The sequence below is a fragment of the Candidatus Photodesmus katoptron Akat1 genome, assembly GCF_000478685.1.
In the GTDB taxonomy this organism is placed as follows: Bacteria; Pseudomonadota; Gammaproteobacteria; order Enterobacterales; family Vibrionaceae; genus Vibrio; species Vibrio anomalopis.
Genome location: NZ_AMSD01000001.1, coordinates 230,685 through 555,626, shown reverse-complemented (window position 1 = coordinate 555,626; position 324,942 = coordinate 230,685). Strand labels below are relative to the sequence as shown.

General features: G+C 30.8%; 263 protein-coding genes, 11 tRNA genes, 2 rRNA genes, 1 other RNA gene and 22 pseudogenes (1 of these 299 cut by a window edge). 180 read left to right on the top strand and 119 right to left on the bottom strand.

Translation table 11 applies throughout. The features are described 5' to 3' along the window. The 3 genes from O1U_RS04945 to O1U_RS02430 all read left to right on the top strand — a co-directional run. A 23S ribosomal RNA gene (locus tag O1U_RS04945) occupies positions 1 to 311 on the top strand; the annotation flags it as partial. A 55-nt stretch (positions 312 to 366) separates the two neighbouring features. Next, positions 367 to 482 (top strand): 5S ribosomal RNA (rrf, locus tag O1U_RS02435). A 78-nt stretch (positions 483 to 560) separates the two neighbouring features. Further along, positions 561 to 650, top strand: a tRNA-Ser gene (locus O1U_RS02430). 18 nt (positions 651 to 668) lie between these two features. Here the strand turns inward: O1U_RS02430 and O1U_RS02425 are convergent. Beyond that, positions 669 to 2,456 (bottom strand): aminopeptidase P family protein, encoded by a 1,788-nt coding sequence (locus O1U_RS02425; RefSeq protein WP_016503824.1) that lies wholly within the window; start codon positions 2,454 to 2,456, stop codon positions 669 to 671. Between the two features lie 267 nt (positions 2,457 to 2,723). Between O1U_RS02425 and O1U_RS02420 the strand changes: the two genes are divergently transcribed. Continuing rightward, positions 2,724 to 2,981 carry an accessory factor UbiK family protein gene (locus tag O1U_RS02420; protein ID WP_034411170.1) on the top strand — a complete coding sequence of 86 codons (258 nt, stop codon included), beginning with the start codon at positions 2,724 to 2,726 and terminating at the stop codon, positions 2,979 to 2,981. 91 nt (positions 2,982 to 3,072) lie between these two features. On the opposite strand, the gene hemN is transcribed toward O1U_RS02420, so the two are convergent. Together hemN and O1U_RS02410 are read right to left on the bottom strand one after the other, a co-directional pair. Continuing rightward, positions 3,073 to 4,461, bottom strand: coding sequence for an oxygen-independent coproporphyrinogen III oxidase (gene hemN, locus O1U_RS02415; protein ID WP_016503822.1), 1,389 nt, complete (start codon positions 4,459 to 4,461; stop codon positions 3,073 to 3,075). 107 nt (positions 4,462 to 4,568) lie between these two features. Beyond that, positions 4,569 to 5,180 carry a c-type cytochrome gene (locus O1U_RS02410; RefSeq protein ID WP_016503821.1) on the bottom strand — a complete coding sequence of 204 codons (612 nt, stop codon included), beginning with the start codon at positions 5,178 to 5,180 and terminating at the stop codon, positions 4,569 to 4,571. 99 nt (positions 5,181 to 5,279) lie between these two features. On the opposite strand from O1U_RS02410, the gene yihA reads away from it, so the two are divergent. Beyond that, complete coding sequence (gene yihA / locus O1U_RS02405; RefSeq protein WP_016503820.1) at positions 5,280 to 5,885, top strand: ribosome biogenesis GTP-binding protein YihA/YsxC; 606 nt, start codon at positions 5,280 to 5,282, stop codon at positions 5,883 to 5,885. 31 nt (positions 5,886 to 5,916) lie between these two features. Here the strand turns inward: yihA and polA are convergent. Together polA and hemB are read right to left on the bottom strand one after the other, a co-directional pair. Continuing rightward, a pseudogene (gene polA, locus O1U_RS02400) lies at positions 5,917 to 8,688 on the bottom strand (DNA polymerase I). A 478-nt stretch (positions 8,689 to 9,166) separates the two neighbouring features. After that, positions 9,167 to 10,213: a porphobilinogen synthase gene (gene hemB / locus O1U_RS02395; protein ID WP_016503817.1), complete on the bottom strand. Its 1,047-nt coding sequence runs from the start codon at positions 10,211 to 10,213 to the stop codon at positions 9,167 to 9,169. Between the two features lie 165 nt (positions 10,214 to 10,378). Between hemB and O1U_RS02390 the strand changes: the two genes are divergently transcribed. Next, on the top strand, positions 10,379 to 11,140 hold the full coding sequence (locus tag O1U_RS02390; protein ID WP_016503816.1) for a TatD family hydrolase: 762 nt from the start codon (positions 10,379 to 10,381) through the stop codon (positions 11,138 to 11,140). On the opposite strand, the gene tatC is transcribed toward O1U_RS02390, so the two are convergent. The 10 genes and pseudogenes from tatC to asd all read right to left on the bottom strand — a co-directional run bounded on the left by tatC (position 11,126) and on the right by asd (position 19,741). Beyond that, a complete protein-coding gene (gene tatC / locus O1U_RS02385; protein WP_016503815.1) occupies positions 11,126 to 11,869 on the bottom strand; it encodes a twin-arginine translocase subunit TatC in 744 nt (247 codons plus the stop codon). The two genes, O1U_RS02390 and tatC, sit on opposite strands and share 15 nt — an antisense overlap. A 61-nt stretch (positions 11,870 to 11,930) precedes the next feature. Further along, positions 11,931 to 12,155 carry a twin-arginine translocase TatA/TatE family subunit gene (locus O1U_RS02380; RefSeq protein ID WP_016503814.1) on the bottom strand — a complete coding sequence of 75 codons (225 nt, stop codon included), beginning with the start codon at positions 12,153 to 12,155 and terminating at the stop codon, positions 11,931 to 11,933. Between the two features lie 9 nt (positions 12,156 to 12,164). Further along, on the bottom strand, positions 12,165 to 12,404 hold the full coding sequence (gene tatA / locus O1U_RS02375; protein ID WP_016503813.1) for a twin-arginine translocase TatA/TatE family subunit: 240 nt from the start codon (positions 12,402 to 12,404) through the stop codon (positions 12,165 to 12,167). 57 nt (positions 12,405 to 12,461) lie between these two features. Continuing rightward, positions 12,462 to 14,086, bottom strand: a pseudogene (gene ubiB / locus O1U_RS02370) (ubiquinone biosynthesis regulatory protein kinase UbiB). After that, positions 14,083 to 14,688: a ubiquinone biosynthesis accessory factor UbiJ gene (locus O1U_RS02365; RefSeq protein ID WP_016503811.1), complete on the bottom strand. Its 606-nt coding sequence runs from the start codon at positions 14,686 to 14,688 to the stop codon at positions 14,083 to 14,085. The pseudogene ubiB and the gene O1U_RS02365 overlap by 4 nt, the downstream one beginning before the upstream one ends. A gap of 8 nt (positions 14,689 to 14,696) precedes the next feature. Further along, positions 14,697 to 15,413, bottom strand: a complete 717-nt coding sequence (gene ubiE / locus O1U_RS02360) for a bifunctional demethylmenaquinone methyltransferase/2-methoxy-6-polyprenyl-1,4-benzoquinol methylase UbiE (protein ID WP_081697380.1) — start codon at positions 15,411 to 15,413, stop codon at positions 14,697 to 14,699. A 63-nt stretch (positions 15,414 to 15,476) separates the two neighbouring features. Beyond that, on the bottom strand, positions 15,477 to 16,964 hold the full coding sequence (gene rmuC, locus O1U_RS02355) for a DNA recombination protein RmuC (RefSeq protein ID WP_016503809.1): 1,488 nt from the start codon (positions 16,962 to 16,964) through the stop codon (positions 15,477 to 15,479). 162 nt (positions 16,965 to 17,126) lie between these two features. Beyond that, a complete protein-coding gene (locus tag O1U_RS04830; RefSeq protein ID WP_016503808.1) occupies positions 17,127 to 17,372 on the bottom strand; it encodes a YfhL family 4Fe-4S dicluster ferredoxin in 246 nt (81 codons plus the stop codon). Between the two features lie 40 nt (positions 17,373 to 17,412). Continuing rightward, positions 17,413 to 18,684 (bottom strand): peptidase U32 family protein, encoded by a 1,272-nt coding sequence (locus tag O1U_RS02350; protein ID WP_016503807.1) that lies wholly within the window; start codon positions 18,682 to 18,684, stop codon positions 17,413 to 17,415. 190 nt (positions 18,685 to 18,874) lie between these two features. Continuing rightward, on the bottom strand, positions 18,875 to 19,741 hold the full coding sequence (gene asd, locus O1U_RS02345) for an archaetidylserine decarboxylase (RefSeq protein WP_016503806.1): 867 nt from the start codon (positions 19,739 to 19,741) through the stop codon (positions 18,875 to 18,877). Between the two features lie 663 nt (positions 19,742 to 20,404). Between asd and orn the strand changes: the two genes are divergently transcribed. From orn to O1U_RS02330, 3 genes are all read left to right on the top strand, one after another. Beyond that, positions 20,405 to 20,950 (top strand): oligoribonuclease, encoded by a 546-nt coding sequence (gene orn, locus O1U_RS02340; RefSeq protein ID WP_016503805.1) that lies wholly within the window; start codon positions 20,405 to 20,407, stop codon positions 20,948 to 20,950. A 118-nt stretch (positions 20,951 to 21,068) separates the two neighbouring features. Next, positions 21,069 to 21,145: transfer RNA gene (locus O1U_RS02335), tRNA-Gly, on the top strand. A gap of 65 nt (positions 21,146 to 21,210) precedes the next feature. Beyond that, a tRNA-Met gene (locus tag O1U_RS02330) sits at positions 21,211 to 21,287 on the top strand. A gap of 413 nt (positions 21,288 to 21,700) precedes the next feature. Here O1U_RS02330 and hemE read toward each other — a convergent pair. From hemE to O1U_RS02310, 4 genes are all read right to left on the bottom strand, one after another. Then, positions 21,701 to 22,777: a uroporphyrinogen decarboxylase gene (hemE, locus tag O1U_RS02325; protein WP_016503804.1), complete on the bottom strand. Its 1,077-nt coding sequence runs from the start codon at positions 22,775 to 22,777 to the stop codon at positions 21,701 to 21,703. Positions 22,778 to 22,790: 13 nt separating this feature from the next. Then, a tRNA-Pro gene (locus tag O1U_RS02320) sits at positions 22,791 to 22,867 on the bottom strand. Positions 22,868 to 22,948: 81 nt separating this feature from the next. Then, a tRNA-His gene (locus O1U_RS02315) sits at positions 22,949 to 23,024 on the bottom strand. 48 nt (positions 23,025 to 23,072) lie between these two features. Then, a tRNA-Arg gene (locus O1U_RS02310) sits at positions 23,073 to 23,149 on the bottom strand. A 353-nt stretch (positions 23,150 to 23,502) separates the two neighbouring features. Here O1U_RS02310 and O1U_RS02305 point away from each other — a divergent pair. The 21 genes and pseudogenes from O1U_RS02305 (at position 23,503) to alr (ending at position 42,303) form a co-directional block, all read left to right on the top strand. Further along, positions 23,503 to 23,859 (top strand): c-type cytochrome, encoded by a 357-nt coding sequence (locus O1U_RS02305; RefSeq protein WP_016503803.1) that lies wholly within the window; start codon positions 23,503 to 23,505, stop codon positions 23,857 to 23,859. Positions 23,860 to 23,905: 46 nt separating this feature from the next. Further along, positions 23,906 to 24,364 carry a tRNA (adenosine(37)-N6)-threonylcarbamoyltransferase complex ATPase subunit type 1 TsaE gene (tsaE, locus tag O1U_RS02300; protein ID WP_016503802.1) on the top strand — a complete coding sequence of 153 codons (459 nt, stop codon included), beginning with the start codon at positions 23,906 to 23,908 and terminating at the stop codon, positions 24,362 to 24,364. 26 nt (positions 24,365 to 24,390) lie between these two features. Continuing rightward, positions 24,391 to 25,716 (top strand): annotated as a pseudogene (locus tag O1U_RS02295) (N-acetylmuramoyl-L-alanine amidase); the annotation flags it as partial. A gap of 8 nt (positions 25,717 to 25,724) precedes the next feature. Continuing rightward, complete coding sequence (mutL, locus tag O1U_RS02290) at positions 25,725 to 27,425, top strand: DNA mismatch repair endonuclease MutL (RefSeq protein ID WP_016503800.1); 1,701 nt, start codon at positions 25,725 to 25,727, stop codon at positions 27,423 to 27,425. Positions 27,426 to 27,442: 17 nt separating this feature from the next. Next, entirely contained in the window at positions 27,443 to 28,381 is a 939-nt protein-coding gene (gene miaA / locus O1U_RS02285) for a tRNA (adenosine(37)-N6)-dimethylallyltransferase MiaA (RefSeq protein WP_016503799.1), read from the top strand. Between the two features lie 197 nt (positions 28,382 to 28,578). Continuing rightward, positions 28,579 to 28,707 (top strand): RNA chaperone Hfq, encoded by a 129-nt coding sequence (locus tag O1U_RS04770; RefSeq protein WP_081697379.1) that lies wholly within the window; start codon positions 28,579 to 28,581, stop codon positions 28,705 to 28,707. Positions 28,708 to 29,017: 310 nt separating this feature from the next. Beyond that, positions 29,018 to 30,199: an FtsH protease activity modulator HflK gene (hflK, locus tag O1U_RS02275; RefSeq protein WP_016503798.1), complete on the top strand. Its 1,182-nt coding sequence runs from the start codon at positions 29,018 to 29,020 to the stop codon at positions 30,197 to 30,199. A 2-nt stretch (positions 30,200 to 30,201) separates the two neighbouring features. Beyond that, positions 30,202 to 31,176, top strand: coding sequence for a protease modulator HflC (gene hflC, locus O1U_RS02270; RefSeq protein WP_016503797.1), 975 nt, complete (start codon positions 30,202 to 30,204; stop codon positions 31,174 to 31,176). A gap of 415 nt (positions 31,177 to 31,591) precedes the next feature. Further along, a complete protein-coding gene (gene fkpA / locus O1U_RS02265) occupies positions 31,592 to 32,332 on the top strand; it encodes an FKBP-type peptidyl-prolyl cis-trans isomerase (RefSeq protein WP_016503796.1) in 741 nt (246 codons plus the stop codon). A 38-nt stretch (positions 32,333 to 32,370) separates the two neighbouring features. After that, positions 32,371 to 32,778 carry a sulfurtransferase complex subunit TusD gene (gene tusD / locus O1U_RS02260; RefSeq protein WP_034411137.1) on the top strand — a complete coding sequence of 136 codons (408 nt, stop codon included), beginning with the start codon at positions 32,371 to 32,373 and terminating at the stop codon, positions 32,776 to 32,778. Further along, a complete protein-coding gene (gene tusC, locus O1U_RS02255) occupies positions 32,775 to 33,131 on the top strand; it encodes a sulfurtransferase complex subunit TusC (protein ID WP_016503794.1) in 357 nt (118 codons plus the stop codon). Before tusD ends, tusC begins: the two co-directional genes overlap by 4 nt. A 3-nt stretch (positions 33,132 to 33,134) precedes the next feature. After that, complete coding sequence (gene tusB / locus O1U_RS02250) at positions 33,135 to 33,413, top strand: sulfurtransferase complex subunit TusB (RefSeq protein WP_016503793.1); 279 nt, start codon at positions 33,135 to 33,137, stop codon at positions 33,411 to 33,413. A gap of 178 nt (positions 33,414 to 33,591) precedes the next feature. Next, on the top strand, positions 33,592 to 33,966 hold the full coding sequence (gene rpsL / locus O1U_RS02245) for a 30S ribosomal protein S12 (RefSeq protein ID WP_016503792.1): 375 nt from the start codon (positions 33,592 to 33,594) through the stop codon (positions 33,964 to 33,966). 100 nt (positions 33,967 to 34,066) lie between these two features. Beyond that, entirely contained in the window at positions 34,067 to 34,537 is a 471-nt protein-coding gene (rpsG, locus tag O1U_RS02240) for a 30S ribosomal protein S7 (protein ID WP_016503791.1), read from the top strand. 140 nt (positions 34,538 to 34,677) lie between these two features. Beyond that, on the top strand, positions 34,678 to 36,774 hold the full coding sequence (fusA, locus tag O1U_RS02235) for an elongation factor G (protein ID WP_016503790.1): 2,097 nt from the start codon (positions 34,678 to 34,680) through the stop codon (positions 36,772 to 36,774). A 148-nt stretch (positions 36,775 to 36,922) separates the two neighbouring features. Beyond that, complete coding sequence (tuf, locus tag O1U_RS02230; protein WP_040356503.1) at positions 36,923 to 38,107, top strand: elongation factor Tu; 1,185 nt, start codon at positions 36,923 to 36,925, stop codon at positions 38,105 to 38,107. Positions 38,108 to 38,356: 249 nt separating this feature from the next. Continuing rightward, the gene (rpsF, locus tag O1U_RS02225; RefSeq protein WP_016503788.1) at positions 38,357 to 38,728 is read left to right on the top strand and encodes a 30S ribosomal protein S6; all 372 of its coding nucleotides are present in this window, start codon (positions 38,357 to 38,359) and stop codon (positions 38,726 to 38,728) included. Positions 38,729 to 38,908: 180 nt separating this feature from the next. Beyond that, entirely contained in the window at positions 38,909 to 39,133 is a 225-nt protein-coding gene (gene rpsR, locus O1U_RS02220) for a 30S ribosomal protein S18 (RefSeq protein WP_016503787.1), read from the top strand. Between the two features lie 35 nt (positions 39,134 to 39,168). Then, entirely contained in the window at positions 39,169 to 39,618 is a 450-nt protein-coding gene (gene rplI, locus O1U_RS02215) for a 50S ribosomal protein L9 (protein WP_016503786.1), read from the top strand. 197 nt (positions 39,619 to 39,815) lie between these two features. Then, complete coding sequence (locus O1U_RS02210; RefSeq protein ID WP_016503785.1) at positions 39,816 to 41,225, top strand: replicative DNA helicase; 1,410 nt, start codon at positions 39,816 to 39,818, stop codon at positions 41,223 to 41,225. Further along, on the top strand, positions 41,215 to 42,303 hold the full coding sequence (gene alr / locus O1U_RS02205; RefSeq protein ID WP_016503784.1) for an alanine racemase: 1,089 nt from the start codon (positions 41,215 to 41,217) through the stop codon (positions 42,301 to 42,303). Before O1U_RS02210 ends, alr begins: the two co-directional genes overlap by 11 nt. A gap of 184 nt (positions 42,304 to 42,487) precedes the next feature. Here the strand turns inward: alr and gpmI are convergent, their stop codons facing one another. Continuing rightward, positions 42,488 to 44,026: a 2,3-bisphosphoglycerate-independent phosphoglycerate mutase gene (gene gpmI, locus O1U_RS02200; protein WP_016503783.1), complete on the bottom strand. Its 1,539-nt coding sequence runs from the start codon at positions 44,024 to 44,026 to the stop codon at positions 42,488 to 42,490. A 163-nt stretch (positions 44,027 to 44,189) separates the two neighbouring features. Next, complete coding sequence (locus O1U_RS02195; protein ID WP_016503782.1) at positions 44,190 to 46,070, bottom strand: methyl-accepting chemotaxis protein; 1,881 nt, start codon at positions 46,068 to 46,070, stop codon at positions 44,190 to 44,192. A 611-nt stretch (positions 46,071 to 46,681) separates the two neighbouring features. Here O1U_RS02195 and O1U_RS02190 point away from each other — a divergent pair. The 3 genes and pseudogenes from O1U_RS02190 to pgi all read left to right on the top strand — a co-directional run bounded on the left by O1U_RS02190 (position 46,682) and on the right by pgi (position 50,206). Continuing rightward, positions 46,682 to 47,677: pseudogene (locus O1U_RS02190) on the top strand (GDP-mannose 4,6-dehydratase). 3 nt (positions 47,678 to 47,680) lie between these two features. Next, positions 47,681 to 47,962 (top strand): annotated as a pseudogene (locus tag O1U_RS02185) (sugar phosphate nucleotidyltransferase); the annotation flags it as partial. Positions 47,963 to 48,553: 591 nt separating this feature from the next. Continuing rightward, on the top strand, positions 48,554 to 50,206 hold the full coding sequence (pgi, locus tag O1U_RS02180) for a glucose-6-phosphate isomerase (protein ID WP_016503780.1): 1,653 nt from the start codon (positions 48,554 to 48,556) through the stop codon (positions 50,204 to 50,206). A gap of 50 nt (positions 50,207 to 50,256) precedes the next feature. On the opposite strand, the gene dusA is transcribed toward pgi, so the two are convergent. From dusA to O1U_RS02145, 7 genes and pseudogenes are all read right to left on the bottom strand, one after another. After that, positions 50,257 to 51,246: a tRNA dihydrouridine(20/20a) synthase DusA gene (gene dusA / locus O1U_RS02175; protein ID WP_016503779.1), complete on the bottom strand. Its 990-nt coding sequence runs from the start codon at positions 51,244 to 51,246 to the stop codon at positions 50,257 to 50,259. 102 nt (positions 51,247 to 51,348) lie between these two features. Beyond that, a complete protein-coding gene (gene waaA / locus O1U_RS02170) occupies positions 51,349 to 52,620 on the bottom strand; it encodes a lipid IV(A) 3-deoxy-D-manno-octulosonic acid transferase (protein ID WP_016503778.1) in 1,272 nt (423 codons plus the stop codon). A gap of 146 nt (positions 52,621 to 52,766) precedes the next feature. Beyond that, a pseudogene (gene waaF, locus O1U_RS02165) lies at positions 52,767 to 53,795 on the bottom strand (lipopolysaccharide heptosyltransferase II). After that, the gene (locus O1U_RS02160) at positions 53,796 to 55,016 is read right to left on the bottom strand and encodes an O-antigen ligase family protein (RefSeq protein ID WP_040356501.1); all 1,221 of its coding nucleotides are present in this window, start codon (positions 55,014 to 55,016) and stop codon (positions 53,796 to 53,798) included. A 131-nt stretch (positions 55,017 to 55,147) separates the two neighbouring features. Then, a complete protein-coding gene (locus O1U_RS02155; RefSeq protein ID WP_016503775.1) occupies positions 55,148 to 56,899 on the bottom strand; it encodes a bifunctional glycosyltransferase family 4 protein/polysaccharide deacetylase in 1,752 nt (583 codons plus the stop codon). Positions 56,900 to 57,121: 222 nt separating this feature from the next. Then, the gene (locus tag O1U_RS02150) at positions 57,122 to 57,958 is read right to left on the bottom strand and encodes a CPBP family intramembrane glutamic endopeptidase (RefSeq protein ID WP_016503774.1); all 837 of its coding nucleotides are present in this window, start codon (positions 57,956 to 57,958) and stop codon (positions 57,122 to 57,124) included. 290 nt (positions 57,959 to 58,248) lie between these two features. Continuing rightward, on the bottom strand, positions 58,249 to 59,385 hold the full coding sequence (locus O1U_RS02145; protein ID WP_034411633.1) for a flagella assembly protein FlgT: 1,137 nt from the start codon (positions 59,383 to 59,385) through the stop codon (positions 58,249 to 58,251). A gap of 168 nt (positions 59,386 to 59,553) precedes the next feature. Between O1U_RS02145 and O1U_RS02140 the strand changes: the two genes are divergently transcribed. Continuing rightward, the gene (locus O1U_RS02140; RefSeq protein WP_016503772.1) at positions 59,554 to 60,201 is read left to right on the top strand and encodes a FlgO family outer membrane protein; all 648 of its coding nucleotides are present in this window, start codon (positions 59,554 to 59,556) and stop codon (positions 60,199 to 60,201) included. Continuing rightward, the gene (locus O1U_RS02135; protein ID WP_016503771.1) at positions 60,198 to 60,611 is read left to right on the top strand and encodes an LPP20 family lipoprotein; all 414 of its coding nucleotides are present in this window, start codon (positions 60,198 to 60,200) and stop codon (positions 60,609 to 60,611) included. Before O1U_RS02140 ends, O1U_RS02135 begins: the two co-directional genes overlap by 4 nt. A gap of 22 nt (positions 60,612 to 60,633) precedes the next feature. Here O1U_RS02135 and flgN read toward each other — a convergent pair whose 3' ends face one another. Together flgN and flgA are read right to left on the bottom strand one after the other, a co-directional pair. Beyond that, positions 60,634 to 61,059, bottom strand: coding sequence for a flagellar export chaperone FlgN (flgN, locus tag O1U_RS02130; RefSeq protein WP_034411609.1), 426 nt, complete (start codon positions 61,057 to 61,059; stop codon positions 60,634 to 60,636). A 234-nt stretch (positions 61,060 to 61,293) separates the two neighbouring features. Further along, complete coding sequence (gene flgA / locus O1U_RS02125; protein ID WP_016503769.1) at positions 61,294 to 62,022, bottom strand: flagellar basal body P-ring formation chaperone FlgA; 729 nt, start codon at positions 62,020 to 62,022, stop codon at positions 61,294 to 61,296. Between the two features lie 75 nt (positions 62,023 to 62,097). On the opposite strand from flgA, the gene O1U_RS02120 reads away from it, so the two are divergent. The 14 genes and pseudogenes from O1U_RS02120 to O1U_RS02055 all read left to right on the top strand — a co-directional run bounded on the left by O1U_RS02120 (position 62,098) and on the right by O1U_RS02055 (position 75,483). After that, a complete protein-coding gene (locus tag O1U_RS02120; RefSeq protein WP_016503768.1) occupies positions 62,098 to 63,021 on the top strand; it encodes a chemotaxis protein in 924 nt (307 codons plus the stop codon). Between the two features lie 18 nt (positions 63,022 to 63,039). Then, positions 63,040 to 63,867 (top strand): CheR family methyltransferase, encoded by an 828-nt coding sequence (locus O1U_RS02115; protein ID WP_016503767.1) that lies wholly within the window; start codon positions 63,040 to 63,042, stop codon positions 63,865 to 63,867. Positions 63,868 to 64,010: 143 nt separating this feature from the next. Then, positions 64,011 to 64,409 carry a flagellar basal body rod protein FlgB gene (gene flgB / locus O1U_RS02110; RefSeq protein WP_016503766.1) on the top strand — a complete coding sequence of 133 codons (399 nt, stop codon included), beginning with the start codon at positions 64,011 to 64,013 and terminating at the stop codon, positions 64,407 to 64,409. Between the two features lie 3 nt (positions 64,410 to 64,412). Beyond that, a complete protein-coding gene (gene flgC / locus O1U_RS02105) occupies positions 64,413 to 64,829 on the top strand; it encodes a flagellar basal body rod protein FlgC (protein WP_016503765.1) in 417 nt (138 codons plus the stop codon). Positions 64,830 to 64,865: 36 nt separating this feature from the next. Then, positions 64,866 to 65,582: a flagellar hook assembly protein FlgD gene (locus O1U_RS02100; protein ID WP_016503764.1), complete on the top strand. Its 717-nt coding sequence runs from the start codon at positions 64,866 to 64,868 to the stop codon at positions 65,580 to 65,582. A gap of 28 nt (positions 65,583 to 65,610) precedes the next feature. Next, a complete protein-coding gene (gene flgE, locus O1U_RS02095) occupies positions 65,611 to 66,915 on the top strand; it encodes a flagellar hook protein FlgE (RefSeq protein ID WP_016503763.1) in 1,305 nt (434 codons plus the stop codon). 44 nt (positions 66,916 to 66,959) lie between these two features. Continuing rightward, a complete protein-coding gene (locus O1U_RS02090; RefSeq protein ID WP_016503762.1) occupies positions 66,960 to 67,724 on the top strand; it encodes a flagellar basal body rod protein FlgF in 765 nt (254 codons plus the stop codon). Positions 67,725 to 67,746: 22 nt separating this feature from the next. Next, a complete protein-coding gene (gene flgG / locus O1U_RS02085) occupies positions 67,747 to 68,535 on the top strand; it encodes a flagellar basal-body rod protein FlgG (RefSeq protein ID WP_016503761.1) in 789 nt (262 codons plus the stop codon). A 164-nt stretch (positions 68,536 to 68,699) separates the two neighbouring features. After that, positions 68,700 to 69,338 (top strand): annotated as a pseudogene (locus O1U_RS02080) (flagellar basal body L-ring protein FlgH); the annotation flags it as partial. 33 nt (positions 69,339 to 69,371) lie between these two features. Next, on the top strand, positions 69,372 to 70,442 hold the full coding sequence (locus tag O1U_RS02075) for a flagellar basal body P-ring protein FlgI (protein WP_016503759.1): 1,071 nt from the start codon (positions 69,372 to 69,374) through the stop codon (positions 70,440 to 70,442). Between the two features lie 22 nt (positions 70,443 to 70,464). After that, complete coding sequence (locus O1U_RS02070) at positions 70,465 to 70,920, top strand: rod-binding protein (RefSeq protein WP_016503758.1); 456 nt, start codon at positions 70,465 to 70,467, stop codon at positions 70,918 to 70,920. 197 nt (positions 70,921 to 71,117) lie between these two features. Beyond that, positions 71,118 to 72,989, top strand: a complete 1,872-nt coding sequence (flgK, locus tag O1U_RS02065) for a flagellar hook-associated protein FlgK (protein ID WP_016503757.1) — start codon at positions 71,118 to 71,120, stop codon at positions 72,987 to 72,989. A 10-nt stretch (positions 72,990 to 72,999) separates the two neighbouring features. Continuing rightward, a complete protein-coding gene (gene flgL, locus O1U_RS02060; RefSeq protein ID WP_016503756.1) occupies positions 73,000 to 74,193 on the top strand; it encodes a flagellar hook-associated protein FlgL in 1,194 nt (397 codons plus the stop codon). Positions 74,194 to 74,340: 147 nt separating this feature from the next. Further along, positions 74,341 to 75,483 carry a flagellin gene (locus tag O1U_RS02055; protein ID WP_016503755.1) on the top strand — a complete coding sequence of 381 codons (1,143 nt, stop codon included), beginning with the start codon at positions 74,341 to 74,343 and terminating at the stop codon, positions 75,481 to 75,483. Positions 75,484 to 75,508: 25 nt separating this feature from the next. Here O1U_RS02055 and O1U_RS02050 read toward each other — a convergent pair. From O1U_RS02050 to lolB, 8 genes are all read right to left on the bottom strand, one after another. Next, positions 75,509 to 75,593, bottom strand: a tRNA-Leu gene (locus O1U_RS02050). A 78-nt stretch (positions 75,594 to 75,671) separates the two neighbouring features. Next, positions 75,672 to 75,748 (bottom strand) — tRNA-Met (locus O1U_RS02045). Positions 75,749 to 75,777: 29 nt separating this feature from the next. Next, positions 75,778 to 75,852: transfer RNA gene (locus tag O1U_RS02040), tRNA-Gln, on the bottom strand. Positions 75,853 to 75,993: 141 nt separating this feature from the next. Further along, entirely contained in the window at positions 75,994 to 77,088 is a 1,095-nt protein-coding gene (ychF, locus tag O1U_RS02035; RefSeq protein WP_016503754.1) for a redox-regulated ATPase YchF, read from the bottom strand. Positions 77,089 to 77,106: 18 nt separating this feature from the next. Continuing rightward, the gene (gene pth / locus O1U_RS02030; RefSeq protein WP_016503753.1) at positions 77,107 to 77,694 is read right to left on the bottom strand and encodes an aminoacyl-tRNA hydrolase; all 588 of its coding nucleotides are present in this window, start codon (positions 77,692 to 77,694) and stop codon (positions 77,107 to 77,109) included. A gap of 45 nt (positions 77,695 to 77,739) precedes the next feature. Next, a complete protein-coding gene (locus O1U_RS02025; RefSeq protein WP_034411620.1) occupies positions 77,740 to 78,690 on the bottom strand; it encodes a ribose-phosphate pyrophosphokinase in 951 nt (316 codons plus the stop codon). Positions 78,691 to 78,718: 28 nt separating this feature from the next. Then, positions 78,719 to 79,597 carry a 4-(cytidine 5'-diphospho)-2-C-methyl-D-erythritol kinase gene (ispE, locus tag O1U_RS02020; RefSeq protein ID WP_081697378.1) on the bottom strand — a complete coding sequence of 293 codons (879 nt, stop codon included), beginning with the start codon at positions 79,595 to 79,597 and terminating at the stop codon, positions 78,719 to 78,721. Then, entirely contained in the window at positions 79,579 to 80,211 is a 633-nt protein-coding gene (gene lolB, locus O1U_RS02015; protein WP_016503750.1) for a lipoprotein insertase outer membrane protein LolB, read from the bottom strand. The genes ispE and lolB overlap by 19 nt, the downstream gene beginning before the upstream one ends. Before the next feature lie 170 nt (positions 80,212 to 80,381). Here lolB and hemA point away from each other — a divergent pair, with 170 nt between their 5' ends. From hemA to O1U_RS01995, 4 genes are all read left to right on the top strand, one after another. Beyond that, positions 80,382 to 81,647: a glutamyl-tRNA reductase gene (hemA, locus tag O1U_RS02010; protein ID WP_016503749.1), complete on the top strand. Its 1,266-nt coding sequence runs from the start codon at positions 80,382 to 80,384 to the stop codon at positions 81,645 to 81,647. Positions 81,648 to 81,669: 22 nt separating this feature from the next. Continuing rightward, complete coding sequence (prfA, locus tag O1U_RS02005) at positions 81,670 to 82,758, top strand: peptide chain release factor 1 (protein WP_016503748.1); 1,089 nt, start codon at positions 81,670 to 81,672, stop codon at positions 82,756 to 82,758. After that, positions 82,748 to 83,617: a peptide chain release factor N(5)-glutamine methyltransferase gene (gene prmC, locus O1U_RS02000; RefSeq protein ID WP_016503747.1), complete on the top strand. Its 870-nt coding sequence runs from the start codon at positions 82,748 to 82,750 to the stop codon at positions 83,615 to 83,617. Before prfA ends, prmC begins: the two co-directional genes overlap by 11 nt. A gap of 98 nt (positions 83,618 to 83,715) precedes the next feature. Next, positions 83,716 to 85,761, top strand: a complete 2,046-nt coding sequence (locus O1U_RS01995; RefSeq protein ID WP_016503746.1) for a tRNA(Met) cytidine acetyltransferase TmcA domain-containing protein — start codon at positions 83,716 to 83,718, stop codon at positions 85,759 to 85,761. Between the two features lie 38 nt (positions 85,762 to 85,799). Here the strand turns inward: O1U_RS01995 and ung are convergent, their stop codons facing one another. Further along, positions 85,800 to 86,507: a uracil-DNA glycosylase gene (ung, locus tag O1U_RS01990; RefSeq protein WP_016503745.1), complete on the bottom strand. Its 708-nt coding sequence runs from the start codon at positions 86,505 to 86,507 to the stop codon at positions 85,800 to 85,802. Positions 86,508 to 86,652: 145 nt separating this feature from the next. On the opposite strand from ung, the gene queA reads away from it, so the two are divergent. The 5 genes and pseudogenes from queA (at position 86,653) to secF (ending at position 92,166) form a co-directional block, all read left to right on the top strand. Then, positions 86,653 to 87,711 (top strand): tRNA preQ1(34) S-adenosylmethionine ribosyltransferase-isomerase QueA, encoded by a 1,059-nt coding sequence (gene queA, locus O1U_RS01985; RefSeq protein ID WP_016503744.1) that lies wholly within the window; start codon positions 86,653 to 86,655, stop codon positions 87,709 to 87,711. Positions 87,712 to 87,795: 84 nt separating this feature from the next. Beyond that, positions 87,796 to 88,905 (top strand): annotated as a pseudogene (tgt, locus tag O1U_RS01980) (tRNA guanosine(34) transglycosylase Tgt); the annotation flags it as partial. Positions 88,906 to 89,037: 132 nt separating this feature from the next. Continuing rightward, complete coding sequence (yajC, locus tag O1U_RS01975) at positions 89,038 to 89,367, top strand: preprotein translocase subunit YajC (RefSeq protein ID WP_016503742.1); 330 nt, start codon at positions 89,038 to 89,040, stop codon at positions 89,365 to 89,367. Positions 89,368 to 89,389: 22 nt separating this feature from the next. Continuing rightward, positions 89,390 to 91,240, top strand: coding sequence for a protein translocase subunit SecD (gene secD / locus O1U_RS01970; protein ID WP_034411625.1), 1,851 nt, complete (start codon positions 89,390 to 89,392; stop codon positions 91,238 to 91,240). Between the two features lie 14 nt (positions 91,241 to 91,254). Then, positions 91,255 to 92,166, top strand: a complete 912-nt coding sequence (gene secF / locus O1U_RS01965) for a protein translocase subunit SecF (RefSeq protein WP_040356524.1) — start codon at positions 91,255 to 91,257, stop codon at positions 92,164 to 92,166. Positions 92,167 to 92,210: 44 nt separating this feature from the next. On the opposite strand, the gene rfaD is transcribed toward secF, so the two are convergent. Continuing rightward, positions 92,211 to 93,158, bottom strand: coding sequence for an ADP-glyceromanno-heptose 6-epimerase (gene rfaD / locus O1U_RS01960; protein WP_016503739.1), 948 nt, complete (start codon positions 93,156 to 93,158; stop codon positions 92,211 to 92,213). A 255-nt stretch (positions 93,159 to 93,413) separates the two neighbouring features. Beyond that, the gene (locus O1U_RS05010; RefSeq protein ID WP_081697377.1) at positions 93,414 to 93,779 is read right to left on the bottom strand and encodes a YajG family lipoprotein; all 366 of its coding nucleotides are present in this window, start codon (positions 93,777 to 93,779) and stop codon (positions 93,414 to 93,416) included. Positions 93,780 to 94,159: 380 nt separating this feature from the next. Between O1U_RS05010 and O1U_RS01950 the strand changes: the two genes are divergently transcribed. Together O1U_RS01950 and O1U_RS01945 are read left to right on the top strand one after the other, a co-directional pair. Continuing rightward, positions 94,160 to 94,768 (top strand): peroxiredoxin C, encoded by a 609-nt coding sequence (locus O1U_RS01950; RefSeq protein ID WP_016503738.1) that lies wholly within the window; start codon positions 94,160 to 94,162, stop codon positions 94,766 to 94,768. A 129-nt stretch (positions 94,769 to 94,897) separates the two neighbouring features. Continuing rightward, complete coding sequence (locus O1U_RS01945) at positions 94,898 to 95,929, top strand: DapH/DapD/GlmU-related protein (RefSeq protein ID WP_016503737.1); 1,032 nt, start codon at positions 94,898 to 94,900, stop codon at positions 95,927 to 95,929. A gap of 140 nt (positions 95,930 to 96,069) precedes the next feature. On the opposite strand, the gene O1U_RS01940 is transcribed toward O1U_RS01945, so the two are convergent. Further along, positions 96,070 to 97,203, bottom strand: a complete 1,134-nt coding sequence (locus O1U_RS01940; protein ID WP_016503736.1) for a flagellin — start codon at positions 97,201 to 97,203, stop codon at positions 96,070 to 96,072. Positions 97,204 to 97,743: 540 nt separating this feature from the next. Here O1U_RS01940 and ribD point away from each other — a divergent pair. From ribD to O1U_RS01910, 6 genes are all read left to right on the top strand, one after another. Further along, the gene (gene ribD / locus O1U_RS01935; RefSeq protein WP_016503735.1) at positions 97,744 to 98,874 is read left to right on the top strand and encodes a bifunctional diaminohydroxyphosphoribosylaminopyrimidine deaminase/5-amino-6-(5-phosphoribosylamino)uracil reductase RibD; all 1,131 of its coding nucleotides are present in this window, start codon (positions 97,744 to 97,746) and stop codon (positions 98,872 to 98,874) included. Between the two features lie 315 nt (positions 98,875 to 99,189). After that, positions 99,190 to 100,305: a 3,4-dihydroxy-2-butanone-4-phosphate synthase gene (ribB, locus tag O1U_RS01930; protein WP_016503734.1), complete on the top strand. Its 1,116-nt coding sequence runs from the start codon at positions 99,190 to 99,192 to the stop codon at positions 100,303 to 100,305. Between the two features lie 65 nt (positions 100,306 to 100,370). After that, positions 100,371 to 100,844, top strand: a complete 474-nt coding sequence (ribH, locus tag O1U_RS01925) for a 6,7-dimethyl-8-ribityllumazine synthase (protein WP_016503733.1) — start codon at positions 100,371 to 100,373, stop codon at positions 100,842 to 100,844. Beyond that, positions 100,816 to 101,295, top strand: a complete 480-nt coding sequence (nusB, locus tag O1U_RS01920; RefSeq protein ID WP_051348141.1) for a transcription antitermination factor NusB — start codon at positions 100,816 to 100,818, stop codon at positions 101,293 to 101,295. Before ribH ends, nusB begins: the two co-directional genes overlap by 29 nt. A gap of 43 nt (positions 101,296 to 101,338) precedes the next feature. Next, complete coding sequence (gene thiL, locus O1U_RS01915; protein WP_016503731.1) at positions 101,339 to 102,316, top strand: thiamine-phosphate kinase; 978 nt, start codon at positions 101,339 to 101,341, stop codon at positions 102,314 to 102,316. Beyond that, positions 102,309 to 102,824 carry a phosphatidylglycerophosphatase A gene (locus O1U_RS01910; RefSeq protein ID WP_016503730.1) on the top strand — a complete coding sequence of 172 codons (516 nt, stop codon included), beginning with the start codon at positions 102,309 to 102,311 and terminating at the stop codon, positions 102,822 to 102,824. The genes thiL and O1U_RS01910 overlap by 8 nt, the downstream gene beginning before the upstream one ends. A 125-nt stretch (positions 102,825 to 102,949) precedes the next feature. On the opposite strand, the gene map is transcribed toward O1U_RS01910, so the two are convergent. After that, a complete protein-coding gene (gene map, locus O1U_RS01905; RefSeq protein ID WP_016503729.1) occupies positions 102,950 to 103,816 on the bottom strand; it encodes a type I methionyl aminopeptidase in 867 nt (288 codons plus the stop codon). A gap of 356 nt (positions 103,817 to 104,172) precedes the next feature. Here map and rpsB point away from each other — a divergent pair, with 356 nt between their 5' ends. The 18 genes from rpsB to tilS all read left to right on the top strand — a co-directional run bounded on the left by rpsB (position 104,173) and on the right by tilS (position 124,789). Further along, complete coding sequence (gene rpsB / locus O1U_RS01900; protein WP_016503728.1) at positions 104,173 to 104,910, top strand: 30S ribosomal protein S2; 738 nt, start codon at positions 104,173 to 104,175, stop codon at positions 104,908 to 104,910. Positions 104,911 to 105,000: 90 nt separating this feature from the next. After that, a complete protein-coding gene (tsf, locus tag O1U_RS01895; protein WP_016503727.1) occupies positions 105,001 to 105,846 on the top strand; it encodes a translation elongation factor Ts in 846 nt (281 codons plus the stop codon). Between the two features lie 124 nt (positions 105,847 to 105,970). Next, positions 105,971 to 106,699, top strand: coding sequence for a UMP kinase (pyrH, locus tag O1U_RS01890; protein WP_016503726.1), 729 nt, complete (start codon positions 105,971 to 105,973; stop codon positions 106,697 to 106,699). A gap of 71 nt (positions 106,700 to 106,770) precedes the next feature. Next, positions 106,771 to 107,328 (top strand): ribosome recycling factor, encoded by a 558-nt coding sequence (gene frr, locus O1U_RS01885; RefSeq protein ID WP_016503725.1) that lies wholly within the window; start codon positions 106,771 to 106,773, stop codon positions 107,326 to 107,328. Between the two features lie 85 nt (positions 107,329 to 107,413). Then, positions 107,414 to 108,169 carry an undecaprenyl pyrophosphate synthase gene (uppS, locus tag O1U_RS01880; protein ID WP_016503724.1) on the top strand — a complete coding sequence of 252 codons (756 nt, stop codon included), beginning with the start codon at positions 107,414 to 107,416 and terminating at the stop codon, positions 108,167 to 108,169. 14 nt (positions 108,170 to 108,183) lie between these two features. After that, entirely contained in the window at positions 108,184 to 109,029 is an 846-nt protein-coding gene (locus O1U_RS01875) for a phosphatidate cytidylyltransferase (RefSeq protein ID WP_016503723.1), read from the top strand. 46 nt (positions 109,030 to 109,075) lie between these two features. Further along, on the top strand, positions 109,076 to 110,284 hold the full coding sequence (gene ispC, locus O1U_RS01870) for a 1-deoxy-D-xylulose-5-phosphate reductoisomerase (protein WP_016503722.1): 1,209 nt from the start codon (positions 109,076 to 109,078) through the stop codon (positions 110,282 to 110,284). After that, the gene (gene rseP, locus O1U_RS01865) at positions 110,281 to 111,645 is read left to right on the top strand and encodes a sigma E protease regulator RseP (RefSeq protein ID WP_016503721.1); all 1,365 of its coding nucleotides are present in this window, start codon (positions 110,281 to 110,283) and stop codon (positions 111,643 to 111,645) included. The genes ispC and rseP overlap by 4 nt, the downstream gene beginning before the upstream one ends. A 28-nt stretch (positions 111,646 to 111,673) precedes the next feature. After that, positions 111,674 to 114,091, top strand: a complete 2,418-nt coding sequence (gene bamA, locus O1U_RS01860) for an outer membrane protein assembly factor BamA (protein WP_016503720.1) — start codon at positions 111,674 to 111,676, stop codon at positions 114,089 to 114,091. A gap of 45 nt (positions 114,092 to 114,136) precedes the next feature. Next, entirely contained in the window at positions 114,137 to 114,622 is a 486-nt protein-coding gene (locus tag O1U_RS01855; protein ID WP_040356500.1) for an OmpH/Skp family outer membrane protein, read from the top strand. A gap of 6 nt (positions 114,623 to 114,628) precedes the next feature. After that, on the top strand, positions 114,629 to 115,666 hold the full coding sequence (gene lpxD, locus O1U_RS01850) for a UDP-3-O-(3-hydroxymyristoyl)glucosamine N-acyltransferase (protein ID WP_016503718.1): 1,038 nt from the start codon (positions 114,629 to 114,631) through the stop codon (positions 115,664 to 115,666). Between the two features lie 95 nt (positions 115,667 to 115,761). Next, complete coding sequence (gene fabZ, locus O1U_RS01845) at positions 115,762 to 116,214, top strand: 3-hydroxyacyl-ACP dehydratase FabZ (protein ID WP_034411223.1); 453 nt, start codon at positions 115,762 to 115,764, stop codon at positions 116,212 to 116,214. 1 nt (position 116,215) lies between these two features. Continuing rightward, the gene (lpxA, locus tag O1U_RS01840; protein WP_016503716.1) at positions 116,216 to 117,004 is read left to right on the top strand and encodes an acyl-ACP--UDP-N-acetylglucosamine O-acyltransferase; all 789 of its coding nucleotides are present in this window, start codon (positions 116,216 to 116,218) and stop codon (positions 117,002 to 117,004) included. A gap of 60 nt (positions 117,005 to 117,064) precedes the next feature. Then, positions 117,065 to 118,204 (top strand): lipid-A-disaccharide synthase, encoded by a 1,140-nt coding sequence (lpxB, locus tag O1U_RS01835; RefSeq protein ID WP_016503715.1) that lies wholly within the window; start codon positions 117,065 to 117,067, stop codon positions 118,202 to 118,204. Further along, positions 118,201 to 118,842 (top strand): ribonuclease HII, encoded by a 642-nt coding sequence (rnhB, locus tag O1U_RS01830; protein WP_051348140.1) that lies wholly within the window; start codon positions 118,201 to 118,203, stop codon positions 118,840 to 118,842. Before lpxB ends, rnhB begins: the two co-directional genes overlap by 4 nt. Positions 118,843 to 118,903: 61 nt before the next feature. Further along, the gene (gene dnaE, locus O1U_RS01825; protein WP_016503713.1) at positions 118,904 to 122,407 is read left to right on the top strand and encodes a DNA polymerase III subunit alpha; all 3,504 of its coding nucleotides are present in this window, start codon (positions 118,904 to 118,906) and stop codon (positions 122,405 to 122,407) included. Between the two features lie 6 nt (positions 122,408 to 122,413). After that, positions 122,414 to 123,373, top strand: coding sequence for an acetyl-CoA carboxylase carboxyl transferase subunit alpha (gene accA / locus O1U_RS01820; protein WP_016503712.1), 960 nt, complete (start codon positions 122,414 to 122,416; stop codon positions 123,371 to 123,373). 96 nt (positions 123,374 to 123,469) lie between these two features. Continuing rightward, complete coding sequence (gene tilS, locus O1U_RS01815; protein WP_016503711.1) at positions 123,470 to 124,789, top strand: tRNA lysidine(34) synthetase TilS; 1,320 nt, start codon at positions 123,470 to 123,472, stop codon at positions 124,787 to 124,789. A gap of 17 nt (positions 124,790 to 124,806) precedes the next feature. On the opposite strand, the gene flhB is transcribed toward tilS, so the two are convergent. From flhB to O1U_RS01725, 18 genes and pseudogenes are all read right to left on the bottom strand, one after another. Further along, the gene (gene flhB, locus O1U_RS01810) at positions 124,807 to 125,937 is read right to left on the bottom strand and encodes a flagellar biosynthesis protein FlhB (protein ID WP_016503710.1); all 1,131 of its coding nucleotides are present in this window, start codon (positions 125,935 to 125,937) and stop codon (positions 124,807 to 124,809) included. A gap of 31 nt (positions 125,938 to 125,968) precedes the next feature. After that, a complete protein-coding gene (gene fliR, locus O1U_RS01805; protein ID WP_016503709.1) occupies positions 125,969 to 126,754 on the bottom strand; it encodes a flagellar biosynthetic protein FliR in 786 nt (261 codons plus the stop codon). Between the two features lie 15 nt (positions 126,755 to 126,769). Further along, positions 126,770 to 127,041 (bottom strand): annotated as a pseudogene (fliQ, locus tag O1U_RS04820) (flagellar biosynthesis protein FliQ). A 17-nt stretch (positions 127,042 to 127,058) separates the two neighbouring features. Then, positions 127,059 to 127,730, bottom strand: a pseudogene (fliP, locus tag O1U_RS01800) (flagellar type III secretion system pore protein FliP); the annotation flags it as partial. A gap of 194 nt (positions 127,731 to 127,924) precedes the next feature. Next, positions 127,925 to 128,251, bottom strand: coding sequence for a flagellar biosynthetic protein FliO (fliO, locus tag O1U_RS01795; protein WP_016503706.1), 327 nt, complete (start codon positions 128,249 to 128,251; stop codon positions 127,925 to 127,927). 44 nt (positions 128,252 to 128,295) lie between these two features. Further along, on the bottom strand, positions 128,296 to 128,703 hold the full coding sequence (gene fliN, locus O1U_RS01790; protein ID WP_016503705.1) for a flagellar motor switch protein FliN: 408 nt from the start codon (positions 128,701 to 128,703) through the stop codon (positions 128,296 to 128,298). Positions 128,704 to 128,720: 17 nt separating this feature from the next. Further along, positions 128,721 to 129,761 carry a flagellar motor switch protein FliM gene (gene fliM / locus O1U_RS01785; protein ID WP_016503704.1) on the bottom strand — a complete coding sequence of 347 codons (1,041 nt, stop codon included), beginning with the start codon at positions 129,759 to 129,761 and terminating at the stop codon, positions 128,721 to 128,723. 213 nt (positions 129,762 to 129,974) lie between these two features. After that, positions 129,975 to 131,411 (bottom strand): flagellar hook-length control protein FliK, encoded by a 1,437-nt coding sequence (locus tag O1U_RS01780; RefSeq protein WP_016503703.1) that lies wholly within the window; start codon positions 131,409 to 131,411, stop codon positions 129,975 to 129,977. 78 nt (positions 131,412 to 131,489) lie between these two features. Continuing rightward, a complete protein-coding gene (fliJ, locus tag O1U_RS01775; protein WP_016503702.1) occupies positions 131,490 to 131,951 on the bottom strand; it encodes a flagellar export protein FliJ in 462 nt (153 codons plus the stop codon). Positions 131,952 to 131,956: 5 nt separating this feature from the next. Beyond that, complete coding sequence (locus O1U_RS01770) at positions 131,957 to 133,270, bottom strand: FliI/YscN family ATPase (RefSeq protein ID WP_016503701.1); 1,314 nt, start codon at positions 133,268 to 133,270, stop codon at positions 131,957 to 131,959. After that, positions 133,267 to 134,061 carry a flagellar assembly protein FliH gene (locus O1U_RS01765; RefSeq protein ID WP_016503700.1) on the bottom strand — a complete coding sequence of 265 codons (795 nt, stop codon included), beginning with the start codon at positions 134,059 to 134,061 and terminating at the stop codon, positions 133,267 to 133,269. Before O1U_RS01765 ends, O1U_RS01770 begins: the two co-directional genes overlap by 4 nt. Positions 134,062 to 134,098: 37 nt before the next feature. Then, entirely contained in the window at positions 134,099 to 135,142 is a 1,044-nt protein-coding gene (gene fliG / locus O1U_RS01760) for a flagellar motor switch protein FliG (RefSeq protein ID WP_016503699.1), read from the bottom strand. Beyond that, positions 135,135 to 136,853, bottom strand: coding sequence for a flagellar basal-body MS-ring/collar protein FliF (gene fliF / locus O1U_RS01755; RefSeq protein ID WP_016503698.1), 1,719 nt, complete (start codon positions 136,851 to 136,853; stop codon positions 135,135 to 135,137). The genes fliG and fliF overlap by 8 nt, the downstream gene beginning before the upstream one ends. Positions 136,854 to 136,873: 20 nt before the next feature. Further along, positions 136,874 to 137,188, bottom strand: a complete 315-nt coding sequence (gene fliE / locus O1U_RS01750; protein ID WP_016503697.1) for a flagellar hook-basal body complex protein FliE — start codon at positions 137,186 to 137,188, stop codon at positions 136,874 to 136,876. Positions 137,189 to 138,273: 1,085 nt separating this feature from the next. Then, the gene (locus O1U_RS01745; protein WP_016503696.1) at positions 138,274 to 139,746 is read right to left on the bottom strand and encodes a sigma-54-dependent transcriptional regulator; all 1,473 of its coding nucleotides are present in this window, start codon (positions 139,744 to 139,746) and stop codon (positions 138,274 to 138,276) included. 184 nt (positions 139,747 to 139,930) lie between these two features. Beyond that, positions 139,931 to 140,341 carry a flagellar export chaperone FliS gene (gene fliS, locus O1U_RS01740; RefSeq protein WP_016503695.1) on the bottom strand — a complete coding sequence of 137 codons (411 nt, stop codon included), beginning with the start codon at positions 140,339 to 140,341 and terminating at the stop codon, positions 139,931 to 139,933. Positions 140,342 to 140,656: 315 nt separating this feature from the next. Then, positions 140,657 to 142,048 (bottom strand): flagellar filament capping protein FliD, encoded by a 1,392-nt coding sequence (gene fliD, locus O1U_RS01730; protein WP_016503694.1) that lies wholly within the window; start codon positions 142,046 to 142,048, stop codon positions 140,657 to 140,659. Between the two features lie 21 nt (positions 142,049 to 142,069). Continuing rightward, positions 142,070 to 142,468 carry a flagellar protein FlaG gene (locus O1U_RS01725; protein ID WP_016503693.1) on the bottom strand — a complete coding sequence of 133 codons (399 nt, stop codon included), beginning with the start codon at positions 142,466 to 142,468 and terminating at the stop codon, positions 142,070 to 142,072. Positions 142,469 to 142,910: 442 nt separating this feature from the next. Between O1U_RS01725 and ssb the strand changes: the two genes are divergently transcribed. The 11 genes and pseudogenes from ssb to O1U_RS01680 all read left to right on the top strand — a co-directional run bounded on the left by ssb (position 142,911) and on the right by O1U_RS01680 (position 152,669). Continuing rightward, positions 142,911 to 143,435 carry a single-stranded DNA-binding protein gene (gene ssb / locus O1U_RS01720; RefSeq protein ID WP_420887240.1) on the top strand — a complete coding sequence of 175 codons (525 nt, stop codon included), beginning with the start codon at positions 142,911 to 142,913 and terminating at the stop codon, positions 143,433 to 143,435. Between the two features lie 302 nt (positions 143,436 to 143,737). Beyond that, complete coding sequence (locus tag O1U_RS05005; RefSeq protein ID WP_420887239.1) at positions 143,738 to 143,848, top strand: hypothetical protein; 111 nt, start codon at positions 143,738 to 143,740, stop codon at positions 143,846 to 143,848. Positions 143,849 to 144,239: 391 nt separating this feature from the next. Beyond that, positions 144,240 to 145,580 (top strand): Na(+)-translocating NADH-quinone reductase subunit A, encoded by a 1,341-nt coding sequence (locus O1U_RS01715; protein ID WP_016503691.1) that lies wholly within the window; start codon positions 144,240 to 144,242, stop codon positions 145,578 to 145,580. Between the two features lie 4 nt (positions 145,581 to 145,584). Continuing rightward, entirely contained in the window at positions 145,585 to 146,826 is a 1,242-nt protein-coding gene (locus tag O1U_RS01710; protein WP_016503690.1) for an NADH:ubiquinone reductase (Na(+)-transporting) subunit B, read from the top strand. Then, positions 146,816 to 147,591 (top strand): annotated as a pseudogene (locus O1U_RS01705) (Na(+)-translocating NADH-quinone reductase subunit C). Before O1U_RS01710 ends, O1U_RS01705 begins: the two are co-directional and overlap by 11 nt. Next, the gene (locus tag O1U_RS01700; protein WP_016503688.1) at positions 147,588 to 148,226 is read left to right on the top strand and encodes an NADH:ubiquinone reductase (Na(+)-transporting) subunit D; all 639 of its coding nucleotides are present in this window, start codon (positions 147,588 to 147,590) and stop codon (positions 148,224 to 148,226) included. The pseudogene O1U_RS01705 and the gene O1U_RS01700 overlap by 4 nt, the downstream one beginning before the upstream one ends. 7 nt (positions 148,227 to 148,233) lie before the next feature. Beyond that, positions 148,234 to 148,830 carry an NADH:ubiquinone reductase (Na(+)-transporting) subunit E gene (gene nqrE, locus O1U_RS01695; protein ID WP_016503687.1) on the top strand — a complete coding sequence of 199 codons (597 nt, stop codon included), beginning with the start codon at positions 148,234 to 148,236 and terminating at the stop codon, positions 148,828 to 148,830. Positions 148,831 to 148,875: 45 nt separating this feature from the next. After that, on the top strand, positions 148,876 to 150,102 hold the full coding sequence (nqrF, locus tag O1U_RS01690) for an NADH:ubiquinone reductase (Na(+)-transporting) subunit F (protein ID WP_016503686.1): 1,227 nt from the start codon (positions 148,876 to 148,878) through the stop codon (positions 150,100 to 150,102). Between the two features lie 68 nt (positions 150,103 to 150,170). Beyond that, positions 150,171 to 151,220 (top strand): FAD:protein FMN transferase, encoded by a 1,050-nt coding sequence (locus O1U_RS01685; RefSeq protein ID WP_016503685.1) that lies wholly within the window; start codon positions 150,171 to 150,173, stop codon positions 151,218 to 151,220. Positions 151,221 to 151,316: 96 nt separating this feature from the next. Further along, complete coding sequence (locus tag O1U_RS05000; protein WP_141631649.1) at positions 151,317 to 151,424, top strand: hypothetical protein; 108 nt, start codon at positions 151,317 to 151,319, stop codon at positions 151,422 to 151,424. Between the two features lie 177 nt (positions 151,425 to 151,601). Next, positions 151,602 to 152,669, top strand: coding sequence for an AI-2E family transporter (locus tag O1U_RS01680; RefSeq protein ID WP_016503684.1), 1,068 nt, complete (start codon positions 151,602 to 151,604; stop codon positions 152,667 to 152,669). A gap of 29 nt (positions 152,670 to 152,698) precedes the next feature. Here O1U_RS01680 and O1U_RS01675 read toward each other — a convergent pair whose 3' ends face one another. Then, positions 152,699 to 153,703: a D-alanine--D-alanine ligase gene (locus O1U_RS01675; RefSeq protein WP_016503683.1), complete on the bottom strand. Its 1,005-nt coding sequence runs from the start codon at positions 153,701 to 153,703 to the stop codon at positions 152,699 to 152,701. Positions 153,704 to 153,816: 113 nt separating this feature from the next. Continuing rightward, positions 153,817 to 154,710 carry a 4-hydroxy-tetrahydrodipicolinate synthase gene (gene dapA / locus O1U_RS01670; protein WP_034411254.1) on the bottom strand — a complete coding sequence of 298 codons (894 nt, stop codon included), beginning with the start codon at positions 154,708 to 154,710 and terminating at the stop codon, positions 153,817 to 153,819. Between the two features lie 296 nt (positions 154,711 to 155,006). Here dapA and bcp point away from each other — a divergent pair, with 296 nt between their 5' ends. The 4 genes from bcp (at position 155,007) to galE (ending at position 159,225) form a co-directional block, all read left to right on the top strand. Further along, a complete protein-coding gene (gene bcp / locus O1U_RS01665; RefSeq protein WP_016503681.1) occupies positions 155,007 to 155,477 on the top strand; it encodes a thioredoxin-dependent thiol peroxidase in 471 nt (156 codons plus the stop codon). Positions 155,478 to 155,575: 98 nt separating this feature from the next. Continuing rightward, positions 155,576 to 156,736, top strand: a complete 1,161-nt coding sequence (locus O1U_RS01660) for a phosphoglycerate kinase (RefSeq protein ID WP_016503680.1) — start codon at positions 155,576 to 155,578, stop codon at positions 156,734 to 156,736. A gap of 206 nt (positions 156,737 to 156,942) precedes the next feature. After that, on the top strand, positions 156,943 to 158,019 hold the full coding sequence (fbaA, locus tag O1U_RS01655) for a class II fructose-bisphosphate aldolase (protein WP_016503679.1): 1,077 nt from the start codon (positions 156,943 to 156,945) through the stop codon (positions 158,017 to 158,019). A 192-nt stretch (positions 158,020 to 158,211) separates the two neighbouring features. Further along, complete coding sequence (gene galE, locus O1U_RS01650) at positions 158,212 to 159,225, top strand: UDP-glucose 4-epimerase GalE (protein WP_016503678.1); 1,014 nt, start codon at positions 158,212 to 158,214, stop codon at positions 159,223 to 159,225. 119 nt (positions 159,226 to 159,344) lie between these two features. Here galE and O1U_RS01645 read toward each other — a convergent pair whose 3' ends face one another. Together O1U_RS01645 and O1U_RS01640 are read right to left on the bottom strand one after the other, a co-directional pair. Then, entirely contained in the window at positions 159,345 to 159,836 is a 492-nt protein-coding gene (locus O1U_RS01645) for a hypothetical protein (RefSeq protein ID WP_141631647.1), read from the bottom strand. Between the two features lie 12 nt (positions 159,837 to 159,848). Next, positions 159,849 to 159,924, bottom strand: a tRNA-Ile gene (locus tag O1U_RS01640). Between the two features lie 400 nt (positions 159,925 to 160,324). On the opposite strand from O1U_RS01640, the gene clpP reads away from it, so the two are divergent. Then, positions 160,325 to 160,921 (top strand): ATP-dependent Clp endopeptidase proteolytic subunit ClpP, encoded by a 597-nt coding sequence (gene clpP / locus O1U_RS01635; RefSeq protein WP_016503676.1) that lies wholly within the window; start codon positions 160,325 to 160,327, stop codon positions 160,919 to 160,921. Between the two features lie 126 nt (positions 160,922 to 161,047). Here clpP and dapE read toward each other — a convergent pair whose 3' ends face one another. Then, on the bottom strand, positions 161,048 to 162,181 hold the full coding sequence (gene dapE, locus O1U_RS01630; RefSeq protein ID WP_016503675.1) for a succinyl-diaminopimelate desuccinylase: 1,134 nt from the start codon (positions 162,179 to 162,181) through the stop codon (positions 161,048 to 161,050). A 204-nt stretch (positions 162,182 to 162,385) separates the two neighbouring features. On the opposite strand from dapE, the gene recC reads away from it, so the two are divergent. The 4 genes from recC to nhaB all read left to right on the top strand — a co-directional run bounded on the left by recC (position 162,386) and on the right by nhaB (position 173,434). Continuing rightward, entirely contained in the window at positions 162,386 to 165,898 is a 3,513-nt protein-coding gene (gene recC / locus O1U_RS01625; RefSeq protein WP_040356498.1) for an exodeoxyribonuclease V subunit gamma, read from the top strand. A gap of 61 nt (positions 165,899 to 165,959) precedes the next feature. Further along, positions 165,960 to 169,487, top strand: coding sequence for an exodeoxyribonuclease V subunit beta (gene recB, locus O1U_RS01620; RefSeq protein ID WP_420887244.1), 3,528 nt, complete (start codon positions 165,960 to 165,962; stop codon positions 169,485 to 169,487). 37 nt (positions 169,488 to 169,524) lie between these two features. Next, entirely contained in the window at positions 169,525 to 171,657 is a 2,133-nt protein-coding gene (gene recD, locus O1U_RS01615) for an exodeoxyribonuclease V subunit alpha (protein WP_016503672.1), read from the top strand. Between the two features lie 220 nt (positions 171,658 to 171,877). Continuing rightward, positions 171,878 to 173,434, top strand: coding sequence for a Na(+)/H(+) antiporter NhaB (nhaB, locus tag O1U_RS01610; RefSeq protein WP_016503671.1), 1,557 nt, complete (start codon positions 171,878 to 171,880; stop codon positions 173,432 to 173,434). Positions 173,435 to 173,447: 13 nt separating this feature from the next. Here the strand turns inward: nhaB and O1U_RS04995 are convergent. The 3 genes and pseudogenes from O1U_RS04995 to lrp form a co-directional block, all read right to left on the bottom strand. Further along, positions 173,448 to 174,668 (bottom strand): annotated as a pseudogene (locus O1U_RS04995) (DNA translocase FtsK); the annotation flags it as partial. Between the two features lie 321 nt (positions 174,669 to 174,989). Next, positions 174,990 to 175,652, bottom strand: a pseudogene (locus O1U_RS04990) (DNA translocase FtsK 4TM domain-containing protein); the annotation flags it as partial. A 78-nt stretch (positions 175,653 to 175,730) separates the two neighbouring features. After that, complete coding sequence (gene lrp / locus O1U_RS01600) at positions 175,731 to 176,228, bottom strand: leucine-responsive transcriptional regulator Lrp (RefSeq protein ID WP_016503669.1); 498 nt, start codon at positions 176,226 to 176,228, stop codon at positions 175,731 to 175,733. A 328-nt stretch (positions 176,229 to 176,556) separates the two neighbouring features. Here lrp and O1U_RS01595 point away from each other — a divergent pair, with 328 nt between their 5' ends. Next, complete coding sequence (locus O1U_RS01595; protein WP_016503668.1) at positions 176,557 to 177,444, top strand: 2-dehydropantoate 2-reductase; 888 nt, start codon at positions 176,557 to 176,559, stop codon at positions 177,442 to 177,444. A gap of 12 nt (positions 177,445 to 177,456) precedes the next feature. Here O1U_RS01595 and nadC read toward each other — a convergent pair whose 3' ends face one another. Further along, entirely contained in the window at positions 177,457 to 178,365 is a 909-nt protein-coding gene (nadC, locus tag O1U_RS01590; RefSeq protein ID WP_016503667.1) for a carboxylating nicotinate-nucleotide diphosphorylase, read from the bottom strand. A gap of 663 nt (positions 178,366 to 179,028) precedes the next feature. On the opposite strand from nadC, the gene O1U_RS04960 reads away from it, so the two are divergent. The 9 genes and pseudogenes from O1U_RS04960 (at position 179,029) to groL (ending at position 193,316) form a co-directional block, all read left to right on the top strand. Next, positions 179,029 to 179,295 (top strand): tyrosine-type recombinase/integrase, encoded by a 267-nt coding sequence (locus tag O1U_RS04960; RefSeq protein WP_016503666.1) that lies wholly within the window; start codon positions 179,029 to 179,031, stop codon positions 179,293 to 179,295. A 130-nt stretch (positions 179,296 to 179,425) separates the two neighbouring features. Continuing rightward, positions 179,426 to 181,171, top strand: a complete 1,746-nt coding sequence (gene recJ, locus O1U_RS01580; RefSeq protein ID WP_040356519.1) for a single-stranded-DNA-specific exonuclease RecJ — start codon at positions 179,426 to 179,428, stop codon at positions 181,169 to 181,171. Positions 181,172 to 181,817: 646 nt separating this feature from the next. Further along, positions 181,818 to 184,502: a pyruvate dehydrogenase (acetyl-transferring), homodimeric type gene (aceE, locus tag O1U_RS01575; RefSeq protein ID WP_016503664.1), complete on the top strand. Its 2,685-nt coding sequence runs from the start codon at positions 181,818 to 181,820 to the stop codon at positions 184,500 to 184,502. 20 nt (positions 184,503 to 184,522) lie between these two features. After that, positions 184,523 to 185,749, top strand: a pseudogene (locus O1U_RS01570) (2-oxo acid dehydrogenase subunit E2); the annotation flags it as partial. Between the two features lie 125 nt (positions 185,750 to 185,874). Next, on the top strand, positions 185,875 to 187,311 hold the full coding sequence (lpdA, locus tag O1U_RS01565) for a dihydrolipoyl dehydrogenase (protein ID WP_016503662.1): 1,437 nt from the start codon (positions 185,875 to 185,877) through the stop codon (positions 187,309 to 187,311). 137 nt (positions 187,312 to 187,448) lie between these two features. Then, entirely contained in the window at positions 187,449 to 188,648 is a 1,200-nt protein-coding gene (locus O1U_RS01560) for an acetate kinase (RefSeq protein ID WP_016503661.1), read from the top strand. Between the two features lie 37 nt (positions 188,649 to 188,685). After that, positions 188,686 to 190,833: a phosphate acetyltransferase gene (gene pta, locus O1U_RS01555; RefSeq protein ID WP_016503660.1), complete on the top strand. Its 2,148-nt coding sequence runs from the start codon at positions 188,686 to 188,688 to the stop codon at positions 190,831 to 190,833. Between the two features lie 476 nt (positions 190,834 to 191,309). After that, the gene (locus O1U_RS01550; protein WP_016503659.1) at positions 191,310 to 191,600 is read left to right on the top strand and encodes a co-chaperone GroES; all 291 of its coding nucleotides are present in this window, start codon (positions 191,310 to 191,312) and stop codon (positions 191,598 to 191,600) included. 63 nt (positions 191,601 to 191,663) lie between these two features. Continuing rightward, positions 191,664 to 193,316, top strand: a complete 1,653-nt coding sequence (gene groL, locus O1U_RS01545) for a chaperonin GroEL (protein ID WP_016503658.1) — start codon at positions 191,664 to 191,666, stop codon at positions 193,314 to 193,316. Positions 193,317 to 193,439: 123 nt separating this feature from the next. Here the strand turns inward: groL and gltX are convergent, their stop codons facing one another. Next, the gene (gltX, locus tag O1U_RS01540) at positions 193,440 to 194,855 is read right to left on the bottom strand and encodes a glutamate--tRNA ligase (protein ID WP_016503657.1); all 1,416 of its coding nucleotides are present in this window, start codon (positions 194,853 to 194,855) and stop codon (positions 193,440 to 193,442) included. A 262-nt stretch (positions 194,856 to 195,117) separates the two neighbouring features. Between gltX and O1U_RS01535 the strand changes: the two genes are divergently transcribed. Together O1U_RS01535 and fadR are read left to right on the top strand one after the other, a co-directional pair. Then, positions 195,118 to 197,367, top strand: coding sequence for a heavy metal translocating P-type ATPase (locus O1U_RS01535; RefSeq protein ID WP_016503656.1), 2,250 nt, complete (start codon positions 195,118 to 195,120; stop codon positions 197,365 to 197,367). 150 nt (positions 197,368 to 197,517) lie between these two features. After that, positions 197,518 to 198,357, top strand: a complete 840-nt coding sequence (gene fadR, locus O1U_RS01530) for a fatty acid metabolism transcriptional regulator FadR (protein ID WP_016503655.1) — start codon at positions 197,518 to 197,520, stop codon at positions 198,355 to 198,357. A 47-nt stretch (positions 198,358 to 198,404) separates the two neighbouring features. On the opposite strand, the gene ffs is transcribed toward fadR, so the two are convergent. Together ffs and zapB are read right to left on the bottom strand one after the other, a co-directional pair. Continuing rightward, positions 198,405 to 198,498: signal recognition particle sRNA small type (gene ffs, locus O1U_RS04755), an RNA gene on the bottom strand. A 209-nt stretch (positions 198,499 to 198,707) separates the two neighbouring features. Continuing rightward, positions 198,708 to 198,965, bottom strand: coding sequence for a cell division protein ZapB (gene zapB / locus O1U_RS01525; RefSeq protein WP_016503654.1), 258 nt, complete (start codon positions 198,963 to 198,965; stop codon positions 198,708 to 198,710). Positions 198,966 to 199,711: 746 nt separating this feature from the next. On the opposite strand from zapB, the gene can reads away from it, so the two are divergent. The 4 genes from can to coaE all read left to right on the top strand — a co-directional run bounded on the left by can (position 199,712) and on the right by coaE (position 202,972). Next, the gene (can, locus tag O1U_RS01520; protein WP_016503653.1) at positions 199,712 to 200,353 is read left to right on the top strand and encodes a carbonate dehydratase; all 642 of its coding nucleotides are present in this window, start codon (positions 199,712 to 199,714) and stop codon (positions 200,351 to 200,353) included. Positions 200,354 to 200,537: 184 nt separating this feature from the next. Next, a complete protein-coding gene (locus O1U_RS01515) occupies positions 200,538 to 201,158 on the top strand; it encodes a LuxR/HapR/OpaR family quorum-sensing transcriptional regulator (RefSeq protein ID WP_016503652.1) in 621 nt (206 codons plus the stop codon). 333 nt (positions 201,159 to 201,491) lie between these two features. Further along, the gene (locus O1U_RS01510) at positions 201,492 to 202,358 is read left to right on the top strand and encodes a prepilin peptidase (protein ID WP_040356517.1); all 867 of its coding nucleotides are present in this window, start codon (positions 201,492 to 201,494) and stop codon (positions 202,356 to 202,358) included. Then, positions 202,358 to 202,972: a dephospho-CoA kinase gene (coaE, locus tag O1U_RS01505; RefSeq protein WP_016503650.1), complete on the top strand. Its 615-nt coding sequence runs from the start codon at positions 202,358 to 202,360 to the stop codon at positions 202,970 to 202,972. Before O1U_RS01510 ends, coaE begins: the two co-directional genes overlap by 1 nt. Before the next feature lie 171 nt (positions 202,973 to 203,143). Here coaE and rplS read toward each other — a convergent pair whose 3' ends face one another. The 5 genes from rplS to ffh form a co-directional block, all read right to left on the bottom strand. Continuing rightward, positions 203,144 to 203,503, bottom strand: a complete 360-nt coding sequence (gene rplS / locus O1U_RS01500) for a 50S ribosomal protein L19 (protein WP_016503649.1) — start codon at positions 203,501 to 203,503, stop codon at positions 203,144 to 203,146. A gap of 31 nt (positions 203,504 to 203,534) precedes the next feature. Then, the gene (trmD, locus tag O1U_RS01495) at positions 203,535 to 204,284 is read right to left on the bottom strand and encodes a tRNA (guanosine(37)-N1)-methyltransferase TrmD (protein ID WP_016503648.1); all 750 of its coding nucleotides are present in this window, start codon (positions 204,282 to 204,284) and stop codon (positions 203,535 to 203,537) included. A 35-nt stretch (positions 204,285 to 204,319) separates the two neighbouring features. Continuing rightward, on the bottom strand, positions 204,320 to 204,853 hold the full coding sequence (rimM, locus tag O1U_RS01490; protein WP_016503647.1) for a ribosome maturation factor RimM: 534 nt from the start codon (positions 204,851 to 204,853) through the stop codon (positions 204,320 to 204,322). Positions 204,854 to 204,874: 21 nt separating this feature from the next. Then, positions 204,875 to 205,129: a 30S ribosomal protein S16 gene (gene rpsP, locus O1U_RS01485; protein ID WP_016503646.1), complete on the bottom strand. Its 255-nt coding sequence runs from the start codon at positions 205,127 to 205,129 to the stop codon at positions 204,875 to 204,877. Positions 205,130 to 205,250: 121 nt separating this feature from the next. Further along, a complete protein-coding gene (ffh, locus tag O1U_RS01480; protein WP_016503645.1) occupies positions 205,251 to 206,591 on the bottom strand; it encodes a signal recognition particle protein in 1,341 nt (446 codons plus the stop codon). A 183-nt stretch (positions 206,592 to 206,774) separates the two neighbouring features. On the opposite strand from ffh, the gene O1U_RS01475 reads away from it, so the two are divergent. The 10 genes from O1U_RS01475 to crp all read left to right on the top strand — a co-directional run bounded on the left by O1U_RS01475 (position 206,775) and on the right by crp (position 216,801). Next, positions 206,775 to 207,566, top strand: coding sequence for a cytochrome C assembly family protein (locus tag O1U_RS01475; RefSeq protein WP_016503644.1), 792 nt, complete (start codon positions 206,775 to 206,777; stop codon positions 207,564 to 207,566). 122 nt (positions 207,567 to 207,688) lie between these two features. Continuing rightward, the gene (locus tag O1U_RS01470; RefSeq protein ID WP_034411275.1) at positions 207,689 to 208,966 is read left to right on the top strand and encodes an HlyC/CorC family transporter; all 1,278 of its coding nucleotides are present in this window, start codon (positions 207,689 to 207,691) and stop codon (positions 208,964 to 208,966) included. A 317-nt stretch (positions 208,967 to 209,283) separates the two neighbouring features. Further along, positions 209,284 to 209,730: an RNA polymerase-binding protein DksA gene (gene dksA, locus O1U_RS01465; protein ID WP_016503642.1), complete on the top strand. Its 447-nt coding sequence runs from the start codon at positions 209,284 to 209,286 to the stop codon at positions 209,728 to 209,730. Between the two features lie 522 nt (positions 209,731 to 210,252). Next, positions 210,253 to 211,824, top strand: coding sequence for a glutamate--cysteine ligase (gshA, locus tag O1U_RS01460; protein ID WP_016503641.1), 1,572 nt, complete (start codon positions 210,253 to 210,255; stop codon positions 211,822 to 211,824). Between the two features lie 2 nt (positions 211,825 to 211,826). Next, a complete protein-coding gene (locus tag O1U_RS01455) occupies positions 211,827 to 212,432 on the top strand; it encodes a transglycosylase SLT domain-containing protein (RefSeq protein ID WP_016503640.1) in 606 nt (201 codons plus the stop codon). A gap of 95 nt (positions 212,433 to 212,527) precedes the next feature. Next, entirely contained in the window at positions 212,528 to 213,499 is a 972-nt protein-coding gene (gene epmA / locus O1U_RS01450; protein WP_016503639.1) for an elongation factor P--(R)-beta-lysine ligase, read from the top strand. A gap of 97 nt (positions 213,500 to 213,596) precedes the next feature. After that, entirely contained in the window at positions 213,597 to 214,034 is a 438-nt protein-coding gene (locus O1U_RS01445) for a rhodanese-like domain-containing protein (protein ID WP_016503638.1), read from the top strand. A gap of 124 nt (positions 214,035 to 214,158) precedes the next feature. Next, a complete protein-coding gene (secB, locus tag O1U_RS01440; protein WP_016503637.1) occupies positions 214,159 to 214,617 on the top strand; it encodes a protein-export chaperone SecB in 459 nt (152 codons plus the stop codon). 106 nt (positions 214,618 to 214,723) lie between these two features. Next, positions 214,724 to 215,761: an NAD(P)H-dependent glycerol-3-phosphate dehydrogenase gene (gpsA, locus tag O1U_RS01435; protein WP_016503636.1), complete on the top strand. Its 1,038-nt coding sequence runs from the start codon at positions 214,724 to 214,726 to the stop codon at positions 215,759 to 215,761. Between the two features lie 407 nt (positions 215,762 to 216,168). Beyond that, on the top strand, positions 216,169 to 216,801 hold the full coding sequence (gene crp / locus O1U_RS01430; protein ID WP_016503635.1) for a cAMP-activated global transcriptional regulator CRP: 633 nt from the start codon (positions 216,169 to 216,171) through the stop codon (positions 216,799 to 216,801). A 639-nt stretch (positions 216,802 to 217,440) separates the two neighbouring features. On the opposite strand, the gene O1U_RS01425 is transcribed toward crp, so the two are convergent. From O1U_RS01425 to pssA, 14 genes and pseudogenes are all read right to left on the bottom strand, one after another. After that, positions 217,441 to 218,016 carry an aminodeoxychorismate/anthranilate synthase component II gene (locus tag O1U_RS01425; protein WP_016503634.1) on the bottom strand — a complete coding sequence of 192 codons (576 nt, stop codon included), beginning with the start codon at positions 218,014 to 218,016 and terminating at the stop codon, positions 217,441 to 217,443. A gap of 197 nt (positions 218,017 to 218,213) precedes the next feature. Further along, a pseudogene (truB, locus tag O1U_RS01420) lies at positions 218,214 to 219,154 on the bottom strand (tRNA pseudouridine(55) synthase TruB). Next, positions 219,151 to 219,552, bottom strand: a complete 402-nt coding sequence (gene rbfA / locus O1U_RS01415; protein WP_016503632.1) for a 30S ribosome-binding factor RbfA — start codon at positions 219,550 to 219,552, stop codon at positions 219,151 to 219,153. The pseudogene truB and the gene rbfA overlap by 4 nt, the downstream one beginning before the upstream one ends. A gap of 18 nt (positions 219,553 to 219,570) precedes the next feature. Further along, positions 219,571 to 222,162, bottom strand: coding sequence for a translation initiation factor IF-2 (gene infB, locus O1U_RS01410; RefSeq protein ID WP_016503631.1), 2,592 nt, complete (start codon positions 222,160 to 222,162; stop codon positions 219,571 to 219,573). A 24-nt stretch (positions 222,163 to 222,186) separates the two neighbouring features. Next, positions 222,187 to 223,674: a transcription termination factor NusA gene (gene nusA / locus O1U_RS01405; protein ID WP_016503630.1), complete on the bottom strand. Its 1,488-nt coding sequence runs from the start codon at positions 223,672 to 223,674 to the stop codon at positions 222,187 to 222,189. A 30-nt stretch (positions 223,675 to 223,704) separates the two neighbouring features. Beyond that, on the bottom strand, positions 223,705 to 224,166 hold the full coding sequence (gene rimP, locus O1U_RS01400) for a ribosome maturation factor RimP (RefSeq protein ID WP_016503629.1): 462 nt from the start codon (positions 224,164 to 224,166) through the stop codon (positions 223,705 to 223,707). Between the two features lie 228 nt (positions 224,167 to 224,394). Then, positions 224,395 to 224,478, bottom strand: a tRNA-Leu gene (locus O1U_RS01395). Between the two features lie 22 nt (positions 224,479 to 224,500). After that, complete coding sequence (gene secG / locus O1U_RS01390; protein WP_016503628.1) at positions 224,501 to 224,839, bottom strand: preprotein translocase subunit SecG; 339 nt, start codon at positions 224,837 to 224,839, stop codon at positions 224,501 to 224,503. 188 nt (positions 224,840 to 225,027) lie between these two features. Further along, the gene (glmM, locus tag O1U_RS01385; protein ID WP_016503627.1) at positions 225,028 to 226,377 is read right to left on the bottom strand and encodes a phosphoglucosamine mutase; all 1,350 of its coding nucleotides are present in this window, start codon (positions 226,375 to 226,377) and stop codon (positions 225,028 to 225,030) included. A gap of 16 nt (positions 226,378 to 226,393) precedes the next feature. Beyond that, positions 226,394 to 227,227: a dihydropteroate synthase gene (gene folP, locus O1U_RS01380; RefSeq protein ID WP_016503626.1), complete on the bottom strand. Its 834-nt coding sequence runs from the start codon at positions 227,225 to 227,227 to the stop codon at positions 226,394 to 226,396. 78 nt (positions 227,228 to 227,305) lie between these two features. Then, positions 227,306 to 229,195 (bottom strand): ATP-dependent zinc metalloprotease FtsH, encoded by a 1,890-nt coding sequence (gene ftsH / locus O1U_RS01375; RefSeq protein ID WP_016503625.1) that lies wholly within the window; start codon positions 229,193 to 229,195, stop codon positions 227,306 to 227,308. A 93-nt stretch (positions 229,196 to 229,288) separates the two neighbouring features. Further along, positions 229,289 to 229,969 (bottom strand): 23S rRNA (uridine(2552)-2'-O)-methyltransferase RlmE, encoded by a 681-nt coding sequence (rlmE, locus tag O1U_RS01370; RefSeq protein ID WP_016503624.1) that lies wholly within the window; start codon positions 229,967 to 229,969, stop codon positions 229,289 to 229,291. A gap of 289 nt (positions 229,970 to 230,258) precedes the next feature. Further along, positions 230,259 to 230,732 (bottom strand): transcription elongation factor GreA, encoded by a 474-nt coding sequence (greA, locus tag O1U_RS01365; protein ID WP_016503623.1) that lies wholly within the window; start codon positions 230,730 to 230,732, stop codon positions 230,259 to 230,261. 563 nt (positions 230,733 to 231,295) lie between these two features. Further along, positions 231,296 to 232,636: a CDP-diacylglycerol--serine O-phosphatidyltransferase gene (gene pssA / locus O1U_RS01360; protein ID WP_016503622.1), complete on the bottom strand. Its 1,341-nt coding sequence runs from the start codon at positions 232,634 to 232,636 to the stop codon at positions 231,296 to 231,298. A 320-nt stretch (positions 232,637 to 232,956) separates the two neighbouring features. Here pssA and murB point away from each other — a divergent pair. Together murB and birA are read left to right on the top strand one after the other, a co-directional pair. Then, positions 232,957 to 234,005 (top strand): annotated as a pseudogene (gene murB / locus O1U_RS01355) (UDP-N-acetylmuramate dehydrogenase). A 48-nt stretch (positions 234,006 to 234,053) separates the two neighbouring features. Further along, entirely contained in the window at positions 234,054 to 234,935 is an 882-nt protein-coding gene (gene birA / locus O1U_RS01350; RefSeq protein WP_016503620.1) for a bifunctional biotin--[acetyl-CoA-carboxylase] ligase/biotin operon repressor BirA, read from the top strand. A gap of 198 nt (positions 234,936 to 235,133) precedes the next feature. Here birA and glmS read toward each other — a convergent pair whose 3' ends face one another. Beyond that, a complete protein-coding gene (gene glmS, locus O1U_RS01345; protein ID WP_016503619.1) occupies positions 235,134 to 236,972 on the bottom strand; it encodes a glutamine--fructose-6-phosphate transaminase (isomerizing) in 1,839 nt (612 codons plus the stop codon). A 570-nt stretch (positions 236,973 to 237,542) separates the two neighbouring features. Between glmS and pykF the strand changes: the two genes are divergently transcribed. Beyond that, positions 237,543 to 238,955, top strand: coding sequence for a pyruvate kinase PykF (gene pykF, locus O1U_RS01340; protein ID WP_016503618.1), 1,413 nt, complete (start codon positions 237,543 to 237,545; stop codon positions 238,953 to 238,955). A gap of 38 nt (positions 238,956 to 238,993) precedes the next feature. Here the strand turns inward: pykF and nadE are convergent, their stop codons facing one another. Continuing rightward, positions 238,994 to 239,824, bottom strand: coding sequence for an NAD(+) synthase (nadE, locus tag O1U_RS01335; protein WP_034411471.1), 831 nt, complete (start codon positions 239,822 to 239,824; stop codon positions 238,994 to 238,996). 129 nt (positions 239,825 to 239,953) lie between these two features. Between nadE and O1U_RS01330 the strand changes: the two genes are divergently transcribed. After that, positions 239,954 to 240,484: a nicotinate-nicotinamide nucleotide adenylyltransferase gene (locus tag O1U_RS01330; protein WP_016503616.1), complete on the top strand. Its 531-nt coding sequence runs from the start codon at positions 239,954 to 239,956 to the stop codon at positions 240,482 to 240,484. 41 nt (positions 240,485 to 240,525) lie between these two features. On the opposite strand, the gene O1U_RS01325 is transcribed toward O1U_RS01330, so the two are convergent. Continuing rightward, entirely contained in the window at positions 240,526 to 240,969 is a 444-nt protein-coding gene (locus tag O1U_RS01325; RefSeq protein ID WP_016503615.1) for a dCMP deaminase family protein, read from the bottom strand. Positions 240,970 to 241,312: 343 nt separating this feature from the next. Between O1U_RS01325 and O1U_RS01320 the strand changes: the two genes are divergently transcribed. The 5 genes and pseudogenes from O1U_RS01320 to recR all read left to right on the top strand — a co-directional run bounded on the left by O1U_RS01320 (position 241,313) and on the right by recR (position 245,957). Continuing rightward, positions 241,313 to 242,659 (top strand): magnesium transporter, encoded by a 1,347-nt coding sequence (locus tag O1U_RS01320; RefSeq protein ID WP_016503614.1) that lies wholly within the window; start codon positions 241,313 to 241,315, stop codon positions 242,657 to 242,659. Positions 242,660 to 242,856: 197 nt separating this feature from the next. Next, complete coding sequence (gene apt, locus O1U_RS01315; RefSeq protein ID WP_016503613.1) at positions 242,857 to 243,393, top strand: adenine phosphoribosyltransferase; 537 nt, start codon at positions 242,857 to 242,859, stop codon at positions 243,391 to 243,393. Positions 243,394 to 243,426: 33 nt separating this feature from the next. Beyond that, positions 243,427 to 244,677, top strand: a pseudogene (dnaX, locus tag O1U_RS01310) (DNA polymerase III subunit gamma/tau); the annotation flags it as partial. 176 nt (positions 244,678 to 244,853) lie between these two features. Next, positions 244,854 to 245,254 (top strand): annotated as a pseudogene (locus tag O1U_RS01305) (DNA polymerase III subunit gamma/tau C-terminal domain-containing protein). 103 nt (positions 245,255 to 245,357) lie between these two features. Next, positions 245,358 to 245,957 (top strand): recombination mediator RecR, encoded by a 600-nt coding sequence (gene recR / locus O1U_RS01300; protein WP_016503611.1) that lies wholly within the window; start codon positions 245,358 to 245,360, stop codon positions 245,955 to 245,957. A gap of 69 nt (positions 245,958 to 246,026) precedes the next feature. On the opposite strand, the gene O1U_RS01295 is transcribed toward recR, so the two are convergent. The 3 genes from O1U_RS01295 to O1U_RS01285 all read right to left on the bottom strand — a co-directional run bounded on the left by O1U_RS01295 (position 246,027) and on the right by O1U_RS01285 (position 250,835). Beyond that, a complete protein-coding gene (locus O1U_RS01295; protein WP_016503610.1) occupies positions 246,027 to 246,710 on the bottom strand; it encodes a peptidoglycan binding protein CsiV in 684 nt (227 codons plus the stop codon). Positions 246,711 to 246,788: 78 nt separating this feature from the next. Further along, positions 246,789 to 250,250, bottom strand: a complete 3,462-nt coding sequence (gene mfd, locus O1U_RS01290) for a transcription-repair coupling factor (RefSeq protein WP_016503609.1) — start codon at positions 250,248 to 250,250, stop codon at positions 246,789 to 246,791. A gap of 15 nt (positions 250,251 to 250,265) precedes the next feature. Continuing rightward, positions 250,266 to 250,835, bottom strand: a complete 570-nt coding sequence (locus O1U_RS01285; RefSeq protein ID WP_016503608.1) for a hypothetical protein — start codon at positions 250,833 to 250,835, stop codon at positions 250,266 to 250,268. 204 nt (positions 250,836 to 251,039) lie between these two features. Between O1U_RS01285 and O1U_RS01280 the strand changes: the two genes are divergently transcribed. The 3 genes from O1U_RS01280 to lolE are packed head-to-tail and all read left to right on the top strand — an operon-like array spanning position 251,040 to position 254,177. Further along, a complete protein-coding gene (locus O1U_RS01280) occupies positions 251,040 to 252,242 on the top strand; it encodes an FtsX-like permease family protein (protein WP_016503607.1) in 1,203 nt (400 codons plus the stop codon). Further along, positions 252,235 to 252,909 carry a lipoprotein-releasing ABC transporter ATP-binding protein LolD gene (gene lolD, locus O1U_RS01275; protein WP_016503606.1) on the top strand — a complete coding sequence of 225 codons (675 nt, stop codon included), beginning with the start codon at positions 252,235 to 252,237 and terminating at the stop codon, positions 252,907 to 252,909. The genes O1U_RS01280 and lolD overlap by 8 nt, the downstream gene beginning before the upstream one ends. Positions 252,910 to 252,929: 20 nt before the next feature. Next, positions 252,930 to 254,177, top strand: coding sequence for a lipoprotein-releasing ABC transporter permease subunit LolE (gene lolE / locus O1U_RS01270; protein ID WP_420887243.1), 1,248 nt, complete (start codon positions 252,930 to 252,932; stop codon positions 254,175 to 254,177). Positions 254,178 to 254,222: 45 nt separating this feature from the next. Here the strand turns inward: lolE and O1U_RS01265 are convergent. Then, positions 254,223 to 254,718: pseudogene (locus tag O1U_RS01265) on the bottom strand (DUF2062 domain-containing protein). Between the two features lie 901 nt (positions 254,719 to 255,619). Between O1U_RS01265 and aroK the strand changes: the two are divergent. The 7 genes from aroK to hldE all read left to right on the top strand — a co-directional run bounded on the left by aroK (position 255,620) and on the right by hldE (position 262,011). Next, positions 255,620 to 256,138, top strand: coding sequence for a shikimate kinase AroK (aroK, locus tag O1U_RS01260; protein ID WP_016503603.1), 519 nt, complete (start codon positions 255,620 to 255,622; stop codon positions 256,136 to 256,138). A gap of 30 nt (positions 256,139 to 256,168) precedes the next feature. After that, complete coding sequence (gene aroB / locus O1U_RS01255; RefSeq protein ID WP_016503602.1) at positions 256,169 to 257,257, top strand: 3-dehydroquinate synthase; 1,089 nt, start codon at positions 256,169 to 256,171, stop codon at positions 257,255 to 257,257. A gap of 71 nt (positions 257,258 to 257,328) precedes the next feature. Next, complete coding sequence (locus O1U_RS04910; RefSeq protein ID WP_051348138.1) at positions 257,329 to 257,772, top strand: ATP-binding protein; 444 nt, start codon at positions 257,329 to 257,331, stop codon at positions 257,770 to 257,772. Beyond that, on the top strand, positions 257,762 to 258,595 hold the full coding sequence (locus O1U_RS04905) for an SPOR domain-containing protein (RefSeq protein WP_016503601.1): 834 nt from the start codon (positions 257,762 to 257,764) through the stop codon (positions 258,593 to 258,595). The genes O1U_RS04910 and O1U_RS04905 overlap by 11 nt, the downstream gene beginning before the upstream one ends. A gap of 78 nt (positions 258,596 to 258,673) precedes the next feature. Beyond that, a complete protein-coding gene (locus tag O1U_RS01245) occupies positions 258,674 to 259,519 on the top strand; it encodes a Dam family site-specific DNA-(adenine-N6)-methyltransferase (protein WP_016503600.1) in 846 nt (281 codons plus the stop codon). Positions 259,520 to 259,602: 83 nt separating this feature from the next. Then, complete coding sequence (rpe, locus tag O1U_RS01240) at positions 259,603 to 260,295, top strand: ribulose-phosphate 3-epimerase (protein ID WP_016503599.1); 693 nt, start codon at positions 259,603 to 259,605, stop codon at positions 260,293 to 260,295. Positions 260,296 to 260,580: 285 nt separating this feature from the next. After that, the gene (hldE, locus tag O1U_RS01235) at positions 260,581 to 262,011 is read left to right on the top strand and encodes a bifunctional D-glycero-beta-D-manno-heptose-7-phosphate kinase/D-glycero-beta-D-manno-heptose 1-phosphate adenylyltransferase HldE (protein ID WP_016503598.1); all 1,431 of its coding nucleotides are present in this window, start codon (positions 260,581 to 260,583) and stop codon (positions 262,009 to 262,011) included. A 14-nt stretch (positions 262,012 to 262,025) separates the two neighbouring features. Here the strand turns inward: hldE and O1U_RS01230 are convergent, their stop codons facing one another. Beyond that, positions 262,026 to 263,321 (bottom strand): TolC family outer membrane protein, encoded by a 1,296-nt coding sequence (locus O1U_RS01230; RefSeq protein WP_016503597.1) that lies wholly within the window; start codon positions 263,319 to 263,321, stop codon positions 262,026 to 262,028. 435 nt (positions 263,322 to 263,756) lie between these two features. Here O1U_RS01230 and cpdA point away from each other — a divergent pair, with 435 nt between their 5' ends. The 5 genes and pseudogenes from cpdA to kdsB all read left to right on the top strand — a co-directional run bounded on the left by cpdA (position 263,757) and on the right by kdsB (position 268,453). Continuing rightward, positions 263,757 to 264,578 (top strand): 3',5'-cyclic-AMP phosphodiesterase, encoded by an 822-nt coding sequence (cpdA, locus tag O1U_RS01225; protein ID WP_034411477.1) that lies wholly within the window; start codon positions 263,757 to 263,759, stop codon positions 264,576 to 264,578. A 174-nt stretch (positions 264,579 to 264,752) separates the two neighbouring features. Continuing rightward, complete coding sequence (gene msbA / locus O1U_RS01220; protein ID WP_187649142.1) at positions 264,753 to 266,531, top strand: lipid A ABC transporter ATP-binding protein/permease MsbA; 1,779 nt, start codon at positions 264,753 to 264,755, stop codon at positions 266,529 to 266,531. 3 nt (positions 266,532 to 266,534) lie between these two features. After that, positions 266,535 to 267,545, top strand: a complete 1,011-nt coding sequence (lpxK, locus tag O1U_RS01215; protein WP_016503594.1) for a tetraacyldisaccharide 4'-kinase — start codon at positions 266,535 to 266,537, stop codon at positions 267,543 to 267,545. Continuing rightward, a pseudogene (locus O1U_RS04875) lies at positions 267,526 to 267,704 on the top strand (Trm112 family protein). Before lpxK ends, O1U_RS04875 begins: the two are co-directional and overlap by 20 nt. After that, positions 267,704 to 268,453: a 3-deoxy-manno-octulosonate cytidylyltransferase gene (gene kdsB / locus O1U_RS01210; protein ID WP_016503593.1), complete on the top strand. Its 750-nt coding sequence runs from the start codon at positions 267,704 to 267,706 to the stop codon at positions 268,451 to 268,453. Before O1U_RS04875 ends, kdsB begins: the two are co-directional and overlap by 1 nt. Positions 268,454 to 268,527: 74 nt before the next feature. Here kdsB and O1U_RS01205 read toward each other — a convergent pair whose 3' ends face one another. From O1U_RS01205 to shyC, 4 genes are all read right to left on the bottom strand, one after another. Beyond that, positions 268,528 to 270,030 (bottom strand): SpoVR family protein, encoded by a 1,503-nt coding sequence (locus O1U_RS01205; RefSeq protein ID WP_016503592.1) that lies wholly within the window; start codon positions 270,028 to 270,030, stop codon positions 268,528 to 268,530. A 21-nt stretch (positions 270,031 to 270,051) separates the two neighbouring features. Then, complete coding sequence (locus O1U_RS01200; RefSeq protein WP_016503591.1) at positions 270,052 to 271,314, bottom strand: YeaH/YhbH family protein; 1,263 nt, start codon at positions 271,312 to 271,314, stop codon at positions 270,052 to 270,054. 35 nt (positions 271,315 to 271,349) lie between these two features. Beyond that, a complete protein-coding gene (locus tag O1U_RS01195; RefSeq protein WP_016503590.1) occupies positions 271,350 to 273,284 on the bottom strand; it encodes a PrkA family serine protein kinase in 1,935 nt (644 codons plus the stop codon). 194 nt (positions 273,285 to 273,478) lie between these two features. Continuing rightward, the gene (gene shyC, locus O1U_RS01190; RefSeq protein ID WP_016503589.1) at positions 273,479 to 274,789 is read right to left on the bottom strand and encodes a peptidoglycan DD-endopeptidase ShyC; all 1,311 of its coding nucleotides are present in this window, start codon (positions 274,787 to 274,789) and stop codon (positions 273,479 to 273,481) included. 113 nt (positions 274,790 to 274,902) lie between these two features. Between shyC and tyrS the strand changes: the two genes are divergently transcribed. The 3 genes from tyrS to clpA all read left to right on the top strand — a co-directional run bounded on the left by tyrS (position 274,903) and on the right by clpA (position 281,171). Continuing rightward, positions 274,903 to 276,090: a tyrosine--tRNA ligase gene (gene tyrS / locus O1U_RS01185; protein ID WP_040356496.1), complete on the top strand. Its 1,188-nt coding sequence runs from the start codon at positions 274,903 to 274,905 to the stop codon at positions 276,088 to 276,090. A 159-nt stretch (positions 276,091 to 276,249) separates the two neighbouring features. Further along, on the top strand, positions 276,250 to 278,475 hold the full coding sequence (locus tag O1U_RS01180; protein WP_016503587.1) for an NADP-dependent isocitrate dehydrogenase: 2,226 nt from the start codon (positions 276,250 to 276,252) through the stop codon (positions 278,473 to 278,475). 458 nt (positions 278,476 to 278,933) lie between these two features. After that, positions 278,934 to 281,171, top strand: a complete 2,238-nt coding sequence (clpA, locus tag O1U_RS01175; protein WP_016503586.1) for an ATP-dependent Clp protease ATP-binding subunit ClpA — start codon at positions 278,934 to 278,936, stop codon at positions 281,169 to 281,171. Positions 281,172 to 281,298: 127 nt separating this feature from the next. On the opposite strand, the gene O1U_RS01170 is transcribed toward clpA, so the two are convergent. After that, positions 281,299 to 282,006, bottom strand: coding sequence for a DUF445 domain-containing protein (locus tag O1U_RS01170; protein WP_034411308.1), 708 nt, complete (start codon positions 282,004 to 282,006; stop codon positions 281,299 to 281,301). 362 nt (positions 282,007 to 282,368) lie between these two features. Between O1U_RS01170 and htpG the strand changes: the two genes are divergently transcribed. From htpG to hemH, 3 genes are all read left to right on the top strand, one after another. Continuing rightward, a complete protein-coding gene (htpG, locus tag O1U_RS01165; protein ID WP_016503584.1) occupies positions 282,369 to 284,270 on the top strand; it encodes a molecular chaperone HtpG in 1,902 nt (633 codons plus the stop codon). Between the two features lie 134 nt (positions 284,271 to 284,404). After that, positions 284,405 to 285,049, top strand: coding sequence for an adenylate kinase (gene adk / locus O1U_RS01160; protein ID WP_016503583.1), 645 nt, complete (start codon positions 284,405 to 284,407; stop codon positions 285,047 to 285,049). 68 nt (positions 285,050 to 285,117) lie between these two features. Further along, positions 285,118 to 286,080, top strand: a complete 963-nt coding sequence (gene hemH, locus O1U_RS01155) for a ferrochelatase (protein ID WP_016503582.1) — start codon at positions 285,118 to 285,120, stop codon at positions 286,078 to 286,080. 100 nt (positions 286,081 to 286,180) lie between these two features. On the opposite strand, the gene fusA (O1U_RS01150) is transcribed toward hemH, so the two are convergent. The 3 genes from fusA (O1U_RS01150) to O1U_RS01140 form a co-directional block, all read right to left on the bottom strand. After that, positions 286,181 to 288,268, bottom strand: coding sequence for an elongation factor G (gene fusA, locus O1U_RS01150; protein ID WP_016503581.1), 2,088 nt, complete (start codon positions 288,266 to 288,268; stop codon positions 286,181 to 286,183). A gap of 123 nt (positions 288,269 to 288,391) precedes the next feature. Then, positions 288,392 to 289,756 (bottom strand): DNA repair protein RadA, encoded by a 1,365-nt coding sequence (gene radA / locus O1U_RS01145; RefSeq protein WP_016503580.1) that lies wholly within the window; start codon positions 289,754 to 289,756, stop codon positions 288,392 to 288,394. A gap of 85 nt (positions 289,757 to 289,841) precedes the next feature. Continuing rightward, on the bottom strand, positions 289,842 to 290,708 hold the full coding sequence (locus O1U_RS01140) for a phosphotransferase (protein WP_016503579.1): 867 nt from the start codon (positions 290,706 to 290,708) through the stop codon (positions 289,842 to 289,844). A gap of 318 nt (positions 290,709 to 291,026) precedes the next feature. On the opposite strand from O1U_RS01140, the gene rplY reads away from it, so the two are divergent. After that, complete coding sequence (rplY, locus tag O1U_RS01135) at positions 291,027 to 291,305, top strand: 50S ribosomal protein L25 (RefSeq protein WP_016503578.1); 279 nt, start codon at positions 291,027 to 291,029, stop codon at positions 291,303 to 291,305. 175 nt (positions 291,306 to 291,480) lie between these two features. After that, positions 291,481 to 293,078 (top strand): annotated as a pseudogene (locus O1U_RS01130) (BCCT family transporter). A gap of 87 nt (positions 293,079 to 293,165) precedes the next feature. Here O1U_RS01130 and O1U_RS01125 read toward each other — a convergent pair. After that, positions 293,166 to 294,527, bottom strand: a complete 1,362-nt coding sequence (locus O1U_RS01125) for a DegQ family serine endoprotease (protein WP_034411311.1) — start codon at positions 294,525 to 294,527, stop codon at positions 293,166 to 293,168. Positions 294,528 to 294,658: 131 nt separating this feature from the next. Between O1U_RS01125 and zapE the strand changes: the two genes are divergently transcribed. From zapE to O1U_RS01085, 8 genes are all read left to right on the top strand, one after another. Further along, positions 294,659 to 295,771, top strand: a complete 1,113-nt coding sequence (zapE, locus tag O1U_RS01120) for a cell division protein ZapE (RefSeq protein WP_016503575.1) — start codon at positions 294,659 to 294,661, stop codon at positions 295,769 to 295,771. 260 nt (positions 295,772 to 296,031) lie between these two features. Then, a complete protein-coding gene (rplM, locus tag O1U_RS01115) occupies positions 296,032 to 296,460 on the top strand; it encodes a 50S ribosomal protein L13 (RefSeq protein ID WP_016503574.1) in 429 nt (142 codons plus the stop codon). Between the two features lie 17 nt (positions 296,461 to 296,477). Beyond that, positions 296,478 to 296,873 carry a 30S ribosomal protein S9 gene (gene rpsI, locus O1U_RS01110; protein ID WP_016503573.1) on the top strand — a complete coding sequence of 132 codons (396 nt, stop codon included), beginning with the start codon at positions 296,478 to 296,480 and terminating at the stop codon, positions 296,871 to 296,873. Between the two features lie 297 nt (positions 296,874 to 297,170). After that, a complete protein-coding gene (gene petA, locus O1U_RS01105; RefSeq protein ID WP_016503572.1) occupies positions 297,171 to 297,755 on the top strand; it encodes a ubiquinol-cytochrome c reductase iron-sulfur subunit in 585 nt (194 codons plus the stop codon). 12 nt (positions 297,756 to 297,767) lie between these two features. Beyond that, a complete protein-coding gene (locus tag O1U_RS01100; protein WP_034411481.1) occupies positions 297,768 to 299,033 on the top strand; it encodes a cytochrome b in 1,266 nt (421 codons plus the stop codon). Continuing rightward, entirely contained in the window at positions 299,030 to 299,770 is a 741-nt protein-coding gene (locus tag O1U_RS01095; RefSeq protein WP_034411315.1) for a cytochrome c1, read from the top strand. The genes O1U_RS01100 and O1U_RS01095 overlap by 4 nt, the downstream gene beginning before the upstream one ends. An 84-nt stretch (positions 299,771 to 299,854) precedes the next feature. Then, complete coding sequence (gene sspA, locus O1U_RS01090; protein ID WP_016503569.1) at positions 299,855 to 300,499, top strand: stringent starvation protein SspA; 645 nt, start codon at positions 299,855 to 299,857, stop codon at positions 300,497 to 300,499. A gap of 21 nt (positions 300,500 to 300,520) precedes the next feature. Further along, the gene (locus tag O1U_RS01085) at positions 300,521 to 301,009 is read left to right on the top strand and encodes a ClpXP protease specificity-enhancing factor (protein ID WP_034411317.1); all 489 of its coding nucleotides are present in this window, start codon (positions 300,521 to 300,523) and stop codon (positions 301,007 to 301,009) included. Here the strand turns inward: O1U_RS01085 and O1U_RS01080 are convergent. From O1U_RS01080 to O1U_RS01070, 3 genes and pseudogenes are all read right to left on the bottom strand, one after another. After that, entirely contained in the window at positions 300,963 to 301,580 is a 618-nt protein-coding gene (locus tag O1U_RS01080; RefSeq protein WP_016503567.1) for a BON domain-containing protein, read from the bottom strand. The genes O1U_RS01085 and O1U_RS01080 overlap by 47 nt on opposite strands. 2 nt (positions 301,581 to 301,582) lie before the next feature. Then, on the bottom strand, positions 301,583 to 302,173 hold the full coding sequence (locus O1U_RS01075) for a phosphoheptose isomerase (RefSeq protein ID WP_016503566.1): 591 nt from the start codon (positions 302,171 to 302,173) through the stop codon (positions 301,583 to 301,585). Between the two features lie 83 nt (positions 302,174 to 302,256). Continuing rightward, positions 302,257 to 304,049: pseudogene (locus O1U_RS01070) on the bottom strand (penicillin-binding protein activator). A gap of 84 nt (positions 304,050 to 304,133) precedes the next feature. Here O1U_RS01070 and rsmI point away from each other — a divergent pair. Next, positions 304,134 to 304,994 carry a 16S rRNA (cytidine(1402)-2'-O)-methyltransferase gene (gene rsmI / locus O1U_RS01065; protein ID WP_040356495.1) on the top strand — a complete coding sequence of 287 codons (861 nt, stop codon included), beginning with the start codon at positions 304,134 to 304,136 and terminating at the stop codon, positions 304,992 to 304,994. 71 nt (positions 304,995 to 305,065) lie between these two features. Here the strand turns inward: rsmI and parC are convergent, their stop codons facing one another. The 3 genes from parC to gyrA form a co-directional block, all read right to left on the bottom strand. Continuing rightward, a complete protein-coding gene (gene parC / locus O1U_RS01060; protein ID WP_016503562.1) occupies positions 305,066 to 307,312 on the bottom strand; it encodes a DNA topoisomerase IV subunit A in 2,247 nt (748 codons plus the stop codon). A 4-nt stretch (positions 307,313 to 307,316) separates the two neighbouring features. Further along, positions 307,317 to 309,203 carry a DNA topoisomerase IV subunit B gene (gene parE / locus O1U_RS01055; RefSeq protein ID WP_040356513.1) on the bottom strand — a complete coding sequence of 629 codons (1,887 nt, stop codon included), beginning with the start codon at positions 309,201 to 309,203 and terminating at the stop codon, positions 307,317 to 307,319. 230 nt (positions 309,204 to 309,433) lie between these two features. Continuing rightward, positions 309,434 to 311,989: a DNA topoisomerase (ATP-hydrolyzing) subunit A gene (gene gyrA / locus O1U_RS01050; protein WP_016503560.1), complete on the bottom strand. Its 2,556-nt coding sequence runs from the start codon at positions 311,987 to 311,989 to the stop codon at positions 309,434 to 309,436. Positions 311,990 to 312,187: 198 nt separating this feature from the next. On the opposite strand from gyrA, the gene ubiG reads away from it, so the two are divergent. Beyond that, entirely contained in the window at positions 312,188 to 312,901 is a 714-nt protein-coding gene (gene ubiG, locus O1U_RS01045; protein ID WP_034411324.1) for a bifunctional 2-polyprenyl-6-hydroxyphenol methylase/3-demethylubiquinol 3-O-methyltransferase UbiG, read from the top strand. A 215-nt stretch (positions 312,902 to 313,116) separates the two neighbouring features. Here ubiG and sppA read toward each other — a convergent pair whose 3' ends face one another. From sppA to O1U_RS04900, 3 genes are all read right to left on the bottom strand, one after another. Then, positions 313,117 to 315,000: a signal peptide peptidase SppA gene (gene sppA, locus O1U_RS01040; protein ID WP_016503558.1), complete on the bottom strand. Its 1,884-nt coding sequence runs from the start codon at positions 314,998 to 315,000 to the stop codon at positions 313,117 to 313,119. A gap of 247 nt (positions 315,001 to 315,247) precedes the next feature. Next, the gene (locus tag O1U_RS04985) at positions 315,248 to 315,430 is read right to left on the bottom strand and encodes an arginine deiminase-related protein (protein ID WP_420887242.1); all 183 of its coding nucleotides are present in this window, start codon (positions 315,428 to 315,430) and stop codon (positions 315,248 to 315,250) included. A 338-nt stretch (positions 315,431 to 315,768) separates the two neighbouring features. Further along, positions 315,769 to 315,912 carry an arginine deiminase-related protein gene (locus O1U_RS04900; protein WP_141631646.1) on the bottom strand — a complete coding sequence of 48 codons (144 nt, stop codon included), beginning with the start codon at positions 315,910 to 315,912 and terminating at the stop codon, positions 315,769 to 315,771. A gap of 811 nt (positions 315,913 to 316,723) precedes the next feature. On the opposite strand from O1U_RS04900, the gene nrdA reads away from it, so the two are divergent. Continuing rightward, positions 316,724 to 319,003, top strand: coding sequence for a class 1a ribonucleoside-diphosphate reductase subunit alpha (nrdA, locus tag O1U_RS01030; RefSeq protein WP_016503557.1), 2,280 nt, complete (start codon positions 316,724 to 316,726; stop codon positions 319,001 to 319,003). A gap of 82 nt (positions 319,004 to 319,085) precedes the next feature. Further along, the gene (nrdB, locus tag O1U_RS01025; RefSeq protein ID WP_016503556.1) at positions 319,086 to 320,219 is read left to right on the top strand and encodes a class Ia ribonucleoside-diphosphate reductase subunit beta; all 1,134 of its coding nucleotides are present in this window, start codon (positions 319,086 to 319,088) and stop codon (positions 320,217 to 320,219) included. An 86-nt stretch (positions 320,220 to 320,305) separates the two neighbouring features. Here nrdB and tsaB read toward each other — a convergent pair whose 3' ends face one another. Further along, entirely contained in the window at positions 320,306 to 320,992 is a 687-nt protein-coding gene (gene tsaB / locus O1U_RS01020; protein ID WP_016503555.1) for a tRNA (adenosine(37)-N6)-threonylcarbamoyltransferase complex dimerization subunit type 1 TsaB, read from the bottom strand. Positions 320,993 to 321,305: 313 nt separating this feature from the next. Between tsaB and folB the strand changes: the two genes are divergently transcribed. From folB to O1U_RS00990, 6 genes are all read left to right on the top strand, one after another. Continuing rightward, the gene (gene folB / locus O1U_RS01015) at positions 321,306 to 321,677 is read left to right on the top strand and encodes a dihydroneopterin aldolase (RefSeq protein WP_016503554.1); all 372 of its coding nucleotides are present in this window, start codon (positions 321,306 to 321,308) and stop codon (positions 321,675 to 321,677) included. An 85-nt stretch (positions 321,678 to 321,762) separates the two neighbouring features. Further along, positions 321,763 to 322,566: an undecaprenyl-diphosphate phosphatase gene (locus tag O1U_RS01010; protein ID WP_016503553.1), complete on the top strand. Its 804-nt coding sequence runs from the start codon at positions 321,763 to 321,765 to the stop codon at positions 322,564 to 322,566. A gap of 68 nt (positions 322,567 to 322,634) precedes the next feature. After that, the gene (ftsB, locus tag O1U_RS01005) at positions 322,635 to 322,916 is read left to right on the top strand and encodes a cell division protein FtsB (RefSeq protein WP_016503552.1); all 282 of its coding nucleotides are present in this window, start codon (positions 322,635 to 322,637) and stop codon (positions 322,914 to 322,916) included. After that, positions 322,903 to 323,625, top strand: coding sequence for a 2-C-methyl-D-erythritol 4-phosphate cytidylyltransferase (gene ispD, locus O1U_RS01000; protein WP_016503551.1), 723 nt, complete (start codon positions 322,903 to 322,905; stop codon positions 323,623 to 323,625). The genes ftsB and ispD overlap by 14 nt, the downstream gene beginning before the upstream one ends. A gap of 39 nt (positions 323,626 to 323,664) precedes the next feature. Then, the gene (ispF, locus tag O1U_RS00995) at positions 323,665 to 324,132 is read left to right on the top strand and encodes a 2-C-methyl-D-erythritol 2,4-cyclodiphosphate synthase (protein WP_016503550.1); all 468 of its coding nucleotides are present in this window, start codon (positions 323,665 to 323,667) and stop codon (positions 324,130 to 324,132) included. A 300-nt stretch (positions 324,133 to 324,432) separates the two neighbouring features. Beyond that, positions 324,433 to 324,942: the 5' portion of a peptidoglycan DD-metalloendopeptidase family protein gene (locus O1U_RS00990; RefSeq protein WP_034411333.1), read on the top strand. Its footprint extends 381 nt past the window's final position; the window shows 510 of its 891 coding nt (coding positions 1–510); the start codon lies at positions 324,433 to 324,435; its stop codon lies beyond the right edge, outside the window.

Sequence of the window (324,942 nt, the reverse complement as noted above, 5' to 3'; positions counted from 1 at the left end):
TGTGAGACAGTTCGGTCCCTATCTGTCGTGGGCGTTGGAAGATTGAAAGGGGCTGCTTCTAGTACGAGAGGACCGAAGTGGACGAACCTCTGGTGTTCGGGTTGTATCGCCAGATGCATTGCCCGGTAGCTAAGTTCGGAATCGATAACCGCTGAAAGCATCTAAGCGGGAAGCGAGCCTTAAGATTAGTCTTCCCAGGCACATATGTTGTCCTGAAGGGTTGTTCAAGACTAGGACGTTGATAGGCAGGGTGTATAAGCATTGTGAAATGTTAAGCTAACCTGTACTAATTACCCGTGAGGCTTAACCATACAACCCTAAGTAGTTTTGGTGTTTATTCAGTTTTCTAATGTATAAAAGAATTAGCTTGGTGACTATAGCGTTGTGGACCCACCTGATTCCATACCGAACTCAGAAGTGAAACGCAGCAGCGCCAATGGTAGTGTGGGGTTTCCCCATGTGAGAGTAGGACATTGCCAGGCTTATAATTTTGGAGGGAGTGGTAGTTCAGCTGGAATGTAATATCCGATTTTTTTGACCTTTCGTGTTGTCTTTACCGTGGAGAGATGGCTGAGTGGTTTAAAGCACCGGTCTTGAAAACCGGCATACGTTAAAACGTATCTAGGGTTCAAATCCCTATCTCTCCGCCATTTTTTTAAAAAAGTAAATTAGTGAATACAGGAAGTCGCTTTTTTTAACCATTTTTTTGTTTTTCCTGTTACTAAAGGAGAAATTTTTTTCCAAACTTTTTTGTGATATTTATTTAACCATTTTTTTTCTTTTTGAGATAAAAGATTGATATTAATGTTTTTTTTATCGATAGGACATAGTGTTAAAGATTCAAATGCTAGGATTGAAAAATCCCCCTTAGTTTTTATTTCAATGATAAGTTCTAAATTTTCAATACGAATACCAAAAGATGGACAATAATATCCTGGTTCATTAGAAATTACCATCCCTTTGCATAAGGCTACGTTATTTGCTGTTTTAGAAATCTTTTGTGGTCCTTCATGTACATTAAGAAAATGACCAACACCATGACCAGTACTGTGATCATAATCATATCCTTCCCTCCAAAGATGTTGCCTGGCTAAGACATCTATTTGGTATCCGCAAGTTCCTTTAGGAAATCTAGCAGTAGCAATCCCTATATGCCCTTTTAAAACTAAAGTAAATTGATTAATCATTTTTTTTGTAGGATTACCGATGGAAATTGTTCGGGTAATATCTGTAGTTCCATCTAAATATTGTCCGCCTGAATCAATTAAATATAATGTATTATTTCTTAATTTTTTTGGTCTTATGTTATTTTTATAGTTATAATGACATATCGAAGAATTGCTACCAGTAGCTGAAATAGTATTAAAACTTAGATCTTTTAAAGAAGGATCCATTTCTCTAATAGAGAGCAATTTTTTAGCAAGTATCTCTTCATCATGAAAATTACCTGATGAAATCTCAAAATCTAACCATGAAAGAAATTTAACCATTGCTACTCCATCTCTAATATGACAAGCTTTGATTCCTGTTATTTCAGATTTATTTTTAATAGATTTTTCTATTAAGCATGGATCTGGTTTTTTGATTATCTTTGTATTGACCTTTTGTAGTATAATTTTAAACCATGCGTTACTTTTTTCAGGATCAATTATAATTCTTTTTCCTGAAAGCATTTTAAGATGTTTTTCTAATAATTTATAGTGATATATGGTTACACCATCGCCTACATGTTTTTTAAAATTTTTAGGTATTTTTCTTGGATTTAAAAATAATTCTACATTACCATTATTATGTAAAATTACTTGCGAAAGAAGGACGGGTAATCTAGGTATATCTAGAGCACGAATGTTTAATAGCCAACATATTGAATCAAGTGAAGTTATAATCAAGCTATCAGCATTTAGTTTTTTAATGGCTTGAGCAATTTTATTACGCTTATTTTTGCTTGATTTTCCAGTTAATTTAATGCTCATTAATAAGATATTAGAAAGAATTATCTTTGGTCTTTCCTTCCATAGTTCATCAATGGGATTATTTATTAAATGAATTAACTTATATGTATTTGCTAGTTTATTTCTTATAGAATCCATCCATAAGATGTTATGCATACGTGGATCGAACGTTATCTTTGAATTTTTAGAAAGATTTTGTAGCAACCAATTTGCTTCAGCTTCAGCTTCCTGAATGAGGTAATGGACTTTAAAAAGCTTACAAGAAACTTCTTTAATTGCCTGAATTATATACCGACCATCAACAAAAATAACTGCTTTATCATATGTTATGATTGCTACTCCTGCAGAACCAGTAAAATTAGTTAACCAACGTAGTCTTTCATTATGTGTTGGAAGGCATTCAGAAAGATATTCGTCTTCATGAGGAACAATAATTGCGTCATAATTATTTGTTTTCAACCAAGTTCTAATAGCAATAATGCGATCTAAAATTGTTTTTAACATCTCTTACTAATGTAATTTAAATAATTTAATAACCAATGAATTGTTTGATATAATAATATGAATTAAAAATATATAATATGTATTTGTTCTAAAAAAATAATCAATTGATGATAAAATTCAGTATGTCTAGTATATTTTTATATGATATACAATCTAATTAGAAAAATTTTGCTTTCTATACATGATATTTTTTATCAATGATTAATTGATAGAGATATAGACTTTAAATTACTTGGAAATTTAAGAAAAAAAATGAGTGAAACTAACATGTTCAATCAGATAAAAATAGAAAAAATAGTAAAGCAAATTCATGATGTTATGCCAACTTCACTAAAAGAATTAACTACAGATTTAGATCAAAAAATTTATCAGATTATACAGTCTAAGTTAAATAAGTTATCTGTAGTAAGTAGAGAAGAATTTGATATACAAAGTCAAGCGTTATTCTGTGCTAGAAAAAAACTTACAGAAATGGAAAAAAAACTCCTTGAGTTAGAATCTAAATTATCTAAAAAAACTAATTAAATTATTATTATTTCAATAAATGCTAATTAAAGTAGTGTATATTTTTTCAAAATAGTTAGTTTAGAAAAAAACGAAGTATTTTAAAATATATCTAAATAACTCGAGAGAATTGTTTTTTACGAGTCTTATTTTGTAAATACTTATCAAAACACATGCAAATATTTCGAATTAATAAGCGTCCACGCTCGGTTACTTGAATTTTTTCATAATCAATTTCTACTAAACCATCATTAATGAAGGGTTTTAATAATTCTAATTCTTTCTTGAGATATTTATGAAAGGTAATTTTGAATTTAGATTCAATTAAAAGTTTATTAAGTGTTAAATTACATATAAGCTGCTTAATAATTTCACCACGTAGTAAGTCATCTTCATTAAGCACAATTCCTCTCCATAATGCATGGTTAACATGTTTTACTTGTATATAGTATTTATCAAGTTCCTTTTGATTTTGCATATATGTATTTCCGATCATTGAAATAGCTGACATTCCAAATCCAATAATTTCACAATTATTACTTTGAGTTGTGTATCCCTGAAAACTACGATGTAAAGTACCGTTACGTTGAGCTATAGCTAATTCATCATTTGATTGAGCAAAGTGATCCATACCAATGAATTGATAGTGTTCTTTGGTTAAAGTAAAGATAGTATCTTGAAGGATAGAGATTTTTTCATCTATTAATGGCAAATCATTATTTTTTATTTTACATTGTGAAGCAAATAATTCTGGTATATGAGCATAGTTAAATATAGAAAGGCGATTAGGTTTTATATTAAGTACTTGAGATAGTGTATTTGAGAATGATTTTCTTGTTTGTTTTGGTAAACCATAAATTAAATCTAAATTGATTGAACGGAAACCGAGTTTTTTAGCATATTTTACTAGTTTAATGATAAAAGTGTTATTTTGTTCTCTATTTATTAGTTTTTGTACTTCTTTATTAAAATCTTGTACACCAATACTTAAACGGTTGAAGCCTTCATTATGTAAATGATTAAGAAGGTGTAGTTCAATTTCTCTTGGATCAAGTTCAATGCTAATTTCCGTTGTTTTTTCAAATTTGAAATTTTCTCTTAAAATTGTCATTAACCAACTAATTTGTTGACTTGATAAAAACGTTGGTGTACCACCTCCAAAGTGAAGCTGAGTTACTTTTCGTTTTTTTAACAACAAAGAGCGCTCTCGAATTTCAGTTTCGAGAATATTAAGATATGGAACTGCTTTACTAGATTGACGAGTAATAATTTTATTACAGCCGCAGTAATAACAAAGTTTTTTACAAAAAGGGATATGTATATATATAGAAAGAGGATATTGAGGATATTTAGCACATGCTATACTATAATCAGTTAAGGTGAAGTCCTCATGAAACTCTAATGCTGTTGGATAGGAAGTGTATCGAGGTCCGGAGCAATTGTATTTCTCTAGAATATTTCTATCCCATAGAACTTGATAGTTGGATACTTTTTTTAACATAAACCGTTTTCCTATTCTATAGAACGTATTATATTGCTATATAATTTTATAAATAAAAATTGAGTATTAAGCATAAGTTATGCATAAATTCAATTGCTTTATATTTTTTAATGTAGTCCACCAAGATACTTAGATAATATCTCGATCTCTTCATCGGTTAATATTTTTGCTATATCATTCATCATAACATTATTTTTTCTAGAACCATCACGAAACTTTTCTAGTTGAATTTTGATATATTCGGCGTTTTGTCCAGAAATTTTTGGGAAACCAGCAAGTTTAATACCATTTCCTCTAGGTCCATGACATGCTATACAAGCTACTAATTTTCGTTTCATATTACCAAATGTATATATTTTTTTCCCGGAATCTACTACAGACAATGGTGTAGTAGATTCTGAAATTGGAAGTGAAGAGTAATAAGCAGCTAAGTCTTTTATATCTTCATCATTTAATGTTCGCATCATTTCTTCCATAACTGGGTCAAAGCGACCTTCTTTACCAGAGCTTAAAGTACTTAGTTTATAGTCTTTTAATTGCTTTTCTATATATTTAAAATTTTGCCCAGCTAAGTTTGGATGAATAGCTAATTGACTATTACCATCCGATCCATGGCAAGTAGAACATATGAGTGATTTTGATTTTCCAGCTTCAATGTTTCCTTTTGTCCATGTATCGAAGCTTATTAAAAGAGTTAGAATGAGGGATAATTTTTTCATAGTATTCCATTGCAATTTCTAATTGATAATAATGTATCTATGTTCTTATAATTTGTAAAACCAATCAATCAACTAAATAAAGTCAATCTGGAGCTTTAAATGAGAAAAAAAAATTATTACCAAAATACCCATTTTATTAGTAGTTTACCTACTATATCTCATTTACCTAAAGATCAAGGTATAGAAGTGGCCTTTGTAGGACATTCAAATTCAGGAAAATCTAGCTCATTAAATACTTTGACCAATAAAAAAAGCTTGGCTAGAGTAAGTAAAACTCCAGGGAGTACACAGTTTATCAATCTATTTAAAGTATATGAAGGATTTTATATCGTTGACTGGCCTGGGTATGGTTTTGCAAAAGTTCCTATAAAAATAAAAAGGAAATGGATGTTTTTTTTAAAAGAGTACTTCAAAAATCGTAGCTCTTTAAAGGGCGTGATTGTTGTCATGGATATTCGTCATCCTATGAAAATGTTAGATAGAGAAATTATTTTATTAGCAATAAAAAATATGATTCCAGTGCAAATACTCCTAAATAAATCTGATAAACTAAAAACTAGTGAATCTAAGTTTACTTTGTTTCAGGTAAAGAAAACTATAGAAACATTTAGCAATTATGTAAAAGTTGATCTGTTTTCTTCGAAAGGTATTGGGGTTAATGTCTTACGTGATACATTAGATTTTTGGTTTACTTCTAATTTATAAAAAGTTTTTAACTAGTTGTTTAGATAAAAAACTAATGTGCTTGATCCCAATCATCGCCATATTTTGCCTTTGTTAGTAGTGGAATATTTAATTTTGCTGCTGATTCCATCAGTTTTTGTATTTTATTTTTGGCTGTCTCTAAAATTGATTTATGAACTTCAAATACTAATTCATCATGAACTTGCATTAATAATTCTACATTATCATTAGCTTTAAACTCAATCCATTCACTAACAAGTAACATTGCTTTTTTAATAATATCAGCAGCTGTCCCTTGAATGGGTGCATTGATGGCTGAACGTTCAGCTGCTTTTTGACGGATTTTATTTTTAGACTTGATTTCAGGTAAATATATTCGACGTTTAAAAAGTGTTTCAACGAATCCTTGTTTATAGGCAATCTTACGAAGATTTTCCATATATAGGAATATACCTGAGTAACGTTTAAAATATCTATTTATGTATTGTTGAGCTTCATATTGAGAAATATTTAGCTGTTTAGCTAAACCAAAAGCACTAATTCCATAAATAAGACCAAAATTAATAGCTTTAGCACGATAACGTTGTTCATTAGAAATTTTTTTAGCATTTACAGATAAAATTTCAGCCGCCGTTGCTATATGAATATCTTTTCCTTGTTGAAAAGCGTTTAATAAATTTTTATCACCTGATAAGTGAGCCATAATCCTTAACTCAATTTGTGAGTAATCCACTGAAAGAATTTTATAATTATCTTTAGCAATAAAAGCTTTTCGAATTCGCCTACCTAGCTTATTTCGAATTGGAATATTTTGTAAGTTTGGATCACTTGAGGATAAACGTCCTGTAGTTGTCATTACTTGATGATAGGAGGTATGAATACGACCAGTATTCATATTAATCATTTTGGGTAATTTTTCGATGTAGTTCGATTTGAGTTTTGTTAAATTTCGGTATTCTAGAATTAATTTAGGTAATGGATAATACAAAGCTAACTCTTGAAGAACTTCTTCGCTAGTTGATGGTTTTCCAGATGGAGTTTTTTTAATGATTGGAAAATTCATACTCTCAAATAAAATAGTTTGAAGTTGTTTAGTTGAATTTATATTAAATCTATTATTTGTTATCTTATATATTTTGAATTCTAATTCTTGCAGACGATTACTGATTTTATAAGAATGTAAGTTGAGAAGAGCATCATCAATTAAAACTCCAGTACGTTCCATTTTAAATAGTATAAAAATTAAAGGAATTTCAATATTTTTATAAATTAATTTGAGTTCAGAATCATGTTCGATTTTTTTAAAAATTTTATTATGTAATTGAAGTATTATATCTGCATATTTAGCTGAATAGGGTAATGTTTCTTCAAGTGTAATTTGATTAAATTTAAATTGTTGTTTCCCCTTTCTAGCGATCTTTTCAAGTGAAATACATTGACATTGATGTTCTAAAAAATCTACAGCTAAGCTAACTATATCATTTTTCCTAGAAGTGCTATTTAATATGTGGGAAGCTATCATAATATCATGTTGAATTCCTCTAAGCTGGATACCATATCGTGCTAATATATGAAGATCATATTTCAAGTTATATCCAACTTTACTTCGTGTTGGATCTTCTAAAAGTGGTTTAAGTTTACTAAGCACCCATTTATAGTTTAGTTGTTTTGGAGCATCCTGGTAGTCATGAGCAAAAGGAATATACATAGCAATTTTTTCTTCAATTGCAAATGAAATTCCAATCAAGTTAGCTAGCATATAATTGGAATGATTTGTTTTAGTATAAATAGAAAATATTTTTTTAGCTTTAAGTTTTTCAATCCATTGGATCAATTCTTGTTCTGCCAAGATTATTTTGTACTTATCATCTTTATTAATTGTTTCTAAATGAGAAGGTAATGATAAATTAGTTTTTTTCATTTGCTTAAATTAATTTCTGATATCTTCCAGTATTTCTTTAAGCCATGATTTGAAGGCTAACTGTTTGTATAGTTCAAGTAACATGCGTTTATTTGGTATTTTTTTAACAAGAGTTTGAGGTGTTTCATTTAACTTTACATCCAATTTTATAGTAGAAAGTGCATAAGATAATAAAGCAATTTCTTTGTGATTTTCTAGTTTTTTAGTTACAGATAAAGAGCCTCTGATGTTAAGTGATTTAACCTTATTTAGATTATTGAAAATATCATTTAAACTACCGATTTTTTTTAATAAAATAGTTGCGGTTTTATTACCAATACCAGGTACGCCTGGTATATTATCTGATCGATCTCCAGTTAGTGCTAGATAATCAATAATTAATTCTGGAGGTATACCAAACTTTTTAACTACACTTTCTCGATTCATAAACTCATTATTTGTTGTATTAATTAATGTAATATTATCATTAACTAATTGAGCCATATCTTTATCATTAGTATTGATTAAAACTGGTATATTAGATTTTGATGATTTTACAGCTAAAGTACCAATAACATCGTCTCCTTCAACTCCCATAACAGAAATTAGAGGAATTCCCATTGCTTGAATAACATTCTTTAATGGCTCTATTTGGCAACATAGTTGTTCTGACATTGGTTGACGATTAGCTTTGTATTTTGGATACATTTTACTTCTGAAGCTTTGTCCTTCTGCATCAAATATTATTGCAATACGTTCAGATAAAAATTGACGCATAGTACTTCTCAACATATTAACAACACCATAGATAGCATTAGTCGGTATTTTCCCATTATTCATGGTGATAGGGTAGGCATAAAATGCACGATAAAGGTAAGAAGAACCATCAATCAAGATTAGTGGATTATCTGGAATATTTAACATGATCTAAATTGTATACTTAGTAATCGTGAGATTAATCAATGTCATTAATATAGAATAAGTGGATAACTTTGTTTATATTTTTTACCTACAATGGATTTACTTTAAAATTAAAAAATATAGAATCTTCATAACTATATGTTTATATAGTAGTTTTTAAAATCTTTTAAATTGTAAAAATGAATTTTAAAAGATTTTTACTTGTGGAAAAATCTTTTCCCAATATTAAAGTAAGCACTAATACAGCTGCTTGTAGACTAAGACGTCGCTGAGCAATAATCTCTAAAAGAACTAAGCCTACTACCTACTATGAAAGACCATAAACTACGCTGAAAGCAATATCTTTTCTTTTGAATGTACGGTTTGATTAGTAATAAAAATTTTATAAACATAAACTTATAAAGTTTCAATGTTCTCTTGATAATAATCATTTTTTTTTAACAATCAAGTGTACAGAAGAAAAAGTATTATTCTAAGTGAACTATGTATACTTATTCAACTGTTTGAATATTTTAGCATTGTCTTCAGCTAGCCATTTTGCTACATCTTTAGCAAAGTAAGTCATGATGCCATCAGCTCCTGAACGTTTAAAACAGAGTAATGATTCTAAGATAATTTCACGTTCTTTTAACCAACCTTTTTGAATTGCTGCTTTGTGAATAGCATATTCGCCTGATACTTGATATGTAAAGGTTGGTACTTTTAATTCATGCTTAACTCTTCGAATAATGTCTAGACATGGCATTCCTGGTTTAATCATCACCATATCAGCTCCCTCATTAATATCCATAGTCACCTCGTGAATAGCTTCATCACTATTGGCAAGATCCATTTGATATTTTTTTTTGTTGTTTTTCGTTGAGTTAAATGAAGAATCTATTGCATTTCGAAATGGAGTATAGTAATTGGAAGCATATTTAGCTGAGTACGACATTATTTGAGTATGTATATATCCTTTTGACTCTAGCGCTTCTCGAATTTTTCCAATACGACCATCCATCATATCAGAAGGAGCAACTATATCTGCTCCAGCTTTTGCATAAGAAAGCGCCTGTTTAATTAATATTTCTATTGTTTCATCATTTTTAACGTAGTTATTTCTATCAATAATTCCATCTTGTCCATGTGTAGTAAATGGATCAAGGGAGATATCAGTTATAACACCTATTTCTGGTATAAATTCTTTTAGGAAATAAATAGATTGTGGAATTATACCTTCTGGATTATAAGCTTCTGATGCAAAACAACTTTTTTTATCTTTTGGTATTACAGGAAATAGAGCAATAGCAGGTATTCCTAAGTCTGCTAAATACCTGGCTTCTTTAAGCATTAAATCGATAGATAGACGTTCAATATTTGGCATTGATTTTATAGATTCACGACGTTGTTTTCCTTCTAATATGAACATTGGATAAATAAGATCATTAACAGATAATTGATTTTCAGCTATCAATCGACGACTAAAGTCATGTTTTCTTATACGGCGCATGCGTCGTTTAGGAAATCGTCCTTGTATTGATATAGACATTAACCTCTCCTCATTACTAAAAAAATATTTTTATATATTCAGTTAGTTGTAATTTTGGAAGAAAAATGTAATAAATAAAGTTTGAAACTGATATCATTTATACACTGATATATAATATTTTTCGAGAACTTTTTTATCAAGTTAACAATCAAATTGAGATAAATAATGATTGATACCCATGCTCATATATATATGGTTGATTTTGATGATGATCGTGATCAGGTTATTCAACGTGCTTTAAGAAAAAGGATTAATACAATATTATTACCGAATATTAATATAGATTCTATTCAACCTATGCTAAAGACGGAAATGACCTATCCAGGTATTTGCTATTCTATGATTGGTTTACATCCTTGTTATGTAAAAAGCGATTTTCTAGAAACTTTAGAAACTATTTATTCCTGGTTTAGTCAACATAAATTCATTGCTATAGGTGAAATAGGAATGGATTTTTATCGAAAAAATTACTATAAATTAGAGCAAGAAGAAGCGTTTATTATACAGTTAAATTGGGCTAAGCAAATGAATCTTCCAGTAGTAATACATGCTCGTAATTCTATTAAAAAAATATTAAAACTGCTTAGTAAAGAACAGGATGGTTCTTTAACTGGTGTATTTCACTGCTTTTGTGGAGATATTAAAGAAGCTATGGAAATAAATTTTTTAGGGTTTCATATTGGTTTAGGAGGTATATCAACATTTAAAAATAGTGGAATGGAAAAAGTAATTCCATATTTAGATTTAAATTATCTGATTTTAGAAACTGACTGCCCTTATTTATCTCCAGTTCCCTATCGTGGAAAGCGTAATGAACCTGCACATTTGCAATTAATAGTTAACCACATCGCAAAAATAAGAAAAATGGCATCTCTGGAAATTGAGATGCTTACTACCAATAATGCTAAAACTTTATTTCAGATTTAAATAGACAAATGATGAACTAATCTTTTTTAAACGTTTTGTTATAAATTTTGAAGAAAGTAATCCAATTTCAAAGAGTAAATACATTGGGATTGCAAGTAAAGTTTGTGAGATGATATCTGGTGGCGTTAGTAGCATTCCAATAACAAAAGAACTAACAAGTATATAAGGACGTTTTTCTTGTAGATTTTTTGGTTTAAAAATGTCAGTCCAACATAGTATAGTAATTGCCACTGGTATTTGAAATGCAACTCCAAAAATTAGAAATAAAGCCAAAACAAAATCAAGATAATTTGAAATATCTATTGTAAATTTTACATTTTCAATAGATATTTGAGTAAAAAAAGTGAACATTATAGGAAATATAATAAAGTAAGCAAATGCAACTCCACAGTAGAATAACAATGTACTTAATAATACCACTGGTATTATTAAGTTACGTTCATGTCTATATAAACTTGGTGCAATAAATGCCCAGATTTGATACATTATCGGTACTATCGATATAAATATTGATAGCACTAAAGTCAATTTCAGTGGTGTTAGTAAAGGAGAAGTAACATTCGTTGCTATCATTGTAGTGTCATTATCAAGTCGTTCTATTAATGGTGCCGCAATAAATTCGTAGATATCATTAGAAAAATATACAAGTCCTAAAAATACTACCAAAATAGAAATGGCAGCATGAAGTAACCGGTTTCTTAATTCCGATAGATGGCTAAATAAAGTCATAACTAATTTCTTTGCTAAACATAATAGAACGGACTAATCTTTATGAGCTCTTAAAATACTATTAAGGTTTTTTTTGATTAGAATGATGTTTATTTTTAATAATAATATCTTTTTTATCTGGAATGTTTTGTATTTTAAGTTTTCTACTTGCTAAACTCGCTGTGTTTTCTAATTCAGAAAAGAGTTTATAAATTTGTTTTATTGCATAGAGAAAGCGCTCAGGACCAAGTATAAGAAGACTTATGATTGATATTAATCCTAGTTCCCAAAAACCGATATCAAACATTTATTAAACCTATTTTTTTGTTTCTTTTTTAAAAGAAGGTGTGTATTTATTTTTTTGTTTTCTATTTGTTTTTTTAGAACGTTTTTGTCTTTTTGTTTCAGTACTAGTATTTTCTTCATTTATTGCATTTCTAAAAGTCTTAATTGTGTTACCTAAATTAGAAGCAATACTATGTAATCTCTTAGTTCCGAATAGTAACGTAATAACTAAAAAAATAATAAGTAATTGCCAAATGCTAATTCCAGCCATTTTATGTGTATCCTTCTTCCTTTATTTTAATTAAACTGTTATTTGTTTTATTATTTATTATCGGTAAATTCTCCAACTTAAAAACCAAAATGCAATACCTAATCCGAAGATGATTAAAGATAATTTAGGTTCTTGCTCGTTATTTATTAGTATTGCTGAGCATATAATGAAAACACTTCCAATACTAAAGAATAAATTTCCTACCATTTTTTCTTTGTGTTTTTCTTTGAAAAATTTATCTATATTTTGATTAATTTCTCTGCTTTTTTCTAAGTTATAAAAAAGAAGTTCTGGTAGCTTCGGTAATTTTTCAACCCAAAATGGTACACGTTCTTTTATTTCATTAATTAATGTTTTTGGACTAATTTGATTCATTACCCATTCTTCTAGAAATGGTTTTGCAGTTTTCCATAAATCAAGCTGAGGATATAATTGTTTTCCTAATCCTTCGATATACAGTAAAGTTTTTTGTAATAAAATTAATTGTGGTTGTACCTGCATATTGAATAAGGTTGCAGTATTAAATAAATGTAGCAAAACTTGAGCAAATGAAATATCACAAAATGGCTTCGCAAATATGGGCTCGCATACAATTCGAATTGCTAGTTCAAATTCATTAATATTAGTTTCATATGGAACCCAACCAGAGTCAATATGTAACTTTGCTACTTTTCTGTAATCGTTATTAAAAAATGCTAAGAAAATTTCGGCAAGATATTTTTTATCTTCATTATTTAATCGACCCATAATTCCACAATCAAGTCCTATCCAGGTAGGATCTTCTGGATGCTCTATATGAACGAATATATTTCCTGAATGCATATCAGCATGAAAAAAATTATCCCGAAAGACTTGAGTAAAAAACACATTTACCCCTCTTTCAGCTAATAATTTCATATTGATTCCATGTTTCTTAAGTTCTTTAATATTAGAAACAGGAATACCATAAATACGTTCAGATACCATTACAGTTTTATTGCTGTATTCGGTAATAATTTCTGGTACATATAGCTCATCGCTATTTTTAAAATTTCGACGTAATTGAATTGTATTATCTGCTTCACGACGTAAATCAAGTTCATTTAATAGTATCTTTTTGCATTCATTAATTACTTCTAGCAGTTTTAAACGACGAGTGCTTGGTTGTATTTTTTGGATAATATATGCTAGGCGATACATCAATTTAAAATCTGTATTAATTGTTAGTTGTATATCAGGACGGATGGTTTTTAATACTACTTCTCGATTTGTTTTTTTAATTTGGCACTATGAACTTGAGCGATTGAAGCTGAAGCGAGTGGTATCGTATTAAAGTCTGTAAACCAATTTTCTAAAGAACCACCTAATGCTTGTTCAATTTGTATTTTAGCAAGTTGACCATCAAACGGGGCTACTTTATTTTGTAACATAGTTAAATTTTTTATAATATCCTGAGGGAAAAGATCATGCCGGGTAGAGATCATTTGACCCAGTTTAATCCAAATAGGACCAAGTTCTTGAAATGCAAGATATAATCTTTTCCCTAAAGATTTATTATCTTTTCTATTTTTTATTAAGAAAAAAGATTTGAGTAAAAAACATAATATGTTTAGTAATTTATTTTTTGGTAATAAATCTTCAATACCATATTGGATCAGAATTTTAATAATAAAATATAAACGTTTTAGTTCAACAAAAATCATGCAATCTCCGATAGGCTATTTAAGCTTTTTTCAAGGCATGAAATTTGTTTTTTAATATTCTTTACTTGATTACAAAAAAATTCGATTTCTAAAGAACTTGGAATAATACTACACTCTTCATTTAAAAAATAAGTAATATGTTTTTTATGTTTGTTAGTGATATTTTTGATAAATAATGTAAGTTTTTTAATACTTTGAGTTGTCATATGAGCAATTACATCACCAGTTAGGTAAGAGTAATACTCCTCCATATCAGGTTCACAATCAGCTATGATTTGAGAAAAACATTGAGCTAATTTAATATTTCCTTCACAGGTTAATTTATCTTCTTTTATGAGTACAGCAATGTTAGTATTCTTATAAATTTTGAATAAATCACTGAGATAAAATGATAAGTAGCAGTGAGGATGACCTTCATAATTACCTAGGATATGAATGTATTCATTAAATATAAAAGTTATTGTTTTATCTAATTCTTTTAAATGGATTTGAATTATTTGTTCTTTTAAAGGAGATAAGTGATAAGCTGATTTTGGATTATCTTTTATTAGTTTATTTAATAAAGTTTCTATTGCAGTTGTAATGAAAGTTTCAAGTAGCATTGTTTTTCCTAAAACTTATAACCGCGATGTAGTGCAACGATACCAAATGTAAGATTATAAAAACTATTTTTTTCAAAACCTGCTGATTCCATCATATTTTTAAATGTGCTCTGATCAGGATACATTTTGATTGATTCTGCTAGATAGCGATAACTTTCTGAATCATTAACTACTATTTGTCCTATTTTTGGTAATACATAGAAAGAATATGCATCGTAAACTTTAGAAATTAGCTTGAAAATTGGTTTAGAAAACTCTAGTACTACTAGTCGTCCTCCTGGTTTCAGCACACGATACATAGAATTTAAGGCTTTATTTCTGTTTGTTACATTACGTAAGCAAAAACCAGTAATTATACAATCAAAATGATTATCTGGAAATGGTAGCGTTTCAGCATTGGCTTGTATATAATAAACATTATCTATAATACCTTTATCACGTAACTTATCGCGACCAATACTTATCATAGTTTGATTGATGTCTACTAGAATAATATAACCTTTTTCACCAACTATGGGCGATAATTGTCTGGTTAGATCCCCTGTACCACCTCCTAAATCAAGAAATTTATGACCAGAACGAACACCACTACAATCAATAGCAAAACGTTTCCATAATCGATGAATTCCTAATGACATTAGATCATTCATTATATCGTATTTTTTGGCAACTGAATTGAATACCTTTTCTACTCTAGCCGTTTTTGCTTTTTTTTCCAAAGTCATATTCCCTGTATAAATTCATTTTTATATTAGAAAGATAGTAAGCGATAAAAGGAATGAAGTTTTTCATTTCTGCATAAAATTCTCATCTTCTGAAAGTGCTATTTTAGATAAATGGATAGAAATAGGGCGTTTGATTTTTACTCCAAGTTTTCTAAAACTTTCTATTTGACGAATTATATTCCCTTTTCCGCAAGTTAATTTGTTTATTGCAGCTTGATAATTTTGTTGAGATTTATCTAAAATTCGACCAAGATCTTCCATATCATCAATAAATAGCCTAACTTTATCGTATAATTTACTAGCTCGTTCAGCAATAATTTGGGTATTTTGATTTTGTCTTTCGTTTTTCCATAAATTATCTATAGTTCTTAAGGCTACTAATAATGTTGTAGGACTAGATAAAATGATATTTTGTTCTAAAGCGTTTTTGAGTAAGCCTGGATCAGACTGGACTGCTATCTGAAAAGCCGGTTCAACTGGAATAAACATTAATACATAATCAAGGCTTTTAATTTCTTTGAGTTTATGATAATCCTTTGATGAAAGTCCTTTGATATGTGTTCGTAATGTTGATAGGTGATCCTTTAAAGCATTCTTTTTTTCTTGAGCTGAGGAAGAATTAAAATAACGTTCAAATGCTGTTAATGCCATTTTTGAATCGATAATTACCTGTCTATTTTTAGGCAGGTAAACAATTACATCTGGTTGATATGTTTTTCCAAATTCATTTTTTAAATTGACTTGAATTTTATATTCATGACCTTCTCGTAAACCAGATTCAGTTAATACACGAGCTAATACTACTTCTCCCCAGTTTCCTTGTTGCTTATTATCACCTTTAAGTGCTTGAGTTAGATTCACGGCTTCGCAAGCCATTTTTTCATTAAGACGTTGAAGGTTTTTCAGTTCATGTACTAACGTATGTCGTTCTTTCGCTTCTTGGTTCAGGGTATTATTAATCTGTGTTTTAAACTCTATAAGTTGTTCTTTAAAAGGTAAGAGTATGCTTGTCAAATTTTGTTCATTTTTTTTCTCAATTTTAGCTGTTTTTGTCTCAAATAGTTTATTAGCTAAATATTCAAATTGTTGTTTTAGTCGTTCTTCCGATTTTTCTAAAAATTGCAGTTTTTCTAAATTAGCTTTATTTTGTTGTTTATAATGGATTTCTTGTGTTTTTAGTTCTACTTCTAATTGATGTTTTTGTTTTTTAGTATGATTTAATTCGTCAGCATATTTTTTAGATTCTTGTTTAAAAATTTCAAAGTGATTCAATTTTTCATTCATGGCCATTAATTTTCCATGATTTTTTTTTAATTCATACGAAAACTTATCACGTTCAGAAATTAATTCATGCTGTGTTTGAATAAGTTTTTTCTCTGCTTGTTCTAATTGAGATGAATAGAACTGTTCATTATTAGAAAAATTTTTTTCCAATAGTTCAATCTTAAACTGCATTTTTTGCTTTACAAACCAGCCAACTATCACTCCAAAAAAAATTGCTATTCCAATAGAACTAGCAAGAATACTTGGGTATTTGATCATCCATTGCATATATATATTGTTTAATTTTCTTTATTGATTCAAATAAATTGATGGTATACATTTATCTAGATAAATGTCCAGTTTTTGATTTTAAAAATTAAGAAATAACAAGCTGTTTTAAGTAAGAGTAAGGGAAATTCACAGGGAAATTCACAATGAGTTAAACTGCAATTAACTTGAGCACTTCATTTTTTTAAAAAGCTCTCTTTTAGTTTCAATATATTTGGGGTCTATGATAATACAATTTGGAATAGGACAAACAGATTGACAATTTGGAGTACTATAGAATCCTTTGCATTCAGTACATAGGGTAGGGTCAATCTGTGAAATTTTATCATCCATAGAAATCGCTTGGTTTGGGCATTCTAGGTAACACATATCACAGTTAACACATTTTTTAGTAATTAGTAGGGCCATTTAATGTACTCATCTTTTTTAGATTTAAATAGTTCAATATTTATTTGAATTTACGTGCTAATAAAGCATACTCAATTTGCGTATTGTTTGGAATAGAGATAAAGACAAAATATCCGTTTCCTTTTGCATCTTTTATTGTTTTAAATTTTTGATTTTGCATTGTCTTTAAAGTAAAGGTGATATTGCTTTTTGGAGTAATTAGTTCGAGGGTATCACCAATCATAAATCTATTTTTTACCTCTACCTCAGCAAGTTCTCCATGATATTTACCAGTAAATTCACCTACGAATTGTTGAATGTTTGATATAGACTGTCCATGATCATATTGTTGATATGATTGATGTGCATGACGACGTAGAAAGCCTTCTGTATAACCACGATTAGAAAGATTTTCTAAAGTATATGTTAAGTTTTGATCAAATGGCCTACCCGCTATAGAATCATCAATTGCTTTACGGTACACCTGGGTAGTACGTGCGCAATAGTAAAAAGATTTACTTCGTCCTTCTATTTTTAGTGCATGAATTCCTATTTTAATTAATCGGTCTACATGTTGAACAGCACGTAGATCTTTTGAATTCAAAATATATGTACCATGTTGATCTTCAAGCATTATCATTTTTTCTTCTGGACGATGTGATTCTGATAACAATGCAGTTTTTTCAGAAATATCTTCTTGTTCTTCCTGTATGTTATATAGCCATCGACACGCATTTGTGCAAGTTCCTTGATTAGCATCTCGTTTATTGATATAAGAAGACAATAGACAACGTCCTGAGTAAGCAATACATAAAGCACCATGAACAAAAACTTCTAGCTCTATTCCTTGGCAAAATCTGTAGATTTCATCTATTTCTTCCAAAGAAAGTTCTCTGGAAAGAATCACTCGTTTAATTCCATGTTTTCCCCAAAACTTAACAGTTGCCCAATTTACTGCGTTTGCTTGAACTGAAAGATGAATTGGTATTTCTGGAAATTGTTCAAGTGTAATCATAATTAAACCAGGATCAGACATGATAAGGGCATCTGGATTCATTCGGATAATAGGTTCTATATCTCGAATAAAGGTTTTAATTTTTGCATTGTGTGATTGTATATTACATACCACATATAGTTTTTTTTTTAGTGCATGGGCTTCATAAATGCCAATTTCTAAATTTTCAAGGTTAAACGTGTTATTTCTTACACGAAGACTATAACGTGGCTGTCCAGCGTACACTGCATCTGCCCCGTAAGCAAAAGCATAACGCATATTTTTAAGACTACCTGCTGGTGATAATAATTCTGGTATAAATGCTTTTTTTTTAGACATGCTAAATCCTTATTCGAATATCTTCTACGCTGTATTACACAGTTTTGATATTTTAGAAATTGTTTTCATATAAAGTTCTCTATTTTTTTTTGTAAGGTTGCATTATCTAATTCTCAAGTTAAGTTAGACTATTCTATAGTGAGTTTAAATAAAAAAGGAAAGAAAAGTTTGCCTAACAAATGACCATATTCTACTCAGGATTGTTATGTGCATATGCTTTTCCCATCAAAATAGATGCATTACGCTGTACTGTTTTATCAAAAGTAATTTGACCTTTAGAAAATAAATTAATTACTGTAGAACCTAATTTGAATTGCCCCATTTCTTGCCCTTTATTTAGCTTTATTTCTTCTTTACCTTCTATTAAATAGTTCCATTGATATATAGTATTACCTTGCGGTGGTGTAATGGTACCTGCCCAAGTAATTTTAATGCTACCGACAATAATAGCTCCAACAAGAATTTGTGCAATAGGACCAAATTTAGTATCAAAAATGCAAACTACACGTTCATTTCTAGCAAATAACTTAGGTATTTTTCTTGTCATCTCTGAAGTTACTGAAAACAAACAACCTGGAATATATATCATTTTTCTTAACACAGCATCACAAGGCATATGCACTCGATGGTAGTCACAAGGGGAAAGGTAAAAAGTAGCAAATTTTCCTAAAGCAAATTCTTCAGCTAAAGTATCATCACCTCCAAGTAGTTCAACTATTGAAAAGCGGTGTCCCTTTGATTGAATTATTTGATTGTTTTCGATTACACCAAACTGGCTTACATAAGCATCTACTGGATAAGTAATAACAGATGAATCTTCATCAATAGGGCGCGAATCTTTTTTCAACTCACGAACAAAAAAATCATTAAAAGTTTTAAAGTGATTAAGATCAGGATAAAGAACTTCACTCATATCAATATTATATCTTTTTATGAAACTGCGTATCATAAGTTTAGTTAAAAAGTTGCATTTTATTGATGCTAGTATACCTACAAAACGTGTTAAAAAATATTGCAGAAATTCAAATTGTAAGCTAATTCTAATGATTTTTTTCATTATGTAAAATCCTTAATTGTTCCTATTTTATATGCTAGAAAATAAGAAATAATAACGCAATTTTAACATTAGGAGTACATTCTATTTTTATTAGTTTGAAATTGAAAAATTTTCTATTATTTTGTATTTAGTAGATAAGGAAATCTACTACAGTCATTGGCTTTGTATTAATTCAAAAAGTAAAACAATGTTAATTATACATTAAGAATATGACATATTGTGTTTTTTAAAAAAATCAAAAACTTTGATAGTGAGATTTGTAACATTTCAGAGAGTATAAAGTAACATTTAAGATTGTTTTAATGGTAACATTATAGCTGTTAAAGGTAGGGGAGGAAAAGGAATAGCTATGTTGTTCAAGTCTTAAGTAGCAATTAATTTTGATGTTTCGTCATCTTTAATTTTTATTTAAATATTTCCTAAAGTGAGTGATGATGAAAATGAAAGTTCTATTCGAGCTTTGAATGTCGGTTTCCAGTTTGTTCATTTAACATGAACAAATTTCAGTTTTTAGTCAATTTTTAGTCAGTTTTTTTCCTTAAACAAAAATTATTGTTTTTAGCAACTAGTCATTACAAAGATCTAAGTATGATTTTTTTTGGAACGTTAAGCTAACAGTAGTGCTCTTCTTTTATTATTAGTAAATATAACAGGTGATATATTATGTCCTTTAGCGAACGGAACTTAATTTGGCTTGATCTTGAAATGACAGGTTTAAATTTTGAAATTCACAAAATTATTGAAATTGCGACTGTTGTTACTGATAGTGGATTAAATATTTTAGCTGAAGGTCCTGTTTTATCTATTACTCAACAAGAACATGAACTAAGAAAGATGGATAATTGGTGTATAAAAACCCATACAGATAGTGGACTAATAGAGCGTGTCCGTCAAAGTAAATTATCTGAACAAGATGCCACTGTTCAGACGCTTAGCTTTCTCAAGAAATGGGTTCCTAAAGGGAAATCCCCAATTTGCGGTAATAGCATTGCACAAGATCGGCGTTTTTTATGTAAATATATGCCTGAATTGGAAGAGTATTTCCATTATCGATCTATTGATGTTAGTACATTAAAGGAATTAATAATCCGTTGGAAACCAGAAGTTTTAAATAATTTTTCCAAGCAAGGTAATCATTTAGCTTTAGATGATATTCGTGAGTCAATTGCTGAGCTGAAATATTATCGTAAAGCTATTTTTAGTATTTAGTTTTAATTTGTAGTAGACAAGAGAGAAAAAAATACTCTAAAAAAATAAATGCTTGCATCGTACAAAAAAACTCTTATAATTCACTATCCTAGGAATGGGGAAAAATAAAATAAGTTTTGCGACACTAGCTCAGTTTGGTAGAGCGCAACCTTGCCAAGGTTGAGGTCACGAGTTCGAACCTCGTGTGTCGCTCCAAGATAGATTATCTGATGTAACTGACTTTTTGAATTGAAAAAGCAAAAATAATATCCCAAATCAAACGCGGGGTGGAGCAGTTTGGTAGCTCGTCGGGCTCATAACCCGAAGGTCGTTGGTTCAAATCCAACCCCCGCAACCAGTCTTTTGTTAAATTCAAGGTTTTTAATCAATTCGTATATTTTATTTGATTTAGTCAAGAATCAATTTCTTTCCAATGAATTTGTTTTTTATGCTAATTATTAGTTTAATACATTAGATTATACATTACCTAATGTGTCCCTACTTATCCACAATCTTTTTTTGTTGATAAGTTAGTGTATAGTTTTTAGAAAAAAAATTTGTTTTTAATTTAGAAAAAAAATTTGTCATTTTTTTTCTAAAAAAGGTTGATAATATGTTGATTTTAATGAACTTAACCTTTTAATTATATAAGGATTAATAAGTGTAGATTTATATTTTTATGTTTTTTTATGTGTGGTTAACTTTAATAAAAAGTTTTCTATCGTATTCTAACACGATTTTTTCCACATGTTATTTTATAATTCTGAACTATCATGTTGAACGATGATATTTTGGTGATATTTTATGAACTGTTTCAATAAATATTCTTACGCTTTCTGGTTCTACATCTGAATGAATTCCATGCCCTAAGTTAAATACATGTCCCCCAGAATTGGTATAACCAAAGTTTTTCAAAATTGTTTCGACTTCTTCTCGGATACGTTCAGGTTTCGCATACAAAATTGAAGGATCCATATTTCCTTGTAAAGCTACTTTTCTCCCTACGCGATATTTTGCATCAGAAATCGGGATTGTCCAATCTAAAGCAATAGAATCACAGCCCGTTTCAGCAATTTTTTCTAACCAAATTCCTGAATTTTTTGTAAATAGCGTAATTGGAATTCGTGTACCGTTATTTTCATGAATTAGGTTATTGATGATTTTTTTCATATATGCTAGCGAGAAGGATTCATAGTCATTTGTAGTCAATATACCTCCCCAGGTATCGAAGATTATTACCGAGTGAACACCTGCTTTAATTTGTGCATTTAAATATTCAATAATACTATTTGCTAATTTATTAAGAAGCAAATGCGTAGCTATTGGTTCTCTATACATCATTTTCTTGATTTTAGTAAATTTTTTTGAAGTTCCTCCTTCAACCATATAGGTTGCAAGTGTCCAAGGACTGCCAGAGAATCCAATTAATGGAAGTGCATTTTTGAGTTCTTTACAAGTTTGACGAATTGCATTCATTACATATTGAAGTTCATGTTCAGGATCTGGCACCCCTATTTTCTTTATGTCTGCTATGCAGGAAATAGGATTAGAAAATTTAGGCCCTTCTCCTGACTTGAAATACAAACCTAGCCCCATAGCGTCTGGAATAGTCAAAATATCTGAAAATAAAATCGCAGCATCAAGAGGGAAACGGCGTAAAGGTTGTAATGTTATTTCCGATGAAAGCTCAGGGCTTTTACATAGTGAAAGAAAACTTCCTGATATAGATCTAGTAGTACGATATTCTGGTAGGTATCGGCCAGCTTGGCGCATTATCCATATTGGAGTATAATCTATTGGTTGTTTTAAAAGTGCACGAAGATAACAATCGTTTTTAAGTCTATTCATTTTTTTATTGAAATGGTCGGTGAAGAGGGATTTGAACCCCCGACCCTCTGGTCCCAAACCAGATGCGCTACCAAACTGCGCTATTCACCGAAATATAGAATAATTAATCTTTAGATATTTTTTTATTAAACGTTAATTAATTAAATAGTTGTAGTCCTATAAATTTATTTCTGGGGTGGCTAACGAGATTCGAACTCGCGACCACTGGAATCACAATCCAGAGCTCTACCAACTGAGCTATAGCCACCAAACCCCATACACTTTTAATTAGCTTACCAGAAAGATATCGAGTGTATGGCACGCCCGAAAGGGATCGAACCTTCGGCTTTTGGCTCCGGAGGCCAACGCTCTATCCATCTGAGCTACGGGCGCACTTCATGATAGGTAAACTAAATCATACTTATATCACATTGTACCGTCTAGTATTTTTTAAAGTTTTTTTAAAGAATAATTGAAATGCGAAAAGATTTATTTTATGGTGCAGGACTGTACTATTATAAACGATATCTTACTTATAACTTGGATAGATGTCAGGACTTATTTAACTAAGTTTGCAATTTTAATTATTTCCAGTAATGGAATATCACATATTATGTATTTTATTGTGTAATGATTCACGTTAGTTCTTATCAATGAAATAGTAGATGAAGTTATGAGCTAATATTTATGGGCATATTTCGGTGGATAAGTAGTGTTTTTTTTCTGTTTTAGCGTTTTCTGCTTTATTGCTTTCTAACACTGCCAAGGACTACGAATCTATAATAGATCGCATTAAACCAGTTGGTAATGTTTATATTGAAGTTAAAAATAAATTAGCTGAACAGAAAGAAGTAGTTAGTAAGATTCGTGATGCAAGTTCGATATATAATACTTTTTGTATCGCTTGTCATGCATCTGGTGTGAGTGGTGCTCCTAGATTTGGTAATGTTAATGATTGGGCTTCTCGAATTGCTCAAGGGAAACAAATCATGCAAGATAATGTAATTAAAGGATTAAATGCAATGCCAGAGAAAGGCTTATGTATGGATTGTTCTGATGATGAATTGCTTCAGGTTATTGAATATATGATAAAAGATTTATAACCTAAAGCCCTATTATAAATAGAATTGATTTCAATTCATAATTCTTATGAAGAAAATTACTTTGGTAGATAAAACTGCAACGATGAGAATAGGTTCGCGTCTCGCACAGGTTTGTTGTCAACAAACTCTTATTTTTTTAAGTGGGGAGGTAGGTGTTGGTAAAACGACACTCAGTCGTAGTTTTTTAAAAACTTTAGGATATCTAGGTCATGTAAAAAGTCCAACATACAACTTAGTTGAATCTTATACATTAGAAAAATGGAAAGTGTACCACTTTGATTTTTATCTTATTTTTTCTCCAGAAGAATTAGAATTTATTGGAATTCGAGATTACTTTTTACCTGATTCTATTTGTTTAGTTGAGTGGCCCGAGAAAGGAGGGGATTTTTTACCTAATGCAGATATTAATATTCTATTGTCTTATCATGGCAACCAACGTTGTGCTTCTATCACAGCGGATAGTCAGTATGGATATGCTCTCTTAAAAAAATCGGGGTTAAATTGAATACAAGACAAGTACAGTTTTTTTTTATTTTTTTTCAAATTTCATGCTTTTTTTCTAGCTCTTTAGTATTTTCTAATACACTTGAAGACTTAAGAGTTTGGACATCTCCTAATGAAACTCGGGTTGTTATGGACTTTACAGATGAGGCTGATTATAGCTATTTTATTTTAAATAAACCAGAAAGGTTAGTTGTTGATTTTAAAAAAACAACACTAAATACTACATTACCTAAAAATGTTATTAACAATTCTATATTGACAAAAATTCGTAAAAGTACTCCACCAAATAAATTTACTTATCGTTTAGTATTTGAATTAAAGCATAAGGCAAGTAAGCTTAATCTGTTTAGATTATCTCCGACTCCAGGAGGACAATATGGTCACCGGTTAGTGATTAATTTGTCTCATCCTAAAAAACAATTAAAAAAAGTTAAATCCAATAATACAATTTATCTTAATCAAGGTATTTCTCGATCATTTAATGATATTATAATTGCGATTGATGCTGGGCATGGCGGAGAAGATTCTGGTTCTATTGGTCCTACTGGAAAATATGAAAAGCACATTACACTAAAAGTTTCTAAAAAATTAGCTGAAAAAATCAATACCATGCCAGGAATTAAAGCAATCCTTACTCGTTCTGGTGATTATTTTGTTAATTTGAATAAACGTTCTGAAATTGCTCGAAAAAATAAAGCAAATTTATTAGTCTCCATTCATGCTGATGCTTTTTATACTCCACATCCTCGTGGTGCCTCTGTATTTATTTTAAATAATAAGAGAGCGGATACTGAAATTTCTCGATGGATCGAAGATCATGAGAGTCATTCAGAATTATTAGGCGGAACTGGTCAAGTTTTGATCAACAAGAATGTTGATAAAGATGTTAGTAAAACGCTTCTAGATTTACAATTTAACCATTCTCAGAAAGAAAGCTATAAGCTTGCTACAAAAATCTTAAAGGAGATAAAAAAATTTTCCTATTTGCATCAAAAACATCCAGTAAATGCAAGCTTAGCAATATTAAAATCGCCTGATATTCCTTCAGTATTAGTTGAAATTGGTTTTCTTTCAAATCCAATAGAAGAAAAACTTTTATCTCAAAATGACTATCAAAATAAATTAGCAGAAAGTTTAGCAAGAGCAATTGTTCAATATCTTAAAGAAAATCCAGTAGAAAATTCCTTATTTTTTAATTTTCCAAATATAAGGAAACATAAAGTACAGCCTGGAGAGTTTTTAGGGAAAATTGCTCAACAATATAGTGTAACTATTAATCAACTTCGGTTAGTAAATGAGTTACAGTCTGATCAGCTTTTAATAGGTCAGATTATAATGATTCCAAGTAATAGTAATAATCTATGACAATAAAAATTCTATCAAAACAACTTATAAGTCAAATTTCAGCAGGTGAAATTGTTGATCGTCCTGCCTCAGTGGTTAAAGAGTTAGTAGAAAATAGTTTGGATTCAGGTGCAACTGTTATTGATATTGAGATTGAAAAGGGAGGAATTCAGCTTATTCGTATAAGGGATAATGGTAAAGGCATTTTAAAAAATGAATTAACATTAGCCTTGAGTCGTCATGCTACTTCTAAAATTCGTACATTAGATGATTTATCATTATTATCAACTTTAGGTTTCCGTGGTGAGGCTCTTGCAAGTATTAGTGCAGTAAGTCGTTTAATATTGACTTCTCGTCCTGTCATTCAGGATATAGCATGGTCTATATATAGTGAAGGAATGGAAATGAAGGTGCAACCTGTTTCTCATCCTTTGGGTACATCTGTTGAAGTTATTAACCTTTTTTTTAATATGCCTGCTCGGCGTAGATTTTTATGTACTGATAGAACAGAATTTATTCATATTGATGAACTGATTAAACGTATTGCATTAAGTCGTTTTGATATCAAGTTTAGTTTGCGTCATAATAATAAAATTATTAGACAATACTATCCAGCAAGAAATGAATTAGAAATAGGGAAACGTATTGCAGCGGTTTGTGGCAATGCATTTGTTTGTAACATGATTAAGGTTGAATTAATTCATTATGATTTAAAATTATATGGTTGGATATCTAGTCCAAATGGATCGCGTAAAAAAGGTGATTTGCAATATTTTTATGTAAATGGAAGAGTAGTTCGTGATAGATTTATTAATCATGCTATTAGGAAAAGTTATGCAAATTTCTTAAAAGAAGAACAATTTGTAGCTTATGTATTGTTTATTGAAATTCATCCTAATCAAATCGATGTTAATGTTCATCCAGCTAAATATGAAATTCATTTCTATAAAGCTCGTTTAGTTCATGATTTTATATATCGAGCTATAAATAATGCCTTAGTTAAAAGTCATGATATAGATATACCTTATTTATCAATTGATAAACATCAGTCAAAGGAAAAGAATAAAAATCTTATAGTAGATAAGTCAGATGGCATTATAGAAAAGCAACTTAATATTAATCCTACAGAAAAAAATAAGCCAATTGAGTTCCTAGGGAAAGCAATTGCCGTTATTCAAAATAGGTATGTAGTTATGGATTCAAAACAAGGAGTCGTTCTTATTTCTTTAGGTAGAGCAGAGTGGCTTAAAATACGCGCCCAGTTTGGTATTAGAGAAAGTATTTTACTAATATCACGACCTCTTTTGATCCCTTTATTAATTGAATTGATTGAAGAGTTGGTCTCTTACGTCACTGATTTCTCTGAACTTCTTATATCTTTTGGTTTATCATTTAGAGTAAAGAATTTTTCTACTTTAATAGTTTTAGGTGTTCCTAGAATATTGATGAATAAAAATTTATCTAAATTGATTCCAGATTTATTATCTTATATTGCCTTTTCTAATTTTAACCCATCTTTAATAATTGAAAATAGAAAAGCATTAGCAAATTGGATAACCAATTATATTATTTCTGTAAAAGTTGATTACAGCGTATGTGAAGCTTTGAAGATCATTACTGAATTAGAGAAGATTTACTGTGGTCAATTGCCTTTACACGATAAAAAATTTGTTACCAAAGTTGACTTTTCAAAAAGTATAGCTGTTCTACAATCTTAAAGATCTTCAGAGAAGATATGAATGGTAAATTACCTTTAGTAATATTTTTAATGGGTCCTACTGCATCAGGAAAAACTACCCTTTCCATTAAAATTAGTAAAAAAATACCAGTAGAAATTATTAGTGTCGATTCAGGATTAATTTATAAAGGTATGGATATTGGTACAGCTAAACCAAGTTCCGAAACTTTAGAAAAAATACCGCATAAATTGATAGATATTCGTGATCCAAATGAAAGGTATTCTGTTGCTGATTTTTATTACGATGCTATGTATGCTATACATCAGACCATTAAAAATGGTAAAGTTCCTTTACTTGTTGGTGGAACTATGTTCTACTACAGGTCTTTGATTAAAGGTTTATCATTTACGCCTGCTTCAGATCTCAAAATTCGTTCTCAAATTAAACAAGAGGCATTGAATTTAGGTTGTGCTTCTTTACATAAACAATTAAAAAAGATTGATCCAATTTCAGCAAACCGAATCCACTGTAATGACTTGCAAAGATTATCTAGAGCATTGGAGATTTATCGAATTTCTGGTAAAACTTTGACGGAATATTCTAGATATAAATATAGAAATTTCCCTTTTCATGTAAAACAATTTGCACTAGCTCCAAATGAAAAAGATAACTTGCATCATCGAATTGAAGTAAGATTTCATAATATGATAAAAAATGGTTTTGAAAATGAAGTGAAGGCACTTCATAGTCGAAATGACCTTCATTTAGACCTTCCTTCTATCCGTTGCGTAGGTTATCGACAAATTTGGGATTATTTAAATGGAAATTTAAGTTTGGATGAAGCGATTTTTCGTGGAATTTGTGCAACTCGCCGCTTGGCTAAGCGGCAGATGACATGGTTGAGAAGTTGGTGCGATTTAACTTGGTTAAATAGTGAAAATATGGAACAAGCAGTAGAAACTATATTGAATAAAGTTAACACTGAAAAAAAATAGCTTGCATCTCAGTAACATTTTTTCTTTATATCACTTGACTTACCTTTGGTGTTTTTATATTAGAAAACTGTCGATATTTTTTATAATGCTTGTTTTAAGTCAATCAGTTAAGTTATGCTTACCAGAGGTTTAGTATGATTTAAAAGTTAAACTAGTATATGTCATAACTGGAATAAATTAAACACTCAGGGGGAAAAATGGATTCTTTTGACCAATTTGTAATTTTTTTGAAAAATGCTGTTAATCAAATAGTATATAAGCACTCAATTACAATGGTTGTTCCTTTTCGTTTAGTAAACCATAATAAAAGCAAATATCCCACTTAATCTAGTTCTTCTTTTATAGAGGAGGAAACTAATTTTAGTTATTACACCTATATATATTTTTTAATAAAAATTTTAGTTAATCCTGTTACAATTTAGTAGATTCAATCTTTGAATATTAAATTCATATAAACTTAGCATAGATTGTGTATCATATACGATAATATAAGATGAATTTAGATGGTTTTTTTTCATAGCATATATGGAGAATTTTATTCGTTAATCAAAATTAAAGCCAAATTACATATAATCTGATATCCGCTTTTTATTTTTGAAGTGTAAAATCGTTTTTAAATTTATGGAGTTTTTTTAAATGGCATGGCATGAACCTAACAATGGAAGCAATGGTCGCAATAATGACCCTTGGGGTACTAAAAATCGAGGTGGTCGATCACAGGGGCCACCGGATTTAGATGAAGTGTTTAATAAGCTTACCAAAAAGTTCAGTGGGCGTTTTTCTTCTAAAAAAGGAAGTAAGGGCTCGTCTTCAGGTGGAAAAAATATCTGGAGCTTTAGTATTATCATCGTCATTTCTATAATTATTTGGTTTTTTTCTGGGTTCTATACTATTGGTGAAGCTGAACGTGGGGTTGTATTACGTTTAGGGAAATATAATCGTATCGTTGGTCCGGGTTTGAATTGGAGACCTAGATTTATTGATGAATATAAAGCGGTGAACGTCCAATCTATTCGTTCGCTAAGGGCTTCTGGTTTAATGCTTACAAAAGATGAGAATGTAGTTACTGTCGGAATGGATATTCAATATCGTGTTTCAGAACCATATAAATATTTGTACCAAGTAACTAATGCAGATGATAGCTTGCGTCAAGCTACGGATTCTGCATTACGTGCTGTAATAGGTGATTCTTTAATGGACAACATTTTAACTAGCGGGCGCCAACAAATTCGTCAAAATACTCAAAGAACACTCAATCAAATTGTTGATAATTATGATATGGGATTAATTATTGTTGATGTAAATTTTCAGTCAGCTCGTCCACCAGAACAAGTAAAAGACGCATTTGATGATGCGATTGCTGCTAGAGAAGATGAAGAACGCTTTGAGCGTGAAGCAGAAGCTTATCGAAATGATATTTTACCAAAAGCAACTGGTCGGGCTGAACGTTTAAAAAAAGAAGCTCTTGGCTATTCTGAAAGAGTTACTAATGAAGCTCTGGGTCAAGTAGCTCAATTTGAAAAATTATTGCCTGAGTATATTTTAGCTCCTAAAATAACACGTAATCGGTTATACTTAGATACAATGGAAGAAGTTTATTCAAATACCTTTAAGGTATTGATTGATTCTGAGTCTACCGGTAATCTATTATATCTACCAATTGATAAATTGCTTAGAGAAGAGTCTTCTAAAATAGAAAATAGACAAAAAAATAAATCATCTTCAGCTTATGATGAGATTGAGTTAGAATCCCAAGAACGTAATGAATTACCAAGCTCACAGTCCGGTTCAACTAATTCACGTCATGGGAGATATTAAAAATGCGTAACTTAATGATTCCTATATTAGTAATCAATGTTATATTTATCTTAATGTCATTTTTCGTTATTTATGAAGGTGATCGTGGGATAGTAGTACGCTTTGGAAGAGTTTTAGATAATGAAGGAACTTCACGAATTTATTCTCCAGGATTGCATTTTAAAATGCCGTTATTTGACCATGTTAAAGTATTAGATGCTCGTATACAAACAATGGATGGACGCTCTGACCGTTTTGTTACATCAGAGAAAAAAGATGTTATTATAGATACTTATGTAAAGTGGCGAATTGCTGATTTTGGACGTTTTTATCTTACAACTGGAGGTGGTAATATTTTGACTGCAGAGGCTCTTTTAGAACGTAAAGTAACTGATGTATTACGTTCTGAAATTGGTTCAAGAGAAATTAAGCAGATTGTATCTGGTCCTCGTAATAATGAAGACTTATCTAAGATTAATAATCAGCAAATTTCTACTAAAGCAGCTAAAGAAGCGCTAGAGATTGATGGTCAACGAGACATAATTATGGCTAAAGTACTAACTGGTACTCGTGATAGTGCTATGAATGATTTAGGTGTAGATGTTGTTGATTTTCGTATGAAAAAAATAAATTTACCTGATAATATTAGTGATTCTATCTATAAGCGTATGAGAGCTGAACGTGAATCAGTTGCTAGAAAACATCGTTCTCAGGGTCGTAAAAAAGCAGAGGTTATTCGTGCACAAGCAGAACTTGAAGTAGCTACTGTTTTAGCAGAAGCTGATAAGACAGCACGTGTAACTCGAGGTAAAGCAGATGCTAAAGCTGCTAAAATTTATTCTCAATCATATAATAAAGAACCTGAGTTTTTTAGCTTTATTCGTTCTTTAAAAGCTTATGAAAAATCTTTTAATAGCAAAAATGATATTTTAGTATTAGATCCTAAAAGTCATTTTTTTCGATATATGAATAATTATCATGGTGAGTTTTTAAAATGATGATTAAGATATAAGGGCTCAAAGCCCTTATATCTTAATACTTTTATTCTTTATTAAAAGCTCCCTTTATTTTAATTAGTCTCAAATATATTATCTCACTAATATTATTACTGTTTAGTTATTAGATAGTAGCATTATGATAGAATCATTCGCTAGAAAAAAACCATTTGTTTCAGCTAATATTTATACCTATTTTTAAGTTCTAGATATTACTGCTAACAGTTCATCTCTTTTTAATGCAACATAAATGCTATTTTTATTCAATAATACACAGACTATTATTTAGTTATATAAATAACAACAACATAATGAAAACGTTTCGTATCAAGCTTTATTATCCTTTAATATACTAAGTTCTTGAGTGATTTACATTTCTCATTATAATAGAATGAATTTTTAAAAATTGGAGAATTTAATGAAATTAATCTTTAAAGTATCATTGCTTTCAATGACATTTATTATATTAATGGGTTGTCAAAAAAAAGAAGTACCAGTTCCACCTATCAAAAATGGAGTAGATCTTAATATAGAGGATAATAGAATTGCGTATTCAATTGGAGTATCATTTGCTAATTATTTGAGTAATAATATAAAAAAACCCAGTGAAATTGGGATTAATCTTGATAAGCATATCGTTCTTCGAGGTATTGAAGATGTGTTTTTAGGTAATCCTAAGCTTAATGAGGAAGAAGTAGCTTCAATATTAAAAGAGTTAGATATGCGTATAGGAGATGCAATACAAAACCAATCTTTAGAAAAAGCTGCTGAGGTTAAAAAATTAGGAACTGAATTCCAGAAAGAATTCGAGAAGGAAAGTAATGTTATTAAAACTGATTCTGGTTTATTATATCAAATTATAAGACAATCTGAAGGTCAAAAACCAAAAGAAGATGATACAGTCCAAGTACACTACAAAGGTACTTTAGTTGATGGTAGTCAATTTGATAGTTCATATGAACGTGGTGAACCTGCTACTTTTTCTTTAAAACATGTCATTCAAGGTTGGATTGAAGGTGTGCAATTAATGTCTGTAGGTTCAAAATTTAAATTTGTTATTCCATCAGAGTTAGCTTATGGTTTGCACGATACACCAACTATTCCAGCAAATTCTACTTTAATATTTGAGATTGAGTTATTAAAAATTTTCAATGAGTAATAAATTTAAACGGTAAAAAAACAAGTGTATTAATATTAATTTTCGAGGTTAGGCTAATTCTAAAATATACTCTCATAGTAACTGGTTCAATTTATGGATCTCAATCAGCTCGTAATGCTTATTTATTTTCAAAAGCTTTGATTCATAGAGGTCATATTTTGCATGATGTTTTTTTTTATCAAAATGGAGTATTAAATGCTTCATCACTCACTGCACCAGAAAATGATGATTTTGACCTTGTTTTAGCTTGGCAAAAATTGGCAGTAGCTCATAAAGTAAAACTTGAAGTTTGTTTTTCCGCGGCTTTACGAAGAGGGATAGTAGGAAAAAATGAAGCTAAAAGATATCAACTATCAACGAGTAATCTTGCTAAGCATTTTGAGCAAGTTGGATTAGGTACTTTAGCTGAAGCAATTTTAATACAAGATAGAGTAATTCAGTTTTGAAAAAAATAGGTTTGATATTCAATTCTTTTCCACATAGTATTTCATCTGGTAGGGAAGGCCTAGATTTTTTGTTTTCTGTTTCTGCTTACTGTAACAGTATTAGTGTATTTTTTATTGGTGATGCAGTGTCTCAACTTGTTTCTGAACAAAAACCTCAGAAAATTTTAAGCAGAGACTATATAAGTGCTTTTAAAATTATGGAATTATATGAAATTAATAATATTTATTTATGTAAAAAAAGCTTGATTAAGCTTGGTTTCCAAAATAGTCCGCTCATTATAAAAACAAAAAAAAAAACTGAACATGAACTAGCAATCTTAATGAATTATTGCGATCAACTTGTGGTGTTTTAGTTTATGCTTCATATTGTAAAGTCGTTAGATAAATTACATTTAGCTTTTAGGTACTATTTAACTAAGGATGATATTTTATTGGTTGAATCAGCAGTTTATATAGGAAATCCTAAACATTATCAACACTCCTTATTAAAGAAAGCATTAGGTAACGTGTTTTTATTAAGAGAAGATGTTATTGCTAGAGGTATTACAGATATTGTTTCTTTCAGAATCGGATTGATTAGTTTTGATGGTTTTGTAAAATTAACTGAGAAACACAGTAAAGCAATTACCTGGTAATTGCTCTTATTTTTAGCATTAATATTAGCATTAATATTAATGCTATTTACAATGATTAACGAAAAATAAATTAAATATATATTCTTGACATATTCTTTACTTAAAGAATAAAATAAAGGTTTTATTATAAGTTGTTAGGTCGTGTCTAGAAGTATTCTTTATGCTTAGGAGGGAGATAATGGCAACTATTAATCAACTAGTACGTAAGCCTCGTGTGAAGCAGGTTGCTAAAAGTAATGTACCTGCGCTTCAATCGTGTCCACAAAAGCGTGGTGTTTGTACTCGTGTATATACTACGACGCCTAAGAAACCAAATTCAGCTCTTCGTAAAGTTTGCCGTGTTCGTTTAACAAATGGCTTTGAGGTTACATCATATATTGGTGGAGAAGGTCATAATCTTCAGGAACATTCAGTTGTGCTAATACGTGGTGGTCGAGTTAAAGATCTACCTGGTGTGCGTTATCATACTGTTCGTGGAGCACTTGATTGTGCTGGTGTAAATGATCGTAAGCAGGCTCGTTCTAAGTATGGTGTTAAGCGAGTAAGGTCCTAATCTAATCTCTTTTGTTAAGTAAGGCCAAGCATTAGATTATGTTTTTAGAAAGAAAACTGAAAGGTTTTGGATAACCTGAAAATTGCAAGGAGAATTCTCAATGTCGCGTCGTCGTATTATAGCTCAACGAAAAATTCTTCCGGATCCCAAATTTAAATCCGAATTATTGGCAAAATTTGTTAATATACTTATGGTTGATGGAAAAAAATCTATTGCAGAAAAAATAATATACACTGCCTTAGATACTGGTTCTATAAAAACTGGTAAAACACATTTATCCTTGTTTGAAGGAGCATTAGAAAATGTGCGTCCTTTAGTAGAAGTTAAATCTCGTCGTGTAGGTGGTTCAACTTATCAAGTCCCTGTTGAAGTACGTCCTGTTCGGCGTAATGCCTTAGCAATGCGTTGGTTAGTTGAGTCAGCGCGTAAACGTGCTGAAAAGTCTATGGCAAAACGTCTAGCTGCAGAGCTGCTAGATGCCTCTGAAAACAAAGGAGCTTCAGTTAGGAAACGTGAGGATATCCATCGTATGGCTGATGCAAATAAAGCATTTGCTCATTACCGTTGGTAAAATACCGATTATTTTGTTCTCTTTCAATATAAGAGTAACTTTCGTTTGTTAAGTCTTTTATTTAAGAAATCTAGGGTTAAAAGACTAGCTTTGTGCTAGCTGTATCTTGTCGTACTGATGTAGAATGGGAAAACATTATGTTGGTTCGTGAAACTCCTATTGAGAACTATCGTAATATTGGTATTTGTGCTCATGTAGATGCGGGAAAAACCACCACAACTGAGCGTATCCTTTTTTATACTGGATTCTCTCATAAGATTGGTGAAGTGCATGATGGCACGGCTATTATGGATTGGATGGATCAGGAACGAGAGCGCGGAATTACAATTACTTCTGCTGCCATTACAACCTTTTGGTCCGGTATGTGTTCTCAGTTTCCTTCCAATCGAATAAATATTATCGATACTCCAGGACATGTTGATTTTACAATTGAAGTTGAACGTTCTTTACGCGTTCTTGACGGTGTAATCTTAGTATTTTGTGGAAATTCTGGTGTTGAATCACAATCAGAAACGGTATGGTATCAAGCAGATAAATATGCTATTCCTCGTTTAATCTTCGTTAACAAGATGGACCGTATAGGGGCAAATTTTTTGCGTGTTGTAGATGAAATCAAGACGCATTTTAATGTAAATGTAGTTCCAATTCAATTAAGTATTGGAGAAGAAAATAGATTTTCTGGCATTATTGATCTAATAAAAATGAAAGCAATTCGTTGGAATGAAGTCGATCAAGGTCTTACTTTTTCTTATGAAGATATTCCAATTAATATGAAAGAACTTGCTAAGAAATGGCATGATAACCTCATTGAGGTTGCTGTTGAATCTAATGAAGAGTTGATGGATAAATACCTTTTAGGTGTTGATTTAACAGAGAATGAAATAAAAAATGGACTTCGTAATCGTACATTAAACAATGAAATTGTATTAGCAATGTGTGGTAGCGCATTTAAAAATCAAGGAATACAAGCAATTTTAGATGCTATTATTGAATATCTTCCTTCTCCTTTTGATGTTCCTGCTGTTATAGGAATCGATGATAAAAATCACAAAGTAAAACGTCGTGTTAGTGATGATGAACCATTTTCAGCTTTAGTATTCAAAATTTCGACGGATCCTTTTGTTGGTACATTAGTTTTTATTCGTGTCTATTCTGGTGTTATCAAAACAGGAGAACTCATTTATAATTCAGTTAGAGATAAGTTTGATCGCGTAGATCGAATTATGCAAATGCACTCAAATAAGAGACAAGAAATAAAAGCGGTTTTTTCTGGTGATATTGCTGCTATTATTGGTTTAAAAGACGTTAAAACAGGAGATACTCTCTGTTCGAGAGAAAATAAATTAATTTTAGAGCAAATAGAATTTCCAGTTCCTGTTATTCAAATGTCAGTAGAATCATCCTTTCAATCAGAACAAGAAAAAATGATAAAAGCACTGACAGTAATATCGAAAGAAGATCCTTCATTTCAAGTTAAAGTTGATAATGAATCAGGGCAAATTTTGATTGCAGGTATGGGTGAACTGCATTTGGATATCATAATTGATCGAATGAAACGTGAATTTTCTATTAACTGCAAGGTTGGCAAACCCCAAGTAGCGTTTCGTGAAACTATTTGTAATATAGTAAAAGTTGAAGAAGAATTTATATATGAATTTTCAGGACGCAATCAATATGCTCGTGTTTTATTGAAAATTGAACCTGCAAAGGTTGGAGAAGGATTTGTTTTCCTAAATGAAGTTTTAGATGATTCTATCCCTGATGAGTATATTCCTTCCATCATTCTTGGTATTAAAGAACAAATGAATAATGGAGTGTTAGCCGGGTATCCTATGCTAGATATAAAGGTAACTCTGTTAGGTGGATCATATCATGAAACTGATTCAAGTCAGATGGCATTTAGAATTGCTAGTTCAGTCGCTCTTAAAAAAGGTTCTTTAGATGCGAAGCCTATAGTTTTGGAACCACTAATGCAAGTTGAAATAATAACTCCAATAGATTGTATAGGTGAAGTTATTGGTGATCTTAATCGTCGCCGTGGTACTATTCAAGAAATTAATGAAAAAACTGTTCAGCTTAAGATAGTAAGTGCACAAGTCCCTTTATCTACAATGTTTGGTTATTCTACTCACTTACGTTCTGCAACACGGGGTCGTGCTTCTTATTCTATGGAATTCAGTAAGTATATTGAAGTACCTAAAAACATACTCTCTACCTTAATGAGTATGAGTATATAACTGCCTTATAATGGTAAAATAAGTTAATTTAGAGGTATTGCATCAATAGGAATTGAAACTAGAATAGATATATGTTCAGTGCTTATTTCAGTTTTATAGTAAAAAACAGGAATTTATAAATTTTATAAATGATAAAAGGAACACGATTGTGTCTAAAGAAAAATTCGAACGTGTAAAACCGCATGTGAACGTTGGTACTATTGGCCATGTTGACCACGGTAAGACCACCTTAACTGCAGCTATTTGTACTACATTATCTAAAGTATACGGGGGTGCTGCAAGAGACTTTGCGTCTATTGATAATGCTCCAGAAGAGCGTGAGCGAGGTATTACTATCTCTACTTCTCATGTTGAGTATGATACTCCAACACGACATTATGCACATGTTGATTGTCCAGGACATGCAGATTATGTTAAAAACATGATTACTGGTGCGGCTCAAATGGATGGTGGTATTTTAGTAGTAGCAGCAACAGATGGGCCTATGCCACAAACCCGTGAACATATATTACTAGGACGTCAGGTTGGTATTCCTTACATCGTGGTATTTATGAATAAATGTGATATGGTTGATGATGAGGAATTACTTGAGTTAGTAGAAATGGAAGTTCGTGAACTTTTATCTGAATATGATTTTCCAGGTGATACTTTGCCAGTAATTCAAGGCTCTGCATTAGGTGCATTAAATGGTGAAGAGCAATGGACTGCAAAAGTTATTGAGCTTGCTGAAGCTTTAGACAATTATATACCAGAGCCTAAACGTGCAGTTGATATGCCATTTTTAATGCCTATTGAAGATGTATTTTCCATTCAAGGTCGTGGTACAGTAGTGACTGGCCGTATTGAGCGTGGGGCCTTAAAAGTTGGAGAGGAAGTTTCCATTATTGGGATAAAAGATACTATAACCACTACATGTACTGGTGTTGAAATGTTTCGTAAGTTATTAGATGAAGGTCGTGCTGGTGAAAATGTTGGTGTACTTCTTCGGGGTATAAAGCGTGATGAAGTTGAACGTGGTCAAGTATTAGCCAAGCCTAATTCAATGACTCCACATACCAGGTTTGAATCTGAAGTATACGTGTTGTCAAAAGATGAAGGTGGTAGACATACTCCATTTTTTAAAGGTTATCGACCGCAGTTTTATTTTCGTACAACTGATGTAACAGGCAATATTTCTTTACCAGAAGGTGTTGAAATGGTCATGCCAGGTGACAATATAAAAATGATTGTTGAGTTAATAGCTCCAATAGCTATGCATGAAGGATTACGATTCGCTATTCGTGAAGGTGGTCGCACAGTAGGTGCTGGTATTGTTGCTAAAATTTTTGAATAAGAAAGATATAATATCCCTTTCTAAGTTAGATAGAACATGATTTTTAAAATGTTTTCTAAAAAAATAGCTTAGAAGGGGTTATTTAAACTATAGATTTAGTGTTTAAGATAATCTTTTTTTCTTGCTCGTTCTGTTTTTTTTTATAAAATCGGCAGTCCTTGTTTTTTTAGTTCCTTGCTTCCTTTTACCTTTGTTTTTTGAAAGTCAATATAAGTTTGGAAGCTAATAGTCCGTAAGGAGCAAATAATAATGCGTCATTATGAAATAGTATTCATGGTAGATCCTGATCAAAGTGAGCAAGTGGAAGGTATGATTGATCATTATACTTCCATTGTAGTTAAGTCAGGCGGTACGGTTCATCGTTTAGAAAATTGGGGTCGTCGACAAATGGCTTATCCAATTAATAAACTACATAAAGCTCACTATGTTCTTATGAATGTTGAAGTTACTCCAAAAATCATTAATGAGATAGAAACTGCTTTTCGTTTTAATGATATAGTTATGCGTAATATGATTATGTCTGTAAATAATTCTATTACTGAGCAATCTATTATGATGAAACCAAAAGAAGAGCGTTCTTCCCGTCGAGAAGAGCGTATAGGATTAACAAAGCAACCATGACTATATGTATTTCCAATATAGTCTGAGTTTTTAATGAAGGGTTTTATTTATAGATTTTCTGTAAAGTAATATAGACGTAATTCATTATGTGTATATTATATCTGTTGGAATTGATAGCGTAACTAAGTTATTCTCTCATTCAGAGAGTTCTTTAATTAAAAGATTAATAGGAAATATACTGTGGCTCGTTTTTTTCGTCGTCGTAAATTCTGCCGTTTTACAGCAGAGGGTATACAAGATATCGATTATAAAGATATAGTAACTCTAAAAAATTATATTACTGAAACTGGAAAAATTGTTCCAAGTCGCATTACTGGTACAAGTTCTAGATATCAGCGTCAGTTAGCACGTGCTATTAAGCGTGCACGCTATTTGGCTTTATTACCTTATACTGATAAACATTAGTTATTGGTTTTTTATTTACTTAAAAGGATTGTATAATGCGAGTTATTTTACTTGATAAAGTAAGTAATCTTGGTGCCTTTGGTGATACAGTGAATGTTAGATCGGGTTATGCTCGTAATTTTCTTATTCCTAAAGGCAAAGCGGTTGTAGCTACTGAAGTTAATGTAAAAATGTTTAAGATTCGTTCTGATAAGTTGAAAGCTAAAGTTACTGAACAGTTATCACTTGCTAAAGCTCGGGCTGAAAAAGTGAATAATCTTAGTAATGTAGTTATATCTTCTAAAGCAGGTGATGAAGGCAAATTATTTGGTTCAGTTGGTGCTCGTAACATTGCCAATGCTATTTCATCCATGGGTGTTGAAGTAGAAAAAAGTGAAATTTGTTTACCCGATGGAGTGATCCGTAGTACTGGTGAATTTGATATTAGTTTACAATTTCACCCAGAAGTAGTGGTTTCTATTAGATTACATGTGGTTTCAGCGTAGTTTAGATTACTTAGTAAGTAAAATAACGCTTGTCTTTTTTTATAAAAATTTACTTTTCTCTTTTTTAGTTTTCTGAGTTTGCTTTCTATTTTGTAATTTATAATATCTGTTTTAGTTTTTATTAAGATTTAGATATATTAAATTTGAGGTTCGGTTATACCTATACCATCAATATTTAGAATACATTGAGTGTAATTATGGCTAATTCCAAAATCAATAATAGAAATCAAAAAAAAACAGATTTTGAAATTGATGCAATTAAGATTCCTCCGCATTCATTAGAAGCAGAGCAGTCAGTTATTGGTGGTTTACTCCTAGATAATCTACGTTGGGATATAGTTTCAGAAAAACTAGTAATAAAAGATTTCTATCTTCATCCTCATCGTTTAATTTTTGAATCTATAAAATCAATTTTAGAAGATGGAAAACCTCTTGATTTAGTTACTTTATCAGAATTTTTAGACCGACGAGAACAGCTTGAAGATGTTGGTGGCTTAGCCTATTTAGTTGATTTAGTCAAAAACACTCCAAGTGCTGCTAATATAAATGCTTATGCCACTATTGTCTCTGAACGAGCTCTTATAAGAAGTTTAATTAGTTTATCACATGAAATTGCCACAGCAGCTTACAATCCACAAGGAAGGACATCAGAAGATTTATTAGATTTTGTTGAAAGCAAAGTATTTGCTATTGGAGAAGCACGTACAATTGAAAATGAAGGTCCACAGAATGTTGATAGTATTCTTGAGAAAACGTTAGAAAAAATTGAAATACTATATAAAACACCTCAAGACGGTGTGATAGGGTTAAGTACAGGTTTTAGTGACCTTAATAAAAAAACAGCTGGATTACAAAACGCTGAACTTATTGTTGTAGCAGCACGCCCATCAATGGGAAAAACCACTTTTGCTATGAATATATGTGAAAATATAGCTATGCTACAAGATAAGACAGTTTTAATTTTTTCTTTAGAGATGCCTGCTGATCAACTGATGATGCGTATGTTGGCTTCTTTATCTCGTGTTGCTCAAACGAAGATTCGTACTGGTCAACTTAATGATGAAGATTGGGCTCGTATATCTTCTACTATTGCTATTTTGATGCAAAAGAAAAATATATATATTGATGATAGTTCTGGTTTAACTCCAACTGAGTTACGTTCACGAGCTCGTCGTATTGCACGTGATTCTGATGGATTAGCTATGATTATGATAGATTACTTACAGCTAATGCGAGTTCCAAGTTTGCAAGATAGTCGAACATTAGAAATTTCAGAGATATCCCGTTCTTTAAAAGCACTCGCAAAAGAATTAAATGTACCTGTAGTTGCATTATCGCAGTTAAATCGTTCTTTGGAACAACGTGCAGACAAACGTCCAATTAATTCAGATTTACGTGAATCTGGAGCTATTGAACAAGATGCTGATTTAATTATGTTTATTTATCGTGATGAAGTATATAATTCTAAGACTTCACTAAAAGGGGTTGCTGAAATAATTATTGGGAAACAACGTAATGGTCCTATTGGTTCGGTAAAATTAACCTTTCAAGGTCAATTTGCTCGTTTTGATAATTATATGGGTTTTTCATTTGAAGATGAGCAATGATAAAGGTTATGGAATAGCTGTTAAGGCAGTAGTAGACTTAAAGGCTTTTCAAGATAATATAGCTCTAATTAAAACTCAAGCACCTAATAGTAAAATTATGGCCATACTTAAAGCAAACGCTTATGGTCATGGATTATGTCGTATTGCCCGATGCACTAATAGTGTTCATGCAATTGGGGTTGCTCGCATTGAAGAAGCATTGCAGTTAAGAGAATCTGGTATTCTAAAACCTATCATTTTATTAGAAGGTTTTTATTCTCTAAGCGATTTGTTTATTTTATCAGCTAATAACATTCAAACAGTGTTGCATTGTGAAGAACAATTATTGTTATTAGAGCAGACTAAACTTAAAGTTCCAATTGTTGTTTGGTTAAAAATAGATACTGGTATGAATCGTTTAGGAATTAATCCAAATCAGTGTTTTGATTTTCTAGTTAGGTTAAAATCTTGTAGAAATATTGACAAATCATTGCGAGTTATGAGCCATTTTTCTTGTGCTGATGATTTTAATTTTTCTATGAAACAATTTAAATTATTTTTATCATTAACTAAAGATTGTAATGGCGAACGTTCAATTGCTGCTTCAGGTGCTTTATTATATTTAAATAAAACCTATTTAGAATGGGTTAGGCCTGGAATAATTATGTATGGATTGTCTCCATTCTTTAATCAAAGAGTAAATACTTTGGGTTATCGTCCTGTTATGACACTAAAATCAGTTCTGATTGCTATTCGTGATATTAAATATGGTGAAAGCATTGGTTATGGTAGAACATGGATTAGTAAATGTAATACTAAAGTTGGTGTGATCTCTATTGGTTACGGTGATGGTTACCCTAGAATGGCACCCAATGGAACACCTGTTTTTCTTAATGGTCGAAAAGTTCCTATTGTTGGTCGTGTATCTATGGATATGATTACAATTGATTTGGGTTTTAATTCTATAGATAAAGTGGGTGATGAAGTTATTTTATGGGGGAGAGAACTTCCAGCAGAAGAAATAGCAAGATATATAGGAACACTAGCATATGAACTAGTTACAAGGATTACTTCTCGTGTTGAAATTCAATATATGTGAATATAGCATGATATTCATCACTAAATATAGTGTTCTTCTTATTGCTTTATTTTTAAGGTAAAGTATTTTGGTTCAAAAACATTTCTGAATTTTTATTTAAGCATAGAATCCGTAAGGATGAATGGTTTTTTAAAAAAATATTATAATTGATATTAATCGTTTAATTTAGAAATTAAGTTTACGATTATTCAATGAGTATATTTCCAGTCATTTCAGTTGGAATATTAATATTCGCTAAATATAACATAGTTGGTGCTAGGTCTGATAGTTTCCCGTTTTTTTTAAATGTAAATTTTTTATTACCTACATAAATTAAAGGCACTGGCAGATTGGTATGTGCTGTATGAATAGATCCGGTTTTAGGATTAACCATCATTTCTGCATTTCCATGATCAGCAGTGATTAATAATTGTCCATTAACTTCTATAATAGCCTTAGTAATTTCACCAATACAGATATCAATTGCTTCGATTGCTTTTTTTGTAGCTTCATATACACCAGTATGACCAACCATATCAGGATTAGGATAGTTACAAACTATGGAATCATATTTACTAGATTTAATTGCAGCAATAAGTTTATTAGTAAGTTCTTTAGAATTCATTTCTGGCTGCAAATCGTAAGTTGGAACTTTTGGTGAAGTGACAAGTTGATGTACTTCACCTTTAAATTTGCTTTCAATACCACAATTAAAGAAAAAAGTCACATGCGCATATTTTTCAGTTTCTGAGATACGCAATTGTGTATAGCCTTTTTTAGATAGCCATTCACCATATGTATTATGTAATGAGATTGTAGGGAAAGCGACTGGTAATGGAAAGCAATCAGAATATTTAGTTAGCATAACAAAGTTTGTAATTGGAGCCTTTATTCGTCTGAAATGATTAAATTCAGGTAAAAAAACACTAGTTAGTTGACGTGCACGATCTGCTCGATAATTCATAAAAATGACTGTATCACCATTCTGAATTTTTACTTTTTTTTGGCCTTTAGCTCTTATTTCAGTTGCTTTTATAAATTCGTCGTTTTCCTGACGTAAATATGCTGCACTTAATCCTTCTAATGCAGAATCATATGTGAAAGAAGCTTTTGCTAAGGTAAGAAGATCATATGCAAATTGAATTCTATCCCAATTATTATCTCGGTCCATTGCATAATAACGACCTATCAAAGAAGCAATTCTAATTTGACTAGAATTGAAAATAGCAAGTAGATTTTCAAGACGTTGTAAAGAATTTCGTGCACTACAAGGTGGTGTATCTCTGCCATCTAAAAAGCAATGTAGGTAAATTTTTTTTGCAGAACGACTCACTGCCATTTTTATTGCTGCATAAATGTGCTCTTCATGAGAATGGATTCCACCTGGAGACAAAAGTCCTATAATATGAATTGCGTTATCAGTAGTCTTAGCTTTATCTATTGATTCTAAAATAGTAGGGTTATTAAAAAAATTTCCATTGGAAATAGCTTTACTAATACGAGTAAGATCTTGATATACAACACGGCCTGCACCAATATTAGTATGACCGACTTCGGAGTTTCCCATTTGTTTATCTGGAAGACCGACATCAACCCCAGAAGCTGAAATAATAGTATTGGGATTATTAGAAATAAGTTCATCCATTATTGGTGTTTTTGCATTGTTAACTGCATTATTTATATTATCTTCACGGTATCCCCAACCATCAAGAATTACTAGGACCATTGGTTTTTTAGTTGACATAATAACCTCATCAAGTTCGTTTTTAAAAAAACTGAAACCTTAAGTAAGTCTTTTTTATATTTAATATAAGTTTATTTCAAGTAAATATTCTTAAATATATTATGATTATAGAACTAATTTTTCAGAAAAATTATCTGCTGTTATTGGATGTATATTCTAGAATTTATACTTTAAAACGTTTAATTTGTTGACGCATAGAACTAGTAGCTATATTCATATTTTTAGCGCTTTCGCTACTTAGGCTAGCTTGTGATGCTAGTGCATCTGAAGCGTCTTTGATACCTTGAGTATTACGACTAATATCTTCACTTACAGTGCGTTGTTCTTCAGCGGCACTTGCTATTTGAGCTGCCATATTGTTAATTTCAGTAATTGCTTCTGTAATTTTAGTTAAGCTATCTTGAGCTTCTTGAGCATAATTGACACTAGTATCAGCGAGTTTTGTACTTGTTTCCATACTATCAACTGCATGTCTAGTATTTTTTTGTAGTGTTTCAATCATAGTACGAATTTCTTCTGTAGAGCCATGGGTGCGTTGACTTAATACACGGACTTCATCAGCTACAACTGCAAAACCTCTACCTTGTTCACCAGCGCGAGCAGCTTCAATTGCAGCATTAAGTGCTAGTAAATTTGTTTGTTCAGCAATGCCTTGAATAGTCGATAAAATTTGATTGATGCTTTGAGTATTGTTTTCTAATTCTCCTATTATTTTTGCTGCTCCAGAAACTTGATGGGCTAAGCTTAATATGGATTGTTGATTTTTCTGAATCACTTGTTGACCATCATTACAAGCTGAAGATGATGCTTTTGAGGCATTAGCAGTAAGAGCTGCATGTCTAGAAACTTCAGCTGCTGTAGCAGACATTTCATGGATTGCTGCAGCTATTTGATTTACATCATTTTGTTGATGTTCGATTTGGTCTGCTGCTTGAAGAGAAATTTTGCTGGCTTGTTCTGCTTGTTTAGAAAGTTCTTGACTATGATCAACAATTCCTCTGAGCATTTTTTGTAATTGGATTAAAAACTGATTAACATGCTTAGCCAATGTTCCTATTTCGTCCATACGTTTTACATGAATTCGTTGTGTTAAATCGCCTTTACCTTGAGATAATTCTCGTAGAGCTTTAGATAATGTTTTTAAAGGTTGAAGTAGATGAGTAATAATCCATGTACTAATTATAGCAATAATAATATACAGGATAATAGGAGCAACAGTGGTAAAGGTAATTTGCTTAGATACAGAATACAATGCTTTGTTTTTATCAATAACTAAACCAAGAGACCATTCAGTCTTGGGAATAGAAGAAATAAAAATTAATTTGTTTCCTTGTTTTGGCCAAGGAACTGTAGAGATGTCAGCTATATCAGATAGCTCATTTATTTTCTTTTTATTCAAAATTGGATTTAAGTCAGTTAATGGTTTTTGACTTAATTTATCATGTTTGTAGGCAACAATATTATTATTACCATCAACTAAGAAAGCGAATCCATCATCATCAAGTTCCAGGTTTAGTACTTCATCAATGATATTAGAAACTGTGAGGTCTGCTGCCAGTACACCAGTTCTGTTTCCAGAAAAGGCTTTAGCAAAACTAATAACGATGCTTCCATCAAAATCTCTGTATGGTTCAGTTATTATTAATTTTTGCGTGGACATTGCATCTCTATACCAAGGTCGGGTTCTTGGATCGTAGCTTTTTGGCCAAATTTCTGTTTTATCTCCATAGGAAATGCTGCCATCATTAAAACCTGCGTATACAGATAGAAAATCGCCAGCTTTTTTAATAACAAGCATTTCTCTATCAGCATTTCCTGATTCTCGGATAATAGATTCATTAGCAAGCATCATTTTACTATGAATTTCTAGCCAATTACTTATATAGCGAGCTGTTGTTATGTTGATATTTTTCATTTCACTATTGATCGCAGAGGTTGTTTCTTGTTTTAGCTGGTTTACTGAAATCCATGCTTGGACAGTGCTTACGATAGCAATAATGATTGCTATGGAGATCTGTATCTTAAATTTAATCGTATTAGTCATTTGCTTTCTACCTAAAATGAATAGTCTATAATTGTAGCAATTCTTATTTAAATAAATTATCTAGTTAAATCAAACAACTTTTAATTATTAAATTTAATGTGCCTTTTAAAGTTTATAAACTCGTACCAAAAAATAAAATATAGAATTAAATATATGGTAAAGTATTGGAGAGTATTATGGAGTTGTTTGTTGTTGATTTGACCCATAGTATACAGAGAGTTTTTGCGATATTAAAATCACTTTTTAGATATTTTAATTATACTAGTTCAATGTTTATTATCTTTATATAAACAGCAATATCCATTGCTAACTACTTTAATGGAATTAAACTGGTTTTTGTTTCTTAATTTTATTAATACCTTTATATATGACTGTTTTAACTAATTTGCAATTTTACTCTGCTATTCTAATTTTAAATTCTATAATATTTTAGTTATATATTTAGATAAGTTATGTGTAAAGAACAATTTCTTGTTTTTCTTGTTCTTTATTATTAAGTAAACATTATTTACTTATCAATTTTTTATATTTTAAAGACAGATTTTTTGATAATCGGTTAAATAATGAGGAAGTATAAAAAATAAAATAAATTCTTCCTACTAAGGATGAAAATGAAACTGTTAGTTACTGGTTGTGCTGACTTTATAGGATCTTCTGTTATTCGTCATATCATTTTAAATACATGTGATAAAAAAATGGAGTTATTTCTTTGAACAAGTTGATATTTGTGATTTCATTGAATTAAATCGTGTTTGCTCTGAGCATAAACTAGATTCTGTAATGCATCTTGCTGCTGAAAGCCATGCAGATCGTTCAATCTCTGAAATATTAGTGTTTATCAGAACTAATATTCTAGGTACTCATGCTTTACTTAAATCTTCTCTAACTTATTGGAATAAATTAAACAATAAATGTAAAACACTTTTTCGTTTTCATTATATTTCTACAGATGAAGTATATGGAAAACTCAATTATCTAATTCAAGCTTTTACAGAAAAAACTCCTTATTCACTTTCTAATCCTTATCAGCTTCAAAAGCTTCTAGTGATCATTTAGTTAGAGTTTGGTTCAAAACATTTAATCTTCCTACAATAATAACTCCTTGTTCAAATAATTATGGACCACATCATTTTCCAGAAAAATTAATTCCATTAATCATTGTAAATGCCTTAAAAGGTCTACCACTGACTATCTATGAAATGGTAGGCAAATTCGTGATTGGATTTATGTTGAAGATCATGTTAAAGCCTTGTATAAGGTAATTACAATAGGAAGAGTTGGTGAAACTTATAATATAGGTGGTTATAATGAAAAAACAAATATAGAGGTTATGAAAACTATTTATTCTATATTAGAAGAGTTAGTACCTAATAAACCTAATGGAGCAAATAAATATCAAGACCTTATCACTTATGTAACAGATCGTCCTGGGCATGATAATGATATTCATGATGCTATCGATTCCTCTAAAATTGAAAGAGAACTAGGATGGAGACTGAAGAAACCTTTGATTCTGGGTTCGAAAAACAGTTAAATGGTATTTAAATAATAAAACTTGGTTATATCAAGCATTGGATAGTTCTATAGTTAGTTTAGTAGATTTCTAAAAAATTTGTGCTGTATCCAAACAATTATTTCCAGTTTATAATAAACCAATGATTTATTATTCACTTTCAACCATTATGTTAGCAGGTATTAAGCAGATTCTCATTATTACAAAACCAGAAGAAAAGATAAGTTTTAAGCGATTGTTAGGAAATGGTAATAATTTTGGTATTCAGTTACAGCATATTACACAATCTAGTCCTGATGGGTTAGCTCAGGCAGTAATCTTAGGTGAAAAATTTATCGGTAAATATAGTGTTTGTCTGATTCTTGGAGAGAATATTTTTTTATGATATCTTAGATCCAATATAATATGCAGTTAATTGCTTTTTTTCAGTTTTATCAAATTTAGCAAAACATACTACATTTATAGATAAACTGATTTTCTATTATACTAAATTTAGTATTTTATTTTAAATAAAATATTTATTCGAAAGTTTTTTTAATATAAAATTAATATTTATTCCTAGAATAAAAAGGGGCAATAGCGTAAAAATAGCAATAAATTCTAACCTAGAATTCATTCTATTAAAAGTTAATTCTTTAACTCAAGATGTTAATCCTATCAAGCATTATGAATATGGGTCTTTAGATTTGCCTATTCTTTATGAAATTTTTTCTCTTTTATCTGCTTATTTTTAAAAATAGAAAATGCCAATTTAATGGCAAGATTTAGATAAAAATGTTCTTATGAAAAGCAATTTAATCATAATATTTTAGATTATATACTTTTTGAGAAATATGATATGCTATTTGTAAAACTACATAATAGTAATGTTTTATTAATGTCTATCTAGTATTGGTAATTAAAATAATAATTACTAGATATCATTGATATTAGACTATTTATAGCACTAATTAATGTCAGGATAATTATTATGTTAAAAAATATTAATCCGATAAAAACAAAAGCTTGGAAAAAATTAGTAGAACATTTTGAAATAAATAAAGGTATGCTTCTTAAGAAACTTTTTGCTCAAGATGCGAATCGATTTGATAAATTATCAATTCGATTTGGAACAAGCCTTTTAATTGATTACTCAAAAAATTTGATTACTGAGGAAACTCTTACAAAGTTATTTGATTTAGCAAACGAGACTGAGTTAAAAACAGCCATATCCTCAATGTTTAAAGGGGATATAATAAATCATACTGAAGGTCGTGCTGTTCTTCATATAGCATTACGTAATCGTAGCAATAAGCCTATAATCTTAAATGGCCAAGATATTATGCCATCCGTTAATGCAGTATTAGAAAAAATTAAGCTTTTTACAAATTCTGTTATTAGTGGTAAATGGAAAGGTTATACAGGGAAATCCATTACTGATATAGTAAATATTGGCATTGGAGGTTCTGATCTTGGGCCTCATATGGTTAGCGAGGCTCTATCATCATATAGAAATCATTTAAAATTACACTTTGTATCTAACGTAGATGGTACTGATATTGTAGAGACTTTTAAAAAAATAAATCCTGAAACAACGTTGTTTTTAATTGCTTCTAAGACTTTTACTACGCAAGAAACGATGACAAATGCATTTAGTGCTCGTTCTTGGTTTTTAAAATCATCTGGGAATCAATCTGATATCGAAAAACATTTTATAGCTCTTTCCGTTAACTCAGTTTCAGTAGTTGAGTTTGGTATAAATATTGAAAATATGTTTGAGTTTTGGGATTGGGTAGGGGGGCGTTATTCACTATGGTCATCAGTTGGTCTATCTATAGCATTATCTGTGGGTTATGAAAATTTTATTGAATTATTAGAAGGTGCTCATGAGATTGATAAGCACTTTATTTCAACAGAATTTGAAGAGAATATTCCAGTTATTCTTGCTCTTATTGGAGTTTGGTATAATAATTTCTATGGTGCGGAATCAGAAGCTATCCTTCCATATGATCGATATATGCATCGTTTTTCTGCTTATTTCCAGCAAGCTAATATGGAATCAAATGGTAAATATATAGATCGCAATGGTAAAGTTGTTAAATATCAAACTGGTCCAATTGTGTGGGGAGAACCTGGAACTAATGGACAACATGCATTTTATCAGCTTATTCATCAAGGCACTAAATTCATTCCTTGTGATTTTATTGCTCCTGCAATCAGTCATAATCCAATAGGTGATCATCATAAAAAGCTTATATCTAATTTTTTTGCGCAAACTGAGGCATTAGCGTTTGGTAAATCTGAAGAAGTAGTTTTAAATGAATTTAAAAATTCTAAAAAAAGCTCTAAATATATTAATATGTTAGTGCCCTTTAAAGTATTTCAAGGTAATAGGCCAACAAATTCTATTTTAATTGAAAAAATTACTCCTCGTATTTTGGGTAATTTAATTGCAATATACGAGCATAAGATTTTTGTACAAGGCATTATTTGGAATATATTTAGTTTTGATCAATGGGGTGTTGAACTTGGAAAAGAATTAGCTGATAAGATTTTGCTAGAGCTTGATAATGATTTAAAAATCACTTCGCATGATAGTTCTACTAATGGATTAATTAATGTATTTAAAAAATTTAATAGTTGATTCTTTAAACATGAAAGTTTCATTATGACAGATAAATTTGAGTTCTTTTTTTATATATTTTGTATTTTTTTAAGTGCTCTTTGTATTACTTCAATACCAGCATTTTTTTTATATGCATTTTCACTAATATAGCGACGCCAATATTTTGATCCTGGTTTATTTTTAAATAAACCGAGCATGTGTCTAGTGATTTGACCTAAATTTCCCCCTGTTGAAAGTGTAGCTTCAATGTAAGGGTACATTTCTTCAATTATTTGGTACCGTTTTTTTCTTAATTGATTCATATTAAAAATTTTTTTCTCAACTTCAGATAACATATATGGATTTTTATATGCTTCTCGGCCAATCATAACACCATCTAGATATTTCAAATGTTGTAATGATTCATTTAATGTTTTTATACCACCGTTTAATATAATAATTAGGTGTGGAAATTTTTTTTTAAGTTGATATACCTTGGAATAATTTAGTGGTGGAATGTTTCTATTTTCTTTCGGATTTAAACCATTTAACCATGCTTCTCGTGCGTGTATAGTAAATTTTTTGCATTTTGCTTTTTCTGACACAGTAGAAATAAATTTCATTAGAAATTGTTCCGAATTTTGATTATCAACACCAATTCTAGTTTTTACTGTAACAGGAATATCTACGATACTTTTAATTGCTAATATACAATTTACAACTAGATGAGGTTTAGTCATTAAACAAGCACCAAAATTTGCATTTTGAACTCGGTTTGATGGACACCCTATATTTATATTGATTTCACTATATCCAAGATTCTCTACGAGTTTAGCACATCTTGCAAAATCTCTTGGATTTGAACCAGCTAGTTGAATAGCTATAGGTTGTTCTATTGGATTATATTCGATTAAATTGTTTTTTTTACTATATAAAATTGCATTGGTAGTGATCATTTCTGTATGAAGCAATGTTTTAGTAGATAATCTTCGATGGAAGTAGTTACAATGTTGGTCTGTCCAACCTAACATAGGTGCAACGCTGAAACGATTTATAGAAATATTATTATATTTTTGCATTGGTTTTTTTATTTGATTTCATATGAGTATATTTATACTACCCTAGAGTATTTCTATTTTTTTTATAGAAAACAGTATTAATAAAGATTTAGCAGGTTATTTTTATTTTATAGATTTTATTAAGTTAATTGTTTTATTTACTGCGCCTGTATTCATTTTTATTACTTTTAATGCATTATTTCCCATTTTTTTTACCTGTTTTTCTGATTTAAAGAGCATTTTTAAAGCATTAGCTAGTTCTTTTGGATTATGAATGATTTTGATAGCTTGGTGTTTTTTAAGCTGGAGAATAATATCTAAAAAATTAAAATAATTAGGCCCAATTAAAATAGGTTTTTTAAGTATTGCGGGTTCAAGAACGTTATGTCCACCAACTTTATCTTGAATTAGGCTTCCTCCCATAAAACATATAGTTGCAGCACCTATAATAGTTAGCATTTCACCCATAGTGTCTGCTAGATATATAGAATCGTGCTGTGTTATTTTTTGATTTTTACTACGTCTAGAGTACTGTAGTTTCTTTTTTTTACATAATTTAGCTACAGCATTAAATCTTTCTGGATGTCTAGGTGCTAAAATAAGTAAAATATTTGGCAGTTCATCTAAAAGTTGATGATGAATAGCTAGTATTTCTTCTTCCTCTCCAGGATGAGTGCTGACTGCAACCCAAATTGGACGTCTTTTACCTAATTTTTTACGCAAGTCTTTCCCTTTTTTTAGAATAGATTTATCTATGTTTAAATCAAATTTTATCGATCCAGTCACAAAGATCTTACTTTTTAAAATTCCTAAAGAAATAAAATTTTCTGCATCAGTTTTATGTTGACATAGAAATGCTGTGATTTTTTCTAAAAAGAACCGGCATAGTATATTGAACTTTTTATACCTTTTCATTGATCGGTTAGATAATCTAGCATTTATGATTATTATAGGAATACCAGCTTCGCTAACAACATGTATGGTATTAGGCCATAGTTCTGTTTCCATTATTAACATTTTTTTGGGTTTAATAGCTTGAAGAAAGTTTTTAATTGCAAATTTAAAATCAATAGGCATATAACGATGTTCAACTAATGAGCCTAAATTTTTAACTTGTTCTGCACCAGTAGATGTTGTAGTTGTAATTAAAATTTTTTCATTAGGAGAACTTTCTTTAAGAGCTTTTATAAAAGGAAAAGCTGCAATTACTTCTCCTACAGAAGCAGCATGTAACCATATTGGTTTTTGTTTAGATTCTATCTTTGGTATCTTACCAAAATATTCTTTCCATCGTTTACCAACAGTTGAATTTGTTAATTGCATTTTATATAGCATAATCAGTGGAATTGGGGAAAGAATGATTAAAATTAAGCGATATATTAATCTAATAAGCATAATTAGTTGGACCTGATTAGGTTAGTTTAAATAAAACAAACTGTTTTTCAGAAATTTTTTTATTTGCTAAATTTTTATATTTTTAAAAAGAATATATACTTTTATATTTAGATGTATTTTAGATTATTTAATTTACATCCATTACATTATTGAGCAACTTTATTTAGTGCGTTAATCGCATTGCTTGGTGATAGTTTTTTGAGACAATTTAAGTGTTTTAGAGGACATTTACGTTTGAAACATGGTCTGCAAGCAACGTTTTTAGCATATAAAATTTGAAGTTTATTTGTAAGAGGGGGAGTATATTTTGGTGAAGTTGAACCATAAATAGCTATAATATTGCACCCAACGGCAGCGGAGATATGCATGAGACCTGAGTCATTGCTTATTACTGTATGGCAAGCAGCAAGGAGGTCAATAGCTTCAATTAAATTAGTTTTTCCGGATAAATTTTTGCACTCATATTGTTGTTTTTTTAACATAGAATGTTTGATTTGGTTACATATATTTTTATCTTTACTAGAACCAAATAACCAAACTTGATAACCTAGTTCAATAGCATGTTGACTAACTTTAGTGTAGTTATCTGCTGGCCATTGTTTGCTTGGACCAAATTCAGCTCCAGGACATATTCCAATGATTGGTTTATCCTGATGTAAGCAAAGTTTTTGTATAATTATTTTTTGAGAGTTAAGATCAACCTTTAAATTAGGGATAGGACAATTACTTAATGCTATCCTATTTTTGTAATCTTTTTTTCATACGCTAAAGCAACATAACATTCAACCATGTATTGAAATAAATGTTTTTTTTTCTTAGATCACTTAATAGTCCATAGCGCCATTCTCCTTTCCATCCTATTCGTTTTTAATTCCAGCAAATAATGGAACTAAAGCAGATTTAGCTGAATTTGGTAGAATATAAGCATGTGTATAATTATTTTTTGCTAGTTGACGGCCTAGTTTCCATCGAGAAGATATCTGAAGTGAACTATGCTTGATTGGCATTTGAATGATTTGATTAACCTCAGACATTCTTTCTAGAATCGGACTGCTCCAATTCGGAGCAAGAACGTCAATTATCGTGTAAGGATACATTGTTTTTAGGGTCATATATAAACTTTGTGCTATTATCATATCTCCAATCCATGATGGTCCTATAATAAGTATCTTCATTTAGTATGACTGCCTTTCATGTTTAATAAATGCGAAGAAAGTAGCTAACATAAATCCATAAAAAGCACTGATTAAATTAGCTTGTAACAGTACTTCTGTAATACCAAAAATACTAAATCCTGCTACAAATGTTGCAGCAGTTAGTGAAATAATATTGTTTGTTTTTATGTAATAATATGAAAACATAGTTAACGGTAAAAATAGCATTCCTATCAAACCTATTATTCCTAGTAAACCATTGCTTGCTAACATTTCAAAGTACTGACTGTGTGCATGACCACGTTTAATTCCGAGATGCCAATTTGTTATTTCTCCTCGTTCAAAAAGTTTCTGATTGAAAGTTTCACGTTCAGGATAAGTTAATCCGATAAATGGACTTTTGAGAAAAGCTTTTAGTGCACTTTCCCAAAGCATGATCCGTCCTCCAGAAGATACTGAATCATGAATATTACCAGAGGTTATGGATGAAAATTCTTCTATGGTAAAATTGATACGTTTTTGAAAATTATTAGAAGTAAAAAAGAATATTAAGAATATCATAAGAAAGCTAATACTAATTAATAACACTTTTTTAAAATTAAAATTAGTTGTCCAGTTGAGAAGTGCGATAAATGAAGTTATTATTGGAATAGCAAATATTGCCCCTCGAGTTAAGGTAAGAAAAGTGGATATGCAAGCAGCAATGAAAGCTAATCTGAGATACTGTTTATATTCGCTATCAAAGCTTAAACAAATGGCTAAAAAAGCTAAGGAACAAGATAAATATCCAAAATTAATGCTATATAACCAGCCATCAACTCTAGTATAGCCTAAAAAGAAATATTGATATATAGCTATTAAAAGAGAACAAAATGAACCAGCAATGATTCCTAAAGATAGCGCTTTAATATGAAAGCAATTATCGGCAAGGGTTTCCCTGATAAATATATATATAGGTATACAAAGAAGTAACCGAATTCCTCCTTGAAAATATCTAAATTCACCAGTATCTATAAACACATTAGGAATGTTTACTACAAAATAAATGCTAAGACAAGTTATAACTAGACAGTCAAAGGTATCATATACCAGTGAGATATTATCTTTTATGATAAAAAAAATAGAGTATGCTATAAGTAAAGCGATAATTATTACACTGAAATTTTTGGTCCAAAGGAGTAAAAAAGGAACTAAAAATAAAGCAGCTACAGATAAAGTTCTATTTATATAATTTAAGTTCATAGTATTTTATCTACATCTAATCCGTGGATATGGTAATAAATATAAAAAGGCTAAGTTATCTAAGTTATCAGAAAAGCAATACATATTATATAGACTTATTAGATATATATATTAAATTGTTTTTCATGATGTTAGTGTAATTTCCGCCATAAACCAAAGATTGTAGTTCTTGGAAATATAGCTATTCTAGGAATCTGATAAAAGTTAATGTTAGTATTGAGTGACTGTTCGTTAGTTATAACAGCAAATTTATATCCAACTTCCTTGATTATATTTTCAGAATCTTGATTATAGGTTCCATAAGGATAAGCGAAAGAAGTTAACTTTTTATCAAGTAAAGCCTCTAGGTAGATTTTGTTTTTTTCGATTTCATATTGTTGTTGCTCAAAATTCAATGTATTTAGACGAGGGTGAGTCAGAGTATGACCTCCTATTTCAATATAGCCTGAGTTGGAAATGGTTTTAAGTTGTTTATTAGTCATTAATGGTATTGGTATTTCTGGACAAGTTGTAACTTCTGTATCCCAGCGATTAATTTTTTCTCCAGTAACAGTATATATTATAGCTTTAAAATTATACTTTTTAAGAAGTGGTAATAACAGATGGTAGTTATCTTCATAACCATCATCTACTGTAATAATAATATAACGTTTTACTGGTTTGATAATATTAAGATGACGAATAAATTCTATATTTGCTAAATCTTCAAATGTTAGGCTTTCAAACCCCATCCATTTTAATAATTTAAAGTGTTTTTCAAGCATATCAACATGAAGATATGTTCCATGCACTCCTTTCTCATTATTGTTTTGAATAAAACGATGATACATAATGATTGGGGTTTTTTTAAGTAATTTTTCCATGTAGAGCGTTTGATAATTTTTTTCTACTTGATTAACTATATTATATAAATTATAGTTTTGCTTGATTTGGTTCCTAATACTCTTTAAACAGTACTTGTTGTCTAGACCTTTTTTAATTTGATTCTTTATATCTGATAAATTTTTATTGATAATCGTTTTAGAATAAATATCACCAAAATTAGTTATCATAGCTTGATTAATATTAGTTTCATCTATCAGACCAACTAGGCCTGCTTCTCCGATTGCAAGAGTAGGTCTTCCACATAAGAGAGATTCTATAGCTACTCGCCCTGAACCTATTACTAAATCTGAGTGAGCAAGTATTGGAACGATATCTTCTAAATATCCAAGAAAGCTAATTTTAGATGATATTTTGCTAAAAGGTTCTTTTAGCGTAGAGCTTGAAATAAGTTGAATATGATATTTTTCTAAATTTAAATGTTTGTTGAGTAAATTATAATAAACCCTTCCTTTTTCTCCAGTTAATCTGCCAATAATGCTTATGATAGGTTTTTTATTGTTCGGAGCAACTTGCCAAGAAAACTTTTCTATTTCTATTCCATTACGACTAATTTGAAGATAATTAGGAGGGATTTTTAAATCATGAATAAGCTGTTCATGAACAGCTTCACAAATTGTAAGCGCTTTATCACCTATTGCATAAAACACCTTTCTTGACCAGTGAACTGGTTGATAACCATGGATTGTTGTAATCATAGGTATACTGGAAAGTTTGCAGGCTATATGACAGATCCAGCTTGAGGCACGAGAGTGTGCATGTACTAATTGTATATTATGTTTTTTAATTAAAAATAGTAGATATATTAAATGGTAAAGTCGATGGATAATAGAACGTTTGTTAAAATTTAATTTATGAAATTTACCCTCATGTGATTTAGTTAATGTATCAGATACATAGTGAATATTATGCCCTCGATTAGTAAGTGTATTACCAATAGTAGTAGCATAAACTTCAGCTCCAGTAATTTCTAGTTGAGATAAAGCCATAAGTATATTCATCTATGATTTAACCTTTTAAAATTTAATTTAACCAACATTATCAATAGCATTTTAGTTCTGTAAGTTATTTATTACAGATTAATAATTGATTAATTCTAAACTTGATTCGATAGAAAATACATAAATTATTTGACGTATAATAAAGTTAAATTAAGATAAAAATTATTTTATTTTTTAGTAATCACTAAAGTATAATTAAGCAAATTTTAAGATGAAATAATTTTACTTAGCAAGTATTGGGTAAGTAAAAAAAATAAGATGAATAAAATTAAACAAAAAATGAAATAATACACCTACCCATAGTCGATGGCTAAAATGAAAAATACTTCCATAACCTAAACCAGCTAATGTAGAAAAAAAAATAAGTAATAAACCACCAGAAAAATGTGCTAATCCAAACAATAAACTAGCTAAAACAAGTCCTGGAATCCATCCAATTTGAGTAGTAATGTTTTTTTGTATATATGCTCTAAAGAAAGATTCTTCAGATACACATGTAAAAAGCAAATTATTAAAAGCAAAAATCCACCACCAGCTTGGTATAGTTAGTTCAAGTTGTATAGCTTTTATTAAAGAGGCAATAAATAATAAACTAAATAAAGGGAATATTGTGATGAAAATTGCTTTTATGTTAGGTATTGGAGGATGAGGTTCCATTATTTTTGGCAATGCTAGCAGTAAAACAAAAAAGATAAGAGGCTTATCAAGATTTAAATACATAGTAAAAGGACCGCTTTTGGGTCCTGCTATTACATTATCTAGTACTTTAAAATTATGAAAACCTGGAATTACATGAAAAAATACACCTAATGACCAAAGTGTAATAATAGATAATGATATTTGTTTCCATTTTTTTTTTAATAAAGGTGTTTTATATGACAATATAAAAATCAGAATAGTTGAGATAAGGGCTGAAATATCAAGTTGATCTAAAAAAAATGCGGCTATTAATGTTGTGGAAAGTACTATGATTGTTGATAGTGTTCTTCTTAAAAATGAAAGTATAATAGCAAAAGCAAGTAACACCCAAATGATTAAGCTAGAGGATTCTAGTATCATATTAAAAACCCTTATAAAATAGTGTAAATTAAGATGAAAGTTTCTATTTAACCTTACTAAAAAGCTCAATTTTAAAAACATGAGAAGGTTTAGGGTTTATTTTTTTTAATCCAAAGATTAATTTATTGTTCTGCTTTATTAGTGGTCTGGATAGTAGGTTTGCATTATAAATAAATGTGTTTTTTTGTTTAGAAAGCAAAGCAGGCAGGATTATACACATTTGTTTGATTATATAGTAGATTATATTTAGGCAAGCGTTTAAAATACGTCGTTTAATTTTACTTATACTATTATGACGGTAATTTTTGTACAAAATCACCGATTTGAATACTTTTACCTAATTCTACTTCGTTAATTTTAAGTTCTGATTGATTCTCATAAACACGAGAAACAGTTAGGGTGATATCACTTTGATTTATTCTCTTTCTAAGAAATCCTTGTGAGTCAGTAAATGAATTCATATGCCAAAGCTGAAGTTTATCTCCTTTTTTTACTCCATGTAAGCGTCCTAAGTTCATAGTTACTATGTTTTCTAGTTTAGAAATAATTTCTGGTAAAGTTATTTTGCAAGACATTTGAGATTCTAGGTCCAACATTATTCTACGATTGACTTGTAAAATCATTTCTCCGTAATCTGACAGCCAGAAATTAGCGCTTTTAGTATTTACTTGAGTGACTTTAGCAAATGACCATTTAGCAACTTCTCGATAGTTTTGATCATATATTTTTTGGCCAGTTTTTCCATCAAAAACTTGTATTTCAATTGCAAATTGGCGAACTGTAGAATTCTTGTTTTGATTTTTTTTTTCATCAGACGTTATTGTTAAATCTGTAATAGTGCCAGTAATAATAAATTGAGCTTGTGCATCCTTGGCAATCATTATTAATCGTTCTGGATAAGCTTTGTCTATCTCATAATTAGTTGTACCAACAGATATAAAGCTCCTTGATTCTTGGTTTAATTGACGACTAATAATACGAGAAAAATCTTCACCTATATTGTAAATCTGGCCCAAAACCGCTTGTTCTGGATAAGCTAAATTAATGTTGCTTACTAAAAATGTTTTTTTATACTGATTATCGCAGATTTTTCTTGATTGAAGAATTTGAATTTTGGCTTTTACAAAAAAGATATTATTTTCTATTTCTTGTTTCTCAATAAGCATATGACGAACTAAATGATTTTCAAAGTGGTATTTTGTTTTATGCTCTTTTAAAAAAGGGATTAAACTATTAATGGTACCAATATTTTTACCAGAAAAGCTAACAGCCTTAAATAAGGCATCTTCCAAAGCACGAGCACGTGCTATTCTTTCAGAAGAAAGTATTCTCGAAGTTCCTGTGACCTCATACCATACAGCAAAAGAGTGTGCTGTATAAAATACTAAGTACAGTACTAAAAAAAATTGTGGTACATATTTATGTATTTGTATCATTGTTATTTTAGGTATGATTACTTATTATAAAATTCAATTTTTCTTCATTGTTATTTAACAATAAGTTAAATGCAAGTAAGTTTTATCTATGAAACAAGAATCTTATTGATCAATCAACATATTAATAGATATCTTAATATTTTTGGAGAATTCAAAAAAATGAATAAATGGTTGTCATTAAGTTTAGTGGTATTGTTAACTGCTTGTACTTATGATCCAATTCATGATGGGAAACAATTTTACTTAAAGTCTCTATTTATGTTTAAAAAAAAACCCCGTCATGCATTGGATTTTTTTATTCAGAGTATGACTGAAGATTTAATGATTTCTAATATAAATTTATCAAGGAATAAACCAATAGCTGTAGTTTCATTTGTAGACCTACAGGATATAGATACAACAAATTGGTTGGGCAATTTATTAGCAGAAAGTTTTATCTATCAGTTTCAACGTCGTGGGTTTAATGTAGTTGATTTTAAAACTACTGGATCAATTCAAGTAACTCAGCAAGGTGACTTTGTATTTAGTCGTAACTGGAAAAAGCTTTCTAGGGAACAGAAAATTCAATATATCCTGACAGGTACAATGTTACATCAAAAGGGTGGCATAGCAATTAATGCTCGTATAGTGGAAATGAATTCTCGTATAGTTGTTGCTACAGCACAGGGCTTTTTACCAATAGAAGCTATTGGTCGTGATCTAGATATATTAAACTCTATTAGTATAGAAAATGGTCACTTAATTCGTTTGAGTTCGAATATTATCGAGCCTTATACTTTTAATTTGTCCTTTAGGAGGTTGTTTTGAATAAATGGTACGTATTAATTTCTATTGTGATTCTTATTGGTTGTCAGCCTTTGTATAGGAGTAATAAATATAGACAAGATTGGTTTACAGCAGTAGGTTACGCTAATATTACTCAGCAAGAAGGAGAAACTTATGAAGAAAAACAGATACATGCTATACGAGCTTCAAAGCTAGATGCTTATCGAGAGCTTACAGAGCAGATTTATGGTATGAGAGTTTCTGATATAGCAACCAGCATTGTAGATGGTTTGATTGTAGGAGCGGAAGTAGTACGTAATTATAAAGTTGGAGATAACTACGTGACAGAACTTCGTTTGAATATTGAGAAGATGAATCAACTTCGTCGCGATTATTGTAAAATAAAGGAGATATATCATGTTCCAGATAGGCCTAAAAAAGCTATTTTCTGATTTAAATGGAAAATAATATTTTTTAAACTTTGATATCAGTTCCTGGGGTGTTTATCGTAAATTTTTTACCAACTGAATTGTAAATTATACTTCCATTTTCATTATCTTCTTGTATTAAACTATGTAATCTACTAAAACTTAATCGGACTCGTTCAAGTACCTCACCATTAATTAAATTTAATACTTTGCATTCTCGAATAATTGAATATATTTTATCTATTTGCTTACTAAAGTTTTTGATTTTTATTATGTTAGAAATATCAGGATACGAATTAATATGATTATCAGTTTCCTTTAATTGTTCTATAAGAGCTATTTTTTCCTTAGCCAGGAATTCTATTTGAGAAGAATTTCGATTAGCAATAGCTAGTTTCTCTTTTTCTAAAAGCGCAGCTAGTTGGGTTGCATTTTTAAGCTGATAAACAAGTAAGTCAGATAACACTTTCATAATAGTCCTTAAATTGCTTTATCTTTTTTATCATCTAATGCTTATTTATTTTATTATTGGATTAATACTTGTTAGTTTAGTAATCTATATCTTTAAATACCTAGATAGTTAGTAGCATTGAACACATCTGAATTTAGTAGTGCTATCGTATTTCTTAAAACATACCTTGATTAGATTCTAAGTGACAATTACTGATATGACAATATCAGCCTAAAACCAATTAAAAATAAAGAATTAAATCTGTACTGTAACCTCACCAGATCCTGTTATTATTCCCTCAATAATTTGTTTAGATTTCTTGTTTTTTACTTTTATTTTTTCACCATTATGCCCGTCTTTAAGAGCTATTCCTTTATCGGTAATTGTTATGCCTTTCATTATTGCTTTAATGGTAACTATATCATTACGGCATACTATACACACATCATTAATTTCTAAAAAATCACCAATGTATAAATTTCTTTTAACTTTAGCTCCAATTACTTCCTCTAATGAAGAAACTCCCTGTCTATGAAAATAATATAAATCTGTCATTCTAATTGTGATATGATCAGGCTTGATAATTTGACCAGTATTTAGGGAAGAAGTCATTATAATTTGAGGTATAAACCGAGTTATTTGAACAGGAACATAGATTTTCCAATTATCTTCTTTGCATTGAATAAGAACAGTTATATTTCTAGTTGAAAAATTTAAAGAAGGAGATGAAGGAATTAAAGGAGAAGAACAGTTAGTGATGAAGGATCGCCAACGGATATTAGATGCTTTTACTTTTATTCGTTCTTTTGATTCTGGTATATTAATATGGCTAATTATATAGTCTTCAGCAGTTTTTTGAATGATTTTTATTTGATCTTCTGTTGAAGAATATAAACAAAAACTAAAAGAGCAATAAAAAAAAATATATAAAGCTCTACACTTAGTTATAGAAGAAAACCGCCAACATGATTTTAAATATATCATCGTTTTTCTCTTAATTTTTAGATGGTCTGTTTATCTTTCATCTTTTTTATAAAAATTTGAGGTTCAAATAAGTGTATGACTGGTATCCTTGATTCAGTAAATCAACGCACACAACTTGTAGGTCAGAATCGTTTAGAATTATTGACTTTTCGTTTAACAGGAGGGAGTCAGCGTTATGGGATTAATGTATTCAAAGTAAAAGAAGTTCTTCAATGTCCAAGGCTTACTTTGATACCAAATTCTCATCGTCTTATCAGAGGAATTGCCCATGTCCGTGGTTATACTATCTCTGTTATCGATTTAAATTTAGCGGTTGGTGGAAAAGCAACTACTAACACAAACAGATGTTTTACCATTATCACAGAATTTAATCGTACTATTCAAGCTTTTTTAGTTGGCTCAGTAGAGCGAATTATTAATATGCGCTGGGAGGAAATTCTTTCTCCACCAGACGGAGCAGGTAAAGGAAATTATCTAACAGCTGTTACTAATATCGATAATGAGTTAGTAGAAATACTTGATGTAGAAAAAATTTTAGCAGAAATAGCACCAATTAGTAATAAAATGAATCCATTAATTGTTGAAGAAATAAATCAAGTTAGAAAAGATATAGTGCGCCGTGTTTTGATTGCTGATGATTCCGCAGTAGCGAGAAAGCAGGTAGAGCTAGCAATTTCTTCTATTGGTTTTGAAGTGCTGACTGTTAAAAATGGCAAAGAAGCATATGAAAAACTGTTAGAGATGTCCCGCAAAGGTAACATATATGATCAAATTGCTTTAGTTATTTCGGATATTGAAATGCCAGGAATGGACGGTTATACATTGACAGCAGAAATTCGAAGTAATTCTGATTTAAAAGATTTATATGTCATCCTTCATTCTTCTTTGAGCGGTGTTTTTAATCAAGCAATGGTAGAACGAGTTGGAGCAAATTTATTTATTGCTAAATTTAATCCTAATGAACTTGGTAATGCAGTCAAGACCGCGCTAATGAAATAAAGTACTCAAGAGGTATAAATGGGATCTATAATTATTACTGATCAAGAATACAAAAAATTTAGGATTTTTTTAGAAGCACAATGTGGTATCGTTTTGGGAGATAATAAACAATATTTAGTAAGAAGTCGTTTAACTCCATTAATAACTAAATTTAATGTAGCTTCTTTATCTGAATTATTACGCAATGTTGCTATAGACAGCAATCGAGATTTACGGGCTGCTGCTGTGGATGCCATGACCACTAATGAAACTTTATGGTTTAGAGATAATTATCCGTTTACCGTGTTGTCAGAAAAAATATTGCCAGAGATCACTTCTGTTAATCGGTTAATTAAAATATGGTCTTCGGCAAGTTCATCTGGTTGGGAACCTTATTCTATTGCAATGACCATATTAGAATCTCAAGGAAATGATCCGGGGATTTTTCCAAGTATATTTATAACTGCAACTGATATTTCTAATAGTATGTTAGATCTATGTCGTGCTGGTATCTATGATACTTTAGCACTTGAGCGTGGTCTTTCTCTTCAACGTCGTCAGGACTTTTTTATAAATCTTGGTAATGGTCGAATGAAAATTAAAGATAATGTTAAACGTTTGATTGATTTTCGATTACATAATCTCATGAAAAGTTATGTATCTCTTGGTAAATTTGATGTTGTTTTTTGCCGTAATGTTTTGATTTATTTTTCAATAGGGATGAGATCTCAGGTATTAGATCAAATCGCAAATACTCTTAATCCTGGTGGATATTTATTTCTTGGAGCATCAGAATCTTTATCTGGATTAACTGATCGTTTTGAGATGATTCATTGTAATCCTGGAATTGTTTATCAACTAAAATAATATTAAAATTTATTAGTATTGTTAACTTTTTAACTTATTGAAAAAATAATCTAGATTTATACTATTAAATTAAAATATAAATTGTTTGCTAGTTTGCTAGACTTATTAAATTGCACTTAGAAAAAAGATTAGGATATATATATATGGTTATTTCTTTTGATAATTCTTTAGGTATTCATCAATATTCAGTTAATTTACGTGAGCGTCATGCTGAAATACTTGCTACTAATCTTGCTCACGCAAATACTCCTGGATTTAAAGCAAAAGGGATGGATTTTCGTAATACTTTATTGATGCTAACTTCAAATTTATCTGCTAATTTTTTTTGTACACATGAAAACCATCTTGATGCTAACAAGACTACGATGAGTGTTCAGCAGTTGTATCGAATTCCTACTCAACCGGATACAGGTGATGGAAACACAGTAAATGTTAGCTTTGAGCGAAATTTATTTATGGAAAATCAAATTAGACATCGAGTGTCCGTAGATTTTCTTGGAAGTAAGTTTCGAAATTTAACGAAAGCAATCAAGGGAGAATAACTCATGAGTTTATTTCATGTATTTAATGTTACTCGCTCTGCAATGAATGCTGAGTCTATTCGTTTGAATACTACATCGAGTAATTTAGCAAATATTAATAGTGTATCTAGTTCTTATAGTCAGACTTATAAAGCACGGCATCCTGTTTTTTCTGCTGACTTACGTAAAGCTCATAGTCGTAATAATCATGTAATACCAGTAAAAGTTTTAGGTATTGTTGAAAGCTCTAAACCTCTTAATAGAGAATATAATCCTAGTCATCCATTCGCAAATGATCAGGGTTATATCTATAAACCTAATGTTAATCTAATGGAAGAAATGGCGAATATGATTTCCGCTTCCCGTTCATATCAAGTGAATGTACAGGTGACTGATGCAAGTAAACAAATGTTATTAAGTACATTGCAAATGGGTAAATAAAATAAGAAATAAATCAAACTGTTAGAGGGTTAATTAGTGTCAACAATAGATAGTGTTAGTCAGACCAATTTGTCTTATATTGACCAGATAAAAAAACGACAGCATAAGGATTCTGCTAAAGTAATAGTGAATCAAGGTATCAGACAAGAAGATTTTTTTTCTTTGCTTACGAAGCAGCTTGCTCATCAAGACCCATTTAAGCCAGTTAGTAATGATCAAATGATTGCTCAAATGGCTTCATTTGCTACTATTAATGGAATTCAAAAAATGAATGCTCAGTTTGAAAGTCTTAATCAGTCTATAATGTCAAATCAGGCACTGCAAGCCTCTTCTTTAGTAGGTCGTAGTGTATTAGTACCAGGTAATAAAGTAGGTTTAAAAGAAAAGCCTGATAAAGACATCGAAGCTGCAGTTATGCTTCCTAACCATTTAGATAATTTATTTATTCATATTGAGGATGAAAATGGACAACTAATACATTCATCTGAACTGGGTTATAAGCCTGCTGGTATTCATCGGATCGACTGGAATGGTAAAGATGAAGATGGTAATTTCTTGCCGGCTGGAAAATATAAAATTAAAGCATCAGGCTTATTGAATGGAAAAAACAATGAATTTGCTGTATCAGTTTATGCTAATGTTAATAGTGTACTACTTGGCAATAGTAATAGTAACAGCATATTGTTAAATTTAGCTGGGTTTGAATTACCAGTTCATCTTTCCGAAGTATTAGAAATTGCTGATGATACGTAATTATTATTGATTTAGGAGGTTTTTATAAATGTCATATATATCTTTAAGTGGCTTATCTGCAGCTCAGTTGGATTTAAATACTACTAGCAATAATATTGCTAACGCTAATACATTTGGTTTCAAAGAATCTCGAGCAGAATTCGGTGATGTACATTCCACTTCTTTATTTACAAATGCTAAAACCACTCCAGGACAAGGAGTGCAAGCAAATAAAGTTGCTCAACAGTTTCATGAAGGTTCCAGCGTCTATACTAATAATCCAATGGATTTGCGTATTTCTGGTACGGGATTTTTTGTTGTAGCAAAAGATCGATTAATACCTCAGCAAAACGAATTAACACGTAATGGTGCCTTTCATATTAACAAAGATAACTATATGGTAACAGCAAATGATGAATTTCTTCTCGGTTACCAAGTTAATAAAGATACTGGTGATGTACTATCTTATGAAGCTAATCCTTTGGCTATTCCAGCAGAGTTTGGGAAACCGAAGCAGACAGTGAATATTAATGTTGGTGTTAATTTACCTGCGACTGGAGAATTAAAGGATCCTAGTTTATTCGATTATAGCGATCCTGAAACATATAATCGTTTAACATCATCAACTATTTATGATTCTATGGGTCAATCTTACAAGTTAACAACTTATTATCTTAAAGATATAAATCAACCTAATACATGGCAAACGTACTATACAGTCACTGATAAAGTTTCTGAGAAACCAATTCACATTATGGATGGTGATGCAGTATCATCAACTGGACATATTGGTCATACAATGAGATTTAATAATGATGGTACATTAGCAAGCTTAAATAATAATAAAGATATTGTGTCAAAGGCATTAGGTGAAGGTAATACTCCAATTGATCTGAATGGTGCAGATAACAAACAAGTATTATCATTTAGTTTAATTGAAGCAACGCAGTTCTCTTCTCCATTTGAACTAACTAAGTTTGATGAAGATGGAGCTACAACTGGTTTTTTAACTAAAATTGATTTTGATGAAAATGGTACTGTATTAGGCAGCTATTCTAACGGTGAAAGTGTTAATTTAGGCAGAGTTGCTATGGCTCGTGTTCCTAATGAGCAAGGTCTTGATAAAAGAGGTGGAACTCAATGGGATTCCACGCAATTTTCTGGTAATAAAATTTGGGGTGAGTCAAATAAAGGTTCTTTTGGTACTATCAATAATGGTAGTCTAGAACAAGCTAACATTGATATGACTCAAGAATTAGTAGATTTGATATCTGCACAGCGAAATTTTCAGGCTAACTCACGTTCTTTAGAAGTTCATAATCAATTACAACAAAATATTTTACAAATTCGTTAGATAATTATTTATTTAACTATTAATGTATTCGGTGGAGTAGATTTATGGATCGTGCGTTGTTTCTTGGGATGAATGGTGCGAAACAGACCATGCAAGCGATGAAAGTTAGTGCAAATAATCTAGCTAATGTTAGCACTACAGCTTTTCGCGCTGATTTAGCTCAGGCAAGAGCTATGCCAGCATATGGTAATGGAGTACCTAGCCGTGTATTTAGTATGACAGAACGTTCAGGACAGAACTTTTCTAAAGGTTCCATGGTTACTACTGGTTATGATTTAGACATAATGATCCAGGGTAATGGATGGATTTCAGTAATTGATGAATCTGGTCATGAAGGATTAACAAGAAATGGAAATTTCATTATCAACCAGGATGGCTTGTTAACAAATTCTTCTGGTCATCTTGTTTTAGGAGATTCTGATGCACCTATCGCACTGCCAATTCCGGTTAGTAAAGTAGAAATTAGTAATGATGGAAGTATTTCAGTCATATTAAAAGGCGCCCCAGCAAATTCTATTGAAACTATTAACCGTATTAAATTAGTAAACTTAAATCAGGAGTCTTTGTTTAAAGATTTTAATGGATTATTGCGCCTAAAGGAAAGGGAAAGGGGAAATGAAATTTCAATGTATCAGTCTGATGAGAGTGTAAAGTTATTATCTGGTTCCTTAGAAGGTAGCAATGTCAATGCTATAGAAGAAATGACAAATTTAATTGCTTTGCAAAGACAATTTGAAACTCAAATAAAAATTATGAGTACTGCAGAGGATATGGATAAAGCATCTGATTTATTATTTCATACAAATTAATTGATAATTTAAGGAGATTATTATGCATCCTGCATTATGGATAAGCAAGACAGGGTTAGATGCTCAGAAAACTAATATTTCTAACATTGCTAATAATTTAGCAAATGCCTCTACAGTTGGTTATAAAAAAAGTCGAGCTGTATTTGAAGATTTGTTTTATCAAAATATTAATCAGCCTGGGGGACAATCGTCTCAAAATACTACATTGCCAAGTGGTTTAATGCTTGGTTCAGGTACTAAAGTTGTGGCAACGCAAAAAGTATATACTCAAGGTAATACGCAAACTACAAATAATAATTTGGATATGATGCTTGAGGGATCTGGTTTTTTTCAAATTGCTATGCTTGATGGAAATATGGCTTATACTAGAAATGGTCAATTTACCGTTAATAGTGAGGGTGCTCTTGTTACTTCTGGTGCAGGTTATCCTTTAGAGCCTGAAATAGTAATACCACATGATGCAACTGGTATCACTATTGGTATCAGTGGTGAAGTTTCAGTACGTATGCCAGGTCAGAAAAATCACCAAGTTATTGGTCAAATTACCATAGCAGATTTTATAAATCCTAGTGGTTTAGAGCCAATTGGTAAAAATCTTTTTTTGCCAACTGGAGCAAGTGGTGATCCTCAGGAGGGTGTACCAGGTTTTGATGGTTTTGGTGATGTTCGTCAAGGAATGTTAGAGACTTCTAATGTAAATGTAACTGAAGAGTTAGTAAATATGATTGAAGCGCAGAGAGTGTATGAAATGAATTCTAAGGTTATTTCGTCTGTTGATAAAATAATAGGTTTTATTAATCAACAATTATAATACATAAGGTTGTTTCTATGATTTATTCATTTTTATTGGTGCTTCTTTTTTGTTCAGGTTGTACTACATTGGATATGTCAAAAAAATTGGATGCCGATGAAATTGTGAAAGTTGATAATGTATTAAAAGAAAATAAGGAATTTTCTAATTTTAATAAAATTGAACCTATATTAGGTGATCCTGAATGGGCTCCTGTTTATCCTAAATATATTCCAAAACACTACATAGCAGAAACAGGTTCTTTATTCAGTGTAAAGAGTAGAAATAGTTTATATAGTGATTTAAAACCACGTGATGTTGGTGACATTATTACTGTTAAATTAAATGAAAGAACAAAGGCAGAAAAAAGTTCGGTTTCTGATCTTTCCAAAACAAATGATTTATCTATGCTTCCCTTAGAGGTAGGTGGTCAGTCACTTGATATTAGTGATTATGATTTTTCATATAAGATAAATAATGACAATAAATTTACTGGTAGTGCAGAGGCAAATCAAAGCAATAGTATTTCAGGTTTAATTACAGTTGAAGTAGTCAAGGTTTTACCAAATGGTAATTTGGTAATTCGTGGTGAAAAATGGCTTACTTTAAATACAGGTGATGAGTATATTCGACTTAGTGGTATTATTCGTCCAGATGATGTTAGCTTTGATAATACTATTACTTCAAGTCGAATTTCCAATGCTCGAATTCAATATTCTGGTAAAGGAACAAATCAGTCTGTACAAGAACCTGGTTTTTTTGCAAGATTTTTTAGTATACCTCATCATACATATGAAAGTGATTTTTTATCGAAATTTTTCTAATTTTTTTTAAAAAAGAAGAGGAAGAGCAGTATAATGAAAAGCTTTTTCTTACTTATTAGTGTATCTTTATTGATAGTGACTGCAGAAACACAATCTGCCAGAATTAAAGATATTGCTCAAGTATCTGGTATTCGTAGTAATCAGTTATTAGGTTATGGATTAGTTACTGGTTTGTCTGGAACTGGAGAATCAACACCTTTCACAGAGCGAAGTTTTAACGCAATGTTGAGAAATTTTGGTATTTCATTGCCAGATGGAAAAAAACTGAAAAATAAAAATGTTGCTTCTGTTATTGTAACAGCTAGTATGCCCGCTTTTGCTAAGCAAGGACAAACTCTTGATGTAACAGTTTCATCTATTGGCTCTGCAAAAAGTTTACGTGGTGGAACTTTAATACAAACCTTTCTTAAAGGTTTAGATGGAGAAGTATATGCTATTGCCCAGGGAAATTTGATCGTAAGTGCTTTTAGTTCTATTGATTCCAATGGTTCCAAAATTCTTGGAAATAATTTAACTTCTGGCATGATTCCAAATGGTGCCATGATAGAAAGGGAGGTGCATAACCCTTTTAGTCGAAGCGATTTCATTACATTAAATTTATTAGAGTCTGATTTTACGACTTCTCAACGTATGGCATATACAATTAATAGTTTTCTAGGTTCTGAAGCTGCATCCTCAATTGATGCAACTTCAGTAAAAGTGCGAGCACCGAGAGATATTAATCAGCGTGTATCATTTTTATCAACAATTGAAAATTTAGATTTTGAACCAGCTGATGTTTCAGCAAAAATTGTTGTTAATTCACATACAGGAACTATTGTGATTGGTAAACATGTTCGTATTAAGCCTGCAGCAATTACTCATGGAAATATGACAGTAGCGATAAAAGAAACTGAAACATTTGATGAACAAGGGTCAAACTCTTCTATAAATAAAGGTATTCCTGAAACAAAAGGTAAGATGTTTAAATTCGCTCCTGGTTTAACATTGGAAGATTTAGTAAGAACGATAAATGAGGTAGGAGCAGCTCCTTCTGATTTGATAGTAATTCTTCAAGCTCTAAAACGAGCGGGAGCTATTGAAGGGAAGATAATCATTCTTTAAATGTTCAGTTAGGTTAATTATAATGAATAATAATGTTAGCTTTATTTATGACATCGCTTCTTTAGATCAATTTCGTCATCAGATAGTTCATAGTAAAATTAAGGACCATGCTGCGTTATCAATTGTAGCAAAACAATTTGCAGGTATTTTCCTTTCTATGTTATTGAAATCAGTGCGTAATGCCAACTTTCTTTTTGAAAATCCAATAAATAGTCAACAAAAACAATTTTACCGTCAGATATTAGATGAACAAATGTCTAGCAAGTTAAGTATGTCAGGTTCATTAGGTTTAGCAGATATACTTCTCTCTCAATTAATACCTAATCCTATTAGAAACTCTAATCCAGATTTTCAATACAATAATAATTTTGAGAAATTAATGAGGAAAGTAGGCTCTAACAATAAAATATTTGAAGAAAATAACCCATTAACAATTCATCAGACCCATATAGGGAAAAGTATAGAGATCACATGTTGATTGACTGTTAGTTAAAAAAGTTGAACTATATTTTCTTTATTAAAGAAAAATCTCGTTATAATAAATAGTAGACTCACTCATAATGAGCAATAGTTCGTCTCATTTTCTAAGAAAACTATATGAATTTTTTAGTTAATTGTGTGTTTAGTCCTTTTAGTAACTTTTAAAATATTTTATAGAACTGTTATGGAGAGCATATGACCTCAGATCTTTTACATTTAGGTATTCGAGGTGTATTAACAGCTCAAAAGCAGCTAAATACCACAAGTCATAACATCGCTAATGCTAATACAGAAGGATATAGTCGTCAATCTCTTATCCAAAGAAGTGAACCTTCTCATCAATATGCTAAAGTAGCTTATGGTATGGGTGTTCATGTAGAAAAAGTTCGTCGTTCATGGGATCAATTTGCTATTCATGAATTTAATTTATCAACCACTCGTTTTTCTTTTTACCAGGGTATAAAGGAACATCTTGATCTTCTTGCAAGAACACTTTCTTCTATGACTTCTCAACAGATTCCAAAAAATTTTCATGAATGGTTTGATTCCGTTAAAATTTTATCAGATAGTCCAAATGATATTGGTATTCGGAAAATTGTACTGGCAAAAGCTGCGATAGTTTCTAATGGATTTAATGATTTCGATGAAAGAATTAAAAATCAAGCTAGTGTAATTGATGAAAAGCTTAATCTCAGTATTGAACATATTAATCAATTAGCTTATGAACTTTGTAAGTTACAACGTTTAATGATACGGATACCTAAAAATAATGACTTAATGGATCGACATAAGCAACTCATATCTGAGTTATCTCAGTATACGAAAGTAATTGTTACACCAAGAAAAGATAGCAAAAGTTATAATATCCATATTGGCAGTGGTCATACGCTAGTATCAGGTGTAGAAGCAAGTCAACTGAAAATCATTGGTGGTTATCCTGATATTCGTCAGCGCCGTTTAGCTATTATTGAAGGGGAAAATATTAAAGCTATTATCCCTAAAGATATTAGTGGTAGTATTGGAGCTTTATTTGATATACGTGATAAATATATTCCTAAGATTTTAGATGAAGTCGGTCGTATGAGTGTCTCTTTTTCCTATGAAGTGAATAAATTACAATCTCAGAGTTTAGATTGGTTTGGGAATATAGGTGGTTTACTCTTTACTGATGTAAACTCTGAAGATATAGCCAGATCTCGTGTGTTTAAATCTACTGATTCTATGGCTGAATTAGCTGTATTTATTGAAGATACGAGTAAACTAAAATCTGGTGAATATTCATTGCGGTATACTGGAGATAGCTATGTAGTAAATGATTCGATGGGTAAGAAATTTTCAATAGAAATTAACAATGGCTCTTTAATTTTTGATGGAATGCGAATTGAGGTACGTAATAATCTAAATATTGGAGAGAAAGTATTGATTCGTCCCACTCGTAATGGTTCAGAAAAAATTAAAATGGTAGCTAATGACCCTAAAGAAATTGCAGCACAAAATTATGAAGTATCCAGTATACTTGCTCAAGGGAAAGATAGACTTAAAATCATACAAGTAGGTGGATTACGAGAATTTGAAGTTTCGATAACATCCGATGGTGATCAGTTCATAGTGACTAATTCTAAAGGAGAAATATTACAAGAATCTCATCCATACCCCCCTCCGGGATTAATTACCATTGAAGGGACAACTTTTGAACTAACTGGTGGTGCCTTTCCAAACGATAAATTTATAGTTAATCTCATGTTTGCAGAAGGTAATAATAGTAACTTGCACAAAATACAGGAATTACAAACAGAAAAAATCCTCGATAATAAAGAATCGACACTTCTGGATTCGTATTATAATCTTAATACAGATATTGCTTTGGAAATGTCGTTTGCTTCGCGTTTAACTGAGACTTCACGTTTAGAAAAAAACATTGCTAATGAGCGTATTGCTTCCGTTTCTGGGGTTAATCTTGATGAAGAAGCGGCTAATATGATGAGCTTTCAACAAAGCTATATGGCATCCTCTCGTATTATCCAGGTAGCGAATGATATATTCGACGCTATTTTATCTTTAAGATAAGGAATAATGAATGTTAAATCGTATTTCTAGTTTTTATAACCATCAGCTGGTTCAAGATAATTTTCGTAGTCAAGAAAATAAAATTCATCATAATCAACTTCAATTAACTTCTGGAAATAAACTTATTCAGGCAAGTGATAATCCTTTAGATATACACTATATTCAGAATGTTAATCAGCAGTTAGAAGAATTAAAACAATATATAGATTCGATTGAATTAGTTAGAAATCGACTAGTTAATCATGAAATTATCATATCTAATGCTGAAACTTTTTCGGATGAAGCAAAGCGTATTGTAATGAGTATGATAAATGCTTCTTTATCTCATGAAGATATGCAAGTTAAGTCAATTGAAATACAAGAAATTGCAAATAATTTTATCAAGTTAGCTAATTTTAAAGATACATCAGACAGTTACGTTTTTTCTGGTACCAAATCAAAAAATCAACCTTTTTTCTTTAATAAAGATAAAAAAGTGGTTTATCTAGGTGATAATGCCCAACGTACAGTAAAAATTTCTAATAATTTAGAGATAGCAATTAATGATCCTGGTAGTACAGTATTTATGGAAATTCATAATCCATATGGTGATTTTGAACCTCAGTATCATTTACAATATTCTTCAAAATTATTATTAGAAAGTGCTATTAATTCAGATGACAATGATCAATCTAGTTATGCAGTTAAATTTATTGATATGGTTGATGGTAACTCTGGTTATCAATTAGAGAAGGATGGTCAAGTTGTAAAGGTTGATAAATTTGATCCATCTAAAGGTATTCAATATGAAAATATATCTGTTCAAGTTAAAAATCAGTTTACTACAGGAGACTGTATATTCCTAAAACCAAGAAAAACTTATTCTATTTTTGATACTTTCCAGAATATTATAGAACTCACTAAAAATCCTATTAAAAATGCTAATTTTATAGCTAAATTGCATCAAATTACTCAAGAATTTCATACTGCTTTTATACACTTTAATAAAGTTCATAGTGATATTGGTATAAGAATGAGTACTCTAGATGCACAAGAAGAACAACACAAAGATTTTCAATTAACTTTTAAAAAAATAAAAAGTAACTTAGAGGACCTTGATTACACTGAAGTAGTTATAGAATTAAATGACAATTTAAAAGCTTTACAAATATCACAAATTGCTTTCAATAAAACTAAAGATTTAACTCTTTTTAATTATATTTAATGCATTAGTATTTATTCTTTAAAAAAAACAGCGTACTTACTTATAATAGAGTTTTTGAGTAAAATGCTTGTATAATGTGGTTATTATTTTTAAATGAGATAGTTTAATTTGTGGAAGTATGTTTATCTCTTCTAGAGAATTAAAGAAATGACTATTACAGTAAATACTAATATTTCAGCATTAACTACCCAGCATTATTTAAATAAAGCAATTAGTAAATTAAACATCTCTATGCAGCGTTTATCTTCAGGAAATCGAATTAATAGTGCAAAAAATGATGAAGCTGGGTTACAAATTTCTAATCGATTAACGGCACAATCACGTGCTCTTGATGTTGCGATGAGAAATGCGAATGATGCAATTTCTATTATACAAACTGCTGAAGGGGCAATGAGTGAATCAACTAATATTTTACAACGTATGCGTGATTTAGCACTTCAATCAGCAAATGGAGCTAATTCAGTATTAGAACGTAAGGCATTAAATAAAGAAGTTTTAGCTTTGCAAGATGAGTTAAACCGGATAGCAGAAACAACATCATTTGGTGGTCGTAAATTATTAAATGGATCATTTAGAGAAGGCTCCTTTCAAATTGGTGCTAGTTCAGGTGAAGCAATTATTTTAGATTTTAAAAGCATGCGTGCTGATGATATTCATATGGGAGGACGTTTTTTTGTTTCTGAATTGGGTAAAATTAAAGAATGGATTGTACCAGAAGATAACAAAGATATTCAGTTTGAATTTATTGACAGGTCTACTAATGAGTTAATTACTATTAATATTCTTGCTAAGAAGGGTGATAATATTGAAGAATTAGCTACATATATTAATGGACAATCAAATAAATTAAAAGCTTCAGTTAATGAAGAAGGGAAGTTACAAATATTTACTTCTGAGTTAAATTTATTAGATGATTTGAATATTTCTGGTAATTTAGCAGATGAATTAGGATTAAAGGGTGGTTTAGGTGTTTTTTTAACAGTTCAGGATATTAATATCAGTTCAGTTGGTGGCGCTCAAAACTCAGTGGGTATTATTGATGTAGCATTGAATTATATAGATGCTCAACGTGCCAATCTTGGTGCAAAACAGAATCGATTAGAGCATAGTATAAATAATTTAATTAACATTCAAGAAAATATTGAAGCATCAAATAGTCGAATTAAAGATACGGATTTTGCAAAAGAAACAACAAATTTAACAAAATATAAGATTTTGCAGCAAGTAGGAACAGCAATATTGGCTCAAACAAAACAATTACCAAATTCATTAATGACGTTACTTCAATAGTGATATTTTTTTAGTTTCTAAATGGTGGTGCGGAAGGAGAGACTTGAACTCTCACACCTTTCGGCGCCAGAACCTAAATCTGGTGCGTCTACCAATTCCGCCACTTCCGCGCACATAATTAATAATCATAGCAAAAAAAGTACTATCGTTATAGTAGACCAAGTCTATTATAACAATAATTAAAGAAATGGTGGCTACTGCAGGATTTGAACCTGCGACCCCATCATTATGAGTGATGTGCTCTAACCAACTGAGCTAAGTAGCCATTTTTTCTACTGCATAACAGTAGGGATATGGCTGGGCTACCTGGATTCGAACCAGGGAATGCCGGCATCAAAAGCCGGTGCCTTACCGCTTGGCGATAGCCCAACTATTATATATAAATGTGGCGCATTATGCTTAGTTGTTTTAGATTCGTCAACATTGTTTTAATAAATATGATACAAGATTGGGAACTAATGATGCCTGTAATTTTTTAAAAGTCAAGATATAAAATCTTATTTTGATTTTTTATACATTAAATCGAAAATAAATGATATCTCCATCTTGGACTATGTAATCTTTACCTTCAAGACGCAATTTTCCAGCATTTTTAGAAGTATATTCACTACCATATTGAATGAAGTCATTATAGCTAATGACTTCTGCACGAATGAAACCTTTTTCGAAATCAGTATGAATTTTACCAGCTGATTTTTGAGCTGTTGTTCCTATAGGTATAGTCCATGCTCGTAGTTCTTTTTTCCCAGCTGTAAAGTAAGTTTGTAGATTTAATAAGTCATAGCCAGAACGAATTACTCGATTTAATCCCTGTTCCTCAATACCCATATTTTCTAAAAATTCTTTATGATATTTATCATCTAATTGAGATATTTCTGATTCTACATTGGCACAAATAGGCACTACAATATTATTTTCTTTTTCTGCATGTTTTTTAACCATATCCAAATATGGATTATTTTTAAATCTATTTTCACTAACATTAGCTATATACATGATTGGTTTTAAGGTTAAAAAGTTTAAATAACTTATAGTAGATACTTCATCTTTTGATAAATTGGCAGTGCTTGCCATTTCCCCTTCTGACAGAACAGGCAGTAATTTTTCTAATATGGTTAACTCATACTTTATATTTTTTTGGTCATGAGATTTCCATTTTTTTTTATATCGTTGAATTGTAGCTTCACAAAAATTTAGATCGGCTAAGGCAAGTTCAAGATTAATAATTTCAATATCCCTAATTGGTGAAACTTGCCCAGATACATGAATTATATCTGTATTTTCAAAACATCGTACTACATGGCTGATTGCATCAGTTTCACGGATATTAGCTAGAAATTCATTACCAAGTCCATCTCCTTTTGATGCACCAGATATGAGGCCTGCGATGTCAACAAACTTAATTGTCGATGGTATTGTTCGTTTTGGTTTGATAATCTCTTTTAATTGGAGTAGACGAATATCTGGGACAGGAACAACTCCAATATTTGATTCGATAGTACAGAATGGAAAATTAGCAGCTTCAACACTAGATTTAGTTAGCGCATTAAATAAAGTTGATTTGCCAACGTTAGGAAGGCCAACTATAGAACATTTAAATCCCATTATCAATTTCTCCTTACTTTATTCGATTTTAAATGAACGCAAACAATTTTGTGCTTTACTCAATCCATCTTTTAGTAAAACATGAATAATTTGTACTGATTCATTTATAACTAATCCTAGGAGATGCTGTTCTGAATCAGATGCTTTGCTTAAAACATAATTCGAAACTTTATTTCGTTCCTTTGGACGACCAATTCCAATTCTAAGTCGGTAAAATTCTTTGTTATTAAGTTTATTAATAATGTCGCGCAAACCGTTATGACCACCGTGACTTCCTCCTTTCTTAAATTTTACAATACCTGGATTTAAATCTAGATCATCATGAGCGATCATAATTTCTTCTATATTAATTTGATAAAATTTAACTAGAGCTGCAATAGCCTTGCCAGATAAATTCATAAATGTAGTTGGAATTAGAAGATGTATTCTCTTATTATTAACTATTATTTGTCCAGTTAATCCATAAAATTTTGTTTCATTTTTAAGGGTTATATTATGAACACTAGCTAGTTTTTCTAACACCCATGATCCGGCATTATGTCTTGTTTGGATATATTTATCACCAGGATTTGCAAGACCAACGAAAAGTTTAAATTCTTGATCCAAATACTAGGTCTCCATAAAAGGCTTTAAGAATTAAGAAACTAAAATTTAGTTTCTATTGAACATTTCTGAAATAGATTCATTATTATTGATTCGGCGAATGGCTTCAGCCAGCATACGAGATACGCTCAGTGTGGTTATTTTCCCTGTTTCAAGCATTTTTTTAGAAAGAGGAATGGAGTCAGTAACAATTACTTGGTCCAATAATGAATTATTAATATTTTGTGTTGCTTTCCCCGAGAATACAGCATGAGTAGCATAGGCAAATACACGTTTTGCATTACATTTTTTTAGTGCTTCAGCTGCTTTGCATAAAGTTCCTGCTGTATCAATAATATCATCAACAATTACACAATCTCTATTTTGAACATCACCAATTAGATTCATTACTTCAGCAACATTAGCTCTTGGACGACGTTTATCAACAATTGCAATATCAATATCACCGAGTGCTTTAGCTGTGGCTCTTGCACGAACAACCCCTCCCAAATCTGGTGAAACCACAACTGGATTTTCCAATGAACGGCTTTTCATATCTTCAAGTAATACAGGGGTGCCAAATATATTATCTACAGGCATATCGAAAAACCCTTGAATTTGTTCAGCATGTAAATCGATAGTTAAAATACTATCAATGCCAACTTTTCCTAAGAAATCTGCAACTACTTTTGCAGTAATTGGTACACGTGCTGATCGAACTCGACGATCTTGTCTAGCATAACCAAAATATGGCATTACTGCAGTAATGCGTCTTGCTGAAGCACGACGCATTGCATCGATCATGACTAGTAACTCAATTAAATTATCATTAGTTGGTGCACAAGTAGATTGAATTAAGAATACATCATCACCGCGAACATTTTCATTGATCTGTACAGCAATTTCACCATCAGAAAAACGTTCTACAGTTGCATTACCAAGAAAAGTATATAAACGATTAGCAATACGTTGGGCTAATTCAGGTATTGCATTACCAGCAAATAGCTTCATATTATTCACGGTGAAAACCTCAAAATTAGATCTTATATTAATTATAAATTGATTGATATTTAGCTAGAGTTTCTTTCAATGGTGAAATATTGATTCCTTTAGCAATAAAAGCTGAAACATTTTTCGAAAGTTTTGAAAAAATAGCTTCTGCTTCTTTTTTATAGGTAAATTCAGAAAATATGCAGGATCCTGTTCCAGTTAGCCTAGAAGGCGCGTATTGTAACAGCCATAAAAGTTGTTTATCAACCTTTGGATGTAGTATGCGTACAATTTTTTCACAATCATTTACATAATTCCCTCGCAATAAGGATATCATTTCCCCTTTCGGGGTATCTCGAATTAAATGTGGATGAGTAAATATATCGACAGTAGCTATATTGACGCTTGGTTTTACAATTAAATACCATTTTTCTTTTGGTGTTGCTGGAGAAAGTTTTTCTCCAATTCCTTCTACAAAGGAAGAAAAACCATAGACAAAAACTGGTATATCAGTGCCTAAAGTTAGGCCTATATTTGCAAGTTGATTATCAGTTAATTCTAAATGCCATAAAAAATTTAATGCTACTAAAATTGTTGCAGCGTTTGAAGAACCACCACCGATGCCTGCAGCTATAGGAAGAATCTTTTTTATTTTAATATCAGCTCCAAAATTACACTTAGCATATTGTTTCAATGCCATTGCTGATTTCCAAATCAAATTTTCTGTAGTTTTAAGTTTTTTAATATCAGAAAAGACTCGAATTCTATTAGAGCGATTGATTTTAATTGCTAATGTATCGCTGTAGTCTAGAAATTGAATAAGTGTTTGTAATTCATGATAGCCATTTTTTTTTCGAGCTATAATATTTAGGAATAAATTGATTTTAGCTGGAGATGGCCAATAGGTAGTTTTAAAGATCATTGGTTTAAGATCCATTTCAAAATGATGAGATCAACTTGTATATTATCATTTCGAATTTGGATTTTTTTTGGTAGTAACAATGTTAGTTCATCTAATGATACATTTTGATATTTATAGTAATATACATGCCAAAGTTTTTTATCTATTTTTTTAGATAATGATGTAAGAATATTGTTTTCATTCATTTGATATATATCAGCATCTTCTGGTTTACCTATTATCCAATATTGAAGTTGTTCTAGTGGAATATTCAATCCTATTAGTTTTCGAAAAAGTGTAGTTGTATTTTTTTCTAAGAATATTTTATTATTATAATATGTTTTGAGTTGTGCAGAATCTGGTTTGATATTTAGACCTAAGATAGGTTGCCCAAAGAAATTTATTAATTTTATACTTGAATTTTGGAAAGTATACTTCCATTGAAAATTGCATGATTGTTTTTTATCTTTTAAATTATACACTAGTTTTCCAATAGCTTGATAATTTTTAATTTTAGCTACTTTTTGCTGGTTATTTTTCAATGGAATAGAAGCATAGTCTTGCTCTTGCTTGTTAGAGCTACAACCAACTAAAAGAAGAACTAAAGTTATTATTCTTATTAAAGATAGGGTCTGATTACAGTGGATCATTGCTGTTTAATTTGTTAAATTGATGTATAAAAATATAGCGAAAAGAGTACCGACATTATATATTGGTATCACGAACTCAGTAAAACTAATTAGTTAGACTCTTTTAATCAAACTAGGTATCAAGTAGAATCTTGTACTTGTTCCTATTTCGAACAGAGAATCTAAATTACATGCCATTGCTTGTTATTGGAATTAGTCACAATACAGCTCCTGTAGAATTACGTGAAAGGATGGTTTTTGAACCTTGCAGACTATCAGTTGCGTTAAAGCAACTGAATGTCAATCCTTGTGTCAATAGTAGTGTTATTTTATCTACTTGCAATCGCAGTGAGATTTATTGTGATCTAAAAGCAAGTACTAAAGAGAGAGTTGTTGATTGGTTCTTTCGGTTTCATAATATTTCTCCAAATGAACTTAAATCTAGTATTTATATTTATGAGGAGCAAGCAACAATTAAACACTTAATGCGAGTATCTTGTGGTTTAGATTCTTTAGTATTAGGTGAACCACAAATTTTAGGGCAAGTAAAAAAAGCTTATTCTTACGCGCGTAAATTTGGTACAGTGAATTCATTGATGGAAAAACTTTTTCAAAAAACATTCTTTGTTGCTAAGCGAGTTCGTACAGAAACTGAAATAGGTTTTAATGCAGTCTCCATTGCTTATGCTGCATGTACTTTGGCTAAGCATATTTTTGAATCATTGTCAAATTCCACGATCTTATTAGTTGGAGCGGGAGAGAATATTCAGCTTGTAGCAAAGTACTTAGCTAATGGTTGTAAAAAAATAATTATTGCTAACAGAACACTTAAAAATGCTTTGAAGTTATCAGAGAAATTTAGTGCTTATGCTATTAGCCTCGCTGAAATTCCAGAATATTTACCTAGGGCTGATATTGTTATTAGTTCTACTGCAAGCCCCTTACCGATATTAGGTAAAGGGCTGATAGAAACAGCTTTGAAAATTAGAAAATATCAACCAATGTTATTAGTTGATATAGCTGTTCCAAGAGATATTGAATCTCAAGTAGCAGTGCTTGATAATGTATATCTTTATTCAATTGATGATTTAAAGTTAATAGTTGATAGTAACATAAAACAAAGAGAGGTTGAATCAATTCAAGCTGAATCAATAATTAATGAAGAGAGTGACAGGTTTACGACTAGGATTCGCTCATTGCAAGCTGTGGATAGTATTAGAGAATATCGTAAATTTTCAAATGATATTCGCCAGGATTTACTTAATAGAAGTTTACAATCCCTTGCAGCTGGGAGTGACCCTGAGAGGGTATTAATGGAATTTAGCAATAAATTAACTAACAAACTTATCCATGCTCCAACTCGAGCATTACAAAATGCGGCAGAACGGGGTGAATCTTCTAATTTGGTTATAATTAGAAAAAGTTTAGGTCTTGAAGACTTTTATTATTATAATTAAGATTCTTTAAACATGAAAATATATGAAATCTTCTATTTTAGTAAAGCTTAAAATTCTTGTTGAACGCCATAAAAAACTTCAACACTTGCTTAGTAAGCCTAGCATTATCACTAATCAGCATAAATTTCGTACTCTCTCAAAAGAATATTCTCAGTTAGATGAGGTAGTTCAGTGTTTTCAACAATATCAATCAGTTCAAGAGGAACTTATTTCCATTCAACAAATGGATAATGAAGATGATGAAGATATTCGTATTATGTTTGAAGAGGAAGTTAGAAAAACAAAAGCAATCATTGCTGATTTAATAAATAGACTAAAGATTTTATTACTACCAAAAGAGCTTAATGACAATTGCAATTGCTTTTTAGAAATTCGTGCAGGTGCAGGAGGTAATGAGTCAGGAATTTTTGCAGGTGATCTTTTTCGTATGTATTCAAAATTTTCTGAGAAGCGAGGTTGGACATTAGATATCATAACTTGTTCCGAATCAGAACACGGTGGTTATAAAGAGATAATTACTAAAATAAGCGGAGATGGTGCTTATGGTATGATGAAATTTGAATCTGGAGGACATCGTGTACAACGTATACCTGAAACTGAATCTCAAGGTCGTGTTCATACCTCTGCATGTACAGTAGTAATTATGCCTGAAATTCCAAAATCAGATTTTCCAGAAATTAAAAGTAGTGATTTAAAATTTGATGCATTTCGTGCATCTGGAGCAGGTGGTCAGCACGTTAATACCACTGATTCTGCTGTTCGCCTTACGCATCTTCCAACAGGGATAGTTGTTGAATGTCAAGATGAGCGTTCACAGCATAAAAATAAAGCAAAAGCAATGTCAGTATTAGTGGCACGTATTATACGAGCTCAGGAGATAAAGCGTGCTGAACAAGTATCGAATACTCGTCGGGATTTATTAGGTTCTGGAGATCGAAGTGATCGTATTCGTACATATAACTATCCACAAGGCCGTGTATCAGATCATCGAATTAATTTAACACTGTATTGTTTAAATGAAGTGATGGAGGGGAACTTGCAAAGTTTAATTGAACCACTGATTCGAGAGTATCAAACTGATCAATTAGCTTCTTTATCAAATGAAAACTAAAATAATTTCTTTCCCAAATATTGAATTAACACTAAAATTCGCGGTGAATCAGCTTCGAAAAAGTGGGAGCAGTTCTCCTTATCTTGATGCTAGCATATTGCTTAGTTATGTTTTGGTTAAATCGCGTTCTTACCTGTTTACTTGGCCTAATCGATTACTTAAGCCTTCCCAATTTTATTTGTTTAATCAGTTATTATCTAGGCGTTTATCTGGTGAACCTATAGCATATATTGTTGGTGAGCGAGAATTTTGGTCTCTTCCATTTAAAGTTTCATCATCTACCTTGATTCCTCGTCCTGATACTGAACTTTTAATTGAAATTGCTTTAGATAAAACTTATAACCAAAAAGGGTTTATTTTAGATTTAGGAACAGGAGTTGGTATAATTGCGCTTGTGTTAGCTTTCGAGATGCCTAAAAGAGATATTTTCGGGATTGATATAAATCCAGAGGCTAAGCTTTTAGCTGTTGAAAATGCTTCTAGATTAGGAATTACCAATGTAAAATTTTTTGTAGGAAATTGGTTTGAAGCAATTAATAATGATATCAAATTTTCTTTAATTGTTTCTAATCCACCTTATCTTAAGAAAGATGATTTATATTCAGCTCAAGGCGATATACGTTTTGAACCTGTTAGTGCATTAGTAGCAAATGATGAAGGGTTATCTGATATTAAATATATAGCTAAAAATAGCCTAGTTCATTTAGAACATTTAGGTTGGCTAATATTAGAACATGCTTACGATCAAGGTAAGGCTGTAAGAGATATTTTACTATCGTTAGGTTATCAAAAAGTTTTAACTAAAAAAGATTATGCTCAGAATGATCGAGTGACTTTTGGTCAGTTTAGTAAAAAATAATACAGAGCAAGGCAATATAAAAATCAGATTATTATAAGTTTCTTTTCTAATTCAATTAGTTATATTTATTATAAATATAATATCAAGCTTGATTATTGATGTCTAAATTAGATAATTATTTTATAGCTCTTCAAATGAAAGCCATTTCTACAATGAATAGATTTGGTATAGTGCTTGATGGTCAGTATTTTTGGAGTCTTTCTTGCATTAAAAAAGCTATAGATTGTTATAAAAACCCTACAGTTTTTCAATTAGGAGGTCAATATCTTCCAGGAGCTAAATATGTTGCTTTTAATGAAGGTAGTCGATTATTAGGAGAAGAGTGTCAGATTTTAATATGTGATTTTTCTCAAGATTTTAATGCAAACAGCTTTAATTCTGTATTGGGGACCTTGGTTGGTGGTGGCTTATTATTTATTTTTCCAGAAAGGTCATTATCTAAATCGTTAGATAAGGTATGGTTAGAACGAAGTTTAAATAGATTAATTGTTCTTTCTCAAAACAAACCTTTTCCTTCATTGCCTAAGATTATTTCACAGGCTTTACCGATATCTATTTATCAAGAACAATATATTGCTATTGATAAAATAATGCATGTAGTTGAAGGTCATAATAAACGTCCTTTAATTTTAACCTCTGATAGAGGAAGAGGAAAGAGTGCAGCGCTAGGAATAGCTGCCGCTAACTTAATGAAATCGCGTTCAATTAAGATATTGATAACAGCACCGTCAATATCTTCTATAAATGTTGTTTTTCAACATGCTTTAGCGAAGTTAGATAGTACCAAGAAAACCAAATATAACTTAATTTATCAAAAGTCATCTCTTCTTTTTGTTTCTCCATATGAATTGCTTCATAGTAAAATTAAATGTAATTTTTTAGTCGTAGATGAAGCAGCGGCTATTCCAATTTCAATGCTAAAAACCATGGCTAAATTATACTGTCGTATTATTTTTTCAAGCACAATTCATGGTTATGAAGGTTCAGGAAGAGGATTCAGTTTAAAATTTTTAACATGGTTAAAATCTTATCGCTCTAAGACTTTTCATTTGCATCTTAATTGTCCAATCAGGTGGACACAAGAGGATTTTTTAGAAAGATGGCAATATCAGACATTTTTATTAAATGCAGAGTTATATATTAATAAGCAAAAGCTTATTAATATAGATAAATTGAAGTTACTTAAATTTAATAAAAACAATTTATTTACTCAGTTTGAAAGGTTTAAAAATTGTTTTGCATTATTGGTTAGTGCTCATTATAAAACTTCTCCAAATGACCTATTTTTGTTTTTACGAGATGATAGCATGCATATGTATATGATGTTTGCATTAGATGTGTTTGTTGGTTGTATGCTTGTGGTAGAAGAAGGGGGAGTAGAAGATGATTTAATTAAGAAAATACAATTAGGGGAGTATCGTCCTAAAGGGAAATTAGTATCTTCTATTCTCGCCAAGGATATTGGGATTTCTGAAGCAGCTCGCCAAAAAAGTTTACGTATCATGCGTATTGCAGTACATCCGAATTATCAGAGACTTGGTATTGGTAGTAAAGCAATTCAAATATTATATAAACAAACTACTGTTAATTATATTTCAACAAGTTTTGGTGCTACTAGCGAACTTATCAGATTTTGGTTAAGGAATAAGTTTGTGCCTATTAAAATAAGTTCAAAAATAGATAAAGTAAGTGGTTGTTATTCTCTGATCATGGTAAGAGCTGAAAACTCACCTTGGTTAGGTGAGGCTAGGGATTTTTTTAAATGTAGTATTGATTATTTTCTAACTTGTTCACTAAAAACACTCGATTCTAGTATAGTTCTTCTCCTTCTATCAGAAATAGCGAGTCATACTCGTAAATCCTCTAAATTTATTAATATAAAGCTTAATTTTTTAATTAGTAATTACTTAGAAGGTGGAGGCAATTTCGATAGTATTGCTTCTCAAATTAAAAACCTTATTAATACATTGCCACAAGAAAAGTTTGTATATGTTGGAAAACTTACATTGCTTAAGATTATTCAACAATGGTCTTGGAAAGACTGCATGAATCAATTTCAATTATCTACTCGTAAAGAATGTGAACTTCAATTTAAAAATGAGATTAAATGGTTATATACTAACTTAGTTTCTACACCAGATTAGTTTTCAGTTAAAATAGATAAGTGTATTTTTGAATAATCTTAAGTTATTAATGGCAAATGCCAATTAATTGGTTGTTTCTTTTGATTAATAAGTAATCTGTTTGTTTTAGAGAAATGTTTGCAACCAAAAAAACCTTGATGAGCTGAAAGTGGTGATGGGTGAGCGGCTTCAAGAATATAATGTCTATCTCGTTTGATAATAGTTCCTTTTTTTTTTGCATAATTCCCCCATAGTAAAAATATTATTCCTTGACTTTGTTCACTCAAAGCTTGAATTACTTTATCTGTAAATATTTCCCAACCAATATTTGAATGAGAATGCGGTTTTTTTTCTTCTACAGTAAGAATAGTATTTAATAAAAGGACTCCTTGTTTAGTCCAATTTTTTAAAAAACCATGCTTAGGAATTTGAAAATGTTTAATATCTTGTGCAAGTTCTTGATATATATTTATAAGTGATGGTGGTATATTTACACCAGGTGGTACGGAAAAACTCAATCCATGAGCTTGATTTTTTCCGTAGTATGGATCTTGGCCAAGAATGACAACTTTAACGTCACTAAATTTTGTAAATTTAAATGCATTAAATACATCTTTATCTGATGGAAAAACAAGCTTTCCATTTTTTCGTTCTTTTGAAATAAACTTCATCATCTGTTTAAAATAATTAGCTTGTTTTTCAGAACCTATAACATTTTTCCATGTTAAAGTATTATGAATAAGTTTATTTTTATGAAAGTTAAGCATTTTGGTACAAATACTCTTACTTTGAGGTTTTTAACCAATAAGGGTTTATTAATCATTGTCTATTATTTTATTTTAAATAGCAATGTCATGATTATAGTAATGTCATATCACCAATTATTTTTTTATAATCAAATGAGATATACATATGCGAGTTTCTGATTTTTATTTTGAACTTCCTAATGATTTGATTGCTCAATATCCAAAAAGAAAACGAACAGCTAGTCGACTTTTACAGTTAAATGGCAATACTGGCTCATTGAGAGATAGTTCATTTACAGCACTTTTAGATTTAGTTAGACAAGGAGATCTAATGGTATTTAATAATACCCGTGTTATGCCAGCCCGCATGTTTGGTCGAAAAAAAACTGGTGGGAAACTGGAAGTTTTAATCGAGCGAATATTAAATAGAAGTACTGTTCTTGCACACGTGTACTGTTCCAAATTGCCTAAGATTTCCAGTACGTTATTTTTAGGTAAAAATGATGAATATGAGGTTGAAGTTATTGATTGCCATAGTGCACTATTTAAGCTTTGTTTCAATAATGGAGAATCGGTATTAAATGTTCTAAATCATATTGGTCATGTTCCGCTTCCACCGTATATTTCTCGATTAGATACAGCTATTGATAAGGAACGTTACCAAACAGTTTATAATCTAAAGTTAGGAGCAGTTGCAGCGCCAACAGCAGGTTTGCATTTTGATGAGGTTTTTCTTGAAAAAATAAAAAAAAAAGGTATTAAATTCGCTTATGTAACCTTACACATTGGTTCTGGTACATTTTATCCAGTAAAAGTAGATAAAATTAATGAACATAAAATGCATTCAGAGTATGTTGAAGTAAAAAAGATTACAATTGATGCTATTCGTTCTGCTAAAGCACGAGGAGGTCGTATTATTGCTATTGGTACTACTTCTGCACGTTCTTTAGAAAGTGTTGCGCAAAATGCTTTAAAAAAAAACACCGATTTGATGCCATTTTGTGGCGATACGAAAATTTTTATTTTTCCAGGTTATAAGTATCAACTGGTAGATTGTTTAGTTACTAATTTTCATTTGCCCAAATCAACTTTGATCATGTTAGTAAGTGCATTATCTGGTTATAATCATGTTATGTCTGCTTATCAATATGCAGTAAAGAATAGATATCGTTTTTTTAGTTATGGTGATTCAATGTTCGCTACTAGAAAAACTTGTATAGATTAAACTTTTTTATACCGTCATTATTTAATGAGATATCAATAATTTAAGAATAGATTATGGATTTGTGAAGAACTTGAAATATGAACTAAAGAAAAAAACAATAAAGCACGACTTGGTCAACTAACCTTTAAATATGGTGATATAGTGAGAACTCCTGCATTTATGCCTGTTGGTACTTACGGGACTGTTAAAGGAGTAACCCCAGAGGAAATAAAAAACACAGGTGCTGAAATTTTGCTCGGTAATACTTTCCATTTATGGTTGAGACCTGGTCAAGATGTAATAAAGATGCATGGTGATTTGCATCATTTTATGAACTGGAAGCGTCCTATTTTAACCGATTCTGGTGGTTTTCAGGTATTTAGTCTTTCTGCTATTCGTAAAGTAACTGAAGATGGTGTCTATTTTCGTAATCCAGTAAATGGTAATAAGATTTTTTTAAGTGCTGAAAAATCTATGGAAATTCAAAAAAACTTGGGTTCCGATATTGTAATGATTTTCGATGAATGTACACCTTACCCAACAACATATGAGGATGCAAATAACTCAATGAGAATGTCGTTACGTTGGGCACAGCGCTCTCGTATTCATTTTAATAAGATTGGTAATACCAACTCATTATTTGGAATTGTCCAAGGTAGTATTTATAATGAGTTACGTGATATTTCAGTTAAAGAATTAGTAAAGATTGGTTTTGATGGTTACGCCATTGGTGGTTTGTCTGTAGGAGAATCTAAATCTGTCATGTATCGTGTACTAGATCATACTTGTACTTTACTTCCAGAAAATAAACCGCGTTATTTGATGGGAGTAGGGAAACCTGAAGATTTAGTTGAGGGTGTTCGTCGTGGAGTTGATATGTTTGACTGTGTTATACCAACAAGAAATGCCCGTAATGGTCATTTATTTATAGATACTGGTATAATCAGACTTCGTAATGCAAAACATAAAATGGATAACAAGCCAATTGATCCAAATTGTGATTGTTATACTTGCCAAAATTATTCAATATCTTATTTACATCATCTAGATCGTTGCAAAGAAATATTAGGTATGCGTTTAAATACTATCCATAATTTGCATTATTATCAACGTTTAATGAAAGATATTCGTAGAGCAATTAATGAAAATTATTTTAATTTATTTGTAGAAAATTTTTATTTGTCTCAAAATAAAAACGTACCAGAATTTAATTAGCAATGAATTTTAAAAGAGCTATCTATTCATCCTATTTTTTTGAATATTGATCACAATTAGAGATTTATATTCCTTGAAAAGTTAAAATTAAGACCCAATCTAGGTTGCCATGAGAAATACTGGTGAAAATAAATGTTTATTCCTCAAGTTCATGCAGAGGCAAAAGGCTATACATCTGGTTCTGGTTATGAAATGTTGATCATGCTAGGTGTATTTGCTTTAGTTTTCTACTTTTTAATTTACCGTCCTCAATCTAAACGCATTAAAGAGCATAAAAAACTTATCTCCTCAATTACTAAAGGTGATGAAGTACTTACAAGTGGTGGATTAGTTGGTAAAATAATAAAAATATCAGAAAATAGTGATTGTGTTTCAATTAAATTAAATGAGAATAATGAAGTTCTTATTCAGAAAAGTTTTATTACTACCTTATTACCAAAAGGGACATTAAAATCTTTATAGAATAGTTTTGTGGGAGGAGGATTTGCTCAATCGTTATTCATTATGGCAATATTTATTAGTACTTTTCCTATTTTCTATTATATCTTTATATGCACTTCCAAATCTATATAGTGAGAGTATTTCTATTCAAATCAAAGAGAAACAAGGAGTACCTTTAGATTTATCGTTAGTAGATACTATTCGTTCTTCCCTAAGTCAGCATAATCTTGCTTATAAGTCTATTTCTATAAAGGATGGGGCAATTCTTGTTAATTTTTTTAATGATGAGAATAACCAAAGTGATGCTCGAAAAATTATCAGTGAAGTACTTGGTAAAAATCAAATTGTTTCTTTAAAGCTTGTTTCCTCTTCACCTAATTGGTTGAAAGCAATTGGCGCAAATCCAATGAAGCTTGGTTTAGATCTTCGTGGAGGTGTCCATTTTTTAATGGAAGTCGAGATTGATGAAGGAATAATGAAGATTACTACTCAAAGAAAAGAAGAATTCCGTAGTGAATTACGTGAAAAAAAGGTTCGGTACCAGAGAATTCATCTTTTAGATAATAAAAGTTCATTAGAGATTTTATTTTATGATAAGAAGCAATTAATTAAAGCAAAACAATCGCTTAAGTTAAAATACCCTAATATGACCTTTATTGATTCAAGTATTGATAATCGTTTTTCAATATTAGCCACTTTTACTGAAGGTTATTTAAAAGAAATTCGTAATAATGCGGTTGAACAGAATATTGTTATTTTACGTAATCGAATTGATGAGCTAGGAGTTTCAGAACCATTAGTTTACCGACAAGGATTAAGTCGGATTGTGGTTGAGTTACCAGGCGTACAAGATATAGCACATGCAAAACAAATTCTAGGTGCAACAGCTGTTCTTGAATTTCGTGAGGTTGATAATGATGAAACTTTTTCTGTTAATAAAGTGCCAATGGATAGTGAAATTAAACAAGACCAGCACGGTTATCCTATAGTATTAAAAAAAGCTGTTATTCTAGATGGTTCAAGTATTATTGATGCTAATGCAATTGTAGATCAATATGGTCGTCCCGAGGTAAATATTTCATTAGATCAACAGGGTGGAGAAAAAATGCTAACATTCTCCCGTCATAATATTGGGAAATTAATAGCAACTGTATTTACCGAATATGAGAGCGATATTGATAAATTTTCTGAAAAAAGAATTTTAACTAAGCATGAAAAGATTATTAATCAAGCAAGCATACAATCAGTGTTAGGACGTAATTTTCGTATTACTGGTATCCGCTCTATTTCAGAAGCACGAAACCTTGCTTTGTTACTTCGTGCTGGAACTTTAAATTCCCCTATTTCAATTATTGAAGAACGTACTATTGGTGCCTCTATGGGTAAGGAAAATATAAAAAAAGGGATTATGGCATGCGTTTGTGGGTTTTTGTCAGTGATATTATTTACCTTATTTTATTACCGTAAGTTTGGCTTGATTGCAAATATAGCACTAGTTAGCAATTTAGTTCTGATTATTGGAATAATGTCAATGATACCTGGTGCAACTATGACATTACCAGGCATTGCAGGTATTCTATTAACTGTTGGTATGGCAGTTGATGCTAACGTATTAATATTTGAAAGAATTAGAGAAGAGTTACGTAATGGTTGTAATCCTCAGCAAGCTATTCACTATGGTTATAAAAATGCATTTAGTACTATTACTGATGCTAATTTAACAACATTAATTACTGCAGTAGTTTTATTTGTTATTGGTACTGGCGTAATAAAAGGTTTCGCTATAACATTATCGATTGGTATTTTAACTTCAATGTTCACAGCAATTATAGGTACACGTTGTATTGTAAATTTGCTTTATGGTAGTAGAAATATTAGTAAACTTTCTATCTAAAATTAGGAGCTATAATGTTTCAAATTATGAAATTAGAAAGAAAGAGCATAGACTTTATGCGTTGGATAAAGGTTTCATCTTTTTTCTCTATCTCAATAATAGTTATTTCTATTTTCTCTATTTTAACTAGGCAGTTAAATTTAGGTTTAGATTTTACTGGTGGTACATTAGTTGAAGTTAGATTTAAAAATCCAGTGAATTTAGCTAGCGTACGGTCTATTTTAAATGAAAAAGATTTTTTTAATAATAATGTAATTGTGCAACATTTAGGTTCTTCTCATGATATAATGATCCGGTTTCAGTCAGATCATAATCAGGATTTAGGAATTCAAGTCCTGAATGCTCTTAAACATGGTAATGATGAAAACGTAAAAATTCGCCGGGTTGAATTTATTGGGCCAGTTGTAGGTAATGAATTAAAAGAATCTGGTATTCTTGCTATAATTTTTTCATTAATCTGCATATTATTGTACGTTTCAATTCGTTTTGAATGGCGTCTAGCAATAGGAGCTATATTAGCGTTAGTGCATGACTTGATAATCACACTAGGTATATTTTCTATAATGCAAATTGAGGTCGATTTGACAATTATTGCAGCGTTGCTAACAGTAATTGGATATTCACTTAATGATACTGTTGTTATTTTTGATCGCATTCGAGAAAACTGCAATTACAAACCAAATTTAACCTTGTCGCCAGATGACATAATCAATAATTCAATCACTCAAACACTAAATCGTACTTTGATTACTTCTGGAACTACCTTATTCGTAGTTATCGCATTATTCACATATGGTGGTACTACGTTTCATGGTTTTGCGATTGCCCTTTGTCTTGGTATCATTATTGGTACCTATTCTTCAATTTATATTGCATCATCATTAGCACTAAAATTAGGTATAACAAAAAAGCATTTTGTTAATTAAAAAATTTATTTCCTCTTTATTTATTCCCAAAAAAATCAGGAAATTTATTTCCTATTAATAATTTTCATATACTCTAATATACCTTCTTTGACTGTTTTGAATTTATGCTTACAACCAATTGAACGAAGTTTTGTTAAGTTTGCTTCAGTAAAACTTTGGTAAGAATCTTTTAAATGTTCTGGAAATGGAATAGTTTCAATCTCACCTTTTCCATAGTATTCAACCATTGTTTTAGCTATGTTATAAAACGATGTGGCCTTGCCTGTTCCTACATTGAAAATACCAGATATTTTATTTTTCATAAACCATAAATTGACTTCAGCTACATCTTCTACATATACAAAATCTCGTTGAAATTTTTTACTACCTTCAAATATTTTTAAAGTTTCTCCTGAATTTATTTGACGATTAAAATGAAAAATAATTGAAGCCATTGAATTTTTATGTTGTTCATGAGGTCCATAAACATTAAAGTAACGAAAGCCAGTTATTTGTGATAACTTTTCATTATTAATTTTAGATGTTTCCCATATTTTTCGAACATAATTATCAAATTGTTGCTTAGAGTATCCATAAATATTAATAGCTCCTTCATATTCTTTATTTTCAATAAATACCTTTTTTTTACCGTAAGTAGCAGATGAAGATGCATAGAGGAAAGGAATTTTATATTCTAATGAATAATGAAGTAGCTTTTTTGAATACTCATAGTTATTCAACATCATGTAGTGACCATCCCATTCTGTAGTTACAGCGCATGCACCTTCATGAAAAATAGCGTCAATTTGACCTAAAGTTTTTTTGTTAGCTGTAATTTTCAATAAAAAATCATTACGGTCTAGATAGTCACTAATATCAAGGTCTACTAGATTTCGAAATTTTTTGCCATTTTTAAAATCATCTACAACTAAAATATTTGTTATATTTCTTCTGTTGAGTGCTTTAATAATATTGCTACCAATCATACCAGCACCACCAGTTACAATGATCATAAATATTCTTCCTGAATGATATTTTGCTTGAGTATAGCATTTTTATTAATAAAAATTGTATTACTACTAAAAAACTTGATATGTAACATCAACGATTTTACTGAAAAAGCAGAATTATTTTGTAATAATTATTTGATGGAACAGTTAACTGTAATAAAATTATTTAACAGACAAATCTACTATGGATAATACATCTTCATTTTTTATTAGATAAAATCTAATAAAAAATATGCATTCGTATGATATGAAAAATAGTTAGAAATATTTTCTCATATAGTCTTGTAATTCATAATCAGTATATATTTTCATTAAAACTATACTTATCATTTCGTTTAGTATTGTTTCAATTGTATTATTTACTTCATTAAGAACGAATGTTCTTTCTATTTTAGCATTGTAAGTCTTTATTAATTTACCTATCGGTGTTTTAGCGGTGATCAGAATGGTTGATTTAGCATTTATTCTATTTTGTAACATATGTCTTTTTAGTCTGATAAGCACTTCTTGAATTTCCATTTCAATTATATTTTGGCTGTTTATTTGGTGATGAAATCCTTGTGCGTTGAATTGTGTTATAAGGAGGTTTTCAACAGTGATACGTATGTTTTGTTTAGTATGGATAAGTTTTTTTTAGAATTAAAAAAAGATTTTTCAACTAATCCAATGTACTGTGTTAGCCTTGTATCTTTGCTTATTAAAAAAAAGTATTCTTTTTAGTTGGGTAAATTTTATTTAGTATTATTTGAGGTGAAAAGTTAATCTGTGTTTCTTGCTGAATAGAAGAACATGATACAATGAGAGGAACAATACAGGTAAGTAAGCTAGAATATTTCATAATATTTTCTATCGGTATCACTAAAATGTCGTATTTTGTTTAGTGTTACTAGTCTTTAAGTGCTACGAACTGTATCATAATCTTCTGATACAATATAATAAAAGGAAGGGGATATGCTTAAGTTATATTATTCCTTGGTTATTTATTTATATTTAGGAGATAAAAAATGGTATTAGTTGGATGCAAGGCTCCTGATTTTACTTCAGCAGCAGTGTTAGGAAATGGAGAAATTATTAATGATTTTAATTTTTTTGAATTTACGAAAGGTAAGAAATCAGTTCTTTTCTTTTATCCGATGGATTTTACTTTTGTTTGTCCATCAGAGCTGATTGCATTTGATAAACGGTTTCATCTTTTTAAAGAAAAAGGTGTAGAGGTAATTGGTGTATCTATAGATTCTCAGTTTTCTCATAATGCGTGGCGTAAGATAGCTATTAAGGATGGTGGTATTGGTCCAGTGAAGTATCCTTTAGTTGCTGATATTAAACATGAGATTTGTAAAGGATATGGAGTAGAATATTCAGTAGAAGGTGTAGCATTCCGTGCTTCTTTTTTAATAGATGAGAACCAGATTATACGTCATCAAGTAATTAATGATCTTCCACTAGGACGTGATATTGATGAGATGTTACGTATGGTAGATGCTTTAAATTTTCATGAACAAAATGGTGAAGTTTGTCCAGCTCAATGGAAGGAAGGAAAGACTGGTATGAAAGCGTCTCCAATAGGTGTTGCACAATTTTTATCTAAATATATAAAAGATTTAGATAGATAGCATCTTCTAAGTGATATCCTTTATTAATAAAAAGATTTAAGGTCCGGATTTTTATTCGGGCTTTTTACTTGCATAAATGTTATTTTTAGGTAGTTTTTTTTGATAGTTAGTTTATATGGAGAATTAGACATGTCTTACTTTTCATTAGCTTTCGGTATTGCTACCAAAAATCGTGATGGAAAGATAATTGAAGCATTTTTCCCTCAGCCTATTCTTAAACCAAGTGATTGTTTAGTTAATTCAGCAAAAGAAGTCACTTATTTTTGGAAAGGTAATACTGTTATTGAGCTTTCTAATCTTCAAGCTGATAAATTAGCAAATACATTCAAAACATATAGTAATAATAGAAGTATAGGTTTTTCAGAGAAATCTCTACTACCTAATCAATCTTTTATTTTAGTTGCTCTTGAAGTAGATAAAAAACCTGAGTCTATAGCTGAAGTTTTTTTAAAATTGCAACTAATTTCACACCGTTTAGTTAAACCTAATAATGTTATATTAGATGGTATCTTTGCATTATTGCATAATATAGCTTGGACAAATAAGGGACCTATTGATCTTCCAGAGTTGGTTGAATATCAAATTAAAGCACGGGGGCAAGGAAATTCTTTAACTGTAAATTGCATAGATAAATTCCCAAAAATGGTAGATTATATTGTTCCTTCTGGAGTTCGCATTGCAGATGCATCTCGTGTTCGACTTGGAGCCTATTTAGGTAAAGGGACAACTGTTATGCATGAAGGTTTTATTAATTTTAATGCGGGTACTCTTGGTATGAATATGGTGGAAGGTCGTATTTCTTCAGGTGTAATAATAGGTGTTGGAACTGATATAGGTGGTGGTGCTTCCATAATGGGTACACTATCTGGAGGAGGTTGTTCAGTTATTTCTATTGGTAAGAATGCATTGTTAGGTGCTAATTCAGGTATTGGTTTTCCACTAGGTGATCGTTGTATTATTGAAGCTGGTTTATATTTGACTGCAGGTTCAAAAGTATTAATTCTAAATACCTTACATAAAAGAGTAAAAGTTGTGAAAGCATATACTCTTTCGAATGTTCCTGATTTGTTATTTCGTCGTAATTCTATTACTGGTCAAATTGAATGTCTAAAAAATAATCTTGTAGTACAATTAAATAGTGACTTACATAATAATAATTAATTTCGAAGCTTTTCCCGTTTAAATATGTTTATCTTATGAAACCTTTTAAAAAACCTAGCCAAAATAATGTAATGATGGCTAGGTTTTTTAGTGGTGCTTATTCATTCATGCAACTGATAACTAAGAAATGAAATATAAATTTATCCAAGTAAACTTAACGCTGCATTCGGTGCCTGCTTAGCTTGTGCAAGAATAGAACTTGAAGCTTGAGATAAAATTTGGGATTTAGTCAGTGCAGTAGTTTCTTTTGCAAAATCAGTATCTTTTAATCGACTTTTAGAAGTATTTACATTTTCATTAATGTTTTCCAAGTTAGTTATAGCATGTTCTAAACGGTTTTGGAAAGCACCTAGCTCTGCTCGATGGCTATCTACATATTGTAGTGCAGAATCAATAATTCCAACAGACTCTTGTGCACCACCTACAGATGTTACATCAATAGCATTAACTACTACCTTTTTGCCTATTTGCATATCGAATTCATCAGCAAGGGTTCCACTAAAAGAAACTTCTCCTACTACTTTATCACTACCAGCAAATATTTGTAATTCTCCATTCTCATTCACAGAAACTTTCACCATATTTGTTTGCCCGTTTATATAGGTTGCTAACTCTTCAATATCATCTCCAATTTTAGCTTCTATATTAATGATTTGCTCCTGACCTTCTTTGTCTGTTAAAGTAATTGCCAAATCATTCCTCTCAGCCTGTATAGACCAATCTTTACTTTTCCCATTATTTGCTTTATAGCTAGTGCCACCCATTTCAGAGTTATCACTACGCATGTTATTAAGACTAAGCATTACTGCTTCACCATTGTTTGCTCCAATTTGAAAAGATTTAGTAGAAAAATTTCCATTAAGTAGCTTATTACCACCAAAAGATGTTGTTTCAGCAATACGATTTAACTCATCATTAAGAGATCTCACTTCATCTTGTATAGCGATACGCTCTGATTTAGAGTTAGAACCATTAGCTGATTGTAGAGATAGATCACGCATGCGTTGCAAAATATTAGTTGTTTCTTTCATCGCTCCTTCAGCAATTTGTGCAATAGAAATACCATTGTTTGCATTACGTATAGCAACATCCAGACCACGACTTTGTACATTTAAACGATTTGAAATTTGAAGGCCTGCTGCATCATCTTTAGCACTATTAATCTTAAAGCCAGAAGATAAACGTTCCATTGATATCTTTTGAGCATTGTCTGCATTATTTAGATAACGCTGTGCTGTCATTGCTGATACGTTTGTATTTACACTTACTGCCATAGTATCTCTCCAATTGTTTTAAAAAATAATAAAGTAACCTTCTTCGTAGTAGTTAAGATAACGGTTTAGTTTTAAAAATCTTAAATATTATTCATAACGAATAATATTTGCTGTTCAATGGTTCCAACTGCTACTTTTTTTATATCTGTCTATTCACAATTTCCATATTACTATGATGAAATCTAAAATTAACGTCTTATCTCAGATAAAAATAACTTCAAGAATCAAGTCAATCGCTCAATAATGTGAATTAATATAACTAAGCTATATTCTAATAATATCATCACTAATACTTTTCTACAAACTTAGAGTTATTTATTAAATTTTATAAGCTTATCTCATTATAGTCATTTTTATCTTGATAGACCCAGGAAGCAAGGTTTTTTAATTAAGACCAAACTAGTTGAGTTGAGAAAATTAAATATATTTACTAGCATTAATTTATTAAACGTACAAGTTTTTATTTATTTAATCAGTAAAGCATTTAAGTTACTATAAAATGCTAACATGTTGAATCAATTTAGATATACTTTAATTAATATGAAACAGTTTTCATATGTAGATCATCAAATGATGTTAAGAGCAATTGAATTAGCAAAACGCGGATTTTATACAACGGATCCTAATCCTAATGTTGGTTGCGTCATTATGAAAGATAGAAAAATAGTAGGAGAAGGGTTTCATTATCAAGCCGGAAGTTACCATGCTGAAATTCATGCCTTAAATGTTGCTGGTCATCAAGCTATTGGTGCAACAGTTTATGTTACTTTAGAACCATGTTCATATTATGGTAAGACTCCCGCATGCGTTAAAGCTCTTATTAAAGCTAAAGTAATAAAAGTTGTGTGTGCAATGCAAGATCCAAATCCTAAAGTATCTGGACGAGGCATATTAATATTAAAAAAATCAGGTATAGAAGTAGAAGTTGGATTACTTCAATCTGATGCTGAAGCTTTAAATGTTGGTTTTATAAAACGGATGAAGACTGGAATGCCATTTATAAGGTTAAAAATGGCAGCTAGTATTGATGGGAAGACTGCATTATTTAATGGAAGAAGTCAATGGATTACTTCTGTACACGCTAGAAGAGATGTTCAAGGTTTTCGTGCTAGATCTAGTGCAATTTTATCAACTAGTAAAACTGTAATTAATGATAATGCATCACTTAATGTTCGATGGAGTGAGCTTCCAGAATCTATTAGGGCTCACTTACCTCAATCAAAAGTTCGTCAGCCTCTTCGTGTTATTTTGGATTATTCAGAAAAATTACATGATAATTTAAATTTGTTCAAAACATTTGGTGGTCCTTTATTTATTGTAAATTCATTGCCAGGGAATATTAACATTCCTATTAATATAAATAAACAATTTGATCTAGTAAGAATGCTTATGTTTCTAGCTAAAGAACATAGCATCAATGAACTCTGGGTAGAAGCTGGTCAAACATTAGCAAATTCATTAATAAAATTGGATTTGATTGATGAGCTAGTATTATATTTAGCACCTAAAATAATGGGTAATGATAGTCTTGGTTTATTTGGAGAATTAAGTATAAAAAAAATTTCTGATATTCTAGAGCTACGTTTTTCAGATATTCGACAGATAGGTGAGGATATTCGCATTATTGCAACGATTAAGTCAAAAAAAAACTCTAATTCAGTTGATTTTTAGTCTATCATAAATACAAATGAATTTACAATATTAGGGTCAAACTATACTTATACTTATACTTGGTTACTTTGCGCGCAAATGTTTTTTTCACTATTATTATTTAGGGCTAGCAGCAAAACTAACCTAGTTTTTAGTCTTTCTAAGTTAAAGCTAGAGCTAGCTTTAACTCTAACTTAGGAATCAACTACTTAGCTATTCCCTGCTATAGCTTTTATAAGAACTGAGATGAGTAATAAAAATCTGTCTACCAATTTAGGTATAGAATTTTATTCGTTAGGGATGTATAGCGGATAAGGGTACTCATAGGAGCAGACTATGTCAATAAGTAAAACACAAGAAATTATTGAAGATATTCGTCTGGGGAAAATGGTTATTTTAATGGACGATGAATCCCGTGAAAATGAAGGTGATCTAATTATAGCAGCAGAGCTAATTACTCCAGAAGCAATTAATTTTATGGCAATGCATGGTCGTGGATTGATTTGCTTAACTTTAGAAAAAGAGCGTTGTGAATATTTAGGTTTGCCCCCTATGGTGCAAAATAATAATGCTCCATATACTACTAATTTTACTATTTCAATTGAAGCTGCAAAGGGTGTAACAACTGGTATTTCTGCAGCTGATCGTGCTATGACTGTGAAAGCTGCTGTTGCTAAAAATGCAAGACCTACTGATCTTGTTCAACCTGGTCATATTTTTCCATTAATTTCTCAAAATGGTGGTGTATTAACTCGAGCTGGGCATACTGAAGCTGGTTGTGATTTAGCTCGTTTAGCAGGTTTTGAAGCTGCTTCCGTAATTGTAGAAATTCTCAATGAAGATGGTACTATGGCTCGTCGCCCAGATTTAGAGAAATTTTCTCAGAAGCATGATATTAAACTAGGGACAATAACAGATCTAATTGAATACCGGAATAATACAGAAACTACTATTGAGCGTGTAGCTAAATGTAAATTACCAACAAAATTTGGACAATTTGAATTGTTTGTTTTTCGTGATACAATAAACAGCGAGTTACACTATGCGCTAAAAAAAGGATCTTTAAAGAAAAATATTCCTCTTGTTCGTGTTCATATTCAAGATTTTTTCAGTGATATTTTGCACAGTACTCGTAATAAGACAGAATCTGCTTGGAATATCGATCAAGCGATGATGAGAATAGCTGAGGATGGTGGTATCTTGGTTATTCTTGGCAGTGGAGGAACTAGTGATTTTTTAATTCATCGTACAAAATTGTTTTCAAAACAAGATGAAGGCAACTTAAATCTTGTACAAGTTAAAAAGCAAGATAATTCACGAAGAGTTGGTATAGGATCACAAATTTTATCAGATTTAGGGGTCAGCAATATGCGTTTACTTGCTTCGACTCCTCAAAAATACCGTGCACTTTCAGCTTTTGGTTTAAGTGTTGTTGAGTATATTTACGAATGATTATTTTTTATTTTTGAGAGTTGTTAATTTATAACACCAAGAATTAAAGTAGAGAAATTTAATTTATGAAAATTATTGAAGGCGTTTTTTCCTCATCAAATGCACAGATTGCTGTTATTATTTCTCGTTTCAATAGTTTTGTTAATGAAAGTCTTCTTTCTGGTGCAGTTGACGTTTTAAAGCGTTATGGGCAAATCAGTGAAGAGAAAATTACTGCAGTGTATTGTCCTGGTGCGATAGAACTCCCTCTTGTTGCCCAAAAGATAGCTCAAGTAGATCAATATGATGGAATTGTATCGCTTGGTACAGTAATAAGAGGTGGAACTCCACATTTTGAATATGTATGTTCAGAATGTAATTCAGGCTTAGCAAAAATATCTTTGCAATACGGTATTCCAATAGCATTTGGTGTTTTAACTGTTGATACAATTGATCAGGCAATTGAACGAGCAGGGACTAAAGCTGGAAACAAAGGTGCAGAAGCTGCATTAAGTCTTCTTGAGATGATTGATGTTTTATCAAAAATTAATTCTTTGTGAGGGACCTGTGAAAGCTGTTTCTCGTCGAAATGCACGTCAATTTGCTTTGCAAGCTATTTATTCCTGGCAGATCACTAGGTTTGATCTTGCTATAATTGAAAAGCACTTTTTATCTGCTGATAAATATGAAGAGGAAAAATATCACGCGTTAGAACCTTCTCTCTCTATGCCGGAGACAGATGTCACTTATTTTCGCCGTATATTATCAGGTGTTATATTAAGCCATCTAGAATTGGATCGCTGGATTTACCCATATTTATCTCGTTCAATCAAAGACTTAGGCATGATGGAATTAGCATTACTTAGAATTGCTATATATGAAATGAAGTATTGTAGTATTCCCTACAAAGTAGTGATAAATGAAGCAATCGAACTAGCCAAATTATTTGCTGCAGAGGATAGCTATAAATTTGTGAATGGGATACTTGATAAAGTTAGTCATGTTCAGTGATATTTCTTACATTTATTAATTAATATGTATTCCCCTAAAGTATATGTCCAGTGAATTTAATTTAATTAATGATTTTTTTTCTAGCCGTCAATCTAATCGTAGTGATGTTATCCTTTCTTTAGGAGATGATTGTGCATTAGTACAGGCTCCCGAGAACTTTTTAATTGCGATTAGTACGGATACGCTTGTTGCTGGGACTCACTTTTTATCAACTGCTGATCCTGCTTTAGTTGCACATAAAGCATTATCATCTTCTATTAGTGATTTAGCTGCAATGGGAGCTACACCTAGTTGGTGCTCATTTGCTTTAACTATTCCAGATTTCTATGAAGCTTGGCTAACACCATTTTGTGATTCATTTTTTAAAATAGCGAATCATTTTGGTATTCAGCTGATTGGTGGTGATACTACAAAAGGTTCATTAAGTTTAACTTTAACTGTACAAGGTTTTTTACCAAAAAATAAAGCCTTAAAGCGGAGTGGTGCTGCTATTGGTGATTGGATCTATGTAACTGGTAATTTAGGTGATAGTAAAGCTGGCCTAAGTGTAATTTTAGATACTGCATTAAGAAAGCATCCATTTGCTAAAGAATTAGAAAGAAGACATTATCTTTCAACTCCTCGAGTGCTAGTTGGAAAAATGTTATTGGATATCGCAAGTGCAGCTATTGATATTTCAGATGGTCTTATTCTTGATATAAATCATATTCTTGAACGTTCTCAAGTTGGTGCCTCAATTGATGTATCATTATTACCAGTATCACCTGAACTTATTAAATTTGTTGGCTGTATATCTCGAGCTTGGAAGTATGCATTAAGTAGTGGAGAAGAATATGAATTATGTTTTACTGTTCCAGATCAGAAAAAAAAAATGCTCGAACAGCGCTTAGTACATCTAGGTGTAAAGGTATCTTGTATTGGTAAAATCAAACAATCAGGGATATTTCAGTTGCATAACCAAGGAAAACTTCTTAACTGGACGTTAGATGGTTACGACCATTTTAAGGTAAAGCATGAGTAGTTTTTTCTCCCCTATTTCTTCTAAATGTTTTTGGCATTTTATTGCAACAGGATTTTATAGTGGCTTATCTCCTATAAGTCCTGGAACTATAGGTACTTTGGTTTCAATACCTTTTCTCTTTATTTTAGTTCAGTTATCTCTATTTATTTATATTTTTATTATAATAATTTTATTTATATTAGGAATTAAGGCGTGTCAAGTTGTTTCTGACGATATAGGTGGTCAAGATCATGCTTCAATTGTATGGGATGAGTTTATTGGTTTCTGGGTTACTATGTCGGTTTTACCTTTCTTAAATATTTCGATAATCGATTGGAAGTGGTTACTAGCTGGTTTCATTGTTTTTCGTGTTTTAGATATTCTAAAACCATGGCCAATTAGTTGGTTAGATAAAAATATAAATGGAGGCCTAGGTATTATGATTGATGATATTGTTGCTGGTATGATAGCTAGTGTGATTTTATATTTTGTTGGAAAACATTCAGGTTGGATTCTTGTGCACATATGAATTCATAGCACTTTATTTTTAAATTAGAAATAATATAAATTTTAAATTATTTCTTTATTGAGCAATGATAGCGATTTTTTTATGTTTTTGTTTAAGCAAGTACTTATCTTGGTAAGTTATCTTAACTAAGAAATAGTTTCTTCAGTTCGCAGAGTCAAAATATCATAACCACTAGATGTCACTAATATAGTATGTTCCCATTGTGCAGAATTTTTTCCATCTTCTGTATAAACAGTCCAATTATCATCGGAATCAATAATGCAATTAGACTTGCCAGCATTTATCATTGGTTCAATAGTAAAGCACATTCCTTTTTTTAGGAGATATGAATTATCATTTTTATAGTGCATTATTTGTGGTTCCTCATGGAATTCATTACCAATACCATGGCCACAAAAATCCTTTACAATAGAATATTTAGATCGTGGATTTAGTTTATTATTTTCTTTAATATACTTTTCAATAGCACTACCAATTTCACCAATTTTAACTCCTGGTTTAACCTTTTTAATTCCGATATATAAGGCTTTTTGGGCAACCATACACAATCGTTTATTAGCTTGGGATACTTCTTCTTGACCTACTAAAAACATTTTTGATGTATCACCATAGTAACCTATAGGACGTGTTAAGAGATCTGCATTTTTATCATCTGGAGCAATCACAGTTACATCAATATTAATTATATCTCCATTTTTTAAAACTGCTGGTTTCATTATCCCTTTGCTGTTAAATTTATCTTTATTTGCTGGAATACCATGACAAACAATGTGATTAATCGATGTACAGATTGATTTAGGAAAACCATAGTAATCGAGTGTAGCAGGGTAAGTTCGATTTTTTAAAGCATAATCATGGCAAATCTGATTAAGAGTATTAGTTGTAACACCTTCCTGAATATGAGGTTCTATCATTTCAAGTATTTCAACAGCAACTTTACTTGCTTTTCGTATTTTTTCTATTTCTTCAGCTGTTTTTATCTTTATAGACATAAACTTATCTTTTCTTCTAAGGGTAGTAATTTCTAAAATGATAACAGGAAAAAGTAAGAATGTGTAGATTAGCTATGCATATTTAAAATATAAAAAATCAACTTCTAAAGTTAAAAACTCTTCATTGCTATTAAAATTTTATAGAAATATATTATAAATAGTTATATTATTAGAGAATGATAAAATTAGGTTATTTTGTTGATTTTCCTTATATTTGATATAATATGGGAATTGTTTTCTAAATTCACACATATTTCGACACATGCTTCGGGGTGCCTTTAAGCTTAATATTAGAAAGTAAAAAAGGTCAGGTGCATGGAAATATGGAGGTTTTAACCCCATTGAGGATTTTTATAATGGTACATATATCAATGCGTGACATGCTTAAAGCCGGTGTTCACTTTGGTCATCAAACTCGTTATTGGAACCCAAAAATGGATCCATTTATTTTTGGTTCACGTAATAAAGTTCATATTATCAATTTAGAAAAAACACTTCCAATGTTTAAAACAGCTTTAGCTTCATTATCTAGAATTAGTGATAAGAAAGGCAAAATTCTTTTTGTTGGTACTAAACGTGCCGCTTCTGAAATAGTAAGGGAGACTGCTTCTTTAAGTGAACAATTTTATGTTAATAATCGTTGGTTAGGTGGTATGTTAACTAATTATAAAACTGTTCGTCAATCTATTAAGCGTTTAAAAGACTTAGAATCGCAAGCACAGGACGGTACTTTTAGTAAATTAACTAAGAAAGAAGCATTAATACGAACTCGTGAAATGCAAAAATTAGAAAAATCTCTTGGTGGTATTAAGGATATGGGTGGTTTACCAGATGCTTTATTTATCATTGATGCTACTCATGAACGTATTGCTATTTCAGAGGCAAATAAACTAGGCATCCCAGTATATGCCATTGTTGATACTAATTCTGATCCAGATGGTGTTGATTTTATTATTCCAGGAAACGATGATGCAATTCGGTCAATACGGCTTTACTTAAATGCTGTGACTAAAACTATTATTGATAGTCGACATAATAAAGATGTATTTCCAATTCTTACTTCTGAAGATGAAGATAGTTTTATAGAGGCTTAAATAGTATTTTTTAAAAAAATCAGAAGTTATTTGTTTTGTAGTTCTACCAATTTAGCCTTCTGATTTAAATAAAATTAAGGAAATGATGGAATGGTCCATGTAAATGCTAATTTAGTGATGGAATTACGTAAGCGTACCGGTTCTGGTATGATGGAATGCAAGCAAGCTCTTATTAAAGCGAATGCTAATATAGAAGTAGCAATTGAAAATATGCGTAAGTCTGGTGTATTAACCGCAGAGAAAAAAAGTGCTAGCATTGCAGTAGAGGGACTTGTATTAGTTAAGAAAAGTGATTCTCTTTCAGTGATTCTTGAAGTAAATTGTCAAACTGACTTTGTGGCTAAGGATAAAAAGTTTATAGCTTTTTCAAATAAGGTGCTTGAAGCAGCATTAATTTCTCAACCTTCTATCGAAAAGCTAAAAACTCAGTTTGAAGGAGAGCGTATTAGTTTAGTTGCTCAGTTTGGTGAAAATATTAATATTCGCCGTGTAAAATATGTTAAGGGTAAGGTATTGGCATCTTATTGCCACACTAATAGGATTGGTGTTGTAATTTCTGGGGAAGGAAATTCTGAGATACTTAGGAATATAGCGATGCATATAGCTGCATCTCGACCTGAATTTTTATATCCAACAGATGTACCTGTTAGCTTATTTGAGAAGGAAAAAGCCATTCAATTTGAAATTGCAATGAATGAAAATAAATCATCTGAAATTGTAGAAAGGATTGTATTAGGTCGTATGAAAAAGTTTGTGAATGAAATCTCTCTAACTTCGCAAAATTTTGTTATGGAACCGAAAAAAACAGTAGGTGAAATTCTTAAAGAAAATCTTACTTCAGTTTCTAAATTCATACGTTTGGAACTAGCTGAAGGTATAGAAAAAACTCAAAAGATAAGCTTTGCTGAGGAAGTAGCACAAGTTCAGAGAAATTAGTATTAATTTTTATTTTTGTGACTAGCTTATTTTAGACCGTAGCTAAGGCCACGGTCTTTTTTTTCCTAGTTTGATTTAGAGTTAGTACAATTTATTCTGATTTTAATTAATCTGGGTGATTTCCATGATAATGAACCTAAAACCAATTTACCATCGTATCTTATTAAAATTGAGTGGAGAGGCCTTACAGGGAAAAGAGAAATATGGTATTGATCCTGTTATTCTTCATCGTATAGCTAAAGAATTAAAAGAGATAGTTAAACTTGGAGTTCAAATTGGTATTGTTGTAGGTGGTGGTAATTTATTTCGTGGTGCAGCTCTTGAAAAAGCAGGTATGAACCGAATTATGGCTGATCATATGGGTATGGTAGCTACCGTCATGAATGGTTTAGCGCTATATGATACTTTTCAACGTCTTTCTATAAAAACTCGATTAGTATCTGCTATATCTTTAAATAGTATATGTGATAATTATAATTTTATTGATGTTATTAACCAGTTAGATCAAGGATATGTATTGATTTTTACTGCTGGTACTGGTAATCCATTTTTTACTACTGATTCTGCAGCCTGTCTTCGAGGAATTGAAATTGAAGCTGATATAGTTCTAAAAGCAACGAAGGTTGATGGTATATTTTCTGAAGATCCTATAAGTAATCCAGGAGCAAAGTTATATAAACAATTATCTTATAATGATGTGATAAAAAAAGAATTACAAATAATGGATCTATCAGCTTTTATATTAGCTCGGGATCATAAAATGCCAATTTATGTTTTTAACATGAACAAGCCAGGAATGTTATACAAAGTTGTTATGGGTAAAGCAAAAGGGACTTTAATTTGTAATGAATAAAATTGAAGAATGCATATGTTTATACCATTTTTATATTTGTTACACATTTCCTATAATATTAAGGTAATACTATGATTTTTAATATTAAAAATAATGCAAAAGAGCGTATGAATAAAAGTATTGAAGTACTGAAAAATAACCTTACTAAGATCCGTACTGGACGTGTACAGCCTAGCATTTTATTTGGTATTTCTGTCGAATATTATGGTAGTGTTACTCCTTTAAATCAAATTGCTAATATTATTGCTGAAGATGCTTGTACTCTTGCAATTACAGTTTTTAATAAGGGACTAGTATCCAAAGTAGAAAAGGCAATTCTTCAGTCTGATTTAGGTTTAAATCCAATGTCTTCTGGTACAGTTATTCGTGTTCCAATTCCTACATTAACAAAGGAGCGGCGAAAAAATTTAGTAAAAATTGTTCGCGTTGAAATCGAAAGCGGACGTGTTGCTATTCGTAATATTCGTCGTGATGCGAATAGTGAACTGAAGATATTACTGCAAGATAAAAAAATTTCAAAAGATGAAGAAAGAAGAGGGCAAGATGAAATCCAAAACATAACAAATAAATCAATAAAGGAAATTGAACTTATTTTAGTTAAAAAAGAAACAGAGCTAACAGAATTTTAAGTGTTATATTTGAAAGTAATTGTGAGGATATAGTGTTTTATACTGTTTTTTAATTTTTACTTTAGACTATTTTATAGATTCCTTTATGAAACAGTTTCAATTTTCTAAAGATAACCTTCCTAAACATGTTGCAATTATTATGGATGGTAATGGTCGTTGGGCTGAGTCACAGGGGAAACCTCGGGTATTCGGTCATAAAAATGGTTTAATCGCAATTAGAAAAACTATTTCTGCTGCAGCTAAGTTAGATATAGGGGTGGTTACATTATTTGCTTTCAGCCGCGAAAATTGGCATAGACCTAAGGAAGAGGTAGAAGTATTGATGGAACTGTTAATTACATTATTGTCTGCAGAAGTTAATGATATGCATAAGCATAATCTTTGTCTAAGAATTGTTGGTGATAAAAGTCGGTTTAATAAAAAAATGCAGAAGAAAATTATTCAAGCTGAACGAATGACAGCTATGAATACAGGAATGATTATAAATATTGCAGTAAACTATGGTGGTAAATGGGACCTTGTTGAAACGATGAAAAGGATTGCCATCAAGGTAAATTCCGGAGAAATACACCCTTCGGATATCAGTGAAAATATGATTTCTAATTATCTGATAACATCACGCATACCTGAAATTGACTTATTAATTAGAACTAGCGGAGAATGTAGGGTTAGCAATTTTATGCTTTGGCAGTTAGCATATGCAGAAATGTATTTCACACCAGTTTATTGGCCAGAGTTTGAAGAAAAAAATTTAATTGATGCAGTAACTTGGTTTATTGGACGTGAAAGAAGGTTTGGTTGCACTAGTAAGCAAGTTCAAGCGTTTATAGAAAGTGAATAAAGGGTACTTACTTAATGAAACAAAGGATTTTTACTGCATTGTGTTTGCTTCCTTTAGTTGTAATAGCAATCTTTAAACTTCCTTGGTTTATGTTTGTGATGTTCTTATCTGCTATTATAATGTTTGCTTTTTTTGAATGGCATCGGTTTCTTAGAAGGAAATTTAATCCTCTTCAGTTGATCATACTAGCATTAATATTTAGTGGTTGCAATATAACTGGTATTTTTTTAAATAATATCTTTTTAAATAAGCAGATTAGTATTCACTATGTGATCTTAGCTATTGGAGTAATTTGGTGGCTAATTGCTAGCGCTTTAGTTATTACTTATCCTAATTCAAGTAAATTTTTGTGCTTTTCAAGTGCATTGCATCATGTATTTGGAATATGTACTTTGCTCCCTTTTTTTTGGAGTGTTTTATTATTAAGAGCAGTAGAATCTAATACATACTCTAGCTATGGGGCTAGGTTAGTGTTATTTGTTTTTCTAATTGTTTGGTCAGTTGATATAGGAGCTTATTTTTTTGGGAAAATCATAGGGAAAAGCAAGATGGCTCCATTAGTTAGTCCTAACAAAACAATTGAAGGGTTAATTGGTGGTGTTGTCACTTCACTGATGGTATCTTACTTTTTTTCTCAATTTTTTTGTATTAAATTTTCAAGTTCTATTTCTATGGCGGTAATTATATTTTTTACTATAGTAGTTTCAGTTATGGGAGATCTTGTAGAAAGCATGTTTAAGCGGGTATCAGGTATCAAGGATAGTGGCAGTATTATCCCAGGTCATGGTGGTATTTTAGATCGTATTGATAGTTTAGCTGCTGCTTTTCCAGTGTTTGCTTTTCTTTATCTTATATTTTAAGGATTATATAACTTATTATATCTAATGCTAATCAAAGGTTTTTTTTATGCATAAAGTAACAATTCTTGGTGCAACAGGTTCAATAGGGTTTAGTACTTTAAAAATAATTGAACAATATTCACATCATTTTTCTATTTTCGCTTTAATAGCAGATAAAAACATTTGCAGAATGTCAACGTTTTGTATGAAATGGAAACCTAAGTATGTTGTTATGGGAACTGCTGCTGCTGCTTGGTCACTTAAAGAGATGTTAATTTCTCTTTCACCTAATACTAAAGTTTTATCTGGTCAGGAAGCAATGTGCAGTGTTGTATCAGAGGATGAAGTAGATATTGTAATGGCGGCTATTTCTGGTTCTGCTGGTTTAATTCCTACTATGGCAGCTTTAAAAGCAGGGAAAAAAGTATTGCTTGCAAATAAGGAAGCTTTGGTAATGTCAGGACAATTATTTATGGATTCTGTTGCGCAATATGGTGGTGAGCTTTTGCCTATTGACAGCGAACATAGTGCCATTTTTCAATGCTTACCAACTGGTATTCAAAATAATTTAGGTCATTGTGATTTAGATGCTTATGGTATTCAAAAAATTTTTTTAACTGGTTCAGGTGGTCCTTTTCGTTGCAATGATATAACAACTTTAAAAGAAGTAACGCCAAGGGAAGCAATCATACATCCTAATTGGTCTATGGGTAAAAAAATTTCAGTAGATTCTGCTACTATGATGAATAAAGGTTTAGAATTTATCGAAGCTAAATGGCTGTTTAATGCTTCTGAATCTCAATTAAAAGTTCTTATTCATCCGCAGTCTGTTATTCACTCTATGGTACAGTATCGAGATTCTTCTGTATTAGCTCAAATGAGTAGACCTGATATGGCAACTGCAATTGGATTTGCTCTGTTTTACCCAGAGCGATTTAATACAGGTGTAAAACCTCTTGATTTTACTCAAATAGGAGAATTAACTTTTCTTGAACCAGATTATAGGCGTTATCCATGCTTACAGCTTGCTATTGATGCATGCTCTGAAGGTCAGCATCTAACTACTATTCTAAATGCTGCAAATGAAATTGCTGTAGATGCATTTTTAAATAATCAGTTACGATTTACTGATATTGCATTAGTTAATGAATTGGTTATGTCCAAAATGTGTTCCATCAATACTCAATTATCCTGCTATAACTTGGAAACATTGTTAGAGCTAGATAGAATGTCTTCCTGTATAGCACATGAAATTGTACGTGAGCACTCTTTATGATAGTTATATTATGGAATTTTATATCTTTTATCATTGCATTAGGTATTTTGATCTTTGTTCATGAATTGGGTCATTTTTTAGTTGCGCGTTTTTTTGGTGTTAAAGTTGAGAAATTTTCTATAGGTTTGGGTAAATCTATTTGGAAAAAAGTAGATAAGCATGGTACTGAATATTGTTTTTCAATGATCCCCATTGGGGGATATATCCAAATGCTCGATACTAGAGTTAATAAATTAGGAAAAGAGGAACAGTGTTTTGCTTTTGATAAACAGAAGATATGGAAACGTATTGCCATAGTGATCGCAGGACCAATATCAAATTTTCTTTTTGCAATATTTATTTATTTTTTTGTATTTTTAATCGGAATTTCTGCTATTAAGCCTATTATTGGTAATGTTAAACCTAATTCAATTGCTGATTATGGTGGATTAAAAGTTGGGATGGAATTAACTTCTATTTCAAATATTCAGACCCCTGATTGGAATGCAGTGAATATAGCTCTTATGTCTAATATTGGTAATAAGCATCTTACCTTGACAGTGAAATCTGAAAGCAATAAATACTTTTTTCATGATGAAATGAAAGTATTAGATTTAGCTTTATGGAATTTTAAACCAAATGAAGAGACCGTTCTTGAATCTCTTGGAGTAGTACCTTATTTTCCAGATATTTTATTAACTTTATCTCATGTACTGGAAGGAACCGCGGCAGATAGAGCTGGTTTTCAATCGGGAGATTCAATAGTTTCAGTGAATGGAATACTAATTAAAAAATGGGATCAAGTGGTTAATTTGATACGCTCAAATCCAAATCGGTTTTTAATGTTTGTTATTGACAGAAATGGAGAAAAATTGGAGTTGCCTTTAATACCTGACAGTAAAAAAAACCGATTTGGAGAGATAGTAGGTGTTGCTGGCTTAGTGCCTGAAACTGATAAGTGGCCTGAAAATTATCAATTTAAGTTGCAATACAGTATATTTGAATCTATAGGTAAAGCTATAGAAAAAACAAAAAACCTTATTAAGTTGACAGTTAGTCTCCTAATAAAACTATTAGTTCAAGATTTAGGTTTAGATCAACTTAGTGGTCCGATAACAATTGCTAAAAGTGCAGGGACCACAGCTAGCTATGGTTTTGTATATTTTCTCAGCTTTTTAGGTTTAATCAGTATTAATCTTGGTGTTATAAATTTAGTTCCACTTCCTATGCTAGATGGTGGGCATTTATTTTTTCTTATTATAGAAGCAATTATTCGTCGACCAATCTCTAAAAAAGTGCAAGAAATAGGATATATCATAGGGGGGGTAATTATCTTCTTCCTAATGAGTATAGCACTTTTAAATGATTTTTCTCGTTTATAAAAGGAATAACTGCGTTAGATATAATATAATGAAAAATATCCTGTTTGCAAGTTTGCTTATAATCAGTCTATTAGCGTATAGTACTGAGAGTGATTCTTTTCCTTTCATCGTTCAAGATATAAAAGTAGAGGGATTACAACGTATTGAACTTGATTTGGCTTTGCTAAAGATACCAATTAAAATTGGTGACCTTGTTTATCAAAAAGATGTAACTAATATTATTAAATCTCTTTATGAATTAAGTGTCTTTGAAAATATAAAAGTATTACGTGATGATAATATATTGATTATTCAGCTTAAAGAACGACCAATCATAGCCAGTATTTCATTTTCTGGTAATAAGCTGATTCAAACGGATAAATTGCAACAAAATTTAGATATTTTAGGTATTACTATTGGTAATTCTTTAGACAAGGCTGCCCTTTTTAAGATTGAGAGAAAGCTTGAAGAATTTTATTCTAGCGTAGGGAGATATAATACGACAGTTAAAGCTATTATAAATATTTTGCCTCATAATCGCGTTGATTTAACATTTTCATTTACTGAAAGTGTTCCTGCTAAAATTTATCAAATTAATTTTATTGGTAATGAAGTTTTTACTGAACAAGAATTGCTTAGTCAATTTAAATTAAATGTTAACTTACTTTGGTGGAATATTTTAGGAAATAACAAATATCAAGAGCAAATTTTAGCACGTGATATTGAAGCTTTAAAAGCTTTTTACTCTAATCAGGGTTATATAAAGTTTAAAATAAATTCAACTCAAGTAAGTCTTTCTCCTGATAAAAAAGGTGTTTATATTACTTTATGGATTGATGAAGGGTTACCATATACAGTCAAAGAAGTTCGTTTTCAAAATAATTTTATTGAGGTAGATGATAAATTTAAAGATGCTATACCATTCAAATATGGTGAAATATATAATTCATCCCTTTTAAGACATTTTGAAGAAAAAATTGAGCTTATTCTTGATGAAAGGGGTTATCTCCATTCTAAAGTTCAGACCTCTATAAAGTTTGATGATCAAAATCAAGAGGTTTCTTTGATTGTTAATATTCAAGATAGAAATCGTGTATATGTGAATAATATTCATTTTTTTGGTAACTATGCAACTAAAGATAGCGTATTGCGTCGTGAAATGCGACAAATGGAGGGAAGTTTACTAAATCTTGCATTAGTTGATATGGGCAAAATGCGTCTTTATCGTCTTGGATTCTTTGAAACAGTAGATGTTCAGATTGTTCCTGTTCTAGGAACTGAAGATAAAGTAAATGTGATATATAAAGTTAAAGAGCTCCGTTCTGGTAATCTAAATTTAGGGATTGGTTACGGTAGTGAGTCTGGTATAAATTTTCATTCTGGATTAAAACAAGAGAATTTTTTCGGTTCTGGTAATCATTTAGCTATTAATGTAAAGATAAACCGTTATCAGAAGAATATTGCTTTAGATTATAGAGAACCATACTTTAATTTAGATGGTATTAGTTTTGGGGGGAAAATTTTTTACGATGAGTTTGAAGCCTTAGCAGCAGGAATTGTCGATTATACTAGCCAAAGTTATGGTGCTGAACTTAACTGGGGTTTCCCATTTGACGAGCTTAATTTTTTCGAAGTTAGTATTGGTTATACTCGTAGTAACATTGGTAATTTATCTCCTTATCTCCAAGTAGAACAATTTTTAATTTCACAATCTAATAATATTTCTAGTAATGGTTTGCTTAAAATCAATGATATTGCCATGAATATAGCATGGACACGAAATAACTTAAACCGTACTTATTTTCCAACTGAGGGTAATTATCAACATGCATTTTATAAGATGACTTTGCCTAATTCTAATGTTCGTTTTTTTAAAATGCAGTACGATTTAAGACAGTATTTTCCATTAACTAAAAATCATAAATTTGTATTGTTAATGCGTGCTCAAATTGGTTATGGTAATGGTTATGGTAAAAGGAACAATAAGGATCATCTTTTACCGTTTTACGAAAATTATCATATAGGAGGATTTAGCACTTTACGTGGGTTTGCTCAAAACTCTGCGGGTCCAAAAGCTGTGTATCATGATTTTTCAGATTCAAATAATGGATTTTACACTGCAACTCGTCGTCCAGTTGGTGGTAATGCTATCATATTAGGGGGAATGGAATTGATTGTTCCAACTCCATCTTCATCAAATACATTGGCTGATCGGGTACGCACTAGTTTATTTATTGATATAGCAAGTGTTTGGGATACTGAGTTTAATTACATTTCTAATATCCATGCTGGAAAAGAGTACTATTACGATTACTCAAATCCATTAAATTATCGTGCTTCATATGGTCTCACAGTTCAATGGCATTCTCCATTAGGACCTTTAGTATTTTCATTTGCTAAACCAATTAAAATTTATCAGGGTGATGATAGAAAATTTTTTACTTTTGATATTGCTAGAACTTTTTAATAACTGAAAGGAATATACCTTGAATAAAATAATAATTTTTTTTCTATTGGTCTCATTTGTTTAAAGTCTTCGTTTTTGTCTAGTGCAGATGAAGTTATTCAAAAAATAGGTTATGTTGATACTACTCAGGTTTTTCAAACATTACCACAACTTGAACTTGTTCTAAGGCAAATGAAGGAGGAGTTTAAAGATAAGGCAGATGAGTTAAAAATCATTCAATCTGATGCTCGGATTAAAATTGATAAATTAAACCGTGATTCTAATTTAATGAGTTTAGATGAGATAGAAAAACTTCGCATAGAGATTAGTCAATTGGAAAGTACGTACAAGATTAAATTTCAAGCATTGGAAAAAGCTTCTAGCCTTCGTGAAGCTGAAGAGAAACAGAAGCTTTTTAAAGTAATTCAAGATGCTGTAAAAGAAGTAGCAGAAAAAGGGAATTATGACATGATTCTTGATATAAAAGCATTTATCTATGCTAAGCCTAATTTCAATATTTCTCAAGAAGTAATAGAAGCACTAAAAAAATAAATACCTATGATAAAATTAACTTTAGCTGAATTAGCTTCTATAACTGGTGGGAAGTTATATGGAAATGCTAATGCAATTGTTACATCAGTAGCTCCAATAGATAAGGCAACAAAGGGATGTATTACTTTTTTATCAAATCTTAAATATAAGAAATACTTAGTAAATTGTAATGCAACAGCCATAATATTTGACAAGAAGATTGGGTATGAACAGTTCCAGGGAAGTGTATTGCTTGTAGATGATTCTTATGTAGCATTTGCAAAAGTAGCTCAAGTTTTTGATATTACACCAAAACCATCAGAGAATATTTCTACTTTTGCTGTTGTACATGAAAATGTACTCTTTGGGAAGAGTGTCTCTATTGGAGCTCATTCAATAATTGAGTCAGGTGTTAAATTAGGAGATAACACTATCATTGGTCCAGGTTGCTTTATTGGTAGGAATGTTATTCTCGGTAAGAATACTACAGTGTGGGCTAACGTTACTATTTATCATGAAGTAATTATTGGTAATCAGTGTTTAATTCAATCTGGAGCAGTGATTGGTTCCGATGGATTTGGTTATGCTAATGAGAAAGGTGAGTGGATTAAGATCCCTCAGGTAGGTACAGTTCGCATTGGAAATCGAGTTGAAATTGGTGCATGTACGACCATTGACCGTGGTGCATTAGAAGATACTATAATTGAAGATAATGTTATTTTAGATAATCAGTTACAGATTGCTCATAATGTGCAAATTGGATATGGTACAGCTATAGCTGGTGGTACAATTATTGCTGGTAGTACTAGGATAGGAAAGTATTGTACTATTGGAGGTGGGAGTGTAATTAATGGGCATATTGAAATTACTAATGGTGTAACAATTACAGGTATGTCGATGGTAGTACGAGGAATTTCTAAAAAAGGAGTCTACTCATCAGGTATTCCATTGCAACTTAATAAGGACTGGCGTAAAACTGCAACTCGAGTTCACCGTATTGATGAGATGAATAAACGTTTAAAAGCGCTGGAAAGGTTATTTAAAGAAAGTAAAACGGAATCTTAATTATCTTGCTTTTCTTATATAAAAGCTTATCAAATAATGTACGCCCTATCGCTTGTAGTGGATAATATTAAATAGATTTTTATAGGAATGTTACTTTGATTACTGAAAAGAAGACGCTGGATATTATGGAAATTAAGGAACTTCTTCCCCACCGTTATCCGTTTTTATTGATTGATCGTGTTATAGATTTTCAAGAAAAAAAATATTTGACTGCTATCAAAAATGTGTCAGTAAATGAATCTCAATTTGTTGGTCATTTCCCAAAGCTACCTATTTTACCTGGTGTATTAATTCTTGAAGCAATGGCTCAAGCAACTGGGTTATTAGGTTTTAAGTCGTTTGGTATACCAGCAGATAACGAGTTATATTATTTTGCTAGCGTTGATAAAGCTAAATTTCGTAAACCTGTAATACCAGGTGATCAATTAATAATTAAGGTTAGGTTTTTAAAAGGACGTCGTGGGATTGCTGCATTTAATTGTGTAGCAAAAGTTGATGGTGATGTTGTTTGTTCTGCTGAATTGAAGTGTGCTCGTCGAGAGTTTTAATATGATTCATGAAACGGCTCAAATCCACCCAAGTGCGGTGGTAGAGGACGGTGTAGTGATTGGAGCTAATGTGGTGGTTGGTCCTTTTACTTACATTGCTTCTAATGCCAAAATTGGTCAGGGTACCGAGATTATGTCTCATGTAGTTATTAAAGGACCAACAATTATTGGTAAAGATAATCATATTTTTCCGTTTGCAATTATTGGTGAAGATTGTCAAGACAAAAAATATCAAGGAGAGAATACTCGGTTAGTTGTTGGCGATAGAAATGTCATTCGAGAAAGTGTGCAAATGCATCGAGGTACAACACAAGATAAAGGGATGACTTTGGTCGGTAACGATAATTTGTTTTGTGTTAATGTTCATATCGCTCATGATTGTATTATAGGAGATAATATTATTATTGGAAATAATGCTACTTTAGCAGGTCATGTAAAAATTGAAGATTATGCCGTTCTTTCAGCTTTATCTCCTGTGCATCAGTTTTGTACTATTGGGGCACATAGTTTTATCGGTGGTGCCTCTGTTGTAGTTCAGGATGTACCTCCGTATATTATGGCTCAAGGGAATCATTGTAAACCTTTTGGTATCAATATAGAGGGACTAAAGCGTCGTGGTTTTAAAAAGCTTGAAATTCGTGCAATTCGTATTGCATATAAAGAAATTTATCGTAGTGGTAAAACGATATCAGAAGTAAAACCTATTTTAGAAAATATGGCAAAGGAATATCCATCAATTGCTTTATTTACTAGATTAATTGAAAGTTCTACTCGCGGTATTATTCGCTGACAGAAAAAAGTTTTGTTTCATTTTTTGTTATTTTTGAACTAAAAAAATTGGATTTTTTAAATGAAAAGATGCTTAACCGTTGGTATTGTAGCTGGTGAATTATCTGGTGACAATCTAGGTGAAGGTTTAATCAAAGAAATTAAAATTCAATATTCTAATTCAAAATTTGTTGGTATTGGTGGTCCTAAAATGAAAAACCAAGGATTACAATCTCTATATAATATTGAAGAACTTTCAACCATGGGATTATTTGAGATATTTTTAAGGCTACCTAGATTACTCAAAATTAAAACTGCATTAGTGCAATATTTTACAAAAAATCAACCAGATATCTTTATTGGTATTGATTCGCCAGATTTTAATTTGCGGTTAGAATCTTCTTTAAAACAAATTGGTATTAAAACTATTCATTATGTAAGTCCTTCAGTTTGGGCATGGAGACCAAAACGTATTTTAAAAATTGCTTCAGCAACAGATTTAGTATTAGTATTATTCCCATTTGAAAAAGAGTTTTATGATAAGTATCAAATTTCATGTAAGTTTATTGGTCATGCGCTTGCCGATATAATCCCTATGCACTCAAAACAACGAAAAGCTCAGAAAAAATTACAATTAGATCATAATAAACAATGGCTAGCAGTCATGCCAGGTAGTCGATTACAAGAGGTTCGGTTAATATCTAAACCATTTATTGAAACTTGTATTATGGTAAGAAAGAAGCATCCAAATATTGGATTTTTAGTGGCTGCTGCAAATGAAAAGCTAGAACAAGAATTTAAGATGATTTGGAATTTTCTTGCACCTGATTTAGAATTTATAATAGTAAGAGATGAAGTTCACAATGTGATCATTGCTTCAGATTCAGTATTACTAGCTTCTGGTACAGTTTCACTAGAGTGTATGTTGTTCAAACGTCCAATGGTTGTTGGCTATAAAGTGAATCTATTAACAGCATGGTTACTTAAAAGATTAGTTAGGATAAAATTTTGCTCATTGCCAAATATTTTAGCTGGAGAAGAATTAGTTAAAGAATTTGTTTTAAATGAGTGTACTTCAGAATTTCTTTTTCCTGCAGTAGATAATATGCTTAGAACTGATCATACAACTTTAATAGAACGTTTTAATCAACTACATCAATCGATTAGAAAGAATGCTGATAAAGAAGCTGCTAAAGCTGTTCTCAAATTAATTAGTAAGTGAAATTTTATCATCATGTTTGTAAAAAAACAACCAAGATTCCCTTTTTTAATTATCCTGAAGGTTATAAGTATATAGCTGGTGTGGATGAGGTAGGTCGTGGTCCATTAGTTGGTAGCGTTGTAGCCGTCGCTGTTATTCTTGATCCAAATAATTTAATTGAAGGTCTAAATGATTCAAAAAAAATGTCTGAAAAAAAACGATTAATGATTTTCCCCAAGATTCAAGAAAAAGCATTGGCATGGTCAATTGGTCATAGTTCAGCACAAGAAATTGATCAATTAAATATTTTGCAAGCAACAATGCTTGCAATGCAAAGAGCAATTTCAAACCTTAAAATCAAACCAGATCTCGCGTTAATTGATGGTAATCAAGTACCAAAATTACCGATGGATTCTATTGCAGTAATCAAAGGTGATGCACAAGTATCAGAGATTTCTGCTGCATCAATTTTAGCTAAAGTGATTCGTGACCGCGAAATGAAGGTGCTTGATCAAAAGTATCCTCAATTTGGTTTTATTAAACATAAAGGTTACCCAACTAAATTTCATTTATCTGCTCTCAAAGAGTATGGCATAATTGAAGAACATAGAAAAAGCTTCAAACCAATACAACGAATACTAAATTATAAAGTAAAATGAAAAACTTCAATATGTTCAAGACTATTGTTTTGTAATATTTTATTATCTTTAGGAATAATTAATGTTAGATCCAAAATTCATCCATCTTCGAATCCATAGTGATTTTTCAATGGTTGATGGTTTATCTAAAATTCCCTCCTTAGTTAAAAGAGTTTCCCAATTTGGTATGCCTGCCATGGCGTTAACTGATTTTACTAATCTATGTGGTTTAGTAAAATTTTATCTTTCTGCTCAAAGTTATGGTATCAAACCTATTATAGGAGCAGATTTTTTAGTCCGATCTATTGAATTTATTAATGAGTTTACTAACTTAACAATTTTAGCAGCTAATAATGAGGGGTATAAAAATCTTACTTTATTAATTTCAAAAGCATATTTAAGAGGTTATATTCAAAATAAACCTGCTATAGATAAAAGATGGTTAGTTGAACATTCTAAAGGATTAATTCTTTTATCTGGAGGTAAAAGTGGTGACCTTGGTAAGGCTTTCTTAAAAAAAAAATATCGTTTAGTTGAACAATGTATCAACTTTTATCTGAAATATTTTCCAGATCACTTTTATTTAGAATTAATTCGAACTGATCGAGAAAATGAAGAAAATTACCTATATTTTGCATTAGAATTAGCTGAGAAATTTAATTTACCAGTTGTTGCAACTAATGAAGTAGTTTTTCTGGATCAGGCTTTTTTTGATGCTCATGAAATTCGCGTCGCGATTCATAACGGTTTTACATTAAATGACCACCGCCGTACAAAGAATTATAGTCCAAAACAATATCTTCGTACACAAAAAGAAATGTGTGAACTTTTTTCTGACATTCCTGAAGCACTACAAAATAGTGTTGAGATTGCGAAACGATGCAATGTAACTATTCAACTAGGAGAATATTTTCTTCCAAACTTTCCTACAGAAGGAATGGAGATTAAGACTTTTTTGGTTAAGCGATCAGAAGAAGGATTGGAAGAACGGTTAAGATATCTTTTTTCTAGTGAACAAGAGTATCAAAAGCATAAGAAAAAATATAAAGAACGTTTATATACTGAACTAGAAGTTATTAATAAAATGGGCTTTCCAGGATATTTTTTGATTGTTATGGAATTTATTCAATGGTCAAAAGATAATTCTATTCCAGTCGGGCCAGGACGTGGTTCAGGTGCTGGTTCTTTAGTAGCTTATTCACTAAAAATAACAGATTTAGATCCAATAGAATATGGTTTGTTATTTGAACGTTTTTTAAATCCAGAACGTGTATCGATGCCTGATTTTGATATAGATTTTTGTATGGAAAAACGTGATCAAGTCATTGATCATGTTGCGGATATGTATGGTCGCGATGCAGTATCGCAAATTATTACTTTTGGTACGATGACTGCAAAAGCAGTAATTAGAGATGTTGGTCGTGTATTAGGTTATCCGTTTAGTTTTGTAAATCGGATTTCTAAGTTAGTTCCTATTGATGTTGGAATGACTTTAGCTAAAGCACTAGATGGTGAATCTGAGTTATCTGAATTATATAATCATGATGAAGAAATTAAAGAACTAATTGATAAATGTCAAATTCTTGAAGGTTGTATTCGTAATGTAGGTAAACATGCTGGTGGTGTGGTAATTGCACCTACTAGAATTACTGATTTTTCTCCTATCCACTGTGATTCAGAAGGTAATTTCCCTATTACTCAATTTGATAAAAATGATATTGAAATGGTGGGTTTAGTCAAGTTTGATTTTTTGGGGTTACGTACCTTAACTATAATTGATGAAGTTCTTTCTTTAGTTAACCTTCGTTTAGAAAAAGAAAGTAAAGAGTCTATTAGACTTGATTCTATTCCACTTAATGATCAAGCATCCTTCAAAGCATTGCAGAATGCTGAAACAACTGGAATATTTCAACTTGAATCCTCTGGTATAAAAGATCTGATAAAACGACTTAAACCTGATTGTTTTGAAGATATTATTGCCTTAGTAGCATTATTTCGTCCTGGACCTTTAAAATCAGGAATGGTTGATAATTTTATTGATCGTAAACATGGACGTGAAAAAATATCTTATCCCGATGAAACTTGGCAACATGAATCATTAAAAGAGATACTTATCTCAACTTATGGAATTATTTTGTATCAAGAGCAAGTAATGCAAATTGCTCAAGTTCTTGCTGGTTATACGCTTGGTAGTGCAGATGTACTTCGTCGTGCTATGAGTAAAAAACAACCAGAAGAAATGGATAGACAACGTTCTATTTTTAAGGATGGTTCAGAAAAAAATGGTATAGATTCTACATTATCTATGAAAATATTTGATTTAGTAGAAAAATTTTCAAGTTATGGTTTTAATAAATCTCATTCTACTGCATATGCATTAATTTCCTATCAAACATTATGGTTAAAAACACACTATCCAGCTGAGTTTATGGCAGCCGTAATGACAGCTGATATGGATAATACTGAGAAGATTGTTGCTTTAGTTGATGAATGTCTTCGTATGAATATTAAACTACTTCCTCCTGATATCAATCTAGGGTTTTATCAATTTCATGTCAATGATGCTGGAGTAATTATTTATGGTATTGGTGCAATAAAAGGTGTTGGTGAAGGAGCTATTAATTCTGTAATTGACGCTCGTACTAAAGGTGGTTATTTTAACGACTTATTTGATTTTTGTGCTAGAATTGACTCTAGAAAGATTAATAAAAGTGTAATTGAGAAACTGATTTATTCTGGTGCCTTAGATCAATTAGGTCCACATCGTGCTGCTTTAATGGCATCATTAAATGATGCCATTAAAGCAGCTAGCCAACATAATCAAGATAAATCATCTGGTCAGACCGATATGTTTGGTGTGTTGAGAAACTCAACAAAGAGCAGATATTTTAAAGTATCTCCTTGGGAAGAGAAAGTTTGGTTAGAAGGTGAACGAAGTACACTTGGTCTTTATCTAACTGGTCACCCAATTAATAAGTATCTTAGTGAAATTAGTCATTATGTTAATTGTCAAATAAAAGATATAAAACTTACTAAACAGCAACGCATTATTATCTGTGGTTTAGTGATTGCGATTAGAATCACTACAACTAAATATGGAAAGAAAATGGCTTTAATGACACTGGATGACCGGTCTAGCTGTATTGAGGTTGTAGTTTTTTCTAAGCTTTTCAGCAGATATGTAGAAAAATTTAAAAAAGATCAGATCTTAGTAATTTCTGGACACGTTGACTTTGATAATTTTAAAGGTACTCTTAAAATATTAGCGAATGAAGTAATGGATTTGTTAACTGCTCGTAAAAAATATGTTAGTAATGTATCTGTTACGATTACAGAATCACAAATAGATTCAAATTTTCTAGATGCTTTTAGACAGATATTATTAAATCATCTATCAGATTGTATTCCTATTAATGTATACTATCAACGTTCAGATGCTAAGGCTTGTGTAATACTTGGAAACAAGTGGAAAGTAATACCAAGTGATAAATTGTTGGATGAATTAGAAAAATTATGTGGTAAAAAACAAGTAGAACTCGAATTTAAATTTCCTATTAAACTAGAAAGTAACATAAAGAGTCTATAGAAGAAGATGACTTTAAATTTCTTAGAATTTGAAAAACCAATTGAAGAACTTGAAGTAAAAATTGAGGAATTGCGCAATTTATCTCGCCATGACAGTGATTTTATAGTTGATTTAGATAAAGAAATTGAACTTCTTGAAAAGAAAAGTCATGATTTAACAAAGAAAATATTTAGTGATCTTAGTGCCTGGGAAACTGCACAGTTAGCACGTCATCCTCTAAGGCCATATACCTTAGATTATATTAAAAATATATTTACTGAGTTTGATGAATTATCTGGTGATCGTTTGTTTTCAGACGATAAAGCTATTATTGGAGGGATTGCTCGTTTAGAAGGTACACCAGTAATGATTATAGGTCATCAAAAGGGACGTGAAACAAAGGAAAAAGTGAAACGTAATTTTGGTATGCCTAAACCAGAAGGTTACCGTAAGGCTTTACGGCTAATAGAAATGGCAGGACGTTTTAATATGCCAATTTTAACTTTTATTGATACAGCAGGTGCTTATCCTGGAGTTGGTGCAGAAGAACGTGGTCAATCAGGAGCAATTGCTACCAATTTAAAAGTAATGTCTGCCATTCGAGTTCCAGTAATTTGTAATGTTATAGGTGAGGGGGGCTCTGGTGGAGCATTAGCTATTGGTGTAGGTGATTATATAAATATGCTTCAATACTCAACATATTCAGTTATTTCACCAGAAGGTTGTGCTTCTATTTTATGGAGAAATGCTAACAAAGCCCCTCAGGCAGCTGAAGCTATGTGCCTGATTGCTTCTCGTTTAAAAGAACTAAATCTAATTGATAATATTATTAAAGAACCTCTAGGAGGAGCTCACCGGGATCATTTAAAAGCTGCAATTAATATAAAAATAGTTTTAGTAAATCAGCTAGAAAGGTTGAAACATTGGGATAAGAACTTTCTTATAGAGCGTCGTTATCAACGTTTAATGGACTATGGTTATTGTTAAGTACACATACGTTATCTGTTTTTTTAGATAAGGAAGGTTATAAGGTTTTTAAATTTTTTAATAGTTAGTTTTTTTGAGGTATTCTAAAGGATTGGAATGAATCACTTATATGGTTATTTTTCTCATATTATTAATAACTACTATATTAATAATACTAAAATAATACTTGGTTTAAGTGGTGGCTTAGATTCTCGAGTGATGCTTGATCTGCTAGCTAGATATCGTGATTGTCATAGAATACGTTGTATTGCAGTGCATGTAGACCATGGTTTAAGTCAATTTTCAGATAATTGGGCTAAACAATGTGTACGTTGGTGTGCTGATTTAGCTATTCCATGTCATGTTGAAAGGATTCAGCTAAATGTTTCAAGTCCTAGTTTAGAGAAAGTAGCTCGGGATATTCGTTATCAATTTTTTAAAAAATATATTAAAACTGGTGATTTATTTCTTACAGGTCATCATAGTGATGATCAGGTGGAAACTTTTTTTTTAGCACTTAAAAGAGGCAGTGGTCCTAAAGGATTATCTGCAATGCCTCAGTATATGCCATATCATTCTGGTTTTATTCTTCGTCCATTGCTTAGTTTCAGTCGTACTTTAATCCAGAAATATGCTCAAAAAAAACAACTATGTTGGATTGAAGATGAAAGTAATAATGACCTTCGTTTCGATCGTAACTTTATTCGTCATCAAGTATTACCAACTCTTATTAAGCGTTGGTCTTCATTCTCTCAGTCAGTTAATCAAAGTGCTATGTTATGTGCAGATCAAGAAATATTACTTGATGAATTGCTTTCTTCATCATTTCAGGCAGCACTATATCCAGATGGTAGTTTATTAATTAAAGAATTAAATAAACATAGCCAATTGGCACGAAATAGAATTATTCGAATGTGGTTTAAGAAGTTCTGTCGATTAATGCCAAATGGAAAGTGTCTTAGACATATTTGGCAACAAGTAGCCTTAGCAAAACAAGATGCAAATCCTTTACTGCGTTTTTCTGATGGAGAGATTAGACGTTTTAAACAACGATTATACTTGCTTGATCATATGATAGATATTAGTAATTTGAGTTTCTCATTAAAGCTTGGAGATACTATTAAATTGCCAGATAATTTAGGATTTTTCTCTGTTAAAAAAAACAGCCGACTTGGGACTATATCATTACATTCTATTGGAAAGAAAAAAATTAATATTATTTTTAATCCAGAAGGATTATCTGCTCATCCTTTAGGGAAAAAACATAGTCGTAAGTTAAAAAAAATATTTCAAGAATATTCTATTCCAAGTTGGTTAAGACGTAGAATACCGATATTAGTTGTTTCTTCTCAGGTTGTAGCAGTTGCTGGGCTTTTTGTGGATAAAAAGTTTTCTGGTCAAGGTTGTGAACTAATTTGGAAGAAGACTTTTCTTTGAAAAAATCTTCCTAAGATCTAGTATTTAAGATTTTGTGGAATTTTTATATTTTCTTTATGTAATATAGGTTGTTCCCCTCCATATTTTTGATATTGTTTAAGTTGAAATATATATGCTAATATTTGAGCTATTGCCATGAATAAACCATCTGGTATTTCTTGGCCTAATTTTGTGCTGTAGTACAAGGATCTAGCAAGTTCTGGAACTAGAATAATATGAATATCATGTTTTCGTGCCGCTTCTTGTATTTTAAATGCCATGTAATCAATACCCTTTGCTAGTACAATTGGTGCTTTATCTTTATTTGGTTTGTAACGTATCGCTACTGAGAAATGCTCCGGATTAATAATAATAACATCAGCTTCTTGTATATCTGTCATCATTCGTCTCTGAGCTATTTCACGTTGTATTTTTCGAATACGTCCTTTTATTTCAGGTTTACCGTCGATTTCTTTTTGTTCATCTTTAACTTCTTGTTTAGTCATTTTTAATTGATTAGAATGTTGCCAAATCTGAAATGGAATATCTATAATTACTATTGCTAGTAAAGAACAGCTAATTATTAAAATAAAATTAAGCAAAATATCAATAGAATGGAAGATATTTTGGGGAAATATATCTATACTTAATTGAAATAAATCTGACTTAGAGATATATATTAAATAAAATGCAGTTCCAGAGATTAATAAGACTTTTAAAATAGCTTTTATAAGCTCTATCCAACTTTGAAGACCAATCATTCGCTGAAATCCATTTAATGGATTAATTTTAGATAGTTTTGGAATTGTTGCTTGTACAGAAAAAATGATTCCCCCAACGCTAATTGAACTAATAAATGCAGTAAAAAATAGTATAATTAAGATTAGTATCAGTTGACTGAATAAATTGGCTAAAGAAGTTAAAGCAATATATCCTAATTTAGAAAAATCAAATACTTCTTCATGATTAAGTGTAAATAAACGACTCATTATAACAAATAATTCATTTGCTAATATTTTACCGAATAAAATCAGCGTAATTGAACCGATAATCAGTACTGATGCTGATGTAAGTTCTTTTGATCTAGCAATCTGTCCTTGTTCTCTAGCTTGTTGTAATCGTTTAGGTGTAGCAGGTTCTGTTCGCTCTTGACCTTTTGTTTTTGGCAATAAACTTTTCCCTCTTATATTTAGTTCAATTTTAGTTACAGTTTAACTTAATTAAACGACATATTTGTTGTTCAGCTTGAGTATATAACCATTCATAATGGCTGTATAAACCTCCAAGGATATACCAACAAAGCAAAAGTCCAAGTAATAATGTGAATGAAAAACCAAGCGAATAAATATTTAATTGAGGTGCAGTTCGGTTCATTATTCCAAAGGATAAATTAATTGTTAATAGTGAAATAATTCCAGACAGAGACATATTTAGTGCTACTTGAAACATCGTAGAAAACCATAATGCTATTTCTCGAAAAGTAATAACCTGTATTGAGTTTAGTTGGATTGGTAAGCTTGAAAAACTTATTGCTATAAGTTGGAGCATTTTTAAATGTCCATCAGTTGATAGAAAAAACATTATAGATAAAAACATAAATAATTGTCCAAGAAGTGGTGTATTCTGTCCGTTGGCAGGATCAATCATAGAAGCAAACCCTAAACTTGATTGCATACTTAATATTTGTCCTAGAATAATAAAGGCTTGGATGGTAAATCGGGTAATTATTCCCATTGAAATACCAATAATTATTTGTTCTAATAAAGCCTGATATCCATTAAATGAAAATAATACAATGCTATCAGGTACCTGAGGAATTATATCACTTATAATAAAAGTTATTGCAAGACCTAAGTAGAGACGAATTCGGCTAGATACGAATTTAGCTCCTGTTACTGACATAACCATTAACATTGAAGAAACTCTAGCATACGGTAAAAAGTAATTTGTAACCCAATTTAAGATACTATTGCTTGGATATTCCATAATTCTTCTTAGTTCTTAGTATAACACATGTGGGAGTTGGTTAATAATATTGAAAAAAAATCCATTAATAGTTCTACTATCCAATGTGAGCATAATATCAGTACTGCTAATGTTATAATTAAACGAGGAAGAAAGCTTAATGTTTGTTCATTAATTGATGTCGCAGCTTGAAAAATTGCTACAATCAATCCAATTAACAAACTTGGAATAATAATTACGGATACTATAAGTAATATTATCCATAATGAGTCTTGAAATAGATTGATAAAAAATTCAGTATTGCTCACAATTATCAGATTACTACTTATAAGGCAAAACTACCAACTAATGTAGATAAAATTAAATTCCATCCATCTACTAGCACAAACAACATTAGTTTAAATGGTAATGATACAATCATTGGTGATAGCATCATCATTCCCATCGCCATCAAAACTGATGCAATAACAAGATCAATAATTAGGAATGGCAAAAATAACATAAAACCAATTTGAAATGCTGTTTTAAGTTCGGAAGTGATAAAAGCAGGAATTAAAATAGGCATTGAAACCTCTTCTGGACTAATTATTTTACTATTTGCAATATTAACAAAGGTTTCTAGATCTTTTATTCGTGTTTGTTTAAGCATAAAGTTTTTCATTGGTTTTTGAGCTATCTCAAATGCTTGACGAGATGATATTTGTTCGTTGATATAAGGTTGGATAGCTTCTTCATTAATCTTATTAAGTACAGGAGACATAATAAAAAAAGTTAAAAATATCGCAATACCAATGATAACTTGATTTGATGGAGTTTGCTGCAGACCTATAGCTTGACGTAAAATAGACATCACTACTACGATTCGAGTGAATGATGTCATTAAAATAACCATAGCAGGCAAAAAACTTAATATAGTCATTAATGCAATAATTTGTAGATTTATTGAATAATCTTCACCGCCATTAGGATTAGTTTTTATTGTAAAGGCTGGAATTCCAGTATTTATTTTTAATTGGTGGATATTGAGTTCAATAATATCATCAGTAATACTTGGAATATTTGAAACATGAATAAAATTTGACTGGATAACAGCTAAAGAATATGAAGACATAAAGATAGAAGAAATACATACAATGCTAATGAGATAGTTAAGGTTTTTCATTCTTTTCAATAGTTGAGTCATAATATTAATTATGATTGCTCTAGGTTTATGGATTTTTCTAATTTGGAGATAAGTTGAATTGATTGTGAAGTTATACCGACAAGAAATTTTTCTTCTCCTGCTTGAATTATTACTATTTTCTCTTTAGTTCCAATATTTAACTGTTGAATAATACTCAAGCTTTTTTGGTTCATTATTACCGGTAACTGTGTTTTTTTAAGTAACCAGGCAAAAAATAATATGCAGATAATAATGAATAAAAGAGAACTGAAAGTTTTAATTAAATTCAGTGGGTTATCAGTATCAGCTAACAGAGTAAATGGTAATAAAATGAACCATAGGATTCTCCACTGCATTATTACTGTCCTTTTAAAAATCAATTACTTTATGATTAAAATACTTATCTAAGTTTCTTAATTCGCTCTGTTTGACTAATGACATCTGTTAAACGTATTCCAAACTTATCATTAACCACAACTACTTCTCCATGAGCAATTAAAGTACCATTTACAAGTACATCAAGGGATTCTCCAGCAAGTCTTCCTAATTCTACAACTGAACCCTGATTAAGCTGTAATAAATTACGAATGCTAATTTGAGATCTTCCCACTTCCATAGAAATAGTTACAGGAATATCTAGAATAGTATCTAATTTCTGTCGCTCTTCTTCCGAAATAGATGAAGATGACTCTTTTAATTCGTCTAATGGTGCTGAGATAATATTGTTTGAATCATTTTTTTTTTCTAGATTTTGATTTAAAGTATTAGAGCATTCATCAACTAACTTTTGTTCATTATTTTGTTCCATTATTTAATACCTATATATTAATCATTATTATTATATTCTGTAAATTCTGGAACAATATTTTGTTCAAGGAATTTAAAATCTGTTTTAATAATATCAGGACGTTTAATTTTTTCAGAAATTTGTACTGCCATGTTTTCACCAACTCGTCCTAGTTTGACACGAAATGTCGGAAGTTCTTCAATGAACATAGTTGCATGTTCTGGCATTGAAATTGGAATTATATCACCAACTTGTAATTCCATTAAATCACGTAGATAAATGTTTTGATCTAATAAGTTAACTCTAAATTTTACTAAGACATCCATTATTTCTTCTCTTAACGCAGAACTCCATCGGATATCTGTTTCCATTTTGTCAGATTGAACACCTGCATCAAGTAACTCACGTATTGGTTCTAGCATAGAGTATGGCATTACAATATGAAAGTCCCCTCCTCCACCATCAACCTCAATATGAAATGAACTTGTTACAATAATTTCAGTTGGGCTAACGATATTAGCCATACTTGGGTTTACTTCAGAATCTAAATATTCAAATGCTACTTCCATTACTGGAGACCAAGCTTCTTTATAATCTGAAAAAACAATTTTTAGTAAAAGCTGTATAATACGACGTTCAGTAGGTGTGAATTCTCGTCCTTCTATACGAGCTTGGAACCGACCATCTCCACCGAAAAAATTTTCTACTAAGATGAATACTAACCGTGCTTCCATAGTGATTAATGCAGTTCCTTTTAGTGGTCTAAAACGTACCATATTTAAACTTGTTGGTACATATAAAGTATTTTGGTATTCACTAAATTTAAGCATCTGAACACCGTTAATAGATACTTCAGCAGTTTTCCGAAGCATATTAAATAAGCTAATTCTTAAATGTCGTGCGAAACGTTCATTAATTAATTCTAATGTTGGCATTCTTCCACGTACAATACGATCTTGAGAAGAAAAATCAAAACTAATAATGGAGTCATCAATTTTTTTATTTTTTATCTCATCTTCAACTTCATCAACTCCATGAAGAAGAGCATCAATTTCATCTTGGCTTAATAGATCAGTCATTTTATACCTACTGAATTTATGAGATTAAGTATATGTACTTAATCTTGTAGTGGTTTTTTTAAATAACTTACTTGTTTCTTACTTGTTTATCATTAATATTATAAAGCATAAGAAAAACTATTATCTAAATAATCAACTTACCTAATTAATATTAAAACATGATAATAAATGCTAAGTATAAAAAATGAATTTATGTTCTATAGATTTTCATAATTAAGCATAACAGCTAATACCATTACTTTTAGATTTTTGTGATATTAAGTTTAATTTAAGATTAATATCATCTTCATTTTTAGTGGATTTTTTAGATTTTTTTCTAAAAATGCTTGAATAGGAACTTTGTTTTTCTCCTAAACTTTGTTGTTGGATGAAAGTATTATCCAAATGGATACCTTGTTCTGCTAGAATATCTCGCAATCTAGGTATAGATTGCTCGATCATTTCCTTAATTTGTTGGTTGAGTACGGAGAAGTGTATAGAAGTGCTATTATCATTATTCATATTCATATGAATTTTTAATTTGCCAAATTCTGGAGAATCAAGTCTAATATCGATATTTTTTAGGTTCTTCAATATCATTATCTGTATATGTTCTGCAACTTGTTCTACTAGTATTGGTTTAGAGAATGCGACAGCAGAATTGGGTAGGGAATTACAATGATTGGTTTGACTTAACGATTCCGTATGAATTTTAGAGTTATTTATTATTTGTTGTGAATTAGATATTGTAAAAAGACTTTGGTTTATTTCTTCACTTATATCTGTTTTAGTCTTAGGTATTATTATTGGATTATATGATTCATGTTTGGTTTGTATAGTTGTGTTAAGTAACTGTTGATGCTTTTGTTTTTTGCAACTTGTTGGCATTGTTAAGATTATTGGTAATGTTTTGACTTTATTCTTATAAAGAATAAGCATTTGTAAGTGGTTATGTTTTTGAAATGCTTCTCTTGATTCAATTATTTGATTTTGTTGATTAGCAATATTTTGATTAATTTTATGAGTGTTCTTTATAATTTTTAGTAAATGATCATATGTATTTAGGCTTTTATCAGTAGTTTTGTTGTTTATTTTTTCAGATGATATAGTTAGATTCTGTAATTCTTTCTTTAATAGAAAATTTTCGCTAGGCTCTGCTGTAGCTTGAGATATCCTCATTTTATGATTAGATTTGTCATTAATGCTAGTTTCCTGGATGTTGCTTAATGTTTTTTTACCTATTTGTTCTTCTAATATATATTTTTGTTTGAAGTCAGAATCAGAAATAAATTTAAATAAGTTCTCTGGATCTAGTAAAGTTCTAGAATCTTGGTTTTTCATATCTTCCATAGAACCCTCACTTTTTATTTGTGTAAACAGAATAGAAAAAATCAGGTTTTCATTTTCATCTGATTTGTACATATTATTGGATTTTTCATCTTCAGATTGGAGTATATTATTGAAATTATCTAGGTTTATAATCTTCTTTTGAACTAAAGCATGCTCAACATTTTTTTTATTTGCTTTTTCTTTCATTTGCTTATTTATTAAAGAGATAAGCTCAGTCAAAAAAAAACTTTTCTCTTTAGATTCTAAAATAGTATCGTTAATTTTATTTGTAGTTTCATCTGATTTACTAGTTTCTGAAACTAGAGGCAAGTGTACATGCATATGATATATGTGCTCTTTAAATTAAAAATAATTTAGTAAATAACGCAAAGAACATGTTAATTATTTGAAATTATTATGTTAAAACAGAGTTGGATAAGATTTACTGTAATTAAATTGAGACATAAAAAATTCATCAAGTAGTTTTTCTTTGTAGAGATTTTGACGTTTTTGGTATTCATTGTGTTTTTTTTCAATTAGTACTTCATAAGTACGACGTTGTTTTTGTATTTTTGACCAATATTTTTGGCAATTATCTATTTGAGTTTTTAAATGAGTTTGATATTGATTTTGTTTAGCAATAGTTATATCAATCTGATTTAAAAATTTTTGCAAATGTAAATATTCATTTGCAGCTAATCCAAGCTTGCTTTTCTCGATTAACTGTTGATAATAGAAGAGACGATATTGTTGAATTTTTGACAGTTTTTTATTATAGCTTTTTAATTCTAATTGAGAAGAATTTAATGCTAAGAACGCTTTGTTTTCTTCTTTTTTATATCGCTCTAATAAATAGTTTAACTTATTTTTAATACTTGACATTTTTATTATTTCAGAATATTTTCTAGCATAGTAATACACATTTCATATGGTACACTTTCCTGAGTATCTTGCTGTAAGTAATGGTCAATTTTAGGTTTTAAACTAAATGCATTATCAACGATGGGATCTATTCCTGGTTTATAAGCTCCGATAGATAGTAAGTCTTGATTTTGACGGCAAATTGATAGTACTTTCTTTATTTTTCTAGACATTAACATGTGTTCTTTTGTTGTGATGTTAGGCATGACTCGGCTAATAGATTTTTCTATATCAATAGCAGGGTAGTGTCCTGAATCGGCTATTTCTCTAGATAGTACAATATGACCATCAAGGATTGCACGTGCTGCGTCTGCAATTGGATCTTGCAGATCATCTCCTTCTGTTAAAACTGTAAAAAACGCTGTAATAGAACCCTGAGTATTAATATTCCCTGCACGTTCAATAAGTGAAGATAATTTAGTAAAAACTGAAGGGGGATATCCTTTAGTAGTTGGAGGTTCTCCTATTGAAAGAGCAATTTCACGTTGTGCTTGTGCGAAACGAGTTAGTGAATCAATTAGAAGGAGCACATCAAATCCTTTATCGCGATAGTACTCCGAAATTGTTAATGCAGATTGGGCTCCTTTGATACGCATGAGAGGTGCAGTATCTGCAGGAGCAGCAATTATTACTGAATATTTATATTTTTCTTTATCTAATATTTCTTGAATAAATTCTTTTACTTCTCGTCCACGTTCACCAATTAATCCTACTACTATAATTTTGGCAATAGTTCCTTTAGTCATCATACCAAGTGTAATTGATTTTCCTACTCCAGAACCAGCGAATAAACCAATGCGTTGTCCTTTACCTATAGTTAATAATCCATTGATTGCCTTTATACCAACATCAAGTGGTTCAGTAATCGGTTTACGTATTAAAGGATTAATAGGTTTAGCAGAGAATGCAGCATGTTCTGTAATATGAATTGGTCCCAAATTATCTAGCGGATTTCCCATACTATTAATTACACGACCAAGTATCTCTGTACCGACAGGTATACTAAGCTCTCTTTTTAATGGTGTTATTTTTGCTCCTGGAAAAACACCAGTAATTTGTTCGTTTGCCATAAGGTACAGACTGTTTTCAGAGAAACCTACAACTTCTACTTCCATTGTACCATTTATAGTTTCTATTTCACATAAACTACCAATTGGAGCTTGGCATCCTTTTGCTTCAAGAGTTAGACCTATAACACGAATTAATTTTCCTGATACAACTGGTCGGCAGGTAATTCCTTGAATTTTATATTGCTTTAAACGTTCAGAAAGTGTTATCATAACTGATGGTTAGATATTTTGAAATTATGAATAACATCTTCAATTCTATCTTTTATTTTATAGCTTACACTTGATTCATTTGTTTTCATTTGAATATCACCGCGATTAAGTTTCGGTTCAGGAGATAAAATCCAATTATTTTGATCAAGTTCTTTTTTGTTGTAAACAGATTGAATTATTGCTAGATCATCAGGATGAAGCTTAATTATAATACTAGTTTCTAGAATTGGTAAAGCTTTAATAGATTGTTTGACGGTATCCAGAATAATTTTTGGATTGGTTTTTACTTCAATATGGACAATTTCTTTAACTAAAATTAGTACCATATCAACTAGCTGTTTTACAATTTTAGATTGCAGTTCTTCTAAGGGTTCAGAAAATTGATTTGCTAATTTTACCAAAATGTCTACTTGTTTTTGTATGATTTTCTCCCCTTCCTTGATTCCTTCAACTTTCCCTGATTCAAATCCTTGTTTTTGACCCTCTTTTATACCTTTTTGTTGGCCTGTATCATAACCTTTTTTGAAACCATCCTCATGACCTTTAAGTAAACTTTTTTTATAAGCCTCTTTTTTAAGTAGTTCATTATTTTTTTTGTTAACTATATATTGCTTTTCCTTTTTATTAGTACTTATATTGGTTAGCAAGTTAGGATGATAGTTCATAGCAGTGTTTTTATGAGTTTTTTTGTCTGTTATTTCAGGATAGTTAACGAGTACCCATCTTTTTGCTTGAGCAGTATTTTTATTTTGATTAAAATGAAAATATCCTTGTTTTTTTTTATTAACCATATGAATTTCCTTAATATATTAGAATATTCTAAAAAAACTATAAAAACTCATCTGGACTGCTTGAAAGCATAATCTCTCCATTATCGGCCATACGACGTGCGATAGTAAGAATTTCTTTTTGAGCTGCTTCTACATCAGATACTTTTACTGGTGGCATCGCCTCCAAATCATCTAACATTATTTTAGCTGCACGTTTAGACATATTTTTAAATATTTTATCACGCAAAGTATCATCAGCACCTTTAAGTGATTTTTGCAATACATCTTGTGGGATATCACGTAATAACTTTTGCATACCTTGGTCATTAATTTCAATTAGATTTTCAAAAACAAACATAAGATCTTGAATTTGCGTTGCTATTTCTTCATCTTGATTGCGTATTTGATCTATTAAAGCAGTCTCAATATTATTATCCATATAATTCATTATTTCAGCTGCAGCTTTTAACCCTCCAATCTTAGCTGCCTGAGTCCCAGCTTGACCAGCAAATTGTTTTTCCATAATTTCATTTAATTCGGCAAGTGCAGAAGGTTGAACTTCTTCTAAGTTAGCAATTCGCATCATGAGATCAAGACGATCACGCTCAGAAAACTGGGATAAAATTTCAGCAGATTGATTTGCTTCTAAGTATGATAATACGATTGTTTGGATTTGAGGATGTTCATTGATGATAATACTAGCCACTTGACGTGGATCCATCCATTTTAAAGAATCAAGGCCTTTAGAACCTGTTCCTAACAAGATTTGATCTACTAAATTGTTAGCTTTATCTTCACCAAGAGCTGTAATCAGTGTATTGCGCATAAAACTTTCACTACCCATTCCAATATTAGTGTGTTTTTGAATATCCTTTAAAAAAGCTCGATGAACTAATTCTACTTTTTCTTGACTTAAATCTGATGCACGTGCCATAGCGCTGCCTACACGTTGTACTTGTTTAGGTTCTAAATGACGAATAATTCCTGCTGCATCGTCTTCATTAAGGCTTAAAAGTAAAATAGCTGCTTTTTCATCTCCAATAATATTAGAAATTTTGATAGGTTTCCCCCCCTCATTATTATTTTTATTGTTTTTAGGCATTTTTCATCCAGTTTTTTATCACTTGAGCTGCTAGTTCAGGTTCATTGGCAACTAAAGCTCGCACTGCTTTAAGTACATCTTCATCTTTTTGTAAATTAGGTAAATCAAAATTTGAAGCCAATCCAAGTAATTCATCATTTTTAACATTTTTATTAGTGGTTAAGTTTTTATTTTTTAAAGTGTCTAAACTATGTGATTGTTGATCAGAAGTCGCTGGATTCATTAATTTTTTCATCGCTGGTTTAATAAGAAGAATAATAACAACAATTATTATTAAAGCACTAGAAAACCAACGAATCCAATAATTGAAATTAGGGTGTTCCCAAAGTGGTATATCAGAAACTATCGATTCTATTTCAGGTTCTGCAAATTGCATGCTGAGAACATGTAATAAGTCGCCTCGATCTTTATTAAAACCAACAGTACCAATCAATATTTGACGAATTGAGTCTAGTTCAGTATTTAACAGAGGAGTATAATTAACTTTCCCATTATTTGGATCAATTGATGAGCGATGTTTAACTGCTACTGCAATGGTTTGTCGAGTAATAAAGCCTGTTTGACGTTTTTCATGACTAATAGTAGCATCTAATTCAAAGTTACGAGTTGCTTCCTTATGAGTTGAACCTCCTTTAGAAGTTAAATTATTTTTCACATTAGTTAAATTTTCTGGGATTGAAGAATCTGTTGGAGGTTGGTTACTAAGAGCTCCAGGTATACCTAAAGCTGTATTATTATCATTATAGCTATCTACAATATGTTCACTTCTAGTAGATTGTGTGTTTGGATTGAAATATTTTTGTGTTTGTTCAATAGTACTGAAATCTAATTCGATATCAACTTGAGCTGTGTAATTACCAAATCCTAAAATCGGAATAAGTACAGAGTCAATTTTTTCACGTAATGCCTGTTCTTGTTTACGCTCTAATTCATGTTCTTTTTGTTGTATGGAAGAGGCAATATTTTGAGAACCTGAACTGAGTAAACGACCATGTTGATCAGTTACTGTAATACGCGTTGGTTTCATCCCTGGAACGGCGCTTGCTACCATATCAACTATTGAATAAATCTCTTCCTGTTTTAGCATTGAACCAGTACGAAGTATTAAAAAAACCGAAGCTGATGCTTCTTTATGATGACGAATAAAAACACTTTGTTTTGGGAGTGCAAGCAGAACCCTTGCTTTACGTACTTGTTTCATTTCTTCAATAGCTTTAGAAAGTTGACGTTCTCTGCTTAGTTGAACTCGTTCTAACTCTAAGCGTTGAGATACTCCAAAACCCATATCTTGTAATAAAATTTCATCACCAGCTTGTTTTTCCTGGTTTAATCCAGCTCGGGCAAGATCAAGTTTTAACCTACTGTATTTATTTGTAGGAACTGTAATAGTATTACCACTAAGTTTATAGGTGGTTTTTTGTCGATCTAAATATTCTAAAATTTGAATTAGTTCATTGGTTTCATATTCACCTAAAGGACGCATTTCAGGTTCTTTTACCCAGAGAAAAAGCATAATGATTAGTGCCACACAAATGGAAATAGACAAAACGGAGACTATTTGACGTAAGATATCTAAATCGCTTATTGGAAAGGTAAATTTAGGAAAGTTCTTTCTGTTTAAAATAGATTCTTTCTGTTCTTTTTTAGGATTAGGATTTTTTATCTTTACTTGTTCATCTGTCGAGTTAGAAAATGTTATATTGTCTATCACTATTTCTACCTAGCTTATTATTAAACAGGCATATTTATCAATTCTTTATATGCTTCAACAATTTTATTACGTATCTGAATCGTAGCTTCAAATGTAACACTAGCTTTATTACGAGCAATCATGACATCAGATAAAGATACATTGTTATCACCATAATCAAAACGCATTTGCAAGTTGCTAGAATCTTTTTGAAAGGTATTTACATCATTGATTGCTTTAGTTAGCATATCATTAAAGCTAAGGTTTGTTTCTTTCTGAATGACTGTGCTTTTGCCAATGTTTCTTGCTTCTAAGGTCATCGATTTAATTTCATTGTTCAAGTTGTAAATTTCCATTGTTATCTCCTGAGCTAATTCTTCGTTGTACGTTAATTAGTAAAGATATACTGTGTGTTATATAAAGGTAAGAATAAATCTATCTATAAATATTTATTCCTTCATCGTGTGTTTTGACTAAAAATTTTTGTTTCGTTATCATTTAGTATTGCATTTATTAATATCAAGTTCACATACATTTCTAGTTCAGTAGTTTTAGTATCGATTTGACTTGCCTTTGGAATTGTTAAGTCTATTTTTTTTGAACGAAATATTTACTGAAAGGTTCAATATCACCTAAAAATTATAGTTTAGACTGCTTTATTCGAAAAACAGTTAACCGATAATATAAACTTTTCTGAAAGACCTCTTATAGTTTCTTTATCTTTTTTGAAGAATTCTCAATAAGTTAGCTTGTAAATTTAAGTTTATTTCACTGATCTAATCAAGTAAAATTATCCTATTTTAAGCTTGTTTGTTTTTTTGGATAAGATAGTATTGCTCCAGCAATTGCAGCGCAGTTAATAATAAAAAATTGGTTATCTGTTCGATTAGTTGATTTTTCCTTTATAATCTATATTAGATCCAAGTATTTATTCTATATATTAGCTTTTGCTAGCAAGTATTATTTATTAATTATAGGTAATTATAGGCTTTTAAATCAGCCATTACAGTATCATTTGATGATTTTTGTAATATAATCGGAAGTACCAACTTTTATTGATGAAAATGCATTCTTAATGTCAGTATAAGTAGTTATTAAGAATATATAATTTTACGTACTATACTAAAATGGAATATACATAGTCAAACTTCAGTATTTTTCTGTTCTGAAATTATTTCTAACTGTGTTTTATGATAAAGCAAAATATATTCACTATCACTGTATTTTATAACCTATCTTGTAAGATCGAGTAGTAAAAAGTAGTACGCTTATATATTGCTACTATAGCACATTGTTTATTAAGTAGAATTAATCAGGTAAATATTATATTTAATGCTTCTTTATAGCATGAGCATGCTGCTTGATTTCTAAGAGTATCGAAATAAACTTGTTCTTTATTAAAGTGGAAGCTTAAACTCATTTTATTATTTACACTGAATTATTATCGATGCAAATTATATTTTTTCATTTTATCTACTAGTGTAGTTCGAGGTATTCCAAGTATATTTGCAGCTTTGGTAACAATACCATCATGAGTTTCAAGCGCTTGATTTATCATGTGTACCTCTACTTCAGCTAAAAAATCTTTTAAGTTAATACCTTCTGTAGGAAGTGGTTGATATGTTTCAAGATGATTTTGATAGTTGCTTGTTTGTTCAAAATTAAAGTTTTCAGAGAAAATATCTGCTAATGCATTACGTTCTTCTTCTTCTTCTTCTTCTATGAAATTAAATAAATTTTTTCTTGGCTGAAATGTTGGGATATTATTATCATGTCGATAATTCAATGGTAAATGATTTATATCTAGTAACTCATTTGGATTTAAAATAATCATACGTTTTACTAAGTTTAAAAGCTCCTGAATGTTACCTGGCCAATCATGTTTTATTAAAGAGTGAATAGCACGGGAAGTAAAATTGATAGGTTGTTTATTATCAGCGCTTATTTGTTTAATTACGTTTTGTAATATTAAAGGAATGTCTTCTTTACGATTTCGTAGTGAAGGCACTTCAATAGGAAAAGCATTCAATTCATAGTAAAGTTCTTCTCGAAAAAAAATATTTTTTCTTAGTTCCTTTAGATTTTGATTCGTTGTTGCAATAATACGAACATTGGCCGTAATAGTAGTATTTCCGCCAACACGTTTAAAGCTACATTTTTGAATAAAATGAACTAATTTAATTTGTAATGGGAGTGATATATTACTAATTTCATCTAAAAATAATGTACCACCTTCAGCAAGTTCAAGACAACCTTTTCTAGATGTGATAGCTCCAGTGAAAATATTTTTTTCATAGCCAAATAATTCACTTTCTAAAAGTTCTGATGGTATGGTAGTACAATTAACTGGTATAAATGAAGAATTACTACGAGAAGAATTGTTATGAATATTACGAGCAATTAATTCTTTACCAGTACCTAATTCTCCAATTAGTAAGACATTGGTTTCAGTCTTTGATACTTGCTCAATTAAATAACGAACTTTCCGAATAGCAGTACTTTCACCAACAAGAGTATAAAATTGACTGTTTTTCTCTATATGTACAGTTTGATTAGATAAGTAATATTTACAGTGCTTGAGAGCTGTACTTAATTGAGCATAATTTAAAGGAAATTCTAAGTTACCAATGTATTGTGGATAATTTTTCATAAAGTATGAATGTTTTCCAGTAAAAAATAAAGGAACATGATAGGCTTTAATAAGTTTTTGATGAAGTTGGTCAGAAATTTGTTTGTTACTTAAATCTAATGAGCCAATAATGCAGCCTGCCCATGGTTTTGACCAATCTAGTTCATTAATTTTATTAGAAGCAAGTATTTTGCATCGTTCACCAACAAATTCTAAAATATTGCTTAGATTGGTTCGAATTTTTATATCATCTTCAATTAAAAGTATTTCCGCTAAACCTGGCATAGGATAAGAATAGTTTCCTTTAAATTTTTAAAAACTTACTGGTTAAGTTACATAGTAAAAAATCAACGTTCTGATTATTTAACTCCCTTTATTTTATGTTATAAAAAAATAAGGCAACTGCGCAATTACTATACTAGATGTGATATTGATATTAGCAGATAACTTTCAAGAACAATTTGCGAGTTTACATATTGATATTAGCTGAGGTAAGATAATGATATTCTTGAGGAATCTGATCCCAAGCAGATTTAATTTCTCTAATGATATCAATGACATTATCGATAGTTTGAGGAGAATTTTTTTGATTAGCTGTTGAAATTTGTGTAATCATGAATTCATAAAGCTGATCTAAGTTTTTTGCTATCTCGCCTCCATCATCCATGGATAAGCAATTTCGTAAGCTAATTATAATATCTAGAGCTTTTCCTAAACTTTCTCCTTTAAGAGAAATATTTCCTTGTTTCATAGCTACTTTAGCTTCAATCAGGTATTCTATCGATCCAGCCATAAGCATTTGAACTACTTTATGTGGTGAAGCTGAACTGATCTGGCTATCAACAGATACTTTCTTGTATGTTTGTAGAGAACTACGCATAATTTTTTCCTTATAAAAACTTTTTGTACTGCTGAATAGACTGATTATTATAGCGATGTTTCATTAATTCTTGAGCTAGTTGATTTGTTTTGGAATGAAATTGTTCTACAAGCTGTTTAGTTTCTTCCAACAATAAGAGCCATTTTTTACTTTTAGTTAAATTGGGTGTTTCCTTTACAAAAGGAAAGATATGCTGCAATGCTTCTCCCCTTTTATTGATTAGTAGTATGATCTCGTGAAAGTGAGTCTCTTTATCAGTTAAAATAGAACTAATTTTTTGGTCTATATTATGTATGATTTCTAATGTAGTTATACTTACCGACTCATCATATTTATCATTCCTGATAATTGATACTCCATTTTATTAGTTGCATTTTGCATCAATGTAAATTTGGCGCGGGTACGTTTTTCTAATGCCTTCATACGATGATCTAATGTTAACTGCTCATCCAATAGACGATGATTTTTTTTCATTAGACTTTTTTCACGTACACGAATTGCTCCAGTTATTTTCATCATATTTTCAATAGTATTTTCTGTGCGTCTTAAAAAACCTTGGTTACCATTAAAAAAGTTAGAAAGTTTATTAAAATTAGTTTTAAGTTGTTTATTGAGTATATCATAATTAATTTCAAGTGTTCCTTGACGTGTGGTAGTAATACCTAATTCAGTTAAGGATTGTATCTCCTTATCATCCGATTCTATTTTTGATGAGAAAAGTGATTTAAAATTAGAATTTATGTTTCTAATTACATTATCTGAAGCTAATACTCCGGATTTTCCAGTCTTTGGGTTAAATTCTTCAAATGCCTTTAATTTTTTATATAATTGATTATAGGATTCAACAAGTTCTTCTATACTTTTCAAGACTTTTTTTTCATTATGTGTTACCTCTACTTCTGTTTCTGGTTCATTCTCTTTCGTTGTACTCTTCAAAATGAATTTTACTCCGAAAATAGAATTTTCGATGATATTCTCAGGATTGGAAATAGTAGTTATACCATCAATAGTTGCTTTTGAATTTCTTGCTTGTTGGACCTGAATCATACTTAAATTTGTACCTTCTTTTAGTTTGGTCGAGGTTCCTTTTTGTACATGATTATGATAATTCAGTTTATTTAGTGAATTGCGAAAGTGTGTATTCACTTTTATGGTGATAACATTTTCCTCTCCGGATATATTTGAAGCTATGAGAAGTCGTTGTCCTTTGATTTCATTAATAATTGATGATTGAATACCAGGATTATTATCTGATTTATTGATTTGTTCCATAATATCTGTCAACTTAGAATTTGGTCTTACTTTAATTGAAAATTGTTTTTGATTCAGCTGAATTTGTACTATTCCTGGTCCAAATTTTTCTTTTTTAGATACTAGGTTAGATATTATTTTATGTTTTTGGGCAAGCTGTAATACATTGATAGAATACTTAGCTTCTACAGCATCATTTGTTAGTATAGCTAAAACATTTTTGTCAGAAGTATTAATATTTCTTGCAGAAAAGGCTTTTTTTTGACGAAAGGATTCTACTAGATCTTTCATTTGATGCAATAGTTCTAGTATTTGTGCATAAGCACTAATACTAGAACTAATATTAGATAGTTCACGGTCAATATATTGTTGCTTTGGTAGTCGTTCTGCTTCAACAATTCTATTGATAATAAAATCAATATCGCCAGTATTGATTTTTATAGATCCTGCATTCATTAAAAAATCCTCCAAGATTAATTAAACTTTATCTATCAATAGTCCTGATGAGTAATGAGTTGCTTGGTTTTTTAAGTTTCGTATTATCTCTAGCATTTCTTCTCCAGGTATTTGACGAATAACATTGCCGGTGCTAGCTTCGTAAACGGTAACTACGTTTCTTTTGGATGTTTCATCAATACGAAAAGATAAAAAAGTACCTATAAAGGAAATGAATTCATTCATTTGTTCTAGCATTTTGCTATATTCTTCTGTTGGAATCTTGGCTATATTTTGAACTACTTTAGAACTTTCTTCATTAGTGATCCTCTCTGAATTTTCATACAAACCAATGTTGTTATGTGAGTTGTATGAAAATTCAATGCCGGTTTTTTCTATGTAAGGTGATTTTATCGATGTATGATAGGACAAAGTTTCCATAACAATTTCCTTACTTCATAGTTGCTAGGTTTTATTGACCTAGTAAGCTTTTAGTTTCCTAAACTATGATCAAAAATAATTGAAAAACAAGAATTTTCTTTAATTTTTAGAATAATTTACAGCATTTAGTATAGTATAATATAAATTATATATTACATTCTTTATTAACTACGAATAAAATCTGCTCAATAACAGATTAATTTTATATTCGTTGATAAAAGTTATAGTTTGTTTATTCCATCTAACTTTAACAGATACTTTAATATTTTCAATTTATTACTCAATGTCAACAGAAAAATGATTTTTTCTGTTGTAGCGTATTGTTTTTAGAATTGTTCTTTATTGAGTCATTTTTTGATTTTATACATAATATGTTTTCATCATTTACTGGAAAGCATAATATATATTGTGACGGTACTTAAAAATTCTTTGGGTACTAAGCATGTGCTATTCTGATTTTAATTGCATTCAAATAGAATATAGGTACTTGAACGGAGATGATAAAATGGCAAGTCGTGGTGTAAATAAGGTTATTTTAATTGGTCATTTAGGTAAGGATCCAGAAACTCGTTACATGCCAAATGGTGCTGCTGTTGTGAGCATTGCAATCGCAACATCCGAATTTTGGCGTGATAAGACAACTGGTGAGCAGCGCGAAAAAACTGAGTGGCATAGAGTGGCATTATTTGGGAAGTTAGCTGAAGTTGGAGGTGAATATTTACGAAAAGGTTCTCAGGTTTATATAGAAGGTCAACTGAAAACCCGTAAGTGGCAAGATCAAAATGGCCAGGATCGTTATACAACAGAAGTTGTTGTTCAAGGTTTTAATGGTGTAATGCAATTCTTAGGAAGTCGTACTCATACGCAATCAACAGATAAAAAACCCTCAGATTCTCAGCAATCTTTTCATTCTAAATCTCAGGATGATGAAGAATCAGTTGATTTTGATGATGATATCCCATTTTAAACTGGTTTATTTTTTGAGGAATTTAGGTTCGGTAAATAGTCAACTAATTAATATAATTTATCATTCTAGAGTAAATTTTATTGTTTAAGGAAGAAAAGTTTTCACTAACTGCTAGTTAAGATTTTTTTATTTATGTGTATTTTTTATCTCTAACTTTAAATAAATTGCGAAAGAACTAGGTAGATAAAATTACTCTTTCTATATTATGGAATAAGAAAAGCTTTTATGATAAAAATATCAATTGAAAAAAATTAAAACAACATCTTCCACCAGTTGTATTGCAAGTACTCAATGAAAGTGAAATGCATGGAATTTCTGAGAAATTTGAAACTCATTTTAAAATAATAATAGTGAGTCAGCATTTTTTGGGGAAGCGTTTAAGGAAATTTATGAGCTGTTATGTGATGAATTAGCAAACCATATTCATGCAATATCAATTCAGGTTTATACATTAGAAGAATGGGAATTATGTCAAGGAGTTAGTTCTAGCAGTCCAATGTTCATGGAAAAGGCTAATTTTTATGCAAAGTAAAAAAATAAGGTTATGCCTATGTTATAAACTTTTGAAACCAAAATTCTAGTTGTTGGGTTTAATATCAGGTTTATGTTAAACTTATTCGCTCTCTAGGCCTTGCTCTTATCCTAAAGATAGAATGGTTGTTTTTAAATATATAGAATGGTTGTTTTTAAATATTACGTAAACTATTTTAAATAGCTCTGAAGTAAGGTCTGCATTTATCCATGAAAAGGTTATCAACATTAAAGAATCTTTTTCTTATGGATTAAGGTGAGTAATAAGTATTTATGATTACAATAAAAAAAGGTTTAGATCTTCCTATTTCCGGCAATCCATTACAAGTGATTGATAATGCAAAATGCATCAATAAAGTTGCTTTACTTGGTGAAGAATATATTGGTATGCGTCCTATTATGCATGTTTGTGTTGGAGAAAGGGTAAAAAAAGCTCAAATATTATTTGAAGATAAAAAGAATCCAGGTGTTAAGTTTACTGCACCAGCGAGTGGTAAGGTTATTGAAATTAACCGAGGTGAAAAACGTGTCTTACAGTCTGTAGTAATTAAAGTTCAAGGAAACGAACAGTTTTTTTTTAAAAAATTTAACTCTTCTGAATTAGTTAATTTAGATAGAAACATTATTAAATCTCAATTAGTTGAGTCTGGTCTTTGGACTGCTTTTCGAGCACGTCCATTTAGTAGAATTCCAGAAATTAATTCGTCAACTAAGGCAATTTTTGTTACTGCTATGGATACGAATCCTTTATCAGCAAGGCCTGAATTAATTATTAATGAGCAAAAAGATGCTTTTATTTCAGGTTTAGATATCCTATCTGCATTAACAGAAGGTACGGTTTATGTATGTAAATCTTCTGCTAGTCTTCCTCGATCAAATCAATCTAATGTTCAAGAGCATATCTTTAATGGACCTCATCCATCCGGTCTTGCGGGTACTCATATGCATTTTTTATATCCAGTTAATTTAAAAAATGTAGCTTGGTCTATCAATTACCAAGATGTTATTGCAGTTGGGAAATTATTCTTAACAGGGATATTGTATACTAATCGGGTGATTTCGCTCTCAGGTCCAGGAGTGAATAATCCTCGTCTTATTCGAGCTAGTTTAGGTGTGAATTTAAACGAAATAACTCGTAACGAATTAGTATCTGATGATGTTCGTATAATTTCTGGTTCAGTGTTAACTGGTACACAAGCTTATGGTCCTCATGCTTATTTAGGTCGCTATCATATGCAGGTTTCTGTTCTATGTGAAGATCGAAAGAAAGAATTATTTGGTTGGGCTTCATTTGGTAAAAATAAGTTTTCTATTACTCGTTCTTTTTTAAGTTCGTTTTTTAAAAAACGTTTATTCAGGATGACGACCACTACCAATGGAAGTCATCGTGCTATGGTTCCTATTGGTAACTATGAAAAAGTGATGCCATTAGATATAGAACCAACATTATTGCTTCGTGATTTATGTGTATGTGATACTGATAGTGCTCAACGCCTTGGTATATTAGAGTTAGATGAGGAAGATTTAGCATTATGTACTTTCGTATGTCCTAGCAAATATGAGTATGGTTATTTACTTCGTAAATGTTTAGATATAATTGTCAAGGAAGGATAACACTATGCTTAAAAAAATCCTTGAGGATATTGAACATCATTTTCAATCAAATGGTCAATATCGGAAGTGGTTTGCACTTTATGAAGCCATAGCTACATTTTTTTATACTCCAGGTTTAGTTACAAAAAAAAGTTCTCATGTTCGTGATGCTATTGATCTAAAACGTATTATGATTATAGTTTGGATTTCAGTATTACCCGCATTATTTTGGGGAATATATAATGTAGGTGAACAAGCTATTTCTGCTTTACATCATATTTATTCAGAAACTGAACTTGTAGATATTATTGCTAATAATTGGCGCTATTCTTTAACTGAAATGCTAACTGGAACATTGTCTTATGATGCTAGTTGGTTTGATAAAATGTTACTTGGTGCAACTTATTTTTTCCCAATTTACTTAACAGTGTTTATTGTTGGTGGTTTTTGGGAATTATTATTTTGCATAGTGCGTAAGCATGAAGTTAATGAAGGTTTTTTTGTTACTTCAATTTTATTTGCACTTATTCTTCCTCCAACCATATCTTTATACCAGGCTACTTTAGGTATTACTTTTGGTGTTGTTATTGCTAAAGAAATTTTTGGTGGAACCGGACGTAACTTTTTAAATCCAGCATTAGCAGGTCGTGCTTTTTTATTTTTTGCATATCCAGCTCAAATTTCAGGTGATAAAGTATGGGTTGCCGCTGACGGATTCTCTAGTGCAACTGTGCTTAGTCAATGGGCAAAAACAGGTGAAAATACTTTAGTAAATGTAATTACAAATCATTCTATTACTTGGATGGATGCTTTTCTTGGTAAGATATCGGGTTCCATTGGTGAAGTATCAACTTTAGCTCTAATTATAGGTGCAGGTATAATTGTTTTTTCTGGCATTGCTTCATGGAGAATAATTATTGGTGTGATGATTGGTATGATTTTATTATCAACATTATTTAATGTTATTGGTTCAGATACTAATCCGATGTTTAGTATGCCTTGGTATTGGCATTTAGTTTTGGGTGGTTTTGCATTTGGTATGTTTTTCATGGCAACAGATCCTGTATCTGCTTCATTTACTAACAAAGGGAAATGGGCATATGGTTTTTTAATTGGTTCTATGTGTGTAGTAATTCGTGTTATTAATCCAGCTTATCCTGAAGGTATAATGTTAGCTATTTTATTTGCAAATCTATTTTCACCGCTATTTGATCATATTGTGATTGAAAATAATATTAAAAGAAGGTTAGCACGATATGGTAAGTGATAATCAAGGTATAAAAAAAATCTTTTTGTTATTTTTTTATTAAGTTTTGTATGTTCAATTATTGTATCGTCAATTTCTGTTGGATTGCGTGATAAACAAAAAGCAAATGCATTATTAGACCAGCAAAGCAAGATTATTGAGCTTGCTGGTCTTGATGTTTCAGATAAAAAAATTTCCGAAGTTTTTTCTCAGTATATTGAGCCCCGTTTAATTGACTTCGATTCTGGAAGTTTTGTTGATGGTGATGCAATGGTTTATGATCAACGAAAAGCAGCAAAAAACAATTCACAATCTATTAAGCTTACATCTAAACAAGATGTGGCTAAGATTTTTCGTCGAGCTAATATTGGTGTTGTGTATTTAGTTAAGAATTTTGATAAAGTATCTAAAATTATTATTCCTGTTCATGGTAGCGGTTTATGGTCAATGATGTATGCGTTTATTGCGGTAAATATGGATGGAAATACTATTTCTGGTATTACTTATTATGAACAAAAAGAAACTCCAGGTCTTGGTGGTGAAGTAGAAAACCCAATATGGTCTTCTCAATTTATAGGTAAAAAGTTATTTAATGAAAATAATGAACCTGCAATAAGACTTATTCATAGTAGCAATGAAAAATATGATTCTAATCATAGTGTTGATGGTCTTTCAGGGGCAACATTAACTAGTAATGGAGTGCAGAATACATTTGACTTTTGGCTAGGTAACATGGGTTTTGGTCCTTTTTTATCAAAGGTTCGTCAAGGAGCTATTAATCGATGATTTATTCTAAAGAAAATATAAAAAAGAAAGCATTAATAAACCCTATATTAGATGAGAATCCTATCGCACTACAAATCCTTGGAGTATGTTCTGCTCTTGCAGTAACTACTAAACTAGAAACAGCATTGGTGATGACATTAGCAGTCATCTGTGTCACAGCATTCTCTAGTTTATTTATTTCAATTATTCGTAATTATATTCCTAGCAGTATACGTATTATTATTCAAATGGTTATAATCGCATCTTTAGTGATTGTTGTTGACCAGATAATTAAAGCATATTTGTATAATATTTCTAAGCAGTTATCAGTTTTTGTTGGTTTAATAATTACCAATTGTATTGTCATGGGTCGTGCTGAGGCTTTCGCTATGAAATACGATCCAATAGCTTCCTTTCTTGATGGTATTGGCAATGGTTTAGGATATGGTTTCATCCTTATTACTATTAGTTTTTTTCGAGAGTTATTGGGTTCAGGCAAAATTTTTGGTTTTGAATTGTTTCCTTTAGTAAATAATAATGGTTGGTATCAACCAAATGGTTTAATGTTATTAGCACCTTCTGCATTTTTTTTAATTGGTTTTTTAATTTGGATTATTCGAACATTTAGGACGGAACAAATAGAAGGAAATAGGTAATCTAATTATGGAATACTATATTGGCTTATTAGTTAAATCAATTTTTATTGAAAATATGGCTCTTTCTTTTTTCTTAGGCATGTGTACATTTCTTGCTATATCTAAAAAAGTTAAAACAGCTTTTAGTTTAGGTATTACCGTTGTTACGGTATTGACGATTGCTTTACCATTAAACAATTTAATTTATACTTTTATTTTAAAAGAAAATTCATTAATGCAAGGAGTTGATCTTAGTTTTCTTAATTTTATTGTATTCATTGGTGTTATAGCTGCACTTGTACAAATTCTTGAAATGGTAGTAGAACGTTTTTTTCCGTCTTTGTATAACGCTTTAGGTATTTTTTTACCTTTGATTACAGTAAATTGTGCAATTTTTGGTGGTGTATCATTCATGGTAACACGCGATTATAATTTTTTAGAGTCAATCGTTTACGGATTTGGTTCTGGTTTAGGTTGGATGTTGGCTATTTTATCACTTTCAGGTATTCGTGAAAAAATGAAGTATTCTAATGTACCTGATGGTTTACGGGGGTTAGGTATTACATTTATTACAGTAGGTTTGATGTCATTAGGTTTTATGTCTTTTTCAGGTATTCAATTATAAGGTTGAAAAATGATGCAGCATAAGCATAATATTGAGGAATAATACATGGATATTATTCTTGGTGTTTTTGTACTGACTTTTACCGTATCAATATTGGTTTTAGCAATTCTTTTTGCTAGATCTAAGTTAATAATATCAGGTGAAGTCACAATTGCTGTTAATGGTAATTTAAGTAGGAGTTTTGTCACTACTCCAGGTAAAAAACTACTTGCTGCTATGGCTGATAAAGGTATATTTATTTCTTCTGCATGTGGTGGCAGTGGTACTTGCGGTCAATGTCGAATAAAAGTAAAAAGTGGAGGAGGTGCTATTTTACCAACTGAACTTAATCATATTACTAAAAAGAGAGCAAATCATGGAGAACGCCTTGCTTGTCAAGTATCTGTAAAATCAAATATGGATATTGAGCTTCCTGAAGAGATTTTTGGCACTAAAAAGTGGGAATGTACTGTTATTTCCAACGATAATAAAGCGACTTTTATTAAAGAACTTGTGTTAAAAATTCCTGAAGGTGAGAAGATAGAATTTCAGGCAGGTGGCTATATTCAAATTGAATCAGAGCCTCATCATGTTAAATATAGTGATTTTGATATTCCTGAAATATATCGTAGTGATTGGGAAAAACTTGGTTTATTTCGTTATGAATCTATTTTTAATAAAAAAATTGTTCGCGCTTATTCAATGGCTTCATATCCAGAAGAAAAAAACTTGATAAAACTCAATGTACGTATTGCTATTCCACCTTCTTTTCAAGATCTTTCTATTCCGCCAGGTATTATGTCTTCGTACATTTGGTCATTAAAAGTTGGGGATAAGTGTATGATATCTGGTCCATTTGGTCATTTTTTTGCTAAAGACACTGATAATGAAATGATATTCATTGGTGGAGGTGCAGGAATGGCTCCGATGCGTTCACATATTTTCGATCAATTACTAAGACTTAAATCTAAACGTAAAATCACTTATTGGTACGGTGCTCGTTCGAAACGTGAAATGTTTTACATCGAAGAATTTGATGATTTACAAGATAAAAATGATAATTTTTCTTGGCATGTAGCTTTATCTAATCCTCTTCCAGAAGATAATTGGGATGGCTATACAGGTTTTATCCATGAAGTAATTTATGAAAATTACTTAAAATATCATGAAACCCCTGAAGATTGTGAGTATTATATGTGTGGTCCACCAATGATGAATAATGCAGTTATTCGTATGTTACAAGACCTTGGTGTTGAAGATGAGAATATTTTGCTAGATGATTTTGGGGGATAAGTAATAAGCTAGGTTCATTAGTAATTTTAAAGATTGTGTACTTATAAATGGTTTAGGTTATACTTTGTATGTTATTTTCTGTGTTTAATAGAGTTATTTTTTTAAGATCCTGTTTGTTTTTAGCATTGGGATTTTGTTTCTTTGTTTTATTTGCTTCTAAAAAGGAAACAGTTAAACAAAATCATTTAACTGGCTTAACTATGGGAACAATCTACAATATAAAATATCTTGAAATAAAAGGTATTCCAACTTCAGAAAAATTAAGTTTGGAGATCAATACTATTCTTGAGAAAGTTAATAATCAGATGTCAACTTATCGTCAAGACTCTGAATTAACTCAGTTTAATCAGTATCAAGGAACTGCACCATTCCCAGTATCTCATGAAATTACAATTGTAGTAAAAGAGGCCATTCGTTTGAGTAATTTAACGTTAGGGGCATTAGATATAACTGTTGGTCCATTAGTAAATTTATGGGGATTTGGGCCAGAAAATCGCTTAAAGAAGGTACCTACAGATATTGAATTAGCTAAGTATAAAAAAAACATTGGTATTCATAATTTGAGTGTAACTGATTCTACTCTTAGAAAAAAAATACCTAATTTATACATCGATTTATCCACAATCGCTAAGGGTTGGGCTGTCGATTTACTTGCTAATTATATGCAATCTGTTGGAATTGAGAATTACATAGTAGAAGTTGGTGGTGAAATGCATCTGAAAGGGGTAAATCAACAAGGTCAACCTTGGCGAATTGCTATTGAAAAGCCGATTCCAGATCAGCGAATTATTCAAACCATTATTGAACCGGGTAATACAGCTGTTTCAACATCAGGAGATTATCGCAATTATTTTAAGCATAATGGTGTTTATTATTCTCATATTATCAATCCAGAAACAGGACAACCTATTGAAAATAATATTGCATCTGTTACTGTCTTTGATAAGTCATCAATGACTGCCGATGGTTTGTCTACTGCTTTAATGGTCCTAGGAAAAGATAAGGGAATGGAGCTAGCAAATCAGTACAAAATTCCAGTATATATGATTATTAAAACAAAAAATGGTTTTATGGAACTAGCTTCTAATGCATATAAGTCATCTATTATGAATATTTAGAGATATGTTTTATATGAGTACATTTATCTTTGCTTTTTTTTCTTTCTTAATTGTAATGTTTTCAATGTCTATAGGTTATATTTTTAAAAAAAGGCAATCAAAAGTAGTTGCAGTCAGTTAGCTTCTATAAGTTTAAATGGTATATGTAGTTGTAATAAACCATGTGATGATAATAAAAATTCTTTAGGATTAGATAATGTTTAGTAATTTTTATCTTGATGTGTGTCTTTATATAAAGAATATTATTGATAGATTAAGTATTTATGAAATGTATAATTTAATTATACTTAGAGTAAGTAAGTATTGTTTATTTAAGCAAAGAATTATAAATGGAATACACTATGAGATGGTATTTTATGACTTATTTTAAAAGTATTAGAAATGATTAGTCGTTGGTGTAAACGGTTTTCTTCCGATCCCCATGCAGTTAGCCTAGCAGCTATTTTATTATTTGGTTTTATTACGATTTATTTTTTCGGAAGTTTAATTGCTCCTTTTCTAGTAGCCATAGTCATTGCTTATTTGCTCGAATGGTTGGTTAATAAACTCATCAGATTAGGTATTTGTCGTATTATATCTGTTATTTTAGTGACTCTAAGTTTTTCAAGTTTAATGTTTCTAGCAGTATTTGTTTTGATACCTACTATTTGGGAACAAGTTATAAATTTGATTAATGATATACCCAACATGTATTTAGGATTACAAAATTTTATTTCTTCTATACCAAAATATTATCCAGAATTAGAAAGTTTACATATTATGGAACTTTTAGTAATCAATATTAAAAATCAAGTTATTGGTTTTAGTGAAAATGTCTTAAAAAAATCACTTGCATCTTTAGTGAGTATCGTAACATTAGCAGTTTATTTTATTTTGGTACCGATTCTGGTGTTTTTTTTATTAAAAGATAAGAAAGAGATGATTGATATAGCTAGTTATTTACTACCAAAAAATAGAAAACTAGCTAATCAAGTTTGGTATGAAATGAATAAACAAATTTCTAACTATATTCGCGGTAAAGTTCTAGAAATTCTTATTGTTGGTGTTGTTAGTTATGTTACTTTGATAATATTAAATGTTCGCTATTCTGTTTTATTGTCTGTTACAATTGGACTTTCAGTATTGATTCCTTACATCGGTGCAGCTGTAGCGACTATTCCAGTAGCAATTGTTGGGCTTTTTCAGTGGGGATTAACTTCTCAATTTTACTGGTTAATGTTTGCGTATGCTGTAATTCAAGTATTAGATGGGAATGTTTTAGTTCCAATTTTGTTTTCTGAGGCAGTGAACTTGCATCCAGTAGCAATTATTATTGCTATTCTCATATTTGGAGGTTGTTATGGTTTTTGGGGAGTGTTTTTTGCAATTCCGCTAGCAACTTTAGTAAAAGCAGTTTGGAATGTATTGCCAAATTATGAATATGAAGAACAATCTTTTTTACAGGATTAATAGTAAAAAATATGTTTTTAATCTTACAATCAGTTTTTTACAATGGAAGAGAAAATGCAATTAGCTAGGAATTGAGAAAAACGATGTCCGTTGTTCTCGAGCATTTTAGGAAACATTGAGGTAGATGTCATTCCAGGGAAAGTATTGACTTCATTTAAGTAGATCTTGTTATCTTTTGTTAAAAAGAAATCTAGACGTGATAAGTGTTTTAGTTTCATTTGAATAAAAATTTTTCGAGCGTTATTAGATATAATTTTTTTCTGTTTTATTGTTAAATTTGATGCTTCAATCTTGGTAATAGACTTGCTGTCTTGATTGTATTTTTCTTTGTATGAATAAAAATTATTATCTGGTGTAAGAATTTCTCCTGGTTTTGAAATATAAAGTTTTCCATTAAATTCATAGGCTGATACTTCCAATTCTCTTGATTGTAGTGCTTTTTCAATTAATACTTGGTCTGAATAAGTGAATGCTAAGTTGATAAATTTCCCTATTTCTTTAATATTAGTCACCTTATAACATCCAATAGAAGATCCCTGCTTAGCAGCTTTTACAAAAACTTTACCCCAACGTTTAAATGCTATTTCTCCTTGTTTAATAGATATTTTGCTATTTTTGCAAAGGAATATATATGGAGTATTGGGAATACCCAATGCATTATACCAAAGTTTAGATGTTATTTTATTAAAACTATTAATGCTAGCTTCTGGTCCGCAACCTAAATAAGGAATTTTAGCTAGTTCAAGCATAGACTGAATATCACCTGTTTCACCAGGATAGCCATGTATACATGGGATAATAAAGTCTATTTTAATTGGATCAAGTTTGTTGCTATATAATTCAGCTTTATTAAAATCCAAGTATACCCTATCTTCATTATCATCATACCAGTTATTTGATTGAATTCTTATACGAATCACAAAGAATGAAGGTGTTAGTTTCAGTTGAGTTTGTAGATAATTGGCAGACATACGAGATACTGCATGTTCTGATTGATTTCCACCGTAAAGTAGAAGGACAGTTATTTTGCTCATTAGGAGTTTATTCCAGTGTATGCTGTGTGTTTGTAAAAGAGATTTGTAAAATTTTATATATAAAAATATCTTACTTTAAAATTTAATAAAGGCTTATTCTAATTTGTTAGTAGTTAAACATTTTTAATGTCATAAATACATGCTTTTTTCATTGCGTTAGATACAATAGGGCGGGCCTTTTTAGATAATTGTGTTAGTGGTGATCGCAGTTTACTTGTAGAAATTAAACCTATTTTATAGGCTGCCCATTTTACAGCAATTGGGTTTGACTCTATAAATAAACTGTGATTCAGTGGCATTAGACGTTTATTTATAGTATTAGCTTGTTCAAATTGGCCTTTTTTTGCTAAGTCACACATTTTAGCCATATCTTTAGCTGCAACATTGCTAGTAACAGAAATAACACCTTGTCCACCTCGTTGAATAAATTGCAAAGCTGAACTATCATCGCCACTTAGTAAAATAAAATTTTTCCCGCAAAGTTTATGATGTATTTCAATTCTATCTAGATCACCTGTTGCGTCTTTAAGGGCAACTATATTCTTAATTTTAGCAAGACGAGCAACAGTTTTTGGTAAAAGATCAACTCCAGTTCGAATAGGAACATTATATAATATCTGTGGTATATCTGTTGCTTCAGCAATTATTTTATAGTGCTGATATAATCCCTCTTGAGTTGGTCTATTATAGTAAGGTGTTACGCTTAGACATGCAGCAATGTTTGTATTATTTAGCAGTTGATTCAAGGCGATTGATTTATGAGTTGAATTTGTTCCAGTTCCAGCAATAATAGGAATACGGTCATCAGCAAATTCAATAGCTTTATTGATAATTTTAATCTGTTCTTCTAAAGTTAATGTTACAGATTCTCCAGTTGTACCCGTAACCACTATAGCATCAGTTCCAGATTTCACATGATAATCTATTAGTATTTTCAAGCTAATAAAATCTATCCCACCGTTTGGATCGAGTGGTGTAATTAATGCCACTATGCTTCCTGAAAACATAATTTATACCATGTTAGTAAGAATTAAATTCTTTTAGTTTAGCTTAATAAAAACAAGTATTTTAAAATTAATTTAAATAATTATTATCAAATTGATCTTTATCAAAAATCATAGATTCATTATAGTTCAAGCTGATTTTATTAAATGTCAAAGTGATTATTAAATTTAAGGTTTTTTATAGTTTATAAAATATAGTTAGACTAATTAAGGCTTAATAAGTTTGCAAACTAAAACCTGACTTTTATTCTAAATGTTTTAATGTCTTAAAACAATACTTAAATGATATGGGGATATGGATGAATACATTAATAGCAAGTATGTTAGCTCCAAAGTTTTCTTTGTTAAACCAATATGGAAAAGTAGTGACTCTATCTAATTTTCTAGGAAAAAAAGTCTTGTGTTATTTTTACCCTAAAGCTATGACTTCTGGTTGTACATTACAAGCACAAGGTATGCGTGATAGTAAATCAGAGTTAGATAGATATAATGTAGTAATCTTAGGTATTAGTACTGATTCTGTAAAACGTTTACGGAAGTTCTTCGATTGCCAAAATCTAAATTTTACTTTACTTTCTGATGAAAATCATATTGTTTCAGAACAATTTGGTGTTTGGGGTCAGAAAAAATTTATGGGTAAAAGTTATTATGGATTACACAGATTTAGTTTTTTACTTAATGAAGTAGGAATAATTGAATATGTATTTAGTAAATTTAAGACTAAAGAACACCATACGATAGTATTAAATTATTTAAAACAAAAAAGATAATTGGAAAAACTAGTTTTTTTTCGAAAAGATTAGTAATCACGTGCATTTTATTAAAATTATAGTTAGAGTTAATTTTATTAGAAATTTGAGGGTAAACTATGTCTATACGTAAAATAACGGACCTGGAATTAGCAGGTAAACGTGTTTTAATCCGATCTGACTTAAATGTTCCAATTAAAGATGGCCAAGTAGTTTCTGATGTGAGAATTCTTGCATCTTTGCCTACTATTGAGCATTGTCTTCATGCTGGTGCTAAAGTAATGGTTACTTCTCATTTAGGGCGTCCGACTGAAGGTGAGTATGATGAACTATTTTCATTATCTCCTGTTGTTGCTTGCTTAAGTAGAATATTTAATAGAAAAGTGAGTTTAGTTAAGGATTATATAAATGGTTTATATTTAAATTCAGGTGAATTGGTTGTTCTTGAAAATGTTCGTTTTAATAGCGGTGAACAATCTAATGAAAAGCAATTATCTAAAAAGTATGCCGCGTTATGTGATATCTTCGTAATGGATGCATTCGGTGCTGCTCATCGCGCTCAAGCATCAACTTATGGTGTAGGCATAGAAGCTCCTATTTCTTGTGCTGGGCTTTTATTATCAGCTGAATTAGATGCATTAAGTAAAGCAATGGCTTCTCCTGAACGTCCACTTGTTGCTATTGTAGGTGGTTCTAAAGTGTCTAGTAAACTTAGTATTCTTGAAAAATTATCTCAAATAGCAGATTATTTAATTGTTGGAGGAGGGATCGCAAATACTTTTATTTCAGCTTCTGGTTACAATATAGGTAAATCATTATATGAAGTAGATTTGGTTAAAACAGCTAAAAAAATAATGAGAAATTCTTCTATACCAATAGCGACTGATGTAGCCTGTGCAAAAGTATTTGATGAAAATGCTAAAGCGGAGATTAAAAGTCTTATTGATGTTCAAGATGATGATATGATTTTTGATTTAGGACCTAATTCAATATCTAATCTTATTGAAATTATTAGTAAAGCAAAAACTATTCTTTGGAATGGTCCTGTAGGGGTCTTTGAATTTAAGAATTTTTCATCTGGTACAATCGCTGTTTCTAAAGCAATTGCTAAATCTTCAGCTTTTTCTTTAGCAGGTGGGGGTGATACTATAGCAGCTATTGATAAGTTTGGAATTAAATCTGATATTTCATATATTTCAACTGGCGGTGGTGCGTTTCTTGAATTTGTTGAAGGTAAATCTTTACCGGTTTTAGATATGCTTCAGGAGCGTGCTTTATGAGTAATTAAATTAAATTATTATTTAATAAGGTTTTATTATAATTTAACCAGTATTATATGTTTTCTTCCAATTTAAAAATTAAGTGTGTATTATTTTTTCTTGACTTAACTATGAGTTATTTGAATCTAAATACTTTCTTATTTTAAATTGATTTGGCATAGTTATCAATTTTAAAAAAATAGCAGATGTGTAAATAGGATTAGTCTATGTCTAAAATTTTCGATTTTATAAAACCTGGTGTAATTTTTGGTGATGATGTAGAGACAATATTTAAAATTGCAAAAGAAAATCAGTTTGCTCTTCCTGCTGTAAATGTAATTGGAACAGATTCTGTTAATGCTGTACTTGAAGCTGCTGCCAAAGTACGCTCCCCCGTTATTATTCAATTTTCTAGTAGCGGTGCTGCTTTTTTTATTGGGAAAGGAATCAAACTCCAAAATCACGAAGCTCAGATTCTTGGTGCTATAGCCGGAGCTAAGTATATCCATTCTGCTGCTGAAGTATACGGTATTCCAGTTATATTGCATACTGATCATGCTACTAAAACGCTTCTACCTTGGATTGATGGGTTACTAGATGCTGGCGAATGTTTTTTTAAACAAATGAATAAGCCTTTGTTTTCTTCTCATATGTTAGATCTTTCCCAAGAGTCTCTGAAGGAAAATATTGCAGTTTGTTCTAAATACTTAAAACGTATGGCTAAAATTGGCATGTCAATTGAAATTGAACTTGGTTGTACTGGTGGAGAAGAAGATGGTATTGATAATACTAATATTAATAAACTTGAACTTTATACTTCTCCAGAAGATGTAGCCTATGCATATGAAAAATTAAGCTGTATTAGTTCACGTTTTACTATTGCTGCTTCTTTCGGTAATGTTCATGGTGTTTATAAATTAGGTAATGTTGTTTTAACTCCATCTATTCTTAAAGACTCTCAAATTTATTGTGCAAAAAAATTTGGTCTCTCCCCTAATTTTTTAAATTTTGTATTCCATGGCGGTTCAGGTTCTACTAAAGATGATATCCAAGAATCTATTAGTTATGGTGTTGTAAAAATGAACATTGATACTGATACACAATGGGCAACTTGGAACGGTATTCGAATGTATGAATTAAAATATCGTAAGTATTTACAAAATCAAATAGGTAGTTCAACTTGTTCATTTTCTCCAAATAAAAAATATTACGATCCTCGTGTTTGGTTACGTGCTGGACAAATTTCTATGGTTTCTCGTCTTGAACAGGCTTTTTCTGATTTAAATGCGATCAATGTGCTATGAAGCTTCTATCTTTAAATTTGTCTGTAAGTTCTTTTATTTAATTAACTATAAAATATAGTACTCAATAGAGCTTGATTTTATTTAGACAAGATTTCCTTTTTTATTATCCAGTTTCTAAGATATAGATTATTAAAACTGGAGAGAAACTATGCTATATTAATTTAATATGAATGGAAAATGAGGTTGTAATTATTGAAAGTATTAATAACTGGTGGTATGGGATATATAGGAAGTCATATTTGTATCCAAATGATTGAGGAGGGTTTTCAACCTATTATAATAGATAATCTATTTAGTTCTAAAATTGAAGTATTAAGTAGAATAAAAAAGTTAACTGGGAAACAACCAGATTTTTATCAAGGTGATATTCGCAATGAAAGTTTTGTAGATGCAATATTTCGAAATAATGATATTCAATCTGTCTTTCACTGTTCAGGGTTTAAAAGTATTACTGAATCAATAATTAAACCATTAGAGTATTATGATAATAATGTTAATGGTTCTTTAGTGCTTTTGCGTTCGATGCGAAGAGCTGGTGTTAAAAACATAATTTTTAGTTCATCAGCAGTGATATATGGTAATTCGAATTTAATTCCTATTACTGAAGAAGCTTCAACAGACGGAACAAATAATCCCTATGGTTTCAGCAAATATATGATTGAACGTTGTTTTAGCGATTTGTTGCTAGCAGAATCTGATTGGAGTATTACTTTATTGCGTTATTTTAATCCAGCAGGTGCACATCCATCAGGGATAATAGGTGAAGATCCAAAAGGTATTCCAAATAATTTAATGCCTTTAATTATCCAGGTTGCTACAGGTTATCGAAAATTTCTTTCTGTATTTGGTGATGATTATCCTACAAAGGATGGTACAGGAGTTCGCGATTATATCCATATAATGGATTTAGCAGATGGTCATATTGTAGCGTTAAAAAACTTTAATAAGAAACCAGGGTTACATATATATAATCTAGGTACTGGTAAAGGGTTTAGTGTGCTTGAGATTATTAAATTATTTAGCCAGACATGTTCACTATCAGTTCCTTATCAGATTTGTCCGCCTCGTTTAGGAGATGTTGCTGAGTCTTGGGCTAGTACGGAAAAAATTAAAAAAGATCTTGGTTGGGAAGCAACACGAAGCATGGAAGAAATAATCATAACTGCTTGGAAATGGCAACTAAAAATGAAAAAGAGCAATTATTGATATCAAGTTTGGTACGAAAGCATTCTATTTTTAATTACTAATTATATGTTTATTAAAAATATGCAGGTATACAGGTCTATATCTGTACCAATGGTATGTTAAAAATAAAACAAAACAAATTAGCTAAAATAGGCTGGGTATTTATTATGAATATATCTTTGTTCATTAAGTATATCTCTGAAGTTTACTCCTTTAGTTAGTCGAAGGATTAGCTCTTGCTTGTCTATACGTATAATTAATCCTTCAATATAATTTTGATTATCTTTGTAATTAAGCTTGAGAAGCCCATTCATTCTTAAACCACGATAAAATAATTTATAGCCATCAGTAGTTACAGTTACGGCTATCCGGATGCCTTTTTCGGACAACTCATTAGCATAATAATACTTACCTTTAATTCGAAAAGCAGGTCTTGCCTTTCTCGGATATTTTAATCGATAATATTGACGTTTTTGTGTCAAAGGTATTATGCCCATAAACCATTTTCCTTCTAAGAAGCTTCTATCAAATTTAGATGATACTAAATTTCTAGGTATTCTTGAAGAAGAATAGATGAAAAGGATAAGGATGATGTAATCTTTTCCATCAAGAATAGGTGCTACCAATGACAAAGTGAAAGTAGTTGGTGGCCCGTAACAGATTTGAACTGTTGACCAATCGATTATGAGTCGACTGCTCTAACCACTGAGCTAAGGGGCCATGATTATCTTTTTATATCAAGCATACTAAGAACATATAAAATAAGAACATATAAAAAGAGATGATTACTTATTTAGACTTTTATTTTAATTCTGTCCTCAGTTACAAAATTTAGATTTCAGATATGGATAAAATCAATTAGCAGTAGAACTAAAGAGATAAAACTGTTTAAACAATAGAATACTATTACGCTTTCTTAAAAAAATCAATAATAAAATTAAATATGTGATTTTTATCATACTTTATAGCAAAGTATATTTATGAACATAAATTTATAGAAAAATATGTTAAAGTCATCTCCGTTTCTAAAGTGGTTATCAAACTTAAAATACTTGATAGTATTAATTTTAGTCAGCGTTTCTATATAGTAAGCACAAACTAAAGTATATAAAGGGAAATTATGAATGATATAAGATCAAATCTTATACCTATGGTTGTTGAACAAACAAGTAAAGGAGAAAGAGCATATGATATTTATTCGAGACTTTTAAAAGAACGCATCATTTTTCTAATTGGACCTGTTGATGACTATGTTGCAAATATTATTTGTGCTCAATTGCTTTTTTTAGATTCTGAAAGTTCTAAGAAGGATATATTTTTATATATTAATTCTCCTGGTGGTTCTGTGACTGCTGGATTAGCAATTTATGATACAATGCAACATGTAAAATCAAAGGTTTCTACTGTTTGTATGGGACAAGCTTTTAGTATGGGAGCTTTTATCTTAGCAGCAGGGGAATCAGGAAAGAGACTTGCTCTTCCAAATTCTAGAGTTATGATTCATCAACCTCTAGGAGGATTTCAAGGACAAGCTACAGATATTAGCATACATGCTAATGAAATTTTAAAGTTACGAGCTAATTTAAATAAAATTTTAGCAAAACATACTAACAAAATGATAAAACAAATTGAACAAGATACAGAAAGAGATAATTTCATGAGTGCAGATGAAGCTGTTGTTTATGGTTTAATAGATGAAGTAGTACAAAGAAAATAAAATATTTTTATGTAAATCAGAATGATTTTTAGATTTTTAAAAAACTTCAGTTTAAAAAAACTATTACAAAAATTAGAATTTAGTTAGTATGAAGGAAAAGGAAGCTCATAAAAAGTGATAATTTTCCTACCCCAGTAGTTTTTCTAGAGTTTTTCTGTACATATTTGTTAGTTTGGTTAAATCTGCTACATTTACATTTTCATTTGCTTTATGAATAGAGGTATTTATAAGACCAAGTTCAATGATTTGTCCTTTCATTTTTGCAATAAAACGACCGTCAGAAGTACCTCCAGTTGTTAGTAACTTTGGTTTTTTATGGTTAATTTCATGGATTGCCTTGCTTACTGCCTCCAATAATTGTCCTTTAGAGGTTAAAAATGGTTGACCACTAAGAGTCCATTTTAAGTTGTAGTTTAGATTATGTTTATCTAGTATAGAATAGATACGTTGTTTTATTTTTTTATCTGTAAGTTCAGTACTAAATCGAAAATTAAATTGGATATCTAATTCCCCTGGAATGATATTGGGGGTTCTTGCACCTGAATGTAAATTTGAAATTTGAAAACTTGTTGGTGGAAAAAAGCAATTTCCATTATCCCACTGAGTATTTATAAATTCATTTAATACTGGTAAGCTCTGATGTATAGGGTTATTTGCTAGGTTAGGATAAGCAACATGACCTTGTGTTCCTTTTATATAAAGATTACCTGTAATTGAGCCTCTTCGACCATTTTTAATTATATCTCCAACTTGATGACTGCTTGAGGGTTCTCCTACAATGCACATGTCAATTTTTTCATTACGTTCCATAAGAGTAGTAACTACTCGTGTTGTTCCATTAATAAACTCTCCTTCTTCATCAGAAGTAATTAAAAATGCAATTGAACCTTTATGATTTGGATATTTAGTGAGAAATTGTTCAACTGAGATAATCATACATGCCAGCGCACCTTTCATATCTGAGGCCCCTCGTCCATAAAGTTTTCCATCAATAATAATCGGTTTAAATGGAGGGGTATTCCATTGTTTTAATGGTCCGGATGGAACCACATCTGTATGTCCTGCAAAGGCAAATAATGGAGAATCTTTGCCGCGACGAGCCCAAAAATTGTTTGTATTTTTAAAATTCATTATTTCAATCTTAAACCCCAATTTCTTTAGACGTGCAATCATTAGTAACTGACATCCAGCATCTTCTGGAGTGATGGATTTTCGTCTAATAAGATCTTTTGCAAAAGTTAAAATTGGACACTTTTTCATTTTAAAATATAATACTTATAACTAAAAAGATTATTAAATCGTTATACTATATTTATATAATTATTGTCTAACTAAAAATTATGGAAACTATTTATTATGCTAGTATTAATGACTATTTTCTTACTATCAGGTAGTGAAGAATTAGAATAGTTTAAAATCAATCTGTTGCTAGTTTAATTATACTCATAGTAGTGTTGGGAAGTTTTGTTTACGGTCTATCATTCTAATAAAATTGATACGCTAAAAATTCTATTAGTGCATCTAATAAAAAATAATCCACTTTGCAATCCCTTTGATAAAGATCAAATACTCGTGCAAAGTACAGGTATGTCTAAGTGGTTAAAGATCAAGTTAGCTCAAGAGATGGGCATTATTGCTAATATCAAGTTTTCTTCTTTTAATGCTTTTATTTGGGAGACCTTTACTCAAACATTATCTAATGTTCCTAAGTATACTTTGTTTGATAGGAACATTATAACATGGAAATTAATGAATATTTTACCGTCTACATTAGATGATCCAACATTTGGTGTGCTACTCAATTATTTTAAAAAAGGGGAAAACGATCATAACCTTTATCAGCTTTCTAGAAAGATCGCAAATATTTTTGTGGATTATATTCTTTATCGTCCAGAGTGGATTATAAATTGGGAAAATAATACTGGGGTAAAGGAATGTGATGGTGAATATTTCTGGCAATCGATTTTATGGAAAAAATTGTGCCAGTATACCTTCAAACAAGGTAAATCAAATTATAATCACGCTAATTTATGTAATAAATTGATGAAAAAACTTACATCAAGCGAAATTGATATCAAAAATATTCCTAGTCGTCTATTTATTTTTGGTATCAATTCTTTACCAACACATTATATGAATATTCTTGAAGCTTTAGGAAAATATATTGATATACATTTTATGTTTCATAATCCTTGTAAGCATTATTGGGGAGATATTTGTGATAGGAATCATCTAACTAAAATAGATCAAAATCAAAAAGAAATAAAAATATCAGATAGCAAATTCAGTAATGCTAAAGATACAGTTTTACAATTTCAAGAAAAAATTAATCAAGAAATAAACCAAGATAGTTTACATATAAAGAATTCTATTGGTAATAGTTTACTTGCTTCAATAGGAAAGTTAGGGAGAGATAGTCTTTATATATTATCAAAGTTAGAAAGTGAAGTTTATGACTTTTTCATTAATATTAAGCGTGATACATTATTACATAATCTGCAAGCCGATATTCTTAATTTAGAAGAACGTCAAAATAACTATAATTTAAATTCAAGTGCTCATAAACAAGTAGTAGATTTAGATGACCAGTCGTTATCTATACATATTTGTCATACTCCTATGCGAGAATTAGAAATACTACATGATGAATTATTAAGAATGTTTAACGCTAATTCTGACTTAACTCCGAATGATATCATTGTTATGATGCCTAATGTTGATACCTATCGCTCTTTTATTCATGCTGCATTTAATAGTGTATCTGATAAACATTATATTTCGTATTCTATTTCTGATTACTCTTCTTTTCAAGAACATCCAATTTTATCTCTATTTATGCGATTATTAGTTTTGCCAAATATGCGTTGTTCAGCATCTGAATTATTTGAATTTCTTGAAATGCCTGCCGTGATGGCCAAATTTCAATTTAGTGAAAAGGAAATTGATATCATTAAAAAATGGATTCAAGAATCAGGAATTCGTTGGGGGTTAGATTCTAGTATTGCTGACGAATTTAATTTGCCTGTTTCTGACCAAAATACTTGGAAATCTGGTATTTCACGAATGTTTTTAGGATATGCTATGTCCGAACAATCCGGATTGTTTAAATCAAAAGATACTATGTTTTTTCCATATAATGAAGTACAAGGGATGAAAGCAGAAATAGCTGGTAAGATATCCTATTTTATCGAAAAAATTAGTTTTTATCGTCTATTACTTAAACAAAGTCAGTCTATTGATAGTTGGGTAAAAATATTATTTAATTTATTAGGTGATTTTTTTTCTGTTGATCTTGAAGGAGAGATGATTTTACAGTCGATTCGTGATTGTATTTATCAATTGAAAAAGGACCTAAACGATGCGGGGTATCAGAAAAATGTTGAATCTATTGTTATCGTTAAGTATTTAGAAAGTGAATTATTAATCAAATGCAATAGTGAACATTTTTTATCTGGAGGGGTAAACTTTTGTAATTTAATTCCTATGCGTTCGATTCCATTCAAGGTAGTATGTTTACTTGGCATGAATGATGGAGCTTATCCGCGTTCTAGTTTACCGGATAGTTTTAACTTAATGTCAGGAAAAATTCAGCTTGGAGATAGAACTACCCGTGACGATGATCGTTATTTATTTTTAGAATCAATTTTATCAGCGAAACATGCACTTTATATTAGCTACATTGGAAGATCAATTAGAGATAATAGTGAGATTTTTCCTTCTGTGTTAGTTTCTGAATTAGTTGATTATTGTAAAAATAATTATTGTTTAAAGGGAACAGAATTACTAGAAAGTCAGTTGTCTAGTGATAAACTTTTAAAAAAGTTACTTCAGTACCATGCTATGGTTCCTTTTTCTCCTTCTTCATTTTATACAAGTACTGGTAGCTATGCTAAAGATTGGGTTCCTTCGGCATTAATTCAAATTCAAAAAAAAGATTTCCAAATAAATGTAAAAAAAGAAGAAACAGCTTCAAAATTAAATTATAAATTAAGTAAGCACTTTCCTAAATTAAGCAATCCATTGAAAATTAAACTGGCTGAATTTCATCGTTTTTGGCGTTTGCCAGTTCAATATTTTTTTAATTATCATTTAAAAGTAGTATTTGATTTATCTTTTACCCAATTGGAAGATAATGAACCGTTTATGTTAAGTTATTTAGAAAATTATCAAATTCGAGAACAATTGTTAGATATGTTATTTCAAGAGTATTTAATTTGCCAAGAAACAGTTCAGTTATTCAATTTAGATGAACTAGCCTATAATTTCTTTAAGCAGAAGCGCGCACAAGGGATCCTTCCTGTTGGTAATTTTGGTGAAATTGTTTTTGAAAAAAATCTTATTCCAGTGAAAATTTTATTAGATAAATTAATTTTTTTATGCAGAAATTCTGATCAAAACAAATATGAAGTTGATACTACTATAGATTTTTTAGATCAATATAAAAATATTCATCTTACTGGTAGGATCAAAAAAAATTACCCATCTGGATTAGTTCGTTATCGTAATGGTCAGATTAGATCTCAAGACTATCTTTCTGCATGGATAGACCATTTGGTAATGGCTGTAATTGGGCACAGTAAATCAACTCATATTATTGGTTATGATTATAAAAAAGATAAATTGCTGCATTTTATGTATTTACCTATTTCAGATCATATACAAGCAAAAAATTGGTTTGAACAGTTAGTTTTTTTATTCTGTCAAGGTATAAAAAAACCATTACCTTATTTTCCAAAAACTGCACTTGCTGCTGTGGAGGCAGGTCAAAACCGAGGTAATTGGATTAATGATGAAGGGAAAGCTATAAAAAGAATGGCCAATATATTTAATGATACTTATCTTGGATACGGAGAGGGGAATAATCCCTATATTGCACGTATTTGGCCTAAATGGAATAGCGAACTAGCTCATCAAGTAAAATTATTATCAGATTTAGTAATGATTCCTCCTAGATTAGCAATTAAACAAATTAAATAACGTAATATTGATTTAGGTTTTTAAAATTTTGACTTTTCGATCGATTATTCCATTAGAAATTATGACATTTCCTTTACATGGTGCACGTTTAATAGAAGCATCTGCAGGAACAGGTAAAACCTTTTCTATAGTTGGATTATATTTACGTTTATTGCTTGGTCATGGTAATGTGAAAACTAGATATCATAAGCCGTTGACTGTGAATCAAATTTTGGTTGTAACGTTTACGGAAGCTGCCACGGCTGAACTTAGAGAACGCATTCGTTTAAAAATTCATGATGTTCGAATGGCATTTTTATATAATAAAAGTAATGATCCACTAATTAATTTTTTTTTAGAAGAGTTAACTGATCATCAAAAAATTGTAGATATTTTATTAAATGCAGAAAGGCAAATGGATGAGGCTGCAATTTATACTATCCATGGTTTTTGTAAACGTATGCTTACTCAGAATGTATTTGAATCTGGTATCGATTTCAGTGATACCAATTTTATTACTGATGATAGTTGTTTAAAATTCCAGGTAATTTCTGATTACTGGCGACGCAATTTTTATTCATTACCTCAAAGTTTGTTAAATGAAATAAAAAAAATATGGTCTAGTCCTATAGATTTACTAAATCAAATTAATAATTATTTAACTATGTCACAACGTAGCATATTTATTGAAGAAATTAATTTTGATTTGCTTGAACTGCATAAAAGTACTCTAAAACGTATTGAGCAATTAAAAGTTCTTTGGTTAAAGTATAAAGACAGTTGTCTTGACTTAATTTGGAACTCTGGTATTAATAAATCCATTTATAACAAAAATAATTTACCCAAATGGTTCAGTGCTATTTCATCATGGTCATTAACAGAAACAAGGGAATACAATTACCCTCATGCTTTACACAGGTTTGCACAAAACATTTTAATTAAGACAACTTCAAATAGCAATGCACCAATTCATTTCATGTTTTCTGCTATTGAAGACTTTTTAACTAATCCAGTAAGTAATATAAAGACACAAATAGTAGCACACGCAATAAGACATTGCAGAATTCTATTGGCTAAAGAAAAGAATGAAAAGCAATTATTATCATTTGATGATTTAATAATTCAACTTTCAAATTCAGTTGATACTCAACCTTTATTAGTTAAAAAAATTCGAACTATATATCCAATTGCAATGATTGATGAGTTTCAAGATACCGATCCAGTTCAATATAATATTTTTAGTCGTATCTACCTAAATAAACCTGAATGTGGCTTATTTATGATTGGAGATCCAAAGCAAGCAATTTATAGTTTTCGAGGAGCAGATATTTTTACTTACATAAAGGCTCGTAAAGAAGCTATTTCTCATTATACGATGAGCACTAATTGGCGATCAAGTTCTGAGATGGTAATGGCAGTAAATCAGATATTTTCTTCAGCTAAAAGCCCATTTATTTATGATCACTATATTCCATTTTTACCAGTGAAGTGTAGTCCTGATGCTCATCAACGTTTCTGGTTAATAAATGGTGATAGGCAACCTGCAATTACTTGTTGGTTTGAACATAAAGCAGTTAAAAAATGTGAATATTACAATACGATGTTAGATGCTACATCTAGCCAAATCAAAAAAATTTTAACTGCTTCCCAACAAGGTCAAGCGAATTTTTTGTGTAATAATAAAAAAGTTCCAATTCAAGCTAGTGATATTGCAATTTTAGTACGTACTGCCAATGAAGCTCAGATTATTAAAGAAGGACTAGAAAAGCAAGCAATTGCTTGCGTCTATCTTTCAAATCACAATAGTGTATTTTCTAGTACAATTGCAAGAGATATACAATATTTAATCAAAGCTGTTTTAATGCCAGAAAATACTAAAGTTTTGATGGCAAGTCTTGCTACAAATCTTTTTTCTTTAGATCTCAATGAGTTAAGTAATATTAATAGTAATGAAATATTATTGGATAAGGTGATTGATGAATTTAAGAACTATCGTAAAATTTTAATAAAATATGGTGTATTTCCCATGATTCGATCAGTTATGACACAACGTAAGATTGCTGAATATTTATTGAAACAAGTTAATGGTGAACGTTTGTTAATAGATCTGATGCATATCAGTGAGCTTTTGCAGAAATCGAATAAAAATTTGACTAGCAATCATGCTTTATTGCGTTGGTTAGTTGAAAAAATTAGCAATGCAGAAAAAGGATTGACTTGTATAGAAGAAGAAGTACAACGTATTGAATCTGATAGAAATTTAATAAAAATTGTTACTGTACATAAAGCAAAAGGATTAGAATATAATTTAGTGTTTTTGCCGTTTATTTTCAGTTATCGAAGAGCTAGTGAATATGTATACTATGATGAGGAAGAAAAAAAAGTTATTTTAGATATTGAATGTAAGGATAATACTTTTCAAAAAGCTGATAAGAAACGTTTAGCTGAAGACTTGCGATTGCTTTATGTAGCTTTAACACGTTCAGTATATGGTTGTTTTATTGGAGTTTCACCAATTCAAAATCTTGATTCTAGCAAAAATAAAACCTCTGTTCATCTTAGTGCTATAGGTTATTTATTACAAGATGGTAAAGAGGGTGATACTGATCATTTAGCAGAATCCCTTAAGTTTCAGGTTAATCATAATCCAGGATTGATAGTTTTAAAATTACCATTTATTGACAAGAATGTGTTTACCACAGATAGTTCTTTTGAAGAAATTAATTCAAAAGAACTAAAACGAAGTATTAATCAATCGTGGAGTATCACAAGTTATTCAAAATTAGTAAAACAAAATTTTTCTCTGAAAAGGAATGATTTTGTTAATGATTTAAATGTCATACACATTCAGAATGAATTAGTAGATTTGGAAATAAAAAAAAATAAATATTCAATTTTTACCTTTCCACGTGGTGCATTAGCAGGTGTTTTTTTTCATAATTTATTTGAAAAAATAGAATTTACACAATCTGCTTTCAGTGAAAGAAATATTTCTTTAATTAAAGAGTTAATTGAAAGTATGCAATTAGAATTAGATTGGTTGCCAATTATTCAAGATCTTATTACTACAGTATTGAGCACACCATTGAATGGTAAAGAGTTGCTATTAAATCAAAAGCCTCCCAATCAAAGATTAATTGAATTGGAGTTTTTTTTACCCATAGAAATGTTAAGTGCATCTTCATTTAATAAGATAGCTCAACACTATGATTCACTTTCATTTCAGGCAGGTAATTTAAACTTTCAAACTGCAATAGGTATGTTGAAAGGTATTATTGACTTGGTTTTTGAACATCAAGGGAAATATTATTTGCTCGATTGGAAATCGACATATTTAGGTGATAGTAGTTCCTATTATCATAAACAAGCTCTAAAAGATGCGATGGTAGAATATCGTTATGATTTTCAGTATCAAATTTATTCATTAGCGTTACACCGTTTTTTACGTAGTCGTATAGGCAATTATAGCTATGAAGAGTACTTTGGTGGTGTATATTATTTATTCGTGCGTGGTATGGATGGTCAATCAGATCATGGTGTTTTTTATGTTAAGCCAGAACTAGAATTTTTAGAAGATTTAGATAATTTGATTGATGGATTTAATCATTGAAAAACAATGATCCAAATTCTATAAAATTAAATTAATTATGGAAATTACATTTTTAGATGTTTTAAAATTGCTTTCTGAAAAAGGGTTAGTTCGCTTGCTTGATTATCAGTTTGCGCGTTTTATGTCCGATCAGGTATATCAAAATTCAGATGAAATTGCTTTTATCTCTGCTTTACTTAGCTATGAATTAGGTCAAGGTAATGTATGTTTATTGTTTATTAATGATAAAGGAGAAAAGAATCTACTAGATGTAGTAAGTAAATTTAATCTGTCTAGCGATATTATGTTGCAATTAAATAAGAAGATATTACAAACAGATTGGTCTCAAATTATAAAAGATTGTTATCTTATTGGGTTCCAAGATGAATCTCATCCATTAATATTTGATGGACTAAGGCTTTATTTACAGCGTTATTGGCAATATGAATATAACTTAGCATTATGTTTAACTAATTTTAGTGTATCAAGAAATCTTCAATATTCTGAACTAAAGTTATTAGGTAGTTTTTTAGATCAGATAATTTATCGAGATTATGATATTTTATTTCATAAACTTTCTAAATTAAGCTGTTCCATTCAAAGAAAAAAAATATTATATGAGTATTTAGACGTTATTAGTTTTGATAGATTAAATTGGAAAGCAATAGAGAAAGTTTTAATAAATGCTATACACGCAGAGGATTTGAAAGTGCTAGATACACTTATTCCTCAATCATCTTGTCTTAATTGGCAAAAGGTTGCAGCAGCAATAGCCTTAACTAGAAATTTTTTGGTAATATCAGGCGGTCCAGGTACAGGTAAAACTACTACAGTAACTCAACTTTTAGCTGTATTAATTTATCAATTTCAACAGAAAGCAATTACTCCAATTATTAAATTAGTTGCTCCAACAGGAAAAGCAAGTGCTCATTTAACTCAATCTATTGGTGTTTCGCTTAAACATATTGTTTCTATTGCACCAGAATTGAAGGGTTATTTCCCCACTGAAGCAAGTACATTACATGCTTTACTCGGTATGATTCCTAATAGTGTCAATTTTTATCATAATCAACGTAATCCGATAAATGTAGATATTTTAGTTGTTGATGAAGCATCTATGGTTGATTTGTCTATGATGTTCAACTTATTGAATTCTATTCCAAAACACGCACGTTTAATTTTACTTGGTGATAAAGATCAGCTGTCTTCTGTTGAAGCAGGTTCTGTATTAGGGGATGTTTGCTCATTTTATCAATATGGATTTAGCTACAATCAGGCTCAGTTAATAGCTACGCTAACAGGTTACAGTCATAAATCTTTTTTTATACAAAATGTTAAAAATAAAAATTCTATTTCTGATAGTTTATGTATGCTAACAAAAAATTATCGATTTGATTCATGTTCAGGCATTGGTCAGTTAGCAAAAGCTGTGAATTTTGGGGAAATTAGTAAGGTTGAATCTATATTGAAAAAAAAATTCACTGATATTCGGTATTTTTCAATTAAACATGGACATTATAATCATATATTACGCGTTCTTGTTAGAGAGTATGGAACTTATTTGAAAAGTCTTAATCAGTTTCTATTATCTAAAGATGTAGGGAAATTAGAAACTCAAAAACAGGAAGCTAAAAAAGTACTAAAAATTTTTTCTCGATGTCGTTTATTATGTGCAGTCCGTATGGGTGATTTCGGTGTTGTTACTTTAAATAAACATATTGAATATGCTTTGATATCCAGTCAATTAATTCAAATTAAAGGTAAAACTTGGTATCATGGAAGACCCATAATGATTACTAAAAATGATTATGAATTAGGACTTTTTAATGGTGATATTGGAATTTGTATTTGTAACGGAATTGATGTTACTTCTCATTTAAGAGTTTTTTTTGAATTACCAGACGGAAATATAAGATCCTTTTCTCCTAACCGTCTCCCTGAGCATGAAACTGCCTATGCAATGACTATTCATAAATCTCAAGGAAGTGAATTTGATTTAGTTTTAATGGTTTTACCATTAAAGTTTAGTAAAATTTTAACAAAAGAATTAGTTTATACTGGAATTACTCGCGCAAAGAGTTCTTTATTTCTATATGCAAGCATGAGTATTTTAAAACGTTCTATTAATACTAAGATTCAACGTTCAAGTGGTTTAGTGAATAAATTAAAAAAACTAAATAATTTAGTATGATGCAAAATTATTTTTAAATGCTTATTCAATTACTATAATTATTAATTTGATTTTTAGGTTGACTAGAAGTTATTGAATAAGTATAAAGTCGAAGTTTAGAAAAACCAAATAGTTTATTGAATTGATCTAAATAGTTAAATAGTGATTGAAGAAGAACTTGTCTCAGAATTTTTTTAAAAATTCTATTTTCCACAAATTGTTATCAAGGTTACCTAGTATTATGGCTATGTCACTTAAGAGTGCTTTTTTTATGAATTTTCTAGGTAAAGCACCGAATTGGTATAAGTTTTCTATTGTTTTATTTCTTATTATAAATCCTATCGTATTCTTTTTAATTAGCCCTTTCTGTGCTGGTTGGTTTTTAGTAGTAGAGTTTATTTTTACTCTAGCTATGGCTTTAAAATGTTATCCTTTGCAGCCAGGAGGTTTACTTGCCATTGAGTCTATAATTATTGGAATGACTAGTTCGAAACAAGTTGAGAATACACTTCTTGCTAATATCGAAGTATTATTTTTGCTGATTTTTATGGTTGCTGGTATTTATTTTATGAGGCAACTTTTACTACTTATTTTTACAAAAATATTGCTTGGTATCACAACTTCCAAAGTATTACTTTCAGCTATATTTTGTTTTACTTCAGCTTTGCTTTCAGCTCTGTTAGATGCTTTAACCGTAGTTGCAGTCGTAATTAGTGTTATAGTTGGTTTTTATTCAATCTACCATAAAGTAGTTTCAAAGATGGGTAATAATTTCCAGCAAGAAAATATACCAAATGAATATGCATCTGATCGTTTAGATTTAGAAGATTATAGAGCTTTTCTTCGTTCACTTTTAATGCATGTGTGCATTGGTACTGCATTAGGTGGAGTTATGACAATGGTAGGTGAACCTCAAAACCTTATTATTGCTGATCAAACTGGGTGGAAATTTGGTGAATTTATTATTCGTATGTCTCCAGTTACTGTTCCAACTTTAATTTTTGGTTTGATAACTTGTTTATTAATTGAGAAGTTTAAAATATTTGGGTACGGAAAAAATTTACCAAATAAAGTTCGTCAAATTTTAATTAATTATAATAATGAAGCGCGTAGAACTAGGACAAGAAAAGATATTGCTAAATTATTGGTACAAGGTATTATTGCTGTTTGGTTAGTTATTGCTCTTTCTATGCACTTAGCGGCTGTTGGTTTAATTGGTCTTTCAGTTATTATCTTAGTAACTGCATTTAGTGGAATTATCGAAGAACGTTCTTTAGGTAAAGCTTTTGAAGAAGCTTTGCCGTTTACTGCATTATTAACAGTTTTTTTTTCTATTGTTGCAGTAATAGTTGAACAGGGGTTGTTTAGGCCAATTATAGATATGCTATTGTATATTGAAAATAAGAGTATTCAACTTGCATTGTTTTATATTGTAAATGGTATGTTATCGATGGTGTCAGATAATGTATTTGTAGGGACAGTATATATAAATGAAGCTAAAACGGCTTTAATTGAAGGTCTGATTAGTCGAGAACAATTTGATTTGTTTGCGGTTGCAATTAATACAGGTACTAATCTTCCTTCTATTGCAACTCCAAATGGTCAAGCAGCATTTTTATTTTTACTAACTTCAAGTTTAGCACCTATAATTCGATTATCATACTACCGTATGATAATAATGGCTTTGCCGTATACTTTAGTTTTATCATTAGTAGGTTTATTGGCTATCTTATTTTTTGTTGAACCTATAACAGTCTATTTTTATAAACAAGGATGGCTCAGTACCCAAAATCTTTAAAGTGTATTTAAGTAATTTTATCAATATAACTTGGTTTACCTAATTTTTTCCAGTGCTTCACAACTGAATGAACATCATCATCAGGTGCAAATGTGCCATGTATTCGTATAGCATGATTTGATCCATGAGGAAGATAAAGCATATCTCCCATTCCAAGCAATGATTCTGCTCCTCCTTGATCAAGGATTGTTCGTGAATCTGTTTTAGTTGAAACTGTAAATGCAATACGAGTTGGTATATTTGCTTTAATTAAACCTGTTATTACATCTACAGATGGACGTTGGGTAGCAAGGATAAGGTGGATGCCTGCTGCACGAGCTTTTTGAGATAATCTTATGATTAATTCTTCAACTTTTTTACCAACTACTAGTATTAGATCAGCAAGTTCATCAACTATAACAACAATATAAGGTATTTTTTCTAAGTAGGGAGATCCCGTGTTTATGGTATCATCATGATACCAACTCGGTTTTTTTATAGGCTGATTAGCCTTAATAGCTATATTGATTTTTTTATTGAAAGTTGTTATATCCCGAACACCGAGGGTTGACATGATCTTGTATCGACGATCCATTTCAGCTATACACCAACGTAATGCATTTGATGCATCTTTCATATCAGTTACAACTTCAGATAATAAATGAGGAATTCCTTCATACACTGAAAGTTCAAGCATTTTAGGATCAATCATAATAAACCGAACTTCTTCAGGTGTTGCTTTATAAAGCATACTAAGAATCATCACATTCACACCAACTGATTTTCCTGAACCAGTAGTACCTGCTACTAAAACATGTGGCATTTTAGATAGATTAGAGACAATTGCATTACCACCAATATCTTGACCAAGAACAATGCTTGTTGGTGATTTAGCTTTTATAAAAGCTTGACTATTAATGACTTCAGAGAAATAAACAGTTTTTCGATTAACATTAGGCAATTCAATTCCAACATAAGGCTTACCAGGGATTACTTCAACAATACGTACTGTCGTTGTTGAAAGTGATCGTGCGAGGTCCATAGATAAAGTAGAAATTTGACTAACTTTGATACCAGGAGCAAGATCAAGTTCAAACCTAGTAATTACGGGACCTGGAAAAATTTCTACTACTTTGGTTTTTATTTTGTAATCTAATAATTTAGCTTCAATAAGACGAGCAATATTTTCAAGAATGTTATGGTTAATGCAGTTTTTATGTTTTTTAGGATGATAAAGTAAATCCAAAGATGGCATTGATTTTTTTTCTATTTTTGTTAAGCCACATTTTAGTTTGGAAATGTGTTTTTTATAATTTTGGTTTTTTTTTTCATTCAGATTTGTTTCTGGTAGGATTATTTCAAGATTTGTAGGTTCATTAAATTTAGACTCTTCATGAGAGTTATTATGTGCTTTTGTCTGACTATCCAAATATGATTTATTATCGAAAGAAACCGATTCTTTATTATTAGAAATTGAATTATCAGTATATAACGAGTTTTGTTTAAGATTTTCAGAGTTTGTTGTAGTTGATTTTTGTTGATTTTTAAATTGTTCTGGTAATAATGCCGTTGTATTTCTTTTTTTCTTTAGAAAATTTCTAATAAAACAAAATACATCGATGGTTTGTTTTCCTAAGCATTCAACAATTGATAACCAAGAGATTCCAGTTAAAAGTGTAAACCCAGCCCCCCAAAAGAAAAGAAAAACTAATATTGTTCCTAATAAACCTAGTCTAGGTAAGATAATATTTGTAGTAATATCACCAATTATCCCTCCAGATGAAAAATACCAAATATCATCAAAATTGATATCTGCTAGACCACAGCTAGTTAAAATTAGTATTACGCAACCAAGTAAACGAGCACCCCATAACATTAAATCTATAGGATAGTTTTTATCATGAATGCGTTTTTTTAGAAATAACCACGCTATTATTAGTAAAAGAATTGGTATTAGGTAAGCAAGAGAGCCAAAAATAAAAAAGAGCGTATCAGCTATCCATGCCCCTAATATTCCATCAGCATTTTGAATATCCACCCCCCAGTTAGTTTGTGACCAAGATGGATCTGAAGGACTAAAAGTAAATAAGGATATTGATAATAAAATAGATGATAAAACAGTCAGTATTAAAGCGCATTCTTTTAATCGTTGGAAACTATTTAAACGAGAATATTTAGATTCTTTAGTTAATTTTCTGATAGTAGCATCCTTTTTTTTTTGAAATAAGTTCTTAAGCATAAAAGTAAGTTTAATTAGATAAATTAGCAATTTAAAGTGTGTATATTTAAGATTAATAGTAATTTATTATAAATACAACTAACGATTTTTTATAACTAATTGATTTGTCTGTTTAACTTCTTCTACGACAACATAGGTACGAGCATCATTAACACCAGGAAGGTGCAGCAATGTACAAGTAAGAAGTTTTCGGTAAGCGGTGATATCAGGTATACGGATTTTTAGCAAATAATCAAAATCTCCTGATACTAAGTGACACTCTTGAATACCATCTAGTTTTTTTACCATTGTATTAAATTGTTCAAATATATCTGGTGCATTTTTATTAAGTGTAATTTCAACAAAAACCAATAATGATGCTTCAAGATTCTTTGGATTCAAAAGTGCTGTATAGCCTATGATATATTTTTGTTTTTCCAAGCGACGAACTCTTTCTAAGCATGGTGTTGGAGAAAGTCCTACTCGTTTGGAAAGTTCTACATTAGATATCCTTCCATCTTTTTGCAATTCATTAAGGATACTGAGATCTATGCGATCTAAATATTTAGAAGACGTTTTTTTACAATTGATTACCATTTTGTTTCCAATTTAAGTCTCTTATCTAAGTAAGAAGAAGTATATTACAGCTTTTCTTTATCTAGTATCAATTTTTATTCTTATAAATTTTTATAATATTAAATTAATTGAGGTGCATTTTTACAATGAGCAATAAATAAAATATTTATTAATTGTAATCTTAAGAAATAGCTATTTGCTATAGTTGCTGATAGGATCTAAGTTTATTTAAATCTTAAGTTATCTTTTATGTGCTATTAAATTGCGCAAATTTTTATTATATTGAATTTATTTTCTTATTATCACTACAAACTAAATTTTACTGTTAAACAAAAAATAAAGATGAGTTATGAATATTTCGATAATTGGTCCTGGGGCAATTGGTACTTTATTAGCATGCAGGTTAGTGAATTCTGGACATCATGTTTCTATTTGGGGGAAAAGTTTATCTTCAACTATTAGTTTACGGATTAATAAAGAACAGCCTCACTTATTTTCTAATTGTAATAAACAACATTTGGCAAATTCAGAACTAATTATAATTACTGTCAAAGCTTGGCAAGTCGAAAATGCTTTGGTACCTATTGTTTCTTATCTTCATAAAGATTGTATAATTGTATTCATGCACAATGGTATGGGAGTTATTGAACATATCTGTAATAAAATTAGCCATCATCCAATTTTATTGGCAACTACTACACATGGAGTTTACAAGCCTAATTCAATGCAAGTATTTCATACGGGTAAGGGAATCACAAAATTAGGAGGGTATAATGATAAAGGCAAACATTGTGTTTTTTTAGTTAAACTCCTAGATCATGCATTACCTGAAGTGATTTGGTCTTCTTCAATAAAAGTCACTTTATGGAATAAATTGGCAATTAGCTGCGTGATTAATCCAATTACAGCTTTAGAGCAATGTGCTAATGGCATCTTATTTAAGAAACGATATGAACATTTATTGATTAATTTATTAAATGAAATAGTACTTGTGATGCATGAAGAAGGAATTGAGACAAATTTTTTTGATTTGTCTTTTGCTCTAGGTAAAACAATTAAAAATACTGAGAAAAATTTTTCTTCAATGCAGCAAGATGTTTTTTTTCAAAGAAAAACGGAAATTGATTTCATTACAGGGTATCTTATTTCTAAAGCAGAAAAACATGGTATCTTAGTACCTAAAAATAGGTTTTTATATCAGAAAATTAAATTAAAAGAAGGGATTTATCAAAAGTGAATTTTATTATATTTATTGAAAACGCATAGAAAGATCTAACGTCTTTAAATCCTTTGTTAGACTTCCAATAGAAATATAATCGATGCCTGTATTTGCATATTCTTTAATATTTTCTAAAGTAATGTTACCTGAGCATTCTAGGATTGTTCGATCTGCATTAATTTGTACTGCTCGACGTATCATATCAATATCAAAGTTATCAAGCATTATTACATCTGCACCTGAATTTATGGCTTGTTCTAGTTCTTTTAAATTTTCAATTTCGATTTGAATGGTTTTTTGGGGATGTAGTTTTTTTGCTTTTGAGATGGCATGTACAATACCACCGCATGATATTATATGATTTTCTTTGATTAAATAATCATCAAAGAGTCCTATACGATGATTTTTCCCACCACCACAAACCACTGCATATTTTAGCGCATAACGCAAACCAGGGATAGTTTTTCTGGTATCTAGTAAGCAACATTTTGTATTTGCAATTTTTTTAATATATTGATAAGTAGTAGTTGCACAGCCAGAAAAAGTTTGTATAAAATTTATTGCATTACGTTCACCAGTCAATATTGTACGTGCTGAGCCAGAAAGTCTACATAATATCTGATTGACCTTTATTTTATCACCATCTTTTACATACCATTCAATTTTGACTTTTTTATTCAGCTTATTTTCATGACTTGATAATTGTGTAAATACTTCATCAACCCAATCTCGTCCACAAAAAACTCCTTTTTCTCGACTAATAATAATTGCCTTTCCATGAGTTCCTTCAGAAATTAAATTTGAAGTAATATCTGAAGAAAGATAGATACTTCCACCAAGGTCTTCTGTTAAAGAATGAGCTACAGTTCGAGTAATTTCTGTTGGTAATATTTGTTTTAAATAATTAAGGCGTTCTCGGATGTTATGTGTTTTTTTCATATCAAAAATAATTAAGGAAGTAAAAAAATCTTACGAAAAACAACAATACTTCAATTTATCGATGGTAGTTCTTTTACGTATAATCGAATCTCTATTGATTATAGTAATAATTAAATATTTTTAAAGAAAATTATTGATATAATTAGATTTATTAAATACTAAACAATAATTTATAATTGTTTGATATAATTAAAGGTTTCATCTGCTTTTTGTTTAAGATAGTATTGGTAATTTATCAATTCTATATGTATGGCATATGGTTTTCAATCTAATTACCAATTAGATACTATTCAATTATCTAGTTTGCAAAATACTAAATGTGGTTAACGGATCAAAAGTGTAAGCTAAGACCTCATTCTAGAATGAGGTCAACGATCAGTATTTGAATCAAACAGAAATTCATTTAGATAAACCTACAATATTAATTAGAAATCCTAACTTCCTAAACGATTACCTAAAGATTTGACGGAAGAACAAGTTAATTTATTATTAAATGCATCAAATCTTAATGAGGTGATTAGATTGAGAGATAAATCAATGCATAGACTCTATGCTACTAGATATATTGTTCTCTTAAAGAAATAGCAAATATTAACTTATGTCAAGGTGTAGTGTGTATAATAGGTAATGGAAATAAAGAGCGATTAGTACCTATAGGAGAAGATGCAATGGATTGGATCGGCACTTTTTTTAAAGAATAGTAGGCCTATATTACTAGGTTCATTAAAATCTGATATTTTCTTTCCAAGTAAACGTGCTAGAGTGATGACAAGGCAAACTTTTTGCTATCATGTTAAATATTATAGGAAGATTATTGGAATTGATATAAAACTGTTATCTCCTCATATTTTGAGGCATGCTTTTGCTACATATTTACTAAATTATGCTGCAGAACTTGGAGTAGTTCAGATGCTGCTTGGTCAAAGCTAGTTATTTTCCACATAAATTTATACCCATGTAGCTGCAGATCGACTCAAAAAATTTCATAGTAACCATCATCCAGGTTGTTTATGGTATTAGTCAGTACATACTCATTCTCTATGCTTTATTATTTAATATGATGATAAAAATTCAACGTCGGCCTAGAGCTGATCTTAGTCTTCTTCCTGATACAATTCATCCTATATTAAAACGTATATATATAAATCGTGGTATACAATCAATTAATCAATTAGAAACTACAACTAAAGCACTATGTTCATATAAAGAATTACCAGGTATTCATAAAGCGGTACGATTGTTATTTTTAGCTATTCAAGAAAATAAACGGATTATCGTTGTTGGTGATTTTGATGTTGATGGGGCAACTAGTTCAGCCTTATCTGTATTGGCACTACGTATGTTGGGATCTAGAAATGTAGATTATTTAATCCCAAATCGTTTTAAGGACGGTTATGGTCTCAGTGTTCAGGTAGTTGATCAAGCTATCAAGTTAGGCGCGGATATAATTATGACTGTAGATAATGGGATTTCATCTATTGATGGAGTTAGTTATGCTAATAAAAAGGGCTTACAAGTTTTAATAACAGACCATCATTTACCTGGTCATAGACTCCCTAATGTCGACGCAATAGTAAATCCAAATATTTGTAGTTCTGGTGTTTTTTTAAAAACTTTATCTGGTGTTGGTGTTGTATTTTATTTAATGATGGCTCTTTGTGTGTATATGAGAGATAAGGATTGGTTCATTCTAAATAATATGCTTGAACCTAAGCTTATGAAATTCTTAGATTTAGTTGCTTTTGGTACTATAGCTGATGTTGTACCATTGGATAAAAACAACCGCATTTTAGTTTATCAAGGGTTACAACGTATTCGAGCAGGTAAAACACGGCCAGGTATTCAAGCTCTTATTGAAGTAGCTAATCTTAATAGAAAAAATTTAGTGGCATCTGACTTTGGTTTTGCACTAGGACCAAGAATTAATGCAGCTGGTCGTTTGCATGACATGTCATTTGGGGTAGAGCTATTGATAAGTGATGATATTCATACGGCACGTTATATAGCAAAACAGCTTAATGCTTTAAATCAAACTCGAAAAAAAATTGAAGAAAATATGAGGAAAGAAGCTATAGCTTTTTGTAATAAGATTCAATTAAATAAAAACTCTCAATTTCCATTTGGTTTAGTTTTATACCAGCGCGGATGGCATCAAGGTATAATTGGTATTCTTGCGTCACGAATGAAAGAGAAATTTCACCGTCCGGTTGTTGTTTTTTCTAATAATACTAAAGGGATACTCAAAGGTTCTTGCCGATCTATTCCTGGATTCCATTTTTTTAATGTACTTGATAATATTAATTCTCAAAATCCTGGATTAATTATTATGTATGGTGGTCATTCTATGGCAGCAGGTTTAACTCTTAAAGAAGAACACCTTGATAATTTTGCTAAAATATTTGATCAAGCAGTACGTAAGGAATTAGGTGATTTAGTATTAAAAAATATCATACTAAGTGATGGGAAATTGAAAGAAAAAGATTTTTCCATACACACTGCAAAATTATTAAAATTTGCTAGTCCATGGGGAGAAGGATTTCCTGAACCAGTTTTTGATGGTAAATTTAAAGTTATCAATCAAAAACTGGTAGGGAAAAAGCACATACGGTTATTGCTTGAGCCTATATTTAAGGATTGTTTCAATCGAACTATTATAGATGGAATTATGTTTAATGCAGATTTGAATTATTGGCCTAATAGCTCAGTAAAATTTGTTCAATTAGTATATAGGCTTGATGTTAATGAATTTAGTGGAAGTCATTCGTTACAATTGATAATTGAGCATATTGAAACGATAGTATTTTAATATATATGATTTTTTTTGTTAGATTTTATGGCTTTTTAGGTTTAGTGTGGTTATTAATGCAGAAAAACAAAATTGATTTTTCAATTTTGAAAAATCAATTTTGGCTAGACATCTATGTTTTAATTATGTTAGCTTCAGAAATAAAGTGGGATTTATATTACTATTATTAGTGAGAATTAGAAAAATAAACGAGTTGCTTTTTACTAAAAACTTATTGATGTTTACTGAAAAACTGTAAAAGAAACTGTTGTAAATTTATTTTAATTTTACCTTATATCTATAGTATATGTTTAAAATTAGGAATTATCATAGTATTTGAAGAATAGTACGTATTATGCGGTTTCCCTGTATTAACTTATTCTTATGCCTGGTTTTTTAACCTTTAAAGAAATGAAAAAGTCTTTAGATTAATTGTGTTTCAATAGTTTTGTTGGTTTCTAGATTAATAGTAGTTGATTTAATGATTAATTAACTCGAAAGTTCTTCCATGTTCTATTTTACTGGTAACAGTTTATCGTGTTGTTGAATTCAATTTCAACCAGAAGTTAAAAGTTTATTTAAGTGAAATTTTAAAACAAAGCAACTAGTTATGATTAGTATTCACTTGTTAAATTGAGCAAAGCAGATCAATTATAAGGATGAAACGATGTCTGATGTGAAATATGATATAGACAAACTAGAAACTCAAGAATGGCTTGAATCACTTGAGTCGGTTATTCGTGAGGAAGGTACAAGTCGTGCTCAGTATTTACTTGAACAACTTCTAGAGAAAGCATCTTCAAGTGGTATCAATATATCAAGTATTAACACGAGCTATATTAATACTATTCCAGTTTCACAAGAGCCCCCTTATCCTGGCGATTTAGTTATTGAGTCTCGTATCCGTTCTATCATTCGGTGGAATGCCATGGCAATTGTGTTACGTGCATCTAGAAAAGGTTTAGATCTTGGTGGTCATATAGCATCTTATCAATCTTCAGCAACATTTTATGAAGTTTGTTTTAACCATATCTTTCGTGCTTCAAATAAGTCAGATGGAGGAGATTTAATTTACTATCAAGGTCATACTTCTCCTGGTATTTATTCTCGTGCTTTTGTTGAAGGTCGATTAAGTAAAGAACAGCTCGATAATTTTCGTCAAGAAGTCGACGGTAAAGGCATTTCCTCTTATCCTCATCCTAAATTAATGCCTGAATTTTGGCAATTTCCAACAGTATCAATGGGTTTAGGCCCTATTGCTTCTATCTATCAAGCACGGTTTCTAAAATATCTTAGTAGTCGTGGTTTGAAAGATACTTCTGCTCAAAGAGTTTATACCTTTTTGGGAGATGGTGAAATGGATGAACCAGAATCACGAGGTGCACTTTCATTTGCTGCTAGAGAACAGCTCGATAACTTATGTTTTTTGATTAATTGTAATCTTCAGCGTTTGGATGGTCCAGTAATAGGGAATGGAAGTATTATTCAAGAGCTAGAAGGGGTGTTTAAAGGAGCTGGTTGGAATATAATTAAGGTTATTTGGGGTAGTGAATGGGATACATTACTTGCTAATGATACTACAGGAAAGCTTATTCAACTTATGAATGAAACTCTTGATGGTGATTATCAAACTTTAAAATCTAGAAATGGTGCTTATATACGTAAGCACTTTTTTGGTAAATATCCAGAGACAGCTGAACTTGTTGTTAATATGACTGATGATGAAATTTTTTCTCTTAAACGTGGCGGACATGATGCATCTAAATTATTTGCTGCGTTTCAAAATGCAAAAGAAACAAAAAACAAACCTACTGTAATTTTAGCCAAAACAGTGAAGGGTTATGGTATGGGTAATATTGCTGAAGGGAAAAATGTAGCTCATAGCATTAAGAAAATGGAAATAAAAGATATTCGATATTTACGTAATCATTTAAATTTGCAAGATGTTATTTCTGAAAAAGAGCTTGAAGAACTTCCTTATTTAAAATTGGAAGAAGGTTCTGTTGAGTATAAGTATCTTCATGCTCGCCGAAAAGAGTTATATGGTTATATGCCTAATCGGTTGCCTAAATTTACTAAAAAAATAACAATTCCTAAAATTCAAGTTTTTTCTTCACTTTTAACTGAGCAAAAACGGAAGATTTCTACAACTATTGCTTTTATACGAACATTAAATCTCTTTCTTAGAGATAGAAATATTGGTAAACATATTGTTCCTATTATTGCTGATGAAGCTCGTACTTTTGGAATGGAAGGTTTATTCCGTCAAATTGGTATTTATAATCCTAATGGCCAGAAATATATTCCAGAGGATAGCAAGATGCTTTCTTATTACAAAGAATCTGTTTCAGGACAAATACTTCAAGAAGGCATTAATGAATTAGGTGCCATGTCTTCTTGGTTAGCTGCCGCAACCTCTTACAGTACAAATGATTTACCCATGATTCCTTTTTATATATATTACTCTATGTTTGGTTTTCAGCGAGTTGGTGATATGGCATGGATGGCAGGTGATCAGCAAGCTCGTGGTTTTTTATTAGGTGCTACATCTGGTCGAACTACATTGAATGGTGAGGGATTACAGCATGAAGATGGTCATTCTCATATCCAAGCTAATATAATCCCTAACTGTATCTCTTACGATCCAACATTTTCTTATGAAATTGCAGTAATTATTCAGGACGGGATCCGTCGTATGTATGGACAAAGTCAAGAGAATGTTTTTTATTACTTAACCTTGATGAATGAAAATTACTCAATGCCAGCAATGCCAGAAGGTGCTGAGAAGGGTATTTGCAAGGGCATTTATAAATTAGAATCTTATAAAGATAAACATGTTGATATGAATAGGGGAAGTATCAGGAAAGTTCAACTTCTTAGTTCAGGTAGTATTATGAATGAAGTACGTAAAGCCGCTAAAATTTTAAAACATGATTACGGGGTAGAATCTGATGTCTATTCTGTCACTTCCTATAATGAATTGACTCGTGAAGGTCAGTCAGTAGAACGTCACAATATGTTACATCCAGAAAAAGAACCTAAAGTCCCATATGTTGCTCAGATTTTAGGAAAAGAGCCTGCTATTGCTGCTACTGATTATATAAAAAATTATGCAGAGCAAATACGCCCATTTATTCCAGCTGAGTCTTATAAAGTACTAGGCACTGATGGTTTTGGACGTTCTGATAGTCGTAAAAATTTACGTCGCCATTTTGAAATTAATTCTAGCTATGTTGTTGTTGCTGCATTAGCTGAATTAGTTAAACGAGGGGACTTTGAACAAACTGTAGTTGCTGCGGCAATTAAGAAATTTAATATTGATACTAACAAAATTAATCCGCAATATGCATAAGGTAAAACACGATGATAATCGAAATTAACGTACCTGATATTGGTTCTGATGAGGTTGAAATAACTGAGATTTTAGTCAATATTGGCGATACAGTTTCAAAAGATCAGTCTCTAATTACTGTTGAAGGAGATAAAGCTTCAATGGAAATTCCTTCCCCCTGTTCAGGTGTGATAAAAGAAATTCAAGTTTTAGTAGGTGATAAAGTCTCTTCAGGTTCACCATTCATGAGTTTTAGTATTGAAAAAAGTGAAAATTTTATTTCAGATGATGTACATAAAGAAATATCTTCTAAAGATAATAGCGATCACTATGTTTATGCTTCTCCAATTGTTCGTCGTCTAGCACGTGAATTGGATATTGATCTATCCAGAATTTTTGGCACTGGTCGTAAAGGTCGTATTTTAAAGGAAGATATTCAAGCTTATATTGAAGGAGTAAAATCTGATAAAGGGAAATTGATAAAAAGGGAAGAAGATGGAAGGGAAGAAGATGGGAAGAATCTTTTGAATTTGCTTCCTTGGCCAGAGGTAGATTTCAGCAAGTTTGGTGAAATAGAAACTAGCCCTATTCCTCGTGTGAAAAAAAAATCTGGAGCCAATTTACATCGTAATTGGGTAATGATCCCTCATGTAACACAGTGGGATAGTGTCAATGTTACTAAATTAGAGGAATTTAGAAAGGAACAGAACATCAATAACTCTATGGAGAACGGTGCTAGAAAAATTACATTGCTATCATTTATAATGAAAGCTGTTGCTAAAGCGTTAGAAAAATTTCCTACATTTAATTCTTCTTTATCTAACGATGGAGAAAGTTTAATAATTAAAAAATATATAAATATTGGTATTGCAGTTGACACTCCAAATGGTTTAGTAGTTCCTGTCTTTCAAAATGTAAATAAAAGGGGTATTTATAAGTTATCTGAAGATTTAATTTCTATTTCTAGGAAAGCTCGTGCTGGTACTTTGAAAATTTCAGATATGCAAGGTGGCGGTTTTACTATATCTAGTCTTGGGAGTATTGGTGGAACAAGTTTTACTCCAATAATCAATGCTCCAGAAGTAGCTATTCTTGGTATATCTAAATCTGAAATCAAGCCAGTGTGGAATGGCAATGAATTCCAGCCACAATTACAACTGCCGCTTTCTTTATCATATGATCATCGAGTCATTGATGGTGCTGAAGGTGCACGTTTTATCACCTTCTTAAATAGTATATTATCGGATGTTCGTCGTTTAATTCTATGAAGGAGAAAGCATTAAATTTTGATTTGCTATAAATAGCTCCTTAGAGGTAATACTAACTTTGAGTGTACTGATAATATTCAGAATATAATTGTATCTTACAAAGAGAATGATCATGAGAGGTCAATATGAGCAATGAAATTAAAGCAAAAGTAGTAGTGCTTGGTGCAGGTCCTGCCGGCTATTCTGCTGCGTTTCGGTGTGCAGATTTAGGTTTAGAAACCATTCTTATTGAGCGCAATGACTCTCTTGGTGGTGTTTGTTTAAACTTAGGTTGTATTCCATCAAAAGCACTATTGCATATATCTAAAGTTATGGAAGAAGCAAAAATGTTAGCTGAGTGCGGTATTGTTTCTGGTAAACTTCAAGCTGATATAGAAAGTATTCGTTCTTGGAAAAAGAGAATGATTACTAAACTAGCCTCTGGTCTTTATTCTATGGCTAAGACACGTAATGTTATGATTCTAAATGGATTTGGCAAGTTCACAGGACCTAATTCAATTGTAGTAGATACTAAAAAAGGTAAAAAAAATGTTAATTTTGAGTACGCTATCATAGCTTCAGGTTCTAAACCAATTCAACTGCCATTTATTCCACATAAAGATTCACGTGTTTGGGATTCTACAGATGCGCTAGAATTAAAAAATATTCCAGAAAAATTATTGATCATAGGTGGTGGAATTATTGGATTGGAGATGGCAACAGTTTACCATACTCTTGGGTCTAAAATTGATATTGTAGAAATGTCTGGACAATTGATTCCTTTAGCAGATAAAGATGTTATTTCTATTTATAACAGAAAGATTAAAAGCCAGTTTAATTTAATGTTAAAGACAAAAGTAACTTCAATAGAAGCTAAAGAAAATGCAATATACGTTTCAATGAAAGGAGAAAATTCTATACCTAGTTCTAAATATTACGATGCGGTTTTAGTTGCAATTGGTCGTGTGCCAAATACTAATTTCCTTGATATTGAAAAATCAGGTGTTAAGATCGATGGATCCAATTTCATAATAGTTGATAAACAAATGCGTACTAATATTCCTCATATTTACGCTGTTGGTGATGTTGTTGGTCAACCAATGCTAGCTCACAAAGGTGTTCATCAAGGTCATTTAGCTGCAGAAGTAATCTCAGGTAAAAAACATTATTGGGACCCTAGAGTTATTCCATCTATAGCTTATACTCAACCTGAAGTAGCATGGGTAGGAAAAACAGAAAAAGATGCCAAAGAAGAGGGTATTGATTATGAAATTGCAATATTCCCTTGGTCTGCTTCAGGTCGAGCAATCGCGTCTCATTATTCTGAGGGTATGACTAAGCTTATTTTTAATAAAAATAATCGTCGAATAATTGGTGGCGCTGTAGTAGGAATGCATGCTGGCGAGCTTTTAGGTGAGATTGCTCTTTCTATCGAAATGGGTTGTGAGGCTGAAGATATTGCATTAACTATTCATGCTCATCCTACTTTACATGAATCTATAGGTTTAGCTGCAGAAATATTTGAAGGTAGTATTACTGATCTTCCAAATATCAAGGCTCAAAGTAAGAAATCCTTTAGGTAAAGTAAATTAGTTTGAGATTTACATGGTTCCCATTTTGTTTTTTGACTTAGCAATCAACGAATTATACATATCACCCTCCTATATTTGTTTTTGCATTTTAATTAATTGTTAGATAATATAACATACAGGTTTTTTTCATGTCTAAGCTAGTATTTGTTTTAAACTGCGGTAGTTCTTCTCTTAAATTTGCTATTGTGGATGCAAAACGTGGTATAGAACACCTAAGTGGTCTTGCAGAATGCTTATATCTTAAAGAAGCCAGGATTAAATGGCAATTACATAGAAAATATGAAGCTAAGCTTAGTGATAATGCGATTCATGAAGAAGCATTATCATTTATTGTAGAAAGCATTTTAGATTCTTCTAAGACAGAGCTTTCTAAAAATGTGAAGGCTATTGGTCATCGGATTGTGCATGGAGGTGAAAGATTTACTCAATCTGTTCTTATTACAGATAAAGTTCTAAAAGGAATTCAAGATTGTTCAAAATTAGCACCACTTCATAATCCTGCTCATATTATAGGTATTAAAGCAGCTCAAAAAGCTTTTCCAAAACTTCAAAATGTTGCTGTTTTCGATACTGCTTTTCATCAAACTATGCCTGAACAATCTTATTTATACGCCTTACCATATTCTTTATATAAGGAACATGGTATTCGTCGATATGGTATGCATGGTACTTCTCATTTATTTATTACTCGTAAATGTGCAAGCATATTAGATCAAAAAATTGAAGAAACAAGTATTATTAGTTGTCATTTAGGTAATGGTGCTTCAGTTTGTGCTATTAAAACTGGCCAATCTGTAGATACATCTATGGGGTTAACTCCATTTGAAGGTTTAGTAATGGGTACTCGTTGCGGCGATATTGATCCTGGGATTATTTTTCATTTGTATAATGTTCTTGGCTATTCTATGAAAGAAATTGAGCATATGTTAACTAAAGAATCTGGTTTTCTTGGATTAACTCAATGTTCTTCTGATTGTCGATTTATTGAAAATAATTATGCTAAAACAAAGGAAGCAACCCGTACAATAGAAGTATTTTGTCACCGATTAGCTAAATATATCGCAGGTTATAGCACATTATTTGATGGACATTTAAACGCTATTATTTTTACTGGTGGTATAGGTGAGAATTCAGCATTAATTCGTGAAAAAGTTTTGGATCGTTTAAGTTTATTAGATGTTAAAGTTGATAAAGAAGCAAATTTACAAGCTCGTTTTGGTCGTGAAGGGTTTATAACTGAAAAAAACAGTCGTATTCCAGCAATCGTTATTTCTACTAATGAAGAGTTAATTATTGCGGAAGAGACTGCTCATTTATTAGGTATCTGAATATGAAATTAGATAAATAGTATAGGTATTCAAACAGATGTCACGCACTATAATGCTCATTCCTACAAGTGCTTCAGTTGGTCTTACTAGTGTAAGCATAGGGATCCTTCGTGCCATGGAAAGGCAAGGTGTAAATGTTTCTTTCTATAAACCGATTGCCCAACTTAGTCATGGTGGAAACCAATCTGATCTTACTTCAACAATTATTGCAACAAATAGTAATATGGTTGTAGGTGAGCCTACTTTAATTACTACAGCTGAAAATTTAATTGGTAATGAAAAAATAGATATGCTTCTCGATTTTGTTATGGAGCAATATAATAAAGTAAAAAAAAGATCTGAAGTTACTCTTGTAGAAGGACTTGTATCAACTAGAAAACATCTATTTGCAAATCAAGTGAATGCGGAGATTGCAAAAACACTTGATGCTGAAATTGTTTTTGTAGCAATTCCAGATACTGATGAGTTAGAAAAATTGAAGGAGCGTGTTGAAGTTACTTTTTCAAATTTTGGAGGTGCTAAAAATGCAAATATTTCAGGTGTTATTATTAATAAGCTAAATGCTCCTATTGATGAAGAAGGTCGTATTCGTCTTGATTTTTCTAGTTTTTTTTCTAGTAAAGATAGAATTCAACAAGTAAATCTTGAGATAATAAATATTTTTAATTCCAGTCCCATTCGTGTTCTTGGATGCATCCCTTGGAATATTAATTTGATAGCGACACGTGCCGTTGATATGGCTAAACATTTGCGTGCCGAAATTATTAATAAAGGTGAAATTGAAACTCGACGTATCAAAAGTATTATTTTTTGCGCACATTCTTTACCGAATATGATAAAGCATTTTAAACCAGGTGCTTTGCTTGTAACTTCAGGAGATCGTCCAGATGTTATTGTTGCAATTGCACTAGCAGCAAAAAATGGTATTGAAATTGCTGCTATTTTACTTACTGGTGGTTATGGTATCCCAAAAAAAATTTTTGAGTTATGTAAACCAGCATTTGAAACTGGTTTGCCCATTTTTAAAGTAGAGTCGAATACATGGCAAACAGCTTTAAATTTAGAAAGCTGTAATCTTGAAATGTTAGTTGATGATAAAGAACGTATTGAATTTATTAGCGATCATGTTGCTAGTCATATTCACTCTACCTGGATCAATTCATTATCTGAAGGTGTTCAGAGAAATCGACGTTTAAGCCCACCAGCTTTTCGTTACTATTTAACTGAATATGCACGTAAGGTAGAAAAACGTATTGTTCTTCCTGAAGGTACTGAACCACGTACAGTTAAAGCTTCATCTATTTGTGCAGAGCGTGGTATTGCAAGATGTGTCCTTCTTGGAAATCCTAAAGAAATTCATCGTGTTGCCATGCAACAGGGTATTAAGTTAGGTTTTGGAATTGAAATTATTGATCCTGATGAAGTGCGTGAAGATTATATTTCTCTTTTAATTAAACTTCGAAAAGGAAAAGGCATGACGGAAGTAGTCGCACGAGAAAAATTAGAAGATTCTGTTTTCCTTGGAACTATGATGCTTGAACGAAACGAAGTTGACGGTTTAGTATCTGGTGCAGTACATACGACTGCAAATACTATTATTCCTCCATTTCAAATTATTAAGACAGCACCAGGTACATCTATTATATCTTCAATTTTTTTTATGCTGCTACCAGAACAAGTTTTAGTATATGGTGATTGCGCAATTAATCCAGATCCGAATGCAGAACAACTAGCTGAAATTGCTATTCAATCTGCAGATTCTGCAGCCGATTTTGGAATTGAACCACGTGTAGCAATGATTTCATACTCTACAGGTGAATCTGCTAAAGGTACTGATGTAGATAAAGTTCGAACAGCAACTCAAATTGCTAAAAAGAAACGCCCTAATCTTATAATAGATGGCCCTTTGCAATATGATGCTGCTATTATGGAAAATGTTGCTGCTTCTAAGGCACCTAACTCTCCTGTAGCTGGTAAGGCAACCGTATTCATATTTCCCGATTTGAATACAGGAAATACTACTTATAAAGCTGTACAACGTTCTGCAGATTTATTATCCATTGGTCCTATGCTTCAAGGTATGCGAAAACCAGTCAATGATTTATCTCGTGGAGCACTTGTAGATGATATCGTTTATACTATTGCTTTGACTGCAATTCAAGCTAGTAAGACAGTACCCTGTTAGTTCTTATCAAAAGAAACATCTTTATAAATATGTTTTAGTTAAAAGACAGAAAGTTAGAGTTAATTTTGATCTACTTAATCAGTCAATAAGTATTAAAATTCATAGAAAAATTATTAAGAAACAATGTTTGTTTAGATAATTAACTACAATGTGTTTTTAAATTTAGAATAGTTTTAATATCCTCAGAATTTCTTGCAATTTTTTAGGATTAGATATGTAATTAAATAATTATAATATTACACATTATCTTTCCTAGAATTATTTTAATATTCCTTTTCAGCTGCTAAGCTACTGTAAATGGTGATAGATTAGTTATAATTAATATTTTTTGATGTATTGGTCACAAAATTTTACTTTTACCCCTTGGATTTATCTAATATACCCCACATATTCTCGGCGAGGCACTTCCAAATCAGTTAATTTGACTAGTGCATAATTTATCAAAATCATATAGAAATTTTCAGGAGAAAGGACTGATGAAGATTCGTCCATTACACGATCGAGTTATTGTAGAGCGCCAAGAAGTTGAGTCTAAATCAGCGGGTGGCATTGTTTTGACTGGTTCTGCTGCAGAAAAATCAACTCGCGGTACAGTTGTAGCTGTGGGTAAAGGCCGTGTTCTAGAAAGCGGTAGACTTCAGCCACTAGATGTAAAAGTGGGTGATGTTGTTGTTTTTTCTGATGGTTATGGTACAAAAACAGAAAAAATTGATGGTAAAGAAGTTCTGATTATGTCTGAAAACGACATTATGGCGATTGTCGAGTAATTTTTTGCTCTGATTCAAAACGCATAGATATAAAAATCGAATTAAGAAAGGGAAAAATTAAAGATGGCTGCTAAAGATGTTAAATTTGGTAATGAAGCACGTATTAAAATGCTAGAAGGTGTAAATGTTTTAGCTGATGCGGTAAAAGTAACATTAGGTCCTAAAGGACGCAATGTTGTCTTAGATAAATCTTTTGGTGCACCAAGTATTACTAAAGATGGTGTGTCTGTAGCTCGTGAAATTGAACTGGAAGATAAATTCCAAAACATGGGTGTACAAATGGTAAAAGAAGTAGCATCGCAAGCAAATGATGCTACTGGTGATGGTACAACAACAGCGACAGTCTTAGCTCAGTCAATTATTACTGAAGGTTTGAAAGCTGTAGCTGCAGGTATGAATCCAATGGATCTTAAGCGTGGTGTCGATAAAGCAGTAGCAGCAGCAGTAGAAGAATTAAAAGTGCTATCTGTGCCATGCGAAGATGCTAAAGCAATTGAACAAGTAGGTACTATTTCTGCTAATTCTGATTCTACAGTAGGTAAAATTATTGCGGAAGCAATGGAAAAGGTAGGTCGAGATGGAGTTATTACAGTAGAAGAAGGTCAAGGTCTACAGGACGAATTAGATGTGGTAGAAGGTATGCAGTTTGATCGAGGCTATCTATCTCCTTACTTTATCAATAATCAGGATTCAGGTTCTGTAGACCTTGAAAATCCTTTTATTCTATTAATTGATAAAAAAATTTCTAATATTCGTGAACTTTTACCGATTCTAGAAATAGTAGCAAAAGCATCTCGTCCTTTATTAATTATTGCTGAGGATTTAGAAGGTGAAGCGTTGGCAACTTTGGTTGTGAATAACATGCGTGGGATCGTAAAAGTAGCTGCTGTTAAAGCTCCAGGTTTTGGTGATCGTCGTAAAGCAATGTTGCAGGATATTGCTATCCTAACTGGTGGTACGGTTATCTCTGAAGAGATTGGTCTTGAACTTGAAAAAGTTACTTTAAATGATTTAGGTCAAGCTAAACGTTTAACAATTACTAAGGAAACTTCGACTATAATAGATGGTTCAGGTAAAGAAAGTATGATCCAAGGTCGTGTTACCCAAATTCGTCAGCAGATTGAAGAAGCAACTTCAGACTATGATAAAGAAAAACTGCAAGAACGTGTAGCAAAATTAGCTGGCGGTGTTGCAGTCATTAAGGTTGGTGCAGCAACTGAAGTAGAAATGAAAGAGAAGAAAGATCGAGTAGAAGATGCGTTGCATGCAACTCGTGCAGCAGTGGAAGAAGGTGTAGTTGCTGGCGGTGGTGTTGCATTAATCCGTGCTGCTTCAAAAGTTTCGAAACTTCAAGGAGATAATGAAGAACAAAATGTAGGAATTCGTGTAGCTCTTAGAGCTATGGAGGCTCCAATTCGTCAGATTACTAATAATGCAGGTGATGAAGGGTCTGTTATTGCTAATAATGTTCGTGCTGGAGAGGGTAATTATGGTTACAATGCTGCAGCAGGGAAATATGGCGATATGATAGCTATGGGTATTTTAGACCCAACTAAAGTTACTCGTTCTGCACTACAATTTGCAGCATCAGTTGCAGGTCTAATGATTACAACTGAGGCTATGGTAACTGAGAAACCTCAAGATTCTTCTTCAGCAACTTCAACACCTTCAGCACCTGATATGGGTGGAATGGGTGGTATGGGCGGAATGATGTAGTTTTATGTCATGATGTTTATACTATATCTACGGATATTAAGTTATTATTAAAGTAGATGAAATAGATGAAGTTTGATACTCAGACTCTAAAGAGTCTGAGTATCGGGTTTTCTTGATTTTCTTTTAACTTTTATTATTGATAAATTCTAAAGCTTTTTTAATTCGAAGTATGACTCGATTCTGTCCAATAAGTTGCATTATTGCATTAATTGATGGAGACTCACTTCTTCCTGTTATTGCTACTCGTAGTGGCATCCCTATCTTGTGAGTTTTAATTTTAAGTTCTGAGCATATTTCAGTAATCATTTTTTTAAGGTTATCTGTTGTCCAGATTGCTAAGTTTTCTGCCTTAATAAGTGCAAGTTGTAGTGGTTTTTTTGCGATTGGAGATAAATATTGTTGAGCAATTTTCATTTCAAAATTTGGATATTTTTTATAAAAGTAATGTATTTGATCAGCTAGCTCAACTAAAGTATTACAACGGTTACGTACTAATTTGCAAACCTCTATGATATTAGGACCATTGTCCTTATTAATACCTTGTTGGTCTAGATGCCATTGAAGATGTTGGACTATATACTCAGGTGTTGAAGTTTTGATATAATGGTTATTCAGCCAAAGTAATTTTTTAGGATCAAAGATAGCGGAGGATTTAGAAATTGCTTTAAAGCTAAATAAATGAATAAGTTCTTCTATTGAGAAAATTTCTTGATTACCATGAGACCAGCCTAAGCGAATTAGATAATTATTAAGTGTATTAGGTAAATAGCCTTTATTTCGGTAATGCATTATAGATTCAGCATCCTGTCGTTTAGATAGTTTAGCACCATTGTCACCTAGAATCATAGAGCAGTGTGCATATATTGGTATCTTTGCTCCTAAAGCTTGGTAGATATTAATTTGACGAGGTGTATTGTTAATATGCTCTTCACCACGAATGACATGTGTAATTCCCATATCCCAATCGTCAACGACTACACAAAAATTATAAGTAGGTATACCATCCGATCGACGGATAATTAGATCATCTAATTGTTGATTATGAATTTCAATACGACCACGAATCTTATCATTAAATACTACACTGCCTGTTTTTGGATTACGAAAACGAACTACATGAGGAGTATTATCATTTGGAGTTTGGTTTAACAGTTTAATTTTTGGATGGTTTGCATCATAACGCGGTATTTCTTTATTAAGTATTTGTTCTGTACGAATTTCCTCTAATAGTTCTTTAGAAGCGTAACATTTGAATGCTTTATTTTCAAAAATGAGTTTATCTATAATTTGATTATAACGTTTTAAACGATTAGTTTGGTAGTAAGGACCTTCGTTCCATGTTAGTCCCATCCATGTCATTCCTTCAAGGATTGCATCTATAGCTTCTTTAGTTGAACGTTCTAAGTCCGTATCTTCAATACGTAGTATAAAGTCACCAGCATATTTTTTAGAAAAAAGCCATGAGTAAAGTGCTGTACGTATTCCACCAATATGGAGGAAACCAGTTGGACTAGGAGCAAATCGAGTTCGAACTTTCATGAGGATATCCTATAATTTTTGTGTAAATTAAATAATTGGTGTAAGGAATTAAGATGAAGGATTTTAACATTATTCTAAGAAGTTTCTACAATCGTAAAACTTAAGAAGCCTAAAGGCATACCAATTGGGTTTAGTGTATTATATATGTTATTCTATACATTTTATAAGAGTTGTCTAACTTCACTATTTTATTACTTACTATTACTATATCAAGAAATTTTCTAAGACAAATTGTTTTAAAAAGACTTAAGGTGTTATTACCTTGAACGAAAAAAATTATGTCATGCATCTGTTTATTCATGAAATGACTTGTAGTGCTTGTGTTGCTGGTATAGAGAAAACAATTCTATCTATACCAAAAATTAAAAAGGTTCAATTTAATTTACTTGAACAAAGTGTTCTATTAGTTGCTGAAAAAAACGATAAACATTTTAAAGATAATTTATTATTAGTACTTAAGAATTTTGGTTATCAAGCTGAATTTTTCGATAATGACTCCGCTATTATATTCAAACAAAAAAACCAAATATTACAAGATCAGAAACAATTGCACAAAAGAAATTTTTTAATTGGATTCATCATGGCTATGATGTTTATGATTTTAGGATATTTAAACGAATATATTTTGCTAAAAACAACGCAAGTTCAAATAGTATGGAGTATAATAGGCGTTATTTGTTTCTTTTCATTTTTTATATCAGGTAAATATTTTTTTGTTAATGCTTTTCGATCACTTATGCATCAACGTATTACTATGGATATATTAATTGTATTAGGAACAGGGATAGCATGGCTATACTCAATGTTATTAGTTATTTTCCCAAGTTTATTTCCTGAAAAAGCTCAGCATTTTTATTTTGAAGCTAGTGTAATGATTATGGCTTTTGTTTCATTAGGTCGCTATATAGAAGCAAAAGCAAAAAGTCAAACGAGCCGATCTTTGAAAAATCTTATTGATTTACAACCAAAACATACAACCTTAATTACTCCAAAAGGAGTTCGAAGAATTCTTGTTAGGAAAATCAAATTAGGTATGTCATTACTTGTAAAACCAGGTGAAAGAATTCCAGTGGATGGTGAAGTTATTAGTGGTTGTTCTTACGTAGATGAATCGATGCTAACAGGTGAATCTATTGGTATTTATAAAAAAACAGGGAATCCAGTTTCAGCAGGGACATTAAATCAAAGTGGAAGTCTTACTATTATAGCAAGGAGTATGACTACTGGTACTGCTTTATCAAAAATTATTCAATTAGTTCGACAAGCTAGAAGCACTAAACCTTCTATTACTAAATTTGTTGACAAAATATTAGTTGTTTTTATTCCTGTAGTTATTTTAGTAGCCCTGTTTTCAGCTTTTATTTGGTATTTATTTGGTCCAGAGCCAAAGATTAGTTATATGTTAGTAGTTACTAGTACAGTCTTGATTATCGCATGTCCTTGTGCATTAGGTTTGGCTACTCCATTATCCATTATTGTTTCTATGGGTAAGTCAGCAGAAATGGGGATTCTTATTAAGGATGCTGATACATTGCAAAGTGCTAATAAAATTAATGTGGCAGTATTTGATAAGACAGGGACTTTGACAGAAGGGAAGCCTAATGTACAACATATATATTCTTTTATAGCAAAGAATACTAATCATATTCTACAATTAGTATATAGTGCTGAACAATATTCAGAGCATCCTTTAGCAAAAGCAATCTGTAATTATGCTGTACTTAATAAGATTGATCTACTTCAGTCAAGTAATTTTAAGAATTTAGAAGGTCGTGGAATAACTGCAGAAGTAAATGGAAAAACTATTTTAGTTGCTTCTATTAATTACTTTGAAAAGAAGAAGATTTCTCTTAGTAATGCAATAGTAGCTATTAGAGAATGTTTTGATAATCTTTGGACTCCTATTGCTGTTGCTATTAATGGTAAATTAGTAGGTATAGTTGCAATATCAGATGCAATTAAAAGGGATTCAGCTGCAGTTATACATTCTTTAAAAAAACGACACATTCATACCGTAATGTTAACTGGAGATTCTAATATAGTAGCGAACTCTATAGGAAAGCAATTAGGTATCGATGAAATTATTTCAGAAGTATTACCAAATAAAAAATTGGAATATATCAAAAAGTTTCAAGAAAATGGTAATATTGTTGCTATGGTAGGGGATGGTATTAATGATGCTCCTTCATTAGTTCAGTCTGATATTGGAATTGCTATGGGTAATGGTAGTGATATTACTATTGCAAGCGCAGATATAACCTTGCTTAATTCTTCTCTTATATCAGTACTTAGAATCATAGAGATTGCAAAGGTAACTGTAAAAAATATAAAGCAAAATTTATTTGCTGCATTTTTTTATAATATTCTAGGTATCCCTATTGCAGCTGGTGCACTTTATCCAATATTTGGCTTTCTATTAAATCCAATTTTTGCTGGAATAGCGATGGTACTTTCTTCGATTACGATAGTAAGTAATGCAAGTCGATTACGTTTCTTTAAAACTAAATTTTAGTATAAATTAATATAACTATATCAGATAATTTGCTTTCTAAAGTAATTTAGTCTCATAGATATATTTTAAACTTTTTATTCCTGATCTCTTTTTCTTACTAGGTAGTAATGCATGATTTTATTTCGATATACAAAAATTGGAAGTTAATAAATGGTTATTAAGGCAAAAAGTCCATCAGTATTTGCGGAAAAATATATTGTTGAAAGTATTTGGAATGGTCGGTTTCCACCTGGTTCTATTTTGCCTGCCGAGCGTGAGCTTTCAGAATTAATTGGTGTTACTCGTACAACATTGCGTGAAGTACTTCAACGTTTAGCTCGTGATGGGTGGTTAACTATTCGTCATGGTAAACCTACTAGAGTAAACCAATTTATGGAAACATCTAGTTTAAATATTTTAGATACATTAATAACATTAGATGTTGCTAATGTTAATTCTATTGTTGAAGATTTGATTTCAGTTAGAACTAGTATAAGTTCAATTTTTATTGTTTATGCTTTTAAAAGAAGCAAGAGTATAGCCAGAAAAATCATTTCAGATGTAATTAATTCTTGTGAATTATTGTTTGAAGTAACAGACTGGGATGAATTTCTAAAATCATCCTCATATATCAATGAATATTATCAAAAACATCCATTAAATACCGAAAAAGATGAAAAAAAACGTCAACTTCTTTTGCTTGCGAAAACATTTAATTTTTATGATTATCTATTGTTTCAACGTTTAGCATTTCATTCAGGTAACCAAATTTATGCTTTTATCTTTAATGGTTTCAAAAAAATATATGATCGTGTTGGTAGCTACTATTTTTCAAATCCAGAAGCTAGAAAATTAGCTTTGAATTTTTATAATCAACTTTTGGCAGGAACAGAAAATTTAAATTTAGACAAGATTCCATTTATTATACATCGTTATGGAACAGAAAACCTAAATCTTTGGGATAATATGAGAACAAGACTTCCGAATGATTTTACTGAAGATATAAACTAATCTAACCAATCTGAAAGAAAAGGTTACGAGATCTAGTTGGGAGGAGACTCTAGTCAACTATCGTACACAAACTGCATGCTTTGGCTGCTTCTTTCCAGATCTGACCAGGTGAGCAAGCTTATTGTTACGGAAAACTGAGTCTCCAAGAATTACTTATTAATTTCAAAAACCTGGGAAAGCATTATCCATTATAATTATAATACTGAATAAAACAAGAAAAAAAATACTCTTTATAAGAAGAGATTAACTATTTTAGAATTTATATATCTTTTCAGATTTTGAATTGTGTAAGAGCAAATTTTGCTTTGAGCTGATTGAATCTAGATTAGTAAATCTATAGTCGACTATTATTATGGAGTATTAATATTACCAAGATCATCCATTTTTTTTAATAGACTTCTAACACGATCTTGCCAAGCTGTATGTTCTTGTTGTATTTGTTGTGTTTTAAGTTCTAAAGTTTCTCGATTGTCCTTTAGTTCATTTTTTTCCTTAGTTAGCTGTTCTTTTTCTTCTTTTAGTTCTTCAATTTCCATTTGTAAAAGTATGATAGTATCAACTGCTGTTTGAATTTTTTTTTCTAATTGTTCTAATACTTCAAAAGACATATGAACCTACCTTAGATTTTTATTAAGTTAATAAATATACTTCTTTTAAAAAGAAGTATATTTTAATACACGTTAAACTGAAAATATTGTTAGATAATACCTGAAGGTTAAACACAAAATAATAAATCAATGATTTTGTTATTAGTGTACTTTTTCTTTTCTAATAGATAGTTAATTGTAGAAATAAACTCTAATGTGTAGGCCATCATTATGTATAGTTTATTTTTGCAACAAAAATAGCACTGTGTTTCTAGCGAGTCAAATTTTAAATCAGATAAACTTTTTTTATTAAGTATAAAAGTTTTAAATAGAAAGGATTTTATCTTTATGTTCCTAATAAGGAATAATTTTTCATAAATTCCAGATATTTTAATTCAAATGTTTGGGTTGCCAGTTTTTATTATAATGATTAAATTGGAAGGAAGAGTATTAAAAATATATTAATATAGAAAAATTAAAGAAACATCTTATTAATAACGGTTTTTTCTTACACTTAGCTTATTCAAACAACCTTTTATTAAAATAATTTCTATTGCTTAATAAATGTTTAATAATTGTCTATCTAAAAAAATATGCATATAAATAGACTGATATTTGTTAGTATTTATAAGTAAATGAATTCATATTTTGTATATAACTAATTTTCACACTATATTTTAGAAAAGCAAATTATACTTTTTAGGTAATGAGAATTAAATGGCATTTAGAATAAAAAAGTTCAATTAACATTGAAAAGGGAATAGGATTTGAACATTAAACAAATTTTAAAAAATAATGTGATATGGTCTAATTCAATTAATTCAGAGCGTCCTGAATTTTTCAATGAGCTTAAAAAAGGGCAATTTCCAGATTTTTTATGGATTGGATGTTCTGATAGTCGAGTGCCTGCAGAGCAGATTACAGGTTTATCTCTTGGTAAATTATTTGTACACCGAAATATAGCAAATCAAGTTATCCATACCGATCTAAATTGTATTTCTGTAGTTCAATATGCTGTAGATATACTTCAAGTAAAGCATATTATTATTTGTGGTCATTATGACTGCGGAGGTATTAATGTTGCTGTACAAAATATTCAATTAGGCTTAATTAATGATTGGTTATTTTATATTCGTGCACTGTATTTAAAACACCAAAATTGGTTAAAAAAGATACCTGAAAAAAAAAAGGCAGATAAACTATGTAAAATCAATATCGCTGAGCAAGTGTACAATTTAGGAAGATTATTAATTATAAAAAATGCATGGGAACGTGGTCAGCAACTTAAAATACATGGTCTTATTTATAGTATTTATAATGGTAAACTTAAAGATATTGGAATGAGTTGTTCAAATAAAGAATCATTAGAAGATTCCTATCAAACTGTTATGAGTAAAATTATTGAATAATAGATAAACTTTAATTTCAAAATACTTTTGTAAGGTAACATAAAGTAGTATTCCAAATAGTTCTTTCCAACATTGACCTGATCTATATGCGCTATTACACTCGTGTTTAGATATTAATTAATACATAATTATTGGGAGGTTAGCCCAATGAAAATAATAACTTATATTAGCAAGGATAAAAAAGATGGATTCGATACTTAAAAGAAGGATACGCACTCGTTTTTCTCCTCAAAAGCGTAAATTGCAATTAATGGAAATTGCATTGGAAGTATTTGCAAAACGGGGGATTGGTCGAGGAGGACATGCTGATATTGCTGAAATAGCGCAAGTATCAGTTGCTACGGTATTTAATTATTTTCCTACTCGTGAAGATTTAGTAGATGATGTGCTAAATTATGTTGTTCGTCAATTTTCAAATTTCTTATCAGATAATATTGATCTAGATTTACATGTTAAAGTAAATTTGCGTAATATTACTCGAGAAATGGTCCATTTAGTTATTCAGAATTGTTATTGGTTAAAGGTTTGGTTTGAATGGAGTGCATCTACTCGCGATGAGGTTTGGCCGTTATTTGTATCAACAAATCGCACTAATCAAATGTTAGTGAAGAATATTTTTATTAAAGGAATAGATCGTGGAGAGATCTCCGATAATCTTGAATCAGAAGCAATAGCAACACTTTTCCATGGAATCTGTTATTCATTATTTGTACAAGCTAACCGAGTTCCAAATGCAGCTGCAATGAATAAACTAACTGATAGTTACCTTAATATGCTTTGTATTTATGAATCAAAAGGGTATTAATTTAATTTAATAAAACTATTTTATATTCTACATATTATCATAAATTCTGTTTTTTATTAGTACTTTTTATAGTGAGAATGAACAAATCATTTTTTGTTTTTTAATTCCTTGACTTTTGTTTAGTTGATAAATATTTCTCTATTACCTATTAAAGTTGCTCATTATTGAATATCGATATAGTATTTTATAATTTATTTCGTTTTATAAAAAATATATAAAGGATATCTTCCTTTGCATCTATTAATTTAATAATAAATATTAGATTAAGTTAATTAATTAGTTGGATTCAGGATTGATTTGATATTAATGAGGCGTTAATTTTTGAGTAGTATTATAAGTTTATTTAATTACTTTCCTTGGCTATTTCCCTCATTAGCAACAGTGTTTGGATTAATTATTGGAAGTTTTCTTAATGTTGTAATTTATCGATTACCAATTATTATGGAATATGAATGGAGAAAGGAATGTTCAACATCTTTTCCAGAATATAAAATTATACTTTCTGATTGTGAGTATTCACTTATTTCTCCTTCTTCTAAGTGTAGAAAATGTAACACTCAATTGAGATTAATTGATAATATTCCGATTATCAGTTGGCTAATGCTCAAAGGTAAATGTTATAGTTGTGGCAATTCTATTAGTTTTCGTTATCCTTTAATTGAATTATTAAGTGCAATAACAAGTTTTTTAATTGCTACACATTTTGGATTTAGTTTTTTTTCTATCTCATTATTATTTTTTAATTTTATTTTAATTATTATTGCATTTATTGATTTAGATACTATGTTGTTACCTGATCAGTTAACTTTATTTTTGGTTTGGTCTGGAATATTATTAGCATTAATGAACATTAGTCCTGTTTCTTTAAAAGATTCTACAATTGGTGCAATAGTAGGTTATCTATTCTTATGGAATATTTATTGGTTGTTTAAACTTGGAATAGGAAAGGATGTTATGGGATATGGAGATTTTAAGTTATTATCAGCACTTGGAGCTTGGTTAGGTTGGCAATATTTACCAATGGTTGTTTTTCTGTCTTCATTAATTGGTTTGTGCTTTGGTATAAGTCAATTTCGATTTAAAAAAAACAATGAAGCGTTTCCTTTTGGTCCTTTCCTTGTTATAGCAGGTTGGATAAGCTTAATATTTGGTGAACCAATTATTGCTTGGTATTTCGATTCAGTTATAGAATTAATTTAATGTATATTATTGGATTAACTGGTGGTATTTCAAGTGGAAAAACTACTGTAGCTAATTATTTTAATCAACTATTTAATATTGATATTATTGATGCTGATCTCATTGCACGGTATGTTGTTAGGATTGGTACTCCTGGTTTAGAAGCTATAGCAAAATACTTTGGTAAAAAAATCTTACTTTCTAATGGAAATCTTAATCGTTCTTTATTAAGAAAGATAATTTTTTTTAATCATGAAAGTAAACATTGGCTTAATCAACTTTTGCATCCAATGATTCTCGAAGGCATACGTTTAGAATTAGAAAAAGCAGAATCGTTATATGTTTTACTTGTTCTACCATTATTAGTAGAAAGGTCTTTACAAGATATGGTTGATAGAATTTTGGTAATCGATGTAGATGAGCAAGTTCAAGTCAAGCGAACTATTCAGCGTGATAATATTTCTGAACAAGAAGTTAGAGCTATTATTTTTTCACAAAGTGATAGGAAACGAAGACTTTCTTTTGCTGATGATGTAATTAAAAATAATAACGAAAGTGAGAAAGCATTATCATATAAGATTACTGCATTACATAAAAAATATTTAACAATTCTTAAAAAACAAACACCAAGCTAATAAAGAACAATAAGAAAGTATAATAAAATAATTACTACTTACTGTATACTTTTAAGTATGTAAATATAGAACCCATTTTTTGTCTTATTTATAGTAAGACTATTATCCAATATCTTACCTTGAGTAAATCGGAAACCTTAGTAAACATTCTATTTCCCAATTTATTTATTTTTACTTCTTAATCAGTTTTTCTTTAATACGAGCAGATTTACCAGAACGCTTACGTAAATAATATAGTTTTGCCCGACGTACTGCACCTCGACGTTTAATTTGGATGCTGTCTATAATCGGAGAATGAGTTTGAAATGTACGTTCAATACCTTCACCATTAGAACTGGATATTTTACGAACAGTAAATGCAGAATTTAAACCTCGATTACGAATACCAATTATAACACCCTCAAAAGCCTGTAAGCGTCTTCGTTCACCTTCTTTTACTTTTACTTGTACAACAACAGTATCACCTGATGAGAACTTAGGTAAATCTTGTTTCATTTGTTCTTTTTCAAGAGCTTTTATAATTTCACTCATTTTTAAAATTCCTAGATATAAATAAAATAGGTTATATTTTTTGTAGATGATTTTCTTTAATAAATTCAGCTAGTAATTCTTTTTGTTCCTGACTTAAGGATAGCTTTTCCAAAAGTTCTGGCTTTTTAAGCCAAGTTTTTCCTAGAGATTGTTTTAATCTCCATAGACGAATTTTTTTATGGTTGCCAGATCTTAATACCATTGGTACTTCTTGACCATCTAATATTTTAGGACGTGTATAATGTGGGCAATCTAACAAGCCATTAAAAAAAGAATCTTCTTTCACTGATGAATTATTTTTGAGTACGCCATTAATAAACCGTGATACTGCATCAATTAATGCCATGGCTGGTATTTCTCCTCCTGTCATTACAAAATCTCCAATTGAGCATTCTTCGTCAATATCTGACTCTATAATACGTTCATCAATACCTTTATAGCGACCACAGACAAGAAGTAGATTTTTAGACAAAGCAAGTTCATTTACTCTAGCTTGGTTGAGTTTACGTCCTTGAGGGGAAAGGTAAATAGTCTTTATCATACCTGGTGAAGTTTGCTTAGCTAATTTTATAGCTTTCCTTAAAGGTTCAGCTAGCATTAACATTCCAGGAGCACCACCATATGGTTTATCATCTACAGTAGAATACTTATCACTAGTAAAATCACGAGGATTCCAAATATTAAGTGATATTATTCCTTTCCTGATCGCTTTAGATGTGATCCCAAAATCTATAATGGAGCGAAACATCTCAGGAAATAGGCTAATGATACCAATCCACATATATTCCTTTCCCTGAACTATATATAACTTGAATTTTAAAAATTAGGATCCCAATTAACTTTGATTTCTTGAATATTCGGAGAAATTTGTCTTATAACTTCTCCATTGAGAAAGGGAATTAAACGTTCTTTCTTTCCAAAAGCATCCCCAACAGGCGCTTGTAACACTAATACGTCATTGGAACCAGTTTCTAGTATATCTACGACGATACCCAAACTATAACCTTGGACTGTTACAACCTTCATACCAAATAATTCATGGTAGTAAAATTCATCCCGTGCTAATAATTTTGGTAATGATAAAGAATGGATATAAATTATACAATTTGTCAAAGTAAGTGCGTGTTGTTTGGTGTCTACTTCCTTTATTTTTACTATAATATTTTTGTAAGAGTATCTCCATTGTTCTAATTGAAACTGTTTCCATTCACTTTTCTGTTTAATAAGCCAAGGTTGATAGTTAAGTATGTTTTTAGCGTGATCTGTATAAGAAAAAATTTTAATCCAACCAAGAAACCCAAAGGTAGAACCAAACTTACCTACAGTAATTCGAGATTTTTTTCTACTCACTATTAATTAACTCAGAAAAAATTAATCTTTAGTTATTTTTTCAAAATCTTTGATAAGCTTTGTTACTCGAGTAGATACAGAAGCACCTTTACTAATCCAGTGGTTGATACGCAGTGTCTTTAAAAATAAGTTTTTCCTCTTATCCTGATTAATAGGATTAAAGAAACCTACTTTCTCAATAAACTTACCAGTTGTAGCTCTGCTTGCAACCGCCACTACAACTTGATAAAAAGGACGTTTTTTTGCGCCATGACGTGCTAGGCGAATGGTTACCATACGTCTTCCTTTTGCATTTTTTATAAGAATATTACTAGATAAACACAGTATATTTCAATCTGATTCCGAAGAAGTTTACTCTAATTTGTATTTATTGCAATATTTTTTTAAATAATTACAACTAAAGATTAAAATTACCACGCATGATATTTTGCATCATCCCATTAGTCCGCATCTTTTGCATCATTTTTTTCGTTTGATTGAAATACCTTAGTAAATAATTAACATCTTGTACTTTAGTGCCAGAACCTGCGGCAATGCGTTTTTTTCTTGAGCTTTTTATAATTTCAGGATATCTTCGTTCCTTTATAGTCATAGAGTTAATAATGAACTCCATTTGTTTAAACATATCGTTATCAATTTGATTTTCAATATTACTAGATAGATGGCTTAGTTGTGGTAATTTATCAATTATATTTTTGATGCCACCAATATTACTCATTTGCTTGAGTTGTTCTCGAAAATCTTCTAAATTCAATCCTTTTTGTTTTTTTAATTTCTTAGCTAATTTTTTAGTATGTTCATTGGAAACTTTTTGCTGTATCTCTTCAATAAGAGATAATACATCTCCCATACCTAAAATACGAGATGCTATTCGTTTGGGATGAAAAGCTTCCAAATCATGAGTTTTTTCTCCGATTCCAAAAAATTTGATTGGTTTTCCAGTGATGCTACGTATTGATAGTGCAGCACCACCTCGAGCATCACCATCAACTTTTGTCAGAATAATTCCTGTTAGTGGTAGTTGGTTATTGAATTCTTTTGCTATATTAGCTGCATCTTGACCAGTCATTGAATCAACTACAAATAGCATTTCAGTTGGTTTAGTGACATTGTGGAGACTTTTAATTTCATCCATCATTTGAGCATCAATAGCTAATCGACCAGCTGTATCAATCAAAAGAGCATCATAAAAATTTTTCTTTGCATGAAGCAGAGCAGAATTAGCAATATCAATTGGGTTTTGGTTGTTAAATGATGGGTAAAAATCTACAGAAATATTAAAGGTTAGTTCTTCTAGCTGTTTGATAGCTGCTGGACGATAGATATCAGTAGAAACTACTAGTACCTTTTTTTTATGTTTTTCCAGCAATAGTCGAGACAATTTCGCGACGCTAGTTGTTTTCCCTGAACCTTGTAAACCTGCTACTAAAATAGTTACTGGTGGTTGAGCAAGTAAATTTAATGTCTCATTAGAGTTGCCCATAATCATTTCAAGTTCAGCTTGTACAATTTTAATAAATTCTTGGCTAGGAGTTAAAGATTTAGAAACCTCAATACCTATTGCTTTTTGTTGTAAATTTTTTATAAAATCCTGTATAACGGGAAGTGCAACATCTGCTTCAAGTAGTGCTACTCGTACTTCACTTATAGTGCTTTTTATATTCTCCTGAGTTAGTCGATTTTTTCCAGTGATATATTTTAGAGTTTTGGTTAATCTATCAGTTAAATTTTCAAACATATTAATAACCTTTGCTTTTAGTAACAGGAATTAAATAAAGTATACAATACCTATTCGTTCAGTTATACTTATCATATTGACATTATAATTTCGCTATGGATTTTATCCCTCGTCTACTACAATAACCTACAGATTTGATGCAGGGTATAATTATATTATCACACCATTAAATTTGTAAAATAAATGTACAATTTAATTGCTATTATTGCAGCTGTATTTTACGTGTTTTCTACAGCAATTATTATCCTAGGATTAGTATATCAAGTAGGTGTTCGCTCTAATGTCACTTTGATTAGCGCTTTGTTGGCACTGGTACTTCATGGATTTTTAGTAGCTAATCTTATTTGGATTGATGATGGACAAAATCTAAGTATTCTTAATGTAGCTTTATTGGTTAGTTTTATTATTTCCCTTGTCATGAGTATAGCAATGCTGAAAATAAGGCTTTGGTTTTTGTTGCCTTTTGTGTATAGTTTTTCTGTTATTAATCTGTCTTTAGTCATGTTTTTACCAAGCACCTTTATTACTCATTTAGAAAATAACCCTAAAATTTTGGTACATATCTCTCTTGCACTGTTTTCATACTCTACATTAACTGTTGGGGCTTTATACGCTCTTCAGTTGAATTGGCTTGATTATCAATTGAAAGCTAAAAAAGTATTAGTTATTAATCCAAATCTTCCTCCTTTAATGATGGTTGAAAGACAATTATTTAAAATAATTTCTATTGGAACAATACTTTTAACGGGAACGTTACTAACTGGTTTCATTTTTGTTCAGGATATATTTGCACAAAGCAAGGTACATAAAGGCATATTATCTTTTATTGCTTGGTTTATTTATTCCATTTTGCTTTTAGGTCATTATTACAAAGGTTGGAGAGGGAAAAAAGTTGCTTGGTGTTCAGTCGCTGGATCTATAGTGTTAACACTTGCTTATTTTGGGAGCCGTTTCATTCTAGAAATTATTCTTTAATAGTTAGTTAGATATAAATTATATGGTTAAAATGGATAGGATTTTAAAATTAATATTTTTAATTTTTTGTTATACTTGTCCGCTTAATTATAATTTAATATTTAATAAGGGACATATGCATTTTGGATACTGTTTCCAGTAGTTTATTATTTGTTATACTCATTTGCTTAATTATAATTTCTAGTTATTTTTCCGGTTCTGAAACAGGTATGATGTCCCTTAACCGTTATCGTTTAAAACATCTTGCTAATAGTGGTCATAAAGGTGCTAAACGGGTCGAAAAGTTACTTATTCGACCAGATCGTTTAATTGGTTTAATTCTTATTGGAAATAATCTTGTTAATATTTTATCTTCAGCTATTGCCACTATTCTTGGTATGCGATTATATGGTGATTTTGGAGTAGTTATTGCAACTGGAACATTAACACTTATTATATTAGTTTTTGCTGAAGTTATACCTAAAACTATTGCAGCACTTTACCCTGGCCCTATCTCTTATGCTAGTAGTATTTTTTTAAGCATATTGATGAAACTGTTTTCTCCTCTTGTAATATTGATTAATTTTATTGCCAATAGTTTTATCCGATTACTAGGTTTTCAAACTCAATATAATATTAGTGACCATCTAAGTTCTGAGGAGCTAAGAACTGTAGTTAATAATGCTGGAGATCTTATTCCTCATCATTATCAAGATATGCTAATTTCTATTTTAGATTTAGAGCATGTTACTGTGAATGATATTATGGTTCCTCGTAATGAAATTACTGCTATTGATATTAATGATGATTGGAAATCAATCGTACGTCAACTAACACATTCTCCACATGGAAGAATTGTGCTTTTTCGTGATCAAATTGATGAAGTAGTAGGAGTATTACGTCTTCGTGAAGCCTATCGTTTTATGTTAGAAAAAAATGAATTTAATAATAAAGAAACTCTATTACGCGCTGCTGATAAGGTATATTTTATTCCAGAATGTACTCCATTAAATGTTCAATTATTTCAATTTCAACGTAACAAAGAACGTATAGGTCTTATCGTAGATGAATATGGTGATATTAATGGTTTAGTTACTTTAGAAGATATCTTGGAAGAAATTGTTGGTGAATTTACTACTTCTATCGCTCCTAGTTTATCTGAAGAAATAATAGAACAGTCTGATGGTAGTTTTTTAGTTGAAGGTAGTGTTAATATTCGTAGCTTGAATAAAGGGCTAAAATGGGAATTACCTACTGACGGCCCCAGGACATTAAATGGTTTAATTTTAGAGCATTTGGAAGATATTCCTGAAAGTCATTTAAGTATTCAAATTGCAAACTATCCGATGGAAATAATTGAACTTAAAGACAACAGAATTAAATTAGTTCGAGTATTTCCAAGATTAAATAAAAATTATTAATGATGAGGGAAAAGTTTGAGATAATTATTTTGCAATTATTTAAATTCAAACTAGAATATTAACATATGAGTTCTATGGGTAGGTGGTTTGTTTAAGAATGAGCAAAAGTGTTATAATTTATACTATGGTATTGAGCTTAACTTGATCAATGTAAGGTAAGTTATATCATAGCGATATAAATTTGAAGTAATAATATCATCCTTCAACATTAACAGTAAGTTTATTCGCTAGGTTATTGTTATTTATATAGAAATAGTTACCTTGAAATGAGCTACTCACGGCGTTTTGACTTAGTGTTAATTTGGGGGGGTGTTGTTTTGCCAGGATTAAAGAAAAAATCGCTAGGCATTCTAGCGCTTGCTGGGGTTCAACCTTATCAAGAAAGGTTAAGCGAAAAATATATGTCAAATGAGCAAGTTCAGCATTTTACAAGAATTTTAGAAGCTTGGAGAAATCAACTTAGAGAAGAGGTCAATCGAACAGTTCATCATATGCAAGATGAAGCAGCAAATTTCCCAGATCCAGTTGATCGTGCTTCTCAAGAAGAAAAGTTTAGTCTTGAGTTAAGAAATCGGGATCGAGAACGTCGTTTAATCAAGAAGATAGAAAAAACCTTAACTAAGATTGAGGATGATAATTTTGGTTTTTGTGAGTCTTGTGGTATTGAAATTGGTGTGCGCCGTTTAGAAGCTCGTCCAACAGCTGATCTTTGTATTGATTGTAAAACACTTGAGGAAATTAAAGAGAAACAAATGCAAGGTTAATTTATTTAATTAGAAAGATAGATTTTAAAAGTATTTTTCTTTAATTTGATTGTTAGCTCTTTTGAATAATTTTTCTAGCCTTTTTTAAACTGATTGAAATTAATTTATATTATACTTTATAAGCATTCCTATTTAGTAAAGGAGCCGGGTAGAATTTTTAACCACAAGATAAGTTAAAAATTGTACATTCAGAAATAAGTTCTAGTTTTTCTGTATTTAATTTCAATAATCTATTCAACGATTTAAGGCCGATAAAAATAATCTCATAAAATCTTGTTCATATAAGTCTATCCTATTTTCATCTTTGTTTAGTAAATAAAGTTTTTAATTTTATTATCAATTGTGTGCAATAGGACTAGGACTAAATATCATATCGCTGTTTCATAAGATTTTGGTACTAATATATGGTGAGTTTTTGCATGGCTTGATTATCTTTTAAAGTTATCATTAAATAATTGGTTTTTTATTTAGTTAGGTTAAGTATAAATTTAACTATTTAAATTAAAATAAGTGAATTAAATTTTGTCTAACTTTATTGCTCGACTCAATTTACTACTGAAGAATCTTGACGTTTTTAGACAGTATACTCGTGGTATAGAACGTGAGGCATTACGCTGCTATAAGAATGGAAGATTAGCAACAACACCACATCCTAAAGGACTAGGTTCAGCTTACTCTAATAGGTGGATAACGACAGATTTTTCTGAGTCTCTTTTAGAATTTATCACTCCTGTTTCAAATGATATTTCAGTGTTATTGTCTCAATTAGAAGATATGCATCATTTTACTCAAACGAAATTAGGTAAAGAAAGATTATGGCCGTTATCAATGCCTTGTCATATTAGCAATGAAAATGATATTAATTTAGCTCAATATGGTTCTTCTAATTCAGCTAAAATGAAAATGTTATATCGGAAAGGTTTAAAATATCGTTATGGCAGTCTTATGCAAATTATTTCAGGTGTACATTTTAATTTTTCATTTCCAGATAGCTTCTGGGATGCTTTGTTTGGAGAACAAGATAATATTTCAAGAAGATTAAGTAAATCTAAAACATATTTTGGATTAATTAGAAATTATTATCGTTTTGGTTGGTTAATTCCTTATTTTTTTGGTGCATCTCCTGCTTTATGTTCATCGTTTGTCAAAGATAAAAATGTTACATTACCATTTAAAAATATCGGTAAAACTTTGTATTTACCAAAAGCTACATCATTACGACTAAGTGACCTTGGTTATATCAATAGTTTTCAAAATTCATTTAAAATTAGTTTAAATACACTAGAGCAATATCTTAATGATTTAAATCAAGCTATTAGAATGCCTTCTGAAAATTTTAGAAAAATTGGTGTCAAAATAAATGGTGAGCATCGTCAATTGAATAGCAATTTATTACAAATTGAAAATGAGCTATATACACCAATTCGTCCTAAATGTATAGCTAAGAATGGAGAAAAACCTGCAGAAGCATTAAAGAATTTTGGAGTTGAGTACATTGAAGTTCGTTCATTGGATATTAATCCATATAGCCCAATTGGTATTACTAAAGAACAAATTTGTTTTTTAGACATATTTCTAACATGGGCATCATTAATTGATTCTGATCACATGGATTATTCTGAATTTATATACTGTTGTGATAATTGGAGAAAAGTTGTTCTTCAAGGTCGTAAGATAGGACTTGAATTACGTATTGATTATCATTATGAAAAAATAATTACTCTTCAAGAGTGCGCTAAAGATATATTCAAGGATTTATTATTAATTGCTAAATCTATGGACATTGTTCATTCTAGTACCGAATATCAAGATATTTGTACTAAGCTAAGCTCTTGGATTAATGATCCGGAATTGACAGTTTCAGGTCAATTATTGGAAATGACTAAGAGATATGGTAGTTTTAAAGAGGTAGGTTATAGATTGGGAGAGCAGTATCGTTCTACATATCTCAATCATCGATATAAGGTATATTCTAGCCAAGAGCTAGAAAATGAAGTTGTTCGTTCTCGATATGCTCAGGCTAATCAGGAGAAAACTGATATTCAAAGTTTTGATGAATATCTAGAAGAATATTTTTCATATTTAAAAAGGTAGTTATGAAATTAAAGTGTTTATATGTAGTTATTTGTACTATTTTATTTTCCGGTTGTGTCAGTTCACCACCAAAACAAAAAAACGATATATGTGCAATTTTTCAGGAAAAACCAAACTGGTATGCTGCTGCTGTTAAAATGAAAAAAAAATTTAGGGTTCCAATTCATATTGCAATGGCATTTATGGCACAAGAAAGCAACTATAAGCATAATGCTCGTCCTCCAAAGAAGTATATTTTAGGTTTTATACCATGGGGGAGACTAAGTACTGCTTATGGGTATGCACAAGCAAAAGATTCTACTTGGAAAGATTTTCAGAATGAAATCAATTCAAGTGCTAGTAGGACAAATTTTGATAATTCTATTATGTTTATCGGTTGGTATATTAATGAAACTCAAAAACAATTAGGGATATCTAAATGGGATTCTTATAATCAGTATATTGCATATCATGAAGGCAGACGTGGTTACAAACAGAAAAGGTATCAATCAAATTTATTTTTAAAAAATATCGCGAAAAAAGTGGAAGAACAGGCAAGAGATTATGGTTGGCAATTAAAAAAATGTCAAAAAAAAATAGATACTAATCGTTATTGGTCATTCTGGTAATTCTAAATCAGGCTATACTTCAAGTTTCCATAAACTATAGAAATGTAACATAATCTAAATACGAAAATAGTATTTAAAGCTGGAAATAATTTGGAATGAAATTAACTTGGAAACCTACAGCAACAATTGAACAATTAAAAAAACGTAGTACTATTATTAATAATATTCGTGCGTTTTTCTCTAAACGAAGTATTTTGGAAGTAGATACTCCATCTTTAAGTCATAGAACAGTAACAGATATTCATCTTAGTAGTTTTAAAACATCCTTTATTGGTCCTAATTATACTAATGGGACTCCAATATATTTAATAACTAGTCCCGAGTTTCATATGAAGCGTTTATTAGCAGCAGGGTCTGGTTCTATATATCAAATTTGTAAATCATTTCGTAATAATGAGAGTGGTTCTCATAATAGTCCAGAATTTACAATGTTAGAGTGGTATAGAGTAGACTTTAATCATCATCAACTTATGGATGAAGTGGATGAATTACTTCAGTTAATTTTAAATTCCAGATTAGCAGAACGTATTAGTTATCAACAAGCTTTTATCGATGCTTTAGGGATATGTCCATTGGAAGATCCTATAGAACAGTTACAACAAGCTGCACTGAGGTTTGGTTTGCATGATAGTTCTAATTTGCTAACAAATAGGGATATGTTACTTCAATTACTATTTAGTTTTGCTGTAGAAAAGACATTTGATAAACAAGTTCCTATATTTGTTTATAATTTTCCATCTTCACAGGCCTTACTTGCTAGAATCAATGCCAATGATAAAAGGGTAGCAGATCGCTTTGAGTTATATTTTAATGGTATTGAATTAGCTAATGGTTTTTATGAACTTAATAATCCTAAAGAGCAGTTAGCGCGTTTTAAACATGATAATCTTCTTCGTATAGATATGGGTTTACCAAGTAACCCTATTGATTATCATTTAATTGATGCAATTCAATCTGGTTTGCCAAATTGTTCGGGTGTAGCCTTAGGTATAGATCGATTAGTCATGCTTGCGTTAGGCTGTGATAATATTGATCAAGTAATGGCCTTCCCATTTTATAAAGCATGAATTTACATTGTAATTAACCTTTCATTTACTCGCCTTGGATTAGTATTTTCGTTATACTCCATATCAAGTTTATTTAAACATTGCAAGAACAGGGAATATGCAAGAGTATATTGATTTTTTTCAACAAAATTTGATTTTATTTTTAATATGGCTTTCTCTTTTTTTTGCTTTAATCGTTCATTTTATTAAATCTTACAATATCTTATATAAAGAAATAACCACTTCAGAAGCAGTTTTATTAATGAATCGTGAAAATGGAATTATAATTGATATCCGTTCTCAAGATAAATTTAAAAAAGGTCATATTATTAATTCTGTTAATATCTTACCATTAGACCTTAAAAAAGGCAATTTAGGTAACCTTATAAATTATAAATCCAGACCAATTATTGTAGTTTGTGAAACTGGTAACTCTTCTAAAGAAAGTGCTCATTTATTGATAAAATCTAAGTTTAAAAAAGTTAATGTCTTGAAAAATGGTTTAATCGCTTGGAAGGAGGATAATATTCCTTTAATTTCTAATAATATTATATAGAGGTATGCTACCTATAGGTAGATAAACTAGACTTTTTTTAGAGGTATTTTTAAAAAAATAAATTTGATTTTATTTAGCAAATTTATTCTAAGGAGTATAAAATGTATTATTTAAGGATTATATGATGGCTCTTGAAGATGAAAACCAAGAACAACAGAATTTTTCAATTAAACGTATTTTTTTAAAAGATGTATCTTTTGAAGTGCCAAGTTCCTCCCAGGTATTTAAGAAAGCATGGAAACCAGATGTAAAATTGGAGATTGATGCTAAAAGTTCTGAATTATACAAAAGTACTTATGAAGTTTTATTACGGTTAACAGTAGTTGTTACTAATGCACAAGAAACAGCTTTTTTATGTGAAATTCAACAGGGTGGTATCTTTACTGTAAATAATATAAAAGCAAATAAACTAGCTCATTGTTTAGGCGCTTTTTGTCCAAATATTTTATTTCCATATGCCAGAGAAACTATTTCAAGTTTAGTTATTAAAGGTACTTTTCCTCAACTTAATCTAGATCCAGTAAATTTTGATGCACTATTTATAAATTATTTAAAGAAACAAGAAAACAAAGGAAAACACTGAATGTGACCTGCTTTTCTATTAAAAGAACCTTATTAACGCAAAATATTTTAGTGCTTAATCTAGTATCAGATAGATTGAGTTGTATATAATTAGGTACGAAAAAATAATGGTTCTAAATGTTAATAATAATTATACTAACGAAGTTTCTATGGCAGTCATTGGAGCCGGTTCCTATGGCACATCATTAGCTATTTCTTTAGCTCGTAATAGCGATAATATTGTTTTATTATGGGGACATAAGTTAGACCATATGGTGCAACTTATTAAAGATCGTGCTAATCATCGATTTTTGCCTGGTATTAATTTTCCAAAAACGCTTATCATTGAGTCTAATTTAGAAAAGCTTGTTCAGGCTAGTCGTGATCTATTGATTGTAGTACCAAGTCATGTTTTTTCTAGTATTTTAAGGGATATAAAACCTTATCTCCGTAAAGACACAAGAATTTGTTGGGCCACTAAAGGTCTTGAACCGGAAACAGGTCGTCTTTTGGAAGAAGTTGTTCATGATGTTATTGGTAATCAGTATTCATTAGCAGTTTTATCTGGCCCTACATTTGCAAAAGAGCTTGCTATGGGGATGCCAACTGCAATATCAGTTGCTTCATCTGATATTCAGTTCGTAGAAGAATTACAAGAAAAAATTCATTGTAATAAGACATTTCGTGTATATGCTAATAGTGATTTTACAGGCATGCAGCTTGGTGGTGCAGTAAAAAATGTTATTGCGATAGGTGCTGGGATATCAGATGGAATTGGGTTTGGTGCTAATGCTCGTACGGCACTTATTACTCGGGGTTTAGCAGAAATGACACGTTTAGGTTTTGCTTTAGGTGCAAAACTTGAAACTTTTATGGGTATGGCAGGTCTTGGAGATTTAGTATTAACTTGTACTGACAATCAATCTCGTAATCGTCGTTTTGGTGTTGCAGTAGGAGCAGGGCAAAACATAGCTACAGCTCAAAAAGAAATAGGTCAAGTTATTGAAGGCTATCATAATACAAAAGAGGTTTATATGCTTGCAAAACGTGTGAATGCAGAAATGCCAATTGTTGAGCAAATATATCAGGTATTATATCAAGGGAAAAATGTGCATTTAGCAGCTAAAGATTTACTAGCTCGTGATAAAAAATCGGAGGGCAAGTAGTTTTTACTTTTAATATTTTTAAGCAAAGTTCAAATTTTTTCCGTTAGATCTGTTTAGCATTTATTTTTGGTAAATTTTTAGCTAAAGATATTGAGTCAATAGTTTAAGTACAAAATTAATTAATACTAAATTTAAATATTTTTTGTTTGATTCTATAGTAATTAATATTACTGATTCTTCTAGTTTGTTATAGAGCCTAGCTATATAATTTAGGTATTATAAATGTAATATAATATGATGGAAATCTTGTAATTTAGTTAGTAATATTATTGTTTTTCATTTCCTTATTGAGTAAAATATTAAGTTGGCTTCTAGCTCTTGTAAATTATTTTTACTCTAGTAAGTTTGTTCTAGATTTTGCTAGAATAGTCAGGTTTATAGCCTACCTATTAAAGGAAGTGAAAATTATGGTTCTAGGTAAACTTCAAATTGATCCAACACTAGAGTGGTTTCTTTCACATTGTCATATTCATAAGTATCCTTCAAAAAGTACATTAATTCATGCAGGTGAAAAATCAGAGACTTTGTACTATATCGTTAAAGGTTCTGTTGCTGTTCTTATTAAAGATGAAGAAGGAAAGGAAATGATTCTTTCTTATCTTAATCAAGGTGATTTTATTGGCGAGCTTGGTTTATTTGAAGAAGATCAGGAACGTACAGCTTGGGTACGTGCAAAAGTTCCTTGTGAAGTAGCTGAAATTTCATTTAAGAAATTTCGTCAACTCATTCAAGTTAATCCAGATATTTTAATGCATCTTTCTGCACAAATGGCAAGGCGTCTTCAAGTTACTAGTCAGAAAGTAGGTGACTTGGCGTTTTTAGATGTAACAGGTCGGATTGCACAGACTTTATTAAACTTAGCTAAACAACCTGATGCAATGACTCATCCTGATGGGATGCAAATTAAAATTACTCGTCAAGAAATTGGACAGATTGTCGGTTGCTCTCGTGAAACTGTTGGGCGTATTTTAAAGATGTTAGAAGAGCAGAATCTAATTTCAGCTCATGGTAAAACTATTGTGGTTTATGGTACTCGTTGATTTCGGTTATTAAATATTTTTAGATATGAAGGTTATTGTGACATTATAAGCCATAGATTAAGACTAAAATTATAGTGAATAGAATTAACAAATTTGTTATATGACATATGACATATAGTGAATTTAAGATTTAATTGCAAAACTAAACTAGGCCTTGGTAAGATACTATTTGTAGAAAAGGACCAAAATATTCTTTATCTAGTGAATTAGTAATACTAGTAACATCGATAGTTCCAGGAGTAATAAAAGCTGATAATTTGAATTTAGCTTTAATTAAGATTAAACAACCAGGTGATTTTAGCTATTATGCTTAGAAGGTTTAGGATAAACCCTAAACCTTGGTATGCATAAAAGTTTCCAGTATGAACATTACTTGTTTGTACTTCATCAAAAAATCAAAAATCGTGTTAATAACATATATAGTTGCTTAATGGTTTGAATAAATTTATTTTTTGATAAGATTAATCTTTTTTAAAGGTTCTATAATTACAGCGCAAGTATGATTTGGTTTCTATTGGATTATGAACCATTACATCATTTAACTACGCACTACCTGAACCTGATTCTTGCTTATCATTATAGTTTCCTATATTAATAAACTAAAATCAGCAAAAGTTAGTTTTACTTAAATAAACTTAGTTATTGAATAAAGTTTAATAAAAGCTGATGCCCTTGCTCTGTTTTTATTGATTCAGGATGAAATTGTATTCCATTAATTGCAAATATTTTATGACGATAGCCCATGATTTCATCTATGCAACCACTAGCTAATTCAGTCCATGCTGTAATTTCAAAGCAATCTGGCAACGTGTTTTTTTCAACAACTAATGAATGATAACGTGTTGCTGTAAATGGATTTTTCAATCCATAAAATATATCCTGTCGATTATGTACAATGAGTGATGTTTTGCCGTGCATAATTTGACGAGCATGTACTATTGTTCCTTCAAAAGCTTGTGCAATAGCCTGATGACCAAGACAAATTCCTAAAATAGGCAGTTTATCTGAAAAGTATTTAATTGCTTCTAAAGAAATGCCAGCTTGATTAGGTGTACATGGGCCAGGAGAAATAACTAAGTGTGTTGGATTAAGTCTTTGAATCCCAGAAATATCAATTTTATCATTGCGTACTACCTTGACTTTTCTTCCTAGTTGACAGAAATATTGATATAAATTGTATGTAAAGGAATCGTAATTATCGATAATAAGTAGCATAGCCATAAAATAAAATATGTTAACTTATATATATACCGCTACATTATCTATCATTAAAAACAAAAAACAAGTCATTAACTTTATTTAGTAAAAAGTGCTTTGCAATTTTGATTACTTGTATCCTTTAAGTTTATTAAAATAGAAGTATATAACTTAAAAATAAGTTTGTATATACTACTTTTTGAAAAGTTATTTTTTCAAGATGATATTAAGCGTTTCGGGATTACTGTTCCACTTTTATCAATCATGGCAACACCAATGAAAATTTTAGTTTCTTTAGTTATTATTCGAACAAAACCTTGAGCTGATATCTCTTCTTCTGGCAATTTAATTTTGATGCCATTACAAATAAGTTTTACTAGTTTTTCATCTATATTTATTTTAGGTAAGTGTCTAATAGCAGTATCCATTGGCATCAATAAAGAATCTAAGAATGTTTCATTAGGAAGCTTTTTTTTCTGAGCCTGTTTAACTAGTTCATTAAGTTCATCTAATGTTATCATTTGATGATATAGATAATTAGCGAACCCAATACGTCGTAACTGAGTAATATGAGCTCCACATCCTAGAATTTCACCTAGATCATTTACAATAGTACGTATATAAGTTCCTTTTGAAGAGTGAATTTCTATCTCGAGCTCATCTTTTTTAAAGTAAAGAAGTTTTATGTAGTATACTGTAATTTTACGCGCTTTACGTGGAATTTCAACTCCATTACGAGCATATTTATAAAGTGGATAACCTTTATATTTTAGTGCAGAAAACATTGAAGGAATTTGAAGAATTTCACCTGTAAATTTTTTAAAGAATGATCTAATTGTTTTCGTGTTACATTTATATCACGAGTTTCAATAATTTTTCCATTTGAATCTGAGGTATCAGTACGTTCACCAAGTTTTATTTTTGCAATGTAACATTTATCAGAGTTCAATAAAAATTGAGAGAATTTTGTTGCTTCTCCAAAACAGATTGGCAACATACCAGTTGCTAAAGGATCAAGAGTACCAGAGTGTCCTGCTTTTTTAGCACAATAAAGCCGTTTAACTTGTTGTAATGCATGATTAGATGAAATGTTCATCGGTTTATCAAGTAAAATAATTCCATTAACTGAACGACTATTTAGATAGTTTTCTATCATAACAGTTCATCCTTTTTTTGATATTTTGCTTTATTACTACGAATTCGATAACTATCCTTGTTTATTAGGTTTGATATGTGTCTACCTTTAGTTAAGGTGTAATCATAAGAAAAATGAATATGAGGTGTTAAACGTAAACGTATACGTTTACTCAAGAGCATACGGATATAAACCTCATACTTTTTAAGCAAAGATAAACGATTTTCTGGTGTTTCTATTTTTTTATTGGAAAAAAAAGTTACAAAAACCTTAGCATAGGATAAATCACGTGATATTTGTATATCAGAAATAGTTATCATACCTAAACTAGGTTCACTAATTTTGTGTTGCAGAATATAAGCTAGTTCTTTGCGTAGCTGCTGTGCAATGCGTTTAGTTCGGCTAAAATCCTTAGGCATTTTATTTGGCTGCTGTATTTAATCTAAAGTACGTGTAATTTTGAAAATTTCAAATACTTCTATTTGATCACCAATACGAATATCATTATAGTTTTTAACGCCAATACCACATTCATAACCATTTTTAATTTCTTGAACATCATCCTTAAAGCGACGTAAAGATTCTAATTCACCTTCATAAATAACAACATTGTCACGTAATATTCGGATTGGATTGCTACGCTTAATTAGACCTTCAGTTACCATACAACCTGCAATTGCACCTAGTTTAGGTGATTTAAATATATTACGAACTTCCGCAAGACCAATAATTTGTTGTTTTAATGTTGGTGTAAGCATTCCACTCATCGCTTTTTTTACTTCATCAATTAATTGATAAATAACTGAATAGTAACGAAGATCTAAATGTTCTGTTTCAATAGTACGACGAGCAGATGCGTCTGCTCGTACATTAAAACCAAGAATTATTGCATTAGAAGCAGCTGCAAGAACTGCATCAGTTTCTGTAATCCCTCCAACACCAGAACCAACTATATTTACTTTTACTTCATTAGTAGAAAGCTCAAGTAAAGAGTCTGAAATAGCTTCAACAGATCCTCGAACATCAGCTTTAAGTACAACATTTAGTTCGGCAATATCACCAGAAGTCATATCTGAGAATATATTTTCAAGTTTAATTTTTTGTTGGTTTGCAAGTTTTACATCACGAAATTTGCCTTGACGATAATTAGCTACTTCACGAGCTTTGCGTTCGTCACGTACGACTGTAGCATCATCACCAGATACTGGAACAGCAGAAAGACCAAAAATTTCTACAGGGATAGATGGACCTGCAGTTATAATTTCTTGACCATTTTCATTCCGCATAGCACGAACACGACCATATTCTTGACCACAAAGTATTATATCACCTTTATTTAGCGTACCAGACTGAACTAAAATCGTTGCTACTGGACCACGACCTTTATCCAGACGAGATTCGATTACAATACCAGAAGCCATTCCGTCTTTAATGGCGGTAAGTTCAAGCATTTCAGATTGTAGGAGAATAGTTTCTAACAGAATATCAATATTAGTACCTTGTTTTGCAGAGATATTAACAAACATATTCTCACCTCCCCATTCTTCAGGTATAACACTGTAATTTGCGAGCTCGTTTTTTATATTATCTGGGTTTGCGTTTTCTTTATCTATTTTATTGACGGCAATAATTAACGGAACATTGGCTGCTTTAGCATGTTGTATTGCTTCAATTGTTTGTGGCATAACACCATCATCCGCTGCGACAACGAGTACAACTATATCTGTTACTTGAGCCCCCCGAGCACGCATAGCAGTAAAAGCTGCGTGTCCAGGAGTATCCAGAAATGTAATCATTCCATTTTTAGTTTTTACGTGATATGCACCTATGTGTTGTGTGATACCACCAGATTCTTTAGAAACCACATGAGCTTTGCGAATATAATCAAGTGTGGAAGTTTTACCATGATCAACATGTCCCATGATAGTTACTACTGGAGCACGACTCTTTGGAAGAGTATCAGAATCACGATCGGAAAGTACTGCTTCTTCAAGATCATTGTCTTTACGCAGGATAACTTTATATCCTATTTCTTCAGCTACTAGGGCAGCCGTTTCTTGATCGATTACTTGATTAATGGTAGCTATGGCTCCCATTTTCATCATAACTTTAATCACCTCGGCGCATTTCATTGACATTTTATTTGCTAGTTCAGAAACAATAATTGTTTCACCAATGATAATATCCTGTTTAGTTACTACAGCTGTTTTAGTAAAAGTATGCTGGGTTGAGTTTAATATAGAATGTTTGTTTTTGTTTCGAATTTTGCTATTGCGTTGATTATTACGAGTATCACGAATGTGCTCATGGTTAGAATGTTTTTTTTTCTTTCGACGTCCTCCTTCTTCTTTTTTACGATCTTCATCATCTTCAGCTTCACGAGCATATGTAGAAGTAGTTAAATGGTAATCAGAATTTTCTAGTTCTGTTTTTCTTTCTTCTTCAGTCCAACGAACTTGGTTTTCTTCAGCAAGTTTACGTGCTTTTTCTACAAGTTTTATTGATTCTCTTTCTGCTTTACGCTGAGCTTCCTCTTCTTGACGGAGCTTAAATTCATCAATTTGTTTTTTTACTACTTGTTCATTTGCATTAACGTCTGCATTTTTTGAATTCATTTGTTTCTTAGCCTTTCCAGCTTGCACCCGTTTAGCTTTCTTTTTAATGGTTTTATTTTTTTCATTTACTTTGAGTGTTGTTGAAATTTCTGTAGTTTTATCTTCAATACTACTGCGTTTTACATAGATACGTTTTTTGCGCACTTCTACTTGAATATCTTTGCTTTTTCCACTTCCTGCTATGACACTTAATGTACTTCTAGTTTTACGCTGAAGAGTTAAACGAGTCGGTTCAGATTCTCCAGACATATCACCATGTTCCTTTTTTAGATGACTTAATAGCTTTTGTTTTTCGACATCTGAAACTTTCTCATTACTTGCTTTTTTAATTCCTGCATCAGCAAGTTGCTCAATTAAGCGATCAACTGGTATGCCAATCTCTTGACTTAGAGCTTTTACAGTTAATTCTGTCATTAGGCATCCTCTTTGTTGCTGAAATTATTTCCCATTATTGAACCAACAAATGTTACGTGCCTCCATAATTAGCTTACCGGCATGTTCTTCTGTTAATCCATTGATTCCTTCTAGCTCATCAATGCTTTGTTCAGCTAGATTTTCTAGTGTACTGATTCCTTTCGCTGCAAGCTTAAATGCCATTTCACGTTCTAGACCTTTAAGATTAAGTAGATTTTGAGAAAGCTTAACACCTTCAAAAGTTTCTTCCTGTGCTAATGCTATAGTTGTAAGTGCATCTTTAGCACGGCTACGAAGTTCTTCAACAAGTTTTTTATTTAATCCATCTACTTTTAATAATTCATTAACTGGTACATAAGCTACTTCTTCTAACGATGAAAATCCTTCTTCAGATAAGATTTCTGCAAAATTTTTCTCGATATTTAGATACTTCATAAATATTTTAATAGATGCTTGTGATTCTTTTTGATGTTTTTCTTCTAGTTCAGTAATAGTCATTATGCTAAGCTCCCAGCCAGTTAATTGAGATGCTAAACGTACATTTTGACCATTTCTACCAATAGCTTGTGCTAAATTATTCTTTTCAACTGCAATGTCCATAGAATGTTCATCTTCATCAACTATAATTGAAACTACATCTGCTGGAGCTATTGTATTGATAGCAAATTGAGCTGGATTATCATCCCAAAGTACGATATCAATACGTTCACCAGCTAATTCACTAGAAACGGCTTGGACACGAGCACCACGCATACCAACACAAGCACCAACCGGATCAATTCGACGATCGTTAGTTTTGACTGCTATTTTAGCACGAGAGCCAGGATCACGAGCAGCACCTTTTAATTCAATAAGATCTTCACCAATTTCTGGCACTTCAATACGAAATAATTCTTCTAGCATCTCAGGTTTTGAACGAGTAATAAACAGTTGGAAACCGCGAGATTCAGGTACAATTTTATATAAAAGTCCACGAACACGATCTCCTGGTCGAAAATTTTCTCTCGGTAGTTGATCATCACGTAAAATTACTGCTTCAGCATTGTTACCTAAGTCTAAAATTACTATTTCCCTATTTACTTTTTTGACAACACCAGTAATTAGATCACCTTCTTTATCTATAAATTGTGAGACAATTTGTGTTCGTTCAGCTTCACGTACTTTTTGTACAATAACTTGTTTTGCCGTTTGGGTAGTGATGCGATCAAAGGTTACTGAATCGATGTTATCTTTAATAAAACAACCAATAGTAATAGTTTCATTTTCATATTGAGCAGCTTCGATGGAAATTTCTTTTGTCGGATTTTCAACTGTTTTAACTACTTCCCATTGACGAAAAGTTTGAAATTCACCTGTTTTCCGGTCGATAATAACATGCACATCAATATCGATTTCATATTTTTTCTTAGTTGATGTAGCTAAAGCAATCTCTAAAGCTTCAAAAATTCGTTCTCTAGGTACAGCTTTTTCATTTGAAACTGCTTCTACTACTGCTAAAATTTCTTTACTCATTTTAAATTTAGCCTCTTAAGCATCTATTTCTCAAAGAAATTTAAATTTTGGAATTAAGTTAGCTTTCAAGATATTATTGAGTACAAATCGTTTTTTTTCTCCTTGGACATTCAGTACGATACATTGATCTCTAACAGAATGAATTACTCCCTTAAATTTACGGCAATTATTTATTGTTACTTTCAGAATGAGATTAACTTCATGATCAATAAACTTTTCATAATGCGCTAATTTAAAAAGTGGTCTGTCTAAGCCTGGAGAAGAAACTTCTAAAATATAGGGTATTGAAATGGGATCTTCAACGTCTAGTATAGCACTCACCTGATAACTAACTTCTGTACAATTATCTATATTAATTCCTATTTTATTATCAATATAAATTCGTAATATTGAATTGATTGGATAGTTAAATTCTAATCCAATAAATTCATAACCTAATGCTGATATAGGCCCGTTGAGTATGTCAGTCAATTGTTTTTCTAAATTAGTCATATAAAAAATGCTCCAGAAATAAAAAAGGGCATGGAGCCCAATTTAAATTCCAGATAATCACTTAAAAGATTCTATACCAATTGTATAAAATAAAACAAGTGAATGTGTTCTTTAAATTGCTCTGGATTTATGCAATATAAAAATAAAAGCACCAAAAATCCATCTACCTAAAGTTAATTAAATCATATGGTTAAAAAAACAATTTGTAAATAAAATTATGGTAAGTAATGGTGCCGAGAGAGGGATTTGAACCCTCACACATAAAGCACTAGCACCTCATGCTAGCGTGTCTACCAATTTCACCATCTCGGCGCAAAAAAATGATTTGTTTTTATTAGGGTATATCATTATTTCTTGAATCTATATTTTTATCAGTAGAACTATCCTTATTTAATGCAACAATTTCATCTTGATGATTGCTTAAAACTGACCTTTTGCTTGTTTTATTAGCAGACATATTGCCCAGTATTAAGCTTAGTATAAAAAATATAGCTACAAAGATAGAAGTTATTTTAGCTAAAAAACTTCCTCTTCCGCTAGTACCCCAAATAGAGTTTGAAGCACTAGAACCAAATGAAGCCCCTATATCTGCACCTTTTCCTTGTTGAATCAGTATAAAGGAAACAATGAAAAATGCTGTTAAAAGATAAACAGCTAGTAAGACTGAAAACATGACAGTTTCCTATATGTACTTTACCTAACTATTAGAGTTATTATTAATTTTAGAAGAGTAAAATTAATAAGGCTCTTAAATATACAAAGAATAATCCTAACGTAAAATGAACCATAAGAACAAGTAAAATTTACTATAAATAGTAATTTATATACCTAACTAAAATAAAGCTCATAATATATTGCTTATTAAAGCAATGAGCAGTTTTTAAGAATTGCATTAGCAACTTTTTCTGCTAAAGCATTGATTAATTCCATATCTTCTCCTTCAACCATTATACGCAGTAATGGTTCAGTACCAGATTTCCTTACTAAGATTCGTCCTTTTTTGCCTAAAAATCTCCTAACCTCACTGATAGTATTTTTAACAGTTTTTTCCTGAAGTGGATTTGAATTATTAGCTATTTTTATATTTTTAAGTACTTGAGGATATAATGTTACTCCTTGTAAAAGTTCATTTAATGACTTTCCTTGAGTTACTATTGCAGTTAGTACTTGCAGGGCTGCAACAATTGCATCCCCTGTAGTCACTTTATCAAGTAAAATTATATGTCCAGAGCTTTCAGCACCAATTTTCCAGTTTTGTTTTAGCAATTCCTCCATTACATAGCGATCACCAATATGTGTTTGGATAAAAGGGATACCTATATTTTTTAAAGCATTTTTCATACCTAAGTTTGTCATTAATGTTCCAACAACACCGCCTTTTAATTTATTTTGGTACAGAGCATCAGAGGCAATAATATAGGCAATCTGATCACCATTGACTTTATTGCCTAACTCATCTACCATAATGATTCGGTCACCGTCACCATCAAATGCTAAACCTAAGTTTGCTTTTTCATCTAAAACTCTTTTTTGTAAAGCTTTAACATTGGTAGATCCTCGCTTATAGTTAATATTTATACCATTAGGATGTACACCAATTGCAATTACGTTAGAACCAAGCTCGGTAAATACTGTTGGTGCGATATGGTAAGTTGAGCCGTTAGCACAATCAATGACAATTTTTAATCCTGCTAGATTACTATCTACCGGAAAGGTGCTTTTGCAAAACTCAATATAACGACCAGCAGCATCATTTAAACGTGTTGCTTGACCTAATTTAGCAGATTGTACGCATTCTATATTTTTATCAAGTTCCTTTTCAATTGTTAATTCAATATCATCAGGTAACTTAGTTCCTTCTGAAGAAAAAAATTTAATTCCGTTATCTTGGTAAAGATTATGTGATGCAGAAATCACAATACCTGCTTCTGCACGGAAAGTCTGAGTTAAGTAGGCAATAGCCGGAGTTGGCATAGGACCGGTTAAAATAGATTTAAGACCAGCAGCCGCAAGCCCAGCTTCTAAAGATGATTCAAGCATATAACCAGAAATACGAGTGTCTTTTCCAATGATTACTTTATTGGTGCCTTTTTTAGCTAGTATACGACCTGCCGCCCAACCTAATTTTAAAATGAAATCTGGAGTAATTGGATGTCTTCCTACTTTTCCTCGAATTCCATCAGTACCAAAGTAACGTTTTTTATTAGACATACTTGTTCCTTAATTATTATTCGAAGTTAGAATTAGCTCGAATCATCTTGATAATTTTCATTGCTTCTAATGTTTCTCTAAAGTCATGCACTCTAATGATATTAGTCCTTTTAAAAGCTGCAATAGTTGCACATATTACACTGGCAAGAACACAATTTTCAGGTTTTTTATTTAATAATTTAAACAGCATAGATTTTCTAGATATTCCAACTAAAATTGGAAAACCTAATTGATGAAATTTTTCTAAATGTGCTAGTACTTGATAGTTATTCTTTAAAGTTTTATTAAACCCAAAACCAGGATCGAGTATTAATTTATTTTTCTTTATCCCTGCAATTTCGCAAGCCTTAATCCTTTTGATAAAAAAACTAATTATTTCTCGAGAAATATCTTGAGAGTTGGTTTGTTGGATATATTTATCTTTTGTGTGGATTAAACAAACTGGAACTTGAAACGTTTTAGCAATTTCTAAAGCTCCTGGTACTTGCATAGCACAAACATCATTAATCATATCTGCTCCCATTTCTATAGCTTGCCTCATAACTTCTGGCTTACTAGTATCAATAGAAATCCATATATCACTGTTATATTCCCGGATTATTTTAATGATAGGGAGAACACGCTTAAGTTCTTCTGACAAAGATACCTTACTTGCCCCTGGTCTTGTTGATTCTCCTCCAACATCAATAATGCTAACTCCAGAATTAATCATATTTTGCGCTTGTAGAAAAGCTTTATCTAGCGAGTTATATTTACCACCATCAGAGAAAGAATCAGGCGTAACATTTAAGATTCCCATAATATGAATCTTAGATAAATCAAGTGATTTTGTATTATTTTTGATAATCATATAGTTCTAAAAATAGAAAAAAAGATTTGAAATTAGTTATCAGCTTATGCGTTCATAATACTTTGTCTTAATGTCTTTTTAATTTATTATTGTTGTATTAGAGTTTCTATTTGAAGATGTTTGATTTCCATTTCCTTTAACCTTATCATTCCAACCTGCAGGTTCTCTTATCTCCTTTTTGCGTGCCATCAAATCATCAATTTGTCCTGAATCAATTGTTTCATATTTCATGAGAGCATCTTTCATTGCATGCATGATATCCATGTTTTTTTCAAGAATATATTTAGCCCTGTCATAATTATGATCAATAATTTTACGAACCTCATCATCAATTAATTTGGCTGTATTATCAGACATATGTTTTGTCTGAGTAACACTTCGACCAAGGAAAATTTCTCCTTCATCTTCTGCATATAGTAAAGGGCCTAATTTTTCTGAAAATCCCCATTGAGTTACCATTTTTCGCGCAATTTCTGTTGCTCTTTCAATATCGTTAGATGCCCCAGTTGATACTTGATTTTTTCCATAAATTAACTCTTCAGCTAATCGACCGCCATAAAGACTAGATATTATAGATTCAAGATGTTGACGATTCATACTTAAACGATCTTGTTCTGGCAAGTACATAGTGATACCTAAAGCGCGTCCTCTAGGAATTATTGAAACTTTGTATACGGGATCATGCTCCGGTACTAATCGTCCAACAATTGCATGACCTGCTTCATGGTAAGCAGTTGATTCTTTAGTTTCTTCAGACATAACCATAGAACGACGTTCTGCACCCATCATAATTTTATCTTTTGCTAACTCAAATTCAACCATTGAAACATGTTGTTTATTGTTACGGGCTGCGAAGAGGGCAGCTTCGTTTATAAGATTGGCAAGATCAGCCCCGGAAAAACCTGGAGTACCACGTGCTATAAGAGAAGGCTCAACATCGTTTGATAAAGGAACTTTGCGCATATGAACTTTAAGAATTTGTTCACGACCTCGTATGTCAGGTAAACCTACTACAACTTGGCGATCAAAACGGCCAGGACGAAGTAAGGCGGGATCTAGAACATCTGGTCTATTGGTTGCTGCAATGACAATAATACCTTCATTGCCTTCAAATCCATCCATTTCAACTAGCATTTGATTTAAAGTTTGTTCACGTTCATCATGCCCACCACCAACTCCTGCTCCTCGTTGTCTACCTACTGCGTCAATTTCATCAATAAAAATGATACAAGGGGCTGCTTTTTTTGCTTGTTCAAACATATCTCGTACACGAGATGCACCTACACCAACAAACATTTCTACAAAGTCTGAACCAGAAATAGTAAAGAATGGCACTTTTGCTTCACCAGCAATAGCTTTAGCAAGCAATGTTTTACCAGTACCTGGAGGACCAACCATTAGAATACCAGTTGGTATTTTACCACCCAGTTTTTGGAATCTATTTGGATCTTTCAAATAATCTACTAGCTCTTTAACGTCATCTTTTGCTTCGTCACAACCAGCAACATCAGAAAAAGTAGTTTTAATTTGTTCTTCACTCATCATACGTGCTTTACTTTTTCCAAAAGACATTGCACCTTTACCACCACTGCCTTGCATTTGGCGCATAAAAAAGATCCATACACCAATAAGTAAGATCATAGGGAACCATGAAATAAAAATAGTACCTAGAAGACTTTGCTCTTCTGGTGGAGTTCCTTGTACTTTTACGCTTTGGTTAATTAAATCATCAAGAAGCTTTTGATCATAAACTGGCATATAAGTTATAGACTTAGATGTACTTCCACGACGTGTAAAGGTAATTTCTTGACCTTTAAATGTTGCTTCTTGAATTTGGCCTTGACCAACTTCCTGGAGAAATGTAGTGTAATCAACTGTTCTGATGTTCTTTTCTCCAGGTCTAAAATTTTGGAAAAGTGACATCAATATTACAGCAATAACTAGCCACAAAATTAAATTTTTTACCATATCACTCAAGGTGTCAGCCTCGCGATAATTAATTGTAATTAAAGGGTAGGGTACTACAGTTTGTAATCTGTAGCTATATCATAACGTGTGCTTTTAATGGCAAAGTAGTGAATCTGTATAACCAGAAGCTACAATATAAACTTCTTTGGAACGAGATCGAGAAGCATTTGGTTTCCTGATTTTAACAATTTTAAAAGCGTTACGAACTTTTTTAAGATATTGCTCAAAACCTTCGCCTTGGAAAAGTTTCACTACAAAGCTACCATTAGACACTAAAATTTGTCTACAAATGTTTAAAGCTAACTCAACTAAATGCATTGTACGTGATTGATCGATTGATGAGTGACCAGTCATGTTAGGTGCCATATCAGATAATATTACGTTAACCTTATCAGGTTGAATTTTGTTGAGTAATGTTTTAAAAACCTTCTTCTCACGAATATCACCTTGCAAGAAGGTAACTCCAGGAATTGAATTGATTGGTAAAATATCGCAAGCAATTACTTGTCCTATATCACTTCTAACTATATCAATTACGTATTGTGACCATCCGCCAGGGGCTGCTCCTAAATCAACAACTGTCATTCCTTTTTCTAGTAATTTATCTTTATTCTGAATCTCTTGAATCTTGAATACAGAACGTGAACGATACCCTTTTTTCTTGGCTTCATTAGCATATCTATCATCAAAATGCTCTTTTAACCAGCGTGCGGAGCTACCTGAATTTTTTTGCTCATGTGAGTTTTTAAACCAAAAAAAGTTCGAACGATGCAATCATTAAATAAAATTTTGCTTCTGATGCAATAACATTCAATTAACGTTAGCGGCATAATGCATGTAAGTAAAGATTTATTCATATAATATACAATTTTTAACTCATTGCAAGAATACTTTTTGATAAAAAACTCTAAGAAAGCAATGTGTTATAGCAATTAGAGCGATTCGTTCTGAACATAATGATAAATTAATAAAGAATATATAAAACCAACCTAGTGTGTGTGTTGATGGATGACGGAAAGTCACTGCTTTTCCGTAGCTTTTCGTAATTCATCTTATTATGTTATTAGCAATAAAGAACTTTATTAATTTCAAAATCTTTATCTCCACCTGGAGTAGATATAACCACTTCACCACCTTCCATTTTTCCAATTAATCCTCGTGCAATTGGTGAACTAACAGAGATACGACCTGACTTAATATCAGCTTCATCATCACCAACAATTTGATAGGTTTTTTCTTCATTTGTATCAATATCAATAAGTGTTACAGTAGTTCCAAATATAACCTTTCCAGTGTTTTTCATTTTGCTAACATCTATAATCTGAGCTACTGAGAGTTTGTATTCAATGTCACGAATTTGTGCTTCGCAAATAGCTTGCTCCTCACGAGCAGCATGATACTCAGCATTCTCTTTTAAATCTCCCAGATCTCGAGCCTCTGCAATTGCTTCGGAAATTTTAGGGCGAAGTTTAAGTAATCGACGTAGCTCATCACGCAATAGTTGAGCGCCACGGGAAGTCATTGGAACTTTTTCCATTTTATTACCTCTAAATGCTAAAATGCTCGTTGCTTATAAACAGGGCAACTTTAAATAAATAAACCATCTGAAATCATTCTTATAATATTAATGAACAAGCTTCGTGATTAAAGTTATATTATTTCCCTTTTTTTTCAATACAGTACCACATATAGGGCTTAAGATGCTAAGCAAAATAGATATTGATGCTAGTCAGTTAATCTGTAGCAAATTGAGTTAACTTTATCTAACTTTGTACTGAGGTTAGGAAACACTTTAGTTTTTATCTTTTCTTTTCTATCTTTATTTAGCATGTTCTTTATTGTTGTTTTCAATATCCTAGTACATATGGAACCTAAAATTTTGGTTGTATTTTTCATAAAGTTATTTGATTTGGAGAAATTGAATTTTATATCTCTTAAATTTAATACGATAGGTAATATTATATATTGCTTTCATGATTAATGTTGCATGCTTCTGTACTTAAAGTCAACTAGCTAATTTACTTAATAAGTTTTCATAGACACTATTCTGGAAGGTTTGGTATTATCTATGTTTTATAAAAGGTGCTTCAGCACATGGTTTTATAAAATGTGCTTCAGCACATGGTCAGCCTTTATCCTGATTATTTTACGAATTAGTTTTTTTACATTCTTTGGATAATTATCCACTTTCTCTAGTTGACGATAGGTAAAAATAGGCTTAGTGTGACGAAGAATATTTTCTATCTCTTTTTCAACTTGAGGAGTTAAATAGAAAAAATTATCCTGGATTAAGATAGCATTTTCAAGATCTAATTTCCACCCGCGTGGATTAAGGTTGTTTCCTGTAATTAGCATATAATGTTTATCAACCCAAATTCCTTTTAAATGAAAGCTGTTATCATTATGTTTCCATAGATTAATAGAAAGTTTACAGCTAGAAATATCTGCTTGGTTGGCTTTAGCGAATTGACGTAAGTTTACTTCGTAAAGATAAGGAAGTCCTCCAATAGCCTTAAATTTTTCTTTTGGTGAGATATAGAAATCATTAGCTGTTTTATCACCTACGATAATTGTTACTTTTAAGCCTAAATTTAAGGCTATTTTTATTTTTTTAATTATGCTTTTTGGAAGATTAAAGTAGGGAGTACAGATAAAAATTTCTTTTTTTGCCTGAGTTATAAGTTGATTAATGATCTGGTTTAGTCTATTTTGATGTTTACCGATTCCTACGATAGGTGTTATAGCTATTTGTTCTGGGTTTGCTTTTTCTGAAATAAATTGATAGCTTGATTGAGCTAAAGAAGCTCGAAGTTGACGAATATCAGTTTTTATATCCTTTGTGCTTGGTTTATAATCAGAAGTTAAATCATTAACTGCTGGGTGATCGATTATTTCTTGGCGAATAAATTGGACCATGCTATCAGCTAATGCTTTGCAATTTAGTATATGATATCGATCAAAACGATAACGATCATGATAGTTTAAATAAAGATTATTTAAACTAGCGCCACTGTATATAACTTGATTATCAACAATAAAGCCTTTTAGGTGTAATACACCAAATATTTCTTTTCTATGAATTGGAACACCAAAAATAGGAATTTTATATTCATTGTTATCAGAAAAAGATTTATACATAGCCGCATTACCTTCAGAAGATGCTTCACCAATTAAACCTCGTTGTGCTCTATGCCAATCAACACAGATACTAGTATCAAGCTCTGGTTTTTTCTTTTTTGCTTTGTAAAGTTCAGATAAGATCTCTCGACCTGCTTCATCATCTTCTAGGTACAAAGCAACAAGATAAATCCTTGTACAGGCTGTTTTGATTGCGTTAATAATATGATTCCTAAATTTTTTTGCTGAATAGAGAATTTTAAATTTCTCTGGATTCATTGCAAGGGTAGGAAGTTGGTTAAATGAATTCCTTTTGGCTATCATACCAGATATTCTTTACCTCTATAGTTAAGTAAAAGCATGAAATATTTTAATTAGGAATACTAACAAAAATCAAAAGACTTTTAAGTAGAAGATATCATGTAGTTTGGTTTATATCATAATGCTAAAAAATTTCTCTAATGGTCTTTATCTTATGTATGCAATTAAATTTCATTAAATAATGTTATTGTTTAATACATTTATTCTGTTGGTTTATCTTTGATATTACTTAAATTATATATGATATATGCTTCTAGATTATCGTATAATAATATACTATGGATTACATAGAGTTATAATTTATTACTTGTATTTTAAATTTTATGAACATATATACAGATGTAGATTTAAGGGACTATCATACTTTTGGTGTTTCACAATTTTGCAAAATTCTTGTTGAAGTAAATTCAGTAGATGAGTTAATTTCAGTTTACCAAAGCGTTTATTGGCAGTATTTACCTAAAGTAGTATTAGGAAAGGGTAGTAATATTTTATTTACTGAAAGATTTGAAGGTGTAGTGGTAATAAATAAACTACTCGGAAAATCAGTTTTAGAATCCAAAGCTAATTATCATTTACATATTAAAGCAGGAGAAGATTGGCCATCACTAGTAGAATGGGCAGTTAAAAATGGTTATTTTGGACTTGAAAATTTGGCTTTAATTCCAGGTTCCGCAGGGGCTGCGCCAATTCAAAATATTGGTGCCTATGGTATGGAATTAAAAGATATATGTGAATATGTTGATGTACTTTGTTTAGAAACTTTTAATATCCAACGCTTAACTAATCAAGAGTGTTCGTTTGGATATCGTGACTCTATTTTTAAACATGCGCTTTACAAAAAAATTGTTATAATTGCAATTGGTCTCAAATTGAAGAAAAACTGGGTAGCAAATATTAAATATAATTCTTTAGAAAAGATTAATCGAAATACTATAACTTCTGAGAAAATATTTAAACGAGTTTGTGACCTTCGAAAAAAAAAATACCAGATCCTATAATCAATGGTAATGCAGGAAGTTTTTTTAAAAATCCATTAGTTTGTTATTACAAGTATCAATCTTTAATAAAAAAGTTTTCTGATATTCCAAATTATTCTTATAAATTAGGTATGGTGAAGATTTTTGCTGGTGAATTAATCGATAAATGTGGTTTAAAGGGTACGATGATTGGAGGAGCGCAAGTATGTTCTTCTCAAGCACTAGTTATTATTAATAAAGAGAATGCAAGTGCACAAGACATTGTAAATTTAGCACTTCTAATTCAAAGAACGATAATTGATAAATACGGTTTGGAATTAGAAAATGAGGTACATCTTATGTCTTGTACATCAGAAATTAATCTTGGAGCAATAAATTATAAAAAATATTGAGATAAAACTTGCAATTCTTAAGCTTATTTCAAAAGGTTCTTTTTTTCTATGAGAGCATTATCTATTCGGTTTGATATATCTCCTACAGAAATTCAAAAACACATAGAAGGGATCCGAGAGTGGGGCATTAATATCTCGTATTTAAAAGAGAAAGGATATCAGCTGCCTGAAACAATAGATTTTCTTAATGCTAGATTAATTAGATCTAAAATAGGAAATTCACTTAAATTGATACCTATTATTGATTCAACTAATCAATATTTATTAGATAGCTCATCTATAAAATCAGGTACAGTTTGTATTTCTGAACATCAAACGAAGGGTCGTGGTCGACGTGGACGTAAATGGGTATCACCATTTGGTAAAAATTTATATTTCTCAATGTATTGGAAATTAAATTCTGGCATAGATTCAGCAGTAGGTTTAAGTATAGTTATTGCTGTTATAATTGTTGAAGTATTATCTACGTTTGGTATAAAAGGAGTTAAACTTAAATGGCCAAATGATTTATGCTACAAAGATCGAAAATTAGCTGGAATTTTGATTGAATCAGTTAATAAGGAAAGTCTTGTTATTGGGATAGGTTTGAATTTATTGATGAAATCAACAAAAGAGGGTATTAGTTCTCCTTGGACTAGCCTTATTGAGGTGGCGGATCGTTCTTCATTAGATCGTAATGAATTAGCAATAGCATTAATTAATGCATTATATTCAGAACTTAAATATTATGAATTACATGGTGTTAGAAAATTTATCAAACGTTGGAATCAATTAGATAATTATTTTGGTAAAAAAGTAATTTTACTCATTGGGGAAAATAAAATTGAGGGGATAGAGCATGGTATTAATGAAAAGGGAGCACTATTGATTAAAACTTCAAAAGGGTTAGAAAACTATATTAGTGGAGAAATTTCATTAAGGGGATATTAAATTTTAAGTACAGTGTCTTGCTCGCTGTTTAAATATCAATTATTTTTATAAATATAAAAGAAGAACTCTAGTTTCTTGGTGGTGTTATTTATAGTTTTTATATAGTAGTAACTCTGAATGTTTTCAAGTAACAATAAGATTTAAGCGCTAATATAACTGATATCATCATACTTAATTTAAATAAGGATATCCAATCTTTTATTCAACCGTTACTGATTTAGCTAGATTTCTAGGTTGATCAACGTTTGTTCCTTTAATTAAACCTACATAGTAAGAAAGTAACTGCATTGGAATAGTATAATAAATTGGTGCTGTTATTTCACTTATACTAGGCAGTGAGATAACTGTCATCCCTTTATCTGTTTTGATGTCTGTATCTATAGAAGTAAATATATACAATATGCCACCACGAGCTTTTACCTCTTCAATATTCGATTTTAATTTTTCTAATAATTCATTATTAGGAGCAAGCACTATTACTGGCATATTTACATCAATTAAAGCAAGTGGACCATGTTTTAATTCACCAGCAGCATAAGCTTCTGAATGAATGTATGAAATTTCTTTTAATTTGAGAGATGCTTCCATAGCTATTGGATAGAACTCTCCTCTTCCTAAAAATAAAGTATTTTTTTTATCAATAAATCCTTTTGATAAGTATTGAATTTCTTGATTTAAATTAAGTAAATTATCAATTTGTTTTGGCAATAAATTCAAAGCATTAACGATTTCTTTTTCTTTTTCAATGCTAATAAAATGCTTTTGTTTACCTAAAGCTGTAACGAGAATTAGTAGAATAGCAAGTTGATTAGTAAATGTCTTAGTAGAAGCTACGCCAATTTCTGCGCCTGCTCGTATCATCAATATTAAATCTGATTCACGTACTAAAGATGAATTTTCTGTGTTACAAATTGCCATAAATGAGATGTAATTTTTTTTCTTAGCTAAACGTAGTGCTGCCAGCGTATCTGCTGTTTCACCAGATTGAGATATTGTAATAAGTAAACTATTAGAGCGAGTTATGAATTTTCGATAACGAAATTCAGATGCAATTTCAACATCACAAGCTACACCAGCTAAATTTTCAAACCAATAACGTGCTGTCATACCAGCATTATAAGAAGTTCCGCAGGCAATAATTTGTACATGCTCAATTTTTTGTAGAATTTTAGTAATATGAACTCCAATACCGTTTGTTAAAATTAAATCTTTATTAATACGACCTTCTATTGCATTTTTTAAAGAAGAAGCCTGTTCAAAGATTTCTTTTTGCATGAAATGATGATATTGCCCTTTAGCTGCTATATGATCCTTCGAATTAGATTCAATGATTTTACGTTCGACTTTTTGACCTTTGATATCAAATACATTTACTTTTTGGTAGGTAATTTCAGCGAGATCACCTTCTTCTAAGTACATAAAATGACGGGTAATATTTAATAGTGCTAGTTGATCAGACGCTAGAAAGTTTTCATTTATTCCAAAACCAATTACAATTGGACTACCAGATCGAGTAACTACTAGGCATTTAGGATTTTTTCGATCAATTACAACTATTCCATAAGTACCTTCCAATTGTATTGTTGTTTTTTGTACAGCTTCGCGTAATGAATTTGAAAACCGTAGTTCCCATTCGATTAAATGGGCCAGCACTTCTGTATCTGCTTCAGAAGCAAATATGTAACCACGACTCTGCAAAATTTTTCTTAATTCTTCATGGTTTTCAATAATCCCATTATGTACCACAGCAATATCTCCAGATGTATGTGGATGAGCATTGATTTCTGAAGGTTCGCCATGAGTTGCCCAGCGAGTATGAGCAATACCGATATTTCCAAAAACCTGTTCTTTCTTTTTTTTAAGTGCATTTTCAAGATTTTTTACTTTTCCTAAACAGCGTATACGAGTTAAATTTGATTTAAAATCTACAACAGCAATGCCTGAAGAGTCATAGCCACGATACTCTAATCGATGTAGTCCATGTATTAAAATATTAGTCACATTTCTTTGTGCTACCGCTCCTACGATTCCACACATAGTTATAGGCTCCATTATATTTTCTCAATAATAGCAGAGAAATAGTGATGACACTGAGAATTTTACTTGAATCATTTGGTAATTATTTTAACTAACTTTATGTATCAATTAGATAAATTCTCTTTATATGTATAATATACACTTGTAAGTTATAAAAAAATCAAATCCAACAGAAATTATTCTAGTTCTTTAAACCAGAAAAAATTAGGGTACATGGATCATAATATAGTCAAGAATTTAAATTAAGTGAAGTCTTAGAGAAGTTAGCATTTTCATTATGGTTTATACATTACTAAAATAAGTTGTTTTTTTTGAGATGATAAATAGATAGCAATTCAAAAATATTATTTAATAATAACCCTTTATTCTCTTTTCAACTAAGTTAATTGATTTTAGTGTGATTAGGTGTTTTTTATCCTTACATAATAAGTATACAGTGATGTTATATTAATTTAATGATACAATATTGAAAGTATAGTTTTGATTGATATAGCTTTTTTTAATTAACTGTATCAGTTTTTAAAAAGCAAATTGTATCCTTCAATACAGGATGACCGGAGAGGATTATTTATGAGAAAGACAAAAATCGTATGTACAATTGGCCCAAAAACTGAGTCTATTATCAAACTAAGGGAATTAGTAAATGCTGGTATGAATGTGATGCGATTAAATTGTTCTCACGGTAGTTTTAAAGAACATAGTATACGTATCGAAAATTTTCGTAAAGTTATGAAAAAAACAGGTGAACAACTATCTATCCTTTTAGATACTAAAGGGCCTGAAATTCGTACTTTAAAACTTAAAAATTGCAACGAAGTTAAATTAACAGCTGGTCAAAAATTTATTTTTACAAGTAATAGTATGATCCTAGGTAATCAATATCTTGTTGCTGTAAGTTATCCAAATTTTTCTAAGAATCTTTTAGTAGGTGACATAATTCTTATTGATGATGGCTTAATTAAAATGAAAGTACTTAAAACCACTGAAACAGAAGTTAGCTGTAAAGTTCTTAATAATGCTATCTTAGGAGAAAATAAAGGGATTAATCTACCTGGAGTATCTATTCAATTACCTGCACTTTCTGAGAAAGATAAAGCTGATATAAAGTTTGCTTGCAAGCATGAAGTTGATTTTATAGCTGCTTCTTTTATTCGAAAAAAAGAGGATATTACTGAAATTCGTAATATTTTAAATATGAATGGTGGTGAAAAGATCCATATTATTTCTAAAATTGAAAATCAGGAAGGCGTTGATAATTTTGATTCAATTTTAGAAGTTTCTGATGGAATTATGGTAGCTCGAGGAGACCTTGGAGTTGAAATACCAGCAGAAGAGGTTATTTTTGCACAAAAAATGATGATTGAGAAGTGTAATCGTGCAAGAAAAATGGTTATTACTGCAACACAGATGCTTGATTCAATGATTAATAACCCACGTCCTACTCGAGCTGAAGCTGGTGATGTTGCAAATGCTATTATGGATGGTACTGATGCCGTTATGCTTTCAGGTGAAACGGCTAAAGGAAAATATCCAGTAGAAGCTGTTAGAATTATGGCTAAAATTGCTAATCGTGCTGATAGTGCACTTAAAGCTGAGCTCGGTTCTCGATTAGATAGTTCTCGGTTACGCATTACTGAAGCAGTTTGCAAAGGTGCCGTAGAGACAGCTGAAAAACTAAATTCTCCACTTATTATTGTAGCAACTGAAAGTGGAAAATCTGCTCGATCAGTACGAAAATATTTTCCTACTGCAAATATTCTTGCCCTTACTACTAATAAAAAAACAGCAGCTCAATTAGTTTTAACTAAAGGGGTTAAGCCAGTTATTATAGGTTCTATTAAGAGCACTGATGATTTTTATATAAATGGAAAAAAAAATGCCTTACAATCTGGTCTAGGAAGTAAAGGTGATATAGTAGTGATGGTTTCTGGTGCTTTAGTTGCCTCTGGTACGACTAATACAGCTTCGGTCCATATTTTATAACAACTTGGGTAATGCAACATGGAAAGGGATTAATTCGTTTAATCATAAATAGTAGGTATTGGTTGGCGCTTGTGTTTAGTTGTTTTATAAAGATTGATTAACCGATTAATGACTTTTTTATCAACATCTTTCCCCTCTAAGAAATCATCAATTTGATCATAGGTTAAGTTTAACACATCTTCATCTTCTCTTTGCGGAGATAATTCTTCAAGGTCTGCTATAGGAGCTTTTTTTACTAGTTGCTCTGGTGTATGAAGAGTACTGGCAATAGTACGCACTTGTCGTTTGTTTAAACCAAATAAAGGTGCTAAATCACATGCAGAATCTCCGAATTTAGTATAGAATCCAGTAATATTTTCAGCTGAATGATCTGTACCTAAAACTATCCCTTCTAAGTAACCTGCTATTTTATATTGAGTTATCATGCGAACTCGAGCTTTAAGGTTACCTTTGATAAAATCTTTTTTTTGTAATTCCTTAGGAAGTAAATTTATATCAGATAATGCCTTATTAGTAGCTTTATATAATTCATCAACTCCTGGTTTAATATTGATAGAACAAGAATAGGTAGGTCGAACAACTGACAGTGCTAATTTTGCTGATTCTTCATCTACTTGTTTACCATATGGAAGACAAACAGCAATGAATTGATAATCTTTAGAGGATGATTCTTTATTTAATTCTTCAATTGCAAGTTGTGCTAATAACCCACATGTTGTTGAATCAATTCCTCCACTAATACCTAAAATAAGCGATTTACAATTAGCCTCCTGCAGTTTGTTTTTAATAAAGTTTACTCGACGACTAATTTCAAAATATGGATTAATTGAAGGTAGTACTTTCATTTCATTGCGAATGGTACGAATAATTGTTTCCATCTATTATCCCTTTCAACTTATTGAATAATAATACTTATGCTAATTTTATCATATTTTAGTTTTAAATTTTTTAAATTAAGAGTATTATTTCGGATAATTTAGCATATTGGCACCTTGAGAATGAGAAAAATTGCAGCATTTGGCAGCGCTTTTAACCCACCAAGTTTAGGACATAAAAGTATTATTACTTCCCTTAATCATTTTGATAAAATTTTACTTATTCCAAGTATTTATCATCCTTTTGGAAAAAAGATGATAAATTATCAGGTTCGTTGTCAGTTAGTGGATGCATTCATTACAGACATTAACTTACTTAATGTTGAACGTTCCAAGATTGAAGAAAAACTCTTAAAGATAAAAAAACCAGTTAAAACTTATACTTTATTATTAGAATTATCAAATGAATTCCCTGAATCAGATATAACATTTGTTTTAGGGCCTGATAATTTATTGAATTTTCCAAATTTTTATAAGTCAGAAGAGATATTAAAATATTGGAATATATTAATATGTCCTGAAAGAATATCAATTCGTAGCAGTGATATTCGACAAAAATTAGCTAATGGTTTAAATATCGATGATCTGACTACACCTAGTGTTTTATCTTTACTAAAAGAAACGTCAGCATATTCAGGTAGAGTTGGTTTTTAGGATTATTAATTAATAATCACTTGTATTTATTTGGAATATTTTTAAAGAAAATCTTTCAGTGAAATACAGTTTACTTTTATCTTGGCTTCTAAAAACATGTCTTGACTAACCTTTAATTTATCTTTCCATCGAAAAAGAAACTCTTCGGTTTGTTTTGGACAATGTACTGCTATTATTCCAGTTTGGATAATTTTCGCTGCACAATTAGGACAAGGGAAATGAGTTACCCATATTTCGCATTCATCTAAGTTACTTTTAGCAAATAGAATTGCATTTTCTTCTGCATGAAGTGTTTTTAGATATTTTATATCACGAGGATCAATATTTACTGTATCTGAAATACCATGAGGATATCCATTAAAACCAACGGAAATTATACGGTTGTTCTTGGTGATAACAGAACCAACTTTTGTCGAAGGATCTTTGCTCCAAGAAGCAACTAGTTCAGCCATTTGATGAAATCGTTGTGCCCATTTCGAAATCATTAATCTTTCTTCAATTTAACTAAAAAAGCCTAATGTTTTAGGGAGAGATTTATTAGTAATTAATTTATATTTTTTGCTTAGAAATTGTTAACAGAAATATTTTATAGATGTAACATGAGTATAATATTCCCAATCTAATTTACCTAAGACTCTGAGTAAAACTATAATTTACTTTATTTGAGATAAAGTAGAATTTCTGATATTTTTATTCTTGAAATGAATAAAAAAATATCTACTTTATTATATTTCTTTAAGTTATTATTCTTTCCATATGGTACTATGTTCCGAATATTTATGAAATAATAAATGCTTTCTTTTAACCGTTTCTAAACGGAGTTATTCAGTGAGTGAGTCTCAAGATTTATCCTATCAAATTAAATTGCTTTCTGTAACTAATGAACAGGAACAAAGTAGTATTTTAAATACTTTTATAGAAGAGGGATTAGAGTCTGGTTCTATTGCTTTAATCTTAGAAGCTTTTCCAATCGAAGTTCGTATTCGTTTATGGCGTGCTCTTCCATTGGAATTACATATTGAAGTTCTAACAGAAATGCGCAGTGATGTTCGGTTTTCAATTATTGATTCACTTTCAAAAATTGAACTGAAATTAACTCTTGCTAAACTTGATAATCTTTCTCTTATTGAATGGGCGGATTCATTACCTGAAGAAATTATTAACGAGGCAATTCGATTAATTGAACAAACTGAATTAGAGTTATATGATCAAGCTAGTCAGTTTGAAGAAGATGAATTAGGTCGTTGGGCCGAACGAAAAGTTGCTACTCTACCATTTAATATTAATGTAGAGAAAGCAAGACTATTAATGCATCGTTACAATTATGATATTCGACGTCAGGTATATTTAATTAATCATCGTAAACAATTTAAAGGAGTTATAAATTGCTGTGAGATTTTTCTTAATGAAGACGATGTAAGTTTAATGGACTTAGCTATTAGTAATATCACTACTCTTCATGGCAAATTAAGCTTACAGGAAGCTATTGAAGCTTTAGAGTATAATTCATTGCCTGCTTTACCTATGATAGATGATAATCAAATTTTGATTGGTGAAGTTAATTGGCAATTTGCTTTGAATACCCAGCGTCAAATTTATGAAACCCGTTTAGTAGCTGGTACTGGTGTAAATAAAGGAGCAGATTTGTTTGCTCCTGTACTGAAAAGTGTAAAAAAACGTAGTGTTTGGTTAGGTGTAAATTTACTTGCAGCAATGTTAGTGGCTAGCACTATTAGTTTATTTGATGATGTTATCGAACAAGTGGTAGTACTTGCTGTAATGATGCCTGTTGTAGCTTCGATGGGAGGTGTTTCGGGTAGCCAAACATTAACCATGGTAGTAAGGGCTATGGCTCTTAATCAAATTGTTCCAGGCAATCGATTAGTATTATTAAAAAATGAATTAAGTATTGGTGTTATTAATGGTTTGTTTTGGGCTTCTATCGCAGGAGGAATTTCTGCGTTATATTCTCAATCTATATTGTTGGGAGGTATTACTTTGTTTGCTATCGTAGTGAATATGTCTTCATCTGTACTTTGCGGTGTCCTTATTCCTATTGTGCTTCGTAAATTTAATTTAGACCCCGCATTGGCTGGTTCAATGGTATTAACAACTACTTGTGATATTGTTGGTTTTTTTGCATTTCTCGGTACTGCATCTTTAATTTTATTGTGAAATTGACATTGATCTAAAATCTTTTTGCGCTTCGTAAATTAAATTTACGATTCTACATTTTTTATAGGTTAACTTAATTTGAATCATTGCTTAGCATCATCTGCGTGTAGCTCCTATGCTACTATCTTAAATATTGTTGTTTATGATAGAATCATCGCTGTTAGTTATTTTGTAGTTTTATTAAATGTTTTAGGATTATGACAGCTGAATCTATATCTTTAATTAAATCTCGTATTAAGAATATTCCAGATTATCCAAAATCAGGTATTTTATTCCGGGATATAACCACCTTAATCGAAGATCCTAAGGCTTATAAAGCTACAGTTCAATTATTAGTAGAACAGCATAAGAACATGAATTTTAATAAAATTGTTGCTACTGAAGCACGTGGTTTCCTGTTTGGTGCTCCTTTAGCTTTGGAGTTAGGTTTAAGCTTAGTTCTTGTTCGTAAATCAGGTAAATTACCTCGTCAAACTGTTCAGCAATCTTATAAATTTGAATACGGCATGAATATGATTGAAATCCATACTGATGCAATTATTTCAGGTGATAATGTTTTGATAGTTGATGATTTATTAGCAACTGGTGGAACCATTGAAGCTGCTACTAAATTAATTCGAAGATTGGGTGGTATCGTAGAATATGCTGCATTTGTTATTAATTTGCCTAAAATTGGTGGATTCAAACGTTTAGAAAACTTAGGTTTGAATGTTTATAGCATTTGTGTATTCTAATTGATATTGATTTTTATTTAACTGGAATTTTATATGAGTTATCTTGCTTTAGCGAGAAAGTGGCGTCCAAGAAAATTTAAACAAGTAGTAGGTCAAAAACATGTGATGATTGCTTTAGAGAATTCTTTATCTAAAGATCGGTTACATCATTCATATTTATTTAGTGGTACTCGTGGAATTGGTAAAACGACTATCGCTCGTTTATTCGCTAAGGGACTTAACTGTGAGGTTGGTTTAACCGCTTTACCTTGTGGTGTTTGTTCTACCTGTAAAGAGATAGATGAAGGTCGTTTTGTCGATTTATTAGAAATAGATGCTGCTTCACGAACTAAGGTTGAAGATATTCGTGATTTATTAGATAACGTACAATATAAGCCAGCACGCAGTCGTTTTAAGGTTTATATAATTGATGAAGTTCATATGCTATCTAGACATAGTTTTAATGCTTTTTTGAAAACATTAGAAGAGCCCCCAGGGTACGTTAAATTTTTGTTAGCAACTACAGATTCCTCTAAACTTCCTATAACGGTTTTATCACGTTGCTTGCATTTTCATTTGAAACCAATTAGTGTTGATAATCTTTATAGTCAGCTAAATTATATTTTATCAAGAGAACATATTACATACGAAAATCAGGCTTTGGATATGATTGCTCATGCTGCTGATGGGAGTATGCGTGATGCTTTAAGTTTAACTGATCAAGCCATTGTATTGAGTAATGGACAGATTAATTCTGAAACAGTTACCAATATGCTAGGTATTTTAGATGCATCAAAAGCTATTTCTTTGCTAGAAGCACTCAGTGCTAATGAATCTAAAATTTTAATTAAAAATATTTGTTCTTTAGATAAGACAGGTATCCAATGGGATGCTTTATTGAAGCAATTAGCGTCACAATTACATCGTATTGCGATGTATCAAGCTTTACCTTCTACGTTAAATAGAACTCAGAAAGATTCAAAGAGAATTATTTTACTTGGAAAATCTTTATCCCCTCAAACGGTGCAACTTTATTATCAAATTGTTATTAAAGGCCGTGAGGATTTACCTTATTCACCAACTGAGCGTATCGGTTTAGAAATGGTGCTTTTACGGATGATGTCATTTAAGCCAATATCTCATGATATTATAAAACCTATTAGTACTAGTACAAAACTTGCAAATCAATCTTCTTCTTTATCAGGAAGAAAAAAAGATTCATTATCTAAATCTGAAAAAAATAAACTTTCCTCTATAACTAATATTAATGAAGTAGACTATAGAACTAAAAAATCACGTACTTTACGTGATCAGTTACGTTCCAATCGAAAAGATTTAAAAACTAGCTATCAAAATTTAGATATAAGTAAAAAAAAAACAATTTAAGATTAATTCATAATAAATATGAAACTCAAATACATTCATCGTATAAAAAAAATGAATTTTCTTCAAAAATATCTACTCACGTTAAAACTTCAGAAATGCTGGAAAAATTAATAATAGAGTCTTCTAAAATGGATCCGTGGTCTGCTCTGATTCAGACATTAAGAATATCTAAGTCTGCAAAAGAATTTTCTTTAAATTCATCGTATAAAAAAAATCTAATTCTATTTTGTTAATTTTACGTTCTAAAAAATCTTTCTTAAAAACTAATGAAGTTTGTCAAGAATTAAACCAAGCGTTAAATTTGGCGTTTAGAAAGAAATGCGATTTATCAGTAGAAATTGGCGAATATGGAGAAACACCGTTAGAATTGAGAGAAAGGCTTTATCAAAATAAATTACAACAGGCTTTTATCAGTTTGGAAAATGATTTTAAACTTAAAGTTTTTAAGAAACATTTTTCAGCAAAGATAATTAGAGATAGTGTGCAACCAATCTAATAATAAAGCTAATATATAACCTTATAAAGCAATTAATATATGAATTAATTTTAAAAATATTCTTAATTTGAATATTAATATCTGGATTGGATAACATCGATTTATGTTTACTAGTCGTGTATTAGAATCTTTAGTAGAATCTTTATGTTGTTTACCTGGAGTAGGTCAAAAATCAGCACAACGTATGGCTTTTCATTTATTACAACGAAATAGAAAGGGAGGTCTAAAGTTAGCAGAAGTTTTAAAGCAAGCAATGACTAAAATAGGCAATTGTAAGGAGTGCCGCACTTTAACTGAAAAAGAAGTTTGTCATATTTGTCTTAATATTAAGCGTCAAGAAAATGGTCAACTTTGTGTTGTCGAAAGCTTTTCTGATATTACAGCTATAGAAGCTACTGGCCAGTTTTCTGGTCGTTATTTTGTTTTGATGGGTCATTTATCTCCTTTAGACGGTATTGGGCCAAATGATATTGGTTTAGATCTATTTGAATCTCATTTATATAAAGGGAATATTACTGAGGTTATTTTAGCAACAAATCCAACAGTTGAAGGAGAAGCTACTGCTTATTATATTGCTGAATTATGTTATGCTCATAAAGTTTTAGCAAGTCGTATCGCTCATGGTGTTCCTATTGGAGGAGAGCTCGAATTAGTAGATGGTATGACACTATCACATTCATTACTTGGTCGAAAAAAAATGTAAAGCATTTCAATTGTAGAAAACTCATTTAATTGAATTACGATTAATCTTTTATTTTGAAGTTTTATAGTGCTATTCTTCTTCATTTACACGATTTATTTGGATTATAATACCCATGAGAGGATGATCTAGGTAATGTGTTTCAGAGCTACGTATTTGTCGCTTTTGATTCATCCGATAGCTTTTAATAAATTGTTTGTTTTTATCTTTAAAATTAGGATTAAAAAAGCTGAGATCTATCTTCTGATTAACAGTATGAAGTTTATTAAGGTTAAGCTCTATTTCTAAATATAAGTAATGCTGGACATAAATTTGTAATTTTCCGTTTAGTTCATAAATTGGTTGAGATATATTTTCTTTATTTGTAATAATATCTTGATTTAGTTCCTTTGAGTAGTTTTTTCCAGCTTGAATATGAAATATAGGTGAATATTCCCTGTTATCATCGTTTTGTCGCCAAGCTTTATGTAAGAGTATTTCAAAATCTTGATGTTCTTTTAATGATTGTAAGGACTTATCAGTTAATTTATATTCAGCAGATGGTAATATTTTAATCCCTTTTTTAATTTGATATTCTTTATCTTCAAAGCTTCTTGCATGATTTAGATTAATTTTTGGTAGTGTATTTGGCCAAGATTCACCAGTATTTTTAACATCGATTATTCGTTTAAAAATAACTATTTCTATATCAAACTGTCTTTTTGCTATTGTAGGTAAAGAAAATGATAAAAGTAATAAGATTAAAAATTTTTTCAATGGTAGTACTCAATTAATAATTAATTACATTATTTACTATGGCATTCTTATTTTCTTTCATTTGAAAATATAAAAAAATTACATGGTATGCAATAAATCTTTCTGAAGATTTTTTAGTATGTTAGCGATAAATTGAATTCGTTTATCTGGTGATGGTATTTTAAATTTAAGTTTAGTAGGGCTTACCATTATAAATTGTTGTGGTTGTGATTGTAATAGTGAAGCTAAAGATTTTGGATTGATGTTAGTATCAGATTTAAAATCAATATGTCCTTCTTTTTCATTTGCATGAATCAGTTTAATTTTTAATAAGGTTGCCTCAATTTTAAGTGCAGAGATTGATAATAAATTTTTCACTGGGTCTGGCAATACACCAAAACGATCAGTTAGCATGATTTTTAATTCTCTTAATTCATTTTGATTATAAGCACTAGTTACCTGTTTATATATAGATAGACGTGTATTTGCATCAGGGATATATTCTTCTGGTAAAAGTACTGGTAGTTTTATATCAATTTCAGCTTGTGTATTAAATAAAGATTCAAGTGATAGTTCTGTACCAGTTTTTAAGTCTTCAATCGCTTTTTTAAGCATTCTCATATATAAAACAAAACCAACGGATTGAATTTGACCACTTTGTTCATTACCAAGTAATTCTCCCATACCGCGAATTTCTAAGTCATGGTTAGCTAGAGCAAAACCAGCTCCCAAATCTTCTAATGATTCTATAGCAGAAAGACGTTTAGTAGCATCCTTTGTCATTTCTTTTTTTTCTGGTATTAAAAAATAAGCATAAGCCTGATGGTGTGAACGCCCAACACGTCCTCGCAATTGATGCAATTGTGCTAAACCTAAATTATCAGCTCTATCTATGATGATAGTATTAGCTGTTGGTATGTCAATTCCAGTTTCAATAATAGTAGTGCATACTAGCACATTAAATCGTTGGTGATAAAAATTAGTCATTACTTTTTCTAATTCACGTTCATTCATCTGACCATGAGCTATTGTCATAGAAGCTTCTGGAATTAATTTTACTAAATTACTGGCAATTTTATTAATAGTTTCAACTTGGTTATGTAAAAAATATACTTGTCCTCCACGCATAATTTCTCGCAATATGGCATCACGGATCAAATCGTCTTTTTTTTGAATAACAAAAGTTTTAACCATTCTTCGACAAGCCGGTGGTGTTGCAATAATAGAAAGGTCTCTAAGACCATTAATGGCCATGTTTAATGTTCTTGGGATTGGTGTGGCTGTAAGAGTTAGTATATCAATATTATTTTGTATGGTTTTGACTTTTTCTTTTTGTAGTACACCAAAGCGATGTTCTTCATCGACAATTAGTAAACCTGGATCTTTAAATTTAATATTATTTGATAGTAATTTATGTGTTCCAATAACGATGTTAATTTTTCCACTAGCTATATCTTTTATAATTAGTTTTTGTTCTTTAATTGATTTAAAACGAGATAGTACTTCAATACGGATTGGTACATTAGAAAAGCGGTTTCGGAAATTTTCAAAATGTTGCTGTGCTAATAGAGTAGTTGGAACTAGAACAGCCACTTGTTTATTATTATTTGTACTGATGAATGCTGCACGCATAGCTACTTCAGTTTTTCCAAATCCTACATCTCCGCATACTAATCTATCCATGGCTTTAGATTGACACATATCAGATAATACAGCATTGATAGCTTCATTCTGATCATGTGTTTCCTCAAAAGGAAAGGCAGATTTAAATCTTAAGTATGGCTCTTGATTTAAAGAAAATTTATAACCTAATTTTAACTTTCGTTTAGCGTATATATTCAGCAATTCATACGCTATCTCTCTGATTTTCTTAAAATTTTTTTTTCGTTCTTTAATCCAGGTTTCTCCTCCAAGCTTATGTAATTGAGCTTTCCCTTGAATGCTAGTTGAATAATAGCTAATGAGATTTAATGATGAAATTGGAAGATAAAGTCTGGCATTATTTTGATATTCTAAAGTTACAAATTCACTAGGAATACCAAATGTTTCTAGGGTTTTTAGCCCAATATATCGACCAATTCCATGATCTATATGAACAACATATTGGCCTACTTTTAGTTCTTCAGAATGATAAATATTAGAGTTATAGTTAGCAATTTTACTGTTAGGAATTTTTTTTCTTCTGTGAATTGTTTTCATCCCAAGAAGATCAGCTTCACAAATAAAAGCTAATTTTTGCTTGGTATGGATAAAACCATGTTCGGAATATCCTAAAATTAAGCTATGTTTATTGTTGTTTTTAATGGCAGTATAAAGATTTTTGGTTTTAATGGGAAAAATTTTAATTTGCTGAAGTAATTCAAGCAATGCTTCTTTACGGCCTTCTGATTCTACAGAAAAAATAATTTTTCCAGAAAAATATTCACTAAATTGCTGTAATGCAATTAATAAATCATTATCTTTAGGTTTTATGGTTAATATTGGAAGTTTTTTAATCAATGCATTAGTTCGTCCTGGCTTTTTTTGAATTAGTTTTGTTGATAATATTGTGTGAGGAAATTGTTTAAATTTACCAAATATTTCATCTTTTTTTAACCATAGTTCATTTGGTACTAGTAGTGGACGTAGTGAGTGATTTTTTCCTTGTTCATAGCGATAATTTGCATTATTTATAAAAGTATCAATCGCAGGTTCAATATTATCTATAGTAATTAATTGACTGTGTTTAGAGATATAATCAAACAATGTTTCTGTTTGTTTAAAAAATAAAGGTTGCCAATATTCAATACCTGCAGGCCAAATACCTTTAGAAACTTGGAAATAAATAGATTCTGGATTACTGCTACTTTTAAAACGCTTTTGCCAACTGGAAAGAAAATTTGTAATAGCTGATTTTGTATTTGAAAACTCATGTGAAGGAAGTAGTAAAAGTTCACTAATGCTTTTAATTAAATACTGATTGTTAGGATTTAAGATGTAGATACTTCTTATTGTATTTTTAAAAAAATTAATACGATAAGTTTGTGAGCTTCCTATAGGGAATAAATCTGTAGTTGAACCACGAGTGGAATATTCTCCAGGTTCAACAATTTGATTGGTATGAAAGTATCCAGATCTTTCTAATTGGAGAATGAATTTTTGAAAAGGTAATATATCTCCAATTTTTATTGTTAAAATGTTTTTTAATAGGTGTTCTCTAGGTACTATTTTTTGTAGCAAAGTACTAATTGATGCGATAGTAATGCCTTTAGTTTGATTTAGAAGTTGATATAAACGTTTAATTCTACATGATATAACATCTCGGTTTGGTGAAAAATTATCATAAGGAAGTGTTTCCCAGTTTGGAAAGAAAGTGATTTTTTCAGAAGTGAATGATTTTATTTCTTGAAGAAGTTGAAGTCCAGTTTTTGAATCTGGTACAGCTAGAAGAGTGTGATTGTTATGTCGTCTATCAAGTTCAGCTAAAGCAATGGCTAAAGTTGCACCATGTAAATTTCCAATGTATTTTTTATCTCCAACTTTTTCTGAGTTGGTAAGGAAAAGAAAAGTTAATTCATCCATAATTATATTTGCTACTTATTCTCTATTCATAGAACGTGAACGTTGACGCAATATTTTTTTTTGCTGATAAAGGGCGGCTTTAATCAATAGGTCTTGGTCACACTCTTTTAATAAATTGTATTTTACTGTGATTATCCAGATTTTCTCTGCTTTTTTACAGCATATGACTTTCCCATAGCAATAGACTGCTGAAGGTGGATATTCTAGAAATAATTTTACTCGTACTATAGTATTTATTGATAATTTATTTGAACTGCCATACGAAAATTTACTAGCTCCAAACGATAAAGTGGACTGACTATACTTCATATTATTATGCTGTGATAGTGCAAAAGATAGCAATAAGTTCAATTTAGAATTTTGATTGTCAAGTAATTGAATGACATGGTTTAATTTATTATTTTTAAGTTCTAACAGAGCATTATCATTGAATCTATCGAGTTTACTAAATTTATTAGCAATAATAAATGGAGCAGGTATTTCAAGTTCAAATTGTTCCTGAGAAGGAAGAGAAAACTGATTATCCATCGGTTCAACATTAGCAGTCATTTTATGATTAACGGTAAAAAAGTCTTGTTCTAACATATGGTTCCCTTTTTATTAGGTTAAATAGTATTTGTATTTTTTGGTAAAATAACTATACATATAATATATCGTTAATATAGATACGCTAATTAGCATAATATTACTGCTATCATCATGTTTTCTTTATTTTTTTAAATGGACAAATAAGAGTATGAGATGGCTGTATATTTTTCAAAGTAGTAGATAATTATATTGTTATAAAATATGTTTTATCCAATTTCAATTTTTATAAGTTTTCGTCATCTTAAAGAAGCTGGAGGTAAGTTCAGTCAGTTTACTACTTACATGTCTGTTATAGGTATCACAGTAGGTGTCATGGCGCTTGTTATAGTTTTATCAATCATGAGTGGTTTTGAAACTAATCTTAAGAATAGAGTTTTAGGTGTACTTCCACAAGCTGTTATTTCTTATAAAGAGGATCAAACATCTATGCTTGATATTGCTCCAAAATTTATTACAGCAATATCCAACAGAGTAGAACCATTAATTCATAGTGAAGTAATAATTCAAAGTATTTCTCAGTTATCTTCTGGCTATATTATTGGAGTAGACCCTAATAGTTATGATCCAATTGAAGAACATTTGATTATTGGGGATGATCTCGCGTCTCTTCAATCAGGTAGTTATCGTTTATTCCTGGGTGATATTTTAGCTCGTTCTTTAAATGTATTTTTAGGTGATAAAGTGCGTTTAACCGTTACAAGTGTAGGAAAATATACTCCATTTGGTTTAATTCCAGCTCATCGTAATTTTACAGTTGCTGGTATTTTTAGTACAGGTTCTGATGTTGATGAACAATTAATAGTAACTAATATTGCAGATGCTGGACGGTTATTGCAATATGAAGCAGAGAATATTTCAGGATGGAGATTATTTTTTACTGATCCTTTTGTAGTAGCTGATTTATCATCAAAACCTTTACCAAAAGGTTGGAAATGGAATGACTGGCGTGATCAACGTGGTGAATTATTTCAAGCTGTTCGTATGGAAAGGAACATAATGAGCTTGATGTTAAGTTTAATTATTCTAGTCGCTTCATTTAATGTTATTTCTGTGCTTATTATAGTTCTTATGGAAAAACAAACAGAAGTAGCTATTTTAAAGACTCAAGGTATGATTGGCAGTCAAATCTTTACTATTTTTATAATTCGAGGTATGAGTATTGGTTTTATAGGATCTATTATTGGTAGTTTATTAGGAATATTTTTCCTAAGTAATTTAAAATTCATTTTAAGAAATATAGATATTGAATTTTTTCTTATTCTTAGGCAATTACCGATTATTATTGATCTTAAACAAATTGTGATAATCATTTTGCTAACAATAGCTCTTAGTATGTTTGTAGCTATATTCCCTTCCTATCGAGCATCATTTATTAAACCAATTGAGGTTTTAAGACATGTGTAATTTTCTTAAATGTGAAAATATATGTAAAACATACCATGAAGGAACTCTTGATACTGAAGTGCTTAAGGGTATAAATTTTGAGATGGATTCTGGAGAACTAGTATCAATTATTGGTGCATCAGGTTCTGGAAAGAGTACACTTCTTCATATATTAGGAGCTTTAGATGAAGCAACAACTGGAAAAGTGCTTTTTCTAGATTATGATATGATGGCATTACATCCTAATCAACAAGCAAAAATTCGTAATAAGCATCTAGGTTTTATTTATCAATTCCATCATCTTTTAATGGACTTTTCTGTATTAGAGAATGTTGCGATGCCTCTCTTAATTGCTGGAAAGAAAGTATCAATAGCAATAAAGGAAGCTAAAGCACTTTTAGATCAAATCGCTTTGGGTCATCGTCTTGAACATCGACCATCTGAACTTTCTGGTGGAGAGCGTCAAAGAGTAGCAATAGCTAGAGCATTAGTTAATAAACCGGATTTAGTATTAGCTGATGAACCAACAGGAAATTTAGATCAAAAAACAGCTTTGGGAGTATATAATTTAATACTTGAACTGAATAAAGAATCTGGTATAGCATTTTTAGTAGTAACACATGACATTGAGTTAGCGATGAATATGGAGAGACAAATGAAAATGCAAGATGGCATATTGCTGTATTAAGGTTTTTTTAAGTGTTCATTATTTCTTCTAGATTTTTAGTTGCTATGTTTTTTAGCACGATTAGAAATCGTAATACAATGGTTTCGTTTATAGCTTTGGCTTCTATTATCGGTATTGCAATTAGTGTTTCATCTATGATTATGGTTCTTTCTGTAATGAATGGCTTTCAATATGAATTGAAAAATCGAGTTTTATCTATAATTCCTCATGGTGAATTTGAGGGTATTCAAAAACCTGTTTCAAACTGGCAGCTATTAATGAAGCAAATAAAACAATGTAATACAAGTATTGATTCAGTTGCTCCTTACATCAGGTTGATGGCTTTAGTTAACAAAGGGTTATATACAAAGGCCATTGAAGTTCGTGGCATTATTCCTTCTCTTGAAGAAAATTTTTCTAGCTTTTCTGATTTTATTGATTCTCAAGTATGGCAAACATTTCATTCTGATTCTCAACAAATTATTTTAGGTAAAGGAGTAGCTGATTCTATTCATGCAAAAAAAGGAGATTATGTAACTTTAATGGTTACTACTACTGGTAGCAATGAACTTAATAAATTACCAGCACCTAAAAAAATTCGTCTTAAAATAGCTGGATTATTAGAGTTGCATGGTCAGTTAGATCATAATTTAGCATTAATTCCGCTAAAAGATGCTCAGAAATACACTCAGTTAGGAGATAGTGTTACTGGTATTGCTGTTAAAGTAAATGATGTATTAAATGCTGAGAAGATTATTTCTGAAGTAAATATTAATTTAAGCAATTACTTGTATTCAAGTAGTTGGCAAAAAAAATTTGGTTTTTTATATCGTGATATTCAATTAATTAGAACAATTGTTTATTTGATTATGGTTTTAGTTATGTGTTTAGCTAGTTTTAATATTGTTTCTGCATTAATGATGACAGTAAAAGGATGCTCAAAGGATATCGCAATTTTAAGAAGTATTGGTGCTGATGATGTATTTATAAAGAAAATTTTTGTTTATAAAGGAATTATTTTGAGTCTTTCTGGCAGTTCCATAGGTGGAATTATAGGAGTCATAATTTCAATGAACTTAACTTCTATCATTAAAAAGATTGAATTATTAGTTCATCATAATTTCTTATCTAGAAATATTTATTTTATTAATTTTCTTCCATCTAAGGTTAATTTTTTTGATGTAGCTTTAATCTTTTTTATCACTATTGTTTTAAGTTTATTAGCAACTTGGTTGCCTGCAATTAAAGCAAGTAAATTAAAACCAGCCTCTATACTTAATTCTAAATGAATTCATATCATTATATGGTTTCTTAATAAATATAATTAAATACCTTTAGCGCAATTTCCTTTTGTTCCAGTTACGTATTACTGAATAACGCCAGCATGCTGTAATGATTAAATAGCTAGTGAAGGCCGAAAAAATTCCACATATCATGCATCCTAACAATAGTGGAGGAACGATAATATTTATCTGGTTTAAAATAAACTCCCAAGAAAATTCAAAGTAGAATGTTTTAGAGGGAATATTCATAATAAAAGCCCCCACTTTATAAGCAAAGTAAAATAAAAATGGCATTGTAATTGGATTAGTAATCCAAACCAAAGCTACTGCAAGAGGTAAATTAACGCTACATAAAATTGCTAATCCTGCAGACACAATCATCTGGCTTGGAAAAGGTATAAAAGCAACGAGTAACCCAATAGCAAACGCTCCAGCTGTTGAATGACGATTAAAATACCATAAATTAGGTTTTAGAATAATTTTACCAAAGATCTTTAATAAACTTTTCTGTTTGAGAAATATTATGTTTTTCAATAAAATGCTTAATGTTTTTTTTTTCATATTTTAAATTTCTTTTAAATCAGTTTAGAAAGCACTTCGTATTTTTAGGTTAATTGAAAACAGTTATTATGTTCTTTAAAAAAGATATGTTTATTATTTATAAATAAAATGTATTGAGTAATGTCAATATTAGCTTAATTATATAAGATAAGTACAATAGTTACTTATTTTATAATATAACGGTTTATCATTACTTTATTACTTTTCCCTGTTTTTTATATTTATAATTTGCGTGATTTTTACAGATAGGAGTAAGTAGTTGAATATTTTGTTAAAACTTTAACGTATAGATTTAAAGCAAGATTAATAAGGAATATTAATCTTTTAATTTATGTAGTATATCATTGAGTATGTCAGTAATTATGTTATTTTAGACAGAATTGGTTTTGATTTTTTTAAACAAGATCTCATTTCAAAAAGATAAGGTTGGATTAGATTAGATGTTCAAAGTAAAAATATATGAATAGGTAGAATGCCAAAATTTTTGGTATTCAGCTTAGCATATATATTCATTTTGAAAGAAAAAATTGCTTATCTATGTTTTTTCTTAAAGAAAGGAACATCATATGTGACACTAAATATATCTACTTTTTATTCATCGTATTCAAAGATAGTTCAATTTGTTTTCATTTTTCTTCCACATAAATGAACTAATTTTTTTAGAAAAAAATGATATAATGCATGTTTACATAGGATTCACATAACTGAACTAATGATATAAAGTATATAAAGATGCATTTTTATTAACTCTAAAATAATTGAATGGTTTTATATTTTTTTATAGATAAATAAGTATCTGTGTAGATTTGGTGCTGTAAGGCCATACGTTATATATGTGAGCTTGCAGTGGTTTTGTCAATTAATACATTTTGTAATACTGCTAAAACATGGCTGAAAAACGCAATATTTTTCTTGTTGGTCCTATGGGGGCTGGCAAAAGTACAATTGGTCGACACCTTTCCCAACAGTTACATATGGAATTTTTAGATTCAGATGTAGTTATTGAGGAGCGTACTGGTGCTGATGTCGCATGGGTTTTTGATGTTGAAGGAGAAAAGGGCTTTCGAAAGCGTGAAGAATCAATTATCAATGATCTTACTAAACTACAAGGGATTGTACTGGCAACAGGTGGTGGTTCTGTTAAAAGTAAAGAAAATCGAAATCGATTATCCGCTCGCGGAATTGTCGTATATTTAGAAACAGCAATTGAAAAACAGCTTGCACGTACAAATCGTGATAAGAAGCGTCCTTTATTGCAAACAAAAGATCCACGAGAAGTGCTTGAGTTTCTAGCTATACAATGCAATACATTGTATGAGGAAGTAGCAGATTATACAGTCAGTACTGATAATCAGAGTGCAAAGGTAGTAGCTAATCAGATTATAAAAATATTAGAGGAGCGTTGATATTTTGTTCCCAATAAAAAGGTCAATATTTTGGAGAAAATTTGGGTTTGTTTAAATAAAAACAGTTATCCGATTTTAATTGGTTCTGGATTATTTAGTAATTCAGAGGAACTTTCTTTTTTAAAAAAGAAAAAAAGAGTTGTGATTATTAGTGATTATAAAGTCGCTCTTTTATATTCAGATAAATTATTAACTCTATTAGCATTATTTGGTTGTGATGTTTCATTATTAAAGTTGAAAAGTGGTGAACAATATAAAAACTTGTATACGTTTAATAAGATTATCAAGTATTTGTTAGAAGGTAATTATGATCGTGATATGATCATAATTGCTTTAGGTGGGGGTGTAATAGGTGATTTAGTTGGTTTTTCTGCTGCTTGTTACTGTCGTGGGGTAGATTTTATACAAATGCCAACTACTTTGCTTGCTCAAGTAGACTCTTCAATAGGTGGTAAAACAGCAGTAAATCATTCATTAGGTAAAAATATGATTGGTGTTTTTTATCAACCTAAAGCAGTTATAATTGATACTGAATGTTTATTAACATTATCTTTACGAGAATTTACTTCTGGCATTGCGGAGGTAATTAAATATAGCATAATTTGTGATCAGCATTTCTTTAGTTGGTTAGAATCTCATCTTGATAGATTATACTATTTTGATAAAATTGCGCTTAAATATACTATTTCATGTTGTTGTAGAATTAAGGCTCAATTAGTTTCTCAAGATGAAAAAGAATCTGATATTCGTGCCTTTTTAAATTTAGGTCATACATTTGGTCATGCTATTGAATCTGCATTAGGATACGGAATTTGGTTACATGGTGAAGCTGTATCTTCTGGTATAGTTGTGGCATCGAAAATAGCTCAATTACAAGGATTAATTTCTGAAAAAGAAGTTGAAAGAATTATTTCTTTGCTAAGAAAAGCTAGATTACCAGTATATATTCCTTCAAGCATATCTTTTCTTGATTTGATGAAGTATATTCTTCGAGATAAAAAGGTGCTCAGTGGTCAGTTAAGACTAGTATTACCTACCAGTATTGGTACAGTTAAGATAGTTAAAGGAATTTCAAAGCCAGTGATAAGACAAGCTGTTGAGTATTGTCGAATGTTGTGATTTTTTATTTATCATAGATAGTAAAGTTTATAGGTTATTGATATTTGATATCTGTCTGTAAGGATCCATCTATGAGTATGGAACATTATTCACATGTACTAGAATTAGATTCTCAGACTAAGTTACTTGAACGGTTGCAATTATTAGTAAGTCTTAGTTCTAATTTAGTAACAGTGTCTGGTGAATTAGGTTCAGGTAAATCTTGGTTAGCTATTCGCTACTTAGAGGCTTGGGTAAATGACAAAAACCAATCATTTTTAATTTGTCATTCTAGTCAAGATGATGAACAACGTCGCTCTACTATCCTTAATCAAGTTATGTCAGCTCCTGTTTTTGATCCGAAAGATTCTTTATCTACTAGTTTAAATCATATTTTGAATGAAAGTTCTTGCGATTTGATCATTGTTGTTGATGATGCACATTTGTTGAGTGTTCATTTTATTTCTGAACTTTGGAATTTAGTACTAATAGCAAAAAAAAAAGCATTGGATAATCAATGTTGTTTTGTTTGCTAAAGTAAATAGTATTGAATGTTTGTTACCTTATTTAAATTGTGATCAAGAGAATAAACCAATTGAATTAGAAGTAGATGCTTTTTTTCAGGATGAAGCCGATTGTTTTTTTAAATTATTTGTTGTTCCCTTTATTAAAAAGGATATGAAAAAAGAAGTATTGGATGCCTATAAAAATATCAAGTTATTTCCAGGTTATATTATAGATTTAAAACATTTTAAAATGGTAAACCAGAAGGTCGTTCCTCATCTCGTTATTTTATCATCCAAAGTTATTGTTTTATTTTTATTAATTTTTAGTGTTATATATTGGTCATTAAATGAATTTAAATATGAGAATGTTTTAGTATCACTAGAAAAACAAAATGGAATTATTTTTTCTTATTTTTTTGATATCTTTTTAAAAGATAGAATAAATATTAAAAATGCATCTGATGTAAATCATATTGATTCTGCTCGACAAGTGGAAATAATTCAGGAAGTTGAGAAAAAGCAAACTATTTATTATGAGAAAAATATTATTCTTCCTATTTTTTCTTCAGAATTAAAAGCATTTTTACCAAGCAGTTATACATTACAATTAGCTGCACTCAATTCAGTATTTAAAGTACAAAAATTTATTAAACAATATAATTTACAAGGAAAGGTTAGAGTTTACTCCACAGTTCGAAATGGAATCAGGTGGTATATTATAACTTACGAAAATTACCCTACTATTCAAATGGCACGTGATGCTGCAGAAATATTACCAAACACGCTAAAGATACTTAGACCTTGGGCAAAATCAATGACTCAGGTACATAAGGAAATTGATTTTCCTAAATAATATAGTGATTTTAGTAAAAATATGTTATCCCTCGTGATTTTGTTTTTAGTTTTATAGTAGATAGAATAGAGCAAATAAATGAAGAAGCATCGTGCTTTTTTAAAATGGGCTGGCGGTAAGTATAGTTTAGTAGAAGATATTCAACGTTATCTTCCTCCTGCTAAGAAGTTTGTAGAACCTTTTGTTGGTGCTGGTTCAATTTTTCTTAATACAGATTATGATCGATATCTTTTAGCTGATATTAATCCAGACTTAATTAATCTTTATAATCTTCTTAAAGAACAGCCAGAAAATTATATTTTAGAAGCTAAGCGTTGGTTTAAAGAAAAGAATAATTGCAAGAAAGCATATTTAGATATTCGTTTTCAATTTAACAATACCAATGATGTTATGTATCGTTCGTTAGCATTTTTATATATGAATCGTTTTGGTTTTAATGGGTTATGTCGTTACAATAAAAAAGGAGCGTTTAATGTTCCTTTTGGATCCTATAAAAAAACTTACTTTCCAGAAGCTGAATTAGAATTTTTTGCTGAAAAAGCTTTAAAAGCAACATTTGTCTGTGAAAATTATAAAGAAACATTTAAGCGTACTCGTAAAGGTTGTGTAGTTTATTGTGATCCACCGTATGTGCCTCTTTCTAAAACTTCTAATTTTACTTCTTATATGAAAAATGGCTTTTCTTTAATTGATCAGACTTTATTAGCCTATGTAGCAGAAAAAGCAGCATTTGAGCGTGGTATTCCTGTGCTCATTTCTAATCATGATACTAGGTTTACACGTCGTTTGTACGATGGAGCAAATTTAAGTGTTGTAGAAGTAAGACGTACTATTAGCCGTAATGGTTCTAAGCGTAATAAAGTTAATGAATTATTAGCATTATTTCACCCAAAAGCAAATTTTTCTATCCAGAATAGGATTTAAAATTTAGGAGTATTCTAAAAGAATACTATAAGTTTGATGTAGCAATTATTTTTATAAGTTATAACTTTAACTGGGGGTCAAATGTGAAGAAATTTTTTATTGCTCCATCAATTTTATCTGCTGATTTTGCTCGTCTTGGTGAAGATGTAGAAAAAGTAATATCAGCTGGAGCCGATATTATTCACTTTGATGTAATGGATAATCACTATGTACCTAATTTAACTTTTGGGGTGCCTATTTGTGATTCATTACGTAATTATGGTATTACTGCGCCAATTGATATACATCTTATGGTGAAACCAGTTGATCGTATTATTCCAGATTTTGCTCAAGCTGGAGCATCCATGATCGCTTTTCACATTGAAGCTTCTGAGCATGTTAATCGTACACTAGATCTTATCAAAGTACATAATTGTCAAGCTGGTGTAGTATTAAATCCAGCAACACCAATATCTTGTTTAAATTATATTATGGATAAAATTGATCTTATTCTTTTAATGTCAGTTAATCCTGGATTTGGAGGCCAATCATTTATTCCAAGTACTTTAGATAAAGTAAAAGCAATTCATCAATTGATTAATGAATTTGGTTATGACATTCGGTTAGCAGTTGATGGTGGAGTAAATCTGGAGAATATTCGTAGTATTGCCGAAGCAGGAGCGAATATGTTTGTTGCCGGTTCTTCTATTTTTAGCCATCATAATTACAAACAAGTCATTGATGAAATGCGTACAGAGATCTTAAAAGCTAACACTTCACTGTTAAAAAACATCTAGTCTCTTTGCTAAAATATTTTTAAAGATTTTTATGTTTAACATGCTATACATAGGACGCAATATTTAGTCACTACATATGTAGTTTTTTGATATGTTCTACTTTAATTAAAGTAGAATTATCAGGGTATGTAAAATAGTAATTTATAATAATCTTGTTAATTTTCATGCCAAATGATTTTAATACATTATTACTTAAAATTTTTTATATACAGTATAGATAATTAGAATAATTTTATAGCATACGTTATATACAAAAAAGTTATAGAATAATTGGAGATATATACAATGAAATTAGTTATTCCAAATTATGCTCAATCTAATGTTTTAGTAATTGGTGATGTGATGTTGGATAGGTATTGGTATGGTCCAACAAATCGTATTTCACCAGAAGCACCTGTGCCTGTAATTAAAGTAGAGCATAATGAGGAACGCCCAGGTGGTGCAGCAAATGTTGCGATGAATATTGCTTCACTTGGTGGAAATGCTCATATTATTGGTTTAACAGGAATGGATGAACCAGCAAGGGTGTTAACTAAAATATTAATGTCTTTAAAAATTACTTGCGATTTTGTAACCTTGCCTAATTATCCCACTATTACTAAATTACGCGTGTTGAGTCGTAGTCAACAATTAATTCGTTTGGACTTTGAAAATAGGTTTAACGATATTAATGCACAATTGATTCTATCTCGTATGAAACAAGCATTATCTAAAGTAAATTCGATGGTTTTATCTGACTATGATAAAGGTACTTTAGATCACGTTCAACAATTTATTAAGAAAGCACAGGATAAGAATATTCCGATATTTGTAGATCCAAAAGGTGTTGATTTTGAACGTTATCGTGGTGCAACTTTATTAACACCGAATATGGCAGAGTTTAGCTCAGTTGTTGGTAAAATAAAATCGGAAGAAGATCTGGTAAAAAAAGGTTTATCTTTGATGAAGCAATATAGTTTTAAAGCTTTATTGGTAACACGCAGTGAATATGGAATGACATTGATTCGTCCTGGAAATAAAGCATTACATCTACCTACATTAGCAAAAGAGGTATATGATGTAACTGGTGCTGGTGACACAGTGATTGCAGTATTAGCAAGTTCAGTGGCTTCTGGTCAATCTATAGAAAAATCTTGCATTCTTGCTAATGCAGCAGCTGGTGTTGTTGTCGGTAAATTGGGAACATCAACTTTATCAGCTGTTAGGCTAGCAGAAGTGATTAATGGTAACCAGAAATTTAAATCTGGTATAATTACAAAGTCTATGCTTATTCAATTTGTAAATCAGTCAAGAATGAAAGGTGAAAAAGTTGTAATGACGAATGGTTGTTTTGATATTTTGCATGCAGGCCATGTATCTTATCTAAATCGTGCATCTGAATTAGGTGATCGTTTGGTTGTTGCTGTAAATAGTGATGAATCAGTAAGAGGTTTAAAAGGATTAGGTCGTCCTATTAATTCGGTTGAGCATCGTATGGCCGTACTGGCTGGTTTAGGCGCTGTAGATTGGGTGGTTTCATTTGATGAAGATACTCCTAAACTTCTTATTTCTGAAGTTTTGCCAAGTTTATTAGTAAAAGGTGGAGACTATAAATTAGAAGAGATAGCAGGTGCTAAAGAGGTTATTGCAGCTGGGGGATCAGTGAAAGTCCTTGATTTTGAAAATGGTCATTCAAGTTCTCAAATTATCAATGCGATTCAAAGTTCTATCTCTTGATAGATAAGCAGAATTTATATCTGTTTTTTTACTGTAAGCTTTTTATTGATATGTAAAATATTTTTTTCATTTAAAGAACCAGTTATTTCGCGCATTCGGAGGACGTTTAAGATATAGTCATAACGAGCGTTGGATAAGTTCTTATTTGCATCATATAAAAGATGAATAGAGTCTAATACATCAATTATGTTGTGTGTTCCTATGTTAAATCCAGTTTTTGTTGCTTCAAGAGCAGAAGTGGTTGAAATTATCATTTGCTCATAAGCATTCAATGAATAAATTGAAGCAGTAATATCATTGTAAAGTTTACGAATATGTGTTACTAATTTTCGGTTTTTTAGTTCTAAGTTTTTGCTTGCTATGATATAGTCATATTCTGCTTGTTTTGTTTTTGATGCGATATATCCACCAGAGAATAAAGGCACTTTTAAGTGTAAAGTAAGATTGAAATCCAATTGCTTACCAACAGGTGAGGGTATTTCTGATCCATCAAGAAGATAGTCAAAATCTAATTGTGCTGATGGAAGATTTTCATATTTTATCAGTGCAATCTTATCTCGTGCTATATCTTTATCAATTTGTGCCATTAATAGATTCAGGTTGTTCTGTTTTGCTTGATTAATTAGTTCATCTATTGAAGTCATAATTTTGTTTGCTGAGAAATTTTTATTATCTAAAACTTTTATATTGTTATTATTCTTTTGATTTGTAATTTCGCTTAGCATTTCATATTGATTTGCTAGATTATTTTTAGAGATTATTTCATCTGCAAGTATAATATCATATTTAGCTTGCACGTTTTGAATTTCAGTAATTGAAGCATTTCCTGCTTTAAATTGGTCTCTTGCTTGTTTTAATTGATGGTTAAATATTGTTTTTTTTGAATGAATTAACTTCAGGTTTTCTTGAGCGCGAAGCACTGAAAAATATGCTTCTGCAGTGCGAATCATTAAAGCTTGTTGAGCAGCTTTATAAGCATATTTTTTTTTGATAGCTATTTTTTTTGCTATATCTAGAGCAGTAAAATTTGAATATTTGAAAAGTGATTGAGAAAGCTTAATATTATTGCTACGGATGTGCTTACTATAGGAGTTCCTAGAGTAATTACTAGATAAAAAAAATTCCGGTAAAAAAACACTTCTACTAGAGGTTATGGCTTCCAAGGCAGAATCGCGTTGTGCTAATGCACTAAATAATTTAGGATCATTCTCTTTTGCTTCGTTATAAATTTCCAAGAGATCTTTAGAATGTACTAAATTGCTTAAGCTTGTTAAGATTACACTGATAAGTAGTAGAGTTGATTTGCTCATTTTTTCTCCGGCTTCTTCTGAAGGGGGGTTGAGCCTTTCTATCTTAAATTTTAATTTAACTGGATGGCAATAGAGAAAATATATTTTTATGCTAAAAAATATAAAATTTATGTATAAAATATAAAGCTATATATTATAGAAGTATAGATTATATTCTCTCTAATATGAGGCATTCTATTAAAAATTAGCTAATTTTTAATAGAATGCTTTAATGTAGACAAATTATCAAGATCAGACTTGATTTTCTAATGAAATAAAGTTGTTTGTATTGTATCAAGATTCAATGTTAGTTAGATTAGTATTTAGAATATTTTTTTAGTAATTATAACTATAATAATTTCATGGAGTTCTTTTATTTTTGATATTTTATCCTGTTACCTTATCAGTAAATTATTTATTAATTTTATGTTCACTTGAGTAATTGAATCTTTGGTTTTGAGATTATCATTAAATTTAACAAATAGTTCTAGCATAAAGCTGTTGCAAATTACAGATACTCATTTGTTTGCACCCGAAGATGGAAGTCTTCTAAATGTGATTACATTAGATAGTTTTCAGGCTGTTTTAGGTGCTATTATAGAAAAAAAGTTTCAGTTTGATGTTATTGTAGCAACTGGTGATATTTCTCAAGATCATAGTGAGGAGTCTTATCAACATTTTGTTGATAGCATTTCTGTTTTAAAACAGCCATGTTTTTGGTTAGCTGGTAATCATGATTATAAACCTAGTATGGCAGGTTTTTTTCGGCCAAAAAAGATTTTTAATCTAGAGCACGCTTTCTTAAGTGAAAATTGGCAGATTATTATCTTAGATTCTCAAGTGTTTGGTGTTTCTTATGGCCATTTAAGTAAACAGCAAATGTTGTTATTAGATAGCATATTAAGAGAATATCATCATCATCATACTTTAATTCTTCTTCATCATCATCCTATATTAGTTGGCAGTGATTGGCTTGATCGTCATGCTCTCAAAGATAGTATAGAATTTTGGCAAATACTCCGTAAGTACAGTAATGTTAAAGCTATTTTGTGTGGGCATGTTCATCAGAATATAGACCGAGATATTCAAAATATACGTGTACTATCAGCTCCTTCAACATGCATACAATTTAAACCAAATTCAAAGCATTTTGCATTAGATCGGTTGTCTCCAGGTTGGAGAGAAATAGAACTGTATGATGATGGTTCTATTTCAACTCAGGTCCATCGTTTAATGAGCACTTATTTTTTACCTGATTTAAATACTAATGGTTACTAATTAATAACAATCATTTTTTATTTTCAGATAGTTAAGTTGCTTTAAAAGCAGTAATTACTTCTATTTAAATTATTCGAATAGAAGTATTTTAAAACAAATTAGAAAAGTAAGATGACAATTACTTTGATGTGTAAGAAAATGTTGTAGGAGATGAAAGGTAGTAGAATCATGGGAATGTTTATACTTAAAAAATCAAATACATCTATATCATCTGATCAAAAGAAAACAACTTGGCAAATTTTTGAACGTCTTTGGAAATATATTCGCTTCTATAAGCTAGGTTTAGTAGTTGCTATAGTAGCATTATTAGTTAATGCTATTTCAGATACATATATGCTCTCTTTACTTAAACCTTTATTAGATGAAGGTTTTGGCTATGCTAAGTCTGATTTCTTAAAAAAGTTACCTATAATAATTTTTGCAATGATGCTTATTCGTGGATTCAGCAGTTTTGTTTCAACTTACTGTTTAAGTTGGGTATCAGGAAATGTTGTTATGGAAATTCGTAGAAAAATTTTTCATCAGTTCATGCATATGCCAGTAGTTTTTTTCGATAAAGAATCAACTGGTGATTTGCTTTCTAGAATTACTTATGATTCAGAGCAAGTAGCTAGTGCCACTAGCCATGCATTAGTTAGTCTTATTAGAGAAGGTGCTAGTATTATTGCTTTATTAGTATTGATGTTTTGGAATAGTTGGGAGTTATCCCTAGTATTGTTTATTGTTGTTCCTCCAGTTGCTTGGAGTATTAGTTTTGTTTCTGAACGTTTTCGTAAAATTTCTAAAAATATGCAAACTGCTATGGGGCATGTAACGTCTTCTGTAGAACAAATGTTAAAAGGGCACAAGGTTGTTTTGTCTTATGGTGGTCAAACAGTTGAACGTAAACGTTTCAATAATGTTAATAATCAAATGCGTCAACAGACAATGAAATTGGTAGCGGCTCAGGCTATTGCGAATCCTATCATTCAAGTAATTGCTTCTATTGCTTTGGTATCCATATTATTTTTAGCAAGCATTGATTCTATTCGTTCAGAATTGACATCTGGTACATTTACAGTGGTTTTTTCAGCTATGTTTTGTTTGATGAGGCCAATAAAAGCATTAACTAATGTAACTTCAGAATTCCAACGTGGCATGGCTGCCAGCCAGACTTTATTTGAGTTAATAGATCTAAAAACTGAGCAAGACAATGGTACGCATGTATCAAATACAGTTTTAGGAAATATTGAGGTAAAAAATGTAACTTTTACTTATCAAGGAAAAAGTAAGCCAGCATTATTTAATATTAACTTTTCTATTCCTAAAGGGAAAAAAGTAGCTCTTGTTGGACGTTCTGGTTCTGGTAAAAGTACTATTATAAATCTCCTAACTCGCTTCTATGATGTTGATTCTGGTTCTATTTATTTAGATGGACATGATATTCGTGATTATAAATTAGCTAACTTACGAAGTCATTTTGCTTTAGTATCACAAAATATTTATTTATTTAATGATACTATCGCTAATAATATTGCCTATGCATCAAATAAAAAATTCACTCGTGAAGAAATTAAATATGCAGCAAAGTTAGCTAATTCTATGGACTTTATTGATAGTATGGATCAAGGTTTAGATACGATTATTGGTGAAAATGGCGTTAGTCTATCTGGCGGTCAACGTCAACGTATTGCGATTGCTCGAGCTTTATTACGTGATACTCCTGTACTTATTTTTGATGAAGCTACTTCAGCACTTGATACAGAATCAGAGCGAATAATTCAAGTTACATTAGATAAATTACAAAAAGAAAAAACAGTTTTAATAATTGCACATCGCCTATCAACCATTGAAAATGCTGATGAAATTTTAGTTATTGACGAGGGTAAGATCATTCAAAGTGGATTTCATTTAGAATTAATGAAAACAGATGGTTTATATGCACAGTTATATAAAATTCAATTTGGTGAATAGCATATGATTGAACATATTTGGTTTAAACAAAATCATCCGTTAAAGTATTTACTTTGGCCTATTTTATGGTTTTTTAGTGTTTTTTTTTACTTGGTTATTATTATTCGAATTTTTTTATACAGAAGTAGTATAAAAAAGAGTTATCGTCCACCTGTAGCAGTTATTGTAGTAGGAAATATTATTGTAGGGGGAACAGGGAAAACACCTTTTGTTATATGGCTAGTCAATATTCTTAAAAAGCGAGGTTTTAAACCTGGTGTTGTTTCTCGTGGGTATGGAGGTAACGCCTTAAAATATCCATTGATTGTAGAAAAAACAACTTTAGTGCAGTTTTGTGGTGATGAGCCAAAATTAATTCAGGAACGTACAGGTGCTATAGTAGTTGTTTCGCCAATTCGAAATGATGCTGTAAAGGTATTGCTATCGTTAGATATTGATGTAATTATTTCTGATGATGGCCTTCAACATTACGCTTTAGAAAGAGATATTGAAATTTCTATCGTAGATAGTATACGACGATTTGGTAATAATAGGCTAATACCCTTAGGTCCATTAAGAGAACCTGTTACTCGATTATCTAAGGTTGATTTTATTATAAGTAATGGCGGTCGAGTTTTAGAAAATGAGATCTCTATGAAACTTAAACCAAGTTTAGCTATTAACCTGAAAACAGGTAAAAAAGTTTCGGTTGCTGAGTTAGGGAAGCTGGTTGCTTTTGCTGGTATTGGCTATCCAGCTAGATTTTTTCATACTTTAAAGGAACTTGGTGCTCATTTAGTTGCTACGAAGAGTTTTTCTGATCATAAAACTTTTCAAGTAAAAGAATTAGATTTGATTTCTTCTCAAGGAACTAATTTAATAATGACAGAAAAAGATGCTATAAAGTGTAGATGTTTTGCTAAGGAGCATTGGTGGTACTTACCAGTATCAGCCAATTTTGATATAAAAGATGAACAGCGTATTATAAATAAGATAAGCGAGGTAGTAGAGTTTTATGGATCATCGACTACTTGAAATAATAGCCTGTCCAGTTTGTAAAGGAAAACTTATTTTTAAGAAAAAAATCAGGAATTAATATGTAAATTAGATCGTTTAGCATATCCAATTAAGGATAGTATCCCTGTATTATTAGAATCTGAAGCACGAATTATATTTATGGAAGAAGAGTTCTAATGACTTTTACTGTAATTATTCCTGCCCGTTATTACTCAACTCGGTTACCTGGGAAACCAATTATTGATATTTTAGGTAAACCGATGGTGCGTTGGGTATATGATAGTGCTATGCAGTCAGGTGCTAGCAAGGTTATTATTGCGACTGATGATCAACGCATAGCTCGCGTTGTGAACTTATTTGGTGGTAAAGTATGTATGACTTCATCTAAACATCAGTCAGGGACGGAACGTTTAGCTGAGGTAGTTAACATGCTTAGACTTTCTGATAATCATACGGTTATAAATGTCCAATGTGATGAACCTTTGATCCCTCCTTCAATTATTACTCAGGTTGCTAATAGTCTTTCTTCAACTGATGCATCAATGGCTACACTTGCAGTTGAAATTGTAAATAAGAATGAAGTTTTCAATTCAAATGTAGTTAAAGTGTTAATGAACAAAGATGGTTATGCAATTTATTTTAGTCGAGCTCCTATCCCTTGGGACAAGGTAAATTTTTCTAAAAAGGACAAAAAGATAACTTATCCTTTAATGCGTCATATTGGTATCTATGCTTATAAAGCTAGTTTTATTAATACTTACATGAACTGGAAATCAACAATTTTAGAACATATTGAATCTTTAGAGCAATTGCGTGTGCTTTGGTATGGAGAGAAAATTTATGTAAATATTGCTAAAGATATTCCAATTTTTGGTGGGATTGATACTTTTGAAGATCTTAAAACTATACGAGAAATGCTTAAGTAATAAATAGAATGTAATAGTGAACAATTATAATTTTTAGTTGAGTGATATGTTAATAGAAGTTTTTTTTTGTAAAATTACAAGCTGTTAGGACAACTGGCAAACAATCGGTTATTTCCATTCTCATCAACTTCCTCTAAAATAATCTTAAATCCCCATAACCTGTAAATATGTTTAAGCACTTCAGTATAATTTTTATCTAGTTGGTTTTTATTGTGTGGAATATGTTGTAATGTTAATGATCGATTACCCTTTATATCAGCATTAAACACTTGAATATTAGGTTCTAAATAGCTTAAATTATATTGTGCGGCTAACTTTTCACGAATCGTAGTATATCCAAGTTCATCGTGAATTGCACTTACTATGATAAAATCATTTCTATCATTATCTAATATTGAAAATAGTTTGAAATCACGAATTAGTTTTGGTGATAGATACTGGTTAATAAAGCTTTCATCCTTAAAGTGATGCATTGCAAAGTGAACTGCATCTAGCCAATTAGATTCAGCTAGATCAGGAAACCATTCTCTATCCTCATTGGTTGGTTTTTCGCAAATTCGCTTGATATCAGAAAACATAGCAAACCCAAGGGAGTAAGGATTAATACCAGTAAATTTATGACTATTATAGGGAGGTTGTGCTATCACACTAGTATGGTTATATAAAAACTCTAAAAGAAATTTGTCTGATAGTAAGCCTTCATCATAAAGGTGATTTATTATTATATAATGCCAGAAAGTAGCCCAACCTTCATTCATTACTTGAGTTTGTTTTTGTGGATAGAAATATTGGCTGATCTTTCTAACAATACGTACTATTTCTCGTTGCCATGGCTCAAGAAGTGGAGCATGTTTTTCAATGAAATAGAGAATATTTTCTTGAGGTTCACTAGGGAATTTAATCTTAATTTCCTTATTCTGATTTTTAACTTTTGGCAATGTTCGCCAAAGCTCGTTTATTTGTGATTGTAGATATGCTGTACGTTCTTCTTGGCGAATTTTTTCTTCTGAAATAGAAATTTTTTCTGGTCGTTTATAACGATCAACACCATAATTCATTAGTGCATGACATGAATCTAATAAGCTTTCAACTTGTTGTACTCCATATTTCTCTTCGCATTTAGTAATGTAGTTTTTCGCAAATAAAAAATAATCAATAATAGAACTTGCATCAGTCCAAGTTTGGAAAAGGTAATTTCCCTTAAAGAAAGAATTATGTCCATAACATGCATGCGCTATAATTAATGCTTGCATAGCTGCAGTATTTTCTTCTAATAAATATGCTATACAAGGATTTGAATTGATAACAATTTCATAAGCTAATCCCATTTTTCCATGTACGTATTCTTGTTCTATTTGAATAAATCTTTTTCCAAAAGACCAATGATGATAGTTAATTGGCATTCCAATACTTGAATAAGTATCCATCATCTGTTCAGAGGTAATAATTTCAATTTGATTAGGATAAGTATCAAGGTGATAGTGTTTAGCTACTCTTTTTATTTCTTTATGATAACGTCTAAGTGAATCAAACGTCCAGTCTGGAAAATCTGGTAACGTTTTGTTTTTTATGTTCATTCTATCTTTCTTTCTTCTAGATTATTTTTTTTGGAATAATTCTCTAAATGTAGGAAAAACATCATCTATATTTTTGATGTTTTTCATCGAAAAATTACTAGTTATTCGTTCAAGCTTTTTATATTCATTCCATAAAGTTTGATAGGAACGTTTGGTAATTTCAATATAGGAGTAATATTGGCATCTTGGTAGGATTTTTTTTATTAACAGTTCTTTACATCTAGGAGAATCTTCAGCCCAATTATCTCCATCAGATACTTGCGCAGCATATATATTCCACTCTTTTTCTGGGTAACGGTCTTGATCTTGTAGGATTGTCATCATAAGTTTTAAAGCACTAGATACAATAGTACCACCAGTTTCTTGTGAGTAGAAAAAATCATATTCATCTACTTCTTTTGCTTGCGTATGATGTCGAATAAATACCAATTCGACACTTTCATAGGTACGAGTCAAGAACAAGTATAATAATAAATAGAAGCGTTTAGCAATATCTTTTGTAATTTGATTCATAGATCCAGAGACATCCATCAAGCAGAAAATTACGGCTTGACTGGATAAAACAGGTTGTTTTTCATAATGTTTGAAACGAAGATCAAGCGTATCGATAAATGGAATTTTTTTAATTTTATTTTGTAATAAACTAATTTCTTTTTTTAGACTCTTCTCCTTTAGAGTTTGGCGTTTACTACCTGATTTTTTTATCCTATCAAGTTCATTTTTTAGTTTTTTAATTTTATTTTTTTTGCTTGCAGTCATAGCAATTCTGCGAGCAAATGATTGTTTTAGAGAATGAGTAATAGCTATATTAAAAGGAATTCCTGAAGTTTGAAATCCAGATCTACGTATTTCCCATTTATTGATTTTATTGTTTGGTTTCTCTTCTAGATTAGGTAGTTCTAAATTGTTAAATAGTAGGTCAAGATATTCATCTTTGGATATCTGAAAAACGAATTGATCTTTTTTCTTATTAGATAAATTATTATTGTTCTCTTGATTGGATTGGTTTTTAGGTCGTTGAATTTTATCACCAAAAACAAATTTATCATTACCAGGATTAACTTTTTCTTGTATACCCCCTTGTCCTTGTTGAAAGATAGGTTCTGTAATATCTCTGTGAGGAATTGAAATATTTTCACAAGAATCAATATTAGTTATGGACCTACGATTAACTGCTTCGTTTAGTGACTCTTTAATTTGTTTTTTATGACGACGTAAAAAACGTTGACGATTGATTGCGCTTTTGTTTTTTGTATTAAGTCGTCTATCAATAATTTGTACCATGAATTTCCTCTAAGCAGTATATTTATTATCTATATCTAAGAAGATTTACGTACACGTAAATACCACTCAGATAATAATCTTACTTGCTTTTCCGTATAGCCTTTTTTCATCATACGAGCAACAAAATCATCATGTTTCTTTTGATCTTCAGAAGAAGTTTTTGTGTTAAATGAAATTACTGGGAGTAATTCTTCTGTATTAGAGAACATTTTTTTTTCAATCACAGTACGAAGTTTTTCATAGCTAGTCCAGATTGGATTAAGTCCATTATTATGGGCTTTAGCACGCAAGACAAAATTCACAATTTCATTACGGAAATCTTTTGGATTACTGATTCCTGCAGGTTTTTCAATTTTTTCTAATTCACTATTTAATGATGATCGATCAAATAATTGGCCAGTTTCAGGATCACGATACTCTTGATCTTGAATCCAGAAATCAGCATAAATAACATAGCGATCAAAAATATTTTGTCCATATTCAGAATAAGATTCTAAATAGGCAGTTTGAATTTCTTTACCAATAAATTCAATGTAACGTGGGACTAAATATCCTTTTAAATATTCTAGGTATTTTTCTGTTTGTTCTTGAGGAAATTGTTCACGTTCAACTTGTTGTTCAATAACATAGAATAAGTGTACAGGATTTGCTGCAACTTCACTTTGATCAAAATTAAATACACGAGATAAAATTTTAAATGCAAAACGAGTTGATAAACCTGACATTCCTTCATCAATACCAGCATAATAGCGGTATTCTTGATAACTTTTAGCTTTGGGATCTGTATCTTTTAAGGTCTCGCCATTGTAAACACGCATCTTTGAAAATAACGAAGAGTTCTTCGGCTGCTTAAGTCTTGATAAAATACTAAATTGAGCGAGCAGATCAAGCGTATTTGGTGAACATGGTGCTTTAGATAAAGCTGAATGGTTAAGAAGTTTTTGATAGATTTTTGCTTCTTCAGAAATACGTAAGCAGTAAGGCACCTTAACTATGTAGATGCGATCTAAAAATGCCTCATTTTTTTTATTATTTCGAAAATTTTTCCATTCAGATTCATTTGAATGAGCAAGGATTATTCCGTCAAATGGCAAAGCAGATAGTCCTTCAGTGCTATTAAAATTACCTTCTTGAGTTGCTGTTAATAATGGATGTAGAACTTTAATTGGTGCTTTAAACATTTCTACAAATTCCATCAATCCTTGGTTAGCTTTGCAAAGTGCACCAGAGTAACTATAAGAGTCAGGATCATTTTGAGAGAAATATTCAAGTTGACGTATATCTACCTTTCCAACTAAAGATGAGATATCTTGATTATTTTCATCTCCAGGTTCAGTTTTAGCTATAGCAATTTGGTTAAGAATTGAAGGATAAGTTTTAACTACTTTAAATTTAGAAATATCACCAGAAAACTCATGCAAACGTTTTACAGCCCATGGTGACATAATCGAGGATAGATAACGATTTTCAATACCATACTCTTTTTTAAGTAATTGCCCATCTTGATTAATATCAAATAAACATAAAGGCGTTTCATTAACAGGGCTTTGTTTACCATTAGCGGAAAGAACATAAATAGGGATTTTTTGCATTAATATTTTTAGTTTTTCAGCTAGTGAAGATTTGCCTCCACCAACAGGACCTAATAGATAAAGAATTTGTTTGCGTTCTTCTAATCCTTGAGCAGAATGCTTTAAATAGGAAACAATTTGTTCAATAGCGTCTTCCATACCGTGGAAGTCTTCAAATGTTTCGTATTTTGATATAATTCGATTTGAAAAAATTCGACTTAACTGAGGATTTTTCGTAGTATCTACCAGATTAGGTTTGCCGATAGCCATAAGCAAACGTTCAGCAGCATTAGCATAAGCGCTTTTGTCATTTTTACATAGTTCTAAAAAATCTTGTAACGATAATTCCTCATGTTTAGCAATTTCATAACGTTTTTGAAAATGATTTAAAATACTCATGTAAAATTTCCTATTAAAACTGATGCATTAAATTCATTTAGAATACAAAATACTAAACTTGTTTGAAGCTAGAGATGATTCTAACAAGATGAATCTGCTTAAATCTTATTTAAAGTAATAGTAGAAATCTTAACTATTTGCTACATTGATATACTTAAAGTAAGCACAGTATGCGTATTACTGATTTAATTTATCTAAGAATTCCTACTAACATTGTTTTCATAAAGTGCATTCCTGTAGTGATTCAGTTGTATTAAATAGATTTTTGCGTTAGTAATAAAGTTTGTTTTTTCTTCTCCAGTTAAAGGGTTAGATTTTGGTAGTTCAACAGTGCGAGCATTTTTATGTACCCCATTAAACAAAAACTCATAGTGTAAATGCGGCCCTGTTACACGGCCTGTTGCACCTACAGTTCCGATTGTTTGACCTTGTTTAACACGCTGACCAACTTTTACCATCCGTTTTTCTAGGTGTAAATATTTAGTTACGTAATGTTGATTATGGCGAATAAAGACATAATTCCCGTTAAACTTATTGTAGCTTGATTTTTGGACTATACCATCTCCTGCAGACCAAACAGGAGTACCAATTGGTGCAGCGTAGTCTGTACCTCGATGCGGTTGTATTTTTCCTGTTATTGGGTGTAACCGGCGAGGATTAAAGTTTGATGAAACACGACGAAAATCTACAGGAGAACGTAAAAAAGCTTTTTTCATCGCATGACCATTTTGATCGTAATAATTATTAGTTTTATCATCTAAAATTGCAGTAAATGTACGTCCTTGGTTAGTAAATATAGCTGTTACGATTTTACCTCGTCCAATAATTTCACCTTCAACTACTTGTTCTTGATAAAGTACTTTAAATTGATCACCAATTCGAATATCAAGGGAAAAATCAATATCCCAACCAAAGATTTCTGCAATTTCCATAATCTGATTTGCTGTTAAACCAGCATTAATAGCAGCATTCCAAAAATTAGAAGTGATTTTAGCTTCTACATAGTTATATTCAAAATTTAGCTCTTTTTCTTCAAATTTAGAGTCAAAACCAGAATCAGTTTTATAAATAATAAATGTTTTAATAGGACTCACTGATCGCCTTAATTCAGCTAAAGTTTGATTTTCATCAAAACCAAACTCTAATATATCGCCTGGTTTTAATTTGGTTAATTGAGATTTAATATCATCATTCGTATTTGCTAGTTGATATAGTAGTCGAGAAGATAAACCAAGCCGTTGAAATAAAATTGCACTGTTTTCACCATAACCTACAGTATGTTTATTCCAACGCTTAATTGACTGGGATAGATCTGAGTTATTATAACTAGAATGAAGTTCTTTATTGCTGATATATAAAGGGTAATGATGTCCAATTTGATAGTGTTTTTTCTCTTGTTGCAGTTTTTTATAATTAGGAAGAAAAATACTGATGATTATTAATCCAGTAGCAAATACAATAAAGCTTCGATAAGTTGATGAAATTTGAGTTAGAATAGTTAACATGCTGAATTGGATTCCGTAAATTTGAAATATCGATGTCTATGAGTCTAACCTGTTTTGAAAAATAGCGCTATTAAAGTAGAATGATTAATTATTAGTTATGAGAGTGAATGTAAATTGTGGATATTGAGTTAGTGTTAGCTGAAATTAATCGTGGTGTAGAAGAATTAATTTCTGAAGAAGAATTACTGATTAAGTTAAGAGAGAGACGCCCTCTCTATATTAAATTAGGCTTTGATCCTACGGCACCAGATATTCATTTAGGTCATGTTGTTATTTTAAACAAATTACGTATTTTTCAAAATTTAGGTCATAAAGTAAAATTTTTAGTTGGTGACTTTACTGCAATGATTGGTGATCCTTCAGGAAAGAATTGCATGCGTCCTAGATTGAATAAGACAGATATATTAAAAAATTCTACCACTTATAAGGAACAAATTTTTAAGATTTTGGACCCTAAAAAAACAGATGTTTTTTTTAATTCTAGCTGGTTATCAAAGTTAGATTCTGAAGGAATCATTCTTTTAGCATCCAAACATACAGTTGCACGTATGCTTGAGCGGGATGATTTTAAAAGTCGCTATATGAGCGCCAAACCGATTTTTATTCATGAATTTATATATCCATTATTACAAGGTTATGATTCAGTAATTTTACATAGTGATATTGAGTTAGGAGGCATAGATCAGAAATTTAACTTGCTTATGGGTCGTGAATTACAAAAGATAGATGGACAACGACCGCAAATAGTATTGATGATGCCATTGTTACTTGGTTTAGATGGTAAACAAAAAATGTCTAAATCTGCATGTAATTACATTGGTATTAGTGAACCGCCCAATGAGATGTTTGGTAAAATAATGTCTATTTCTGATAATATGATGTGGAATTATTATGAACTATTATCTCTACGAAGTCTGAAAGAAATTAATCAATTAAAAACAGATGTTAAATTTGGTAAAAATCCACGTGATATTAAGATTTTACTAGCAAAAGAACTTGTCTCTCGTTTTCATAGCAAATCAGAAGCTAGTCTTGCAGAAGATAAATTTATTGATTGTTTCCAGAAGAAAAAAATTCCAAATAGAATGCCAGAATTTAAATATGCGCTTGGTTTGCCAATTAAAAATATTTTGAAGGAATCAAAACTTTGTGTTTCTACTTCGGACGCTTTACGTATGATACAGCAGGGTGCAGTAAGAATTGATGGTCAAAGAATAACAGACATCATGTTAAAGCTTAACACTGGAACTTATATTTTTCAAGTTGGTAGACGTAGATTTGCTTGCGTTAGAATAAAATAATGGTTTAAGATTTTTATTTTTTTCTTTAGATGTAGTTGGCAATTGTACTATTATATTAGGTGATTATATATCATACTTGTGTTATTTTTATTGGTGAAGAAATAACAGAATGTATATATTTTATCCATCAAAATATATCCTATCATAGGACAGTGTTTTATGCCTAGACAAAAATCTACTATTGTTTATACCATGACTGATGAAGCACCAGCTTTATCGACATATTCTTTATTGCCTATAATTAAGTTTTTTACCATTTCTTCTGGTATTAATATTGAAGTTTGTGATATTTCTTTAGCATCACGTATTATTGCTAGTTTTTCCAGTTACTTAAAAAAAGAGCAACATATTACTGATGGATTAAAATATTTAGCTAAACTAGTGAAAACTCCAGAAGCGAACATCATTAAACTTCCTAATATTTCAGCTTCTCTTCCTCAGATAAAAATGGCAATTAAAGAGTTGCAAGAAAGGGGTTATGATTTACCTAACTATTCTGAAGAACCAGTTAATTATCTAGAAAAAAACATTAAGAGTACTTACGATAGAATTAAAGGTAGTGCAGTTAACCAATTATTAAGAGATGGCAATTCAATTCGATTTATTCCTTTATCGGTTAAAAATTATGCAAGAAAAAATCCTCACTCAATAGGAAAGTGGAACTCCAATTCTAAAACTCATATATCAAGTATGTCTAGCCAGGATTTTTTAGATAATGAGCAATCTATTACTTTAAATGGTAAGACAGAAGTAACTATTAAATTAACTACAACTAATGGTTCAATCAGAGTACTTAAAGAATTATTTTCTCTACAAGATCAAGAAATTATTGATGCTTCAGTGATGAAAAAATCTGCGTTGGTAGACTTCTTCAAACGAGAGATGATTGATGCCAAAGAAAAAGAGTTGCTTTTTTCTTTGCATATGAAAGCAAGTATGATGAAAATTTCTGATCCAATTATTTTTGGGTATGCTATTGAGACATATTATAGTTCAGTATTTAAAAAATATGGTAATAAATTTAAACAACTTGGAATAAAGCCATCAAATGGTTTGGCTGATTTATATGCTAAAATCGATTTATTACCTACATCTGAAAAAAATGAAATAAAATCAGCTATTGAAATAGTTCATCAAACTCAGCCTCAGTTAGCAATGGTTGATTCAAAGCTTGGCATTACTAATTTTCATGTTCCAAGTGATGTTATTATTGATGCATCAATACCAGGAATGCTTCGTGCATCTGGAAAAATGTTAGGACCAAATCATGAATTTAAAGACACTAAAGCAGTTATCCCAGACAGTACCTATTCAGGGGTTTATCAAACAGTAATTGATTTTTGTAAAAAACATGGTGCGTTTGACCCAACTACGATGGGTAGCATATTTAATATTGGGCTTATGGCAAAAAAAGCAGAAGAATATGGCTCACATGATACAACCTTTGTTCTTAATACTTCTGGAACCGTTCAAGTAGTTAGTAATTCAGGTTTTGTTTTTTTGGAACAAGATGTAGAAGAAGGAGATATTTTTCGAATGTGTCGAGTTCAAGATACTCCTATTCGAGATTGGGTAAAATTAGCTGTAAAACAAGCTTTTTCTTTGTCTATCCCAACAGTATTTTGGTTAGATAAAAACCGTGCTCATGACGCTCAAATTATTAAAAAGGTCGAACTTTACTTGCTTGAATTCGATACTGCTTCTTTAGATATTCGGATTTTGAAGCCTTCAGATGCATGTCAATTTTCTTTGATTCGTATGAAAGAAGGATTGGATACAATTTCAGTAACAGGTAATGTTTTGCGTGATTATTTAACTGATTTATTTCCAATACTTGAAGTAGGCACATCTGCAAAAATGCTGTCGATTATACATTTAATGAACGGTGGGGTTTTATTTGAAACAGGTTCTGGTGGTTGTGCACCTAAGCACATGCAACAAGTTAAAACAGAAAACCATTTGCGTTGGGATTCTTTAGGTGAGTTTCTTGCTTTAGCTAGTTCGTTAGAGCATTTGAGTATAACAAAAAGTAATAAAAACGCAAGGATTTTATCTGATGCTTTAAATAAAGCAATAACTCAGTTTCTTGATGATGATAGGTCTCCTTCTCGTAAAGTTGGTGAATTAGATAATCGAGGTAGCCATTATTATTTAGCAAAATATTGGGCAGATAAGTTAGCTAGGCAAAATCTCGATTTAGATTTAAAGAAAAAATTTACTCCTATAGCGAAAGCACTTTCTCAAAATGAAGAATCCATTATATCTGAATTAAATAATGTGCAAGGAATGACAGGAGATTTTGGAGGACGTTACTTATTTGATGCTACTAAAGCATCAATATTAATGCGTCCTAGTTCATTATTTAATGCAATTATTAATATGTAGTCTTTTACTAGATTAAGTCTTTGTTTTTATGCTTTTAACTGAGTCCTATATAAATCTATATTTAGTTAATAATTTGGTATATTCAATTCAATTGATTAAAGCATATGTAATAGTTATTTCTTAGCATTATTTTATGTGTACTGCTATTTTTAAATGGTTATTTTAAAATATAGATTTTTTAGTTTATTGATAATATTAATTTTTTCAAAATTAACTAGGATTAAATAGTATTAAAGTTTTATTGAACTTCTTGGTTTATTTGTTTTGAAATTTAAAATTATTTAGATATATTAATAAGTTAAGTTATATCATTATATAAATGTTCACAAGTTAGTTCTAAATCTCTGAGAGCAGCTAGAGTTGAATTTAAGTAGCATTTACTCTAGAGAAATTGGTAATAAAATACAAGTGTCATTACTTGTTTCGAGCAATGAGATTGTTCTTACCAGGAGGCATATATGCTCAATAAAGAATTAGAGTCAAGTTTAAATGCTGCATTTGCTCGTGCTAGAGAAAAAAGACATGAATTCATAACTGTAGAACATCTATTATTAACACTGTTAGATAATGATACAGCTAGAGAAGCATTGTTATCTTGCCAGGTAAATCTAGATAATTTACGCCGGGAGTTGGATTTATTTATTAACAAAACTACTCCTCTCATTCCTAAATGTGATAAAACTCGAGAAACTCAACCTACTTTAAGTTTTCAACGAGTTTTACAGCGTGCTATATTTCATGTGCAATCTTCTGGAAGTAATGAAGTTGTTGGTGCTAACGTTTTAATAGCTATCTTTAGTGAGCAAGAATCTCATGCTGTATACTTACTTAAAAAGAATAATATAACTCGATTGGATATTGTTAATTTTATTTCTCGTAGAATTACTGAATCTTCTGATTCTTTTAAAAAAAATGAAGAAGTAAATTCTACGGAACCTTTAGAAAAATTTGCAGCTAATCTGAATCAAGTAGCCAAGCAAGGTAACATTGATCCATTAATTGGTCGTGATAGGGAGCTTGATCGTATCATTCAAATATTATGTCGTCGTCGTAAGAATAACCCATTGTTAGTAGGTGAATCTGGTGTTGGTAAAACTGCAATTGCTGAAGGGTTAGCATGGAAAATTGTTGAGGGTCAAGTCCCTGAATTTATGAAGGATAATATTGTTTATTCTTTAGATATTGGCCTATTATTGGTAGGAACAAAATATCGAGGTGATTTTGAAAAACGTTTAAAATCGGTTTTAAGACAGCTTGAAAATGAAGAGAATACTATTTTATTCATTGATGAAATACATACTATTATTGGTGCTGGAGCGACTTCTGGTGGTCAAGTTGATGCTGCAAATTTAATTAAGCCATTGTTAAGTCGGGGTAAACTTCGTTGTATTGGTTCTACTACCTATAAGGAATATAATAATATTTTTGAGAAGGAACATGCTTTATCTCGTCGGTTCCAAAATATTGATATTTTAGAGCCTTCTTTAGATGATACCATGAAAATACTGGTTGGTTTGAAACAGAAATACGAATCCTATCATGAAGTTCGTTATACTAGTAAAGCTCTTCGGGCTGCTGTTGAACTTTCAGCAAAGTATATTAATGGTCGTTATTTACCAGATAAAGCTATTGATGTTATTGACGAAGTTGGAGCATATAGTCGTTTACTACCTATACGTCGTCGTAGAAAAACTGTTGGGGTAGCTGATATTGAAGCTATTGTTGCTAAGATAGCCCGGATTCCAGAGAAATCAATATCATCATCTGATAAATATCTATTAGAACAATTAGATCGTCAAATGAAAATGTTAGTTTTTGGACAAGATATTGCAATCAGTGCATTAAGTGAATCGATTAAATTAACACGTTCAGGTCTTGGAGAAAATAATAAACCAGTAGGTTCATTTCTATTTGCTGGTCCTACTGGGGTAGGAAAAACAGAAGTTACTATTCAATTATCTAAATTATTGAGTATTGAGTTACTTCGTTTTGACATGTCAGAATATAGTGAACGTCATTCTGTAAGTCGTTTAATTGGTGCTCCTCCAGGTTACGTGGGCTATGATCAAGGTGGTTTATTAACTGATGTAGTAACTAAACACCCTCATTCAGTTCTGCTTTTAGATGAAATTGAAAAAGCACATCCTGATATTCTTAATTTGCTGCTGCAAATTATGGATAATGGGACATTAACAGATAATAGTGGTCGTAAGGCAGATTTTCGCAATGTAATTTTAGTTATGACTACTAATACAGGAATCCAAGATGCTAAAAGAAGGTCCATAGGTTTAATTAAACAAGATAACAGTGATGATTCCATGTTAGCTATTAATAGATTTTTTTCGCCTGAATTTAGAAATCGTTTAGATAAAATTATTTGGTTTAAAAATCTCGATAAAAATGTTGTTCGTCAAGTTGTTGATAAATTTATTGTAGAATTACAAGTTCAATTAGATGAGCGAGGAGTATCTTTTGAAATATCAGAGGAAGCTAAATCTTGGTTAGCTTGCAAAGGTTATGACAAATTTATGGGTGCTCGTCCAATGAGAAGAGTGATTCAAGAAAAAATCAGACAACCTTTAGCTAATGAATTACTATTTGGTTCATTAATTTCTGGAGGGAGAGTAAAAGTATTGCTAAATCAAGATAAGCTTATATTTCAATGTATTAATGAAAAAGAAAAAGTTTTATACTAGTTACAAATTTTTGTTGATCCTAGAAAGAACTGTTTTTTCTATGCAATTTGTATTATTGCTTACATTTTAGGAATATTAATTCCTAGTAGAATGATATTAAAATTCTGTATGGTGTTGAGGTTTTATTCTACATTTGAATAAATGATGAAATGATACCAATCAAACCACCGAATAAACCTCCCCAAACTACTAACCAGCCTAAATGTTCTTTGATTATTTTTTTTATCATTTCTTTAACTAATTTTGGTGTCAGTTCTTTTAAGCGTTTTTCAATAATATGAGTTATATTTTCCTGAATATCTTTTTTTATCAAAGAAGTATGAAGTTGTTCCTGAATTATGTTTTGTATTTCTTTGCTTTGAGTAATCTCAATTATTGATTTTTTTACTTTTCGGACAAAAGGTTCTTTTAATGGATATAATGCTTCCTTACCACCAAACATGTTTAACATTCCTCCAAATGAGGACTCACTAATTACTTGTATTAAAGAACTAAAAGTTGGCTCAAAATTAATTTTATTTAAAATTAATTTAAAATCTATTGATTTATTATGAAATAGTTCTTTTTTCATAATGGTATCTATATTCTCTTTAGTAAAAAATTCTTCCATCATTAAATTTTTAATTGAAGATTTAAACTCCTTAAATTTAGAAGGAATAACCCCAGAACCATAGATATAAGGAATTTTCTCAAATAGCATATAGACAGCTAGATAATTAGTGATTGAACCTGAAAAAGCAAATAATCCAGTATAAAAAAAAAGTTGATTATTCAAATAATAACTTATGCTGAGTATAGATAATGCAATAATGTTAGTAAGTAAACTTTTATTCATAATTTTAATTATTTTAATACAATTTCTATCATTCTAAGAGATTTTTCTTTTTTGGAAAAGTTATTATGAGTATAGTTTTTTGGGGAGAGTTGAAAAGATTTACTTGGTAATGATTTAATTTGTACTATTTTATAAAATAATCTAGTTTTATCATGATTAAAATATACTTAATATAGAATTAAACATTCTATATTAAGTAGAGTTCGATTTTTAATACTCAATATAATAAATTTTTTTATGAGCAATAACCTTGAATTTAATTTTGTGATCCCCAAGTTAATCGAAGGGATATTATGAAGTGTTTTAGTCCTTATATATTTTAAAACACATAAAAATTTATCTATTATGGAGCTAAAGCTAGTATGAGTGAAATGGCAACGAAAAATAAGGAAACTCGCGGCTTTCAATCGGAAGTAAAACAGTTACTTAACCTTATGGTTCATTCTCTTTATTCAAATAAAGAAATTTTTCTGCGCGAGCTAATTTCAAACGCGTCAGATGCGTCCGATAAGTTACGTTTTCGAGCATTGTCAAATCCAGAGCTTTATCAAGGTGATGGGGACCTTAAAGTAAAATTATCCTTTGATAAAATAACCAATACATTAACAGTTTCAGATAACGGTATTGGTATGAGTCGAAATGATGTAATTGAACATTTAGGAACAATTGCTAAGTCAGGTACTTCAGAATTTTTTTCTAATCTTTCAGAAGAGCAAAGTAAAAATTCTCAATTGATCGGTCAATTTGGTGTTGGTTTTTATTCAGCATTTATCGTCGCTGATTCTGTAACTGTGCGTACTCGTTCTGGTTTGTCATCTAATAATGGGGTGGAATGGCATTCGTCAGGAGAAGGTGAATATACTATTGAAAATATCATTAAAGAATCTCGGGGTACGGATGTAATTTTACATATGCGTGAAGAGGGAAAAGAATTTCTTAATGAGTGGCGTTTACGTGAAGTGATTAGTAAATATTCTGATCATATTAGTATTCCTGTTTGTATGATGACTAAAGTTAAGGATAAAAAAGGTCAAGAAACTGAAAAAACAGAATGGGAACAAATTAACAAAGCACAAGCCCTTTGGACAAGAAACAAATCAGACATAAAAGAAGAGGAGTATAAGGAATTTTACAAGCATGTTTCGCATGATTTTAGTGATCCAATGCTTTGGAGTCATAATCGTGTAGAGGGGAAAAATGATTATACCAGCCTGCTTTACATTCCTTCTAAGGCACCATGGGATATGATGAATCGTGAACATAAATCTGGTCTTAAGCTATATGTACAGCGTGTATTTATTATGGATGATGCCAAACAGCTAATTCCTGCTTATTTGCGTTTTGTTCGTGGTTTAATAGATTCGAATGATTTGCCTCTTAATGTTTCTCGAGAAATTCTTCAAGATAATAAAGTGACCCAGTCATTACGTAGTGCCTGTACTAAGCGTATTCTTGCTCTCCTAGAGAATTTAGCAAACAATGATGCAGAGAAATACCAAAAATTTTGGCAAGAATTTGGAATGGTTATGAAAGAAGGTCCAGCAGAAGATCTTGTAAATAAGGAAAAAATTGCTGGATTACTCCGTTTTTCTTCAACGAAATCAGACTCTTCTAAGCAGACAGTAGGATTTCTTTCTTATATTGATCGAATGAAAGAAGGGCAAGATAAAATCTATTACTTAACAGCAGATAATTATGTGACAGCTAAAAGCAGTCCCCATTTAGAACAGTTTCATGCCAAAGGTATTGAAGTAATTTTAATGGTTAATCGTATTGATGAATGGTTAATGAATCATTTAACTGAGTTTAATGGTAAAAAATTCCAATCTATAACTAAATCAGGTCTTGATTTAAGTCAATTTGATGATAAAACAAAACAAGAGAAGCATAAAGAAACAGAAGAGGAGTTTAAATCTGTTATTGAACGTATTAAGGAATACTTAGGCGACCGAGTTAAGGAAGTTCGAATAACATTTAAATTAGCAACAACACCAGCTGTGGTGGTTACTGATGATTTTGAAATGGGAACACAAATGTCTAAGCTTTTAGAATCTGCTGGTCAGGAAGTTCCTAAAGTAAAATATATATTTGAAATTAACCCAAAGAATGAGTTAGTAAAATGTATGGCAGATGAACCTGATGAGCGGATTTTTTCTTATTGGGTTGAAGTGTTATTAGGTCAAGCTATGTTAACTGAACGTGGTTCGATTGAGGATCCGTCTAAGTTTTTAGTTGCTATTAATACACTGATCGTAAAAACATAATTTTCTAAAATAGAAATCTAATAAAGCTTGCATAATTATGCAAGCTTTATTATTTATTGAACTATTCCAATTAAATTGGATATACAAAGCAATAATTTCAGTATTACTTATAATTTATTTAAATGGAATTAGATATGCGTATTATTTTTCTAGGTCCTCCAGGTTCAGGTAAAGGTACACAAGCTCGATTGCTTATGGAAAGGTATCATCTCCCAAAAATATCACCAGGTGATATTTTGCGTATTGCTATTAAAAAAGAAACTAAACTAGGGAAACGAGCCAGAGCAATAATTAATTCTGGCAATCTAGTTTCTGATAATATTATATTAAGTTTAATTAAGGATCGGATTGCTCAAAAGGATTGTTATAAAGGTTTTATATTTGATGGTTTTCCTAGAACGATCTTGCAAGCTAATTCATTAAAGGAAATGAAAATAACTATAGATTATGTTATTCAATTAAATATTAGCAATGATGAAATTGTAAAACGTATAGCTGGTCGTCGTATACATCTCGCTTCAGGTCGTACTTATCATACAATTTATAATTTACCTAAAGTTGAAGGTAAAGATGATATAACTGGAGAAAAATTAATCATTCGTAATGATGATAAAGAAGAAACTATTCGTGCTCGTTTAAGTATATACTATGATCAAACAGCTCCATTGAGTTCTTATTATCTTGAAGAAGCTAAACTTGGTAATATAAGGTATTTAAAGTTTGATGCTGAAAAAAAAGTAACTGAACTTACTAATGATATCAAGAAAGCATTAATATAATTTCCTTGTAGAGGTCTTTTTAATATATATGGACTGTAATTATTAATTAATATTTTATATTTTAAATAATGAAAAATAGCAATAACTTAGGTGTTTTGCTAGTTAATCTTGGTTCCCCTAGTAAACCAACGATGACTGGAGTTAGTCTTTTTCTAAGACAGTTATTATCTGACAGGCGAGTAATAGACATAAATGCTTGGTTGTGGTATCCCATTTTGTATGCTCTAGTATTACCTATGCGAGTTAAGAAAGTAACAAAGTTATATCAAAAAATTTGGATGGATGAAGGTTCACCATTAATTTTATATACTCAGAGACAAGTACAATTATTGAATAAAAGGTTGAAATTACCAGTGTCATCAGGTATGACCTATGGTTCACCTAGTTTAGAGAGCGGAGTGCAAGAACTATTATCTAAAAAAGTTACAGATATTATTATATTGCCTCTTTTCCCTCAATATTCTAGAACAACAACTGCTGCAGTTTTTGATAGATTAGTAAAAGTGTTTAAGAAAATCCCTTTAATTCCGACGTATAGGTTAATTTGCAATTATCATAATCATCCTTTATATATTAAGGCATTGGCTCACAGTATTAGAAAGTCATGGAAAAATAATGGAAAAGGAGATTATTTACTATGTTCATATCATGGTATTCCGGAATCTTATGTAACTAGAAGTGGAGATATTTATCCTAGTTTTTGTAAACAAACAACAGATTTACTTGCGCAAGTATTAGAATTAAAAAGCAAAGAGATTGGTTTTTCATATCAATCTCGTTTTGGCAGAATAAGATGGTTAAGTCCATATACAGATAAAATCCTCAAAGAACTTCCAAATCAAGGAATCAAAAATGTCGATGTTTTAGCTCCAGGTTTTTCATGTGATTGTTTAGAAACTTTAGAAGAAATTTTAGTAAGATATAAAAATAAGTACATGGAAGCTGGAGGTCGTAAATTCACCTATATACCTTGTTTAAATGATTCAACTCTACATATTGAAATGATAGCCTCACTTGTGAGTAAATCATAAAGAATGATTCTATCATATAAAGATTCAATTACAAACTTTAAACCATCTGCTTTCAATAGAAATACTAAGAGCTAATATGGTTTAAAGTTAAGTATATTACTTATTTTTTGCTATTTTTCTCTTTTTTTGTAGCGATTATATCTTCAGCAATTTTGTCAGGACATTTTGTATAGTGATTAAATTCCATAGAAAATTGTCCACGACCAGATGTCATGGTACGTAAATGGCCAATATAACCAAACATCTCTGATAAAGGTACATTGGCTTTAATACGTACTCCTGTAGCAGTCGATTGCTGATCTTTAATTATTCCGCGACGACGATTTAGATCACCAATTACATCACCAATATGATCTCCTGGAGTAAACACATCAACGTACATTATTGGTTCAAGGAGTTTTGGATCTGTTTTAGGCATAGATTGTCTGAATGCATTTTTTGAAGCAATTTCAAATGCAATGGTTGATGAATCAACCGAATGAAAAGCACCATCAAATAGTTCAATCTCAATATCTAATATTGGGAAACCAGCTAAAATGCCATTATTCATCATTGATAAAAAACCTTTTTCTACTGCAGGTAAAAATTCTTTAGGGACATTTCCACCAACGACTTTTGAAGAGAATATAAAACCAGAATTTAATTTACCTGGTTTTATGCGATAATCAATTTTAGCAAATTGACCAGCACCACCAGACTGTTTTTTATGTGTATAACTATCTTCGACAGTTTGTGTAATAGTTTCCCGGTAAGCAACTTGAGGAGCACCAACATTTAGTTCAACATTATATGTACGTTTTAGAATATCAATTTTAATGTCTAGATGTAGCTCTCCCATACCTTTAAGGATAGTTTCCCCTGTTTCATTATCAGTTTCAACTTGAAAAGATGGATCTTCTGCAATCATTTTATTAAGTGCAACAGCCATTTTTTCGGAACCTCCTTTATTTTTTGGGGATACAGCAATTGAAATGACTGGACTTGGGAAGATCATTGGCTCAAGTGTGCATTTGTTTTTAACATCACATAAAGTATGACCGGTTTGCACATTTTTCATACCTACAATAGCAATAATATCACCAGCTTGGGCATTAGTCAGCTCATTGCGTTCATTGGCCTGCATTTCAACCATTCGACCAACACGTTCTGTTTTATTGGTTGTGCTATTGAGAATAGTATCTCCTTTATTTAGACAACCTGAATAGATGCGGATAAATGTCAAGCTACCGAAACGGTCATCCATAATTTTAAATGCTAGGGCACGAAAAGGATTATCTTCAGATACTGTAGCCATTTCTCCAGTTGGTTTTCCTGTTTCGGGATTTATTAAAGGTTGAGGATTTACTTCTGTTGGAGAAGGAAGATAATCTACAATTGCATCTAGAATTAGTTGCATACCCTTATTTTTAAATGCGGAACCGCAAAAAGTGGGGAAAAATTCTAAGTTTTTCGTACCTTTTCGGATACAAGTTTTAATATTTTCAATAGAAATCTCTTCGCCTTCCATATAAGATTCCATTAGATAATCATCTTGTTCAACAGCTGTTTCAATTAGTTCTTTTCGATAAATTGTAATGCTTTCAAGCATATCTGATGGAATATCTTGAATTTCATAATTTTCAGGAAAATCTGTTTCATCCCAAACATATGCCTTAAGATTTAATATATCCACCACGCCAATAAACTGATTTTCTTGACCAATTGGGACTGTCATGACTAATGGATTAGCACCTAGTAGGCTTTTTATTTGTTTTACAACATTGAAAAAATTAGCACCAATACGATCTAATTTATTAATAAAAATTAGACGAGCAACATTGGATTCATTTGCATAACGCCAATTAGTTTCCGACTGAGGCTCCACACCACCAGATCCACAAAATACACCAATACCTCCGTCGAGGACTTTCAGAGAACGATATACTTCTACGGTAAAATCTACATGTCCAGGAGTGTCAATAATATTCAGACGATGGTTATTCCAGAAACAGCTAACAGCTGCAGACTGAATAGTAATACCACGTTCTGCTTCTTGTTCCATAAAATCAGTAGTTGATTCTCCATCATGAACTTCTCCAGTTTTATGGATTTGACCCGTTAGCTTTAAGATACGCTCCGTAGTAGTAGTTTTCCCTGCATCAACGTGAGCGAAAATACCAATGTTTCTGTATTTTGATAAATCTGCCATTGTATATACTCTGTTTATTATAAAATAAAATCACACGAGGATTATATCATAGTCTTTTAGAACTAATAGCTTTATCAACGTAATATTCTCAGATAATATATAAACATATTAATTTATATTTCATTATAATTTATCAATAATCTTAATTGCTTCTGATAATTTTTTAACGCTGTAGGTTTTTAAACTATATGTTGTGTTTTTTTGAACATTAGCTGAAGGAATAATTGCTTTTTTAAAGCCATGTTTAGATGCTTCCTTTAAACGTTCTTGTCCACTAGGTACTGGACGAATTTCTCCTGCAAGACCTACTTCACCAAATATTATTGTATCTTTTGGGAGCGATTTATTTTTGAAGCTAGAAAGTAAGGCTATTAAAATAGCTAGATCTGCACTAGTTTCTGTTATCTTCACACCACCTACTACATTAACAAATACATCTTGATTAATAATTTCTAGGTCGGCATGTTTATGTAAAATTGTTAGCAATAACGATAATCGATTTTGTTCTAAACCAACTGAAATTCGTCTAGGATTATTGGCTTGTGCTCGGTTAACCAAAGCTTGAACTTCAATAAGTAGTGGACGAGTTCCTTCCCAAAGGACCATAATTGAACTGCCAGGAATATCTTCTTTCTCTTTAGATAAAAAAATTGCAGAAGGATTATGTACTTCCTGTAATCCGTAGCTTGTCATAGAAAAAACACCAAGTTCATTAATTGCTCCAAAGCGATTTTTTTTACTACGAAGCATTCTAAAGCGACTATCAGCACTACTGTCCAGCAATATAGAACAATCCACAATATGTTCAAGTATTTTTGGACCAGCTAAAGTTCCATCTTTTGTCACATGTCCTACGATAAATACTGTGACATTGTTTTGTTTTGCATAATGGGTTAGTGCCATTGCTGATTCACGTACTTGAGTTATGCTTCCAGGAGACGATTGTAATTCAGTAATACGCATAACTTGAATTGAATCTATAATCATCACTTGAAGTTGCTCTTTTTTAGCAATTTCGCAAATTTTAGTAATATTGGTTTCAGATAACATTTTTAGGTGTTTTTTATGGAGTTTTAATCGAGATGCACGCATAGCAATCTGTTGGAGAGATTCTTCTCCAGTGACATATAAAGCTGTTGTTTTTTCTGATAGCATGGATATCATTTGAAGTAATAGGGTAGATTTGCCCGTCCCGGGATTTCCGCCAATTAGAATAGTAGCCCCTGGAACAATCCCACCACCTAAAACTCTGTCAAGCTCTTTAAAACCGCTTTTAAGACGAGGGAGTTTATGCAAATTAATATCTGATAATATTTGTATTTTATTTTCAGTTTTACTGGATGATTTTTGTTTACTATGATTAGAAGGTTTTGCTAATTTGATTTCACTTATAGTATTCCACATTCCGCAAATGTTACAATGTCCATGCCATCGAGGGAAATTTGTACCACAATCACTACAGATATAGGAAAGTTTTATTTTCTTCATAGTATACTAATTATATTTTTTTGTTTCTATTAATGAATTAAGAAGTATTGCAATTGATTATGATATAGTGCATATATGTTAGATATTAGTAATAATCTATTAAATAATCTTTAAGTTTTTCTGCCTCGGATAGGTGTTTTAGGTTATTCCATATTTGATAATTGAGTAAGTACCATAACATTACCATCATGATTGCTCTTGGCTTCCATAGTAAAACACCTGCAATCCAATCATTTGTTTTTACGATTTTACGAAGTTTGCAATAATAGGATACAGATTTAAAAACTTCTTCATTAGCTGCATTAATACTTAATGCTAAATCTAAACGAGGATCGCTTATTGTAGCATATTCCCAATCAATCACTTTATTTCCTAATATTGTATTCACCATATTATATGTTGTTAGGTCAAAGTGACATAATGTATTATTAATGCTAGGTAAATTAGGTATATTTCTCCAGTGATTATATAATTTTTGATATTTATGAGTTTTCAATTCATTTCTAATTTGTGACCAATAGTGATCCACTTTTTCTATGAAATTAAATCTAGGAATATGAATATTATCTATATTTAATTCATGTATTTTAACAATGATTTTAAGAACGGAATTAAAACTTGTTTTAATAACTCTTAATGAATCTCCTTCAATCCAATCAACAAGGATGCCTTGACTATTAACAATAATTGGCTTAGGAGCAATTAAGGTAGATTGAATGAAAGAAAGTACTTGGAACTCTTGAAATTGAGAAATTAGAAATGCTTTTTTAACAGCAGGTATCTTAAATCTCCAGACATACTTATTGCCGTTAGAAAAGACTACTTTGTAACAATAGTTTGTTAATCCTTCAGAAAGAATTTGCACGTAACTTGGAGATTTTTTGAATAATCTCTTTATCGTCAATAAAGAACTATTAAGCTGACATGCTTTTTTCCATAATATCTTTGACATAAGACTCTTTATTTTTTAGTAAAGCTATTCTAATAAAATGTACTTCTATTTTTTTAACTTGAAATTAATTCAGTTTATATTTCTGATATTTAGGTTTCTATTTTCTATAGAAATAAAGTTAATTACCCGAAGTGAAATTTTATAAAAAATTATTGCTCAATTAAATAGCTAATGTTACTATCCTGGAATTCATTATAAGTTACTTATTCACGTATCTATTCGTGTTTTAATGTTTTTTAAATCTATTGGATTGAATTTCTAAATGCGAAAATTTATTTGCTTTTATTTAAATTTTAAATTGGAGAATGTAAAAGACTTATGAAATTAGAAGGAGTAGTCCGTGCTGAGCTTGGTAAAAGTGCTAGTAGGCGTTTGCGTCAATCTGGTCAGTTTCCAGCAGTTATTTATGGAAGTGAGTTTCCACCAGTTTCTATTGCACTAATACATAGTGATGTTATTAATCAAATAGATAAGTTCAGTTTTCATATTTCAATTATCCTAGCAATTGGTAGTGAGAATATCAAGGTTAGGTTGAAAGATATTCAACATCATCCATTTAAGCCAAAAATTGAGCATATGGACTTTATCCGTATCTAGTAGATTTAAAAAGAAATAAAATTAGGCGTCGATGATTTCAGTTATACGATAAAATAAAGGCTAGCCTGTTTTTATTTTCTACATTTTTTTTCTAACCTTAAAGATATACTTCTACTTTTAGATTTCAGTATGGCTTTCATTTTTTAAAAATCTATTTAATTGAAAGAGAAAAAAAATTACCGATAAATATAGCATTGATAATGCTAATTACACTGTAGGTCAGGATAATATAAAAAAATGGGGATTTGATATTCATGGTCCTGTATTTATTGTTAGTTTTGCTTTAATTGTTTTATTTTTATTGCTGACATTGTCGTTTGAAACTAATTCCATTCAAACTGCATTACTTAACTTAAGACAATATATTGTTGAGACCTTTGATTGGTTATTTGTTTCCTCAACTAATGTTTGTGTTATATTTTGCTTCATTCTAATTTTAAGCCCATATAGTAAGATTCGTCTAGGTGGTAAAAACGTAACCTCAGATTATTCTTTTTTTCTTGGTTATCAATGTTATTTGCAGCTGGTACAGGTGTTGGTTTAATGTTTTGGGGTGTTGCAGAACCTGTTGCCCATTTTATTGGTTGGTATGAAACTCCTCTCAATGTTACTGCTAATTCAGATGAGGCTGCTCATCTTGCATTAGGAGCAACGATGTACCATTGGGGATTACATCCTTGGTCTATTTATGCTGTTGTTTCCCTTTCTTTAGCCTTTTTTACTTATAACAAAGGTTTTCCACTAGCTATCCGCTCAGTATTTTATCCATTGCTAGGTGATAAAACTTGGGGTTGGATAGGTCATCTTATTGATATCCTTGCAACACTTGCAACCATTTTCGGTTTAGCAACTTCATTAGGTTTAGCTGCACAGCAAACGGCAAGTGGTATTAATCATATTTTTAATCTGAGAATTAATATAGAACTGCAAGCTTTTTCAGTTATTATTATGACTTTTTTAGCCATTATTTCTGTAGTATTTGGAATTAAATCTGGTGTCAGAATTATCAGTAATATCAATATAATAATTGCTTTTATTCTTTTAGTTTTTGTTGCTTTAATGGTTTATATTGTATCGTTAGTATCTATTCCAGAAACATTGATATCCTATATTACCAATATTATTCCTTTGAGCAAGGTATATGGGCGTTCAGATGAGACTTGGTTACAACATTGGACTATACCTTATTGGGCTTGGTGGATATCTTGGTCTCCATTTGTAGGTACTTTTATTGCTCGTATATCTAAAGGGAGAACAATTCGTCAATTAATTATTTCAGTACTTCTTATACCAAGTTCCGTAACATTAATTTGGATTTCTGTATTTGGTGGAATAGCAATTAATCAATTACAAAGTGATATTGGTATACTTGGCAAAACCGTTTTATCAAATGCATCACTTGCCATGTTTGAATTGCTTGATTCTCTTCCATTTGGAACAGTATTATCAAGTATGACAATTGTATTAATATTAGTTTTTTTTATTACTTCTCTTGATTCCAGTTCTTTAGTAATAGATAGTATTACATCAGGTGGAAAGGTTCATGTTCCAATTCGACAGAAGGTGTTTTGGACTTTTTTAGAAGGAACCATTGCTATGATCTTGCTATGGATTGGTGGAAATAAAGCAGTTCATGCACTGCAAGCCGGAGCAATTTCAACTGCTTTGCCATTTAATTGTATGCTGTTAATAATGTGTATAAGTTTAGTTATGGCAATAAAAACTGAACAAAAAAATAAAAAACTATATCCTAAACCTACATATATCCTGTAGTTTAGTTTCTAACAGTTCAAAGCAGTTCAATCCATACATGCATGCATGATTAATTATGAAGTCATTTTTTTAGTTATAATAATTTTTTTATTTCACTACTAAGTAAAGATTTCGATTACCTCGTTGGATGTTAAGTGCTAGTATGTTTGGTTTTTTATCAATCACTGAACGAAATTCTGCAAGGTTCTTAATTCTATTACGATTTACAGCTATAATGATGTCATTTGGTTTTAACTGATATGCTTCTGCATTTGATCCTTGAGAAACGGAAGTGATTTTAACTCCTTGTATAAAATCTTTTTCAGTAGTATTAGCTAATTCTGCTCCAGTTAATCCTTCATGCAGGTTACCAGCAGAAGTTTTATTAAGTGATTCTTCAGATAATGTCACATTAAATTGTTTAAACTTTCCATTCCTAATAATACCTAAAGTGACCTTTTTACCAGGTCCAACAGTAGCTATCTTTGCTCTTAGTTCTCCAAAGTTGTTAATTTGTTTTCTATTAATTTCTACTATTATATCTCCTGCTTTTAATCCAGCTTTATCTGCAGCGCTATCAGGTTGAACTTGGGCAACAAAAGCACCTTTGCTGGATTCGTAACCTAGGGCTTCAGCTAAATCTGAAGTGACTTCTCCACCTTCTATACCTAGCTTCCCTCGTTTAACTTCACCAAATTCTTTAATTTGTTCAATGAGATTTTTCATCATGTTTGACGGAATTGCAAATCCAATTCCAACATTACCACCATTTGGACCTAAAATAGCCGTATTAATACCGATAAGCTCACCATTAAGATTAACTAAAGCACCTCCAGAGTTACCTGTATTTATAGCTGCATCAGTTTGGATGAAATTTTCAAAATTTCCAGTATTAAGCCCACTTCTTCCTAGAGCAGAAACAATACCAGAAGTAACAGTTTGTCCTAAACCGAAAGGGTTACCAATCGCAACTGCAAAATCTCCAACACGAAGATCATCTGAATCAGAAATTTTAATTTGAGTAAGATTTTTTGCTTTTTTAAGCTTTAACAGTGCAATATCAGATAATTGATCACCACCAATCGGTTTAGCATCATATTCTTTACCATCATGCAGTTTAACTCGAATTTTTTCTGCACCATCAATGACATGGTAATTAGTTACAATATGGCCTTGAATAGCATTGATTATTACACCAGATCCTAATCCTCTAAATGGACGCTGAAGTTTTTTTGTTGGAAAATTTGGGCCAAAGAAAAAATAAAATTGTTCAGGTAGATTTTGATGTGATACACGGGTACCTTCCACAGAAATTCTAACAACTGCTGGAGTGACTTTCTTTAGCATTGGTGCGAGACTAGGTAATTGCTTACCTTCTATAGATAAAGGTAAAGCGACACTGTCTTGTAACAAGAGAAAACTGGCTAGGCTAAAGAACAAGAGAGTTAGAGTAAGAAAGGATTTTTTCATCTGATCAATTCCTATTGATAATTACACTCATTTATGGGATAAGATGGTATCTTATAATACTATTCTTTTAAAATTTAATAAAGAGAATACTTTGGCTTTGCCTAGTGAAAGATAAAGGGTACTTAGCTTGTATGATGCTTAAAGAAAAATATCAAAATGATTTTTTAAAATTAGGCTTTAAAAAAGATTCTTTTCAAGAAAACATAATTGATATATTAGATAATTTATCCTTAGATGTTATTGAGTATTTTAGAATAGAAACTTCTATTCAATTTTTAAGTTTTTTTAAAAAACTATGTAGAAAGAAAATTAAAAAGAATAAACCAAAAGGTGTTTATTTATGGGGAGGAGTTGGTCGAGGCAAAACATATTTAATGAATTCTTTTTATGAGATTTTGCCCATAAAAAAGAAAATCCGGTTGCATTTTCATAGTTTTATGAATCGAGTTCATGAAGAACTAAAAACATTAAATGGTTTAAATCCATTAGAGTTATTAGCAGATAAGTGGAAATTAGAAATAGAAGTAATTTGTTTAGATGAGTTTGTCGTTTCAGATATCTCTGATGCAATGATTCTATCAGTCTTGTTAAAAGCGCTATTTGATCGTGGTATTATTTTAGTTATTACTTCAAACATTCAACCAAATCATTTATATCGAAATGGATTCAATCGAGAGCAGTTTCTTTCGGCGATTCATCTAATTGAAAAAAATTGCATTATAATAAATATTCGTAATAATATCGATTATCGATTATTAATGTCGAAGCAAGCAGAGAGATACTATTATCCATTAACTAAAAGTAATAATAAAAAACTGATTATATGCTATAAAAAACACCTTAAAATAGCCAAGACAACGCCAAAAAATAAAATAAAAATTAATAATCACTATATAAAAATTATTGGAGAAACAGGAGGGCTATTGTATGCAACATTTGAGCAATTATGCCAAAGTAATCGAAATCAAAATGATTATATTAAAATATCAATGAACTACCATACAGTATTACTTGCTAATGTAAAACAAATGAATCATACTCTTGACGACGTAGCTCGTAGGTTTATTGCTTTAGTCGATCAATGTTATGAATGCTGTGTCAAATTAGTTATTTCTGCTGAAGTCCCTTTAGAGCTACTTTATTCTGAGGGTCAACTTAAATTCGAGTTTGAGCGTTGTTGTTCCAGATTAAATGAGATGCAAAGCAAACGTTATTCATCCAGAAAACATTTGTTTTACAAATAAGTTTGGTTTTTCTAATTTATGTATAGCATTTTTGAAAAAATAGCTGTTTTTTCTTTCTGTTTTCTTCTATACTCCAGGCTTGTATATTTTAGGTTAATTATAATGTTTGAAAAAAATTTTATAGTCTAGATAGTTTGGGATTATTATTTCATTCATATATGCTTAAGGTATTGAGGTAGTTCTGTTTTAATCAAAAATGTTACGAATTGTTGTCAAATTCATTTCTCAAGTTATAAATTTTAATAGGTAATTTAGTTGGTATGAAAACTTTCGTTGTTAAGCCTGAGAACATAAAGCGTGTTTGGTATCTTGTGGACGCTAAAGAAAAAACTCTTGGCCGTATAGCAAGTAGAATCGCCTCTGTTCTTCGTGGTAAACATAAGGTTGAGTATACTCCTCACGTTGATTCTGGTGATTATATCATTGTTATTAATTCAGGAAAGATTAATGTTACTGGTGATAAAGCTAAAGGTAAAATTTATCATCGTCATTCTGGATTTCCAGGTGGTTTAAGATCCATTACTTTTTCAGAATTAATTAATATGAAACCTAATATGGTGTTGGAATTAGCTGTTAGGGGTATGTTACCACATGGTCCTCTTGGGCGTGCAATGTATCGTAAGATGAAGGTATTTGTTGGTGCTGAACATAATCATACTGCCCAACAACCAATAGTACTAGAAATTTAAATTTGGAATTGTAAAAGATGGCATCATATAATCAATACTATGGCACTGGTCGTCGTAAGACTTCTTCTGCTCGTGTTTTTATTAAACCCGGCACTGGCGATATTTTAGTTAATAAACGGAGGCTGGATATTTACTTTGGTCGTCCAACTTCTTCTATGGTTGTAAAACAAGCTTTAGAGTTAGTTGAATTGATTGGAAAACTAGATTTATATATTACTGTTAAAGGTGGTGGAATTTCTGGTCAAGCAGGTGCTATCCGTCATGCCATTGCTCGTGCTTTAATGGAATATGATGCGTCTTTGAGGCCTGTTTTGCGTTCAGCAGGTTATGTTACTCGAGATGCTCGTTGTGTTGAACGTAAGAAAGTTGGTTTTCGGAAAGCTCGTCGTCGTCCACAGTTTTCTAAGCGTTAATCTTGTCTAGTTCAAAGTAACTATTTAGCGTTGCTGAATTTAGTTTTATAATCTAATCAGTATGGATTTTTATTGTTTTAAGCCTAGCTTTGTCCTAGGCTTTTTGCTTTTATCTTGATATTTTTAAATAAAAATCTGCTTTTTTCTATTGAAAACAGTTTTTCTTTATTCTTGTCAAAAAGTAGACTTTTATTTATTATCTTTTATTAAATAGATATCAGTTTCATGTTTTTTGTTGTCATACTTTGATTAAACGTAAAAATTAGATTATTTTTAGCAGCTAGGAGAATGTTTAAGATGAGCGATTCCCCTTCAAATAAAAGTCGTAGGCAGTTTCTGATTTCAATAACAGCAGTTTTTGGTAGTTTTGCTCTTCTCTCAATTGCAATTCCTTTCATTAAATCTTGGAATCCAAGTAAGAAAGCTAAGGCTGCTGGAGCCCCTGTTGAAATTGATATAAGTAAACTTCAGGAAGGAGAAATGATTCGTGTGAAATGGCGCGGAAAGCCAGTTTGGGTGGTTCGTCGTACACAATCAAGTCTTGATAATTTATTAAAACTTAATAATCAACTTCGTGATCCGAATTCGAAAGCAGATCAACAACCTGTATATGCTCAAAATACTTATCGTTCAATTAAGCCTGAATATTTTATAGCTGTTGGGATTTGTACTCATTTAGGTTGTTCTCCTTCCTATCTGTCAAAAAAATTCTCTGAACAAGTGCAAGGAGTAGAATCTGGGTTTTTTTGTCCATGTCATGGTTCAAAGTTTGATATCGCTGGAAGAGTATTTCAAGGAGTACCGGCTCCATCAAACTTAATTGTTCCTAAACATATGTATTTAAGCGATACGCAAGTTGTTATAGGTATTGATGAGAAGTAGGAAATTATAATGATAGCAGCACTATTTGATTGGATTGAAAAACGTCTACCAATGATGGATGCTTATAAGAAGCATATGTCAGAATATCCAATGCCAAAAACATTTAATTTTTGGTATTTTTTTGGTGTTCTAGCTATGATTGTGTTAGTTAACCAGCTTGTTACTGGAATATGGTTAACTATGAATTACATACCTTCTAATGAAGAAGCTTTTGCTTCTATCGAGTATATTATGCGTGATGTAGAGTATGGTTGGTTGTTGCGCTATATGCACTCGACAGGTGCTTCATCATTTTTTATTGTAATTTATCTGCACATGTTTCGTAGCTTAATTTATGGTTCTTATAAAAATCCACGTGAAGTAGTATGGCTATTTGGTATGTTGATTTTTGTAGTGCTGATGGCTGAAGCATTTATGGGATACTTATTACCTTGGGGACAAATGTCTTACTGGGGAGCACAAGTAATAATTTCCTTATTCAGTGCTATTCCAATTATTGGTGATGATTTATCGCTATGGATTCGTGGTGATTATGTTGTTTCTGGTGCCACATTGAATCGTTTCTTTGCCTTGCACGTTATAGCTTTACCAATTGTTTTGCTATTGCTTGTTGTATTGCATATTCTAGCATTACATGAAGTTGGCTCAAATAATCCTGATGGAATTGATACCAAATTGAAAAAGGGTAGTTTAGGTAATAACTATACTGCTCCATTTAAATTCCATGATACTTATACAAAGAAATATGATATTATTGACTCCGTTCCTTTTCATCCATATGGAACAGTTAAGGATCTAATAGGAATAGCTATTTTTCTGTTCTTTTTTTGTTATGTCTTATTTTTTAATCCTGAAATGAGTGGCTATTTTCTTGAACATTCTAATTTTGAGGCTATGAATCCATTAAAGACACCAGAACATATTGCTCCAGTATGGTACTTTACCCCTTTTTATGCAATCCTTCGTGCAATACCTGATAAATTGTTAGGCGTTTTATCAATGGGAATGTCAATAGTGGCTTTGTTTATATTACCTTGGTTAGATCGTTGTAGTGTACGTTCTTTTCGTTATCGTAGTAAATTACATTTACTTAATATTGCTCAATTTTCTTTTAGTTTTATTGCTCTTGGTATCTTAGGATCTTTACCAGCAACCCCAACCTATACATTACTAGCTCGAATTTTTAGTTTGGGTTATTTTATGTTCTTTGTACTTTTATTCATTTATAGCAAAAATGAAAAAACTAAGCCATTGCCAAATAGGTTAATTTTTAAATGAATAAGTGGATGCTGTTATTTTTGCTAGTATTTATTACATTACCACTTTTATCTGAATCTGATGGTATATCTTTAGATAAAGCAAGCAATGATCTATCCAATCAAGCTTCATTACAAAATGGTGCTAAGATTTTTATGAATTATTGTTTTGGTTGCCATTCTACTCAATATCAACGTTATGAACGAGTTGCTAATGATATTGGAATTCCTTTTGAATTGATGGAAGAACATCTAATATTTAATTCTGAAGCAAAGCTGGGTGATTTAATTAAAAATGCAATTCCAGAAGATTTATCAGCTAAATGGTTTGGAATTTCACCTCCGGATCTTACTCTTGTTGCTCGTGTTCGTGGTATAGATTGGTTGTATACTTACTTACGTTCTTTTTATTCTGATCCTTCTCGTCAGTTTGGTGTTAATAATGTTGTTTTTCCAAATGTGAGTATGCCTCATGTTTTAGAAGAGTTACAAGGTATTACAAAGCCTATTTATAAAACTATGATTGTGGATGGAAAAAAAGTTGAGGTAATAGTCGGAGTCCAGTCTGATGGTACGGGTGAATTGAACGAAGAAGAATATGATCAAGCTGTGTTAGATTTGGTTAATTTTTTAGAATATTCATCTGATCCCATTAAATTGGAGCGTCGTGTTATAGGTTGGTGGGTCATGGCTTTTTTAGTTCTGTTTACTATTGTTGTTGTATTGCTCAAAAAAGAATATTGGCGTGATGTTCATTAATTATTGTGATAATATTCTGCCTTTACTCTAGGTTATTTTATCGATGTAAAAATAAAGTAATCTAACTATTTTTTGGAGGGTTCTATGGCTCTAATTGCCAATAAGCGTTCTGTAATGACTTTATTTTCAAGTCCATCTGATATGTATAGCCATCAGGTTCGTATTGTTTTGGCTGAAAAAGCTGTGAGCGTTGAGGTTGAATTAGTTAATGATAATGAGGAAAATACCCTTCCTCCTGAGTTAGTTTCATTGAATCCTTATAAAACAGTACCTACTCTTGTTGACCGTGAATTAGCACTTTATGATTCTAAAATTATTATGGAGTATTTAGATGAACGGTTCCCTCATCCTCCTTTAATGCCTGTTTATCCTGTAGCTCGTGGCAGTACTCGCTTAATTATTTATCGTATCGAGCGTAATTGGTATTCTTTATTTAGAAAAGTGTTATTGAATAATAGTTCTAAAAAATCTGATGATGCTCGTAATAAGCTCCGTACTGAATTACTAGCTCTTGCTCCTATATTTTCTGAATATCAGTATTTCATGGGTGAAGAATTTAGTTTGATTGATTGTTATTTAGCTCCCTTATTATGGCGTCTTCCACAGTTAGGTATTGAGTTACTCGGTGTAGGTTCAAATGACATAAAAGTTTACATGAATCGTGTATTTGAACGTGATTCATTTCTAGCTTCATTAACAGAAGTTGAGCGTGAGATTCGCTTAATTTAATTCCTGAATGGTCCTTACAATATGAATATTTTAAATTTTAAAATGATACCTTTTCGTCCGTATATTCTTAGAGCATTCTATGATTGGTTAGTTGATAATAGGTTAACACCCTATCTTGTTGTTAATGCAAATGTTTCTGGGGTTTCTGTCCCTGAACAATTTATTAAGAATGGTCAAATTACTTTTAATATTTCTACTAAATCAGTAGTTAATTTAGAGCTTGGAAATGATATGATTAAGTTTAATGCTCGTTTTTCTGGTTTTTTTCATTCTGTAGTAATTCCTTTGGATGCTATTCAGGCTATTTATGCACATGAAAATGGTATAGGGACAATGTTTCATCCAGAAGAAACTTACTTTAAACTGCTTAAAAAAACTAATAATATTACTGTTACTAGTGGTAAAATTTCACATTCTTCTTTGAAAGATAGTAGTATTGAAAAACCTCATGATAATGATCCATCTAATTTTGTAAAGAAAGGAAAATCTCATTTAAGAGTTGTAAAATAAATATAAAATAGCTGTTTTTATAATTTAAACGCATGTATAACTTTTTTACTCCTGATGTATTCCGTGCTATACGAATTGCTATTTCTGCTTCTTTTTTAGATACAGCTCCAAATAAGAAGACTTCTCTATCTTCAGTGAAGATCTTGATCTTACTATTTCTTAAAGTAGAGTTGTTTGATAGGCTTGATTTAACTCTGACAGTAATCCAATTATCAAAATTAATTTGACTAATGGAAAGTAATGGTTTATGTCTAACTTGATCGTAGATAACAGAAACCCCATCTATTTTCTTGACTTGATTTTTAAAAGAATTTAGGGAGCTTTTGTTGGTTGATTGCCCTATTAAAATTACTGTAGAATTATATGAAATTCCTATAATTCTCACTTTTCCTTTAAAGGGAAATTCATTGTTTAATCCTGCAATTTGAAATTCTATATTTTTATCATTTAAAATTGTTTTAAGTTTTTTGCTATTGATTTTAATAGTTTCAGTATTATTAAAAAATGGAGTAGTACAATTTGATAATAACATTGGTAATAAAAGGAGTATTACATATTGAGATAATTTCATGATTAATTTTTATTAGCTAGAAATAATACTTGATCAATAAGATTGCATAAACAATGTAAAGTTACCATATGAACTTCATGAATCCGAATTGTTCTATAAGATGGAATACGAATTTCAACGTCATATTCACCTAGCAGACCAGCCATTTCACCTCCATCTTTTCCTGTTAATCCAATAATTCTTATATCTTTAGTTACAGCAGCTTCTATAGCTTTAATAATATTTTTACTGTTACCACTAGTAGAGATTGCCAGTAAGGTATCATTTGTTTGACCAAGTGCACGTACTTGTTTGGAGAAAATTTCATGGTAATGGTAGTCATTAGCTACAGCAGTCAATATCGTATTATCTGCTGTAAGAGCTATAGCTGGTAAACTAGGACGTTCAGTTTCAAAACGATTTAATAAACATGAGACAAATTGTTGAGCGTTCGTAGAAGAACCACCATTACCACAACATAAGATTTTGTTTCCATTAAGTAATGTCGAGATCATTATCTTTGCAGCTTGTGCAATAGATTCTGGTAATACTTCAGCTGAGGCAATTTGAATTTGAATGCTTTCTGTAAAATTATCTTTAATGCTTTCTAGCATTAGAGTATCCTTAAATTCTAGTAATTCTATATTTTAAATAAAATAAAAAGCATTATTATTATAATCTTAATACCTTTTAAGAGTCAAAGACCATGCTTAGCCCAAGTCATTTTACGTTGTATTACGCATTGATTATTAACACTTAGTATACCAGTTTGTCCTTGAATAGAATAATCAGATATGATTTTCATTTTTGGTAATTGTTGTATTAGTGTATATGCATCTATACCTAATGCTTGCAAGCGTTTTTCTGCGTTGGAATTTTTCCATATTTTTTCCATATTTTTTTTAATAATATGTTTTTGTTAATTAGCCATGGAATATCACTATATTCAATGCCAGTTAGGTCTTCATATTGCGTACTGCTATTATTGCTTAAGGAGTTAGAAAATATTTTTGGTGGTTGAGTATCAGGATTAATTGCAACTTCAATAAATGGCTTTATCAGTGTAAGTTCAGAGCCATTTGCTACAATGTAGACTGCATCAATATCACGATAACTGCGTGGTTGGCTTTTAAGTTCTAGTTTAGTTAACGATTTTATTTGAGCGATGTTTTGTTTGCTTTTTTCTAATCCAAATGCCGAGTTAATATTTTTTTGTAATTGGTTTTTATTGCCAAAGAATTGAACCTTCACTGCACTAAGGCTATGTTGACTCCATTCTTTAATGAATGCTTTTACTACTTGATTACCTAGATTTCCTTCAGGTGCTAGAATTAGTGGATGATGAAATCCTTGTTCAAATAAATGTTTTGCACCTTGCATAACTTCTTGTTCTGGTGATAAGGTTAGATAGCAAATATGCTCGTTTTCAGAAAAGCTTTCAGGAATATTTAAGGCTAATATTGGTATATTTAGCTTTAATTTAGCCTGGATTTCTTTAAAGAGTTGAACTTTTTCTTTTGTTAATGGACCAATTATAAAATCAATATTTTTTTCTATTAAAACAGATTTGAGTTGTTGATGAGATATGTTGTTAGTATCAATAAGTGTTAATCTTGCATTTGGATTTTTCTCATTATCATTCCTCATTGCTATGATAAAACCATTACGAATAAGCTGAGCTTGTTTAGTTAAATGTCCCGATAATGGGAGTAGTAATATTATGTTAGTAGGTTCTACTATCTCGAGTGTTAGAATATCAATAATATTTTTTGGGGGATAAAGTGCTGCTGGGTGATTAATATGTTGTATTAACCATTTTTTTAGTAAATTTTTAAGTTTCGGTATATCATCTCCTAGAGTTTTCATATATACAGTAAGTTGAATCCAACCATCTAAAATATACCCTTTAGGTTTCTTATTTAGATTTATAATTTCTTGTTTATTGTATTGATTTAAGTTTTGCCAAATCATATTTGAAATGATGGTTTTTTGATTTTCTTTTACGCGATAAGTAAGTTTTATTAATTCTTTACTAGCAGAGATATAATCATTTTGTTTAGTAAATAATTCCGCTCTAAGTCTATGATAATTTTTCCATTGTTTATTTGGCAAGTTCCACTTTTGAGAAAAATTTAATACAGATAAGCTTTTTTTTGGCTGTTTTTCTATCATTAATATTTTTGCTTTTGCTAGTTGCCATTCAGCTTCTTGCATTTCAGATAGTGATTGTTTTTCTATATACTTAAGCAGAGTTCTTGCTAAATTTAGTTCTTGATTGTTGATAGAAGATTTTAGTGCCATAATCAGCTTATTGTTTTTTACATTATTTTTCTTACTTTTATTTGCTTGAATCAGATACTCTTGTGTTGATTTTTTTATATCTAGGGTGGGTTCTGTAGATAAGTCTTGCATAGTAGATGAACAGGCTATGGTTATAAGTATTATACATGTGATTAAAAATATTTTGTAAATTGCTTGGTAATTTTTCATAATTAATAAGTTTTTAAGCTTCTTGTATAGAGATAATTTTAAATTATTAAACATTTTTAAAAAAATGATAAAAAGTGATAATAAATTTTTTCAAAGAATTCAATTCTTTATATTGTGCCTACTCCAATTGGTAACTTAAGTGATATTAGTCAACGTGCAATCAATATTTTGTCGAGTGTAGATGTTATTGCAACTGAGAATATTTATCATTCCCGTAAGTTATTTTCTTATTTTAAGATTAAAACAAGAACTATTTCTTTTAATGATCACAATGAAAAGAAAAAATCGCAAGTATTAATTGCAAGATTATTAAAAGGTCAATCTATTGCATTAGTATCTGACGCTGGAACGCCTTTGATTAGTGATCCTGGATATTATTTAGTGAATCAAGCTCATAACACTGGTATTAAGATCGTTCCATTGCCTGGTCCATGCGCTGTAATTACGGCATTGAGTGCATCCGGTTTGCCGTCTAATCAATTTACTTTTGGGGGATTTTTGCCAGAGAAAAAAAAAGCTCGTAAAGATAAATTATTGGAAATTGTTAAAGTTAAGCATACCTGTATTTTTTATGAATCTCCCCATAGAATTATTGAATCACTAAAAAGCATGTTAGATATTTTTGGACCCGAAAGACAGGTGGTTTTAGCTCGTGAACTTACTAAAATTTTTGAAACTATTCAAAGCATGCCTCTCGGTAAGCTTGTGAAATGGGTTGAAAAGGATATATATCAGCAACGTGGAGAGATAGTATTGTTAATTCATGGATATAATATGGAAGATTCAAATATTAATGAATTACCAGAAGAAGTAACTCGTGCATTAACAATTTTAGTTAATGAATTATCATTTAAAAAAGCTATATCAGTAGTATCTAAAATTTACAACTGTAAAAAAAATGTGCTTTATAAATGGGGATTAATTAACTTGATAACTAAATATTAACTGTAGTTAATCATTAGAAATTAGAATTATCATAGATATGAAATAGCCTTCGCTCTGTTATTAAATGATTCCTAGATTTCGATATGAAGTATTTGTATTTGTTGAAAATTCTCAGTTAAAAGCGAACCTCTACGTCCACATTCTCCCCGGAACTTATTTAGTTCTTTAGAACTAAAGTTAAATTTTTCTTCTTTTGTATACATATCAATTGATTTATCTTTAGGTAATGAAATTAAATGAGAAAGAAATTCTTCGCGTTTTTTAAATTGAGAACTTGGAATATGGATTACTTTATTGCCTTTCCCTTTGCTAAGTTGAGGTAGATCTTTAGCAGGGAAAATCAGTATTCTACCGTGATTAGTAATAGCTAAAATTTCATCAGAAATGAGATTTTTAATCGTATTTAATGGCATTATTTTAGAGTTTTTAGGTAAAGTCATTAAAACTCTACCGTTACGATTTTTAGATAGTAAATCTGAGCTTTTGCATACAAAAGCATAACCCGCATCAGATCCGGCTAACAAAAGTTGTTTTTCTTTATACATAAATATTTGGATAATCTTACTGTTTTCACTAATATTCAAACGTCCTGTAATTGGTTCACCTTGTCCTTTTGCTGATGCTAATGAGTGAGATTCAAGAGAGTAGCTACGTCCATCATTACTTAGGAGAATTGTTTGTTCTTTACTTTTTCCACGTACATGGGAAAAATATCTATCACCTGGTTTATACTGCAAGCTTTCTGCATTTATGTCATGCCCTTTTGCATGACGAATCCAACCTTTTTCAGAAAGTATCACAGTGATTGGTTCATTATGGAGTAAATATTTATTAATAGTAACTTTTGCTTCTTTACGTTCAATGATAGGAGAACGACGTTTATTGTTATATTTTTTAGCATCAGCCTTAATTTCTTTTTTAAGTAACAGATTTAATTGAGATTCAGAGTTTAAAAAACCTTTTAGTTCTTCAGATTCTTTTTTTAACCTTTTTTGTTCTTCATGGATTTTTTTTTCTTCTAGCTTAGCTAAGCAGCGAAGTTTAGTTTCTAATATTGCATTAGCTTGGATATTTGTCATACTTAAGCATTCTATTAGTGCTACTGTTGGTTTATTTTTAGTTCGAATTATTTTAATTACTTTATCTAAATTACAATAGGTAGTTAATAAACCTTCTAAGATATGTAACCGAATTAGAATATTATCTAGTCGATATTGAAAACGGCGACGGACTGTTATTCGACGAAATTCGATCCACTCAGATAAAATTTGTATCAAGTTTTTCACTTGAGGACGATTATCCAGTCCAATCATATTTAAGTTAACTCGATAGCTCTTTTCTAGATCTGTAGAAATGAATAAATAATTCATTAATTGTTCAGAATCAATTCGATTTGTTCTAGGAATAATTACAATTCTAGTAGGGTTTTCATGATCTGATTCATCACGTAACTCATTAATTATCAGTAATTTTTTAGTACGAATTTGATTTGCAATTTGCTCAAGCAATTTTGAACCAGATACTTGATATGGTAAAGAAGTGATTACTATATTATTTTTTTCTTTATGCCAAATAGCACGTGCTTTTATAGTTCCTCGACCGGTTAGATAAATTTTTTCAAGATCTGCTTTTGGTGAAATAATTTCTGCATCTGTTGGATAATCAGGACCTTTAACATAATTCATAATATCTGATAATTCTGAACTTGGATTATCAATAAGACAAATGGTTGCTTCTGCAATTTCATGTATATTATGAGAAGGGATATCCGTAGCCATACCAACAGCGATACCAGTTATCCCATTTAGTAATATGTGAGGTAATCTTGCTGGTAACATTTTAGGTTCTTTAGTAGTTGAATCAAAGTTTGGTTGCCATTCAACTGTTCCTTGGTTTAGTTCATTTAACAAAAGTTCAGAAAATTTAGATAATCTTGCTTCAGTATAACGCATAGCTGCAAAAGATTTTGGATCATCCTTCGCTCCCCAGTTACCTTGACCATCTATAAGTGGGTATCGATAAGAAAAAGTTTGAGCCATAAGTACCATTGCCTCATAACAGGCTGAGTCACCATGAGGGTGATATTTCCCCAATACATCGCCAACAGTGCGAGCCGATTTTTTATATTTTGATATTCCTGAAAGACCTAATTCTGACATAGCGTAAATTATTCGGCGTTGAACAGGTTTTAGACCATCACCAATATATGGTAGAGCACGATCCATAATTACATACATTGAATAGTTTAAATAGGCATCTTCCGTAAATTTACGAATTGGAAGTGTTTCATTACCATTAAAATTATTCGTTATCGACATCTTTTTATACCTTTACTAAATTTCCGTTCTTTTGTAGCCAGTTGCGTCGATCGGCAGCACGTTTTTTAGCTAGAAGCAGGTCCATCATTTCATAAGTAGCATCAAAATCATCAATAGTAAGTTGAATTAATCGACGGGTTTTTGGAGCCATAGCTGTTTCACGAAGTTGAAGCGGATTCATTTCTCCTAAACCTTTAAATCGTTTTACTTCAATTTTTTGTTTTTTATTTTTTAATTGATTCAATATATTATCTCTTTCATCATTATCTAGTGCATAGTAGATGTTTTTTCCACAATCAATTCTATATAATGGTGGCATAGCTACATATATATGACCAGATTTAACAAGGCTTCTAAAATGTCGTATAAATAGAGCGCATAATAAAGTAGCAATATGAAGACCATCTGAATCTGCATCAGCAAGAATACAAATTTTCCCGTATCGTAATCCATTTAAGTTATCACTATCAGGGGAAATCCCTAATGCAATAGAAATATCAAGAACCTCTTGAGAAGTGAACAGTTGATTTGAAGATATTTCCCATGTATTTAGAATTTTTCCACGTAGTGGCATAACTGCTTGAAATTCACGATCACGAGCTTGTTTAGCAGAACCTCCAGCTGAATCACCTTCTACAAAAAAAATTTCAGTACAATTTCGGTCCTGTGTTAAACAATCAGTTAACTTGCCAGGAAGAGATGGAGCAGAAGCTATTTTTTTACGAATAATTTTTTTGTTTATTTGCATTCTACGATTAGCATTAGTCATAAAAATATCCACCAGTAAATTAGCTGATTGTGTTTTCTCATTTAGCCATAAGCTAAATGCATCTTTAATAATGCTAGAAATAAATGTAGATGTTTTAGGCGAGGATAACCGTTCTTTCATTTGGCTTGAAAATTGAGGATTTTTAATTTGAATTGAAAGAACATATGAACAACAGTTAAAAATATCATCACTAGTTAATTTAAATGAACGGGAAAGAAGATTTCGAAATTGACAAAATTCACGTACAGCATCAAGTAATCCTTGACGTAATCCATTAACATGAGTACCACCTTGTACAGTTGGAATTAAATTAACATAACTTTCTGTAATTAAATTCCCACCTTCTGGTTGCCAAAGGATAGCCCAGCTCATTCGTTCTTTTTTTTTAATTAATTCTCCAGCAAATGGTTCTTTAGGCAAAATTACACAACCTTTCAATCTTTTTTTTAAATAATCTTGAAGACCATCTTTATAAAACCATTTATATTCATGACCATTGACTTTATCTAAAAATATAACTTTAAGTTTTTTACAAAGTACTGATTTAGCTTGAAGATTTTTTACTAGATGTGTAACTAAAAAATTAGCACAATCAAAGTAATTTGGATCAGGCCAGAAATGCACTCTTGTTCCATGAGTATTTTTATCACAATTTCCTGTTATAGAAAGTTCCTTTGTTTTTTTACCATTCTCAAATGTCATTTCATATATTTTACTATTACGATATATACTGATTTCTACTCGTTTTGAAAGAGCATTCACAACAGAAATTCCTACCCCATGTAAACCTCCTGAAAATTGATAATTTTTATTGGAGAATTTTCCACCTACATGTAGTTTACAAAAAATCAATTCTGCAGCAGAAATATTTTCTTTTGGGTGAATGTCAATTGGAATACCACGCCCATCATCAATCACTTCAAGGGATTGATTAGCATGAAGAATTACTTGGATTTTAGAAGCATATCCAGCTAAAACTTCATCAATACTGTTATCGATAACTTCTTGTCCTAAATGGTTTGGTCGAGTTGTATCTGTGTACATCCCTGGTCGTTTACGTACTGGCTCTAATCCATCAAGTACTTCAATACTTTCAGCAGTGTATGGATGTTGTTTAATCATCATAAAGAATTTTATTATCTATTAGAGTTTAATTTAATTATGAAATAATCTATAGCAATAAAAGTGTCCATTATTTTAAAATACCAAATATATCAACAAATTAGACACTAATTAGTTTTTATATATTATTTCTATCTAAGCTAGGAAAGTTTTAAAAGTCAAACTTTAATTAAAAGTGTCATGGAACATAAAGTTCTATTGCATCATAACAAGGTCCATTGTATTTAAAATTAATGTCTCGAATTTGGTAATTTAATTTCTTCAACATCATCAATACATTGCAATCCAACTACATTTTCATGTTCGGTAGTGCGAATTAATATAACACCTTGTGTATTGCGACCAACTTGGCTGATTTCAGATACACGTGTGCGAACCAAAGTACCTGTATTAGTTATTATCATTACTTCATCGCTTTCTTCAACTTGAACAGCACTTACTACAGAACCATTACGTTCTGAAATTTTTATTGATACAACACCTTGTGTCGCACGACCTTTTATTGGATATTCAAATAATTCAGTACGTTTCCCATAACCATTTTGTGTGACAGTTAAGATATTACCTTGATTTGCAGGAACAATTAATGAAACTACTTGATCATTTCCAACTAGTTTCATTCCTCGAATACCGGCCGCAGCACGTCCCATTTCACGTACTTTTTCTTCTTTAAAGCGTACTACTTTACCAAATTTAGAGAATAGCATAGCATTACTGTTACCATTAGTTATATCGACACCAATAAGCAAGTCATCATCATGTAGATTAATAGCAATTAAACCATTAGAACGTACATTAGAGAATTTCTGTAGTGAAGTTTTTTTAACTATGCCATTTCTAGTAGCCATAAATACAAACTTATTAGAATTAAATTGAGATACCGGTAAAATTGCAGTAATACGTTCTTGTTCTTCTAAAGGAAGAATATTAATGATAGGTTTACCACGTGCTATCCTGCTAGCAAGTGGTAATTGATAAACTTTTAGTTGATATGTTTTCCCACGTGTGGAAAAGCATAAAATGCTGTCATGAGTATTTGTAACAAGCAAACGTTCAATATAATCTTCCTCTTTCATTCTAGTTGCGCTTCTGCCTTTTCCTCCTCGCCGTTGAGGTTCATAATCTCTAAGCAATTGATATTTAACGTAACCTTCATGAGATAATGTGATAACAACGTCATCACGAGCAATCAAACTTTCCATATCAATATCGTGAGTGGCACTTGTAATCTTTGTACGGCGATTATCACCAAAATCTTCACGTATAAGTTTTAATTCTTCAGAAATGACTTCCATTAGTCGATCTGTATTTTCAAGAATTTTTGTCAGCTCTGTTATTTCATTTAAAAGTATTTTGTATTCAGTTAGGATTTTTTTATGTTCTAAACTTGTTAATTTATGAAGACGTAAATCTAAAATTGCTTGTGCTTGTTTTTCTGTTAGGAAGTATTTGTTACCATGAAAAGTATGTTGTTTTTCTAAAAAATCTAAATGAGTAGCATTAATAGGAGATTTTTTTAATACAATATTATCTGTTTTCCAACCGCGACCAAGTAAATTACTTTTTGCTTCTGCCGGTAATTTTGTTTTGCGAACCAGTTCGATAATTTCATCAATGTTTTCTAATGCTAAAGTTAATGCTTCTAAGGTATGAGTGCGGTTACATGTTTTTTTTAGTTTAAAAATAGTACGACGAGTTACAATTTCACGACGATGATTAATAAAGGACTTTAACATATCTTTTAAGTTAAACAACTGTGGTTGACCATTATTATTTAGAGCAACCATATTGATACCAAAAGTTGTTTGTAATTGAGTATGAGCATAGAGATTGTTAAGAACAATCTCTCCCAATGCATCACGTTTACACTCAATCACAATACGCATCCCATCTTTATCTGATTCATCTCGTAATACACTAATTCCTTCTATTTTTTTATCTTTTACTAATTCTGCAATTTTTTCAATTAGGCGAGATTTATTTACTTGATATGGAATTTCTGTGATAATAATAGCTTCTTTGCTATGTTTTTTGTCAGTTTCAATTTTTGTTTTTGAACGTACATGAATTTTCCCTCGGCCGGTTTTATAAGCATCTAGTATCCCTTTACGACCACTAATTATTGCTGAGGTTGGAAAATCTGGACCTGGAATATAATCCATCAGTTCATCAATGGTAATTTTTTCGTTATTAATATAGGCTAGGCAAGCGTTAATTATCTCTGTTAAGTTATGTGGAGGTATGTTGGTTGCCATACCTACTGCTATCCCAGAAGCACCATTCACTAATAAGTTAGGAATCTTTGTTGGAAGAACCGTTGGAATTTGTTCGGTATTATCATAGTTAGGTACATAATCTACGGTTTCTTTATCTAAATCTTCTAATAGCTTATGGGAAATTTTTGACATTCGAACTTCAGTATAACGCATTGCTGCTGCTGAATCTCCATCAATTGAACCAAAATTTCCCTGACCATCGATTAGCATATAACGTAATGAAAAAGATTGAGCCATGCGGACAATTGTATCATATACAGCAGTATCGCCATGTGGATGATATTTGCCAATTACATCACCAACTACACGGGCGGATTTTTTATAACCCTTATTCCAATCATTTCCTAGTATATTCATAGCAAATAGAACACGTCTATGCACTGGTTTTAGGCCATCTCGCACATCCGGCAAGGCACGACCCACAATAACGGACATTGCGTAATCTAAATATGAAGCTTTGAGTTCATCTTCAATATTAATAGGTATAATTTCTTTAGCTTGATCGCTCATAGAGCCATTATCCCTCTATAGTTTGATCGTATATTTAATACGTAAAAGAAAGCGAAATATAACATATTATTAGTAAATTCGGCATTACTTTTATATAGGATTTTTAATCAATGGATTAAAAATGCATGTTTTATTATTATTATTATTAACTTATAGGTTTATTTTTAAGTAAATTAACTATTTTTTGAGTGTATAACTATGGATAAAATGAAGAATTTTGAACCTAATGAAATTAAAAAATTTGAAGATATAGCATCTGATTGGTGGAATTTAAAAGGAAATTTTAAGTCTCTTCATCAAATTAATTCATTAAGAATTGATTATTTTTTAGAAAGAACAAAAGGATTTTTTGATAAAAAAGTGCTTGATATTGGTTGTGGTGGTGGGATTTGTAGTGAAGGAATGGCTAAGGAAGGTGCCCATGTTACTGGTCTTGAAATAGGAGAAGAATCACTTAAAGTTGCAATATCTCATGCATTAAAATCAGGACTGAAAATTAGTTACTTTCAGAGTACTGTAGAGAAACATGCTTTGGATAGAAATAATCAAAACAGCTATGATATTATCACATGCCTAGAGGTATTAGAGCATGTACCAGAACCATCATCAGTTATTAGTTCATGTTCAAGATTAGTAAAAACTGGTGGTCATGTCTTTTTTTCCACTATAAATAGAAATATTAAATCATATTTTTTAGCAATTTTATGCGCTGAGAGAATTTTTAAGATTCTTCCAAAATATACACACAATTACCATAAGTTTATTCGTCCATCTGAACTTATAAAAATGCTAAATAAAGCTGGCTTAAAAGAATTCAGTATTATTGGTGTTTGTTACTATCCCATATTGAATAATTATAAGCTCAGTAAAAATATTGATGTTAATTACATTATTCATAGTAAAAAAATATGATTTTAAATCATGTAGATATAGGAATAAGCACAGGATTTATATGAGAAAAGTAATAAGTTCCTGCTTTTACTAGAAAGTTCTTTTAAATAAAGATTTCCTTTAATTAAATAACTTTAGTAAAAAATTGAACAGGGCAATAAAAAAGTAGAGTTTTCATATAGAATTTTTACTTTTTTATACAATAGGCCTGTTCAATTTTTATAAATCTTTTTATTCTATAAAACTTGACACTCTAAGCAAAAAGCATATTGACCTTTAGGATCATTCATATTTTTTAGCAAGTTTTTAGCATTATCCACAAGTTGAGTATTTTTAAGTGGATAAATTGCCTTTGGTAGCATAATTTCCATATCCCATCCTAATTGCATTCCAATATTTCTTAGTATATCCCGAACTATTTTTTTAGTTGAAACATCCTTTCTAAGCCAAGATATTCTGTAATTTTCTATTTGAGCTAATTCCGCAGCTAAATTAATAGCATCGTCAAAATCACCAATTTGATCAATTAAACCAAATTTCATTGCATCTTTTCCGGTCCATACCCTTCCTTGAGCGATAGCATCTACCTCAGGTATTGTCATGTTGCGATGTTTGCTAACTAAGTTAAGAAATTGATTATACACATGCTCAGTATGAATTTGGATTACATCAGAGAGTGATTTAGAAATACTGGTCATAGAACTAAGATTTGCAAAAGGATGTGTTTCTACACCATCAGCATGTATTCCTGCTTTAGCTAATAATTTCTCAATAGTAGTAAGAACAGAATAAACACCAATAGAACCTGTAAGTGTAGTTTGGTCAGCAAGTATTTTATCTGCCCCAGAAGATATTAAATAACCCCCAGAAGCTGCTACACTAGACATTGAAACTATAAAAGGCTTGCCTGTATTTTTTCTTAGTGCTTCAATTTCTTCTTCAATCATTTCTGAGGCAAATGCGCTCCCACCAGGACTATTTAGGCGCAAAACAACCGCTTTAATTGTATCATCAAATCTTGCTTTTTTAATCAGAGAAATTGTATCTTGACTTTTAATAATGCCAGATGATGCTTGTTCATCAGAGCTTATAACACCATCTGCAACGATAACTGCTATACCTGGATCTGATTGCTTGCCAATTCTAGATGGGATATTTTTAAGATACTCATAATAACTTATTGAGTTGTATTTATTATTACGTTCACCAAATATTTTAGAAAACTCATTGTTAAGTTCTTCATTAGTAGAAACTTTATCAATTAGACCAAATTTAATTAGTAAAGGCTCTATGTCTCCATTAGTACTTTGTAATGCAGATAATAATTCTTCTTCGGTAGGCTTAAACATTGCAGTTTCAATCTGACGATTTTTTGCAATATCATCGATAAAAGCATCCCATAATTGATTTAGCCAACGAGATGCTGATTTTCTTGCTTCTTCTGACATATCATCACGTATAATTGGTTCAACAGCAGATTTATATGTACCAACACGAAATACATGAGTACTAATGTCGAGCTTTTCCATTAATGTCTTGAAATATATAGATTGGGTTCCGTAACCTTTTATTAGTACATAACCACCTGGTGATAGATGAATTTTATCTGCGTAACTAGCTAGGTAATACGCTCCTTGATTATAGGAATTACCTATAGCATAAATAGGCTTGCCAGATGTTTTAAATTCTTTTAACGCTTTAGCTATATAACGCAATTTGTTTAGCGCAGGCTCTCTCATAGCATCGAGTGCTAATACAATTCCAGAAATTTGATTATCATCCTTAGCATGTCGAATAGAATCAACCAATTCAAATAATATATTTTCTCGTTCATTTCCAATAACTGATGAAAAAGAATTCACAGCTTTATCGTAACGACTTTGCTCTATAATAGGACCAGATAAGTCTAGGATTAAGGCAGATTTTGTTTTTGATTTAGAAATACCTGAATTAGTATAGACTAAATATATGATTCCGATGAATAAACCAAGAAAAAGCACGTTCATAATAGCAATGCGAGTTAAAGTTATAAGCTTCCAAAAAGTTTTAAAAACTAGTCCTGAATATCGTAAAAAAACCTCATGTATTCCCCTCCAATAGCTACAAATCAGCAGCAACATCCTTATCTTTAGAACAGACTAATTCTATCCCATATTATTAATCATATCCAAACAAAAATTGCTAGTTTTTTTTAAAATCAAGAAGTACTCATTTGAACTTTTATAAAAATATTTCAGTTAACATACAGCCTAAAAAATATTTCAGCTAACATACAGCCTACTCTTCCTCCACTAATACTTTCAATGGTATTTCGAATGTTAACACTTTACCATGATAAGATATTTCAGTTAATTGATTAAGAGAAAATTATTCAAATTCTGATAAGGACATGGCAATAATCTTATTGCTATCAAGTGTTCTAAGCTGTAGAATATTTCCGTAGAAATGTATCATTTGTTCTATAGAAATTAGAACTACTAACTTATTTTTTTTGAGTGATCTTAATACTAACTCTCGGTCAACTTCTGAGATTACTTTATCGAAAACAATGCATAGTTATTCTCCTGTGTTGAGCATCATATTAGTGTGATAGATTGGATGGCTTGCTTGCAAGTTTGTTTAGAACAAAATTATATACTGTAATACCTTTGGTGTAATCTTAAAAAACTTTTTTGTTACAAGGTCTTGATATAGCAGAATAAAAGGTTCTATTAATATGATCAATAACCATGGAACCTATGTCTTTCTAGACAAGCTCGTTTTTCGAATATTTTACTAAAGCATAATGTTGAATATTTTTTCCCTGAAGTCTTTAAAGTTTTTATTAAATAATCAATTTAGACTTCTTTTCTCCGATGGTTGCAGTATATTGGAAATATATATGATATTCAATCACTTGTAGTACTGAAGCAGTTATTAGGAAAAACAGCATCTAGAGTTTCTAGAGTTGGTTCTTGATAATTAAACTCAATGACTTCGACTTCTATTTTTTCTTGACGTAGTTTTTTAACCATAAGATTAAATTCAAGCATGCTCGTTCTCTAATTTGTTTAGTCGTCAAGCTCAATTAGTGTTGAAACTTATTATTTTCAAAGGTCTCCGAATTAAATTTAAGCTCTTTTGGTGGAACTATAACTACGCAGTGGGTATTTTATGGTTGTGTGAACATTTATAAAAAACCTATTGATTTTAGTAATAGGAGCAGTATTCTTAAGTGTAGTATCACGTTTAATTTATTAGATATACCTGCTGTTTTTTAGCATTTGATTAATAGTATAGTAAATAAATACTAACTAGTTTGTTTCTCGTTGGTTTTAATAATTAGTGTTGATGGTAATTGGAATTATTAGTGTTTTAAAAAAAAGATTTTCGTGAACTAATTAGCTACTTTGGTTAAGATCTTCTGTTAAAGAGCTAATAGGAAATTAGGTTAGTTTTCATCAATAAGATGGAAATAAAATAATAGAGCATTTAGTTATGCTTACTTTTAAAAAATGATACGTATCAGATACGCTTAATCCTATTAAAAACTAGTTATATTCATTATCATCCTACATTATCAAGCTGTACTACAGTATGCATGTAGCATTGCCATTACTAGATTATCTCATCTTTAAGTACAGCATTATGAATACTATCTGAAAATTATTTAAAACTTTAAGAAATTTTATCATTTGTTCTATAGTTTCTTCAGTCTTGAGTCTTATGTTTTGTTATTTCCTTGTAGCACTACAATTTTTTAGGGAGGACCTATAGCTCCAAGCTTGAATATGATTTGCAAGTTTTGTATAAATTTAAAATAAAATGTATGGTGTTATTAGTTTTGTTAGGAAATGTAGTGGAATGAATCAAAAACTTACTGTTACGAAGCGTGATGGAAGAAAAGAGAACATAGATCTTGATAAGCTGCATCGTGTTATTACATGGGCTTCAGAAGGTTTAAAAAATGTTTCTGTATCTCAAGTGGAATTAAAAGCTCACATTCAGTTTTATGATGGTATTACTACTTCAGATATCCATGAAACTATTATTAAATCTGCAGCAGATTTAATTTCAGAAGGAACCCCAGACTATCAATATCTAGCTGCGCGTTTAGCTATTTTTCATTTAAGAAAAAAAGCTTATGGTCAGTATGAACCACCTAAGCTTTTTGATCATATTGTTCATCTAGTTAATATTGGGAAATATGATAAACATTTATTAATGGATTACTCAAAGCTAGAATTTGATGAACTAGACCTTCATATTGAACATAAGCGTGATCTAAATTTTTCATATGCCGCTGTAAAACAGTTAGAAGGTAAATACTTTGTACAAAATCGTGTATCTGGAAAAATTTATGAAAGTGCTCAATTTTTATATATTTTAGTTTCTGCATGTTTATTTGCTAATTATCCGAAAGATAATCGACTCAATTATGTCAAACAGTTTTATGATGCGATTTCCATGTTTAAAATTTCATTGCCTACCCCAATTATGTCCGGAGTTCGTACTCCTACACGTCAATTCAGTTCTTGTGTGCTTATTGAGTGTGATGATAGTTTGGATTCTATAAATGCAACAGCAAGCTCTATTGTTCATTATGTATCTCAACGTGCAGGTATTGGTGTCAACGTTGGTCGTATTCGAGCTCTTGGATCTGAAATTCGTGGTGGTGAAGCATTTCATACTGGTTGTATTCCATTTTATAAGTACTTTCAGGCTGCTGTAAAATCTTGTTCTCAAGGTGGTGTGCGTGGTGGTGCTGCCACTTTATTTTATCCTTTATGGCATGCTGAAGTTCAATCTTTATTAGTATTGAAAAATAATCGTGGTGTAGAAGAAAATCGAATTCGTCATATGGATTATGGAGTTCAGCTAAATAAATTGATGTATCGACGTCTTATTCGTGGAGAGAAAATAAGCTTATTTTCTCCTTCAGATGTTCCTGGTTTGTACGATGCATTTTTTGCAAATCAAAATGAATTTGAGCATTTATACGTTAAATATGAAAGTGATCTATCCATTAAGAAAGAGACTCTTAGTGCTGTTGAATTATTTTCTCTATTATTGCGAGAGCGCGCATCAACTGGACGTATTTATATCCAAAATGTTGACCATTGTAATACACACAGTTCATTTAATTCAGACATTGCTCCTATTCGTCAATCTAATCTTTGTCTTGAAATTACTTTGCCGACGAAACCACTATTGCACCTTGAAGATAATCAGGGAGAAATTGCATTATGCACTCTTTCAGCATTTAATTTAGGTACTATAAAATCATTAGATGATTTTGAAGAGCTTTCTGATTTGTTAGTGCGTGCATTAGATTCTTTGCTTGATTATCAAGATTATCCTTTACTAGCAGCATACCAATCAACAATGAATCGACGAGCATTAGGTGTTGGTGTCATTAATTTTGCTTATTATTTAGCTAAGAATTCTGTTAAGTATTCTGATGGTAGTGCCAATGAGTTAACACATCGTACGTTTGAAGCTATTCAGTACTATTTATTAAAAGCATCTCTAACATTGTCAAAGGAAAAAGGCATGTGTCCATTGTTTAATGAGACAAATTATGCGAGAGGTTTATTGCCTATTGATACTTATAAAAAGGATATCGATTTAGTTTGTAAAGAACCGTTGCATTACGATTGGGATTCTTTGCGTAAAGAAATTATAAAATATGGTTTGAGAAATTCTACTTTGACAGCTTTAATGCCATCTGAAACATCCTCTCAAATCTCTAATGCAACTAATGGTATTGAACCACCTCGTGGGTACGTGTCAGTAAAAGCTTCAAAAGATGGGATTTTGAAGCAAGTTGTACCAGAATTTATAAATCTAAAGGAGAAATATGAGTTGCTATGGGACATAGATTCTAATGAAAATTATTTGCATTTAGTAGGAATAATGCAAAAGTTTATTGATCAAGCTATTTCTGCTAATACTAATTATGATCCAAGTAAATATGATAGTGGTAAAATACCGATGAAGCAGCTTGTTCACGATTTACTTATTGCTTATAAATTCGGCATCAAAACCCTTTATTATCATAATACACGAGATGGAGCCAAAGATGAACAATCAGATGCAATAATCCAGAATCATTCTTGTTTAGATGGAAGTTGTACGATTTAATATTAGTCTACTTGTTTTTAGAAAATATAATATGTTCCTTACACTTGCTTCCAAATGATGTATAAAAATAATTGGGGTAACCATGGTATATAGTACTTTTTTTCAAAAAAAAAATGATCAGTTGAAAGAACCAATATTTCTCGGACAATGTGTTAATATTGCTCGTTATGATCAACAAAAATTTGAAGTTTTTGAAAAACTTATTGAAAAACAATTAAGTTTTTTTTGGCGACCAGAGGAGGTCGATGTTTCTGCAGACCGTATTGATTACAATCAGTTACCAGAACATGAGAAGCATATTTTTATTTCCAATCTTAAGTACCAAACATTGCTAGATTCAATACAAGGTCGTAGCCCAAATGTTGCTTTGCTTCCACTAGTATCATTACCTGAAGTTGAAACATGGATTGAAACTTGGTCATTTTTTGAAACGATTCATTCTCGCTCATATACACATATTATTCGTAATATTGTCAATGATCCTAGCATTGTATTTGATGATGTTATTCAGAATGAATACATTTTAAAACGAGCAAAAGATATTGCGTATTATTATGATGATTTAATTCAAATGAGTAATGATTATCACCGTTATGGGGAAGGTATACATGAAATTAATGGTAAAAATATTAGACTTAATATCAATGAACTTAAAAAAAAGATTTATTTATGTTTAATGTCTATAAATGTACTTGAAGCAATACGTTTTTATGTTAGCTTTGCTTGCTCATTTGCTTTTGCAGAGCGTGAGCTTATGGAGGGTAATGCTAAAATAATTAAATTAATTGCACGTGATGAAGCGTTGCATGTAGTTGGTACTCAGCATATGCTGAATCTTTTGCGCAATGGTGAGGATGATTTTTCTTTTGTAAAGATTGCAAGAGAATGCCAACAAGAGTGTTTTAATTTATTTAAAAAAGCTGCTGAACAAGAAAAAGAATGGGCTGTATATCTTTTTAAAGATGGTTCAATGATAGGTTTAAACGAAGACATTCTTTGTCAGTATGTTGAGTATATTACCAATCTTCGTATGCAAGCAGTTGGTCTTAATTCTGCTTATCCAGAAGCAAAATCTAACCCGATTCCATGGATTAATGCGTGGCTATCTTCAGACAATGTTCAGGCAGCACCGCAAGAAGTAGAGATTAGTTCATACTTAGTTGGTCAAATTGATAACAAAATTAATGTTGGTGATCTAGGAGGATTTGAGTTATAAATTTATATATTATCTTAAATTATTTTATTCTACTATTATGTAATGAGTTTTACTTGATTTAATGATTGCATTTTATTATCTGAGTTTCAATTAGATACGATCTTATCTCGTAGGTATACAGGAGTTGCTTCATTGACACTTAGTACATTACCTTTTTCAAGTTCAAATTTGGCTAAATAAGCAATATCTTGTGCCTCAGAATATATTGTTTTTGTATTTTTAAATTTTATTAAGATCTTGTTAAGATTCTCAGAGCATGTCTCTAATTTTGTCTTTGCTATGCCAAAAACTGACTTAGTATTAATTAGTTTTTTTTCTAGGGTTTTGTATGGAATTGTAGATTCTATATCAATAGAATTCCAACTTCCGTCTTTTAGGCGATAAAAATTACCCCAATATATTTCGTTCATACGAGCATCAATTGCGCAAGCTACTCGAGTTAAGCCATATCTTCGGTATATATTTTGGGCTATAGATTGTAAACTTGAAATTCCAATCATTGGTAGGTTTTTAGAAAATGCTAACCCTTTAGCAATACAAATACCAATACGTAAACTTGTAAAACTACCTGGTCCGCGAGCATAGGCTATGGAATGAATCTGATTTAAGGTAATTTTAGCTTCTTTTAGAACTTCATCAATCATTGGTAAAATTTTTTGAGTGTGACATTTTAGAGCAATTTCATTTCGTATATAGAGCTCATTGTTATGTGTTATTAAAGCGATAGAGCAATTTTCTGTAGCTGTATTTATGGCAAGAATTGTTTTATTCATTAATATTAATTAATCTCTCATTTTATTTATTCATCATTGTAAAATGACTAATATATTTTTTATATACTTTCCCTATAGCATTGCTGATTATTAAATTTTGATCAATAATTAATCGTTCTAGTGAACTGGTTATGTATATAAATTATTTTTAATATAGATATATTTGATTTTTTAAGATAGGTTAGTTCCAATATGGACTTATCTCACTTTAATTGCAATTGCTTTTGTTAAAAGAAATTAACAATTTTCTATTATTTTCTCATATTCGTGCATTATATCTTTTTGAAATTATAATATAGGAAGTTTATTAAACATGGATAAAATATTTATTGAACATTTAGAAGTCATTACAAAAATTGGCATCCATGATTGGGAACAAGACATTAAGCAAAAACTTATTTTTGATATTGAAATGTTACACGATAATCGAAGAGCTATTCATAGTGATGATATTCTTGATGCATTAGATTATACCAAAGTAAGCGAAGTCATTTTGAATCATATTCAAGCTAAGCGATTTTTATTGATTGAAAAAGCCGCTGAGGAGGTTGCATCATTGATAATGAATAACTTTTCTGTACCTTGGATAAGAGTTCGTTTAATTAAAAAAGGATGCATACCAGAAGCTAAAAGTGCAGGTGTATTGATTGAAAGAGGAAAGGAAATTAGAAAACAACTAAAATAAATCACTATTTATTTTATTAAGAATTATGTCACTGTTAATATATTTTTTGTATAACTGTTATATAAAAAGCTAAGTTGAGGAACCTGTGGATTATATAGAAGTATTTTTTCTAGCTTTAATTCAAGGTGTTACAGAGTTCTTGCCTATTTCTAGTTCAGCTCATTTAATTCTACCTTCAGTTATTTTTAGTTGGGAGAATCCAGGTCTTTTTTTTAGTTTAGCTGTACATGCTGGTACATTATTAGCAATTATAGTTTATTTTAGAAAAGAACTATCTACATTGCTTAGTTTTTGTTTACACGCTATCTTAAATGGTAAATCAAATAAAGAATCTCAGTTAGTATTGATGATTTTATTATCAGTAATACCTACCTGTGTATTTGCATTGTGTATAAAAGGCATTCTTGAACTATATTTATATGATCCATGGATCATAGTTAGTACTACTATAACTTTTGGCTTATTACTTTGGTATGCTGATGTAAATGCTACTTTAGTCAATGATGAATATTCAATAGATTGGAAGAAATCATTATTTATTGGAATTGCACAAGCAATAGCAATAATTCCAGGTACTTCTCGATCTGGAATAACGATTACAGCTGCATTACATTTAGGTCTTACACGTAAGGCTGCTATTCGTTTTTCTTTTCTTATGTCAATTCCAATTATTATTCTAGCTAGCGTATATCTATGCTTAGGATTAATAAGAAATCCAGAAACTATTTTTATAGATCTTTTATTAATTGGTGTTATAGTATCATTTGTTAGTTCTTATATTTGTATTCATTTCTTTTTAAAACTTATTTCTCATATTAGTATGGTAGTGTTTTCTGTATATCGGTTAATTTTTGGATCTAGTTTACTTTTATTTCTACTCTTAAATTAAGAAATAGTATCAGTTCTTCTATTAATTAACGTTTTGATTTGTTTTATATTTCATCATGCGATAAGTCTATGAAGTTTTTAAATTTAGTTTTATTATTGCTATTGGTTTATCTGCAATATTCGCTTTGGTTTAATAAGAATGGAATTCTTGATTTTTATGCTGTACATAATGAGATTAAAGTTCAACGTCAAATAAATGCTAATTTAAAAATTGAGAATGATAAAATTTTTGCTGAAATAACTGATTTACGTCAGGGTTTTGATGCTATTGAAGAGCGTGCTCGATATGAACTTGGTATGATCAAAGAAGGGGAAACATTTTATCGTTTAGTTGAACATGAATCAAAATAGGATATTATCAGTTAAATCCATCGTAGCAATCGTGCCAGCTGCAGGTGTTGGGAGTCGGATGAAAACTAGTATACCTAAGCAGTATTTAATGTTATCGGGTAAAACAGTACTTGAATATTCTGTAGAAAAGTTATTAAGTCATCCATTAATAAATAAGATAGTTATTGCAATTGCTGATTTTGATCCGTATTATCCAGAATTATCTCTTTCTAGCAATCCAGATGTCATCAAAGTTTCAGGTGGTAAAGATAGAGCTAATTCCGTACTGTCTGCACTTAAGTATGTGAAAGAACATCGTTTATCTAAATGGGTTATAGTTCATGATGTAGTTCGTCCTTGTATTCAATTATCTGATATTAATAAATTGATTAAAAAGGCATTAAATCATGATGTTGGTGCAATTTTATCAATACCTGTACGAGATACCATCAAATATGCTGATAAACAAAAAAACGTTAGATATACTTTAGATCGGTCATCTTTGTGGCATGCATTAACACCACAAATGTTTAAAACTGAAATTTTATTTCATGCATTAGACAAAGCCTTAAGTTTAGGATTAAAGATCACTGACGAATCATCAGCTTTGGAGAATTTAGAAAAACGTCCTGCATTGGTTATAGGGAGGGCAGATAATATTAAAATTACTCAACGAGAAGATCTTTATTTAGCTAACTTTTTTTATTTTATAAAAAACAATTTAGTTTAGTCAGGTTTTTTTAAAATATAAATGGACTATTATATTATAATGAGAATTGGTCATGGTTTTGATGTCCATAGGTTCGGTGGCTCAGGACCACTTATTATTGGCGGTGTTCCTATCCCTTACAAGCAAGGTTTGATCGCTCATTCAGATGGTGATGTGGTATTGCATTCCTTATGTGATGCATTATTAGGAGCAATTGGTGATGGGGATATTGGTGAACATTTTTCTAACACTGATATAATTTGGAAAAATGTTTGTAGTTCTAAAATGCTTAAGCATGTGTATAGCAAAGTTTGTTTTCATGGTTATGTATTAGGCAATGCAGATATTACTATCATAGCTCAATCTCCAAAAATGAAACCATATGTAGAGATGATGTCTGTAGTTATTTCAAAGAATCTTAAAACTAACATAAATAATATTAATGTAAAAGCAACAACAACTGAGTATCTAGGTTTTATTGGTCGAAAAGAAGGTATAGCTTGTGAATCGGTTGTTCTGCTTAAATAAACTAAGATAGTATTTATGAAATACAGTGATGTTTATCTCCAAATTCATGTCATTATCAAGTTAAATGAATCTACATGATTTGGTGTTTTCTTTTTTCTGAAAAACGTTTTATCGCCCTGTCAGCTATTTATTAAAATATTAATTTCCTAATTTATACTATCCTAAAAATGTAAATGTAATAGCTCTTATAGTTTTATAATATTCTGTAATATTTATTAGTAAATAAAAGCTATCTAAATGAGTAATTACTCTCTATGTGAAGTAAAAAGCATGCTTTTTGTGTTGATATTAGGAGCACAAATGAAATCACTATTGTTGAGAAGTTTATTTATTATGTGCATTTTTAGTATACTATTTGGGTGTACTGAACAATTACATATTCCTGCACCAGTTATTGAACTGAAAAAAAATTATAGCACTATCACTCCTGATAGCTATCAAGATAATACTTATGAAGTTAAAAAAGGTGATACTTTATATTTTATTTCCTATCTTACAAATAAAAATGTAGAAGAAATCATTCATTTTAATCAGTTAAAATTTCCTTATACTATTTATCCTGGTCAAAAGCTTCAACTCCAAAGTTTATCTCATATACCTATTCATCATACTGAGAATTCTAGTATAGATGCATTTCCTGAAGTGATAAAATCAGTTAAAAATGCTAAGCAAAAATTGAAATTAGTAGAAAAAGATTTATCTAATAAGGTTGATCAATCGAAATCAAAAGGGTATGTTGAGTTTCAATATAAAGATAAAATAAATGCGAATAAGACTTTTAAAAATCCAAAGCTCAGAAAAAATAATAAG

Excerpts from the sequence above, each read along its gene's own strand:
- O1U_RS01550 (WP_016503659.1), top strand. The coding sequence starts at position 191,310 with ATGAAGATTCGTCCATTACACGATCGAGTTATTGTAGAGCGCCAAGAA.
- thiL (WP_016503731.1), top strand. The coding sequence starts at position 101,339 with ATGTCCAGTGAATTTAATTTAATTAATGATTTTTTTTCTAGCCGTCAA.
- mutL (WP_016503800.1), top strand. The coding sequence starts at position 25,725 with ATGACAATAAAAATTCTATCAAAACAACTTATAAGTCAAATTTCAGCA.
- O1U_RS02150 (WP_016503774.1), bottom strand. The coding sequence starts at position 57,958 with ATGATACTAGAATCCTCTAGCTTAATCATTTGGGTGTTACTTGCTTTT.
- folP (WP_016503626.1), bottom strand. The coding sequence starts at position 227,227 with ATGATTATCAAAAATAATACAAAATCACTTGATTTATCTAAGATTCAT.
- nrdB (WP_016503556.1), top strand. The coding sequence starts at position 319,086 with ATGGTATATAGTACTTTTTTTCAAAAAAAAAATGATCAGTTGAAAGAA.
- tilS (WP_016503711.1), top strand. The coding sequence starts at position 123,470 with ATGAATCACTTATATGGTTATTTTTCTCATATTATTAATAACTACTAT.
- gyrA (WP_016503560.1), bottom strand. The coding sequence starts at position 311,989 with ATGAGCGATCAAGCTAAAGAAATTATACCTATTAATATTGAAGATGAA.
- mfd (WP_016503609.1), bottom strand. The coding sequence starts at position 250,250 with ATGGATGAATTAACTTTTCTTTTCCTTACCAACTCAGAAAAAGTTGGA.
- O1U_RS01715 (WP_016503691.1), top strand. The coding sequence starts at position 144,240 with ATGATTACAATAAAAAAAGGTTTAGATCTTCCTATTTCCGGCAATCCA.
- hemE (WP_016503804.1), bottom strand. The coding sequence starts at position 22,777 with ATGAATAGACTTAAAAACGATTGTTATCTTCGTGCACTTTTAAAACAA.
- dusA (WP_016503779.1), bottom strand. The coding sequence starts at position 51,246 with ATGCAAAAATATAATAATATTTCTATAAATCGTTTCAGCGTTGCACCT.
- O1U_RS01910 (WP_016503730.1), top strand. The coding sequence starts at position 102,309 with ATGAGTAGTTTTTTCTCCCCTATTTCTTCTAAATGTTTTTGGCATTTT.
- O1U_RS01940 (WP_016503736.1), bottom strand. The coding sequence starts at position 97,203 with ATGGCAGTAAGTGTAAATACAAACGTATCAGCAATGACAGCACAGCGT.
- O1U_RS02070 (WP_016503758.1), top strand. The coding sequence starts at position 70,465 with ATGAATAATAATGTTAGCTTTATTTATGACATCGCTTCTTTAGATCAA.
- rpsB (WP_016503728.1), top strand. The coding sequence starts at position 104,173 with ATGGTACATATATCAATGCGTGACATGCTTAAAGCCGGTGTTCACTTT.
- parC (WP_016503562.1), bottom strand. The coding sequence starts at position 307,312 with ATGTCGATAACGAATAATTTTAATGGTAATGAAACACTTCCAATTCGT.
- O1U_RS01200 (WP_016503591.1), bottom strand. The coding sequence starts at position 271,314 with ATGGTACAAATTATTGATAGACGACTTAATACAAAAAACAAAAGCGCA.
- nrdA (WP_016503557.1), top strand. The coding sequence starts at position 316,724 with ATGAATCAAAAACTTACTGTTACGAAGCGTGATGGAAGAAAAGAGAAC.
- pta (WP_016503660.1), top strand. The coding sequence starts at position 188,686 with ATGTCACGCACTATAATGCTCATTCCTACAAGTGCTTCAGTTGGTCTT.
- hflK (WP_016503798.1), top strand. The coding sequence starts at position 29,018 with ATGGCATGGCATGAACCTAACAATGGAAGCAATGGTCGCAATAATGAC.
- map (WP_016503729.1), bottom strand. The coding sequence starts at position 103,816 with ATGTCTATAAAGATAAAAACAGCTGAAGAAATAGAAAAAATACGAAAA.
- O1U_RS01680 (WP_016503684.1), top strand. The coding sequence starts at position 151,602 with ATGATTAGTCGTTGGTGTAAACGGTTTTCTTCCGATCCCCATGCAGTT.
- O1U_RS02090 (WP_016503762.1), top strand. The coding sequence starts at position 66,960 with ATGGATCGTGCGTTGTTTCTTGGGATGAATGGTGCGAAACAGACCATG.
- gpmI (WP_016503783.1), bottom strand. The coding sequence starts at position 44,026 with ATGTCAACTAAAAAACCAATGGTCCTAGTAATTCTTGATGGTTGGGGA.
- tsaE (WP_016503802.1), top strand. The coding sequence starts at position 23,906 with ATGAAGAAAATTACTTTGGTAGATAAAACTGCAACGATGAGAATAGGT.
- sppA (WP_016503558.1), bottom strand. The coding sequence starts at position 315,000 with ATGTTGCTGCTGATTTGTAGCTATTGGAGGGGAATACATGAGGTTTTT.
- miaA (WP_016503799.1), top strand. The coding sequence starts at position 27,443 with ATGAATGGTAAATTACCTTTAGTAATATTTTTAATGGGTCCTACTGCA.
- lpxD (WP_016503718.1), top strand. The coding sequence starts at position 114,629 with ATGATAAAATTAACTTTAGCTGAATTAGCTTCTATAACTGGTGGGAAG.
- O1U_RS01745 (WP_016503696.1), bottom strand. The coding sequence starts at position 139,746 with ATGCCAGGTTTAGCGGAAATACTTTTAATTGAAGATGATATAAAAATT.
- ung (WP_016503745.1), bottom strand. The coding sequence starts at position 86,507 with ATGCTTAACTTTCATAAAAATAAACTTATTCATAATACTTTAACATGG.
- ftsB (WP_016503552.1), top strand. The coding sequence starts at position 322,635 with ATGAAGTTTTTAAATTTAGTTTTATTATTGCTATTGGTTTATCTGCAA.
- flgC (WP_016503765.1), top strand. The coding sequence starts at position 64,413 with ATGAGTTTATTTCATGTATTTAATGTTACTCGCTCTGCAATGAATGCT.
- fliG (WP_016503699.1), bottom strand. The coding sequence starts at position 135,142 with ATGCCTAAAAACAATAAAAATAATAATGAGGGGGGGAAACCTATCAAA.
- O1U_RS04770 (WP_081697379.1), top strand. The coding sequence starts at position 28,579 with ATGGATTCTTTTGACCAATTTGTAATTTTTTTGAAAAATGCTGTTAAT.
- O1U_RS02210 (WP_016503785.1), top strand. The coding sequence starts at position 39,816 with ATGGCTAATTCCAAAATCAATAATAGAAATCAAAAAAAAACAGATTTT.
- nusB (WP_051348141.1), top strand. The coding sequence starts at position 100,816 with ATGTTTTATCAAAAATTAATTCTTTGTGAGGGACCTGTGAAAGCTGTT.
- O1U_RS02155 (WP_016503775.1), bottom strand. The coding sequence starts at position 56,899 with ATGAATATACTTATGGCTTTATCTCAACTAGAAATTACTGGAGCTGAA.
- O1U_RS01660 (WP_016503680.1), top strand. The coding sequence starts at position 155,576 with ATGTCTATACGTAAAATAACGGACCTGGAATTAGCAGGTAAACGTGTT.
- O1U_RS05005 (WP_420887239.1), top strand. The coding sequence starts at position 143,738 with ATGCATGGAATTTCTGAGAAATTTGAAACTCATTTTAAAATAATAATA.
- hemB (WP_016503817.1), bottom strand. The coding sequence starts at position 10,213 with ATGTCTATATCAATACAAGGACGATTTCCTAAACGACGCATGCGCCGT.
- flgL (WP_016503756.1), top strand. The coding sequence starts at position 73,000 with ATGTTAAATCGTATTTCTAGTTTTTATAACCATCAGCTGGTTCAAGAT.
- O1U_RS01170 (WP_034411308.1), bottom strand. The coding sequence starts at position 282,006 with ATGAATAAAAGTTTACTTACTAACATTATTGCATTATCTATACTCAGC.
- fliM (WP_016503704.1), bottom strand. The coding sequence starts at position 129,761 with ATGACTGATCTATTAAGCCAAGATGAAATTGATGCTCTTCTTCATGGA.
- waaA (WP_016503778.1), bottom strand. The coding sequence starts at position 52,620 with ATGCTTATTAGATTAATATATCGCTTAATTTTAATCATTCTTTCCCCA.
- glmM (WP_016503627.1), bottom strand. The coding sequence starts at position 226,377 with ATGTCTAATAAAAAACGTTACTTTGGTACTGATGGAATTCGAGGAAAA.
- bamA (WP_016503720.1), top strand. The coding sequence starts at position 111,674 with ATGAAAAATATCCTGTTTGCAAGTTTGCTTATAATCAGTCTATTAGCG.
- birA (WP_016503620.1), top strand. The coding sequence starts at position 234,054 with ATGAGAGCATTATCTATTCGGTTTGATATATCTCCTACAGAAATTCAA.
- tatC (WP_016503815.1), bottom strand. The coding sequence starts at position 11,869 with ATGACTTTATTTAGCCATCTATCGGAATTAAGAAACCGGTTACTTCAT.
- msbA (WP_187649142.1), top strand. The coding sequence starts at position 264,753 with ATGTTTATACTTAAAAAATCAAATACATCTATATCATCTGATCAAAAG.
- fliE (WP_016503697.1), bottom strand. The coding sequence starts at position 137,188 with ATGGAAATTTACAACTTGAACAATGAAATTAAATCGATGACCTTAGAA.
- tsf (WP_016503727.1), top strand. The coding sequence starts at position 105,001 with ATGGTCCATGTAAATGCTAATTTAGTGATGGAATTACGTAAGCGTACC.
- queA (WP_016503744.1), top strand. The coding sequence starts at position 86,653 with ATGCGAGTTTCTGATTTTTATTTTGAACTTCCTAATGATTTGATTGCT.
- gltX (WP_016503657.1), bottom strand. The coding sequence starts at position 194,855 with ATGAAAGTTCGAACTCGATTTGCTCCTAGTCCAACTGGTTTCCTCCAT.
- O1U_RS01685 (WP_016503685.1), top strand. The coding sequence starts at position 150,171 with ATGTTATTTTCTGTGTTTAATAGAGTTATTTTTTTAAGATCCTGTTTG.
- fliN (WP_016503705.1), bottom strand. The coding sequence starts at position 128,703 with ATGGAACAAAATAATGAACAAAAGTTAGTTGATGAATGCTCTAATACT.
- ispE (WP_081697378.1), bottom strand. The coding sequence starts at position 79,597 with ATGGATCTTAAACCAATGATCTTTAAAACTACCTATTGGCCATCTCCA.
- rfaD (WP_016503739.1), bottom strand. The coding sequence starts at position 93,158 with ATGATCATTGTAACTGGTGGTGCTGGTATGATTGGTAGCAATATTATT.
- O1U_RS01280 (WP_016503607.1), top strand. The coding sequence starts at position 251,040 with ATGTTTTATCCAATTTCAATTTTTATAAGTTTTCGTCATCTTAAAGAA.
- fusA (WP_016503581.1), bottom strand. The coding sequence starts at position 288,268 with ATGGCAGATTTATCAAAATACAGAAACATTGGTATTTTCGCTCACGTT.
- ychF (WP_016503754.1), bottom strand. The coding sequence starts at position 77,088 with ATGGGATTTAAATGTTCTATAGTTGGCCTTCCTAACGTTGGCAAATCA.
- fliO (WP_016503706.1), bottom strand. The coding sequence starts at position 128,251 with ATGCAGTGGAGAATCCTATGGTTCATTTTATTACCATTTACTCTGTTA.
- greA (WP_016503623.1), bottom strand. The coding sequence starts at position 230,732 with ATGGAAAAAGTTCCAATGACTTCCCGTGGCGCTCAACTATTGCGTGAT.
- recJ (WP_040356519.1), top strand. The coding sequence starts at position 179,426 with ATGATAAAAATTCAACGTCGGCCTAGAGCTGATCTTAGTCTTCTTCCT.
- lpdA (WP_016503662.1), top strand. The coding sequence starts at position 185,875 with ATGAGCAATGAAATTAAAGCAAAAGTAGTAGTGCTTGGTGCAGGTCCT.
- O1U_RS02410 (WP_016503821.1), bottom strand. The coding sequence starts at position 5,180 with ATGAAAAAATTATCCCTCATTCTAACTCTTTTAATAAGCTTCGATACA.
- flgG (WP_016503761.1), top strand. The coding sequence starts at position 67,747 with ATGCATCCTGCATTATGGATAAGCAAGACAGGGTTAGATGCTCAGAAA.
- O1U_RS02380 (WP_016503814.1), bottom strand. The coding sequence starts at position 12,155 with ATGTTTGATATCGGTTTTTGGGAACTAGGATTAATATCAATCATAAGT.
- flgE (WP_016503763.1), top strand. The coding sequence starts at position 65,611 with ATGTCATATATATCTTTAAGTGGCTTATCTGCAGCTCAGTTGGATTTA.
- apt (WP_016503613.1), top strand. The coding sequence starts at position 242,857 with ATGACAGCTGAATCTATATCTTTAATTAAATCTCGTATTAAGAATATT.
- rplS (WP_016503649.1), bottom strand. The coding sequence starts at position 203,503 with ATGAGTGAAATTATAAAAGCTCTTGAAAAAGAACAAATGAAACAAGAT.
- rpsI (WP_016503573.1), top strand. The coding sequence starts at position 296,478 with ATGGCATCATATAATCAATACTATGGCACTGGTCGTCGTAAGACTTCT.
- lolD (WP_016503606.1), top strand. The coding sequence starts at position 252,235 with ATGTGTAATTTTCTTAAATGTGAAAATATATGTAAAACATACCATGAA.
- lpxA (WP_016503716.1), top strand. The coding sequence starts at position 116,216 with ATGATTCATGAAACGGCTCAAATCCACCCAAGTGCGGTGGTAGAGGAC.
- accA (WP_016503712.1), top strand. The coding sequence starts at position 122,414 with ATGACTTTAAATTTCTTAGAATTTGAAAAACCAATTGAAGAACTTGAA.
- O1U_RS01140 (WP_016503579.1), bottom strand. The coding sequence starts at position 290,708 with ATGTCAAAGATATTATGGAAAAAAGCATGTCAGCTTAATAGTTCTTTA.
- nqrE (WP_016503687.1), top strand. The coding sequence starts at position 148,234 with ATGGAATACTATATTGGCTTATTAGTTAAATCAATTTTTATTGAAAAT.
- aroK (WP_016503603.1), top strand. The coding sequence starts at position 255,620 with ATGGCTGAAAAACGCAATATTTTTCTTGTTGGTCCTATGGGGGCTGGC.
- glmS (WP_016503619.1), bottom strand. The coding sequence starts at position 236,972 with ATGTGTGGAATCGTAGGAGCGGTAGCACAAAGAAATGTGACTAATATT.
- fliJ (WP_016503702.1), bottom strand. The coding sequence starts at position 131,951 with ATGTCAAGTATTAAAAATAAGTTAAACTATTTATTAGAGCGATATAAA.
- rpsP (WP_016503646.1), bottom strand. The coding sequence starts at position 205,129 with ATGGTAACCATTCGCCTAGCACGTCATGGCGCAAAAAAACGTCCTTTT.
- clpA (WP_016503586.1), top strand. The coding sequence starts at position 278,934 with ATGCTCAATAAAGAATTAGAGTCAAGTTTAAATGCTGCATTTGCTCGT.
- O1U_RS01710 (WP_016503690.1), top strand. The coding sequence starts at position 145,585 with ATGCTTAAAAAAATCCTTGAGGATATTGAACATCATTTTCAATCAAAT.
- recR (WP_016503611.1), top strand. The coding sequence starts at position 245,358 with ATGTTTACTAGTCGTGTATTAGAATCTTTAGTAGAATCTTTATGTTGT.
- O1U_RS01515 (WP_016503652.1), top strand. The coding sequence starts at position 200,538 with ATGGATTCGATACTTAAAAGAAGGATACGCACTCGTTTTTCTCCTCAA.
- lpxB (WP_016503715.1), top strand. The coding sequence starts at position 117,065 with ATGAAAAGATGCTTAACCGTTGGTATTGTAGCTGGTGAATTATCTGGT.
- O1U_RS01455 (WP_016503640.1), top strand. The coding sequence starts at position 211,827 with ATGAAATTAAAGTGTTTATATGTAGTTATTTGTACTATTTTATTTTCC.
- pyrH (WP_016503726.1), top strand. The coding sequence starts at position 105,971 with ATGATAATGAACCTAAAACCAATTTACCATCGTATCTTATTAAAATTG.
- tusB (WP_016503793.1), top strand. The coding sequence starts at position 33,135 with ATGCTTCATATTGTAAAGTCGTTAGATAAATTACATTTAGCTTTTAGG.
- yihA (WP_016503820.1), top strand. The coding sequence starts at position 5,280 with ATGAGAAAAAAAAATTATTACCAAAATACCCATTTTATTAGTAGTTTA.
- shyC (WP_016503589.1), bottom strand. The coding sequence starts at position 274,789 with ATGTTAACTATTCTAACTCAAATTTCATCAACTTATCGAAGCTTTATT.
- clpP (WP_016503676.1), top strand. The coding sequence starts at position 160,325 with ATGAATGATATAAGATCAAATCTTATACCTATGGTTGTTGAACAAACA.
- O1U_RS02425 (WP_016503824.1), bottom strand. The coding sequence starts at position 2,456 with ATGTTAAAAACAATTTTAGATCGCATTATTGCTATTAGAACTTGGTTG.
- ribD (WP_016503735.1), top strand. The coding sequence starts at position 97,744 with ATGAAACAGTTTTCATATGTAGATCATCAAATGATGTTAAGAGCAATT.
- ispF (WP_016503550.1), top strand. The coding sequence starts at position 323,665 with ATGAGAATTGGTCATGGTTTTGATGTCCATAGGTTCGGTGGCTCAGGA.
- O1U_RS01125 (WP_034411311.1), bottom strand. The coding sequence starts at position 294,527 with ATGAAAAAATCCTTTCTTACTCTAACTCTCTTGTTCTTTAGCCTAGCC.
- ffh (WP_016503645.1), bottom strand. The coding sequence starts at position 206,591 with ATGTTTGAAAATTTAACTGATAGATTAACCAAAACTCTAAAATATATC.
- kdsB (WP_016503593.1), top strand. The coding sequence starts at position 267,704 with ATGACTTTTACTGTAATTATTCCTGCCCGTTATTACTCAACTCGGTTA.
- ribH (WP_016503733.1), top strand. The coding sequence starts at position 100,371 with ATGAAAATTATTGAAGGCGTTTTTTCCTCATCAAATGCACAGATTGCT.
- hflC (WP_016503797.1), top strand. The coding sequence starts at position 30,202 with ATGCGTAACTTAATGATTCCTATATTAGTAATCAATGTTATATTTATC.
- flgK (WP_016503757.1), top strand. The coding sequence starts at position 71,118 with ATGACCTCAGATCTTTTACATTTAGGTATTCGAGGTGTATTAACAGCT.
- O1U_RS01230 (WP_016503597.1), bottom strand. The coding sequence starts at position 263,321 with ATGAGCAAATCAACTCTACTACTTATCAGTGTAATCTTAACAAGCTTA.
- trmD (WP_016503648.1), bottom strand. The coding sequence starts at position 204,284 with ATGTGGATTGGTATCATTAGCCTATTTCCTGAGATGTTTCGCTCCATT.
- O1U_RS01180 (WP_016503587.1), top strand. The coding sequence starts at position 276,250 with ATGCCTAGACAAAAATCTACTATTGTTTATACCATGACTGATGAAGCA.
- O1U_RS01595 (WP_016503668.1), top strand. The coding sequence starts at position 176,557 with ATGAATATTTCGATAATTGGTCCTGGGGCAATTGGTACTTTATTAGCA.
- O1U_RS01770 (WP_016503701.1), bottom strand. The coding sequence starts at position 133,270 with ATGATAACACTTTCTGAACGTTTAAAGCAATATAAAATTCAAGGAATT.
- O1U_RS01950 (WP_016503738.1), top strand. The coding sequence starts at position 94,160 with ATGGTATTAGTTGGATGCAAGGCTCCTGATTTTACTTCAGCAGCAGTG.
- fkpA (WP_016503796.1), top strand. The coding sequence starts at position 31,592 with ATGAAATTAATCTTTAAAGTATCATTGCTTTCAATGACATTTATTATA.
- rpsL (WP_016503792.1), top strand. The coding sequence starts at position 33,592 with ATGGCAACTATTAATCAACTAGTACGTAAGCCTCGTGTGAAGCAGGTT.
- secB (WP_016503637.1), top strand. The coding sequence starts at position 214,159 with ATGGCTCTTGAAGATGAAAACCAAGAACAACAGAATTTTTCAATTAAA.
- O1U_RS04910 (WP_051348138.1), top strand. The coding sequence starts at position 257,329 with ATGAGTATGGAACATTATTCACATGTACTAGAATTAGATTCTCAGACT.
- O1U_RS01325 (WP_016503615.1), bottom strand. The coding sequence starts at position 240,969 with ATGATTTCGAAATGGGCACAACGATTTCATCAAATGGCTGAACTAGTT.
- O1U_RS01675 (WP_016503683.1), bottom strand. The coding sequence starts at position 153,703 with ATGAGCAAAATAACTGTCCTTCTACTTTACGGTGGAAATCAATCAGAA.
- flgB (WP_016503766.1), top strand. The coding sequence starts at position 64,011 with ATGGTTATTTCTTTTGATAATTCTTTAGGTATTCATCAATATTCAGTT.
- O1U_RS01285 (WP_016503608.1), bottom strand. The coding sequence starts at position 250,835 with ATGTTAGAACAAGACTTTTTTACCGTTAATCATAAAATGACTGCTAAT.
- O1U_RS01095 (WP_034411315.1), top strand. The coding sequence starts at position 299,030 with ATGAATAAGTGGATGCTGTTATTTTTGCTAGTATTTATTACATTACCA.
- O1U_RS01945 (WP_016503737.1), top strand. The coding sequence starts at position 94,898 with ATGTCTTACTTTTCATTAGCTTTCGGTATTGCTACCAAAAATCGTGAT.
- hemA (WP_016503749.1), top strand. The coding sequence starts at position 80,382 with ATGCCATTGCTTGTTATTGGAATTAGTCACAATACAGCTCCTGTAGAA.
- tatA (WP_016503813.1), bottom strand. The coding sequence starts at position 12,404 with ATGGCTGGAATTAGCATTTGGCAATTACTTATTATTTTTTTAGTTATT.
- orn (WP_016503805.1), top strand. The coding sequence starts at position 20,405 with ATGTCCTTTAGCGAACGGAACTTAATTTGGCTTGATCTTGAAATGACA.
- ribB (WP_016503734.1), top strand. The coding sequence starts at position 99,190 with ATGTCAATAAGTAAAACACAAGAAATTATTGAAGATATTCGTCTGGGG.
- O1U_RS02390 (WP_016503816.1), top strand. The coding sequence starts at position 10,379 with ATGATTGATACCCATGCTCATATATATATGGTTGATTTTGATGATGAT.
- rpsG (WP_016503791.1), top strand. The coding sequence starts at position 34,067 with ATGTCGCGTCGTCGTATTATAGCTCAACGAAAAATTCTTCCGGATCCC.
- gpsA (WP_016503636.1), top strand. The coding sequence starts at position 214,724 with ATGGTTCTAAATGTTAATAATAATTATACTAACGAAGTTTCTATGGCA.
- O1U_RS01700 (WP_016503688.1), top strand. The coding sequence starts at position 147,588 with ATGATTTATTCTAAAGAAAATATAAAAAAGAAAGCATTAATAAACCCT.
- secG (WP_016503628.1), bottom strand. The coding sequence starts at position 224,839 with ATGTTTTCAGTCTTACTAGCTGTTTATCTTTTAACAGCATTTTTCATT.
- O1U_RS02365 (WP_016503811.1), bottom strand. The coding sequence starts at position 14,688 with ATGCTACTTGAAACTTTCATTACAACTGCAATAGAAACTTTATTAAAT.
- ispD (WP_016503551.1), top strand. The coding sequence starts at position 322,903 with ATGAATCAAAATAGGATATTATCAGTTAAATCCATCGTAGCAATCGTG.
- O1U_RS02420 (WP_034411170.1), top strand. The coding sequence starts at position 2,724 with ATGTTCAATCAGATAAAAATAGAAAAAATAGTAAAGCAAATTCATGAT.
- uppS (WP_016503724.1), top strand. The coding sequence starts at position 107,414 with ATGAAACAGTTTCAATTTTCTAAAGATAACCTTCCTAAACATGTTGCA.
- rmuC (WP_016503809.1), bottom strand. The coding sequence starts at position 16,964 with ATGCAATGGATGATCAAATACCCAAGTATTCTTGCTAGTTCTATTGGA.
- hemH (WP_016503582.1), top strand. The coding sequence starts at position 285,118 with ATGAAAAATAGCAATAACTTAGGTGTTTTGCTAGTTAATCTTGGTTCC.
- O1U_RS01195 (WP_016503590.1), bottom strand. The coding sequence starts at position 273,284 with ATGAGTATTTTAAATCATTTTCAAAAACGTTATGAAATTGCTAAACAT.
- O1U_RS01780 (WP_016503703.1), bottom strand. The coding sequence starts at position 131,411 with ATGCATGTACACTTGCCTCTAGTTTCAGAAACTAGTAAATCAGATGAA.
- dnaE (WP_016503713.1), top strand. The coding sequence starts at position 118,904 with ATGTTAGATCCAAAATTCATCCATCTTCGAATCCATAGTGATTTTTCA.
- htpG (WP_016503584.1), top strand. The coding sequence starts at position 282,369 with ATGAGTGAAATGGCAACGAAAAATAAGGAAACTCGCGGCTTTCAATCG.
- lpxK (WP_016503594.1), top strand. The coding sequence starts at position 266,535 with ATGATTGAACATATTTGGTTTAAACAAAATCATCCGTTAAAGTATTTA.
- rseP (WP_016503721.1), top strand. The coding sequence starts at position 110,281 with ATGATAGTTATATTATGGAATTTTATATCTTTTATCATTGCATTAGGT.
- rplY (WP_016503578.1), top strand. The coding sequence starts at position 291,027 with ATGAAATTAGAAGGAGTAGTCCGTGCTGAGCTTGGTAAAAGTGCTAGT.
- lrp (WP_016503669.1), bottom strand. The coding sequence starts at position 176,228 with ATGGTAATCAATTGTAAAAAAACGTCTTCTAAATATTTAGATCGCATA.
- O1U_RS04830 (WP_016503808.1), bottom strand. The coding sequence starts at position 17,372 with ATGGCCCTACTAATTACTAAAAAATGTGTTAACTGTGATATGTGTTAC.
- O1U_RS04960 (WP_016503666.1), top strand. The coding sequence starts at position 179,029 with ATGCAATGGATTGGATCGGCACTTTTTTTAAAGAATAGTAGGCCTATA.
- hldE (WP_016503598.1), top strand. The coding sequence starts at position 260,581 with ATGAAATTAGTTATTCCAAATTATGCTCAATCTAATGTTTTAGTAATT.
- O1U_RS01075 (WP_016503566.1), bottom strand. The coding sequence starts at position 302,173 with ATGCTAGAAAGCATTAAAGATAATTTTACAGAAAGCATTCAAATTCAA.
- ubiG (WP_034411324.1), top strand. The coding sequence starts at position 312,188 with ATGGATAAAATGAAGAATTTTGAACCTAATGAAATTAAAAAATTTGAA.
- O1U_RS01330 (WP_016503616.1), top strand. The coding sequence starts at position 239,954 with ATGAGAAAAATTGCAGCATTTGGCAGCGCTTTTAACCCACCAAGTTTA.
- O1U_RS01085 (WP_034411317.1), top strand. The coding sequence starts at position 300,521 with ATGAATATTTTAAATTTTAAAATGATACCTTTTCGTCCGTATATTCTT.
- fbaA (WP_016503679.1), top strand. The coding sequence starts at position 156,943 with ATGTCTAAAATTTTCGATTTTATAAAACCTGGTGTAATTTTTGGTGAT.
- alr (WP_016503784.1), top strand. The coding sequence starts at position 41,215 with ATGAGCAATGATAAAGGTTATGGAATAGCTGTTAAGGCAGTAGTAGAC.
- ubiE (WP_081697380.1), bottom strand. The coding sequence starts at position 15,413 with ATGACTTTGGAAAAAAAAGCAAAAACGGCTAGAGTAGAAAAGGTATTC.
- ispC (WP_016503722.1), top strand. The coding sequence starts at position 109,076 with ATGCATAAAGTAACAATTCTTGGTGCAACAGGTTCAATAGGGTTTAGT.
- radA (WP_016503580.1), bottom strand. The coding sequence starts at position 289,756 with ATGAAGAAAATAAAACTTTCCTATATCTGTAGTGATTGTGGTACAAAT.
- O1U_RS01995 (WP_016503746.1), top strand. The coding sequence starts at position 83,716 with ATGTCTAAATTAGATAATTATTTTATAGCTCTTCAAATGAAAGCCATT.
- bcp (WP_016503681.1), top strand. The coding sequence starts at position 155,007 with ATGAATACATTAATAGCAAGTATGTTAGCTCCAAAGTTTTCTTTGTTA.
- O1U_RS02160 (WP_040356501.1), bottom strand. The coding sequence starts at position 55,016 with ATGAACTTAAATTATATAAATAGAACTTTATCTGTAGCTGCTTTATTT.
- O1U_RS01875 (WP_016503723.1), top strand. The coding sequence starts at position 108,184 with ATGAAACAAAGGATTTTTACTGCATTGTGTTTGCTTCCTTTAGTTGTA.
- ftsH (WP_016503625.1), bottom strand. The coding sequence starts at position 229,195 with ATGGTAAAAAATTTAATTTTGTGGCTAGTTATTGCTGTAATATTGATG.
- nadC (WP_016503667.1), bottom strand. The coding sequence starts at position 178,365 with ATGAAAAAAACACATAACATCCGAGAACGCCTTAATTATTTAAAACAA.
- O1U_RS02350 (WP_016503807.1), bottom strand. The coding sequence starts at position 18,684 with ATGTCTAAAAAAAAAGCATTTATACCAGAATTATTATCACCAGCAGGT.
- O1U_RS01725 (WP_016503693.1), bottom strand. The coding sequence starts at position 142,468 with ATGGAAACTTTGTCCTATCATACATCGATAAAATCACCTTACATAGAA.
- flgA (WP_016503769.1), bottom strand. The coding sequence starts at position 62,022 with ATGATATATTTAAAATCATGTTGGCGGTTTTCTTCTATAACTAAGTGT.
- adk (WP_016503583.1), top strand. The coding sequence starts at position 284,405 with ATGCGTATTATTTTTCTAGGTCCTCCAGGTTCAGGTAAAGGTACACAA.
- zapE (WP_016503575.1), top strand. The coding sequence starts at position 294,659 with ATGATGCTTAAAGAAAAATATCAAAATGATTTTTTAAAATTAGGCTTT.
- dapE (WP_016503675.1), bottom strand. The coding sequence starts at position 162,181 with ATGAAAAAGTGTCCAATTTTAACTTTTGCAAAAGATCTTATTAGACGA.
- dapA (WP_034411254.1), bottom strand. The coding sequence starts at position 154,710 with ATGTTTTCAGGAAGCATAGTGGCATTAATTACACCACTCGATCCAAAC.
- O1U_RS02055 (WP_016503755.1), top strand. The coding sequence starts at position 74,341 with ATGACTATTACAGTAAATACTAATATTTCAGCATTAACTACCCAGCAT.
- fadR (WP_016503655.1), top strand. The coding sequence starts at position 197,518 with ATGGTTATTAAGGCAAAAAGTCCATCAGTATTTGCGGAAAAATATATT.
- tsaB (WP_016503555.1), bottom strand. The coding sequence starts at position 320,992 with ATGAATAAAACAATTCTTGCCATAAATACAGCTACAGAAAATTGCTCT.
- O1U_RS01425 (WP_016503634.1), bottom strand. The coding sequence starts at position 218,016 with ATGCTACTTATTATCGATAATTACGATTCCTTTACATACAATTTATAT.
- fliD (WP_016503694.1), bottom strand. The coding sequence starts at position 142,048 with ATGAATGCAGGATCTATAAAAATCAATACTGGCGATATTGATTTTATT.
- secF (WP_040356524.1), top strand. The coding sequence starts at position 91,255 with ATGTTTCAAATTATGAAATTAGAAAGAAAGAGCATAGACTTTATGCGT.
- O1U_RS02115 (WP_016503767.1), top strand. The coding sequence starts at position 63,040 with ATGGGATCTATAATTATTACTGATCAAGAATACAAAAAATTTAGGATT.
- rbfA (WP_016503632.1), bottom strand. The coding sequence starts at position 219,552 with ATGCCTAAGGATTTTAGCCGAACTAAACGCATTGCACAGCAGCTACGC.
- zapB (WP_016503654.1), bottom strand. The coding sequence starts at position 198,965 with ATGTCTTTTGAAGTATTAGAACAATTAGAAAAAAAAATTCAAACAGCA.
- epmA (WP_016503639.1), top strand. The coding sequence starts at position 212,528 with ATGAAATTAACTTGGAAACCTACAGCAACAATTGAACAATTAAAAAAA.
- hemN (WP_016503822.1), bottom strand. The coding sequence starts at position 4,461 with ATGTTAAAAAAAGTATCCAACTATCAAGTTCTATGGGATAGAAATATT.
- O1U_RS01245 (WP_016503600.1), top strand. The coding sequence starts at position 258,674 with ATGAAGAAGCATCGTGCTTTTTTAAAATGGGCTGGCGGTAAGTATAGT.
- pykF (WP_016503618.1), top strand. The coding sequence starts at position 237,543 with ATGAGAAAGACAAAAATCGTATGTACAATTGGCCCAAAAACTGAGTCT.
- fliS (WP_016503695.1), bottom strand. The coding sequence starts at position 140,341 with ATGCGTAGTTCTCTACAAACATACAAGAAAGTATCTGTTGATAGCCAG.
- nqrF (WP_016503686.1), top strand. The coding sequence starts at position 148,876 with ATGGATATTATTCTTGGTGTTTTTGTACTGACTTTTACCGTATCAATA.
- prfA (WP_016503748.1), top strand. The coding sequence starts at position 81,670 with ATGAAATCTTCTATTTTAGTAAAGCTTAAAATTCTTGTTGAACGCCAT.
- crp (WP_016503635.1), top strand. The coding sequence starts at position 216,169 with ATGGTTCTAGGTAAACTTCAAATTGATCCAACACTAGAGTGGTTTCTT.
- rpsF (WP_016503788.1), top strand. The coding sequence starts at position 38,357 with ATGCGTCATTATGAAATAGTATTCATGGTAGATCCTGATCAAAGTGAG.
- recD (WP_016503672.1), top strand. The coding sequence starts at position 169,525 with ATGGAAATTACATTTTTAGATGTTTTAAAATTGCTTTCTGAAAAAGGG.
- ssb (WP_420887240.1), top strand. The coding sequence starts at position 142,911 with ATGTGCTATTCTGATTTTAATTGCATTCAAATAGAATATAGGTACTTG.
- sspA (WP_016503569.1), top strand. The coding sequence starts at position 299,855 with ATGGCTCTAATTGCCAATAAGCGTTCTGTAATGACTTTATTTTCAAGT.
- prmC (WP_016503747.1), top strand. The coding sequence starts at position 82,748 with ATGAAAACTAAAATAATTTCTTTCCCAAATATTGAATTAACACTAAAA.
- folB (WP_016503554.1), top strand. The coding sequence starts at position 321,306 with ATGGATAAAATATTTATTGAACATTTAGAAGTCATTACAAAAATTGGC.
- coaE (WP_016503650.1), top strand. The coding sequence starts at position 202,358 with ATGTATATTATTGGATTAACTGGTGGTATTTCAAGTGGAAAAACTACT.
- O1U_RS02195 (WP_016503782.1), bottom strand. The coding sequence starts at position 46,070 with ATGACTAATACGATTAAATTTAAGATACAGATCTCCATAGCAATCATT.
- parE (WP_040356513.1), bottom strand. The coding sequence starts at position 309,203 with ATGATTAAACAACATCCATACACTGCTGAAAGTATTGAAGTACTTGAT.
- yajC (WP_016503742.1), top strand. The coding sequence starts at position 89,038 with ATGTTTATTCCTCAAGTTCATGCAGAGGCAAAAGGCTATACATCTGGT.
- pgi (WP_016503780.1), top strand. The coding sequence starts at position 48,554 with ATGTTAAAAAATATTAATCCGATAAAAACAAAAGCTTGGAAAAAATTA.
- rplI (WP_016503786.1), top strand. The coding sequence starts at position 39,169 with ATGCGAGTTATTTTACTTGATAAAGTAAGTAATCTTGGTGCCTTTGGT.
- groL (WP_016503658.1), top strand. The coding sequence starts at position 191,664 with ATGGCTGCTAAAGATGTTAAATTTGGTAATGAAGCACGTATTAAAATG.
- fliR (WP_016503709.1), bottom strand. The coding sequence starts at position 126,754 with ATGGAATATCCAAGCAATAGTATCTTAAATTGGGTTACAAATTACTTT.
- frr (WP_016503725.1), top strand. The coding sequence starts at position 106,771 with ATGATTTTTAATATTAAAAATAATGCAAAAGAGCGTATGAATAAAAGT.
- lolB (WP_016503750.1), bottom strand. The coding sequence starts at position 80,211 with ATGATCCACTGTAATCAGACCCTATCTTTAATAAGAATAATAACTTTA.
- O1U_RS01080 (WP_016503567.1), bottom strand. The coding sequence starts at position 301,580 with ATGAAATTATCTCAATATGTAATACTCCTTTTATTACCAATGTTATTA.
- O1U_RS02120 (WP_016503768.1), top strand. The coding sequence starts at position 62,098 with ATGACTGGTATCCTTGATTCAGTAAATCAACGCACACAACTTGTAGGT.
- aceE (WP_016503664.1), top strand. The coding sequence starts at position 181,818 with ATGTCTGATGTGAAATATGATATAGACAAACTAGAAACTCAAGAATGG.
- recB (WP_420887244.1), top strand. The coding sequence starts at position 165,960 with ATGACATTTCCTTTACATGGTGCACGTTTAATAGAAGCATCTGCAGGA.
- O1U_RS01560 (WP_016503661.1), top strand. The coding sequence starts at position 187,449 with ATGTCTAAGCTAGTATTTGTTTTAAACTGCGGTAGTTCTTCTCTTAAA.
- rplM (WP_016503574.1), top strand. The coding sequence starts at position 296,032 with ATGAAAACTTTCGTTGTTAAGCCTGAGAACATAAAGCGTGTTTGGTAT.
- flgN (WP_034411609.1), bottom strand. The coding sequence starts at position 61,059 with ATGAAAGTGTTATCTGACTTACTTGTTTATCAGCTTAAAAATGCAACC.
- infB (WP_016503631.1), bottom strand. The coding sequence starts at position 222,162 with ATGACAGAATTAACTGTAAAAGCTCTAAGTCAAGAGATTGGCATACCA.
- O1U_RS01765 (WP_016503700.1), bottom strand. The coding sequence starts at position 134,061 with ATGGTTAATAAAAAAAAACAAGGATATTTTCATTTTAATCAAAATAAA.
- O1U_RS01205 (WP_016503592.1), bottom strand. The coding sequence starts at position 270,030 with ATGAACATAAAAAACAAAACGTTACCAGATTTTCCAGACTGGACGTTT.
- O1U_RS02140 (WP_016503772.1), top strand. The coding sequence starts at position 59,554 with ATGAATAAATGGTTGTCATTAAGTTTAGTGGTATTGTTAACTGCTTGT.
- O1U_RS02075 (WP_016503759.1), top strand. The coding sequence starts at position 69,372 with ATGAAAAGCTTTTTCTTACTTATTAGTGTATCTTTATTGATAGTGACT.
- petA (WP_016503572.1), top strand. The coding sequence starts at position 297,171 with ATGAGCGATTCCCCTTCAAATAAAAGTCGTAGGCAGTTTCTGATTTCA.
- pssA (WP_016503622.1), bottom strand. The coding sequence starts at position 232,636 with ATGATAGCCAAAAGGAATTCATTTAACCAACTTCCTACCCTTGCAATG.
- asd (WP_016503806.1), bottom strand. The coding sequence starts at position 19,741 with ATGAAAAAAATCATTAGAATTAGCTTACAATTTGAATTTCTGCAATAT.
- O1U_RS04900 (WP_141631646.1), bottom strand. The coding sequence starts at position 315,912 with ATGCTTGAATTTAATCTTATGGTTAAAAAACTACGTCAAGAAAAAATA.
- O1U_RS01445 (WP_016503638.1), top strand. The coding sequence starts at position 213,597 with ATGCAAGAGTATATTGATTTTTTTCAACAAAATTTGATTTTATTTTTA.
- rimP (WP_016503629.1), bottom strand. The coding sequence starts at position 224,166 with ATGACTAATTTAGAAAAACAATTGACTGACATACTCAACGGGCCTATA.
- O1U_RS01475 (WP_016503644.1), top strand. The coding sequence starts at position 206,775 with ATGTACAATTTAATTGCTATTATTGCAGCTGTATTTTACGTGTTTTCT.
- nusA (WP_016503630.1), bottom strand. The coding sequence starts at position 223,674 with ATGAGTAAAGAAATTTTAGCAGTAGTAGAAGCAGTTTCAAATGAAAAA.
- nhaB (WP_016503671.1), top strand. The coding sequence starts at position 171,878 with ATGGCTATGTCACTTAAGAGTGCTTTTTTTATGAATTTTCTAGGTAAA.